We start from the raw sequence: 341,741 nt of genomic DNA on the forward strand, positions 1-341,741 counted from the left end.
AAGGGAGCGACTACCGCCGGCGTGCGGCCGGAGCATCTGGTGCTGTCGAAAGAAACCGGCCTGTGGCAGGGTAAGGTCACGGTTGCCGAACATCTCGGGTCGGATACCTTCCTGCACCTCGATGTCCAGGGCATCGGTCCGATCACCGCCAGAACCGATGGTGAGTTCGAATGCAGGCATGGCGATACCGTCTTCATCACACCCGATGACAGCAAGATCCACAGGTTCGATGACAAGGGTATCGCCATATGACGGGAAGACTGGAAGGCAAATCCGCGCTGATCACCGGCTCGGCGCGCGGCATCGGCCGCGCCTTTGCCGAAGCCTATATACGTGAGGGGGCGCGGGTCGCCATTGCCGATATCGACTTCGATCGCGCCAGCAAGACGGCCCGTGAGATCGGCGAGAACGCCTATGCCGTCGAACTCGACGTGACCAAGCAGCATTCCATCGACACCGCCATCCGCACGGTGGAGGGCCAGACCGGTGGCCTCGATATCCTCATCAACAATGCCGCGCTGTTCGATCTGGCACCGATTGTCGAGATCAAACGCGAGAGCTACGAAAGACTGTTTTCGATCAACGTGTCCGGCACGCTGTTCATGATGCAGGCCGCCGCAAAAACAATGATTACTCGGGGAAAAGGCGGCAAGATCATCAATATGGCAAGCCAGGCGGGCCGGCGCGGCGAGGGACTGGTGGCGATCTATTGCGCCACCAAGGCCGCCGTCATCAGCCTCACCCAATCGGCCGGGCTCGATCTCATCAAGCACGGCATCAACGTCAATGCGATCGCGCCCGGCGTGGTCGATGGCGAGCACTGGGACGGCGTGGATGCGCTGTTTGCGAAATATGAAAACCGCCCGGCCGGTGAAAAGAAGCGGCTGGTCGGAGAGGCCGTGCCCTTCGGCCGCATGGGCCGTGCCGAAGACCTGACCGGCATGGCGATCTTCCTTGCCTCCGATGAGGCCGAATACATCGTCGCCCAGACCTATAATGTCGATGGCGGCAACTGGATGAGCTGAGTATCGGGCGCTTGCCGCCCGGCCTTGGCACGAACAACGTTTCCCCTTCGAGGATCGTGACATGACATGCAAACTCTCCCTCGCAACGCTTGACGAAGCCAGAAAAACGGCGGCGGTTCCGGCCTATTCCCGGACCGATCTTTCAGCCGGCATCGTGCATTTCGGCGTTGGCAATTTCCACCGCGCGCATCAGGCGGTTTATCTGGATGACCTCTTCAACACGGGTGCGGACCATGACTTCGCCATCATCGGTGCGGGTGTTTTGCCCTCCGATGCGGTGATGCGTGAGAAACTTGCCGCGCAGGATTTCCTGACCACTGTTGTGGAGCAGGACAATAACCGCACCGGTGCGCGTGTTACCGGGCCGATGATCGACATTCTGCAAGTTGGCGATACGCAGCGCATCATCGATACGCTCGCCGATCCGAAAATCCGCATCGTTTCGATGACGATTACCGAAGGCGGTTATTTCATCGACGCTTCCGGTTCCTTCAATCCGCAGCACCCGGCAATTGCCGAAGACGGGCACAACCCGGCGACGCCGAAAACCGTGTTCGGCTTCATCGTCGCCGGGCTGAAGGCGCGGCGCGACAGGGGGCTTCAACCCTTTACCGTCATGTCCTGCGACAACATTCCCCATAATGGCAAGGTCACCAAAAACGCGGTGGTCGGGCTCGCGGCTCTCTCCGATCCGGCTTTCGCCAACTGGATCGGCGAAAACGTCGCTTTCCCCAATTCCATGGTCGACCGCATCACGCCCGCCACCGGCGAGCGCGAACGCAATATTGCCCGTGACGATTTCGGCATCGACGACAACTGGCCGGTCTTCTGCGAGGAATTCAAGCAATGGGTGATGGAGGATAATTTCCCCGCTGGTCGCCCGGCGCTCGAAAAGGCGGGCGTGCAGTTCGTCAAGGACGTCGCGCCCTACGAGCATATGAAAATCCGCATCCTCAACGGCGGCCACGCGGCAATTGCCTATCCTGCCGCTCTGCTCGATATTCATTTCGTGCATGAGGCGATGGAACATCCGCTGATCCGGGCGTTTCTGGCAAAGCTCGAAAAGGAAGAGATCATCCCGGTCATTCCGCCGGTTCCCGATACAAATCTCGCGGACTATTTCGGCCTGATCGAGCGGCGTTTCCTCAACCCGAAGATCGGCGACACCATTCCGCGTCTGGCGCAGGACGGTTCCAACCGCCAGCCGAAATTCATCCTGCCGTCCACCGCCGACCGTCTGGCGCGCAGCGAGGATATCATAGGCCTTTCGCTGGTTTCGGCGCTCTGGTGCCGTTATTTCTACGGCACCACCGACAGCGGCAAGCAAATCACCTTCAACGATGCCAGCGCCGAGCGTCTGCAGGCGGCGGCGATCAAGGCCAAGGATGATCCGATGGCCTTCCTCGCGCTTGACGATATTTTCGGGGAGGTTGCCGAATCGGAGCTTTTCCGTAAACGCTTTGCCCATGCATTGAAGACGTTGTGGCGCGAAGGCACGGCGAAGACCTTGCAGCTTTATCTGGATGACAAGCTGGCTGAAAAGTGACCACGAGATGGAAGACGAGACCGCGCCCCTTTTGATTTTCGATTGCGACGGCGTTCTCGTCGACAGCGAGCCGGTCTCCATCTCCGTCCTTCTCGATATGCTCTCCCATCTCGGCGTGACGATGGGAGAGGAGGAGGCCTATGAGCGCTTTCTCGGCCGCAGCGTCGCCAGCATGACGGCGACGCTGTTTGAGGATTATGGCGTCGAGACGGACATCGATTTTCTTGATCATATGCGCGCGACGCTGTTCGAACGTTTCCGCACTGAGCTTCGGCCGATTGATGGTATTGGCGAAACACTGGACAGGCTGTTGCCGCTTCGGCGTTGCGTCGCTTCCTCAAGCCAGCCGGAGCGCATCCGTTATTCGCTGGGACTGACCGGCCTGATCGACAAATTCGAACCGCATGTCTTCAGCGCCACCATGGTGAAGAACGGCAAGCCGGCGCCTGATCTTTTCCTGCATGCGGCACGCGAAATGGGCGCTGATCCGCGTCACTGCATCGTGATCGAGGACAGCCCGGCGGGCATTGCTGCCGCAAAGGCCGCCGGCATGGGCGTTTTTGCCTTTACCGGCGGTTCGCATGCCCGCTTTCCCGCATTCCGCGAAAAGATCGCCGGGCTTGGGGCGGATGCCGTGTTTGACGCGATGCCGGATTTGGTCCAACTTGTCGGCAATTATGTGGGGAAGGGCGGTTTTGACAGGCGGGCGGAACGCGATGCAGGCTGAGCGGGACTCTGCCTGCTGCCGTCCGGAGGTCGTTGCGCAAGGGATGGAATTGCAGTCTTGATGCGTCAAAATCTCGTCGCTGTCGATGTCGGCACCGCCAGCGCCCGGGCCGGCATTTTCGATCCGGCCGGCCGGCTGCTTGCCCGCTCCACCCATCCCATCCTGATGCAAAGGCCGCAGGAAAACCACGCCGAACACGATTCCACCGATATATGGAACGCCGTCTGCATCGTGGTGAAGGCAGCGCTTGCCGAGGCAGGTGTTTCGCCGCAAAGCATCGCCGCCATCGGTTTTGACGCCACCTGCTCGCTCGTTATCCGTGATGGGCGGGGTGAGCCCGTTTCGGTTTCCGTTGCCGGTGAAGACCGGTTCGACACCATCGTCTGGCTCGATCACCGGGCGATAGGTGAGGCCGACCGGCTGACGGCATCCGGCCACCGGGTGCTGGATTTCGCCGGCAACAGCGTCTCGCCGGAAATGCAGATACCGAAGCTGATGTGGCTGAAACAGCATATGCCGGCCAGCTGGTCGCGCATGTCCTTCGCCTTCGATCTGGCGGATTTCCTGACATGGAAGGCGACCGGCTCAGCGCAGCGTTCAAATTGCACGCAGACGGCGAAGTGGAATTTCCTGGCACAGGAAAATCCCGGCTGGCAGGCGGATTATCTGGAACTGGCGGGCCTTGCCGACCTGAAGGAGCGGGCAGGCCTTCCCGAAACCACCGTGATGCCGGGGGAAGGCATCGGCCCGCTTTCGCCCGAAGCTGCCGCCGAGCTCGGTCTCGATACCGGCTGTGAGGTGGCGGCGGGCATGATCGACGCCTATGCCGGCGCGCTTGGCGCGCTTGGCGGCTGCCTGTCTGCAGATGTCGGCCGGCATGTGGCCCTGATCGCCGGGACTTCGAGCTGCCTTGTCGCCATGTCGGAGCGGCAGATGCCCGGCCACAGCCTCTGGGGGCCCTATTGGCAGGCGATCCTGCCCGGGCACTGGCTGGTGGAAGGCGGGCAATCGGCCACCGGTGCGCTGCTCGACCATATCGTGCGCATGCATGCGGCAGGCGGTGAGCCGGATACGGCGCTGCATGCCCGCATCGTTGCGCGGGTAACGGAGTTGCGCGCGCTTGAGGGCGAGGCCTTCGCCGAGCGGCTGCACGTGCTGCCGGATTTCCACGGCAACCGTTCGCCGCTTGCCGATCCACATGCCGTCGGTGTCATCAGCGGGCTGACTTTGGATACGTCTTTCGACAGTCTCTGCCGTCTTTACTGGCGCACCGCCGTGGCCATTGCGCTTGGCGCCCGCCATGTGCTCGATGCGATGGAGCGTTTCGGTTATGCGGTGGAAAGCCTGCATGTCACCGGCGGACATGTGAAGAACCCGCTGCTGATGGAGCTTTATGCCGATGTGACGGGCAAGCGCATCGTGGTTCCCGCAACCGCCGACGCGGTGCTTCTCGGAACGGCAATGACGGCGGCGACGGCTGGCGGGGTGCATGCGAGCCTTGCGGCCGCCGGGGCCGCCATGTATCCGGGCAATGCGGAAGTATCAGGCAACCGGGCGCTCGCCCCCCGTTATGAGCGGGATTATCGTCGTTTCCTCGCCATGTATCGGCATCGGCAGGAACTGGAGAGCCTTTGATTTTCTGAAGGAAAATACAAGGCCGAGTGGGTGCCGCGCGTTTCTTCTCCCCGCCGGGGAGAAGGTGGCCCGAAGGGCCGGATGAGGGGGAACGCGAGCGATGAACGCACTCTAGCCCCCTCATCCCGCTGCCGCGGACTTCTCCCCGGCGGGGAGAAGAAACGAGCGGCAACCGCTCGATCCATATGCCGCCGCTGCTGCTAGCCGCAATCAACCACGCAGCGAGCGTTTCAGGGCGGTTAGGTTCTTTGCCCTTGCCCTGCCGTTATCATCAGCGCTGGCGCCAAGCGCACAGAGGGTGAATTCCAGCAGGGAAACCAGTTGAAGCAGGCCCTGGCCGCCATTCTGCGCCTGCGGCATGGCAAGACAGAGATCGGTGCTTTCGGGGCCCCATTCATAAAAGCGTGTGGTGATCAGCAATGTCCTGTAGCCGCCCTTGCGCGCCATTGCCGACAGGCGCTGCAGCGGCGACAGGCTGCCGCCGCAATCCATGATGACGAGCAGGGTGTGAGCGGGGTCGAAATCCCACAGGGCGACATAGGCCGCGCTGTCGCTGCCGAGATAATGGATGTGGCCCCGGCTCTCCAGAAGCCGCCCGTAAAAATGACGCCCGGCGTCGAGGCCTTCCGGAGAAGTTGCCAGAAAGACATCGCCCGCCGTGGCGATCTCGTTCATGGCAAGCCGCCAGATCGACTGGGTCGTCATGTCGAAGGCGGTCTGGATGGCCTGGATCTGCTGGGACAGAAGCTGCGAAAACGGGTTGGACTGGCGTTCGCCGCCTTCTGCCGTTGCTGGCTGGTCCGCACCGGCGGTTTCTTCGGCATGGCGCAGATCGGCGCGGATGTCGCTGAATTGCCGGTATCCCAGCGAACGCAGGAAACGTCCGACCGTCATCGGGCTGAGGCTGAGCTTGACAGCCAGCGTCTGCGCCGTCTCGAACGGTAATTCGTCCAGATGTTCGATCAGATATTTAGCGATCTTGCGCTCGGAAGGCGTCCCTGCCTTCATGGCGCGCGTAAGGTTCAACAGCAGCTTTTCCACCAACGCCTCATTCTTTTATCTTTATTGAACGATGATGCATGCGCGCGCGCAAACGAGCGTGCGAACCGCAATTTGACGGTGGGGGATAGCTTCTCCGGCCTTGTCCTCCACCGGACCGGTATGCGAATTATAATAGATAGATTATTATATTTTAGAGATACCTTTTATTCAAGAGAAATTCCATCTGCGGTTTAAATCCAGACATCTGGCGCCTTTCCGTCCGTCTTGCAGAGCGGGCGGGCAGCGCTTATCTCTCGCCTGATAAGAGTGTTTCAATGCTAAAGGCTCGAGGAGTTCCGAATGATTTTTGATGCGGCGAGGCTTGCCTTTCACAATCTCTTTGCCGCCGAAACCCGGTCAGTGTTCTGGAAGGTTCTGGGGCTCACGCTTCTCGTGCTGGCGGCGCTCTGGTTCGCTATTCGCTCGATCTTCATTTATTTCGCCCTGCCGTGGGTGGATACGCTGATACCCGGCGTGCCTGACTGGGCGGGCTGGCTGAGCTTCGTTTTCGCCATTTTCGCCGGAATAGGCCTTGCACTGGCGCTTGCGCTGCTCATCTCGCCGGTCACCGCCGTCATTGCCGGCCTGTTTCTCGATGATGTCGCCGAAGTGGTTGAAAAAAAGAGCTATCCGAACGATCCGCCCGGCGAGGCGATGCCGATCGGCGAGGCCGTGCTGTCGTCCATCAAGTTTTTTGGTGTCGTCATTGCCGGCAACCTCGTCGCGCTGTTGCTGCTTCTGGTGCCGGGCGTCAACCTCATCGCGTTTTTCCTGGTGAACGGTTATCTGCTCGGCCGGGAATTCTTCGAATTTGCGGCGATGCGTTTCCGAACACCCCTGGAAGCTAGGCAGTTCCGCTCAAAACACCGCGCCACCGTCTTCATGGCCGGGCTGGTGATCGCGGCCTTTCTGGCGGTGCCGTTCCTCAATCTGTTGACGCCGCTTTTTGCCGCCTCGATGATGGTGCATCTGCACAAGGCCGTCAGCCGGCGCGATCCCTCACTCGCCGCCGGCCGCACCGAACAGCTGCGCGGGTAGTTCCACCAGCGGCGCCGGAATATCGAAGGTCTTTTCCGGCGACTTGCAGATATCGGCAATCACGCAGCGCTCGCATTCCGGCTTGCGCGCCTTGCAGCAATAACGCCCGTGCAGGATCAGCCAGTGATGGGCGCGGAACAGATATTGTTCGGGAATGATGCGGATCAGCCGGTCTTCAACCTCGTCAGGGGTTTTGCCCGGCGCAAGACAGAGCCGGTTGGCAATGCGGAAGACGTGGGTATCCACTGCAAGGGTGGGCACGCCGAAGGCCATGGACATCACCACATTGGCCGTCTTGCGGCCGACACCAGGCAGGGTCACCAGTTCCTCGCGGGTTTTCGGCACCTCGCCGCCGAAATTGTCGATCAGGATCTGCGACAGGGCAATGAGGTTTTTGGCCTTGTTGCGGTAAAGTCCGATGGTCTTGATATAGCCGATCAGCTGTTCCTCGCCGAGCGCCAGCATTTTTTCCGGCGTATCGGCCACCTTGAACAGCGCGCGCGTGGCGCGGTTCACGCCCACATCGGTCGCCTGTGCGGAAAGCGCCACGGCCACCAGCAGGGTGAAGGGATTGGTATGTTCCAGCTCGCCTTTCGGCTCCGGCCGCTGAATGGAAAAGCGGCGAAAGATTTCGGTCAGCTCATCCTTCGAATAGGCTGTTTTCACCCGCGCCGGCTTGCGGGCGGATGCCGGATTTGACTTTTTCAATGTTTGGGTGCTGGATCGTTTTTTGGCGATTGTCATGGTCTATCTATAGCCAGCCCGCCCAAAGGAAAGCAACGTGGATACGCTCAACGACCAGCCGATTTTCGCGGCGGAACTCGTTCCGCACCGTTCGCTTGGCAGAAGGGGTTTCCGGCTGCTCCTGCTTGTCTCCGGTCTGGCCTGCCTTGTCTATGGCGGCTTTTTCCTCGCCACCGGGGCATGGCCCGTCGGCCTCTTCTTCGGGCTGGATTTTCTGCTGCTTTATGTCGCCTTCCGCGCTAATTACCGGGCCGCGAAGACGCGGGAAGAGGTCAGCGTTTCGCACACCAGCCTGTCGATCCGCAAATTTTCTCCGGCCGGGCGTATGGTGGAGCATCGCTTCAACCCCTTCTGGGCGCGCTTCAGGGTCAGGCGGCATGACGAGATCGGCATCGTCTCCATGCATGTGACGGGCGAAGGCCGGGCGACCGATATCGGGTCGTTTCTCAATCCCGATGACCGTGAAAGCTTCGCCAAGGCTTTCGGCGGTGCGCTGGCGACTGTGCGGCGGCGGATGTGAAACGAACATTCCTTGCGTATCGTGATACCGCGCAAGAAACGGGTGGAGACGAAGTCGCTTTAATGGTTTTCTCTTACCCGTTAGGAGATTTGCGATGAACGCCAATATTACGCTGAACGAAGACATTACCCCCATCGGATCCGACTACGACACGGTGCGCGGGGTTATCGAGCTTTTGACGCTGGATTATCGCGAGCAGCCCTCCCTTGAAGCCATCGCCGCAGAGCTCGGCCAGTCGCCGACGCAATTGCAGAAAACCTTCACCCGCTGGGCCGGTCTGTCGCCCAAGGCCTTTTTGCAGGCCGTGACGCTCGATCATGCCAAGCGGCTGTTGCGCGAAGAGGATCTGCCGCTGCTGGAAACCTCGATCGAGGTCGGCATGTCGGGGCCGGGACGCCTGCACGATCTGTTCGTCACCCATGAAGCCATGTCACCCGGCGAATGGAAAGCCAAGGGCGGCGGGCTGACGATCCGTTACGGGTTTCACGCCTCGCCCTTCGGCCTTGCGCTGGTCATGGTGACTGATCGTGGCCTTGCCGGCTGCGCCTTTGCCGATCCGGGCGAGGAAAGATCCTGTTTCGAAGATATGGCCGGCCGCTGGCCGAATGCTGACTATGTCGAGGATCGCGAAGCGACCGCGCCTTATGCCGCGCGTATCTTCGATCCGTCCATGTGGTCGGCGGACAGGCCGCTGCGCGTCGTGCTGCTCGGCACGGATTTTCAGGTGCGGGTCTGGGAAAGCCTCCTGAAAATCCCGATGGGCCGCGCCGTCACCTATTCGCATATCGCCTGCGATATCGGCCAGCCCACGGCTTCCCGCGCCGTGGGTGCAGCAGTCGGCGCCAACCCCGTCTCCTTCGTCGTTCCGTGCCACCGCGCGGTCGGTAAAAGCGGGGCGCTGACCGGTTATCATTGGGGCCTGACCCGCAAGCGGGCGATGCTCGGCTGGGAAACCGGAAAGGTGTGACGGGGTTTTGATTGTCTTTGCCGATCCGTTGAGGATCGGCTATTCTTTGCCCATGAAGAGCACGATCGAACTTCCCGATGATCTGAAGCGCCGGATAGACCTTCTAGCCGAGCGCTCGAATTTGAGCCCCAGTCGCATCATAGAAGATGCGCTGTCGCATGGCCGTTCCTTGGCATGGCAGGAGAAGTGGACAAGCGGTGTCAGGGCTGGGCTGGCTGAGGCAGAAGCCGGAGAGTTCGTTTCCGAAGAAGAGATTGACGCTGTTTTGAACAAATACGCCAAGGCCTGAAACGCGTGCGGTTGGTCTGGACACCGCGTTATCTTAAAGAACTTGGCGGTATCGGCGACTACATTGCGGGGCGTAATCCGCGTGCGGCGGCAAAGGTCGTTCGGGCAATTCACCAGACAACGGCACGCCTTCTGTCCGCCAATCCTTATCTCGGTCGTCACGGTGAAATCGAAGGGACGAGGGAGCTGGTTATTTCCGGTCTGCCCTACATCGTGGCTTATCGCGTGACGGACAGGCAGATCGAGGTCCTGTTCGTTCAGCACGCCGCCCGGGAATGGCCCGAGAAAATCTAAACCAGTTCCATCAACGCCCTTGCCGCCGCCTCGTCCGTTATCAGCGTATTGCACCCGATGCGCTTGATCGTGGCGCGGATGGCGATGGCGCGGTGGGCGCCGCCGGAGGCGAGAACGATGTGTTTGGCCTTGCGCAGCGTATCGAGATCGATGGCCATGGCGCGCTGGTTGATCGGGTGATCGACGGAGCGGCCTTCGGCATCGATGAAATTGAACATCGTGTCGCAGACGCAGCCGGCATCGATGAGTTCCTGCAGCGTCGCCTTGGAAATGAAACCCTCCGACAGCGAGGTTGAATGCGGGCCGATATCGCCGCAGGAGACGATGGCGAGATCAAGCGTTTCGGCCAGATCGTAAAGCGTCGCCAGTCCGCATTTTTCGATCAGCGCCCGTTTGGTCTCGACGGAATCCACCAAAAGCGGCGCGAGGAACATGTAACATTCCGCCCCGAGCGCGCTTGCCAGCCGCCAGGTGTAATCGAGCGGGTTGGTCTGATGCACGGCGACGATACCGCCGAGCAGCGAGACGACCTTGCAGTTTTCCCGGCGCGGCGGGCGGAAGCTGGAAAGCGAAGCGGTCATGGTGCGGCCCCAGCCAACGCCGATGGTGGCGCCGTTCGGCACCGCTTCGGAGAGGAATTGCCCTAGCGCCAGACCCACGGCCTTAGCCGTGCCCTCGACGCTTGCTTTATCCGGGGAGGGAATGATGACGGCTTCATCCAGCCCGTAAGCCGCCTCCAGCCGGCCGGCCAGTTCAACGAAATCCTCGATGCCCTCGTTGATCCAGATCTGCACCTCGGAACGCTTCATCGCCTCATCGAGAAGGCGGATGACGGTGGAGCGGCTGATGCCGAGCTTCTCGGCGACGTCTTTCTGCGTCATGCCCTGGTTATAATAAAGCCATGCGGCGCGCAGCCTCAGCGAAGCCGCTTCCGAATAGGCCGTATGGGTTTCTCTTCTCAGTTTCGCCACGGTTTCCGCCATTCTTTATGTTGGCGGAGTATCGCAGGCGTGAAACTTATGTCAATTGCGATGCGCAAATGTCTTGACTTTGGGCCGTGCCGCTTGCGATAGTCGGAGCCGGACAAACCGCGATTTCGGCCTTGGGCGCACCCATGGTGCGGGAACGAAAAGACGGCTGAGCAAGTTTTCAAGAGATCATGAAGGATCATTCGATATGACGTCCAAACTCGAACAACTTCGCGCCATCACCACGGTTGTTGCCGACACCGGCGATATCGAGGCGGTTGCGCGCCTGAAGCCGGTGGATTGCACCACCAATCCCACCATCGTTCTGAAAGCACTCGGCACGCCGGCCTTTGCGGATGCGGTGAAGGAAGCCGTCGTATGGGGCAAGAAGCAGGGTGGCCAGTCCGACGCCGTTGTTGCCGCCGTTGCCGATCGCCTCGCCATTTCCGTGGGCGCGGCGCTTGCCGGCCTCGTTCCGGGCCGCGTTTCGACCGAAGTTGATGCCGACCTTTCCTTCGATACGGAAGCTTCGATTGCCAAGGCGCGCCACATCATCGCGGCCTACAAGGAGCGCGGCATCGAGCGTGAACGCATCCTCATCAAGCTTGCCTCCACCTGGGAAGGCATCAAGGCTGCCGAAGTGCTGCAGTCCGAAGGCATCGACTGCAATCTGACGCTCCTGTTCTCGCAGGCCCAGGCGATTGCCTGCGCCGAAGCCAAGGTCTTCCTCATCTCGCCCTTCGTTGGCCGTATCCTTGACTGGTACAAGAAGTCGACCGGCGAGAACTACACCGCCGAGACCGATCCGGGCGTCGTATCGGTGCGCAGCATTTACAACTACTACAAGGCCAATGGCATCGGCACCGTCGTCATGGGCGCGTCCTTCCGCAATGTCGGCGAAATCGAAGCGCTGGCCGGTTGCGACCGCCTGACGATCAGCCCGGCGCTGCTGGAAGAGCTGGACAAGGATACCGGCAAGCTGGAGCGCAAGCTTTCGGCTGACAATGTCAAGGCTGAACCGCTGCAGTCGCTCGACGAGAAGGCATTCCGCTGGGCCATGAACGAAGACGCGATGGCAACCGAGAAGCTTTCGGAAGGCATCCGTTTGTTCGCCAAGGATCTGGTGACGCTGCGCGAGATGGTCCGCAAGGAGCTGACGCTGGCTGCGGCCTGATACAAAAAAGGGGAACCATCCACGTTCCCCCGACGTTTAAGAGATATAATCTCCAGTCACTCAAAACGCGATCGGGTCCCTGCCGGTCGCGTTTTTTTGTGCGTTTCAGGAATTTCCGTTTCCGGTCGCCACTTCGGAAATCCGCTTTGCCGCCTCGCGGATCAGTGTTTCGCAGGCCTCGCGTGTCGGCGCCTTGCCGCCAAGCGGTGTGATATAGGGGCAGGTGATGACGGCGAGCGCCGTGCCATCGAGCGTCAGTACCGGCGCGGAAATATTGCGCACGCCGGCGGTCTGAAGGCTGTCCATGGATTCGAAACCGTTTTTGCGCACCTCCGCCAGCCGCCCGGCAAGCTCCAGCGGCACGGTTTCGCCGCTGCCGCGCACCTGTTCGGTTATCATGATGTCGCGCTGCGCCTCGGTCTGGAAGGCCAGAAGCACATGGCCGGAGCCGGTGTGGAACAGGCTCATCTGCGCGCCGACCCGCATGGACATGGCCCAATAGGTGGCGGATTCCTGCTGGGCGATGACGACGACGCTGCCGCGGTCATAAACGGCCAGATGACAGGCCTGCTCAGCGCTGGCCGAAAAATCGCGCATGACAGGTGCGGCAAAAGAGACCAGCCGGCGTATCGGTGCATGGAAATGCGCCAGCCCGAACATCTTCAGCGTCAGCGAAAACCGGTCGCCGTCAAGCCGCTGCACGTAGCCGCGGCGCACCAGCCGGTCCAGCATGCGGTAAAGCTCGTTCGGGCTTTTACCGATAGACTTGGCGATCTCGATCTGCGTCAGCCCGCCATCGGTGCGGGCCAGAAGCTCGAGAATGTCGAGACCCTTGTCGAGGGCGGGAGCGCGATATCTTTCGCTGTCGTCGTCGGTCATCTGGCCTCGATGTGTTTTCTATGAGTGCCCGGCGGAGGCACCATAAAATATGGTTGCCCGATACCCGACATCCGCGCAAGTTTGCTTGACGCCATATGAATACCGCGTTTACATATGAATTGTCGATCCATATTTGAGATCATCGAAATTCAGCGGTCCGGTCCCCGAAGGGCGGGCGCGCCTTAGCGGGAGGCTATTCATGGTGCAGGATTTTAACGGCCGGACAGTGGTGATCACCGCCGCCGGTCAGGGTATCGGCCGGGCGACGGCGGAGCGGTTCATCTCGCTCGGCGCGCGCGTCATCGCCACTGATATCAACGAGCAGGCGCTTTCCACGCTCAAGGGCGCGGAAACCCGGGTTCTGAACGTGCTTGATGGCGATGGCGTCAAGGATTTCGCTGCCGATATCGGCCATGCGGATGTGCTGTTCAACTGCGCCGGCTTCGTTCATTCCGGCACCATTCTGGACTGCGAAGAGAAGGACTGGGATTTCTCCTTCGATCTCAACGCCAAGGCCATGTATCGCACCTGCCGCGCCTTCCTGCCCGGCATGCTGGAAAAGGGCAAGGGCGCGATCGTCAACATGTCCTCGGTTGCATCAAGCGTGAAGGGCGTGCCGAACCGTTTCGCCTATACCGCCTCGAAAGCTGCCGTGGTGGGCCTGACAAAGGCTATTGCCGCTGACTTCGTCACCAAGGGCATCCGCTGCAACGCCATCTGCCCCGGCACGGTCGACAGCCCGTCCTTGCATGACCGCCTGCGCGCCACCGGCAACTACGAACAGGCGCTCGCCGATTTCATCGCCCGCCAGCCGATGGGCCGTATCGCCACGCCGGAAGAAATCGCGGCACTCGTCACCTATCTTGCTTCTGATGAGGCAGGCTTCACCACCGGCCAGATCCATGTGATCGATGGCGGCTGGACTGGCTGAATTCCGTTACGGGAGAGAGGAGAGGCGACCGGCGTAAAACCCGGTCGCCTTTTTTCATTCAGACGACGGCGCTTCCGGCCATCAGTGCAAGCACGAGGAAGACCAGGAAGATCACCACGGCGATGAAGAACAGGATACGGGCCACGCCCGCCGCGGCTGCCGAAATGCCAGTAAAGCCGAACACGCCTGCGATCAAAGAAATGACAAAGAAAATAAGAGCCCACTTCAGCATGGTGCTTCCCCTTTTGCATAATTTTCCCGAGCCCGCCGCCCCGCGACTGGCTCAGTAAAATGACGCGCAAAAGGGGAAAATGTTCCACACGCCCGCAAAAATCGTTGTTTTAGAAGCCTGTTTCCCCCGCCGCGTCGATCCGCCGGGCCTTCCAGGTGGTGCGGATGAAGGTGGCAACGAAAGCAAGGCTCATGAACATGACGATGGTGGGGGCCGGCGCACTGTCGATCAGGAAGCTCAGCCATATGCCCGAAAGCGATGAGGCGACCGCCACCGCCATGGCCACCAGCAGCATGGCGGAAAAGCGCCGGGTCAGCAGGAAGGCGATAGCGCCCGGCGCCACCAGCATCGCGACCGAGAGGATGATGCCCACCGCCTTCAGCGCACCAACCACGGTCAGCGACAGAACCATCAGCAGGCCGTAATGCAGGATACGCACCGGCAGGCCGATGGCTTTGGCGTGCTGCGCATCGAAGGCGTTGACCAGCAGGTCCTTGCGCAGGATACCGAGAAACAGCGTGGCGAAAAGCGCGATCAGGCCCGTCTCCAGCATGTCTGAGGGCGCAATGCCGAGCATGTCGCCGAAGAGGATGTGATCGAGATGCACGTCGCTCTGCACCTTCACATAAAGCACCAGCCCCAGCCCGAACATGCCGGAAAAGACGATGCCGAGCACCGTGTCTTCCTTGATGCGGCTGTTTTCCTTGATGAAACCGGTGCCGAGCGCACAGATCATGCCGGCGATGAACGCGCCGATGGAAAGCGGGATGCCGACAATATAGGCCACCACCACGCCGGGCAGCACCGCATGGGAAACCGCATCGCCCATCAGCGACCAGCCCTTCAGCACCAGAAAACAGGAGAGCATCGCCATAGGCACCGCGATCATCAGCGTGATCACGAAGGCATATTGCATGAAGGGCAATTGAAACGGCAGGATGGCGAGTTCGAGATATTCGCTCATGGCGTTTCCTCCAGCGCCTTGCGGGCCTTGGCACGCGATGCGAGAAGCCCGTGTTTGGGCGCAAAAACGAAGGCGGCAAGGAAGATTGCCGTCTGCAGCACGACGATGACGCCGCCGGTCGCACCATCGAGGAAATAGCTGAGGTAAGCACCGACGAAGCTGGTGGCCGCGCCGATGATCAGGCTCATCAGGATCAGCCGCTCGAAACGGTCGGTCAAGAGATAGGCAGTGGCGCCCGGCGTTACCACCATGGCAACGACGAGGAAGGCTCCAACCGTCTGAAGGGCGGCAACCGTGGAGGCGGCCAGCAGGGTGAAGAAGATCACCTTCAGCACTTCCGGTTTCAGCCCCACGGTGCGGGCGTGGTTCTCATCGAAGAACACCACCATGAAGTCACGCCATTTCAGCGCCAGCACGATGAGGCTGATACCGCCGATCAGCGCCAGCTGGATCGTGTCTTCGGTGGTGATCGCGAGAATATTGCCGAGCACGATGGTCTGGATATTCACCGAGGTGGGCGAGAGCGACACCATGAACAGCCCGAGCCCGAAAAACGAGATAAAGATCAGCCCGATGATCGCGTCTTCCTTCAGCCGCGTCTTCTGGTTCAGGAACAGCATGGAGCCGGCCGCAAGCCCGCCGGAAAGGAACGCACCGAGCGAAAAGGGCAGGCCCAGCATATAGGCGCCCGCAACGCCGGGAACGATGGCATGGGAAAGAGCATCGCCGATCAGCGACCAGCCCTTCAGCATCAGATAGGCCGAGAGAAAACCGCAGACGCCGCCCACCAGTGCGCTGACCCAGATGGCGTTCAGCATATAACCATAGGTGAAGGGCTCAAGAAGGCTGTTTATCATCGACTTTTTCTTTCGGAGCCTCAGGATCGTGCCCGTTCTGGCCGTTCTTGCCGTAGATCACAAAGGGCCGCTCATCATCGGTAATGACCTTCACCCGCCGCGGATCGGCGTCGTTATGCAGGTCGGCCCCGCCAAGCACGAAGTGGCGCAGGCTGCCGCCAAAGGCCTTTTGCAGGTTCTCCTCGTTGAAGGTATCCGCCGTCTTGCCCGATGCCAGAACCGTGCCCTTGACGAAGACGGCGCGGTCACAGAATTCCGGCACGCTGCCGAGATTATGGGTGGAGACCAGCATGACCCGGCCCTCGTCGCGCAGCGCCTTCAGAAGCGTGACGATCTGCTCTTCCGTTGTCACGTCGACACCGGTGAAAGGCTCGTCCAGCAGGATCACCTGACCCTCCTGTGCCAGCGCGCGGGCCAGAAACACCCGCTTCTTCTGCCCGCCCGAGAGTTCGCCGATCTGGCGCTTGCGATAATCGAGCATGTTGACGCGTTTCAGCGCCTCTTCCACCATCTGGTGGTCGCGTTTCGAGGGGATGCGCAGGAAATTCATATGGCCGTAACGGCCCATCATCACCACATCCTCCACCAGCACCGGAAAGCTCCAGTCCACCTCCTCGGCCTGCGGTACGTAGGCGACAAGGTTTTTCCTGAGCGCTTCCTTCACCGGTAGTTCGAAGATAGAGACGGAACCGGCGGCCAAAGGCACGAAACCCATGATCGCCTTGAAAATCGTGGACTTGCCGGCGCCATTGACGCCGACAAGTGCAGTGATCGTTCCGCGGGGGATGGAAAAGCTGGCATTTCTTAATGCGGTGTGGCCGTTTCGATAGGTCACTGTCGCATTTTGAACCGTCAGGCCGCCGCCTGATTTTTTACTGCCCATTCTCATGAAGACAGCCCCTTGGCGATGGTTTCGCTCGTCACGCGCAGGAGGTCGAGATAGGTCGGAACCGGACCATCGGCTTCGCTCAGCGAATCCACATAAAGAATGCCGCCATAGGCCGCACCGGTTTCCTTGGCCACCTGCTGGGCGGGATCGGCGGAAACCGTGCTTTCGCTGAAGATGACGTTGATATTGTGCTCGCGCATGGCGTCGATCACGCCGCGAACCTGCTGCGGTGTGCCCTGGCTGTCGGCATTGACCGGCCACAGGAACAGTTCCTTCAGGCCGAAATCACGGGCGAGATAAGAAAAAGCGCCTTCGCTCGTTACCAACCAGCGCTTGTTTTCAGGCAGGACGGAAAGCGTGTCGCGGATCGGCTGCACGGTGGCCTTGATCTTGTCCGAATAGGCCTTTGCATTGGCGGCATAGACATCGGCATGGGCGGGGTCGATATCCGTCAGGCCCTTGCGGATATTTTCCACGTAGATCAAGGCGTTATCGGGCGACATCCAGGCGTGCGGATTGGGCTTTCCCTGGTATGCCCCGCCGCTGATGGCCATGGGTTTCACGCCCTCGCTCACCGTCACGCTCGGCACGCCGGAAAGGTTGACCAGGAACTTCTCGAACCACAATTCCAGATTGAGGCCGTTGCGAAGCACCAGATCGGCCTTGCGGGCTTTGAGAATATCGCGCGGCGTCGGCTGGTAATTGTGAATTTCCGCACCCGGCTTGGTGATGCTTTCCACCTCGGCCGCATCGCCCGCCACGTTGCGCGCCATATCCGCGATGATGGTGAAGGTCGTCACGACAACAGGTTTTTCCTGGGCAAGGGCCGCACCGGGGAGAAAAAGCGAGAAGGCGAAAACTGCATGCCGGATTTTTTGAAAGTTCACGGGGCTCACCAGATTTTGTTGCGATTAATTCGCAATACCATCTGTTATAAAATCACCCTTGTCAACGCTATTGCAAATCATTCGCAAATTAGTGGATTTCAAGAATGTCTGAAAATGGTGCGTTTTTGCCGGCGACGCGCCAGTGGGATTAAACTTTTTTCAATGAGAAAGCGGCACTATCGCAGGGCTCGGACAGCGTGGTCCGTAGCTTGTCCCGCGTGTGTTCCTCATCCATCGAGCCACGTTTTGGGATGAGGGCGTAAGACGGGGTACTTGATGTCAGGATGTTGCGGGTGAAAGCTGTATTCGGACGAATGCGGTTTTCGCGCAAGCTCGTTATGATTGGAGGCGGGATCCTGCTTTTGGCGGGTGCGACCGGTTCTGCTGCCGTATTCATCGGCAGCGATCGGCTGCTTGGTCCATCCTACGCTTCCACCAACGGGCTCTCCTGCGACGCGGTCCAGACAGTCAACATTCGCAAGAACGGTTCTTTATGGGTCCGTAAATTCATTCGTACCCAGGGCGGTGATGGCACAGAGCGGCTGAAGACCGCACTGCGCGTCGCCCAGGCGGTTTACGACAAGCAGAAACCCGATCTGGTTCAGGTCTCCGTGCTCGACAAGAACGGTCCGCAGCTGCGCTCGGAAATGCGCGGCCGCGCCATTGCCGCACAGGTGGTTTTCATTCCGGACCTCGCCAAAATCCCTGAGGGTGCGGAGGCGCGGCGTTATTCGGCTTTTTATTACGATGGCGTGGCAAACGGCGCCGGGCAATTTTACGGGCTGCGCATCGATTTGCCGCTGGAAGATACCGAAGCGCTGGCGGCAAGCCTCAGCGATTCAGCAGATTGTGCGACCCCGGCTCTGGATGCCGGCTCTGAAGGCCACGACGCAAAACCCGCAAAGAGCGCGACGGGCCACGGCGAAACCAAGGATGATGGCGCAGGCGGCCACGGCGGCGCGCCGGCGGAAACCAAGGAAGGCGGCGCCGGTGCGGAAACCCATGGCGAAACCCCGTCTCCCGAAGCGCATGGCGAACCCACCACCGATGAACTTCTGACCTCGACACCGGAAGCCGATGGCGGCAGCATCTTCAGCCTGTCCTACCTGAAATCGCTGATCTTCGGAAAAGGCTCGACGACCGCACAGGCGGCGGAAGAGAAGCCGGCGACCGAAAATGCGCCCGCGGAAGAACCGGGTGCGGAGAAAAAGGCCGCAAGCCACTAAGCGGGCGAGGGCGGTTCTCGGAGAAACCTTCCGGCGACCTTGCCCCAGTCGCGTCAGATATCGGGTCCGATCCGCAGACGGCCAGCCGGATTTGGAAATTTCTTGCGCTTGTTGACGATTGCCGGAGAGAAACTCTGCGACAGGGCGGCAAAGGCGGCAATTCGGGCGATCAGCTTTTCCCGCTCACCCTTTGTCACGGCTTCGTAGCTTTTGATCTCGTCAATGTAACCCGTCAGCCATTCTTCATATTTGCCTTCGCTCCACAGACGCTCAGTCGCAAACACCGCGTCTTCCAGCCGATCATAGGCAACAAGCGTCCGTCGCCAGCGATGCTCGTCGAAATCCAGCGCGCCATTTGCAAAAAGCGATCCGACCTCAAGGCCGTAGCTCATCAGTTTTGCCGAGCGTTCCGGCGGCATCGTCAGGTTTAGCCCGCCTTCCTCCTCATTGAGGAAAACGCGGGCGATGCGCTCCCTTTGGCCGGGCATGGTGGCGAGGGACTGGTCCTGCCAGTCTTTCGCCGAACTGAGGATGCTGCCCAGGAAGCCGCTCATTTTTTCCATCTTGTGAACGGGCACGCCTATCCCTTCGCCAGCCGCCTGCGGGATGGTGACGCGCTTCATGCTGCCGGCGATGGATTTCGGCAATTCGTCAAGGCTGAGGGCGAAGGTCGGCCGCGACGGAAGCAGGGCGTCGAAAAGATGAATGGGAAAGTTGCTGCTGATGCCGCCATCGGAGAACCAGATTTTCGCCTTCATGACGGGCCGTGCGTCGCCGCTGATGCGTCGCACGATATCCAGCGTGCCGCGATCATTGGTATAGGCCGGAATGGCCTTGAACAGGACCGGGAAACTCAGGCTCATGCGTGTTGCGATGATGACGGGCAGCTGGGCGGGCTCCGGAAAAGCCTTGAGTTCAGGAAAGGGGCCGCCCGGTGTCGCGATCTGCTTCAGCCAGTCCATCACGCCAGCGGGAAACAACTGGCTCCATTCCTTCGGGTCGTAAGCCACCATGAGATTCGTGGTCGGAAGCGTGTGCGGCCGCCGCATCGACAGGTTCGTCGTGACCATCTTCAGATTTATGACCGGCTTCTCCGGCTCCGCGCCAATGAGATCGCCGAAGGTCAGCGGCGGCGCTGTCGCAGCGTCGCTGCCGAAAGCGATGTCCTGGATCGAGGCATGCAGCCATTCCGTCAGGCCCGGAACCTCCCGATCGGAAACCGTCAGTCCTGAACAGAAGCCGAAGCCGTCCTTCGGCAACCGGTGAAAAACCAGCCACAGCATCTGGCCAAGGATGCCGGCCAGCATGCCCACCAGCCCGCCGAGAATGGACCCGGCGCAACCGCCACCCAGAGCCCACAAGATGCCGGCGCCGATGACAATGCCTGCTATGGCTGCCAGCGGAAAAGCCATGGGCAAGCCCAAAACCTTGCCCGGCCAGCCACCGGCCTGCGCCCACAGCAGATAACGCATCAGGGGGCGAAAACGGCGCTCCGGCTGGAAAAGCCTGTCCAGAATAGTGGGTATCGTGTCGCAATGGGCCTGCAGGCGGGTGAACCCGTCAGGATCTTTCCTGACTGTGCGGGAATATTCCGCCGCAGCCGCGAAAGCGGCGGCAATCGCCCCGGCCGATGTGCCGCCAATCGAGCGGAAACGGTATCGGCGCGCCAGTTCCAGAACCGCATAGGGATAAACGACACCGGAGGTGATGCCGCCCTTCATCACCACGTCGCATTCCTTTTCAGGTGTTGCGAACATATCGGGCTGGTATCTGGGAAGCTCATTCTCGGGCATGCGTATCTCCCCCGGCGGCCGTTGATCGAAAGCCGTCAAACACAATGCGAATGATGCGGAATGGGTATCACAAGTTGAGGCGATATCGCTAGTATATTCTACTAAAAGTTATATGAATTTATTCGATCCGCTCACGGATGGACGGATAGTTACTTGCCGTGTCTATGTAGGGAGAGGAAAACCGACAGCAAACGGGGCGAAGCCTCGCCACACACTCCGGCGTCATCCTCGGGCCTGTCCCGAGGATCTGCAACGGATTGACTTTATTGGACGTGATTAGGTCCTCGGCACAGGCCCGAGGATGACGTCGAGAAAATACGTCCCCTTCGCCACCAGCGAGACAATCGGGGAGCGGCAGGCGGCCGCGAGGCCGCCCCCGGGTTTCGTCCGATCAGTCCGCCTTGTTGCGGCGGGCCGGGAAAAGGATGACGTCGCGGATCGAGGGGGCGTTGGTCAGGAGCATGATCAGGCGATCAACACCGATGCCGAGGCCGCCGGCGGGTGGCATGCCCTGATCGATGGCGTCGAGGAATTCGTCGTCCAGCTGCTTGTCCTTTTCACCGCGGGCATGGGCCTGCTCAAGCTGCTCCACCATGCGGCGGCGCTGCTCTTCGGGATCGTTGAGTTCGGAGAAGGCATTGCCCACTTCCCAGGCGTTGCAATAGCTCTCAAAACGCTCAACGAGGCGCGGTTCGCCCGGCACTTCCTTGGCGAAGGGCGAGATATCCTTCGGGAAATGCGTGACGTGGCTCGGTTGGATAAGCGTACCTTCAACCTTCTCTTCGAAGATGAAGGCAAGGCATTCGCCCCAGGTCCAGTCCTTCTCGACGGCAAAACCGGCAGCCTTGGCGGCGGCGCGGGCTTCCTCGTCAGTCTCGATCGCAAGGAAGTCGATGCCGGTCGCTTCCTTCACCGCATCAGGCATGGGCACGCGCTTGAACGGACCCTTGAAGGAAATTGTCTGGCCCTGGAATTCCACCTCGGTCGTGCCGTGCAGGGCAATCGCCAGCGTCTCGAACAGACGCTCTACGAGACCCATGATGTCTTCGTAGTCGGCATAGGCCCAATAGCACTCCATCATGGTGAATTCAGGATTGTGCCTTGTGGAAACGCCTTCGTTGCGGAAGTTGCGGTTGATTTCGAATACCTTGTCGGAAAGGCCTGATACCAGCGTGCGCTTCAGGAACAGTTCCGGCGCGATGCGCAGATACATGTCCATCTTCAGCGTGTTGTGGAAGGTCTTGAACGGATCGGCCGTCGCACCGCCGTAAACTGTCTGCAGCATCGGCGTTTCCACTTCGAGGAAGCCTTCGGCCTCCATGAAACGGCGAATGCCGGACAGGATCTTCGAGCGCTGCAGGAAGCGCAGCTTGGATTCCTCGTTGGCGAGAATATCGAGATGGCGCTTGCGGTAACGCAGCTCGATATCGGAAACGCCATGCCACTTCTCCGGCATCGGCAGCAGCGACTTGGTCAGCATGGTGATTTCTTCGGCGTTGATCGTCAGCTCGCCGCGCTTGGTGCGGCGCACCTTGCCGGTCACGCCGATGATGTCGCCGATGTCGATCATCGGCAGCAGATTGCGCGCCGCTTCCGGCGTCGTATCCTTGTGGGAGAAGATCTGCACCTTGCCGGAGGCGTCATGGATATCCATGAACATGCCGGAATTGCGCGAGGAATAAACGCGGCCCGCCACCGTCACCGTGTCGCCGGTTTCGACGTCGGCTTCGATATCGGCATATTTTTCCGCCAGCTCCGCATTGGTCAGCGTGCGGTGGAAATGCGCCGGATAAACGTCGCCGATCTGCTCGCGCAGCAGCGCAAGTTTCTGGCGGCGCACTTCTGTCGCGTCGGAGGAAAGGGCGGTGGTTTCGGTTGTCTTGTCGTTCATTGTTCTTCGCCTTTATGGGCACATTGTTCTGTTTGCTGCTGCGGTCGCCAAATGCGCCCACACTTTCCACATCCGTCATCCTCGGGCTTGACCCGAGGATCCATTCTCCAGGCGGTACGTCGTCCTGTCGGAACTCATCGAAACCGGCGTGGATCCTCGGGTCAAACCCGAGGATGACGACCGTTGATGAGCGGGGCCGACAATCAAAAGCCTCGCCGCTTTGTCTTACGTTCCGCTGCCAACCATCGTGGCCACAACGGCAATCGCCGCCTTCAGCCGCTGGCGCACCACGGAGCGGCCGAGCAGCGCCATACTGTCAAACAGCGGCAGCGAACGCGAAGAACCGGACATGGCGACAAAAAGCGGCGGCGTCACGACGCGCAGCTTCTTGCCTGTGCGTTCGGCGACATCGCGCAGTTCGGCCTCGATCGCTTCTACATTCCAGTCCGGCATTGTTTCCAGATCAACGGCAACGGTGGTGAGGATTTCGTGGATTTCCTCCGGCTTGCTCTTCAGGCCCGCAAAGGAGGCCGGCGTCAGGCCGGCATCGCTTGCCAACAGGAAGCCTGCAAGGTTGGGCAATTCGCCGAGCTTGGAAATGCGGCTCTGCGCAAGCTTCAGGCCTTCGGTCAGGCGTGCATTCTCCATCGCCCATTCCAGCGTGCGGGCAATGAATTCTTCCGGTGTGAGCTTCTCGCGCAGCCAGCGGCCGTTCAGCCAGTCCAGCTTCTGGATATCGAAGATGGCGCCGGCCTTGGACAACGCTTCCGGGTCGAACTTCGCCGCCAGTTCTTCCATGGTCAAAAGCTCTTCGCCTTCAGCGATCTGGATGAAGAACAGGCCGAGGAAGTTCATCAGCGCTTCCGGCAGGTAGCCGAGAGCGGAGTAATAGGAGATCGAGGTCGGGTTCTTGCGCTTGGAGAGCTTCGACTTGTCGGCGTTGCGCATCAGCGAAAGATGCATGAACACCGGCTGCTCCCAGCCGAAATAACGGTAAAGCAGGATGTGCTTGGGCACGGAGGCCAGCCATTCCTCGCCGCGCGCCACATGGGTGATCTTCATCAGATGGTCGTCGATGACGTTTGCCATGTGATAGGTCGGCATGCCGTCGGCCTTGATCAGCACCTGCATGTCGACCGAATCCCACGGGATCGAGACATCGCCGTAAACGCCGTCATGGAAATCGCACGAACCTTCGGTCGGGATCTTCATGCGCACGACGTTGGCTTCGCCGGCGGCGACGCGGGCGGTCACTTCCTCGGCCTTCAGGTGGAGGCAAAGGCCGTCATATTTCGGCGGCTTGCCGGCCGCGCGCTGTGCCTCGCGCATCTGCTCCAGCCGCTCGGGCGTGCAGAAACAGCGGAAGGCATGGCCTTTTTCCAGCAGCTCTTCAGCATAGGGCCAGTACATCGGCTTGCGCTCGGACTGGCGATAGGGACCGTAAGGACCGCCGACGTCAGGGCCTTCCGACCAGGTGAGGCCGGTCCAGCGCAGCGCCTCGAGCACCTTCTGCTCATATTCCAGCGTCGAGCGGGTGGCGTCGGTATCCTCGATGCGCAGGATGAACTCGCCGCCATGTTTTTTGGCGAAGAGGTAATTGAACAGCGCGATGTAAGCGGTGCCGACATGGGGCTCGCCGGTGGGGGAAGGTGCAATGCGGACGCGAACGCCGGAAGTGGTCATGAAATTCACTCGTCGTGACGTGGCAGTGACATGGGGGCGAAGTCGCCCTTATATCACGGAGTTTTCGTTTGAATGCGGCAGGAAATCATGCGGAAAGGCGCGTGTCGCGCGCGCTTTTGCACATTTCCGTTCGGCATCGGCTTAGGCCATATTATGCCGCAGGCGTCAAGGAAATAAGGATATTTACCGTCTTGCCTCAACGCATTGCTGCGATGCAAGGATGCCGCGCTTTTCCTCGAAAAGTTTCAGGAAACCGGCCAGACGTAAAGCAGCATCGGAATGCTGGCGATGACGATCATGATCGACAGCGGCAGGCCGAGGCGCGGGTAGTCGCTGAAGCGGTAACCGCCGGGGCCCATCACCAGCGTGTTGCACTGGTGGCCGATGGGGGTGAGAAAATCGCAGCCCGCGCCGATCGCCACCGCCATCAGGAAGGCTTCCGGCCTGAAGCCGAGTGTAGTGGCGAAACCGGCGGCGATGGGGGCCATGACCAGCACGGTTGCGGCATTGTTGAGAAAGGGCGTGACCGCCATGGCGGTGAGCAGGATCATGCCGAGCGCCGCAAACGGCGGCAATCCCTGTGCGGCATGGCCGAGCCAGGCGGCGATCAGTTCGCTCGCCCCGCTGGTGCGCAGACTGTCGCTGACGGGAATGAGGGCGGCGAGCATGACGAGGATCGGCCCGTCGATGGATTTATAGACCTCTGTGAGCGGGATCGCGCCGACGAGGATCATCAGGAAGGCGGCGGCGAAGAATGCGACTGAGACCGGCACCAGTCCGCTGCCGGCGGCGATCATGGCGGCGGCGAGCACGATGACGGGTAGCAGCGCGCGGCGCTGCACTCCAAGCAGGATTTCCCGCTGCGCCAGTGGCAAGAGCGAAAATTCCTGCAGGACCTGCGGCAGGTTCTTGCGGCTGCCCTGCAAAAGAATGACGTCCCCCGCCTGCAATGTCAGCTCGGAGAGCCGCTGGCTGACGCGCTGGCCGCGGCGGTTGACGGCGATCAGATTGACGCCGCGCGTATAGGAGAGCGAAAGCTCGCGCGCCGAAATGCCGCTCAGCACCGATTCATTGCTGATGACCGCTTCCATGGAAATGAGATCGACGGTCTTCTGGCCGTTCTCCATCAGCGGCTTGCCTGACAGCAGCAGCTTTGCCTGCGAGACGATGCGGTCAAGCCCTTCCGGGCTGCCTTCGAGAAGCACGGTGTCCCCGGCCTTGAGCTTCACATCGGGGAAGGGGGAGATGCGTCTCGGCCCGCGCAGGATGGTGCTGGCGATGACGTCGCCATCGGCCTGTTTGAGCAATTCGCGCAGCGGCTTGTCCGCATAGGTGCTGTCGGCGGGCAGCGTCGCTTCGGCGGTATAGGCCGACTGGTCGAGAATATCCTCCACCGATGCCTGCTGGCGGTTGCGGACCGGCAGAAGGCGATAACCGAAAGTCAGGAAGATGATGCCGATGACTGTCAGTCCCGCGCCGACGGGGGTGAAGTCGAACATCGAAAAGCTCTGCCCGGTCATCTCCTCGCGCAGCCGCGAGATGACGATGTTGGGCGAGGTGCCGATCTGCGTCATCAGCCCGCCCAGAAGTGCGGCAAAGGCCATGGGCATCAGATAATAGGAAACGGGGCTGCCGGATTTGCGGGCAAACTGGAAAGCGACCGGCATCATGATGGCGAGCGCGCCGATATTCTTGATGAAGGCCGACATGACGGCGACGACGATCATCAGGAAGGCAAGCTGCAGGCTCTTGGAGTGCATTTCGGGAAAATATTTCTTGATCGTCATATCCACGATGCCGGAGCGCGCCACGGCCGAACTGACGATCAGCGCGCTGCCGACGATGATGACGATATCATCCGAAAAACCGGAGAAAGCCTTCTCGAAAGGCACAACCCCCACCGCCACCGCCACCAGCAATGCGCTGCAGGCGACGACATCGTAACGCAGCCTGTCCCAGATGAACGCGACCATCATGCCGGCGATCACGGTGAAGGCGAGGATCTGGTCGGTTGTCATGCTGCCTGTTTGCTTTCGAAGGAGAAAAACGCGCCGTCGCCGGGCGTAAGGCGAGGATGCATTGAAACGCAAGCCGCGGCTTTGAGGTTCCGGACGGAAATAAAGAGTACGATTGGTGGAAGCCTGCTTCGCGCGGAAGGCTTTGGATGGCCGCCTATCGGCCTAAAGCTTTCCGTCATCCTCGGCCTTGAGCCGAGGATGACGTGGAGTATGAGGAGCGGTCCTTCCTCAATCCGAGACCCGTCTGCAAACGGGCCTCGGAAAATCAGGGAAACGTCACGGCAACATCAATGCACGTCGCCGGCGGCCTCCGCCTTCTTTCGACGCCGCGCATTGCGGGCCAGCATATTGAGCAGTTCCACCAGCGCCGAAAACGCCATGGCGGCATAAACGTAGCCCTTGGGAACGTGGAAGCCCATGCCTTCGGCAATCAGTGTCGTGCCGATCATCATCAGGAAGGCGAGCGCCAGCATGACGATGGTGGGGTTGCGCTCGATGAAGTTGGCAAGCGGCGTTGCGGCCAAAAGCATGACGGTGACGGCGACGATGACAGCGACGATCATGATCGGCAGATGCGGCGTCATGCCAACGGCGGTGATGATGCTGTCCACCGAGAAGACGAGGTCGAGCAGCAGGATCTGGCCGATGGCGGCGCCGAAATTCATGCCTACAGGGCCGCCGACCATGTCTTCCTTGTGGTCTTCCGGGTCGACATTGTGGTGGATTTCCTTGGTGGCCTTCCACATCAGGAAAAGACCGCCGGCGATGAGGATCATGTCCTTCCATGAGAAGGCGTGGCCGAAGAGCTCGAAGACCGGGGTGGTCAGCTGCACGATCCACGCGACGGTGCCGAGCAGGCCAAGCCGCATGACGAGCGCAAGGCCGATGCCGATCTTGCGGGCTTTTTCGCGCTGTTCAGGCGGCAGCTTGTTGGTGAGGATCGAGATGAAGATCAGGTTGTCGATACCAAGCACGACCTCCATGACGATCAGGGTGACGAGCGCCACCCAGGCGGCGGGGTCGGACAGAAGAGGGAGAACGGACTCCATCAGGGAATTTTTCCTTTCAGCAACAAGGCCACCCGAAACATTCGGTGGGTGGAATTTATAGCGCAATACGCGAGAAACAAGGAGACCGCCCCTGTGATGGGCAAGATTTCATCGAAATTTCGCGCAAACCGCGCATCGGGCACTGTCCCGTTGCCGGTCCGGTCGCCCGTTGCTGAATGATTTCAGGCCTTGTCAGTTCCGTAGGCAGCCATGAACACATTGACGGCGCTGCCGATTATCCGGTCCAGTTCCTCTTCGGGAACCGGGCCTTCGAGTTCCCCGAACAGGCGCAGCTTGAAGAAGGTGCCTGTGGAAAGCTCGATATATTGCCGGGCGGCCAACTCGGGGTCATCCACCTTCAGATGGCCGATCTTGACCTGATGTTCGATGAAATCCAGCAGCACCGTGCGCACATTGTTCGGCGCGGAGAGGAAAAAACGCTGCGCCAGCTTCGGCATGCGATCGATGACGCCGATCACCGAGCGCATGGCGGGGATCATGTCGGAACAGATCATCTTGTTGGCAAAAGCCTTGCCGAACTGTTCCAGCCCCTCGCGTACCTCCTCGGTGCCCTCAAGAATATGGCGCATGGAGGTGGCGAATTCGTTGCGGTGATGGTCGACGAGCGCAACGAACAAATCTTCCTTGTTGGAGAAGTAGACATAGATCGTGCCCTTGGAAACGCCCGCTTCCCGGGTGATGTCGTTCATGCTGGCGGCGTCGAAGCCCTTGCGCTTGAACACGCGCCAGGCGCCGGCCAGAATCTGGTCGCGTTTGGCCGGGTCTTCGCCCGCCGCAAAACGCCCGGCGGTATTGCCCGGACAACCCGTTTCCGTTTCCGTCTCCATATCCCTGTCTTCACCTGCCATCACTGCCGCCTCTTAGCATCGTAATGACGTAAAAAAATTAACCGAACGTCGAACCAATCGGTTCGATAACACTTGATATGTGTCAGGAAAGAGATTATGTCAATCGAACCGAACGGTTCAGTTCGAAAAACTTTCTTCAATTTATCACGGTACATTCTCATGTCGGCCCAGAAGAATAGCGCGGTTCGCGCCGTCAACGATGCGGAAGAGGCGGATATCTCTGCCAAGGCCGAGACCTCTCCCGCAAAGCCGGCCGAGGCCGCGCCGCAGCAGCCGGCCCAGACCGTTGCAGCGCCGAAGGCCAAGAAGCGTTCGCCGCTTCTGCCGGTCTTCGCCCTTGCCATTCTCGCCGGCGCCGGCTGGTATGGTTACAACTGGTGGGTCGACGGCCGCTTCATGGTGTCGACGGATGACGCCTATATCGAAGGTGATATCGCCGTCATAGCGCCGAAGGTTGCCGGTTACGTCGCCAAGGTGAACGTGGTCGAGAACCAGGAAGTCAAGGCGGGTGACCCGCTGGTGACGCTTGATGATGGCGATTATCGCATCGCTCTGGAACAGGCCGAAGCCCAGATCCGCACCGAGGAACTGTCGCTGAAGCGTATCGACGCGCAGATCATCGGCGGCGAAGCCGCGCAGGAACAGGCCGTTGCCCAGAAGGGTGCGCTGGATGCCGCCCTTCGCGGCGCGGAAATCACCCAGAAGCGCGCCAGCGAGCTGCAGGCGAAGGATGTCGGCACGGTTGCCGCTTCCGACAGCGCCCAGGTCGCGCTCGATCAGGCCAGGGCGAATGTCGTGGCGGGCGAGGCGGCGATTGCGTCGGCCAAGGCCAATGTCGAGCTTCTGCGCGCCCAGCGCGAGGAAGCCGAAAGCACCATCCGTTCGCTGCAGCTTTCCAAGGACAAGGCTGCCCGCGATCTGGCCTTCACGGTTCTGAAGGCGCCTTATGACGGCGTCATCGGCAATCTCGGTGTGCAGAACGGTGATCTGGTGTCGGTCGGCAAGCGTCTGGCTTCGCTGGTGCCGATGAACGAGCTTTATATCGACGCCAATTTCAAGGAAACGCAGCTTGCCCGCGTCGTGCCCGGTTCGAAGGTGCGCGTGCATGTCGACGCCTTTGACGACGCGACGATCGAAGGCACAGTGCAGTCGATCTCGCCCGGTTCGGGCTCGGTCTTCTCCATGCTGCCGCCGGAAAATGCGACGGGTAATTTCACCAAGGTCATCCAGCGCGTGCCTGTTCGTATCGTCTTCTCCAAGGAAGACCTTGAAAAGCACAATCTCCGCGCCGGCCTCAGCGTCGTTGTCGATGTCGATACCCGCACGGCGCCGGAAACCACCAGAACGGCGCAAGTCAACCCGGAAGCCAAGTAAGGCGCGTCTTTGACGCACCGTTGAGGGCAAGATCATGGCGGCTACGGTTGTCGGTACGGGCGGGGCGTCCATCCCCGCCGATCCCCCGATGGACAGGCGCAGGCTCATCGCGTTCTTCGCGATGGTCTTCGGCATGTTCATGTCCATTCTCGACATTCAGATCGTTTCCGCCTCGCTGGCGGAAATCCAGGCCGGCCTCGGCGCCGGCTCGGACGAGATCGCCTGGGTGCAGACCTCCTATCTGATCGCCGAAGTGATCATGATCCCGCTTTCGGGCACGCTGGCGCGCATTCTCTCCACGCGCGTGCTCTTCGCCACCTGCGCGGCGGGCTTCACCATATCGAGCGCGCTCTGCGCCACCGCCACCAATATCGACCAGATGATCGTCTATCGCGCGATCCAGGGCTTTATCGGCGGCGGCATGATCCCGTCCGTCTTTGCTGCCGCCTTCACGATCTTCCCGCCATCGAAACGCTCGGTCGTCTCGCCGATCATCGGTCTGGTCGCGACGCTTGCACCCACAATCGGTCCGACGGTCGGCGGTTATCTTTCCAATGCCTTTTCCTGGCACTGGCTGTTCCTCGTCAACATCATTCCCGGCATCATCGTCACCATCCTGACCTGGAGCCTCATTGATTTCGACAAGCCGGAGCACTCGCTCTGGAAGAAGTTCGACTGGTGGGGGCTGATCTCCATGGCGGTCTTCCTCGGCTCGCTGGAATATGTGCTGGAAGAGGGCAACAACAAGGACTGGTTCAACGACGAGCATATCGTTTTGGGCTCCGTCGCCATGGTCATCGGCGCGGTGGTCTTCTTCTGGCGTGCCTTCAAGGTGGAATTCCCGGTGGTTGACATCCGCGCCTTTGCGGACCGAAACTTCTCCATCGGCTCGCTTTTCTCCTTCGTCATGGGCATCGGGCTTTACGGCCTGACCTATCTCTACCCGCTCTATCTTGGCCGGGTGAGGGGTTACGATGCGCTGATGATCGGCGAGACCATGTTCGTCTCAGGTCTTGCGATGTTCTTCACCGCGCCGATTGCCGGCAAGGTTTCGACCAAGCTCGATCCGCGGGCGATGATGGCGATCGGCTTCATCAGCTTCGGCTGCGGCACATGGATCATGACGCATGTGACGACAGACTGGGACTTTTACGAGCTGCTGATCCCACAGATCCTGCGCGGTTTCGGCCTGATGATGTGCATGGTGCCGATCAACAACATCGCGCTCGGCACCTTGCCGCCGGCCCGTATCCGCAACGCGTCCGGCCTGTTCAACCTCACCCGTAACCTCGGCGGCGCCGTCGGTCTTGCCGTCATCAACACCATGCTGTCGCAGCGCACCGACGACCATTATGTGCGGCTGGCCGAACATATCAGCTACTCCAACCCGCAGGCGCTGGAATGGCTGAACAATGTCGGCGCCAACTATGATTCCTACGGGCTGGACGGCGCTTCCGTCGCCGTCAAGAAAATGGTCGGCATGGTCTCGCAGCAGGCCTGGATTTTGGCCTTCGCGGATGTGTTCTTCGCACTGACGATTTTGTTCTCCAGCCTGATCTTCATGACCGTGCTGATCCAGAAACCCAAGGCAGCGCCGCCGCCAGACGCGGCGCACTGATAACAATCCCCTCCCATCCACCGCAGAGCTGGGGCCGTCGGAAATGACGGCCCCTTTTTTATATCCTACCGAAAATCCCGATTCCTCCTGTTGATCGCAGCGGGCAAGCCATGTATATCAATTCTTGAGGTACGTACCTCAAATACGCTTGAGAGGGAGCGAAAACGGGGCCGGGAGGACGGCTGACCCGGATTTCGGCCGCTTGGGCGGGGGCAGTTCAGAGGGGGAGATCATGATGGCCTTGGAACTCAATCCAGACTTTGCGATCACGGATGAGCAGTCGCTTCGCGGGCTGTTCGAGCCGACACATGCCCTGGCGGTACAGAAGTGTCAGGACAGGCTCGGCGAACATGCGCAGGAATTCATAAGGCGTTCGCCGTTTCTCTGCATCGGCACCCAGAATCTCGAAGGAAAGGCCGATGTCAGCCCCCGCGGCGATCCGGCGGGCTTTGTAAAGGTTCTCGACGCCCGCACCCTGGCGATCCCGGACCGGCCGGGCAATAATCGCCTCGATACCCTCAGCAATATCATCGCCAATCCTGTTATCGGGCTGTTGTTCATCGTGCCCGGTTTCGACGACACCCTGCGGGTGAACGGGCGCGCGACACTGAGCAATGATCCCGAGATCCTGAAGCTCATGAGCATTGCGGATCGCACCCCAAAACTTGCCATCGTCGTAGAGGTGGACGAGGTTTTCATGCATTGCGCCAAGGCGTTCAGGCGCTCCCACCTGTGGGATCCCGCACATTTCCAGGTCCGGTCGGAAATGCCCTCGCTTATCAAGATCATTCTTGATGAGACGACAGGTGCGCCGACGAACGGGGATGAGATGCAGAAGATGGACGAGCAGCTGGAGCAGGACTACCGGCGGACCCTTTATTAGCCGCAGCGCATGCCGCTCTTGATATTCCGCAGCCATTTGATGAATTGTGAGGTACGTACATCATTTTTCGATTTACGACGGCTGCAAAGCTGGATATGCAAGGGGGAGGGAGGAGCCATGAAGCCTACAGTTCACGATATCGCCGAGCGCGCGGGCGTCAGTCTCGCCACCATCGACCGGGTGCTGAACATGCGCCCCGGCGTGCATGCGGCAACGCGGGCACGGGTGGAAGCGGCCATTGCCGAGCTGGGTTATGTGCGCGATATCGCGGCCGCCAATCTGGCCAAGGGCCGCAATTACTCGATGATCTTCATCCTGCCCGGCAATGACAATTCCTTCATGGCGACCCTGCGCGCCGAGGTGCGGGCTGCCGCCAGCCGTTCCCATCTGGAGCGCACGGCCATCCGTGTCATCGAGGTGCCGCCGTTTAATGCCGGGGCACTGACGGAAGCTCTGGAAGTTGCGCGCCGGGAAAAACCCTCGGGCGTCGCCTTCGTCGCCACCGATTCCGAGGATGTGGCTGAGGCCGCCGACCGGCTGGCGGAAGACGGCATCGCCACGGTGACACTGGTCTCCGATCTCTCCGGTTCGCGGCGCGATCATTATGCCGGTGTGGACAACGTCGCGGCCGGGCGCACGGCGGCCAGCCTGATGGGGCGTTTCCTCTCCGGACGCGGCGGCGATGTCGCTGTTGTTGCCGGCTCCATGCTGGTGCGCGACCACCGCGAGCGTCTGGAAGGATTTCGCGCCGTGATCGAATCCGAATTTCCCCAGCTGCGGCTGTTGCCGGTGCTGGAGGGCAGGGACGATCCGCTGACCGTCGAGACGCTGGTGCGCGAGGCGCTCGGCAACGCCTCACTGTCAGGCATCTATAGCCTCGGTGCGGGTAATCGCGGCCTCATCCGGGCGCTTGGGGCCGCAGATGGCGAAAGAGCGCTTTCGGTCATCGCCCATGAACTGACGGAAAACACCGCCAATGCGCTGCGGGAAGGGCTGCTGGATGCCGTGCTCAACCAGGATGCCGGCCACGAGGTGCGCAGCGCCATCCGCGTGTTGAAGGCGCGTGCCGATGGCCTGCCCGTCATCGCCGCGCAGGAACGGATCCGTATCGACATATTCCTCAGGGACAATCTGCCCTGACGAGAGCATTTCCAGGAAAAGTGGCCGCCGGTTTTCCGTCCGGAAATGCGGCGACTTTTAAAAAACGCTGAAAGCGGCGCATGGCGCGCCGGAATGGAGAAATACATGTATCTCGGTCTCGATCTTGGCACTTCAGGCGTCAAAGCCCTGCTGATGGACGGCGATCAGAAAATCATCGGCTCGGCCAACGGCTCGCTGGACGTTTCGCGCCCGCATCACGGCTGGTCCGAACAGGACCCGGCGGACTGGATTGCCGCGACCAGAACAGCCGTTGCCGGCCTGAAGCAGAAGTTTGCGAAAGAGCTTGGCGCCGTCAAGGGCATAGGCCTTTCCGGCCAGATGCATGGCGCAACGCTTGTTGATGCTGATGGCAAGGTGCTGCGCCCCTGCATCCTGTGGAACGACACGCGTTCTCACGCCGAGGCCGCCGCGCTGGATGCCGATCCGCGTTTCCGCAAGATCACCGGCAACATCGTTTTCCCCGGCTTCACCGCGCCGAAGCTTGCCTGGGTGGCGAAGAACGAACCCGATATCTTCGCGAAAGTGGCCAAGGTATTGCTGCCGAAGGATTATCTGCGTCTGTGGCTGACCGGCGAATACATCTCGGAAATGTCTGACTCCGCCGGCACCTCCTGGCTCGATACCGGCGCGCGCAAGTGGTCTTCCGAACTGCTCGCCGCCACCGGGCTGGATGAAAAGCACATGCCTTCGCTGGTGGAGGGCACGGATGAGGCGGGTGTGCTGCGCGCCGAACTTGCTTCCGAATGGGGCATTTCCGGCCGTGCCGTCGTTGCCGGCGGGGCGGGTGACAATGCGGCTTCCGCCTGCGGCATGGGCACGGTGAAGGAAGGCCATGCCTTCGTGTCGCTCGGCACGTCAGGTGTGCTTTTCGCCGCCAATGCGTCCTATCTGCCGAAGCCTGAAAGCGCCGTGCATGCCTTCTGCCACGCGCTGCCCAACACCTGGCACCAGATGGGCGTCATCCTTTCCGCGACGGATGCGCTGAACTGGTATTCGCGCCTCACCGGGCAATCCGCCGCCGATCTGACCGGTGAGCTGGGCGAGGCGCTTCTTGCGCCGACCGGCGTTACCTTTGCGCCCTACCTTTCCGGCGAGCGCACACCGCATAACGACGCCGCCATCCGCGGTTCCTTCATCGGCCTTTCGCATGAAAGTGACCGCAAGGCGCTGACGCAGGCCGTGCTGGAAGGCGTTACCTTCGCGATCAGGGACAATCTCGAAGCGCTGAAATCGGCCGGCACCTCGATTTCCCGCGTCACCGCCATCGGCGGCGGCTCGCGCTCGGCCTATTGGCTGGCCTCGATCGCCACGTCGCTCGGTGTGCCCGTGGATATTCCGGCCGAGGGCGATTTCGGCGCGGCCTTCGGCGCCGCCCGCCTCGGCCTCATCGCCGCGACGGGGACCGATCCGGTGGCGGTCTGCTCGCAGCCGGAGACGGCGCGGACGATCGAGCCGGTGGCTGATCTGGCCGGTGCCTATGAGGAGGCTTACCGGCGCTATCACGCGCTTTATCCGGCTATTCGGCCGCTTTCGCATTGAGACGCACCCTCCAACACATCCCGAACAACACCCAAACCCACCCCAAGAGGAGGATCACCATGACCACAGGTTTTTTCGGCGATATCGCCAAGATCAAATATGAAGGCCCCGACAGCACCAACCCGCTGGCCTTCCGCCATTACAACCCGGACGAAGTCGTCGCCGGCAAGCGCATGGAAGATCACCTGCGTTTTGCGGTCGCCTATTGGCACACCTTCACCTGGCCGGGCGGTGACCCCTTCGGCGGCCAGACCTTTGAGCGTCCGTGGTTCGAAGACACCATGCAGGCGGCAAAACTGAAGGCAGATGTGGCTTTCGAATTCTTCTCGCTGCTCGGTTCGCCGTTTTACTGCTTCCACGACGCCGATGTGCGCCCGGAAGGCAAGAACTTTGCCGAAAACACCAAGAACCTCAACGAGATCGTCGACTATTTCGCGCAGAAGCAGGCCGATACCGGCGTGAAGCTTCTGTGGGGCACGGCCAACCTCTTCTCCAACCGCCGTTTCATGTCCGGCGCCGCCACCAATCCCGATCCGGATGTCTTCGCCTTCTCCGCCGCAACCGTGAAGACCTGCATGGACGCCACCAAGAAGCTTGGCGGCGCGAACTACGTTCTGTGGGGCGGCCGCGAAGGTTACGAGACCCTGCTCAACACCGATCTTTCCCGCGAGCTGGACCAGCTCGGCCGCTTCCTCAATCTGGTGGTGGAGTACAAATACAAGATCGGCTTTGAAGGCACGATCCTGATCGAGCCGAAGCCGCAGGAGCCGACCAAGCACCAGTACGACTACGACGTCGCCACCGTTTATGCCTTCCTGCAGAAGAACGGTCTGGAAAAGGAAGTGAAGGTCAATATCGAGCAGGGCCACGCCATCCTCGCCGGCCACTCCTTCGAGCACGAACTGGCCATGGCCAATGCCTTCGGCATTTTCGGCTCCATCGACATGAACCGCAACGATTACCAGTCCGGCTGGGATACCGACCAGTTCCCGAACAACGTGCCGGAAATGGCGCTTGCCTATTACCATGTTCTGGCCGGCGGCGGCTTCAAGAATGGCGGCACCAACTTCGATTCCAAGCTGCGCCGTCAGTCGCTCGATCCGCAGGATCTGCTGATCGGCCATATCGGCGGCATGGATTGCTGCGCCCGTGGCCTGAAGGCGGCGGCGAAGATGATCGAGGACGGTGCGCTGTCGAAGCCGCTTTCCGAGCGTTACGCCAAGTGGGATTCGGCTGAAGCCCAGAAGATGCTGCGCGGCGAGCTGAAGCTCGACGAGATTGCGGCACTGGTGGAGCGCGAGGATATCAATCCGCAGCCGAAGTCCGGACGTCAGGAATATCTCGAAAACGTGGTCAATCGTTACGTTTGATGCGGGCAATAGGGGGCAACGGCAGCGTTGCCCCCTCATCGCCTCGCTGCGCTCCGGCACTTCTCCCCGGCGGGGAGAAGAACAAGCGGGCTACTTCTTGCCCAAAGTAATGTTTGCGGAAAACAATACAGCGGGCTCGGCACATTTCTTCTCCCCGCCGGGGAGAAGGTGGCCCGAAGGGTCGGATGAGGGGGCCTGCTCTCCATTGTGCTCCAAACGATGCGCATAATTTGCATCCACCCCTCCTTCGTTTTCAGTCACTTCCGAAAAAATCCTTCCCCTCCCATCCCCATCACCCCCTTTGGCCGCATCATTCCTCCCGCAACCGGAACGGAAGGGCGATACGCGCGGCGCCTTTTGCGAACCGGCTGCCGGCATCGACAAGCATGGTTCTGGCAGACCGTGTTTCGGAGAGGCGTCCCGTACGGCCAGAGGCGGGAAGGGCCGATCGGATAGATGCCGTGAAAAGGCTGTAAGCGAGAGGCCGTGATTATGGTCTCTATGATGCGGCCCGGTGAATGCAAATACCTCCACCACTTCCCATTCCACCCGCATTCGCCGGGCCTGCCTCTTGCGCCGCCGGCTAACCGCTGCGGCGGTATTAGCGCATGCAAAGCGCTTTGGACTTGTTAACTGCGCAGCCTGAAACGTTGTAGATTCTTTGCGGCCCGGCTGTACCTCGCAGGCGGCATGGTCTAAACCGCTGCTGATCTTTTCACACCCGATGGACGACAAGGGCCTCTCCGATGACCGATCCAAAAACGCTAGCAGCCCGATTCCCCGGCGACTTCCTGTTCGGCGTCGCGACTGCCTCGTTCCAGATCGAAGGCTCCACCAGGGCGGATGGCCGCAAGCCCTCCATCTGGGATGCCTTCTGCAACATGCCGGGCCATGTCTTTGGGCGTCACAATGGTGATGTCGCCTGCGATCATTACAATCGCTGGGAACAGGATCTCGATCTCATCAAGGACATGGGTGTCGAGGCCTATCGTTTCTCCATCGCCTGGCCGCGCATCATTCCCGATGGTTTCGGTCCGATCAACGAGAAGGGGCTGGATTTTTACGACCGCCTCGTTGATGGCTGCAAGGCGCGCGGCATCAAGACCTATGCGACGCTTTATCATTGGGACCTGCCGCTGACGCTGATGGGCGACGGTGGCTGGGCCTCGCGTTCCACTGCGCACGCCTTCCAGCGTTACGCCAAGACCGTCATGGCCCGCCTCGGCGACCGGCTGGATGCGGTGGCGACCTTCAACGAACCCTGGTGCGCTGTGTGGCTCAGCCATCTCTACGGTATCCATGCGCCGGGCGAACGCAACATGGAGGCGGCCCTTGCCGCCATGCACCACATCAACCTCGCCCACGGTCTCGGTGTGGAGGCATCCCGCCATGTCGCGCCGAAGGTGCCGGTGGGGCTGGTGCTCAACGCCCATTCCGTCATCCCGGCTTCCGATAGCGACGCCGATCTCAAGGCGGCCGAACGGGCCTTCCAGTTCCACAACGGCGCGTTTTTCGACCCTGTCTTCAAGGGCGAATATCCGGCCGAGATGATGGAAGCGCTTGGTGACCGCATGCCTGTCGTGGAGGCGGAAGACCTCGCCATCATCAGCCAGAAGCTCGACTGGTGGGGCCTGAACTATTACACGCCGATGCGTGTCGCCAACGATGCGACGCCGGGCGCGGAATTCCCCGCCACTACAGCGGCCCCCGCCATAAGCGATGTGAAGACCGATATCGGCTGGGAGGTCTACGCGCCGGCGCTCAAGTCGCTGGTGGAGACGCTCTACAAGCGTTACGACCTGCCGGAATGCTACATCACCGAAAACGGCGCCTGCTACAATATGGGCGTTGAAAACGGCGAGGTGAATGACCAGCCGCGTCTCGATTATTACGCCCAACACCTCGGTGTCGTCGCCGATCTCATCCGCGACGGTTACCCGATGCGCGGTTATTTCGCCTGGAGCCTGATGGATAATTTCGAATGGGCCGAGGGCTATCGCATGCGTTTCGGCCTTGTGCATGTGGATTACGACACGCAGGTGCGCACGCTGAAGAACAGCGGCAAGTGGTACAGCGCACTGGCCTCGGGTTTTCCGAAGGGGAACCATGGCGTGACGAAGGGGTGAGGCTTCCCCCCATCCCTGTGCTCGTCACAGGGATCCAGCCAGCCCAAGTCCTTGGACTGAGAGGAGTCTTTTCGCCACGCAGACGCGTGTCGGCTGGATTCCTGTGACGAGCACAGGAATGAGGGTTGGGGGCGGGCGTGCATGAACTTTACGCGCCGTATCCGGTAGCAGGCGATGCGTCACCGCTCTCTGCAATAAAGTTCTGCTCCCTTATTATCAGTTTTCCCAACTTTTTTACCGGTTACCGCGCGGTGCCTGCTTGCACGCGCCGTCCCGTCTCCTATGTCAGGCGGGCTACGACGGCGTAGCGTCCGTTCTGCCGGTCAAGGGGCAGGGCGGGATGGTCCTCCCAGGGAAAACGAACATGCTTATCGAAAAACTCAACTGGCGTTATGCCACAAAGAAAATGGATCCTTCCAAGGCCGTGTCTGAAGACAAGGTTGAACGGATCGTGGAAGCGGCGCGGCTTGCGCCCACCTCCAGTGGTCTGCAGCCCTTCGAAGTGATCGTTGTTACCGATCCTGAAGTGCGCGCAAAGATCCGCGAGATCGCCTGGAACCAGGCGCAGGTGACCGATGGTTCGCATCTGCTGGTCTTTGCAGCATGGGACAATTACACCGAAGAGCGGATCAACCACATGTTCGATCTGGTCAATGAAGAACGCGGCATCAAGAATGAAGGCTGGGAAGCCTATCGCCAGATGCTGCTCTCCACCTATCCGCAGCGCGAGCAGCAGGTGAATTTCGAACACGCCGCCCGTCAGGCCTATATCGGCTTCGGCATGGCCGTGGCGCAGGCCGCTTTCGAGGGCGTCGATTCCACCCCCATGGAAGGTTTCGATCCCGCGAAGCTCGATGAAATCCTCGGCCTGCGTGAAAAGGGTCTGCGCTCCGTCACCATTCTGCCGCTCGGCTACCGTGAACCGGAAGGCGACTGGCTGGTGAACCTGAAAAAGGTCCGCCGCCCGATCGAGGAATTCACCAGCCGCGTGTGATTTTCATATCGTCGTGAAATCTTGACTGCCGCAGGGCCGCACACGCGGCTTTGCGGTAGATTTTTTCTCTCTTTTCAGATAATTGAAAAAACATCCCTGTTAAAAGGTGGCGTGTGCAGGCAAGTATGCGCCATCGAATTGCCGATCCCCGGCATTTCTGAGTGAAAGCCTGACGAAATGACCCGGAAAATCAGCTGTAATCGAATGTGCCAAAAGGCTGCATGAAGAGAGCGGTTCAGCACCGCAACAGGATTTTTTGAGACCCGATCCGTCACGCATTCCCAGAGTTCACAATGAGTTTTCCATCCAGTGCGGCATCGCCCGCGCGTTCAGAACAGGCGGTCCCGGAAGGGGCGGCAAAGGAGCCGATGGTCACGTTTGAAGGCGTGACCAAGACCTTTGGCGGCGCCGACGGTAAGCCCGGCTTCGCAGCCCTTGCCGGTATCGATTACATCGTGCCGAAAGGCTCCATCACCGGCATCATCGGCCGCTCGGGTGCGGGCAAGTCCACGCTGATCCGTCTCGCCAACGGCCTTGAGAAGCCCTCGACCGGCCGTGTGGTCGTTGATGGCGTCGATGTCGCGGCGCTCGATGAAAAGAGCCTGCGCACGCTGCGCCGTTCCGTCGGCATGATCTTCCAGCACTTCAACCTTTTGTCGTCGCGTACCGCTTTCGACAATGTGGCGCTGCCGCTCGAAATCGCCGGCATGGGCAAAAGGGAGATCGAAACCCGCGTTGCGCCGCTGCTCGATCTCGTCGGGCTTTCGGACAAGGCCAATCGTTATCCGGCGGAACTCTCCGGCGGCCAGAAGCAGCGTGTCGGCATTGCCCGTGCGCTCGCCACCCAGCCGAAGCTGCTCCTTTCCGACGAGGCGACATCGGCGCTTGATCCGGAAACGACCCAGTCCATTCTTGAACTTCTGAAGCGCATCAATGCCGAACTGGGCCTGACCGTGCTGCTCATCACCCATGAGATGGAGGTGGTGAAGACCATCGCCTCGCAGGTGGCTGTCATCGACAGGGGCCTGATCGTCGAGGAAGGCACGACCTTCGATATCTTCACCGCGCCTAAACACGAGACGACCCGCAGCCTGCTGTCGTCCTCGGTCGGCGTGAAGCTGCCGCACTGGGTCACTTCGGGTCTCAAGCCGCAGGCAGCGGAAGGTGATCGCGTTCTGGTGCGCCTGGTGTTCTTCGGCGAAACGGCGTTCCAGCCATTGACGGCGCGCCTCGTCGCCGAAATCGGTCCTGATGTGAATATTCTCGCCGGCACCATCGAGGAGATTTCCGGCCAGCCCTTTGGCTCGCTCGTCGTTTCCTATCCGGCCTCGGCTGACGTCACCGCCCGCGCCAGCCGCTTTTATGCTGAGACCGGTCTTCACACGGAGGTGCTCGGTTATGTCGCCTGATATGCTGTTCAACCTTCTCTTCAAGGGCCTGTGGCAGACGCTGCACATGGTCGCGGTCGCCGGCATCGTCGGCTCGCTGATCGGCGTACCCATGGGTGTTTTCCTCGCCACCAGCGGCAAGGGTGAACTGTTTCCCGCGCCAATGACCAACCGCATCCTCGGCCTTATCGTGAATGCGGCGCGCTCCACGCCCTTCATCATTCTTGTCGTGGCGATCATTCCCTTCACCCGCCTCGTGGCCGGCACGTCGATCGGCACCAGCGCCGCCATCGTGCCGCTGACGGTCGCAACCGTGCCCTTCATCGCAAGGCTGGTGGAAGCGGCGATCCGCGAGGTGGACAAGGGTCTGATCGAGGCTGCCCGCGCCATGGGCGCCACCCCGCTGCAGATCGTCACAAAGGTGCTTCTGGCGGAGGCCAAGCCCGGCATCACGCTGGCGCTCACGCTCACGCTGGTCAGCCTCATCGGCTATTCGGCCATGGTCGGCGCAGTCGGCGGCGGCGGGCTGGGCGACCTCGGCATCCGCTATGGTTACCAGCGCTTCATGCCCGACGTGATGCTGGCCGTGGTTCTGGTGCTGATCGTGCTGGTGCAGCTGGTGCAGAGCGCCGGCGACAGGCTGGCGCGCAGCTTCGACAAGCGGACCCGCAAGAATTAACTGCGTTCATAATAACAACCCAAGGAGACACCCATGAAGAAACTCATCCTCGCGGCTTCGCTCGCCGCTCTCTTCACCGCCGGTCAGGCGCTGGCCGAGACCATCAAGATCGGCGTAACCCCCGCCGAGCACGCGCAGATCATGGAGCAGGTGAAGAAGATCGCGGCCGCCAAGGGCCTCGATATCGATATCATCGAATTCTCCGACTATGTCGTGCCGAACCAGGCGCTGGCCGATGGCGAGCTGCAGGCCAACTCCTTCCAGCACCAGCCTTACCTCGACAACCAGATCGCTGACCGCAAGTTCGATCTCGTCAGCGTTGGCACCACCATCACCACCCCGATGGGCGTTTATTCGAAGAAGGTGAAGAGCCTTGACGAGCTGAAGGACGGCGCAACCGTCGGCATTCCGAACGACCCGACCAATGGCGGCCGCGCACTGCTGGTTCTCGCTTCCAAGGGCGTCCTCAAGGTCAAGGAAGAAGCCGGCCTGAAGGTAACGCCTGCCGACATCACCGAAAACCCGAAGAACATCCAGATCGTCGAACTTGACGCCGCCCAGCTGCCGCGCTCGCTTGATGACACCGACGCTTCGGTCATCAACACCAACTATGCGACGGCAGCCGGCCTGAACCCGAAGAAGGACGCCATCGCCATCGAAAGCGAAAAGTCCCCTTACGCGAATGTCATCGCCGTTCGGGCGCAGGACAAGGACAAGCCCTGGGTGAAGACGCTGGTGGAATCCTACCAGAGCCCGGAAGTGAAGGCCTTCATTCTGGAAAAGTACAACGGCACGGTCATCCCGTCCTGGTAAGCCGCTCCGGCACTGTAAAAAATGACAACCTCTCCCGTTCGCGGGGGAGGTTTTTTGTTTCCGGGCGGGCGCAAATCCGTGTTCCATGAAAAGCCCGGGGCATTTCATGGAAGAATTTTTCAGAGTCGCTGCCGGACTGTCGTTTTATACCCGTGTTTTTTTGGGGCGGAGCCACGATGCGGTTTAACGGCTTCTGAATGTTTCCTTCGGAAGATGATGCTTTCGAAGGGGATTTTATGCGGATTGCGCCGCGCAACATTGGGGACTATTTGCCGGTCGGGCGCAGAACCGCCGTGGGCGTTGTATTGTCCACCTTCGCGCTGGTGCTTCTCATCGTCACCGCGCTGGTCCTGTCCGCCCTCAGCCAGGTGCGTGAAAAGGCGAATTCGCTCGATAATGCCCGTTCGCGCGAGACGACGGCGGGTGCTCTCGTCACCTTTCGCGAACAGCTCGGCGCAACGCTGAATGATTACGCCGCCTGGGATGATGCCGCCGAATATGTCTATGCCCCTGATCGTTTTGACTGGGTGGCGAGCAATTACGGCGAGATGACGGTCAATAACGATCTTTTCGATACTGCCGTGATCATCGACGAGGACGACAGGGTCCGCATGGCCTATCAGAACGGCAAGCCGGCGACATGGAGGCCAAACGCCTATTTCGCCGAAGGCCTTAAGGAAATGATCGATCGCGTGCGTTCCATGCGTCCCGGTATCACCTCGCAGGTCACGGGTTTCGTCAAAACCGGCGATGGCATCGCTGCAGCCGGCGTCGCGCTCGTGCGGCTGAAATCCGGGGCGCTGCCGCCGGTTGATGCGGAGCGGCGCTATCTGGTTTTTGCCCGTCACCTTAAGCAGGCGACGGTGGACAAGCTTGCCCGCAACTACGTCATCGAGGGGCTGGAACTGCAATATGGCGACGGACCTGCCGCCAACCATGTGGATATCGTCAATCCCTTAGGCGAGGTGCTGGCGCGGCTCGTCTGGCGCTCGCACCTGCCGGGGGATGTCAGCTTTCATGAGGCGCGGCCGGTAGTCTTCACCGCGCTTGGCATTGCCGGCACGTTTTTCCTCGTGCTGCTCATCATCGGTTCGGCCACGCTGGACCGGCTGAAAGCGGATGAGGCGGCAGCGCGGGAGGAGGCGCTGCGCGACCGGTTGAGCGGGCTCAGCAACCGCGCGGGTCTCTTTGCGAAATTGAACCGCATGGTCGACAACGGCCGCCACGACAAGACGGATATCAAGCTTCTCTATCTCGATCTCGACGGCTTCAAGGAAATCAACGATTCCTACGGCCATGCCGCCGGCGACCGGCTGATCAAGGGCGTGGCCGCGGCGCTCAGGGTGCTGGTGCCGGAAGGCGCTGTCCTGGCGCGGCTTGGCGGCGACGAATTCGCCATTGCCATCCAGGGCAACGACGTCTGGTCTGAAGGCCGAAAACTGTGTCTGGCGCTTCTCGAACTCTTTACCGAGCCTTTCAGCATCGGTGAAAGGGTGGCGAGCATCGGCTGCAGCATCGGCACCTCGGTTTCCCGCGCCGGCGATATCAATGGCGAGGAATTGCTGCGGCGTGCCGATATGGCCATGTATCAGGCCAAGGAAAACGGACGCGGGCGTTACGTTTCCTATGAACTGAAGATGGATGCGCTGCGCGAGGAAAAGCTGCAGCTTGAAGCCGATCTTCGTTCCGCCATCCTGAACGACGAGATACAGGTGGTTTATCAGCCGGTCGTCAGCGCCGCCACGCGCTGCATTACCGGGGTGGAGGCGCTGGCCCGCTGGCAGAGGCCGGGATATGGTTTCGTGCCGCCGGATATCTTCATTGCCGCTGCCGAAACCAGCGGGCTGATCGACCGGCTCGGCCTTCTCGTTCTGCACAAGGCCTGCGAGACGGCGCAGCAATGGCCGTCCATCAAGCTCTCGGTGAATATCTCTCCCGTGCAGTTCCGCAATCCGGCCTTCTCCGGCCATATCGCGGATATTCTTGACGCGACGCAGACACCGCCCGAAAGGCTGCGGCTGGAAATGACGGAAGGTTATTTCATCCAGCATCCGGAGCGGGCGAGTGCGGCGATCGACAAGCTGAAACAGCTCGGCCTGCATATTGCGCTCGACGATTTTGGCGCCGGCTTCGCCAGTGTCGGATATCTGCGCCGCTTCGGTTTCGACCGGATGAAGATCGACCGCTCGTTGATCATGGCGCTCGATAAGGGCGGCCGGTCGCTGGAAATGCTGCAGGCCACCGTGGCGCTGGCGAAGTCGCTCGATATTCCGGTCACGGCCGAAGGCGTGGAAACGGAAGAGCAGGCTGCCATCCTGCATCTGTGCGGCTGTGATGAATTGCAGGGTTACCTGTTCTCGAGGCCGGTCGCAGCCGAGGAGATTACCGACATGCTGGATGGGCAGGATGCACCGTTATTTGCTCTGAGAGCGGGGGCGTGAGAGGCGCACCGATGTCGTTTAGCAATTCTTGATCAACTGAGAGTGCCGCCCATTTTATTCTCCCCGGCGGGGAGAAGAAATACGCGGCACCCGCTCAATCGAACCCCGGCCCCTGTGCATTCTGATGCTGACCCGGTTTACCGTCCCAGATGCTGTTCGCCGCGCTTCTTTGCCAGTTCGATCTGCTGCTGCCGGTCGCGGAACCGCTGGCGGTCCTCATCGTTGCGCTCGTCGTAACAGCTTGGGCAGGAGACGCCTTCCTCGAATTTGGGAGACAGGCGTACTTCCGGCGTGATCGGGTTGCGGCAGGCGTGGCAGAGCTCATGATCGCCTTCGGCAAGGCCGTGGACAACGGAGACACGCTCGTCGAACACGAAGCAGGCGCCTTCCCACAGGCTTTCTTCTTCCGGCACCTCTTCCAGATATTTCAGGATGCCGCCCTTGAGGTGATAGACCTCGTCGAAACCCTGCTCCTTCATGAAGGCGGTGGCCTTTTCGCAGCGAATGCCGCCGGTGCAATACATGGCGATCTTCGGCTTGTTGTGCAGGCCGGGATTGTTCTTCACCCAGTCGGGAAACTCGCGGAAGGTTTTGGTCTTCGGATCGACCGCGCCCTTGAAAACGCCGATGGCGGTCTCGTAATCGTTGCGGGTGTCGATGACGATGGTATCCGGATCGGAGATCAGCTCGTTCCAGTCGCGCGGCTCGACATAGGTGCCGACGATGCGGTTCGGATCGATATCAGGCACGCCCATGGTGACGATCTCTTTCTTGAGCTTCACCTTCAGCCGCACGAAGGGCATGTGCGAGGCACGGCTTTCCTTGTGCTCCAGCGCGGCAAATTCCGGCTGGGCGCGCAGGAAGGAGAGCACGGCGTGAATGCCCGCATCCGGCCCGGCAATGGTGCCGTTGATGCCTTCGGCGGCAAGCAGCAGCGTGCCCTTGACGCCGTTCTTCTGGCAGAGCTCGAACAACGGCTCGCGCAGGCTCTCGAACCGCGGCAGGCGGGCGAAATGATAAAGCGCGGCCACAAGGAAATCACCAGAGGTTTCCGGGCGGGGGAGAATGGTCGTGTCGGTCATGGGCGCTGAAATACAGCGACGGCGGCCGCAAAGCAATATTTATCAACGGGTCCGGTCATTTTGAAAATCGTCAAATCGGGAGGGTTTGGGGGCTTCCAGCCGACGCGCGTCTGCGCGGCGGAGAGAGTCTTTTCAGCCCGAGGACTTGGGCGGGCTGGATTCCGGCTCAAGGCCGGAATGACGGAGGTGAGGGAGCACCGAACGAGACGTTTGGGCTACTTCGCCGCCCGCCGCCACAGCAGGCCGATGATGCGGCTTTCGGTGCGGGCGGATTCGGAAAACACCTCGCCTGCCAGCGCAAGGCCTTCCGTGCGCAGCGCCTGCTGCCGCTGGATGATGGCGTCGAGCAGCAGAGCCAGCCGCTCGCCATTGCCGAAACGGTCCGGCTCGCGGTCGGCGACGGCGGCGAGAACCGAAAGATCGTGCTCGTGACCAAGAATGTCGACCAGCCGCTTGGTATCGGCCCGCTTGGCGCGCATGGCGGAAGGCCAGAGGCGGCGCATCAGGCCGAGATGCATCCAGTAGGCCTGCCCGGCCTTGCGCAATTCGTGGAAATGTTCGACGTCGGCCTGCTCGTGGCAATCGGTGAGCGCCTTGCGTGCCCTTTTTCGCTGTTTCGCCCAGGCGGTTCTTATCAGCCGGGCGGTGTCTTTCAACTCATCCGGCAGCGACAGGGCCTCGAGCTTCCTGCGCGCTTCCCCGCAGCCGGCGATGGCGGCGGCAATGGCCTCGTCGAGGCCGGCCTCATGTTCTATGGCGTCGTCGCGGCGCTTGCGCAGCATCGCGGTGATCGATCGCAGCGCTTCGCCCTGCGCGTCCGAGCGCGCGAAGGTCTCGAGATATTCCGCCGTCTCCACCAGCGCCGTCGCATCCCGCGCAAAGGCGAGGGAGCGGGCGATATCGCGAATACGGGCATTTTCCTCGCGGCCGAAATCCGGCGCCGCCTCGCGGATCAGGCGGTAGAGGGCGCGCAGCCGCTTGAAACGCTTGCGGGCGTCATGCACCGCCTCGTGCGATCCCGACGACTGGTCGCGCAGGATCGTGATCGTATCGTCGATCAGTTCCAGCCCGGCGCGACGGATTTCGTCGTCGAAGGGCTTTTTCGGATCAATTCTGAAGGGCATCCGACAGGTCTCCGTTCGGACAGTCCATGGCGAGCGACTGGTTGGAGAAGCGCTTGTCTCCGGTTACTTCCCGGCCAAGCCAGGACGGCAGAGCGGGATCGGCATTCTCGTCATGCATTTCCACTTCCGCCACGACCAGCCCGTGATATTTCCCTTCGAAAACATCCACCTCCCAGGTGAAGCCGCCGTGATCGACGGTGTGGCGGGTTTTCTCGATCACCACGCCCGGCGCGCTTGCCATCAGCTCTTCGGCATCCTTGAGGGGTATGGAATATTCATATTCGTCGCGGACAAGCGCGCTTGCGCCGATCTTGATGGTCAGGGTCGCGTCACGCTGGTCGACGATCCTCACCCGAACCGAACGGTCTTCCACCGAGGCGACATATGCCTGCCGGAAAGCCATGCTATGCGTTACCTCATTACGCCATTCACCGCCTGCAACCAGAAACTTCCGTTCAATTTCCTTGGCCATGCTGTCTCCGCGAACTGGTGCTGCAGATTATCGCACTATGACATTATGATGAAGCGAATTGATTGAAGTATCTGGATAAAAATGCGGCTGGCGCGCCTCGACATGAAAGCCGAGGCAGGCTAATCCGTAGACGGAATTTCAATCGTTTCAAACGCGCAAGGAGGCTCATCTTGGCCCAGGACTCCGAAAAACTGCTCTCCATCCTCAAGCTCCAGCCGGTCGTGCCGGTGCTGATCGTGGATGACGCCGCTTCCGCCGTGCATTTGGCGCGCGCTTTGGTCGCAGGCGGCCTGAAGGCGATCGAGATCACCATGCGCACGCCGGCGGCGCTGGATGCCATCCGCGCGGTTGCGGCGGAAGTGGAAGGCGCGCATGTCGGCGCCGGCACCATTCTCAACGCCCGGGATTTCGAAGCGGCGGCCGAAGCCGGCTCCACCTTCATCGTCAGCCCCGGCATCAATAAAAGCGTGCTGGAAGCCGCGCGCGGTTCCAAGGTACCGCTGCTTCCGGGTGCGGCCACAGCCAGCGAAGTCATGGCCCTGCGTGACGAGGGTTATAAAGTGCTGAAGTTCTTCCCGGCCGAACAGGCTGGCGGCGCACCTTACCTCAAGGCGCTGTCTTCACCGCTCGCCGGCACCGTGTTCTGCCCGACTGGCAGCGTGTCGCTCAAGAACGCCAATGATTATCTCTCCCTGCCGAACGTCGTCTGCGTCGGCGGTTCCTGGGTTGCCCCGCGCGAACTGGTGGCGACCGGCGACTGGGCGGGCATCACCAAGCTTGCTGCCGAAGCCGCGGCACTGCGCGCCTGATTTGCGTCCCGTCAAACCCGTTCACGAAGGCGTGAGCGGGTTTGACATTTGTATTCGGCCCACGACTTCCTATCTCCCCTGTAGATTTGACCTTTACAGGAGATTTTGATGTTCGACGCCAAGAAGCTTCTTGAACAATTCCTCGGCTCTCAGGTGCCGGGCCTTTCGGGAAGCGTCCGTGACAGAGCCGGGCAGGCCGCCGATATCGCCAAGAACAATCCCCTGAAGGCCGGTGCCCTTGCCGCCGCAATTCTGGGCACCAAGACCGGCCGCAAGCTCGCCGGCAATGTCGCCACCATCGGCGGTGTCGCCGCCATCGCTGGCCTCGGCTATCTCGCCTACAAGAATTACAAGTCTGGCCAGGCCCCGGAAGCTGCGCCGAAACCCGAGCCGGAGCTTCTCGCCCCGCCCACAGATTCCGCCTTCCACCCGCAATCACCGGCCCTTTCCAATGATTTTGCGCTGAAGCTCATCCAGGCGATGATCGCGGCCGCTAAGGCGGATGGTCATATCGATGAGAAGGAGCGCGCCAATATCATGGACAAGGTGCAGGTCTCCGGCATCGATGACGAAGCGGAGCGGTTCCTCGAAAAGGAACTGGCCGATCCGCTCGACATCGACGCGCTGGTGGCCGCCGCCCGCACGGAGGAGCAGAAGGTGGAGCTTTACACCGCCTCGCGCCTTGCCATCGAGGCCGATACGCGGGCGGAGCGGGGGTATCTCGACCTTCTTGCCGGGCGGCTCGGGTTGCCGGATGCGCTGGTGGACCATATCGAGGCGACGGTGGTGGCTGCGAAGGTTTGAGAGTAAAAAGGGCTGCAGGGTTCAGTGGCGCAGGCGAAAAAGTTGCCTGCGCAGTGACCTTACGTTGGCTTCGGGCGAGGGTTTGCTAGGTCTATTCGTCCGGTAGATCAATAACGGAATGAACATGCATGAGAGCATAAGCAGCGGCTTTGTCTCCATGATATTTAACTGCGACGTCTACAATGAAGCCCTTTTTGAAAATATTGTCATCGGCCTCGCGAACCTCTTTTTTGATTTGTTGCTCTGCCATTTCGGATGCGTAAACGAGTGAGACGGGTTTATCCGAAATTTCTTGAATCTTTACTTTTTCGCCTGACGGCTTGCCAATATTTGCGTCATTGATGTCACTCCGAGTGAAGACCATTAGAACTCTAGTAAATGTCTCTGACGCTTTGGCCTCTATTTCTCTTCGTCTAATCTGTATAGATTTTTCAGCTTGACGAGCTTCCGTCGTGTTGAAGCGAAATGATGCTCTGATCTTTTGCTTTCCGTCCTCAAAAGTTGCCGCTTCCAAAGTTGCGCTAGCATTTGGGTCTTTCGCAATCGCCGCGACCGCTGCTGTGAAGTCTTTCAGCTCGCTTTTTGTATCCGGCAACAATTCCGGTTTTCCTGCCACAAGACCGGAAATCCTATTGCCCCACCGCCGGACGAAATCTTCAACGATCATTATTTGATCGATTTGCGAAATAAATGGAGCAGCTATGGCAAACGCGGGAATTAGCTCCGCTACTATTGAGCCCGTCCGAATATCTTTGATAAAAAATTCGTTGTCCGATTTTAAGTCAGGATGATCTTCTTTTAAGTAGCGCGCAAATTCGTTTCCCAATGAGACGAATTGTCCCACGAAATCTCCAAGTTCAATTGGTTCGCGTGTCGATATCGTTAGCGTCAGTAAAACTGGAATCTCTCTCATTGGTTGAGATTAGCTATATTACACTATTTGTCACCACGTCTATTTTCCGTCACAGCAGAATATTTCGCCGCGGACGTGTTTTGCACCGCTTTGCGACAGGCTTGTCATCTGCCCGTGGCTGCCCTAATCCTTCTCCCAGCAAATGGGGAAGAGAATGCGCGATCTGAGTGATTTTAGGGGATGTCCGCCGCCGCAGCCGGTGGTGCTAAAGGGCCGTTACGTCACGGCCGAGCCGTTTGATCGCGAAAAACACCTCGCAAGGCTCTGGTCAGCCCTTGGCGGCGAGGGCACCAATGCGCTTCTCAAATATTTCCCGCAAAACGCCTTCCCTGATGCCGACGCCTTTGGCGACTGGCTCATCGGCGCGGGGCAGAAGCTTAACTGGGTCACGCTGGTCTTCGTGGAAAATGCCACTGGCGATATCGTCGGCATGGCGAGCTATATGCGGCCCGATCCGGCCAATGGCGTGGTCGAGGTCGGCTCCGTCGCCCATGGCGCGAAGATGAAGCGCTCGCCTCTTGCCACCGAAGCGCATTACCTGATGGCGAAACATGTTTTCGAGGATCTGGGGTATCGCCGTTACGAGTGGAAATGCCACAATGAAAACGAACCCTCCAAGATCACGGCGAAGCGTTATGGCTTCACCTTCGAGGGCGTTTTCCGCCAGCACATGATCTCGAAAGGCCAGAACCGCGATACGGCGTGGTTTTCGATGATCGACGGCGAATGGCCGCTGATCGGCAAGGCCTTTGAAGCGTGGCTTTCGCCTGACAATTTTGCAGCCGACGGGGCGCAGAAGCGCAAGCTTGAAGATATCCGCGCGGAGCTTGCCAATGCCTGAAAAACCGACATCAGGGAAAAAGGACTGGTCGCCGGCAATTGCCGCCGCCCTCATTATCGTCGGTTTCGGGCTCGTGTTCTTCGTCATGCCTGATATCATGTTGTGGCTGGGCGATTATTCGCCCTGGCTCGCCGCCGCCTTCGGCGCGGTTGCCGTGCTGTGTTTCTTCCTGCTGTTCTGGCTGCGCGCCCGTTACCAGCGCCGCCGCGACGGTTAGGCCACTTTATTGGACACGCTCTAGAGCTGAAGCGAAGCGCCGAGCAGCAGTAGTCCCATGATCAGCACGAAAAGCGCGCCGGCGATTTCGATCGCGTGGCTGATGCCGGCCGCCTTGCGGCTGCCGGGGCCGGCGAAACGCACGGCGAGCCCCTTGGCCGAGACGGCCATGATGGCGAGAGCCGACACCGTTATGGCGGTGCCGAGCGACATGGCGAGCACGGAGAGCACGCCGCCGAGATAAAGCCCGTTGAGAAGCGCGAAGCTCATGACGATGATCGCGCCCGAGCATGGCCTGAGGCCGACCGCGATGATGGCCGACCATGCTTCATGCAGGCTGAAGTTCTTGCCCTTCAACAGCATGGGGTCGGGCGCATGGGATTTTCCGCAGGCGTTGCAGAGATCACCCGTGCCGTTATGCTCATGATCCGCGAAAACCGGCTTGCCCTGAAAGCGTAGCCCCGTGCCCATGCCGGTGGTTCTGCCGGCCGTGGCTTCACCCGCCGTGGCAAAAACGGGGACGGGTTCCCGCCGGATGCGCAGTGACCAAAGCTTCCGCACCAGGAGCCAGGCGCCGAACAGCGCCACCATGGCGAAGCTGGCGATCTCCATCGCCTGCGTCGCCTTGGTCATGGTGATGGAGGTGCCGCGCAGCACCAGCCAGGCCGCCCCAACAAGGCCGATGGCCATCAAGCCCTGAATGAGGGCCGAGACGAAGGAAATGAGAATGCCGCGTTTCAGCTGCGTTTCATTGGCGATCATGTAGGATGAAATGACCGCCTTGCCGTGGCCGGGACCGGCGGCATGGAAAACGCCATAGGCAAAGGAAAGGCCGATCAGCGAGCCGAGCGCCCAGCCATCCTCGCGCATGGCCTTCAGCGCGCCGGTCAGTGCCCGGTAAAACATCTGCTGGTGCACGTTGATCCATTGCATCAGCGGTGCGAAGGGGCCGCCGACGGAAAAGGAAGGCTCGGCCGAGCCGATGCCGAGCGGCGACTGCGCATGGGCGACACCGGCCACGGCGATGAGGCCGATGGCGACGGCGGCAAGGCATGCCCTGCGGCTCAGCATGAGACCTCCAGCCGGGTGGCGAAGAGCTTGGTCATGTCGGTGCCGGTCGGATCGTTGAAAAAGGCGTCGGTCAGCGAACCCTGGTTCTGCGAGATTACCTCGTCGGGATCAGGGCGGACGATATGATGCTTGCAGGCATTCAGATCCTTGCCCTGTGTCGCGATATCGCTGTCCTTGGCGAAATCGATCGCCGTATACATGGTCGGATCCCAGGCGCCGAAGCTGAGCTTGCCCTTGACGGCGAGCGGCTTGGTCGGCTTCACGGAGAAGAACATCAGGATCTGCTGGTCCTTGTAGTCCACGTGAATGGCGTCGGGCTTGGAGAACTCCACCGGTTTTCCATTGGCGGTGATGAAGGTGTAATAGGAATATTCGGCGAGCGATTCCAGCACCGTATTGCCGATCTCGGCCAGCTCGTCCTTGTCCAGCTTCAGATCGCTGTTCTTGTCGTAATCCATCACCACGCTTGCCGAAAACATCTCGTCGAAACGCCAGATATTGCGCACTTCCTGAACGGTGCCGTTCGGCCCCTCGACGATTTCCATGCGGGCTTCGGCAAAGATGTGCGGATGCGCAGCCGCCGCGACGGGAACGCAGGCGAGGCCGGCCGCGAGGAGCAAAAAGCGTCTGTTCATTATCCGGTCTGTCCTGCCTTCGAATCTTGAAGACCCGACTCTAGCAGAAATTGGGACCGAATTTCGACCTGATGCGTCTGATCCTTCGCGCGGGCCGTCAAGGGATTTCAGAAGGTGCCGCTGAAACGCGACGTGATGCTGGAGCCGCTATAAGCGAGGTCGGTCTCGCGCTCACCATGCAGCAGGCGGTTGAACTCCAGCTCCAGCTTGCTGTTCTTGCCGGTATCGAAGGACAGCGTGGCGACCAGCCTGCGCTCGCTGGTATCGTAATTATAATAGATCCAGTCCTTGTGGACCCGGTTCAGGGCAAGATCGAGCCCGACCTTTTCGGTGAGCCTGCTTTTCACGACGAGTTGCCAGCGACGGTGAAACTCGGCGATCGGATCATCCGGATCGAAAAGCGCATAGTCCTGCGAATAGCCGACGCCGAAGGCGATGCGCTCGGTGGCCTTCACCTCGGCTTCGGCCCGGAGATAGGGGCGGGTACGCTTTACCTGGTCGCTGATCTCGTCACCGGAAATGGATGTGAAGCCCGCCTCGGCCAGAACCGCGAAACGATCGGAGAACTTGTAACCATAGGCCAGCGAGCCGCGCAGCGTATTGGCAGGGAAACGTTCATATTTCTCCTGCTGCCCCTCGGGCACGACGATACGGTCATAAGCAAGCGTCAGGCCCGCCTCGCCGCCGGCCAGCGGCCGCGCATGTTCGGCCTTCAGCGATAAAAGCGCCTCGTTTGCCTCCAGCCGGGTGGGCATGAAATAGGCCGGACGGAACCGCGCCTTGCCCTTCATCAGGCTGGCAAAGCTTGCCGTCAGCGTGTTCTTGCCGCCGAGCGCAAGGATGCCGAGCTGGGAAGAGGCCTCCAGCTTGTGATCGAGCTGCCGGTAACCAATGTCTTCTTCGGGCAGATGCAGGAAGATGTCGCCGGCATCGCTGCGGGTGCCGCGCAGCTCGATGGCCCATTCCAGCTTTTCGGAAAACCGTTTCGTCAGCCCCAGCGCCGCGATGGTGTTGTGTTCATTGGCGAAGCGGTAACGGGGGAGACGGACCTCCTCGTGTTCGAGCGAATAACGCAGCTCCGCACCATCAAGCACGACCTTGCCGTTGAGTCCGAAGCCGGCACGCAGCGAAATTGCGCTCAGCCTGTTGGTGTCGGCGAAATAATTGGTGTCATAAGCAATGCCGGACTTATAGGTGACATTATGTTCATCGGCTTTTTCACCCGCCCATGCGCCGCAGGCGCAGGCAAGGCCGAGAACAAGCGCGATATATCCCCCCAGCCGCATTCGCATCTCCGGTCGCTAATTAAGCAATATCTTATATTTGGATGGTTAATAAAGTCTCCTGCGCCGTTTTACTTTCGCAACCGAAATTCAGTGCGCCAATACCGAATAGAGGTGGCGGATTCCATAATAAGATATGTAAAATTCTATTAAAATCACTAGTATTAAAGTTAACTTTTTATTGTAATATTAGCCTTTGCTTGAATTAGAATCCTCTAAATATACAGTTCAGTTACGCCAGATGGCGTGATCAAACAAAAGAGGAGAGAGAAATGATTGCAAAGTTCGCTTGTGTAGCCGCTATTCTTACTGTTGCTTCCGTTGGTCAGGCCAATGCGGGCGGTCTTCTGGGTGGCATCCTGTCCGGCAACAGCAACAAGGGCGGCGCCCTTGTCGTCGTCTCGCCGAGCATCGATCTCGGCGTCAGCGGCATCCTGTCCAATAACGGGATTCTGAACGGCAACAAGACCGGCATCCTGAACGGCCTGCTGAACGGCAACAAGACGTCAGTCGATGTCATCGACAACAAGAATGACGGCGGCAAGAAGCGCCGGCACTAACTGAAATTTGGAACGGGATGGCGAAACCATCGGGCTTTTCTCCGTCCCGCTCCAACGGGACAGCTCGAAAATCATCAGGGATTTTCGACACAGACGATGCGCAGCGCATAAGCCGGCAATGACCCTCGAGTTGCGTGTGTTTGACGCATGGCATTTCCGGCAAGAACAAACGGCGCATCGCATGACTGGAAGGGGGCCTTGCGGCCCTCTTTTTTTTATCCGTGTTACCGACATGGCGGCCCCGCACAAAAGTGCCTGACGACCACTACTCATGATAGTTTTGTGAAGTCGTGAGAGCCCTTTTGCGTCAGGGCGGATGCCGTGTGAATGTCCGCGTAAATTCCGATTTATATTTGGTAAATATTGCAGATATTAATCGAAATACGTTCCATGGCGGTGTTTTTGCCTAAGCTATTTACGCGATTTTAACCATGATGTTCTTCAATCTGTGGGTGCGCTAACCCCGTCATGATGCTGCGCTTCTGGTCGCGAAATACTCGCAGCCCGCAGGTGACGGGATGTTATTTTCAAGGAGCTATCGCATGTTGAAACAATCTCTTCTCGCGCTCGGCCTGCTCGGCGTTCTCTCCGGCGTGGCCGCTGCCGCCGACGCCGTCGGCGACATTCCGTCCGCACCTGTTGTCAACGACGTTGCGCCTGCCTTTTCCTGGGATGGTGTTTATCTCGGTGCGTCTGCGGGTTACGGCTGGAACCGGGTCAAGTCGACGACTTTTGGCGTCACCACCAAGCATGAATTTGACGGCGGCCGTTTTTCCGGCTTCGCAGGCTATAATGCCGAAGTTGCCCCTTCCGTCATTCTCGGCGTCGAGGGTGATCTCGGCTACGCCTGGGGCGACAAGACCATCGTCACCAGCGAGGTTTCTGCAGGCCTGAACGGCTCTGCGCGTCTGCGCGCCGGTTACGCAATCGACCGCGCGCTGATCTATACCGCCGCCGGCTACACCGCGACGGACAGCGAAGTCAAAGCGCCGTTCGGTGAGGACAGCAAGGTCCTGCACGGCTGGACGGTTGGCGCAGGCGTCGACTATGCCTTCACCAACAACCTGTTTGGACGCGTCGAATATCGTTACAACGACTTCGGCAAGGCAACCTACCATACCGGTCCGATCACTTCGACCGGCGATGTCAGCGAACACGTCGTCAAGGTTGGCCTTGGCGTGAAGTTCTGACGGTTATTCCGTTTTCGACAGGGGGCGGCGCAGCGTTGCGACGCCCCACACGCCTGATGCGGCGGTGCTGGCATCGGTCCAGCGGACGCTGAAGACGTTCCGCAGGAAATCAAAACGCACATTGCCTTTCGCGCAGGCTTGAACAGCGGGCCGTTTTGATGTGATGGTGGGTTCCAATCCACTCCCGCTTGCCAGTCTCCAGTCGATTCCCATGCTACAGAAAAGCACTTCGCCGGGCGCTTTTGACCGTCAGGCCTATTTGATCGCGTTGCTGGTTTTCATCGCCGGCAGCACCAATGCCGCCATCGTACCGTTTATCGGTTTTTACATCATTCAGGTGCTCGGCCATCCGCCGGCGACACTCGGTCTCTACAGCGTGACGGCGATGGTGGCCTCGATCGTCGCCAGCCGTCTTTATGGCGAGCGGGTGGATGCCGGCGTGCGGATCAAGCCGCTGCTCATGCTCTCCATTGCAGGTGCTTTCGTGGCGGCGGCGGCCGCGAGTTTCGGGCATCTGGCGCTGCTGGTGGCGGTAACGGCGACGGGCATGGGGCTTTCCAACGCCGCCACCACCCTCGTCTTCAGTTATGGCCGGTATCACGGCCGGGTGGAGGCGCTCGATACCACTGCTTATAACGCCTTCCTCAGAATGATGGTGTCGCTGGCCTGGATGTTGCTGCCGGCCGCAGCCTTTCTGATCGTCGATTTCGCCGGCGCAAAAGCTGTCTTCGTGAATGCGATGCTGATGGCGGCCATCTGGGGGGCGCTTGCGCTTGCCATCGTGCCGCGTGGGCAGACTTGCCCGATGGAGCGGCGGGATGAGGGCGGAGCCGATGCGGGGCGAAACCTGCCGCTGCTGATGGCGGCGACGGCCAGTTTCTGCATGTCTTTCGCCCATGCTCTCTGCGCCTCGGCCCTGCCGGTATTTCTGGTGCGTGAGGTGGGCCTGCCGGATTATGCGCCGGGCCTGTCGCTCAGCGTCAAATGCGCCATGGAAGTCCTGCTTATCCTGCTTGCGCCGAGGATCATGCGCCGGATCAGCGCGCGGCTGCTTCTGAGCATCGCGGCGGTGACGGCGATCGTTGCTTTCAACATCATCGCTTCGGTCACGACCCTGCCGGCCATGCTGGTGGGGGCTGCCATGGAAGGTTCCTATTACGGCCTTTTCGCCGGCACATCTCTCACCTTCGTGCAGGGCTTTGCCCGCGGGCGCACGGCGCGGGCGACGGCGCTCTACATGAATTCGATCTTCCTTGCAGCACTTTTTGCGGTGCCGCTGATGGGGTTCGTGTCGCAATATGCAAGCTTCGGCACCTCGATCCGGCTTGCTTCGGTCGGTGCGGGTGCTGCGCTGCTGCTCTTGTTTCTGACGCGGCGGCAGGTGGCGGATTAGGGTGTTCGGGCGGGGGTAGGGAGGATTTCATCTGGCCTTGCGGCCCGATCATCCCTCATTCCTGTGCTTGTCACAGGAATCCAGTCAGCCCAAGTCCTTGGGCTGAAAAAAAGAGGTCTCTCGCCGCGCAGACGCGCGTCGGCTGGATTCCTGTGACAAGCACAGGAATGAGGGGCAGGGTGTTGGCCCTCACGCCGAAATATCGATGATCCCGCAATCGCCCGCTTCCGAGGCGAAGGCGAGCAGCTTGCCGGTGGCGCTCCAGTCCATGGCTGTAATGGCGCCCTTGCCGGGGCGGCGAAGCAGGGCTTCCTTGCCGTCGGCCAGGCGCACACCAAGAATCATACCGTCGATGAAGCCGATGGCGAGCACGTCTTCCACGGGGTGGAAGGCGACATTGGTGACCATGATGTTGGCGCGGCTGCCGAGTTCTTCCGGAGCCTTGCCCATCGGGCCGTCCTTGCCGGCAAATGGCCAGACAATGGCGGCTGGCGCACCTGATGAGGCGAGCCATTTGCCCTTTGCCGACCAGGAGATGGATTTCACCTTGGCGGGATAACCGGTCATGCGCATGTGGCGGGCTTCCATGCCGCCCTTGGTTGCTTCCATCTTCCAGCCATGCAGTGCATTTTCCTGCATGGTGGTGACGAGGAACTTGCCATCGGGCGAGAAGGTGACGCCGGTATGCGCGCCCTTCCATTCCAGATCGACCGGATCGCCCGCACTTGCCACCCAATGCAGTGTCACGCCGTTATAACGGGCAACAGCAATGCGCAGGCCCTTGGGCGCAAACGCGATGGCCTCCACCGTGCGCTCTTCCTTGAATTCCTTGACCGTACCGTCGGATAGCCGCACGAAGCTGGACTTGCCGACGCCATAAGCCACCGCCTTCTGCGGCCCGCCGGCAACGACGCCGACCCATTTGCGCGGCACATTGGCGAGCTCACTGATGCTGCCATCATGGCCGATGCGCAGCACACGGCCGTCTTCGCCGCCGGAAAGCAGCGTGGCGCTGTAGGGATCGCGAATGCAGGTCAGAAGCCCGTCATGCGCCTGCGTCACCTTCTCGCCGCCATCCAGGCGGTGAATGGTGCCGGCGGCGGTGGCAAACAGGGGAATGTCGCCGAGAAAATGGGTCGAGACCACGTGGCCTTCGATATCAAGCGGGGCAACAGTCGGCATGGGGCGCATCGGTCTTTCGTATCTGTGTCTGGTGGGGCGACGATATCGACCCCGGCGGCAGGCATGGTTCTAGAGCATTTCCGGCAAAAGCGGAACCGCTTTTACGTTCGCACGATTCGTGAAATCAAGGAGATAGACCGCTTTGTAGTGGAGGAATCCACGGCATACGGCACCATGATTTTACAGGACGTGCATCTCCCTGTCCCTCATTCCTGTTCCCCGGGACAAGCCCGAGGATGTTACAGGAATCCAGCCGACGCGCGTCTGCGCGGCGAAAAACTCCTCTCAGCCCAAGGACTTGGGCTGGCTGAATCCCTGTGACAAGCACAGGGATGAGGGGCGGTGAGCGCATCCGAATGACGGAAGCGGCGTCACCCCGGCGCAACGCCGGGGTACCGAAGAGAGAGGGTCAGGCCGTCGCGAGGCAGGCGTTGAAGCTCTTTTCCAGCTTTTCGCGGTCCAGTTCGCGGCCGATGAAGACGAGGCGGCTTTCGCGCTTTTCGTCTTCCTTCCACGGGCGCTGGTGGTCGCCCTCGATGATCATGTGCACGCCCTGCACCACGTAACGCTCCGCATCACCCTTGAAGGCGATGATGCCCTTGAGGCGCAGAATGTTGGGGCCGTCTGTCTGGGTGACCTTCTGGATCCACGGGAAGAACCGCTCGGGGTTCATCTCACCGCCGCGCAGCGAGACCGACTGCACCGTCACGTCATGGATCGGGGAGGCCGCGCCATGGTGGTGGTGATCGTGCCCATGGTCGTGATGCCCGTGATCGTGGTCATGGTCATGATGATGGTGGTCGTGGTGATGATGATCGCAATCGGGGCCGCAGGCATGATCCTCATGGCCGTGCTCGAGGAAATGCGGATCGTTTTCCAGCGCGCGCTCCAGATTGAAGGCGCCCTGATCGAGAACCCGGGCAAGATCAACACCGGAACGGGTGGTCTTGTAGATGCGCGCGGACGGGTTGATGGCGCGGACGATATCCTCGATGCGGGCCACTTCCTCAGGCGAAACGAGGTCGGTCTTGTTGACGACGACGACATCGGCAAAGGCGATCTGGTCTTCAGCCTCGCGGCTGTCCTTCAGGCGCAGCGGCAGGTGCTTGGCATCGACCAGCGCCACAACGGCGTCAAGCTCGGTCTTGGCGCGCACGTCGTCATCCATGAAGAAGGTCTGGGCGACGGGCACCGGATCGGCAAGGCCTGTCGTTTCGACGATGATGCCGTCGAAACGGCCGGGCCGGCGCATCAGGCCTTCCACGACGCGGATCAAATCGCCGCGCACCGTGCAGCACACGCAGCCATTGTTCATTTCGTAGATTTCTTCATCAGACTCGACGATCAGATCGTTGTCGATGCCGATCTCGCCGAATTCATTGACGATGACAGCGTATTTCTTGCCGTGGTTCTCGGAGAGAATGCGGTTGAGAAGCGTCGTTTTGCCGGCGCCGAGATATCCCGTCAGGACGGTGACTGGAATGGGCTTGGCTGGTGCTGTTTCGGTCATGGAAAACCCCGCGTGGAGAGAGGCTATCAAGCCTCAGGAAGATGTGTCGTCGTCCATATAGGCGCGACGCCCTGGCAGTTCAAAGAGATTTTGGCCGAATTCGGCCATGTCACTCAAATTTTGTTATGAAATAACGTTATGTCAAAAGCGTGGATATCTTCAAGCAGTTCGACAAGGCCATTCACAGCGTGGGAAATCAGCCTTTCGCCCTTTTCCACTGTCGCGGCGGCGGCGTTTCCGGCAGCCCCGTCAGGGTTGAGATCGCTCATCAGCCAGCCGAAGGCGTGTGGGCCATAGGCGCGCAGGTGTTTGAAGCGGCTGGCGAAATCGCTCTGGCGGGAGGGAAAGTCGGCGGCCTTTTGCATCGCCACCCGCTCGGGGTGAAGCGCCAGCATGACCGATGTCTCGATATCGCCGCCATGAATATCGATCGCCTTGTCCTCCGGCTTCACGATATCGGCCGGCACGCCGAAACGGGTCCAGCTTGTGGCGACCGCCAGCATGCCGAAACGGGCGCGGGCCTCGGTGGCGACAATGGTCATCAGCGGTGAATTGCCGCCATGGGCGTTCAGCATCACGAATTTGCGCACGCCCTTTTTATATTCCGCTTCTGCGATGCCGAGCCAGCGCTCGATGGCCTCATCGTAACGCAAGGTCTTGGTGCCCGGCACATTCATGTGTTCGATGGAATAGCCGACCGGTTCCACCGGCAGGAAGGAGACGGGCAGATGGCCGGGCAGGGCGGCGGCGAGACGGGCGACAATGCCTTCGGCAATCAGCGTATCGGTCTCGAATGGCAGGTGAGGGCCGTGCTGTTCATGCGCGCCGAGCGGCAGCACGGAAATTGCACCTGTTGCGCGAAGATGAGGGTCTGTTACGTTTTCGTCGTGATAATGCGTGTATGAGTTTGGCATCTGGCAGTCCGCACGTGTATTCGGTAAGGATTTCCAGCAACATATATCGGTTCCGCCACAGGGTAAAAGGCACTCGCATATGAGCAAGGACAAATCCGGGCATAAGGACAAAGGCGCCAAGAAGGAAAAGGGCAGCAAGAAGGTAAAGGACGCCAAAAAGAGGGATGAGAACTTCAATCCCGAGGAGCTGGCGCAATCCATTACCCAGGCCGCCCGCTCCATGCGCACGGCGCTGAGCCACAGCCTTGCCGAAAGCGGGCTTTATGCCGGGCAGGACGGCGTCATCCTGGCGCTGGCGCAGGAAGGCAGCCTGACGCCGGGCCAGATCGCCCAGAAACTCGGCGTCAAGGCGCCCACCATGACGCGCACCATCGGCCGCATGGAAGCCCAGGGTTTCGTGGAACGCAGCGGCGACGACGAGGATGGCCGCGTGACGCTGGTGAAGCTGACGGAAACGGGCCTGAAAAGCGTCGATCACATCAACACCTCGATAGCCGATTGCGGAGCGAGGGCGATTGAAGGGCTTTCGGCCAAGGATATTCGCAACGTTGTTAAACTTCTCAAGGCAATCGACGCCAATCTTCAATAATTTTGTTGAAATTTTTAAAAGAACCATCTGTTTTGTGGGTATTCCTTAAACGGGTTGCGGATTTTGTTTAAATTGTTTAATTGCAATTTAAACGGAGACATCCGTCAGTGACACGCGTTTGGGGAGGAATGCCGTGGCCCAAAAGGTCAAACTGTCTACGATTGCCGAAAGCCTCGGTCTTTCGACCGCCACCATCTCTCTTGCATTGCGCGATAGCCCGCTGGTCGCTGCCGACACGCGGGACAAGATCAAGGAACAGGCGCGGGCGCTGGGTTATATCTATAACCGCCGCGCCGCCAGCCTGCGCACCTCGCGCTCCGGCATTGTCGGCGTGGTATTCCATGATGTGATGAACCCGTTTTACGGGGAAATCCTCAAAGCCATCGAAAGCGAGCTGGACCGCAGCCGCCAGACCTTCATTCTTTCCAACCATTATGATTCGGTGGAAAAACAGCGCACCTTCATCGAGACGCTGCTGCAGCTCGGTTCCGACGGCATCATCATGTCGCCCGCCATCGGCACGCCGATCGAGGACATGACGCTGGCCGAAGAAAACGGCATGCCCGCCATTCTGGTGGCGCGCTCGATGGACGGCGTCGACATGCCGACCTATCGCGGCGATGACAGCTACGGCATTTCGCTCGCCACCAACCATCTCATCAGCCTCGGTCACCGCACCATCGCCATGGTTGGCGGCACCGACCAGACCTCGACCGGCCGTGACCGTTACCAGGGTTACGTCAATGCGCTGCGCAAGGCCGGCATCGAGGTTGATCCGAACCTGCGCATTCCCGGCCCCCGCTCCAAGCAGGGCGGGTTTGAAGCGGCGGTGCATTTCCTGTCGCTGCCGCAGAAGCCGACCGCCGCCGTCTGCTGGAACGATCTCGTCGCCATCGGTCTGATGAACGGCATTTCCCGCGCCGGTCTGGTGCCGGGTGTCGATATCTCGGTAACCGGCTACGACGATCTGGAGGAAGCGGCCATCGCCACGCCGGCGCTGACCACCGTTTCCAACGGTCAGGCCGAGGTCGGGCGCTTAGCGGCGCGCGCGCTGCTGGACAGGCTGGCGGGCAGCCATGAGCCTGACGGCATTCACCTCATCAAGCCGGAAATGCGCATCCGCCAATCGACCGGGCCGGTGCGGCCGCGGGTGTGAGCTCGTTTGCGACTCTGAGCCCGCTGACCGCGCGTCCATAGTCGTCGTCGGCGTTTCCTTCCCCCGTCATACCGGCCTTGAGCCGGTATCCAGCCAGCCCAAGTCCTTGGGCTGAAAGGATTGTTTTCGCCGCGCAGACGCGTGTCGGCTGGATTCCGGCTCGAGGCCGGAATGACGAAACTATATAGCGACGCCGCAAAAAAATCGGCATGAAACTTCCGTCTGCCCCCATAGCATCCCCTTATTGCCCTTTTCACGGCCGCCGTTGTTTGAAAAGATCGCCGCCCAGAGGAGTGGTATGGCGAGCAGTTCGCTTGAAAGCCACTCCGGCTATCGGAATGTTATCAGGAGGAATATCCGCTCATGTCTGACAAAAAGGCCGTCGTTCTCGTTCCCGGCAAGATAAACCCGCGCGTTCTTGAACGCCTCGAAGGCAAGGTCGAGATCGTGACAGTGCCTGCCGGCGCCGAGCCGGTTCTGCCTGAGGGTGCGGCGGAGCGCATCAATGCCGTCGCCGTTTCCGGCGTCGTCAACGCCCAATGGATCGATGCGTTGCCGAAGCTGGAGATCATCGCCAATTTCGGTGTGGGTTATGATGGCGTGGATGCCAAACATGCCGCCACGCGCGGCATCGTGGTGACGAATACGCCTGATGTGCTGAACGACGAGGTGGCCGATACGACGATTGCGCTTTTGATCAACACCGTGCGCCGGCTCTATCAGGCCGAAACCTGGCTGCGTGACGGCAAATGGGTTGGCGAAGGGCCGTTTGCCCTCTCTCCCTTCTCGCTTCGCGGCCGCAAGGTTGGCCTGTTCGGCATGGGCCGCATCGGCCAGGAAATCGCCAAGCGGCTGGAGCCCTTCAAGGTGGAGATCGGCTACCACACCCGCAGCAAGCGGGATGGCCTCTCCTATACCTATTACGGTTCGCTGAAGGAGATGGCGGAAGCTGTCGATATCCTGATCTGCATCGTGCCCGGTACGCCGGAAACGCATAAGGCAATCAACGCCGAAATCCTGACGGCGCTTGGGCCTGAGGGCGTGTTCATCAATGTCGGGCGCGGCTCCAGCGTTGATGAGGATGCGCTGCTTGAGGCGCTTAAAAGCGGTGCTTTGGGGGCTGCCGGTCTCGACGTGTTCTATGCCGAGCCGAAGGTGCCGGAAGCCTTCCTGTCGCTGCCGAATGTCTCCCTGCTGCCGCACGTCGCCTCCGCCTCGGTTCCGACGCGCAATGCGATGGCCGATCTGGTTGCGGATAATATTCTCGGCTGGTTCAGGGATGGCAAGGTGCTGACGCCGGTGCCGGAAACGCCGGTGAAGGGGTGAGGTTCCGGCGATACTATGATGGGCTGCGGGAGACAGCCCATCCAGGTTTCTAAGAATGCGCCAACCTCTCATCCATCATCCTCGGGCTTGACCCGAGGATCCACAAGCCGTTGCAGTCGATGGATCCTCGGGTCAAGCCCGAGGATGACGTCGAGTGCAAAGGTTCAATGGTCATGTTCGAGAACGGAGAGAGGGCTCGGCGTCAGCTAGGACGCTTTTACGCCAACCCCTATTCCGCAATCTCCTCCGCCGTCACCCAGCGCCCTTCGGCAAACGAACGGGCCATGGCGTGGATGCTGCGCTCGATCTTCAGCCCTTCCTCGAAATCGATGATATGGGCCTTCTTTCCCTCGATCGCCGCTATCAGTTCGCGGCATTCGATCACCTTCAGATCATTGAAGCCGAGGCCGTGGCCGGGGGCGGGGATGAAGCGGTCATAGGGCTTGTGGTGGGGCGCAGCGAGGATGGTTCTGAAACCCTGATCCTCGGGGCGTCCATCCGTGGTGTAGAGCTGGAATTCGTTCATCCGCTCCTGGTCGAACAGAATCGAGCCGGTGGAGCCATAAATCTGGATGGCGATGCGGCCCTTGCGGCCCCAGGCGGAGCGGTTGGCGATGAGCACGGCGGAAATGCCGCCCTCAAGCTTCAAGAGAACGCTGGCAAGATCATGCGTCTCGACGGCGCGCTCGCCGCCGCCGGCAAGCGGGCGAGTCTCATAGGGTTTCACCATATCGGTGATGGCGCTTTGTGCGTGGCCGAACAGGGCAAAGAGCAGCGACAGCGGGTGAACGGCGAAATCATCCAGCGCGCCGTAACCGGAGGACGCCTCGCTCTTCCAGTAGAAGGGCTGGGTGGCATCGGCCATGAAGTCCTCATCCATCTCGGCGCGGACATGGTAGACCCTGCCGATCGCGCCTTCGTCGATCAGGCGGCGCATGTGGCGGATCATTGGGTTCTGGATGTAGTTGTAGCCCATCGCCGCCGCCTTGCTCGACCGGCGGGCCGCATCGCGCATCTTCACCGCGTCAGTAAAGGCGGGCGCCATCGGCTTTTCGCACCAGACATGCTTGCCGGCCTCAAGGGCGGCAATGGCCATGTCCGGATGGAACGCATTCGGCGTGGTGACCGAGATGACGTCGATCTCGGGATCGGACAGCAGATCGCGCCAGTTGCCTGTCGAGCGGGCAAAACCGAACTCGTCGGCTTTCTTTGCGGCAAGCTCGGGATTGACTTCCGCGAGCGTCACGAGGCGGGGGCGTTCCACATCGCCGAAGACGCTGGTGACATTGTTCCACGCCAGCGCGTGGCATTTGCCCATGTAACCGGTGCCGATAAGGCCCACGCCAAGAGCGGCCATGCTATTCTCCTCCCGAAATTATATTAATTAATTCAATTCGTTAATTGCGTTTGTTGTGTGCCGAGACAGTCTCAAGACGTATCTTCGCGCACTCCCTCATTCCTGTGCCTGTCACAGGAATCCAGCCGACGCGCGTCTGCGCGACGGAAAGACTCCTTTCAGCCCAAGGACCTGGGCTGGCTGGATCCCTGTGACAGGCACAGGGATGAGGAGGTTGCGGTTTTTGCCTGAAATGCCTTACGGATTATCCCGCTTGAAAATCCAGTCGTGATCCGGGTGGTTCTTGAAGCGCCATTTACGCATCGGCCCCGCCATCACGTTCAGATAATACATCTCGTAACCATAGGGCGCGCCGCAGGGGTGATGGCCCTTCGGGACGAGCACGACATCGCCATCCGACATCGCCATGGTCTCGTCCAGCGAGCCGTCTTCGGTAAAGACGCGCTGGAAGCCGAAACCCTGCGCCGGGTTCAGCCGGTGATAATAGGTCTCTTCCAGATAGGTCATGTCGGGGTAGTTATCCTCATCATGCCGGTGCGGCGGATAGGACGACCAGTTGCCTGACGGCGTGAAGACCTCCGTTACCAGCAGGCTGTCGGCCACGTCGCGCTCTTCCATGGCGATGGGGAAGATGTAACGCGTATTGGCGCCCTTGCCGCGTTCGGTCAGCTGCACACCGGCGGGGCCGATCTGCTGCGCCTCGCGGCTGCCTTTTTCGCCGGGTGCGGTGCAGACGCCGACGGTGCAATCACTCGTGGCCGTCAGCGACCATTCGGAGCCGGCGGGAACATAAACGCAATGGGGCGGCTTGCGCTCGAACACGTTCATGCGGTCGCCAAGTTCGCCGAACTCCTTGCCGCCTGCGGAAATCGTCGCCTTGCCTTCGACCAGCACGAGGATGACTTCCGTATCGCCGGTGCTTTCCGCCGCCGTCTCGCCCGGCTTCAGGCGGTAGAGGCCGAAACCGACATAACCCCAATCCGCGCTTTGGGGCGTGATATCGTGCACCTTGCCGCTTGTCGCGACCGGCTTGCGCAGAAGTGAGGTCATGGTGGTGTTCCTTTTCGTGAGTAGCACAAACATGTCATTCGGTAGTTTCGCGTACCACCGTCATTCCGGCCTTGAGCCGGAATCCAGCCGACGCGCGTCCGCGCGGCGGGAAGACTCTTTTCAGCCCAAAGACTTGGGCTGGCTGGATGCCGGCTCAAGGCCGGTATGACGGGTGGAGTAGGCCGCCCCGCCTTCCGTGGTTCGGTTCAGGCAGCCTGAGCTTTGTCCAGTCCGGCCTCACGCGCAAAAGCCTTCAGCGATTTCAGCCCGAGGCTCTGATACTCGAACGGATTACGCACATCAGGATCCTGCTCGGCTTCGATCACCAGCCAGCCGCTGTAATTATGTTCGGCCGCCACTTTCAGCACCGGCGGAAAATTCACGCCGCCCTCGCTGTCGCCGGGCACGGTGAACACGCCGCGGCGAACGCCTTCGAGGAAGGAGAGCCGCTCGCCCCGTACCTGATCGGCAATGGCAGGGCGCACGTTCTTGGCATGGATATGGCCAACGCGACCCATGTATTTCTGCGCGACGCGGACGGGATCGCCGCCGCCGAACAGGCAATGGCCGGTATCGAGCAGCAGGTGAGTCTTCGGCCCCGTGTGTTTCATCAACAGGTCGATCTCCTCTTCGCTCTCCACCACCGTTCCCATGTGGTGATGATAAACGAGGGTGATGCCCTGTTCGGCGGCAAAGGCGGCCAGCGCTTCGACACCGGCACCGAACGACGCCCAGTCCTCGGCCGCAAGGCGCGGACGGTCGACCAGCGCCTTGCTGTCATCGCCGTGGATGGCGTTGGAGGTTTCGCAGACGATGATGACCTTCGAGCCCATGGCCTTCAAGAGATCAAGCGCCGGCTGCATCGCCTTCTTTTCGGATTCGATGTCGTCGGTCAGAAGGTTCAGCGAATGCCAGCCGGAGACGAAGGAAAGGCCACGCGGCGAAAGCACGCCCTTCAGGCCTTCCGGGTCGGTCGGAAATTTGTGGCCCTTTTCGATGCCGTCGAAGCCGATCTTGGCGGTTTCATCAAGGCACTGTTCAAGGCTGATATGCGCACCCAGCGTGCGGTCGTCGTCGTTGGACCAGGCAATCGGGTTGGTTCCGTAACGGATCATCTTACTGTCTTTCCTTGACATGGTTTTCATAACGGGCGCGTGCCGGGCCGATTTCGGCGCGGTCGGACACTTCGGGCACCGCGACATCCCACCAGTGACCGCCGGCCTGCGGCGTCGGATAGGGGTCGGTATCGATGACGATCACGGTCGTGTGGGTGGATTCCCGGGCGCTGGCGAGCGCTGCTTCCAGCTCGGAAATGGTGGAGACCTTGCGAGCATCCGCCCCCATCGAGCCGGCATGGGCCACGAAATCGATGGCGATCGGGTTGACGTTGGTGTGGGCGTAGAGGTTGTTGAACTCCGCGCCGCCGGTTTCCATCTGCAGTCGGTTGATGCAGCCGTAACCCCTGTTGTCGGTGATGACGAGCGTGATCTTCACGCCCATGGCAACCGATGTCGCAAGCTCGGAATTCATCATCATATAGGAGCCGTCGCCGACCATGACGATCACGTCCCGGTCCGGTTCCGCCATCTTGATGCCGAGGCCGCCGGCCACCTCATAACCCATGCAGGAAAAGCCGTATTCCATGTGATAGGAGAGCGGAAGCTTGGATTTCCATAGCTGGTGAAGCTCGCCCGGCATGGTGCCGGCCGCGCACATGACAACGGTGTTGTCACGCGACTGGCGCTGCACCGCGCCGATGACCTGCATGTCGGTGGGCAGGCTGTTCACATGTTCCTCGCCCGGCGCCGCCGTATCGGCATCGGCCTTTTCGAACCATGCCGCCTTGAGGCGGGCATCCGGCGCTGCAAAACGGTGGTTGCCGAGGGCGGCGGAGAGCTTTTCAAGCCCGATTCTCGCATCCGCCGTCAGGCTGATCGCATCGTGCTTGGCGCTGTCATAGGGCTGAACGTTGAGCGCCAGGATCTTGCGGTTGGGGTTCTTGAACAGCGCCCAGGAACCGGTGGTGAAATCCTGAAAACGCGTGCCGACGCCGAAGACCAGATCGGCCTTCTCGCTGATGATATTGGCGCTTTCCGCACCGGTGACGCCGACGGGACCGAAATTGAGGTCGTGGTCCCACGCAATCGCCGATTTGCCGGCCTGCGTTTCAACGACGGGAATGGAGTGGGTTTCGGCAAAGCGTTTCAGTGTCTCGGTTGCGCCGGCAAAATGCACGCCGCCGCCGGCAACGATGATGGGGTGCTTGGCCGCCTTGAGCGCAGCGACGGCCTCTTCGAATTCCACAACGTCCGGTTCAGGGCGGCGCTGACGCCAGACCCGCTTTTCGAAGAAACTTTCAGGGTAATCATAGGCTTCCGCCTGCACATCCTGGCAGAAAGCGAGCGTGACCGGGCCGCAATCGGCCGGGTCCGTCATGGTGCGCATGGCGCGGGGCAGGGCTGTCAGCAACTGTTCCGGCCGCATGATGCGGTCGAAATACCGGCTGACCGGACGGAAGCAGTCATTCACCGTCATGGTGCCGTCGCCGAAATCTTCCAGCTGCTGCAGCACGGGGTCGGGGCCGCGATTGGCGAAGACATCGCCGGGGATCAAGAGTACCGGCAGGCGGTTGACATGCGCAAGCGCTGCCGCCGTCACCATGTTCGCCGCACCGGGGCCGATGGAGGAAGTGACCGCCATGGCGCGGCGGCGGCGCAGCTGCTTGGTATAGGCAATGGCCGCATGGGCCATGGATTGCTCGTTCTGGCCGCGATAGGTCGGCAGCTCGTCCCTGATGCCATAAAGCGCTTCGCCGATGCCGGCGACATTGCCGTGGCCGAAAATGGCCCACATGCCGGCAATATAGGTTTCGCCATGTTCATTCATCTGCGCCGCCAGGTAACGAACCATGGCCTGCGCAGCCGTCAATCTGATTGTCTTCACGCTGCCTCTCCCTTTTTGGCGCGCGCCTCATCCCAAATACGGCACAGGCTGGTGTAACGCTGCGCCATATCCCTGACCGCATCCTCGTCGGTCATCTTGCCGGAAAGCCAGCCGCGGGCGGCGTCGGCAAATATCGTGCGGCCAACGGCGAAACCTTTGACCAGATCGAAACCGGCGGCAAGACGGAAGCTTTCTTCCAGCTCGCTTTGCGGTGCGTCGAGGCCGAGAACGACGATGCCGCGCACATAAGGATCGTTGCGATGCACGGCGTCGCAGGCGTTCTTCCACGCGGCGCGGGTCTTCATCGGTTCCAGCTTCCACCAGTCGGGGTAAACGCCGATCTCGTAAAAGCGCTCGATGATGCGGGCGGCGGTCAAATCGTCGGTCGGGCCGACCTTGGAGGGAATGACCTCGAGCAACATTTCCAGCCGGTTGCGACGTGCCGCCTCGAACAGGCGCATCACGGTCTCTTCCTGCGCGGCGCGCATCTCCTCGGTATCATCGGGGTGATAGAAACACAGAACCTTGACGACATTTTCAAGCGGCCATTCCGAAAGGCCGCCGAAATCCTTGCCGAGATCGGGTTCCAGCGTCAGCGGGCGCGAGCCCGGCCATTCCACCGGACGGCCGATCCACAGGCCGGAGCCGCTGGCGGCAAACAGCGCATCGCGGCCAAGACGGCCATCGCAGAGAATACCATAACCCGCCTCACCGCTGGCAACCTGCTGTGCGGACTGAAGGCAGAGTTTCTTGAAGGCGCCGATCTGCTCGTGCTTGACGCCAAGCTCGTCGGCGATCGCCTCCAGCTGCATACGGTGATCGAAGGCGAAGACGCGCATCGTCTCCCAGTCGCCCTTGCGGTTGGTGGACCAGTGCACCTGCTCCAGCGCCTCGTCCTTGCGCAGCGCCCTGTTGCGGATGCCGGCCTTGAAGAAATATTGCAGTTCTTCCCAGCTTGGATAGGCCGGGGTGCAGCCATGACGGGAGACGGCGAAAGCGCCGCAGGCATTGGCGTATTTCAGCGTCGTCGGCCAGTCCTCGCCGCGCAGCCAGCCGCGGAACAGCCCGGCCATGAAACCGTCACCCGCACCCAGAACGTTGAAGACCTCGATCGGGAAACCTTCACCCGTCTCGCCATCATCGAGGCTATCGGGAATAGCGCCGGTGAAGACGACGGCGCCCATCGGTCCGCGCTTGCACACCAGCGTCGCATTCGAGACCTTGCGCACGGCGTTGAGCGCGGTGAGCGTATCGGTGGAGCCGCCCGCGATGTGGAACTCCTCTTCCGTGCCGACGATCAGGTCGAACAGATGCAGGGTGGATTGCAGCTTGGCGGTAACCTTCTGCGATTCCACAAAACGGCTTTCGCCATCGCCATGGCCGGCCACACCCCAGAGATTGGGGCGGTAATCGATATCGAGCGCGGTCTTTGCGCCATTTTCGCGGGCAAGTTTCAGTGCTTTCAGCACCGCCGCTTCCGTTTTCGGATGCGACAGATGCGTGCCGGTGGCGCAGATGCAGCCTGCCTCGGCGATGAAAGCGGGATCGATATCGTCTTCGCTGAGCGCCATGTCGGCACAGTTTTCACGATAGAAGATCAGCGGAAACTGGTTCTGGTCGCGAATGCCGAGCAGCACCAGCGCGGTTAGCCGCTCCGGGTCCGTCTTCACGCCGCGCACGTCGACGCCTTCACGCACCAGCTGTTCGCGGATGAAGCGGCCCATATGCTCGTCGCCGACACGGGTGATGACGGCGCTGTTGAGCCCCAGGCGCGCAGCGCCGGCGGCAATATTGGTGGGAGAGCCGCCGATATATTTGGCAAAGGAGGCCATGTCCTCCAGACGGCCGCCGACCTGCGAGCCGTACAGATCGACAGACGAGCGCCCGATCGTGATAAGATCAAGTTTTTTCAAAAGCTTCCTCCTTAGCACCGCGCTTTTGCGCGGTGTGCCTCATGGTGTCGGGCGGATCAGGCAATCATGCCGCCACCTATCGCCATCCCGTTTCGGTGAGCCTCCTCCGCTCACATATCCCGTCACGAGACGGACGATTATGGAACGCCCGTTTCATGGATTTGGATCATAAATTCTATTTTTCCTGTTTTCAATAAAAATATTCAGGCGGTCTTGCGTGTTCCCACAGCAACCGCCAGCGTGATGGCGAGACAGAGCGTGGCGGAAAGCGAGCGGAACGCGCCGAAATCGATTTCCGTGACGGTCAGCAGCGTTGCGCCCGACTTCCGGAGCGGATTGACGGCGGAATCGGAAAGCGCCACAACCGGAATGCCGTTGGCGCGGGCGTTCTCCGCCAGTTCCAGCGTTTCCGCGGAATAGGGGGAAAAGGTGATCGCGATCAGGGCGTCGTCGCGGGAAATTGCGCTGATATTGCCAAGCCCGCCGACGGCGCTGTGCAGAACCGCCGGCACCTTCATCTTCTCGAAGGCATAGGCCAGATAGCTGGCGATGGGGAAAGAGCGCCGCAAACCGATGATATGCACGGTGCGCGCCTTTGCCAGCGCTGCAACCGCCTCGTCAAGCTGCCGCGTATCGACCGATTTCAGCAGCATTTCCAAAGAGGAACGGCCGGCCTCCACGAATTCCGCAAGCAGGCCGGAGGCGCTTTCATCGCCTTTCTCACGCAGATGGTCGAGCCGCGTGGCATAATCCGGCCAGCCGCCGACATAGGAATCACGGAACAGGCGCTGCATTTCCGAAAAACCGGAAAAACCCATGATCTGGCAGAAGCGCATGAAGGCTGAAGGCTGTACGCCGGCGCCTTCGGCCATTTCGGCAACGGTGGAAACGGCGATGCGATCCTGATTGGAAGCGACATAATCGGCGCATTGCCGCAATCGTTTCGGCAAACCCTCCGCGACCTGGAGCAGCCGCTCCTCAAAAGCCTTTACGGAGTCTGGCGCCTCGATTGCCGTCATTGTCATTCCCTCATGCAGACTGAAATCGTGTGCACTTTAACTGCAGTGGAATTTTTATTCCATTGGGTTTTTTAAGGGGCGGGGAAATGGGCGGTGGGCGCTTTGTGTGATCGGTCAGCGTCCGTCATTCCGGCCTTGAGCCGGAATCCAGCCGGCGCGCGTCTGCGCGACGCGAAGAGTCTTTTCACCCCAAGGACTTGGGGTGGCTGGATACCGGCTCAAGGCCGGTATGACGGAGATTGTATATATGAACGCGCAACGGCGATGCGTTGGGTTAGTGCAACCCGCCAACCCCAAGATGCGTATCGATAATACCAGGGTTCTCCACCAGTTCGCTGGATGGCCCTTCCCAGACGATGCGTCCGCGTTCCATGATGATGGCGTGGTCGGCGAAGTCGATGGCCATCTGGATACGCTGTTCGACAAGAAGAATGGTCATTTCGCCGGATTGCGCCAGTTTGGAGAAGGCCGCCATCAGTTCTTCGCAGATGACGGGGGCGAGGCCTTCGAGCGGTTCATCAAGCAGCAGCACGCGCGGCTGGCCGAGAATGGTGCGGGCGGTGGAGAGCATCTGCTGCTCGCCGCCGGAAAGTTGCGAGCCGAGATTGCGGCGGCGCTCCTTCAGGCGTGGAAACAGCGTGTAGGCTTCCTCGATGGCCGATTTCGGCCTGCCTTTGAGGCCGACGAAGAGGTTTTCCTCAACGGTCAGTGTGGGGAAGACATCCCGCGTCTGCGGCACGTAACCGAGACCGGCTTTGGCGCGGGCAGCACTCGGCAGGGTGGCGATGTCCTGTCCGCCGAGGCGGATATCGCCGGCGAAGCGTTTCGTCTGGCCGGCCAGTGTGGCGAAGAGGCTGGTCTTGCCGACGCCGTTGCGGCCGAGCACGGCAAAACGCGAGCCCGATGGCACGGAAAGCGACAGGCCCTCGATGACCCTTGTCGGGCCGTAACCGGCGGTGAGATTGGTGATTTCAAGCGGCGCTGCGGGCATCGGCGTAACTTCCCAGATAGGCTTGGCGGACTTCGGCATTGCTGGTCACTTCATCCGGCGAACCGTCGAAGATGACTGCGCCTGCGGCGAGCACCACCACACGTTTGGCAAAACGGAAGACCAGATCCATGTCGTGTTCGATCATCAGGATGGCGAGGTCGGCCGGCAGCCGGTCGAGCGCCTGTTCGATGCGCGCCGTTTCCGTGGAAGGCACGCCGGCGGCCGGTTCGTCCAGCAGCAGGATTTTCGGGCGGAGCGCCATGGCGAGCGCGATCTCGATCAGCCGCTGCTGACCATAGGCGATTTCGCGAACCCGGGTTTCGGCAAGGCCAAGGAGGCCCAGCGTGCCGAGAATGTCACGTGCTTCGCTCATCACCGAGGGCATGGCGCGGTATCGGCCGAAGATCCGGCCCGTCTTGCCTTCACGCTGGAGAATAGCGAGGGCCACATGTTCCTCCGGCGTCATGTCCTGAAACAGCCGGGTGACCTGGAAGGAACGGACGAGGCCGCGCTTCACCCGCTGGCTGGAACTGAGGCCGGTCACGTCCTCACCGGCGATGCGTACTGTGCCGGCCGAGGGCTTGAGGTTGCCGGTGACGAGATTGACGAAGGTGGTCTTGCCGGCGCCATTGGGGCCGATCAGCACCGTGCGGTCCCCCGGCGAAAGCGACAGCGACACATTATTGGTGACGACGAGGCCGCCGAAATTCTTCTGCAGGCCGGAGACTTCGAAAATGGCGCTCATTTGCGACCTCCCCGCAGGCGTGTGATGATCTGTTCACCCGCGCCATAAAGCCCGCGCGGCGCAAAAAGCACGACGGCGATCAGCAGCAGGCCGACAATGGTGAGCCAGTGGAACGGATTGGCGGCGGAAACCACATCCTCGAACCACATGAAGGTGACGGTGCCGATCAGCGCGCCGTAAAGCGAGCCCGCGCCGCCGAGCACCAGCATGACCAGCCCTTCGGCAGAGAGTGTGAAGCTGAGGCTGTCGAGACCGACGACCTGGGTGGAGATGGCGTTCAGCGCGCCGCCAATGCCGGCCACGATGCCTGATATGACGAACATCTTCAAAATAGTGCCGTTGACCGAACCGCCCATGGCCTGGATGCGGATGCTGTCCTGCTTGACGCCGCGGCACAACATGCCGAAGGGCGAATTGACCACCACCTTGAGGGCGAGGAAGACGAGGAGCAGCAGACAGACGCCATAGATATAGGCGGTGCGGCCGAAAAGATCGAATTCGAAAGTGCCGAACAGGGCGTCGGGGGAGACGCCCGATAGCCCGTCGCTGCCGCCGGTCCAGCCGGATGCCTTGTTGGCGGCCTCGTGGAACAGGTGAATGACGGCGATGGAGAGAACGAGCTGCGGCAGGCCGTGGGCGCGCAGCAGAACCGTGCCGGAGACCAGCCCGGCAACGCCGCCCGCAGCCGCGCCGATGGCGGTCATCAGAAGCGGGTCGGTGATCTCGAAATGGGCCGCGGCAATGCCGGCGGCATAGGCGCCCGCGCCGAAGAGCGCGGCATGGCCAAGTGTCGCGACGCCGCAATAGCCGGTGACGAGATCGATCGACAGCACCAGAAGCGCGATGGCGATGATACGGGTCAGAAGCGCCAGATTATCCGGAAACAGATAATAACCGACGACAGCGGCGGCAATGATGAGGAGCGGCCCTGCGAGCGCGCGCAGCGGCGAACGCGTCTTCGGGATCTCTGCCGTTTCAGTCACGTCGTTCATGAGCACCGCCATCTCATTTCGCCCTTCCGAGAAGGCCGCGCGGGAACAGCGTGATGATCACGATGACCGCCAGGTAAAAGAAGAATTCGCCATATTCGGGGGCAAGATACCGTCCGGTCGTGTCGATCGCGCCGAGCAGCAGACAGGCGATCAGTGCGCCGGGAATGGAGCCCGCACCGCCGACCGAGACCACCACCAGGAAGGTGACCATGTAGCGCAGCGCATAATAGGGTTCGACCGGCAGCAGTTCCGCACCGATGACACCGCCCATGGCGGCAAGGCCGACGGCGATGGCGAAGCTGACGGCATAGATGATTTCGGTGCGCACGCCGAGTGCGGCCGCCATGGCGGCATTATCGACGGCCGCGCGCAGCTTGATGCCGAAGGCGGTCTTTTCGAAGGTGAACCACAATGCGCCCGCCACGGCCAGCCCACAGGCAATGGCGAAGATACGGTGCGTGGCGATGGTGCGGAAACCGAGATCGGTGGGGCCGGCCAGCTGCTGCGGCAGCGGGATGGTCTTCAGCGTCGGGCCGAAAACGAAATTGGCGATACCGATGATGCAGAAGGTGATGCCGATGGTCATCAGCACCTGTGTCAGCTCCGGCGCGCCATAGATGCGGCGATAGAGGAAACGTTCGAGCGGAATGGCGATGACGATGGTGCCGACAATGGCGACGAGGATCGCCACCGCATAACCGAGACCAAGGCCGTGGGCGGCATAAGAGGCGAGATAACCGCCGATCATGGCGAAGGCGCCATGCGCCAGATTGACCACCCGCATCAAGCCCATCGTGACCGAAAGGCCGATGGAGATGATGAACAGGACCATGCCATAGGCAAGCGCATCGATGAGGATGCTGAAGACCGTCTGCATGCTGAAAAACCCTCCCGGTGCTGCAATGCCCATCCGGGCCGGAGACGGGCCGCTACTGGCGGCCCGACAACGTTGTCAAAGCTGTCCTTTACTTCGCGGCGGCGAGGCCCGGATCGCCCTGTTTTTCGAAGGTCTGGACTTCCTTGTTGTAATAGGCGCCGTCATCGGCCTTGGCCACTTCGCGCAGATAGATGTTCTGCGTGATGTGGCGGCTTTCCGGATCGATGCTGACAGGGCCGCGCGGGCTTGTCCAGGAAAGACCCTTCACCGCATCGACAGCCTTTTCCGCATCCTGTTTGCCGCCGGTGGCCTCGATCATCTTGCTGATGACATACATGCCGTCAAAGGCGCCAACGGAAGGGAAGGACAGCTCCTTCGGATTGCCGATCGCCTTGGTGGCGGCTTCCACGAAGGTCTTGTTTTCAGGCGAATCATGCGAGACGGCGTAATGGAACGTCGTCTGCATGCCGAGTGCGGCTTCGCCAAGCGCCGGCAGGTCGGATTCCTGCGTCAGATCACCCGGTGCGAAGAGCTTGACGCCTGAAGATTTCAGGCCGTTATCGTTGAAGGCCTTGACGAAACCGAGTGTCGTCGGGCCCGACGGCAGGAAGGCGAAGACGCCTTGAGCGCCGGAATCCTTCACGCGCTGCATGATCGGGCTGAAATCATTGGTGGAAAGCGGCATGCGGATGGTTTCCACCACCTCGCCGCCAGCGGCCGTAAAGGCGGCCTTGAAGGCATTTTCGGCATCGACGCCCGGGCCGTAATCGCTGACCAGCGAAATGACCTTCTTCACGCCGCCATCAAACGCCACTTTGGCGATGGGTGTGGAGGTCTGCCAGGTGGTAAATGAAGTGCGCACCACATAGGGGCTCTTGGTCACGATGGCCGATGTCGCGGCATTCATGATGACCATCGGCACATTGCCCTGCTTCAGAAGCGGCGTAACGGCCATGGCGTCGGGGGTGAAATAGAAGCCGGCGAGATATTGCACGCCTTCCTTGACCACCAGTTCCTGCGCCAGCGCCTTGGATTGCGCCGGATCGGCCTGCGGCACATCGCGATAAACGACTTCGACCGTGTCGTTGCCGATCTTGTTGCCGTGAAGCGCAAACCAGGCGTCTATGCCGGCCTTGAAGTTCTTGCCCTGCAGCGCGAAGGGGCCGGAGAACGGACCGACCACGCCCACCTTGATCGTATCGGCATAGGCAACGGAACTAAAACAAATGGCCGCGATGGCGGCGGTGATCCGTAGTTTCATAACTTCCTCCCAATTGATCCGTGGCTCCCATCCACCGATCCAGACTGCCAGATTGATGAGTGCGGTGGCCAAAGTAAAATGAAATAAGGGGGGTGATAAATAACCTGACGGTTATCAATACCCGTCTCACCGGGTTTGTCTCATGCGAGATCGCACAATAGTGATCATCCCGTGATTCTCAATGTATAGCGCCGCCGCAGCCATCACGACCGGTGTTTTTGCGGCAGGTGGTATCGAAATGCTTCGTCATGAAAACCAGCGCTTGTGACATGTTTCGAAAATGACGGTCATACCCGCGCAAGCCTCGTGCCTTAACCAGTTCTAAGGGGATTGTTTGTAGCCTCGCGAAGCATATTGTGAACTTTATTTGGTGTCTGATGGGCGAATATCAAAATAGAGTTGTTGAGTTGATGCGAGATCGCGTTGGCGAAAGTATACTCAGCAATAAGATCGAGCGCCGCGAAGCATTTCTTCGCAAGGCGCTGGCGCTGTATCACGTCATGGGCGGAGACGCGCAAGGCATGCACGCTGCGGTGGAGGATGTCGTCAACCTGCAAAAGCCGAGTGTCGATGTCGCTATTGGCGACGTGATGCATGAACTGGCAGCAATCGGTCACGTTGCCGATCTTGATATTATTCAGGCCGGGTACAACAAGCTTGACGCCGCTAATTTGCATATTCTGAGCAAGGGCAAGAGGCTTTTGCAGAAGCAGCGGGACCAAAAACTCGCCGGCACGGCGGGAAAATAGGCCGCCCATCGAGGGCGGCCTGCAATATCAGGCCACTTCCCCGACGAGAATCTCCTGCCACGCCTCATAGGCGGAGAGAACCGTTTCCATCTGTGCCGTGTGGCCGGTGATGAAATCGTCGCCATAGATCGTTTCATCGGGATATTCGGTGATCAGCGTCATCGGCACGGTGTGGCGGTCGTCGATGGAGGGCAGGCACGGAAAGCCGTTGATGATGCGGAAACCGGTTTCGCCGGCATGGGTCTCGTAAAGTGCGATCTGGCGGTTGTTGTAATCGAGCAGGCCGGGAATGGCGCCAAGATGGCGGGTCACCCGGTCGAGCAGGGCTTCGGCCTGGCTTTCCCAGTCCGCATGGTGGCGGATGATGAGGAAGAAGCCTTTCGGCAGCGTCCACATGGCGAAATTGCGCGGCACATAACCTGATAGTGGCCGGGTCCATTCATGCGAGGGATAACCGTGCAGGTTCACATGCAGGCTGGCGCCGCTCATCTCCTGCGCCTTGAAGCGGATTTCCTTCTCGTTGATATGCCTGCCGGAATTTTCGGGCGTGCGATATTCGAGATCATCGCCAAGCGCCGTGTAACGCGCCGCATGGTGCATGTGGCGGGGATTATCGACGCGCAGGCGCTGGTGCAGGGCGTAACCGTCGGGGTTTTCCAGCGGCGAAATGGTGAAATGCGCGCCCTTGCGCTCTGCAAGCCTGCGGGCCGCGCGGATGGTGCCAACGATGCCTGTCGTCTCGTTGGGGTGTTGACCGCCGCTGATCATGACGGCGGCATCGCTGCCTGCCACGTAACGGGCGGCAAGAATGCGACCGGAGCGGGAGCGGGCCTCGAAGGCCTCGCCGCCGATCTCTGTCAGTAGCGTCGCGAGCTGGCCTGCGGCGACCGGTTCGCGGGCCTCATCGATCCGCTGCTCGCGACCATCGAGGAAGGCGGTGGTCAGCGCGCGGGTCTCGATGCGCACGGAGACTTCGCCTTCGCTTTTGACGATTTCCGGTACGATCTGGCCGGGCTTCAGGCCCCGGTCACCCAGCGGCCGGCCGGACTTTTTCTGGAAGAATTCCAGCAGCGAGAAATAGAAATCCTCATGCAGCGCTTCACGCAGGCTGATGACCTCATCGCCGACGGAAAGCGCCAGATCTTCGGCCGGATGCGCGACACGGATGTTCAGCTCTTCGAAATAGGGTTCTTCATCGCCCCAGCCGTGGTTGGCGACGGCATTGATCGCCGCTTCGAAAAGCCGCTCGTAATCCGTTTCCAGCCGCTTGCCGGCCGTGTCGCCCGCAAGCCGGAACCAGCCGGTTGGCGAGACATTGGTTTCGCCGACGGTATCGGTGTGAACCCGGTTTGGGGCCAGAACCTTCAGGGTTTCCTTCTTGCCGTTGCGGCTCAGCGTAACATCATAATGGAACCCGTCGTCCTCGCGGGCGATGAAGTCGATCTTCGTATCGCCCACCAGAGCCGCCAGCGGATAGGCTTCCAGCCGGAAGCGGTTGGCCGGTGCATTGGCATGCACCGGGTAACGCACCTCGATGGTGTCGACGCCATCCAGATTGATCTCTTCCAGAAAGGTGAAGAGGAGCGGCTTGTAGGCGCTTCGGATGCGGGCGCTGACGCCTTTTTTCTTCAGCCTGTTTTCGGCATCGCGACGGCTTTTGGCGTCATCGAAGGTCCATGCTTCGAAGGACTGGCCGGGCTCGGCATTGGCGACGAGAGCATCCAGAGTGCGCTCGAAGGTCTGGTCGAAAATCTGGCTCATCGTTGTTACCTCGAGGTTCTGCCGGTGGGATCGAGGCTGTCGCGCAGCCAGTCGCCGAGAAGGTTGAGGCCAAGCACGGTGAGCAGAATGGCGAGGCCGGGGAAAACGCTGACCCACCATGCCGTCTGCAGATAGGTGCGGCCATCCGCCAGCATGCCGCCCCAGCTCGGAATGGTCGGATCGACGCCGAGGCCGAGGAAGGTGAGGCTGCTTTCAAGCAGGATATTGTTGGCGACATTGAGCGTCATCAGCACGATGACAGGGCCGATAAGGTTCGGCAGCAGGTGCTGGAGAATGATGCGCCAGTCCTTCACGCCGATGGCGCGGGCGGAAAGGATGAATTCCCGTTCCCGCAGCGTCAGCACCGAGCCGCGTACGAGACGGGCATATTGCACCCATTGCGAGACGATCAGCAGGATGATGGTGTTGGTGAGGCTGCCGCCGACAATGGCGATGAAGGTGATGGCAAGAAGGATGAAGGGCATGGCAAGCTGGATATCGGCAAAGCGCATGACCAGCATGTCCCAGAAGCCGCGGTAATATCCGGCGACCAAGCCGACCGCGACGCCGAAGATGACCGCGCCGATGACCGAGGTGAAGCCGACCAGCAGCGAGATCTTGCCGCCGGCGACGACACGGGCAAGCACATCACGGCCGAGCGGATCGGTGCCGAGCGGATGGGCGGCGTTGGCAAAGGGTTTCGCAAGGCGCGCCATCAGGTCGATCTTGTCCGCGCCGCCGGGAAACAGCACGTCGGAAAACACCACCGCAAGGCAGATGACTGTCGTGAGCGACGCGCCGAGGATGAATTCGAGATTGGTGAAGCGCGCGAGACGCGAGGTTTTGGCAGCCATCGTCACTTACTCCGTGCGGATGCGCGGATCGACAAGCCCATAGGCGATATCGACCAGAAGGTTGATGCCGACGATCATCAGCGACAGTACGGTGATGACGGCCTGAAGCACGGGATAGTCACGCGCGCCGACCGCATCGAAAGCCAGCGTGCCGAGACCCGGCCAGTTGAAGACGCGCTCGATGACGACGATGCCGCCGAGCAGTCCGCCGAATTGCAGGCCGAAATAGGTAATCAGCGGAATGGCGCAGTTACGCAGCGCATGCTTGTAAAGCACCTTGTTTTCGCTGAGGCCCTTGGCGCGCGCCACCATGACATATTGCGAGCGCAGCGTATCGAGCATGGCCGTGCGCACCAGGCGCACATTGGTCGCCGTCAGGATAACGCCCATGGTGACCGATGGCATGATGTAGCTTGCAAAGCCGCCCATGCCGCTTGGCGGCAGCCAGCCGAGCGTGATGGAGAAAAGCAGCACCAGCATGGTGGCCAGCCAGAAATTGGGGAATGACAGGCCGACGAGCGAGAAGATACGGATCACCTGATCGGCCGTCTTGCCGCGCGAGGTCGCGGCCTTGATGCCGAGCGGGATGGAAAGCGCAATCGACACCGCCATGGAGATGAAGGCGAGCAGCAGCGTCGCGGGCAGGGCATCGGCAATCAGGCGCGAGACCGGTGTGCTGCCGGTGAAGCTGCGGCCGAAATCGAGCGTCACGAGACCCTTCAGGAAGCTGAAATATTGCACGAAGAACGGCCGGTCGGTGCCCAGCGCCGCGCGGATGCGCGCCAGATCGTCTTCCGTCATGCTGCCGCCGCCCTGGAACATGGTGACAGCCGGGTCGCCCGTCAGGCGGATGGCGAAGGAAACGAGAAGGGTGATGGCGATGACGACAAAAATCGCCTGCAGCAATCGCTTGATGAGGAAACCGGCCACGTTTTTTACCTTGCGAGGAAACGGGGGAAGAGAAATCCCGCCTTGCCCGCGAGAGGCGGACAAGGCGGCGTGTCAGAGGATCAACCCGCTTATTCGACGGTCACGTCGGTAAGCTTCAGGCGGTTATCCGGCGGTGCGACAAAACCCTTGACCCGCTTGTTGATGCCGTAAATGGCATTGGTGTTGTAAAGCGGGATTTCCAGCGCGCGTTCGGCGGTATAGCTGCCGATTTCCTTGAGGATTTTTTCGCGCTCGGCACGGTCGGTCAGCGGACGCTGGGATTCCAGCAGCTTGTCCAGCTTCTCGTCCTTGTCATAGGGGTTCCACTTTTCACCCGAGTGGTACATGGAATAGGCCGTGTTATCGTAATCGAAGGTCCAGCCGCCCCATTTCTGCTGGAACATCGCGCCGGTCTTGCCCTGCGGGATGATGTCGTTCAGCAGCACGTTGGTTTCATAGGGCTTGATGGTGGCGGTGATGCCGACCATGGAGAGATAGCTGGAAATGACCTGCGCCACCTCGTTCATCGTCGCGTCATTGCCGCGGATGTCGATCTGCAGCGCCGCACCCGGCTTGACGCCGGCTTCCGCGAGCAGCTTTTTCGCACCTTCGGGATCGTAAGTCAGCGGCTTCAGTTCCGGATCGTAACCGAAGGACAGCGCGCTCTGGAAGCTCGCGATCTCCGATGCCTGGCCGGCAAGGATCGACTTGACGATGGTGCCGCGGTCGACGGCCATGATGATGGCCTTGCGCACCTTAGGATCGGCGGTGATGCCGTCACGGGTGTTGAAACGCAGCGCATCGACCGTCGGGCCGGGCACGCTGACGATTTCAAGCTTGGAATCGCCCTCGATAACCGGGATCATGCCGATCGGGATGGTGGGCGGAATGACGAGATCGACGCGGCCGGCCTGCAATTCGGCAACGGCGGTCGCCGGCTCGGCGATGAAGCGGTACTCCAGTTCGGAAAGCTTTGGCGCACCGCCCCAGTAATCCGGGTTGGCTTCCAGCTTGATATTGGTCTTCGGTGCGTAGGAAACGAATTTGAATGCGCCGGTGCCGACTGGGTTGAGGTTGAAATTGTCCTCACCCTTTTCCTTGATATAGGCAGGCGGAACGATCATGCCGCCATAACCGGCAAGCTTGGTCAGCAGCACCGGATCGGGCGCCTTCAGCTTCATGTCGACGGTGTAGTCGTCGATGACATCGACGCTTTCGATAGCGACATAGTTGGAGCGCTGCGGGCCCTTGGCACCCTGTTCGCCGAGAAGGCGCTCGAAGGTGAACTTGACGGCGGCGGCGTTGAAGGGCTCGCCATTGTGGAACTTGACGTTCTGGCGCAGCTTGAAGCGGATGCGCTTGCCCTCATCCAGCTCTTCCCAGGATTCGGCAAGGCCGGGCACGACCTTCAGGTCCGGGCCGCGATAGGTCAGGCCGTCGAAAATGTTGGTGGCGACAGCCGCCCATTGCACAAGGAAGGTATCGATCGGATCCCAGCTGCCGGGGTCCTGCGGGCTGGATATGGTCATCTTGCCGGCGGCAAGAGCCGGTGCGGCGGTGAAGGCCGTGGCGGCCATGGCAAGTGCGACGAACGTTGTCGTCATCCCCTTCTTGATTATTGTCATCTACCTGTTCCTCTTCAGATGGTTGCGGTTCTGGTTGTTATTCAGGCGCTCTTCGCGATGAAGTGGCCCGGATTGATTTCCTCATGGGCGAGAATGGCCGGCTCGTCGCCGACACGGCGCACGGGATTGGGTATTTCGCCCTCGATCATGGCGATGCGGCGCTCGATGGTCGGATCGGCGACCGGCACGGCCGAAAGCAGGCGGCGGGTATAATCATGCGTCGGCGTTTCGAACACCTGCCGGCGGCTGCCCATTTCCATGATCTGGCCGAGATAGAGCACGGCGACGCGGTGACTCATCTTTTCCACGACAGCCATGTCATGGCTGATGAAGAGATAGGCGAGGCCCCGTTCGGCCTGCAGGTCCATGAACAGATTGATGATCTGCGCCTGGATGGAGACGTCGAGCGCCGACAGCGCCTCGTCGGCGATGATGAGCTTCGGATCGGAAGCCAGCGCACGGGCAATGCAGACGCGCTGGCGCTGACCGCCGGAAAACTCGTGCGGATACCGCGCGGCATGTTCGGAGCTGAGCCCCACGCGTTCCAGCAACTCATCCACCCGCCGCCGTACAGCCTTCTGATCGTTGATCAAACCGTGGGTGTTGATCGGCTCGGCAATCGAAAAACCGACCGTCTTGCGCGGATCGAGCGAGGCGAAGGGATCCTGGAAGATATATTGCACTTCCTGGCGCATGCGGAAGCGCTCTGCCGCTGACATCTGCGAATAGCTGCGGCCATTGAAGGCAATTTCGCCTGATATGGCCGTCTGCAGCTGCTGGATGGTGCGGCCGATGGTGGATTTGCCGGAACCGGATTCGCCCACCAGCGCCAGTGTTTCGCCGGCATGAATATCAAAGCTCACCTTCTGCACGGCGCTGCAACGGTGGGTCGCCTTGCCGAACAGGTTCTTGCGGATATCGAAACGCACGAACAGGTCCTTCACCGACAGCAGCGGCTTGGCGTCATATTTCGCGGTGTTTTGCACGCGCTCCTCGCCGATCACGACCGGCTGGCCATCCTGCAGCACGGTAAGCGGCAGGCGCTTCGGAAACTCTTCGCCTTCCATGCTGCCGAGGCGCGGAACGGCGGAAAGGAGGGCGCGCGTGTAAGGGTGCTGCGGATTGGCGAAGATATCCTTGACCGGGCCTTCCTCGACCTTCTTGCCCTTCCACATGACGACGACGTCATCGGCCATTTCCGCCACCACGCCCATATCATGGGTGATGAAGACCATGCCCATGCCGAGCTTCTTCTGCAGGTCGCGCATGATGTTGAGGATCTGCGCCTGAATGGTGACGTCAAGCGCCGTGGTCGGCTCGTCGGCTATCAGAAGCTTCGGCCGGCAGGCGAGCGCCATGGCGATCATCACGCGCTGGCGCATGCCGCCGGAAAGCTGGTGCGGATAACGTTTCAGAAGCTCGGCCGCATCGGGCAGGCGCACCATTTCGAGCAGCTTCTGTGCTTCCGCCAGCGCCGCCTGTTTACCCATCTTTTCGTGCAGGACAAGCACTTCGCAGATCTGGTCGCCGATCGTGAAGACGGGGTTGAGCGAGGTCATCGGCTCCTGGAAGATCATGGCGATCTCCTTGCCGCGGATCGAGCGCATCTCTTTCTGCGAAGCCTTCAGCAAGTCCCTGCCTTCAAACAGGATTTTGCCGGTGGGGTAGGTCGCGCCCATCATGTCCGCAAGGCGCATGGTGGAAAGCGAAGTGACCGATTTTCCCGATCCGGACTCGCCGACGACCGCGACCGTCCGGCCGGCCTCGACGCTGAAGGAGATATCGTCCACGACGCGGCTATTGCCGAACTCGACGCTCAGGCCTTCGACCGAGAGGAGGGCGTTTGCGTGTGCGGCAGTCATGTCAGCGTCTCCGGTGTGGCGCACGACGCGGCAAAGCGGGCGCGGCCATCTGAAAATGGGGAAGGGGAAAATGTCTCGGGCAGGCGCGTGCTGGGCGACGCCATGGGCAAGGACGGGGATGTCGTGAAGAACTGCATGTCTTCAGGCCGTTTCGTCGGCGGAATTCGCATTGGCCGTCGTCCGCCGACACGGCAGATTCGATGTCACCGAAGCGCCGCAGGCAACCTCATCGGTGCCGGCCGGATGATTTGCGTCGGCCGCAGATTCGACGATGCGCATGTAACTCTAATTCCCCACCCTTGTTTTGCCGAAAAAGCTAACAAAACCGAACAATCATGTCCAGAGTGTTGAACAATTTTTGTGTACTGCTCTACAAATGCGCAGCTGCATCGATTTTGAGCGCGGGTTCCTGAAGAATGCTTCGCAATGGTGCGTGTATTCCACGATTATTGTCGCTAAAAACCGTCTGGCCAGGCGCAGTCAGGCGGATAAATTTATAGTGAGCTTGCAAAGCTGGGGACGCGTGGCGGTATTCGCGCGCTGTCCCAATCGGTCGTGACGAGCCGGGCGCTGCTGATAAAATGGATGAAGAGCAACGGAGAATGGAATGCCGGGCATGAACAATAAGGCAGGCGCGGTCAGGCTGAGGGGTTTTCTACGGTGCTTGTCCACGGATGATGTTGAACTCGTCCGGCGTCATCTTCCCGAACATCTTCGCCTCACCAGAGCCGAACCCGGCTGTATTTCCTTCGAGGTGTCCGAGACAGACGATCCCCTGATCTGGCAGGTGGAGGAGCTTTTTGCCGATCGTGCCGCCTTCGATTTTCATCAGCAGCGGACGCGGGCGTCGGAGTGGTTCACAGTGACTTCCGCCATTCCACGCGACTACGAGATAACGACAGTGGCGTGAATGAGATCAGGCCGCAGCGGCGTTCCTGCCGGCTGCGGCCTGTTCGGATTTCGGTGCCGAGACTTATTCCTTCGGCATGCCGACCGGAGGCGCAAGCCGCCGTTGCGCGGCAATACGGAAGGGCGCGTTCATTGCGCCATAACCGCCATAGGCCCCGCGCCTTTCGATGATTTCGAAGAAGAAACCCTCGCCGAAGGTGCGGCTGTAGATCTGGAAATATTCGCCATTGTCGTCGCGGTCATAAAGAATGCTCGCGGCACGCAGCGCGTCGGAAAATTCCGGCTCCAGCCCGAAACGGGCTTCCAGATCGTCGTAATAATTGCGTGAGATCGGCAGGGCGTGGAAACCGCGCGCCTGCATCGCTTTGGCCGTCGCGAAAATATCGTCGGTGGCGAAGGCGATGTGCTGGATGCTGGTGCCGAAACCTTCGGCCAGAAATTTGCCGGCGAAGGTCTTGCGATTGTCCGCACCGTTCATGGTCAGGCGGAAATGCGGCGAGGGAACGCTTTCGATGGCCTGGCTGCGTACCAGCCCGCCCGGATCGACCACATCGACCATCGGCGTGCGGCGGGTGGAAAACAGCGAGGTGTAAAACAGAAGCCAGGTCAGCATTTCATCATAATGCGTTGTTTGCGCGAGATGATCGATGCGCTTTAACCCGGCATCGCCCTCGGTTTCCGGGGCGCCCGTGGAGACGAATTCCTTGTCCCAGATGGAGGCGAGCGCCGGCGAAGCATCAAGGAAATAGATGACGCCGTTGCCCACACCCTGAATGGCGGGAACGGCGACTTCGCCTGATTTGCGCGGCTCGGCGAAGGTGGGCGCTCCGAGCGCTTCGGCCCGGGCAAGCGCTGCCCCGGCATCATCCACCTTCAGTCCGAAGGCATAGGCATTGGTGCCGTGGATAGAATAGGACGCACCGGCGAAACTGTCGCCGTCATCGCTGGTATTGATGACGATGCGGATGTCACCCTGCGTATAAAGATCGACATTGCGATTGCGGTGCCTTGCGGTTTTCTCAAAACCAAGCGTGGCAAGCAGGGCCTCCAGATTGGCCTTTTCCTCCGGCGCGGTGGTGAATTCCACGAACTCCACGCCCTGCGTCTCAACCCGTTCCGGCATGGCGGGCACATCGATGCGGATATCCGGTTCGAGACGCCGCACCTGATCCATGAGGTTGATAAGCGAGCGGTGACCGTCTTCGGCGAGCAGGCGCGCGGAGCCGCCGCGGAACTGGTCGTTGAAGATTTCGAGCGATATCGGGCCGCTATAGCCGGTTGCGGCCACGGCGCGCATGAAATCCACGACCGGCAGATCGCCTTCGCCCGGCATGTTGCGGAAATGGCGGCTCCAATAGAGCAGGTCCATGTCGATCAGCGGCGCATCGGCCAGCTGCACGATGAATATCTTGTCGCCGGGAATGGAGCGGATCGAATTCGGGTCGATCTTGCGCGACAGCGTGTGGAAACTGTCGAGAATGATGCCGACATTGGCGTGGTCTGCGCGGCGCACCACTTCCCAGGCATCGCGATGATCGCTGATATGGCGGCCCCAGGCCAGCGCCTCGTAACCGACGCGCACGCCATGTTTTGCCGCAAGCTCCCCCAGTTGATGGAAATCGGCGGCGGCGCGGTCGATGCCGCCGAGCGAGACCGGCGAGACATTCGAGCAGATCAGCATCAGATCGGTGCCGAGTTCGCCCATGATATCGAACTTGCGCTGGGCGCGTTCGAAGGCGCGGGCGCGGTGTGGTTCCGGCATGCCCTCGAAATCGCGGAATGGCTGGAAAAGGGTGATATCCAGCCCGTGATCGGCGGCCAGCGCCTTCACCTCGCGCGGCGAGGCGTCATAGGTCAGGAAATCATTCTCGAAAATCTCCACGCCGGAAAAGCCGGCCTTGGCGATGGCCGCCAGTTTTTCCGGGAACTCTCCGCTGATCGACACGGTCGCGATGGATGTGCGCATTGGCATGCCGTGTCCTGTTGTGTCATAGCTCGCCATATTGCCTTCCTTTTCAGCCTTATGTACTAATTGGTTAATAAAGGGGACGCCGCCGGATGGCAGCCCCGTCCAGGGAATGAAGCATGAGCAAAAGCACGACCTTGAGCGGCGCCCGCGATACGCGGCAGGCGAAGCGTGACCCGGAAGGGGTGCGCCGGGACATTCTTTCGGTCGCGATGGAAGAGTTTTCGCAAAACGGCCTGTCGGGCGCGCGCATTGACGAGATCGCGGCCCGCACGCGAACCTCCAAGCGCATGATCTATTATTATTTCAGCGACAAGGAGAGCCTTTACCAGCGCGTGCTGGAGGAGGCTTATGCCAAGGTGCGCGGCGGCGAAAGCGATCTGGAGCTGGACGATCTGGAACCGGCGGCGGCGCTCGACAAGCTCTGTCGGTTCACCTTCGATCACCACAGGCGTAATCCGGCCTTCATCCGCATGGTGATGATCGAGAACATCCATCACGGCCGGCATATGCAGTCTTCTGAAACGATCCGCCAGTTGAACCGCCCGGCCATCGTTGCGCTGGAAGGCGTGCTGCTGCGCGGCCAGAAGCGCGGCATCTTTCGTGAGGGAATCGATGCGCTGGAACTGCACTGGCAGATCAGCGCGCTGTCCTTTTTCAACGTGTCGAACGTCGCGACCTTCTCGTTCATCTTCGGCGACAGCCTTTATACGGACAAGGGTCAGGAGACATTGTCGCGGCATGTCAGCGACATGGTGTTGCGTTATGTGCTGACGCCCGGCCATATCACGACGGATGCAAAAGACGGCCGATGAGGTGGCGCAGCGCCACGTCATAACCTTCGATGCCGAGACCGGCGATCACGCCTTCGGCGCGGGTCGAGATATAGGAATGGTGCCGGAAGACCTCGCGTTTGTGGATGTTGGAAATGTGAACCTCGATCACCGGCCCCTCAAAGGCATTGAGCGCATCGAGGATGGCCACCGAAGTGTGGGTGAAGGCCCCGGGATTGATGACAATGCCCGCGGACTTGCCGCGGGCTTCATGAATCCAGTCGATCAGCTCATATTCCCGATTGCTCTGGGCAAAAAACAGCGTGTGACCGGCGGCTTCGGCGATACTGCGGCAGTTGGCCTCGATATCCGCGAGCGTCTCGTAGCCGTAGATTTCCGGCTGGCGCTGGCCGAGCAGATTGAGGTTTGGGCCATTGAGGATGGTGAAAAGGCTCACGCAACCCCCTCCGCCATGCAAAGCTCGGTGAAATGCGCGGTCATGCGCCCGGCATCCGGTTCGCGGCCGCAGAAGAGACGGAACGCACCGACGGCCTGAAACACCGTCATGCCGCCGCCGGGCAGGGTGCGACAGCCCTTTTTCGCCGCCGCCGCCAGCAGTTCGGTGACGAGCGGCATATAGACGATATCGGCCACCCAGTGCCGCTGTTCGATAAGATCGGCCGCAACCGGCATGCCGGGATGGGCGGGCATGCCCATCGGCGTGGCATGGATCAGGCCATCGGCAAAGGGCAGCGAGGCGGCGGGGTCGTTCACGGCATGCGCGCGGCCCTCGCCGAAGCGGGCATTGAGTTCCCGGGCCAGTTGTTCCGCTCGCGGGAAATCCCGGTCGAAAATGTCGAGACTGATAATATCGAGCTTCAATGCGGCATGGGCGACCGCGACACCCGCGCCACCGGCGCCGACCAGAAGCGCCCGGTCACGCTTCGCATCCGGCAGTCCGCGAACGAAGCTTTCATAAAAGCCGTACCAGTCGGTATTGTGGCCGATGCGGCGTCCGTCCTTAAAGACGACGGTGTTGACCGCGCCCAGCATACGGGCATCGTCCGACAGTTCGTGCAGATGCGGAATGACGGCCTGCTTGAAGGGATGGGTAATGTTGGTGCCGGCAAAACCGCGCGCCTCCAGCTCGTCCAGCAGGTCGGGAAGCGCGCTGGTCGGCAGCTTGCGGGCGGTGACATCGACAAGCTCGTAGGAATAGTCGAGACCATGGGCCGCCCCTTCGCGCATGTGCAGCGCGGGCGATTTGGAAAGCTGTATATCGGCGCCTATCAGGCCGACCTTGAAGGATTTTTTCTCTGTCATGATCACGTGTCGCTCATCGGACGGTGTGGGAGAGGCGGGATTATTCCCGCCTGTCTGAGAGCGCGCGAACCTCAGTGGTGGGCGAGAATTTCGCCGAGGAACGTGCGCGTGCGCTGGTGCTTGGGATCGCGGAAGAATTCCTCCGGCGGGCCTTCCTCGATGATCTCGCCTTCCGACATGAAGATCACGCGGTCGGCCACCTGCCGTGCGAAGCCCATTTCATGGGTCACGCAGATCATCGTCATGCCGTCGCGGGCAAGGCCGATCATGGTGTCGAGCACTTCTTTCACCATTTCCGGGTCGAGCGCCGAGGTCGGTTCATCGAACAGCATCGCCTTCGGTTCCATGCACAGCGCCCGGGCGATTGCCGCACGCTGCTGCTGGCCGCCGGAAAGCTGGGCCGGGTACTTGTCGGCCTGGTTGAGAATGCGCACGCGCTCCAGATATTTGCGCGCGGTCGCCTCCGCATCGGCTTTCGACAGGCCCTTCACCCGCATGGGGGCGAGCGTGCAGTTTTCCATGATGGTCTTGTGCGGGAAGAGATTGAAGCTCTGGAACACCATGCCCACTTCGCGGCGAACCGCATCGATGGCGCGGCTGGAATCCGACAGCGTCGTTCCCTCGACCGTGATCTTGCCCTCCTGGATCTCCTCCAGATGGTTGATACAGCGGATGAGCGTGGATTTGCCCGAACCGGACGGGCCGCAAAGAACGATTTTTTCGCCCTTGCGAACCGTCATGTTGACGCTTTTAAGCGCGTGGAAGGCTCCATACCACTTTCCTACCCCTTCAAGGGCGATCAGCGGAGCCTGAGCGGCGGATTGCGGCATGGAACTTTCCTTCATGCTTGGCATCAGTTTTAGTTGACGGTGTAGGGAATGTCGGGAAGCGAGGCCGGAAACTGCGGCACCGGGCGCTTCATCCATTTGGCGTAGACTTTCGCGAGGTCGCCATTGGCCTTGATCTTGTCCAGATAGGCGTTCAGCGCTTCGTTCCAGTCCTTTTCGCCGGGGCGCGTGGCGGCGCTGTTATAGAGGGTCACGAGGTCGAACTTCACCTCGTAATCCTTCCCGCCGGCGGCCGAAAGCCGGTCGCCATAGAACTGGTTGCCGCCGATCGCCTCGATCTGGCCCGACAGGATCGCCTGAATGGTGGCGGCGTCGTCATCGAAACGAAGGATATTCGCTTTTGAACCCGCGCCGGCGGTCAAGGCCGTGTCCATCGGGCTGGATTTCGGCGCACCGACGGTCATGCCCGTCAGATCGTCGAAACTGGCGATCTTCTTGTCCTTGGTGGCATAGACCGACATGACATTATGCGCGTAAGGCTGCGCATATTGCACGTTCTTCGCGCGCTCCGGCGTCATCCCCATCGATGCGAACAGGGCGTCGACCTTGCCGGTGCGCAGCGAAGGAATGCGGTTGGCGACTGCGAGCGGCACGAACTCCACCTTCAGCCCCAGATAATCCGCAAACCCCCTCGCCAGATCGGCATCATAGCCTTCCTGAACGCCGGTGGAATTGATGAAACCCCAGGGCGCATTATCGCCCTGGATACCGATTACGACCTTGCCGCTGGCTTTTGCCTCGTCAAGGGTTCTGGCATCCGCCGCTGCGGGCGTCAGAACCGGCAGCAAAGCTGCCGCCAGTCCCGCCGCAACGGTTGCTCGCCAACCCGTGAGGGTTTTCAAGATCCTCATTGCTTTTCTCCTCCCAAATCCAGACAGCCGTTACTTCACGGTGAAAGGGATGTCGGGCAGGCTGTCGGGGAAGGCCGGAACTTCGCGTTTCATCCACTTGTCGTAGATCTTGGCGAGCTGGCCATCCGACTTGATCTTGTCGAGGAAGGTGTTGACGGTTTCGTTCCAGTCCTTTTCACCCGGGCGGGTGCCCGCGCCGTTGTAAAGCGTCGTCAGGTCGAACTTCGGTTCGTATTTGCCTTCGGCAGCCTTGTTCAGGCGGTCGCCGTAGAACTGGTTGCCGCCGACGACCTCGACCTGGCCTGAGATCAGCGCCTGAATATTGGCGGCGTCATCATCGAAGCGCAGGATATTGGCCTTGGAGCCGGCGCCGGCGGTGATGGCCGTATCCATGGCGCTGGACTTCGGCACGCCGACGTCGATACCGGTCAGATCGTCATAGCCGCCGATTTTCTTGTCCTTGGGGCCGTAGACGGAGAGCACGTTGCCGGCATAGGGCTTGGAATATTGAATGGTCTTGGCGCGTTCGGCCGTCATGCCCATGGTTGCGAACAAGAGGTCGACCTTGCCGGTCAGAAGTGCGGGAATGCGGTTGGCCACGGCGAGCGGCACGAATTCCACCTTGACGCCGAGATAGTCGGCAAAGGCCTTGCCGATATCGGCATCAAGACCGTCCTGCACGCCGCTGGAATTGACGAAGCCCCACGGCGAATTATCGCCCTGAATGCCGATGACGACCTTGCCCTTGGCCTTGGCCTCTTCCACCGTGCCGGCGAAAGCATCGACCGGTACGACGAAGGGCAGGGCAACCGTTGCCGCGGCGAGCGCGAGCAGGGCGCGACGAGAGAGTTTCATGCTGGTGGTTTTCATCTTTGGCTCCTCCTTACAAAGCTGATGAGTTCTTCACGACTTAGCGGGTTGCGGTCTGCAGCCGCTTTTCAACGCTGGCGCCCCACAGGGAAAGCGGCCAGCAGATCAGGAAATAGATGATGCCGACGAGGGCGAAGACGGTGAGCGGGCGGAACGTCTGGTTGGAGACGATCTGGCCGGCGCGCGACAGCTCGACGAAGCCGACAATGGCCGCAAGCGAGGTGCCCTTGATGAGCTGCACTAGGAAACCGATGGTGGCCGGCAGCGAAATCTTGAATGCCTGCGGCAGGACCACGTCCTTCATGCGCGAGATGTAATGCAGGCCGAGCGCATTGGCGGCTTCCGTCTGGCCCTTCGGCACCGCCTGGATGCCGCCGCGCCAGATTTCGCCGAGAAAGGCGCTGGCATGCAGCGTAAAAGCGATGGCGACAGCGATCCACGCATCGACATTAAAGCCCGCAAGCGCCACGCCGTAATACACCACGAAAAGCTGCATCAGGAGTGGCGTGCCCTGGAAAACGGCGATGTAACCGGTGCTGGCGCGCTGGATTGCCGGGCTGTCTGCGACGCGGGCAAGCGCCACGCAAAGGCCAAAAACGCCGCCGCCGATAAAGCCGATGATGGTCAGCGCAAGCGTCCATTTCAGACCTTGCAGCAGGAAGAAGAGTTCGTTGGGACCGATGGATGCCATTGTCTTTTCCTCACTTGACCGGATAGCTGAAGGATGCACGGGAGATGAGCGAGAAAATGCCCATCATCAGCGAGGAAATGACCAGATAAAGCAGCGTGATCGAGAAATAGACCTCGAAGGACCGGAACGTATCCGCCTCGATCTTCTGCGCCACCGAGGTCAGTTCGTAAGCCGCGATCGAGGTGCAGACCGAGGTGGTCAGCGTCAGCATGATGAACTGGCTGGTGAGCGACGGGTAGACTGCCCGCAGCGCCGGCTTCAGGATGATATGGCGGAATATCTGCGTGCGGTGAAGACCGAGCGCCAGTCCCGCTTCAACCTGGCCCTTGGGAATGGAATCGACACCGCCGCGAATGATTTCAATCGCATAGGCGCCGCCGTTCAGAGCCAGCGCGATGATGGCCGTCACCGTCGGGTTGAGCTTGATGCCGATCTGCGGCAGGGCGAAGAAGATGAAGAATATCTGCACCAGAAACGGCGTGTTGCGGATGGCTTCCACAAAGCCGATGACGAGCCCGCGCAGCAGCTTGAACCGCGAACGGCGGGCAACGACGCCCAGAACGCCGATGACGGTGGCGAGTGACATGCCCGCAATCGCAAGGCCGATCGTCGCCAGACACGCCAAAAGCAGCTCGGGCAGGCGGTCAATGACCGCCGAAAAATCGAGACTGTAAGACATTCTTCCTCCCAACCCGTTCGGGTCCGGACAGGCGTTTCGCCTTGCCCGCATCGCTTTGGAAACCTTGCGGCGCCAAAGCCCTCCATTTGTCGGTGCCGCTGCAGGCTTCAAACCCTTGTCGGCGGCGTCCTGTTAATCTTAATGTTTGTACCAGTTAGTTCATTTTTGTGTCAAGCGATATGTCCGGTTAAAAAGCAGCTTCCGCGCTGTTTTTTCATTCTCTGTATTTTTGAATAAAGTCTTTTTTATCAATGACTAATGCGAAGAAGCGCAAGCGCTTTCCACACGTCGTCGAGCCGCCTCCGGCCTGCCGTTCGGCAGCGCCCGAAAGCCCTGTCTGCAAACCAAATCGACCGCCTTGCGGCTAGTTTTCGCCTGCGCCCAGCCTGTCTATCTGCCCCGCCAATCGCTCGGCGATCAGCAGCGAGGCGCCCGTTGCCGTCACCATTTGCGGAAGCGACAGCCATTCCAGCATCCAGCCTGCGCCCGACCTTTCCTGTTCGTGCACCAGCGACTGGTGTAACGCCGATATCTGCACGGCATTAAAGCGTGCGAGCGTCACCAGCGTTTCGGCATTGACCGGGTTTTGTTTGTGCGGCATGGCCGAGGAGCCGCCGCCGCCGGAGAGAAGGATTTCCCCACCGAGTTCGGCCATCAGCGCGATATCCTGCCCGAACTTGCCGAGTGTGCCTGTCATGAGCGAAAGCAGATTGCCGAATTCGGCGATGCCGTCGCGCTGGCTTTGCCATTGCTGTCTGTCGGCAAGGCCGAGCCGTTTTGCAAGACCGGCGCGCACGGCTGCGGCACTGTCGCCGAGCTTTTCCAGCGTGCCGGCAGCCCCGCCGAACTGCAGGGAAAAACCGCTCTGCGTGAAGGTTTCCAGACGCAGCAGGTGACGTTCCAGCGGCGCGATCCAGCTTGCCGCCCGGTCGGCCACGGTGATGCCGATGGCGGCCTGCATGCGGGTATAGCCCGTCAACGGGTTATGGCCGTCGCGGGAGGCGAGATCTCCCAGCGTATCGATGAGGTGACCGAGCCGGGCAGTAATGACTTCCGCCGCCATTTTCAGCCGCAGCATCAGGCTGGTATCGATGACATCCTGGCTGGTCGCGCCGAAATGCACCTTGTCCGCCGCCTGACCGGCGACCGCGGCCCGCATCTGCCGGATGAGTTCGGGAACCACAACGCCGTCCTTTGCGACGCCGTTGCGAAGCCCAGTCATATCGGCGGCAAAGTCGGAAAGCCCCGAGACGATCGCTTCCGCCACATCCTCGGAGATGATGCCGGCCTCCGCTTCCGCCTGCGCCAGCCCCGTCTCGAAACGGACCATGGCGTCGATATCCGCTCTTGCCGAAAACAGCTCGACGATTTCGCTATCGCCGAAAAGGCCTGACAGGAACGGATGCTCGAAGGGGGAAAGGCTCATCTTCCGTCTCGCTCAAATATCGAAAAACACGGTTTCGCCTTCGCCCTGAAGGCGGATATCGAAACGATAGACGTTACCTTCCTCCTTTTGGGCGACAAGCGTGGCGATCCGGCTCTTCTGCTCGACACGGGCAAGAACCGGATCGGCGGCGTTGGCCTCCTGTTCTTCCGGGAAATACATGCGGGTCTGCAGGCCGATATTGATGCCGCGTGCGACGATCCAGAAGGTGATGTGCGGCGCCATCGGCCGGCCATCGCGGAACGGCACCGTGCCCGGCTTGATCGTCTCGAAAACGAATTCGCCGGTATCCATGTCGCCGGGCGAGCGGCCCCAGCCGATGAAATTCGGGTCGGCCTTGCCGCGCGTTTCACTGGGGCTGTTATAATAACCGTCGGTATCGGCCTGCCAGATTTCGATCAGCGCGTCCTTCAGCGGCATTCCCGCGCCATCATAGACCGTGCCGCGCACGCTGATGCGTTCGCCGCGTGCCTTGTCGTTATAAAGCGGGCCGGAACCGAGATCTTTTTCGAACACGCCTTCGATGCCGACGAAATTGGGCGTGCAGCCGATATGCACATAGGGGCCCGCCGTCTGCGACGCGGTTTCCTTGAAATAGTTGAGCGGCTGAACCATGGTCAGTTGCCCTCCATGCGGTTTTCGAAAAGGGTCGAGCGGCGGCCGCGCAGGACGATATCGAACTTGTAGGCTAGCATATCCATCGGCAGCGTCGCATTCATGTCCAGCGGCGCGATCAGTCTTTTGATCGCATCCTCATCCGGAATGGTCTTGACGATCGGACATTTCCAGATCAGCGGATCGCCTTCGAAATACATCTGGGTGATGAGGCGCTGGGCGAAACCGTGGCCGAAGACCGAGAAGTGAATATGAGCCGGCCGCCAGTCATTGACGCCGTTCGGCCAGGGGTAAGCACCCGGCTGGATGGTCTTGAACCAATAATAACCGTTCTCGTCGGTGATCGTGCGGCCGACGCCGCCGAAATTCGGATCGATGGCGGCGAGATAGCTTTCCTTCTTGTGGCGGTAGCGACCGCCGGCATTGGCCTGCCAGAATTCCACCAGTGCGCCATCCACGCCGCGGCCGCGCTCGTCCAGCACCCGGCCGTGCACCAGAATGCGCGGGCCAACGGGCATCTCGCCGGGGCGGGCATAATTGAGGATGAGATCGTTATCCAGCGGGTTCAGCATGCCATGGCCGAAGACCGGTCCGGTGATTTCGCTCTTGGTGCCCTCGAGCGAAATCAGCGCGCGTTGCGGCGAACGCAGGATGGAGGTCTTGTATCCGGGCGCATAGGCCAGCGGGTGAATATCGCGGTTGCGTGCGAAGAACGGCCCGGTTTCGGGCGGCTGGTTGCTCATTTCGTCTCCTCCTCGCTGGAACTATCGGCTTTCATACCGGCCAGGGCAAGCTTGGCGATCTTGAAAGCGTGGTTGGCGGCGGGCACGCCGGCATAGATCGCCACATGCAGCAGCGCCTCGCGAATATCCGCCTCGGTGGCGCCGGTATTGGCGGTGGCGCGCACATGCATGGCCAGCTCCTCATCCTGACCGAGCGCAGCGAGCAGGGCGATGGTGACCATCGAGCGCTCGCGCTTCGTCCAGTGGTTGCCGGACCACACCGTTCCCCAGGCGGCTTCGGTGATGAGCTGCTGGAAAGGCTGATCGAAGCCGGACGTCATGGTCTGCGCCCGGTCGACATGGGCGTCGCCGAGCACGGAGCGGCGGGTTTTCATGCCCTGTTCGAAACGTTCGTTCTTGTCGATATGGTCCGCCATCGGTCAGTGCTCCGGCAAGGTCTTGAGAAAAATGCAGGCCGCCTGCGCGTAGGCCAGCGGCTGTTCAAGGCAGGGAATGTGGCCGCAGCCGGCGATGGTGACGAAGCGGCTTGCGGGAATGAGGCCCGCCAGCGATTGCACCAGTTCCGGCGGTGTCGAGCCATCCTGATCGCCCGCCACACAGAGCGTCGGCACGGCGATGCGCCCGGCCTCTTCGGTAAAATCCGCATCGCGGATGGCGGCGCAGGTGCCGCTGTAACCGGCCTCGGGCTGTTGCGAGAGCATGTTGCGCGCGCCGGCATAGGCGGCATTCTCAGGCTGGCGGAAGGCGGGTGTGAACCAGCGTTCCATGACAGGATCGATAAGCGAAGCAAGGCCGTCTGCGGCGATCTTCTCAATGCGGGCATTCCACATCTCGGCCGTGCCGATCTTGTGAGCGGTGTTGCTGAGTACAAGCGCGCGGACGAGATCGGGACGGCGGGCATAAAGCCCCTGCGCAATCAGGCCGCCGACGGACAGGCCCCAGATGACGGTGTTTTTCACACCGAGATGATCGAGCAGCGCAATCAGGTCACCGGCATGATCGTCGATTGAATAGGGAGCGTGCCCGACATCGGAAAGCCCGTGGCCGCGCTTGTCATGCAGCACATAGGCATAATCATCACCGAGCGCTTCGATCACCGCATCCCAGATGCGGAAATCGGTGCCGAGCGAATTGATGAAGGCGATGACCGGCTTGCCTGTGTCCAATCCCTTGACGCGATAATGGATCACGGTCTCGCCGCAGCGCAGAAAATGCATGATGTGCTCCTCCTGCCAAGGATATTGCAAGCGGGTTCCGGTTAAGTAAAATGACATTATCGATGAAAATCATAACCTGTGGATTATATGAGCGATGGTCGATCAGCGTATCAAGTTCCGCCACCTGCAGACTTTCGTGGAGGTGGCGCGGCAGAAAAGCGTCATCCGCGCTGCGGAAATCCTGCATGTCAGCCAGCCGGCGGTGACGAAGACGATCCGTGAGCTGGAAGACATTCTCGGTGTCTCGCTGTTCGACCGTGAGGGGCGCGGCATCCGCATCAGCCGTTATGGCGAGGTCTTCCTGCGCCATGCCGGTGCGACAATGACGGCGCTGCGGCAGGCGGTTGATTCCGTATCGCAGGAGGCGGCGCGCGCCGGTCCGCCGGTGCGGGTCGGCGCTCTGCCTACGGTTTCGGTGAGAATCATGCCGAAGGCGATGGCCGGGTTTCTGGCCGAGAAAACCGGCAGCCCGGTGAAGATCGTCACGGGTGAAAACGCCGTGCTGCTGGAACAGTTGCGGGTCGGCGATCTCGATCTTGTTGTCGGCCGTCTGGCCGCGCCGCAGAAAATGGCCGGCTTTTCCTTCGAGCATCTCTATTCGGAAAAGGTGCGCTTCGTGGTGCGCGCCGGCCACCCGCTGTTGTCACGCGGTCTTTCGGTGTTCGATCACCTGCATGAATATCCGGTGCTGATGCCGACACGGCAATCCGTCATCGGTCCCGTCGTCGAGCAGTTCCTCATCGCCAACGGCGTTCCGGCCCTGCCCATCCGCATCGAAACCGTGTCGGATGCCTTCGGTCGCGCCTTCCTGCGCACCAGCGATGCGATCTGGATCATCTCGGAGGGTGTGGTGGCGGCGGATGTGGCGGATGGTATTCTCGCAATCCTGCCTGTTGAGACCGGCGATACCAGCGGCCCGGTGGGGCTGACGGTGAGGGCCGACACGCAGCCCACGCTACCGCTCTCGCTGCTGATGCAGGCCATCCGCGAGGCGGCGGGCGACTTGCTGGATGGGAGGCCGGAGGCTGGTTCCTGATACGAGGGGCGGGGGTGGAAAAGTCTGAGAAGCTTTCCTCCGTCATGCCGGACTTGATCCGGCATCCAGCCCCGGCGTGTCCGCACCGTAAATAGAGTCTTTTGCGATCAAGGACTTGATCGCGCTGGACCCCGGATCAGGTCCGGGGTGACGGGTGTGGAAACGGTGCAGATAAAAAGCCGCGTGTCTGGTGGACCTCCTAATAGGGAAGCCCGACATAATTCTCCGCAAGTGCGGTAGATGCCGCGCGCGATTGCACGAGGTAATCCAGCTCCGCTTCCTGGATGCGCTGGCCGAAATCTCCCGTATCGGGGAAACGATGCATCATCGTCGTCATCCACCACGAGAAACGCACGGCCTTCCAGACGCGGGACAGCGCCTTCTGCGAATAGGAATCGATGCCGGCCTCTGACCGGTCGCGGTAAAATTCGATCAAGGCCTCGCTCAGATAATGCACGTCGCTGGCGGCGAGGTTGAGGCCCTTTGCGCCGGTCGGCGGCACGATGTGGGCGGCGTCTCCGGCAAGGAACAGTCGGCCGAACCGCATCGGTTCACAGACGAAGGAGCGGAGCGGCGCGATGGATTTTTCAAAGGATGGGCCCGTCACCATGGCGTCCGCATGGTTTTCCGGAAGACGACGACGGATTTCGTCCCAGAAGCGCTCGTCGCTCCAGTCCTCCGGCCGGTCGTCCAGCGAGCATTGGATGTAATAACGGCTGCGCGTGTGCGACCGCATGGAACAGAGCGCAAAACCACGCGGATGGTTGGCGTAGATGAGTTCGTGGTTGACGGGGGGCACGTCAGCGAGAATGCCGAGCCAGCCGAAAGGATAGACCTTCTCGAATTCCTTGATCGCGCCCTGAGGCACCGATTTGCGGCTGACCCCGTGAAAACCGTCGCAGCCGGCGATGAAATCGCAATCGATACGGTGGGTTACGCCATCTTTCTGATAGGTGACATAGGGGCTGGCGCCATTAAAATCATGCGGCTCGACATCAGATGCATCGTAAATCGTGACTAGGGCGGACGCTTCGCGCACATCCATCAGGTCATGGGTCACCTCGGTCTGGCCATAGACCATCACATGGCTGCCGCCGGTCAGGTCGAAGAGATCGATACGGTGGTCGCGGCCGTCGAAGGTGAGAGAAAAACCGTCATGCGGCAGGCCTTCGCGGCGCAGGCGCTTATCCGCGCCGACCTTTTCCATGAGCTGCACCGTGCCTTCTTCCAGCACGCCGGCGCGGACACGGCCGAGGATGTACTCCTTGCTGACCCGGTCGAGAATGACGGTCTCGACGCCTTCTCTGGCCAGAAGCTGGCCAAGCAGAAGCCCTGACGGGCCGGAGCCGATGATGACGACCTGGGTGCGCATTGTTTCCTCCCGAACTTGTCTCCTATCAAGAAATTGCCGAGGGGATGCGGAAAGCTCAATGGACTTTCTGATCGGCAAATTGCACAATCCGACCATTGTGAGGAGGAGCGAAGGAACATGCGGCTTGCTGCGAGTGAAGGTTTGTATGGCGAAGAAGCGGTGCAAGGCACTGATTTCCGCTTTCATTGCGAGACGCTTTTTTCCAGAAGCAGCCTGTACCGCTTTGAAATCGGCCTGCACCGTCACGCTGCCTTTCAACAAATCTTGTACATTTGGGGCGGTGAGGGCGATGCCCTGCTGGATGGCCGGATCGAGGCGATCCGCCCGCCGGTCGCCATTGTCGTCCCGCCGGGTTTCGAACACGGCTTCCGGTTTTCTCGTGATATTGGCGGGGTGATCGTCACCGTGCTGCCGGGCGCGTTGCCGGCATCGGTGCAGGCGCTGTTGCTGCGGAATTTTCAGCGGCCGGTCCTGTTGCCCCTGCGGGATTTTACCGATGGTGAACGCCTGCGCAGCGGGTTCGAACAGATTTCCGCCGAATATGAAACCCGCGAAACAGGCCGGGATGCCATCATCGAAGGTCAGTTCGCCATCGTGACGGCGCTTCTGGCGCGGGCGGCGCGGCCTCTGCTTGAGGGAACCGGCGAGGGCCTTGCGGAACAGCGTTTCGAATTGCTGCTGTCACTGATTGCGCGCCATATTCGCGAGCCGCAAAAAGCGGAATTTTACGCGAAAAAGCTCGGTCTTTCCGAGACACATCTCAATCGCCTCGTCCGTTCCGTTTCCGGCCTCAGCCTGCAGCGGCTGATCGCCAGACGCCAGATCGAGATTGCCCAGCAGGAACTGATCTTCACGGTCTCGAGCGTGCAGATGATTGCGGAGGGACTGGGCTTTGCCGATCCGGCGTATTTCAACCGGTTCTTCAAGCGCGAGACCGGCATGACGCCGCGTGCCTGGCGGCTGGCGGAGCAGCGGAAAATGGGGGATTCCGGCGTTCGGCAGGTGCCGTCTCAGACCAGCATTCTTGCCAGCTCGCGCTGAACGGCAAGAAGGGCGGGCAGGTATCGCTCCACCAGATCCTCCATCGAGGCGACCGAGGCGGCAAGCCCGACATTGAGCGCGGCAACCGTCTGGCCACGCACGCTTTTCAGCGGCACGGCGATGGAGCGAAGGCCGATCTCGACCTCCTGATCGATCAGCGCATAACCGCGATGGCCGGTGGCCTCGATTTCGGCGAGCAGGGCGTCCATGCCAGTAATGGTCTTTTCCGTGCGCGCCACCAGCCGGGAGGCTTCGAGAATGTCGCGCTGCCGCTCGGCTGTCTGCGCCGAAAGCAGAACGCGGCCCATGGAGGTGCAATAGGCGGGCAGGCGCGAACCCGGCATCAGCGCAATCGACATCACCCGCTGCTGCGCGGCGCGGGCAACATAAACGATCTCGGTCTCATCCAGAATGGAGACGGAGGTGCTCTGGCCGATTTCCTCCGACAGCCGGTCGAGCAGCGGCTGCACGATGCGCGGCAGCGGCATGGTGGCAAGACAGCCGGTGCCGAGCCGCAGCACCTTCGGGGTCACGGTAAAGAACTTGCCGTCATAAGCCGCATAGCCGAGTTCCGAAAGCGTGAGCAGGCAACGCCGTGTCGTGGCGCGGTCCAGTCCGGCAATCTCGGCGGCATCGGAAATCGACAGGCGCGGCCGTTCGGCGCTGAAGGCCTCGATCACCCGCAATCCCTTGGCGAGACCGCCCATCATGTCTCTTTCGTTGACGGCCATGTCACGGCTCCATTTGTGCGATATACGAACAAAAATCATATAACGCACAAAATCCTTGCCGTCGAGGCAATTTCGGATTTACCTCACGGTCAGGCAGCCTTGCGGGTTCCATCCGTCCGGCTGGATGGAGGTTTTAATGGACAAGACAATCAAGAGCGCTGAAGAGGCGCTTTCCGGCATCGGTGATGGTGCGACGATCATGATCGGCGGTTTCGGCGGCTCCGGCGCGCCCATCGAGCTGATCCATGCGCTGATCGACAAGGGGCCGAAGAATCTGACGGTCATCAACAACAATGCCGGCAACGGCCGCATCGGCATCGCCGCGATGATCGACGCGGGCATGGTCAGGAAGATGATCTGCTCCTTCCCGCGCTCGTCCGATCCGCGCGCCTTCACCGACCGCTATCTGGCAGGCGAAATCGAGCTGGAACTGGTGCCACAGGGCACGCTTGCCGAGCGCATCCGCGCCGGCGGTGCCGGCATTCCGGCCTTCTACACCCCCACCGGCTTCGGCACGGAACTGGCTGAAGGCAAGGTCATCGCGGAGTTCGACGGGCGATCCTACGTGCAGGAGCGCTGGCTGAAGGCGGATTTTGCGATTGTGAAGGCCGAGCTTGGCGATACCTATGGCAACCTCACCTACAACAAGGCTGGCCGCAATTTTAACCCGCTGATGTGCATGGCCGCGAAGACCACCATCGCCCAGGTCTCGAAGATCGTCGCCGCCGGCGAGATCGATCCGGAGCAGGTCGTCACGCCCGGTATTTTCGTGAACGGCGTCGTGGAAATCCCCGATCCGCAACAGGAAGAAGTCCTCATTCGCGCGGGAGTAGCCTACGCATGACCACGACCATCGACACCCGCGAAGACATCAAGCTTTCCAACGCCCAGATCGCCTGGCGTGCGGCGCAGGACATCGAGGACGGTGCTTACGTCAATCTCGGCATAGGCTTTCCGGAAATGGTGGCGCGTTACCAGCCGCCCGGCCGTCAGGCGATTTTCCACACTGAAAACGGCATCCTGAATTTCGGCGAAGCGCCGCCGGAGGGCGAGGAGGACTGGAACCTCATCAATGCCGGCAAAAAGGCCGTCACATTGAAGCCGGGTGCAGCCTTCTTTCATCATGCCGACAGCTTCGCCATGGTGCGCGGCGGGCATCTGGATGTGGCGATCCTCGGCGCCTACCAGGTGGCGCAGAATGGCGATCTCGCCAATTGGCGTGTCGGCTCCAAGGGCGTGCCGGCCGTCGGCGGGGCGATGGATCTGGTGCACGGCGCCAAGCAGGTCTTCGTCATCACCGAACATGTGACCAAGAACGGCGAACCGAAGCTCGTTGAAAAATGCGCCTTCCCGCTGACCGGCGTCGGCTGCATCACCCGCATTTATACCAGCCATGCCGTCATCGACGTGGTGGATGGCCGTTTCGTGCTGCGTGAAAAACTGCCGTCTATGACGTTTGAGGAATTGCAGGCCATGACCGGCGCGCCTTTGGCGGTCGATGGCGAGGTCGTTGATCTCGTCGCCCCGGAACTGTGAGGAAAAACCGATGACCGATGCATTCATCTGCGACTATATCCGCACGCCGATCGGCCGCTTCGGCGGCGCGCTTTCCCCGGTGCGGGCCGACGATCTCGGTGCAATTCCCCTGAAGGCTCTTGTCGAGCGCAACCAGTCCGTTGACTGGGAAGCCGTCGAAGACGTGATCTTCGGCTGCGCCAACCAGGCGGGTGAGGATAACCGCAACGTTGCACGCATGTCGTTGCTCTTGGCTGGCCTGCCGGTTTCGGTGACCGGAACCACCATCAATCGCCTTTGCGGTTCGGGCATGGACGCCCTCATCGCGGCCGCGCGCGCCGTGAAATCCGGCGAGGCGGAACTGATGATCGCCGGCGGCGTCGAAAGCATGAGCCGCGCGCCCTTCGTTCTGCCCAAGGCGGACAGCGCCTTTTCCCGCAATGCCGAAATCTATGACACCACCATCGGCTGGCGCTTCGTCAATCCGCTGATGAAGGCGCAATATGGCGTCGATTCCATGCCGGAAACCGGGGATAACGTCGCCATTGATTATCAGGTCTCCCGCGAGGATCAGGACGCCTTCGCCGTTCGCAGCCAGCAGAAGGCGGCCGACGCACAGGCCAATGGCCGCCTTGACAGGGAAATCGTGCCCGTGACGATCCCGCAGCGCAAGGGCGACCAGCTGGTGGTATCGAAGGATGAGCATCCGCGCGCCACAAGCCTCGAATCGCTGGCGAAGCTGAAGCCGGTCAACAGGCGCGAAGGCGCGACGGTGACGGCGGGCAATGCATCAGGCGTCAATGACGGTGCGGCCGCACTCATCGTCGCATCGGCGGAAGCCGCGAAGAAATACGGGCTGACGCCGATTGCCCGCATTCTCGGCGGTGCCGCCGCAGGCGTGCCGCCGCGCGTGATGGGCATCGGCCCGGCCCCGGCCTCGGCCAAGCTTTTGGCGCGGCTCGGGCTGAAGCAGGAACAGCTCGACGTGATCGAGCTGAACGAGGCTTTCGCCAGCCAGGGCCTTGCGACGCTGAGGCAACTCGGCATTGCGGATGACGATGCACGGGTGAATGCGAATGGCGGCGCCATCGCGCTTGGCCATCCGCTCGGCATGTCCGGTGCGCGCATTGCCGGCACCGCGGCGCTTGAACTTTCGCTGACCGGCAAGCACCTTGCGCTCGCCACCATGTGCATCGGCGTCGGGCAGGGTATTGCCGTGGCGCTGGAGCGGGTCTGACGGGATAGCGGCATTCGGCGTCGTGATAACGGTGCGAATGTCGCCGTAAAACGGTACGAATGCCCGCTGCCGCAGCTTCCTTACGTGTGACAGTGGCCATTCAGGTTACTCGGCAGGTGATTTTTTCGCTCTGACACATCCCAGCCCCCTCATTCCTGTGCTTGTCACAGGAATCCAGCCGACGCGCGTCTGCGCGGCGGAAGGACTCCTTTCAGCCCAAGGACTTGGGCTGGCTGGATCTCTGTGACAAGCACAGAGATGAGGGGAGGAGGCGTTCTGGGCCAAGCAAGCCGGCCCTGCGATGCAGGCCCCGGTCGATTATTCCCTGATAAAGTACTCCACGCCCTTATCCCTTCGCACATGTTGGATTCCATCACCATCCGTGACATGTTTTGCAAGACATGACAGGAATCTTTCCGTCTATGGGGTGCCCGCATGAAACGTCCGACCATCACAGATGTGGCGAAGGCCGCAGGCGTCAGCGTCGCCACCGTCGACCGGGTGCTGAACGGTCGGCTGCCAGTGCGTGAGGAAACCTCCCGGCGGGTGTTCGACGCGGCGGAGAAGATCGGTTTTCACGCAACCAACATCATTCGCCAGCGGATGCTGGCCGATCTGCCTTCCTATAGTCTCGGCATCATCCTGCGCAAGGAACGGCACGCCTTCTACCAGACCTTTGCCGACGAGCTGGAGCTTGCGGCGCGCAACGTCCGGGATCGCCATCTCAATCTGCGCATCGAATTTGCCCAGTCGGGCGAGCCGAGCGAGCTTGCAGCCCTTTTGACGGGGATGAAGGGCCGCGTGCAGGCCGTCGCCGCCACCGGGCCGGACCATCACGATGTCACTGCCGCCGTCGAGGCCCTGAAGGCGAAGGGCATTCCTACATTTTCGCTGCTTTCGGATTTCGCCCAGGGGGTGCGGGAAGCCTATCTCGGCGCCAACAACATGAAAGTGGGGCGCACGGCGGCCTGGATGATCTCGCGGCTGGCGCGCAGCAGGGGCAAGGTGCTTTTGCTACTTGGCGGTCACCGTTTTCACGGCCATTCGCTGCGCGAAACCGGCTTTCGCAGCTATATGCGCGAATATGCGCCGGAATTCGAGGTGATGGACGCGCTGATCACGCTGGAAACCCGGCGGCTGACCTATGAGCTTGTCATGGACACCATCGCCAAACACAAGGACCTGGTCGGCATCTATTGCGTTGGCGGCGGCATGGAAGGCGTGATCGAGGCGCTGCAGCAGGAAAACCGGCAGGAGAGCATTGTCTGTCTCGTCAACGAACTGACGCCCGAGTCACGTCAGGCGCTGCTGGAAAAGCGTATCAGCGGCATATTCCAGACGCCGCTTCGCGAATTATGCACTGACCTTGTCGCGACCATGGTGCACACCATAGAACATGGCATGGCGGAAACGCCGGGGCAGCGGTTTGTGCCCGCCCATCTATGGGTTCCTGAAAGCCTTTGATGGTTTGATAGATTCTATCATAAATTCCGTGTCTCTTTCTATCAGCCTTGATGGTTTCGGCTGCCGCTGACCCGTTGACGCCGAGCGCGTACTGGGAAATCTTGCCCGCATGTGGAACGGGCAGGAGGCTGGTCCACGACACCAACGATGTTTCAGGATTGCCGCACGCCGCAGATGACCGTCTCCGGTGACCGGTATTCCTTTGCCGGTGCGCGGTTGCAGCACGATGTGACGAAGGTTGCGTGGCCGGCTTCTTTTCAAGGGTTTTGGAGGAGAACGACATGAAAAGACATTTAGCGATTGCAACGCTTGCCACCATGCTGGCGACCACCGCGTCGGCTGAGACCATCGGCGTTTCGATGGCCCTGTTCGATGACAATTTCCTGACCGTGCTGCGCAATGGCATGGTCGATTATTCCAAGGGCATGAACGGCGTTTCGCTGCAGATCGAGGATGCGCAGAACGATGTCGGCAAACAGCTGAGCCAGGTGCAGAACTTCGTCGCCGCCGGCGTCGACGCCATCATCGTCAACCCGGTGGATACGGATGCGACCGTGGCCCTTTCGCAGGCCGCCGCTGCCGCCGGCATTCCGCTCGTCTATGTCAACCGCCAGCCGGTCAATCTCGACAGCCTGCCGGAAAAACAGGCCTTCGTTGCCTCCGATGAAAAACAGTCGGGCACCCTGCAGACGCAGGAAGTCTGCCGTTTGCTGAAGGCGGCCGGCAAGACGGAAGCGAAGGCGGTGGTGATGATGGGCGAGCTTTCCAACCAGGCGGCCCGCATGCGCACGCAGGATATCAAGGATGTGGTGGCCACCCCCGATTGCAGCTTCATCAAGCTTGTCGAGGAACAATCCGCCAACTGGTCGCGCACTCAAGGGTCGGATCTGATGACCAACTGGCTCTCTGCCGGGGTGCAGTTCGATGCTGTCATTTCCAACAATGACGAAATGGCCATCGGCGCTATTCAATCTCTGAAGGCGGCCGGCCGGTCGATGGACAGTGTCATCATCGCCGGCATCGACGCCACGCAGGACGCGCTTGCCGCCATGGCGACGGGTGATCTGGATGTGAGTGTTTTCCAGAATGCCGCCGGGCAGGGCAAGGGTGCCCTGGATGCGGCGCTGAAACTCGCCAAGGGCGATGCGGTGGACAAGAAGGTCTTCGTTCCCTTCGAACTGGTGACGCCGGCGAACCTCAAGAACTATCAGGCCAAGAACTGAGCCATGGCCTCGCCCAGGCGGCTTCTCCGCTCCCGGGGAGCGCCGCCGGGCGGGTCGAACGCGCCGGAGCCGGCGGAATGGTCGGCTCCGGCGACACAGAATGATGCAACCAGCGGCGATTTCCGCGGGAGGAAACCTTGAAAAAATTACTGATGGCGACGGCGCTCTGCATCTTCGCGACGCCGGCCCTTGCCGAGACTCGCGTCGCGGTCTCCATGACGTCTTTCGACAACCCGTTTCTGACGATCCTGCTTAACGGCATCAGGGCCGAGGCCGGGCGCGATAAAAATATCGAGCTTCTGGTGGAAGACGCCCAGCTTGATCCCTCGAAGCAGCTCAATCAGGTGCAGAATTTTATCGCCAATGGCGTCGACGCGATCATCGTCAATGCCGTTGACGGTGACGCCACGGCCGCGATCACCAAAGCCGCGTCCGCCGCAAAAATCCCTCTCGTTTATGTCAATCATCCGCCAGCCGAACTGGAGACCGGCCTGCCTGATGGTGCTGCCTTTGTCGGCTCCAACGAACTCGATTCCGGCACCATGGAGGCGGAAGCGGCCTGCAAGCTGATGGGCGGCAAGGGCAAGGCCGTCATCCTGATGGGACCATTGGAAAACCATGCGGCGCTGGTGCGCACCATGGATGTGGAAACGGTGTTTTCCCGGCCGGACTGCAAGATCGACATCCTCGAAAAGCAGACGGCGAACTGGAGCCGCACGCAGGCGCAGGATCTCGTCTCTTCCTGGCTGACGGCGGGTGTGCAGTTTGATGCCGTCATCGCCAACAATGATGAAATGGCGATCGGCGCCGTGCAGGCGCTGAAGGCGGCGGGCGTTTCCATGAAGGATGTCGTCATCGCCGGCATCGACGCCACGCCTGACGGCCTCGCCGCCATGCAGGCGGGCGATCTCGATATCACCGTCTACCAGAACGCGACGAAGCAGGGCGAAGTATCCGTTCAGACGGCGGTGAAAGCCGCTGCCGGTGAAAAAGTCGAAAAGACCCTCTGGGTGCCCTTCGAACTGGTGATGCCCGAAAACCTCGGGGACTATCAGGCCCGGAACTGAACCGGAGTTTTGGCCGGAATGCTGACCGAATGCCGTCAGCAGAGCACAAACATGGCCGCCCACGAAAAAGCTGGCCAAAGGCCGCGGTCTCCTCTCCCGGACCGCGGCCTCGCATAACCGGCCCGCAAGGGCCTTTCGACAGACAATAAGAGAAGGAAGCGTATATGCGCATCGCCATCGACCCCCACATGCACCGTTTTAGCAGCCTCGAAGCCCTCCCGGCCAAAGTAAAGGAACTCGGCTTCGACTGGATCGAGCTCAGCCCGCGCGCCGATTTCCTCGAATGGTTCAAGACGCCGCGTGTGTTTCCCGAGCGCATCCGGTCCTTCAAGAAGGCTTTGAAGGAGGCCGATGTCGGCATCGCCTCGCTGCTGCCAATGTATCGCTGGGCCTCCAATGACGAGACCGAACGGCAGGCGGCGGTCAAACACTGGAAACGCGCCATCGAGATCGCCATCGAACTGGAGGTCGACACGATGAACTCCGAATTCGGCCGTGGACCGCATCCCGACAAGGGCTCCTGTTATTGCTGCCATACCGGCTCGATGATCGAGGCCTGCGAGGACGCCTGGTGGCGCTCGATGGAAGAGCTGGTGCCGATCTTCGAACGCGAAGGCATCAGCCTGCATGTCGAACCGCATCCGGAAGACTGGTGCGAGACGCTGCAGCCGGCGCTCGACATCATCCGCACCGTCAATTCGAAAAACGTCAAATTCCTCTATTGCGCGCCGCATACCTTCTATTTCGGTGACGACACCAAGGCGATGCTGCGGGAAGCCAAGGATGTGCTGGCGCATGTGCATGTTGGCGATACCTTCAACCACAAGGCCAGTTCCGGGCTTCGCTACATTCTCAACCCGCCCGGCACGCAGGCGCGAGTGCATCAGCATCTGAATATCGGCCAGGGCGAAGTGCCGTGGGACGACTTCTTCGGCACGCTCTCCGAAATCGGTTTCGACGGCATCATGACCTCCTGCGTCTTCGCCTGGGAGGACAGGGCGGATGAGTCGGGCCGGTTCATGTGTGCTGAGATCAACAATTACATCGAAAAATACCGGAAGTGAGGTTTTGAAAATGACTGTGAGAATTGGTGTCATCGGCACCGGCGCCATCGGCCGCGACCATGCCCGCCGCATCAACAAGGTCCTCGGCGGCGCAAAGGTCGTCGCGCTGAGCGATGTCAATCATGGATCGGCAGAAGCGGTGCGCAATGACATCGCCCCGGATGCGGAAATCTTCGCCACCGGCGAGGAGCTGATCGCCTCACCCGATGTGGATGCCGTGCTCGTCACCTCCTGGGGCGCGACGCATGAGCAATATGTGCTGGCGGCAATCGCCGCCGGCAAGCCCTGCTTTTGCGAAAAGCCGCTGGCGACAACGGCGGAAGGTGCAAGACGCATCGTCGATGCCGAGGTGGCCCATGGCAGACGGCTGGTTCAGGTGGGCTTCATGCGCCGTTATGACGCCGGTTATGTCGCGCTGAAACAGGCCGTCGACAGCAGGATCGGCGCGCCGATCATGGTGCATGCCGCCCACCGCAACCCGGCGGTTCCGGAGCAATATGTGACCCCGATGGCGATCCACGACACGATGATCCATGAGATCGACGTGCTGCGCTGGCTGCTTGATGATGACTATGTTTCGGCGCGAGTTCTCTTTCCCCGCTCGGCGGCCAGAAGCCATGCGCGGCTGAAAGACCCGCAGATCGTCATTCTGGAGACGGCGAAGGGCACGATCATCGACGTCGAAATCTTCGTCAATTGCCATTACGGCTACGATATCCAGTGCCAGGTGGTGGGTGAGGACGGTATTGCCAGCCTGCCGGAGCCGATGTCGGTGCAGACACGGCTTGGCGCCAAACTGCAGAACGACATCCTGACCGACTGGAAGGATCGCTTCATCGCCAGTTACGATGTCGAATTGCAGGACTTCATCCATGCGGCGGTAAAGGGCACGGCATCGGGGCCCAGCTCCTGGGATGGCTATGTGGCCGCCATCACCGCCGACGCCTGCGTCGCTGCGCAGGAGACCGACGGAGCAGCCGTCGCAATTAAGCTTCCCACGCGCCCCGCCCTTTATCAGTGAGGTCTTTCATGCGTTTTGCCATCAATCACATCACCGCGCCGAAGCTCTCCCTTGAGGAATTCTTCGCGACAGCCCGCGAACTCGGCCTCACCGAAGTTGAAATCCGCAACGACCTGCCCGACATCGTCGGCACGGTGGAGCCGGCTGCCGTGAAGGCGGCGGCCGAAAAGGCCGGCGTGACGATCATCTCGATCAACGCGCTTTATCCCTTCAACGTCTGGTCGGGCGACCTACCTGCACGGGCTGTTGCCATGGCGGACTATGCAGCGGCAAGCGGTGCGAAGGCGCTGGTCATGTGCCCGCTCAACGACGGCACGGCGGTGTCTTTTGACGATCTCGTCACGGCGCTGAAGGCCATGAAGCCGATCCTTGAGGAACGTGGACTGACCGGCCTTGTCGAGCCGCTCGGTTTTCCTGTCTCGTCGTTGCGCACCAAGGCCGAGGCCATCAAGGCCATCGACGCGGCAGGCGGCGGTGATGTCTACAGGCTGGTGCACGACACCTTCCACCATCATCTTGCGGGCGAGACAGAGTTCTTCCCCGAACGTACCGGCCTCGTGCATATTTCCGGCGTTACCGACCCCGCCGTCTCCGTCGCCGGTATGCTGGACGCCCACCGTGTACTGGTGGATGGCGGCGACCGGCTGGAAAATATTGCCCAGATCAGAACGCTTGAGGCGGCCGGTTACAGGGGGCCTTACAGTTTCGAGCCCTTTGCGGCGGAAGTGCACGAGCTAAAGAACCCGGTCGCTGCCTTGAAGGATAGCATCGACCATATCTCCCGGGCGCTTTGACCGCCTTGCCGCCCGCGGTTTGCTGCGGGCGGCGTTTCCGGGGCTAAACGATCGGTAAAAACCCAGAGAAATCAATTCCGCATTTACGGATGATGCTGTAGTCTTCCGCTGACGAGAGAGTAGTAAACAGGCACGGGTATTCTTCAGATCGACTGCGCGAGGCAGGCTTTCTGCCCGCACCGTCTGAAGAAGAGTGGTTGAATTTTCCCTATATGAAAGCGGATAGGAAAACGACGCTTAAGGACGTGGCGCGGGAAGCGAATGTTTCGCTGAGCACGGCGTCGCACGCCATCAACGGCACCGCACCCTTGACCACGCAGGTCCGCGAGCGGGTGCTGGAGGCGGCCCGAGCGCTCGGTTATCTCGAAAACCGCAGGCAGAAGGCGACGATCGCCACCCTGCGCGTCGTGTTGCTCGCCATGACCAATGATGCGGCACCGCAGAGCGATCTTAACATGGTCAGCTGGACGATGCTGAACGGCTTCCGGCGCGAATGCGAGCGGCGCGGCATTCGTATCGTTCCCTATGTGAGCGCGACGAGCCGGCTCGATCCCGCCTTGGTGGCAGCGGCGGCGGACGCAGACAATGTCGATGGCATCGTGATCCTGAACGATGACAGGCCGCAGCTGGTCGAGGCGCTGTCGGCGCTTTCGCGGCCGGTGGTTCTCATCAATGGCGAGGATCCGGCCATGATCGTCGATACGGTGACGGCCGAGAACCGTTTTGGCGCGCGGCTTGGTATCGAGCATCTGCTGTCGCTCGGGCATCGCAATATTCTGCACATTACCTGGAAGGGCCGCACGACGATCCGCCGCCGTTATGACGGTTATAGCGACGCCTTTCTTGCGGCGGGCCTGACAGTTCCCGCCGATATGGTCATCGAGGTGGAAAGTTACGAGCCCGAATGGGGGGAAGCCGCCATCCGCCGTCTGCTGGCCGAAGACAAGCCGCTCAGAAACGCCACCGCCATTTTCTGCGCCGCCGACAATCTGGCGCTCGGCTGTCTGAAGGCACTGACGGAGGCAGGAATTCGGGTGCCGGACGATATCTCGGTGCTGGGGTTTGACGATATCATGCCGGCAGCCTTCAGTGCGCCACCGCTCAGCACCATCCAGTTGCCCGCTGACAGGCTGGGCGGTGCGGCGCTTGCGCTGCTGGAGCAGCGGCTTATGGCGGCCGATCCGACACGTCCGGCGCACCGGCTCGAGCTCGGTTGTCGGCTGGTGTTGAGGGGCAGCATCGCACCGCCCCCCAAGTGATGTCAGGGTTTATTTCATTCCCGTGCCGGCAATGCCCGTCGTAATGTAGCGCTGCAGGAACAGGAACACGACGGTAACCGGCGCCAGGCTGAGGAAGGTCATGGCGAGAATATAGTGCCATTGCACCGAGAACTCGCCCTGGAAGGCATTGAGGCCCACCTGCAGCGTGAAGTTTTCGCGGCTGCTGAGAACGATCAGCGGCCAGAGGAAGTCATTCCAGCGCCAGAGCACCGAAAAGATGGCGAGAACCGCAAGCGCCGGGGCCGTCAGCGGCAGGATGATGCGCCAGAAGATGCGGAATTCACTGGCGGCATCGACGCGCGCCGCCTCGATCAGCTCGTCGGGGATGGTCAGCATATATTGCCGGAGCAGGAACACGCCCGTCGGCGTTGCGACGGTGGGGATGATGACGCCCCAGAGATTGTCAACGAGGCCGACACCGACGATGACAAGATAGGCCGGCACCATGACGACGGTGAGCGGGATCATCAGCGTCGAGATGATCAGCACGAAAATCGCCTTCTCGCCACGGAAACGGTATTTCGAGAGCGCGAAGGCCGCCATGGCGTTGACGATCAAGGTCAGAACCGTCGCGACAAAGGTAACGAAGACCGAGTTCTTGAGGAAGGTCAGGAAGCTGAACTGTGTCAGCGGATCGGTGAAGTTCTCCGTCGCAATGGTCAGTTTCTGAACCGGCGTTATTCCGCGCGTGTCGACGCTGACGGGCGGGCCGGGATTGGCCGGGTCGACCATCTGGGCTTTGAGGCCGACGCGGCGGATCATGGCCATTTCCCGTTCCACGCCATCGATGCTGGCTTTCCACAGGCTGAGCGGCTTGTCGTAACCCTGCACCTCCACCTGCACGGCGGCGCGCGGCAGAAGGCTCGGCGGAAACCGCGTGATCTCGGCTTCCGGTTTCAGCGAAGACATGGCGGCCCAGACGACCGGGATGAGGACGGCAAGCGTGCCGCCGATGAGCCAGACCCAGGAGAGGATATCGGTGAGGCCGATCCGGCCGGGGCGGCGGGTGCGCGTGAGGAAAGAGACGGCGTTGGACATGGTCAGGACTCCATCTTTTTGCCAAGGCGCAATTGCACGAGCGTCAGCGCAAGAAGCACAAGGCCCATGAGAACCGATGCGGCGGATGCAAGACCGAACAGCCTCAGATCGCTGCCGAAGGCCATCTGGTAGATATATTGCACCACGAATGTATTTGCCGTGCCCGGCCCGCCGCCATTGGTCAAAACCCAGGCTTCATCAAAGATCTGCACCGAGCGGATCATCAACAGGATGAGCACGACGAGCAGGTTGGGACCAAGCAGCGGAAGCGTGATGCGGAAGAGCGTGCGCCGGGGCGAAGCGGCGTCGATGGCGGCGGCCTCATAGAGGTCCTTCGGGATGGCCTGAAGGCCCGCCAGCAGGATGAGCGTATAAAAGCCCATATGGAACCAGACAGAGACCACCACGACGAAGAAACGCGACCAGCCGACATCGAGAAGGAAGATTTCCGGCGGCACGCCCAGCATCTGGAAAAAGGCGTTGAGCAGGCCGTTGCGGTCGAGGAACCATTTCCAGATGAGGCCGATGACGACCGGCGACAGCAGGACCGGGTAAAAAAACATGGCGCGGAAGAAACCGCGCGCGGCGATCGCCCGATTGAGGATGAGCGCGGTGATGAGCGCGACCAGCAGCGTGGCGATGACGTTGAAGCCGACGAACCACAAAGTGTTCCAGATCGCCGTCCAGAACAGGGATTCCCGGCAGCTTCCGGGGTCCATATAGCTCTGGCAATCCAGCAGCTTGCCGAAATTCTCGAAACCGACGAAGGGGCGGTCGGTGATCAAAAGTTCGGTGCCGCCGGTAAAGGCGTAACCGACGGCAATCGCAATCGGCAGGAAGGTGAAAATGCCGAAGAGAACGAGGTTCGGCATCAGGAAAATATAGGGCATGCGCCTCTTGCCGATCAGCCGCTCGATGAAGTTGAGCGGCACTTCGGCAATCGCCATCACGGCGTCGAGCGCACGGTCGGACAGTCTCGCGAGCTTCGGATTGGCCATGCTACCCTCTTCCTTCGCTCGCGAGGCGCGGCAGCGCCAGTTCGGTGGCGGGATCGAAGACATGCACCTTCTCACGCGCCGGCATGATCTTCAGCACCGAGCCGGAAGCGGGCGCGAAATGGCCCGCCTGATGCACGATGATCTGCTCCTTCTCACCCTTGATATTGCCGTAGAGATAGGTCTCGGTGCCGAGGCTTTCGTGGTACTGCACCTCGAAGGGCAGACCGGCATCCCCGATGGTGAAATGCGAGGGGCGTATGCCCACCAGAACCGCCTGTCCCGGACTGACGGTTGCCGGATCGACAAGGCAGGGCAGGGACACGCCGTAGCCGGCGTCGATGGCGATGCCGCCGTCGCTGCCCTTGGTGATGACGCCCTTCAGCATGTTCATGCGCGGCGAGCCAAGGAAACCGGCGACGAAGAGATTGCGCGGATTGTCGAAAAGCTCGAGCGGGCTGCCCACCTGCTCGATGCGCCCGGCGCGCAGCACGACGATCTTGTCAGCCATGGTCATGGCTTCCACCTGATCATGGGTGACATAGATCATCGTCGTCTTGATATCGCGATGCAGGCGGGTGATTTCGGCGCGGGTCTGCACGCGCAGCGCCGCATCGAGGTTCGATAGCGGCTCGTCGAACAGGAAGATATCAGGCTCGCGCACGATGGCGCGGCCGATGGCGACGCGCTGGCGCTGGCCGCCGGAAAGCTGTTTCGGCTTGCGGTCGAGATAGGGCTCGATGGCGAGCATGCGCGCCGCCTCGTTGATGCGATTTTCGATTTCCGCCCGCTTGAAGCGCAGGTTTTCCAGACCGAAGGCGAGGTTCTTGCGCACGCTCATATGCGGATAAAGCGCATAGGACTGGAACACCATGGCGATCTTGCGCTCGGCGGGAGAAAGCGCGCTGACATCGCGATTGCCGATGGCGATGGTGCCAGAGGTCACATCCTCGAGACCGGCGATGATGCGTAGCAGCGTCGATTTTCCGCAGCCCGAGGGGCCGACGAAAACGACGAATTCGCCGTTTTCGATCTGAAGATCGACGTCATGCAGCACATGAACGGCGCCGAACGCCTTGTTGAGGTTTTCGAGTTTCAGACTTCCCATCACCTGCTCCCTTCATTCGAGCCCGTCGTCGCGACGATCTCTTGGCTGTTCCAGCCCTCGGGCAAGGGCATCGCTCTTTTGATGGCGACATCATGCGCCGAAAACCCGTGAACGCCCGAAAGGTAGATCGCGGGCATGCCGCCCGGATAATCCTCCATGCCGACGATCCGGCCCTGCGCATCCTGCGTCCAGGCATTGGCGCGGCCAGCCGCATCGGCGCTTGGCGCAATATCGGCATTGGTGGGGCGCAGATCATATTGCAGGCCGGTGCCGAGCTTGCCGGGTTGCTGCGCAAGCGTGATGCGCTCCAGCCGGACATTGTGAATGCCGGCCTTCGAGGTGGCGACGAGGTTGATCGCGCCTTCCATCGAGCCGCTCAGGTCTTCCACGACCAGATTGTCCACGCTGCCGGCCTGCCGTTCGGGGCGACGGTCGACAACGGTGACGGTGACCGCTTCACCCGAACCCCAGAAGCCGCCCGGCGTTTCGTGGCACTCGGCTTTAATCCGTGAAAAGCGGATGTTGCGCATCGCGCCGCCATCGCGGGAGAAAAGGCCGACGCCGCGATTGGACTGGACGATGCTGCAATCCTCGAACACGACATTGGTGAAGTCACCGAAGGATTCCGTGCCGAGTTTCAGCGCGCAGCTCATGCTGGAAACGGTGCAACGGCGAACGGTGATATCGGCGCAGACCCCCACCGCCTTGCCATCCGGTCCGGCGCTGGTCTTCAGGCAGATGCCGTCATCGGCAGTCGAGATAAAGCAGTCCTCAATCAATGCGCGGCGGCAGGCATCCAGCACGATGCCATCGGTATTCGGCAGGCGGCGGTCGTTTTCGATGCGGAGATTGCGGAAATGGAGGTCTTCGCAATCGACCATATGCAGCGTCCACATGGGTGAAGCGCTGACGTGGAGGTTTTCAAGGCGCACGTTGTGGCAGGCTTCCAGCACCATCACGCGCGGGCGTTTTTTGGCTGGAACATAGGTGCCCATGGCCTTGTCGTCGCCGATGATGAAGTTCTCACCGCCAGCCTCGATGCGGCCGGGACCGGTGACGGCGATGTCGTGCGCGCCGCTCGCGATGAGCATGCCGCGGTTGGAATCCTCGGCGATGACCGAAACCGTCGTATCCGCATAGGCCTCGTAATCGGAAACGGGTGCAAGTACCGCGTCTTCGGCAAGGTGCAGTTCCACGCCGCTTTTAAGAACAAGGCCGCCGCTGACATGGCGCCCGGCTGCGAGCGATACACGCCCGCCGCCTGCGGCCGAGACGGTGTCTATTGCCTGCTGGACGGCGGCAGTGGCGTCGCGGCCATCGGCTGCGGCTGTGATTTCTTGGTTCATGCTCATGATGCCTGCGGCCTTTTCAGAAAAACGTCGATCAAAAGCAGCATCGTCAGCGCCTGCCCATAGGGTGTGGGCAGATTGGGAATGCGGCGGTAGAAGTCGAGATCATGACCCATCGGCGTACCGTCGGAAACGCCGTGGACGACGCCCTCATCGTCGATATTGCCAAGCACCGCCTTCAGCGCGCGTTCCGCATGCGGCCGGTTCTCTTCGCCGAGGATGCCGGCCTCGATGCCGCGCAGAATGCCGTAGGCGATGCCTGCCGTCGCCGATGTCTCGACCGGCGATGTGGGATCGTCGAGCAGCGTGTGGAACATGCCGTCCTCACGCTGGTATTGCCTGAGCGACCGCACCTGGCTCGCCAGTACATTGGCGAGGAAACGTTTGTCCTTTCCGGCAAGCGTCGGCACCAGTTCGAAGAGTTCGGGAATGGCGACGGTGATCCAGGAATTGCCGCGCGCCCAGAAGGCGTCAGCGAAATTATGGCGGCCGTTGAAGGTCCAGCCGTGATACCAGAGGCCGGTGACGGGGTCCGACAGATAACGCGTATGGATCATGAACTGATAGACCGCTTCGTCGATCCAGTCCTGGCGTTTGCAGACGACGCCGGCGCGGGCGAGGAACAGACAGGCCATGAACAGCGTGTCGTCCCATAATTCGCCTTCATTCAGCCGTTCCTTGACGACGTGCTGGAAGCCGCCATCTTCGGTTTTCGGCAATTCATGCACCAGCCAGTCGGCCCAGTCTTCCACCAGCGCACGGAAATCCGGCCGGTCGACATGTTCGGTCAGGATGACAAGCGGCAGCATCGGCGCGGAACTGTTGATCTGGCGCGGCGGCAGGCCACGCTCGATCTGCCAGCCATACCATGTGACGAGGTCGTCCAATGCCTTCTGGTCGTTGGCGGCCAGCGCCCGGCGCAGGAAACCGTAAAGGCCCACACCCACTTCCCAGTCCCATTCATCGAACTGGATCTTGCCATCGGAACTGCCGCTGACCAGACCTTCCTGAATGCCCTTGAGGCGGCTGAAGGCGGCGGCGACATTGTCGATCGTCGTCCTGAGAGTGTCTTTTTCCATGCTTGGCTGGTTCATCTGTCAATTCCGCTTAGGAGTAGAAGGGTCGCGCCGCGCCGTCCGAGGCGGGATCGGCACTTTCGAAGGTGATTTGCGGTTGCGGCTGGTCATGGTCGAAGGCCATGGCCTGACCGCCGATGGTGAAGGCGCCGTCCCAGGTCAGGGTAAGCTCAGGTCCGCCCGGCGGCGTGACCAAGAGCAGCCGGCTTTCGGCATTGAAGGTGACCTGTGTGGCGAGAATTTTCTCGCGGAAACTGGCGAAGGCTTGCTTGTCGCCGCAGCCGATGACGCCCACCCAGCCAGCGCGGCGGCCGGGTGATCTGATCTCGCGGTTTGCGGTGGCGCCAGAGGTGATGGGCTGAAGTCCGTTGGTCGCGTAAAGGGCGGCAAAACCGCGGCCCGAACGGGTGATGAGCCAGTTGCCCTCCATCAGCACCTCGTCCAGCCCGTCGCGGCCGAGATAGGCATGGGTCCAGTCGTTGCGGTGATCGTCCGTGTCGAAGATCAGCATGGCCAGATCGCGATGCTGCGCCACACGCGGCAGGATGCCGCTTCCCGCCCAATAGGAAGGGCGCTGCGTGCCCCACGGATCGTCTTCACCGGGATGATTGACCCAGAGCCGCGCCATCGGATGGCCGGCAAGCTTGATGTCCATGACATGCTGCTGGTGGCCCTTGCGGCCGGTCTTGTGGTCGACAACGGTGGAAAGCTGCGCGGCCTCGTTCTTGAACAGCACAAGCTTGCCGGGCTCCAGCCCCTGTGCATAACGCGCCTCGACCATACGGCCGGTTTCCAGCTGGGAGAGGGTGGCAAGATGCGCCGGCGGCAGGTAGTCACCGCAGCAGAACATCGGTAGCGAGGCGACGCCATTATTGAGCCAGCCTTTGCCAAAGGCGACCTCAGCAAAGGGCGCCAGTTCCGTCAGCGGCCCGGCGCGCAGTTCCTTGTCATAGGCTCTGCCTTGCGAACCGGAAGGGACGCCGCCGAGTGTGTGCAACGCGATCATCTCGAAAATGAGATCGAGCTGATGGCGGGCACGGGCGGCAAGTTCCGGCCCCGCCCAATGTTCGATGGCAAGAAGGCCGATGAAATCCACCGGGTAGTAGGCGGCGGAGTTCCATTCGGCGAGGCCATGCGCCTCGACGCTGTCGAACCAGCGCTCCAGACGGTCGGCGGCCAGCGCCGCCTGCTGCCGGCCGGAGCGGCCCGACGCGGTGAAAAGGGCATCCGGCAGATAGTCGCCGGCCAGCAACTGGCTGGTATGGAAGCAGAGAACATGGTTCTCACTCCAGAACCACATGACGTCATTGCCCGGTTCGTCCACCCAGTAACGGTAGCCGAGGATCGTTGCATCGATCCGCGCCCGCATGTCGGCCGGCAGCCGGTCGCCATAGGCGCGCACCAGCCAGAGCAGCGGGATCATCACGAAATCGGAGCAGTCTTCGCGCCTGTCGATGGAATGCAGCGTCGCATCAACGATGCCGCCAATCGTCTCGATGTCATCGCTGCCGGTGGCGACCATCGCCAGCGCGCGGCCGATGCGCCAGGCGCCGAAGCGGGCGCTGAAGGAGAGGGCCGCCTTTTTGCGCTCGTTGATATCGGCATTGGATGCTTCCGGCGCAATGTCGTGCATGAAAGCTGCGTCGATGACGCGGGTGACCGTTCCCGCTCCCGAACCCATCGTGATCCTGACGCCGTGATACCCGTCCGGAATGCCCGACGTTCCGGGGATCGTCAGCGCGGATTGCCCGGCCTTCAGCACGGTGTCCACTTCCGCAAGCGCGGCGCGCTCGTGGCCATGGCTTTTGACGGCAATATGCACCGGCAGGTCGTTTGCCGGGGCCGCGCCGAAGACCAGTTCGAGAGGCGTGCCGGAAAATACATCCCGCGCCGGGTGAACGTCGCGCACCAGTGCGGCCAGACGCTTCGTCTCCTCCCGGTCGAGCGGCACCGGCAGCACGACGGTGAGCGGCACCGAATCGATGACCTCAAGTTCGAAAAACCAGATGATGTCGCGCTCCGCCAGATCTTCGCAGAGCAGCAGCACCTCGTTATCGCCCACCGCAAGATCGAGCGTGATGTCACGGCTGCTTTCGACATTGCGGATAAAGGGTTCGAAACGAACCTGTTCGACGCCGCCCACCCAGATGCGCACGCCGCCGCAGGTGCGCAGCCGGAAATGCGCCTTCCTTGCGGTCTCGCTGCGGAAGGTGCCCTTCAGCCAGCGCTGTACGTGGGTCGGAACATGCCAGAAGCCGGTGAATTCGACGCGGCGGTTGGAGCCTGGCAGGTTGAGGTGCGACACCGGCCACCTGGTGTCGGGCGCAATATCGCGGCCGATCATGGTTTCCTGGAAAGCCTTGCGGCAGGGCAGGTCGCCCACATCCACGAAACCATTGATGAAGCGATAGTTCACGCGGTCTTCGGCGGGGGCTGCGATGCCGGGAAACGACGTCTCCACGAGATCGGAGACGATCCAGGCGGTCACCGTCTCGCCATCCGTGACGGTATATGTCGGCTGCGACGCATTCGCCGCAAATGGTCCATCCGTCATAATGGATCGCCTCCCGTCGATCTATAATGAAATTATTTTCACAAACCTGCTTTCGCTTTTCTGCGCCGATTTGTGCGATTTCGCCAAAACAAACAGCTTGACGTTTATTCTGTCAAGTCGCAAAACATCATAAATCGAATTAAGCAGAGGAGCTTCCATTCGATTTATGAAAATGTTTTCATTGGGAGGATGAGCATGATGAAATTGTTTTCGGGCGTCAGCGCCCTCGTAATGGCCTCCGTCGCCGGTCTTGCGACGGCCCAGGCCGAGACCCGCACGATTACGTTCCTTTTTACGGATGACGACCAGGGTTACGTGCAGCGCATGTCGGAACTCAGCAAGGAGTTCGAGACGGCCAATCCCGGCGTGAAGATCAATTTCGTATCGTCGGGTTACGACGCGGTTTCCAAGCAGCTGCCGGTGCAGCTGGCGGTGGGCGAGGGGCCCGATATCGCCAAGATCACCGACTGGCAGCTCGCGCCCTATTATCTCGACATGCGGCCTTACATGAAGGATGCGGAAGCCTTCGCGAAACTACACGGTTCCAGCCTCGACCAGCTTCGCCTGCCCAATGTCAACGATCCGAAGTCGATCAACGGCTATATGGCGTCGCAGACGCTGAACCTGCCTTTCGTCAACAAGACGCTGTTCGAGCAGGCCGGCGAACCCTTGCCCGGCCCGACCGCCAAGTTCAGCGAGATCGTGGAAGCGTCCGCCCGCGTCGCCAAGGCGACCGGCGTGCAGATCCCCTTCACCATGGACCGTTCCGGCCACCGCTTTTCCGGCGGCGCCTTCTCTTACGGCTCGACCTATGTGAAGGACGGCAAGTTCAGCTTCCCTGATGATGCGGCGAAAAAATACATCGCCGATCTCTTTTCATGGACGCAGAACGGCAGTTTCCCGAAGGAGATGTGGGGTGCGGCCGGCGGTTCCCAATACAAGAACATGGGTGACGAGTTCGTCAACGGCAATGTCGTGACCTATCTCGCCGGCAACTGGATGGTCAATCCGTTCCAGAACAAGATCGGCGACGGTTTCGAATGGACCGCGATCAATGCGCCCTGCGGCGATGCCGGCTGCTACGCCATGCCCGGCGGCACCGCAATCGTCGGCTTCAAGCGCACCAAATATCCCGAGGATGTCGCCCATTTCATCGAATTCCTCGGCTCCGAAAAGGTGCAGCGGGAAATTGCCGAGAACTATGTCATCCTGACGGGTGCCGAGATCGTCGATCCGCAATACAAGCTGAAGAGCGAAAACGCCAAGGCGGCGATGAAGGTCTTCCTCGACAACAAGAAGAACGTGCCGCAGGCCGCGCGTGAATTCGAACGCGCCAAGGGCGGCAGCGCCATGTATCAGCAGATCGTGCAGCGTATGAGCCAGCTCATCGTCGGTGAATTGACGCTCGACCAGACCTACAAGGTTCTGGAGGATGACGTCGCCAAGATCAACGAGGCTGTCGCGGTCAAGAAATAACGGCACGGCCATCCGCTTCTGGCGGAATGGAGAAGCTGTCGAACGATATGCCCGGAGTGATACTCCGGGCATATTCCGCCGTTTCCTTGCGGAGGCGGCGCATCGTCGCCAGGGAACCGCCGCAAGGAGCCGTTCCCGTCGGTCCATCGAAAAACTGAAATATGCTTTGTTTAAACCTGACGATGAGGCGCGCGGAACGTCGCGCCGCCTGTTTTCGTCACGCTTCACTCGCTGAAAATCATAGGATTCGTCATGGCCAGACTGAAGAAGTCGTCTTTCTTTTCCGCACGCTCGACCCTGCTCGCCTCGGTCGCCTTGCTGGTTTTTGTTCCCGGCGCGCAGGCTTTCGATGCCGCCGAACCGGTGGGGCGGGGTTTTGCCATCACGGTGCCGGAACCGGCCGCGACATATCCGTTGCCGCTTGCCGACAATTATCGCAACCAGACCGGCAAGAATGAGAAGGGCGAGGACGTCCGCGCCTATGACGACCGGGACAATCCCATCATCGAAATCCTCTCCGGTTTTAATCGCATCTGGACGCTTGGCGATGAAAAATGGGCCGATGGCGGCGCCAATGGCGATGGCCCGGCGGATTTCAGCCATGTGAAGATCGTTGATCCCGCTGTCTGGCAGGAAAACATGCGTTATGTCCTGTCCGTGACCGGCGAGAACCGCACGCGCGCCGCCGCTTTCGAAGCCTATATGAACGACCGACGCTCGCAGGGCTACAGCGTCATCGAGGGCTTGGGCCCGCTTGCCGCCTGGTATCGCGAAGGGGCGGGTGCGACGACGACGATCAATCACACGCCTGCGGATTTCGATCCGAACGAGGTCATCACCCGCAAGGAGGACGACAAGGGCACCGAGGCGGGTGCGGCGGATAGCGAGCTGAAGGATTTCGTCACTTTCATGAAGGTGATCCGCGGTCCGGAAGGCACGACATCGCCGGCCAAATATTTCTATTCCTCACCGCGTCCCTGGCGCATGAACGCCAAGGGCGAGGTGATCGAGACGGGTAAGGAAACGATCGGCGACCGCTCATTCGAAAACTATGACAGCGATCCCGGTGTCATCGTGCCGGCACTGAAATATGTGCGTGAAACCCGCGGTCGCGGCAAGGATGGCGGTTTCCCGAGCGGGCACACCAATGCCGCCTATCTCGCCGCCATCGCTTATGCCTATGCTGCGCCGGAGCGCTTTTCCGAATTGCTGACGGCGGCCTCCGAACTTGGCGAGAGCCGTATCGTCGCCGGCATGCATTCGCCGCTCGACGTGATCGGCGGGCGCATCACGGCAACCGCTATGGCTGCGGCCATGCTGCAGGATCCGAAAAATGCCGAGGTGAAGAAGGCGGCGCACGAAGCCTTGCAGGCCTATTTCACTAAGCGCCTGCCGCAGGGACAGTCGCTCGTCGATTTCGCCCATGGCGCAGGGCCGGATGCCGACCGCTTTTATAATGCTGCCAAGAACGGGGCGGATTATCGCCGGCGCATGACTTTCTCCTTCAGCCGCGACAAGGCCGTGGGCGGTGCGCCGATGGTGGTGCCGAAGGGCGCGGAAGTCCTGCTGGAGACGCGCCTGCCTTATCTCGATGCCACAGAACGGCGCGCGGTGTTATTTTCCACCGGCATCGAGGCCGGTTATCCGCTGCTTGATGACAGCAATGGCTGGGGCCGCATCAACCTGGTGGCCGCTGCCGGTGGCTACGGCGCGTTTGACGGCGATGTCGAAGTGATCATGGACGCCGCCGCCGGCGGGTTCAATGCGGCAGACCGCTGGACGAACGATATTGCCGGGGCAGGGCGTCTCGTCAAATCCGGCAGCGGGGCGCTGACGCTCAGCGGCCATAACAGCTATGGCGGCGGTACCATTTTGAGGGAGGGAACGCTGGTGGCGTCGTCTGCCGATGCGCTTGGAACCGGCGATGTGCTGGTCACCGGCGGCGCGCTTTCGCTCAGGGCAGGCAAAGACGTTGTCATCGGCGGTGACTATATGCAGACGGGCGGCACGCTGATGCTTGATGCGGAAAAGGCTCCGTTGCGGATCAGGGGCAATGCGGTGCTTGAGGGCGCAACGCTGAAGCTCGTTTTCGATGGCGCTGCACCGGCCGCGGGAACGCGGCTCGACGTGATCTCCGCCAACGATCTGACCGGAACCTTTACGTCGATAGATGCGGGCACTGTGAAAGTGCGGCCGGTCTATACCGGTTCGGCATTATCGGTGGTGGTTGAATAGGGCGCGGCAGTGCGGGCGCGGTCATGCCCGCCGCGCCCGAAAGGGTCTCGTTTCAGGAATTCTGCCGCCGCATCAGCAGGAATATGACGGGTGCGGCGAGCACGGAAACGATGGCGGCAAGCGCGAAGGAGGCCTGATAGCCGAATTTTTCGGCAATCGCGCCGGCACCCAGGCCGCCCGCCATGCTGACGATGCCGTCCATGCACTGGAAGAGGGTGAAGTCGACCCCGGCCTGCCGTGGGTCTGACCAGCCCATGAAACAGGCGTAGAGCGCTACAAAGCCGATGGACATGATGCCCGAGGAGCTTGCTACCGCAACCGCCATGACCACCCATTGCGAAACGTCGCGATGGACGCTGAAATAGGCGAAGACGCAGAGCAGCGCCGTCTGTACGAAGATGGCGACGAGCAGCACCCGCGATGCGCCGTAAAGCCTGACCAGCGTGCCGCCGAGCAGCGCACCGGCGAAACCGATAATCATGCTGCCGACACCATTCAATGCGCCGATGGTGGCTAGATCAAAGCCATAATCGACCAGAAACGGGCCGAGCATAGCGAGCCCCCATTTCTGTGCGGCGACATAAACGGCCGCGACCAGAAGGCCGGTGCGCACCTCGCGCCGCTTCAGCGCGTTTCTGATGGAGGGCAGGTGATCCCGCGTCTGCACCACCGTTTTTGCCGCCGGGCCGAACAGGAAGGGCAGGGCAAGCAGGATGACCAGTCCGGCCATCACAAGCGTGGCGCTCGTCCAGCCGGACCGCTCCACCAGCACCAGAAAAAGGCCCGCGCCGATGGCCGAACCGAGATAGGAGCCGCCCACCTGCGCCGCATTGCCCCAGCCGTGATGTTCGGCCGCCAGTGTTTCGACCGCATAACCATCGCAGGCTATATCGACCGTCGCGGTCACCAGCGCGATCACCGACAGGATGACGATTGCGACGGAAACTGGCGAAGGGCCGGTGAAGGCGAGGATGGCGAGGCCGCAGGCGCAGGCGGCGATGCCCGCGCCGACGATTATCCGCGAGCGGTTCCTGCCGACCGGCGGCAGGCGGTAACGCTCTACACGCGGCGACCAGAGGAATTTCAGCGCCCAGGGCAGAACGACGAGATAAAGCAGGCCGATCTGGTCCAGCGGCAGGCCAGCGGTTCTGAGCACTGCGGGCAGACCGAGAAAGGTCAGCCCGCCAATGACGCTCTGGCCGACATAAAGCCCGCCGACCGCCACGAAGACGGCGGCGGGTGACGGTTTTGCTGCGAGGGGGTTCTGCTGCAGCATCAGAAACGATACCGGATGCTGCCGACGATCTTGCGACCCTCGTCGTAATAGCAGAAGCCCGTGGTGCAGACCTGCTTGACTTCATCGAGGAGGTTGGTGGCGTTGACCTGCAGCTTCACACCTTCCAGCGAGGGCAAGGCCTTGCCGAGATCGTATCGCAGCGAGGCATCGACGAAGGTGCGGGATTCATTGTCGAGAATGGGCGTGTGCTGGTTGTCGCCGAAGCTCGATCCCACGTAACGCAGGCCCGCGCCGATGCCGAGGCCTTCCAGCGCGCCGCCCTGGAATTCATAATCGGCCCAGAGCGAGAAGGTGTGGTAGGGCGAGGAATTGAGCTGCCTGCCAACTGTTTCCGACGTCAGCTTGGTGATTTCGACGTCGTTATAGGAGTAGGAGCCGATGAGGCTCCAGCCATTGTCGAGCGAGGCGGTCGCTTCCAGTTCCACCCCGCGCGAGCGCAGGTCGAGCTGCCGTAGCAGGTTGATGCCGGACGAGGTTTCGTAGACCGTGGCATTGTCCTGATCGAGATTGAAGAAGGCGGCGCTCAGCAAAGCGTTATATTGCGGCAGGGCATATTTGACGCCGAGTTCATATTGCTTGCCGACCGTCGGCTGCGCCTGGCCGGTGACCGTTCCCGTGGTGATGATGACGCCCGGATTGGCGACGAAGGAGGTGCCGTAGCTGACGTAGGGCATCACGCCGCTGTCGAAGACATAACCGAGGCTGGCTCGGCCCGTCGTTTTCGTTTCATCGCCATCATAGGTGGGAGCCGCTGCCGCACCCACGGTCTGGGACTGATATTCTGTATCCAGCCAGTCGTGGCGGATGCCGGCCGTCAGGCGCCAGCGATCGATTTCAACCTGATCCTGCGCATAGATGCCGAGGGTGTTCATCCTCTGCTTCAGTATCAGCGACACATCAGGCACATAGGTGAAGGTGTCGGTGAAGGGGCTGGCGCCGTTGCCCTGTTTCGATGTGTAGGACATGTGGCTGAAGTCGATACCCGTCAGCAGCGTATGTTTCGCCGGGCCGGTGTCGAATTCGGTCTTCAGGTAATTATCGGCGGAAACGCCTTCATTATCCTCGATGGTGATGCCGGGATAATTGGCGAAGACCCATTGCTGGTCGGCCGAAAGGGCGGAGTAACGCGCCTTGCTGTAGAAGGTGACATTGTCGTTGATTTCGTGCTCGAACTCATAGCCAACACGCCATTGTTTCTGCTCGAAGTCATTAAAACGGGAATCGCCGCCATAAACCGGCGTCGCGCCGATTGATTTGCCGTCGCTGCCGTAGTTGTTGATGTAACCCCAGGTGCCGCCGGTGGTGCTGTCCATATATTCGCCGAGCAGTGTCAGCTTGGTGCCGGCATCCGGCTGGAAGGTGAAGGCCGGCGCGATGAACAGCCGGTCGTCCTTGATGGCGCTGATTTCGTTGCGTCCGTCGCGGGCCACGCCGGTCAGGCGGTAAAGCATGGTCTTCTCGTCATCGACGGCGCCGGAAAGGTCGAAAGCGCCCTGCACGCGGCCGTAGGAGCCATATTGCAGCTCCACCTCGCGCAATGTCTCCTCCGTCGGGCGCTTCGAGATGATATCGACAATGCCGCCGGAGCTGCTTGCGCCATAGATCGAGGCGGCTGGGCCGCGCAGGATGGAGACCGCTTCCACGCCATAGGGCTCAAGCCGGGCGCTGCCGTTCTGACTGCTGACCTGCCGCAGGCCGTCGCGGAAAATGCCTGTGGTGCTGAGATCGGTGCCGCGCACCTTGAAGGCGTCGAAGCGCGGTTCCGCGCCATATTGGCCGATGCGCGCGCCGGGCGTGTAGTTCAGCGCTTCGGAGAGGTTCTGCGGCTTCAGATCATCGAGCTGCTTGCGGCTGACGGTGGTGATCGACTGCGCGGTTTCGGCAACAGGCGTATCGGTCTTGGTGGCGGTGCGGCCGGATTTGCCGACATAGCCATTGCTCTCGATGATGCCCCTGGCGCCTTCAAGGCCGGTGCCCTGCACGGTGATTGGCGCAAGCAGGGTGCTGCCGGCGGCGGCAGAACCGCCGCCTTCACCGGTCTGGCCGGCGGGATCGAAAATGCGAACCGTATTGCCGCCGGCCAGCGCATAGTTCAGCCCCGATCCGGAGAGAAGCCCGCTGACGGCCGCCGATACGCTGAGCGTGCCCTTGACGCCCGCCGTGCTGCGGCCTCTGGTGATCGCGGAGGGGTAGACCATGCGCAGATTGGCCTGGCGGCCAAAGCTGAGGATGGCGTTTTCCAGCGGCCCCGCGGGAATGGAGACGGTGACGGTCGCGGATGCGCCGCTTGCGGCCGGCGGTGTCTGCGCGCTGGCGGTCGTGGCGCCCGGACCTGCCGCGACGATACCGCCTATGATCGCCGTCGTCGTCAGCCAGAACCAGCCACGTGCCTGCTTGCCCAAATTCATGTCATTCCCTCTCACTCGTGATCATGCCGCCCGCTGAAACGGGTCCTGATTGCCTAGAGTGAAAAGGCGGGCCGCCTCCTGACGTCGGCGCCGCAAAAAAGTTATTTTTATCTGGAGCGGACGAAAACCAGCATTCCGGAAAGCCGCGATACCGAAACGGGAAGGCTTTCTTCGAGAATGGTGAGCGCCTGATCCGTATCCTTCAGGTCGAAAATGCCGGAAACGCGCTGTTTCGCCGCCGCCTCATCGAGAATGACGATACGACCCCGGCGATATTGCGAGAGAATATCGAGAACCTCACGCAATGGCTGGCCGGAAAAGACGAGCTTGCCCTCTCGCCATGCCATGCTGTTGGCAACATCCTTGCGGGCGCGCACCAGCCTGCCGTCGCCACCAAGGGTCACGGCCTCTCCGGGCGTGAGCACGGCGACCTCGGCCCCTGTCGTCACCTCCACCCGGCCTTCCTCCACCTGCACCTCCTGCGGCAGTGCGCCATTGCCGGTACGGACCGAATAATGCGTGCCGAGCGCTTTTGCCGTCAGCGCTCCATCCTCCACGATGAAGGGGCGCTCCGGATTTTTCGCGACATCAAAATAGGCCTCGCCGCGAAGAAGGGTAATGCGCCGTTCCTTTTGCGAATAATGGACGGCAATTGCCGTGTCGGTATTCAGGCTGATACGGCTGCCGTCTTCCAGCGCCAGCACGCGCGTTTCGCCGATGCCGGTGTAATAATCCGCCTGCCAGCGGTCCTTTAATCCGCTTTTTTCCGCAAACAGCGCCGCAAGCCCGATGAGGCAGAGACCGGCCAGGCCCGCCAGCATCGCCCGGCGGGGCCCTCGGCGTTTTTGCCGCTCGGCCGGCGCAAGATCGATCTCGCCGAGTTCTCCCCAGAGGCTTTGCATTTCCTCATAGGCGGCAGCATGGGCGGCATCGGCCCGCAGCCAGACATGAAACGCCTCGCGCTCCGCTTCCGTCGCATCTTTTGATTGCATGCGCGCCACCCACAGCGCGGCCTCCTCGACCCGACCGTCATCGGTCAAGCCGTCATCCTTCAGACCGTCCGGGCGCTCATTCATGTCCTGATCTGCCGTTTGTTGCGTGCTGATGTGTATTCCTTTTCCCTTATAGAGTGAAAAAGGATGCGAACACCTGATGCAGGTTTACATTTTTATTTGCACGCGGACCTGACGGCAGTGCAGCAGCGCCTTGATAATGTGTTTTTCCACCATGTTGCGGGAAATGCCGAGCCGGGTGGCGATCTCGCCATTGGAATGGCCATGCAGGCGGCTGAGCACGAAGACCTGCTGGCAGCGTCTCGGCAGGGCCTCGATGGCCCGTGCCATCAAAATCAGGTGCTGCCGTCCGGCGACGATCCGTTCCTGCCCCGGCTCTTCGCAGGCAACGGCAAAACCCGCTTCGTAAGGGGCGAATAACGGCCGCTCGCGCGACTGGCGAATGGCCGTCAGGCGGGCGACGGACCGGGCGATCTGGAAGAGATAGGCCTGCGGATTGTCGATCAGCGTGGCATGCGAGACTTCCAGCGCCCGCAGCAGGGTTTCCTGCATGGCATCGGCGGCATCTTCCCGGTTCTGCAATCGCCGGCGGAAGAACCGCATCAGGCGGCTTTCCTCCTCGGCATCGAGAACCTGTAACAGGGCTTTACTCATCAATCGACCCGGTGACGTATTGGCTTGTCGCATGATGCGGCTGCGAATATACGCGCCGCCTCATATCGCAAGAAACATGATTATTATGATCATGTTTACTGCCATCGGGCGTTTGCTGCCAGCCCGTAAAAACCCGGGGGCCAAATTGGCCTCACGTTTCCGTGATGATTGTTGCGGGATTACATCAGGCCGCTTGGGCCAGCCTACAGGAAATAGCGGACCCTGAGCGGCAGCAGCGCGGCGCCGATTGCAGAGGGATCGCCGACCGTTTCGCTAAGAACCAGTTTGGCCTCCTTCGGGCCGACGCCGTAACGATGTTCGCGCTCCGAGGGCATGTGCGTGCGTTCGATCATCATCTGGCCCAGCACGTGCGGCAATTGCCCGCCGAAGACGATGGCCTGCGGATCAAGAACCGAGATCAGGCTCGCCACCAGACGGTCCACCTGCGGCATGGTTTCGGTCAGCCATTCCTCGACGCCCGGCCATGCGGGGTCGAACTGCTGGTAAAGCGCCTCGATCGAATGGATGTCGACGCCGTTTTTCTGCAGGGTGGTGATCAGATATTGCAGGGCGGGACGTTTGGGCGCTTCGTCCGGGCTGTATATGCCGCTGAATTCGCCGGCATTGCCGTGAAAGCCGTGAAAAGGCTGGCCGCGAAGGATCAGTCCGCCGCCGAAACCGTAATTGAAGGACAGATAGGCGAAGGTCTGGCACCAGGAGCCGACGCCGCGCAGGCTTTCGCCGATCGCGCCAGTGGTGGCGTTGTTTTCCAGCCAGACCGGCAGGCGGAACCGTTTCTCAAGGATCGGCTTCAGGTCCATCAGCGACCAGTCGCGCAGAGGTTCCGGCGCATTAAAGGCGCGGTCTTCCGACACGAAGAAGCCGGACATAGAAAAACCGAGGCCAAGCAGACGCTCGCGCGGGATGCCGCGTTCCGCCAGCAACCGCTCCAGGGCCAGCGACAAGGCGGCGAGCGTCTCCTCCCGGTCCTCCGGAAGCATGTCAAGTTTTTCCTCGACAATCACGTCGCAGCGAAAATCGGCGATGCAGATGACCACGGAGTCGGTGTTGATGGAAATGCCGAGCGAATAGGCCGCCTCCGGCATCAGCTCGATGGTGGGGCTCGGCTGGCCGCGCGTGCCCTTGAGCGGCGCGCCGGTTTGCAGAAGTTCGCGCTCCAGCAGGCCTTCGATCAACCGGTGCACGGATTGCTGCGTGAGGTTGGTGTGGCCGGTGATCGATGCACGGGCAATGGGGCCGTGGCGACGGACGATATCGAGAATAAGACGCTCATTCTCGCTGGCAAGCGGCTGGCGGTCGAAACTCTGGCGCGGCGTCTGATCTGTTGTCATGGCCTTGGATAACGGCTGTGCGGGGCGGCGGCAACACGGGGCTTTGGTACACAGGGACATTATTCCCAGCCCTTGTCATAAATATTACGCTTTATGTGTATTAATTGAAGGCGACAAAATCAGCCGACCATGAGACCTGAAAGTCGACCCATGCACCGAACTCTCGCTACCTCCCGAAATACCTCCAATCCCTGCAATGTGCTTGCACTCTGCTCGCGCGACAATCCGGCCATCCTGACCATCGCCCACCGTGGTTTCTGGACTGCTACGGCAGAAAACTCACTTGCCTCCGTCCGGGCCGCGGTTGCGGCGAGTGTCGAGATGATCGAGATCGACACGCAGGTGACGGCCGATGGCAGGCTGGTCGTCATTCATGATGAAACGCTCGACCGCACCACGACGGGCAAGGGGACCGTGAGCGCGCTGCCTTTCGAGGTGGTTCGCGCAGCAAGGCTGAAGGCCGGCGCGGGTGGCGATGCGGCTGACGTGACCCATGAATGTGTGCCGACACTGGAAGAACTGCTGGAAGAGGCACGGGGCAAGATCACCGTCAATATCGACATCAAATTCACCCGCGATCTGCCGCAAGTCATGGAAACCGTGCTGCGGCTCGGTGTTGAAGACCAGGTGCTGGTGAAGACCGATATCGATCCTGAGGCCAGCCGTTTCGAGGTGCTCGATACGGACTGGTTCGGCAAGATCCCGCATATGCCGATGTTTCCGGTGAGAAAGGGCAGGTTTGCCGAGGATCTGCGCCGCATCGAGGCATTGAAGGCGCCGATGATCGAGGTGAAATTCACCGATATTGCCGATCTGGCCGAAGGCCGTGCCGAGATGGAGCGTCAGAATATCCGGTTGTGGATCAACACGCTGGATGTCGCCCATTGCCTCGATTTCAACGATACGCGGGCGCTCAAAGAACCGGAGGCGGTGTGGGGCGCACTCGCCGAGGCCGGCGTCGGTGCGATCCAGACGGATGAGGTCGAAGCTTTCGCCAGCTGGCTGAAGATGGATGCCGGCAAGCATGGGCACGATGAACGAGCGCCTTGAAGGCGCCGTCGCTACCGTCGAACAAGCGACGAAGCACGTCCTTCGCTTGTTCGACGCTATAGCCACACGGTGAAGTCGCTATCGGACGTCACCCCGCCTGAGCCAGCGCAATTGCGTCAGGGCCAGCGGGAAAACGGAGCTGGCCGGACACATCATGAACGGCGCTCCAGATCGCTTCGGCGACGTCCTGTTCGCTGGTCGTCATGGCCGGTTTGGCGAAGCCTTCGAGAATTGGGCCTGCGAAGTCCATGTAATCGTCCGGCAGCAGTTCTTCCAGTGGAAGGATGGCATTTGTCGTGAAACGGGTGGTGGGTGCATAGCCCGGTTCCACCAGCTTCACCCGGATGTTGAAATGACCGAGCTCATGGGCAAGCGAACCGGAGAAACCTTCGATTGCCTGCTTGCTGGCGGTGTAGGCGGCGGCGAGCGGAAAGGACGCGAGCGTGGCGCTGGATGTGACGTTGATGATCGCGCCGGACCGGCGCTTTCGCATCTGGGGAATGATCGCCTGCGTCATTGCCATCACACCAAAGCTGTTGGTGTCGAAGATCGTGCGGATTGCCGACATTGGCGTTGCTTCGAAAGCGCCGACCATGCCGATGCCGGCATTGTTCACCAGCACATCGACCGGACCTGCCGCATCGTTCAGGGCCGCGATGCTTTGCCCGTCCGTCACATCCAGCGGCAGGACGCGCAACCGGTCATTATTGCCGCCGAAGCGATCGGGATCCGGACGCCGCATGGTCGCAACGACATTCCAGCCACGCGAGAGGAAAAATTCGGCGGTCGCCTTGCCATAGCCGGATGAGGTGCCGGTGATGAGGATCGTCTTGGTCATCATAAGTCTCCATTATTCTATATGACCTGACATAGACGATGTGTTCTGGATGATGTATGCTCTCGACGCCGTAATTCATTATTGATCGTCCAGACAGTGGATCCTCTTAGCGATATCATCGATCTCTTGCGGCCGAGCGCCGCCGTTTCAAAGCCAATCTCCGGCCGGGGCCGTTGGGGTGTGCGTTATCGCGCCTATGGCGCGCCGGGTTTTGCCGTCGTTCTTGCCGGTGCGGCATGGGTCATGATCGATGGCCGGGAGCCCCTGCGGTTGACGAAGGGTGATTTCCTGCTTTTACCCTCCACGCCCGCCTTCTCGCTTTGCAGCGATCCCGACGTCGACTCTATTCCGGTCGAGCCGCAGGGCCGGGCGGTGCGGCATGGTGAACAGGAAGGGGAGCCTGATTTTGTCGCGCTAGGCGGAAGCTTCATGTTCGAGCGGGTCAATGCCGCGCTTCTGCTGTCGCTGATGCCCGACCTGATCCATGTACCGGCGGGCGCGGGCGGAGCATCCCGGCTGGCGCGCCTGATCGAATTGCTGTCGGAAGAATGCGCGCGCGAGGATGCGGGCAAGGAGCTGATCATCCGGCGCATGCTGGAGGTTCTGCTGGTTGAAGTGCTGCGTCGGCCGAACGCGGGCAGCGAGGCAATTCCGGCGGGACTGGTGAAGGGGATGCGTTTACCCGGGCTTGCCCGCGTATTGTCCGCCATGCACGCCAATATCCGCGCGAACTGGACCGTGGCCGAACTGGCCGGGATCGCCGGCATGTCGCGCTCGGCCTTCGCAGCGCGTTTTAATGAAATGCTCGGCTGCGCGCCGATCGAATATCTGGCCCGCTGGCGAATGGCGCTTGCCAGAGACGCGTTGATGCGCGGGATAAAGTCCCTCGATCATATCGCGGAGGAGATCGGTTATGAATCCGTCAGCGCATTCAGCACCGCTTTCCGCAGGAGAACGGGTGTCGCGCCGGGCGGCTTTGCCCGCGCCAACGGCGACGGGCGCCGAAAGCAGGCGGATTTCCTCTAGCGGTTGCCGGTCATGGCGGTGAGAGCCTTTTCCGATTATCGAGACGGAATGGTGGGGGAGCCTTGATCCGTGCCGGTATAGGCGCGTTCGCTCCACAGCAGGGCTTTGCTCAGCGGATTTTTGACGGCCTCGATGATACCGCCCACAAACAGGATGTGGTCTGCGGCGTCGATGGAACCGACAAGTTCGCAATCCATGGATAACAGCGCATCGGCAAGCCTCGGGCTTCCTGATGGCCATGTATCCCAGTCTCCGATGCTGAACCGGTCCGGGTGATTTGCCTTTCCCGCAAAGGCATCGGCAATCTCCTCCTGTCCTCTGGCCAGTGCCGCAACGGAAAATCGCCTGCTCGCGGCGATGAGATCGACCATGCGGCTGCTGGCGTCGATGGAGATCATCAGTAGCGGCGGTTCCGCGCAGAGCGGCATGAAGGAGGTGATTGTTCGCCCGATCCGCTCGCCGGCATGGGCGGCCGTGGCTACGGCCACGGTGAAGGCAAGGCCGGCCATCGAATCCTTGAATTCACGCGGGGAGATCATCGAAGACGCGCAGGCTTTCAGCGGAATATGGGCGTGATTGACGACGCCGCCGGCGATCAGCCTGAAATTATGAGACATGGTGTGCCGGGCTAACCGCCCGCTCCCGGATTTTTCGAAAAAATGGATAGTTTTGCCGCAGCGCCATTCATGATGTCGGCATTGTCAGGCGGTGACCTTTTCTCATGCACGCGCGGCCACATGCCGGAATAGTGGCGATTGAGGTCGAGCCAGGCATGCAGTCCCGCTTCGGTATCCGGCCGGATCGCGGCGGCGGGACACTCCCCCTCGCAGATACCGCAGTCGATGCACTGATCGGGATGAATGACGAGCATGTTCTCGCCTTCGTAGAAACACTCGACCGGACAGACTTCCACGCAGTCCATGTATTTGCAGGCGATGCAGTTTTCGGTGACGACATAGGGCATTGAGACGCTCGAAGGGAGTTGCAGCCGGACGGCGGCTGTCCGGCTGCGCCTGATCCGGCCAGCCGCACAGGGCAGCGGGACTGGCCGGATCGGTGGGGCTCAAATCAAAGGCGGGCGGCAACCGCCTGCCAGTTCACCAGCTTGTCGAGGAAGTTTTCGAGGTAAGCGGGGCGCTTGTTGCGGAAATCGATATAATAGCTGTGTTCCCAGACATCGCAGCCGAGAAGCGCCTTCTGCCCGAAGCACAGCGGATTGACCCCGTTTTCGGTGCGGGTGATCTTCAGCGAACCATCGGTGTCCACCACCAGCCACGCCCAGCCTGAGCCGAACTGGGAAGCGCCGGCGAGCGCGAAATTCTGTTTGAACAGCGCCACCGAGCCGAAGGACTGCGTCAAGGCCTCTTCCAGCACATTCGGGATCGCGTGGTTTTCCGGCCCCATGATTTCCCAGAAGAGATTGTGGTTCCAGTGCTGGGAAGCATTGTTGAAGATGCCGGATTGCGCCACCGCGCCCTTCTCATAGGCGCCCCGGACGATCTCTTCGAGGCTCCTCTTCTCCCATTCGGTGCCTGATATCGCCTTGTTGAGATTATCGACATAGGCCTTGTGATGAAGATCATGATGGAACTTCAGCGTCTCCTCGGACATGCCCGAGGGGGCGAGCGCATCATGGGCGTAAGGGAGGTCGGGAAGCTGGAAAGCCATGGGGTGTCCTTTGTCAACTGTTCGCTCAAAAGCATGAAAAGAGCCTTGCGAAAACAAGGTGACACCACTTCTAGAACTTCAACCATGGTTGAGGTCAAGGGGTTTTTTACACGCCATGCGACGCCGACGGTAAGCCAGAAGAAGGCGCGTTTCGGGTTCGGTACAGCGGTTCCGGAAGAGCAGGGGGCGCTATGTTTCGCCGGTCTGCACTGCGCAAAACCGGCACGTCGTTATTTTGATAAACGCTCGGCTCGTTCCACCATCGCAACCCATTCCTCCAGTGCTTTGCGGATCGCCAGACCAGCGTCTTCGGCACGGGTGAATGCCCACCATGTGTGAGCCCCTTGCCAGATGGAGGCCATCTGCCAGCCAAGCCGTTCGGCGTTTTTCCCATTCTCCGTAACACGGCGGCCGAGTGCATGGGCAAGCGTTTGACCCCAAAGCGCACCTCTTTCTCGCAGGACTGGATTGCGAGTATCTTCCCGCAACAGCAGCAATCCGTCACTCGCATTCTGTTCAGCGGATTCGGTGGATGTCAGCCCCATGAGCAGGGATATGGCGCCTTGCGGTGTCACGGGTTCCTTTGCGTCGGCCGCTTCCGTTAAGGCCTGAAGCCCGTCCCAAGCCCGCAGAAGCACTACTTCGACAAGGTCTTCACGCTTGCCATACCGCTGCACCAGAGTTGCGGCGGAGAGACCGCAAGCCTTTGCGGCTGCGGCGAAGGTCAAGCCGTCTGGCCCGGTTTGCAACATCAGCGGCAGCAGGGCGTCCAGCGCCTGATCGTCGGAAATCAGCTTGTGTCTTGGCATGCTGCATATATAAACGTATATTCATTTATAAATCAAGGAGAATGAGATGGCGATCATTCGTGGATATATCGCTGCCAGTCTGGATGGGTTGATCGTTTCGGGAGACGGTTCGCTCGACTGGCTCTACAAATATGACGATATGGACCTTGGCGAGCATGATTATCGGCTGTTCCTGAAGGGGATAAGAACGGTGGTCATGGGGCGGGCGACGTATGATTTCATCGCCAGCGAGCCGTCACCCTGGGCCTATGAAGGGCAACGTGTCATCGTCGTCACGTCGCGGCCGATCGAAAGGCCGAAAGGACCGCTGGAGATCCGCGCCGATGTGGATTCGCTGATCGAGGAATTGCGCGCTCTCGATGACGGCGATGTCTGGATGCTGGGCGGCGGCCGGTTGCAGATGGCCTTCATGGAGCGCGGTGCGCTGGATGAGATCGAGATTTACGTTATCCCGGAGATACTCGGCTCGGGTCAGCCTCTTTTTCCGCTCACCGGGTATCGTGCAAGCCCGGATCTGATCAGCGCCACGGCGATCGAGAAAGGCTGCGTTCGATTGCATTACCGCTTTTCATAGCCGTACCCTGGGTGTCTGTTTGATGCGAAACATCAAATGGGGGAAACAAGTTCTGTAGGGCCGCTCGGGTTTGGCCATGTGGCGACCTCTCGTGAAGCTCGGCGCTTCACCGATAAAGCCGCCAGCGGCATCCACATCGCAAGTCTTGCAAGAGATTGTGCGATGAACGTTATCCTGCTGGCGGCCCTTTTTTGGTTCTGTCTCGGTGCGCTTCGGAAATACGGGAATTCACCACCTCAACGGTGGGTCCGTCGCCACCCCACAATGTGAGGGCTTGGCGTTATGCGATCGGCGGATTGAGCTGCGCAAAACCCGCCTGCCGCTGATACGGGAAATGCGGGTAGGGCGCCGTTGTCTCACTGGCCGCGTCCAGCTGCGCCACCTGCGCGGGCGTCAGTTCCCATCCCACGGCATCGAGGTTCTGGCGAAGCTGTTCCTCATTGCGCGCGCCGATAATGACCGTGGAAACGGTGGGACGCCTGAGCAGCCAGTTGAGCGCGATCTGCGGTACGGTCCTGCCGGTTTCTTCCGCGATAGCATCGAGCGCATCGATCACGCGGTAGAGGTGGTCATCATCCACCGGCGGGCCGAAGCTGGCGGTCTCGTGCAGGCGGCTACCTTCGGGCAGCGGCGTGCCGCGGCGGATTTTTCCGGTCAACCGCCCCCAGCCTAGCGGGCTCCAGACCATCGCGCCAAGGCCCTGATCCGCGCCGAGCGGCATCAGATCCCATTCGTAATCGCGGCCAACAAGGGAATAATAGACCTGGTTGACCACATAACGCGGCCAGCCATATCGGTCCGCGACGGCGAGCGATTTCATGATCTGCCAGCCTGAAAAATTCGAGACGCCGGTATATCGCACCTTGCCGGACCGGACGAGCGTATCGAGCGTCGACAATACTTCCTCAACCGGTGTGAAGGCATCGAAGGCGTGGAGCTGAAGGATGTCGATATAGTCTGTCTGGAGACGGCGCAGGGCATCATCCACCGCGCGCAGCAGCCGGAAGCGCGACGATCCGGCCTCGTTCGGCCCGTCGCCCATCGGCAGGCTGGTCTTGGTTGAAATCAGAACGCTGTCGCGCCTGCCTTTGATTGCCTGGCCGAGCACCTCCTCCGATGCCCCATTGGAATAGACATCGGCCGTATCAAACAGGTTGACGCCAGCTTCGAGACAGATGTCGATCAGACGCCGGGCTTCCGCAGCATCGGAATTGCCCCAGTTGCTGAAGAGCGGGCCGGAGCCGCCGAAGGTTCCGGTGCCGAAACTCAAAACCGGCACTTTCAGGCCGGATTTGCCGAGATAGCGATATTCCATGGGGCGTTCCTTTGTTGCTTCGGCATGGTTCTGGGCCGGGGGCCTGATGGCGCCATGCCTGTCCATCCCGTCGTGATCTGGCAGACGAAGATTGTGATGTGTTTCAATCGCTGTCTGAAGATAGACGATGGTTCTTGCATGAAATAGAATGCCGAAAATATTATCACTTGTGAGATGAAGTCATCATGGCGCGACTTGAGATTAACCGGGCAGGGGAGATGGAAATCTTCGTGCGGGTCGTTGAACTCGGAGGTTTTTCCCGTGCGGCCGCGGCGGCGAACATGACGCCTTCAGCGGTGAGCAAGCTGATCGCACGGCTGGAAGGCCGCCTGGGCGCGCGCCTGCTCATCCGCTCCACCCGGCAGCTTCAGATCACGCCGGAGGGCTGCGCTTTTTACGAGAGGGCCACCCGCATCCTCGCCGATCTCGAAGAGGCCGAACGCGCCGCCGGCTTGGGTGAACAGCCTGTCGGCCGCGTGCGGATCAACACCAGCGCTTCTTATGCAACGCATATTCTTGCGCCCATCCTGCCACGCTTTCTGTCGCTGCATCCGGGCATCACGCTCGATATCGTCCAGACCGATCAGGTGGTCGACCTCCTTGCAGAGCGCATGGATGTCGCGGTGCGTGCCGGGCCGCTCAAAAGCTCAAGCCTCGTTGCCCGCAAACTCGGCGAGACAAGGATGATCATCACCGCCGCCCCTGACTATCTGGAGCGCTGCGGTGTGCCGCAAACAATCGCCGATCTGGAAGATCACAATCGCCTTGGGTTTGGATATGCCCGGTCAGTCGACGGGTGGCCATTGCGGGACGACGGAAAGACCGTCCTCATCCCGGCGACGGGACGTGTGCAGGTGAGCGATGGTGAAGGCCTTCGCCGTCTGGCGCTTGCCGGCGTCGGGCTGGTGCGTCTTGCCGCTTTCACCGTGAGGGAGGATATCGCCGCCGGCCGACTGATCCCCGTGCTCGATCATCTCGATACGGGTGAGACGGAGATGTTTCATGCCGTCTATGTCGGCCAGCGCGGGCCGCTTCCCTCACGCATCCGGGCGCTGCTCGATTTCCTGGGCGAATACGGGCGGGTGAAGTGACCTTCCGGAGGCATTGGAAAGCGCGACCCGGATGAAGACGGCGGGGGGCCAAAAAAAGGGCGTCCCGAATGAGCGGGGCCTATGGTTTCGGACCGGATAGCGTGAAAGCACCAACCGATTTCAGCGTGATCTGCGTCTCGCCGGCAAGTGTGCTTGGTATCGCACCGCAGAGACTGCCCGTCGTCACGACATTGCCGGCCTTGAGCATGTCGCCCTTGTTGAATGCCGCATTGGCAAAGGCGACAAGCGGGGCGAGCGGATCAGCATTCGGATGTTTTACCGTGGCGTCGAAAAGCTGCGCCGACCCCTCGGTAACGGTAAGCTGCGGCAGGTTCTCACCATTTCCGGCAAAGACATCCACGATGTCTTTATCCACTTCCGGGCCGATGACGAAGCCGTGGTTGGCGAGGCGATCCGCGAGAAAAAGCGGAAACGGCACCTGATTTTTCTCCACCAGCCTGTAGCGGAGAAGTTCAGCACCAAGGTGGACCTTGTCGATATATCCTATCAGGTCGTCTCTGGTCAGCGGCCCCGCCGCCGCAGCGGGGATATCGGCGGAAAGCGTAAAGCAGATTTCGACCTCGACGCCTTCGGTGCCATCTTCAGGAAAAGAAGCGAGATTGGTTTCATCGACCCGAACGCAATCGAACATGGGCGCCCCGATGGCCTCGCCATCCGGGCGGATCGCCAGTTTCCAGCCGGCGACCGGTTCCGCCCATTTTTCAGCAAAAGCCCGCTGGACCGCCATAGCCTCTTCAAGGCCACCGGGAATGAGGCCCTCCGCCTGCAACGCCGCCAGAGTGATTTTTGTACCTTCGCGGCTCGCTGTGGTGAAACTTTCGGCCAGTTTTTCGATTGCCGTCATTGCGTCTAGGGTCCCGGATGTTTCAAACGGCAGATGCTGTCATGATTTGGCGCTGTCTGCCAAGGCCATCCGAAAAACGGCATGGGCCTGCCAATATCGCTCGGCGATCAGGCGACGTCCGCGTCGAACTGAATGCTGTGAAGGCGCTTGTAGAGGCCATCATTCGCGAGCAATTCGCGGCGACTGCCCTGTTCGACAACTTCGCCATTGTCCATGACGACGATTTTGTCAGCCCGGTTGATCGTAGAAAGGCGGTGGGCAATGACGATCGAGGTTTTGTTGAGCGTCAAACGTTCCAGCGCATCACGCACCAGTGCCTCAGATTCTGAATCAAGAGCACTCGTTGCCTCATCGAGAATCAGAATATCCGCGTCCCGAAGCATTGCACGGGCGATGGCCACACGCTGTCGCTGTCCTCCAGACAGGCCAGATCCGTTCTCGCCCAGCCTTGTGTCGTAACCCTCAGGCATCTTCATAATGAAATCATGCGCATTTGCGGCTTTCGCAGCGGCGGTGATCTCCTCCTCGGTGGCATTGTCTCGCCCTACCGCGATGTTGTGTTTGATTGTACCGGAAAACAGAAAGGTTTCCTGACCGACGTAGGAGACATGTTCGCGCAGGCTGGCGAAGGAAACGTCGCGCAAGTCCATTCCGTTGATTTCCACGGATCCGTTCTGCGGATCGTAAAGGCGCATCATGAGGTTGATGATGGTGGATTTGCCGCTGCCGGAAGGTCCCACCAACGCGGTCATTTGGCCACCTTCGAAGAGAACGCTGACGTCCTTTAAAACCGGCTGGCCGGAAAGATATTCGAAGCTGACATTCTTGAGTTCAACATCGCCACTTGCCTTCTGGAGGACAACGGCGTCCTTTTTCTCCGCGAGCGTCAGCGGAGCGTCCAGAACCTCGAACATCATGCGCACGCCAATCATGCCGCTCTCGATTTGTACACGCATGCGCGCCAAACGTTTTGCGGGCTCATAGGCCAGAAGCAGCGCTGTGATAAAAGCCATCAGGTCGCCAGGAGAGCCACCCTTTTCCAGGACAGTGTAACCAGAAACAGCAATCACCACTGCAATTGCGAGGCCGGACAGGGTTTCCATGATCGGGCTTGTCGCGGCTTCGAGCTTGGCAATCCCGTTCGATCGGTGTTCCACATCCGAAACGGCCTTGTTCATACGTTGGCGCATCAGTTTTTCGAGTGAAAACGCCTTTATGACTCGAACGCCGATGCTCGTTTCCTGCACGACATTGACGATTTCGCCGATAGAAGCCAGCTCGGCTTCCATGATCTTTCGTACCCGCCGCAACACCAAACGGACACTGAAAATGGCGATCGGACCTATAATCATGGAGATCGCACTCAAAAGGAAATTCTGGGCGAACATGACAATGATCAGCCCTAAAAGAGAAAACAGATCGCGTACAAACGAAGTGACGATCGTGTCTATAACGCTGCGGGCTGCTTGCGCATTATAGGTTACGCGCACGAGCAACTCAGAAGAAGGCATGTTCTGAAAAAAAGACACGCCTTGCTGCAATAGACGATCGTATATTTTGCGTTGCTGCTCGGCAACAATGCTGTTGCCTGCTTTACTCAAATAGAAGCTCTGAAAAAAAGTGGCGAAGCCTTTGACGATGAAAATCATCGCTACGGCAAACGCGATCTCCAGCACAACGTCGAATCCGCGTTTCAGATAGACGCTGTTGACGATGTCGCGCATGATCCAGGCGCTGAGCGATGTCGTTAGCGCGACCACGAGCATTGCGGCGATAGCGACAGAATACCAGCCAACATGTTTCTTAAAATTCTCTCTAAATAGTCGCGTCAACAACTTCTTGTCGTTCGGCGACAAAAACGATCCGATCACGGAAAAATCCTTATTTAGGGTCGACGCTGCGATAGCCCGACAATGCATATACAGCCATCAAGAGGTGCGATTTTCGCTACCCTCGCTCGCTAGTTAATATACATACCTCTTATTGCGTAACCACACAGGCTTTGATCTTGAGCTCATTCGCATAGCGTTCTGTCTCGTTGCGGCTAGCAAATAGTGTGCTGGGGACAGGCTGTCAATATTTTGCTTGGAGGTGTTGGAAAACCTTCGGGAAGTTGGCCGGAGACGTGCGCCTTATGGCGATGGAAAAATCTGCGGCCGCAAATTGTTTTTTGCTTCAAAGCAATATGCGGTTGTCGGGAAGGGTTTTCCTAATGTACCAATAAGGCATATTTTTTGGGGGACTAAATGGAATGCGCAATCCTCATCGGGTGTACGAAACGAATTTTTCATAATTTCGCTAGGAATGCTGGACGTAGCACGTTCATTCATGACTTCACGAAATTTGTCGAGGATGCATTGGCGAATCCAAGGGGGGATCAGGACCCTCGAAAAGCTGCTGGCATGGCCCCGGAACCTTACAGGCACAATAGCGACGTTACAGCCAACACTCAGGCTTTAAAAAAATATCCACTTGGCATGATTGAGCCAGAGATCGATAAGTGGGAATGGCTCTATGAAACGCTAGATGACAGAGATTCCCGGGACCTGCTTATATCTGTCGTCGCATATAGGGCTATTGGCTGGAACTACGTGAAGCTCCCGCTGGATAATCCGGAATTTGCTAAAGCAGTGGAGGAGCTCGAAAATCTTGCCTCTGACCTCGACGTCCCTGATCATGTCAGGCAGAAGGGGATGAGACGTTTCCATCTTCGCACGATCGGAAAGGATCTGAACGTTTTCAGTGAGGCGTTCGGTATTTTTAATGAATTTGTTTACCCGCAGTATTCCTATCGGGGATCTCACAGGGTTTTTACGGCGGAACGAGGAGACTACGTTCTGGATTGTGGCGCTTGCTATGGCGGAACAACATTAAATTTTGCTCATGATGTTGGGCCGGAGGGGCGCGTCTACAGCTTTGAATTCATGCCGGAGAATACGGCCGTATATCGCTCAAATGTGCACGAGAATGTTAATCTCGTTAATCGGGTTGCCTGATTGAGCGTCCTGTCTACTCGCAATCGGATTTAACTATGTCGATTACGGGAAGAGGTCCCGCCACTCAGGTACATCTTGGAGAAATTGAGGGCGCTGAAAAAGTGCAATCTATAAAATTGGATGACTTCGTCGCCAATAGTGGTTTGCCTCGGGTAAATCTCATAAAAATGGACATTGAAGGTGCCGAGATGGAGGCCCTAAAGGGGGCAACTGCCACGATCGAGAAATTCAAGCCCAAAATGGCAATTTGTGTTTATCACGGGCTGTCTGATTTTTATGAGGTTCCGAGACTGCTAAAAGGTATCCGAGACGATTACCGCATATTTTTTGGACATAGCACGACCCATGGTGATGAGTCGGTGATATTCGCAGTTTAAACTGTTACAGCGTTCAAGTTACTATTTGTATTCTGATCCCCAGTAGTCGAATTGTTTGGGGATCAGAGCAGTTGCGCAAATAGATCGTTCGCCCTTCCTAATCTTGGCAGTCCATGGGTGAAAACATCTCGATAGATGCCGGATCATCCAAATGCCTTGAGTTACGGCAACACCTTACTCGACCCCAGCCTTATCAATGCGTGATTGCCCAAATCCATTCCTTGAAGCCAAAATCACCGGCGGAAAACGTCTTCCATTATTCGGAGATGACTATCGCTTACTGAAGAGTGGAAAGGCAAGCAAAGCACTTGCTGCTTGGCGGTCTCTGCGTAAGGTACATGCCTTGTCGTAACGATTGAGCTATCGCGATAGGGCACGTAATCAGTGCAAAGGGGATAGAAGTATTTGCGGCAATGTATCTTATAAGAGTCCAACTCTTTCTTAATATCATCCCTATGACGACCGAACTTTTCAGCGGCTATCCTGACCAGGAAATATTGTTCCGACTGGGTTGCATTTTGGCCAACGTCCTGAACCAGGACGCCATCCAAACCGGACAAAATCTCTTTATACTTCCTTCTAAGAGTGGATCGCGCTGTTCTTTCGCGCTCAAAGATTTCGAGATTGAGCAGGCCGATTGCAGCCTGCATTTCATTTATTTTTCCGTTGAGGCCTATGGAGACGACCTCTTCTTCATTTTTTATGCCGAAGTTCCGCAGCAAATAGATGCTTTCCCGATCCGACGGGTCCGGGGTAGTTACGAGGCCGCCTTCAATCGTGTTATAGAGCTTCGTGGCATGGAACGAGAAAATCGAGGCGTCGCCCAAGGTCGCGACCGAACGTCCGTCAAGGCGTGATCCGAATGCATGCGCAGCATCATAGATCAATTTAAGATTGTGCTTTTTCGCGATAGTCTGCAAAGCATCATGATCGCAGATGCAGCCATAGGAATGCACGGCGAGAATCGCGGATGTGTTCGGCGTGACTGCCGCTTCCACAGCCGCGGGGTCAATCGTGAGGTCGGACTCCCTGATATCTGCAAATACAGGTCGCAAGTTATTCCATACGATTGAATGAGCCGTAGCAGCAAAAGTCATGGGGGTCGTGATAACTTCACTGCCCGCCGGTAAATTAAAGTGTTTGAGGGCAACCAATATACCGGACGTCCCATTATTGAAGAGCATCGCGGTTGGTGCTTCGAGGAACTGTGCCAGCCGGTCTTCAAGTTGCAGGCTCAAAGGACCATGATTTGTGACATGTCCGGAGGCCCAAATTCGGGCCATATATTCATTGACCTGATTGAGGTCAGGCAGCAGCGGCTTGCTGACGAAGAGGGGCTCCGCGACGCTCTTTTGGTCGATGGAAGAGATCGAATTCATGACTTCAGTCCTGCGTATTAAAATTTCGCGCTCGTTTGGCATGCGAATCTTATCTAAATCAACTCTTGGTATCCAATGGCACGCTTTTGACATTCACCACGGAGCCCGTTTTGCTTGCAAGTACAACTGCTTCCAGGACGCGCATATTCGCCAGGCCATCTTCAGCGGATACGAGAGGCCTGGACTTGCCCGCGATCACATCTTCAAAATGTGCTAGCTGCTCGGCCAAGGGATCCACACTAGGTGTGTCCAACACTTCTGTGTCGAACGGCTTCCACCATGAGGGAATATCGCCCTCGTTATAATAGCGAGCCCGCATTGTCGGGAAATCCAGCGACCCGCGTGTTCCCGCGAAATGGTAACAGTCTGCGTCATCAAAGCGAGGATATGCTTTATTCTCGCCGCTCGTCATCTCCCAGCTTCTGTTACTTGCGGCGATATCGGATAATATAAACGTTCCCACAGCGCCGTTCTCAAAAATAATAGTAACTGCGACGGTGTCTTCAACCGCGAACTTTCGGCGCTGGTTGCTGGCATAGGCTGAAACCGATTCGATTTCTCCGCAAAGATATCGCAAAATACCGATATCATGAATGAGATTAATGAGGATTGGTCCTCCCCCAGGCAGGGAGCGCCAGGGTCCTTCATCGAAATAGTGCTCGGGTTTCCTGAAAAGTGCAGAACCTCGCACGGCAACAAGATCACCAAATGAGTCGGAATCTATGAACTCCTTAGCGGCAGAAAGGTAGCTGCTATAGGTCCTGTGGTGACCCACCAGCACCGGGACATTGTGTCGTTTCGCAGCCGCGCAAATCAGCGTACCTTCCTGAAGAGTTACTGCCAGAGGTTTTTCAACGAAGACCGGAATGCCTCGCTCGATGCAGCAAAGGGCTTGTTCGGTGTGAACGGCATTCGGAGAAGCAATGATGGCTCCATCGATTTCCATGGCATCGAGGGCTTCTTCAATGCTGTTGAACATTGGAACGCCATGTTCGCTGCAAAATACAGCGTTATGATCGTGGTTCGGCGCAACAATCGCAACAAGATCGCTGTTTTTCGATTGTTCCAAGAGTTCCACGTGCCGCTTCCCGATCAAACCAGGGCCAGACAGGAGGATTTTGTTCGGTTTTCCTGCGCTCAATATTATTCCCCAAAATTCCTATGTTAGTCCTAGAGATGATGCTCAGAGCCTGATGGACGCGGCTTCTGTAAAGGCCGATAGCGGTCGCAATTCAAAATCTCTATTAATCAGCATTTCTATTCTGCGAATGTAATCCGCTCGCGAATACAGTTGGTCATAAAGTTCGATCATGCGCATATTCGTTTTCTGATAAAACTGACGGTCGCTTTCCAAAGCGCGTATGCGCTCGCTTATCCCGTTTATCATTTCATCGGACGAAGTGAAAATATTGTCGAACTGTAAAAGTTCCTTCGTTGGGAAAAATTCATCATTATAAACCGCGAAGCCGACGCCGCCTTGATGGATGGGTTGAGCGAGGTACCCGTCAAATCCTTCTCCAAAAGTTATCGAAAACCTGCAACGTGTCGCGAGGTCCATAAATCGATCGAAGGTGATTCCGCGAATCTCCCGTAGCGTGTAGTCAGGGAGCTCCTGTTGGAGCTTCTCCAGCACGGCGCTTTTATATGGGGCGTCGTCCGGGGAATATATGATTAGTTTTTCTTTGTCCTCATACTCTATGGGCTCATAGTTGCTGAGGTCCGTATAGGCCGGAAGAAGAAGTGTCGGCAAATTATAACGTTCGGCAAACTGCTGGCCGAAATATGCGTGATGGGCAACAGATTGCGTAATTTCCGTCGATATCGCGCGAAGGTCTTCGAATTCCTCTTTTTCGGGCATTATATCAGTTTTTTGATTGAGTATATTTACAAAGAACTTTTCTCTTGATTTCAAATAGGATAGCTGCTCCTGCCCGAGGTTCTTGACGAAATCAACGGATGCATATTCAGGAATCTGCAGATAGATTGTCTTAGCGGCCTTGCAGCGTACGATTTGGTTAAAACGGAAAACATCTTCGCTATTGCGAAAATTACGCTGCCTATTGTACGTCAAATCCATAGGATTTGGTCTGGTCATAACCAGTATAAAATAGTCATGCTTATGCCGGAGATTATAAGCAGATTTTGCGATCGAGAAGAAGGAATATATTCCTCCACTCATCTCGTTGTGCTCGGGAACGAGTATAACGAGAATATTCTCCGCCCTCTCCGCCTCTAACGGGAAGTTCTGGTCCTGTACATAGTGAGCAGCACGAGCGACGAACGGGTCTCCTGAGAAAGGTAGATCAGGAACACCGGACGATGCCCTAAGTACTCGTCCTTCATGTCTTCCATACTTTAAATAGTGTACGAAAGGGTTAATGCCTGACTGTAAGACGTCAGGATTTTGCATGAGGTAACCATTGGTACTAAAATCCGGGGTCGGATCCCGCCCTTCCTTCCAGCCGCGCTTTATATAGTGCAGTACCGGGTCAATATTTTCATTACGCAAATCGCGATTCGTATTGAGATAGTAACTTGTATCAAAAGCGTGCCGAATAAAATTCGCATCTCTTGACATTCGAAAGCGCTTAGATAGCTGCTTAACCAACCGAAACTTCAAGTTATACCACCCTCTACATGAAAGTTTGCGCCGTCAATATAAAATTCAACCGTGAGATACCAGTTCATTTCCTCAGTATCAACCACTGCTGGTTCTTCCGCGTTTGATATATTTGTGGCATTAGCTGCCTGTCAATAAACATATGTCATCCATTCGTTATGTGTATGACACTCAGGCCGGAGATAAACGTGACTAAAAAGGTTCTGTTGCTTGATACCGCATTTGCGGCGGTTCCGATCCATAGTTGGCTTGTGGCCAAGGGAATGGACGTTTGGACCATGGGAAACAGGGCGTATGATCCACTCGTGCTGGCGGCGCGGGAACGTTGGATTGAAGGCAACTACGGGGATGCGAATTTTGTTGCATCTGTTTTGTCGGAGAGGCTTTTTGATGCCGTTATTCCCGGATGCACTGACGTATCCATGGACACGTTCGTGCGATTGAATTTTCATAATTTTTATAAATTATCACACGAAACCGATCAGACGCTGAACAATAAGCAATTATTCCGGAAAACATGTGAGGAGCTTGACTTGCCGGCGCCTCGCGTTTTTTCGCCGACATCGTTACCGTCATCTGGGAAAATCATCTGCAAGCCTGTGGACAGCTTTAGCGGCAGAGGTGTTAGTGTTTTTGCCGCAAATGATGTTACGGCGAGTGCGGTAGCGATTGAAAACGCACGTAAACACAGTCCGGTCGGTAACATCATCTGCGAAGAATTCGTGGAAGGCGAGTTGCGCAGTTACAGTGCCTTTTTGAAGTCGGGGAGGGTGCGCGTAGCTTTTTCAGTCCGAGAGGGGTCCCGCTACGATCCTTTTGCCGTTGACACTAGCTACTTGGCAGATGAAATCGACGCTCCCGAACGGCTGGAACTTCAGAAATCAGTCGAAAAACTCGCTCGCCATCTGGATTTGTGCGATGGACTGCTCCACGTCCAATATATTTGCGGCAATTCGAGAATAGCTATCGTTGAAGCGACCCGTCGGTGCCCGGGAGATCTCTATGCGATGCTGGTAGAATATAGTACCGGCTTCCCGTTTGCTTCGAATTACGCTGCTGCATTTGTCGGAGAAGCAGTGGATGAATGTCCGCCAGTGCGACGGCGGATTTTGCGTCATACGGTAAAACAGACGGGCTCTTCGACGTTTAACGGCCTGGAATTCACGGATCTCGAAAACATCTTTAGGATTGTTCCGGTTCGGCGACTTGGAGAAGCCATGAATCCTAAGATCCTAGAACGAACAGCCTTGGTTTTTATGGACTATCAGGATGATAATGCGTTGAAACTCGCATATGAGCGGCGCTTGGACGCACGGCAAAATCAGTAGCTAAAACGACCTCGCCGGTATCATTTCTGGCCCGGCGAGGTCATCTGCGTTTCGTTAATTCAGATTTAACTTGGCGGCTTTGTCTTCGGGGACGTAAAAGCCATCGCCACCGGAAAACTCACGGAGTACTTGGCGATAACCGTTTTGGGCCATCAACTGCACCAAGTGGGCTTCTTCTGACTCTGCTCGATGCTCAAGGCTGACGAATTCAAAGCGGTATTTTGCGAAGGGAAAGTTTTCGAGTATGACTGCCTCGGAGCCTTCCACATCCATAGACAAATAGTCTATTACCGATGGAGCTTTGTGCTCTAAAAGCAAGTCCTCCAGTGAAATCGTATTGACACTATACGACACGCGGCTTTGCTGCTCGCCTTGTTCTACAATTACCGATGACTCTAGAGCGTCTTCAGTTTCTGTAAACTTCAGAACCTCGTTACTTTTACTCCATACACAACGGGTGTCGATGATTGCTGTGCGATTTTTAAACAAAGCCTCATGCCATGTTGTCGCAGGCTCCGCAAGAATACCCTTCCACCCGAAACGCCGCTCGAGCAATATTGTATTGTTTATAGCGAGTCCATCACAGGCTCCGAACTCGACAAAGTAGCCATTCCTTTTCCCACCACTAAGAAGGAGACAGAAAATGTCCTGATAAAATTGTGTGTCAGTGCTCTCGACAGAAGATAAGACGTCTGCAACATGACTTGCATCTGTCCGATGCAACGATTGGCTCGCAATCTCAAATATCTTAAAGAGTCTCTTTCGCTGTAGGATTAGCTGGCGAACTGAAAAAGCATGATATTCTAGTTCAGATTTTATCTTATCGACATCGCTGCCGCTTTGGATGTTCGTTTCTTCTACGAACTCAGAAATCGTAACTCGAATTTCTTCCAATTTACTCTGGATTGCCGCGATTGTCTCGGTATTTCCCAGTTCCGATACCAAATTATCAAGACCCTTGACCTCCCCTAGGAGGTCATTAAATTGCCTTTGCATGTTTCCGTCACATCCCTTCAAATTCGATACTTCGGTCGGGACCGTTACAAATCTTCACACGCCACGCAATAGTTTTTTTAACGGGCGTTGAGGGATGGGGATACAAATTTGGTTGTGCCCAAGGCTTTTCGATGCTCGAGGAATAGAAACCTCGTCAGCACAACTTGTCTCCGGCGTGTGAGGGTGGCATTTACAAAGCTGGCCAACCACTAGGGAATCTGCCGCTTTTTTAAATTTTTCGTTTTGGGCAATGTCCGTGACTTTGTTCAGGGCATATTGAATTTCTCGATGGAGGTCGGAATGTTGACTGAAGAGGATAAAGCAGATCGCTTTAATCTGAGGGCGTTATTTGAAAAAAGACAATCGAATGAAGCGACGAAAGCTGGCTTCTTCTATTTCGAAGACCAGAAATTTATGATCGCCCAAGGGAAAGAAACCTATGTTGTGGTCACTGGCGACATGGCTGTCGGTTATCCTCTCTTCATGCAAGGCGAAAGCGATTTTTCGAAGTTCGTGGACGCGTTTTCGCTTCTTCGCGACGCGAAAGGCAGGAATTGCGATGTCCTGTGGGACATTGGTGCCAATATTGGATCAATATGCATTCCGGCTCTCACACGTAATTTCGTTAAAAAAGCCGTGGCGTTTGAGCCGGAAAACCAACTTTTCAAGCTGCTTCGAGTTAACACCATTTTGAATGGAGTCGATGGGCGTATTCAGTGTCACAATACGGCGCTCGGTAATTTTCGCGGATCGGTAGAATTGACAATGTCACACGGAAATACCGGTGACTATAGAATAGCCGGTCGCTTGTTGGAGGATGATGCGATGGGCGAATCATCTCGGCAAAAGCAATCTGTTGAAATAAGGCCTTTAGACGATTTCAAAGAGAGTTTTGATGAAAACTCGACGCTTATATTCATGGACGTCCAAGGTTATGAAGGTTTGATACTTGGTGGTTCAACGCAGATATTATCGAAATCGCCCCCGCTAGTTGCAGAATTTTGGCCGTACGCCATGAAAAGACTGGAAACTTACAAGGTGTTTCGCGATATAGTGTGTTCGGGCATATACTCGGAATTTGCTGTTCTTTCCGAAACTGAGAATCGTTTTCTACCTCTCAATGCCCAAGCGCTTGATGGTCTGTATGAGAAAGTGGGAGAGCATCACGACTCGTTTACAGACCTGTTATTTGTCTGAATGTAACAACGATGGCCAGCATTGACGTGCTGGCCATCGAGACCCAGACTAGCTCAAAAAGCGTGACGATTTTTCTATCGCGGGCTATTTTTGACACTTGGTATAAGATCTTGCTGGAAGCCCTCGTTGACGAGAAACTCGACGACTTCCGGTATGCTCCCGTCAGCAGTTGCATCTTTGATGATCTGGGTTTTTACAAAAGGAAATCCTCTTTTGATTAGCTCTCTCCAACAGTGGATAGAAGGGTTGTGATGCCAATTTCCACGGTTGCCGTCGGTTTCATAAAGAGGACCACATGTTAGTCCCGCATGGGTTAATTTGCTCGTCATCCCAATTTCATACAAAGCGATAATGCGACTTTTATCTTGCCATGCGAGAACTGAATCCCAGAACCTGTGGACTGTTTGAGACTTCAAAGCTCTTTGGTTAAGGTGGATAAAATAGCTCTGCAGGTGGCGTCTGCCTATGGTGCTATCAGTCAATCCAGTAACATCGTAAGGGGAAGCAGACAGTTGGTTGAAAAGCGGTTTCAGTGACGGCTCTTTCGGTATCATGCTGTCGTTGGCGAAAAGTAGGGTTTTCGCCTGCCAAATTTCGGGGCGTTTCCGTAGCGCTGTTGCCCAGAGGGCGAAGTCGTGACCGTCATTCGCGCGCGCAGCGAAGCCATCACAGAAAGCCTCCCCAGGGTCTTTGCCCTCTTTCGGAGACGTAAGGCTCACGCCAAGACCATAAATGTGAAATCCCTGCTCCTTAAGTGCCCGCATATAAGCGAGCGCGTGAGGCGCGAACCGACCATCCTCTCGGAGTAGTCCGACGAATAGACAGCAATTCCTGTTCGCTGGATTTGCAAGTGGGCGATGCTCCACCCATTCAGCTTGCACGACGGGGTGGCCAATAATCTGCTCGCCAGCATTCAAAGGCATGGGACTTATTGCGAACCCTGCTTTTTCAACGACTGCCGGTATGAGCTTGAGCAATGCGTCGGAGTCATAGATGCCGCTATCGACATCGGCAGACTCGATATTCATCGTTTTTATCCAAATAAGCGCGGATTTGCGCACTAGACATACCGCTGGAAAAGAGGGGCGGTTATCTATCTCCGCGAGATCGAGATTCATGAGTTGCGCAAGCCGTCTGGTTTTTCTTTCGTTTTTCTTTCCGCTTCGGCTACCGTTGTCGACGTCCCAGGTCAAAAGCCCAATTCCAGGATTTGTCTGCATAAAGCTCCATGCAGGACCTAGTTGGGCGGGCCGTTTACCAAAACGCTGCTCAAGTAAATACTGAATCGCGGGTCGGCTGGTTTCGGAAAATTTCTCCTCATTCGCCAGAAAGATGAGTTCACCGTCGTCATTATTAACTTCATCCAGAAGGTTTTTCAGTACCTCGACGGAAAAGAAACCCTCCTTCACCGGGGGGAAGGGCAAAGAACCATCAACTCCTTTGGGCAGTCGAAAGTTATGAAAAGCGAGCCGCTCTATATTGGAGGCGGCTCGGGTCATAAATCGACCGAATGTTATTTCACGCAGCTGCACCCCGGTAGAGGTTCGGATTTCTGGCCAGTAGGTGCCTTGTTTGCGCCGTACGTCATCGAGTATCTCTCTTATCTTTATACTGATCGGCCTACGTTTTCGGGTTCTCGGAATAACGAATACGTTAATAGGCGCGATAGACGTGAATTTCAGGGTATTGTTTCCCTGTATGGTTCTTATCAAGAAATATGATTTATTTTTTTGCAGATTCAGCAAGTATGATTCTTGTTTTCCGCCTGCGTTAATTTCCACAGTGCAAAGGCCCTTATCTTGTGTTTTCACCACAAAATAGTGCTTGTTTATTGTTGATATCGAAATTTGTGTTGTAAACATCAAGATTCTTGGCTCGCTACGATCACTCTATCTTGTCTTCGATTTTTTCACTTCGCAACGACGGGAAGCGCAATTATGTTCATATCGCCTCACGACATGTGCTGACGATACCTTGAAAGAAGCCCAGCGCTTTAGCGCGACGCCGCGCTGAAAAAAGCATTGCAGGTGAAAGAAACAAAAATGCGGCTTGGCAGAGGGTCGACAACAACGGGAAAGGCCTATGGTGCTTTTTTCCCGTATAAATTCTTGATCTTGCCATATGATAAGCTTTGAAGCGGGCAATCTCGGGTGAGCGACCTGACGAGTGACCGCTACTATGCACTATGAGTGCATCTCGAACAAACATAAGCGGACCAATTTTCGCGAGTCTGAGCGAGAGATCATCATCCTCGTGGTAGAGGAATATGTTTGGGTCGAATCCTCCGGAATCGCGAAATATAGCGCTTGAAACGAAAATCGCTGCTCCGCTCAATATAGAAATTGGCCTGTCTTGAGGGGGCCAACTCCGGGGCATATATTGCTGACGTGACAGAAGCCAGGAGCGCCTTTTAAAATAAGGCGTGGAGTCACTGTTTGCAATCCGAGGATTGAAGGCAGAAGCTGCTGGATAGCGTTCGGCCGCGATTAGCAAGGCATCGATAGCGCCATCGGTTAACCTTGCATCTGGATTGAGAAATAATAACCAGGGTGTGGTCGCCACCTCTGCGCCGGCATTGCATCCGCGCCCAAAGCCCTCATTTTTATCAAGTTTCATGACACGTATATTGCGATTATCAGGGAAATCATGAAACCGACTATGTCCGCCGTTATCCACGAGTATGATAGACGTTGCCTCAGGAACGGACGCAATCATTTCCTGAATAACGTCTTCACTTCTGTAGCATACCGAAATTACAGTTACGTCTGCCGCGGATAATTTTGGCACTCTCAAATAAACTCCACCATCGATATTGTCCCGTCGTGCGATGTTGGCTGCTTCGCTGCGACCTTGTAGCCGGCTTGTTTGGCGATGGCGGAAAAGGTACGTTCCAAACCATGTTGGAGCGTGCCTTTCTTGGCTCCGTTTTCTGGTTGGAAATCTTTGAGACCTATATTGGCGCGCTCCAGTAGCTTAAATGCCGCCGGACGAAACCAAAACATCGTTCCTACAAAGAATTGCGTGTCCTGGGGATCGAAGGTCACATCCGCCCGTTTAAATACCTCTCTCATATGACCCAACTCATTCTTAATGTATTGCGATACAGGTTTTCCCTTAAGTGGCAAACTCAAGTTTCTTGGACCGAGAAGGCCGAGTTCGGGATTCTCGGAAAAGGACTTAAGTACATGAGTACCAGCACCATTTGCTAAAAGGCAGGCAAGTGTATAGCGACGAATTCGATGTCCAGAGATAGTTTCTTTGCCATTTTTTCGGGACAGTTTGCCGTGAATCTTGCAAACGGCATCATAGTTCTTAAAAATCCCCTGCTTCAAAAGCTCCATGAATGGGCCGACATCCCGGCCGCGATTTTCCATATGGATGATCCGAGCGTTGGGAAATGTCGTAAGTACATCGTTCCGAAAATTAGAATCTTGCGCCGTCACGCTGATGACGACGTCCATATCCACAGCGTTTTGAAGAAGGGCGGACTTAATCTCGGGCCATGTTTCTATGTAGTGCAGGTGAACATAGACGCAGGCTCGCACAGGTGGATGCGAAACAGCGTTTTCAGAATGGTCGAGTAGGGGCCATCCCTCGTCTAGCCAATCCCAGCCATTGTTTTCTTTCGATAAATCATCAAGCCCATATAAACGCAGAGCGCGATATTCCACGTTGGCGAATGCCGCAGCTTCCGCTACTTCTTGATCGCCAGAAAGACAAAGAAGCTTCTCTCCGGGACCGAAATTTTGAAGCCTATGGCGCTGAATAGCAGCCAATGTCTTTTGTATTGAAAAGAACGTATGGGAGGCAGGTATGAAGTCGATACTTGTCTCCCGTTGGCCGGGCCTATTAGCTAGAAAGCGAACCTTTCCGGCACAAACAGGTTTTTGTAAATGCAAGGCGTAACGTAATTGGCCTTGGCTCAAATCAAGTCTGCAACACCGTTCGACATCATCCCCGTCGATAAGTTCAATCGCTTGGACCTCGGGATCAGTGTTCTGAAACGAGAGTTTGTAATATCCGGGTTCAAGAGAAATTGTCTTCACTTGAGGCATCTGACAGTCCATCCCAAAGTGCCGCTCAATCAAACAGAAACGGACGGCACAAAAATCGTCCGACCGTTTTGGCGATCTTTATCTGGATAAGCATACGTTGACGGTCATGCCTTTGATGTAACCCCAATTGAGTTGGGAGGGACCGCGCCCTCCTAATGCAGGGAAAGCAGATCATACATTCGCAAGTTTACGCAAGTAAACGCCATAATCGCCCTTGCCAGCTTTTTCGGCGATTTCGGCAAATTGCGACTTGGTGATGAAGCCTTTGCTCAGAGCAATCTCTTCCGGACATGCAATCTTGAAGCCTTGTCGCTTCTCCAGTGTTCGCACGAATTCACCAGCCTCGAGAAGACTCTCCGGCGTGCCGGTATCAAGCCAGGCGTAACCGCGCCCCATGATCGATACTTTCAGCTTGCCGCGCTCCAGATAGGTCCGATTTACGTCCGTAATCTCGTATTCGCCGCGCGCCGAAGGTTTGAGATTGGCCGCGATGTCGACCACATCCGCATCGTAAAAATAAAGACCCGTGACGGCCCAATTGGATTTGGGCTTTGCGGGCTTTTCTTCGATGGAGAGAGCACGCATTTCGCCATCGAAATCGACCACGCCATAACGTTCGGGGTCATTCACATGATAGGCGAAAACCGTCGCTCCGTCGTTGACGCTCGTGCCTGCCTGCAGAAGCTCCGGCAATCCGTGGCCATAATATATGTTGTCCCCCAGGATAAGACACGATGGGGAACCCGCCACGAAGTCCGCTCCGATCATATACGCCTGCGCCAGCCCATCAGGGCTGGGTTGAACCGCATATTCAATGGAAAGACCCCATTTTGAGCCATCACCCAGGAGAGACTGGAAAAGCGGCATGTCATGGGGTGTAGAGATAATGAGAATTTCGCGGATGCCGGCCAGCATCAGCGTGGTCAGCGGATAATAGATCATCGGCTTGTCGTAGACCGGCAGGATCTGCTTCGAGACCGCCAATGTCATCGGATGCAGGCGCGTGCCGCTGCCTCCGGCCAGAATGATGCCCTTCATGGCGTTTCCTTTTTGCTCTGCGCAAGAGCGGTGACGACCGCGCGCGTTGATGTTTGCCAGTTCGGCAGCCTTATGCCGTAAACCGCTTCCAGCTTGCTGCAATCAAGGCGCGAGTTTGCCGGACGCCGGGCTGGTGTAGGGTATTGTGCAGTCGTGATGTCGTTGACGATCATCGACTTCCCGCCGTTTTCTTCAGAAAATGCGAATATCTGTTTCGCGAAATTCGCCCAGTTCGTTTCACCGGTTCCGGAAAGATGAAAAACTCCACGAAGACGGGGCGAGGAATCGTCCACGAGTTTCCTTGCGATTGCTACGATAGCGGTAGCGATATCGTTGGCCGAAGTAGGGCATCCGAACTGGTCCGCAACCACATTGATCTCGTCGCGGTTCTCGCTCAGCCGGAGCATGGTTTTCACGAAGTTGTTGCCATATTCCGAATAGACCCATGCGGTTCGCAGAACGGCGTAATTGCCGGTAGCCTCCGAAACGGCTCGTTCGCCTTCGAGCTTCGAGCGACCGTAGATGGAAGTAGGGCCTGTAGGATCACTTTCGACATAGGCGGTGGCCTTGGCGCCATCGAAAACATAATCCGTAGAAAGATGAATCACGGGAATACCGATGTCACTTGCCGCCTGCGCGACGGCCCTTGCTCCGTCCCGATTAACGGCAAAAGCGATGTCCGGCTCACTTTCTGCCTTGTCGACAGCGGTATAGGCAGCAGCCGATACCACGGCATCGGGTTTTACCTCTTGTAGCGCCTTCAAAATAGTTTCAGGCTGCGCAAGGTCGAGTTCCGGTCGACCTAGAGCCACGATCTCCAGCTCGGCGCTCGCCAGCGCCTGAAGGGCGCTGACGACCTGACCATTTTTGCCGGTAACTGCCAGCCGCATCCGCTCAGCCCTTTGTCAGAACGCCGAGGCGCTCTCCGGCATAAACTCCCTCGCGAAGCGGCTGCCACCACCACTCATTGTCGAGGTACCATTGCACGGTCTTGCGGATGCCCGTCGCAAAATTTTCCTGTGCTTTCCAGCCGAGCTCGGTTTCCAGCTTCGTGGCGTCAATGGCGTAGCGCGCATCGTGACCAGGGCGGTCCGTGACGTATTTGATGAGCTCGGCATAGGGTTTGGATTGAGGGCGCAGTTCGTCGAGAATGGAGCAGATGCAGTTCACAACATCGATATTCTTCTGTTCGTTTCTGCCGCCGACATTGTATTTCTCGCCGGCAAGGCCCTTTTGAACGATAAGCCACAGAGCGCGGGCGTGGTCTTCCACATAAAGCCAGTCGCGGATGTTCGCGCCGTTTCCATAGACCGGCAGCGGCTTGCCTTCCAGCGCGTTGAGAATGATCAGCGGAATGAGCTTTTCCGGGAAATGGAATGGCCCGTAATTGTTGGAGCAGTTGGAAATGACGACCGGAAGGCCGTACGTGCGCTGCCAGGCTGTGGCGAGATGATCGCTCGCGGCTTTCGAGGCGGAGTATGGCGACGATGGGTCGTAAGGGGTTGTTTCTTCGAAAAGACCATCGTCCCCGAGCGAGCCGTATACCTCGTCGGTTGACACGTGAAGCAAGCGGAAATTCGCCTTGGCGTCATCCGCAAGGCCGCTCCAATATTGCCGCGCCGCCTCCAGCATCGTGAAGGTGCCGTTGATGTTGGTCTGAATAAAATCAGCGGCGCCGGTTATGGAGCGGTCAACATGGCTCTCGGCGGCCAGATGCATCACGTAATCCGGCTGGAATGTCGCGAATGCGTCATTCATCGCGACCCGGTCACATATGTCGGCCTGAAGAAAGCGGTGATTGGGTGCATTTTCGATTGGCTTGAGGGACGCCAGATTTCCTGCATATGTAAGTTTGTCGACAGTGAGAACATCCGCGCCGATCTCGCTCACAAGATAACGTACGAGGGCCGAGCCGATAAATCCGGCGCCGCCGGTAACTAGAACGCGCATCATCAGTTTCCAGTGTTTTGGTAAGTGAAATATTCAGGCAATTCCGACAGAAGCGGTTGCTTGCCATCCTTCTCGGAAAGGACGTAGCCTTCCAGCTTCGGCCAATTGATACCAATGGCAGGATCATCCCATTTAACGCCGCGGTCGTTGGCCGCACTATAGGGCGCCGTCACTTTGTATGAGATGACCGTGTCGTCAACGAGCGTCATGAAACCGTGGGCAAATCCCGCCGGAACCCACAGCTGCTCGCCATTTTCGGGTGAGAGTTCTACAGCCGCCCATTGTCCGAAGGTGGGCGATCCTGTTCTGATATCCACCGCGACATCCAGCAGCCGGCCCCGAATGCAGCGAACGAGCTTGCCCTGTGCGAAAGGCTCTGTCTGAAAATGAAGCCCTCTTACGGTCCCGGCCTGTGCGGACAGGGATTCATTGTCCTGCACGAACTCCACGTCGGCTACATTTTCGCGAAACCATTCCCTCTTGAAAACCTCGCTGAAGTAACCCCTGCTGTCGCCGAAACGAGCCGGAGTTATCTTTTTTAAGCCTGATATCGAGAATGCTTCTAGTTGCACTATGCGGATCCTGTCTGGTCTGCCTACTCAGGGTGATATGGCTTTATCGGTAGGGACAGTCAATAACGCTTTATTGATCGCCCACACAAGAGCGACGGAATCTCCGTCGAACAGCATGTCGAAAGCCTGTTGGGCCGCGGCCTGTTTTTCACGTTTAGAGAATGATCGGGTGTCAGGAAGAACTCCCAAGCTAAGTCGGCGCCGGCCTCGTCCGTTCGCGCATCGTGCAGGTCGATATTCCCGGGACCCCCGCTCTTATTTCCACATCGCCCGCATCCGCGCACCCACATCAATCCGGATCTGCTGCGCGCTTCGTTCCGAAGCGGCGGCCGAAACCAGAGGCCAGGTCATCGTTTCGAAGAATTGCAGCAGGGTCGCCGGTATGAAGCGGGTTCTTGCGGCGTAGACATGCCGGTCACCCTGCTGGTTCTGCCCGCCGGTGAAGAAACGTTGCGGTGTTATCAGCGACAGGCTGTCCTTGGCGCGGGTCATGGCGACATAGAGCAGCCGGCGTTCTTCCTCCAGTTCCTGGGTGGTGCCGACCCCGAGGTCGGAGGGAATGCAGCCATCGACCACATTCAGGATGAAGACGGAACGCCACTCCTGGCCTTTTGCCGAATGGATGGTCGACAGGCTGAGATAGTCCTCGTCGAGCAGCGGCACGCCGGCCTGATCGCTGGTGGCGTCGGGTGGATCGAGTGTCAGCTCGGTCAGAAAACGTTCGCGTGAGGGGTAGCCGCCAGCGATCTGCTCGAGTTGCAGCAGATCTGCCTTGCGGGTGTCGGCGTCCTCATGGATGCGTTCGAGATGGGGTTCGTACCACAGCCGTGCCTGCCCGATTTCACCCGGCCAGCCATTCGGGGCCTGCCGCAGGCCCACCAGCATCTGCGTGAAGGTCGTCCAGTCATCGCCGGTCTTCGGAGGGGGCGGAATTTCAGCAAGGGCAAGCAGCGGCTCGGGGTCTGTCGCGATGGCATCGAGAATATTGCCGGCCTTCTTCGGTCCGATGCCGGGCAGCATCTGCAGCAGCCGGAAACCGGCGACGCGGTCGCGCGGGTTCTGCGCGAAGCGCAGCACGGCCAGCATGTCCTTCACATGGGCGCTGTCGAGGAATTTCAGGCCGCCAAATTTGACGAAGGGGATGTTGCGGCGGGTCAGTTCCACCTCGAGCGGCCCGCTATGGCTGGAGGTGCGAAACAGCACGGCCTGCTGTTTCAGCGTCATGCCGGTTTCGCGGTTTGCAAGAATCTGGTCGATGATGAAATTCGCCTGTTCGGTTTCGTCCTTCACCGTCACGAGCTTCGGGCGCTCCAGCGATTCCCGCTCGGTCCAGAGGTTTTTGGTGAACCGCTCGCGCGCCAGATCGATCACGCCGTTGGCGGCCGCAAGGATCGGCTGTGTCGAGCGATAGTTGCGATCGAGCGTGATGATGTCGGCCGCCGGGCTGAAGGACGCCGGGAAATCGAGGATGTTTCGCACTGTCGCCGCCCGGAACGAATAGATCGACTGCGCGTCGTCGCCCACCACGGTTAAACCGCGACCGCCGGGTTTGAGCGCCATCAGCACGGAGGCCTGCAACCTGTTGGTATCCTGATATTCGTCGACCATGACATGGTCGAAGCGGTTGCCGATATCATCAGCCAGAATGGGGTCGCTGACCATCTGGGCCCAGTAGAGCAGGAGATCGTCGTAATCGAGCACGTTCTGGACTTGTTTTGCCTCCACATAGGCTGCAAACAGTGCCTTAAGTTCGCTCTCCCAATTGGCGACCCAGGGATAATGCTGGCGCAATATGTCCTTGAGCGGCGTCTGGGAATTCACTGCGCGCGAATAGATGGCAAGACAAGTGCCTTTTGTCGGAAAGCGGCTTTCGGTCTTGGAAAAACCCAGCTCGTGCCGGGAAAGGTTCATCAGGTCGGCGCTGTCCTCGCGGTCGTGGATGGTGAAATCGATGTTGAGCCCGATCTGTTCGGCATAAATGCGCAACAGGCGCGCGCCGATGCCGTGAAAGGTGCCTGACCACGCGAGCGCGTCGGTGAGAGCCCCCGAATTGCCGCCGAGGACGTGTTTGCAGATACGCTCCACGCGGCGCGACATTTCCGTGGCGGCACGCCGCGAAAACGTCATCAGCAGAATACGGCGGGGATCGGCGCCATTCACGATCAGATGTGCGACACGGTGGGCCAACGTATTGGTCTTGCCCGAACCGGCCCCGGCGATGATCAGCAGAGGCCCGGCCGTGTGGCCGTCTGTCAGCCCAACGCCATGCTCCACCGCCTTGCGCTGCTGTTCGTTGAGCTTTTCCAGATAGGCAACCGCCATGCGAACAATCCTTGATACCTGCCTGTCCCCATGGTGAGGACATCTTCAGAGATGGCAGTTGTCGGAATCGCCGGCCATTGTCTGCCCTGTTGTCGCAATGATTAGCAAAGACTCAAACACCAATCCAGAACAAATGCTGAACGCCTCTTTCCCGTCGTTTAAACACGGTCGGTGGTGAGATTTATTGTTCCGAAAGGTCGCTTGCAGTTCGTCGGTGGCTGCTGGTTGCCGGGCGTGCCCGATACCGCAATCGCAAATCAGATTACGCATGAGGAAATAGCGGTATTATTATGAAATATATGAATATTCTCAATTTGTTTCAGTGCATTTTCTCATTCTGCAGCGAAACCTTTGAACCAACCCGGTGATCCGCGAGTTCAATAATCGCGCCTCGGGAGGAGGCGCGTTTTGGGAGGACCAGACCATGAAGCATCTGAAACTTTGCCTGATCGCTGTCGCCGCAATCGCTGCCTCGACTTTTGCCCAGGCCGAACAGAAGGCGATGAAATCCGATGTCACCATCGCCTCTGATATCAACTATCTGCTCTACACGCCCAAGGACTACGCCAGTTCGGATAAGACCTATCCTCTTGTCGTCTGGCTGCATGGCGGCGATCAGGGCGGCGACGACATCGAAAAGCTGCGCCGCAGCGGCCTGCCGAAACTGATTGAAGAAGGCCGCGATTTTCATTTTCTGGTGTTCTCGCCGCAAAATCCGAGTGAAGAATTGCTCTATCCGATCGAGCGCGTGGCGAGTGTTCTTCAGGCGGTGGTGGCCGATCATCGGGTGGATCGCGAGCGCATCTATCTGATCGGTTATAGCCGGGGAGGGTTCGGCGCATGGTCGATGGCCGCGCAGTTTCCTGAAACTTTTGCCGCGGTTGTTCCGATCGCCGGCGGCGGTATCCGGCATTACCTCAATCGAACGAATGAAAGGGTAGCTTTCTGGGCCTTTCATGGCGCAAATGACGCTGTGATTCCGCTGTCCGACACGGTGGTCCTCGTGCAACGCCTTCAGGAACTGAAACGAAATGTCCGGCTCACCGTGTTCGAAGATACGGACCATGAAGCGGTCGAAGGGAAAGTGCTGAAGGACGAGGCGATGTGGACATGGCTGCTTGAACAGAAGCTCACCGGTGAGAAAGCACCTGCGGGTCCGTGAATCCGGGCTGATTGCTATTTTACGGCTGTTATAGCCGCTTCCACCAGTACTGCCGCCGCGGGGCGTGCTTTTTGTCACAACCCCGTGGCCTCCCTCAGCAAGTGCATCTTTATCGCTTGACTCGGTGCCCACAAATCGTGCTAATGCGCATTAGCAGCTAATACGTATTAGCAACGATCGGATGTCGGGGAGGGCATCGCGTGACCAATCATAAACGCCTCACGCAAAACGACATCGCCAAGCTCGCTGGGGTCAGTCAGGCAACGGTATCGCTTGTTCTGAATGGCGCACCGGCCGCGATTGCCCGCATCCCGGCTGAAACCCGCGAACGGGTACAGGCGGTCATTCGCCAGACAGGTTATGTCGCCGACCCGATCGCGCGGCGAATGGCCAAGGGGCTGAACCGCATCCTCGGCGTTTTCACCTACGAGCCGGCTTTCCCGAGCGCGCAGGCCGACTTCTTCACGCCGTTCCTGCTGGGTATCGAGGAAGAGGCGCAGCAGCAGGCCTATGATCTTCTGCTGCTGACCAGCGCCGGCGTCGGCAATAACCGCAAGATTTTTTCGGAAGGCAACAGGCTCAGGATCGCCGATGGCTGTCTGGTTCTCGGTCGCGAATTCGATCGCAAGGAACTCGCCCGGCTGGTCTCGGAAGACTATCCTTTCGTGGCGATCGGCCGACGTGAAGACGCTGGCGGGCCGGTTCCTTATGTGGGCGGCGACTATGCCGCGGGAACACGGCAGCTCGTCGAGGACGCCAGAGCGCTGGGGCACTCGAAGCTCGCTTATATCGGGCCCGATGGCCCGGCGGAATCAATTGCCGACCGCTGGCGTGGTTTCAGTGCGGCGCTCGGTGATGCAGCCACGCTTGCCCTTCATATCAAGGCCGTCAACCGGCCGGCCGACAAGATCCTTGATGCCATCCTTGAAAGCGGGGCGACGGCAGCCTTCTTCATAGAGCTGGCCGATGCCGTGCGTGTCGAAGCGCTGGCGCGGGCGCGCGGGCTTGCCGTGCCCGAGGCTTTTTCGATGATCGTGCTTGGCAGCCATATCAGGGCCGCACGCAGCCCGGTGCGCTTCACCTCCTATGAAATTCCCCGCGAGGAAATGGGCCGGCAGGCGACTGCCATGCTGGTCAACCGCATCGAGACCGGCAGTCCGGGTAGCCAAATCCTTCTCAAATGTGAACCCGTCAGAGGGGAAACATTGGGCCCGGCCCCGGCAGCCTCCGCAAACAAGTCCCCAGTCAACAAAACGGATGTGACGACGTGAAAGACATGCAAGCAGATATTCTCGTGGTCGGTGGCGGCCTTGGCGGCGTGGCGGCGGCACTGGCTGCCGCACGGGCCGGAAAGCGCGTTATCATGACCGAGGAATATGACTGGATCGGCGGGCAATTGACCAGTCAGGCCGTTCCGTCGGACGAGCATACATGGGTCGAGCAATTCGGCATCACCCGCTCTTACCGGGCGTTGCGCAACGGTGTGCGGCAATATTATCGTGACCATTATCCGCTGACGGAAGGCGCACGGGCCTGGGGCGATCTCAATCCGGGTGGCGGATGGGTGAGCCGCATCTGCGCCGAGCCGCGTGTCAGCCTCGCGGTCATGGAAAGCATGCTGATGCCCTATATCGGCGCCGGCCGCCTGACGGTGCTCAAGCCCTGGCGTCCGGTCGCGGCCGATGTCGAGGGCGACAGGGTTCGCTCAGTAACCGTCCGCCATCGCGACAGCGGCGCTGAAATCGTCATTTCCGCCGATTACATCCTTGATGCCACCGAACTCGGCGATCTCTTGCCGATGACGGGCACGGAATATGCCAAGGGTTTCGAGGCGCAGTCGGACACGGGTGAACCCAGCGCGCCGGCTGAAGTCCAGCCGGACAATGTGCAGGCCGTATCGATCTGCTTTGCCATCGACCATGTCGACGGTGACCAGACGATCGACAAGCCTGACAATTACGATTACTGGCGCTCTTACCAGCCGCACTTCTGGGGCGGGCCGCTCCTCGGCTTCACCGCGCCGCATCCGCGCACGCTTGATCATACCACCCGATCCTTCACGCCAAATCCCGATGACGATCCGCTGCTGGTCGATGCCGACCAGCGCAAGGGCGGCGGCGATGAAAACCTCTGGATTTTCCGCCGTATCGCGGCGCGGAAGAACTTTACGCCCGGTTTCTACAAGTCCGACATCTGCCTCGTGAACTGGCCGATGATCGACTATATGGACGGCACGATTATCGATGTGTCGGAAGAGGAAAAGACGCGGCATCTGAAGGCGGCGGCGGACCTTTCCTATTCGGTCTTCTACTGGCTGCAGACGGAAGCGCCGCGTCTTGATGGCGGGCAGGGTTTCCGCGGGCTGCGGCTGAGAGGCGATATCACCGGCACCGAACATGGCCTCGCCATGGCGCCCTATATTCGTGAAAGCCGCCGCATCAAGCCGGTCACGCGCATCGTCGAGCAGGACCTTTCCTACACGGTTCGCGGTGACAAAGGCGCGGTGCGATATCGCGACAGCATCGGTATCGGCATGTATCGCATCGATCTGCATCCATCGACCGGCGGCGACAATTACATCGACGTGCCTTCCTGCCCCTTCGAGATTCCGCTCGGCGCGCTGATCCCGCAGCGCGTGAAGAACCTCATTCCGGCCGGCAAGAATATCGGCACGACGCATATCACCAACGGTTGCTACCGGCTGCATCCGGTCGAATGGAATATCGGCGAAGTGGCTGGAATGCTTGCGGCCCACTGCCTGGAAAAAGGTCTCACACCGCATCAGGTGCAGGAAGACGATGACCATCTTCATGCCTTCCAGACGGCGCTGACCCACGAAGGCATCGAAATACGCTGGCCGGACATAGCGGCCTATTAGGACGGCGGACTGCCGTTCGATCGAACCCATCTTTGGAGGAGGACTGGGAATGAACAATCATTGGAAAATGCAATCCACCGCCTGCGCGCTGGCCCTCATCGGCTCGTTTGCGCTCGCAGGAGCCGCAGCGGCGCAGGATGCGATCAAGCTGCGCATGACAATCTGGAGCGCCAACGAGGCGCATCTGAAGCTGTTCAACGACATCGCGGCGGGCTTCAAGAAGGATCATCCAAACGTCAGCGTGTCCTATGAGTCCCTGCCTTTCGACACCTATACGACTGCGCTCACGACCCAGATTGCGGGCGGCAATGCGCCTGACATGGCCTGGATTTTCGAGACCTCGGCCTATGATTTCGTCAAATCCGGTGCGCTCTACCCGCTCACCGATACGCTGAAGGCCGCGCCGGGCTATAATCTCGAGGAAGTCAGCGCCGGCGCCACGGAACGCTGGTCGCAGGATGGCAAGCTCTTTGCCTATCCGTTCTCGACCTCACCCTTTGCCGTCTTCGTCAACAATGATCTCATCAAGGCCGCAGGCGCCAAGACGCCGGCGGACATGATCGCTGCCGGCGAATGGACATGGGAGAACGCCATCGCCACGGCCTCTGCCGTCGCAAAAGCCGGCAAGGGCGGGCTTGTCGTCCGTGATTTCAATTACCAGAGCTGGCAATATCTCACCTCGGTGTGGAACGGCTGGGGTGCTTCCCCCTGGAGCGCTGACGGTACAACCTGCACCATGGCGGAAAAGCCGATGGCGGATGCCGTCTCGTTCATCCACGACGCCATCTTCGAGAAGAAGGCCATGCCCGGTCCGGGCGAGACGGTCGATTTCTTTGCCGGTAATGCGGCCATGACCATAACCCAGATCAGCCGTGCCTCGCTTCTGCCGAAGGACAAGCCTTTCGGCTGGGACCTCGTGCCGCTGCCCAAGGGGCCGGCTGGCGAATATGCCTTGATCGGCCAGGCGGGCATCGGCGTCATGCAGTCCGGCAAGAATGCCGAGACTGCAGCCGAGTTCGTCGCCTACATGACCAATCCGGAAAATTCCGCCAAGCTCAGCCAGTTCTTTCCCTCGGCGCGCAAGTCGCTGCTGAATGCGGAGGTGTTGAAAAAGACCAATCCGCTGCTCAGCCAGGAGCAGATCGAAAAGGTCGTCATATCAGGCATCGCCACCGGCAAGGTCATGCCCGGCCATACCGGCTTTGCCCAGATCCAGCAGATCGTGCGCTCGAACCTCGACGCCGTCTGGCGGCCGGAGGCCGATGTCGCGGGCGCGCTTCAAAAAATCTGCGGCCAGATCGGGCCGCTTCTGAAGCGCTGAGGAGAAAGCCATGGCTGTCGCGCAGGAAGTTACCCGTCCTCAAGATCGTCCGGTATCGGCATTCTGGACCATCGCGCGGCGCGACAGTCTCGCTGGCTTTCTGTTCATCGCCCCGCAACTGATCGGGATCATCATCTTCGTGCTGATCCCGCTCGGGCTGGTGTTCTGGTATTCACTGCATGAGTGGAATGTGCTCGCCAATACCTTCACCTATACCGGTACGCAGAACTACCGGATGTTGATGGAAGACGGCAATCTTCGTGAGGTGCTGGGCGCGACCGCGATCTTCTCGGCCGGGCTTGTCGTGTTCAACCTGTCGCTGGCGCTGCTGCTTGCCGTGCTGCTCAACCAGAAACTTGCCGGTATTGCGATCTTCAGAACCCTGTTCTTCTCGCCGGTGGTCGTTTCGCTGGTCGCCTGGACGATTGTCTGGGGCTTCCTGTTGCAGAAGAACGGCGGCATCAACGGCATGTTGCTGATGATCGGCATCGAGGGGCCCAACTGGCTGCGCGAGGAGACGACAGCGATGATTTCTGTCATCGTCGTGCAGGTCTTCAAGAATGTCGGGCTCAACATGATCCTGTTTTTGGCGGCGCTCCAGGGCGTGCCGAAGGAACTCTACGAGGCGGCCCGCATCGACGGTGCGCCCGCCTTCAAGCAGTTCCGTCGCATTACCCTGCCGCTGATCAGCCCGACGATCCTGTTGACCTCGATCATCACCATCGTCGGCTCGCTGCAGGTTTTTGCGCAGATTGCGGTTCTGACCCAGGGCGGGCCGGGTCTCTCGACCACGGTGCTGGTTTATTACCTCTATCAGCAGGCCTTCCAGTTCCATTTCTTCGGTTATGGCTCGACGCTTTCCATCCTGCTGTTCCTGATCGTCGCCGTGTTGACCTTCGCCCAGTGGCAGATGCGCAAGAGGATCGTCTTTTATGAAAGCTGACCTTTCCCCCCGTATGCAGGTGGCGCTTTACGGGCTGTTGTGTGTGCTGTTGATCCCGTTCGTTTTCCCGACCTGGTGGATGGTGACATCATCGATCAAGCCGATCAGCGACATCTTCGCCTTCCCGCCGCAGTTCTTTCCCCAAAACCAGGATTGGACGACCTACTCGAAGGTATTCGAGTTGCAGCCCTTCGTGCGGCAATATTGGAACTCCGCCTATATTGCTGCTGTCGTGACGATTGGCACGATGATTGTCTCCTCCATGGCAGGATATGCCTTCGCACGTATCCGGTTTCCGGGTGCCAATGCCATCTTCATGATCGTGCTGCTTGGCCTGCTCATCCCCTCGGAAGTGACGATCGTGCCGCTGTTCCAGATGTTCCTGAAGGCCGGCATGGTCAACACCCACTGGCCGCTGATCCTTGTTCCGATCTTCGGCGCGCCAAGTGTCTTCGCCACCTTCGTCATGCGGCAGTTTTTCGTGACGCTGCCGGGCGAGTTGGAAGAGGCGGCGCGTGTCGATGGTCTCGGGCGTTTCAAGATTTTCCGCAAGATCGCACTGCCGCTGGCAAAACCGGCGCTGGCGTCGGTCGCGATCTTCACCTTCCTGCATTCGTGGAACCTGTTCCTCGAACCGATCGTCTTTCTTTCCAGCGCCGAGATGTTCACGCTGCCGCAGGCGCTGACCCAATATACCGACGCCTATGGCGGGCCGATGTGGAACATCCAGCTTGCCGCAGCGACGCTCACCGCGCTGCCCGTGCTCATCGTCTTCGTGATTGCCCAGAAGCAGTTCGTCGAAGGCCTCGCCCATACCGGCCTCAAGGGCTGAAGAACCGGAATCGATCGATGGCTAACGTTACCCTGTCCGACATCCGCAAAAGCTATGGCGCGGTGAAAACCATTCACGGTGTCGATCTCGACATCAGGGATGGCGAATTTGTCGTCCTTGTCGGGCCCTCCGGCTGCGGCAAGTCCACATTGCTGCGGATGATAGCCGGTCTTGAAACGATTACCGGCGGCGAACTCAGGATCGGCGAGCGGATCGTCAACGATCTCGACCCGAAGGACCGCGATATCGCCATGGTGTTCCAGTCCTATGCGCTTTATCCGCATATGACGGTCGCCAGCAATATGGGCTTTTCGCTGGAGCATCGTGGTTCAAGCAAGCAGGAAATCGCTGAAAAGGTGAACTGGGCAGCGGATATTCTCGGCCTCACACAGCTGCTCGACCGTTATCCGCGCCAGCTTTCCGGCGGCCAGCGCCAGCGTGTTGCGATGGGCCGTGCCATCGTGCGCAACCCGCAGGTGTTCCTGTTCGACGAACCCCTGTCCAATCTCGATGCGAAACTGCGCGTCGTCATGCGCGGTGAGATCAAGGCGCTGCACCAGAAGCTCAAGACCACCACGATCTATGTGACGCATGACCAGGTGGAGGCGATGACGATGGCGGACAGGGTCGTGGTCCTGAACGGCGGCAGGGTCGAGCAGGTCGGCACGCCGCTCGAACTTTACGACCGCCCGGCAAATCAGTTCGTCGCCGGCTTCATCGGATCACCATCGATGAATTTTCTGTCCGGGACGATATCGGCAGGCGGTTTTGAAACCGGGGGTGTGGTCTTGCCCCTGCCGGCTGCTGCGGCCGGTCTGGCGGGAAGAGGGGCCGTCTATGGCATCCGCCCGGAGCACTTCTCACTCGATGCGTCCGGTGTACCGGCGGAGATAATGCTCGTCGAACCGCTGGGATCGGAAACGCAGGTCACCATGAAACTCGGCGGTTCAAGGGTGCTCGGCGTCTTTCGGGAACGCATAGGGCAGGCAGTCGGCGACGAGATAAGGGTCTCCCCGGCGCTCGACGGCATCCATCTGTTTTCGGATGAAAACGGAGATCGGCTGAACTGATTGTCGTGTCCGCGGCTGGCACGAGCCGCAGACCCGATGTCCGTCTGAACGGAGCTCCGTCGCGGTTCAGGCTATTGCCGACCATGTCGCGACGGAGGATTTCAGAGAAAACTGCTTTCGAACAGCTCGCCTGAATAGGCCGAATGGGTAACGCCCGCTTCAAGATCGGCCTTGGTCAACTCATCGACAAAAACGCCGTTCTGCATGACCAGCACGCGATCGCACATATGGGCGATCACCGCGAGGTCGTGACTGACGAGAACAAAGGTCAGGTCGCGTTCTTCGCGCTGGTCGGCAAGCAGGTTCAGGATTTCGGCCTGGATGGAGACGTCGAGCGCGGATGTCGGCTCATCGAGCAGCAGGATCGGCGGCTCGAGGATCAGCGCGCGGGCAATTGCCACGCGCTGGCGCTGGCCGCCGGAAAGTTCGTGCGGGAAGCGTTCGGCGAAATGTGCGGGCAGGCCGACCTGCTGCAGGGCGGCAGGAACCTTCGACCAGCCATCCCCAAGCCCCATCGCGCGGATCGGTTCGGCGAGCGCCCGGCCGATGCGGTGGCGTGGGTGCAGCGAACCATAGGGGTCCTGAAACACCATCTGGGCCAGTTTCAGTTCGTCGCGGCTGCGGGTCTTGCCGACCGGTTTGCCGTTAAAGCTGATCGAGCCGGTCCAGCCGGCTTCCAGCCCCGCCAGCGACCGCAGCAAGGTCGACTTGCCGCAACCGCTTTCGCCGACGATGCCAAGGGTTTCGCCTTTGTTGACCGTGAGGCTGACGCCGCGCACGACGTGATTGCGCTTTTCCTTTTCGCCGTAGACGACGTCGAGCTTGTCTACCGTGATCATCGCATCACCTCCGCATCGATTGCCTGACGATCCAGCACCTTGAGACGCCGCACCGGATTGCGGGGATCGGGCATCGCCGCGATCAGGCCGCGCGTATAGGGATGCTGCGCATCCTCAAGCTTTGTCAGCGTTTCCACGACGCGCCCGCCATACATGACCAGCACGCGTTCGCAGAAGGCCGCGACCATGCGGATGTCATGGCTGATGAGGATCAGGCCGGAATTATTCTCGCGCACCATCTCGTCCAGAAGCAAAAGCACGTCCTTGCGGACGCTGACATCGAGGGCCGAGGTCGGTTCGTCGGCGATGACCAGCTTCGGCTTGGCGAGCAGCATCATGGCGATCATCACGCGCTGGCCCATGCCGCCCGATATCTGGTGCGGATAAAGCGCCATCACGCGGTCGGGATCGTTGATGCGCACGCGCAGCAACATGTCGCGCGCGGCACCTCTCGCCGCCTTGCCGGTCAGCGCCAGATGCAGCTCGGCTGCTTCCGCCACCTGCTTTCCGATGGGCAGCACCGGGTTCAGCGAATAACGCGGATCCTGCATGATCAACGCCATCTCGCTGCCGCGGATCGCGCCCATCTGGCGTTCGGATTTTGTGAGCAGCGGTTCGGAGAGAAAGTCCATCCGCTCCGCCGTCACGGTAGCGCTTTTCGGCAGGAGCCGCATGGCGGCACGGCCGGTGGTGGATTTTCCGGAGCCGGATTCACCGACGATGCCGACCCTTTCGCGCCCGACGTCGAAATTGACGTTGGACACGGCCGGAATGGTGTTGCGGCCGAAACGGACATTGAGGTCGCGGACCGAAAGAATGGGGGAGCTATCAGGAACGGGCATGGCGCGGATCCAGGAGGTCGCGCAGCGTATCGCCGGCGATGTTGAAGGCAAGGCTCGTCAGCAGGATGGCGATGCCGGGCATGACGGCGACCCACCAGTAATCGAGCATGAACTTGCGGCCGCTGGAGATCATTGCACCCCATTCCGGCAGCGGCGGCTGGGCTCCTAGACCAAGGAAGCCGAGTGAAGCGGCGGTCAGGATGATGCCCGCCATGTTCAATGTCAGGCGAACGATGACCGAGGGAATGCACATCGGCGCGATGTATAGAAACAGGATGCGTAGCGGCGAGGCGCCATAGAGACGGGCGGCGGCAACGTAATCGGTATTGCGCACCACAAGCGCTTCCGCACGGGCAAGACGCGCAATCGGCGGCCATGCCGTCAGAGAGATTGCGATGATCGCCGTGCCGAGACCGGCGCCCATGGCGGCTGCAAAGGCCAATGCCAGCACGAGCGACGGGAAGGACAGGACGATATCGGTCGCGCGCATCAGGATCGCGTCGGTTCGGCCGCCGAAGAAACCGGCCATCACGCCAATGGCAAGGCCGATCGGACCAACGATGATCGAGACCGACAAAACCGTCTCGATGGTGATGCGGGTGCCGTAGACAAGCCTGCTGAAAATGTCGCGGCCGAATTCGTCGGTTCCGGCCAGATGCGCCCAGCTGGGAGGCTGGAGCGCGTTTTCGAGCGCCTGACGGGCAGGATCGTAAGGCGCGATGAGCGGGGCGAAAATGGCGACGACAACCAGAATGGCCAGAATGGCGAAGCCGAACATTCCAAGCGGTTCGTCTGCGAGCTTTCGAAGCGTCCGCATGGTGGTGGTCGATAGGCGCGACAGGGCGCTGGGTCGATCAACAGTATTGTTATGCGCGATATCGGTCATCGTGCGGCCTCCCGTGTACGGGGATCAAGCGTGGTATAGGCCAGATCGGCGAGGAAGTTGAGCAGCATGAATATGAAGCCGATAACGATCGTGGCGGCCAGAATCGCATTCATGTCGCCGATGAGCAGCGCATTCGTCATGTATTGGCCGATACCGGGCCAGGAGAATACGATCTCCGTGACTACGGCGCCTTCCAGCAGGTTTCCATAGGAAATCGCCAGAACGGTGATGAGCTGCACGGCGATGTTGGGCAGCACATGACGGGTTATGGTGCGTGCGGGGCTGACGCCCTTGGCCCGTGCCGCGATGACATAATCCTGGCTGAGCTGTTCGAGGGTGAAGGCCCTCGTCATGCGGGTGATATAGGCCATGGCCATATAGGCGAGGATGATGGCGGGCAGGATGATGTGTCCAAGCGCGTTCCAGAAGATTTCCGTCTCACCCGCAAGGAGGGTGTCGATGAGCATCAATCCCGTCTTCGGCTCCACGAGGCCTTCGTAAAAGACGTCGACCCGGCCGGGGCCTGCGACAAGGTTGAGGTTCGCGTAGAAAATCACCAGCCCGACGATGCCGAACCAGAAGACCGGTATCGAATGCCCGACAAGCGCAAAAACGCGCGCGAACTTGTCGATGAAGGTATCGCGGAAGAGGGCGGCGGCAAGACCGAGTGGGACACCGACGACCGTCGAGATGATGATCGCCAGCGTGGCGAGTTCGAAGGTCGCGGGAAACGCCTGCGCCAGATCGCGGGTCACCGGGTTGCCGGTCAGGATTGCAATGCCGAAATCGCCATGCAGCAGTCCGCGCAGGTAGATGAAGAACTGCTGGTAAAGCGGCAGATCGAGCCCCAGCCGTGCTCGCATGGCCTCATAGGCCTTCGGGTCAGCAAGTTCGCCGACGATCGCCCCGACCGGATCGGTCGGCATGACTCGGCCGATGATGAAGGTGATGCAGAGCAGGATGAAGAGGCTGACGATCAGTTGCAGAAAACGATGTCCAAGCCCGCGCAGTGAGATCTCCGTCATTGCTGGCCGTACTTCCCTGTGAGAACGCTGTCAGCGGTGGAGCCTTTGCACGCTGCTCGCCGCAGACGCGCAATTCTCCATTGCAAAAACTCTTGATGGTACTTCATCCCAACTCCTCCCTGAGTTAACATGAAAACATATGACGTGCTGTCATGTCATCATATGAGTAGCGAAGGGATTCGTATTCTGCAAGAGGGAAGAGTGGCATGATGGGCGACAGGGTGAGGCCGCGGGAGAGGCGGGCACAACAGATCATCGATAATCTCAGCGCAGAAATTCGCAGTGGAAAACTGAAAAACGGTGATCAGCTTCCCACGGAACCGGAGCTGGAGCGCAGCTATGGCGTGAGTCGGACAGTGGTTCGCGAGGCGATTGCGGATCTGCGCTCTGCCGGCTATGTCGTTCCGATCCAGGGTAAAGGGGTTTTCGTCAGCAATGCCAGTGAATGGGCCGGCGTGAAACTGACGCAATCCGAGGTCGGCACCATCGCGGAAACGCTGGAAATGCTGGAGTTTCGGCTTGCAACGGAAGGGGAGGCGGCGGCAATCGCCGCCTATCGCCGTACGGCCCAGCAGGAAGCGGCAATCTCTGCGGCGCACCGGAAAATGGCCCGCGCCATCGATGCGGGTGAAACCACCGTCGATGCCGATTACGAGTTCCACACGGCCATCGCGATCGCCACCAACAACCGCTTTTATCTGGAGGCGCTGCGTCAGTTCGGTTCGCGCTCCATACCGCGCGGGCAGTTCCCGACGCTGCCGGAAACCGGTGACGCGAATTATCTTCGCAAAGTGCAGGCCGAGCACGAGGCAATCCTGCGCGCCATCGTCGAACAGGATCCCGACGCGGCGCGAAAAGCCATGCGCGAACATATGCTTGCGAGCCAGCGCCGATACAGGTTGCTATCGGAAGCGCAATAGCATCTCGACACTCATCTTATTTCATGCGATGTCATATGATGACTTGCATGGAGAGAGGAGAGAATCGATGTATGTCGGCACCCAGGTTGCTGCGCGTGATGACGAGGATTTCAGGGTTTGGGCGCAGCTCGGCGTCAAGAATATCAACGCTGATCCGCCCGGAAAACCCGCGAGCTGGACTTTTGAGGACTTTGAACGCCACCGTGACAAGGTAGAGAGCTTTGGTCTCGTCCTCGACATGGTGCAATTGCCGCTGCCGTCCCGGCCCATCGAACAGGCGTCGTATCCCGATATCCTGCTGGCCGGGCCGGATCGTGACCGACAGATCGATGCGGTCTGCAAGATGATAGAAGATATCGCCAGGGCCGGAATCCCTGCCGCGAAATACAATCTCAACCTCATCGGCATTCCGCGCACGGAAATGGAGCGTGGCCGCGGCGGATCGCTCAATGAAGCCTGGCGCTGGGACAAGGCGGATCATGATGCCGCGCCGGGCCTGGCTGGCGTTCTTTCCGAAGACGAGAACTGGGAACGCATCGACTATTTCCTCGAGCGTGTGGTGCCGGTGGCCGAAAGCAACCGCGTGCGCCTGGCCTGCCATCCGCATGACCCCTATACACCTCCGGGTTACAGGGGCGTCACCCGCGTACTCGGCACGGTCGAAGGGCTGAAGAAATTCGTGCAGATGCGCGAGAGCCCCTATCATGGCCTGAATTTCTGCCAGGGGTCGATCGGTGAGATGCTCGACAATCCGCGCGAGGAGATCGACGACATCATCAGGTGGTTCGGCAGCCGCGACAAGATTTTCAACGTCCATTTCCGCAATATCAGCGGCGGTAAACTCTCCTTCATGGAGACCTTCCCCGATGAGGGCGACATGGACATGGTGCGGTCGCTGAAACTCTATCACGAACTCGGCTATCGCTACATGATCATGCCCGACCACGTGCCGACGATTGCCGGGCGCGATGCCGTCGGTGTCGCTTTCGCCTTCTGCTACGGCTACATCGCCGCCTTGATCGAAGCGCTTGCTAACAAACATCTTTGACCATTCCGGCCCGCGACGCCCCGCTGCGTCGCGGCTTTTTCCCAAACATGAATTACCGATCTGTAGGAGGAGCAGGTATGAGAAAATCATTGATCCGTCTCGCATTCACCACCGCCCTTGGGGCCATGCTGGTGCAGGCCGCGCCAGCCCTGGCCAAAACACCCAATGACCAGCTTGTCATCGGAACGTCGCTGGCCCAGGTGCTGTCGCTTGATCCGCATCAGGCCACCGAAGCAAAAGCCAACGAAATCATGGCCAACCTCTATGACCGCCTGATTTCGGTGGATGGTTCTGGAAAGGTTTCGCCACAGCTTGCCGAACGCTGGGAAACAGATGACAAGGGCATCACCTTTCATCTGCGCGAGGCCAATTTCGCCTCGGGCAATCCGGTAACTTCGGCGGACGTCGTCTATTCGCTCAGCCGCCTGTTGAAGATGAACCAGGCGGCCGCAGCCAACCTCAAGCGCGTGGGTTACAACGCGGACAATATCGACAAGCTGGTGAGCGCACCGGATGAAAAAACGGTACGCATCGATCTTTCCGGTGAGACGACGTCCGAACTGCTTCTTTACCGTCTGGCCATGGTCATCGCCAGCGTTGTCGACAGCAAGGAACTCAAGTCGCATGAAATCAATGACGATTGGGGCAATGGCTGGCTGAGAACCAATTCCGCCGGTTCCGGTCCCTTTACGCTCAATCGCTGGTCGCCGAATGAGATCATCATTCTCGAGGCCAACAAGGATTATGTGGCCGGCAGCCCGAAAATGCGCCGCGTCATCGTTCGCCATGTGCCGGAAAGCCAGGTGGAACGCCTGATGCTGGAGCGCGGTGATATCGACATCGCCAGCGCGCTGACGGCTGCCGATCTTGCAATCTTCAACAACAAGGAAGGTTTCCAGATTCAGCGTGTGCCGACGGGCGGCTTCTACGTCCTGTCCATGAATGCCGGCAAGGAGCCCCTGTCCAATCCCAAGGTCCGCGAAGCGATTGCCTATGGCATCGACTATAAGGGCATGGAAAAGACCATCATGGGTCCTTATGGCCGGGCGCGCACGGTGCCGGTGCCGGAAAACTTCGAATATGCCATTCCGAGCCCGGACTGGAAGCTCGATGTTCCGAAGGCGAAGGCTCTCCTCAAGGAGGCCGGTTATGAGAACGGCTTCACGCTCAATCTGAAGACGATCGCGCAGACGCCGCGCATCGACCTCGCCACCGCGATCCAGGCCTCGCTCAGCGAGATCGGCATCAAGGTCAATATCCAGCAGGGTAACGGTTCGGACGTGATTGCCGCCCATCGCGCGCGGGATTTCGACCTGCTCATTCCGCAGACCGGCGCCTACATGCCGAATGTGCTGGGCTCGATGGAGCAGTTTTCCAGCAATCCCGACAACTCGCTTGCCGCCAACAACGCCGGCAATTTCGTCTGGCGCTCGGCCTGGGACATTCCTGAACTGACTGCCCTGACGGCAAAGGCTTCGCTGGAGCCCGACGCCAAGAAGCGCGGGGAAATCTACACCCAGATGCAGGAAATGTTCGTCGCCCAGAAGCCGGCGGTGCTGCCGATGTTCGAGAGATTCGAGCCGATCGTGTTGAATGCGCGCGTGAAGGATTATGTGGGCCATCCCAGCCAGACGACCCGGCTGGAAAAGGTTACGAAGGACTAAGGGCAAACCATAGTCTCCGAAAAACCTGTGACGGGCGGTTTTACCGCCCGTTTTTTATCAGTGGCCAACCGCGGAGCCCGGCCGCGGCAGTGGATTGTCGGTATCATCCCCGCAATTTCAGGGGGTTTTCTCAAGGACTTCATCGGATTAGACCGTCCGATGACTATTCCTTCCGTCGGGCGAGAGTCGCGAACTCCGCTCACCCACCTCCCGAAGAAATGCGTTGACGACCATGAACCTTGCACAGATAAAACTTCCGTCGCGGCCGCTGAGCCTCAAACGTGGCGTCATTTCGGTGCCGGCGGCCTATTATTTCTCCATTCCCGTGCTTCTGGTGATCACGGTCGTCATGCTCGTGGCCGAAGGCCCGGGCATATTGCGCGACTATCAGATCAGCAAAGACCCGCTGGAGATTGAAAACGGCGATATCAACGGCAGCTGCAAGACGCGCAAGGCGATCTTCACGACCTGCGAGGCGGATCTTTCCTACGAACAGGCGGGCGTGAGCTACAAGAAGGATGTCGAGGTCATGTTCGTCGATTTCCATTCCGGCGATTACGAAACCGGGCTGGTCATTTCCGCGAAGAACCCGGAACTCGCAACGATTTCGCTGGGCCTCGACATGCTCTGGAACCGCATCATCACGCTCGGCGTGTTCGTCGCCCTGCTCGGTTTCGGCAGTCTCGCGATGCTGTTCACGCTTGTCCGTGTCCTGCGGGTTCGTCTGCAGCTGCGCAAGCCCGCGCCTTTGACCGTCATCCCGGTCGCGCTGACGGCTGTTGCCGAAAAACGCAGCCGTCTCTTCGTGACTTATGCCGATACGGTGAGGGACGATAAAACCAAACGGCAATCCTTTACGCATCTGGAGCGGGGTCGCATTCCCGTTGTCGTCGGCCATACCGGCAAACATGATGTGGCGCTCGCGGTCCTGCATGGCAACAGCGCGTTGCCGGTTCTGCTCGACGACCAGCTGGAGCGGATCGACCTTACGGAGCAGGAGCGGGCGGAAGCTCTGGCATCGCTTGCCCCGATGGTCGCGAGCGAGACGCAGGGGGCTGCCGCGGCCCAGGCTGCGGCGATGAAGAAAGGGCCGGGCCTGTTGCGCAGACTGGGCACTCTCGTTGCCATCGTTGCCGTCATCATCGTTGCGGTGTTCGGTTACTGGCTGTGGTATGTCACAAGCGCTCCGTCGCAATTCAACTCGCCCGGAATGGACATCAACAACATGCTGCCGGCAGCACTGAACGAGTGGGGTTGCGCCCGTCTGCAGGAGCGTTTCGCCGATGGCCCGGCGCCTTTCGGATGCACCGCGGCAGATTATCGAAGCTGGAAGTAAAAGCTTCGGTCGATCACTTTTTCGGGTCGGTTTGCCGAAAGTGTTACAGCTTGGCACGCCGGCCCGAACTCTTTTCCTTTGCGCGAGAAAATATTGATACAATTATCAATAGTTGCATTAGAGATTTATAAATAAAGCACTCCCATAGTGCCACCGTGAGCGGTTCTTCAGAGGCTGGGAGAGTGCAGCATGTTCACGGTTTTGGAATGCGTTGCCATACAGCACGACCGGGCGGTCGTTCTTCTTGCAGCTGTTATCTGCCTGCTTGGCATGTTTGCTTTTTTTCACCTTCTGTTGCGTGCGGAGGAAAGTCCGGCCGGCCGTAAGCCCTATTGGGTGCTGGTTGCCGCCTTTGCCGGAGGACTGAGCGTCTGGGCCACGCATTTCGTCGCCATGCTCGCCTATAAGGGCGCGGTTCCGATCGGTTATGATTTCGCCTTCACGGCTTTGTCGGCGGTTTTCGCCGTTATCGGTTTCTGGCTGGCGCTCACCGCCCGCTCGCAGGCCGCTTACAGCCCCGTCATCGTCGGCACGCTCATTACCCTGTCGGTTGCCGTCATGCATTTCGTCGGAATGGCGGGAATGGATGTCGCCGCCACGATCAGCTACCGGTGGGGACCGGTGCTGGGCGGTTTTGCGGTCGCCTGGGTGTCTTTCCTTCTGGCCTTTTTTCTTTTCCGTGGCATCGGTTCCTGGAAGCGCATCGCCGCGCCGGCCGCATCGGCGATTTTCGCGATCTGCGCGCTGCATTTCACGACCATGTCGGCCACGGTGCTTTCGCCCGATCCGTCCGTATCCGGGCCTGATCCCGACAATGTCGCCCGGCTGATCATGATCTGCGCCATTTCCGGCGTCACGTTCCTGATTCTGTCCTCCACCGCCGCCGCCGCCCTGGTGGACCGTTATCTCGTCGATCTCAAGGGTCTCGTCGATGCGACGCTTGATGGCCTCGCCGTCGTCCGCGATGGGCGGATCGTGGAGCTGAACACCCGTTTTGCCGGCCTTCTGGGCAGGGATGAAGCATCACTGGTCGGACAGAACCCCGACGATCTCTTCAAGGCGATCGACGGGCAGCCCGCTTATCTGCCGCGCCACACGCCGGTGGAGGCGGTGCGCGAGCGTGCCGGGCAGGCGCAGATATTCGAACTCAGCGTGCGCACGATCGAATATCGCGGCCGCCCCTGTGAGGTGATGGCCATCCGTGACCTCACGGAAAAGCGCGAAGCGCAGCGGGAAATCGAATATCTCGCCCGCCATGATGTTCTGACGGGCCTTTCCAACCGCACCATGTTTCAGACCCGTCTTCACCAGCAGATCGAGCATTGCGACGAGGATGACGAATTTGCGCTCTTGGCGCTCGATCTCGACCGGTTCAAGGCCGTCAACGACATATTCGGTCATGCCGAAGGGGATCGCGTCCTGAAAAAGGTCGCCGCCATTCTCGATGAATGTGCAAGGGCAGGCGATGTGGTCGCCCGTCTCGGTGGTGATGAGTTCGTCATCCTGACCGCGCGCCACACCAGGGCGGAAGAGGCGCGCCTGCTGGCAGAGACGATCCTTGGCATGTTCGCACTGAAGATGAATGTCGCCAACGATCCGACCTCCGTCGGCGTCAGCATCGGCATCGCTGTTTTCCCACGGGACGGCCGGGATCATGAAAGCATCATGCATGCCGCAGATCTGGCGCTTTACCGCGCGAAGATGGGCGGACGCGGCATATTGGCTTTCTACGACCCGGTGATGGATCAGGAGGCGCGCGAACGCCGCCAGCTCGAGACGGATCTGCGGCTTGCCATCAATCGCAACGAGCTGCTGTTGAACTATCAGCCGGTGCTGTCCGTCGAATGCGGCCAGGTCGTGGGTTACGAGGCGCTGGTGCGCTGGCAGCACCCGACACGGGGCGTGGTGCCGCCGGATGTCTTCATTCCGATTGCCGAGGAAAGCGGGATCATCATCTCGCTCGGCGAATGGGTACTGCGTGAGGCCTGCCGTCAGGCGGCCGGCTGGGCGCCGCATCTGAAGGTCGCGGTGAATGTCTCGCCATTGCAGTTTTCGCTGGCCAATCTCGGCCATGTCGTCTGCACCGTCCTGATGCAGACCGGGCTTTCGCCGAACCGGCTGGAGCTCGAAATCACGGAAGCTGCCCTTCTGAAAGATCGCAAGACGACGCTGATCATCCTCAACCAGTTGAAGGCGCTCGGTGTCGCCATCGTCATGGATGATTTCGGCACGGGTTATTCCTCGCTCAGTAACCTGCAGAGCTTCCCCTTCGACAAGATAAAGATCGACCGCAGTTTCATCGCCGCGATGAGTGATGATGACAATGCTCGCGCCATCGTGCGCGCGGTGATCGGCCTTGGCCGCAGCCTCGATCTGCCGGTCACGGCGGAGGGGATTGAAACGGATGCGCAATATCGCATGGTCGTCGACGAGGGCTGCGCGCAGGCGCAGGGTTATCTCTTCGGCAAACCGGATGTCGCACCCGCGCAGGTCGTAAGAACCACCACGCGGAAGAAACATTCCGTTTGATAAAAGAGGCGACGGCGCAGGACGCCGTCGCCCCGCCTTTCCCACATCGGATGGAACGAGAGCGACGGCAGATCGTTAGGCTTGCGTGTGGCGCGTCCATGCTGCGGTTGCCCCGGCGGTGCCGACGACCAGCCTGACGGGAGTGGTTTGATCCCCTGTCATGAACGCGCCTCGGATGAACTTCTATTGACGGGAGAGACCGCGATGACAGACCGCCTCGAGCCGCAGGACCCGCGCAGCCAGTATCCGCGCCCGCCCTTTTCGACCCCGACCCAGGAGATGCCGGGTCTGGTGACGAATATGACGCCTTTCCCTGATCATGGCGAAAAAAGCTACAAGGGCACCGGCAAGCTTGCCGGGCGCAAGGCGCTGATTACCGGCGGCGATTCAGGTATCGGCCGCGCCGTCGCCATCGCCTTTGCAAGGGAAGGTGCTGATGTGGCGATCTCCTATCTGCCGGAAGAGGAATCCGACGCTGAGGAGGTCGTGGCGCTCATCGAGGCGGAAGGTCGCGTGGCGGTCGCGCTGCCCGGCGATATTACCGATGAGGCATGGTGCCGCGAACTGGTAGAGAAGGCGGCCGGCGATCTCGACGGGCTGGATATTCTGGTCATCAACGCCGCGAGACAGCAATATCGCGAAGACATAGAAGAACTGTCGACCGACGATTTCGACCGCACCATGAAGACCAATCTTTATGCCCTGCACTGGATTGCGCAGGCGGCTGTTCCCCATCTCAAGCCGGGGTCGTCGGTGATCACCACCGCCTCGATACAGGCTTATGAGCCCTCCGCAATCCTGCTGGACTACGCCACCACCAAAGCCGGTATCGTCGCCTATACGAAAGCGCTTGCCAAACAGCTCATCGAAAAGGGCGTGCGCGCAAATGCCGTTGCGCCGGGGCCGTTCTGGACGGTGCTTCAGCCGAGCGGCGGCCAGCCGGACGAGAAGGTGAAAAATTTCGGCAAGGACAGCGATTTCGGCCGTCCGGGACAGCCGGTGGAACTGGCGCCCGTTTATGTGCTGCTGGCGTCGCAGGATGCGAGCTTCATCAATGGCGAGGTTTATGGCGTCACCGGCGGCAGGGGCATTGCCTGAGGCGATGCCCGCAAATGCCGGATGGGGGCCTTGAGGATTTCGAAATGAAACGGCAGGCAGAACGTTCAGACAGTAGCTTGAAGAGCTTCGATGTCCGCGATCGGCTGATACTGGCGCTTTATGCACAATTGAAAGCGGAGCGGCAGACCCGTGAGGCGATGGAGTGGGTGATCCGCAATGGTGGCCTTTCGCCGGAGGTGCTGGAAGCCATGGCGTCCGACCCGGTGCCGGTTCTGGCGGAGGCGGACGTGCCCGCCATCGAGCGCATTCTGGCCGGCGACCGACGCCGGGAAATGCCCTCCCGCAGCGATGACGAGGGACGACGGACATGAACCGCAGAGCCAGCTGGAGAGGCCATCTGACCTTTGCCGATTTCAACTGCGAAATCGGCCTTTATTCCGCGCTGACCTCGGCGGAGAAAATCGCGTTCAATATCGTCAACCGCAAGACCGGCCACCGCGTCGAGCGGCAATATGTTGATAGTGATACCGGTGAGGCGGTTCTTCGCGACGATCAGGTGAAGGGATACGAGCTCGACAATGGCGATCACATCGTCATCGAGGGCGACGAGATCGCGAAGCTGATGCCAGAGAGCGACAAGGTCATCCGCGTCAGTCACTTCCTGCCCTGTGACGAGATCGACAAGCTTTATTTCGACAAGTCCTATTATCTCGCGCCGGGCGGGGAGGGTGGCGAAGAGGCGCTGACGCTTCTTGCCAGAGCGATGGACGACGAGAATGTCGCAGCTCTCGCCGAAGCGGTGCTTTTCCGCCGCAACCGTGTCCTGCTGATCCGTCCGAGCGGCAAGGCACTCGTCGCGACGACGCTGAATTTCAGCTACGAGGTCCGTTCGCAGACATCGGTCTTCAAGTCGATCCCCGACATCGAGTTCGATGAGGAAATGTTGGAACTTGCCGGTCACATCATCGAAAAGCGCGCTGGCACGTTCGATCCCGCAGACTATAGCGACCGTTATAATGATGCGCTGGCCGAACTTGTGAAAGCCAAGATCGAAGGCCGGGAAATCGCCAAGCAACCGCCGCGCAAGGAAGACAATATCATCGATCTCAAGGAGGCCCTGCGCCGCAGCGCGGGGGCGGGAGCCGGGAAAAAGGCGACGGCAGCAGGCCGCAAGGCGTCGCGGAAAGCGGGCTGATCCATGGGATTGCAGACCTATAACGCCAAGCGCAGTTTTGACAAGACGCCGGAGCCCAAGGGTACGAAGGCCGAACAGCAGGGATCGAGCTTCGTGATCCAGAAACACGATGCCCGCCGTCTGCATTATGATTTTCGGCTGGAAATGGATGGCGTGCTGAAAAGCTGGGCGGTGACGCGCGGTCCCAGTCTCGATCCCGAGGACAAACGCCTTGCCGTGCATGTGGAGGACCATCCCCTCAGTTATGGTGATTTTGAAGGTGTTATCCCCAAGGGACAATATGGCGGCGGCACCGTGATTGTCTGGGATCGCGGCATCTGGCAGCCGATCGGTGACGCCCGGAAAGGTTATCGCAAAGGTCATCTGGAATTTGAACTGGAAGGCGAAAAGCTGAAAGGACGCTGGCATCTGGTGCGCATGCATGGAAAGCCGGGCGAAAGCCGGGAAAACTGGCTGCTGATCAAGGGCGACGACGAGGAAGCCAGACATAAAGGCGGTGCGGATATTCTGGAGGAACGGCCGGAATCGGTGAAAACCGGGCGCAGCGTCGAGGAAGTCGCGGCCAAACCGAAAGATACCTGGAATTCCAAGCCGGTATCGAAAAAGGCCGCCGTTTCGACGTCGGACAAAAAACAGGCGCATGCGCTGCCTAAAGGCGCGCGCAAACAGACTATGCCGTCCTTTGTGCCGCCGGCGCTCGCGACGCTCAAACCGAAACCGCCCGACGGAGATCGCTGGCTGCATGAAATCAAATTTGACGGCTATCGTCTGCAGGCGCGCGTCGATCAGGGCAAGCTCCAGCTCCTGACCCGCAGCGGGCTGGACTGGACGGAGAAATTCGGCAGGGCCGTGACAGGAGCTATCAAGGCGCTGCCGGTGGAAACGGTGTTGATCGACGGCGAAATCGTCGTGGAACGCGATAGCGGGGCTTCCGATTTCTCCGCCTTGCAGCAGGATCTGAGCGAAGGACGCAGCGACCGTTTCGTGTTTTACGCCTTCGATCTTCTTTATCTCGATGGCAGCGATCTGCGTGGTGCGGCATTGAGCGAACGAAAGGCGCTGCTCGAAAAGCTGTTGCCGGCGGGCGATCCCCATCTCCGTTACAGCCAGCATTTTGAAGAAAGCGGCGCGCTTGTCCTCGACCATGCCTGTCGGCTCAGTCTTGAGGGTGTCATTTCCAAGGTCAAGAGCAGCAAATATGTTTCCGGGCGCAAGGGAGAATGGGTGAAATCCAAATGCTCGATGCGACAGGAATTCGTTATCGGTGGTTATACTGTCTCCTCGACATCGGACCACGCCATTGGATCGCTAGCGCTCGGCGTTTATGAAAATGGCAAGCTGCGCCATGTTGGACGTGTCGGGACAGGTTATACGGGCGAAGTGGCGGAGATGCTACTTGGCCGGCTGAAGCCGCTTGAGCGCAAGGAAAGCCCGTTCGGTGAGAAACTCACCGCGCTTGCCCGACGTGATCTTCATTTCGTCAAGCCGGAACTAGTGGCGGAAGTGGAGTTTCGCGCATGGTCTGGAGATGGCAATCTGCGTCATGCCTCTTTCCGGGGGCTGCGCGAAGACAAGCCCGCAGGAGAAATCGAACGCGAGGAGAAGGCCGTGTCCGACACCAAGGCGCCGCAATCGACGATCAAGTTCACCCATCCGGACCGGCTGTACTGGCCGGACGATGGCGTGACGAAGGAGGGGCTTGCCGATTATTATGCGCAGGTCTGGCGGCACATCGCGCCCTTTGTCGTCAACCGGCCGCTGGCACTGCTGCGCTGCCCGGAGGGCATAGAAGGGCAGCGTTTCTTCCAGAAACATGCCTGGCGCGGCATCAACAAGGCGGTTGAGCAGATCAGGGATCCCAAGGACAAGCGCGGTGAGCCGCTGATCCGCATCACCGATTTTGATGGCCTGATGGCGCTCGTGCAATCCGCCGCGCTTGAAATCCACCCATGGGGCGTGACCACCGCCAATTGGGAAAAGCCTGACATGATCACCATGGATATCGACCCCGGCGAGGATGTGGCATGGGAAGAGGTGATTGAGGCGGCGCTGGAACTGAAACGGCGTTTCGAAGAGGCCGGGCTTGCCGCTTTCGTCAAGACCTCGGGCGGCAAGGGACTGCATGTCGTCGCGCCGCTGAAGCCGCAGGCGGGCTGGGCCCCGGTAAAAGCCTTCGCCAAGGCCATGGCGGCGGATATGTCGAAAGCCGAACCGGAGAAATATCTTTCCGTCGCCACCAAAGCGAAACGTCAGGGCCGTATTTTTATCGACTACCTGCGCAACGGCAGGGGCAATACGGCGGTTGCGGCCTATTCGACGCGCGCCCGGCCGGGAGCCGCCATTTCAGCGCCGCTCGAATGGTCGGAACTCACCGCCGAGATCGGTCCGGCCCATTTCACCGTCAACAATATTGGGGCTCGTCTTGCGGCGCTGAAAAAAGACCCGTGGGACGGCTTTTTTGCCGCTGCCAAGCCGCTGCCGAAAAAGGCACGGTGAAGACGCCGATTCTCAGCTTCTCTTTTCCGAAGCGAGGCTTTTCTTCAGCGCATCCATGATATTGATGACATTGCCGCCGGTGCGGGCCTTCGTGCTAGTTTTCTTTGTCGACGAGGAGACCTCCTCGCCTTTGGTCTTCAGCAGGGACTTGATCTTTTTCTGAATGGGGTCCTGCACCAGAGTTGGCTTCCAAGCCGTGACCTGTTTGCCGATGCGTTTTTCCATGGCGTCCAGCAACGGCCGGTCGATTTTCATCTTCGGCTCCAGCGCGTCGATGCTCTCGCGCACCTCCTCGCCGTAATGGAGGGTCCACAGGATGATGCCCTTGCCTGAAGGTTCCAGCAGGACTGCCCTTTCACGACGGTAGATCACCAGACGCGCAATGCCGAAAACATCGTTCGCCTTCATGGCTTCGCGAATGACGCTGAAGGCTTCGGTGCCGATCTTGTCTTCCGGGCGCAGAAAATGCGGACGGTCGTACCAGATCCAGTCGATCGACCCTTTCGGCACGAAGGTCTTGATATCGATGGTGCGGGTGCTTTCCAGCGCCACCGCGTCGATCTCGTCATCCTCCAGCAGCACATAATCGTCTTCGCCGCGCGGAAAACCCTTCACCTGGTTCCTGGCGGCGACCGGCCTGTGGGTGACACTGTCGACATAGCGGCTTTCGACGCGATTGCCGGTTTTGCGATTGAGGATGTGGAAGCGGTATTTGTTGCCTTCGGTCGTCGCAGGCGTCAACGAGACGGAGGCCGTCACCAGTGACAGCTTCAGATAACCCTTCCAGAAAACCTGCCGTGCCATGTCCGCGATCCGCATTGGTCTCCCGAAACAACAGCCACAGGGTGGCTTTTGTTCCGGGAGGGACCGCAAATCGGGGCAGGGATGGAGTTATCAGAACAGCGAGGTCAGCCCGTAAACGGCAGCGGAGATCAGTGCGGCTGCCGGCATGGTCACGATCCAGGCGATGACGATATTGCCGGCAAGCCCCCAGCGCACCGCCGAGACACGGCGTGCAGCGCCGACACCGATGATGGCGCCGGTGATCGTGTGGGTGGTGGAGACCGGAATGCCGAGCCATGTGGCGCCGAACAGCGTCAGCGCGCCGCCGGTTTCGGCGCAGAAACCCTGCATCGGGTTCAGCCGGGTGATTTTCGATCCCATCGTATGGACAATACGCCAGCCGCCGAAGAGCGTACCGAGCGCCATGGCCGACTGGCAGGAAATCACCACCCAGAAGGGCACGTAGAAGCTTTCGCCGAGATGCCCCTGGCTGAACAGCAGCACCGCGATGATGCCCATGGTCTTCTGCGCGTCATTGCCGCCGTGCCCCAGCGAATAAAGCGAGGCGGAGATGAACTGCATGACGCGGAAGGTGCGGTCGACCGCAAAGGGCGTCTGCCGCACGAACAGCCAGGACACGGCAAGCACGAGAACGAGCGCCAGGAAAAAGCCGATGGCCGGCGACATGAAGATCGCCCCCACGGTCTTCAGCAGGCCCGACCAGACGATGGAATTAAAGCCAACCTTGGCGAAACCCGCACCGACGAGGCCGCCGATCAGCGCATGCGAGGAGCTGGAGGGAATGCCGAAAATCCAGGTGACGATGTTCCAGACGATCGCGCCGATCAGTGCCGCGAAGATGACCTGCGGCGACACGATGGCCGGATCGATGATGCCGGTGCCGAGCGTTTCCGCCACATGCAGGCCGAAGAACAGGAAGGCGATGAAATTGAAGAAGGCCGCCCAGGCGACCGCATATTGCGGCCGCAGCACCCGGGTGGAGACGATGGTGGCGATGGAATTGGCGGCGTCATGCAGACCGTTCAGGAAATCGAAGAACAGCGCGATGGCGATAAGGCCGACGAGCAGCGGCAGGGCAAGCGCGACATCCATCAGACGTTCTCGATCACGATGCCGCTGATCTCGTTGGCCACATCCTCGAAGCGGTCGACGACCTTTTCGAGTTCGCCGTAGATTTCGCTGCCGATCATATAGGCCATGGCATCGCCGCTCGCGCCATGCCGACGGAAGAGGTCCTTCAGACCCAGGTCGTGAAGCTCGTCGGAGCGGCCTTCGACGCGGGTTACCTCTTCGGCGATGGCCGAGAGGCGATGCGCATTCGTGCCGACCTTGTTGAGAAGCGGAATGGCTTCCGCAATCAGGCCCGCCGCGCGCACGATCTCGTGGCCCATCTCCTTCATCAGCGGGTCGAATTCGCTCTGTTCGAACAGGCGGATGGTCTTGACGGTCTTGTGCATCATGTCGATGGCGTCATCCATGGACTGGATGAGGTCCTTGATGTCGCCACGATCGAATGGCGTGATGAAGCTCCGCCTGACCGCAAGCAGCACCTCGCGGGTGATGTCATCCGCCTGATGCTCGAGGGCGACGATGAGGTCGCAGTTCTTCTCGACGTCGACGCCGCTCAAAAGTTGGTCAAGGGCTTCAGCCGCTTTGATGACGGTTTCGGAATGTTTGCTGAACATGTCGAAGAAACGGTCCTCGCGCGGCATCAGCTTGCGAAAAATACTCATCATGCGAATTGGCCCTCAATGGCGCTTTATCAGTTGTGGGGGGTGATTGTCATAAAACTGTCATAAATGCACGCGGGGCATTGATGCAACCCGGAAAATCAGCACTATCAACGGATATGAAATCTTCCAAGAAACGCCGGAAAACCCGTCCGGCCCGTCCACTCACATTGCTCCAGCAGCTGGCTGCGGTTCCCGAAAAGCTCTTCACCGGTGCTTTCCGGCAGCAATATGCCGCGCTCTGTTTCCGTTATGCCGCCAACGGCGTGGATGTCGAAATCCTCCTCGTCACGTCCCGTACCAGTCAGCGCTGGATCATTCCGCGCGGCTGGCCGATGAAGCGCAAGAAACCGCATCAGGCGGCGGCGATAGAAGCGTGGGAGGAGGCGGGTGTGCGCGGCCGGGTGAAGAAGGATGCGGTGGGCCGCTATACCTATCTCAAGATGCTCGACAATGGCGATGTCGTTCCCTGCATGGTCGACGTCTTCCAGATAGAGGTGAAGGAAACGGACACAACCTTCAAGGAGCACGGTGAACGCCTGCTGGAATGGGTGCGCCCTGACGAGGCGGCAAGACGCGTTCGCGATATTGAACTGAAATCGCTGCTGGTCGATTTCCGGCCAAAGGGGAAAAAGAAACGCCAGAGCGGCGAGAGACCGTAACCGCATCTGCGCGGCATTCCTTCCTGCAGCCGGTACTGTAATGCCACCGCAATAGGACATGCCCACCCTTGCCTGATGATTGTCATCAGGAGCCGTTGCATGAATTTACGTCGTCCCGTTCTCCGCTTCTTATTGCGTTATCTCCATCCGATTATCGCCATCGCTTTGCTTCTGGCGGGCCCGGCTGCGATTCTTTTGCTGAGATGACGACAGGGGCACCATCCGGAATGACGGGAAGGCGGTGTCGCCTTCCCGTTGTCAGCCGGATTGGTGTCTAGCCGACCTTGTCAGGCCGGCTGTTTTTGGGAAGATTGCGCCTCATTGCCCGAATGCCCCGTTTCATCCGGCGCTTTCGGTAACAGGCGGGCGAAACGCCTGATGATGCTGTCCAGATAGGACAGGATGGTCGGCACCACGATCAGGGTCAGCAGCGTGGAACTGATGAGGCCGCCAACCACCGCATGGGCCATCGGCGCGCGCTGCGCGCCACCGCCGCCGACGGCCAGGCCGAGCGGGATCATGCCGAAGATCATTGCAAGCGTCGTCATGATGATCGGACGGAAGCGGATGACGCCCGCATTCTCGAGCGCTTCGTTCAGCGAAAGCCCCCGCCGCCGCTCGCGATTGGCGAAATCCACCAGCAGGATGCCGTTTTTGGTCACGAGGCCCATCAGCATGATGAAGCCGATCAGCGAGAACATGTTGATCGTGCTGCCGGCGATCATCAACCCGATGAGGACGCCGACGAGCGACAGCGGCAGCGACGCCATGATGGCGAGCGGTTGCAAGAAGCTGCCGAACTGCGAGGCGAGCACGATGTAGATGAAGATGACGGCCATGCTGAGCGCCGTGACCATATGGCCGACGGTTTCCTGCATGGTTTCGGCGTCGCCGCCGAAGCGGATGCGATAGCCGTTCGGCAGGTCAAGACCGGCGGTCAGGCCCTGCAGGGTCTCCGTCACGTCGCCAAGCGTGCGGCCGGCAATATTGGCCGAAACCAGTATCTCGCGGCGATTGTCGATGCGGCGGATTTCGGCGGGGGCTGGCATGATGCCGATATCGGCAACCTGATCGAGACGCGCCATCAGCGGTGCATCATTTGCTGCCGTGCGGCCGGTTGCGATCATCAATTCACCGAGACTTGCCAGGTCGGACCGCCGCTCGGCCGGCAGGCGGATGACGATATCGTACGTATTGCCGTCCGTATCCGTCCATTTCGACACATCCTCGCCGCCGATAAGGGGGGAGAGTGCCGTGGCAAGATCGGAGCGGGCAATGCCGAGATCGCTCGCCGCCGCAGGCTTCAGGCGTACCGACAGGACAGAGGTCACATCCTTGGCGCTGGAGGTCACGTCCACGAGGCCGGGAATTTTTTTCATGTCTTCGACGAGGCCGGCGGCGATTTTTTCAAGAACAGCCCGGTCGTCGCCGAGGATGCTCAGCTGCACCGGGCTTTCGCCGCCGCCAAGGCCATTCTGCAGGATCGTGACCTCAATGCCAGGTATGGCCGACAGGCGCTTGCGAACCGGCTCGGCAAGGGAGAGCGGGGTTCGGCTTCGCATATCGAGCGGCGCCAGGCCCACCAATATGGCGGCGCGATGTTTGCCGGCGGCGCCGCCTGTGTTGATGGTGGAATAAAGCATCTCGACCTCCGGAAATTCCCTCAGCGCCTTCTCGACCTGCCGCACCTTGGTCGTCGTATAGTCCAGAGAGGAGCCGACCGGCGCGGTGATGTTGACCTGGAAGCGGCCCTCATCGGCATTCGGAACGAATTCCGTGCCGACCAGCGGCACCATGAACAAGCTGGCGATAAATATGCCCGATGTGACAAGCAGGGTGACGAGCCGGTGCCGCAGGGTCCAGCCGATGGCGCGGCGATACTGGCCGGCCATCCATTCGAAGCCGCGGTCGAAACGCGCGATCAGTCGGCCTATCGGGCCGCGTTTTGCATCGGGTTGGGCGTCCGGATCGTACCAGACGCTTGATAACATCGGATCGAGCGTGAAGGCGACGAAAAGCGAGATCAGCACCGCGGCGGAGACGGTGACGCCGAATTCATAGAAAAACCGGCCGACGATGCCATCCATGAAGGCAACCGGCAGGAAAACCGCCACGATCGTCGCCGTTGTCGCAATGACCGCAAGCCCGATTTCATTGGTGCCGTCGAGGGCTGCGCGCAGGTGGGATTTGCCCATATGCAGATGGCGGGTGATGTTTTCGCGCACCACGATGGCGTCATCCACGAGAATGCCGATGGAAAGCGTCAGCGCCAGCAGGCTGAGCGTATTGAGCGTGAAACCGAGGAAATCGATCACCGCGAGCGTGCCGATGATGGCGATCGGCAGCGTCAGCCCGGTAATCACCGTACTGCGCCAGGAATTGAGGAACAGGAAGACGATGGCGACGGCGAGCGCCGCACCTTCTATCAGTGTCGTCTGTACCTGGCTGACGGATTCGCGAATGGGTATCGATGAATCCGTGACGATACGCAGCTGCACGTTCTGCGGGGCAAGCTCGGCGTTGAGCGCATCGAGGCGCTTTCTCACATCCGTCGCCACCTCAACGGTATTGGCGCCCTGAACCTTGACGATGTCGATCGCCAGCGCCGTCTGGCCATTATAGAGGGCCCGGCTTTCGGCATCGGCTGCCCCTTCCGAAAGCGTCGCGACATCGCGAAGCTCGACGGCCGCGCCGCCGCGCCTTGCCACGACCATATCCAGCAGCGCCTGCGGCTCCTCGATACGGCCCTGCACCTGGATCGTCCGTTCGGAAAGGGGATCGACGACGCTTCCGGCCGGGCTGTTGCTGTTGCCGGCGCGCAGCGCGTTCACCACCTCGTTAATGCCTATTCCAAGGGCGCGCATGCGCGTCTCGTCGATCATCACATCGATCTGCCGTTTGCGGGCGCCAACCAGCGTTGCCTGGCCGACGCCGGCAACGGTCGTCAGCTGCCGCACCACCTTCTGGTCGGCAAGGGTGGTGAGTGCGGGTACATCGAGCGACGTCGAACTGATCGCAACCGACAGGACCGGCTCGGCGGCGGGGTCGAACCTCGATATGACGGGTTTTTTGGCGTCTTCCGGAAAATTCGCCTCGATGGCGGCGATCTTGTCGCGGACCTCCTGCGCGGCGGCCGAGCTCTGCACTTCGAGCTTGAATTTCGCGACCACGACGGAGCGCCCCTCATAGGAGGTGGACGTGACCTCGTCGAGGCCGCCAATGGCGTTCAGCGCATCCTCGACGGGCCGCGTCACCTCCGTCTCCACCGTCTCCGGCGTCGCGCCCGGATAAGAGGTGACGACGACCACCACGGGAACGTCGACATTGGGATATTGGTCCAGCCCAAGCCGCTGCAGCGAGAAGGCGCCCATGACCAGAAGTGCCACCATCATCATGGTGGCAAAAACAGGGTGGGTAACGGATATGCGGGTCAAGAACATTTCAGCCTGCCTTGTCGACGGTGACGGCCATGTCAGGCCCCAGTTCGGGAAGCGGTGCGGTGAGGATGGTCTCGCCATTCTTCAGGCCGGCGGCAATCTCGACCAGACTGCCATCGTTCCAGCGCGCTCCGACTGCGACCGTCTGGCGGCGAAGACGGCCATCCTCCACCTTCAGCACATGGTAACCCGTCTCGTCCTTGCGCAGCGCGATTGCGGGAACGACAAGCGCATCGTTCTTTTCACGCAGGAGGATCGATCCGCTGGCGAACATTCCGCCCCACAGCCGGCCGTCCCGATTGGCAAGCCGCAGATAGACGGCGACGAAACGGGTGCCGTCTTCGGCAACCGGGCTGATGCGGTCGACCGTGCCTTTGACGATCTGGCCGCCAAGGCCGTCGATCGCCAGTTCCACCGTCTGGCTGAGCGCCACGCGCGGTATGTCGCGGGTGGCGACAAGAACCTTCGCTTCCAGCACGCTGGTATCGACCAGTGTGAGAAGCTCGCCATCCGCACCGGCTCGCGATCCCGCCTCGGCCAGCCGCCGGGTGACGGTGCCGCTGAAGGGCGCGCGGATTTCGGCGTTGCGAAGGGCGAGGCGGGCGATATCCGCCTGCGCCGCAAGGCTCTGGAGCCTTGCCGTCTTCACCGCGACATCGCTTTTCGCCTTGTCGAGCTGTTCCGTCGAAGCGATGTTTTTCAGGGCAAGCTGTTCGGTTCTCGTCAGGGCCTGCATCGCCAGCATCAGTTCGGCCTCGGCCGCATCCCGGTCGCTCTGCCGTAGCAAAAGCGTCGATTGCAACTCATCGGTTTCGAAACGTACGAGCAGCTTGCCCGCCTGCACCGCATCTCCGTCGCGGACATTCATTTCCACGATCTTGCCGGCTTCACGGGCGCGGATCACCACGCGGGTGATCGGCTGAAGCTCGCCGCTGACGCCAAGCCGCTCCACCATCGCGCGCGTACCGATCTTTGCCGTTTCCGCAGCCGTCAGTTCGAACGGCGTGCCTGCGGGGCTCATCGAGGCGGTTTCGACGAGCCCGTTCACGATGCCTTTGACACGCTCATTCGCATCGACGCTGCCGCGCGCCGGATCGAGAGCGGTGACAACGAGAACGCAACCTGCAAGCGCGATCCCCGCCTTGATGGTTCTCTTCACCCACATACTGAAATCCTTTCCATCCCGGGACCGCCGCTCAGGCGGTCGCATTGCCTCTGTCGAGGCGGATGGTTTCTGGATAGGCATCCATAATTGCAGCAGCATTACCCTCCGGGGCGCGCCTGCCTAAACGGAACCGTCTAATGCTCCAAAGTTCTGTTTTTATGAATTTTCCAGAGGTGAAACCATTATGGATCCTGGTTGTAAATGCTCTGGCGTCGTCTTCGCCGCAATACTGCCGCAACCTTTCTGGCAGAAAACGGAAGGCGAAGGGACGGTGACGCATGAGACTTCTTTTGATCGAAGACGAAAAGGAAATGGCGGATGCGCTGACGGCGACGCTCGGCAAGCAGGGGATCGTCATCGACCATACCATGTGGCTCGGCGATGCGATGGAGCTGACGCGTCAGCACGTCTATGACGCCATTCTGCTCGACCGTCGCCTGCCTGACGGGGAAGGGCTCTCCTTCATTCCGCAGCTGCGCCGCGCAGGTATCGACACGCCGATCATTCTGTTGACGGCGATGAACGAGCCGGAAGAGCGGATCGCGGGGCTGGACGGCGGCGCAGACGATTATCTTGGCAAGCCGTTTCTCGTCGGCGAGTTGCTGGCCCGGGTGCGCGCGGTTCTCAGGAGGCCGGCAAACCTTGCGCCGGCCCAGATCACCGCTGGCCGCATCGTCATTGATCCGCTCCATCTCAGCGTCACGATCAATTCGGTTCCCTTCGATCTGCCAAGACGCGAGCTTGCGGTTCTCATTGCGCTGGCGAAACGCAAGGGCAAATCCGTGCTGCGCTCCACGCTCGAGGCAGCCGTTTACAATTACGAGGAGGAGATCCAGTCCAATGCGCTCGACGCGCATATATCGCGGCTGCGAAAACGCCTGCTCGATGCATCCGCAGGCGTCGGCGTCCATAATATTCGTGGTATCGGTTATCTGTTGAAGGAAGAAGCATGAAAGCGCAGGGCACGTCCAACCCGTCCTTGTGGTGGAAACTGAGCTGGCAGCTCAGCGTCGTCGTCTCTGCCATGATTGCCGTGGTCATCATCGGGCTCTGTTTTTACGGCGTGATGATGCTTTCCCCCAATATTGCGCTCTGGGACGACCTCTCGGCCACGCTTGATGGTTCACTTTCGCTCGATCCGCAAAAGGGATTGGTCATTACCGAGAGCCCGGCATTGCGGGCCCTGAAGGCGGAGAACTCAACACTCTGGTTCGTTGCCTCCACGCTGGATGGGCGGGTGGCGACCTACGGCGCCGTGCCTGCCGTTTATGAGGAACTGTCGCGGTATCTGCATCTGATGACGGATGCCGATATTCGTGGAGGAAAGGGCATCGTCGAGGTCGCCCTGGTTGAAAGCATGGAAACGAAATGGGGTGCGGTAAGGGTCATGTTCGGCGGAACGACGCATGTCGGCGGGCAGTTCCTGACGCTTCTTGCCGGAACCTACAAGATTTACGTTCCCCTGCTGGCTGTCATCCTGCCCGCCGTGTTCTTCTCGGTTCCCCGCATCGTGCGCCAGGCGCTTTCCGGCCTCAGTTCCGTCGTCAAAAAGGCCCCCGAGATCGATCCGCGGCGGCCGGGTTCAAAGCTTCCCGTCGAGGATGTGCCACGCGAGGTGGTTCCGCTGATCCTTGCCTTCAACAGCATCCTCGAACGGCTGGAAGAGCAGTTTCGAGCGCGCCAGCGTTTTCTCATCGATGCGGCGCATGAGCTGAGAACGCCGATTGCGATCATGCAGACCCGGATAGAGGGCTTGCCGGGGCCGGAACAGCAACGCCTGATGGAGGATGTCGCGCGGCTTGGCGAGACTACGGAACAGCTTCTCGCCTTCGAAAGAAACGATCAGGTGAATGACAGGCGCGAGACGGTGGAGCTCGTCGAGATGACCCGCACCGTCGTCGCCGATCTCGCGCCGCTTGCGCTTTCGGCGGGTTATGACATCTCCTTCGACACGCAGATCGCGCGATATGAGGTGATGGGCGACCCCTTCACCCTGCCGCGTGCGATCAGCAACATCGTGCGCAATGCCATCGATTATGGTGGGAACAGGGGGATGATCCATATCTCGGTTCTCGCCAATGGTGAGATCGCGATTTCCGATGAGGGGCAGGGGATAGCCGAAGACCAGCGGGAACGGATTTTCGAGCCCTTTTACCGCATCACACCGCGCAGCACCGGGGCAGGGCTTGGCCTCAGCCTCGTCAAGCAGATCGTCGCCAACCATAACGGGCGAATCTTTCTGGATAGCAGCGCCTTCGGAAGCACCTTCCGGTTACGTTTCTGATCGTTGCGTTGCGCGCTGTCCAGAGGCGGGTGATTGTAATGTTGCCGCAATTTTAGCTGTCGTACCATGCGGGGCACAGGATCAATCATCCCAACCGGAGTACGTGCAGTGAAACAACAGTGGAATCTGTTTGCCCGGGGTTCCGGCGACAAGGCCTCCCGCAGCCGCGGTGTCGCCTTCGCCACCTTGCCCTTCGCCATCCTCATGTCCAGCTGCACCTCCGTGCCGCTGAAAGAAGGTGGCACGCTCACCTCCTATGCGCAGCTCAGCCCGGCCAAGGGAAAGTTCACCAAATCGCGAACCTTCGTGGACGCCACCGGGCTGGCCGGGGTCAAGACCGTCGCCATCGTGCCGACCACCTTCTCCTTCGCCGCCTCGTCGCGGGTCACATCGGAAAGGGATCGTGCCCTTGTTTCGAATGCGCTGGATCGCGCCATCTGCGTGGCGCTCAGCGATAAATACCGGATCGCCGCTCTTGGACAGCCGGCGGATATGACGGTGCGCACGGTCATCACCGATCTGGTGCCGACCGACAAGACCATGGCCGGGGTATCGACGGCCGTGACGCTCGGCAGCGGCTTCGTCCTGCCGGTCAGCGTGCCGCGTCTCCCATTCGGGCTTGGCGGGCTGGCCGTTGAGGCCGAGGCGGTGGATAGTGGCGGCGTTCAGCGCGCGGCGGCTGTCTGGTCCAAGGGCGCGAATTCCATCACTGGTAACGCCCGCGCGTCGGAAATCGGCGACGCTTACGAGCTTGCCACCGATTTCTCCAACTACTTCTCGCGTATTCTCGTGACAGGCAAAGTTTCCGACGGCCTGAACCTCTCTATTCCCTCCGGCCATCGAATCCGGTCGGCTCTGGGCGGAAAACCGAAATATGTCGAGTGCGATGCCTATGGCCGGTCGCGCGGCTTGAAGGGCATGGTGGCCGACAAGTTCGGCGCGCCGCCGCAATGGACCGACGACGGGCACGCGAAAGTCGCGGCGCGATAGGCCAGCCGCTTTATGTGTAGATCGCGTGCGTTACGGCGCGCGCGATCGTCCGAACCAAGTGCCTATGCCGCGAGACCGAGCTTCTGAAGGCCGCATTCGCGGACGATCTCCGCGATATGGGCGAACTGCGCCGAGAGCGGGTTGCTCTTGCGCCAGACCATGCCGATGGTGCGCGACGGGCGCGGTTCCGCAAGCCGGAATACCGAAACGGTGGATTGCCGCGTTTCCATATCGACGGCCATCTGCGGAATGAGTGTGACGCCGATGCCGGCGCCGACCATCTGTACGAGGGTGGAGAGCGAAGAGCCCTCCATCAGCACGCGCGGCGGCGCATTGGTCGTGCTGCAGAAGGAAAGCGCCTGGTTGCGGAAACAATGGCCTTCCTCCAGCAATAGCAGGCGCATTTCACCCAGCTTGTCGGCGCTCGGCACCGGCATGCCCGCATCCTCCATCGGCCGCACCAGAATGAATTCCTCCGAAAACAGCGGAACCTCCTCCAGCGCGGGTTCCGAAACGGGCAACGCGACGATTGCCATGTCGAGTCGGGCTTCGAGAAGGTCTTCGATGAGCTTCTGCGTTACCGCTTCGCGCGGGCGCGCCTCCAGTCCGGGATAATGCCGGGTCAGCGTCTTGATCACCTGCGGCAAGAGATAGGGCGCAACGGTGGGAATAACACCGATGCGCAGGCGACCGCTGAGAGGGCCATGCCCCGCGCGCGCCAGATCCTGCAACTCGTCCACCGAACGCAGGATGGCCCGGGTGCGTTCGGCAAATTCCTCACCAAGCGCCGTCAGCCTGATCTGGCGGCTGCCGCGTTCGACGAGCGGCGCACCGATCAATTCCTCCAGTTCCCGTATCTGCAAAGATAGTGCAGGCTGGGAGATGGCACAGGCTTCCGCCGCACGCCCGAAATGGCCGATCTTGGCAAGGGCGTCGAAATAACGGAGATGTTTCATGGAGAGCGCAATCATAAGCTCAGCATATCGCAGCCTTTAGAATATACAATTGGAAATTATGGAACCCGGCTGTTAGTCATCTTCATGACAGAAAGAAGCTGTAGCTGTGAATGATCACCGGCGTCGCTGCACGGTTTCCCATGACCTGCCGCGGGCTCTGGCTCCAACAGGCTGCACATGTCGAATTGATTATTTCGTTTAATTGCTAAACCCATCGGAGGGCGAAATGGACGCAACTTCAAAACCAGCTGGCAAGTGTCCCGTCATGCATGGAGGCAACACGGCCTCCGGTAAATCGGTGACTGAATGGTGGCCGAATGCGCTGAACCTCGATATCCTGCATCAGCACGATACCAAGACCAATCCACTCGGCACCTCCTTCAACTATCGCGAAGCCCTGAAGACGCTCGATGTCGAGGCCCTGAAGGCCGATCTGCGCGCCCTGATGACCGACAGCCAGGAATGGTGGCCGGCCGACTGGGGCAGCTATGTCGGCATGATGGCCCGTGTTACCTGGCATGCGGCGGGTTCCTACCGCGTAACGGACGGTCGTGGTGGCGCCAACACCGGCAACCAGCGTTTTGCACCGCTCAATTCCTGGCCTGATAACGTCAACACCGACAAGGGCCGCCGTCTGCTTTGGCCGATCAAGAAGAAATACGGCAACAGGATTTCCTGGGCAGACCTGATCGCGCTCGCCGGCACCATTGCCTATGACGTCGCCGGTCTGAAGACCTTCGGTTTTGCCTTCGGTCGTGAAGACATCTGGGCTCCGGAAAAGGACACCTATTGGGGTGACGAAAAGGAATGGCTGGCGCCGAGCGATGGCCGTTACGGCGACGTGACCAAGCCTGAGACGCTGGAAAACCCGCTTGCCGCCGTGCAGATGGGCCTCATCTACGTCAACCCGGAAGGTGTGAACGGCAAGTCCGATCCGCTGGCAACGGCGGCGCAGATGCGCGAGACCTTCGCCCGCATGGGTATGGATGACGAGGAAACCGTGGCTCTCACCGCTGGCGGCCATACCATCGGCAAGTCGCACGGCAATGGCAGCGCCGCCAACCTCAGCCCCGATCCGGAAGCCGCAGGCCCGGAATTTCAGGGGCTTGGCTGGATCAACACCAAGGGCCGCGGCATTGGTCGCGACACGGTTGTTTCCGGTATCGAAGGTGCCTGGACGAGCGAGCCGACCAAGTGGGACAACGGCTTCTTCGACATGCTGTTCAAGCATGAGTGGACCTTGACCCACAGCCCTGCCGGTGCATCACAATGGGCGCCGATCACCATCGCCGAAGAAGACAAGCCCGTGGACGTCGAGGATGCCTCGATCCGCACCATTCCGATGATGACCGATGCCGACATGGCTCTGAAGGTCGACCCGATCTACCGCGAGATTTCGCTGAAGTTCAAGGACGACCAGGATCATTTCTCGGACGTCTTCGCCCGCGCATGGTTCAAGCTGACGCATCGCGACATGGGACCGAAGGCGCGTTACATCGGCCCTGATGTTCCGGCCGAAGACCTGATCTGGCAGGATCCCATCCCGGCAGGCTCCACCAGCTACGATGTCGCTGCCGTCAAGGCGAAGATCGCGGCGTCTGGCCTTTCCGTTGCCGATCTGGTCTCGACCGCCTGGGATAGCGCCCGCACCTTCCGAGGTTCGGACAAGCGCGGCGGCGCCAATGGCGCACGCATCCGCCTCGCACCGCAGAAGGATTGGGAAGGCAACGAGCCCGCCCGTCTTTCCCGCGTGCTTTCGGTTCTGGAGCAGATTGCCTGTGAAAGCGGCGCGAGCATTGCGGATGTGATCGTTCTCGCCGGCAATTACGGTGTGGAACAGGCGGCCAAGGCGGCCGGCTTCGACATTGCCGTACCTTTTGCGGCCGGTCGTGGTGACGCTTCCGCCGAGCAGACGGATGCTGACAGCTTTGCTCCGCTTGAGCCGCTGGCGGATGGTTTCCGCAACTGGGTCAAGAAGGACTATGTCGTCAGCCCCGAAGAACTGCTGCTGGATCGCGCACAGCTTCTCGGCCTGACCGCGCCGGAATTGACCGTGCTCATCGGCGGCCTGCGCGTCATCGGCACCAATTACGCCGGTACGGCGCATGGCGTGTTCACCGACAAGCCCGGCGCGCTGACGACGGACTTCTTCACGACGCTGACGGACATGGCCTATTCCTGGGTTCCGACCGGCAACAATCTCTATGAGATTCGTGACCGCACGACCGGGGCAGCCAAGTACACGGCCACGCGCGTAGACCTCGTCATCGGTTCGAACTCCATCCTGCGCGCCTATGCGGAAGTTTATGCGCAGGACGACAGCAGGGAGAAATTCGTGCGTGATTTCGTCGCCGCCTGGACGAAGGTGATGAACGCTGACCGTTTCGACCTTCTGTAAGGAAGGCCGACCATTAAATGATGATGCACCTCCCTGAGCGATCGGGGAGGTGTTTTTGCGGATCCGGCATGAGGGGGAGGTTATTCGCCTCTGCATTCCGCTCGTAGTGGGATGTGCTGCCCTATCGCCTGTCCGAAGACGAAACCGGTTTGCCGGGAGAGGATTTTTCGGCCTTTTCCGAGGGCGCTTTGCCGCTTTTTTCATTTTCATGCGCATCCGGCCCGGCAACGATGACGCCGCGGCCCTTCTCTTCGCGCTTCTTGTCCGCGAAGTTGCCCGGTTCCTTCTTGCTGTCCATGATAGTCTCCATTGTTGCGTTCCTGTCAGGAGTTCAACGGGTGTCCTGGGCAGAGGTTCCAGGGCGGTCGCGTCAGTGAATGTTTCTCTTCATAACGATCTTTGCTATTAACATGAATTGATAAGTCATGTTATTGGGGCGAAGCGCGATGACTGGCGCGGCGCGCCTGTCTGTCCAAGCCCTCAACCCAGACCCGACAACCGGACGGTACCCGCATTGAGTTTCTGGCATTCCATGACCTGGCACACGGAAGGGATCAGCGTCACTGCGCCGGTGAAATGGCGCCAGCTGGACGGGCTCGTCAGTGCTTTCTGGGAGGCGGAAAGCCAGATGGGGGCGAAGGGTTATTATCTGGCCGCCGATCCGCGCATCATGATTTTTTTCAACGATGTGTCTTCACGCATCAGCATGTCCAACCGGAACGGCGAGTTCAGCAACCATTCGCGGCCGATGACGCGGGCGGTTTATGTGCCGGCTGGCGTGCCGATGTGGACGAGCAGCAACGCCACGCACCGGTTCTCGCATCTCAACCTGCATATTCACAAGGACCGGCTGTTGCGCTTCCTGTTACCTTCGGTCGGCAGTTCGGCGGCGATGACGGCGCTGCGCCGCCCGGTCGAGATACAGGATATCGGCTCGGTGGAAACTCTTGCCGGCCTGCTTGTCGATGAGCTGGCGGAGCCCTCGAAACATGCGGTCTATGCGGAAAGTCTCGTCGGCAGCATCGTTGCCGGCCTGCTGGATATTCCCGGCCATTCGCCGGAGCAGGCCAATGGCAGGTTGACGCAGGCGCAGTTGAACAAGCTTCTTGCCCAGGTCGAAAAGCGTGGCGATGACCGTATGACGGTTGCCGAAATGGCGGATATTGTCGGGCTTTCGGAAAGCTGGTTCGCCACCGTATTTCGCCAGACCACCGGCAAGACGCCGCTGCAATGGCAATTGGAAAGGCGCATCAATGCCGCCCAGAAACTTCTGCTGGAAGGCGATCTGACTGTGGCCGATATCGCCGCCCAGCTTGGCTTTTCCGATCAGGCCCATCTGACCAAGGCTTTCCGTCAGTCCGTGGGCAACACGCCGGCCGCCTGGCGGCGTTTGCACAGGCTACTTTGAATTGGTGGCCTTTGCTGTCTACACTCAATCGTCGGCGCGTCCGTAAATCTTGCTCGACGTCATCCTCGGGCTTGTCCCGAGGATTTGCGACCTTTTGACCTTACGATACGTGGTTGGATCCTCGGGACAAGCCCGAGGATGACATTAAACATTAGGATTGTCTCATAGTAGTTTGAAATCAGTCGTTTTTTCGCTACCACGTCTTTCGCAAAGTCACGGAAAACGCCCGGCCGGGATTGTAGAAGTCAGCGCCGAACCCGCCATACGAAACGTGTTTTTCGTTGAAGAGGTTGGAGACATTGACATCCAGTGAGGCGGTTTCCTGAATCTTGTAGCTGAATGCCGCATCCACGGTCACGCTGCTTCCGGTTTCGACCTTGTTGGCATTGTCGAAATAATAGGCGCCGGTATAGCGGCCGCCGAGACCGAAGGTCATGTCGCCGAAATGGTCGTTGCCTTCGAGCGTATAATTGACCCACAGTGAAGCCTGATGCTCGGGCACGAATTGCGGCCGGTTGCCAACATTGCCGCCGGTGCCGTTTTCGGTAATCTCCGCATCGAGATAGGAATAGGCCGCCGTCAGGCTGAGATTGTCTGTTACCTCTGCCTTCGCTTCAAGATCGAGGCCGCGCACGCGCACCTCGCCGATGGTGGTCGGCAGGCTGGTGATCGGGCTGGTGACGGTGATGTTGTTCTTCTTCAGATCGTAGATCGAGGCGGTGAACAGGGCCGGGAAAGCGTCCGGCCGGTATTTCACGCCGAGTTCGATCTGCTCGCCACGCTCCGGTTCAACGGTGAGGCCCGATGCCGGCACCACCGATTCGGCGTAGCTGATATAGGGCGCGATTTCGTTGGTGACCTTGTAGGACACGCCGATGCGCTTGGTCAGTTCGCTGATGTCGCCGCTTGCCGTCGTGCTGTTCAGCCGGTTGGTCTGCTCGGTGTCGATCCAGTCGTTGCGCAGGCCGGCGCTGACGGTGAGCCTGTCGAAGAAGGTCAGGTCCTGCTGGAGATAGATCGCCTTGGTTTTCTGGTCCGTCAGCGAGCTGGCATAGAGCGGCACCGAGGAGGGCGCGCCGGTATAGACCGGGTTCATCCAGTTGATGCTCGGCGCGGCGCCGAAGTAGCTTTTGCTGCCGGATTCATAGTTGTTATAAAAAACGCCGACGAGGCTGCGGCTTTCGACATTTTCAAACCGCGTGTCATATTGCAGGCGCGTATCGATCAGGAAGTTTTCGGTCTCGGTGTCGTTGCCGAAATAGGAACGGTTGGCGATGGTCGAACCGTTGGTCGGCGTCGACGAGATATAGGCATAACCGAAGTCCGTATTCGCCTTGCTGTAACGGGCGTTGGAACTCAGGGTCAGACCCGAGCCGAAATCGTGGTCGAACATCACGCTCAGCGAATTGCGGTTTGTGCCGCGATAATTGTAGTCCGGTTCGCCGAAGAAGCGGCTGCGGTCGAAATGCGAGCCGACGGGATGGCCGCCGCCGCCGGGAACGCCATCCTTGTTGAGATGATCGTAAACGACGGTGAGGCTGGTGACGTCGGTCGGACGCCATGTCAGGCCGCCCATGAAGAACTTCTCGTCGTCACGGGAATAGTCATATTCCGCATCGGCATTTCTGAGCTTGCCGGTCAGACGATAGGACAGCATGTCGTCGCTGGTGATGTTGTCGCCGAAATCGAAGCCGGTTTCGGCGCGGCTATAGGAACCGCCGGTCACATAGGCTTCACCGAAACGGGTGCGTTTCGGCACCTTGGTGGAATAGTTCACCGAGCCGCCGGGATCCGAGACGCCGAAGGTGGTGGAATTGCCGCCCTTCAGCACTTCCACCCGCTCATAGGCATAGGTTTCTTCGCGCAGCGCACCGAAGGGACGGCCGAGGGTGAGGCCATCGCGATAGGTGTAGGCGTCGAAACCGCGAATCTTGAAATAGTCGAAACGGTCGTCGGAGCCGTAAAAATCCGTGGTCACGCCAGCGGTATATTGCAACGCTTCTTCCACGGTCTGCACACCGCGCTGCTGCATTTCCTTGGCGGTGATGACAGAAACGGAGGCGGGTGTGTCGAGAATATCGGTCGCCATCTTGCTGCCGCTCGTGGTGCGGGTGGCTACAATGGACTTCTGGTCATTGTCGCCGCTGTCGATGGTGATGCGTTCCAGAACCGTGCTGCCGCCCGTATTGGCAGCTTCCTGCGCCAGCAGGGAGCCGGGCAGGGTGGCGACAAGCGCCGTGCAGGCAAGCAGGGCCGCATCCTGGTAACGACGTCGCGCGGTTTTGCGGTGTCTGCCTTCGGTTTCGATATTCATTGGTATGTTCCAGACCTTGATGCCCCGATCGCCGTTTTCACGGCCCACTCTCGAAGCGCCCAATAACTTGAGAAAGTTTGTCCGGTATTGTAACTTTTTGCGGTTTTGTACAAAACCCCGGAAATTTCACCGCTGTTGCGGCAGCATTTCTTGCCTGGGCTTGACGGGGCCATTTGAAGCTGAGAGTTCAAGTCCACTTTTGAACCTTTGAGAGCTTCGCCATGCTTCGCCCGTTCCGCTGCCTCGTTCCGGCATTCATGCTTTTCCTGTCGATGATCGCGCCTGATATGGCCGCGGCGGAGGAGACGACCAGCTATCCCATCGTCATCAAACATGCGTTCGGCACGACCACGATTGCGAAGAAACCGCAGCGGGTCGCCACTGTCGCCTGGGCGAACCATGAGGTGCCGCTGGCGCTCGGCATCGTGCCCGTCGGTTTTGCGGCGGCCAATTTCGGCGATGATGACGGCGACGGCCTGCTGCCATGGGTGGCGAAGCGGCTTACCGAACTCAATGCGGCAAAGCCGGTGCTGTTCGACGAGGGCGACGGCATCGATTTCGAGGCCGTGGCGGCAACGCAGCCGGATGTCATCCTTGCCGCCTATTCCGGTCTCAGCCAGTCCGACTACGATACGCTGAGCCAGATTGCGCCTGTTGTCGCCTATCCCGTCTCTCCCTGGGCGACGGACTGGCGCGAGATGATCCGGCTGAACAGCGCCGGGCTTGGCATGGCCCCCGAAGGTGAGGCGCTCATCAAACGCATCGAGGGCGAAATCGCGCAGGTTGTCGCCGGCCACCCGCAGCTGAAGGGCAAGTCGGCCATGTTCGTCACCCATCTCGATGCCACCAATCTCAGCGTTGTCAATTTCTATACGGCCAATGACACCCGGGTGAAGTTCTTCGCCGATCTCGGGCTCGCCTCGCCGAAAAGCGTCGTGGAAGCAACGAAGCCGGGGCAATTCGCCGCCGGCGTCAGCGCCGAGCGTGTGGATGCCTTTGACGATGTCGATATCGTCGTGACCTATGGCAGCCAGCCGCTGCTGAATGCCATGCGCGCCGATCCGCTTCTCGCCCGCATGCCGGCCGTTGCCAACGATGCCATCGTCATGCTGGGCCGCGATCCGCTCGGCACCGCTTCAAACCCCACGCCGCTGTCGATTTCCTGGGTATTGAAGGACTATGCCGATCTCCTGGCAAAGGCTGCCGACAAATCCTCCGGGAAATCGCAGTGACAATGTCGGGACCCGGCAAAGTGACAACGGTGCTGCTCGCCGGTCGCTCCAGCCGCGCGCGAACCGCATGGCTCGGCGCAGTGCTGGCGCTTCTCGCATTGCTCTGTGCGCTCTCCGTCGCCATCGGCACGCGTGACGTCTCTTTTGCGGATATTCTTGGCGGGCTGAGCGGCCGCGTCGAGACGGTTGCCGAAGCGGCGGTTGCGGTGCGTCTGCCGCGCACGCTGCTCGCCCTGCTTTCCGGGGCCGCACTCGGGCTGGCCGGGGCCATCATGCAGGGCGTCACCCGCAACCCTCTTGCCGATCCCGGTATTCTCGGCGTCAATATGGGCGCGTCGCTTGCCGTCGTCATCGCCATCGTCTGGTTCGGCATCGCCTCGGCTCAGGCCTTCATCATCACCGCAATTGCCGGTGCGGGGGCGTCTGCGGTTTTCGTGTATGTCGTCGGTTCGCTCGGTCGGGGCGGCGCGACCCCGCTGAAACTCGCGCTTGCGGGTGCCGCCACCTCCGTCGCCTTCTCCTCGCTCGTCATCGCCGTCGTGCTGCCGCGCAGCGACATTGCCGGCGGCATCCGCTCCTGGCAGATCGGCGGTGTCGGCGGGGCGACATTCGAACGCATCGAGACCGTGCTGCCCTTTCTGGTCGCCGGCTTCATCATCAGCCTGCTTTCGGCGCGCAAGCTGAATTCTCTGGCGCTCGGAGACGAACTCGCCGCCGGGCTTGGCGAGAATGTCATGGCAGCCAGAGCCGTGGCCTCCTTCGGCGCCATTCTGCTCTGCGGTGCCGCCACCGCCATTTGCGGGCCGATCGGTTTCGTCGGGCTGGTGGTGCCGCATCTCTGCCGCCTGCTCGTTGGCGTGGACAATCGCTGGCTTCTGCCGTTCTCGGCGCTTGGCGGGGCGTGTCTGCTGCTTGCTGCCGATATTGTCGGGCGCATCGTGGCGCGGCCATCCGAACTTGATGTCGGCATCGTCACCGCCCTCGTCGGCGCGCCTTTCTTCATCTGGATTGTCAGACGCCAGAGGGTGCGCGAATTGTGACCATGCACGCTCCCGTCATCGAAACTCTCGTCTTCAACCGCCACGCCCGCCAGCGCCGGCGTCGCCTTGTCGTCTTCGCCCTGTCGGCGCTCCTGATCGCCGCTTTTGCAATAACGCTGATGCTCGGGCAATCCTTCACGCCGCCCGGTGATGTCATCCGCGTTCTGCTGGAGGAGGATATTGCCGGTGTCACCTTCACCGTCGGCCAGTTGCGCCTGCCGCGCGCGCTGCTTTCGGTTCTCGCAGGCCTGAGCTTCGGGCTAGGCGGTGTCGCCTTCCAGATCATGCTGCGCAACCCGCTCGCCAGCCCCGACATCATCGGCATCAGCTCCGGCGCGAGTGCCGCAGCCGTTTTCGCCATCGTCGTTTTGCAGATGAGCGGGCCGCTGGTCTCGGTCTTCGCCGTCGCCGCCGGTCTGGGCGTCGCGCTTCTGGTCTATCTCCTGTCCTTCCGAAATGGCGTGGCCGGCACACGGCTGATCCTTGTCGGCATCGGCGTGTCGGCGATGCTGGAAAGCTTCATTGCCTATATTCTCTCCGTCGCGCCGGCATGGACGCTGCAGGAGGCAATGCGCTGGCTGACCGGCAGCGTCAACGGCGCGAAGATCGCCCAGTTGCTGCCGCTTTTCGTCGCGCTCATCCTGTTTGGCAGCCTGCTCCTCAGCCGTGCGCGTGATCTGGAAGCTCTCAGACTGGGTGACGATGCGGCCGCAGCGCTCGGCGTGCGGGTGGGACGAACCCGCATCATCGTCATCATCGCCGCCGTGGGTATGATCGCCTTTGCAACGGCGGTCTCCGGGCCGATCGCCTTTGTCGCTTTCCTGTCCGGACCGATTGCGGCGCGCATCGTCGGCAGCAACGGCTCGTTGCTCGTTCCCGCGGCTCTGGTCGGAGCGGCACTGGTGCTGGTGGGGGATTATTGCGGCCAGTTCCTGTTGCCGGGCCGTTATCCGGTCGGCGTCGTCACGGGCGCGCTCGGCGCGCCCTATCTGATTTACCTTATCGTGCGGGTCAACCGCAGCGGAGGCTCGTTATGACCGGCCACTCCCTTTCCGTGAACGGTCTTTCGGCCGGATATGGCGAAAACCTCATCATTGAAGGGCTGGATCTCACTGTCCCACGCGGGAAAATCACCGTCATTGTCGGCGCCAATGCCTGCGGCAAGTCCACCCTGCTGCGCAGCATGTCGCGGCTCATCACGCCGCGCGCCGGTCAGGTCCTGCTTGATGGAAAGTCGATTCATCGTCTCCCTTCGCGCGACCTCGCACGGCGCATGGGCCTTCTGCCGCAATCGCCAATCGCGCCGGAGGGCATCGTGGTTGCCGATCTCGTCAGCCGTGGCCGGCACCCGCATCACGGCCTGTTCGCCCGCTGGTCGCGGCAGGATGACGAGGCCGTCGCCGCGGCTCTCGCCGCCACCGATACGGTCGAACTTGCCGAGCGTCCGGTGGACGAGCTTTCCGGCGGGCAGCGGCAACGTGTCTGGATCGCCATGGCGCTCGCCCAGCAAACCGACATATTGCTGCTGGATGAACCGACCACCTTCCTCGATATCAGCCATCAGGTCGAAGTGCTGGATCTTCTGACCGACCTCAATCAGTCCCGGGAGACCACCATCGTCATGGTGCTGCACGATCTCAATCTCGCGGCGCGTTATGCCGATCATCTAGTCGCCATGCGGGGCGGAAAGCTGCATGTCTGCGGCAGGCCGGAAGAGGTGCTGACGGAAGAGAATGTCCGTCACGTCTTCGGCATCGAAAGCCGGGTCATCGAGGATCCGACTTCGGGCAAGCCGATGATGCTGCCGATTGGCCGGCACAGGACGGTACCTGCGTGATAGGTGTGGTCTTCACCGCCGCTCATCGATCAGCCAGCCGGTGAGTTTTCTCACCGCATTATCGCTGTTTTTCGGCCGCATCAGCCAGTATCCGCGGCCCGGTGCGTCGAGGCTTGGGCCTGCGGTCACCAGCACGCCCGCCTCGAGCAGCGGATCGATGAGCCCGGCCCAGCCGAGTGCAAAACCCTGTTCGCCGATGGTTGCCTGAACCACCATGGTGTAATTGTTGAAACTGATATCGCCGCCATCGTTTTCCGGCCCTCTCAGCACGCCGAAATGCTTGAAATAGGACGGCCAGTCGAACCAGTGCGCCTGGGAGGTGTTTTCCAGGTGGATAAGCTTCAGCCGTGTGAGATCCGCGACACTCGCGGGTGCGGCTGCGTCAGCCAGAAGCGCCGGGGAACAGACCGGCGTGACCTTCTCCGAAAGCAGCAGCACCGCCCCGTCGCCCGCTTCCTGCCGCGTTCCAAAAATGATCATCACGTCGCTATCGTGTTTGCCCTGACCCAGAGGGTCCTGCGTTGCCACGATCTGGATGTTTATGTCGGGGTTGAGCGCTCGAAAACCATGCATGCGCGGGATGAGCCACAGGGACGAAAAGGCATAATCCGTATGCAGGCGGATAGTCTGCCGATCCTCCGTCCGGCGAAGCTGCTGCGCGAGAAGATCGATGGCGTCGACATTACGCGAGACGATGTCGAACAGTTTTTGTCCTTCGGCCGTCAGTTCGATGCCGCGATGCTTGCGCCGGATAAGAGCCACGCCCAGCTCATCCTCAAGTTTGCGCATCTGATAGCTGACGGCCGGCTGGGTCAGTCGCAGCGATGCCGCCGCAGCCGTGAGGCTGCCGCGGCGGGCGACATCGGTGAAAATGCGCATCCATCCGAGATCAAGCGGCCGGTCAGACATTAAATTTCCTTATATCAGTCATCGAAAAATACCCGCTTCACAGGCAAAAACAATGTGGTGTTCAATAAACTGGACTAATAAAAGGGGAGCCGCAATGAAAACCGTTTCTCATCTGCATCGCATCGCCGCCGGTCTCATTCTGTCCGTGGCGGCATTCTCCACCCCGCTGCAGGCGGCCGATGACGCCGCCTGCAAAACCATTCGCCTTAGCGATCCCGGCTGGACCGACATTACCGCCACCAACGGCGTCGCTTCCGTCGTGCTCGATGCGCTGGGTTATGAAGCCGACGTCAAGACGCTGTCGGTGCCGATCGGCTATCAGGCCATGAAAAATGGCGAAATCGATGTCTTTCTCGGCAACTGGATGCCGGCCCAGAAATCCTTCGTCGACGATCTGAACGCGGCGAAAGCGGCCGAGGTGATGACGAAGAACCTGGAGGGCGCCAAGTTCACGCTGGCGGTGCCTTCCTATATGGCGGAAAAGGGCGTGAAGGATTTTGCCGATCTCGCCAAACATGCCGATGAGTTCGAAAGCAAGATTTATGGCATCGAGCCGGGGGCACCGGCCAACCAGAATATTCAGAAGATCATCGACGCCAATGATTTCGGCCTGAAGGGCTGGCAGCTCGTCGAATCCGGCGAACAGGCCATGCTGGCGCAGGTGGAACGGGCGGGCAGGGACAAGAAGGCGGTGGTCTTCCTCGCCTGGGCGCCGCATCCGATGAATGAGAAAATCGAGATCGCCTATCTCTCCGGCGGCGACGCCTATTTCGGCCCGAATTTCGGCGGCGCGGAAGTCTATACGCTGGCCCGCACCGGCTGGCCGCAGCAATGCCCGAATGCGACGACGCTGTTCAAGAACCTGAAGTTCGATATTGGCATGGAAAACAGCCTGATGGGCTCCATTCTCGGTGGCGAGGATTCAAAGGCGGCGGCGACGGCCTGGCTGAAGGCCAATCCCAAAGCGCTGGATGGCTGGCTGCAGGGTGTCACTACGCTCGATGGCAAGCCGGGTGCGGACGCCGTCAAGGGCAAGCTTGGTCTCTAAGCCGGAAAGTCGAAATGCCGCGTCCCAATATCCTGATCCTGATGGCCGACCAGTTCAACGGGACGTTTTTTCCCGATGGTCCGGCCGATTTTATCCACGCACCACATCTGAAAGCACTGGCGGAGCGGTCTGTCCGCTTCGCCAACACTTACACGGCAAGCCCGCTCTGCGCGCCGGCTCGCGCTTCTTTCATGTCCGGACAATTGCCAAGCCGCACGCGGGTCTATGACAACGCCGCCGAATTCGCCTCCGATATTCCGACCTATGCGCACCATCTGCGGGCGGCCGGTTATTACACCGGCCTTTCAGGCAAGATGCATTTCGTCGGGCCCGACCAGCTGCATGGCTTCGAAGAGCGTCTGACGACGGATATCTATCCGGCGGATTTCGGCTGGACGCCTGATTATACCAAGCCCGGCGAGCGCATCGACTGGTGGTATCACAATCTCGGCTCCGTCACCGGTGCGGGTGTCGCCGAAATCACCAACCAGATGGAATATGATGACGAGGTGGCCTATCACGCCACCCGCAAGCTCTACGATCTGTCGCGCCGGCTTGATGACCGCCCCTGGTGCCTGACCGTCAGCTTCACCCATCCGCACGACCCCTATGTGGCGCGGCGCAAATTCTGGGATCTCTACGAGGATTGCCCGGCGCTTGATCCGCAGACATCGGCGATTGCCTTCGAGGAGCAGGATCCGCACTCGAAACGGTTGCTGGAAGCCTGTGATCATGAGGCTTTCGATATTTCGCCGGAGCAGATACGCCGGGCACGGCGCGGTTATTTCGCCAATATCTCCTATATCGACGAGAAGGTCGGCGAGATTCTCGACGTCCTGAAAGCGACGCGGATGGAGGAGGACACGATCATTCTCTTCCTGTCCGACCATGGCGACATGCTGGGCGAGCGTGGACTGTGGTTCAAGATGTGTTTCTTTGAAGGCTCCGCCCGCGTGCCGTTGATGATCGCCGCACCCGGCTGGCAGCCGGCCCTGATCGACACGCCCGCCTCGACGCTTGATGTCACGCCGACGCTCTGCGGTCTGGCTGGCCTCGATATCACCTCGCTCAAACGCTGGACGGATGGCGAGGATCTGGCGGCATTGGCTCACGGCACCGGCGAGCGTGGCCCGGTGCCGATGGAATATGCCGCCGAAGGCTCGATCGCGCCGCTCGTCGCCATCCGTGACGGCCGCTACAAGCTGTCGGTCTGCGAGGCTGATCCGCCGCTCCTCTATGATATCGAGGCGGACCCTGAGGAGCGGACGAACCTCGCGGTCAATCCTGAGTTCTCCGACGTGCTGTCATCACTTTCCAGCGAGATCGACCGGCGCTGGCAACTTTCCGTTTTCGACGCAGCGGTGCGGGAAAGCCAGGCGCGGCGCTGGGTGGTCTACAAGGCGTTGCGCAACGGCGCTTATTACCCGTGGGATTACCAGCCGCTACAAAAGGCTTCGGAACGCTATATGCGCAACCACATGGACCTCAACGTGCTGGAGGAAAACCAGCGTTTTCCGCGCGGGGAGTGATGCGGGCAGGGCGTCTCACGCGGCGGCGGTCACCTTCGGTGCACCGCCTGCCGCCTGCACGGCAAGACTGCCCGCTGCGATGCCGGCTTCGAGGCATTGCTGTTCGTCCTGACCCTGAAGCCATGTATCAAGAAAGCCGGCATTAAAGGCATCGCCTGCGCCGGTCGTATCGACCACCGGAACCTTCTGCGCCCCCCTGTGGTAAATCCCGGCGGCAGAGGATACCCATGCACCTTCGGCGCCGCCTTTGAGGGCGACGATCGGGAAAACATCCGCCAATGCCCGGATGGCTGTTTCCGGTTCCGAATGGCCCGTGATCGCTTCGGCTTCCTCGAGATTGGGCAAAAACACGTCAACGCCGGCGCAGGCCTCGAGCAGCCCCTTGTCGTAGATCAGCGAGGCATCCCAGCTCGGGTCGAGCGAGACGGACAATCCGCTTGCCTTGGCGCGCGCGACGAGATCGGGAATTTCGTGCAGAGTAGCGAATTCGGCGATGTGCAGATGCCGTGCTTTGTCCCACGCAAAGGCGGCATCCAGTGTCGAAGGCCGGGCGGCACCGGCGCGGCGCGTCAAAAATGCGCGGTCATGGCCAACCACTGTCGCCACCGTGACCTGCGGCCCCGCATCCGCTGAATGTTCCAAAAATTGCAGGTCCACACCGCTCTTTTGCATTTTCTCACCGATATCGCGCGAGAAGGTGTCGGTGCCGAGCCTTGCCAGCAGCGCAGCGGAACGGCCGATATGAGCGAAATGGGCAGCGGCAATGAAAGCCCCGCCGCCGGCGGCGATTTCCATGTCGCGGGCAAACAGTTCCCGGCCGAGCACCGGCAATTCGTCAAGCCCGGTGAAAATGAGGTCGCAATAGATGCGGCCAATGCTGATGACGGCTGATTTTTCTGTTGTCATCATGCGCGGCCCAGAAGCTTTTCCGTCTTCGCATCGAAAAGATAAAGCGCGCCTGTTTCCGCCCGGCATTGCAGCCGGCTGCCGACTGCCGGGATGGACTTGCCTCTCGCGGTGGCAATCACAGAGGTGGTGTCGGTATCCAGATGAACCAGTGTTTCCGGGCCAAGAGGCTCGACCGCGGTTACCGTTCCTTCAAGCTTGAACGTGCCCTGCGGCGCTTCGCTCTCGCCCACCAGCAGGTCGTGCGGCCGCACACCGATCAAAAACTCGCCCGTGGCGGAGGGCGTAACGCTGTTGGTTGTTTTGGTCCCTCGCAGGAGGTTCATCGAGGGGCTGCCGATAAAGCGGGCGGTAAACACATCGACGGGTGTTTCGTAGAGTTCAGTCGGCGTGCCGACCTGCAGGATATGGCCGTCCTTCATGACAACGATCCGGTCCGCCATGGTCATGGCTTCCACCTGATCGTGGGTAACGTAGACGGTTGTCGTCTTAAGACGTTGATGCAAGCGCTTGATTTCAATGCGCATCTGCGATCTCAGCTGGGCGTCGAGATTGGAGAGCGGCTCGTCGAAAAGAAAGGCTGCGGGATCGCGCACCATGGCACGGCCGATGGCGACGCGCTGCCGCTGGCCGCCAGACAAAGCCGCTGGCCGACGGTCGAGCAACGCCTCAAGCCCCAGTACCCGGCCGGCCTCTTCGATGCGCCGGTTCTTTTCCGCCTTGTCGAGCTTTGCGGTATAAAGCCCGAAGCCGATATTCTGGCGAACCGTCATATGCGGGTAGATCGCATAGTTCTGGAAGACCATGGCGATGTTGCGCTGTTTCGGTTCCTTCTCGTTGACGACGTTTCCGCCGATCTTCAGCGTGCCATCGGAAATTTCTTCGAGCCCTGCGATCATGCGCAGTGTCGTCGATTTTCCGCAGCCGGACGGGCCGACAAAAACGACGAATTCGCCGTCTTCAATGGCAAGGTCGATACCTTTGACCGCCTCCACCTTGCCGTAGCGCTTCACGAGTTGATTGAGTTCGATTGTCGCCATTATCGCGCTCCCGTCAGGGCAGTAAATTTCTCTGCAAGCTCGGCGGCCTTCGCCGCTTCGTGATCGGCGGATCGTTGCGCTTCCGCCTCGAATACACCAAGCTTGCCGCGATAGGCGGCAATCGCCTCCCGCATCGGTTCGGGGGCAGGGCCGCCGAAGCGGCTGCGCACCGCGACAAAGTGCTCCGGCGAGACGATCTGCCTGAACTTTTCTTCGCTGATGCCGGTTTTGCGCCCTGCCAGTTCCTCGAACGCGTTGAGGAACGGCTGGTAGCCGTCATTCGGCAGATCGCCCTTCAGCGCAACAACGCTTTTGGCGACGGTTGCGGCGATCTCGTGGGCCTGGCGGAATGACAGGTCCTCGATGCGGACAAGCGAATCCGCCAGTTCCGTGATGGTGATGCAGGAACGGCGAATATTCTGGTCGACCCTTTCCGGATCGATGCTGATCTGGCCGACGAGGCTGGCAAGCAGGTCGAGAACCCGGCCGGCCGAGGCGAAGGCCTCGTAACCCATGCCCTGCGTTTCGCCTTCGCTGTCGTTCATATCGGTAAAGGGCGTATTGTGCATCACGTCGAGCATGGTCCGCGCCCGGCCGAATGTCTGGCTGGCGAGGTGGCGCAGATGTTCTATCGGCACCGGGTTGCGTTTCTGCGGCATGATCGAGGAAATCTGCACCAGCGAATTCGGTACATAGATTTGCCCGACTTCAAAACTCGTCCAGAACTGGAAGTCCTGAATGAGCCTGCCGAGATGCAGGAACATTAGCTCGATCGCGCCATAGGTCGCCGTCGTATAGTCGACGGCGGCGATGCAGGAATAGGAATTGCGCAGCGGCGCGGCAAAACCGAGAAGCTCGGCGACGCGGGCGCGATCAATGGGAAAGCCGGAGGTGGTGATGGCGGCGGCGCCCATCGGTGAGAGATCGACGATACGGCGAGCTTCTGCGAAGCGGTCAATATCCCGAATGAGTACTTCTATGGCGGCGGAGAGATAATGGCCGAAGGTGGTGGGCTGGGCCGGCTGCCCATGCGTATAGGCCACAATCAGGGTGGATTGATTGCGCTCGGCGGCATCGATCAGCGCTTTCAGCAGAACACGCGCCTTGGCGGTGAGCGTGTCGATCTTTTCCTTGAGGCCGATCTTGAACAGGGTGTGATCGATATCGTTGCGCGAGCGGGCCGTGTGCAGGCGACCGGCGACATCGACGCCGATACGGGCCTTCAGTTCCTTTTCGATCAGGAAGAAGAAATCCTCGACATCGCCGGTATAGACCAGCTCCGATGGCTCGATGGTCCGGTCGATATCTTCGAGCGCGCCGGCGATTTTCGCCGCCGTTTCGGCGTCGAGAATTCCGGTTTCGCGTAGCATGACGAGATGCGCATGGTCGATGCGGCGAAACCCGTCGACATGGTGGTTCTTGGCGCCATCAAACAGCGGGCGCAGCACTGTTTCCTTGTAGACCGGATCGGGAAACTTGCTGGTATCGGACAGGCGCGGGTTGATATCGGCCATGATATTATCCTTTCAGACCCGCCAGCATCACACCGCGAACGATGTAGCGTTGCAGGACGATGAAGACGATAAGGGTGGGGATGGTCGCAATGGCAGCGCCCGTCATGATCATTTCCCACTGGATCTGCTGTTCCACCGCAAAGCTCGAAAGCCCGACCGGCAGCGTATAGAGCTCCTTGCTTGTCGTGACGATCAGCGGCCAGAAAAAGGCTGTCCAGTTGCCGAGGAAGGTGAAGATTGCGAGAGCGGAGAGCGCCGGCGTGACGAGCGGCAGGGCGACTTTCCACCAGATCTGAAACTCGTTGAGCCCATCGACGCGTGCGGCCTCGATGAAGTCGTTCGGAACCGTCTCGAAGAACTGCTTCATCAGGAAGGTGCCGAAGGCCGTCATCATTCCCGGGAACATGATGCCCCAGTAGCTGTCGAGCCAGCCCAGCTGGCTGGACATCAGATACCATGGAATGACAAGCATTTCCGTCGGAATCATCAGCGTCGACAGGATGGCGAGGAAGATGAAATAGCGGCCGCGGAACTCGAATTTCGCCAGCGTGTAGCCGACCAGACTGTCAAAAAAGCAGTTGGAAACGGTGACGATGACCGCAACCAGCATCGAGTTGAAGAACCAGCGCAGGAAACGGCCGTCGGCCATCACGGTGATGTAGTTCGCGAGCGTCGGCGCGGCCGGGATGAGCCTGAGATCATAGACCTGATCCGCCGTCTTGAACGAGGTCGAGAACATGAAGAGCAGCGGTGAGACCATGATAAGGCCGCCGATGAACAGCAGCGTCCAGGTGACGATGCGGCCGGGGCGGATGCGGGCGTGGGAGAGTGGCGACGCTTCGCTCATTTCTTTTCCCTCAGGACCCAGAGCTGGACCAGCGATACGACAAGAAGAATGGTGAACAGGACGACCGTCTGTGCGGCGGCATAACCCATCGCATAGGAATTGAACGCGGTCTGGTAGATCATCAGCACCAGCGGTTTGGTTGAGCCGAGCGGTCCGCCCGGATCATTGGTGGTCATGTTGTAGACCTGGTCGAAGATGCGCAGGAAGCCGATGGAGGAAAACACCACGAGGAAAACGGTGGTTGGTTTCAGGAGCGGCAGCGTGATCTTTCGAAGGATCGCCCATTCGCCGAGCCCGTCGATGCGGGCGGCTTCGTAGAATGTCGTCGGAATGGCGCGCAGGCCCGCCATGAAGATGATGATCTGGAAACCGAGCCCCGCCCAGATGGCTGTCACCATGACCGAATAAAGCGCCTGATCGGTGGAGCGGATGAAGGGCTGCTGAGGAATGCCGATCATGCCAAGCACATCGTTGATGATGCCGATCGGCGGCGGCTGGTAGAACCAGCGCCAGACCCAGGCCATGGCCGCTGCGGTCGTCAGATAGGGCAGGAAATAAAGGGCGCGGATGAAACCGTGCAGGATGCGGACCCGGTCAAGATAAAAGGCGATGACAAAAGCCAGCACCAGGCTGATCGGCGTGCCGACGATGAGATAGGTGAAGGTATTCTTGAACACCTTCCAGAATTGCGGGTCCTTGAACAGCTTGACGTAATTGGCGATGCCGATGAACTTTGCCGGCCGCAGAAGATCCCAGTTGGTGAAGGACAGATAGAAGGCCTGTAGCGTCGGGTAAAAACGGATGACGCTGTAGAAGAGGATCGGGATCGCCAGAAAGCTCCAGATCCACAAAAGCCGTTTCGTGCGCATGGAAAGGCGATCCCCGAAGGAGCCGCCGGGGCGGCCGGATGCCGCCCCCTGTTGATCTATCGCTGTCATGGTTGGACCTGCGGTTTTCAGGGTTTCGCCGCGTCGATGATTTCCTGCTCGGCCTCGGCGGCCTGCTTGATGGAATCTTCGACCGACTGGCCCTCGAGCAGGACGCGGTTGGTCATGTCGATGGCATTCTGCCGCTGGGCGGCCTCATCCATGAACAGCGTCGTGTGGGCGTATTCCAAGCCCTTCAGGAACGGCGCGTAGATCGGGTCCTTCAGGTTTTCTTCGGTCAGCGCCGCAGAGCGCCGCGCCGGGAGTTCACCCACCGTCTTCAGCCAGATCGCCATGGCTTCCGGCGAGGAGATATAGGCGAGGAACTTCTTGGAAGCCTCAAGTTCTTCACCCGTTGTCTTGGCGCTGATGCCATTGGCGAAGTAGCTGGCATAATTGGAGCGGATATTCTTGTCATTGGTGGGAAGTTCGGTCACGCCCCACTCGAAATCCTTGATGGTGCGGAACGAGCCCAGCCGGAAGGTGCCGTCAATGGTCATGCCGGCCTTGCCGGCGCGGAAGGCCGCCTGGCCCTCATCCATGAAACCCACTTGGCCGATCTTCTTTTCAAGCTGTAGGCTGGTGTAGAATTTCAGCGCCTGAATGCCCGGCTCGCTATTATAGGCGACCTTCTGGTCATTATCGGTATAGGGCTCACCGCCATATTGGCGAATGAGGACTTCACGCCACCACTGGTGGTCCTGGCCGCCCATGTCGAGTGTGGACCCGGCAACGGTGAGGTTTCCGGCGGCGTCGTGCTTGGCGATCTTTTCCGCGGCAGCGACGAATTCATCGAGCGTCTTCGGCGGATTGGCGGGATCGAGGCCCGCCTCGGTGAATAGCTTCTTGTTGTAGAATAGGGCGAGCGAACGAACCGCCGTCGGCAGGCCATAATAGTCGTCGCCGCGCTTCATGGCGCTGATGATGGGGAAAAACTCGTTTTCGATCTTGTCATGCGGGAAAGCGTCTGCTGGCAGCGGCTGCAAGATACCGCCGGCTGCGAACTTGTCCAGCCAGCCATAAAACAGCTGCATCACGTCAGGCCCCTTGCCGGACATGTTGGCGGCAATTACGCGGGTCTGGTAGTCGGCGTAAGGAAAGGTCACCTGCTTGACGGTGATGTCAGGGTTGGCCTTCTGAAACTCCGCGATCAGCTCGTCCATGGCTTTCACGCGTGTGTCGAAGACATATTGCCAATATTCGATTTCAACCGCCTGCGCGGCGTTGAATGCAAATGTGCTGAAACCGGCAACCAAGCCGGCGAACAGAGTTGCCCTGCGCATGTAAGCCTCCATTTCCTCCGTCCGGTCTTCCGGATGCGGAGTGATCGTTCCCTTTATCCGCGCTTTCGCGCGCACTCATCGATTTGCCGGCAGCGGAGTTTCCTCTTCCGCCCCAAACAAGCCTGACCCCCGGTCGCCCTCTACGGTTCTCTGAAGGCGTGCGTTTGTCAATAAGATAATTTACTTGAATTATTATATTGCGCTTATCGTCAATTCGACGCTATGAATTTTCTAACAGACGGGAAGTTGAAGAGATGACGGTGCACACGGTGGACGATTATCCCGTAGCAATCGGAAAAAATCCTGAGCGGAGCCGCGAACATAACCGGCGAGTCGTTCTAGACATTGTCCGGCGGCACGGATCGCTCGGTCGCGCCCAGATTGCCAAGATCACGCATCTGACACCGCAGGCGGTCGCCAATATCGTTGATGAACTGATGGGCGAGGAATTACTGAAGGAGCTTGGCCGTCGTCGCACGGGTCGGGGCCAGCCGCCGATCCAGTTCGCCGTCAACCCGGATGGTGGTGCGACGATCGGTGTAGAAATCGCCGCCGACCATATGGTCACCGTCGGCCTCGATCTTGCCGGCGTGTTGCGCACCCATCGTGTTACCCCTCTCAAGGACACGACACCGGACGCCATATTCAAGACCTTTGCCGCCGAGCATGCCGCTGTTGCGAATAATCTCGGCTGCAGGCTGCTTGGCACCGGGGTCGTCATGCCCGGTCCCTTCGAGATTGATGGCATGACCTCCGTGGGACCGACGACGCTTTCCGGCTGGGGCGGCATCGATGCCCGGCAGATGCTGGGCGAAGCCTGCGGTCAGCCGGTCGTTGTCGAAAACGATGCGACTGCGGCAGCGGTCGGGGAACGGCTGTTCGGTGCGGGGCTGGCCATCCCGAATTTCTGCATGATCTATTTCGGCGTCGGTATCGGCCTCGGCATCATTCAGGATGGCGCGCCTTATCGCGGTGCGTTCGGAAATGCCGGCGAAATCGGCCATGTGACCGTTTCACCGAAGGGAAGGCCTTGCCCCTCCTGCGGGCAAAGAGGGTGCCTGGAGGCCTATGCCTCGGTCTATGTGCTGAAGGAAAAGCTTGTCTGCGCCGGTGTCGCGGATACGGAACTTGATGATCTGGAAGCCCTGTTCAGGGCTGGCAATCCGGTGGTGATGGAATGGATAGAGGAGGCAGCCGTCCATCTCGCGCCCATGGTTGCGATGCTTGAGAATATTCTTGATCCCCAGACGGTCATTCTCGGCGGCGCGTTGCCGGAAATCATCATCAGCGAGATCATTGCGCGGATGGGGCCTTTGCCGACGTCGGTTGCAAGCCGGCGGCAACGGGAGCTGCCACGGGTCATCCACGGCAAGTCCGGGCAATTGACTGCGGCGCTCGGGGCCGCCGCCTTGCCGCTGTTCGACATCGTCACACCGAAACTCGAGACATCCCTGGGAGCCGCAGCGCAGGCACCCGGCTGAATATTGGAGGAGACCGCCCATGCTTAACCCCCGGGAGCGCATCGAACGGCAGATGGCCGATCCGTGGCTCATTCGCCTGCATCGCAAGCTGAGCGCACTGAAATCCACCGTGACCGTCATGCATACCGGCGCGCATCCGGATGACGAGCAGAACGGGTTGCTTGCCTATTTCCGCATGGAGCTGGGCATGCGGATCATCATCGCCTGCTCCACACGCGGTGAGGGCGGGCAGAATGCGCTGGGGCCGGAACGGCTGGGCGCGCTTGGCGTCATCCGGTCGCGGGAGCTGGAGGAGGCTGCGCGCGTCATCGATGCTGATATCAGCTGGCTCGGCCATGGCCCGGCGGATATTATTCACGACTTCGGTTTTTCCAAGGATGGCGACCAGACCTTTAACCGCTGGGGGCAGCAGCGCATTGTCGAACGGCTGGTGCGGGCCTACCGCAAGGAGCGGCCCGATATAGTCATTCCGACATTTCTCGATGTGCCGGGACAGCACGGGCACCACCGCGCCATGACGCGGGCGGCGAAAAGCGCGATCACGCTGGCCGCCGACGCCGCCGCCTATCCCGAGCATTTCGCCGAGGGGCTGAAACCGTGGCAGGTGGCCAAATATTACCTTCCCGCATGGTCGGGCGGTGGCGACACCTATGATGACGAAGTGCCTCCGCCGGAAACGACGCTGATAGTCAATGCTCCGGGTAGGGAGGAGGCCACAGGTGCGCAATATGACCGCATCGGCGAATGGTCGCGTTATTATCACGCCTCGCAGGGAATGGGGCATTGGCCGAAGCGGGCGCAGGAGGTCTGGCCGCTGCATCTGGAACTCGCCAGTGAAGCGGCGGGCGAAGAGCACTCGATCCTCGACAGCCTGCCGTCTTCCCTGTCGGACCTTGCGGCTTTCCCCGGGCTGGATGCGGAATTGGCAAAGGCGCTGGTCAAGGCGGAACAGGCGATAAGCGAAGCAATCTCGGCCTTTCCCGACAGGGAGCGGATCACGGCGTTGCTTCTTGCGGCGGCGGCGCTTTTGCAGAAGGTTGACGAGGCCGCAGCTGCGGATTTCAAGGGGCTGCACGGCCATCGGATCGGGCGCAAGCGGGCGCAGGTCGACGCCGCTATCCTGACGGCGCTCGATGTTTTCGAGCGGGCCTATGCCGAGCCGGCGGAGATCGTTCCGGGTGGAACATCGGTTCTTTCCGTGGAGCTTTCAGACAAGGCGGCTGAACTTGATGTCGAGGTCACGCCGGTCCTGCCATCAGGTGTGTCGTCATCCATTCAGTCGCGTGGCGAGACGCTGGTCTTTTCGCTTGCTGCCGATAAGGATTCTGCTGTTTCGGGACTTTATCAGCCCGAATGGAAAGCATTGGGCGGCAATGGCCATGCCTATGTGCTGCTTTCCGCAACGGTTGAAGGCAGAAAGGTCTCGGCCGCCTTCGATCTGGAGGAGCCGTTTTTCGTAACGCCCGCGCAGTCGCTGACGATCGCGCCGGATGCCCTTCTGGTTCCGCTTGGAAAGGGGCAGGACGTCCATGTCTTTCAGGCCCATGTAAAGGGCGCCGATGCGGCGCTGTCATTCAGGAATACGGGCGGCTGGAACCTGCGCAGAAACGGCGGTGACTGGATTGCGGAACGCACCGGCGATGCGAAGGCAGGCCTTGCCCAGATCGAAGCGCTTGTCGGTTCGCAACCCGCTTTCCAGATCACGCCCATCGCCTATCCGCATATCGGCAGGGCAAGGTTTCTGGCGCCGTCCGTTTTGAAAATCCTGTCACTGGACCTCAAGCTGCCCGAGGGCGCACGCGTCGGTTATGTCGGTGGCGGTGCCGACAGGGTGGGTCTTTGGCTGTCGCGCATGGGTCTTGATGTCACCGAACTCGATGCCCAGGCGCTGGGCGGTGACCTGTCGTCCTTCACAACGATCGTTATCGGCATCTTTGCCTTCGGCATCCGCAAGGATCTGGCCGCTGCAACGGAAAGGCTTCACCGTTTCGTCGAGGATGGCGGCCATCTCGTCACGCTCTATCACCGGCCGACCGATGGATGGAATCCGGAGACGACGCCTGTGAGGCGGCTTGAGATCGGCAAACCTTCCTTGCGCTGGCGTGTGACCGACCCGCAGGCTGAGGTAACGGTGCTGGCGCCCGAACATCCGCTGCTTGCCGGCCCCAACAGGATCGATGCTGCTGACTGGGCGGGCTGGGACAAGGAACGCGGGCTCTATTTCGCCGCGCGCTGGGATGATGTCTACGAGCCCTTGCTCGCCATGCATGATGTCGATGAACAGCCGCTCAAGGGTGCGCTGGTTTCGGGTGTCATCGGCAAGGGCCGGCATACCCATACCAGCCTCGTGCTGCACCACCAGATGGACAAGCTTGTGCCCGGGGCCTTCCGCCTCATGGCCAATCTTGTGCAGCCGGCGTGAATGGCGACACCCAGAGCGAAGAACAGCAAAACCCGCGCGAGACGGATACGCGCGCGGGCATTGGCTGGTTGTTGCTGGACATGACCCTTGTTGCGGGTGGAATGACTGCGCTCGTCAAGGCGCAGGGCGTCACCTATCCCGCCTTCCAGCTGGTCTTTATCAGGGCGATGATCGGTTTGATGTTCATCCTGCCGCTCATCTGGCGGCACAGGGGGGAAATGCTGCGCGTCAAATATCCCTGGCGCAATATTTTCCGCATCTGCTGCAACGCCATCGCACTCACCAGCAATTTCATCGCCATCACCCTTTTGCCGCTTGCAACCGTCAATGCCGTCGGTTTCTCCCGGCCATTGGTGACGATGGCGATGGCCGTCGCCTTTCTTGGCGAAAGCGTGAGCCGTTTTCGCTGGACGGGTGCCTGTCTTGCATTTGTAGGCGTTCTGGTCGTCATCGGGCCGGGCGGCACGGAGTTTGGCGCGGGTGTGATTGTTGTTCTGGTGTCGGTGGTGTTCGGGGCGTTTGCGGTGATCCAGACCCGCGCGCTGCGGCAGGAGAACACCACGGTCATGATGGTGTTCTACACGGTGGGCCTTGCCGTCATTACCGCCGTTCCGGCAATCTGGACATGGAAGCCGGTTGCGTCATTTGACTGGGTTCCGCTGCTCGGCATCGGATTGCTGGCGCAGATGGGGCAATATTGCTTCCTGCGGGCCTATCGTGTCGCGGATGCAAGCGTCCTTGCGCCTGTCAGCTATCTGTCGATCCTGTTTGTGATCGCTGTCGGATATTTTCTGTTCGATGAAGTGCCTGAAGCCCGCGTGGTGTTCGGCATCGTCATTATTCTCGTTTCGCTGCAATCGACTGCCCTTGCGGAATATCTGCTGAAAAAGCTGCGCCGCAAAGGCTGACGGTTGCGCTCTATCTCTATTGCGCAAGGACCCGGAGCCGGATCCAGTTCAGCGCCGCAAGTTTGAAGCGGTCGTAAAACGAACGTGCGAAACGCACATAGCGCATGATCCATGCGAGCCAGCCATAGGTGAGAAGCTTTTCCCGGCCCGCATGATAGATGCGCTCGACAATCAGGAAGGTGGAAAGGTGGGCAAGGATCGTCAGAACCAGACCCGACTTGAAGGCGCCATGGGCAATGAGGACGAGGCCGACGATCTTCATCGGTTCGGCAATCGCAAAGGGAACGGCAAGACAGAGGAGAATGGCAAGGCGCGGCAGTCGCTCGATGCGGCTTTCCAGCCGCTGGATAAATGTCAGGTTCGATATGGCCCTGATGACCGGCCGGTAGAGCGGGCGGAAAATGCCGTCGAGAACAAGGGCGAAAATTATGATTGCCCTGATCGGAAAGACGAGGATCGTCCGGATTTTACTGTTCACCTCGATCAGTCTCCAAAAAGGGCGTAATGCCTATCCTTAATCGCCTGAAACATGTCAAAACCAAGTCGCATTTTCTGTCAGTTCTGCCGAACGCTGGCATACATGCCGGTGGTGCGAAATTCGCTCGGGTTGGTGCCGTAGAGCCTGCGGAAGACCTTGGAGAAATAATTCGGATCCTCGAAGCCGCAAAGCACGGACACTTCCTTGATGGGAATGTTCGCAGCCGAGGTGAGAAGCTTGGCTGCGCGGCGCAGGCGTCGTTGCAGCACAAATTCCGCTGGTGACAGGCCTTCGCTTGCTGTGAAAATACGGGAGAAATGCGCACGGCTCAAACCCGCCACATCAGCAAGGTCGCTGACCGAAAGCCGTTCACCGAGATGGCTGTCTATGTAGCTCAGCACCTGCTGCATCGTGCGATACTCGCCACCAAAGGAAGGGTGCGAACCGAAGACATCATCATAAAGCGTCATCGCCGCCTCATAAGCGACGGCTGAGGCGGCACCTGGTGTTTCCGCGCCATTGACGAGACGTGAGCAGCATTCGGCGAGGTGATCCACCGTCTCGGGCTTGAGTTTGAAGATCGGCCCGGTGACGGAGAGGATATTGCGGTGAATGCGCAACGCTTCCTCGCCATTCATGGAAATCCAGAAGAATTCCCATTCCTTGCCTTCTTCCAACCAGTAGCGGTGATTGTGGGGAATGAGCAGCAGCAGGGTTTCGCCCGGCCTCACCACATAGTGGCGGTTCTCGTAACGGAGGTTGCCCTGTCCGGCGATGCAATATTGCAGCACGGTGAAAGGCGTCTGGCCACGCTTGCGCCCGTCCCAGTCGTAATTGCCACTGCTGCGGATTTCATAACCGCTGCTGGTCGGCATGGTGTGCAGCGTCTGGCGGCCGCGCGGCAGCGAGACGGTTCGCATGCATGGCCCCTGATCGATCAAATCCTGCAGCACAAAATTACCCATGAAAGCATAATCCTTCTCTGGTTCTATCGAACTTTATACGCATAATCCCGATCCGAGGAGACAGCCAGCGGGATATTGTTGCTGAAAAATTGGGATGAAGGCCGGTTTTCCGGGATTTCTTACGGGTATTTTTCTGCAGCGCCATTTCATGATCCTTCGGCCCGTTTCACCCGTTCGATTTGCAACAGAGGTGGCGTCATGAGTTTCAAAATCGCTATTATTGGCGCAGGCAGCGTCGGTTTCACGAAAAAACTGTTCACCGATCTCCTGTGCGTGCCGGAGTTTCGCGACATCGAAGTCGCGCTGACGGATATCAGCCAGCACAATCTGGATATGATCAGGGCGATCCTCGACAAGGTCGTTGAGGCCAATGGTTTTCCCGTAAAGGTGACCGCGCATACGGACCGCCGCCGGGCGCTGGAGGGCGCGAAATATATCATCAGCTGCGTGCGGGTCGGTGGGCTCGAAGCCTATGCCGACGACATCCGCATTCCGCTGAAATACGGCATCGACCAGTGTGTGGGCGATACCATCTGCGCCGGCGGCATTCTCTATGGTCAGCGCAACATTCCGGTCATTCTCGATTTCTGCAAGGATATACGCGAAGTCGCAGCACCGGGTGCGAAATTCCTGAACTACGCCAACCCCATGGCCATGAATACCTGGGCGGCCATCGAATACGGCAAGGTGGATACGGTCGGCCTCTGCCACGGCGTGCAGCATGGCGCGGAACAGATCGCCGAAATCCTCGGTGCGAAATCCCCCTCCGAACTCGATTACATCTGCTCGGGCATCAACCACCAGACATGGTTCATCGATCTGAGGCTTAACGGCCGCAAGATCGGCAAGGATGAGCTGGTCGCGGCCTTCGAAGCGCATCCGGTCTTTTCGCAGCAGGAGAAGCTGCGCATCGACGTGCTGAAGCGTTTCGGCGTCTATTCGACCGAAAGCAACGGCCATCTCTCCGAATATCTGCCGTGGTATCGCAAGCGCCCGGATGAAATCTCCCGCTGGATTGACATGTCCGACTGGATTCACGGCGAAACCGGCGGTTATCTGCGTCACTCCACCGAGACGCGCAACTGGTTCGAAACGGAGTTTCCGCAGTTCCTCGCCTCAGCCGCCAAGCCGATCGATCCGGCCAAGCGCTCCAATGAACACGCAAGCCATATTCTGGAAGCGCTGGAGACGGGACGGGTCTATCGCGGCCATTTCAACGTCAAGAACAATGGCGTCATCAGCAATCTGCCGGCGGATGCCATCATCGAATCGCCCGGCTTTGTCGACCGTTTCGGCATCAACATGGTCTCGGGCGTAACATTGCCGGAAGCCTGTGCAGCCACCTGCATGGCCTCCATCAATGTGCAGCGCATGTCTGTCCATGCGGCGGTGAGCGGCGATATCGATCTTTTGAAGCTCGCCGTGCTGCATGACCCGCTGGTGGGCGCCGTCGCCACGCCGGAGGAGGTCTGGCAGATGGTGGACGAGATGGTTGTCGCGCAAGCGCGCTGGCTGCCGCAATATGCCGATGCCGTACCAGCGGCGAAGGAGCGGCTTGCGACATCGAGCGTCAAGACCCGCGACTGGGCCGGCGCCGCACGCCGCAACGTGCGTTCCATCGAGGAATTGCGCGCCGAGAAATCGGCGCTGAAAAAGGCTGTTTGAGGAAAAGACATGGGAACAGGTCTGGCGGCGGAAGGGAGTCCGCCGCCACGACCGGAACGATCACAGAGGGTGGGCGGTCGAAGAGCTGCCATTTGGGAGGAATGACGATGTTACTTCAACGCAAGATCGGTATCATCTCGGCACTGGGGCTCAGTGTTTCGATGATCGCACTCAATGCGAATGCCTTCGAGACCACCACACCGCCCGAGCCGCCGCAATTTCCGGCCGAAGGCAAGATCAATTACGTGGCGCGCGACTCGATCCTCGAATTCAAGGCGCTGCCTGATTACAGCGAGCCGGACTGGGTCAGCGAGAAATTCGAAAAGACCGGCAAGCTGCCGCCGCTGAAGGAACGCCTGCCGGAAGAACCACTCGTCTACAAGACCGGCAACATGCCTGACGGTATGGGCGTTTATGGCGATACCATGCGCCATGTGGTCGGCGGCCGGCCGGAGGGCTGGAACTATATTGCCGGCCAGAGCCAGGGCTGGGGCGGCATCGATATCGCCCTTTCCGAATGCCTGACGCGTACCGCGCCGCTTTTCCAGGTGGATGCCAAGGATACCGAGCCGCTGCCCAATCTGGCGAAAAGCTGGGAATGGTCTGAAGACGGCCACAAGCTCACGATGCATCTCGTCAAGGGGGCCAAATGGTCGGACGGTGAACCCTTCAACGCCGATGATGTGATATTCTATTGGGAAGATGCCGTCATCGACCCCAATGTTTCACCGCTTGGCGGCGGCGCCTCGCCGGAGGCTTTCGGTGAGGGAACGACGCTGAAGAAGGTCGATGATTACACCGTCCAATGGACCTTCAAGGCTGCCTTTCCCAAGCAATATCTCTACACCATGGCCTATCCGAGCTTCTGCCCCGGGCCGTCGCATATTCTGAAGCCCCAGCATCCGAAATATTCCAAGAACACCTATAACCAGTTCAAGAACGCTTTCCCGCCTGAGTATATGAACATGCCGGTCATGGGCGCATGGGTGCCTGTGTCATATCGGCCGGACGATCTCATCGTGCTGCGGCGCAACCCCTATTACTGGAAGGTCGATGAAAAGGGCCAGCAGCTGCCCTATCTCAACGAGGTCCACTACAAGCTTTCCACCTGGGCGGACCGCGATGTGCAGGCCGTTGCGGGCTCGGGCGATTTCTCCAATCTTGAACAGCCGGAGAATTTCGTCGCATCACTGAAACGCGCCGCAGATCCCAATGCGCCGGCCCGCCTTGCCTTTGGGCCGCGCCTCATCGGCTATAATCTGCAGATGAACTTTTCCGCCAATGGCTGGGGCAATCCGGATGAGCGCGGACAGGCCATCCGTGAGCTGAACCGCAATGAGGTATTTCGCCAGGCGGTCACTTCCGCTCTCGATCGAAAGGCGATCGGCGACTCGCTTGTGAAGGGGCCTTTCACGGCGATCTATCCGGGCGGCATTTCGTCTGGCACCAGCTTCTATGATCGCGCCTCCACGGTCTATTACCCCTTCAACCTCGAAGCCGCCAAGGCCTCGCTCGCCTCAATCGGCCTGAAGGACACCGATGGCGATGGGTTTCTGAATTTCCCCAAGGAAACGCTCGGCGGCCGCAATGTCGAGATCACCCTTCTCGTCAATAACGGCTACGCGACGGACAAGAGCCTTGCGGAAGGTCTCGTTGGCCAGATGGCGAAACTCGGCCTGCGCGTCGTCATCAACAGCCTCGATTCCAACCAGCGCGATGCCGCCCATTATGGCGGGCAGTTCGACTGGCTGGTGCGCCGCAACTCCACCGAGCTTTCCTCCGTGGTGCAGAATACCGAGCAGCTGGCACCCGTCGGCCCCCGCACAAGCTGGAACCACCGCTCGCCCGAGGGCAAGGAGCTGGATCTGATGCCGTTCGAGAAAGAGATGGCCGATCTGGTCCGCAAGTTCATTTCCTCGCAGGACAATGCCGAGCGGGCGGAACTGATGAAGCAATATCAGAAGGTCTATACGCAGAACCTCTATACGATTGGCCTCACCGAATATCCCGGCGCGCTCATCGTCAACAAGCGGTTCTCCAACGTGCCGCAGGGTACGCCGATCTTCATGTTCAACTGGGCCGAAGATTCCATCATCCGTGAACGCCTGTGGGTCGCAGCCGACAAGCAGGGCAAATACGAACTCTTCCCGCAGCAGCTTCCCGGCAAGCCGGGTGAGGGCGGGCCGATTAACTAAAGCATTTCCAGGAAAACTGGACGCCGGTTTCCCGTCCGGAAATGCGAATACCTTGAAGTACTCCTCCCGGAGCACACCCGGTACCGGTCGCGCGTGAAGCGCGGCCGGAGGCACCCGGCGGACCGCTGTCCATCACGGCCCGCCCAAACGGAGGAAGACCGTTCGATGCTGAGATTCCTGACGATACGCATAGGCTCCGCCATTCCGGTGCTGCTGATCCTGAGCGTGGTGACTTTCGCCATCATCCAGGCGCCGCCCGGAGATTATGCAGACTACATCCGCTCACAGCTGATGAACCAGGGTGGAGCGTCCTTCGAGCAGGCGGAAGCGCAGGCGCAGGCGTACCGTATCGAACACGGCCTCGATAAGCCGCTTGTCATTCAATATTTCAACTGGATCGGCGGCATCATCACCCGCGGCGATTTCGGTTACAGTTTCTATTACAACAAGCCGGTCGCCGATGTGGTTGGCGAACGCCTGCCGCGCACCATCGCGCTGGCGCTGGTCTGCCACATCTTTGCATCTGTTCTCGGCATCGCCTTCGGAATCTGGGCCGCTACACGGCAATATTCCTGGGTCGACAACCTGCTCTCCACCATCGCCTTTCTCGGCATGACGATACCGCGTTTCCTGATGGCGCTGATCCTTGTCTATCTCATGGTGTTTCATTTCGATGTGTCTGAGATCGGCAGCTTCTTCTCACCGCAATATGGCGGCGCGCCGTGGTCGTGGGGCAAGTTCGTCGATCTGGTCAGCCATGTCTGGCCGGTCGTCGCCATCGCCGTCTTCGGCGGCCTCGCCTACAACATGCGGGTGATGCGCGGCAATCTGCTCGATACGCTGAATGCGCAATATGTGGAAACGGCGCGCGCCAAGGGTCTTTCGGAAGGCGCGGTCATCATGCGCCATGCCGTGCCGAATGCGGTGCACCCGCTCGTCATGTATCAGGGCGTTGTGCTGCCCTATATGCTGAGCGGCGAAATCGAGACCGCCATCATCTTCGCGCTGCCGACCGTCGGTCCGGCCATTGTCGGCTCCATGGCGGTGGGGGATGTCTACGTCACCGCGACCTTCATGATGGTGCTCGCCGCCACGCTGATCGTCGGCAACATCATCGCCGACATGCTGCTCGCCATGCTCGACCCGCGCGTTCGCGAATTCGGGAGGGCTTGAGATGGTGGCCGTTGACAACATGAAGACCGAAACCACCGCCACCCCCAAGCCCGAACGCGGCACGCAGGGCAACGAGTCCTATCTCGCCCTGGTATGGCGGCGTCTAAGGCGGTCCTTCACCGGCATGCTGGGGCTGGTGCTGGTCGTGCTCTTGATCCTGATCGCAATTTTCGCCGATTTCTTCGCGCCGATGAACCCGCTGGAAACCAATGCCAGCTTCTCGCCGCCGCAGGTGGTGCGTTTTTCTGACAAGGACGGCAATATCAGTCCTTTCCCCCGGGTTTATGCGACTGCCGAGACCGAAGAACTCGATCCGGTGACGTTCCAGCCTATCGTCGGGCCGGACTACGACAATCCCGTCTATCTCGGCTTCTTCGTCAAAGGCGCGGAATACAGGCTTTTGGGCCTCATCCCGATGAGCCGTCACTTCTTCGGCTCGACCGACGGCCAGCCGGTGCATTTTCTCGGAACCGACAAGTTCGGGCGCGATGTGCTGTCGCGCGCCATATATGGTTCGCGCATCTCGCTCGCGATTGCGCTTAGCGTCGTTGCCATCGTCACCGTCATCGGCACCAGTGTCGGCTTGATATCAGGGTATTTCGGCGGGCCGCTGGATGCTTGGGTGCAGCGCTTCGTGGAGGTGGTGCTCGCCTTTCCGCAATTGCCGCTTTATCTCGCGCTGACATCGCTCATTCCCGTCACCGCACCGACCACCGTTTTCCTCGTCTTCGTGGTTGGCGTCATGTCGGCGCTCGGCTGGGCGCAGATGTCACGCGAGGTGCGCGGCAAGACGCTGGCGCTGGCGCGTATCGATTATGTCCGGGCGGCGATTGCCGTCGGGGCCACCGACCGGCGCATCATTTTCCAGCACATTCTGCCGAATGTGATGAGCCACGTGATCGTCGCCGTCACCCTGCATATTCCGAGCGTCGTGCTGCTCGAATCCTTCCTCGGTTTCCTCGGTTTTGCGGTGAAACCGCCGCTCATCTCCTGGGGGCTGATGCTGCAGGATACCGCGACCTATTCCGTCATCGGTTCCTATCCGTGGATCCTCGCGCCGGTCGGTTTCGTGCTGGTCACGGTCTTTGCCTTCAACGCGCTGGGCGATGGCCTGCGCGATGCCGTCGATCCCTATTGAGAGGAGCGTGACATGGTAGCTAGCAAGAACAACGCCTACGCCCCCGCGATTCGTCTCGACGCCGATGACCGCAAGGACAACGCCATCATCGATGCCCGCAACATTGCCGTGATCTTCAAGGTGGAGCACGGAACGGTGGAGGCGGTGAAGGATATTTCCTTCCAGCTCTATCGCGGCGAGACGATTGCCATCGTCGGTGAATCCGGTTCGGGGAAATCCGTCACGGCTCGCACCGTTATGGGCCTTCTGACGAAGCGGGCAACGATTTCGAAATCGGCAGTCGTGCGCTTCAACGGCGAGGACATCCTGAAATTCTCGTCACGCCAGCGCCGGGCGCTGCGTGGCAACCGCATTTCGATGATCTTTCAGGAGCCGATGAGTTCATTGAACCCGATCTATACGATCGGCAGCCAGATCGTCGAGGCGATCCGGGTTCATTCGAAACTGAGCCGCAAGGAAGCCGAGGCGAGGGCGCTCGATCTTCTGCGGCAGGTGCAGATACCGGAGCCGGAAGCACGGCTGAAACAATATCCGCACCAGCTTTCCGGCGGCCAGCGACAGCGTGTGATGATCGCCATGGCGCTCTCCAACGATCCTGACGTGCTGATTGCCGATGAACCCACCACAGCGCTGGATGTGACGGTGCAGGCGCAGATACTCAACCTTATCCGCGATCTGCAGAAAAAACGCGGCATGGCCGTGGTTCTCATCACCCATGATCTGACGATCGTGAAGCAGTTTTCCGATTACGTTTACGTCATGCAGCATGGCGAGATGCGCGAACATAACACCACCGAGCGGCTGTTTGCAGCACCGCAACACCCCTACACGAAAAGGCTGCTCGCTTCCGAACCGCAGGGAACGGCAAAGCCGCTGCCGGAGAATTCCGGCGTGCTGCTCACGGCAAACGGCGTGCGCGTCTCCTTCATGATGCGTTATGGCGGGCTGTTCAAACCCGAATTGAAGGAACTGATCGCCGTCGACAGTCTGGGGCTCACCCTCAACAGACACGAGACTCTAGGGCTCGTCGGTGAATCCGGCTCCGGCAAGACGACCTTCGGGCAATCGCTGCTGCGGCTGAACGAGCCGGTGGGCGGCGAGGTGATCTTTGACGGGGAGAGGGTCGACGGCCGCTCCCGCGCTGAAATGCGGCCCCTGCGTTCGCGCATGCAGATCGTGTTTCAGGACCCCTTCGCGTCGCTCAATCCGCGCATGACCATCGGCCAGATCATCGAGGAAGGGCTGATCATCAACGGCCTTGGCCGGACCAAGGCAGAAAGGCTGGACCGGGTGCGTGATGCGCTTGAGGCGGCCGGCATGCCCGGCAACATCCTCTCACGTTTCCCGCATGAGTTCTCAGGCGGCCAGCGCCAGCGCATCGCCATTGCGCGTGCCGTGGCGCTGGAGCCGGAATTCATCCTGCTCGATGAGCCGACCTCGGCGCTCGATCTTTCCGTGCAGGCGCAGATCATCGATCTGCTGCGCAAGCTGCAGGATGAGCGGGGCCTGAGCTACCTGTTCATCTCCCACGACCTGAAAGTGGTCCGCGCGCTCTGCCACCGCGTCATCGTCATGCAGCGCGGGCAGATAGTCGAGCAAGGGCCTGTCGAGGATGTGCTGACAAACCCAAAAACAGAATATACTCAGCGGCTTGTACGGGCCGCCTTCGAAATCGCTTGAATTCCAATGCCGGAGGTAGACATGGCAAGAGATCCCAAGATCACATTTATCGGCGCAGGCTCCACGGTGTTCATGAAGAACATCGTCGGCGACGTGCTGCAGCGTCCGGCCCTTTCGGGCGCCACCATCGCACTCATGGATATCAACCGTGAAAGGCTGGAAGAAAGCGCCGTCGTCGTCAACAAGCTGATTTCGACGCTGGGGGCGAAGGCGAAGGCCGAGACCTATACCGACCAGAAAAAGGCGCTTGCCGGCGCGGATTTCGTCGTCGTCGCCTTCCAGATCGGCGGTTACGAGCCCTGCACGGTCACCGATTTCGAGGTGCCGCGCAAATATGGCCTGCGCCAGACCATTGCCGATACGCTCGGCGTCGGCGGCATCATGCGCGGTCTTCGCACCGTGCCGCATCTGTGGAAGATCTGCGAGGACATGCTGGCCGTCTGCCCGAACGCGATCATGCTGCAATATGTGAACCCCATGGCGATCAACACCTGGGCGATTGCCGAGAAATATCCGACGATCCGGCAGGTGGGCCTTTGCCATTCGGTTCAGGGCACGGCCATGGAACTCGCCCATGATCTCGATATCCCTTACGAGGAAATCCGTTACCGTTCGGCGGGCATCAATCACATGGCGTTCTTCCTCGAATTCGAACATCGCCAGCCGGATGGCAGCTACAGGAGCCTTTATCCCGATCTCGTGCGCGCCTATCGCGAAGGCCGAGCGCCAAAACCCGGCTGGAACCCGCGCTGCCCCAACAAGGTGCGTTACGAGATGCTGACGCGGCTCGGTTATTTCGTCACTGAAAGTTCCGAGCATTTTGCCGAATATACGCCCTATTTCATCAAGGAAGGGCGCGAAGACCTGATCGAGAAATTCGGCATCCCGCTTGATGAATATCCCAAGCGCTGCATCGAACAGATCGAGCGCTGGAAGGGTCAGGCGGCCGCCTATCGCTCGGCCGAGAAGATCGAGGTCAAACAGTCGAAGGAATATGCCTCCTCCATCATCAACTCGGTCTGGACCGGCGAACCCTCGGTCATCTACGGCAACCAGCGCAACAATGGCTGCATCACCTCGCTGCCATCAGATTGCGCGGCGGAAGTGCCCTGCCTTGTTGACCATAACGGCATACAGCCGACCTTCATCGGCGAATTGCCGCCGCAACTGACAGCGCTGATGCGCACCAACATCAATGTCCAGGAGCTGACGGTTCGGGCGCTGATGAGCGAAAACCGCGAACACATCTTCCATGCCGCGATGATGGATCCGCATACGGCAGCCGAACTTGACCTCGACCAGATATGGTCGCTGGTGGACGATCTGCTGCTGGCCCATCGCGACTGGCTGCCGGAATGGACGCAGGCGGAGATGAAGCGGGTGCGCGCAGTGTGAGGCGCGGTCGCTACGATAAATACGAGGCCGCGGGCTTCACCCTGCGGCCTTTGGCTATTTAAGTACAGACCCTCTCCTCCGTCATGCCGGACTTGATCCGGCATCCAGCCACGGCGCGTCTGCGCCGTGAGAGGATTCTCCTGCGATCAAGGACTTGATCGCGCTAGACCCCGGATCAAGTCCGGGGTGACGGGGTGCGGATGATGCGGCTTTGCCAAACGAGGCGGTTTCATAGGGCTTTGCAACCTCTACGGTTTGCAAACCCTCAAGGCATTTGACTTGTGTCAAGGCCACAAAACACCACGACACCTAAACAGCCCATGACCCGGTCCATTCCCTTAAACAGGAGAAATACCGGGCACAGATTCTAAACGCGATGGTGGCTGGCTTCTTCGGTTTTTACGTATTACGGTTGAAACCTGAAGGGTTCATGGGGAAGACGGATGTCTAAAAAAGGCTTGCTCATTGGTCTGGTGGTTCTGGTTGTTGCCATTGCCGCTTACTTTGCCTGGTCGAAGCTGAAGGGGGAGGGGCTGCCTTCCGGTTTCGCGTCCAGCAACGGCCGGATCGAGGCGGTCGAGATCGATATTTCCACCAAAACCGCCGGCCGCCTTCAGGACATCATGGTGCGCGAAGGCGATTTCGTGAAGGCCGGGCAGGTGCTGGCGCAGATGGACACCGCCCAGTTGGAAGCGCGGAAGCGTCAGGCCGAAGCACAGTTCCGCCGTGCGAAAATAGCAATCGATACGGCCAACAGCCTTGTCGCCCAGCGGGAGGCGGAAAAGACCTCGGCGCTGGCGATAGTGGAACAGCGCAAGGCCCAGCTTGATTCCGCCTCCAAGACCTATGCGCGCTCGAAGCAGCTGCTGACGGGCAACGCCGTCTCGCAACAGATCGTCGACGACAGTGAAGCCGCCGAGCAATCCGCCCGCGCCACGCTCGCCTCCGCGCAGGCCTCGCTTGCTGCCTCCGACGCCGCAATCAATGCCGCCAAAGCGCAGATCGTTGATGCCGAGGCGGCGGTTGATGCCGCGCAGGCCGATATTGAAAGTATTGAGACTGACATAGCCGATGCGACGCTGAAATCGCCCCGCGACGGCCGCGTGCAATATAGGATCGCCCAGCCCGGAGAGGTGCTTTCCGCCGGTGGACGGGTTCTGAACCTCGTCGATCTCGGAGACGTTTACATGACGTTCTTCCTGCCGACGGCCGAGGCTGGCCGCACATCCATGGGCTCCGATGTGCGCCTGATACTGGACGCCGCCCCGCAATATACCATTCCGGCGAAAGTTTCCTTCGTCGCCGATGTCGCGCAGTTCACGCCGAAAACGGTTGAAACCGAAGAGGAACGCCAGAAGCTGACATTCCGGGTGCGGGCGCAAATCCCGCAGGAGCTGCTGCAGAAATATATCCAATATGTCAAAACCGGACTGCCCGGCATGGCCTATGTCCGGCTTGATCCGCAGGCCGCCTGGCCGGAAAATCTCGAACGCAATCTCGTCAAGTGACGGTGGCCACCATGGTCGCGCCTCCCGCAACGAATGACAGGAACGCACCGGTCGCGCGATTGACCGATGTGCGGCTGACCTTCGGAAGTACCATTGCGCTGGCCGATATATCGGTCGAGATTCCCGCAGGGCGGATGATAGGGCTTATCGGGCCTGACGGTGTTGGCAAATCGAGCCTTTTGTCGCTCGTTTCCGGCGCGCGGGCCATCCAGAAGGGCAAGGTAGAGGTTCTGGGCGGCGACATGTCCGATCCGCGTCACCGTGAGGATACCTGCCCGCGCATCGCCTATATGCCGCAGGGTCTTGGCAAGAACCTTTATCCCACCCTGTCCGTCTTCGAAAATATCGACTTTTTCGGCAGGCTGTTCGGACAGGGCAGCAGGGAGCGGCAGGCGCGCATTGCCGAATTGCTGAAGAGTACCGGCCTCGAACCATTCGCCGATCGCCCCGCGATGAAGCTTTCCGGCGGCATGAAACAGAAGCTGGGGCTGTGCTGTGCGCTGATCCACGATCCGGACCTGCTTATCCTCGATGAGCCGACCACAGGCGTAGACCCGTTGTCGCGCCGGCAGTTCTGGGAATTGATCGATTCCATCCGGGCCGGGCGTCCGGGCATGAGCGTCATCGTCGCCACGGCCTATATGGAAGAGGCCGCCGGTTTCGATTGGCTGGTCGCCATGGATGGCGGCAAAATACTGGCTACCGGTTCGCCCGCCGAACTTCTCGAGCGCACTTCGGCACCCAATCTCGATGCAGCCTTCATCGCGCTTCTTCCCGAAGAAAAGCGCAAGGGTTACCACGAGGTCCATATCGCGCCGCGCAAGGTGACCGGTGAGGGCGATTACGCCATCGAGGCGTCGCATCTCAGCATGCGCTTCGGCGATTTCACCGCCGTCGACAATGTCAGCTTCAAGATTCCGCGCGGCGAGATTTTCGGTTTTCTCGGCTCCAATGGCTGCGGAAAATCCACGACCATGAAGATGCTGACCGGGCTTCTGGCGGCCAGCGAAGGCGAGGCCAAGCTCTTCGGGCACAAAGTGGATGCCAGCGACATGGCGATCCGTCATCGCGTCGGTTACATGAGCCAGGCCTTTTCGCTTTATTCAGAACTGACGGTGCGGCAGAACCTCGATCTTCACGCGCGCCTGTTCAAGCTGCCGGAAGAAACCATTCAGCCGCGTATTGCTGAAATGGCCGAGCGCTTCGATCTTGGCGCGGTCATGGAGACGCTGCCGGACGACCTGCCGCTCGGCATCCGGCAGAGGCTGTCGCTGGCGGTGGCGATGATCCATTCGCCTGACATTCTCATCCTCGATGAGCCGACCTCCGGTGTCGACCCGGTGGCGCGCGACGGGTTCTGGCAAATCCTCGCCGATCTCTCGCGCAACGACAATGTCGCCATCTTCATCTCCACCCATTTCATGAACGAGGCGGAGCGCTGTGACCGTATTTCGCTGATGCATGCCGGCAAGGTGCTGATCAGCGATACGCCTGATGCGATCACCAAGAGCCGAAATGCCGCAACGCTTGAAGAGGCTTTCGTCGCCTATCTCGAGGATGCCTCGGGTGTGAAAAAAGTGGAACCTGTGGCACCGTCGGCTCCGGCAACTGAGGTGCCCACGACACAACATGCCGCCCCCGTCCGCAAGAGGTTTTTCGATTTCAGGCGCATGTTCAGCTATACCCGCCGTGAGGCGCTGGAATTGCAGCGTGATCCCATTCGCGGCACGCTGGCGGTGCTCGGCAGCGTCATCCTGATGTTCGTCATCGGATACGGTATCAATCTCGATGTCGAGGACCTGACCTTTGCGGTGCTGGACCGTGACGATTCCACCATCAGCCGGGATTATGTGCTCGATATCGCCGGCTCGCGTTATTTCATTGAAAAGGAACCGATCCGCGATTATGCCGATATGGACCGGCGGATGCGTGATGGGGAACTCAGCCTAGCCATTGAAATTCCCCCCGGTTTCGGCCGGGATGTCTTGCGCGGCAAGACGGTGGAGGTGGGCGCCTGGATCGACGGCGCCATGCCGCAGCGGGCCGAGACGGTGCGCGGTTACGTGCAGGGCATGCACCAGACATGGCTGGCGCGCAAGGCCGCCGAGATTTACGGCAGCGCCGCCACGCAAAACAGCTTCAGCATCGAAACGCGGTATCGTTACAATCCTGATGTCAAAAGCCTCGTCGCCATGGTGCCGGCGGTCATTCCGCTGCTGCTCATGCTCATTCCCGCCATGCTGGCGGCCCTCAGCGTCGTCAGGGAAAAGGAGCTTGGCTCCATCGTCAATCTTTATGTGACGCCAACCACGCGGCTGGAATTCCTGATCGGCAAACAGCTTCCCTATGTCGCCCTCGGCATGCTCAACTTCCTGCTTCTGACGGCATTTGCGGTCTTCGTCTTCCAGGTACCCTTCACCGGAAGTTATCTCACCTATGCGGCGGGAGCGTTGCTCTACGTCATCATCGCCACCTCCATTGGCCTTCTCATGTCGTCCTTCATGAAGAGCCAGATCGCGGCGATCTTCGGCACGGCCCTGCTGACGCTTATTCCGGCCACGCAATATTCCGGCATGATTGATCCCGTCTCATCGCTGCAGGGTGCCGGCGCCTTTATCGGCAACATCTATCCCGCGACCTATTTCATGACCATTTCGCGTGGGACCTTCTCGAAGGGGCTTGATTTCGCCGGGCTTTCCGGCTCGTTCCTGCCGCTTCTCATAGCCATTCCGCTGCTGCTCATTGCCGGTGCCGCACTTTTGAGGAAACAGGCGTCATGAGGCTGTTTTCGTCCAACATCTTCCAGCTCGGCATCAAGGAACTGCGCGGCCTTGCGCGTGACGGCATGCTGCTGCTCCTCATCGTCTATGCTTTCACGCTGCAGATCTATACCGGCTCCAGCGCGCTGCCGGAAACGCTCAACAATGCCGCCATCGCCATTGTCGATGAGGATCAATCGCCGCTTTCCGGCCGCATCAGCACGGCGTTTTATCCACCTTATTTCGCGCCGCCGAAGCAGATTTCCATCGCGGAAATGGACAAGCGCATGGATGCGGGCCTCGATACTTTCGCGCTCAACATCCCGCCGGATTTCCAGCGCCGGCTGATGGCGGGCCAACAACCCGCCATCCAGCTCAATATCGACGCCACCCGCATGAGCCAGGCCTTCAGCGGCGGCGGTTATGTGCAGAGCATCGTAACGAGCGAAGTTCAGGAATATGTCAACCGTTATCGCGGTGCGATTTCGGTGCCGGTGGACCTCACCCTGCGCTCCCGCTTCAATCCGGAGCTGGACAAGTCCTGGTTCGGCTCGATCAACAACATCATCACCGCCATCACCATGCTGTCGATCGTGCTGACGGGGGCGGCGCTCATTCGCGAGCGGGAGCATGGCACGGTCGAGCATCTGCTGGTCATGCCGGTCACGCCGCTGGAAATCATGCTCAGCAAGGTCTGGTCCATGGGCCTTGTCGTGCTGGTGGCTTCTGCGTTTTCACTCTTTGTCGTCGTCAGGGGGCTGCTTGCCATTCCGATCGAAGGCTCGCTTTCGCTTTTCCTGCTCGGAACGGCATTGCAGCTCTTCGCCATGACCTCAATGGGCATATTCCTCGCGACCGTCGCCGGTTCCATGCCGCAATTCGGCATGTTGCTGATCCTGTTCCTGCTGCCGCTGCAGGTGCTCTCGGGCGCCATGACGCCGCGTGAAAGCATGCCTGATATCATCCAGTACATCATGCTTCTTGCGCCAAACACCCATTTTGTCATTCTGGCGCAATCGGTGCTTTTCAGAGGGGCGGGGCTGGATGTGGTCTGGCCGCAATTGCTGGCGCTGCTGGCCATCGGCTCCGCGCTCTTCGTTTTTGCGCTTCGCCGTTTCAGGCGGTTCCTGCGCTGACGACAGCCGGATTTTCCGCTTGTTCTGCCCATTTCCACGCAAGTTGAATTAATTGTGTTCGGTAACGGTATGTTCGCCTTCCGTGAATATGCCTATGAGGACGGCTGGGTAAGCGGGCTTTGTTCAGGAGTAGCAAAATGAATATTGCAGCACGTCTTTCACTGGCAGCCATGATCGCTCTGGCGGCAACACCATCCCTCGCGTCGGAAGATATGACGTCGGAGACGAGCGAAGCGATATTCGGTTTTGGCGGCGCCATGACGAAAGAAGACATGCTGAAAAGTGCAGCCCTCTTTCCGGTGGAATATGAGCGCAACGCCATTCTGGGCGGCGGCTACCAGTTTTATCCCTACCATATCGGCAACGTGAAACTCGGCGGCGAAATCGGCGCCGCTGCCAGATTTGGCAAGGGCTTTACGGGTGAAGTCTGGGTGGGTTCGGTTGCGCGTTACGAGCAGATCAGGCTCGGAGAGCGGCTGTTCATCACGCCAAGCTTTACCGCCGGCCTCAGCCTTGTCACGGATGCGCAGCGGGGCCGCGAGCGCGAACAGGAAATCAAGGACGACGGCAATGCCAATGTCCTGTTTTATCTGGGGCCGGAAATCAACGTGTCCTTCAGCGAGGATTCCTCGACGGAATTCTTCTGGCGTCTTCACCACCGTTCCGGCGGTGGCAAAACATTGGGCAATATGAAAGGCGCCACAAACGCCAACGTCTTCGGCGTCCGCTACAAGTTCTGAGCGGCAGGGATGGTCCCACGCCCGGTGAACTGTCTGAATTTCAGTCACGTTTCTTTTTCGCCGCAAACCGTCATGGGGAACCCGTGCATGCAGTGCATGGGTGGATTGCCTTATTCTGCCTGTTAATTCGTCACCGAAAAGCGCATATAGAGGACATCAAAGGACGCCGGGACGAAAACGTTACTGACGTCACCTAAACCTCAGAAAGGGTAATGTCATGAACGTAGCACGCAGCTTCAACAATTGGCGCAAATATCGTCAGACCATCAACGAACTCGGCCGTATGAGCAGCCGTGAACTGCACGATCTCGGTATCGATCGCAGCCAGATCACCAGCGTCGCCCGCGCCGCCGTCGGTAAGTAATCATAACGATATTGCCGCTATTGAATGCCCAAACGCCTGCTTTGCGGGCGTTTTTGTTTTGGAGGCCTCTCCTCCGTCATCCTCGGGCTTGACCCGAGGATCCATTGCTTTCCACGGGTCAGGATCCTCGGGTCAAGCCCGAGGATGACGTTGAGTATGTGCAAAGCGATGTCATTCCACGCCTGAGGACGACTGAAGCGAACCAATCGCCAGGAATTTTCGACGATGAATATTGCCATGCACAAAACGCATATCTGCGCTGCAACCTTGTGCCTGTCAAACGCGCAGAAAAATGGTATCTTCAAATCATCGAAACGGATGTACCTCCTCCCACATCCTTTCGGTAATGCGGGCGATCCTACTCCTCCTCCCAAAGGATTGCCTCGGGGACAGCGGTTTTCCTCCTCCCATATCGCTGTTCATCTTTTCAAAAAGCCTGCCGCACCTCCTCCCGCGGCAGGCTTTTTTGTTTTCGGAAACTTCCCTTTATTTTCAGGATTATCTCAGTCGAAAGCCATCATGCCGATGGGCGTTACGGCATGGGTGCCTGCGCGTCTGGCAAGGGCATAAGCAAGGCACTGCTCCACGGCATCCTGCGGCACGGGCTTGGCGATCACGCCGGCGCCTATGCCGAGATTGACGACGACTTCGGGGTTCGCCGTCATGAAGATCACCACCACGCCATGGTCTTCGGAAAGCCGCCGCCCGATCTCCGGGCCGGTCTGTCCGTCGGCAAGATTGACGTCGACGAAGGCGATATCGGCGCGGCTGCCAAGCGCCACGGCCTCTTCCAGCCGGTTGGCGATGCCGATGACATCAGCCTCTTCTTCCGCCTGCAAAATGGAATCCTCTATATCCATGGCGATGAGGAATTCGTCTTCCACGATCAGCACACGCGGCTGTTCCGTGCGGAAACCCGGTTCGTTCTGCAAGACGTCTGCCAACATATGCCTGTCTCCATTCTGTGTGCTTCAGAGCACCGGACCGAAAAGTGCAGCGCGGTTTTCGGGCCTTCGATGCGTCAACTATGCCTGGAGCGGGAAGGGCCGGTTCCGTTTTATCTCCCGCCGCTCCAGCGCGGTCGGCAAGCAAACACTTGTCGGCGTAACTCGTTCCAAAGTGAGATAAACATAGTGAATGGAGTGTAAACGGCGCGCCTTTTCGGCTATCACCTCTAGGAAGCGAAGCATTTGATTCGGTTCGGTTTTCATCCGGGGAAGGGGTCGGAGAACGTCGCCGTGGAGCATCTTTCGCCCCCTGGAACGCCGGTCTTTCGCCATTATGGGGCGATAGGCCTGCATGAAAATTCAAAGCGTTACAGCCTCTTTCCCGCTCGGGGAGGAAGCGCTGGGACCTTGCCGATCATTCGCGTGCCGCGGTCAAAAAACGGCGCGGGACCCTATGAGTTTAGAAAGAGAATAAGACGATGACCCAGTCTCCGCGCGCCACCATTGCCCGCAACACGCCCAATATCGCCGTCGTCGGCGTCGGTGGCGGTGGCGGCAACGCGATCAACAACATGATTGCCGAGGGCATCGGCGGCGTTGATTTCATCGCCGCCAATACGGATGCTCAGGCGCTGAAGAAAACCGATGCGCCGCGTCTCGTGCAGCTCAGCTCCGAACTGACCGGCGGGCTTGGAGCGGGCGCTGATCCGGAGGTCGGCCGGCAGGCGGCGATCGATTCCCTCGACGAGATCATGGATCACCTGAGCGGTTACGACATGTGTTTCATCACCGCGGGCATGGGCGGCGGCACCGGCACGGGTGCTGCCCCCGTCATCGCCGAAGCCTGCCGGGCGAAGAACATCCTGACCGTCGGTGTCGTCACGCTTCCCTTCAGCTTCGAGGGCGCGCGCCGCATGCGCGCTGCTGAATATGGCTTTGCCAACCTGCTCAACACGGCCGATACCGTCATCGTCATTCCCAACCAGAACCTGCTGCGCATCGCCGATGCCGGCACCACCTTCGAGAATGCGCTGAAGACGGCCGACAAGGTCCTGTCGCTTGGCGTGCGCTGCATCACCGATCTCATCCTGCGCGAAGGCCTCGTCAATCTCGATTTCGCCGATGTCCGCTATGTCATGAAGAATGGCGGCCGTGCGCTGATGGGCACGGCGCAGGCCAAGGGTCCGAAACGCGCCTCGGAAGCGGCGGCCGCAGCCATCGCCAATCCGCTGCTCGGCGAACCCTCGCTGAAGGAGGCGCGTGGCGCGCTGGTATCCATCTCGGGCGGCAACGATCTGACGCTTTATGAAATCGACGAGGCGATGACGCTGGTGCGCGAAGCTGTGAGCGAAGAGACCGACGTGGTTATGGGCGCTTCCTTCGACCCCACGCTTGATGGTGCCTTCAAGATTTCCGTCGTGGCCACCGGCCTGCGCAACTAACGTCTTGTTTGAGGGGCGGCATTGCTGGGCGTTTCTTCTCCTCGCCGGGGAGAAGGGACAAGCCGCGTATTCTTGGCTCCCTAGAGAAATCGTCTTTCCTTAAGCGGGGTAATAACGCCCACGCCACAAACCGAACGATTAAAAGCCGTCGCGGGCAATTTTCGCGACGGCTTTTTGTTGTTTTTGAACAATTATTCCGCCATTCGAAGAGGCGACGGGGCTGCGCGGCGTTGATTGCGAAAAAATATAATAGTACTCTTTATGTCGACAAGAGGGATTTGATGATGACGGATATAATTGCTTCTGCCGAGCGCAAGCGCGGCTCCGGCGTGAAGATGGTCTATGATCTGCTGCGCGACGAGATTCTCGATCTGGTTCTGCCGCCGGGCAGCCCCATCGACGAGGTGCAGCTTGCCGAGCGGTTCAAGATGTCACGCACGCCCATCCGCGAGGCACTGGTGCGGCTTTCGGGCGAGGGGCTGATCGATACGCTGCCGAACCGCTCCACCATGGTGTCGAATATCGATTTCCTCAACATGCATACCTATTTCGATGCGCTTGTGTTGATGTACCGGGTAACGACCCAGCTTGCCGCGCAATATCACCGTCCGGAAGATCTGGCCGGAATCCGCGCCCACAACGCGGAATTCGCCATTGCGGTCGAGGAGCAGGATGCGCTGGCGATGATTTCCACCAATGCCGCCCTTCACCTTTCCATCGCCGAAGCCGGGCGCAACCCCTATTTCACCAGCCTGTTCAAGCGGCTTTTGGATGAGGGACGGCGCATCCTCAGGCTTTATTACCAGTCCTATGATGATCGTCTGCCCAAGCGTTTCGTCGATGATCATGAAGAGATGATCGCGGCGATTGCCGCTCGCGATATCGCTCTTTCCGAAAGGCTGGCGCGGGAGCACGCCGAACAGATCGTGCGGCAGGTGCAGAAACTGCTGGTGCGAAACGAGCGGCTGGAAATAAATCTGTAGCTTGTCGATTACTTGTCGACAAATAAAATACAAGATAGTAATGTCCCTGTCGAAAGGGTGGCGCGGACGTGCCTCCATTCCCGAAAAACATGTCCCTTAGGAGCTAGTAATGACGGCCAGCATTTTTTCCGGCGTGATTCCCGCCTTGATGACCCCCTGCAAGGATGATCGCACCCCTGATTTCGATGCGCTTGTTCGCAAGGGCAAGGAACTGATCGCCGATGGCATGTCGGCCGTGGTTTATTGCGGTTCCATGGGCGACTGGCCGCTCCTGACGGATGAGCAGCGCATGGAAGGCGTGGAGCGCCTGGTGAAGGCTGGCATTCCGGTCATCGTCGGCACCGGCGCGGTCAACACGGCGTCTGCCGTTGCCCATGCTGCCCACGCCCAGAAGGTTGGCGCCAAGGGTCTGATGGTTATTCCGCGCGTCCTGTCGCGCGGTTCGGTCATCTCTGCCCAGAAGGCGCATTTCAAGGCCATCCTCGCGGCGGCTCCTGAAATCCCGGCCGTCATCTACAACAGCCCCTATTATGGCTTCGCCACCCGTGCCGATCTCTTCTTCGCGCTACGCGCCGAGCACAAGAACCTCGTCGGCTTCAAGGAATTCGGGGGCCCGGCGGATATGCGTTACGCTGCTGAAAACATCACCAGCCGTGATGACGACGTCACTCTTATGATCGGCGTCGATACCGCCGTTTTCCACGGCTTCGTCAATTGCGGTGCAACCGGCGCCATCACCGGCATCGGCAACGTGCTGCCGAAGGAAGTCATTCACCTCTGCAAGCTGTCGCAGGCCGCCGCCAAGGGTGATGCGGATGCCCGCGCCCGTGCGCTGGAACTGGAACAGGCGCTCGCCGTTCTCTCGTCCTTCGATGAAGGCCCGGATCTGGTTCTCTATTTCAAGCACATGATGGTGCTGAAGGGCGACAAGGAATACACGCTGCACTTCAACGAAACCGATGCCCTGACGGACAGCCAGCGCGGTTATGTCGAAGCGCAGTTCAAGCTGTTCAACAGCTGGTATGCCGACTGGAGCAAGCTTCCGGGTGCCGTGCAGGCCTGCAAGGCTGCCTGAGCAGCCGCTGATGTGAAAACAAAAGGCCCGCAAATGCGGGCCTTTTTGCATGTCATGAGGTTTGATGTCTCTCCTCCGTCATGCCGGACTTGATCCGGCATCCAGCCGTGGCGCGTTTGCGCCGAGAGGAATGAGCCTTTCGCGATCAAAGACTTGATCGCACTGGACCCCGGATCAGGTCCGGGGTGAGGGGGCAGGGGATGCTGTGCAGTCGCAAAAGACGCTGAGTGACTTTGTCATTGCGAGAAGGCCCGCGTTCGCGAGCCTTCTTGTTTCCGCTTTCCAAACGCGGTCAGGAGACCGCGTCCAGTCCCTTCTCCAGCAGCCGGTCGAGGCTGCCCATTTCAGCAGCGGTCAGCGTAATACCTTCATTTTCCGATTTGGCACGGGCGGCAAAACGGCGGCCGGAGGGCAGGCGGGCGCCCTGGCCGATGATGGCGTCAAACAGCACTTCCGCGCGCTGGAAGGGGTCTCCCGGCCGCCCCTTGGCAAAGGCCTCCGGGGAAAAGGCGACGATCAGTTCCCCATGGAAGGGCGCAAGCGTGGTGGTGCCGAGATAGTCCAGCACTTCGGGACTGGTGAGGTCGCCGATCATGATGCCGGCGAGAAGCTCGATCATGGTGCCGATGGCAGAACCCTTGTGGCCGCCAAAGGGCAGCATGGCGCCGGCAAGGGCCGCCTCCGGGTCCGTCGTCGGATTGCCGTCTGCATCGACCGCCCAGCCTTCGGGTAAAGGTTTTCCCGCGCGCCGGTGCAGTTCTATCTCGCCGCGGGCGGCAACGGATGTCGCGAAATCAAAGACGTAAGGCGAGGTGTCCTTGCGCGGCCAGCCGAAAGCGAAGGGGTTGGTGCCGAGCAGCGGTTTGGTTCCTCCCGTCGGCGCGACGGTGGAATAGCTCGGGCACATCACCAGTCCGGCCAGCCCGTTCGAGGTCAGTCCCTCCACCTCGGGCCAGAGCGCCGAAAAATGGGTGCAGTCATTGATGACGAGTGCGGCGACGCCCAGACGTTCCGCGCGTTCCACCAGAACCGGCAGGCCAAGCTCGAAGGCAGGATTGGCGAAGCCGCCATTGGCATTGACCTTCACGATCGCCGTACCGTCATCCTCGGCCACATCAGGTGTGGCATCGGGCTTCACCTTGCCGGCCTTGACGGTGCGCAATGCGCCTTCAATGCGGTAAATGCCATGGGACTTGCAGGCGTCGCGCTCACCGGCGGTGATGACGCGCGCCAGCGCTCCCGACTGCACGGCATTTAAGCCAGCCCTGCGGAAAATCGCCTCCACCCGCTGAAATAGTTCATCGATGGTCAAGGTGGTGGTGTCGCTCATCATAATCCTCCGATATCGGCTCGCACATTTTGAATACATAAAGTATACAAAGGTAGAGGTAATGCAACGTGTCTTTTCGGTGCGGCTGTGTCAGAGCGGAAATCCACTTTATCGGACACAAAGATTCCTTAGGCCCTCATTCCTGTGCTTGTCACAGGAATCCAGCAGACGCGCGTCTGCGCGTTGGAAAGACTCTATTCAGCCCAAAGACTTGGGCTGGCTGGATCCCTGTGACAAGCACAGGGATGAGGGGCCTTTGATGTTTCCGCTCACCTTGTCGGCTCCTCGCACCAGCTTTCGAAACTAATCCACTGAACATCATCAGTTCGCACGTGCACAAAATTCTTTTTGTATACTCATTGTATTTTTATGTTGATTTATCGCTTTCTTGGGGAAATAGTGACCGCGCCTTCAAGGGCAGACCAATTCTGGGAGCAAATCAAGAATGAAAAAATCGGTCATTTTCGCCGGCCTGCTGGCCGCCACTTCCGCTATCACCCCGGCCAAGGCCGACAAGCTTGACGACATTATTTCGTCCGGCACGCTGCGTTGCGCCGTTGTGCTCGACTTCCCGCCGATGGGCGCGCGTGATGACGCCAACAATCCTGTTGGTTTCGACGTCGATTATTGCAACGATCTCGCCAAGGCGCTCGGCGTCACGGCTGAAATCGTCGAAACGCCGTTTCCCGAGCGTATTCCGGCGCTGATGTCCGGCCGCGTCGACGTTGGCGTTGCGTCCACCTCCGATACGCTGGAGCGTGCCAAGACAGTCGGCATGACCGTGCCTTACTTCGCCTTCGAAATGGCCGTTACCGCCAACGACAAGTCGGGCATCAAGTCTTTCGAAGACATGAAGGGCAAGACCGTTGGCGCAACCGCCGGCACCTTCGAAGCCATCGCGCTCGAAAAGTCGGTCAAGGAGTGGGGCGTCGGTGAATTCCGTCCGTACCAGACGCAGGCAGACGTGTTCCTCGCACTCAGCCAGGGCCAGATCGACGCCACCGTTTCCACTTCGACGGTTGCCCAGTCCAACGTGAAGGGCGGCAAGTTCGCCAGCATCTCCGTGGTCGGCAAGGCGCCGTACGACATCGACTATGTCGCGCTCTTCACCAACCGCGATGAATACGGCCTCATCAACTACCTGAACCTCTTCATCAACCAGCAGGTTCGCACTGGCCGTTACGCCGAACTCTACGAAAAATGGGTTGGCGGCGAAGTGCCTTCGCTCACCGTCAACGGCGTTTATCGCTGATCAGGACTTTTCGTAAACGGCGCGGTCGAAATGATCGCGCCGTTGATCGTTTCTGAAAAGGCGGGACACTTAATGTTCAACTATACATTCCACTGGAATCAGGCGCTGAAGGCTCTGCCGCAGCTTCTGGACGGTGCGGTGGTGACGCTGCAGATCGCCATTCTGTCGATGGTGATCGGTCTGACCTTCGCCATCGCGCTGACGCTGTTCCGGCTCTCCGGCAACCGTATCCTTGGCGCTTTCGCCTCCGTCTGGGTAGAAGTCGCCCGCAACACGCCGGCGCTGTTCCAGATTTACATGGCCCATTTCGGCCTTGGCAATTTCGGCATTCATCTGAGCCCCTATACGGCGCTTCTGGTCGGTATCGCCTTCAACAATGCCGGTTATCTCGCGGAGAATTTCCGTGGCGCGCTGAAAGCCATTCCCGATACGCAGACCCGTTCCGGCCGTTCGCTCGGCATGACGTCGATGCAGACCTTCCGTCTGATCATCATGCCGCAGATGCTGCGCGTCGCGTTTCTGCCTGCCACCAACCAGATGGTCTGGGCAATCCTCATGACCTCGCTCGGTGTCACCGTCGGCATGAATACGGATCTCGCCGGCGTCACACAGGCCTTGAACGCCCGTTCGTTCCGCACCTTTGAATTCTTCGCGCTCGCCGCGGTCATCTATTACGTGATCGCCAAGATCGTCACGCTTGCCGCCCGATTACTGGCCGCGCGTCTGTTCCGTTATTGAGAGAGGTGAGCCATGTTTGAAACCGCTCTCACCTGGAGTGATCTCGCCTTCCTGGCCAAGGGTGCCGGCATGACGCTTGCCGTCACCGCCGTCGCCGTCACGGCAGGCACCATCATGGGGATCATCTTCGGCATCATCCGTTTCCAGTTCGGCCCCTATTGGTCGCTGCCGCTGACCTTCATTCTGGATATTTTCCGTTCCGTGCCGCTGCTTATCCAGCTGGTGCTCGGCAATGCCTTCCAGTCGATCGCCAAGCTCGGCTGGCCGCCATTCACCACCTCCTGCGTGGTGCTGTCGCTTTATACGGCGGCCTATTGCACAGAGATCGTGCGCGGCGGCATCGGTGCGGTGCCGTCGAATACGCGGCGTGCCTGCCGGTCGCTCGGCATGACGTGGTCGCAGGACATGCGCTACATCGTGCTGCCGCTTGCCACCCGCGTGTCGCTGCCCTCCTGGATCGGCTTGACGCTCGGCGTCATGAAGGATTCGGCGCTGGTGCTGTGGCTCGGCCTCATCGAGCTTCTGCGCGCCTCGCAGATTCTCGTCACCCGCCTGCAGGAACCGCTGACCATCCTGATGATCTGCGGCGCCATCTACTTCCTTATCAGTTTCCCCATCGCCCGTTTCGGCGGGTATCTCGAAAGACGGTGGTCCCCCAATGATTGAGATCGAAAACGTCCGCAAATCCTTCGGCCCGCTGGAGGTTCTGAAAGGGATCAACCTTACCGTCAACAAGGGCGAGGTCGTCACCATCATCGGCGGCTCCGGTTCCGGCAAGTCGACGCTGCTCACCTGCATCAACGGCCTCGAGCCGATCGACAGCGGCAAGATCGTCATCGACGGCACCGAGGTGCACGCCAAGTCGACCGACCTGAACAAGCTGCGCCGCAAGGTTGGCATCGTCTTCCAGCAATGGAACGCCTTTCCGCATCTGACCGTGCTTGAAAACGTCATGCTCGCGCCGCGCAAAGTGCTCGGTATTTCCAAGGAGAAGGCTGAGGAAATCGCCGTCAAGCAATTGACCCATGTCGGCCTTGCCGAAAAGCTGAAGGTCTATCCGAACCGCATGTCCGGCGGCCAGCAGCAGCGTATGGCGATTGCCCGCGCGCTTGCCATGTCTCCGGAATATATGCTGTTCGACGAGGTCACCTCTGCGCTCGACCCGATGCTGGTGGGCGAGGTGCTCGATACGCTGAAGATGCTGGCGGATGAAGGCATGACGATGATCTGCGTCACCCACGAAATGGCCTTCGCCCGCGATGTCTCGAACCGCGTCGCCTTCTTCCATCAGGGCGTGATGGCGGAAATCGGCACACCGGACCAGCTGTTCGGCGCACCGCAGCATGCTGAAACCCAGAAGTTCCTGGCGAGCGTGCGGTAATGCCTGCACATGATGTCATCGTCATCGGGGCCGGCGTCGTCGGCCTCTCGGCGGCAATCGCGGCGCAGGGCCGCGGTCTTTCGGTCACGGTCATCGACCGTGAGGGACCAGCAGCGGGCGCTTCAGCCGGCAATGCCGGCGCCTTTGCCTTCACCGATATCCTGCCGCTCGCATCGCCCGGCATTCTCTGGAAAGCACCTAAATGGCTGCTCGATCCGCTCGGTCCGCTCAGCGTGCCGCCCTCCTATGCGCTGAAGATCGCGCCGTGGATGTTTCGGTTCTGGCGGGCCTGTGCCGCCTCGAAGGTGGAACATTCCACCGCCGCCCAGACGGCGCTGATGGATCTGTCGAAGGTCGAGCTGGAGCCGTTCCTGAAAAAGACCGAGACAACAGCCATGCTGCGCAAGGAGGGCAACCTCCAGGTCTATGAAAGCGACGCGGAGTTCGAAAGTTCGCTTCCCGGCTGGAAGGCGCGTGAGCGCCACGGCATCGAGTTCCGGCATCTCAATGCCGAACAGATGGCGGAGATACAGCCCGGCATCGCGTCGCGTTTCACCTGCGGCACGTTCACGCCGGGATGGTATTCCATCGCCGACCCGAAGCTCTACACGCTGGCGCTGGCAGAACATTTCCGGGCCATAGGTGGGCGCATCGAACGCCTCGATATCGCGTCGCTCAGGCCGCTTGAAGATGGTGTCGAGGTGGTGAGCCATGACGGTCGTACCCGCAAGGCCGCCAAGGTGGTGCTGGCTGCGGGCGCCTTTTCGCATCGCATCGCCCGTTCACTCGGGGAAAAAATTCCGCTGGAAACGGAACGGGGGTATAATACCACATTGCCGTCCGGGGCTTTCGATCTGCGCACGCAGGTGACCTTCGGCGGCCATGGTTTCGTCGTCACGCGGCTTTCTTCCGGCATCCGCGTCGGCGGTGCGGTCGAGCTGGGCGGGCTTGAGCTTCCGGCCAATTTCGCCCGTTCCGAGGCGCTTCTGGCCAAGGCGAAAGCATTCCTGCCGGGCCTGAAAACCGAGGGCGGCAAGCAGTGGATGGGTTTCCGGCCGTCGCTGCCGGACAGCCTGCCGGCCATTGGCGAAGCACGGCACACGGCGCGGGTGGTTTATGCTTTCGGCCACGGGCATCTGGGGCTGACGCAATCGGCGGGCACGGCCCGCATCGTCGCCGATCTTCTGACGGGGCAAAAACCCGCCATCGATACAAGGGCATTTTCGCCGCAACGTTTCTGACGGAGATTTCCAATGTCTTCTGCCGTTTCGACAACAGCCGTTCCTGAAGCCCGCAGCATTCTGGCCGGTGCGGCCGAAGGCCCCGTGATCGCCACGACAGAAGCGTTGAGTTTCTGGGGTGGTGTCGATCCCGCCACCGGCAGGGTGATCGATGTGCATCACCCGCTGCACGGCATCTGTCTCACCGGCGGCGTGCTGTTCATGCCGACCAGCCGCGGCTCGTGCACGGGGTCGGGCGTGTTGCTTGATCTCATCCTCACCGGCCGCGCGCCGTCCGCACTGGTTTTCTGCGAGGCGGAAGATGTGCTGACGCTGGGCGCACTTGTGGCGGCGGAAATGTTCGACAGGGCGCTGCCGGTCATACGCCTCGACGCCGAAAATTTCACCCGCTTTTCCCGGGCCACCAATGTTCGTATCGATGGAAACAGCATCGAGGCCGATGGCCTGTCGCTTGCCATCGCGCCGCCGGCAATTGCCCATCTCGACCTCGAGGATGAAGACCGGGCGATGCTCGAGGGTCGGGATGGCATTGCCGTGCGTCAGGCCATGCGCATCATCGTCGCCATGGCGGCCCAGCAGGGGGCGTCTGCGCTCATCGATATCACGCAGGGTCACATTGACGGCTGTATCTATGCCAGCCCCGCCAACCTCACCTTCGCGGAAAAGATGGCTGATATGGGCGGCAGGGTGCGGGTGCCGACGACCATGAACGCCATTTCGGTGGACAAGGCGCACTGGCGGGCGCAGGGCGTGCCTGATGATTTCGGCGATCCGGCCGCGAGACTGGCGGATGCCTATGTGCGCATGGGCTGTCGGCCCACTTTCACCTGTTCGCCTTACCTGCTCGACAGCGCGCCGAGTGCCGGCGAATCGATCGCCTGGGCCGAATCGAACGCGGTGATCTTCGCCAATACGGTGCTCGGCGCACGCACTGCCAAACATCCTGACTTTCTCGATCTCTGCATTGCACTGACGGGCAGGGCGCCATTGTCAGGCGTTTATCTCGAAGAAAACCGTCGTCCGCAGCGCATTGTCGACGTGGCTTTGCCTGAGGGCATCAACGACGCCTTCTGGCCGCTCGTCGGTTATCTCGCCGGTAAGGAAGCGCCGGATTGTATTCCGCTGCTGCGCGGCCTCGGCTCTGCAAAGCCGTCTCGGGATGATTTGAAGGCGCTCTGCGCTGCTTTTGGCACCACCTCCGCAGCACCCATGCTGCATATCGAGGGTGTAACGCCGGAAGCCGGGTTAACCCCGATTGACACGGCTGACACCGTCACCATCTCGCTTGCCGATATGGCCGCCGGCTGGTCGCTTCTCAACGAAGGACCGGAAGAGGTGCAGCTTGTCGCCATCGGCAGTCCGCATGCCTCGCTGGAGGAGTGCCACGCTCTTGCGGCTGAATTTGCCGGCCGCAGGCGCCATGCGGATGTCGCCGTCATCGTCACTGCCGGTCAGCAGGTCATCGATGCGGCCGGGCAGGACGGCACGCTGCAAAGCCTGCATGGCAGCGGCGTGCAGGTGCTGCCTGATCTCTGCTGGTGCTCGATTTCCGAGCCGGTCTTCCCAACGAAGACCCGCGCCCTGATGACCAATTCCGGCAAATACGCCCATTACGGGCCCGGCCTCAGCGGCCGCGCGGTGCGCTTCGGCAGCCTTGCCGATTGCGTTGAAAGCGCGCTGACCGGCCGAGTTGCTTCCCGTCTTCCCGCCTGGCTTTCCTAGAGCGCGTTCAGACGCGCTCTCGATCTTTCGTTTTCCGCATTTTCCGGACGTAAAACCGCTACGCACTTTTACTGGAAATGCTCTTGAGGAGAATTCAATGCGCAGTATCAAGACCGTTCACGTCATCTCCGCCCATGCGGAAGGCGAGGTGGGGGATGTGATCGTCGGTGGCGTCAGGCCGCCACCGGGTGAAACGATCTGGGAACAGAGCCGATTCATCGCCCGCGATGAGACCCTGCGCAATTTTGTGCTCAACGAGCCGCGCGGCGGCGTGTTCCGCCACGTCAACCTGCTGGTGCCACCGAAACATCCTGACGCGGACGCCGCCTTCATAATCATGGAGCCGGAAGACACGCCGCCCATGTCCGGCTCCAACTCCATCTGCGTCTCCACCGTGCTGCTGGATGGCGGCATCGTGCCGATGCAGGAGCCGGAAACCCATATGCTTCTGGAAGCCCCCGGCGGGCTGGTAAAGGTGCGCGCCGAATGCCGCAACGGCAAGGCCGAGCGTATTTTCGTGCAGAACCTGCCGAGTTTCGCCGCGAAACTCGATGCCGAACTTGAAGTCGAAGGCCTGGGTAAGCTCAAGGTTGACACGGCTTATGGCGGCGACAGTTTCGTCATCGTCGATGCCGAGGCTATGGGTTTCAGTCTGAAGCCGGAAGAGGCGCATGACATTGCCCGCCTCGGTGTGCGCATCACCAATGCCGCCAACAAGGCTTTGGGCTTCGACCATCCCGAAAATCCGGACTGGCGGCATTTTTCATTCTGCCTGTTCGCGGGCAAGGTGGAGCGCACGGCGGAGGGTCTGCGGGCAGGGGCGGCAGTCGCCATCCAGCCGGGCAAGGTCGATCGTTCGCCGACCGGCACGGCGCTTTCGGCCCGCATGGCGGTGCTGCATGCGCGCGGCGAAATGAAGGAAGGCGAAGCGCTGACGGCGGTGTCGCTGATCGGCTCCACCTTCACCGGACGCATTCTCGGAACGACAACGGTTGGCGACCGTCCGGCCATCCTGCCGGAAATCTCCGGCCGCGGCTGGATTACCGGCATCCACCAGCACATGCTTGATCCCTCTGATCCATGGCCGGAGGGGTATCGGCTGACGGATACCTGGGGCGCGCGGTAAGGGCGATACACCGCGCTTCCCTCATCCCTGTGCTTGTCACAGGGATCCAGTCAGCCCAAGTCCTTGGGCTGAAAAATCCCTTTCGCCGCGCAGACGTGTGTCGGCTGGATTCCTGTGACAAGCACAAGAATGAGGAAAGAGAGTGGATTAGCTGCCCGCCCGCTTCGTCGTCTCCCGCACGATCAGCTCGAACCCGACATCCACCCGCGCACCCTCGGGAATGGCAGCGTCCTTTTCTGCCTCCAATATCGAAAGCAGCAATTCGCCCGCCTTGCGGCCGATCATCTGGGCGTCGACCCTGATCGTAGAAATCGCCGGATAACATTGCCTGCCGATATCGAAATCGCCAAAACCGAGGATGGAAATGCGTTCGGGCACATGAATGCCGCGGCGATGACATTCCATCAGTGCGCCGACGGCGGAAATATCCGAGACGGCGAAGATGGCCTCGACATCCGGGGCCTTGGCCAGCAGCGAGCCGAGCGTCTTTGCCCCGTGGTCATAGGAGACCGGCGCACTGCCTTCGCGGATGATGAGATCGTCGGCAATGCCGGCTTCGCGCAGCGCCGCGCCAAAACCGAGAAGGCGGGTTTCGCCGCGCCAGTCCTTCACGTCGCCATCGGCTCTTGAGCCGAGCGCACCGATTCTTTTAAATCCAAGTGATATCAGATGTTTGGCGGCGGTTCTTCCCACTTCGTAATTGGAAAAACCGACCGCGTGGTCGATCGGGTGTTCGGGAACATCCCAGATTTCCACGATCGGGATGCCGGCGCGCATCAGCACTTCGCTCGCCATCTTGGTATGCACCGTGCCGGCGACCACTATGGCATCGGGTCGGCGCTCCATCATGGTGCGGATGACGCGCTCTTCCTCCTGCAGATCGTACATGGTGTAACCGATCAGCAACTGGTAGTCGGCCGCGCGCAGCGCATTGGCAAGCCCTTGAGCGCTATCGGCGAAGTTGGAGTTGGTGAGCGTCGGCAGGATAGCGGTGATGAAATTGGTACGGCGGGAGGAAAGCGAACCGGCGATTCGATCCGGCACATAGCCGAGCTTCTCGATGGCCTTCATCACCTTCTGGCGAGTGTCTTCAGACACCAGCGCCGGATCCGCCAGCACCCGCGAGACGGTCATCTTGGAGACGCCCGCGAGTTTCGAGACGTCGCTCATGGTAGCTTTTTTTGACGTGACTAACGCTGCGGCCAAGGGCGTGCGCTCCACCAAAGCATGTCTCCCTAAATTCGAACCGGTTCAGGACAAGACATACACGAAGATATCAAGGGAAAGCACGCCGCATGATTGCAGATCGGTGCGGCGTGCACCGGATTTATGCGACGCGGCTATAGACCAGATGGTAAAAGCGGCCGTCGCACATGCTCATCATCTCATCCGTCAGCACGCGGCCTTCCAGCCGGACGGGAGAAACCAGTGCTTCCTCCACCGCCTCCATCGACGGATAGTCGATTTCCTGCACCATGATGATCGAGGCCGCATCCGGGTCGGTGCGCTCGGTGCGCATCACCCGCACGGCCTGCGCGTTCGGCATGCGCTTCCAGACCGGCAGCAGTTTCTCCTCGACGATGCGGAAAAACTCCTCCTCCCGACCGGGGTGAATCCTGCCTTCGAAAATTGCCGAGCGTGTGTACATGTTTCCTCCCGAATGAATGCCGACCGAAACAGTTCTGTAGATCGGACTTGCAATGATACCGATAACATGCATTATTGGTCCTGCCAAGAACGTGAAACGGTGTCGAGCAGAGGAAAATCGATAACCAGCCGAAATTGTTGAATTTCATAGGGAATTCATCTGGTTTTGTGCTTTCGCGGTTTCTTGGGAGGAGTTTTTAGTCAATCGCGTTAAAATGTTATCGAGAACATTTTCCGGTTTGCGCAAGGCCGCTGTTCCACTTTGGGCAGCCACTATAGGGTTGGAGGAGAAACCATGAGCATATCCAGATTTCTGAAGAACATGACCGTTGCAGTCGGTGTTGTCGCAGCTTCGCTTGCTGCCACCACGTCCGCCCATGCCGTCTCGCTCAGCGAGATCACGGCGCGTGGCAAGGTCAAGATCGGCGTTCTCACCGGTGCACCGCCGATGGGCATGGTGGACGAGAAGGGCAATCCTTCCGGTTATGACGTTGATGTCGCCAACCTGATCGGCTCTTACCTGTCGCTGCCGGTGGAACTGGTGCCGCTGACACCGCCGGCGCGTATCCCGGCACTTCAGACCGGCAAGGTCGATTTCCTTGTCGCGACGCTTGCGCCGACCGGCGAACGCGCCAAGACCGTCATGTTCACGCAGCCCTACAGCGCGTTCAACATGGACATCATCTCCGGCAAGGACCAGAAGTTCGAAAATCTCGACAGCCTCAAGGGCAAGCGCGTTTCGGTCAATCGCGGTTCCTCGCAGGAAACGGCGCTGCGCAAGGCTAATGTCGAAGGTCTCGAAATCGTTGTCTATGAGGACGATTCCACCAGCGCCCAGGCTCTGCTTGCTGGTCAGGTAGATGCCGTGGCCCTGCCGTCCACGGTTGGCGAAGCGATCATCAAGCAGCGTCCGGAAGCCGGTCTGCAGGTCGGTTTCACATTCTTCCAGCAGGGCAATTCCATGGCGACGAAGATCGAGGATTTCGAGCTGCGTCAGTGGCTGAACACCTCCATCTATCTCATGAAGATGTCGGGCGATCTCGACCGTATCTCGGTGAAGTGGACCGGCCGTCCGCTGCCGCAATTGCCAAGCTTCTGATTGAGCCTTTCAACGCGCCCGCCGGGGAACATTCCGGCGGGCCGGGAAATGTCCACGGAGTGACGCATGTCCTATACTTTTCAATTCGGCGCGCTCGCCCAATATCAGAATGAGATTCTGAACGGCATATGGCTGACGATCAAGCTGTCGGTCCTCTCCATCGTGCTGGGCTGCGCTTTCGGCATTCTTCTAGCCTCGCTGCGCTCCATCAATGGCGGCATCGTCCGTATCATCGTGGACGGTTATGTGGAGGTGATCCGCAACACGCCGTTTCTGGTGCAGCTTTTCATCGTCTATTTCGGTCTGCCCGGTCTCGGCTTTCGCGTCGGGGCGGATACGGCAGCGCTGATCGGCATGACGATCAATCTTGCGGCCTATTCTACGGAAATCATCCGCGCCGGCATCGAGGCGGTGCACAAGTCGCAGATCGAGGCGGGCGAGGCTCTGGGCTTCACAAAATACCAGATCTACCGTCACGTCATCATCGTGCCTGCCATCGCCAAGGTCTATCCCTCGCTTTGCAGCCAGTTTGTGCTGATGATGCTGGCATCGAGCATATGCTCGGCCATTTCCACCCATGAGCTTGCGGCCGCCGCAGCCTTCGTGGAATCGCAGACCTATCGCTCCTTCGAGGTCTATATCGTCGTCACGCTCATCTATCTTGCGCTGGCGCTCAGCCTGCGGCTCATCCTTGCCCTTGTCGGCATGTGGCTGTTCGGCCGCCGCGTGGCCCGCAAGACGATGACCGCCATGCCGGAGGTGCAGTCATGACTCTTCGAACTTTCGGCTGGAACGAGTTCGGCTTCCTGCTGACCGCCCTGCAATGGACCGTGCTTCTGACGATCATTGCGCTCATCGGCGGCGGCCTCGTCGGTTTCTTCGTGGCGCTGGCCCGCACCTCGAATTTCAAGGCGCTGCGCATTGCCGCCGGCACCTATATTCAGGTCATTCAGGGCATTCCGGTACTGATGATCCTGTTCCTGTCCTATTACGGCCTCAGCCTTGCCGGACTGGAACTGCCGCCATTGATCGCCGCCGGTGCATCGATGACGATCTATACGTCAGGTTATCTCGCCGAAATCTGGCGCGGCTGCATCCAGGCGGTGCCGAAGCAGCAGTGGGAAGCATCGGAATCGTTGGCGCTTACCCGCGCCCAGCAATATCGCTACGTCATCCTGCCGCAGGCGATCCGCATTTCCCTGCCGCCGACCGTCGGTTTTGCCGTTCAGGTCGTCAAGAATACGTCCATCGCATCGATCATCGGTTTCGTCGAACTGGCGAGAGCGGGGCAGCTCATCAACAATGCCACGTTCCAGCCGTTCCGCGTCTTCGTCGCGGTGGCCGTGCTTTATTTCATCGTCTGCTACCCGTTGTCCCAGCTGTCGCGTTGGCTGGAAAGGAGGCTTCATGCCGGAAGTAATCGTTGAAAACGTTCATAAGAGCTTTGGCGCTCTGGAAGTCCTGAAAGGCGTGTCGCTGACGGTCGGCCGTGGTGAAGTCTTCGCCCTCATCGGCCGCTCCGGCTCGGGCAAGAGCACGCTGCTGCGCTGCATGAACGGGCTGGAGAAGATCAATTCCGGTCGTATTGAAATTGCAGGTCATGCTATCGGAGAAGATGCCAAGGCGCTGCGCAAGCTGCGCACCGATGTCGGCATCGTGTTCCAGAGCTACAATCTCTTTCCGCATCTGACCGTCGGCGAAAACATCATGCTGGCCCCTCGCATCGTCAAGGATGTGGCGAAATCCGAAACGAAGGATATTGCCCGCGAGGTCCTGCAGCTCGTCGGCCTTTCGGAGAAATTCGATTCCTATCCCGACCAGCTTTCCGGCGGCCAGCAGCAGCGTGTGGCGATTGCCCGCTCGCTCGCCATGCGGCCGAAGGTGATGCTGTTCGACGAGGTGACCTCTGCGCTCGACCCTGAATTGACCGAGGAAGTGCTGACCGTGATGGAAAACCTCGCGAAAGACGGCATGACGATGATCCTCGTCACCCATGAAATGGCCTTTGCGCGCCGCGTGGCGACCGAGACCATCTTCATGCACAAGGGCAAGATCTGGGAGCAGGGCCGTTCGTCCGAACTCTTCGCCAACCCGCAAACGCCGGAACTCCGGCAATTCGTCAAGGCCGATGTGAAGTAGTTCACCGGCGCAAAGGAAACTCCATGACCACTGAAATCGTGCAACTGTGCCCGCTCATCCCGGCACTGGAAGGCGAACTCGCCGAGCGCTTCACCGTGCATCGCCTGTTCGAAGCCGCAGACAAGGCGGCGTTCCTTGCTGAAAAGGGCGGCGCGATCCGCGGCGTCGTCACCGGCGGCCATATCGGCCTGCCGGCGGATATTGGTGCGGCGCTTCCCAATCTTGAAATCGTCGCCATCAACGGCGTCGGTTTCGACAAGGTCGATCTGACTGACGCGAAACGGCGCGGCTTCCGCGTCTCCAATACACCTGACGTGCTGACGGCCGATGTCGCCGACCTCGCGCTTGGCCTCATTCTGGCGCAGGCGCGCAAGCTGCCGCAGGCGGATCAGCATGTGCGCACCGGCCAATGGCTGAAGGGCGATATGGGACTTTCCACCCGTGTGGCCGGCCGCCGTTACGGCATTTTCGGCCTCGGCCGCATCGGCCAGGCGATCGCAAAGCGGCTTGAGGGTTTTGATGCGCGCATTTCCTACACCGCGAGAAGCCGTCGCGATGTCGCCTATGATTATCATGACAGCATCGAAGCGCTGGCTGCCAATTGCGACGTGCTGATCATCGCCGCCGCCGCCACCGCCGAAACGCGCCATATCGTCAATGCGGATGTGCTGAAGGCGCTTGGACCGCAGGGTGTGCTCGTCAATGTGGCGCGCGGTTCGCTCGTGGATGAGAAGGCGCTGGTCGAAGCGCTTTCGAACGGCGCGATCGGTGGCGCGGCGCTGGATGTCTTCGAGGATGAGCCGCGGGTGCCGGAAGCGCTTTTCGCCTTCGATAACGTCACACTCGCCCCGCATGTCGGCAGCGGCACGCACCAGACGCGGCGCGCCATGGCCGATCTTGTTCTCGCCAATCTCGATGCGCATTTTGCCGGCAAAGAGCTGCCGACGCCGGTGGTGTGACGGACAACGAATTGCCCCCTATAGCCTGACGGCGCAGCTTCTGCTGCGCCGTTTCCATTCAGGCAGGCGCTGCTTTATGGAGCCAGTTGCAAAGGGCGGGTTTCCCGGCAATCTCCTCCCGCCGTTCATATTTATATAACACGTATAATCTTACTATTCTGCTTCCTTGCAAAGTAATGAGGCGAAGAGGTGCGTTCCAAAGGCCCGAAGACAGCCGAGCAGAACCGGATGTCGCGAAAAAAGCGCGGTGTCACACCATCTGCCACTCCTGCCATGAGCGAGAATGCCAATCCCTCCGACCGGCACGCGCTTCTGGAAGCGATGATCGACCACGTACCGGATTTTATCTATGCCAAGGATCTGGAAGGACGCTTCCTTTTCGCCAATCGGGCCATCGTCACCGAAAATGGCTTTGACACGGTCGAGCAACTGATCGGGCTCACCGATTACGATATTAACGGTGAAGCGGCGCGGCGTGCCGGCATTCCCGATACCGAGGCGCGGGTCATGCGCACCGGCGAACCGGATCTCGGTTACGAAGAACGCGCCATGCGTGGCGATATCGACCGCTGGCTCATGATGTCGCGCGTGCCGCTGAAGGACGAGGCCGGCAACATCATCGGCGTGGTCGGCGCCTCGCGGGATATAACCCAGAAAAAGGCTTCGGAAAGACTGCTTCAGGCGCAGGCGCATATTCTTGAGATGATTGTCGCCGCCGCGCGTATCGAGGATTTTCTCGAAGAATTCGTCAAGGCTATCGAAAATCTCGCAACCGGACTGGTCTGCGCCGTGCGGGTGTTCGATGCGGCAGCTGGGGAGCCTTCCGTTTATGCCTCGCCCGCACTTGCGCAGGAGGAGGGGCTGGCCGCTCTTGTTTCCAGCGTCAGTGATCCTGAGTGCCTCACCCATCCGGCAGAACACATCGCCTTCAGTTTCGATATTCCCGCCAGCGAAGGCAAGGCGCATGGTTTCGTCTGGTGCATGCTGGCCAGCCGCAAGCCGGAGGCGGCGCTGCTGGAGTTTATCGGCGCTGCGGCGCGTATGGCGGGCCTGGCGATCGACCGAAAAAGGGCGGCGGAACATATCGCCTTTCTGGCTGATCACGACATGCTGACCCGGCTGCCAAACCGTCGTTTCCTCGATACGAGATTGCCTGAAATTTTGGCGGCGGCGGCAAAGACGCACCGACGGGTCGGCATCGGCTTTCTCGATCTCGACAATTTCAAGCAGATCAACGATACGCTCGGCCACAGCATCGGCGATACGCTTTTGTCGAAAACCGCCGAGCGGATTGCGAAAAGCCTCCGGAAAAACGATCTCGTTCTCCGGGTAGGCGGGGATGAGTTCGTCATCATTCTTGAAGAAGGCAGGAACGATGTCGAAGCCCGGCTGCAGCGCATCCGTGCCGCGGTCTCGCAGCCATTGCGCATTGGTAATTACGATATCAAGGTCACATGCAGCATCGGTATGGCCTTTTTCCCGGAGCATGGGGAAACCACGGCGGAAATCGTCGCGGCCGCCGATCTTGCCATGTATGAAGCCAAACATAACGGGCGCGACAGCATTGCCACCTTCACCCCCAATATGGCGGATGATCTGAGGAAGAAGTTCACCCGCATCGAGGAATTGCGCAAGGCCGTGAAGAGAGACGAGTTCGTGCTGCACTTCCAGCCGCAGGTCGATCTTGTCAGTGGCGCAATCAGCGGCGTGGAGGCGCTGGTGCGCTGGCAGCACCCCACGGAAGGTTTGCTTGGCCCTGCGGAGTTCATCGGGCTTGCGGAAGAAACCGGGCTGATCGTGGAACTCGGAGAAAGCATTCTCAGGAAGGCCTGTCGTCAGGCGCAGGCATGGGCGGCCGCCGGCCTCTTGCCGGTCAAGATGGCGGTCAATATCTCGCCGCGGCAGTTTCAGGGCGGGCTGGTGCAGCAGATCAGGTCGGTGCTGAAGGAAACCGGCCTTGCGCCATCGCTCCTGGAAATCGAAATCACCGAGACGCTTATCATTCAGGATGTCGAAACATCGGTCCGGATCATGCGGGCCATCAAACAGATGGGCGTCAGCCTGGCGTTGGATGATTTCGGGATCGGTTATTCCTGTCTTGGCATGCTGAAGACCTTTCCGCTGTCCTGCATGAAGATAGACCGCTCGTTTCTCACCCACCTGCCGGAAAAGACCAAGGACAGCGCCATCGTCTCGATCATGATCCAGCTTGCCGGGTCTCTGGGCATTGATGTCATTGCCGAAGGTGTGGAAGCCGGCGAACAGGCGACATTTCTGCGTGAGGCCGGTTGCCCCTATGGCCAGGGTTATTATTTCAGCCGGCCGGTGCCCGCAGAGGTGATCGAAGACATGCTGGCTAAGAAGACGATATTCCCCACCGGCTTGCCCGAAGACAGCAAATAGGCTGGCCCGGCGGCGATTGTTTCAGATCGGCCAGACTTGGCTTTCCGGGCGGGCAGACGCCTTGCCGCCTTCGTCGCCTCCTGTTCCCCAACGAAAACCACTTCGTTTCCTCATGCCCGCGCGTGCTGACACCTCCCGATCTCGGGCGTGACGGGCATTCATTGTTTTACTGCTTTATATTTTAGAAATTTATGACGGTATTTATAAGTAATAAATTTGATTGTTGCGAAATAATATTCAGATATATTATAATTTAAACTGTTAATTTGTTGTAATTTTACTACGTAATTGAATTGCGTACTTTATCTGTATTTGCATTCTGTCGATTTGAATTGCGAGTCTGCGGCAATATCTGTCATTTGCTGAGTCAGCGCAGGGAAGCGGGCGGCAGGGAAAGACCAGCCCTCAAATTTGCGCATTTGTTGAAAAATTTTTGACTGGAGATTACAAATGAACATCAAGAGCCTTCTGATCGGCTCCGCTGCCGCTCTCGCAGCAGTATCCGGCGCACAGGCCGCTGACGCTATCGTCGCTGCCGAGCCCGAGCCTATGGAATATGTTCGCGTTTGCGACGCTTTCGGTACCGGCTTCTTCTACATCCCCGGCACCGAAACCTGCCTGAAGTTCCAGGGCTATGTCCGCTTCCAGGTCGACTTTAATGGGACCGGCGACTCGAACGGTGCAACCTCTACGGCCAATGGCGGCCGCTCTGACTGGGATGCCTTCACACGCGCTCAGTTCGAAGTTGACACTCGTACTGACACCGAACTCGGCGCTCTGCGTGGCTTCATCGGCTTCCGTGGCGACGCAGACAATGCTGCGGGTTCTGCTAGCTCGGTTTCTGTTCACCAAGCATTTATTGAGCTCGGTGGTCTGAAGGTTGGTCAATTCCTGAACTGGTGGGATGATGGCCTCAATGGTGAGGTTGACAACCTCAGCTCCAATCGTACGCGTCTCAATGCTGTGCGTTACACTTACGATGCGGGTTCGTTCTATGCCGGTGTAGCGGTTGAAGAACTTGAAAATGTCGTCGCTGGCGCAGGCCCCAACAACTTTGGTGTGACGCAGCGCAACTGGACGCAGCTTAACGGAAACGCCAACTCTAACAACGTCGGCGTGAGTGCGATTGTTGGTGGTAAGTTCGGTGCCGTCAAAGCGAACCTGCTTGGCGGTTATGACACGAATGCCGAGAACGGTGCGATCCGTGCCATCCTGTTTGCTGACGTTGGTCCCGGAACCTTCGGTCTCTCCGGTGTTTGGGCTTCTGGTGCAAACGCATATTACGAAGAGTCCGAATGGACGGTTGCGGCTGAATACGCCATCAAGGCGAGCGACAAGCTGACCATCACCCCCGGTGTACAATACGCACGCGGTCTCGACATCGGCACGAACGGCGACTTTATCGGTGAGCGCGACGCATGGCGCGCCGGTGTAGCTGCCAGCTACAAGATCACTTCCGGTCTGTCCACGCTCGTCTCGGCTACCTATCAGGACGTAGACGGCCGTGAGGGTATCGATAGCGGTGCCGGCGACAGCTGGACCGGTTTCGTTCGCTTGCAGCGCGCGTTCTAATAGTCGGTATAAAAAACATAGCAGGGTTAGATAACTCAGATCCACCCCGTCTCCGGACGGGTGAGTGACTAGCTCCAGTCAAAGTTCCTGACATGATGTCAGGTTTGCTCCCCGGACCCTCCAGGCCGGGGAGTTTTTGCGCTGGTAGTTGATGCGTAGACGGTGGACCCGTCCACGGAGTTGGAGAATGACTATGGGCTCGCTGCTCGGTTCCTGGCTCCCCAAAACCTGACAGCAAAAATGGGCTATCTCGCGATGAGGGTGATTGAGAAATTGTCCGCAATATGAAATATTATTGTATACAATAAATCAGGTGCTCCCATGGAATTCGATTTTACCGCGCTTGAACCGCAGAGCCGTTACCGTTTGCTGACCAATTTTATCGGCCCGCGGCCGATAGCGCTTGTCACGACGCGTTCGGCCGCAGGCCACAACAATGCCGCGCCGATGAGTTTCTTCAACGTTTTCTCCCATGATCCGCCGATCGTTATTCTCGGTATCCAGCCGCGTGAGACGGGCGAGGAGAAGGATACGATGGCCAATATTCGCCGCACGGGTGAGTTTGTCATCAACATGGTCGATATGGCGCTGTCCGAACAAATGCTTGTTTGCGGCCTCGGCTTCGACAGCGAGGTTGATGAACTTTCGATTGCGGGACTGACGGCCACACCCTGCAGCAAGATCGATGCAAGCTTTGCGGCGGAGTCGCCCTGCGCCTTCGAGTGTCGTGTGGAACGTTTGATCGATTATCCGCGCCGTACCCTGGTATTGGGCGAAGTCGTGCACATGCATGTCCACAAGGATTGCCTCGATGCGGAGGGGCGTTATGTCGATCCGGACCGATATCAGCCGATCGCGCGCCTCCACGCCGATAATTATATCAGTTCGGATCGCCAGTTCGTCCTCAAGGCGCCCGCGATCACCGACTTCATCAATCCAGATGGCAAGTGAAGGTTCTGGCGGCTGAGGCGTCAGATGTTCCCTGCCTGCTGTCGGAAACTCGCACGATTGAGAGGGCAGGGTGCCGACCCCGTCGTCCGGGACGCGGTTTCCATCGTTGAGTCCAGCTCGCTGGATGGTGGATTACCGCAGTTCAAAGCAGATTGACGCTATGGCTGTCCCCGCTTGAGGGAATTCAGTCTTGCAGTCTGCGCACAGTTTGCAGGAAAATACCCGCATCCATTTGCGGGCTTCCCCGCCTCGCTTTAGTGTTCTTCTGCTCGCACCATCCGCATGGTCGCGAGTCACGCGGGAGGACGCATGATCGACAAGCTGGAATTTTTCATTGCATTGGCGCGAGCAGAGCATTTCGGCCGTGCCGCGGAGGAGTGCGGCGTTTCCCAACCCAGTCTCTCGGCTGCGATCCGGCAGCTGGAGGACCAGCTGGGTGTCGTTCTGGTGGTGCGCGCGGCGCGTTATCAGGGGCTGACACCGGAGGGCCAGCGTGTCCTTGAATGGGCGCGCCGCATCGTTGGCGATACGCGCACCATGCGTGAGGAAATGCGTGCAGCCCGCAAGGGTCTGGCCGGCCACATCCGGCTTGCCGTCATTCCGACGGCGCTTGCGATGGTGCCGCGATTGACGGAGTCCTTCCAGGCGCGTCATCCTGATGTGACCTTTTCAGTCACGTCGCGCACCTCGCTTCAGGTGTTGAGCCAGATCGAAAACCTCGAGATCGATGCGGGAATCAGCTATCTCGACAACGAACCACTTGGCCGAGTGACCACGGTGCCGCTTTATTCGGAGCGATATCACCTCATCACGGCAGGCGGAACGCCGCTCGCCGATCAGGAAAGCGTTACCTGGACGCAGGTTTCCGGTCTTAGGCTATGCCTATTGACTTCGGATATGCAGAACCGTCGCATCATCAACAAGCATATGGCCGAGGCAGGCGTGGAGGCAAAGCCGACGCTCGAATCCAACTCCATGATCGTACTGTTTTCTCATATACGAACCGGACAATGGGCTTCAATAATGCCGCGTAACCTTGCGGAATCATTTGGTTTCCCGAAACAGATAAAAATCATTCCGATCACCGAACCGGACGCGGAGCATCTCGTGGGGCTAATTGCTACACACCGCGAACCACACACGCCGCTTGTTTCCGCGCTGCTTCACGAGGCCCGTCAGCGGGCTGCAGAAAAGGCGTTTGATAGGAATTTCCTATCAACTGACGGAAACTGATTATTGACCTGATCCCGCCGATCTCGACATTCTTCCAAACGATGCAGGGGCTGCGAAGGGATTTCACTATATCCCGCTCATCATTCCTTGCCCCCGTCGGTTTGGGAGGACTGGCTTATGAATATCAGAGCGGTTGCCGCAGATGAGGCGGCCCGTGTTTCCGCCGTCATTGACGAACATCTCCACCTGGAGGGGTCGCTGCTGCCCATTCTGCACGCGGTGCAGGAAGAATTCGGCTACATCCCCGAAAGCGCCAAACAGATCATCGCATCCGCGCTGAACATCTCACGCGCGGAAGTCCATGGCGTCATAACCTTCTATCCCGATTTTCGCGATCATCCTTCCGGCCGACATGTCTTAAAGCTCTGTCGCGCCGAGGCCTGCCAGTCGATGGGTGGCGAGCCTCTTGCGGACACCATCAAGACCCGGCTCGGCCTTGACTGGCACGAAACCGCCGCTGACGGATCCGTCACGCTGGAACCGGTCTTCTGCCTCGGGCTCTGTGCGCAGGCGCCCGCCCTGATGCTGGACGGCGAAGTCCATGCCCGCCTTGACGAGGACTGTCTTGGCGACATTCTGACGGAGGCGCGTCGATGAGTGTCACCGTTTTTATTCCCGGCGATTCCGCCGCGCTGGCCGTCGGCGCAAACCGCGTGGCCGAAGCGATCAGCCGCGAGGCCACCAGCCGCAATCTCGATGTGCATATTGTCCGCAACGGTTCGCGCGGCATGCTCTGGCTTGAGGTGCTGGTGGAAGTGCGCACCGAGCATGGCCGTATTGCCTACGGGCCGGTCAAAGCGAGCGACGTTGCTTCGCTCTTCGATGCAGGGTTTCTCACCGGCGGCGAGCATCGGCTCTGTCTCGGGCCAACCAAGGATATCCCATTCCTGAAAAGCCAGACGCGTCTCACATTTGCGCGTTGTGGCGTCACCGATCCGCTGTCGCTTGAGGATTATCGCGCCTATCAGGGCATGAAAGGCCTTGAAAAAGCCGTCGCCATGGCGCCGCTGGACATTGTTACCCAGGTGACTGAAAGCGGCCTGCGCGGACGTGGCGGCGCGGGTTTCCCGACGGGTATCAAATGGAAGACCGTTGCGGATGCGGTCGCCGACCAGAAATACATCGTCTGCAATGCGGACGAGGGCGATAGCGGCACCTTCGCCGACCGTATGATCATGGAAGGCGATCCCTTCGTGCTGATCGAAGGCATGGCGATTGCCGGCCTTGCCGTCGGCGCGACGAAGGGCTTCATCTATACGCGTTCGGAATATCCTTACGCTATCAAGGTCATGGAGCAGGCGATCGAGATCGCCCGGCGCGAAGGCATTCTTGGCCCGTCCGTGCTCGGCTCCGGCCGCGCCTTCGATATGGAAGTACGCATGGGCGCGGGCGCTTATGTCTGCGGCGAGGAAACCTCGCTTCTGAACAGTCTTGAAGGCAAACGCGGCACGGTGCGCGCCAAGCCGCCGCTGCCTGCCCTGCAGGGCCTGTTCGGCAAGCCCACCGTCGTCAACAATGTGATTTCGCTCGCCTCCATTCCGGTCATCATGGATCGCGGCGCGGCGTTTTATCGCGATTTTGGCGTCGGCCGTTCGCATGGCACCATCCCGATCCAGCTTGCCGGAAACATCAAACATGGCGGGCTTTACGAGACCGCCTTCGGCCTGCCGCTCGGACGGCTCGTCAATGATATCGGCGGCGGCACGATCACCGGCCGCCCCGTCAAGGCGGTGCAGGTGGGTGGTCCGCTCGGGGCCTATTTCCCGGTTTCCTTATTCGACACGACCTTCGACTACGAGGCCTTTACCGCTGCCGGTGGCCTGATCGGCCATGCGGGTATCGTGGTTTTCGATGACACGGCCGACATGCTCCATCAGGCGCGGTTTGCGCTTGAGTTCTGTGCCGTCGAAAGCTGCGGCAAGTGCACGCCCTGCCGCATCGGCTCGACGCGCGGCGTCGAGACGGTGGACAAGATCGCGCTCGGCATCGAGCGGGAGAAAAACACCGCACTCCTCGAAGACCTCTGCGAAACCATGAAATTCGGTTCGCTCTGCGCGCTCGGCGGCTTCACGCCCTATCCCGTGATGAGCGCGCTCCGGCATTTCCCTGCTGATTTTGCCCCCATCCCACGTGTTGAAGCGGCGGAGTAAGACCATGGCCCTTGTGACAGAATTCGACTATGGAACCCCCAAATCCCTCGCGACTGACATGGTGACGCTCACCATCGACGGACGTCAGGTAACAGTCCCGGCCGGAACGTCGATCATGCGCGCCTCGCGCGAAGCGGGCATCGATGTTCCCAAGCTCTGCGCCACCGATATGGTGGATGCCTTCGGCTCCTGCCGCCTCTGTCTTATCGAGGTGGAGGGCCGCAACGGCACCCCCGCCTCCTGCACCACGCCGGTCGCTGCCGGTCTCGTCGTGCACACGCAGACGGAGCGGCTGAAGCAGATCCGCAAGGGCGTGATGGAGCTTTATATCTCCGATCATCCGCTGGACTGTCTGACCTGCGCCGCCAATGGCGATTGCGAACTGCAGGATATGGCGGGTGCCGTTGGCCTGCGCGATGTGCGTTACGGTTATGAAGGCGACAACCACGTCAAGGCCCGCGGCGGTGATGGTGATCTCAATGCCCGCTGGATGCCGAAGGACGAAAGCAATCCCTATTTCACCTATGATCCTTCCAAATGCATCGTCTGTTCCCGCTGCGTGCGCGCCTGTGAGGAAGTGCAGGGCACCTTCGCGCTGACGATCGAAGGGCGTGGTTTTGAAAGCCGGGTCTCGCCCGGCGCGCATGAGGCGTTCCTCGACTCTGACTGCGTGTCCTGCGGCGCCTGCGTGCAGGCCTGTCCGACGGCGACGCTCACCGAAAAATCGGTGATCGCGATTGGCCAGCCGGAACATTCGATGGTCACGACCTGCGCCTATTGCGGTGTGGGCTGCTCCTTCAAGGCGGAAATGCGCGGTGAAGAGCTGGTGCGCATGGTGCCGTGGAAGGACGGGCAGGCAAATCGCGGCCATTCCTGCGTCAAGGGCCGCTTTGCCTATGGTTATGCCGCCCACCGGGACCGCATTCTCAACCCGATGATCCGTGAAAAGATCAGTGATCCATGGCGGGAAGTCACGTGGGAGGAGGCCTTCTCTCACGTTGCCTCGGAGTTCCGGCGTATCCAGGGGCAATATGGCCGGGAATCCATAGGCGGCATTACCTCGTCCCGCTGCACGAATGAAGAAACCTTCCTCGTCCAGAAACTCATCCGCGCCGGCTTTGGTAACAACAACGTCGATACCTGCGCCCGCGTCTGCCATTCGCCGACGGGTTATGGTCTCGGTCAGGCTTTCGGCACCTCCGCCGGCACGCAGAATTTCGACAGCGTCGAGCAGTCCGATGTCGTGCTTGTCATCGGCGCCAATCCGACGGATGGCCACCCTGTTTTCGGCTCGCGGCTGAAGAAGCGGCTGCGTCAGGGCGCAAAACTCATCGTCATCGATCCGCGCCGCATCGATCTCGTGCGTACGCCGCATGTAGAGGCCGCTTTCCATCTGCCGTTGCTTCCGGGAACCAATGTTGCCGTGCTGACGGCACTGGCGCATGTGATCGTCACGGAAGGGCTGTTCAACGAGGCCTTCATCCGCGAGCGCTGCGACTGGTCGGAATTCGAGGACTGGGCGGCTTTCGTGGCCGAGCCACAGCACAGCCCGGAAGAGACGGAACGTTTCACGGGCGTTCCGGCGGAAGATCTGCGTGGTGCTGCCCGGCTTTATGCCAAGGGCGGCAATGGCGCGATTTATTATGGTCTAGGTGTCACCGAACACAGCCAGGGTTCGACCACCGTCATGGCGATCGCCAATCTGGCCATGGCGACCGGCAACATTGGTCGTCCGGGCGTGGGCGTCAATCCGCTGCGCGGCCAGAACAATGTGCAGGGCTCCTGCGACATGGGGTCTTTCCCGCACGAGCTTCCGGGCTACCGGCATATTTCAGACGATGCGACGCGCGACGTCTTCGAGAAACTCTGGGGTGTGAAACTCAACAACGAGCCGGGGCTGCGTATCCCCAATATGCTCGATGCGGCAGTGGATGGCAGCTTCAAGGGCATCTACATTCAGGGCGAGGACATTCTGCAATCCGACCCGGATACGAAACATGTGTCCGCCGGTCTCGCCGCCATGGAATGTGTCGTGGTGCACGATCTCTTCCTGAACGAGACGGCGAATTATGCCCATGTCTTCCTGCCGGGTTCCACCTTCCTTGAAAAGGACGGCACCTTCACCAATGCCGAGCGCCGCATCAACCGCGTGCGCAAGGTCATGTCGCCGAAGAACGGTTATGCCGACTGGGAAGTGACGCAGAAGCTGGCGCAGGCCATGGGTCTTGCGTGGAATTACGCCCATCCGTCCGAGATCATGGATGAGATCGCCGCGACGACGCCGAGCTTCGCCAGTGTTTCCTACGCCTATCTGGAAGAAAAGGGCTCGGTGCAGTGGCCCTGCAACGAGAAGTTCCCTGAGGGTTCGCCGATCATGCATGTGGACGGTTTCGTGCGCGGCAAGGGCAAATTCATCCGCACGGAATACGTGGCGACGGACGAACGCACGGGGCCGCGTTTCCCGCTGCTCCTCACCACCGGCCGCATCCTGTCGCAATACAATGTCGGGGCGCAGACACGGCGCACGGAAAACGTCGTCTGGCACGAGGAGGATCGTCTCGAAATCCATCCGCATGATGCTGAACAGCGCGGCGTGAAGGATGGCGACTGGATCAAGCTCGGCAGCCGGTCTGGAGACACGACGCTGAGAGCGCTGATCACCGACCGTGTGGCGCCGGGTGTGGTCTATACGACCTTCCACCATCCCGGCACGCAGGCAAATGTCATCACCACCGACTTCTCCGACTGGGCCACCAACTGTCCCGAATACAAGGTGACCGCCGTGCAGGTCTCGCCCTCCAACGGGCCGACCGAGTGGCAGGAGGAATATGATGCGCTTGGCCGCCGTGCACGGCGCATCGCCGGCAAGCTCGAAGCGGCGGAATAAGGAGGGGCCGGGTGAGCCCGGCCTTGTCACACACAGAGGCGTCGGCTGATGGTCGGCGCGGGGGAATAGGTCATGTTGCTCAACCACACCGATGAAAAGCTGGTGAGAATGGCGAACCAGATCGCGACATTCTTTCTGTCGCAGCCGGAAGATATTCGCATCGACGGTGTTGCCACGCACATCAACAAGTTCTGGGAGCCGCGCATGCGGCGCCGGTTCTTCGAGATGGTGGATGCCGGGGCCGGTGATTTTCTGCCGCTTGTGCTTGCGGCGTCGAAGGAGATCAAGCGGCCCGGTGATCCGGCAGCCGATGCGGTTGGTCTCGGCGATGATGCGAAGGGCGCGCTGGGCGGGAAAGGACCAATTGCGGGTGAGTCCCTTTCCGAGCCGAGCATACCCGAAAACACGGGGGCGTGAGCGGCACGACCACAATTTAGACTTTCCGCCGGACAGGAGGACGTCCGGCAATATCGATGTTCGCCTGGCGGGGCGAATTTGAGATGTCCAGACATTCACGAGGGAGGCAATGTCAATGGCAGTAGCAGACGCAACGGCGGGAGAGGCGGCGCAGGCCGGGTTTTTGGACCGCGAACGAATAATCGCAAGACCGGGTTTCAATCGCTGGCTGGTGCCCCCGGCGGCCCTTGCCATTCATCTATGCATCGGCATGGCCTATGGCTTCAGCGTGTTCTGGCTGCCGCTGTCGAAGGCGTTGCCGGCGACGGATCCCAGCTGCTCCAGCCTTACCCTTCTGGGCGCGCTGTTCACCACCGAGTGCAACTGGCGCGTGGCCGACCTCGGCTGGATCTATACGCTGTTCTTCGTGCTTCTCGGCTGCTCGGCGGCCATTTGGGGCGGCTGGCTGGAAAGGGTGGGGCCGCGTAAGGCCGGCTTCGTTTCCGCCTGCTGCTGGTGCGGCGGCATTCTGGTGGCGGCAGTCGGCGTCATGACCCATCAGCTATGGCTGATGTGGCTGGGCGCTGGTGTCATCGGCGGCGTCGGGCTCGGCCTTGGCTATATTTCGCCGGTATCGACGCTCATCAAATGGTTCCCGGACCGTCGCGGCATGGCGACTGGCATGGCCATCATGGGCTTCGGCGGCGGGGCGATGATCGGCGCGCCGCTCGCCAATCTCCTGATGAACAGCTTCAAGACGGATGTTTCGGTCGGCGTCTGGCAGACCTTCGTCGTGATGGCCCTGATCTATTTCGTCTTCATGATGGCGGGCGCCTTCGGTTATCGCATTCCGCCATCGGGCTGGCGTCCGGAAGGCTGGACGGCGCCTTCCGCCAAGAGCGCCATGATAACCCATCGCCATGTGCATCTGCGCGATGCGCACAAGACGCCGCAGTTCTGGCTCATCTGGGCGGTGCTGTGCCTTAACGTTTCGGCGGGCATCGGCGTTATCGGCATGGCCTCGCCCATGCTGCAGGAAATCTTTGCCGGCTCGCTGATCGGCCTGCCCGGTGTGGGTTTTGCGGATCTTGATGCCGGGCAGAAGGCGCAGATTGCGGCGATTGCTGCCGGTTTCACCGGCCTGCTTTCGCTGTTCAACATCGGCGGCCGTTTCTTCTGGGCGTCGATGTCCGACAAGATCGGCCGAAAGAACACTTATTTCTGCTTCTTCATTCTCGGCATCATTCTTTATGCGCTGGCGCCGACGCTGGCGACGATGGGTAACAAGGCGCTGTTCGTTCTGGCCTTCGGTATCATCCTGTCCATGTATGGCGGTGGTTTTGCGACCATTCCCGCTTATCTCGCCGATATCTTCGGCACGCAGTTCGTCGGCGCAATCCACGGCCGCCTGCTGACGGCCTGGGCGACTGCCGGCATTGCCGGTCCCGTCGTCGTCAACTACATCCGCGAAGCGCAGATCGCGGCGGGCGTTGCACCTGGGCCGGCGCTCTACACCAGCACCATGTATATCCTGGCGGGCATGCTGGCGATCGGCCTCGTGGCCAATGCTTTCGTGCGGCCGCTTTCGGACAAGTGGTTCATGCCGGACGCGGAGGTCGCGGCGCTGCAGGCAAAGACGGCGGCGGCCAATGCCGGCCCCACGGGCTCCTTCGGCATCGGACGCGGCGGGCTGGACACCAAGGCGGCACTGGCCTGGATTGCGGTCGGTATTCCGCTTCTCTGGGGCGTGTGGGTAACCGTGAAGAGCAGTCTGGCTCTGTTCGGCTGAACGTACATGACCCCTTCGGTGGCGCAGGAACGGTGCGCCACCCGGAACGAACATGCCGGCCGATGGCCGGCATGTTACATAAACAAAATGCAGCTTGCCGGTAACTGGTCTGTCAACGCCAGCTGGCGAGCAGCCCTTCAAGCGTCTTACGATCCTGTTCGTCCAGACGGGCAAGTCCCGGCGCTCGAACCGGGCCAACCCTGAGGCCAAGGATTTCCATGGCTTCCTTCACCACCGTCACGTTTGCGCCGTTGCGATAGCGCGTCCGCAGCCGCTCGAAGAGTTCGATCTTTTCAACGACCTTCCGTGCCGCCGAAAAATCGCCTGACGTCAGGGCTTCATGAACCTGCAGTGAGAATTGCGGAGCCACGTTGACGAGGCCGGATGTGAAGCCGCGTGCGCCGACAGCCGAAAAGGCGGGGGCCCAGCTTTCCGCGAGGCCGCAGACATAGAGCGCGCCCTTCGGATCGGAAGCGGCAATCGCGCGCGACAGAAGCATGATGTCGGTCGTTGCGAACTTGATGCCTGCAACATTCGGATGGCTGGCAAGCCTCACCATGTCATCGACCGAAAAACCGTCGGCACGGACATAGGCCACCAGCGGCAGCTCGTTGCCGTCAGCCAGGCCGAGAAAATAGTCGATCTGGGATTGCGGTGCCGCAAAGGGATCGACCGGTTGATGGGACATGACGGCGGATGCGCCCATCTCTCTTGCCTGGCGCGCCATGGCGAGAGCCTCGCGCTGCGAGCGTCCAATCGCCGCCGTGACCGGGGCTTTGCCATCAACACCTTTTATCGCGGCTTCGTAGACCCTGAGAATCTCGGCCGGTGTGAGAGCGTAGAATTCGCCGGTATTGCCGGCTGCAACGATGTTGTGGATGCCCGCCCTTGCAACGCGGGCGTAGACCTCTGTCGTGACACCAATATCGACTTCCCCGCCTGCCTCATAGGCTGTTACGGGAACGCCGGAGATGCCGTGCAGGGCCTGGCGAAAATCAAATGTCGTCATCAACTGGTTTCCTCAAGATGAAAGCGTCTTCAGATGGAAAACTTGTGTACGGCTGCCCCCGCAACGGGCGCGTCAAAGGCCACGAGGGTGCCTGGCGTGGCTATTCCGTCCGTCTCGGTGACGAGACTTGTGAGATAAATCGTCTTGAGGTCCGGACCGCCGAAACACGGCATGGTCGGCCCTTTGAACGGCAGCCTGTAGATCTCGAACAGTTCGCCATCCGGTGAAAAACGGTTGAGACGTCCGGCCTGAACGCCGGCGCTCCAGTAACAGCCTTCGCAATCGGTCGCCGCGCCATCCGGCCTGCCTTCGTCCGGCGCGAAATCGTGAAGACGTTCGGCCGGACCGAGCCTGCCCGTCGCGACATCGAAATCGAACGCCTGATACATCAGCCCGCTGCTGTCGGAGTGATACATGCGCCGGCCATCCGGGCTCCAGGCGAGCCCGTTTGAGGTGAACATGTCGCCATCGATGATGGGTTCGACGCCGCCATCCGGCGCGACGCGATAGAGGCGCGCATTGCCTGTCTGTATCGCAGCCTCGTCGCGGGTCCCAACCCAGAAATGGCCGTCGGGGCCGACCTTTCCGTCGTTGAGGCGGCTGTCAGGTCGCCCTTCGTCCGGGTCGCACAGAAGTTCAAGTTTTCCGCTTACGGGATCGAGAAGGTGCACGCCGGTCTTCAGGCCCGCCACGATCAGGCCATTGTCGCAAAGACCGAGACACCCCACCTGGGCAGGCATATCATATCTGTCGAGTTTTCCGCCCGGATGCAGGCAGAAAATGGCGGGGGCGAGAATATCGACGAACCACAGATTGCCGGTCCGCTCATCCCATGCCGGTGATTCTCCAACCTTCAACGGCGTATCGATAAGGGAGCGGAGTTTCGGCTCTATGATGCGCGGCTGGCTCACTGATTATTCTCCATTGCCCCATAGGGCCTCGTCCTTCGAATTGCGGAAACGATTCTAGCTGCCGACGCCCTGAAACATGCGGGCGCGCGCCTTCAGGATGTGGTCTTTCATCGCGTCATGCGCAGCCTGCTCCTGGCGCGCAAAGATCGCCTCCACGATTGCCGTATGCTCGTTCTGCACCTCGCGCACATGTTGCGGCGTCCGCTTGAGGCTGAGGCTGCGTGTCACCGACTGGCCGATCGCGAAATGCGGCTTGAACCAGATCCGCACCGTGATGTGGAACTGGTTATGGCTCGCCTTCGCAATGGCTTCGTGCAGGGCAAAGTCTTCCTCCGCACCGAGATCGTTGCGTTCCAGACATTGTTCCAGCGCCGCAATAGCCTGCTCGATGCGGGTTTTGTCGGCGGCCTGCCAGTTGCGCGCCGCAAGTTCGGCCGCAGAAGATTCAAGACCGGACCGGAATTCGAAAAACCGCTGCACGTCTGCAAGCGAGCCGACAGGCACCTGTTGCAACACGGACGAATCCGGCTGCTGGCGCACATAGGAGCCTGACCCTTTCTGGGAGACGATGAGGCCATCGTTTCGCAGCCGCTCCAGGGCTTCGCGCACCACCGGCCGGGATGCGCCGAACAACGACGCCAGATTCTGTTCCGATGGCAGCCGTTCGTTCACGGGAAACCGCCCGTCCGAAATCATGCCGATGATTTTTTCGTAGATGATGTCGCTCAGCCGAGTCTCGCCTCGAGCGGCAGCAGATGCGGTTTGATTGTCCATCAGCAGCCCTTCCGTTGCAAATCGCTGAAGTTAATGGGTTTCCTGCATTTCAATCGCAACAGAAATCCCGGGGTTTTTGTGAGCGAGGGGGCTGTCGTGCCAATTTTTTCTTCAAGCCTGATCCTGAAAACCTATCTACGAATAAAAAATATGTAAAAAGCTGTCAATACTTGTAATCATCTGAAAACGCCCATATGGTCTGCCCCTGCCGATGGAGGATCGGTATGCTGGCTGGCCGGGAGGGCTGTTGCGGTACGGTGAAAACCGTTTCGCTGCCGGTGATTTTTTGGGAGGATTGTCGATGCGCGATGGCGAAGCATTTTCACTGGGCGTAACGCGCCGAACCTTTATGGCGGGGCTTGGCGGCGTGGCCGCCCTTTCCGTCATCGGGACCTCGGCGCGGGCTGCTGCCGGCAAGCAGGCGCCGCAACTGGAGGCGCTGGTAAAGGACGGTAAATTGCCGCCCCTGGCCGAACGTCTGCCGAAAAATCCGATGGTGGTGACACCGCACGAGAAAATCGGCTCCTATGGCGGCACGTTGCGCCGTGGCCTGCGCGGTTCGTCGGACCATAACGGCATCCTGCGCATGGTCGGCAATCAGGGGCTGGTTCGCTGGAATATGGACTTCACCGAGGTTCTGCCGAACCTTGCGGTGAAATGGGAAGTCAACGACGATGCTTCGCAATTCACCTTCCATTTGCTGGAGGGCGCAAAATGGTCGGATGGTCATCCCTTCACCGCAGATGACGTGGTGTTCGCCATCGAGGACTGCATCAAGAACAAGGAGCTTTACAGCGCCACGCCGGCGCAGCTCTCCGTTGCGGGCAAGGCGGTCGATGTCGAAAAAGTCGATGATTTCACGGTAAAGTTCAAATTCGCAGCGCCGAATGCGCTTTATCTCGAAAACCTCGCCACGCCGCTCGGCCAGCATCCGACGCTGTTTCCCAAGCATTATTGCAGCAAGTTCCTGCCGAAATACAACACGGCGCTCGATGCCGATGTGAAGGCTGCGGGTGTCTCCAGCTGGACGGAACTGTTCCGGGCGAAGTGCGGCGATATCGAAATTCCGTCCCGCTGGTCGAATGTCGACAAGCCGACCCTTGATCCGTGGGTGGTGAAGGAACCCTATTCCGGCGGTGCGACGCGGGTGGTCATGACCCGCAACCCTTACTTCTGGCAGGTCGATACCGAAGGCAACCAGCTGCCCTATATCGACGAAATCAATTTCGGCATTTCGCAGGATGTCGAATCGCTGATGCTGAACGTCATTTCCGGCAAGATCGACATTCAGGAGCGCCATATCAGCGTTCTCGCCAACAAGCCGACCCTGTCTCAGAACATGAAAAAAGGCGATTATCGCCTGCTCACTCTGGTGCCGTCTGCTGCGCAGCAATGCCAGATCTACCTGAACATCACCCACAAAGACCCGGCAATGCGCAAGATGTTCGCGGACAAGTCCTTCCGTCAGGCGCTGTCCATTGCGCTCAACCGGCAGGAAATCATCGACATCGTCTATTTCAGCCAGAGCGAGGGGTATCAGGCCGGACCACGCCCGACACACCCCTGGTATAATGAAAAGCTGGCGCGCCAGTTCACCGAATATGATGCCGACAAGGCGAATGATCTTCTCGACAAGGCCGGTTACGACAAGAAGAACGGCAACGGCATGCGGTTGCGGCCTGATGGCCAGCCCGTCTTCTTCTCGATCGATGTCATCCCCACGCTCTATCCCGATCTGGTCGATGCGCTGGAACTGGTGAAGGCGCAATGGGCGCAGATCGGTGTCGACATCAAGGTCAACACCATCGAACGCGCGCTCTATTATACACGCGGCGATGACAACGCCCATGATGCTGCCGTCTGGCCCGGCCCCGGCGGTCTCGACCCGATGCTTGATCCGCGCGATTTCTTCGCATTCCACCCGCAGGGTTCGCGTTACGCCATTCCGTGGGCGCTCTGGTACACCTCGAATGGCCAGAAGGGCGAAGAGCCGCCGGAAAGCCAGAAGAGGCGCTTCAAGCTGTTTGACGAGGCGCGCTCGACGGCCGACCTTGCCAAACGCGGCGAGAAGATGAAGGAAATCTTCGATATCGCGGCGGAAGAGTTCGAGACGATCGGCCTCTGCCTTGCCGTTGGTGGTTTCGGCATCATCCGCAATAATCTGCGCAATGTGCCGGAAACGGAACCCGACAGCTGGACATGGCCCAATCCCGGCCCGGCGCTGCCGCAACAGTTCACCTTCACAAGCTGATACCACCACATGGGCGTCGCTGCCGTAACGCGGCGACGCCTCTCAGGTTGTTTCGACCACGCGCATACCGTTTCCTTAGTGGAAGGCGGTGCGTATGGCACAATGTGATTGCGAGAGCGACATGCTGCTTTTTATCGTAAAACGCCTGCTGTGGATGATACCGTCCCTGTTTGCCGTCAGTTTCCTTGCCTTTGTCCTGATCCAGCTGCCGCCCGGTGACTATGTGACGACCTATATCGCCACACTGGCTGCCTCCAACGAGGTCATCGACCACAATACCGCGGCGCAGCTGCGTGAACGTTTCGGCCTCGATGATCCCATGATCGTGCAATATCTGAAATGGATATGGGGCATCATCAGCCGTGGCGATTTCGGCATTTCGTTCGAATGGCAGCAGCCGGTTTCGGGCCTCATCTGGGAGCGTATGGCGCTGACGCTGGTTCTGGCCATCGCAAGCCTTCTCGCCACCTGGGCCATCGCACTTCCGATCGGCGTCTTCTCCGCCGTGCGCAAATATTCGATCGGCGATTATCTCTTCACCGCCTTTTCCTTCTTCGGCCTTTCCATACCCTCGTTCCTGCTGGCGCTGGTGCTGATGTATGTGGCGGCGGTGGAGTTCGGGGCCGATGTCGGCGGGCTGTTTTCAGCCGAATATGAAACGGCCTCCTGGAGCATCGCCAAGATGGTTGACCTTATGGCTCATATCTGGCTGCCGGTCGCCATTCTTGCCGTGTCTTCCACCGCAAGCCTCATCCGCGTCATGCGCGCCAACATGCTGGACGAATTGCCCAAGCCCTATGTGACCACGGCGCGGGCGAAAGGTTTGTCCGAGTTCAAGCTGCTGACGAAATATCCGCTCAGAATTGCGCTCAACCCGTTCATTTCCACCATCGCATGGCTTTTGCCAAACCTTATTTCGGGCTCCGTGGTGGTCGCCATCGTGCTCAATCTGCCGACGGCCGCACCCCTGCTTCTGCAGTCGCTGATGGCGCAGGACATGTATCTCGCCGGCGCCTTCGTGCTTCTGATCTGCGCGCTGACGCTGATCGGATCGCTTATCAGCGACATCCTGCTTGCGCTGGTCGATCCGCGCATCCGTCTCGAATAGGAGGGCGCCATGAGCGATATCACCATTACCACCAATGCCCGGCAGGACCGCGCCGCCGTCGCCTCGCAGTGGCAGCTCATCTGGTGGGCATTCAAGCGCCACAAGCTGGCCATGGCCGCCCTGTTCATCACCATTGCCATGTATATCGTTGCGCTGGTGCCCGGCTTCTTCGCCATCAACGATCCGGTGCTGCAGAACGCCCGCGCCACCTTCCATCCGCCGCAGCGCGTCCATTTCGTCGATACGACCGAAGGTTTCTCGCTCGGGATGCATTATTATCCGCTGAAGCTGACCCGTAACCCCGAAACGCTGGCTGCGGTGTTCGTGGAAGATACGGCCAAGAAAATACCGATCCAGCTTTTTGGCAGGGGTTACGAATATTCCGTATTCGGCCTGTTCAACACGAATATCCACCTGCTGGCTTCCACCGACAAGACGCGCCCGCTTTTCCTGTTCGGCGCGGACCGCCTCGGACGCGATGTCTTTAGCCGCGTGGTGCAGGGTGCGCAGGTTTCCCTGTCGATCGGTCTCGTCGGCGTGTTTTTCTCGCTGCTGCTCGGCGTCGTTCTGGGCGGTATCTCCGGTTATTATGGCGGCCGCATCGATTTCGTCATGCAGCGCGTGATCGATTTCGTGCTGTCGCTGCCCACCATTCCCATCTGGCTGGCGCTGGCCGCCGCCCTGCCGCAGGGCTGGCCTGCCACGCTTCAATACATGATGATCACCATCATCCTGTCCCTGACCGGCTGGGCGCAGCTTGCCCGCGTCGTGCGCGGCCGGTTCCTGTCGCTCAGAACCGAAGAATTCGTGGCCGCGGCGCGGCTGGATGGCGTGCCGGAAGGGCGCATCATCTTTCGCCATATGCTGCCGAGTTTTTCGAGCCATATCATCGCCTCGGTCACGCTTGCGGTTCCGGCGATGATCCTTGCGGAAACCTCGCTCTCATTCCTCGGTCTCGGTCTCCAGCCGCCGACGATTTCCTGGGGCGTGCTGCTTCGCGAGGCGCAGAACATCCGCTCGATCGCAACCGCGCCATGGCTGTTCCTGCCGGGCGTCGCTGTTGTCATTGCCGTCATGGCGCTCAATCTGCTCGGTGACGGCCTGCGCGATGCAGCCGATCCCTATAATAAGTGAGGTCCTGATGAGCGACATTCTCTCCATGAAGCCCGCCAGGCCGCTGCTCGAAGTCCGCAATCTCGTGACCGAATTTCCGGTCCGAAACGGCGTCTTCCGGGCGGTCAACGATCTGTCTTTTTCCATCGATCCCGGCAAGACCCTCTGCGTCGTCGGCGAAAGCGGCTCCGGCAAATCCGTCACCGCCCGCTCGATCCTGCAGATCATCGACACCCCCGGCCGTATTGCGTCCGGGTCGATCATCCTCAACCGCGCCGATGGCACCTCTTTGGATCTGGCAAAGCTCGATCCGCGCAGCCGGGCCATCCGCTCGGTGCGCGGCGCTGATATCGCGATGATTTTTCAGGAGCCGATGTCGTCGCTTTCACCCGTGCATACGGTGGGTGATCAGATCACCGAGGTCCTGCGTCTGCATCTGAAAATGAGCAAGGCACAGGCGCGGGCCGAGGCCATCGAGCTGCTGCGGCAGGTGGAAATTCCAAATCCCGAAAAGGCGCTGGATCGTTACGCTTTCCAATATTCGGGCGGCATGCGCCAGCGCGCGATGATCGCCATGGCGCTGGCCTGCAAACCGCAACTGTTGATCGCCGACGAACCGACGACGGCGCTTGACGTCACCACACAGGCCGAAATACTCGACCTGATATCGCGACTGCAAAAGGCGCATGGCATGGCGGTGTTGTTCATTACCCATGATATGGGCGTGGTGGCGCAGATCGCCGATGACGTGCTGGTCATGCATCATGGCGTCGCCAAGGAATATGGCGCCGTCGAGCAGATATTCCACAGCCCGCAGGACCCCTATACCCGCATGCTGATCGGCTCCGTGCTGAAGCTGGAGCAGAAGGCGGAAATCCGGCTTGCGCGGCCTCCGCTCGATCTCACGGCTGCGCCGGTGCTCGAAGTGAACGACCTTTCCATGCACTTCGGTGAAATGAAGGCGCTGGATGGCGTGTCGATCAAGCTTCTGCCGGGCGAGACGCTTGGCATCGTCGGCGAAAGCGGCTCCGGCAAGACAACGATGGGCCGCTCCATCATGCGTCTTTACGATCCGACCGGCGGCGAGATGCGTTATCGCCGGGCGGATGGCACGGTGGTCGACTTGGCCAAAATCGAAGGTGCCGAACTGAAAGCCGCGCGGCGTGAATTGCGTATGGTTTTCCAGGACCCTTTCGGCTCGCTCAATCCGCGCATGACGGTGGCGCAGGTCATCGGCGAGCCGTTGCTGGTCAACGGCATTGCCAGGGGCAAGGAACTGGATGAACGCGTCTGCGCCCTGATGGAGCAGGTGGGTCTCGATCCGGCCGGGCGCGAACGTTACCCGCACGCCTTTTCCGGCGGACAGCGCCAGCGCATCGGGATTGCCCGCGCCATCACGCTGAAACCCCGCATCATCGTTGCGGATGAGGCGACGTCAGCGCTTGATGTTTCGGTGCGGTTCCAGGTGCTGGATCTGCTGATGCGCCTGCAGGACGAGCTTGGTCTCGCCTATATCTTCATCAGCCATGACATCGGCGTTATCAGATACATGTGCGACCGTGTCGGGGTGATGTATCGCGGCAAGCTTGTCGAAGTGGGAGACGCCGAAAAGGTCTGCAACGCGCCCGACCATCCCTATACGCAGGCGCTTCTTTCCGCCATTCCGCGCCCGGACCCGCGGGACCGGGACCGTACCCGCAGGTTTCGCTACGTCGAACCGCCAGAGATCAAAAACGGGATCGCCGCCCGATAGTGTTGCGCCCGTTGCGCGCTGCAATTCATGAGGAAGACTAAGCATGAAAATCGATCGCATGCGGGTATTCGTCACCCGCGACAAGGACCGCCCCCGCGTCATCGTCGCTCTCGATACGGATGACGGTTTGACCGGCTGGGGCGAATGTTACAATCACGGCCCCGATCTCGCCTTGCCGCCGGTGCTGGATTACCTCTATGGCTTCCTCGCCGGACAGGACCCGACGCGGGTCGAATATCTCTACAATCTCCTTCTCCAGCAGAACCGCTTTCCGCCCGGCGCGCTCGGTCTGTCAGCAATATCTGCGCTTGATCATTGCCTGTGGGACCTTGCCGCCAAGGCAGCGGGCGTGCCTGTTTACAAGCTGCTGGGCGGCGAAGTGCGCGACCGTATCAAGGTCTATGCCGGCGTCTACACGGCGCCGGATGCGCCGGCGGCGAAGGAAGAGTTCGACCGCCTCAACGAGGGTTGGGGCTTCACGGCCTTCAAGCTCAGCCCGTGGCGCGTCGATATTCACGCCCATCGCTGGGGGGAGGTGGTGCGCAGTTCGGCGGACTATTTCCGCTCGCTTCGCGAGACCGTGCGGTCTGACTACGACATCGCCTTCGATGCCCATGCCAAGATTTTTGAACCCGCCGCCGCCCGCCAGCTTGGCAATGCGCTTGCCCCTTACGATCCGCTGTTTTTCGAAGAGCCTTTGCGTCCCGAAAACATCGAGATGTGGGGAGACCTGAAACAGGGGCTGAACTGCACGCTGGCAACAGGCGAAAGTCTCTATAATCGCAATGAGTTCCTGCGTCTTCTTCAAGTAAAGGGTGCAGACATCATTCAGCCTGACATCTGCGTCGTCGGCGGCATTTCCGAAATGCGCCGCATCGCCACGCTTGCGGAAGCCCATTTCGTCAGCATTGCGCCGCATAACCCGATGGGGCCGCTCGCCACCGCCGTCAATGTGCACTTCTCAGCCGCCCAGCAGAATTTCCGTATTCTCGAATACCGGCTGCCGAAAGGCCAATGTTATGTCTATGGCGGCACCGATCTTGAAAAACGCGAGGATGAAACCCGCTATGTGGTCGACCCCTATCTGCCGAAGGACGGATATCTGGAACTGAGGCCGGATCGTCCCGGTTGGGGGGTGGAGATGGATGAAAAAGCCATGCAGGAAGACGGTTACATTCACTGGCAGAGACGGGTGCCGAAACGGCCCGACGGGTCCTATGCCTTTGCCTGAAACGGTCGCGATTGCCTGCGGGCAGCTCTCTGCCCGCCTGCGTCCCGCATGGGGCGGCAGGATGACCCATCTGCACCATGCGGACTACGGTGATATTCTGGCGCCAGCAACCGGAGAGGATTTCGAGCCGTTCAACTGGCCGCGCGCCGGCGCCTATCCGCTGTTTCCTTACCACAATAGGCTCTATGGGAGTTCGTTCGTTCATGCGGGCATCCGCCATGAGCTTTCTCCCCATCCGGCCCTTGCGCCTGATGCCATGCATGGGCCTGCGCACCGGCGAGCCTGGGAGATTTCCGGTCTGGCTTCCGATCGGGCGGGGCTGGTACTCCACTATGAGGCTGACGGGGAATGGCCTTTTTCCTTCCGCGCTGAACAGTCTTTTCTGCTCGAAGACGCCGGCCTCACCGTGGACCTGTCGATCACCAATCTGGCGGACGTACCCGCGCCGATGGCGCTGGGCTGGCATCCCTATCTGGCTGCCGGATTTGGCTGCGAAGCGCGCACGAATGCAAGGCTGGAATATCCGCTGGACCCGCAGAACGTGCCGACCGGCCAGGCAGCCGTACTTCGCCAGACGACCGTCATTCCCGCAGCGACGGGATACACGGAGCATTATACAGGTTGGTCTAATGCGCATGTCCGGTTTGACGGGTTTTCACTGCTGATCGAGGCCGATCCCGTTTTCGGTCATCTGGCTGTCCACCGCATGGACAGCTATCTTTGCCTCGAGCCCGTTTCCATGGCCGCCGGAGCGCTCGGCTTGCCGGAGGCGCAGCGGGAAGCGCTGGGCGTCAGGATCGTAGCACCCGGCAAACATCTATCGGGGCGCATCCGGCTTTCCGTCGGGCCTTGAGGGGGGCAGGGCGCGCGCGAGAACGCCATGCCCCCGCATCCTATCTCCACAGTCAAAAAAACGCCATATGCCCATATTTTGAGCGTCAGAAATTGTCGCTCAAAAATGCGCTTGACGTCGGCGAAAATTTCTCACCAAATGAACCAATACAAGATTGGTTCAAGCAAATGGTGCGGTGTGGCAGCAGGCCCTAACGACAATTCCAACTACGCGCTGGCGCGGTTGCGTGAATATATTCAGGCGAATCATCTCGTCAGGGATGGCCGTCTGCCGACGGAACGGGCCTTTGCGGAGACTTTTAACGTCGGCCGTCGGTCGATCCGCCGCGCGCTGGAGGTTCTGGAAGCCGAAGGCCTCATCTGGCGGCGGCAGGGCGCCGGAACCTTTGTGGGTGAAAAACCTGATGATTGGTCCGCCCAGGTCACGGAATTGGTCGCCGGTACGGATTTCATGGAGATCATGGAGGTGCGCCTGCGCATCGAACCGCAGCTGGCGCAGCTAGCGGCCATGCGCGCCAAGCCGGCCGAGGTGGAGCGCATGCGGGCGCTGGTGGAAAAGACCGGCCAGAGCACGGATGCCGATGCCAAGGAATTGTGGGATGGCTCGCTCCATCGCCAGATCGCCCAGAGTGCCGGCAACAAGCTGTTTCTCTCGATTTTCGATGTCATCAATCGTGTCCGCCAGGATGATGCCTGGCAGTCGATACGGGAACTCGCCCGGCGCAGCGGAACAAATGTCAGGGCGTCTTTCGAACAGCACATGGCCATTGTCGACGCCATCGCCGATCGCGATCCGGCGCGTGCCGGTGAAGCCATGCGCCAGCATCTTCTCATGCATCAGGAAAGGCTGATCCGCGCCACCTCGCTCGGCTTTCTGGAAGAGGGATCCGGGGACGCCGATAATTCGCTGACCGAGGCTTCTTAAGGCCACGGATGAAAACTGTCGCCCCGTCAGGGGCGGCCAATGACAAAAAGTCAAAATAACCAGACCAGAGGAACGAACATGAAGAAAATCCAGACATTGACTGCTGCGCTGTTGGCGAGCGCAGTCCTGACCACGCCGGCGCTATCCTCCGAATTGCGCATCGGCCTGAACGACGATGCTGATGTGCTCGATCCAGCACAGTCGCGCACCTTCGTCGGCCGCATCGTCTACACCGCCATGTGCGACAAGCTGGTGGATATCTCGCAGGACATGAAGATCGTGCCCCAGCTTGCCACCGAATGGGCGTGGTCCGAAGGCGGCAAGGTTCTGACCATGAAAATCCGCGATGGCGTGAAGTTCCACGATGGTGAAACACTGGACGCGGCGGCCGTCGTCGCCACCATCGAGCGCAACATGACGCTGCCGGAATCCCGCCGCAAGAGCGAGCTTTCGTCGGTCGAGAAGGTTGAGGCGACAGCGCCGCTCGAAGTCAAGTTCACGCTGAAGACGCCTGATGTCACCCTGCTCGCGCAGCTTTCCGACCGCGCCGGCATGATCGTCGCGCCGAAAGCGGCCAAGGAACTCGGCGCGAATTTCGGTTCGAAACCGGTCTGTGCCGGTCCGTTCAAATTCGTCGAGCGCATCCAGCAGGATCGTATCGTGCTCGAGAAATTCGCGGACTACTGGGACAAGGACAAGGTCCTCGTTGATAAGATCGTCTATCTGCCGATCCCGGACACCACCGTGAAGCTCGCGAACCTTCGCGCAGGCGACCTCGATATCGCAGAGCGTATCTCTGCCTCCGACGCGGAATCCGTCAGGAACGACCCCAAACTGACCTATGCCGATGTCATCGGACCGGGTTACATGGCCATGTATGTCAACATGAACAATGGTGCGCGTGCGGATAATCCGCTCGGCAAGGACAAGCGCCTGCGCCAGGCATTCTCCTATGCGATCGACCGCGAGGCGATCGGCCAGATCGTCTTCGAAGGGACGTCAAAGGGCGGCAATCAGGCTTTCCCGCCAACGAGCCCCTGGTTCAACCAGAACCTGCCGGTGCCGCCGCGCGATATCGACAAGGCCAAGCAGTTGATGAAGGAGGCGGGTTACGAGACGCTCGATGTCGAGCTTCAGCACGCCAACAACACCACGCAGACGCAGATGATGCAGGTCATCCAGTCCATGGCGGCCGAGGCCGGCTTCAACGTCACCCTGAAGGCCACCGAATTTGCCACACTCCTGTCCGAGCAGACCGCCGGTAATTACCAGCTCAGCCGTTCAGACTGGTCGGGACGTATCGATCCCGATGGCAACCTGCATCAGTTCGTCACCTGCAAGGGCGGCATCAACGATGTGAAATATTGCAATCCCGAGGTTGACAAGCTGCTGAACGAGGCCCGCGCCTCGACCGAAGATGCAGTCCGCAAGGAAAAATATGATGCCGCAAGCGTCATCCTCAACGACGACATGCCGATCATCTACCTCGGCCACCAGCCCTATGCCTATGCCATTTCCAACAAGGTCAAGGGCTGGGCGCCGTCACCTGACGGTATGATCCGCCTTCTCGGCGTTTCCAAGGACTGACCGTTTCGCATAGGCCGCACGGCTTGCCGTGCGGCCCCCAGACCGGACACAAACGGGGGCAATGCCATGCCTGTTTATATCGGCAAGCGACTGCTGGTCGCGATCCCGACGCTTCTCATCATTTCCATCTTCGTTTTCTCGCTGCAGAAACTCCTGCCGGGGGATCCGGTTCTCGCCATGGCGGGTGAGGAGCGCGATCCCGCGACGATCGAATTCCTGCGCGAGAAATATCGCCTCAACGACCCCGTGCCGCTGCAATATATCAACTGGCTGGGCGGCGTGGTGACCGGCGATTTCGGTATTTCGCTGCGGTCCAACCAGCCGGTGCTGGAACTGATCGGCCAGAAGCTGCCGGTCACCATTCAGCTGGCTGTCATGGCGATGTTCTTCGCCATGGTGATCGGCATCCCCATCGGCATTCTGGCCGCCGTCAAGAAGAATACCTGGATCGATTACACCGCCAATATCGTTGCGCTTTCCGGCCTGTCGATCCCGAATTTCTGGCTCGGCATCATGCTGATCCTGCTGGTCTCGGTAAAACTCGGCTGGTTGCCGGCATCCGGTTATGAATCGATCTTCGTGGACCCTGTCCGTTCCATCGAAACGATGATCATGCCCGCCTTCGTGCTGGGCAATGCGCTTGCGGCAACGCTGATGCGGCACACGAGGTCTGCGATGGTTGCGGTCTTGAGTTCGGACTATATCCGAACCGCCCGCGCCAAGGGACTTTCGCCGCGCGAGATCATCCTGTCGCACAGTTTCCGTAATGCGCTTCTTCCCGTCATCACGCTGCTGGCGCTGCTCTTCGGGGAGCTGCTGGCCGGTGCGGTTCTGACGGAGCAGATATTCACCATTCCCGGTTTCGGCAAGATGACGGTCGATGCGGTTTTCACCCGTGACTATGCCGTCGTGCAGGGCATCGTTTTATGCACCGCCGTCGGTTTCATCCTCATGAACCTGCTGGCCGACATTGCCTATGTCCTGCTTAACCCCCGCCTCAGGGCGACGATCTGAGGCTGATATCATGACCGTTCTCGATCAAAACCTCTCCGTACCGGCGACACGGCAGGAAAGCCGCGCCTGGAAAAAAATGAAGCGCAACAAATCGGCGCTTGTCGGCATGATCATCGTGCTGTTTTTCGCCGTGCTTGCCATCGCCGCGCCGATCCTGCCGATTGCCGATCCGGTTGCGACCAGCTGGTCGGCCATCCGCAAGGCGCCGTCGGCGGCCCACTGGCTCGGCACTGACGATCTCGGCCGTGATATTCTCTCGCGCATGATCTATGGCGCCCGCGCCTCGCTGATGGCCGGCGTCGTCTCGGTGATGATCGCGGTGGTGATCGGCGTGCCCTTTGGCCTGATTTCAGGTTATTTCGGCGGCTGGGTGGATATGGTCATCTCCCGCATCACCGAAGCGCTGCTCGCCATGCCCTTCCTGATCATGGCAATCGCGCTCGCCGCCTTTCTCGGCCCGAGCCTTACCAATGCGATGATCGCCATCGGCCTTTCCGCCATGCCGATCTTCGTGCGGCTGACGCGCGGACAGGTGCTTGCCGTCAAGATGGAGGACTATGTCGAGGGGGCGAGGTCCATCGGCCTCAACCACATCGACATCATGACGCGTTACATCCTGCCGAATGTCTTTGCCCCCATCATCGTGCAGGCGACGCTGACGGTGGCGACCGCCATCATTGCGGAGGCGAGCCTTTCCTTCCTCGGCCTTGGCCAGCAGGCGCCGGCCCCATCCTGGGGTTCGATGCTGAATACCGCGAAGAATTTCCTGAGCCAGGCTCCGTGGATGACGATGTGGCCCGGCATCGCCATCTTCCTCGTCGTCATCGGTTTCAATCTTCTCGGCGACGGCCTGCGCGACGCGCTCGATCCGCGCGAAGCATGATTTTTTACAAGGAATATCGGAATGAATGAATTCACCACACGCCCTGAAATCCTTGGCACCTTCGGCGTCGTCACCTCGACGCACTGGATCGCATCGGCCGTTGGCATGGCGATCCTCGAAAAGGGCGGCAATGCTTTCGATGCTGCCGTCGCCACCGGTTTTGTCCTGCAGATTGTCGAGCCGCATTTGTGCGGCCCGGGCGGAGATATGCCCGCGGTGTTTTATTCCAAGCAGAAGGACAAGGTGGAAGTCATCTGCGCACAGGGCCCGGCCCCGAGTGGCGCCACGATTGAACATTACACTTCGGAAGGCCTGAAGCTGATCCCCGGCGACGGGCTGCTCGCAACCGTCATACCCGGCGCCTTCGACGGCTGGATGCTGATGCTGCGCGACTATGGCACGATGAGCGTGCGCGAAGTGCTGGAACCCGCAATCTATTATGCCGAGCACGGGCATCCGACGTTGCCGCGTGTCTCCGCCACCATCAAGGGGCTGGCCGATTTCTTCGAGAAGGAATGGCCGACATCCCATGAGACATGGCTGCCGGGCGGCGCGGCACCCGAGCCTCACGCCAATTTCCGCAACCCGGTTCTCGCCGCCACCTATCAGCGGATCGTCACTGAAGCCGAAGCGCGCTCCGGCCGCGAAAACCAGATAGAGGCGGCGCGCGATGCCTTCTATCGGGGTTTCGTAGCGGAAGCCATCGACAGTTACGTAAAGACCGCAGAGGTGATGGATGCTAGCGGCGCAAGGCACAAGGGCGTGCTGACGGCGCAGGATATGGCGGACTGGAGCGCGACCGTCGAAGCGCCGCAGACTTTCGACTATCAAGACTGGACGATTGCCAAGACGCCCGCCTGGGGGCAGGGTCCGGTTCTCTTGCAATCGCTTGCGCTGCTGAAGGGCTTCGATATTGCGGCCATGGAGCCGTCCGGTCCCGATTTTATCCACACCATCGTCGAAGCCATGAAGCTCGCTTATGCCGATCGCGAGGTCTATTACGGCGACCCTGAATTCGGCCAGATACCGACTGAATATCTTCTCTCCGAAGGTTACAATGCCGGACGCCGCACGCTGATCGGCAGCGAGGCGTCGCTGGAGCTGCGTCCGGGCACCGTGCCGGGTTACGAAAAGCAGGTGGATGCCACCATGGCGATGCTGGCCGAAATGAGCGGCACCGGCACCGTCTACGAGCCGACCATGTCGCATCTGACGGAAAAGCGCGGCGACACGGTCCATATCGACGTCATCGACCGCTGGGGCAACATGGTCTCCACCACGCCTTCGGGCGGCTGGCTGCAATCCTCGCCCATCGTGCCGGGTCTCGGTTTCGCGCTCAATTCCCGCGCCCAGATGTTCTGGCTGAAGGAGGGGCTGCCCACCTCGCTTGCGCCGGGCAAGCGCCCGCGCACGACGCTGACGCCCTCGCTTGCGCTGCATCAGGGCCGTCCCGCCATGGTCTTCGGTACGCCGGGCGGCGACCAGCAGGACCAGTGGCAACTACCCTTCTTCCTACGTTATGCCCATCACGGCAAGAACCTGCAGGCCGCGATAGATATGCCGTTGTTCCACACCGCGCATTTTCCGGGCTCGTTTTATCCGCGCACCAGCTCGCCGGGGGAAATCACCGTGGAAAGCACCGTGGGTGAAGCGACCTTGCAGGAGCTTCGCCGTCGCGGACACCGCGTCACGGTTGCCGATGCATGGTCCGTCGGCCGGCTCACCGCCGCGCGGCGGGATGCGGACGGCCTCTTGCGCGCCGCCGCAACGCCGCGGCTGATGCAGGCCTATGCGGTTGGGCGGTAAGACCATGGAGATGAAACCTGTCCTCTCCGTCCGGAACCTGACCACCTCCTTCCTCGTCGATGGCGCCTGGAAAAGCGTGGTGCGCAATGTGTCCTTCGATGTCGCGCCCGGTGAAACCGTCGCGATTGTCGGCGAATCCGGCTCCGGTAAATCCGTGACGTCGCTATCACTGATGCGCCTGCTTGCCCCAGCCTCCAGCCGGATAGAAGGGGAAGTCCTGCTCAACGGGCGCAATCTGCTGGCGCTTTCCGAAAAAGAGATGCGTGGCGTGCGCGGCAACGATATCTCGATGATCTTTCAGGAGCCGATGACCTCGCTCAATCCGATCTTCACCATCGGCCGTCAGATTTCCGAAGTCCTCATCCGCCACAAGGGGCTTTCGAAGCAGGAGGCGCGGGCGGAGACGGTGCGGCTTCTGGAGAAGGTCCGCATTCCCAACGCCTCCGGTCGTTTTGACGAATATCCGCATCAGTTTTCGGGCGGCATGCGTCAGCGGGTGATGATTGCCATGGCGCTCGCCTCGCGGCCGAAATTGCTGATCGCCGACGAGCCGACGACGGCGCTCGACGTTACCATTCAGGGCCAGATCCTCGATCTCATCAAGCTGCTGCAGGAAGAGGAGGGCATGTCGGTGCTCTTCATCACCCATGACATGGGTGTGGTGGCCGAAATCGCTGACCGTACGATCGTGATGTATCGCGGCGATGAAGTCGAGACCGGGCCGACGGAGGACATATTCCGGCGCGGCAAACATCCCTATACGCGGGCGCTGCTTTCGGCGGTTCCGAAGCTCGGTTCGATGCGTAACCGGCAATGGCCGACGCGTTTTCCGGTTCTCGACATGAAAACCGGTCTTTCGACTGAGCCGGAGGAGGTGGCCGAGACGGTTGCAAGCGGCCAGACACCGGTTCTGTCGGTCAAGAACCTTGTGACGCGCTTTCCCATCCGCTCCGGCCTGCTGGCGCGCCAGACGGGTGCGGTTCACGCCGTCGAAAACGTTTCCTTCGACCTGTTTCAAGGAGAAACGCTGTCGCTGGTGGGTGAATCCGGTTGCGGAAAATCCACCACCGGCCGCTCGATCATGCGCCTCGTGGAGCCGTCGTCCGGCGATGTGTCCCTCGACGGTTACGATGTGATGCGCCTCGATAACGTCGGCCTGCGCAACATGCGCAAATCGGTGCAAATGATCTTTCAGGACCCGTTCTCGTCGCTCAATCCGCGCATGACGGTGGGCACGGCAATTTCCGAGCCCTTCATCAAGCACAGGCTGGGCAGCGCCAAGCAGGCCAAGGAAAAGACTGCCGATCTTCTCGAAAAGGTCGGCCTGTCCGCCGATATGGCCAACCGCTACCCGCACGAATTTTCGGGTGGTCAGCGCCAGCGCATCGCGATTGCCCGGGCACTGGCCCTCGATCCGAAGGTCATCGTTGCCGATGAAAGCGTCTCGGCGCTCGATGTGTCTATCAAGGCGCAGGTCTGCAACCTGCTGCTCGACCTGCAGCAGAGCCTCAACCTCGCCTTCCTGTTCATCAGCCATGACATGGCTGTCGTGGAGCGCGTCAGCCATCGTGTCGCGGTGATGTATCTCGGCGAGATCGTGGAGATCGGGCCGCGCGCCGCCGTTTTCGACAATCCGCAACATGCCTATACGAAAAAGCTGATGGCGGCCGTTCCGGTGCCGGACCCGGCAAGACGCGGGATAAGGCGCGGCATATCCAATGACGAGCTGAAGAGCCCGATACGGGCAATGGGATATGAAACACCGACGCGAAACTACAGGACCGTATCGCCCGGCCACATGGTGCAGGTAGCCTGAGACGATTACGGCCGCCCGAAATGTTTTGAAAAGGAAACGGTTATGAGGGGTTTTTGGGCGAAACGCCGCGCAGATGCCCCATGAGATAGGCATGGGTCGCGGCATTGGCGACGATCAGCGTTCCGGTCTTCTCATAGAACTCCGGTCCGCGACCCCACCAGTCGGTCACAATGCCGCCGGCCTCCTGAACAAGAAGAATGCCGGCTGCCGTGTCGACGAATCCCGTCTCCTCGTAATAGCCCGTGAGACGACCGCAGGCGACATAAGCGCAGGAATTGGCGGCGCTGCCGACAACACGAACCGCGCCGATGGGCGCGCGAATGGCGTCGAGGCGCTGATAGGCACCGGGATAAAGCTGGAGATTGGGCGTAGGCAGGCCGGTGCCGACGCACATGAGCGCGACATCGGTGCTGGCATTGACCCGCAGGCGCTCGCCATTGAGATAGGCGCCGTCTCCCTTGATCGTGGCGAACATCTCGTCGGAAACGGGATTATAGACCAGCCCGCAGATCGTTTCATTGCCGCGGCGAAGCGCGATGGTGATGGTGTAGTGCTGGCCGAAGAGGAAATTGGTGGTGCCATCGATCGGGTCGACCAGCCAGCGATGATCCTGATCCGCCCCTTCGACAGGTGCGAATTCCTCGCCGGTCAGTCCCCAGGGATATTGTGCGAGCAGGCGCTGGCGGATCAGTGTCTCGGAATCTCGGTCCGCATCGGAAACGAAATCCCCCGGTCCCTTGACGCCGATCTCGATGTCGCGGAAGCGCCTGAAATGGTCGAGCGTCAATGCGCCGGCTTCGCGAGCGGTGGCGACCATATGGTCGAGGATGGTGCTGTAATTGACTGTCATCGGCTGAAAACCTCGGCGAGCCCTTCCGGATCATCGGTGGTGATCTGGTCCACCTTAAGCCGCAGGAGGCGTTTCACCTGTTCTATGGATTGCGGTGTGACGCTGTTGATTGTCCAGGCGTCGACCCGGCGGCCGGCGGCATGGATCGGGGCGATGATATCGACACCGGCATCCTCGGCAGCAAGTACGATCGCGTAGTCGAGATAGATCATCCCGGCATCGGGCGCGGTGGCGAGAGCGTCTTCGATGAAACCCAGATAGTTTCCGCTTGCCTCCAGGTCTGCAAGTGTGCCGTGATCGCAGGGATCATATCCGGTGCGAAGTCCCGGCGCTGAGCCGGCCAGCATGGCGATGGCGTCGAAATCGCCGCCGGACAGGATCACCGAGCTTGCTATGGGCGAAACGCTTGCTCCGAAACCGGCGACCACCTGCGGGGTAAGCGCCTGCAGGTCCTCCTTGAAATCGAGCTGCAACAGGGCGTCGGGATGCACGGTCTCGTGGGCGAGCAGGGCGCAGAGGTCTTCGAGCAACATCACCTTCGAAGCGATTGGCTGGCCCCCGTTGTCGCGTAGGTGAAGCTGACGCAGCGCAGCGGCGGATGTGTCGCGCACTCGGCCGGTGCCGGTGGTTTCCCGTTCCAGCGTCCGGTCATGCAAAACGGCGCAGCCGTGATCGGCATGAATGACGAGATCGACTTCGATGCTCGCACCAAGGCGCATCGCCTCGATGATGCGCTCGCCGGTGAAGACCGGATCGCTAGCGCGGCGGCGGGCGCGATGCCATTTGAGCCAGGTCCTGTGGCCGTCGCGTTCGATAAGGATCGGCTGGTTCATGTCAGCTCCGATAGATTGGGCGGTTGTCGCGATAGGCCGTGACGGCACGGGGCGAAATCTGTACGCCCTGTCCCGCCCGGAACAGATCCGGATGGGCGACCATGGATTTGATCCTTGTACCATCGGCGAGATCAAGGTCGACAAGGCCGTGGGTGCCGTAATCCGTCACCCGGTGCACGTGCGCTTCCGGTGTTTCGGAAATCGTCAGATCGATGGCTTCCGGGCGGACGGCGAGAATGGCCGGGCCATCGGAGACGGGAAGCGGAAGGGTAAAATCGGCGCGCGTGAAATTTCCGTCTGAAACCGCACCCTCTATCAGGTTCATGGTGCCGATGAAGCCGGCGACGAAAGGGGTCTGAGGTTCGCGGTAGATGACGTTAGGCCTGTCGATCTGTTCGGTCTTGCCATTTGCCATCACGACGATGCGGTCGGCCATCGAAAGGGCCTCGTCCTGCCCGTGGGTGACGAATAGCGTGGTGATGCCGAGACGCTGCTGGATATCACGCACCTCTTCCCGCAACCGCTCGCGCAGATGCTGGTCGAGGCTGGCGAAGGGTTCGTCGAGCAGCAGGATTTTCGGTTCGAGAACCAGCGAGCGGGCAAGCGCCACGCGCTGTTGCTGGCCGCCCGAGAGCTGGCTGGTGGCGCGCTCGCCATAACCGGTAAGCCCGACGAGCTCGAGCACGGCCTCCACTTTCTCTTTGATCACGGCAGCCGGCATATGGCGCAGCTTGAGGCCGAAAGCGAGGTTTTTGAAGACGTTCATGTGGCTCCAGAGCGCGTGGCTCTGGAACACCATGCCGGTCGGCCGCCGCTCCGGTGGCAGGTGGGTCACATCTTCGCCATCGATGGTAATCTGCCCGCCCGTCGGCTGCTCGAAACCGCCGACCATGCGCAGCAGCGTCGATTTGCCCGAACCGGAAGGCCCGAGAAGGCAAACGAGCTCGCCATCGGCGACATCGAGCGAGAAACTGTCGACTGCCTTGGTGCCGCCGGTATAGGTTTTCGATATCTCGCGGATGTGAAGTACGGACATGATGATTTCCTAACCGCCGAAACCGCGGGCGAATGCACCGCCACCGATGACGCGGCGGGCGAACATGAGGGCAATGAAGGACGGCACCCAGAGCAGCACGGACAGAACCGCGCCGTACTGGATGACCATCTGGTTGTTGATATAGCTGATCATCAGCACCGGCATCGTGCGGATGCCCGGCGCACCGATGAGCCATGCGCCTTCGGTCTCATAAAAAGTGCCAACGAAGCTGAGCAAAACGGCGGCGGCGATGGTCGGTCCCGCCTGCGGCAGGGTAATCGACCAGAAGACCCGGAGCGGACTGGCGCCGACATCACGGGCCGCCTCTTCCATGCGCCGGTCGACGGCCTGGAATGCCGCCACGGGAATCCAGATCATGAACATCAGCGTACCGACGAGCTGGATGAGAACAACGCCCCAGAAGGTGCCGATGAGGTTGAGCTGCAGGAAAATGGCGGCAATCGCCACCAGAAGCCCGAATTTCGGGAAGGCGTGGCCGGCCAGGAAGGAGAAGAACAGCAGGTTGCGGCCGGGAAAGCTCATGCGCGCAAAGGCATAGGCGGCGGGAAGGCAGATCAGCGCCGAAAGCAATGTCACCACCGTTGTCAGCCGAAGGCTCAGCATCAGGGCGTTCCACACGTCGGCGCGGCCGAGCGTCTGGCCCCAGAAACGGAAACCGAACTGCTGGGGAATGACATTGGGAAAACGCCAGACCTCGGTGAATGCCCAGGTGCCGACAACAAGCAGCGGCCCGACGATGGCGATAGTGAGAAGGGTTGCAAAAAAGATACCGGGCCAATCGATGCGGGCACGGGCCCGCGTCAGCGTCGTCATGTCATTTCCCCTGGTTGCGCGCGACCGAACGCACGTAGAACAGGCCGAAAGCGATGCAGAAACCGAAAGCGATGACGGCCTGGGTCATGGCGCCGATGGGGTCCTGCACTTCGCGCAGCGTGCGCTGCATGAAGGGGCCGAGCATTTCGGGAGAGGCCGGGCCCAAGAGATAGGGCAGGGTGAAGGAAGAAAAAATGCCCAGCACCGAAAAGGAAAGCGCCACGAGAATGGAATTGGAAATGCGCGGCAGGATGATGTGCCAGAAGACCTGCAGCGCGTTTGCGCCGACATCCCGCGCCGCCTCCACCGACTGGTTGGCGACGCTGCCGAGGCCCGCGAGCAGGATGAGAACCGTCAGCGGAATATTGTCCCAGACAAGACCGATGACCGGCCCCCAAGGCGTGAGATAGGGCGTGCGGATTTTCGGCAGGTCGACCGCATTGAGCAAGATGTCCACCATGCCGTTGGGGCCCAGAACGCGGATGAAGGCGAAGGCGAGGATGATGGAGGGCACGAACATCGGAAAGATGGCAAGCGCCTGCACATAAGCCGAAAGACGACCTTGCGAAAAGCGAAGGTAAAGCGCGATCGGCAGGCAGATGACCAGCAGGAGGACGGCGCAGACCATCGTCGTCCACAATGTCACGGCAAGATTGTCGAGGCTGTAGCGGTCTGAGAAGAAGAAGCCGTAGCTTGAAAGGTCGAAACTCGTTTCACCATCGGTTCCGGTGCGCCACACGGTGCGGCCGATGGCGTTGATGGCAGGCCAGATGACGAGCCAGATCATCAGGAACACGGGAATGGCGACGAGCAGGAGGCCGATGGGCCTCCTGCCTGCTGTATTGTCAATGAGCGGGCGAACCGCTCCCTCTGCGACCTCGGTCACGACTTGCGGTTAACGTTGGGAGCGACGTTGCGATACCAGCCATCATTGATGGCGGTTTCCCATTTGCCGGCCGGGAAGGTCGGAATGGTCTGCGGAATGATGTCGGCAAAACGCTTGCGCAGGTCGGCCGACACATGGTCCCAGGAAACGCCGGGGAAGCCGCCCAGCTCGTTGAGGATCGCGCCCTGAATTTCTTCGGACAGCACAAAATTGGCAAGCTTCAGGGCAGCGTCACGATTGGCGCCGTTAGCAAGCACCACGGCGCGCGAGAAATCACCGCAGAGCGCCAGATCCTGAAGCTGGACGAGGCCGGTTTCCTTCGGCAGAACGCCCTGATCGATAGCCTTCAGCACCTGATCGGACCAGACGGGGGTCATGGTGACGACGCCCTGGGAAAGAAGCTGCAGCGACTGCGTGTTGCCGGAGGAGTATGCGCCCTTGTCATAGAGCGACGGGGCGATATCTGTCAGCAGCGCCCATGCCTTGCCCAGAGCCTTGTCGCCGGCTTCCTGGGTGTAATTGTCAACCGTAAAGGCCTTGGGATCGAGACCGTTGGCCTGATGGATGGCGCGGCGGACGAAGTTGCCGCCGGAGCCGCCCTTGTCGGGACGGTTATAAACGAACTGGCCGGGATTTGCCTTGATCCACTTGACTAGTTCATCCCAGGTCTTCGGTGCGTCCGCCGGCTTGAGATTGCTGGTGTCATAGGCGAGCAGAACCTGGCTGCCGCGATAGGGCAGGCTGTATTCGCTGCGGATGGCAAGCGGGTTGACGCGCGAATAATTGGAAAGGCCGGCCTTTGCCATGTTCACGTAGATGCCGGCATCGATCGCGCCGGTGGGGAGCAGCGGATCGGCCGTTTCGAAATAATCTGCCTGCGGATCGGTGCCCGTCTGCTTTGCGGCGATGGCGCGCTCGCCGATGGCCATGATGCCGGCGCTGTCGCCGGCATCGACGAGGTTGAGCTTCAGGCCGGGATTGGCGGCTTCAAAAGCGGGCTTGATCGTATTGGACCAGAAATCGAGGATATTCGTATCCGAACTGGTGTACCAGTCGATCGTGCCCGGAGCAGCAAAGCTCATGCGCGGTGCAAGGGCGAGACCGGCGGCGGCGCCTGCGGCGGACATCATAAAGGTGCGGCGTTTCATCTATGTCTCCGATGTTTTCGGCGCGAGTGGAACTCTGAGCGCTGAGGCTTGAGAGATGGACGGGAAAGGCTCTGGCCATCAGTTGCACAGCCGTGCATTTTTTGAATGGGCCGGCGGCGGTTCTAATGTCTTTCCATAACGCTTTCGTGACGGTTGATGCCGGCCGGTCTTGCCGCCCTCTGTGCCCACGGGTGATCCGAAGGCGCAGGGGGCTCTACCAAAGCGGTTTCCGGGCAGATAGGATGACCGTGATAATTAGGAGGGAGGGGAGCGATGATCGCAGCCTATATTGACGAATTCATCATGTTTTGCGCCGGCCTGTGGATGACATGTGTCGGCTTTGGTTATCTGCCGCTGTCAAAAAACACGGCTAGCCAGCCGCCGGTTGTTCGTCATTTCAGATGGATGGGGCCGCTGCTGATCGTCATCGCTGCTGTTCTGGCCGTGGCCAGCTGACCGGGAAATCCCGCGCAAAGAAAAACCCCGCCGAAGCGGGGTCTCGTCTTACCAGGTCTGGCGTCCATACCAGTCGTCGATATCTTTCCTGGCGCGGTCCTTTTCGTAACCGTAGCGCTCCTGGATCTTGCCTTCGAGCTGCTCGCGTTTGCCGTTGATGACGTCAAGATCGTCGTCGGTGAGTTTACCCCACTGCTCCTTGATCTTACCCTTCATCTGCTTCCAGTTGCCTTCAACGCGATTCCAATCCATCGGTGCTCTCCCATTTTGTTTGGCTTGCACTGGTAAATGTCCGAGCCTCCGCAGGGTTCCGCCCGGAGGCCGTAATGTTCGGCGCAACTGTGGCTGCTGCCACGAAAAGATCACGATTCATTCAGCCACAGTTCACCCGGCAGAGCGCTAAATCCCCCCATCCCACAAGGAGGGAAATAAGATGCGCAAGATGATTTTAACCGCCGGACTGATTTTCGGCGCCCTGTTCGGCAACGGTGCGAATGCCATGCCTGTGGGCCAACCGTCTGCACCCTCGGCATCCCACATTCAAACGGTGGATTATGCCTGCGGACGCGGCTTTCACCTGTCACCCCGCGGCTATTGCCGTCCGAATGGTCCGCCCCGGTATGAGCGTGGCTGGGACCGTCGCGACCGCTGGGAAGGCCGCCGTGAATGGCGCGAGCGTCAGGCCAGACGGGAATGGCGTGAGTGGCGCGACCGCAGAGACTATCGCGACTACCGCGACCGCCGCGACTACTATCGATATTGATCGGGTAAGGCCCTCTCCAGCCGGGAGGGCCTTTCTCATATGGGGCGGTCAATCCATCCCGCATCCCGCCCCGGCAGGGCGTGAATACAGCGCCGCCGCCTCTCATCTCCATGACCTGCGACAGAATTGCATTCAGCGTGAGGAAACCCGGGCCGTAGTTTGGGGTTAGTCCCATATCACCGTTCATAAGGAGGATATGATGGACATCACCAGACGCACCGTTCTCACCGCCGGCGCAGCAACTGCTGCCGCTGCAATCTTTCCCCGCCCGCATGTCGCGCGCGCCGCACTGCCCCTGAGGCAGCCGGGGCTTCCCTTTGCCGAAGCCGATCTCGCGCCGGTCATCTCGGCGAAGACCGTGGGTCTGCATTATGGAAAACACCACAAGGCCTATTACGACAAGCTGAATACGCTCGCTGCGGGCACGCCTTATGCCGACATGGAACTGGTTGATATCGTCACGCAGTCCGCCAAATCAAAAGAGGCGGCTGATGTCAAAATCTTCAACAATGCCGCGCAGGCCTGGAACCATGTCGCCTATTGGGACCAATTCGTCCCGGGCGGACCGAACCGGCCGACGGGTGATCTTGCCGCTTCGGTAAACGAGACCTTCGGCGACTATGACGGTTTCATCAAACGTGCGGTCGATGTCTCCGATACGGTCTTCGGCACCGGCTGGGTGTGGCTGACGCGTGACGACGGCAACAAGCTCGCGCTGATCGGATATGAGGACGGCAAGAACCCCGTTGCTGTCGGCCGCCCGGCCTATCTCGGAATCGATATATGGGAGCACGCCTATTACGTGGATTATGAGAACCGCAAGGCCGAACATATCCGCGCCGTGCTCGACAAGCTTGTCAACTGGCGGGTCGTAGAGGAGCGCCTGAAAGCGTAACGAACCCTCTTTCTCCTGAAACCCGCCGGGAGCGTCCGCTCCCCGGCGGGTTGCCCTGAGGTGCATTTGAGCTACTATGCGCCCATGGCGAGGAGGCCATGTTACAGGAGGGTTCATGATTTACCGGTCTTCAAAACGGCGCACAGTGCTGAAACTTGCCGCCGCGGCGGTTTCTTTGGGCATGCTGGGAACGACTGCGAGCGCGCAGGGCTTCCCCGAGCGAACGATTACTCTGGTCGTTCCTTTCGCGGCGGGCGGCTCTACCGATGTGGTCGCGCGTGTTATCGCGCAGAAGATGGGTGATGAACTCGGCCAGCAGATCGTCGTTGAAAATGTCGCCGGCGCCGGTGGCAATCTTGGTGCGGACCGCGTGGCCCGCGCCGAACCCGACGGATACACGATCCTGATGGGCACGGTTGCCACCCACGCCCTCAACCCGCTCATTCTCAAGACCAAGCCTTATGATCCCGAAAAGGATTTCACGCCGGTCTCGCTGCTCGTGGTGGTGCCGAATGTGCTGGTCGTCAATCCGAAGCTCAACGTCAACAGCGTCGCGGAGCTTATTGCCCTGCTGAAGGCCGAGCCGGACAAACATGCCTATGCTTCTTCCGGCAACGGCACCCCGCTGCATCTTTCCGGCGAGCTGTTCAAGAGCATGGCCGGTGTCAGCATGCAGCATGTTCCCTATAAGGGCGCCGGCCCGGCGCTCAACGATCTGCTCGGCAACCAGATTTCGATTATGTTCGACAATCTGCCCTCTTCGTCAGGACATATAAAATCCGGCACGTTGCGGGCGCTCGGCGTCACGACCAAGGAACGCGCCTCGTCCTTCCCGGATCTGCCGACCATCGCCGAGACCGTGCCCGGTTATGAGACCTATACTTGGAACGCGCTCTTTGCGCCCGCCGGCACGTCGGCCGAGGTGGTCGACAAGCTGAACGCCGCCGCCAAGAAGGCGCTTGCCGATCCGGCGGTGGCCGCACGCATGGCGGATTTCAGCGCCAAGATCGTCGCCTCTTCACCGGATGAGCTGAAAACCCACGTTGCGGCTGAGATCGCCAAGTGGGGGCCTGTGGTCAAGGACGCGAATGTGCAGATGGATTGACCGGCAACGGCAGATACCAGTCCGATTTTCCGCCGTGCATCCTGCCGGTTGCGGGCGGAAATAACGACCTGATAAAATCGTGGCCGGCGCGTCAGTCGCATCGGCCACGGTTTATACCGTCGCATCCAGCCGGTGTGGCGTTTCCGCATCACTCACCAGCCGGTTGTAAAAACCCGCTTGGCAAGCTCGAACTGCTGAGTTACAAATCTCAATACCGCGTCAGATCGAACAAAGGGAGGCGTTGCATGACACCAGTATTCATCAAAACCCTCCCGCAGGGAATGGCCCGCCACTAGGTCATATCCATTCGCGGCCCGCCCTGAGCGCGCCCGACATGCGGTTCTGTTTTCCTTCATAGCCCGATTGATCTGACGGGATCATTTTGTCTCCCGCCCGGGCTGTGCCATCCAACTTCCGTTTTGAGGACCGGTTGCCGAATCCGTCGCGCCGGGCTGGTTAAAATGTCACGCAAGAAGCTCGATTTCCGCGCTGATGCATATCGCAATGTGCTCGGCTTTGTTTTCAACCATTGGCGCAATCGGCCGGCGCTGGTGGGTTTCATCATCGTGCTGGTAATTGGAAGCACGCTGGCTGAAGTGATGGTGCCGGTCTTTTCCGGCCAGATCGTCGATGCCATTGCCGGCGGTAACGGCGCTGGCAATGGGGGCGATGGGGCGTTGCGCGCCTTCGTCATCGTTGTGTCGCTTGGGCTGGTGAGCGTGGTGCTGCGCTGGTTCATCTTCAATGGCATCATCAGGCTCACCCTGAAGACCATGGCGGATGTCACCCATAACGGCTTCCACAAGGTCCAGCGTTTTTCCACCGACTGGCATGCCAACAGCTTTGCCGGTTCCACGGTGCGCAAGATCACGCGCGGCATGTGGGCGCTGGATTCGCTTAATGACCTGCTGCTCGTCGCGCTTTTGCCTTCCATCGTCATGCTGGTGGGCGCGACCATCGTGCTCGGCAGCTACTGGCCGGTCATGGGCCTGATCGTCGGCCTCGGCTCTCTGATCTATGTCGGCGTCACGGTGGGGCTTTCGATGGGTTATGTCTCGCCGGCGGCAAGGCTGGCCAATGCCTGGGATACCCGGCTTGGCGGCGCGCTGGCGGATGCCATCAGCTGCAATTCGGTGGTCAAGGCCTTCGGCGCTGAGACCCGCGAAGAAACGCGGCTGGGCCATGTGCTGGTGAAGTGGGACAACCGCACACGCAGGACATGGAAGCGCGGCACGCTGAACGGCACGATCCAGAGCTTCATGATGGTCTCCATGCAGGCCGGCATTCTCGGCACCGGCCTCATCATGTGGCGACAGGGGCTGGCGACTCCGGGCGACATCACCTTCGTGCTGGCGATGTTCTTCGTGCTGCAGGGTTACCTGCGCGATGTGGGACAGGATATCCGCAACCTGCAACGTGCCGTCAACGACATGGAAGAGCTGGTGCTGCTGGACAAGATGCCGCTTGGCATCGAAGACAGGCTGGACGCCGGACCGATCAAGATCGGAAAGGGCGAGATCGTCTTCGATCACGTCACCTTCCAATATGGCGCGCATACCACACCGCTTTATGATGACTTTTCGGTCACCATCAAGGCGGGTGAACGTGTGGGCCTGGTCGGCCATTCCGGTTCGGGCAAGACAACCTTCGTCAAGCTCATCCAGCGGCTCTACGACGTCAAGTCGGGCGCGATCCGCATCGACGGCCAGAATATCGCCGGGGTCACGCAATCGAGCCTGCGCGGCCAGATCGCCATCGTGCAGCAGGAGCCCATCCTGTTCCACCGCACGCTGGCGGAAAACATCGCCTATGGCCGGCCAGACGCCACGCGGCGTCAGATCGAGCAGGCGGCGAAACAGGCGAGCGCCCATGATTTCATCATGTCCCTTCCCAAGGGTTATGAGACGATGGTGGGCGAGCGTGGTGTCAAGCTGTCCGGCGGCGAACGTCAGCGTGTCGCGATTGCTCGTGCTTTCCTTGCGGATGCGCCGGTGCTGATACTGGACGAGGCGACTTCCAGCCTCGACAGCGAAAGCGAAGTGCAGATCCAGCAGGCGATGGAACGGCTGATGGTCGGCCGCACCACGCTGGTCATCGCGCATCGGCTTTCCACGGTCAGGGCGCTGGACCGGCTGCTGGTCTTCGACAAGGGCAAGATTGTCGAAGAGGGTGATCACCAGGCGCTGATCCGCCTCCATGACGGCATCTATCGCCGGCTGTTCGAACGGCAGGCGCTGGAGCTGACCAAGGGGCTGGTGGCCTGAAAAACGAAACGCCGGGGGGTTCCCCCGGCGTTCCCTTCCCGAACATTGAACCCACGCCACGAACACGCCGCTTTTTCGCCTAAGGGCATGTTCTGCGCAACACCAACAGGACGGTGAACCATGGATTTCCACCCGATCACAAAGCCGCAACGCCTTGTCATCAGGGGAACCCATATCCATGCCGCATTCCATCACTCTCTCGGACCTCTCGTGGTCGACACCTGACGGTCATCCGCTCTTTTCTGACATCAATCTTCGCTTCGGACCGGAGCGCACCGGCCTTGTCGGGCGCAACGGCGTCGGCAAGACGACGCTTCTGAAACTGATCGCGGGCGAATTGTCGCCGTCTGCGGGCACGGTTTCCGTCTCGGGCAGCGTCAATCTTCTGCGCCAGAGCGTGCAGGTCATGTCCGACGAGACCGTCGGCGACCTGTTTTGCGCGCGCGAGGCGCTTGAGGTCCTTGCCCGTGCGCAGGCGGGAACGGCCACTCTCGAAGAGCTTGAAGATATCGACTGGATGCTGGAGGACAAAATTGCCGAGGCGCTCGCGCAGGTCGGGTTGGACGCCTTGCCCTCCACACCGCTTTCGGCTCTGTCCGGCGGACAGCGCACGCGGGCCGCACTTGCGGCTCAAATCCACGCCGCCCCCGATTTCCTGATCCTCGACGAACCGACGAATAATCTCGACCGGGAGGGGCGCATTTTCGTCGCCGATTTTCTGGCGGCCTGGCGTGGCGGAGCGATCGTCGTCAGCCATGATCGGGAGCTTCTCGAAACCCTCGATGCGATCGTGGAAATGACCACGCTCGGGGCAACCCGTTACGGCGGCAACTGGAGCTACTATCGCGCACAAAAAGCGCTGGAGCTGGCCGCCGCCGAACAGGACTTTGCGAATGCGGAAAAGCGTCTGTCCGAGGTCAGGCGCCGTTCACAGGAGGCGCTGGAGCGCAAGGCCCGGCGTGACAGCAGGGGTGCTGCAAAGGCGGCGAGGGGAGACATGCCCCGTATCCTTGTCGGTGCGATGAAGAGGCGTGCCGAAAAGACGAGCGGCGACAACGCCAATCTGGCCAGCCGCCTGACGGCCGAGGCGACGGAAGATCTGAAGACGGCGCGGGAGCGGATCGAAATTCTGCAGGGCGTCAGTGTCACATTGCCGCCCAGCGGGCTGCACGCGACAAAAACCGTTCTGAGCCTGCAAAATCTGACTGCGGGGTATCGGGCCGAACACCCCGTGCTTCGCGACCTGTTCTTCGAGATCACCGGGCCGCAACGCGTTGCCGTCACTGGTCCGAACGGATCGGGAAAAACGACGCTGCTTTCGGTGATCACGGGGGGCTTACCGCCATTCGAAGGGACGGTGCATGTTGGGGTGAAGTCCGTGTTTCTCGACCAGCAGGTCAGCCTGCTCGACGCGAGCCTGTCCATCCGCGACAACTTCCTTCGTCTTAACCCTAAGGCCGGGGAGAATGCCTGCCGCGCCGCGCTCGCACGCTTCATGTTTCGTGCCGATGCCGCCTTGCAGATCGTTGCAACACTCTCGGGCGGGCAGATGCTCAGGGCAGGTCTCGCCTGTGTTCTGGGAGGCCCGCAGCCTCCGCAATTGCTGATCCTTGATGAGCCGACGAACCATCTCGATATCGATTCCATCGCCGCCGTGGAGGCTGGCCTTCGGGCCTATGACGGCGCCTTGCTGGTCGTCAGCCATGATGAGGCGTTTCTCGCCGGCATCGGCATCGATCGGCGGCTGGAACTTGGAAAGTCAGAGGTGCGTTCGGCCCCTCAGTAGTTCACCGTCACGACCACCGTATCGGAGTAGTTTCCCGGCGCCGGCGTGTTCTGCGCCGGGACGCGTCCGTAGACGGTCAATGTCTGCAGGCTGCCGGTGCCGGTGCCGGTGGCTATCTCCCCCGCGGCACTTCCCCAGACATTCGTGCGGTTCGCGTCTCGGTAGAGACCGTAGGTTATCGATGCGCCCGCCTGCACCATCTTGCGCGCGGCCGGAGGGCTGTTGCTCAGCCCGCCATTGAGCGCCACACTGTAGTTCAGATTGGTGGTGCAGGTCAGATTGATCGCTCCGGTCGCATTGACGGCCGTGTTCAGTACGCCGTGACTGCCGAAATCGATGTTCTGGGCCGAGATGATGCATGTGGGCGCCACTGCGGCCGACACGTTGAACGGCACCTGCGTGGGGTTCTGGGTTACGGAAGAGCAACTCGGTGCGAGCAGGGTAAAGCTCGTATAGGTGAAGCTCGTTTCTGCGCCGGCAAAGCTGGAGAGATAAAGGCCGCGCACTGCCGAGGCCTGGCCGGCGTTGATCCGGCCATAGACCGTGCGGCTCGTGGTGTTGATCAAAAGCGGCAGCGCCATATCGATCGGCGGAGGCGAGCCGAGTGCGGGCTGCGTGACCGATCCCCATGAGGTTGTCCGCGCTGCGTTCTGGTAGAGCTGGTAGTTGAGGATGTTGCTGCCCTGAAGCATCCGGCGGATGCCGCCCGACTGCCCGCCGCTTCCGGCATTGATGTTGGGGCAGATGCGGATGGAAAGCGCCAGCGACAACGGGTTGGAGCAGGTGACAGACAATGTCGCCGTCGTGTCCACGGCGCTGCCGCCTGCGAGATTGACGAAGCCGAAATTCATATCCGACATGTTGAAGGTGCAGCTTTGCGCCAGAACCGGTGAAGCGGAGAGGAAAGCGGCGATGGCAAGGGCGGCACGGGTCAGGACCTTCATTGGATGCTCCTGCATAGGGTTTCGAGAGTTGCGCGCGTCTCGCCGGCGGAGGGGACGGTGATCTGCGCCTCGCACTCGCCTTTCGTCGGCTGCATGATGCGGAGGCGATGCGTGTCGCTGATATTGTCGAGATAGGCCTGCCCGTCATAGCCGACGACGAAATCACGCTTGCCGTCGATTTTGCCTGTTGATCCGGTTTCGATGAATTGGCCGCTTTCGTCTTTCAGCGTCACCAGCGCCACCTGACCCTCGGTTTCCACCTTGAAATTGACCACCGCTCCCGCCCGCTCCGTTGGCGTCACAGTCTGTTTTGTGCGGTCGATGCGGGCGTCGACCGGGAGATTGCTGGGGTCGAGCGTGATGTTGTTGACGTCATAGGAGCGCAGGTTCGGGAGCAATATCTTGCCGCGGCGGTTGGTCTGGCCGATGGGGCGGTTTTCCAGCAGGATATCGACACCGGGCGCACCCGCATCCACCACCGCGAAAGCGTCATCGATCCGGTTGCCGACAAAGACATCGCCGCCGGCGAGCGCTATCGATCCTTCGATCTGCGCATAGGCCTGTGTCGTGCGGTTGAATTGATCGACGCCCGCCGAAACGCGAGCCGCGCTGCCGCGGTAACTGCCGGAAACGGATGCGATGTCATTGCCGCCGGTCGAGCCGCGCAGACGCCAGCCATAACTTCCCTCGGCCTGCTCTTCGGATTTTCCGATCTCTGCCGTCAGCGAATATCCATCCGCATCTGACGACATGCCGGCCGAGCCGGAGACGCCGCCGCCGAACGACCAGGACAGGCCCGCGAAGACGCCGTAGGATTGGCTGTCCTCAAGGTCCTTATAGGCGGTGATGAAGATATTGCCGTTCTTGCCGAACGGCCGCGTGGCGGAAAGGCCGAGCAACCGGGATTTCCTCTCATCGAAGGTTTCCACCTGCGTATAGGAAAAGTTCAGGCTCGTTTCATCGAAGGCAAGCTGTGTGGAAACGGAAATCTGATCCACGGCACGCGGTGGCCGCGCGCTCAGCAGACCGGATATCGTCCTGAGTGTCGAGCTGTCGGCGGAGACCGACGCCATGTCGTGATAATCGCCGAATGCCCGTTGCGACCGGGCGTGAAATTTGAGCCCGAGCAATTCGGCTTCGACGCTTGCGGAGAGCTGGTAGCCGCTTTCCTCGCCAAAGCGGCTGGATGCGCCGGAAACCGCCGCCAGCCCATGGGCTCCAAGCGTGAAGACGCCGCCAAGGCCGATATTGTAGAAATCCTCGCCGCCTTCCGCATGGCCTTCCAGCGTAAGATGGTCCGACAGGCCATAACGAACCGTCGCCGATCCGAGCAGTTTTTCGTCGTAATCGAAAGAAGAGGTTCCGTAATTGCGCCGGGCAAAACCGAGCTCCCCCGAGAAATCGACGAGGCCTTTCGCGAGCAGGTCCGGTGAAGCATAAAACGGCGTTTCGGATACGGTTTCGCGGCCCAGCGCATCCCGCACCACCAGCCGCGCATTGCCCGCGCCGCTGATGACGGGAAGATTGGTGATGGAGAAGGGGCCTTCGGGAACATCCTGCGACAGGCGGCGGATATTGTTGACATAGACATCGACGGTGGAGGGCACGGCTGCCGAACCGGCAAATTCGGGCATCGGCATGGTAACGATATCCGGCCGCAGGTCGAAGTTGCGGCGGATCTGCAGGCCGCCCAGCCGCGTCGGGCGTGTCCAGCTCAGCCCGCCGGTGATGAGGTCTCCGGCCCGGTAGCTCGTCAGTGTTTCCTCGTCCGAATAGCTCCAGGTGGTATCGAGGCGCTGGGTGTCGAACTCCGACAGGCGGGATGTGCTCAGAACCTGTGACGAGGACAGCACGCCGAGCGGACCGAAGACCCTGCTTTCCAGGAGGGCCGAGACCCCGTTGAAATCGCCGATGTCAGACCATTTGTTGCCGCCGGAGGAGCCATAGATCGTGTAATTCACCACACCTCCAAAATCGTTCGCGGCCTTTTCCTGCGTTTCGTCATCCTCTTCCGTCGCATTCTTGCCGGAGGCGTCGATCACCCTGTTTGCCCGCGCCGCCATCGGCAGGGTGAAATGCATGGACTGGGTGCCTTCATCGTAACGCGCCACCACGTCTGGCAGTCGGGAAATGTCGATCCAGCCATCATCGCCGACTGCGCTTTCAACCGGAGATATCCCGATATTGTTCAGCTGCTCCGGCTCGATGAGAAACGATCCGGCGTCGTTTTGACGAAATGTGGCGATCAGTTCTGTCGAGACATCGTTGATGTAGACTTCGAGCTGAAACTGTCCCTCTTCTTTTGCGGCAAAAGAGGCTGGTTGCGCCGCAGGGGGTATATCCTGCGCCACGGAGAAACTGCCCGATGAAATGACCGTCAGAGCGGCAATCGTCAAAACGGCAAGGTCAGCCGCCCGAGACGCGCGCCGTCGCATTGACGGGGCCGCCTTCGCTGTCTGCCGAAATCTTCAGCGTGCCGCCGCCTTTTTTGCCGCCTGTTGCCGGAACCACAAAGCTTGCAGCGGATTTGCCAAGCACATATCCCACCAGCCCCTGCTGCCGGGCAATCGCCTGACCGTTGCCGCCGGAAAGCATCAGGTTGGCGATCCTTATCCGCCTCTCGCCCGTATTGGACACCGAGACCCTGTAGCCATTGCCCTGCGGCGTTATCTTCCAGGCCGGTTCCGCATCACCTGTGGAAGCGGGCGAGAAGAAAACGGGGATGGAGTGGCGCACCACAAGGTTGACCGTGCCGGATTGTGGTCTTCCCGCCGGCGGCAACTCATCGACGATGACGCGGTAACTCTCTTCGGCCCGCAGGGGCGCCTTGGAAAGGCGGACGATGCGGATAAGGTTTTCCGCGCCTCCCTTCAGCTGCGTCATCGGCGGGCTGGCGACGACGTCCTGCGCCGCCGTATAGACGTCCTGCCCGTTCTGCTGGGTCCAGCGGAATATACGCACCTGAACGTTGATCGGGGTTTTTGCATCGTTCCAGATGCGGAGGCTGGAGGCCGCCGTGGGCGCTTTAAGATCCAGAAGAACGGGTGCGACCCGTAACGAGGCAGCCTGTGAAGGTGAAACACTCAAACCGGCAAAAAACGCAGCCGCTAAGGTAAAAAGACGCATGCGCGATCCTCCCTATGGCGATCAGTAATTGAGCGTGGCCGTCACCGTATCGGTATAGACGCCGACCGCGGGTGTCGTCTGGGCAGGTACGCGCCCATAGACAGTGAAGGTCTGCGGTGCCCCGGTTCCCGTTCCCGTTTGCCGGTCCGTTCCCACGGTGTTCCCCCACACCGTGCTATGTGCCGCAGTCGTATAAAGCGAGTAGGAAATGGTCGCGCCGGCAGGCGATGTCATCAGACGGTTGGCGACCGTCGCCCCCGAGCCCGCGCCGGCGCTGAGGCCCAGGCTGAAGGGCGTGCTGGCCGTGCATTGCACGATAACATCGCTGGTCGCATCGATATTGCTGCCGATTACGCCATTGGTGCCGAAATTGAGATTGCCGGCGGAATTGATCTGGCATGCCGCCTGAATGGTGATCTGCACCGTGAAATTCGTCGAGGCGACCTGGGCGATACCAGACGCCGGTGTGAAAACCAGTGCCGCAAATGATAATAAATAGCCTGATGCTGCAAACTTCATGCTGCCTCCCCAAGCTGCTGCGCTGTCGATTTTCCGGTGCGCAACATGGAATTACGCCAATAACGGGTAATTAGAATGATCTAATACTCGTACTGATTTGGTTAACAAATCCTTAATATGATCATCTGAAAAACTACTGGCTGAAATGCAGGGGATGCCACAATCAAAAGTGTAGCGGCGCGATGTGATCCCTGTCGCAGGATCGACGCTAAATGCCGTCTACGAGTTCTTTACTGGAATGCGACATCTTGTCAGCCGGCCCCGGTTGGCGTACTCGAAACAATAGAAACCCGGGCCGATTAACAGTACCGTTCAGTGGCGCTCTGTACCGGCTCCATAGACATCTTGACGTTGGGATTGCGATGAACCTTTACTTGGATTACCTGGCTGAAATCAAAAGCAGAGAACCACAGGGTCTCGCGCCCAAGCCGATTGACGACGGTGCACTGACGGCCGAGATTATCGAGCTGATCAAGGATGCCGGCAGCGAGCACCGCGCCGATGCCCTGAAATTCTTCATCTACAACACCCTGCCGGGAACCACGAGCGCCGCTGGCGTCAAGGCTGACTTCCTCAAGCAGATCATTCTCGGCGAAGCGATCGTGCCGGAAATCACGCCTTCCTTCGCGCTGGAACTGCTGTCGCACATGAAGGGCGGCCCGTCGATCAGGGTGCTGCTCGATATCGCGCTCGGTAACGACGCTGCGATTGCCGCCGAGGCCGGCGAAGTGCTGAAGACTCAGGTCTTCCTTTACGATGCCGACATGTTCCGCCTGCGCGACGCCTACAAGGCCGGCAGCGCCATCGCCAAGGCCGTACTGGAAAGCTACGCCAAGGCCGAATTCTTCACCAAGCTTCCCGACGTTGAAGACGAGATCAAGGTCGTCACCTTCATCGCCGCCGAAGGCGATATTTCGACCGACCTTCTGTCCCCCGGCAACCAGGCGCATTCGCGCTCGGACCGCCAGCTGCACGGCCAGTGTATGATCTCGCCGGAAGCGCAGGCGGAAATCGTCGCGCTGCAGCAGCAGCACCCGGACAAGCGGGTGATGATGATTGCCGAAAAGGGCACGATGGGCGTCGGTTCGTCGCGCATGTCCGGCGTCAACAACGTGGCGCTTTGGACCGGCAAGCAGGCCAGCCCCTATGTGCCCTTCGTCAACTACGCCCCCATCGTCGCCGGCACCAACGGCATTTCGCCGATTTTCGCCACCACTGTCGACGTGACTGGCGGCATCGGCATCAACCTCAAGAACTGGGTGAAGAAGCTCGGCGAAGACGGCAAGCCGATCCTCAACAATGACGGCAATCCGATCCTCGAGCAGAAATATTCGGTTGAAACGGGCACGGTCCTCAAGATCGATGCCAAGAACCGCAAGCTGCGCGACGAGACCGGCACGGAACTGGTGGATCTCGCCTCTTCCTTCACGCCCCAGAAGATGGAGTTCATGAAGGCCGGCAGCTCTTACGCTATCGTCTTCGGCAAGAAGCTCCAGACATTCGCCGCTGAAACGCTTGGCGTCGAGGCCACCCCGGTCTTCGCGCCCAACAAGGAAATCTCCATCGAAGGCCAGGGCCTCACCGCCGTCGAGAAGATTTTCAACCGCAACGCTGTCGGTGTCACACCCGGCAAGGTTCTGCACGCCGGCTCCGACGTTCGCGTCAAGGTCAACATCGTCGGCTCGCAGGATACGACCGGCCTGATGACCGCGCAGGAACTGGAAGCGATGGCGGCCACCGTCATTTCGCCGCTGGTGGATGGCGCCTATCAGTCGGGCTGCCACACCGCCTCCGTCTGGGACAAGAAGGCGCAGGCGAATATTCCGAAGCTCATGTCCTTCATGCATAATTTCGGCGTCATCACCGCGCGCGACCCGAAGGGCGTCTATCATTCGATGACGGACGTGATCCACAAGGTGCTGAACGACATCACCGTGGATGACTGGGCGATCATCATCGGCGGCGACAGCCACACCCGCATGTCCAAGGGCGTGGCCTTCGGCGCTGACTCCGGCACCGTCGCACTGGCGCTGGCGACGGGCGAGGCGACCATGCCGGTCCCGCAGTCGGTCAAGGTCACCTTCAAGGGGACGATGCAGCCCTATATGGACTTCCGCGACGTGGTGCACGCCACGCAGGCGCAGATGCTCCAGCAGCACGGCGACAACGTCTTCCAGGGCCGTATCATCGAAGTCCACATTGGCACGCTTCTGGCGGACCAGGCCTTCACCTTCACCGACTGGACGGCCGAGATGAAGGCCAAGGCGTCGATCTGCATTTCCGAAGACGAGACGTTGATCGAGTCGCTGGAAATCGCCAAGTCGCGCATCCAGATCATGATCGACAAGGGCATGGACAATGCCGCACAGACGCTGAAGGGTCTGATTGACAAGGCAGATCAACGTATTGCGGAAATCCGTTCAGGTGAAAAGTCAGCTCTGAAGCCGGACGCCAACGCGAAATATTTCGCCGAAGTCGTCGTTGATCTCGACGTAATCAACGAACCGATGATCGCCGACCCTGACGTCAACAACAACGACGTCTCCAGACGCTACACGCACGACACAATCCGCCCGGTATCCTATTACGGTGCGGCCAAGAAAGTCGATCTCGGCTTCGTCGGCTCGTGCATGGTGCATAAGGGTGACGTGAAGATCGTCGCGCAGATGCTGCGGAACATCGAAAAGACCGAAGGCAAGGTCGAGTTCAAGGCGCCGCTCGTCGTCGCCGCGCCGACCTACAACATCATCGATGAGCTGAAGGCGGAAGGGGATTGGGAAATCCTGCAGAAATATTCCGGCTTCGAGTTCGATGACGTCAACCCGAAGACGTCCAACCGCACCGAATACGAAAACATCCTGTATCTCGAGCGTCCGGGCTGCAACCTTTGCATGGGCAACCAGGAAAAGGCGGCAAAGGGCGACACGGTTCTGGCAACGTCCACTCGTCTCTTCCAGGGACGTGTCGTTGAAGACAGCGCCGAAAAGAAGGGTGAATCGCTTCTGGCCTCCACGCCGGTCGTGGTGCTCTCGGCCATCCTCGGCCGCACGCCGAGCATCGAGGAGTATCGTTCTGCCGTCGAAGGGATCGACCTGACGAAGTTCGCCCCGCCGAAGGTAACGCCGATCGATTCCCAGTCGGTTCACTACTGAGGCCGAGACCATCGCGGTGTGCGGGCCAAGGACGCCCGCGGCGGCGATGCAGTGAAAATGCCGAACCAACGACAGCAGCGGGGAGAAATCCCCGCTGTTGCTTTATGTGCTGCCGGGATTTCGGCATTGCAGGCTTCAAACATGTCACGGCTTGGCCTTCGCCGGTTTTTGCGGTAACCAGACTGAATGATAAAAGCCTCGAGTATCACCTGCATCTAGCTCCCGCCGTTGCGTGAGGAGCATCGAGCGAAAAGCCGACAGGCTTGGCGCTTGGCGTCGGCTTGCCTTGAGGCAAGCGAATGCGAAGATATGTAGTGAGATTACTCCAATGGAAAATTACTTCGAAAGCCCGTTCCGGGGCATCACGCTTGACAAGCAGGTCAAGAACCCGAACCTTGTGGTCGGGAAATACAGCTATTATTCCGGTTATTATCACGGCCATAGCTTTGAAGACTGCGCCCGTTATCTGTTGTCGGATGAAGGCGCGGACAGGCTGGTGATCGGAAGCTTCTGCTCGATCGGTTCAGGTGCCGCCTTCATCATGGCGGGCAATCAGGGCCATCGCAACGAGTGGATCAGCACCTTCCCGTTTTTCTTCATGCCCGAGGTGCCGGAATTCGAGAATGCCGGGAATGGTTATCTGCCGGCGGGCGATACCGTCATCGGCAACGATGTCTGGATAGGCTCGGAAGCGATCATCATGCCCGGCATCACGGTTGGTGATGGCGCGGTGATCGGAACGCGGGCGCTGGTGACGAAGAATGTCGAACCCTATGCCATCGTCGGCGGCAATCCAGCGAAAACGATCCGCAAGCGGTTCGATGATGACAGCATCGCCATGCTGCTCGAGTTGAAATGGTGGGATTGGCCGGCGGAGCAGCTGAAGGCGGCAATGCCGCTGATGACCAGCGGCAATGTCGCGGAGCTTTACAGGTTCTGGCAATCCGATAAGTCCCAGCCGTGAAATGCCCGGCCCGCCTCATCGAGACGGGCCGGAACTCCCTCCGGGTCAGGACAGATGATGCGGCTTTTGCAGTCCGTAAACGGGTGTTTTCAGGCCCGCCTGTCTCGCCTTGAGCTGCAGCGAGAGATATTGCGAATAGTGCCGCGATTGATGCAGGTTGCCGCCGTGGAACCACAGCGCCTGCTGTTGTGTCGGCTTCCACATGTTGCGCTGCTCGCCTTCCCATGGGCCGGGATCCTTGGTGGTGTCGGAACCGAGGCCCCAGCATTTGCCCACCTTATCGGCCACTTCACGCGAAATGAGATCGGCCGCCCAGCCATTCATCGAACCATAGCCGGTCGCATAGACCACCAGATCGGCAGACAGTTCCGTGCCGTCCTTCAGCACCACGGCATTCTCCGTCAGGTGCGAGACATCCACCCCGGATTTCAGCTTGATCGAGCCGTCGATCACGAGGTCACAGGCCCCGACATCGATGTAATAACCCGATCCACGCCGCAGATATTTCATGAACAGGCCGGATTCATCATCGCCGAAATCGAGCATGAAGCCCGCTTTCTCCAGTGCCGCATAAAAATCGGCGTCCTGTTCGCGAATGCGGTCGTAAACCGGAACCTGAAACTCGTGCATGATCCTGTAGGGCAGGGAGGCGAAGATGAGATCGGCCTTGCGCGTCGTCATGCCGTTTGCCACCGCGCGCTCGGAATAGAGGTCGCCGAGACCGATATCCATCAGCGAGTCGGATTTGACGATATGGGTGGAGGACCGCTGCAGCATGGTAACGTCGGCGCCGGCCTCCCAGAGCGCTGCGCAGATATCATGCGCCGAGTTGTTGGAGCCGATCACCACGACCTTCCTGCCGGCATAGGCGTCCGGACCCGGATGCTGCGAGGAATGCTGCTGCTCGCCCTTGAAGACATCCTGTCCGGGGAATTTCGGGATATTCGCCTTGCCGGACATGCCGGTCGCCAGCACCAGCTGTTTCGGCCGCAGTACGACCTCCTTGCCGGCGCGGTCGACAATCACGGTCCATTCGCCCGTCACCTCGTCATATTGTGCGGACTTGCAGGTGGTGGAGCCCCAATAATTCAGCTCCATGACTTTTGTGTACATTTCCAGCCAGTCTCCCACCTTGTCCTTCGGCGTGAAGACGGGCCAGTTTTCCGGGAACGGAATGTAGGGCAGGTGGTCGTACCAGACGGGGTCATGCAGGCAGAGCGACTTGTAGCGCTTGCGCCAGCTGTCGCCGGGCCGTTCATTCTTCTCGATGATGATCGCCGGCACACCGAGCTGGCGAAGCCGCGCGCCGAGCGCAATGCCGCCCTGTCCGCCGCCGATAATGACGACATAGGGCTGCTCCGAATAGCCGAGTTCGGCGGCCTCAGCCTCACGTTTTTCCTTCCAGGTCCGGCGGTTGCGGTCGTGGCCGTGCTCCGCGCCCATCGGGCGGCGGATGCCCTTCGGCTCTTCGTGGCCCTTCAGTTCGCTCATGGTGGTGAGCAGGGTCCAGATCAGCCCGTCCTTCAGGCGGATGTGGCCGTAACCGCGGGCGACACCGGTCTCGAACTCGAACCAGCCTTCGGTGACGCCATCGCTTTCCGAAGCCTGCTCCTTCACATCCTGCACCAAGCCCGAGGGTTTGATGGCGGAAAGCTGGCTCGTCAGCATGTCGCGGATCTGCTCACGGCCTTCCAGCGTCTTCAGGTTCCAGGTGAAGGTCACGAGGTCGCGCCAGTAACAATCGGCCTGAAACAGGTTGACGGCGGCGTCTATGTCTCCATTTTCCAGCGCATTGCCGAGCTTGGAAAGAACCGTGTCGATTTTGGTGGCGGGACTGACATCAAGCATATTCATCTCCTCCATGGTGCTTGGTCTGATGGTGGAGCGGCGAAGTCGCCGCCCCGAAAGCCAACGGCTCCCGCATACCGGGCTCCTCTTCCCGGCATGCGGAGGCGGAAAGCCTATTTCGAAAGATCGATCAGGATCTTCAGATGAGTGCCGGCGGGATCGAGCAGGGCATCGAAGCCCTCAGACACGGCCGTATCGAGCGTGATCCGCTTGGTAACGATCTTCGTCGCCGGCAGCAGGCCGGAGGCGATGAGTCGGATGACCCGCGGCCAATAATGGGTCGGATAGGCCCATGAGCCCTTGATCTCCAGGTCGCGGAATGTCACCTGGAACCAGTCGATCGGGTTTTCATGCGGATGCAGGCCGGTCTGTACGACGACGCCCTGTTTGCGCACCGCATCGACGCAGGCCTTGAGCGCATGTTCATTGCCTACGCATTCAATGGCGACATCGCAGCCGACCTTGCCTTCCGTTGCCGCGCGCACGACATCACCGACATTGTCGCGCTTCGGGTTGATAGTGATGACGTCGGGGACGATGCTGCGGGCAAGCTCAAGGCGGGCATCATTGAGATCGGACACGAAGAGCTGGGCAGCGCCGGCCGCACGCGCGGCCAGAAGCGTGAGCATGCCGATCGGGCCGGCGCCCGTGACCAGAACGCTGTTGCCGGCGGTGACGCCGCCGCGGTCGCAGGCATAGACAGCAACCGCTGAGGGTTCAACGAGTGCGGCCTCTTCATCTGTCATCTCGTCGGGAATCTTCTGAACGTTATATTCGTTGACGAGTGCTGCCTGCGCCATGCCGCCGCCTTCCCAGCTGAGACCGACCAGCGCCAGCTGCGTGCTCAGATGGAAGAGGCCACGGTCGGCGAAATAGTCACCGGATCGCGGCATGATGAGCGGCTGGATCGAGACGCGATCACCGACGCCGACCGAGGTGACGCCTTCGCCGATGGCCTCCACGACACCGCCGAATTCGTGACCGAGAATTTGCGGGCCATGTGCGCCGGTAAAGGGGTGCGGTTCGGTGGGGATGAAGATCGGACCGTAACTATATTCATGCAGATCGGTGCCGCAGATGCCGACGAAGCGGTTGCGGACAAGAACCTGTCCCGGCCCCGGCCGTTTCGGCTCGGGAATGTCTTCAACCCGCAGGTCCCTGGCTGCATGAAATCTGAGCGCGCGCATGTTTTCTCCTCGATGGCTCCTGATGCCAGAGAAGGTGCAATGCCCGTGCCAGCACGGTTTGCCGTGCTGGAAGCCTGAAATTGCGGGGTTTTACCAGAATGCCGGTTTTGTATGACGCCACAGCTGTGGCGCAACAGCCGTGGCATATGCCTCACCTGTTAGTGAGGTTTTCCGATGCCGAGGCGTCGCATCCGCCGGTGCATCGTCGTGCGATCGATGCCGAGTCGGCGTGCGGCCTCCGACACATTGCCGTTGCAGGCCGCCAGAAGCGCGCCGAGATCGGCGCCGTGACTGTCGATCATGGGGGCTGAGGTTGCGGAGGCAAGATGATCGGGAAGGTCTTCCGCCGTAATCAGCCCGTCATCACAAAGGGCGGCGGCAAAGGCTATGGCATTGTCCAGCTCGCGGATGTTGCCGGGCCAGGAATGGCCAAGGATCAACATCCGGGCGGCGTTGGAGAGCGTCAGAGGACGACCCGGCAGCCCATGTTTTTCCAGAAGCTTATCGAGAAGCCAGGGGAAGTCGTCGCGCTCGCAAAGCGCCGGCAAGGTCAACACAGCCGCATTCAGGCGATAATAGAGGTCTTCGCGGAAATCACCTGTCCGCACCATGTCGCTCAAAGGGCGGTGCGAGGCAGAAATCACCCTGAAATCCACCTTCTGGGGCGTGGAGCCACCAACGGGCAGGATCTCGCCTTCGGCCAATACGCGCAACAGCCGGCTTTGCGCCGCAAATGGCATGTCGCCGATCTCGTCGAGGAAAAGCGTCCCGCCCTGCGCCTCCTCCACCAGCCCCTTGCGTCCTTTCGCCAGCGCCCCCGTGAAGGCTCCCGGCAGATAACCGAACAATTCGCTTTCGATCAGCTGTTCGGGAATGGCGGCGCAATTGACGGCGACGAAGCGGCCGGAAACGCCGCTGGCGTCATGAATGATGCGGGCGAGATGTTCCTTGCCGGTTCCGGTCTGGCCCTGCAGCAGGATCGGCAGTTTTGCAGGCGCCAGTTTTTCCACCTTGCGCCTGAGGTTTCGAACCGCCGGCCCATCGCCGCCAATGTCTTCCATAACCGGCTGGGATTTCAGACGGGCAAGCGGCACGGTCGACCGGCGCTGCTGCGGTTCGATCGCGTGCGCATAAAGCACGGTGCCGTCCTTCACGACGATGCGCCTCTCCTGCGGCAGGCTTGACCGGGTGAGGGAGGCAAGTTCGTCAAAGCCGGCCTCGAAAAACTCCTCTACCCGCTCCCCGAGAAGGCGCTCGGGCACGCGCCAGTCAAGCCCGCGCGATGCGGCGAGAAGGCGTGCGGCGGCATGCGTCATGCCCGTTATCCGGCCGGAGCCATCGACGGAGACGGCGGCTTCGGGGTCGACATCCAGAAATTCGGGCGCGCCCGCAAAGCGCAGCACCAGATCATGGCGGCTGCTGGCCATCAGATTTGCCAGTTCGATCCTTCGCACGGTCGATGAAACCAGATGGCGCGCCATGTTCTGGCTCGTCTTGAGGATGGGGGAACTCAGGAGTGAAATATCGAGCACCGCCGTCAATGCACCCTGCGTATCGTAGATCGGGGCTGCGGTGCAGGAAAGCGGCGTATGCGTCACATCAAAATGATCGGTCTGATGGATCGTCAGTGCTTCGCCGGTGGCGATGCAGGCGCCGACGGCGCAGGTGCCGGCGCGCGGCTCCGACCATTCAGAGCCCAGGTAAAGCCCGGCCTTGCGCAGATTGTTGTTGAATGACGGGTCGCCCAGAAACTCGACCGTCACCCCCTGTTGATCCGACAAAAGAAGAACGTAATTCTGCTCGGCCACCTGCCGATACAGCCGCTCCAGGCCGGAACGGGCGATGTGGACGAGGTCTTCCGCCCGCTGGCGATGCTCGCGCAGGCATGTTTCGGAAACGATGACCGCTTCGCGGGCCTTGGCCGGATCAAGCTGATAGGTGTCGAGACAACGCCGCCAGGATTCAAGCACCACCGCATCGCGGCCAGTATTCCTGCCCTGTCCGACGTGTTCGATTTCCTTGATGTGATCCGAAAAACCCATAAATCACCGGCCCTCGACAGCCGCCTCCCGTGATTTTTCCGGCGATCATAGCCAGTTTTATGAAATCTGGCTAACCTTCCGGCGATTTTTTAGCGCATGGGCTCGATTGTGCTGGCAACGACGCGGCCGAGTTGCGCCCGTGATGCCCGTCTCATCAACTGACGCCCTTCAAACTGTGTGACCGCAGACGTCGCAGCCGGACCTCCATCTGCCTTTTGGCCTGAATGTCGCCACGCCTGATGGCCACCGACATGCCTTCCACCCACGCCGCAATGGCGCCGTCGTCATCTCCCAACCGTGCGCGGCATTCGCCGAGTTCGGCCCAGACCGCCGAATAGTCTGGGTCCTGCCGGATAGCCTCCTGCAGATGATGTGCAGCATCTTCGAATTGCCCTGCGGCCGCCAGAGTCCTCGCGATTGAAAAGCGCAGCAGCGGACTGTCCCGTCCGTCTTCCAGCATCTTCATGAGTTTTTCTATCATCGTTATCCCGTTGCAATGGTGAAGCACCATGCAATCGGTACGACCTCAAGCGCAGTTGAGGTCAAGCGGTATTCCGCGCGTTCATTTGCCCATGCGGCGTAATGCAACCGGGTCCCAGATATCGTCGAGCGGGCCTTCCAGCGCGGTTCGCGGGGGAATGAGCTGCGGTTCGATAATGATGACCTCGGGTTCGCTCCGGTTATCCTCCAGCAGTTCGAAACCCTTTTCGAGCATCTGCGCGATATCGGGCTTGATCATATAGACCGGGAAGGGAAGGAACGATGCAAACGGGTCGTAGTCGAAGCAGCCGACCACGATGTCGCCGAAGGTCTCACCGTCGTGACGCCCCATGAAACGAAGCAGCCCTTCGAAATTTATCGATGAGTTGACGAAGAAACAGCGGGGCAGGCGGCCCCTGCGCTCGAAGAAACCTTCGAAAGCCAGTTCCGTCATGCGAGGGGAATAGCCGGTAATCTCGATATCGTCTCCGCTCTCAGCCCCGAAATAGGCGGCCTTGGCAGCGTGGAAGCCGTCGATACGGGCGCGGCTGGCGTGGTCGTCGTGACCACCGAACAAGATAACGTCATCAGGACCGAGAGGCCCGCCTTTTGCCGCATGGGCAAGGATTGCCGATGTCAGTATTTCCGCGCCGCGCCTGTTGTCGGAAATGACCGAGGAAGCAAACTTGCCGGGAAGATCGATATTGACGTGCGGAAGGGCCGCGCGGGCGCAGACCTGGTGCACGCCGTCGGGATCGGTCACACCGGCAATGAAGAGCGCATCGATCGAATAGGCGATCAGGGTCTCCACGGTGCGACGTTCTTCCTCGGGATCGCGCCGACCGGAGACGACCATGGGCGACAGGCCGCGTTTGCGCGCCTGCCCCTCGAAGGTCTGCGCCATAGAGGAAAAGAACCGGTTGTCATAAACCGGCACCAGAAGCCCGACGAGACCGGATTTCGAGCTCCTCAAACCGCGGGCCTGCAGGTTGGTGGTGTAGCGATGCGCCTTGGCAAGCGAGAGAATCTTATCGGCGGTCTCCTCGGAAATCCGCCGCTTGCGCCATGATCCGTTCAACACGGCGCTTACCGTCGAGGCTGATGCGCCCGACAATATCGACAAGTCATAAATGGTGGCTTTCTTGGAACTTATGCCCGTCACTGTGATCTCCCCAACTGATTCCAATTATTAGAGCAGGCGTCCCCTTGACGGAAGGGAGCTTCATGATATGGTTATTGCACCATCGATTGTGCAATTTAGCAATATCGATTGTGCAAGATGGTTGCTGTGGGAGTGGCAAGGGAGAGTCTCGAATAAGCGAGATGAGAAATTTTGAACGCGCCAGATGAAAAAATGGCTGCGGCGGGTTTCGGTTGCCGATTTTTTGAGGAGGAACATCATGAAGAAAATTATTGCTGCAGCGGTCGGTCTGTCGCTCGCACTGCTCTCATCCGCCGCCTTTGCCGAAGGGCCGAAGGTTGGCGTCGTCGTCAAGATCGGCGGTATTCCGTGGTTCAACGCCATGGAGGCCGGTATCAAGGAACAGAGCAAGAAGCTCGGCGTTGACGGTTTCATGGTCGGCCCGACGAGCGCCGACCCGGCCCTGCAGGTCCGCGCAATCGAAGACCTGATCGCCCAGAAGGTCGATTTCATCGGCGTGGTGCCGAATGATGCAAAAGTGCTGGAGCCGGTGCTGAAAAAAGCCCAGGCCGCTGGCATCAAGGTCATCACCCATGAATCGCCCGAGCAGCTCGGCGCCGACTGGGATTTCGAACTCGCCTCCGCCAAGGGCTTCGGTGAAGCGCATGGCAAGCTTCTGGCGGAAAAGATGGGCGGCAAGGGCTCCTATGCCGTTTTCGTCGGTTCGCTCACGGTTCCGCTCCATAACGCCTGGGCTGATGCCGCCATCGCCTATATCAAGGCCAATTATCCCGACATGAAACTGGTCGGCGATCGCTACGGTGTCGCTGAAGACCTCGACAAGAGCCGTTCGACGGCGCTTGACCTGATGTCGGCCAATGCCGATCTCAAGGGCTTCCTCGCCTTCGGTTCGCAGGGGCCGATCGGTGCCGGACGCGCCGTCGAAGAGCGGCGCAAGGATGGCAAGGTCTTCGTCATCGGCCCGTTCTCGCCGGGGCAGGGCGCAAAGCTGATCAAATCAGGCGCGCTGACGGGTGGCTTCATGTGGAACCCGAAACAGGCCGGTGAAGTCTTCATCACGCTCGCCGACCGTATCGCCAAGGGCGAGACACCGAAGGCCGGCGACAATATCGAAGGTCTCGGCACCATCAATCCTGAAGGTAACACCATCGTCGTCGACCAGCTTTTGAAGATCGACAAGGAAAGCATCGACAAGCTCGTTTCCATGGGCCTCTGATCCTCCCCAAGGCCAAGGGCGTCGCGCGGGTGCGATACGCGCGCGACGCCTCATCTGGAAAAACATGCCGAGCGCCACGTCTGCAATGCTTTCGCGGCGGAAGGAGATTTACGTTATCATGAGCGCAGAACCGCTCCTGTCCCTCAAAAATGTCAAAGTCACCTTCGGCGGCGTCCGCGCGCTGAAGGGTGTTTCTTTCGAGGTCAATCCGGGTGAAGTGCATTGCCTTGCCGGCGAAAACGGCTGTGGCAAGAGCACGTTGATCAAGGTCATAACAGGCGTTTACACGCCCGAAAGCGATGCCGAACTCTATTTCGACGGCAAGCCGATAACCGCGATGACCCCGACGCTTGCGCAATCGCTTGGCATTCAGGTGATCTGGCAGGATCTGGCGCTGTTTGATGAAATGACGGTGGCTGAAAATATCGGCTTTCAATATGCGGTAAACGGAAAATACGGGCTGGTCGAAAAGCGCGCCATCGAACAGGCTGCCGAAAAGGCACTGGCGCGGCTCGGCGTCGAGATCGATCTTGATAAGCCGCTCAAGGAACTGCCCATCGCCCAGCGCCAGATCGTGGCGATTGCCCGCGCGCTGGTCGGGGAAGCGCGGCTCGTTTTCATGGATGAACCGACCGCGTCGCTCACGCAGTCGGAAACCGATTATCTGATCGACATCGTCCGCAACCTGTCGGCCTCGGGTGTGGCGGTCGTCTTCGTCTCGCATCGCCTTGCGGAAGTGCTGGAGATTTCAGACCGCATCACCGTGCTGCGGGATGGATCGCTTGTCGGCGTCTTTCCCGTTGAAGGCATGACCCAGTCACGGGTGACCGAACTGATGACCGGCCGCAATTTCGACAGCGCCGTCATCGCCGCCGATCACGACGACAAACCCGTTGTTCTCTCGGTGCGCGGGCTGAGCCGGGCCGGCGAATTTGAAGATGTTTCGTTCGATCTGCGGCGGGGAGAAACACTCGGCATAACCGGTCTCTTGGGAGCCGGCCGCACGGAACTGGCCTTGACCCTGTTCGGCATGCATCGGGCGCAATCGGGTGAAATCCTCATCGATGGAAAGAGGGTGGATTTCCATTCCAACCGCGATGCGATCCGGGCGGGTGTCGCCTATCTTTCCGAGGACCGGCTCTCGCTTGGTCTGAACCAGCCGCAGTCCATTGCCGATAATCTCGTCATGGCCTCTCTCGACCGCTTGCTGAGCGGTGGCCTGATCTCTCCGTCGAAAAAGGCGGATGTCGTTTCCCGCTGGATTTCGGCGCTCGGCGTCAAGATCGGATTGCCGGAAGATCCGATCCGCACGCTTTCAGGCGGCAATCAGCAGCGTGTGGCGATTGCGAAGTGGCTGGCGATCGGGCCGAAAATCCTCATCCTCGACGCGCCGACCGTGGGTGTCGATGTCGGTGCCCGCGCCGGCATCTTCGAAATCGTCCGCAAGCTCGCCGCAGAAGGTCTCTCGATCATCGTGATCTCCGACGAAGCGCCGGAAGTTTATTTCAATACAGACAGGGTCATCCACATGGTCGAAGGCCGGTTCCACGCCACCTATGATCCGCGACGCCTGTCGCTTACCGAACTGGAGTCCGCCATCTATGCGTAGGCTCATCCTCGGACATACGACCGAATTCACCCTGCTTGTGGTCATGTTGCTGCTCTGCACGGGACTGTCCTTCGCGACCGACCGGTTCCTCACCATCTCCAATGCCTTCGATGTGCTGAATGTCTCGGCGGTCAATATCATCTTCGCGGTTGGCCTGCTCGTGGTGCTGATTTCAGGCGGCATCGACATCTCCTTCGCGGTCGCGGCCTCCGTCGTCCAATATGTGACGGTGCTGGCGCTTAATGCGCTCGGCGGCGGCAACTGGGCGGAGGGTTTCATCATTGCCGGGGCCGTCGGCCTCGGTCTCGGCTTCGTCAACGCCTTCCTCGTCTGGCGGCTCAATATCATTTCCATCGTCGCGACCATCTCCACCTTCAATATCTTCTTCGGGCTGTTGATGTTCTTCACCAAGGGCGTGTCGATCTACGACCTGCCGGAGTGGCTGTCGACGCGCGTGGTGTTTTACGAGCGTGAGATGCCTGATGGTTCCTGGGTCGAGCTGACGCTGCCCGTTGTGGTGATGATCCTCTGCTGTGTCGCCACCTGGTTCATGATTTCGCGCACCACCGTCGGGCGCAAACTTTATGCCTTCGGCGACAATCCGGAAGGCGCTCGCCGCTTCGGCATCAATATCGGCGCCATGCATTACATCTCCTTCGGCTGGCTCGGCCTGATGGCGGGCATTGCCGGGCTCATGCAGGCGCATTATGCGCAGGAGGTGGTGCCGAACGCGCTTTATGGCCGCGAGCTGGATGTGCTTGCCGCAACCGTGCTTGGCGGCGCGCGGCTCGGCGGCGGTAAGGGTTCGGTCATCGGCTGTGTGCTTGGGGTGCTGATGGTCTCGATCACCCAGAACGGCCTCAACCTGATGGGCGTTTCTCCCTTTGCCTTCAAGATGATCGTCGGGGCCATCATTCTCATCGCCATCACGCTCTCTTCCACCCGGTTCGACAAGCTTCTGCCGAGCGCCTTACGGACATCCGCAAAGAAGGGGAGCGCCCAGCGATGAGCAGCCTTGTCAGGAAATTCAACGCGATCTTCGGTGCCGATATGGCCGGACCGGTCATTGCCTTCATCGCGGTCATGCTCATCTTTGGAACGTTGGCGAACAACTTCCTGTCGCTCGGAACATTCGGTTCGGTCGCATTCCAGCTGCCGGAGCTCGGCCTGCTGACACTGGCGATGCTGCTGCCGCTTCTGACGGGCGGTATCAATCTTTCCGTCACCTTCGCCGCCAATCTGTCAGGTCTCGCCGCGGCCTGGGTGCTGCAGGCCCATGGCGGGGTGGATGCGCCGCCGAGTGCATTTCTGCTGGCCTGCCTTGCAGCACTTGTCGCCGGCGGGGCTGCCGGTGCCATGACGGGGGCGGCGATCGCTTACACCCGCGCCCATCCGATCCTTGTGACGTTGTCCATGATGATCTTCCTGCGTGGGCTGGGCGAGTTTCTCACTCGTGGTGGGGATGTCTCGGGTTTTCCCGCCTATATGGCGCCGCTTGGCCACGGCACGCTTCTCGGCCTGCCGATCCCGCTTCTGATTTTCATCGTCTGCGTCGGGCTCTGGCATGTGCTGCTGACACGCACCAAGCTCGGCTTCGGCCTGTTGATGATCGGCTCAAACATCGAGGCCGCACGTTATTCAGGCCTCAACACGCGCAGAATCCAGGTTCTCGTCTACACGCTCTCGGGTCTGATGTGTGCGGTTGCCGGCATCATCATGCTTGCCCGTTTCAACTCCGTCCGTGTCGGACACGGGGAATCCTATCTGCTGATTACGGTGCTGGCGGCCTTTCTTGGCGGCATCAATCCGTTCGGCGGTTTCGGTCGGGTACTGCCCGTTTTCGTGGCGCTCATCGTTCTGCAGCTCCTGTCGTCCGGCCTCAATCTTCTCGGGGCCAACCAGCATCTGGCAACGGCGCTCTGGGGCGTGCTGATGATTGTCGTCATGGCGGCGCGCGGCCTGTTTTCAAGCTACTTCGCATCTCTCAGAAGGAAGGTATGACGTGAAAGGCTTCGGTGTTCACGCAATGATGTGGTCTCTGAAATGGGACCACGAAAACGCCAGACGGTCCATTGCCGCTGCCGCGGATTACGGTCAGGATTTCATCGAGATTCCGCTCATCGATATCCCCTCCGTCGATGCAAAATACACGCGCGGTTTGCTGGAGAAATACCGTCTACGCGCCGTCTGTTCGCTCGTGCTGCCGGAGCCCGCCTGGGCGTCCGTACGTCCCGACGCGGCTATCGACTATCTGAACGCCGCGCTCGACAAGGCTGCAGAAATGGGGGCGGAGGCGCTGACGGGGGTCACCTATGGCGGCACCAATGAGCGAACCGGATTTCCCCCGACACAGGGTGAATATGACAACCTGACAAGGGCGCTTTCGCGGGCTGCCGGCCACGCGAAAACGCTCGGCCTGCAATTCGGCATCGAGACCGTGAACCGCTACGAGAACCATCTGCTCAATTCCGCCGAACAGGCGGTGGCGCTGGTCGAACGTATCGGTGCCGATAACATCTTTATCCATCTCGATACCTTCCACATGAACATGGAGGAAAAGGGTATCGCAAACGGCATCATCGCCGCCCGCAACCACCTGAAATACATGCATATGTCGGAAAGCGACCGCGGCACGCCGGGGTTTGGCAATGTTGCCTGGGATGAAGTGTTTTCCGCACTCGCCGCCATCGATTTCAAGGGTGTGCTGACCCTCGAAAGTTTTGCCGCGATGCCGCAGGAGATGGCGGGCGCGATTTCGACCTGGCGGCCGGTTGCGCCGGGCGCTGATGAGGTTCTCGACAAGGGACTGGCATTCCTGCGCGACAAGGCAAACCAGTACCGGATTTTCTGACAGCATCCATTATCGAGGCGAAGAATACCTTGAGCAAAATTGACGACAATGCCCGTGAAATTGCGGGCCTGACCCTCAAACGTCTTGCCGGCGCCAAAGGGCGGCGCGTGATGATTGCAATCGCCGGCGCGCCGGGATCGGGAAAATCCACCATTGCCGAGCATGTGGTTGACGTCTTGAATGCAGGCGAAGGCGTGTCTGCGGCGCTCTTTCCGATGGATGGCTTTCATTATGACGATGCCGTGCTCGAAGAGATGAAGCGCCGTCCCTTCAAGGGCGCAATCGACACGTTCGATGCTCACGGCTTGCGCCACATGCTTGAGCGCCTGAAGGCCAATGAGGACGACAAGGTTGCCGTCCCCGTCTTTGACCGCGCCATCGAGATCGCCCGCGCAGGCGGCCGTCTCATTCCGCAATCCGTCGATATCATCGTCTGTGAGGGCAACTATCTCCTTGCCAGTCAGTCGCCTTGGGATCGTCTCAAACAGATTTTTGACCTGACTGTTTTTGTCGATGTCGATGAGGACGACCTGCGCGCGCGGCTGAGAGACCGCTGGCGCAGCTTTGGCCTCGGCGAAGACGAGATCAATCGCAAGGTTGAAGAGAATGACCTTCCGAACGGCCGGTTCATCATTTCCGCGAGCACGGAGCCGGACCTTCGTATCGGAAATCCGGGAAGCAAGCTGACTTCCTGAAGCCGGCTGAACCGCTGCTCCGCCCAAATCAAATCCAGCGAAACGAAAAGCGAAAGAGATCCCCATGAAACACGGCATCTATTATTCTTACTGGGAACATGAGTGGAGCGCCAAGTTCGGCCCCTATATCGAGAAGGTCGCCAAGCTCGGTTTCGATATCATCGAAGTCGCCGCACACCACATCAATGAATACAGCGACGCCGAGCTCGCCGTGATCAGGCAAAGCGCCAGGGATAACGACATCATCCTCACCGCAGGTATCGGCCCTTCAAAAACGAAGAACCTGTCATCCGAGGATGCTTCGGTGCGCGCAGCCGGCAAGGCGTTCTTTGAACGTACCCTTTCCAATGTCGCCAAGCTCGACATTCACACGATCGGCGGCGCGCTGCATTCCTATTGGCCGATCGATTACTCCCAGCCCGTTGACAAGGCGGGAGACTATGCGCGCGGCGTCGAAGGCATCAATGGCATTGCCGATTTCGCCAATGATCTCGGCATCAACCTTTGCATCGAAGTCCTCAATCGCTTTGAAAACCACGTGCTCAACACGGCGGCCGAAGGCGTCGCCTTCGTCAAGGATGTTGGCAAGAACAACGTGAAAGTCATGCTGGATACGTTCCACATGAATATCGAGGAAGACAGTTTTGGCGAAGCCATCCGCACGGCCGGCCCGCTTCTCGGTCATTTCCACACCGGTGAGAGCAATCGCCGCGTACCGGGCAAGGGCAGGATGCCCTGGCACGAAATTGGTCTGGCCCTTCGCGATATCAATTACACCGGTGCTGTTATCATGGAGCCCTTCGTCAAGACCGGTGGCACGATCGGCTCTGACATCAAGGTTTGGCGCGATCTCAGCGGCGGCGCCGATGTCGCGAAAATGGACGAGGACGCCCGCAATGCCCTGGCATTCTCCCGTTTCGTCCTTGGCGGCTGATACCCCATAAGCGCGTTGACCGGGCGGCCGCTATCTGTCGCCCGGACAGCCGCCACTATCTGCCCGCCATCGCCGAGTTGAAATGACAACCGCTTGTGGGCTAAAGCACTGATGTCTCTTCAGGATCAAAACGATCCGCCCAGGACCATTGGTTTGCATGATCCCTGTCGCATTGCCCTCCGTCGAAGCGCTGCTTCTCCTTGCCTTCTTTCTCGTCACGCCCCTTGTGTGGGTCGTCTGGACGTTGTTGCTGTTCGTTCGATATGTGCACGGCCGCTGGAAGCGCCCGATGATCCTGCCTTACGGGCTGGTGACCGCCGTTGCGCTTTTCACGCTTTTTCGGTTCGGCGATTTTTATCTGCAGATGCGCGCTTATGACAGGGAGAGAGCGGCAAGCTATCGGCAGGAACTCTCGGAGCCGGCGCGCCTAGGCGGGATCGATATGCCCAAGGGTACGAAACTCGAACTGGCCATTGCCGATAACAGGGAAGCCTTCAATCGGGCCGTGTTTCCGCATCCGGTGCGGGTCGCTGATATCGATGCGATCGAGATCGCCCGTTATATCGCGATAAAGACCAACGAGAACTACGAAACGATCGGCTTCACCCCTGGCAACATGCGCATAACCGGCAATGGAGTGACCACCCAGAGCGGCTGGCGCTGCGACGCGACGCAGCCCGTGGAGTTTGACTTCATGACCGATGGCGGCATCTCCGCCTTCAGCAAATGCATTCTCGCCGAAGGCAATGTCGTTGACGGTATCAGCCTGCCGAAAGGCACGTCCCTGCGTGCTTCCACCGGTAATGTCTACATCGATGGCTTTGTCGATTCAGACAGATGGATTGTCGACACACCGCAGGAGAAGACCGTTCACATTGATAGTTTCGAGCTTTCGGAGGTAACGCTTGCCCTTGATGGCAACCGAAAACTCCACGCAATCAGCAGAGGTGTGCTTTCAACAGATGCCACGATCGGAACGCTTCGCCATGCCGCCGGAAGCAATATTCGTTATAATCCCCGGCATCTTCGCAATGATTATCCCGGCGCATGGCTGATAATTCCGTCTCTGCCCGCTTCCGGTGCTCTGCCGGTTCCGTCGCCGGATATCGTTCAGAGCAGGGACGGAAAGGTTCTTGCGAATTGAGCCTGTGGAGACGACCCGCAAGGATCGCTGTCCTGCGTCGCCTTACCAGCCATAGCTGAAAGTCAGCCCGCTGCCGTTATTCCCATCCTGCACCACATTGGTGTCCGTGTTGCGGCCATATTGGAAGATGCCATAGGCGTTGTTGTTGCCATTCTGCTGCAGCGTTGCGGAATGGCCGGTGCCGCGTTGCCGGATAAAGCCGAGATTGCCGCCGCCGTTCTGGGCGATGCCGGCGGCGTTACCACGGCCGAGCTGGCGGATATCGGCATCCTTGAGGCCACGGTAGAGCGAATAGGCGCGAAGTCCCGTCGAAAGCAGATCGCCATCGGCGGCATTGCCGGGTGCGAGGTCGAAGGAGATGCGGCCGCCGGCATGGGCGGGTGCGGCAAATCCAAGGGGTGTGAGACCACCAACAAGCAGGGTAACGGTAAGAAGTTTCAATATGTTGCGGGTCATTCTGATCTCCATCTGTTAGCGCCTTGCCGATGATGGATAATCGCATCCCGCAACTGAACCCGACCGGAATTGCCCATTCACATGTCGTTCAGTCGGTCGGCACGATCAAAAGAAAAGGGCGCCTGAACCAGCGCCCTCTATGGGAGTAATTCACAAGCATGCCGCAGCTTAGTCGCCGTCGACCTGCTTCGTGCAGCTGAAACTCCTGCCATCGATCACCATATCGAGCACCGCCTTGTAACGGGCTCCCTTGGCATCGAGCGTCACCGCGCTCAGCAATTGCGAACGTCCGGCGGCGGCATCAAAGTCGCCGCCCTGATTGATGACCGAACGTCCGCCACTTCCTGATTTTTCGACGTGAAAGGCGTAGGTCCCGCCGGCAGGCGTGTCGCCCCCGGCAAAGGCCTCCAGCCTCACCATGCCCGCCTGCGGCGTTGCCCTGATCTCGCAGACCTTTCCCTCTGCCGGTTCCCTTGCGGTCGAGATGGCCGCAACGGCGCCGGCGGGAAGCAGGGCCAGTGCAAGGATCGCCGCCAGGCGGCGCGGATGTCTGACGCTATGGGGCATGGCTCGTCTCCCTGATGATCTGATGTTTCGATCCCGACCAGTTTCACGTCTTGTGGCCCGTTAGGGGCAGGCCTGCACGAAGGCCGCGACATTGTCGTTGCCGCCCTGGCTCACATTGGCGCTGCAGCCGCGGCCCACCTGCACACCGGCCGCGATATTGCCGTTGCCGTCCTGCGTCAGGATGGTGGTGTGGTTGGAACCGAACTGGCCGATACCGGCCACGTTGCGGCTGCCGTTCTGATAGGTGGAACCGTAATTGTCATGCCCCTCCTGGCCGACAGCCGAAAGATTATGCCGGCCATACTGATGACCGACAATCCGGTTGTAGCCGCCGTTCTGATAGGTACGGATCCGGTTGCCGTAACCCTCCTGTGCGCCGCCGGCAGAATTGGACCAGCCATATTGTTCGATGCGCACGTCATTGGCCATGGCGGGTGCCGCGGCAGCGATGCCGACGAGAGCGACGAGTGCACTTGCAATGAAAGACTTCCGGATCATGACTGTGTCTCCTCAGGCGGATAAGACCGCGGTTGAACGTCTTTGTTGTAGACGGTCCCGTCGGAACGGAAGCTGAAGGCGCTATTCAGTCGGGGTTCATTGGCAGGTCACCGCTCATCGCCTTCGGCATCACGGAAATCCGTCTCGCCGCTCTCGGTCATGCCCGCACTGTTAGCCTGGCCGTGGCAAGATTTGCCGATGCGTTGGCGATCGTCCGAACGAATGACCACGTCACCGCCATGCCGGATCGCCTGGACAAAGGTCGCAAGGCGAGATCTGGCGTCCCGGTGCTGTGGTCAACATCACGACGCAGTCACCGGGCACGATCCCGATGAAAGCCCGCCAGGTCTGATGGAGCGGGTCATTGCCGTCGCTCTGCTCGGACCGGGATTTGGGTATCTGCTGAAGTGGAGAAAAACCAGAGGCCGCTAGCATGGCCGCCTTGGGCCAAAGGCAAATCATTCTGGACTGGCAACCTTTCAAACCGCCATCCGTTTAAGCATCCATGACCGATGCTGACGCAAAACCGAAACCAGTCGATGGCACCGGCCAGAATGGTGCAGAGAATGTTCATGCTAACGATGATCCCCTCCCGCCGGAGGAAATGGAACCTGCTTCGGGTTTGACACCGGAAGAGGCCGCAGAGGCCCGCAAGAAATATCTTCTGAAACGCTTCTGGATCAGCGCGCGAGGGTTCTGGAGCCGCCGTGGCGATGCGTTGGCATGGCCGTTCTCCATCGGGCTCCTGGCGATGATCGGCATAAATGTCGGTTTCCAATATGGCATCAACGTCTGGAATCGCGGGATTTTCGACGCGATTGAAAAACGGGATGCATCCACTGTTTATTTTCTCGCTTCGATATTCCCGCCGCTGGTTCTCGGAAGCGTTATGATCGTGACGTCACAGGTCTACGTCAGAATGCGCATACAGCGGCGTTGGCGCTCCTGGCTGACCAAGGTGCTGGTCTCCCGATGGATTGCACATGGCCGCTATTACCAGCTCAACCTGATCGATGGTGACCATCAGAATCCGGAGGCGAGGCTGTCGGAGGATATGCGGATCGCCACCGAAGCACCCGTGGATTTCGTGGCGGGCGTCATTGCCGCCTTCGTGTCGGCTTCCACCTTTATCGTCGTCCTGTGGACGATCGGCGGCGCGCTGACGCTGCCGATCGGCGGGGCATTGATCACGATACCCGGCTTTCTCGTGATTGCGGCGGTGATCTATGCGCTCATCACGTCAAGTTCCATCGCGTTGATCGGCCGGAACTTCGTCAGGGTCTCCGAGGTCAAGAACCAGCTGGAGGCGGAATTCCGCTACACGCTGACCCGTGTCAGGGAAAACGGGGAAAGCATCGCCCTGCTTGGCGGCGAAGAGGAGGAGCGAAGCGACCTCGACAAAAGATTCCGCAATGTCCGGCAGCAGTGGAAGCAGATGGCGCAGCAATATATGCGCACCACTGTCGTGTCGCATGGATCGATGTTGATTGCGCCCGTTGTTCCGCTTCTTCTCTGCGCGCCCAAATTTCTCGACGGCAGCATGTCCCTCGGCCAGGTCATGCAGGCGGCATCCGCTTTCACCATCGTTCAATCCGCCTTCGGCTGGCTGGTCGACAACTATCCCCGGTTGGCGGATTGGAATGCCTGCGCACGCCGCGTTGCTTCCCTGATGATGTCGCTTGACGGTCTCGAGCGGGCCGAACAGAGCGATAAGCTTGGCCGGATCGTCCGTGGTGAAACGGAAGGCGAAACGATGCTCAGCCTCAAGGATGTTTCTGTGTCGCTCGGCGACGGTACGGCCGTCGTCAAAGAGACAGATGTGGAGATCGGGCGGGGAGAAAGAGTGCTCGTCGCAGGGGAGTCCGGATCCGGCAAAAGCACGCTTGTTCGGGCAATCGCGGGCCTGTGGCCATGGGGCGGCGGCAGCGTCAGTTTTCGCGCTGGCAGCCGGCTTTTCATGTTGCCGCAGCGGCCATATATTCCCTCCGGCACGTTACGCCGGGCGGTCTGCTACCCGCAGGCGGCCGAGAGCTGGACCTTTGAAGAGATAGGGGAGGCTCTCGACAAGGTCGGTCTCGGCCATCTCAAGGACAAGGTGGAAGAGGAGGCGCCGTGGGACCAGACGCTGTCAGGCGGTGAAAAACAGCGGCTGACCTTTGCCCGCCTGTTGCTGAACGACCCTGACATCATCGTCATGGACGAGGCGACTGCGGCTCTCGACGAAAAAAGCCAGGACAGGATGATGCAGACGGTGATTGATGAATTGCCAGACGCCACGATCATCAGCGTGGCGCATCGTGCCGAGCTCGAGGCCTTCCATAGCCGAAAGATAACGTTGGAACGTCGGGAAGGCGGCGCAAAGCTGGTCAGCGACATCCACCTCATCCCCCGCAAGGCCCGATCCGGCTCTTTGCTTCGGCGTATGGTCAAGCGCCCGAAATTCTAACGCGAACGAATATCGCCCTTTCCGGTGTTCCCGTCATTTCCGGTGTCACCCGTAAGAACGATAGACGACCATTCGGTGACGTCATAAAATGGCTGGCAGAGGAGGCAACGAAATACTCTTGGGAGGAACCAATGCCTATCTTCATGGACCGGCACGAGCTTGCCGGCGTTTCCGCTGCGGATATTGCTGCGGCGCACCTTAAAGACCTCAATATTCAGGATCAGTATGGCGTCAAGTTTTTGACCTACTGGTTTGATGAAAGGCGTGGCACGGCCTTTTGCCTTATCGATGCCCCGGACGCCGCAACCGCGCAGTGCGTGCATCGCGAAGCGCACGGTTTTGTCGCCAGTGAAGTGGTGGAAGTCGCCCTGTCGGCCGTGGAAGCATTTCTCGGGCGCATACAGGATCCGGTGGCTGTTGCGGCTGTCTCGAAAGATATGGACGCCGGCCACCGCGCGATCCTGTTCACAGACATTGTCGGCTCAACCGAGATGACGGCCCGCCTTGGCGATCGTATGTCGGCAGAACTCGTCCGGGCGCATGATGCTCTCGTGCGTGGTTGTCTGGGGCGACGATCGGGACGGGAGGTCAAGCATACCGGTGACGGCATAATGGCGGTGTTCTCCTCCGCGCCGTTTGCCGTGGATTGCGCCATTGATATCCAGCGCGAGTTCCATCGTTACAACAGCGCCAAAGGGGAGCCCATTCACATTCGCATCGGGCTGGATTGTGGGGAGCCGGTCGAAGACAGCAATGACTTCTTCGGCACGACCGTGCAACTGGCAGCAAGGCTTTGTGCAGCCGCTGAGAGCGATCAGATCCTGATATCGGACAAGACCTTGCAGGAATATGGCGGCGCTGATGTCCTCGTGCATGGTGATCGTTACAGACTGAAGGGCTTTGCCGAGCCGGTCCTCGCTTATAGTTGCGAGTGGCTGCATTAGCTACGGCTCGTGCTGCAGGGGAACGCCGCCCTTGGGCAAAATCCAAGGCTGAAATCGCATGCCTGCCGGGTATAAGGGTAGATCGGCGGGCTGGCCTTCAGCGCCATATTTCCATCAGGCCGCATGAGGCTCCATGCACTGGGTCTGTCTCAGGTTTCGGCAGGGACCTTATCCGCTCAAGCATTTCCGCGCTTGGTGCAGAGGTCTGAATATCGGCCTTTTGACCGGGCGGATAAGCACCTACCACTTGAAAATCCGCAGAAGATCTCAGCTTCATATGGCCGGTTCCGGCGGGCAGTATCAGGCAGTCACCCTGCGCGACATCAAGAGTTTTCCCGTCCGGCCCGCCGATCTGCAATGTCGCCTCACCACGGCCCACACCCAGAACCTCGTGCGCCCCGCTGTGGTAATGGTGGTAGTCGAACACGCCATTGCGCCAGATGCCGCTCCATCCGTTGCGGGAAAATATCGCTTCGAAATCCGCGGAATGAAAGTCTGTGCCGACATTTCGATAAATGACGACGGCAAAGGTCTGATTGTTGGGAACCTGCCCGCCGGGGCCGAAAGTGAGTTGCTCGGTTTTCATGTTGATGCTCCTCATGACCCTGCCCGCGGGAGGGCGGGCTTCTCAGACGATCAGGTTATAATCTCATGAGAATACCAGTGCCGGCAGTCTCGAGCTCGGAAAACCAAGCTTGAGACTGCCGGAGAAGTGGCCGGTTTATTCGGCCGTCGCCTGAATATCGACCTTGTCGAGAAGACCCATCGGATTGTCGGAAGCGGCAACCAGGTCAAAAATACCGAGGCCATTTGCGCCCGTGGATTTGACCGTTACCGTCAAGGTTCCAGGTTTGCTGATGAACTGGACGAGCGCTTCCACCGCGTTTTGCAGCTTCGGCTGTTCAGCTGCCACCTGCGGCAGCATCATGCTCGCCACCAGTGTCAGAGTCGCGCGCACCTGATCTTCCGTCATATCGTTCTGCAGGGCATAAAGCTTGATCGCCTTGGCCATCAAACCTTCGTCCTTGATCGTGAGCTTCACCTCGCGGCCGGCGAGCCCGAAGAGCGCCGCCTGCGCGCGATTGACGTCAAAAGAGAAGAACTCTTCGGTAAAGCCGCTTACCAGACCGGCAAAATTGACGCTGCCGAAATCCTTGCTGCTGAGCGAGATGTCGCGGATCACCAGATTGCTGTTCGGTTCGTCCCAGCCGGCCGCAAGGCCATAAGAGAAGGCGAGCGTTTCAAGACCCAGTTTGCGGGCTTCGACGAAAACTTCCTCCTCCGAGTCGGCGGGGATCGGAAGCGTGAGCTCGTCCTGCCTGATCTCGATATCGGTCGGGATGCCGTTGAAGGGCTTGGTCAACCCCATCTCGAAATTCTTGAGTGAGAACTTGATGCGTTCAGGCGTGCCGGTCGTCTCTTCCTCAGTCTTTTCCGGCGCGGCCATATCGACGTTGATGCCGCCGACGCGCACCCTGCCAAGTTCCGGTATCAGGCGATTAAACTGGAAGGTCTCGATCTGCGTCTCGTCGAGCGCGATGATCTCGGAAATTCCCTTGATCGTCGAACTCCAATCAAAGCCCTTGAGGCTTGCTTCCGCGACTTCGATCTTGCCGTCGCCGTCTCCGATCGACATGCCATTCAAGCCGAAGTCGAGCTTGCGGCTGTCCATCTGCATGTCGATACGGTCGATGGTGGCCTTGACCCTTTTGCCAGCCGCCCCTTCCTTTTCATCTGGCGCGTCGACCTTGAAGCCGATGAGCTGCATGTTGCTTTTGCCGACCATGTCGAGAATGGACACGACCTTTGCGAAAAGCGCCTGGCGCGCTTCCGGTGAAAGCTCGTCAGGATTTTGGGTGGTCGTCAGCGCTTTCAGGGTCTCCAGCAGCGGCTCAGACGGCATGCGGGCGGTAAAGCCGTCGCTGCGGATTTCATCGTAGCTGAAATGAGCGTCTCCGTCAGAAAAGGAGACAGCCTTGACGGAGAGCGGCCCGTAGAGCGGTTTCGCTTCCTTGTCTTCGGGACCGGCCTTTTCCGTATAGAGCCGGGCGAGATAAGCGACATCGATGCCTTGGCCGGCGATTGCGCCGGTCGAGACGACCATATGCTTGTCCTTCATCGCGCCATCGCTGTCGGGAAGCTGCATCTTGATGTCGTAGCCGCCATTGTCGATCGAATAGCTGGCGATGCGACCGCCGGCGATCTCGGAGAGAGCCAGGTTCTTGTAAACGGTCTTCTGCTCGGTGGTCGCGACGGACTGGGTAAACGTAACCTCAGGCGTGGAAATGCGCGCGGCTGCGAAGCGCTCGATGCGCCGGGGCAGGGAGTTGCCGTTTTCTTCCGCCTGTCCCGGCTTTTCGAAAGCGGCATTCTCGACGCGGGCCTGCGCCATCGAAATCTTTCCGGTGGGCACATCGATATCGATGGTCGTCATGTCAAGCGCGCCGTCCAGAAACGGAAGTTTCGGACGTCCGTCGATAGCCGCGATCTTGATATTCTTGCCGTCTTCAAGCGGCAGCGTCAGATCGCGAACATGAATTTTCCCGAAAAAATCGACCTCGATGGCAGTGGCGGTCGCGCCGCTGCGGGCAACGAGTTCCTTGACCTTTGCTTCGTAGAAGGTCTTGCCGCCGATGACGCCCGCGGCAGCAACGGCAATAATTGCAACCGCCGCCCAAAGCGCCCGGCGCCGACCCTTGCCGGTCTGGATGTTTTCCTGTTCCACGAAGTTGGTCCTCTCTAACGAACTGATATTAGCCGCCTTTTAAGCACGCAAAAGTTGCTTAGCAAGGGGTCATTGCTGTCTGAATCCTGGCGTGAAAAGTCTCGACGCGGATGGGGTGTTTCCGCACCCGTTCTCCATCGGGTTGAAGCTATCTCCAGAACATCAGCGCCATGCCGGCCACGACAAGTGCGGCGCCGGCCCATGCGCCGGGTGCCGGCACTTCCCGCGTTCTCAGCCACAGCAATGGCAGGATAATCACCGGCGTCGTTGCCGACAGTGTCGAGACAATGCCGACCTTGCCGCCGGAAAGGGCAAAGAGAAGCAGCGTCATGCCGAAAGCCAGGGCGATGATGCCCGTGAACGCCGTCTGCAGGAACAGGCTTCTGGTCATCGGGCCTCTGGGCCTGACAGCCTCGATCGGCAGCATGGTAAGCGCAGTCAGGCAAAGGGCGGCCACCCCGACACGCAGCATGGAAGCGGCAAGAGGATCGATCCCGGTCGCCATCACGGGCCTTGCAATGAGCGAGCCGACCGCCTGGCTGAGCGCCGCCAGAAGGCCGAAGAGCACGCCGAGCCAGAGAGGCCCCTTCACGCTCTCCCATTCATGCAGCTGCGCCTTGCGCTTGCCGAAGAGGATTGCCAGCAGCACGCCGCTGAGCGTCAGGCCTATGCCGGCAATGGCGCTTGTGGGAAGCTGCTCGCCAAGCACCGCCCATGCCAGCAGTGCGGCGATCGGGGCATTCAGCGCAAACAGGATTCCCGAACGGCGCGGCCCCAGCCGGTTGAGGCAGGTGAAGAGAAGCGTGTCGCCAACAAAAATGCCGATGAAGCCGGAAAGGAGAAGTGACGACAGCGCCTCGGGCTGAAGCTCCCGCCAGGAGCCTGACGCGAGCACATAGACCCCCAGCAAAGCGGCGACAAAAAGCTGCCGCGTCCTGTTGAAGGCCAGCGCTCCAAGCCGCCCCGCCGGACCCGCGGCAAGAAGCCCGGTTATCGCCCAGCACGTCGCGGCGCCCACGGCAGCCAGTTCATAGATCGGCATGTTTTCCCCGTCGATTCGCAGCCTGCTTCCGGCCGCGGATAGTATCCCTGCCTGCACCCATCGCAGATTCCGGGTTTGCCCGCCATACCCTAAGCATCGCCATCAACGGCATGCACCAGCACATAGCCCGCCGCCCGCGCCGGGCCAGCCGCCGCGTCCGTTCGCAACAAATGCGCCGCACCCGCACAGCTCCCCAGTCTCGATGTCAGCGTGCGCCGGCATCGAGACTGGGAACGGACGGTTTATTCACCGTGCGTCACGCGCCATTGATGATATTGCAGATGCCCTCGCGGATGACGTTCTTGTCCGCGATCTGTCCTGCCTGAATGTTGAAGACAGCGTCAATTCGCACCGCGGCGCCTTTCTGCCGGGCCACGACCCGCAGCGTCTGAATTCTGCCGCTGCCGCTGGTCTCCTGGTGCGCATCGATGGAAGACAGCGCCTTGTTGATCTGGATGCCTGAAAAACCTTCCGCTGCCACGGCCTGCGCGAGCTTTTGCAGCACGGCGGGCGCTTTCGCCTTGGGCAGTTCCTGCCAGGACTTGTAAGAGACAGCCGTCACCATCGGTACACCTGAGACAGTGAAGTTCTTCTCGCAGGATGCGGCGAGGACGGGGCTTGAGAAGGCGATCAGGCCAAGAGCTGCTATGACATATTTCATTTCGAATAATCCAATCGTTGGTAAAGGCTGAAAGCTACCGGCCGCATCAGAATGTCGACCGTTTTCCTCGGTACGTGGACGGAGGCGGAAGAGCCTCATGGGCTTGCGCCAGCGTTTCCAGCCATGTCGCCAGGCCAGCGGGAACCTCCTCGTTGCCCGCTTCCAGCGCCTCAATCCATGAAAGTTCGCATTGCAGCGCGGACGCAATATTGATCGGCGTCCAGCGGATCACCCGCAGGCATTGATTGAAGCGTTCTGGTGACATGATGATTTGATTTTTCCCCGTCTTTTCCCGGCGAAGCTCACTCAGGCGGCAGCGAGAGTCAATCTTTTTCTGCAACTTTTGATGGCCCGTTTCCGGCCCGTCAGTTGCATCCGCCGCCCGTTGCCGAACGCCAGGCGCATGAAGGGGAAGGGTTCCGTCACCCAAACGAAACGGTCGGGCGACGCATCGGCATTTCATCCCCGGGACCATCCCTCCCGATAAAACTTAGTTAATCTGCTAAGTTTCCCCTTGCCCTGTCACGATGAAACATGATAGTTAGCAATATGACTAAGCATCATCAGGAACTTTCACTGATCTTCCAGGCTCTGGCCGATCCGACGCGACGGGCGATTCTGGCGCGCCTTGGCGGCGGGCCGGCACCGGTCATGGAGTTGTCCGCTCCCACGGGGCTGCGTCTGCCCACGGTGATGCGGCATCTTTCCGTGCTGGAGGAGACAGGGCTGATCATCACCTCCAAGGATGGGCGGGTGCGCACCTGCGCCATCGTGCCCGAAGCGCTGGAGCCGGTAAGCACATGGCTCGATGAGCAACGGGCCGTGTGGGAGAGCCGGCTTGACCGGCTGGAGGCATTTGCAATGCAGGCCATGAAGGAGGATTCAGAATGACAACGAAACCCGGTCAAAAAAGCGCACACGCTGAATCGCATCAGCCACAAGACCGTTTTGCAACGCTCAGCTTCGAACGGGAGATTGCCGTTCCGTTATCGGCTCTCTGGCAGGTCTGGCTGTCACCCGCCGCCCGGGCGGTGTGGGCCTCTCCCTCGCCCTCGGTCACCGTGGAGTTCCTGGAAGCGGACAGCAGGCTGGGCGGTCGCGAAGTTTCGCTCTGCAAGGTCGCCGGCCAGCCGGATATTCGCTGTGAATGCGGCTGGCTGGAGCTTCAGCCAACCTGCCGCAGCGTGAATTATGAGGTGGTCTCATCCGGCGGCGTAACGCAGTCGGCAGCGCTGGTAACTGCCGATTTTCAGGCTGCGGAAGAGCGTAGCCGCTTGACCGTAACGGTGCAGCTTTCCTCTCTGGCGGAGGATATGCGCGATGGTTATCAAGAAGGTTTCAGCGCCGGTCTCAACAATCTGGCCAGCGTGGCCGGGCGGACCATGGTGCTGGAGCGAACGATAAAGGTGCCGCGAAACATCGTCTGGAAAGCCTGGATGAACGAGAAGACGCTGCCGCAATGGTGGGGTCCTGAAGGGTTTTCCTGCCGCACGAAGAGGATTGATCTGCGCACCGGCGGCGAATGGGTCTTTGACATGATCGGCCCTGACGGCACAGTCTTCCCGAACCATCATCGTTATGTCGAGGTCCGGCCCGAAGAGCGAATCGGCTATACGCTGCTATGGGGCGAAAACGGGCCGAAACATGCCGATGCCTGGGCCTCCTTCGAAGATCAGGACGGCGCGACGAAAGTTGTGCTGGGCATGGTGTTCAGCACTGAAGCCGAGTTCCAGCAAGCGAAGGGCTTCGGTGCCGTGGAACTGGGTCAGCAAACGCTGGGCAAACTGGAACGCTTCGCCAAGGCGCTATAGATGTGCCGGGCTGTTAGCGTGCCAATTTTGACAAAAAATTTAGTGAGGCGGGCCATGGAGCAGCCCGCCATACGCGCCAGCAGCAGCCGGCGCATTTTCCATCTTAGAATATGCCTAAGGGTAGTTCCAAAAACTCAGCTAAAATTCTGCAACGTTCTCTTATACTTGAGGCGTCGTTGGTTCCCTGTTGATTGAGGCGATCAAATTCTAAGAGGTCAAAGGACGCGCCTTCATAGTTTTTCGAGGCTAGTTCACGGTTCTCAGAGAGTTTTTTCCTGAAATCCAGGAGTTTCCTGCGTGTGATTTTGTCGGTTTTTCCAACTGCCAGCGCTTGCTTAAAGGTAAGGTAGTAAACAACTAGGATGCCTTGCGCTGCAAGAAGCTCATCTGTGTGGGTAAATTCAGCATTCATTGCATCTAAGATGGTTGCGACTAGTTTCTTCAATTCAGCAACTCTCTCAGGATTGTTGCTGTGATACTTGCGAGCAAGTCCGTCGAGATAAACCTTTTTGGTATCGACAATTTGAGGGTGTGGCTGCCTCAGGCTATCCTCGACAAGCAGAAAACGAGCCGCTGCTTCTCTATGTTGGTAACGATTATTGCGGAATTTTACTCTGTCTGTAAAAAACTCGTTATTGGACAAGTCCGCAATCGCTTTAACTAAATTCCCGCCGATGGCATTACGCTTTTCTGCTGCGTTTAAGGGCACAGCTTCATTGAGTCTGGAGAACATATCTTCAATTAGGTCTAGCTCGTCCCCTTCGATTCCGACAGTGACGACCGGTAGAACAAATGAATCAAATTTCACCCTGATCTTCGGATGTTGTTTTGCTATATCTTCGTAGCTGAGACCCGCTAGGCTAATGCTCGTGTCTCGCTGATACTCAAAATCTCCTGACAGCGTGAAATCGCCGTCCATAAAACCCCATATCGACTCCAACCTTTGTCGACCGTCGATAACTGCATATCGATATCCGGTGTGTGTATACTCCTTATTGCTTAGTTCATGGAAGTATATCTTTGGAAGATCATAGTCATTTAGAATGGAATCAATAAGAAGTCTTCGTTTGTCAACGGTCCAAACGCCTCCCATACGTTGATAGTCGGGATTCATATTGATTTCATCTCGCTCAGAGTATAGCAGCATTATCGTGCTATTCTTCATTGAAGCTGTTTCAACGTAACTCATTTTACCATTTCCTTAAGTATCGTGCCGACGCTCGCCAATTCGGGGAACAGACTAAATCGATTAAAACCTAACAGCCTTAGATCTGTCAGCACCGAGTGCCGGGATTCGCTAGGTATGACGTACTTAAGAATATGCTTCTGATTCCCAACGTCCTCGATAGCGATTTTCTGTTTGTGATGTATTGTAAATGTCCCGAGTTGCGCCTGAATTCTGGGGTTATTTCGTGTCGCTATTGTTGCCACAGGTAGCAATTCGAACCGTGTGGTTGTTTGAACGCTTTCAGTTGAGTAGCCTTCCAACTCAGCATCTTCGAAAGAAGGAATGTATTTTCCCTCAACTTTGTCTACTATGTTTGCGTTCTTGTTGAGAACGGTGGGCCACAGGCACCATAGCGCTGCATCCTTATCGGGATGACTTTGATATTCGTCGACGGCGAAATATAGCGCGACGAGTGGACTCTCACTCCAGTCGAGTAGTCTGGTGGGGACGCCATAATGCTGCATCAAAAAAGTCCAGTCGAAGGAATTCTGAGGCCTGTTCTCCGCAAGCATCGCTGCGCTTTGCTTAAAGCGGTTTAGCAATGTCGTTTCGGAGACTTGTACCTCATGTCGGAGGAAACCCGGCAAAAGGGACCATTTGGCATCGGACTGCCCTCGAAACCAAGCGGTACCAGCACCCTGATCTTGATCTTCTCTCCAAGAGTCTAGGAACTCGCTAATATTGTTTATTTTCTTCTCGATCATTTTGGCCAAATTGCCCCGTGTGATTGATAGTTTGATGCTCAAATATCGATGATTCGTTCATAAGTTGTAAAGGCAGGATGGCGTGTCCTTTGAGGAGATCGTAAGTTTACCGTGGCTACAATCCGAAAATCATATGCGGGATCGGTAATTGATGCGATCAACTGCGACAAACCTCCAGCATCGTAAATAATGAATAGAATAGTCGGGATTATCTGTGGTGATCTTGATTCCAATTTCGACCGATCTGGCGAGTAGCGATAGCGGGTATAATTTGCTAGCTCGTTGATGCAAAAAATACGGTTTCATTTATAGCTACCGGCCTGTCCGACTTTGTGCATAGTTAAAAATCTATGTTTTTCAATAAATTGGGTTATTCAATGCTTGTCTTTTTTTTGAAGGTGTTGGGGCAAGTTTTTTCTTTTCATTTGTTTTATCCTCGCCCTTTTATACCCGAGTTATAGTGTCCGTGTTTTGCGATAAACCGGAAATATTTCGAGTTTTGAAGCGGAGCTAACGCCGGTTTTGAGAGACGGACGTCACTCTCATATCCGGTGTCTGACAGCGAATTTCCTCTGGCGGTGAACAGAGGGAAATGGATTTGGTTTGTGGTGGGCCTTCTATTTCTCTTAAGATCATGGCTTTGCCAGGCATAAATCGCTGATGCGGGGCACTGATAAGTGTCTTTATTTCCCAGGTGGCAATTTTCAGTGCCCCGTTGCAATGCCCATCGAGCTGAAAGGCTGATGGAAAAAAGAGATGAAGCTCATAACACGGTCGCAATCGCGTCGCGTGATAGGAAAGGTGCGTTTGATGGGTCTCTACGAGATGTACGTTCTTGCCGCTCGGGCGGATACTGCATTGATGAGGAGAAAGCTGGCACGATCTCTTTATGCCAGGGCAAAGCTTCGAAACCGGCAGCTCAAGAGGCAATATTTACACAACCAAAAGGAATATGAATTCGTTGGCGGATACGAAGAGGGTAGGCCAGATGCGATCCGGACGGCTTCCATAAACATATATTTATATAACAACCAGCGCATAAACATATAAAATATATGCCGTGATGAATTATATATGTGTGACTGAAGGCGGTTAGGAATCCGCTGGCAAAATCGACTTTTACGGCCTGCGATTTGCGGATTGCGGGGCGATTACGTGCAAATATATGAATTTTATGTTGAATTTGCTGTTTTGACTGGAGGATTGTTA

General features: G+C 59.7%; 300 protein-coding genes. 158 read left to right on the forward strand and 142 right to left on the reverse strand.

Annotation, left to right across the window (positions count from 1 at the left end; translation table 11 throughout):
- The 5 genes from AC5I5B_RS21525 to AC5I5B_RS21545 all read left to right on the forward strand — a co-directional run.
- A partial coding sequence (locus AC5I5B_RS21525; protein ID WP_495752836.1) for a TOBE domain-containing protein occupies positions 1-252 on the forward strand: 252 nt, incomplete at its 5' end.
- On the forward strand, positions 249-1,025 hold the full coding sequence (locus tag AC5I5B_RS21530; protein WP_495752837.1) for an L-iditol 2-dehydrogenase: 777 nt from the start codon (positions 249-251) through the stop codon (positions 1,023-1,025). The genes AC5I5B_RS21525 and AC5I5B_RS21530, both read left to right, overlap by 4 nt.
- A 61-nt stretch (positions 1,026-1,086) precedes the next feature.
- Positions 1,087-2,571: a mannitol dehydrogenase family protein gene (locus AC5I5B_RS21535; RefSeq protein WP_107676908.1), complete on the forward strand. Its 1,485-nt coding sequence runs from the start codon at positions 1,087-1,089 to the stop codon at positions 2,569-2,571.
- 7 nt (positions 2,572-2,578) lie between these two features.
- Complete coding sequence (locus AC5I5B_RS21540) at positions 2,579-3,298, forward strand: HAD family hydrolase (RefSeq protein WP_003510472.1); 720 nt, start codon at positions 2,579-2,581, stop codon at positions 3,296-3,298.
- A gap of 60 nt (positions 3,299-3,358) precedes the next feature.
- The gene (locus AC5I5B_RS21545) at positions 3,359-4,933 is read left to right on the forward strand and encodes an FGGY-family carbohydrate kinase (RefSeq protein ID WP_174055131.1); all 1,575 of its coding nucleotides are present in this window, start codon (positions 3,359-3,361) and stop codon (positions 4,931-4,933) included.
- 210 nt (positions 4,934-5,143) lie between these two features.
- Here AC5I5B_RS21545 and AC5I5B_RS21550 read toward each other — a convergent pair whose 3' ends face one another.
- Entirely contained in the window at positions 5,144-5,977 is an 834-nt protein-coding gene (locus AC5I5B_RS21550) for a MurR/RpiR family transcriptional regulator (RefSeq protein WP_003505407.1), read from the reverse strand.
- A 297-nt stretch (positions 5,978-6,274) separates the two neighbouring features.
- Here AC5I5B_RS21550 and AC5I5B_RS21555 point away from each other — a divergent pair, with 297 nt between their 5' ends.
- The gene (locus AC5I5B_RS21555) at positions 6,275-7,012 is read left to right on the forward strand and encodes a sulfate transporter family protein (RefSeq protein WP_111791378.1); all 738 of its coding nucleotides are present in this window, start codon (positions 6,275-6,277) and stop codon (positions 7,010-7,012) included.
- Here AC5I5B_RS21555 and nth read toward each other — a convergent pair.
- Positions 6,974-7,756, reverse strand: coding sequence for an endonuclease III (gene nth / locus AC5I5B_RS21560; protein ID WP_174055132.1), 783 nt, complete (start codon positions 7,754-7,756; stop codon positions 6,974-6,976). The two genes, AC5I5B_RS21555 and nth, sit on opposite strands and share 39 nt — an antisense overlap.
- A gap of 37 nt (positions 7,757-7,793) precedes the next feature.
- On the opposite strand from nth, the gene AC5I5B_RS21565 reads away from it, so the two are divergent.
- The 4 genes from AC5I5B_RS21565 to AC5I5B_RS21580 all read left to right on the forward strand — a co-directional run bounded on the left by AC5I5B_RS21565 (position 7,794) and on the right by AC5I5B_RS21580 (position 9,825).
- Positions 7,794-8,276, forward strand: coding sequence for a DUF2244 domain-containing protein (locus AC5I5B_RS21565; RefSeq protein WP_174055133.1), 483 nt, complete (start codon positions 7,794-7,796; stop codon positions 8,274-8,276).
- A 94-nt stretch (positions 8,277-8,370) separates the two neighbouring features.
- Positions 8,371-9,243: a methylated-DNA--[protein]-cysteine S-methyltransferase gene (locus tag AC5I5B_RS21570; RefSeq protein WP_111793158.1), complete on the forward strand. Its 873-nt coding sequence runs from the start codon at positions 8,371-8,373 to the stop codon at positions 9,241-9,243.
- Between the two features lie 52 nt (positions 9,244-9,295).
- A complete protein-coding gene (locus AC5I5B_RS21575; RefSeq protein ID WP_035212907.1) occupies positions 9,296-9,532 on the forward strand; it encodes a CopG family ribbon-helix-helix protein in 237 nt (78 codons plus the stop codon).
- Positions 9,533-9,537: 5 nt separating this feature from the next.
- A complete protein-coding gene (locus tag AC5I5B_RS21580) occupies positions 9,538-9,825 on the forward strand; it encodes a type II toxin-antitoxin system RelE/ParE family toxin (RefSeq protein WP_035212868.1) in 288 nt (95 codons plus the stop codon).
- Here AC5I5B_RS21580 and AC5I5B_RS21585 read toward each other — a convergent pair.
- The gene (locus AC5I5B_RS21585; protein WP_003505414.1) at positions 9,822-10,796 is read right to left on the reverse strand and encodes a sugar-binding transcriptional regulator; all 975 of its coding nucleotides are present in this window, start codon (positions 10,794-10,796) and stop codon (positions 9,822-9,824) included. The two genes, AC5I5B_RS21580 and AC5I5B_RS21585, sit on opposite strands and share 4 nt — an antisense overlap.
- 205 nt (positions 10,797-11,001) lie before the next feature.
- On the opposite strand from AC5I5B_RS21585, the gene tal reads away from it, so the two are divergent.
- Positions 11,002-11,967: a transaldolase gene (tal, locus tag AC5I5B_RS21590; RefSeq protein ID WP_174055134.1), complete on the forward strand. Its 966-nt coding sequence runs from the start codon at positions 11,002-11,004 to the stop codon at positions 11,965-11,967.
- Positions 11,968-12,072: 105 nt separating this feature from the next.
- On the opposite strand, the gene AC5I5B_RS21595 is transcribed toward tal, so the two are convergent.
- The gene (locus tag AC5I5B_RS21595) at positions 12,073-12,846 is read right to left on the reverse strand and encodes an IclR family transcriptional regulator (RefSeq protein ID WP_174055135.1); all 774 of its coding nucleotides are present in this window, start codon (positions 12,844-12,846) and stop codon (positions 12,073-12,075) included.
- A 199-nt stretch (positions 12,847-13,045) separates the two neighbouring features.
- Here AC5I5B_RS21595 and AC5I5B_RS21600 point away from each other — a divergent pair, with 199 nt between their 5' ends.
- Complete coding sequence (locus AC5I5B_RS21600) at positions 13,046-13,777, forward strand: SDR family oxidoreductase (RefSeq protein WP_003499083.1); 732 nt, start codon at positions 13,046-13,048, stop codon at positions 13,775-13,777.
- 58 nt (positions 13,778-13,835) lie between these two features.
- On the opposite strand, the gene AC5I5B_RS21605 is transcribed toward AC5I5B_RS21600, so the two are convergent.
- The 5 genes from AC5I5B_RS21605 to AC5I5B_RS21625 form a co-directional block, all read right to left on the reverse strand.
- A complete protein-coding gene (locus tag AC5I5B_RS21605) occupies positions 13,836-14,009 on the reverse strand; it encodes a DUF1328 domain-containing protein (protein WP_003499086.1) in 174 nt (57 codons plus the stop codon).
- 109 nt (positions 14,010-14,118) lie between these two features.
- Positions 14,119-14,973, reverse strand: coding sequence for a metal ABC transporter permease (locus AC5I5B_RS21610; protein ID WP_107676899.1), 855 nt, complete (start codon positions 14,971-14,973; stop codon positions 14,119-14,121).
- Positions 14,970-15,830, reverse strand: a complete 861-nt coding sequence (locus AC5I5B_RS21615) for a metal ABC transporter permease (RefSeq protein ID WP_174055136.1) — start codon at positions 15,828-15,830, stop codon at positions 14,970-14,972. The genes AC5I5B_RS21610 and AC5I5B_RS21615 overlap by 4 nt, the downstream gene beginning before the upstream one ends.
- Complete coding sequence (locus AC5I5B_RS21620; protein ID WP_162722791.1) at positions 15,811-16,719, reverse strand: manganese/iron ABC transporter ATP-binding protein; 909 nt, start codon at positions 16,717-16,719, stop codon at positions 15,811-15,813. The genes AC5I5B_RS21615 and AC5I5B_RS21620 overlap by 20 nt, the downstream gene beginning before the upstream one ends.
- Entirely contained in the window at positions 16,716-17,606 is an 891-nt protein-coding gene (locus tag AC5I5B_RS21625) for a metal ABC transporter substrate-binding protein (protein ID WP_003505422.1), read from the reverse strand. Before AC5I5B_RS21625 ends, AC5I5B_RS21620 begins: the two co-directional genes overlap by 4 nt.
- A 314-nt stretch (positions 17,607-17,920) precedes the next feature.
- Between AC5I5B_RS21625 and AC5I5B_RS21630 the strand changes: the two genes are divergently transcribed.
- A complete protein-coding gene (locus tag AC5I5B_RS21630; protein WP_174055149.1) occupies positions 17,921-18,832 on the forward strand; it encodes a hypothetical protein in 912 nt (303 codons plus the stop codon).
- Positions 18,833-18,885: 53 nt separating this feature from the next.
- Here AC5I5B_RS21630 and AC5I5B_RS21635 read toward each other — a convergent pair whose 3' ends face one another.
- The 6 genes from AC5I5B_RS21635 to AC5I5B_RS21660 form a co-directional block, all read right to left on the reverse strand.
- Positions 18,886-20,589, reverse strand: coding sequence for a patatin-like phospholipase family protein (locus tag AC5I5B_RS21635; protein WP_411955849.1), 1,704 nt, complete (start codon positions 20,587-20,589; stop codon positions 18,886-18,888).
- Positions 20,590-21,016: 427 nt separating this feature from the next.
- Positions 21,017-22,516: a lysine--tRNA ligase gene (gene lysS, locus AC5I5B_RS21640; protein ID WP_174055137.1), complete on the reverse strand. Its 1,500-nt coding sequence runs from the start codon at positions 22,514-22,516 to the stop codon at positions 21,017-21,019.
- 225 nt (positions 22,517-22,741) lie between these two features.
- Positions 22,742-24,199, reverse strand: a complete 1,458-nt coding sequence (gene gltX, locus AC5I5B_RS21645; protein ID WP_111793159.1) for a glutamate--tRNA ligase — start codon at positions 24,197-24,199, stop codon at positions 22,742-22,744.
- A gap of 245 nt (positions 24,200-24,444) precedes the next feature.
- Positions 24,445-26,217, reverse strand: coding sequence for an SLC13 family permease (locus AC5I5B_RS21650; RefSeq protein WP_099087096.1), 1,773 nt, complete (start codon positions 26,215-26,217; stop codon positions 24,445-24,447).
- A gap of 287 nt (positions 26,218-26,504) precedes the next feature.
- Positions 26,505-27,266, reverse strand: coding sequence for a TerC family protein (locus AC5I5B_RS21655; RefSeq protein WP_020812092.1), 762 nt, complete (start codon positions 27,264-27,266; stop codon positions 26,505-26,507).
- Between the two features lie 182 nt (positions 27,267-27,448).
- The gene (locus tag AC5I5B_RS21660; RefSeq protein WP_087746755.1) at positions 27,449-28,135 is read right to left on the reverse strand and encodes a TetR/AcrR family transcriptional regulator; all 687 of its coding nucleotides are present in this window, start codon (positions 28,133-28,135) and stop codon (positions 27,449-27,451) included.
- Positions 28,136-28,294: 159 nt separating this feature from the next.
- On the opposite strand from AC5I5B_RS21660, the gene AC5I5B_RS21665 reads away from it, so the two are divergent.
- The 12 genes from AC5I5B_RS21665 to AC5I5B_RS21720 all read left to right on the forward strand — a co-directional run bounded on the left by AC5I5B_RS21665 (position 28,295) and on the right by AC5I5B_RS21720 (position 44,521).
- Positions 28,295-29,509, forward strand: coding sequence for an HlyD family secretion protein (locus tag AC5I5B_RS21665; RefSeq protein ID WP_112489033.1), 1,215 nt, complete (start codon positions 28,295-28,297; stop codon positions 29,507-29,509).
- Positions 29,510-29,543: 34 nt separating this feature from the next.
- Complete coding sequence (locus AC5I5B_RS21670) at positions 29,544-31,127, forward strand: DHA2 family efflux MFS transporter permease subunit (protein ID WP_003505432.1); 1,584 nt, start codon at positions 29,544-29,546, stop codon at positions 31,125-31,127.
- Between the two features lie 232 nt (positions 31,128-31,359).
- The gene (locus AC5I5B_RS21675; protein WP_174055138.1) at positions 31,360-32,010 is read left to right on the forward strand and encodes a pyridoxamine 5'-phosphate oxidase family protein; all 651 of its coding nucleotides are present in this window, start codon (positions 31,360-31,362) and stop codon (positions 32,008-32,010) included.
- A 117-nt stretch (positions 32,011-32,127) separates the two neighbouring features.
- Positions 32,128-33,150: a LacI family DNA-binding transcriptional regulator gene (locus AC5I5B_RS21680; RefSeq protein ID WP_020812095.1), complete on the forward strand. Its 1,023-nt coding sequence runs from the start codon at positions 32,128-32,130 to the stop codon at positions 33,148-33,150.
- A gap of 105 nt (positions 33,151-33,255) precedes the next feature.
- A complete protein-coding gene (xylB, locus tag AC5I5B_RS21685) occupies positions 33,256-34,710 on the forward strand; it encodes a xylulokinase (protein ID WP_080867271.1) in 1,455 nt (484 codons plus the stop codon).
- Positions 34,711-34,769: 59 nt separating this feature from the next.
- Complete coding sequence (xylA, locus tag AC5I5B_RS21690) at positions 34,770-36,080, forward strand: xylose isomerase (protein WP_174055139.1); 1,311 nt, start codon at positions 34,770-34,772, stop codon at positions 36,078-36,080.
- Between the two features lie 746 nt (positions 36,081-36,826).
- Positions 36,827-38,206 carry a GH1 family beta-glucosidase gene (locus AC5I5B_RS21695; RefSeq protein WP_174055140.1) on the forward strand — a complete coding sequence of 460 codons (1,380 nt, stop codon included), beginning with the start codon at positions 36,827-36,829 and terminating at the stop codon, positions 38,204-38,206.
- Positions 38,207-38,570: 364 nt separating this feature from the next.
- Positions 38,571-39,200: an NAD(P)H-dependent oxidoreductase gene (locus AC5I5B_RS21700; RefSeq protein WP_080867274.1), complete on the forward strand. Its 630-nt coding sequence runs from the start codon at positions 38,571-38,573 to the stop codon at positions 39,198-39,200.
- A gap of 368 nt (positions 39,201-39,568) precedes the next feature.
- Complete coding sequence (locus AC5I5B_RS21705; protein WP_111817987.1) at positions 39,569-40,609, forward strand: methionine ABC transporter ATP-binding protein; 1,041 nt, start codon at positions 39,569-39,571, stop codon at positions 40,607-40,609.
- Positions 40,599-41,267: a methionine ABC transporter permease gene (locus tag AC5I5B_RS21710; RefSeq protein ID WP_003505445.1), complete on the forward strand. Its 669-nt coding sequence runs from the start codon at positions 40,599-40,601 to the stop codon at positions 41,265-41,267. The genes AC5I5B_RS21705 and AC5I5B_RS21710 overlap by 11 nt, the downstream gene beginning before the upstream one ends.
- Positions 41,268-41,300: 33 nt before the next feature.
- Positions 41,301-42,080 carry a MetQ/NlpA family ABC transporter substrate-binding protein gene (locus AC5I5B_RS21715; RefSeq protein ID WP_003505446.1) on the forward strand — a complete coding sequence of 260 codons (780 nt, stop codon included), beginning with the start codon at positions 41,301-41,303 and terminating at the stop codon, positions 42,078-42,080.
- Between the two features lie 197 nt (positions 42,081-42,277).
- Positions 42,278-44,521 carry a bifunctional diguanylate cyclase/phosphodiesterase gene (locus AC5I5B_RS21720; RefSeq protein WP_003505447.1) on the forward strand — a complete coding sequence of 748 codons (2,244 nt, stop codon included), beginning with the start codon at positions 42,278-42,280 and terminating at the stop codon, positions 44,519-44,521.
- A gap of 137 nt (positions 44,522-44,658) precedes the next feature.
- Here the strand turns inward: AC5I5B_RS21720 and trhO are convergent, their stop codons facing one another.
- The 3 genes from trhO to AC5I5B_RS21735 form a co-directional block, all read right to left on the reverse strand.
- The gene (gene trhO / locus AC5I5B_RS21725; RefSeq protein WP_174055142.1) at positions 44,659-45,603 is read right to left on the reverse strand and encodes an oxygen-dependent tRNA uridine(34) hydroxylase TrhO; all 945 of its coding nucleotides are present in this window, start codon (positions 45,601-45,603) and stop codon (positions 44,659-44,661) included.
- 215 nt (positions 45,604-45,818) lie between these two features.
- Complete coding sequence (locus AC5I5B_RS21730; RefSeq protein ID WP_080867276.1) at positions 45,819-46,727, reverse strand: CHAD domain-containing protein; 909 nt, start codon at positions 46,725-46,727, stop codon at positions 45,819-45,821.
- Positions 46,711-47,199, reverse strand: a complete 489-nt coding sequence (locus AC5I5B_RS21735; protein ID WP_174055143.1) for a CYTH domain-containing protein — start codon at positions 47,197-47,199, stop codon at positions 46,711-46,713. Before AC5I5B_RS21735 ends, AC5I5B_RS21730 begins: the two co-directional genes overlap by 17 nt.
- A 170-nt stretch (positions 47,200-47,369) precedes the next feature.
- Here AC5I5B_RS21735 and AC5I5B_RS21740 point away from each other — a divergent pair, with 170 nt between their 5' ends.
- Together AC5I5B_RS21740 and AC5I5B_RS21745 are read left to right on the forward strand one after the other, a co-directional pair.
- Positions 47,370-48,008, forward strand: a complete 639-nt coding sequence (locus AC5I5B_RS21740) for a 2-dehydro-3-deoxy-phosphogluconate aldolase (RefSeq protein WP_003505453.1) — start codon at positions 47,370-47,372, stop codon at positions 48,006-48,008.
- Between the two features lie 108 nt (positions 48,009-48,116).
- Positions 48,117-48,812, forward strand: coding sequence for a tellurite resistance TerB family protein (locus AC5I5B_RS21745; RefSeq protein WP_020812108.1), 696 nt, complete (start codon positions 48,117-48,119; stop codon positions 48,810-48,812).
- 91 nt (positions 48,813-48,903) lie between these two features.
- Here AC5I5B_RS21745 and AC5I5B_RS21750 read toward each other — a convergent pair whose 3' ends face one another.
- Positions 48,904-49,656, reverse strand: coding sequence for a hypothetical protein (locus AC5I5B_RS21750; RefSeq protein ID WP_336510257.1), 753 nt, complete (start codon positions 49,654-49,656; stop codon positions 48,904-48,906).
- 223 nt (positions 49,657-49,879) lie between these two features.
- Here AC5I5B_RS21750 and AC5I5B_RS21755 point away from each other — a divergent pair, with 223 nt between their 5' ends.
- Both AC5I5B_RS21755 and AC5I5B_RS21760 read left to right on the forward strand, forming a co-directional pair.
- Positions 49,880-50,566, forward strand: a complete 687-nt coding sequence (locus tag AC5I5B_RS21755) for a GNAT family N-acetyltransferase (protein WP_003505455.1) — start codon at positions 49,880-49,882, stop codon at positions 50,564-50,566.
- Positions 50,559-50,783: a hypothetical protein gene (locus tag AC5I5B_RS21760; RefSeq protein ID WP_174055145.1), complete on the forward strand. Its 225-nt coding sequence runs from the start codon at positions 50,559-50,561 to the stop codon at positions 50,781-50,783. Before AC5I5B_RS21755 ends, AC5I5B_RS21760 begins: the two co-directional genes overlap by 8 nt.
- Before the next feature lie 20 nt (positions 50,784-50,803).
- Here the strand turns inward: AC5I5B_RS21760 and AC5I5B_RS21765 are convergent, their stop codons facing one another.
- The 3 genes from AC5I5B_RS21765 to AC5I5B_RS21775 all read right to left on the reverse strand — a co-directional run bounded on the left by AC5I5B_RS21765 (position 50,804) and on the right by AC5I5B_RS21775 (position 53,774).
- On the reverse strand, positions 50,804-51,853 hold the full coding sequence (locus AC5I5B_RS21765) for a nickel/cobalt transporter (protein WP_174055146.1): 1,050 nt from the start codon (positions 51,851-51,853) through the stop codon (positions 50,804-50,806).
- Entirely contained in the window at positions 51,847-52,488 is a 642-nt protein-coding gene (locus AC5I5B_RS21770; RefSeq protein ID WP_003505458.1) for a DUF1007 family protein, read from the reverse strand. Before AC5I5B_RS21770 ends, AC5I5B_RS21765 begins: the two co-directional genes overlap by 7 nt.
- 107 nt (positions 52,489-52,595) lie before the next feature.
- Positions 52,596-53,774 (reverse strand): hypothetical protein, encoded by a 1,179-nt coding sequence (locus tag AC5I5B_RS21775; RefSeq protein WP_080867278.1) that lies wholly within the window; start codon positions 53,772-53,774, stop codon positions 52,596-52,598.
- Between the two features lie 269 nt (positions 53,775-54,043).
- Here AC5I5B_RS21775 and AC5I5B_RS21780 point away from each other — a divergent pair, with 269 nt between their 5' ends.
- The 3 genes from AC5I5B_RS21780 (at position 54,044) to AC5I5B_RS21790 (ending at position 56,914) form a co-directional block, all read left to right on the forward strand.
- Entirely contained in the window at positions 54,044-54,331 is a 288-nt protein-coding gene (locus AC5I5B_RS21780) for a hypothetical protein (protein ID WP_003505460.1), read from the forward strand.
- A gap of 542 nt (positions 54,332-54,873) precedes the next feature.
- The gene (locus AC5I5B_RS21785) at positions 54,874-55,521 is read left to right on the forward strand and encodes an outer membrane protein (protein ID WP_060724480.1); all 648 of its coding nucleotides are present in this window, start codon (positions 54,874-54,876) and stop codon (positions 55,519-55,521) included.
- A 211-nt stretch (positions 55,522-55,732) separates the two neighbouring features.
- Positions 55,733-56,914, forward strand: coding sequence for an MFS transporter (locus AC5I5B_RS21790; RefSeq protein WP_035212912.1), 1,182 nt, complete (start codon positions 55,733-55,735; stop codon positions 56,912-56,914).
- A 189-nt stretch (positions 56,915-57,103) separates the two neighbouring features.
- Here AC5I5B_RS21790 and AC5I5B_RS21795 read toward each other — a convergent pair whose 3' ends face one another.
- The 3 genes from AC5I5B_RS21795 to AC5I5B_RS21805 all read right to left on the reverse strand — a co-directional run bounded on the left by AC5I5B_RS21795 (position 57,104) and on the right by AC5I5B_RS21805 (position 60,520).
- A complete protein-coding gene (locus AC5I5B_RS21795) occupies positions 57,104-58,096 on the reverse strand; it encodes a WD40 repeat domain-containing protein (protein ID WP_003505463.1) in 993 nt (330 codons plus the stop codon).
- A 409-nt stretch (positions 58,097-58,505) separates the two neighbouring features.
- The gene (locus AC5I5B_RS21800) at positions 58,506-59,606 is read right to left on the reverse strand and encodes a CobW family GTP-binding protein (RefSeq protein ID WP_060727308.1); all 1,101 of its coding nucleotides are present in this window, start codon (positions 59,604-59,606) and stop codon (positions 58,506-58,508) included.
- Between the two features lie 113 nt (positions 59,607-59,719).
- On the reverse strand, positions 59,720-60,520 hold the full coding sequence (locus AC5I5B_RS21805; RefSeq protein WP_174055147.1) for a creatininase family protein: 801 nt from the start codon (positions 60,518-60,520) through the stop codon (positions 59,720-59,722).
- A gap of 79 nt (positions 60,521-60,599) precedes the next feature.
- Here AC5I5B_RS21805 and AC5I5B_RS21810 point away from each other — a divergent pair, with 79 nt between their 5' ends.
- The 3 genes from AC5I5B_RS21810 (at position 60,600) to AC5I5B_RS21820 (ending at position 63,591) form a co-directional block, all read left to right on the forward strand.
- Complete coding sequence (locus tag AC5I5B_RS21810; RefSeq protein ID WP_060724477.1) at positions 60,600-61,109, forward strand: MarR family winged helix-turn-helix transcriptional regulator; 510 nt, start codon at positions 60,600-60,602, stop codon at positions 61,107-61,109.
- 133 nt (positions 61,110-61,242) lie between these two features.
- Positions 61,243-62,265, forward strand: a complete 1,023-nt coding sequence (locus AC5I5B_RS21815; RefSeq protein ID WP_003505469.1) for a LacI family DNA-binding transcriptional regulator — start codon at positions 61,243-61,245, stop codon at positions 62,263-62,265.
- A gap of 363 nt (positions 62,266-62,628) precedes the next feature.
- Positions 62,629-63,591, forward strand: a complete 963-nt coding sequence (locus tag AC5I5B_RS21820; RefSeq protein ID WP_174055148.1) for a 2-hydroxyacid dehydrogenase — start codon at positions 62,629-62,631, stop codon at positions 63,589-63,591.
- A gap of 229 nt (positions 63,592-63,820) precedes the next feature.
- Here AC5I5B_RS21820 and AC5I5B_RS21825 read toward each other — a convergent pair whose 3' ends face one another.
- The 11 genes from AC5I5B_RS21825 to AC5I5B_RS21875 all read right to left on the reverse strand — a co-directional run bounded on the left by AC5I5B_RS21825 (position 63,821) and on the right by AC5I5B_RS21875 (position 76,739).
- Entirely contained in the window at positions 63,821-64,948 is a 1,128-nt protein-coding gene (locus AC5I5B_RS21825; RefSeq protein ID WP_153316115.1) for a Gfo/Idh/MocA family protein, read from the reverse strand.
- Between the two features lie 237 nt (positions 64,949-65,185).
- Positions 65,186-65,998 carry a 5-deoxy-glucuronate isomerase gene (gene iolB / locus AC5I5B_RS21830; protein WP_112977763.1) on the reverse strand — a complete coding sequence of 271 codons (813 nt, stop codon included), beginning with the start codon at positions 65,996-65,998 and terminating at the stop codon, positions 65,186-65,188.
- A gap of 206 nt (positions 65,999-66,204) precedes the next feature.
- Positions 66,205-67,113 (reverse strand): myo-inosose-2 dehydratase, encoded by a 909-nt coding sequence (gene iolE, locus AC5I5B_RS21835; protein WP_003505474.1) that lies wholly within the window; start codon positions 67,111-67,113, stop codon positions 66,205-66,207.
- A 1-nt stretch (position 67,114) separates the two neighbouring features.
- Entirely contained in the window at positions 67,115-68,941 is a 1,827-nt protein-coding gene (gene iolD, locus AC5I5B_RS21840) for a 3D-(3,5/4)-trihydroxycyclohexane-1,2-dione acylhydrolase (decyclizing) (RefSeq protein ID WP_174054416.1), read from the reverse strand.
- Positions 68,938-70,854 (reverse strand): bifunctional 5-dehydro-2-deoxygluconokinase/5-dehydro-2-deoxyphosphogluconate aldolase, encoded by a 1,917-nt coding sequence (locus AC5I5B_RS21845; RefSeq protein WP_174054417.1) that lies wholly within the window; start codon positions 70,852-70,854, stop codon positions 68,938-68,940. The genes iolD and AC5I5B_RS21845 overlap by 4 nt, the downstream gene beginning before the upstream one ends.
- 203 nt (positions 70,855-71,057) lie before the next feature.
- The gene (locus tag AC5I5B_RS21850) at positions 71,058-71,873 is read right to left on the reverse strand and encodes a MurR/RpiR family transcriptional regulator (protein WP_003505477.1); all 816 of its coding nucleotides are present in this window, start codon (positions 71,871-71,873) and stop codon (positions 71,058-71,060) included.
- Between the two features lie 274 nt (positions 71,874-72,147).
- The gene (locus AC5I5B_RS21855) at positions 72,148-72,864 is read right to left on the reverse strand and encodes an ABC transporter ATP-binding protein (protein WP_003505478.1); all 717 of its coding nucleotides are present in this window, start codon (positions 72,862-72,864) and stop codon (positions 72,148-72,150) included.
- Positions 72,845-73,609, reverse strand: a complete 765-nt coding sequence (locus tag AC5I5B_RS21860; protein WP_060727301.1) for an ABC transporter ATP-binding protein — start codon at positions 73,607-73,609, stop codon at positions 72,845-72,847. The genes AC5I5B_RS21855 and AC5I5B_RS21860 overlap by 20 nt, the downstream gene beginning before the upstream one ends.
- Positions 73,606-74,613 carry a branched-chain amino acid ABC transporter permease gene (locus tag AC5I5B_RS21865; protein WP_060727300.1) on the reverse strand — a complete coding sequence of 336 codons (1,008 nt, stop codon included), beginning with the start codon at positions 74,611-74,613 and terminating at the stop codon, positions 73,606-73,608. Before AC5I5B_RS21865 ends, AC5I5B_RS21860 begins: the two co-directional genes overlap by 4 nt.
- A 1-nt stretch (position 74,614) precedes the next feature.
- The gene (locus tag AC5I5B_RS21870) at positions 74,615-75,478 is read right to left on the reverse strand and encodes a branched-chain amino acid ABC transporter permease (RefSeq protein ID WP_060727299.1); all 864 of its coding nucleotides are present in this window, start codon (positions 75,476-75,478) and stop codon (positions 74,615-74,617) included.
- Between the two features lie 88 nt (positions 75,479-75,566).
- Positions 75,567-76,739 (reverse strand): ABC transporter substrate-binding protein, encoded by a 1,173-nt coding sequence (locus AC5I5B_RS21875; protein ID WP_060727298.1) that lies wholly within the window; start codon positions 76,737-76,739, stop codon positions 75,567-75,569.
- A 377-nt stretch (positions 76,740-77,116) separates the two neighbouring features.
- Here AC5I5B_RS21875 and AC5I5B_RS21880 point away from each other — a divergent pair, with 377 nt between their 5' ends.
- Positions 77,117-77,488, forward strand: coding sequence for a hypothetical protein (locus AC5I5B_RS21880; protein ID WP_003505484.1), 372 nt, complete (start codon positions 77,117-77,119; stop codon positions 77,486-77,488).
- Positions 77,489-77,515: 27 nt separating this feature from the next.
- On the opposite strand, the gene AC5I5B_RS21885 is transcribed toward AC5I5B_RS21880, so the two are convergent.
- The 6 genes from AC5I5B_RS21885 to AC5I5B_RS21910 all read right to left on the reverse strand — a co-directional run bounded on the left by AC5I5B_RS21885 (position 77,516) and on the right by AC5I5B_RS21910 (position 84,799).
- Positions 77,516-79,249, reverse strand: coding sequence for a M14 family metallopeptidase (locus AC5I5B_RS21885; RefSeq protein WP_495752838.1), 1,734 nt, complete (start codon positions 79,247-79,249; stop codon positions 77,516-77,518).
- 5 nt (positions 79,250-79,254) lie between these two features.
- Positions 79,255-80,103, reverse strand: coding sequence for an ABC transporter permease (locus AC5I5B_RS21890; protein WP_112357063.1), 849 nt, complete (start codon positions 80,101-80,103; stop codon positions 79,255-79,257).
- Between the two features lie 6 nt (positions 80,104-80,109).
- Positions 80,110-81,033 (reverse strand): ABC transporter permease, encoded by a 924-nt coding sequence (locus AC5I5B_RS21895; protein ID WP_003499197.1) that lies wholly within the window; start codon positions 81,031-81,033, stop codon positions 80,110-80,112.
- Positions 81,034-81,122: 89 nt separating this feature from the next.
- Entirely contained in the window at positions 81,123-82,658 is a 1,536-nt protein-coding gene (locus tag AC5I5B_RS21900) for an ABC transporter substrate-binding protein (RefSeq protein WP_174054419.1), read from the reverse strand.
- Between the two features lie 41 nt (positions 82,659-82,699).
- Positions 82,700-84,520, reverse strand: coding sequence for an ABC transporter ATP-binding protein (locus AC5I5B_RS21905; RefSeq protein WP_003505489.1), 1,821 nt, complete (start codon positions 84,518-84,520; stop codon positions 82,700-82,702).
- A 141-nt stretch (positions 84,521-84,661) separates the two neighbouring features.
- Complete coding sequence (locus tag AC5I5B_RS21910; RefSeq protein WP_174054420.1) at positions 84,662-84,799, reverse strand: hypothetical protein; 138 nt, start codon at positions 84,797-84,799, stop codon at positions 84,662-84,664.
- A gap of 328 nt (positions 84,800-85,127) precedes the next feature.
- Between AC5I5B_RS21910 and AC5I5B_RS21915 the strand changes: the two genes are divergently transcribed.
- Complete coding sequence (locus AC5I5B_RS21915; protein WP_174054421.1) at positions 85,128-85,430, forward strand: putative quinol monooxygenase; 303 nt, start codon at positions 85,128-85,130, stop codon at positions 85,428-85,430.
- 63 nt (positions 85,431-85,493) lie between these two features.
- On the opposite strand, the gene AC5I5B_RS21920 is transcribed toward AC5I5B_RS21915, so the two are convergent.
- Positions 85,494-87,395, reverse strand: coding sequence for a bifunctional sugar phosphate isomerase/epimerase/4-hydroxyphenylpyruvate dioxygenase family protein (locus tag AC5I5B_RS21920; protein WP_174054425.1), 1,902 nt, complete (start codon positions 87,393-87,395; stop codon positions 85,494-85,496).
- A gap of 119 nt (positions 87,396-87,514) precedes the next feature.
- Between AC5I5B_RS21920 and AC5I5B_RS21925 the strand changes: the two genes are divergently transcribed.
- Entirely contained in the window at positions 87,515-88,210 is a 696-nt protein-coding gene (locus tag AC5I5B_RS21925) for a TetR/AcrR family transcriptional regulator (RefSeq protein WP_060724461.1), read from the forward strand.
- Here the strand turns inward: AC5I5B_RS21925 and aroQ are convergent.
- From aroQ to pcaD, 12 genes are all read right to left on the reverse strand, one after another.
- Positions 88,182-88,625 (reverse strand): type II 3-dehydroquinate dehydratase, encoded by a 444-nt coding sequence (gene aroQ, locus AC5I5B_RS21930; RefSeq protein ID WP_174054422.1) that lies wholly within the window; start codon positions 88,623-88,625, stop codon positions 88,182-88,184. The genes AC5I5B_RS21925 and aroQ overlap by 29 nt on opposite strands.
- Positions 88,622-89,491 carry a shikimate dehydrogenase gene (locus AC5I5B_RS21935; RefSeq protein WP_174054423.1) on the reverse strand — a complete coding sequence of 290 codons (870 nt, stop codon included), beginning with the start codon at positions 89,489-89,491 and terminating at the stop codon, positions 88,622-88,624. The genes aroQ and AC5I5B_RS21935 overlap by 4 nt, the downstream gene beginning before the upstream one ends.
- Before the next feature lie 71 nt (positions 89,492-89,562).
- A complete protein-coding gene (locus AC5I5B_RS21940; RefSeq protein ID WP_026363367.1) occupies positions 89,563-90,321 on the reverse strand; it encodes an amino acid ABC transporter ATP-binding protein in 759 nt (252 codons plus the stop codon).
- A 29-nt stretch (positions 90,322-90,350) separates the two neighbouring features.
- Positions 90,351-91,190, reverse strand: coding sequence for a transporter substrate-binding domain-containing protein (locus tag AC5I5B_RS21945; protein ID WP_003505502.1), 840 nt, complete (start codon positions 91,188-91,190; stop codon positions 90,351-90,353).
- A 30-nt stretch (positions 91,191-91,220) separates the two neighbouring features.
- Entirely contained in the window at positions 91,221-92,060 is an 840-nt protein-coding gene (locus tag AC5I5B_RS21950) for a transporter substrate-binding domain-containing protein (protein ID WP_080867294.1), read from the reverse strand.
- Between the two features lie 40 nt (positions 92,061-92,100).
- Positions 92,101-92,751, reverse strand: a complete 651-nt coding sequence (locus AC5I5B_RS21955; RefSeq protein WP_020009039.1) for an amino acid ABC transporter permease — start codon at positions 92,749-92,751, stop codon at positions 92,101-92,103.
- A gap of 10 nt (positions 92,752-92,761) precedes the next feature.
- A complete protein-coding gene (locus tag AC5I5B_RS21960) occupies positions 92,762-93,430 on the reverse strand; it encodes an amino acid ABC transporter permease (protein ID WP_003505505.1) in 669 nt (222 codons plus the stop codon).
- 364 nt (positions 93,431-93,794) lie between these two features.
- Positions 93,795-94,856, reverse strand: coding sequence for a 3-carboxy-cis,cis-muconate cycloisomerase (locus AC5I5B_RS21965; RefSeq protein ID WP_174054424.1), 1,062 nt, complete (start codon positions 94,854-94,856; stop codon positions 93,795-93,797).
- 12 nt (positions 94,857-94,868) lie between these two features.
- Complete coding sequence (gene pcaG, locus AC5I5B_RS21970; RefSeq protein WP_112954051.1) at positions 94,869-95,489, reverse strand: protocatechuate 3,4-dioxygenase subunit alpha; 621 nt, start codon at positions 95,487-95,489, stop codon at positions 94,869-94,871.
- A 2-nt stretch (positions 95,490-95,491) separates the two neighbouring features.
- Positions 95,492-96,232: a protocatechuate 3,4-dioxygenase subunit beta gene (gene pcaH, locus AC5I5B_RS21975; protein ID WP_077984025.1), complete on the reverse strand. Its 741-nt coding sequence runs from the start codon at positions 96,230-96,232 to the stop codon at positions 95,492-95,494.
- The gene (gene pcaC, locus AC5I5B_RS21980) at positions 96,229-96,648 is read right to left on the reverse strand and encodes a 4-carboxymuconolactone decarboxylase (protein ID WP_020009036.1); all 420 of its coding nucleotides are present in this window, start codon (positions 96,646-96,648) and stop codon (positions 96,229-96,231) included. Before pcaC ends, pcaH begins: the two co-directional genes overlap by 4 nt.
- Positions 96,649-96,651: 3 nt before the next feature.
- Positions 96,652-97,449 carry a 3-oxoadipate enol-lactonase gene (gene pcaD, locus AC5I5B_RS21985; RefSeq protein ID WP_111782097.1) on the reverse strand — a complete coding sequence of 266 codons (798 nt, stop codon included), beginning with the start codon at positions 97,447-97,449 and terminating at the stop codon, positions 96,652-96,654.
- 94 nt (positions 97,450-97,543) lie between these two features.
- Between pcaD and pcaQ the strand changes: the two genes are divergently transcribed.
- Entirely contained in the window at positions 97,544-98,485 is a 942-nt protein-coding gene (gene pcaQ, locus AC5I5B_RS21990) for a pca operon transcription factor PcaQ (RefSeq protein ID WP_060727291.1), read from the forward strand.
- Positions 98,486-98,684: 199 nt separating this feature from the next.
- Here the strand turns inward: pcaQ and pobA are convergent, their stop codons facing one another.
- Positions 98,685-99,857 carry a 4-hydroxybenzoate 3-monooxygenase gene (gene pobA / locus AC5I5B_RS21995; RefSeq protein WP_020810197.1) on the reverse strand — a complete coding sequence of 391 codons (1,173 nt, stop codon included), beginning with the start codon at positions 99,855-99,857 and terminating at the stop codon, positions 98,685-98,687.
- Positions 99,858-99,974: 117 nt separating this feature from the next.
- On the opposite strand from pobA, the gene AC5I5B_RS22000 reads away from it, so the two are divergent.
- Complete coding sequence (locus tag AC5I5B_RS22000) at positions 99,975-100,898, forward strand: helix-turn-helix domain-containing protein (protein WP_003505515.1); 924 nt, start codon at positions 99,975-99,977, stop codon at positions 100,896-100,898.
- Here the strand turns inward: AC5I5B_RS22000 and AC5I5B_RS22005 are convergent.
- On the reverse strand, positions 100,868-101,629 hold the full coding sequence (locus AC5I5B_RS22005) for an IclR family transcriptional regulator (RefSeq protein ID WP_003505516.1): 762 nt from the start codon (positions 101,627-101,629) through the stop codon (positions 100,868-100,870). The two genes, AC5I5B_RS22000 and AC5I5B_RS22005, sit on opposite strands and share 31 nt — an antisense overlap.
- A gap of 136 nt (positions 101,630-101,765) precedes the next feature.
- Here AC5I5B_RS22005 and AC5I5B_RS22010 point away from each other — a divergent pair, with 136 nt between their 5' ends.
- The 10 genes from AC5I5B_RS22010 (at position 101,766) to AC5I5B_RS22055 (ending at position 112,273) form a co-directional block, all read left to right on the forward strand.
- Positions 101,766-102,473, forward strand: a complete 708-nt coding sequence (locus AC5I5B_RS22010; RefSeq protein ID WP_003505517.1) for a 3-oxoacid CoA-transferase subunit A — start codon at positions 101,766-101,768, stop codon at positions 102,471-102,473.
- Positions 102,470-103,165, forward strand: a complete 696-nt coding sequence (locus tag AC5I5B_RS22015; protein WP_003505518.1) for a CoA transferase subunit B — start codon at positions 102,470-102,472, stop codon at positions 103,163-103,165. The genes AC5I5B_RS22010 and AC5I5B_RS22015 overlap by 4 nt, the downstream gene beginning before the upstream one ends.
- Positions 103,166-103,175: 10 nt before the next feature.
- On the forward strand, positions 103,176-104,381 hold the full coding sequence (gene pcaF / locus AC5I5B_RS22020; RefSeq protein WP_174054798.1) for a 3-oxoadipyl-CoA thiolase: 1,206 nt from the start codon (positions 103,176-103,178) through the stop codon (positions 104,379-104,381).
- Between the two features lie 435 nt (positions 104,382-104,816).
- Positions 104,817-105,845: a LacI family DNA-binding transcriptional regulator gene (locus AC5I5B_RS22025; RefSeq protein ID WP_003505520.1), complete on the forward strand. Its 1,029-nt coding sequence runs from the start codon at positions 104,817-104,819 to the stop codon at positions 105,843-105,845.
- A 281-nt stretch (positions 105,846-106,126) separates the two neighbouring features.
- Complete coding sequence (locus AC5I5B_RS22030; protein WP_112953202.1) at positions 106,127-107,068, forward strand: sugar ABC transporter substrate-binding protein; 942 nt, start codon at positions 106,127-106,129, stop codon at positions 107,066-107,068.
- A gap of 137 nt (positions 107,069-107,205) precedes the next feature.
- Positions 107,206-108,135: a substrate-binding domain-containing protein gene (locus tag AC5I5B_RS22035; protein WP_495752839.1), complete on the forward strand. Its 930-nt coding sequence runs from the start codon at positions 107,206-107,208 to the stop codon at positions 108,133-108,135.
- 164 nt (positions 108,136-108,299) lie between these two features.
- Complete coding sequence (locus AC5I5B_RS22040; RefSeq protein WP_495752840.1) at positions 108,300-109,199, forward strand: sugar phosphate isomerase/epimerase family protein; 900 nt, start codon at positions 108,300-108,302, stop codon at positions 109,197-109,199.
- A 10-nt stretch (positions 109,200-109,209) separates the two neighbouring features.
- A complete protein-coding gene (locus AC5I5B_RS22045) occupies positions 109,210-110,220 on the forward strand; it encodes a Gfo/Idh/MocA family protein (RefSeq protein WP_003505525.1) in 1,011 nt (336 codons plus the stop codon).
- Between the two features lie 8 nt (positions 110,221-110,228).
- Positions 110,229-111,014 carry a TIM barrel protein gene (locus tag AC5I5B_RS22050; RefSeq protein WP_174055164.1) on the forward strand — a complete coding sequence of 262 codons (786 nt, stop codon included), beginning with the start codon at positions 110,229-110,231 and terminating at the stop codon, positions 111,012-111,014.
- Positions 111,015-111,226: 212 nt separating this feature from the next.
- Positions 111,227-112,273 carry a LacI family DNA-binding transcriptional regulator gene (locus tag AC5I5B_RS22055; protein WP_174055163.1) on the forward strand — a complete coding sequence of 349 codons (1,047 nt, stop codon included), beginning with the start codon at positions 111,227-111,229 and terminating at the stop codon, positions 112,271-112,273.
- Between the two features lie 9 nt (positions 112,274-112,282).
- Here AC5I5B_RS22055 and AC5I5B_RS22060 read toward each other — a convergent pair whose 3' ends face one another.
- From AC5I5B_RS22060 to AC5I5B_RS22085, 6 genes are read right to left on the reverse strand one after another with little or no spacing between them, the layout of a single operon-like run.
- The gene (locus tag AC5I5B_RS22060) at positions 112,283-113,332 is read right to left on the reverse strand and encodes a carbohydrate ABC transporter permease (RefSeq protein WP_003505529.1); all 1,050 of its coding nucleotides are present in this window, start codon (positions 113,330-113,332) and stop codon (positions 112,283-112,285) included.
- A gap of 2 nt (positions 113,333-113,334) precedes the next feature.
- Complete coding sequence (locus AC5I5B_RS22065; protein WP_060725525.1) at positions 113,335-114,330, reverse strand: carbohydrate ABC transporter permease; 996 nt, start codon at positions 114,328-114,330, stop codon at positions 113,335-113,337.
- Position 114,331: 1 nt separating this feature from the next.
- On the reverse strand, positions 114,332-115,435 hold the full coding sequence (locus tag AC5I5B_RS22070; RefSeq protein WP_174055162.1) for an ABC transporter ATP-binding protein: 1,104 nt from the start codon (positions 115,433-115,435) through the stop codon (positions 114,332-114,334).
- Positions 115,435-116,787, reverse strand: a complete 1,353-nt coding sequence (pglB, locus tag AC5I5B_RS22075) for a polygalacturonase PglB (protein ID WP_174055161.1) — start codon at positions 116,785-116,787, stop codon at positions 115,435-115,437. Before pglB ends, AC5I5B_RS22070 begins: the two co-directional genes overlap by 1 nt.
- Positions 116,784-117,878, reverse strand: a complete 1,095-nt coding sequence (bglB, locus tag AC5I5B_RS22080) for a beta-galactosidase BglB (RefSeq protein WP_080864491.1) — start codon at positions 117,876-117,878, stop codon at positions 116,784-116,786. The genes pglB and bglB overlap by 4 nt, the downstream gene beginning before the upstream one ends.
- Positions 117,879-117,891: 13 nt before the next feature.
- Positions 117,892-120,414, reverse strand: a complete 2,523-nt coding sequence (locus AC5I5B_RS22085; RefSeq protein WP_174055160.1) for a hypothetical protein — start codon at positions 120,412-120,414, stop codon at positions 117,892-117,894.
- A 195-nt stretch (positions 120,415-120,609) separates the two neighbouring features.
- Between AC5I5B_RS22085 and AC5I5B_RS22090 the strand changes: the two genes are divergently transcribed.
- Positions 120,610-121,890, forward strand: coding sequence for an ABC transporter substrate-binding protein (locus AC5I5B_RS22090; RefSeq protein ID WP_003505538.1), 1,281 nt, complete (start codon positions 120,610-120,612; stop codon positions 121,888-121,890).
- 252 nt (positions 121,891-122,142) lie between these two features.
- Positions 122,143-124,125 (forward strand): phosphatase PAP2 family protein, encoded by a 1,983-nt coding sequence (locus tag AC5I5B_RS22095; protein WP_495752841.1) that lies wholly within the window; start codon positions 122,143-122,145, stop codon positions 124,123-124,125.
- 52 nt (positions 124,126-124,177) lie between these two features.
- Here the strand turns inward: AC5I5B_RS22095 and AC5I5B_RS22100 are convergent, their stop codons facing one another.
- The 5 genes from AC5I5B_RS22100 to AC5I5B_RS22120 all read right to left on the reverse strand — a co-directional run bounded on the left by AC5I5B_RS22100 (position 124,178) and on the right by AC5I5B_RS22120 (position 130,849).
- The gene (locus AC5I5B_RS22100) at positions 124,178-125,401 is read right to left on the reverse strand and encodes an MFS transporter (protein WP_495752842.1); all 1,224 of its coding nucleotides are present in this window, start codon (positions 125,399-125,401) and stop codon (positions 124,178-124,180) included.
- Positions 125,401-127,830: a TonB-dependent siderophore receptor gene (locus AC5I5B_RS22105; protein ID WP_087746833.1), complete on the reverse strand. Its 2,430-nt coding sequence runs from the start codon at positions 127,828-127,830 to the stop codon at positions 125,401-125,403. Before AC5I5B_RS22105 ends, AC5I5B_RS22100 begins: the two co-directional genes overlap by 1 nt.
- Positions 127,831-127,937: 107 nt before the next feature.
- Positions 127,938-128,906 carry a FecR family protein gene (locus AC5I5B_RS22110; RefSeq protein ID WP_060727277.1) on the reverse strand — a complete coding sequence of 323 codons (969 nt, stop codon included), beginning with the start codon at positions 128,904-128,906 and terminating at the stop codon, positions 127,938-127,940.
- An 84-nt stretch (positions 128,907-128,990) separates the two neighbouring features.
- Positions 128,991-129,497 carry a sigma-70 family RNA polymerase sigma factor gene (locus AC5I5B_RS22115; protein WP_060727276.1) on the reverse strand — a complete coding sequence of 169 codons (507 nt, stop codon included), beginning with the start codon at positions 129,495-129,497 and terminating at the stop codon, positions 128,991-128,993.
- 203 nt (positions 129,498-129,700) lie between these two features.
- Entirely contained in the window at positions 129,701-130,849 is a 1,149-nt protein-coding gene (locus AC5I5B_RS22120; RefSeq protein ID WP_174054802.1) for an ROK family protein, read from the reverse strand.
- Between the two features lie 150 nt (positions 130,850-130,999).
- On the opposite strand from AC5I5B_RS22120, the gene AC5I5B_RS22125 reads away from it, so the two are divergent.
- Positions 131,000-131,899: a glycerophosphodiester phosphodiesterase family protein gene (locus AC5I5B_RS22125; protein WP_174054803.1), complete on the forward strand. Its 900-nt coding sequence runs from the start codon at positions 131,000-131,002 to the stop codon at positions 131,897-131,899.
- Between the two features lie 88 nt (positions 131,900-131,987).
- On the opposite strand, the gene AC5I5B_RS22130 is transcribed toward AC5I5B_RS22125, so the two are convergent.
- Positions 131,988-132,737, reverse strand: a complete 750-nt coding sequence (locus tag AC5I5B_RS22130) for an SDR family oxidoreductase (protein WP_174054804.1) — start codon at positions 132,735-132,737, stop codon at positions 131,988-131,990.
- Positions 132,738-132,833: 96 nt separating this feature from the next.
- Here AC5I5B_RS22130 and AC5I5B_RS22135 point away from each other — a divergent pair, with 96 nt between their 5' ends.
- Positions 132,834-133,763, forward strand: a complete 930-nt coding sequence (locus tag AC5I5B_RS22135) for a cupin domain-containing protein (protein ID WP_174054847.1) — start codon at positions 132,834-132,836, stop codon at positions 133,761-133,763.
- A gap of 35 nt (positions 133,764-133,798) precedes the next feature.
- Here the strand turns inward: AC5I5B_RS22135 and AC5I5B_RS22140 are convergent, their stop codons facing one another.
- The 4 genes from AC5I5B_RS22140 to AC5I5B_RS22155 form a co-directional block, all read right to left on the reverse strand.
- Positions 133,799-134,380: a flavin reductase family protein gene (locus tag AC5I5B_RS22140; protein WP_174054805.1), complete on the reverse strand. Its 582-nt coding sequence runs from the start codon at positions 134,378-134,380 to the stop codon at positions 133,799-133,801.
- Between the two features lie 11 nt (positions 134,381-134,391).
- Positions 134,392-134,727: a ferredoxin FdxA gene (gene fdxA / locus AC5I5B_RS22145; RefSeq protein WP_174054806.1), complete on the reverse strand. Its 336-nt coding sequence runs from the start codon at positions 134,725-134,727 to the stop codon at positions 134,392-134,394.
- 104 nt (positions 134,728-134,831) lie between these two features.
- Complete coding sequence (locus AC5I5B_RS22150; RefSeq protein WP_174054807.1) at positions 134,832-135,431, reverse strand: superoxide dismutase; 600 nt, start codon at positions 135,429-135,431, stop codon at positions 134,832-134,834.
- 230 nt (positions 135,432-135,661) lie between these two features.
- Positions 135,662-136,240: a TetR/AcrR family transcriptional regulator gene (locus tag AC5I5B_RS22155; RefSeq protein WP_174054808.1), complete on the reverse strand. Its 579-nt coding sequence runs from the start codon at positions 136,238-136,240 to the stop codon at positions 135,662-135,664.
- 46 nt (positions 136,241-136,286) lie between these two features.
- Here AC5I5B_RS22155 and AC5I5B_RS22160 point away from each other — a divergent pair, with 46 nt between their 5' ends.
- On the forward strand, positions 136,287-136,814 hold the full coding sequence (locus AC5I5B_RS22160) for a dihydrofolate reductase family protein (RefSeq protein WP_060727269.1): 528 nt from the start codon (positions 136,287-136,289) through the stop codon (positions 136,812-136,814).
- 280 nt (positions 136,815-137,094) lie between these two features.
- On the opposite strand, the gene AC5I5B_RS22165 is transcribed toward AC5I5B_RS22160, so the two are convergent.
- Positions 137,095-138,129, reverse strand: coding sequence for an aldo/keto reductase (locus tag AC5I5B_RS22165; protein WP_003505556.1), 1,035 nt, complete (start codon positions 138,127-138,129; stop codon positions 137,095-137,097).
- Positions 138,130-138,314: 185 nt separating this feature from the next.
- On the opposite strand from AC5I5B_RS22165, the gene AC5I5B_RS22170 reads away from it, so the two are divergent.
- Positions 138,315-139,220, forward strand: coding sequence for a LysR family transcriptional regulator (locus AC5I5B_RS22170; RefSeq protein ID WP_060727268.1), 906 nt, complete (start codon positions 138,315-138,317; stop codon positions 139,218-139,220).
- Positions 139,221-139,299: 79 nt separating this feature from the next.
- Here the strand turns inward: AC5I5B_RS22170 and AC5I5B_RS22175 are convergent, their stop codons facing one another.
- Together AC5I5B_RS22175 and AC5I5B_RS22180 are read right to left on the reverse strand one after the other, a co-directional pair.
- Entirely contained in the window at positions 139,300-140,085 is a 786-nt protein-coding gene (locus AC5I5B_RS22175; RefSeq protein WP_003505558.1) for a hypothetical protein, read from the reverse strand.
- 107 nt (positions 140,086-140,192) lie between these two features.
- Complete coding sequence (locus tag AC5I5B_RS22180; protein WP_060727266.1) at positions 140,193-141,956, reverse strand: ABC transporter ATP-binding protein; 1,764 nt, start codon at positions 141,954-141,956, stop codon at positions 140,193-140,195.
- 375 nt (positions 141,957-142,331) lie between these two features.
- Between AC5I5B_RS22180 and AC5I5B_RS22185 the strand changes: the two genes are divergently transcribed.
- A complete protein-coding gene (locus AC5I5B_RS22185; RefSeq protein ID WP_174054809.1) occupies positions 142,332-143,081 on the forward strand; it encodes a class I SAM-dependent methyltransferase in 750 nt (249 codons plus the stop codon).
- A gap of 35 nt (positions 143,082-143,116) precedes the next feature.
- Positions 143,117-143,458, forward strand: a complete 342-nt coding sequence (locus AC5I5B_RS22190; RefSeq protein WP_174054810.1) for an FkbM family methyltransferase — start codon at positions 143,117-143,119, stop codon at positions 143,456-143,458.
- A gap of 233 nt (positions 143,459-143,691) precedes the next feature.
- Here the strand turns inward: AC5I5B_RS22190 and AC5I5B_RS22195 are convergent, their stop codons facing one another.
- The 3 genes from AC5I5B_RS22195 to AC5I5B_RS22205 are packed head-to-tail and all read right to left on the reverse strand — an operon-like array spanning position 143,692 to position 147,415.
- On the reverse strand, positions 143,692-144,837 hold the full coding sequence (locus tag AC5I5B_RS22195; protein WP_174054811.1) for a DegT/DnrJ/EryC1/StrS family aminotransferase: 1,146 nt from the start codon (positions 144,835-144,837) through the stop codon (positions 143,692-143,694).
- 58 nt (positions 144,838-144,895) lie between these two features.
- Positions 144,896-145,978, reverse strand: coding sequence for a Gfo/Idh/MocA family protein (locus AC5I5B_RS22200; protein WP_060727263.1), 1,083 nt, complete (start codon positions 145,976-145,978; stop codon positions 144,896-144,898).
- A 42-nt stretch (positions 145,979-146,020) separates the two neighbouring features.
- Positions 146,021-147,415, reverse strand: coding sequence for a hypothetical protein (locus AC5I5B_RS22205; RefSeq protein WP_223564909.1), 1,395 nt, complete (start codon positions 147,413-147,415; stop codon positions 146,021-146,023).
- 230 nt (positions 147,416-147,645) lie between these two features.
- Between AC5I5B_RS22205 and AC5I5B_RS22210 the strand changes: the two genes are divergently transcribed.
- Entirely contained in the window at positions 147,646-148,785 is a 1,140-nt protein-coding gene (locus AC5I5B_RS22210; protein ID WP_174054812.1) for an ATP-grasp domain-containing protein, read from the forward strand.
- 54 nt (positions 148,786-148,839) lie between these two features.
- Here AC5I5B_RS22210 and AC5I5B_RS22215 read toward each other — a convergent pair whose 3' ends face one another.
- Positions 148,840-149,781, reverse strand: coding sequence for an FkbM family methyltransferase (locus AC5I5B_RS22215; protein ID WP_174054813.1), 942 nt, complete (start codon positions 149,779-149,781; stop codon positions 148,840-148,842).
- A 300-nt stretch (positions 149,782-150,081) separates the two neighbouring features.
- Here AC5I5B_RS22215 and AC5I5B_RS22220 point away from each other — a divergent pair, with 300 nt between their 5' ends.
- Positions 150,082-150,978, forward strand: coding sequence for an FkbM family methyltransferase (locus AC5I5B_RS22220; RefSeq protein WP_174054814.1), 897 nt, complete (start codon positions 150,082-150,084; stop codon positions 150,976-150,978).
- 74 nt (positions 150,979-151,052) lie between these two features.
- Here the strand turns inward: AC5I5B_RS22220 and AC5I5B_RS22225 are convergent, their stop codons facing one another.
- The 8 genes from AC5I5B_RS22225 to AC5I5B_RS22260 all read right to left on the reverse strand — a co-directional run bounded on the left by AC5I5B_RS22225 (position 151,053) and on the right by AC5I5B_RS22260 (position 160,915).
- Entirely contained in the window at positions 151,053-152,840 is a 1,788-nt protein-coding gene (locus AC5I5B_RS22225) for a rhamnan synthesis F family protein (RefSeq protein ID WP_112295713.1), read from the reverse strand.
- Between the two features lie 79 nt (positions 152,841-152,919).
- The gene (locus tag AC5I5B_RS22230) at positions 152,920-153,765 is read right to left on the reverse strand and encodes a glycosyltransferase (protein WP_112295714.1); all 846 of its coding nucleotides are present in this window, start codon (positions 153,763-153,765) and stop codon (positions 152,920-152,922) included.
- A gap of 2 nt (positions 153,766-153,767) precedes the next feature.
- Positions 153,768-155,033 (reverse strand): rhamnan synthesis F family protein, encoded by a 1,266-nt coding sequence (locus AC5I5B_RS22235; protein ID WP_174054815.1) that lies wholly within the window; start codon positions 155,031-155,033, stop codon positions 153,768-153,770.
- 171 nt (positions 155,034-155,204) lie between these two features.
- The gene (rfbA, locus tag AC5I5B_RS22240; RefSeq protein WP_003505575.1) at positions 155,205-156,071 is read right to left on the reverse strand and encodes a glucose-1-phosphate thymidylyltransferase RfbA; all 867 of its coding nucleotides are present in this window, start codon (positions 156,069-156,071) and stop codon (positions 155,205-155,207) included.
- Positions 156,068-156,961: a dTDP-4-dehydrorhamnose reductase gene (rfbD, locus tag AC5I5B_RS22245; RefSeq protein WP_174054816.1), complete on the reverse strand. Its 894-nt coding sequence runs from the start codon at positions 156,959-156,961 to the stop codon at positions 156,068-156,070. Before rfbD ends, rfbA begins: the two co-directional genes overlap by 4 nt.
- 4 nt (positions 156,962-156,965) lie before the next feature.
- Positions 156,966-158,021, reverse strand: a complete 1,056-nt coding sequence (rfbB, locus tag AC5I5B_RS22250) for a dTDP-glucose 4,6-dehydratase (RefSeq protein ID WP_174054817.1) — start codon at positions 158,019-158,021, stop codon at positions 156,966-156,968.
- Between the two features lie 2 nt (positions 158,022-158,023).
- On the reverse strand, positions 158,024-158,593 hold the full coding sequence (gene rfbC, locus AC5I5B_RS22255; protein ID WP_035212887.1) for a dTDP-4-dehydrorhamnose 3,5-epimerase: 570 nt from the start codon (positions 158,591-158,593) through the stop codon (positions 158,024-158,026).
- A gap of 255 nt (positions 158,594-158,848) precedes the next feature.
- Positions 158,849-160,915, reverse strand: a complete 2,067-nt coding sequence (locus AC5I5B_RS22260; RefSeq protein WP_174054818.1) for an ATP-dependent helicase — start codon at positions 160,913-160,915, stop codon at positions 158,849-158,851.
- A gap of 424 nt (positions 160,916-161,339) precedes the next feature.
- Here AC5I5B_RS22260 and AC5I5B_RS22265 point away from each other — a divergent pair, with 424 nt between their 5' ends.
- From AC5I5B_RS22265 to AC5I5B_RS22295, 7 genes are all read left to right on the forward strand, one after another.
- Complete coding sequence (locus AC5I5B_RS22265) at positions 161,340-162,077, forward strand: carboxylesterase family protein (protein WP_174054819.1); 738 nt, start codon at positions 161,340-161,342, stop codon at positions 162,075-162,077.
- Positions 162,078-162,277: 200 nt separating this feature from the next.
- On the forward strand, positions 162,278-163,348 hold the full coding sequence (locus AC5I5B_RS22270; RefSeq protein WP_107676826.1) for a LacI family DNA-binding transcriptional regulator: 1,071 nt from the start codon (positions 162,278-162,280) through the stop codon (positions 163,346-163,348).
- A gap of 5 nt (positions 163,349-163,353) precedes the next feature.
- A complete protein-coding gene (locus AC5I5B_RS22275; RefSeq protein WP_495752853.1) occupies positions 163,354-164,955 on the forward strand; it encodes an FAD-dependent oxidoreductase in 1,602 nt (533 codons plus the stop codon).
- A gap of 49 nt (positions 164,956-165,004) precedes the next feature.
- Positions 165,005-166,276, forward strand: coding sequence for an ABC transporter substrate-binding protein (locus tag AC5I5B_RS22280; protein WP_099086809.1), 1,272 nt, complete (start codon positions 165,005-165,007; stop codon positions 166,274-166,276).
- A 10-nt stretch (positions 166,277-166,286) separates the two neighbouring features.
- Complete coding sequence (locus AC5I5B_RS22285; protein ID WP_111784914.1) at positions 166,287-167,219, forward strand: carbohydrate ABC transporter permease; 933 nt, start codon at positions 166,287-166,289, stop codon at positions 167,217-167,219.
- The gene (locus AC5I5B_RS22290) at positions 167,209-168,051 is read left to right on the forward strand and encodes a carbohydrate ABC transporter permease (RefSeq protein ID WP_112346327.1); all 843 of its coding nucleotides are present in this window, start codon (positions 167,209-167,211) and stop codon (positions 168,049-168,051) included. The genes AC5I5B_RS22285 and AC5I5B_RS22290 overlap by 11 nt, the downstream gene beginning before the upstream one ends.
- Before the next feature lie 17 nt (positions 168,052-168,068).
- Positions 168,069-169,121: an ABC transporter ATP-binding protein gene (locus AC5I5B_RS22295; protein ID WP_060727248.1), complete on the forward strand. Its 1,053-nt coding sequence runs from the start codon at positions 168,069-168,071 to the stop codon at positions 169,119-169,121.
- A 101-nt stretch (positions 169,122-169,222) separates the two neighbouring features.
- Here the strand turns inward: AC5I5B_RS22295 and AC5I5B_RS22300 are convergent, their stop codons facing one another.
- Genes AC5I5B_RS22300 through AC5I5B_RS22315 form a run of 4 tightly spaced genes read right to left on the reverse strand, consistent with a single transcriptional unit; the run spans position 169,223 to position 172,713 of the window.
- On the reverse strand, positions 169,223-169,960 hold the full coding sequence (locus AC5I5B_RS22300) for an ABC transporter ATP-binding protein (RefSeq protein WP_003505589.1): 738 nt from the start codon (positions 169,958-169,960) through the stop codon (positions 169,223-169,225).
- Positions 169,957-170,802: an ABC transporter ATP-binding protein gene (locus tag AC5I5B_RS22305; protein ID WP_087746941.1), complete on the reverse strand. Its 846-nt coding sequence runs from the start codon at positions 170,800-170,802 to the stop codon at positions 169,957-169,959. The genes AC5I5B_RS22300 and AC5I5B_RS22305 overlap by 4 nt, the downstream gene beginning before the upstream one ends.
- Positions 170,789-171,688 (reverse strand): ABC transporter permease, encoded by a 900-nt coding sequence (locus AC5I5B_RS22310; RefSeq protein ID WP_174054820.1) that lies wholly within the window; start codon positions 171,686-171,688, stop codon positions 170,789-170,791. The genes AC5I5B_RS22305 and AC5I5B_RS22310 overlap by 14 nt, the downstream gene beginning before the upstream one ends.
- Positions 171,685-172,713 (reverse strand): ABC transporter permease, encoded by a 1,029-nt coding sequence (locus tag AC5I5B_RS22315; RefSeq protein WP_060727246.1) that lies wholly within the window; start codon positions 172,711-172,713, stop codon positions 171,685-171,687. Before AC5I5B_RS22315 ends, AC5I5B_RS22310 begins: the two co-directional genes overlap by 4 nt.
- A gap of 206 nt (positions 172,714-172,919) precedes the next feature.
- Here AC5I5B_RS22315 and AC5I5B_RS22320 point away from each other — a divergent pair, with 206 nt between their 5' ends.
- The 9 genes from AC5I5B_RS22320 to ligD all read left to right on the forward strand — a co-directional run bounded on the left by AC5I5B_RS22320 (position 172,920) and on the right by ligD (position 184,960).
- Positions 172,920-173,633, forward strand: coding sequence for a FadR/GntR family transcriptional regulator (locus tag AC5I5B_RS22320; RefSeq protein WP_003505593.1), 714 nt, complete (start codon positions 172,920-172,922; stop codon positions 173,631-173,633).
- 67 nt (positions 173,634-173,700) lie between these two features.
- On the forward strand, positions 173,701-174,681 hold the full coding sequence (locus AC5I5B_RS22325; RefSeq protein WP_099086814.1) for a mannonate dehydratase: 981 nt from the start codon (positions 173,701-173,703) through the stop codon (positions 174,679-174,681).
- A gap of 77 nt (positions 174,682-174,758) precedes the next feature.
- Positions 174,759-176,345, forward strand: a complete 1,587-nt coding sequence (locus tag AC5I5B_RS22330; RefSeq protein ID WP_111784917.1) for an ABC transporter substrate-binding protein — start codon at positions 174,759-174,761, stop codon at positions 176,343-176,345.
- A 232-nt stretch (positions 176,346-176,577) separates the two neighbouring features.
- Positions 176,578-177,681, forward strand: coding sequence for a hypothetical protein (locus tag AC5I5B_RS22335; protein ID WP_128287095.1), 1,104 nt, complete (start codon positions 176,578-176,580; stop codon positions 177,679-177,681).
- A gap of 189 nt (positions 177,682-177,870) precedes the next feature.
- Complete coding sequence (locus tag AC5I5B_RS22340) at positions 177,871-180,210, forward strand: bifunctional diguanylate cyclase/phosphodiesterase (RefSeq protein ID WP_003505597.1); 2,340 nt, start codon at positions 177,871-177,873, stop codon at positions 180,208-180,210.
- A gap of 204 nt (positions 180,211-180,414) precedes the next feature.
- Positions 180,415-181,308 (forward strand): SDR family oxidoreductase, encoded by an 894-nt coding sequence (locus AC5I5B_RS22345; RefSeq protein WP_003505598.1) that lies wholly within the window; start codon positions 180,415-180,417, stop codon positions 181,306-181,308.
- 44 nt (positions 181,309-181,352) lie between these two features.
- Positions 181,353-181,640 carry a hypothetical protein gene (locus AC5I5B_RS22350; RefSeq protein ID WP_003505599.1) on the forward strand — a complete coding sequence of 96 codons (288 nt, stop codon included), beginning with the start codon at positions 181,353-181,355 and terminating at the stop codon, positions 181,638-181,640.
- Positions 181,637-182,464, forward strand: a complete 828-nt coding sequence (gene ku / locus AC5I5B_RS22355; protein WP_174054821.1) for a non-homologous end joining protein Ku — start codon at positions 181,637-181,639, stop codon at positions 182,462-182,464. Before AC5I5B_RS22350 ends, ku (AC5I5B_RS22355) begins: the two co-directional genes overlap by 4 nt.
- 3 nt (positions 182,465-182,467) lie before the next feature.
- The gene (gene ligD, locus AC5I5B_RS22360) at positions 182,468-184,960 is read left to right on the forward strand and encodes a DNA ligase D (RefSeq protein WP_174054822.1); all 2,493 of its coding nucleotides are present in this window, start codon (positions 182,468-182,470) and stop codon (positions 184,958-184,960) included.
- Between the two features lie 12 nt (positions 184,961-184,972).
- Here the strand turns inward: ligD and ku (AC5I5B_RS22365) are convergent, their stop codons facing one another.
- The 3 genes from ku (AC5I5B_RS22365) to AC5I5B_RS22375 all read right to left on the reverse strand — a co-directional run bounded on the left by ku (AC5I5B_RS22365) (position 184,973) and on the right by AC5I5B_RS22375 (position 187,500).
- Complete coding sequence (gene ku / locus AC5I5B_RS22365; protein WP_162996206.1) at positions 184,973-185,764, reverse strand: non-homologous end joining protein Ku; 792 nt, start codon at positions 185,762-185,764, stop codon at positions 184,973-184,975.
- A 90-nt stretch (positions 185,765-185,854) separates the two neighbouring features.
- Positions 185,855-186,856, reverse strand: coding sequence for an inorganic phosphate transporter (locus AC5I5B_RS22370; protein WP_003505604.1), 1,002 nt, complete (start codon positions 186,854-186,856; stop codon positions 185,855-185,857).
- On the reverse strand, positions 186,856-187,500 hold the full coding sequence (locus tag AC5I5B_RS22375) for a DUF47 domain-containing protein (protein WP_107676815.1): 645 nt from the start codon (positions 187,498-187,500) through the stop codon (positions 186,856-186,858). Before AC5I5B_RS22375 ends, AC5I5B_RS22370 begins: the two co-directional genes overlap by 1 nt.
- 113 nt (positions 187,501-187,613) lie before the next feature.
- On the opposite strand from AC5I5B_RS22375, the gene AC5I5B_RS22380 reads away from it, so the two are divergent.
- Positions 187,614-188,156 carry an NUDIX hydrolase gene (locus AC5I5B_RS22380; protein WP_174054823.1) on the forward strand — a complete coding sequence of 181 codons (543 nt, stop codon included), beginning with the start codon at positions 187,614-187,616 and terminating at the stop codon, positions 188,154-188,156.
- 287 nt (positions 188,157-188,443) lie between these two features.
- Here AC5I5B_RS22380 and AC5I5B_RS22385 read toward each other — a convergent pair whose 3' ends face one another.
- Both AC5I5B_RS22385 and AC5I5B_RS22390 read right to left on the reverse strand, forming a co-directional pair.
- Complete coding sequence (locus AC5I5B_RS22385) at positions 188,444-191,596, reverse strand: efflux RND transporter permease subunit (RefSeq protein WP_495752843.1); 3,153 nt, start codon at positions 191,594-191,596, stop codon at positions 188,444-188,446.
- A 1-nt stretch (position 191,597) separates the two neighbouring features.
- The gene (locus AC5I5B_RS22390; RefSeq protein WP_099086817.1) at positions 191,598-192,758 is read right to left on the reverse strand and encodes an efflux RND transporter periplasmic adaptor subunit; all 1,161 of its coding nucleotides are present in this window, start codon (positions 192,756-192,758) and stop codon (positions 191,598-191,600) included.
- A gap of 278 nt (positions 192,759-193,036) precedes the next feature.
- Here AC5I5B_RS22390 and AC5I5B_RS22395 point away from each other — a divergent pair, with 278 nt between their 5' ends.
- The 3 genes from AC5I5B_RS22395 to AC5I5B_RS22405 all read left to right on the forward strand — a co-directional run bounded on the left by AC5I5B_RS22395 (position 193,037) and on the right by AC5I5B_RS22405 (position 196,032).
- The gene (locus AC5I5B_RS22395; protein ID WP_020009793.1) at positions 193,037-193,711 is read left to right on the forward strand and encodes a response regulator transcription factor; all 675 of its coding nucleotides are present in this window, start codon (positions 193,037-193,039) and stop codon (positions 193,709-193,711) included.
- Positions 193,708-195,042: a sensor histidine kinase gene (locus AC5I5B_RS22400; RefSeq protein ID WP_111817322.1), complete on the forward strand. Its 1,335-nt coding sequence runs from the start codon at positions 193,708-193,710 to the stop codon at positions 195,040-195,042. The genes AC5I5B_RS22395 and AC5I5B_RS22400 overlap by 4 nt, the downstream gene beginning before the upstream one ends.
- A gap of 108 nt (positions 195,043-195,150) precedes the next feature.
- Complete coding sequence (locus AC5I5B_RS22405) at positions 195,151-196,032, forward strand: DUF3313 domain-containing protein (RefSeq protein ID WP_112977946.1); 882 nt, start codon at positions 195,151-195,153, stop codon at positions 196,030-196,032.
- Positions 196,033-196,094: 62 nt separating this feature from the next.
- On the opposite strand, the gene AC5I5B_RS22410 is transcribed toward AC5I5B_RS22405, so the two are convergent.
- The gene (locus AC5I5B_RS22410; RefSeq protein ID WP_003505612.1) at positions 196,095-197,003 is read right to left on the reverse strand and encodes a hydrogen peroxide-inducible genes activator; all 909 of its coding nucleotides are present in this window, start codon (positions 197,001-197,003) and stop codon (positions 196,095-196,097) included.
- 211 nt (positions 197,004-197,214) lie between these two features.
- Between AC5I5B_RS22410 and katG the strand changes: the two genes are divergently transcribed.
- Complete coding sequence (gene katG / locus AC5I5B_RS22415) at positions 197,215-199,386, forward strand: catalase/peroxidase HPI (RefSeq protein ID WP_495752844.1); 2,172 nt, start codon at positions 197,215-197,217, stop codon at positions 199,384-199,386.
- 121 nt (positions 199,387-199,507) lie between these two features.
- On the opposite strand, the gene AC5I5B_RS22420 is transcribed toward katG, so the two are convergent.
- Positions 199,508-199,684: a hypothetical protein gene (locus AC5I5B_RS22420; protein ID WP_080570281.1), complete on the reverse strand. Its 177-nt coding sequence runs from the start codon at positions 199,682-199,684 to the stop codon at positions 199,508-199,510.
- 216 nt (positions 199,685-199,900) lie between these two features.
- On the opposite strand from AC5I5B_RS22420, the gene AC5I5B_RS22425 reads away from it, so the two are divergent.
- Complete coding sequence (locus tag AC5I5B_RS22425) at positions 199,901-200,794, forward strand: helix-turn-helix domain-containing protein (RefSeq protein WP_209823147.1); 894 nt, start codon at positions 199,901-199,903, stop codon at positions 200,792-200,794.
- A gap of 193 nt (positions 200,795-200,987) precedes the next feature.
- On the opposite strand, the gene AC5I5B_RS22430 is transcribed toward AC5I5B_RS22425, so the two are convergent.
- Positions 200,988-203,108: a TonB-dependent siderophore receptor gene (locus tag AC5I5B_RS22430; RefSeq protein ID WP_174054827.1), complete on the reverse strand. Its 2,121-nt coding sequence runs from the start codon at positions 203,106-203,108 to the stop codon at positions 200,988-200,990.
- A gap of 221 nt (positions 203,109-203,329) precedes the next feature.
- Between AC5I5B_RS22430 and AC5I5B_RS22435 the strand changes: the two genes are divergently transcribed.
- Genes AC5I5B_RS22435 through AC5I5B_RS22450 form a run of 4 tightly spaced genes read left to right on the forward strand, consistent with a single transcriptional unit; the run spans position 203,330 to position 207,217 of the window.
- Positions 203,330-204,340, forward strand: coding sequence for an iron-siderophore ABC transporter substrate-binding protein (locus AC5I5B_RS22435; protein ID WP_111829351.1), 1,011 nt, complete (start codon positions 203,330-203,332; stop codon positions 204,338-204,340).
- Complete coding sequence (locus tag AC5I5B_RS22440) at positions 204,337-205,380, forward strand: FecCD family ABC transporter permease (RefSeq protein ID WP_423753520.1); 1,044 nt, start codon at positions 204,337-204,339, stop codon at positions 205,378-205,380. Before AC5I5B_RS22435 ends, AC5I5B_RS22440 begins: the two co-directional genes overlap by 4 nt.
- 2 nt (positions 205,381-205,382) lie before the next feature.
- Positions 205,383-206,417: a FecCD family ABC transporter permease gene (locus AC5I5B_RS22445; protein WP_174054850.1), complete on the forward strand. Its 1,035-nt coding sequence runs from the start codon at positions 205,383-205,385 to the stop codon at positions 206,415-206,417.
- Complete coding sequence (locus AC5I5B_RS22450) at positions 206,414-207,217, forward strand: ABC transporter ATP-binding protein (RefSeq protein ID WP_174054828.1); 804 nt, start codon at positions 206,414-206,416, stop codon at positions 207,215-207,217. Before AC5I5B_RS22445 ends, AC5I5B_RS22450 begins: the two co-directional genes overlap by 4 nt.
- Before the next feature lie 12 nt (positions 207,218-207,229).
- Here AC5I5B_RS22450 and AC5I5B_RS22455 read toward each other — a convergent pair whose 3' ends face one another.
- Positions 207,230-208,126: a choline sulfate utilization transcriptional regulator gene (locus tag AC5I5B_RS22455; RefSeq protein ID WP_107676802.1), complete on the reverse strand. Its 897-nt coding sequence runs from the start codon at positions 208,124-208,126 to the stop codon at positions 207,230-207,232.
- A gap of 94 nt (positions 208,127-208,220) precedes the next feature.
- Between AC5I5B_RS22455 and AC5I5B_RS22460 the strand changes: the two genes are divergently transcribed.
- Positions 208,221-209,174: a choline ABC transporter substrate-binding protein gene (locus AC5I5B_RS22460; protein ID WP_174054829.1), complete on the forward strand. Its 954-nt coding sequence runs from the start codon at positions 208,221-208,223 to the stop codon at positions 209,172-209,174.
- A gap of 14 nt (positions 209,175-209,188) precedes the next feature.
- Positions 209,189-210,703, forward strand: a complete 1,515-nt coding sequence (gene betC, locus AC5I5B_RS22465) for a choline-sulfatase (protein WP_174054830.1) — start codon at positions 209,189-209,191, stop codon at positions 210,701-210,703.
- Positions 210,704-210,718: 15 nt separating this feature from the next.
- Here the strand turns inward: betC and AC5I5B_RS22470 are convergent, their stop codons facing one another.
- From AC5I5B_RS22470 to AC5I5B_RS22495, 6 genes are read right to left on the reverse strand one after another with little or no spacing between them, the layout of a single operon-like run.
- Positions 210,719-211,612 (reverse strand): carbohydrate kinase family protein, encoded by an 894-nt coding sequence (locus AC5I5B_RS22470; protein WP_174054831.1) that lies wholly within the window; start codon positions 211,610-211,612, stop codon positions 210,719-210,721.
- Positions 211,609-212,649 carry an ABC transporter ATP-binding protein gene (locus AC5I5B_RS22475; protein WP_111781551.1) on the reverse strand — a complete coding sequence of 347 codons (1,041 nt, stop codon included), beginning with the start codon at positions 212,647-212,649 and terminating at the stop codon, positions 211,609-211,611. The genes AC5I5B_RS22470 and AC5I5B_RS22475 overlap by 4 nt, the downstream gene beginning before the upstream one ends.
- On the reverse strand, positions 212,649-214,163 hold the full coding sequence (argH, locus tag AC5I5B_RS22480; RefSeq protein ID WP_174054832.1) for an argininosuccinate lyase: 1,515 nt from the start codon (positions 214,161-214,163) through the stop codon (positions 212,649-212,651). The genes AC5I5B_RS22475 and argH overlap by 1 nt, the downstream gene beginning before the upstream one ends.
- A gap of 4 nt (positions 214,164-214,167) precedes the next feature.
- Complete coding sequence (locus AC5I5B_RS22485; protein WP_111781549.1) at positions 214,168-215,010, reverse strand: carbohydrate ABC transporter permease; 843 nt, start codon at positions 215,008-215,010, stop codon at positions 214,168-214,170.
- Positions 215,007-215,948 (reverse strand): carbohydrate ABC transporter permease, encoded by a 942-nt coding sequence (locus AC5I5B_RS22490; protein WP_060725579.1) that lies wholly within the window; start codon positions 215,946-215,948, stop codon positions 215,007-215,009. The genes AC5I5B_RS22485 and AC5I5B_RS22490 overlap by 4 nt, the downstream gene beginning before the upstream one ends.
- 17 nt (positions 215,949-215,965) lie before the next feature.
- Positions 215,966-217,231: a sugar ABC transporter substrate-binding protein gene (locus AC5I5B_RS22495; protein ID WP_080867372.1), complete on the reverse strand. Its 1,266-nt coding sequence runs from the start codon at positions 217,229-217,231 to the stop codon at positions 215,966-215,968.
- A gap of 242 nt (positions 217,232-217,473) precedes the next feature.
- Here AC5I5B_RS22495 and AC5I5B_RS22500 point away from each other — a divergent pair, with 242 nt between their 5' ends.
- Genes AC5I5B_RS22500 through AC5I5B_RS22510 form a run of 3 tightly spaced genes read left to right on the forward strand, consistent with a single transcriptional unit; the run spans position 217,474 to position 222,030 of the window.
- On the forward strand, positions 217,474-218,700 hold the full coding sequence (locus AC5I5B_RS22500) for an ROK family transcriptional regulator (RefSeq protein ID WP_112952626.1): 1,227 nt from the start codon (positions 217,474-217,476) through the stop codon (positions 218,698-218,700).
- 19 nt (positions 218,701-218,719) lie between these two features.
- Positions 218,720-221,122, forward strand: coding sequence for a PIG-L family deacetylase (locus AC5I5B_RS22505; protein WP_495752845.1), 2,403 nt, complete (start codon positions 218,720-218,722; stop codon positions 221,120-221,122).
- Positions 221,119-222,030, forward strand: coding sequence for an EamA family transporter (locus AC5I5B_RS22510; RefSeq protein ID WP_174054834.1), 912 nt, complete (start codon positions 221,119-221,121; stop codon positions 222,028-222,030). The genes AC5I5B_RS22505 and AC5I5B_RS22510 overlap by 4 nt, the downstream gene beginning before the upstream one ends.
- A gap of 16 nt (positions 222,031-222,046) precedes the next feature.
- Here the strand turns inward: AC5I5B_RS22510 and AC5I5B_RS22515 are convergent, their stop codons facing one another.
- Both AC5I5B_RS22515 and AC5I5B_RS22520 read right to left on the reverse strand, forming a co-directional pair.
- A complete protein-coding gene (locus AC5I5B_RS22515) occupies positions 222,047-222,508 on the reverse strand; it encodes a hypothetical protein (protein WP_003505634.1) in 462 nt (153 codons plus the stop codon).
- 77 nt (positions 222,509-222,585) lie between these two features.
- A complete protein-coding gene (locus AC5I5B_RS22520) occupies positions 222,586-223,473 on the reverse strand; it encodes an AraC family transcriptional regulator (RefSeq protein WP_112952632.1) in 888 nt (295 codons plus the stop codon).
- 198 nt (positions 223,474-223,671) lie between these two features.
- Between AC5I5B_RS22520 and AC5I5B_RS22525 the strand changes: the two genes are divergently transcribed.
- From AC5I5B_RS22525 to AC5I5B_RS22575, 11 genes are all read left to right on the forward strand, one after another.
- Positions 223,672-225,138 (forward strand): alpha-glucosidase/alpha-galactosidase, encoded by a 1,467-nt coding sequence (locus AC5I5B_RS22525; RefSeq protein ID WP_020009828.1) that lies wholly within the window; start codon positions 223,672-223,674, stop codon positions 225,136-225,138.
- A gap of 107 nt (positions 225,139-225,245) precedes the next feature.
- Complete coding sequence (locus AC5I5B_RS22530) at positions 225,246-227,333, forward strand: ABC transporter substrate-binding protein (protein WP_031234010.1); 2,088 nt, start codon at positions 225,246-225,248, stop codon at positions 227,331-227,333.
- 165 nt (positions 227,334-227,498) lie between these two features.
- Positions 227,499-228,506: an ABC transporter permease gene (locus tag AC5I5B_RS22535; protein WP_020009830.1), complete on the forward strand. Its 1,008-nt coding sequence runs from the start codon at positions 227,499-227,501 to the stop codon at positions 228,504-228,506.
- A gap of 1 nt (position 228,507) precedes the next feature.
- Positions 228,508-229,644, forward strand: a complete 1,137-nt coding sequence (locus tag AC5I5B_RS22540) for an ABC transporter permease (protein WP_020009831.1) — start codon at positions 228,508-228,510, stop codon at positions 229,642-229,644.
- 12 nt (positions 229,645-229,656) lie between these two features.
- A complete protein-coding gene (locus AC5I5B_RS22545) occupies positions 229,657-231,324 on the forward strand; it encodes an ABC transporter ATP-binding protein (protein ID WP_128287055.1) in 1,668 nt (555 codons plus the stop codon).
- A gap of 21 nt (positions 231,325-231,345) precedes the next feature.
- Complete coding sequence (locus AC5I5B_RS22550; protein ID WP_087747010.1) at positions 231,346-232,719, forward strand: alpha-glucosidase/alpha-galactosidase; 1,374 nt, start codon at positions 231,346-231,348, stop codon at positions 232,717-232,719.
- A gap of 443 nt (positions 232,720-233,162) precedes the next feature.
- Positions 233,163-234,227: an HlyD family secretion protein gene (locus AC5I5B_RS22555; protein WP_003505642.1), complete on the forward strand. Its 1,065-nt coding sequence runs from the start codon at positions 233,163-233,165 to the stop codon at positions 234,225-234,227.
- A gap of 11 nt (positions 234,228-234,238) precedes the next feature.
- Positions 234,239-237,007: a ribosome-associated ATPase/putative transporter RbbA gene (rbbA, locus tag AC5I5B_RS22560; RefSeq protein WP_174054836.1), complete on the forward strand. Its 2,769-nt coding sequence runs from the start codon at positions 234,239-234,241 to the stop codon at positions 237,005-237,007.
- On the forward strand, positions 237,004-238,122 hold the full coding sequence (locus tag AC5I5B_RS22565) for an ABC transporter permease (RefSeq protein WP_003505644.1): 1,119 nt from the start codon (positions 237,004-237,006) through the stop codon (positions 238,120-238,122). The genes rbbA and AC5I5B_RS22565 overlap by 4 nt, the downstream gene beginning before the upstream one ends.
- Before the next feature lie 137 nt (positions 238,123-238,259).
- Positions 238,260-238,862, forward strand: a complete 603-nt coding sequence (locus AC5I5B_RS22570) for a hypothetical protein (RefSeq protein ID WP_162686251.1) — start codon at positions 238,260-238,262, stop codon at positions 238,860-238,862.
- Between the two features lie 217 nt (positions 238,863-239,079).
- Positions 239,080-239,226, forward strand: a complete 147-nt coding sequence (locus tag AC5I5B_RS22575; RefSeq protein WP_003505647.1) for a DUF1127 domain-containing protein — start codon at positions 239,080-239,082, stop codon at positions 239,224-239,226.
- Between the two features lie 503 nt (positions 239,227-239,729).
- On the opposite strand, the gene AC5I5B_RS22580 is transcribed toward AC5I5B_RS22575, so the two are convergent.
- Positions 239,730-240,173: a response regulator gene (locus AC5I5B_RS22580; RefSeq protein WP_003505649.1), complete on the reverse strand. Its 444-nt coding sequence runs from the start codon at positions 240,171-240,173 to the stop codon at positions 239,730-239,732.
- A 479-nt stretch (positions 240,174-240,652) separates the two neighbouring features.
- Between AC5I5B_RS22580 and ftsZ the strand changes: the two genes are divergently transcribed.
- The 3 genes from ftsZ to AC5I5B_RS22595 all read left to right on the forward strand — a co-directional run bounded on the left by ftsZ (position 240,653) and on the right by AC5I5B_RS22595 (position 243,673).
- Entirely contained in the window at positions 240,653-241,615 is a 963-nt protein-coding gene (gene ftsZ, locus AC5I5B_RS22585) for a cell division protein FtsZ (RefSeq protein WP_020810894.1), read from the forward strand.
- 284 nt (positions 241,616-241,899) lie between these two features.
- Positions 241,900-242,598, forward strand: a complete 699-nt coding sequence (locus AC5I5B_RS22590) for a GntR family transcriptional regulator (RefSeq protein WP_003505651.1) — start codon at positions 241,900-241,902, stop codon at positions 242,596-242,598.
- Between the two features lie 109 nt (positions 242,599-242,707).
- Positions 242,708-243,673: a dihydrodipicolinate synthase family protein gene (locus AC5I5B_RS22595; protein WP_003505652.1), complete on the forward strand. Its 966-nt coding sequence runs from the start codon at positions 242,708-242,710 to the stop codon at positions 243,671-243,673.
- 292 nt (positions 243,674-243,965) lie between these two features.
- On the opposite strand, the gene AC5I5B_RS22600 is transcribed toward AC5I5B_RS22595, so the two are convergent.
- A complete protein-coding gene (locus AC5I5B_RS22600; protein WP_174054837.1) occupies positions 243,966-245,003 on the reverse strand; it encodes an Ldh family oxidoreductase in 1,038 nt (345 codons plus the stop codon).
- 445 nt (positions 245,004-245,448) lie between these two features.
- On the opposite strand from AC5I5B_RS22600, the gene AC5I5B_RS22605 reads away from it, so the two are divergent.
- From AC5I5B_RS22605 to AC5I5B_RS22635, 7 genes are all read left to right on the forward strand, one after another.
- On the forward strand, positions 245,449-246,255 hold the full coding sequence (locus AC5I5B_RS22605; protein ID WP_174054838.1) for an ABC transporter substrate-binding protein: 807 nt from the start codon (positions 245,449-245,451) through the stop codon (positions 246,253-246,255).
- Between the two features lie 72 nt (positions 246,256-246,327).
- Positions 246,328-246,993: an amino acid ABC transporter permease gene (locus AC5I5B_RS22610; protein WP_080864430.1), complete on the forward strand. Its 666-nt coding sequence runs from the start codon at positions 246,328-246,330 to the stop codon at positions 246,991-246,993.
- Positions 246,994-247,005: 12 nt separating this feature from the next.
- The gene (locus AC5I5B_RS22615; protein WP_003505657.1) at positions 247,006-247,659 is read left to right on the forward strand and encodes an amino acid ABC transporter permease; all 654 of its coding nucleotides are present in this window, start codon (positions 247,006-247,008) and stop codon (positions 247,657-247,659) included.
- On the forward strand, positions 247,652-248,374 hold the full coding sequence (locus AC5I5B_RS22620) for an amino acid ABC transporter ATP-binding protein (protein ID WP_003505658.1): 723 nt from the start codon (positions 247,652-247,654) through the stop codon (positions 248,372-248,374). The genes AC5I5B_RS22615 and AC5I5B_RS22620 overlap by 8 nt, the downstream gene beginning before the upstream one ends.
- The gene (locus AC5I5B_RS22625) at positions 248,374-249,615 is read left to right on the forward strand and encodes an NAD(P)/FAD-dependent oxidoreductase (protein WP_111781535.1); all 1,242 of its coding nucleotides are present in this window, start codon (positions 248,374-248,376) and stop codon (positions 249,613-249,615) included. The genes AC5I5B_RS22620 and AC5I5B_RS22625 overlap by 1 nt, the downstream gene beginning before the upstream one ends.
- A 12-nt stretch (positions 249,616-249,627) precedes the next feature.
- On the forward strand, positions 249,628-251,337 hold the full coding sequence (gene lhpI, locus AC5I5B_RS22630; protein WP_174054839.1) for a cis-3-hydroxy-L-proline dehydratase: 1,710 nt from the start codon (positions 249,628-249,630) through the stop codon (positions 251,335-251,337).
- A 97-nt stretch (positions 251,338-251,434) separates the two neighbouring features.
- Entirely contained in the window at positions 251,435-252,463 is a 1,029-nt protein-coding gene (locus AC5I5B_RS22635) for a trans-3-hydroxy-L-proline dehydratase (protein ID WP_112488739.1), read from the forward strand.
- Positions 252,464-252,610: 147 nt separating this feature from the next.
- Here AC5I5B_RS22635 and AC5I5B_RS22640 read toward each other — a convergent pair whose 3' ends face one another.
- Positions 252,611-253,633, reverse strand: a complete 1,023-nt coding sequence (locus tag AC5I5B_RS22640; RefSeq protein ID WP_174054840.1) for a LacI family DNA-binding transcriptional regulator — start codon at positions 253,631-253,633, stop codon at positions 252,611-252,613.
- Positions 253,634-253,790: 157 nt separating this feature from the next.
- Positions 253,791-254,111, reverse strand: coding sequence for a hypothetical protein (locus AC5I5B_RS22645; RefSeq protein ID WP_003505663.1), 321 nt, complete (start codon positions 254,109-254,111; stop codon positions 253,791-253,793).
- 294 nt (positions 254,112-254,405) lie between these two features.
- Here AC5I5B_RS22645 and AC5I5B_RS22650 point away from each other — a divergent pair, with 294 nt between their 5' ends.
- The 14 genes from AC5I5B_RS22650 to AC5I5B_RS22715 all read left to right on the forward strand — a co-directional run bounded on the left by AC5I5B_RS22650 (position 254,406) and on the right by AC5I5B_RS22715 (position 271,688).
- Entirely contained in the window at positions 254,406-255,209 is an 804-nt protein-coding gene (locus tag AC5I5B_RS22650; protein ID WP_020810902.1) for a transporter substrate-binding domain-containing protein, read from the forward strand.
- A 66-nt stretch (positions 255,210-255,275) separates the two neighbouring features.
- Positions 255,276-255,980 carry an amino acid ABC transporter permease gene (locus tag AC5I5B_RS22655; RefSeq protein ID WP_003505665.1) on the forward strand — a complete coding sequence of 235 codons (705 nt, stop codon included), beginning with the start codon at positions 255,276-255,278 and terminating at the stop codon, positions 255,978-255,980.
- Positions 255,977-256,636 (forward strand): amino acid ABC transporter permease, encoded by a 660-nt coding sequence (locus AC5I5B_RS22660; protein ID WP_020009852.1) that lies wholly within the window; start codon positions 255,977-255,979, stop codon positions 256,634-256,636. Before AC5I5B_RS22655 ends, AC5I5B_RS22660 begins: the two co-directional genes overlap by 4 nt.
- A complete protein-coding gene (locus AC5I5B_RS22665; protein ID WP_003521699.1) occupies positions 256,617-257,348 on the forward strand; it encodes an amino acid ABC transporter ATP-binding protein in 732 nt (243 codons plus the stop codon). Before AC5I5B_RS22660 ends, AC5I5B_RS22665 begins: the two co-directional genes overlap by 20 nt.
- A gap of 23 nt (positions 257,349-257,371) precedes the next feature.
- A complete protein-coding gene (locus AC5I5B_RS22670) occupies positions 257,372-258,307 on the forward strand; it encodes a 2-hydroxyacid dehydrogenase (protein WP_080867384.1) in 936 nt (311 codons plus the stop codon).
- A 228-nt stretch (positions 258,308-258,535) separates the two neighbouring features.
- A complete protein-coding gene (locus AC5I5B_RS22675) occupies positions 258,536-260,710 on the forward strand; it encodes a putative bifunctional diguanylate cyclase/phosphodiesterase (RefSeq protein WP_111793661.1) in 2,175 nt (724 codons plus the stop codon).
- A 450-nt stretch (positions 260,711-261,160) separates the two neighbouring features.
- Positions 261,161-262,282 carry a porin gene (locus AC5I5B_RS22680; RefSeq protein ID WP_112488735.1) on the forward strand — a complete coding sequence of 374 codons (1,122 nt, stop codon included), beginning with the start codon at positions 261,161-261,163 and terminating at the stop codon, positions 262,280-262,282.
- A gap of 321 nt (positions 262,283-262,603) precedes the next feature.
- Positions 262,604-263,233 (forward strand): flavin reductase family protein, encoded by a 630-nt coding sequence (locus AC5I5B_RS22685; protein ID WP_080867387.1) that lies wholly within the window; start codon positions 262,604-262,606, stop codon positions 263,231-263,233.
- 309 nt (positions 263,234-263,542) lie between these two features.
- Positions 263,543-264,466 carry a LysR family transcriptional regulator gene (locus AC5I5B_RS22690; RefSeq protein ID WP_174054841.1) on the forward strand — a complete coding sequence of 308 codons (924 nt, stop codon included), beginning with the start codon at positions 263,543-263,545 and terminating at the stop codon, positions 264,464-264,466.
- A gap of 117 nt (positions 264,467-264,583) precedes the next feature.
- On the forward strand, positions 264,584-265,063 hold the full coding sequence (locus AC5I5B_RS22695; protein ID WP_080867388.1) for a formate dehydrogenase subunit gamma: 480 nt from the start codon (positions 264,584-264,586) through the stop codon (positions 265,061-265,063).
- Complete coding sequence (locus tag AC5I5B_RS22700; RefSeq protein ID WP_003505674.1) at positions 265,060-266,616, forward strand: formate dehydrogenase beta subunit; 1,557 nt, start codon at positions 265,060-265,062, stop codon at positions 266,614-266,616. Before AC5I5B_RS22695 ends, AC5I5B_RS22700 begins: the two co-directional genes overlap by 4 nt.
- Positions 266,617-266,620: 4 nt before the next feature.
- Positions 266,621-269,503, forward strand: a complete 2,883-nt coding sequence (gene fdhF / locus AC5I5B_RS22705; protein ID WP_174054842.1) for a formate dehydrogenase subunit alpha — start codon at positions 266,621-266,623, stop codon at positions 269,501-269,503.
- A 72-nt stretch (positions 269,504-269,575) separates the two neighbouring features.
- Complete coding sequence (locus AC5I5B_RS22710; RefSeq protein WP_174054843.1) at positions 269,576-269,920, forward strand: formate dehydrogenase subunit delta; 345 nt, start codon at positions 269,576-269,578, stop codon at positions 269,918-269,920.
- A gap of 115 nt (positions 269,921-270,035) precedes the next feature.
- Positions 270,036-271,688, forward strand: a complete 1,653-nt coding sequence (locus AC5I5B_RS22715) for an OFA family MFS transporter (RefSeq protein ID WP_035212898.1) — start codon at positions 270,036-270,038, stop codon at positions 271,686-271,688.
- Between the two features lie 112 nt (positions 271,689-271,800).
- On the opposite strand, the gene AC5I5B_RS22720 is transcribed toward AC5I5B_RS22715, so the two are convergent.
- The 3 genes from AC5I5B_RS22720 to AC5I5B_RS22730 are packed head-to-tail and all read right to left on the reverse strand — an operon-like array spanning position 271,801 to position 274,382.
- Entirely contained in the window at positions 271,801-272,697 is an 897-nt protein-coding gene (locus AC5I5B_RS22720) for a dihydrodipicolinate synthase family protein (RefSeq protein WP_111793570.1), read from the reverse strand.
- A gap of 29 nt (positions 272,698-272,726) precedes the next feature.
- The gene (locus AC5I5B_RS22725; protein ID WP_495752846.1) at positions 272,727-273,608 is read right to left on the reverse strand and encodes an SMP-30/gluconolactonase/LRE family protein; all 882 of its coding nucleotides are present in this window, start codon (positions 273,606-273,608) and stop codon (positions 272,727-272,729) included.
- A 54-nt stretch (positions 273,609-273,662) separates the two neighbouring features.
- Positions 273,663-274,382 (reverse strand): FadR/GntR family transcriptional regulator, encoded by a 720-nt coding sequence (locus AC5I5B_RS22730; protein ID WP_020009865.1) that lies wholly within the window; start codon positions 274,380-274,382, stop codon positions 273,663-273,665.
- Positions 274,383-274,683: 301 nt separating this feature from the next.
- Here AC5I5B_RS22730 and AC5I5B_RS22735 point away from each other — a divergent pair, with 301 nt between their 5' ends.
- From AC5I5B_RS22735 to AC5I5B_RS22790, 12 genes are all read left to right on the forward strand, one after another.
- A complete protein-coding gene (locus AC5I5B_RS22735) occupies positions 274,684-276,633 on the forward strand; it encodes an ABC transporter substrate-binding protein (protein ID WP_020810963.1) in 1,950 nt (649 codons plus the stop codon).
- A 121-nt stretch (positions 276,634-276,754) separates the two neighbouring features.
- Positions 276,755-277,741, forward strand: a complete 987-nt coding sequence (locus AC5I5B_RS22740) for an ABC transporter permease (RefSeq protein WP_003505682.1) — start codon at positions 276,755-276,757, stop codon at positions 277,739-277,741.
- Positions 277,742-277,750: 9 nt separating this feature from the next.
- Positions 277,751-278,875, forward strand: a complete 1,125-nt coding sequence (locus AC5I5B_RS22745) for an ABC transporter permease (protein WP_060725622.1) — start codon at positions 277,751-277,753, stop codon at positions 278,873-278,875.
- Between the two features lie 7 nt (positions 278,876-278,882).
- A complete protein-coding gene (locus tag AC5I5B_RS22750) occupies positions 278,883-280,607 on the forward strand; it encodes an ABC transporter ATP-binding protein (protein ID WP_003505684.1) in 1,725 nt (574 codons plus the stop codon).
- Between the two features lie 43 nt (positions 280,608-280,650).
- Positions 280,651-281,838, forward strand: coding sequence for a galactarate dehydratase (locus AC5I5B_RS22755; protein ID WP_003505685.1), 1,188 nt, complete (start codon positions 280,651-280,653; stop codon positions 281,836-281,838).
- The gene (locus AC5I5B_RS22760) at positions 281,825-282,691 is read left to right on the forward strand and encodes an aldose epimerase family protein (protein ID WP_174054844.1); all 867 of its coding nucleotides are present in this window, start codon (positions 281,825-281,827) and stop codon (positions 282,689-282,691) included. The genes AC5I5B_RS22755 and AC5I5B_RS22760 overlap by 14 nt, the downstream gene beginning before the upstream one ends.
- Positions 282,692-282,829: 138 nt before the next feature.
- Positions 282,830-283,615: a FadR/GntR family transcriptional regulator gene (locus AC5I5B_RS22765; RefSeq protein ID WP_174054845.1), complete on the forward strand. Its 786-nt coding sequence runs from the start codon at positions 282,830-282,832 to the stop codon at positions 283,613-283,615.
- A gap of 78 nt (positions 283,616-283,693) precedes the next feature.
- On the forward strand, positions 283,694-285,202 hold the full coding sequence (locus tag AC5I5B_RS22770; RefSeq protein ID WP_174054846.1) for an ABC transporter substrate-binding protein: 1,509 nt from the start codon (positions 283,694-283,696) through the stop codon (positions 285,200-285,202).
- Positions 285,203-285,268: 66 nt separating this feature from the next.
- Positions 285,269-286,216: an ABC transporter permease gene (locus AC5I5B_RS22775; protein WP_003505689.1), complete on the forward strand. Its 948-nt coding sequence runs from the start codon at positions 285,269-285,271 to the stop codon at positions 286,214-286,216.
- A gap of 10 nt (positions 286,217-286,226) precedes the next feature.
- The gene (locus tag AC5I5B_RS22780) at positions 286,227-287,099 is read left to right on the forward strand and encodes an ABC transporter permease (RefSeq protein ID WP_003505690.1); all 873 of its coding nucleotides are present in this window, start codon (positions 286,227-286,229) and stop codon (positions 287,097-287,099) included.
- A 21-nt stretch (positions 287,100-287,120) separates the two neighbouring features.
- Positions 287,121-288,905 carry a gamma-glutamyltransferase family protein gene (locus tag AC5I5B_RS22785; protein WP_080867394.1) on the forward strand — a complete coding sequence of 595 codons (1,785 nt, stop codon included), beginning with the start codon at positions 287,121-287,123 and terminating at the stop codon, positions 288,903-288,905.
- Positions 288,906-288,909: 4 nt separating this feature from the next.
- Positions 288,910-290,721, forward strand: a complete 1,812-nt coding sequence (locus AC5I5B_RS22790; RefSeq protein WP_495752847.1) for an ABC transporter ATP-binding protein — start codon at positions 288,910-288,912, stop codon at positions 290,719-290,721.
- 40 nt (positions 290,722-290,761) lie between these two features.
- On the opposite strand, the gene AC5I5B_RS22795 is transcribed toward AC5I5B_RS22790, so the two are convergent.
- From AC5I5B_RS22795 to AC5I5B_RS22820, 6 genes are read right to left on the reverse strand one after another with little or no spacing between them, the layout of a single operon-like run.
- A complete protein-coding gene (locus AC5I5B_RS22795; protein ID WP_174054386.1) occupies positions 290,762-291,571 on the reverse strand; it encodes an inositol monophosphatase family protein in 810 nt (269 codons plus the stop codon).
- The gene (locus tag AC5I5B_RS22800; RefSeq protein WP_174054387.1) at positions 291,568-292,404 is read right to left on the reverse strand and encodes a glycerophosphodiester phosphodiesterase; all 837 of its coding nucleotides are present in this window, start codon (positions 292,402-292,404) and stop codon (positions 291,568-291,570) included. The genes AC5I5B_RS22795 and AC5I5B_RS22800 overlap by 4 nt, the downstream gene beginning before the upstream one ends.
- A gap of 1 nt (position 292,405) precedes the next feature.
- Entirely contained in the window at positions 292,406-293,440 is a 1,035-nt protein-coding gene (locus tag AC5I5B_RS22805) for an ABC transporter ATP-binding protein (protein ID WP_174054388.1), read from the reverse strand.
- A gap of 9 nt (positions 293,441-293,449) precedes the next feature.
- Entirely contained in the window at positions 293,450-294,274 is an 825-nt protein-coding gene (locus tag AC5I5B_RS22810; RefSeq protein WP_087747059.1) for an ABC transporter permease, read from the reverse strand.
- Between the two features lies 1 nt (position 294,275).
- Entirely contained in the window at positions 294,276-295,160 is an 885-nt protein-coding gene (locus AC5I5B_RS22815) for an ABC transporter permease (protein WP_003505701.1), read from the reverse strand.
- Complete coding sequence (locus AC5I5B_RS22820) at positions 295,157-296,308, reverse strand: extracellular solute-binding protein (protein ID WP_174054389.1); 1,152 nt, start codon at positions 296,306-296,308, stop codon at positions 295,157-295,159. Before AC5I5B_RS22820 ends, AC5I5B_RS22815 begins: the two co-directional genes overlap by 4 nt.
- A 273-nt stretch (positions 296,309-296,581) precedes the next feature.
- Here AC5I5B_RS22820 and AC5I5B_RS22825 point away from each other — a divergent pair, with 273 nt between their 5' ends.
- Positions 296,582-296,764 (forward strand): hypothetical protein, encoded by a 183-nt coding sequence (locus AC5I5B_RS22825; RefSeq protein WP_003505704.1) that lies wholly within the window; start codon positions 296,582-296,584, stop codon positions 296,762-296,764.
- 48 nt (positions 296,765-296,812) lie between these two features.
- Here the strand turns inward: AC5I5B_RS22825 and AC5I5B_RS22830 are convergent, their stop codons facing one another.
- Positions 296,813-297,016: a CsbD family protein gene (locus tag AC5I5B_RS22830; RefSeq protein WP_003505706.1), complete on the reverse strand. Its 204-nt coding sequence runs from the start codon at positions 297,014-297,016 to the stop codon at positions 296,813-296,815.
- A 181-nt stretch (positions 297,017-297,197) separates the two neighbouring features.
- On the opposite strand from AC5I5B_RS22830, the gene AC5I5B_RS22835 reads away from it, so the two are divergent.
- The 5 genes from AC5I5B_RS22835 to AC5I5B_RS22855 all read left to right on the forward strand — a co-directional run bounded on the left by AC5I5B_RS22835 (position 297,198) and on the right by AC5I5B_RS22855 (position 303,577).
- On the forward strand, positions 297,198-297,527 hold the full coding sequence (locus AC5I5B_RS22835; protein WP_111817354.1) for a GCG_CRPN prefix-to-repeats domain-containing protein: 330 nt from the start codon (positions 297,198-297,200) through the stop codon (positions 297,525-297,527).
- 199 nt (positions 297,528-297,726) lie between these two features.
- Positions 297,727-298,422, forward strand: a complete 696-nt coding sequence (locus AC5I5B_RS22840) for a superoxide dismutase (protein ID WP_174054390.1) — start codon at positions 297,727-297,729, stop codon at positions 298,420-298,422.
- Between the two features lie 115 nt (positions 298,423-298,537).
- Positions 298,538-299,527: a Bug family tripartite tricarboxylate transporter substrate binding protein gene (locus tag AC5I5B_RS22845; RefSeq protein WP_060725636.1), complete on the forward strand. Its 990-nt coding sequence runs from the start codon at positions 298,538-298,540 to the stop codon at positions 299,525-299,527.
- A 461-nt stretch (positions 299,528-299,988) separates the two neighbouring features.
- Positions 299,989-301,791 (forward strand): ABC transporter ATP-binding protein, encoded by a 1,803-nt coding sequence (locus AC5I5B_RS22850; RefSeq protein WP_174054391.1) that lies wholly within the window; start codon positions 299,989-299,991, stop codon positions 301,789-301,791.
- Positions 301,792-301,969: 178 nt separating this feature from the next.
- Positions 301,970-303,577: an ABC-F family ATP-binding cassette domain-containing protein gene (locus AC5I5B_RS22855; RefSeq protein ID WP_080867399.1), complete on the forward strand. Its 1,608-nt coding sequence runs from the start codon at positions 301,970-301,972 to the stop codon at positions 303,575-303,577.
- On the opposite strand, the gene AC5I5B_RS22860 is transcribed toward AC5I5B_RS22855, so the two are convergent.
- Genes AC5I5B_RS22860 through AC5I5B_RS22875 form a run of 4 tightly spaced genes read right to left on the reverse strand, consistent with a single transcriptional unit; the run spans position 303,571 to position 308,166 of the window.
- Positions 303,571-304,521, reverse strand: coding sequence for a Csu type fimbrial protein (locus tag AC5I5B_RS22860; RefSeq protein ID WP_003505717.1), 951 nt, complete (start codon positions 304,519-304,521; stop codon positions 303,571-303,573). The two genes, AC5I5B_RS22855 and AC5I5B_RS22860, sit on opposite strands and share 7 nt — an antisense overlap.
- The gene (locus AC5I5B_RS22865) at positions 304,518-306,956 is read right to left on the reverse strand and encodes a fimbria/pilus outer membrane usher protein (protein WP_174054392.1); all 2,439 of its coding nucleotides are present in this window, start codon (positions 306,954-306,956) and stop codon (positions 304,518-304,520) included. The genes AC5I5B_RS22860 and AC5I5B_RS22865 overlap by 4 nt, the downstream gene beginning before the upstream one ends.
- Complete coding sequence (locus tag AC5I5B_RS22870) at positions 306,928-307,647, reverse strand: fimbrial biogenesis chaperone (RefSeq protein WP_080867401.1); 720 nt, start codon at positions 307,645-307,647, stop codon at positions 306,928-306,930. The genes AC5I5B_RS22865 and AC5I5B_RS22870 overlap by 29 nt, the downstream gene beginning before the upstream one ends.
- A gap of 21 nt (positions 307,648-307,668) precedes the next feature.
- Positions 307,669-308,166: a Csu type fimbrial protein gene (locus AC5I5B_RS22875; protein WP_003505723.1), complete on the reverse strand. Its 498-nt coding sequence runs from the start codon at positions 308,164-308,166 to the stop codon at positions 307,669-307,671.
- 362 nt (positions 308,167-308,528) lie between these two features.
- Between AC5I5B_RS22875 and AC5I5B_RS22880 the strand changes: the two genes are divergently transcribed.
- Complete coding sequence (locus tag AC5I5B_RS22880; RefSeq protein WP_112953419.1) at positions 308,529-311,318, forward strand: bifunctional aconitate hydratase 2/2-methylisocitrate dehydratase; 2,790 nt, start codon at positions 308,529-308,531, stop codon at positions 311,316-311,318.
- Positions 311,319-311,646: 328 nt separating this feature from the next.
- Positions 311,647-312,282: a type B chloramphenicol O-acetyltransferase gene (gene catB / locus AC5I5B_RS22885; protein WP_495752848.1), complete on the forward strand. Its 636-nt coding sequence runs from the start codon at positions 311,647-311,649 to the stop codon at positions 312,280-312,282.
- A gap of 45 nt (positions 312,283-312,327) precedes the next feature.
- On the opposite strand, the gene AC5I5B_RS22890 is transcribed toward catB, so the two are convergent.
- The 5 genes from AC5I5B_RS22890 to AC5I5B_RS22910 all read right to left on the reverse strand — a co-directional run bounded on the left by AC5I5B_RS22890 (position 312,328) and on the right by AC5I5B_RS22910 (position 319,001).
- The gene (locus AC5I5B_RS22890) at positions 312,328-314,130 is read right to left on the reverse strand and encodes an NAD(P)/FAD-dependent oxidoreductase (RefSeq protein WP_495752849.1); all 1,803 of its coding nucleotides are present in this window, start codon (positions 314,128-314,130) and stop codon (positions 312,328-312,330) included.
- 113 nt (positions 314,131-314,243) lie between these two features.
- On the reverse strand, positions 314,244-315,317 hold the full coding sequence (locus tag AC5I5B_RS22895) for a 2,3-butanediol dehydrogenase (protein ID WP_003505729.1): 1,074 nt from the start codon (positions 315,315-315,317) through the stop codon (positions 314,244-314,246).
- Positions 315,318-315,475: 158 nt separating this feature from the next.
- On the reverse strand, positions 315,476-317,359 hold the full coding sequence (locus AC5I5B_RS22900; RefSeq protein WP_495752850.1) for a sigma-54-dependent Fis family transcriptional regulator: 1,884 nt from the start codon (positions 317,357-317,359) through the stop codon (positions 315,476-315,478).
- Positions 317,360-317,513: 154 nt separating this feature from the next.
- On the reverse strand, positions 317,514-317,840 hold the full coding sequence (locus AC5I5B_RS22905) for a tetratricopeptide repeat protein (protein WP_495752851.1): 327 nt from the start codon (positions 317,838-317,840) through the stop codon (positions 317,514-317,516).
- A gap of 81 nt (positions 317,841-317,921) precedes the next feature.
- Positions 317,922-319,001, reverse strand: a complete 1,080-nt coding sequence (locus AC5I5B_RS22910) for a LacI family DNA-binding transcriptional regulator (RefSeq protein WP_087747083.1) — start codon at positions 318,999-319,001, stop codon at positions 317,922-317,924.
- Positions 319,002-319,239: 238 nt separating this feature from the next.
- Here AC5I5B_RS22910 and AC5I5B_RS22915 point away from each other — a divergent pair, with 238 nt between their 5' ends.
- From AC5I5B_RS22915 to AC5I5B_RS22950, 8 genes are all read left to right on the forward strand, one after another.
- On the forward strand, positions 319,240-320,217 hold the full coding sequence (locus tag AC5I5B_RS22915) for a substrate-binding domain-containing protein (protein WP_003505738.1): 978 nt from the start codon (positions 319,240-319,242) through the stop codon (positions 320,215-320,217).
- 118 nt (positions 320,218-320,335) lie between these two features.
- The gene (locus AC5I5B_RS22920) at positions 320,336-321,826 is read left to right on the forward strand and encodes a sugar ABC transporter ATP-binding protein (protein WP_111817385.1); all 1,491 of its coding nucleotides are present in this window, start codon (positions 320,336-320,338) and stop codon (positions 321,824-321,826) included.
- Complete coding sequence (locus tag AC5I5B_RS22925) at positions 321,819-322,835, forward strand: ABC transporter permease (RefSeq protein ID WP_003505743.1); 1,017 nt, start codon at positions 321,819-321,821, stop codon at positions 322,833-322,835. Before AC5I5B_RS22920 ends, AC5I5B_RS22925 begins: the two co-directional genes overlap by 8 nt.
- Positions 322,832-323,827: an ABC transporter permease gene (locus AC5I5B_RS22930; protein ID WP_174054396.1), complete on the forward strand. Its 996-nt coding sequence runs from the start codon at positions 322,832-322,834 to the stop codon at positions 323,825-323,827. The genes AC5I5B_RS22925 and AC5I5B_RS22930 overlap by 4 nt, the downstream gene beginning before the upstream one ends.
- Before the next feature lies 1 nt (position 323,828).
- Positions 323,829-324,677: a TIM barrel protein gene (locus AC5I5B_RS22935; protein WP_174054397.1), complete on the forward strand. Its 849-nt coding sequence runs from the start codon at positions 323,829-323,831 to the stop codon at positions 324,675-324,677.
- A gap of 29 nt (positions 324,678-324,706) precedes the next feature.
- On the forward strand, positions 324,707-325,372 hold the full coding sequence (locus AC5I5B_RS22940) for a nucleoside triphosphate hydrolase (RefSeq protein WP_174054398.1): 666 nt from the start codon (positions 324,707-324,709) through the stop codon (positions 325,370-325,372).
- A 64-nt stretch (positions 325,373-325,436) separates the two neighbouring features.
- Positions 325,437-326,306: a D-psicose 3-epimerase gene (locus AC5I5B_RS22945; RefSeq protein WP_174054399.1), complete on the forward strand. Its 870-nt coding sequence runs from the start codon at positions 325,437-325,439 to the stop codon at positions 326,304-326,306.
- Positions 326,307-326,463: 157 nt separating this feature from the next.
- Positions 326,464-327,450, forward strand: a complete 987-nt coding sequence (locus AC5I5B_RS22950) for a hypothetical protein (RefSeq protein ID WP_174054400.1) — start codon at positions 326,464-326,466, stop codon at positions 327,448-327,450.
- 42 nt (positions 327,451-327,492) lie between these two features.
- Here AC5I5B_RS22950 and AC5I5B_RS22955 read toward each other — a convergent pair whose 3' ends face one another.
- The 3 genes from AC5I5B_RS22955 to AC5I5B_RS22965 form a co-directional block, all read right to left on the reverse strand.
- On the reverse strand, positions 327,493-327,906 hold the full coding sequence (locus AC5I5B_RS22955) for a curlin (protein ID WP_060727200.1): 414 nt from the start codon (positions 327,904-327,906) through the stop codon (positions 327,493-327,495).
- Positions 327,907-328,074: 168 nt separating this feature from the next.
- Positions 328,075-328,473 carry a curli-like amyloid fiber formation chaperone CsgH gene (gene csgH / locus AC5I5B_RS22960; protein WP_111817365.1) on the reverse strand — a complete coding sequence of 133 codons (399 nt, stop codon included), beginning with the start codon at positions 328,471-328,473 and terminating at the stop codon, positions 328,075-328,077.
- Positions 328,474-328,533: 60 nt separating this feature from the next.
- On the reverse strand, positions 328,534-328,971 hold the full coding sequence (locus AC5I5B_RS22965) for a curlin (protein WP_003505758.1): 438 nt from the start codon (positions 328,969-328,971) through the stop codon (positions 328,534-328,536).
- 505 nt (positions 328,972-329,476) lie between these two features.
- On the opposite strand from AC5I5B_RS22965, the gene AC5I5B_RS22970 reads away from it, so the two are divergent.
- A complete protein-coding gene (locus AC5I5B_RS22970) occupies positions 329,477-331,417 on the forward strand; it encodes an ABC transporter ATP-binding protein/permease (protein ID WP_112212402.1) in 1,941 nt (646 codons plus the stop codon).
- Positions 331,418-331,548: 131 nt separating this feature from the next.
- Positions 331,549-332,361, forward strand: a complete 813-nt coding sequence (locus tag AC5I5B_RS22975) for a nickel-binding protein (RefSeq protein ID WP_174054401.1) — start codon at positions 331,549-331,551, stop codon at positions 332,359-332,361.
- A 97-nt stretch (positions 332,362-332,458) separates the two neighbouring features.
- Here AC5I5B_RS22975 and AC5I5B_RS22980 read toward each other — a convergent pair whose 3' ends face one another.
- The 5 genes from AC5I5B_RS22980 to AC5I5B_RS23000 all read right to left on the reverse strand — a co-directional run bounded on the left by AC5I5B_RS22980 (position 332,459) and on the right by AC5I5B_RS23000 (position 337,054).
- Positions 332,459-332,947 carry a cupin domain-containing protein gene (locus tag AC5I5B_RS22980; RefSeq protein ID WP_112489123.1) on the reverse strand — a complete coding sequence of 163 codons (489 nt, stop codon included), beginning with the start codon at positions 332,945-332,947 and terminating at the stop codon, positions 332,459-332,461.
- 135 nt (positions 332,948-333,082) lie between these two features.
- Positions 333,083-335,086, reverse strand: a complete 2,004-nt coding sequence (locus tag AC5I5B_RS22985) for an aq_1923 C-terminal domain (protein ID WP_174054402.1) — start codon at positions 335,084-335,086, stop codon at positions 333,083-333,085.
- Positions 335,087-335,234: 148 nt separating this feature from the next.
- Positions 335,235-336,128 (reverse strand): DMT family transporter, encoded by an 894-nt coding sequence (locus tag AC5I5B_RS22990; RefSeq protein WP_174054403.1) that lies wholly within the window; start codon positions 336,126-336,128, stop codon positions 335,235-335,237.
- Positions 336,129-336,384: 256 nt separating this feature from the next.
- Positions 336,385-336,789, reverse strand: coding sequence for a hypothetical protein (locus AC5I5B_RS22995; RefSeq protein ID WP_020009925.1), 405 nt, complete (start codon positions 336,787-336,789; stop codon positions 336,385-336,387).
- 46 nt (positions 336,790-336,835) lie between these two features.
- Positions 336,836-337,054, reverse strand: a complete 219-nt coding sequence (locus tag AC5I5B_RS23000; protein ID WP_003505772.1) for a hypothetical protein — start codon at positions 337,052-337,054, stop codon at positions 336,836-336,838.
- Positions 337,055-337,338: 284 nt separating this feature from the next.
- On the opposite strand from AC5I5B_RS23000, the gene AC5I5B_RS23005 reads away from it, so the two are divergent.
- Positions 337,339-337,680, forward strand: a complete 342-nt coding sequence (locus AC5I5B_RS23005) for an ArsR/SmtB family transcription factor (RefSeq protein ID WP_495752852.1) — start codon at positions 337,339-337,341, stop codon at positions 337,678-337,680.
- The gene (locus AC5I5B_RS23010) at positions 337,677-338,600 is read left to right on the forward strand and encodes an SRPBCC family protein (RefSeq protein ID WP_080867417.1); all 924 of its coding nucleotides are present in this window, start codon (positions 337,677-337,679) and stop codon (positions 338,598-338,600) included. The genes AC5I5B_RS23005 and AC5I5B_RS23010 overlap by 4 nt, the downstream gene beginning before the upstream one ends.
- A gap of 103 nt (positions 338,601-338,703) precedes the next feature.
- Here AC5I5B_RS23010 and AC5I5B_RS23015 read toward each other — a convergent pair whose 3' ends face one another.
- Positions 338,704-339,789: a DUF262 domain-containing protein gene (locus AC5I5B_RS23015; RefSeq protein WP_080867418.1), complete on the reverse strand. Its 1,086-nt coding sequence runs from the start codon at positions 339,787-339,789 to the stop codon at positions 338,704-338,706.
- On the reverse strand, positions 339,786-340,532 hold the full coding sequence (locus AC5I5B_RS23020; RefSeq protein ID WP_080867419.1) for an FRG domain-containing protein: 747 nt from the start codon (positions 340,530-340,532) through the stop codon (positions 339,786-339,788). The genes AC5I5B_RS23015 and AC5I5B_RS23020 overlap by 4 nt, the downstream gene beginning before the upstream one ends.
- Positions 340,533-341,741 lie beyond the last annotated feature (1,209 nt).

The sequence above is a fragment of the Agrobacterium sp. genome (genome assembly GCF_059499945.1).

Coding starts and splice junctions, on each gene's coding strand:
- AC5I5B_RS21850 (WP_003505477.1), bottom strand. CDS start 71,873: ATGACGGCAATCGAGGCGCCAGACTCCGTAAAGGCTTTTGAGGAGCGG.
- AC5I5B_RS22165 (WP_003505556.1), bottom strand. CDS start 138,129: ATGGAATATCGCTATCTCGGCAAATCCGGCCTGAAAGTGCCGGTTTTG.
- AC5I5B_RS22790 (WP_495752847.1), top strand. CDS start 288,910: ATGGAGATGAAACCTGTCCTCTCCGTCCGGAACCTGACCACCTCCTTC.
- xylA (WP_174055139.1), top strand. CDS start 34,770: ATGACCACAGGTTTTTTCGGCGATATCGCCAAGATCAAATATGAAGGC.
- AC5I5B_RS22350 (WP_003505599.1), top strand. CDS start 181,353: ATGAAACGGCAGGCAGAACGTTCAGACAGTAGCTTGAAGAGCTTCGAT.
- AC5I5B_RS22265 (WP_174054819.1), top strand. CDS start 161,340: ATGAAGCATCTGAAACTTTGCCTGATCGCTGTCGCCGCAATCGCTGCC.
- AC5I5B_RS22755 (WP_003505685.1), top strand. CDS start 280,651: ATGAAAATCGATCGCATGCGGGTATTCGTCACCCGCGACAAGGACCGC.
- AC5I5B_RS21870 (WP_060727299.1), bottom strand. CDS start 75,478: ATGCAGACGGTCTTCAGCATCCTCATCGATGCGCTTGCCTATGGCATG.
- AC5I5B_RS21635 (WP_411955849.1), bottom strand. CDS start 20,589: ATGTTCGCAACACCTGAAAAGGAATGCGACGTGGTGATGAAGGGCGGC.
- AC5I5B_RS22060 (WP_003505529.1), bottom strand. CDS start 113,332: ATGTCCAACGCCGTCTCTTTCCTCACGCGCACCCGCCGCCCCGGCCGG.
- AC5I5B_RS21775 (WP_080867278.1), bottom strand. CDS start 53,774: ATGCGGCTGGGGGGATATATCGCGCTTGTTCTCGGCCTTGCCTGCGCC.
- AC5I5B_RS22045 (WP_003505525.1), top strand. CDS start 109,210: ATGACTGTGAGAATTGGTGTCATCGGCACCGGCGCCATCGGCCGCGAC.
- AC5I5B_RS21905 (WP_003505489.1), bottom strand. CDS start 84,520: ATGACTGCCGCACACGCAAACGCCCTCCTCTCGGTCGAAGGCCTGAGC.
- AC5I5B_RS22920 (WP_111817385.1), top strand. CDS start 320,336: ATGAGCGCAGAACCGCTCCTGTCCCTCAAAAATGTCAAAGTCACCTTC.
- AC5I5B_RS22100 (WP_495752842.1), bottom strand. CDS start 125,401: ATGCTGCAGCAGAACCCCCTCGCAGCAAAACCGTCACCCGCCGCCGTC.
- AC5I5B_RS21880 (WP_003505484.1), top strand. CDS start 77,117: ATGGGCGAATATCAAAATAGAGTTGTTGAGTTGATGCGAGATCGCGTT.
- AC5I5B_RS22605 (WP_174054838.1), top strand. CDS start 245,449: ATGAAAAAATCGGTCATTTTCGCCGGCCTGCTGGCCGCCACTTCCGCT.
- AC5I5B_RS22625 (WP_111781535.1), top strand. CDS start 248,374: ATGCCTGCACATGATGTCATCGTCATCGGGGCCGGCGTCGTCGGCCTC.
- nth (WP_174055132.1), bottom strand. CDS start 7,756: ATGACAATCGCCAAAAAACGATCCAGCACCCAAACATTGAAAAAGTCA.
- AC5I5B_RS22090 (WP_003505538.1), top strand. CDS start 120,610: ATGATGAAATTGTTTTCGGGCGTCAGCGCCCTCGTAATGGCCTCCGTC.
- AC5I5B_RS21865 (WP_060727300.1), bottom strand. CDS start 74,613: ATGGCGGTGCTCATGAACGACGTGACTGAAACGGCAGAGATCCCGAAG.
- AC5I5B_RS21735 (WP_174055143.1), bottom strand. CDS start 47,199: ATGGCCAAGGAAATTGAACGGAAGTTTCTGGTTGCAGGCGGTGAATGG.
- AC5I5B_RS22970 (WP_112212402.1), top strand. CDS start 329,477: ATGACCGATGCTGACGCAAAACCGAAACCAGTCGATGGCACCGGCCAG.
- AC5I5B_RS22860 (WP_003505717.1), bottom strand. CDS start 304,521: ATGAAGGTCCTGACCCGTGCCGCCCTTGCCATCGCCGCTTTCCTCTCC.
- AC5I5B_RS21860 (WP_060727301.1), bottom strand. CDS start 73,609: ATGAGCGCCATTTTCGAAGTCTCCGGCCTGCAGAAGAATTTCGGCGGC.
- AC5I5B_RS21695 (WP_174055140.1), top strand. CDS start 36,827: ATGACCGATCCAAAAACGCTAGCAGCCCGATTCCCCGGCGACTTCCTG.
- AC5I5B_RS22005 (WP_003505516.1), bottom strand. CDS start 101,629: ATGGCCGTCAACGAAAGAGACATGATGGGCGGTCTCGCCAAGGGATTG.
- AC5I5B_RS22410 (WP_003505612.1), bottom strand. CDS start 197,003: ATGATTGCGCTCTCCATGAAACATCTCCGTTATTTCGACGCCCTTGCC.
- AC5I5B_RS22375 (WP_107676815.1), bottom strand. CDS start 187,500: ATGATGAGTATTTTTCGCAAGCTGATGCCGCGCGAGGACCGTTTCTTC.
- AC5I5B_RS22160 (WP_060727269.1), top strand. CDS start 136,287: ATGGCGATCATTCGTGGATATATCGCTGCCAGTCTGGATGGGTTGATC.
- AC5I5B_RS22300 (WP_003505589.1), bottom strand. CDS start 169,960: ATGATCACGGTAGACAAGCTCGACGTCGTCTACGGCGAAAAGGAAAAG.
- AC5I5B_RS22490 (WP_060725579.1), bottom strand. CDS start 215,948: ATGACAGCGATAGATCAACAGGGGGCGGCATCCGGCCGCCCCGGCGGC.
- AC5I5B_RS21965 (WP_174054424.1), bottom strand. CDS start 94,856: ATGAGCCTTTCCCCCTTCGAGCATCCGTTCCTGTCAGGCCTTTTCGGC.
- ligD (WP_174054822.1), top strand. CDS start 182,468: ATGGGATTGCAGACCTATAACGCCAAGCGCAGTTTTGACAAGACGCCG.
- lhpI (WP_174054839.1), top strand. CDS start 249,628: ATGTCTTCTGCCGTTTCGACAACAGCCGTTCCTGAAGCCCGCAGCATT.
- AC5I5B_RS22995 (WP_020009925.1), bottom strand. CDS start 336,789: ATGAAATATGTCATAGCAGCTCTTGGCCTGATCGCCTTCTCAAGCCCC.
- AC5I5B_RS21800 (WP_060727308.1), bottom strand. CDS start 59,606: ATGACCGAAACAGCACCAGCCAAGCCCATTCCAGTCACCGTCCTGACG.
- AC5I5B_RS22495 (WP_080867372.1), bottom strand. CDS start 217,231: ATGGAGGCTTACATGCGCAGGGCAACTCTGTTCGCCGGCTTGGTTGCC.
- AC5I5B_RS21900 (WP_174054419.1), bottom strand. CDS start 82,658: ATGACAATAATCAAGAAGGGGATGACGACAACGTTCGTCGCACTTGCC.
- AC5I5B_RS22290 (WP_112346327.1), top strand. CDS start 167,209: ATGAAAGCTGACCTTTCCCCCCGTATGCAGGTGGCGCTTTACGGGCTG.
- AC5I5B_RS22775 (WP_003505689.1), top strand. CDS start 285,269: ATGCCTGTTTATATCGGCAAGCGACTGCTGGTCGCGATCCCGACGCTT.
- AC5I5B_RS23005 (WP_495752852.1), top strand. CDS start 337,339: ATGACTAAGCATCATCAGGAACTTTCACTGATCTTCCAGGCTCTGGCC.
- AC5I5B_RS22530 (WP_031234010.1), top strand. CDS start 225,246: ATGTTACTTCAACGCAAGATCGGTATCATCTCGGCACTGGGGCTCAGT.
- AC5I5B_RS22785 (WP_080867394.1), top strand. CDS start 287,121: ATGAATGAATTCACCACACGCCCTGAAATCCTTGGCACCTTCGGCGTC.
- AC5I5B_RS22800 (WP_174054387.1), bottom strand. CDS start 292,404: ATGAACCAGCCGATCCTTATCGAACGCGACGGCCACAGGACCTGGCTC.
- ku (WP_174054821.1), top strand. CDS start 181,637: ATGAACCGCAGAGCCAGCTGGAGAGGCCATCTGACCTTTGCCGATTTC.
- AC5I5B_RS22025 (WP_003505520.1), top strand. CDS start 104,817: ATGAAACGTCCGACCATCACAGATGTGGCGAAGGCCGCAGGCGTCAGC.
- AC5I5B_RS23015 (WP_080867418.1), bottom strand. CDS start 339,789: ATGAGTTACGTTGAAACAGCTTCAATGAAGAATAGCACGATAATGCTG.
- pcaQ (WP_060727291.1), top strand. CDS start 97,544: ATGGTCGATCAGCGTATCAAGTTCCGCCACCTGCAGACTTTCGTGGAG.
- AC5I5B_RS22915 (WP_003505738.1), top strand. CDS start 319,240: ATGAAGAAAATTATTGCTGCAGCGGTCGGTCTGTCGCTCGCACTGCTC.
- AC5I5B_RS22620 (WP_003505658.1), top strand. CDS start 247,652: ATGATTGAGATCGAAAACGTCCGCAAATCCTTCGGCCCGCTGGAGGTT.
- AC5I5B_RS22390 (WP_099086817.1), bottom strand. CDS start 192,758: ATGTGGGTGAAGAGAACCATCAAGGCGGGGATCGCGCTTGCAGGTTGC.
- pcaH (WP_077984025.1), bottom strand. CDS start 96,232: ATGAGCAACCAGCCGCCCGAAACCGGGCCGTTCTTCGCACGCAACCGC.
- AC5I5B_RS21940 (WP_026363367.1), bottom strand. CDS start 90,321: ATGCCGCAATCCGCCGCTCAGGCTCCGCTGATCGCCCTTGAAGGGGTA.
- AC5I5B_RS21955 (WP_020009039.1), bottom strand. CDS start 92,751: ATGGCATCCATCGGTCCCAACGAACTCTTCTTCCTGCTGCAAGGTCTG.
- AC5I5B_RS22950 (WP_174054400.1), top strand. CDS start 326,464: ATGATCCCTGTCGCATTGCCCTCCGTCGAAGCGCTGCTTCTCCTTGCC.
- AC5I5B_RS22195 (WP_174054811.1), bottom strand. CDS start 144,837: ATGAATTCGATCTCTTCCATCGACCAAAAGAGCGTCGCGGAGCCCCTC.
- AC5I5B_RS22945 (WP_174054399.1), top strand. CDS start 325,437: ATGAAACACGGCATCTATTATTCTTACTGGGAACATGAGTGGAGCGCC.
- AC5I5B_RS22370 (WP_003505604.1), bottom strand. CDS start 186,856: ATGGATGTCGCGCTTGCCCTGCCGCTGCTCGTCGGCCTTATCGCCATC.
- rbbA (WP_174054836.1), top strand. CDS start 234,239: ATGGTCGCGCCTCCCGCAACGAATGACAGGAACGCACCGGTCGCGCGA.
- AC5I5B_RS22220 (WP_174054814.1), top strand. CDS start 150,082: ATGTTGACTGAAGAGGATAAAGCAGATCGCTTTAATCTGAGGGCGTTA.
- AC5I5B_RS22550 (WP_087747010.1), top strand. CDS start 231,346: ATGGCAAGAGATCCCAAGATCACATTTATCGGCGCAGGCTCCACGGTG.
- AC5I5B_RS22745 (WP_060725622.1), top strand. CDS start 277,751: ATGAGCGATATCACCATTACCACCAATGCCCGGCAGGACCGCGCCGCC.
- AC5I5B_RS21630 (WP_174055149.1), top strand. CDS start 17,921: ATGCGGTTTTCGCGCAAGCTCGTTATGATTGGAGGCGGGATCCTGCTT.
- AC5I5B_RS21540 (WP_003510472.1), top strand. CDS start 2,579: ATGGAAGACGAGACCGCGCCCCTTTTGATTTTCGATTGCGACGGCGTT.
- AC5I5B_RS22420 (WP_080570281.1), bottom strand. CDS start 199,684: ATGGACAGCAAGAAGGAACCGGGCAACTTCGCGGACAAGAAGCGCGAA.
- AC5I5B_RS21655 (WP_020812092.1), bottom strand. CDS start 27,266: ATGGAGTCCGTTCTCCCTCTTCTGTCCGACCCCGCCGCCTGGGTGGCG.
- AC5I5B_RS22600 (WP_174054837.1), bottom strand. CDS start 245,003: ATGAGCGACACCACCACCTTGACCATCGATGAACTATTTCAGCGGGTG.
- AC5I5B_RS21530 (WP_495752837.1), top strand. CDS start 249: ATGACGGGAAGACTGGAAGGCAAATCCGCGCTGATCACCGGCTCGGCG.
- AC5I5B_RS22890 (WP_495752849.1), bottom strand. CDS start 314,130: ATGCTTGATGTCAGTCCCGCCACCAAAATCGACACGGTTCTTTCCAAG.
- AC5I5B_RS21770 (WP_003505458.1), bottom strand. CDS start 52,488: ATGAACAGACGCTTTTTGCTCCTCGCGGCCGGCCTCGCCTGCGTTCCC.
- lysS (WP_174055137.1), bottom strand. CDS start 22,516: ATGAACGACAAGACAACCGAAACCACCGCCCTTTCCTCCGACGCGACA.
- AC5I5B_RS21760 (WP_174055145.1), top strand. CDS start 50,559: ATGCCTGAAAAACCGACATCAGGGAAAAAGGACTGGTCGCCGGCAATT.
- AC5I5B_RS22185 (WP_174054809.1), top strand. CDS start 142,332: ATGGAATGCGCAATCCTCATCGGGTGTACGAAACGAATTTTTCATAAT.
- AC5I5B_RS21615 (WP_174055136.1), bottom strand. CDS start 15,830: ATGATAAACAGCCTTCTTGAGCCCTTCACCTATGGTTATATGCTGAAC.
- AC5I5B_RS22975 (WP_174054401.1), top strand. CDS start 331,549: ATGCCTATCTTCATGGACCGGCACGAGCTTGCCGGCGTTTCCGCTGCG.
- AC5I5B_RS22660 (WP_020009852.1), top strand. CDS start 255,977: ATGACTCTTCGAACTTTCGGCTGGAACGAGTTCGGCTTCCTGCTGACC.
- AC5I5B_RS22750 (WP_003505684.1), top strand. CDS start 278,883: ATGAGCGACATTCTCTCCATGAAGCCCGCCAGGCCGCTGCTCGAAGTC.
- AC5I5B_RS22520 (WP_112952632.1), bottom strand. CDS start 223,473: ATGGGTAATTTTGTGCTGCAGGATTTGATCGATCAGGGGCCATGCATG.
- AC5I5B_RS22205 (WP_223564909.1), bottom strand. CDS start 147,415: ATGTCAAGAGATGCGAATTTTATTCGGCACGCTTTTGATACAAGTTAC.
- tal (WP_174055134.1), top strand. CDS start 11,002: ATGACGTCCAAACTCGAACAACTTCGCGCCATCACCACGGTTGTTGCC.
- AC5I5B_RS22030 (WP_112953202.1), top strand. CDS start 106,127: ATGAAAAGACATTTAGCGATTGCAACGCTTGCCACCATGCTGGCGACC.
- AC5I5B_RS22475 (WP_111781551.1), bottom strand. CDS start 212,649: ATGGCGACAATCGAACTCAATCAACTCGTGAAGCGCTACGGCAAGGTG.
- AC5I5B_RS22710 (WP_174054843.1), top strand. CDS start 269,576: ATGTTGCTCAACCACACCGATGAAAAGCTGGTGAGAATGGCGAACCAG.
- AC5I5B_RS21825 (WP_153316115.1), bottom strand. CDS start 64,948: ATGGCCGCTCTTGGCGTGGGCCTTATCGGCACCGGTTACATGGGCAAA.
- AC5I5B_RS22380 (WP_174054823.1), top strand. CDS start 187,614: ATGAAATCTTCCAAGAAACGCCGGAAAACCCGTCCGGCCCGTCCACTC.
- AC5I5B_RS22930 (WP_174054396.1), top strand. CDS start 322,832: ATGAGCAGCCTTGTCAGGAAATTCAACGCGATCTTCGGTGCCGATATG.
- AC5I5B_RS21745 (WP_020812108.1), top strand. CDS start 48,117: ATGTTCGACGCCAAGAAGCTTCTTGAACAATTCCTCGGCTCTCAGGTG.
- AC5I5B_RS22565 (WP_003505644.1), top strand. CDS start 237,004: ATGAGGCTGTTTTCGTCCAACATCTTCCAGCTCGGCATCAAGGAACTG.
- AC5I5B_RS22740 (WP_003505682.1), top strand. CDS start 276,755: ATGCTGCTTTTTATCGTAAAACGCCTGCTGTGGATGATACCGTCCCTG.
- fdxA (WP_174054806.1), bottom strand. CDS start 134,727: ATGCCCTATGTCGTCACCGAAAACTGCATCGCCTGCAAATACATGGAC.
- AC5I5B_RS22215 (WP_174054813.1), bottom strand. CDS start 149,781: ATGCAAAGGCAATTTAATGACCTCCTAGGGGAGGTCAAGGGTCTTGAT.
- AC5I5B_RS21790 (WP_035212912.1), top strand. CDS start 55,733: ATGCTACAGAAAAGCACTTCGCCGGGCGCTTTTGACCGTCAGGCCTAT.
- AC5I5B_RS21875 (WP_060727298.1), bottom strand. CDS start 76,739: ATGAAACTACGGATCACCGCCGCCATCGCGGCCATTTGTTTTAGTTCC.
- AC5I5B_RS22965 (WP_003505758.1), bottom strand. CDS start 328,971: ATGATCCGGAAGTCTTTCATTGCAAGTGCACTCGTCGCTCTCGTCGGC.
- AC5I5B_RS22825 (WP_003505704.1), top strand. CDS start 296,582: ATGATCGCAGCCTATATTGACGAATTCATCATGTTTTGCGCCGGCCTG.
- rfbD (WP_174054816.1), bottom strand. CDS start 156,961: ATGCGGCTGGCAGTTACCGGCAAAAATGGTCAGGTCGTCAGCGCCCTT.
- AC5I5B_RS22685 (WP_080867387.1), top strand. CDS start 262,604: ATGGAATTCGATTTTACCGCGCTTGAACCGCAGAGCCGTTACCGTTTG.
- AC5I5B_RS21820 (WP_174055148.1), top strand. CDS start 62,629: ATGTCTGACAAAAAGGCCGTCGTTCTCGTTCCCGGCAAGATAAACCCG.
- AC5I5B_RS22170 (WP_060727268.1), top strand. CDS start 138,315: ATGGCGCGACTTGAGATTAACCGGGCAGGGGAGATGGAAATCTTCGTG.
- pcaG (WP_112954051.1), bottom strand. CDS start 95,489: ATGGTTCAGCCGCTCAACTATTTCAAGGAAACCGCGTCGCAGACGGCG.
- AC5I5B_RS22805 (WP_174054388.1), bottom strand. CDS start 293,440: ATGTCCGTACTTCACATCCGCGAGATATCGAAAACCTATACCGGCGGC.
- AC5I5B_RS22455 (WP_107676802.1), bottom strand. CDS start 208,126: ATGTCTGACCGGCCGCTTGATCTCGGATGGATGCGCATTTTCACCGAT.
- pcaF (WP_174054798.1), top strand. CDS start 103,176: ATGACCGATGCATTCATCTGCGACTATATCCGCACGCCGATCGGCCGC.
- AC5I5B_RS21885 (WP_495752838.1), bottom strand. CDS start 79,249: ATGAGCCAGATTTTCGACCAGACCTTCGAGCGCACTCTGGATGCTCTC.
- AC5I5B_RS22105 (WP_087746833.1), bottom strand. CDS start 127,830: ATGAATTTGGGCAAGCAGGCACGTGGCTGGTTCTGGCTGACGACGACG.
- AC5I5B_RS22015 (WP_003505518.1), top strand. CDS start 102,470: ATGACCACGACCATCGACACCCGCGAAGACATCAAGCTTTCCAACGCC.
- AC5I5B_RS21960 (WP_003505505.1), bottom strand. CDS start 93,430: ATGTCTTACAGTCTCGATTTTTCGGCGGTCATTGACCGCCTGCCCGAG.
- AC5I5B_RS22065 (WP_060725525.1), bottom strand. CDS start 114,330: ATGGCCAATCCGAAGCTCGCGAGACTGTCCGACCGTGCGCTCGACGCC.
- AC5I5B_RS22125 (WP_174054803.1), top strand. CDS start 131,000: ATGCACCGAACTCTCGCTACCTCCCGAAATACCTCCAATCCCTGCAAT.
- AC5I5B_RS22990 (WP_174054403.1), bottom strand. CDS start 336,128: ATGCCGATCTATGAACTGGCTGCCGTGGGCGCCGCGACGTGCTGGGCG.
- AC5I5B_RS22865 (WP_174054392.1), bottom strand. CDS start 306,956: ATGCGACGGCGCGCGTCTCGGGCGGCTGACCTTGCCGTTTTGACGATT.
- AC5I5B_RS22275 (WP_495752853.1), top strand. CDS start 163,354: ATGCAAGCAGATATTCTCGTGGTCGGTGGCGGCCTTGGCGGCGTGGCG.
- AC5I5B_RS22635 (WP_112488739.1), top strand. CDS start 251,435: ATGCGCAGTATCAAGACCGTTCACGTCATCTCCGCCCATGCGGAAGGC.
- AC5I5B_RS22435 (WP_111829351.1), top strand. CDS start 203,330: ATGCTTCGCCCGTTCCGCTGCCTCGTTCCGGCATTCATGCTTTTCCTG.
- AC5I5B_RS22235 (WP_174054815.1), bottom strand. CDS start 155,033: ATGCCTCAAGTGAAGACAATTTCTCTTGAACCCGGATATTACAAACTC.
- AC5I5B_RS22310 (WP_174054820.1), bottom strand. CDS start 171,688: ATGACCGATATCGCGCATAACAATACTGTTGATCGACCCAGCGCCCTG.
- AC5I5B_RS21535 (WP_107676908.1), top strand. CDS start 1,087: ATGACATGCAAACTCTCCCTCGCAACGCTTGACGAAGCCAGAAAAACG.
- pglB (WP_174055161.1), bottom strand. CDS start 116,787: ATGAGCATGAACCAAGAAATCACAGCCGCAGCCGATGGCCGCGACGCC.
- pcaC (WP_020009036.1), bottom strand. CDS start 96,648: ATGGCGGACCATATCGACAAGAACGAACGTTTCGAACAGGGCATGAAA.
- AC5I5B_RS22870 (WP_080867401.1), bottom strand. CDS start 307,647: ATGCGTCTTTTTACCTTAGCGGCTGCGTTTTTTGCCGGTTTGAGTGTT.
- ftsZ (WP_020810894.1), top strand. CDS start 240,653: ATGACCCAGTCTCCGCGCGCCACCATTGCCCGCAACACGCCCAATATC.
- AC5I5B_RS22770 (WP_174054846.1), top strand. CDS start 283,694: ATGAAGAAAATCCAGACATTGACTGCTGCGCTGTTGGCGAGCGCAGTC.
- AC5I5B_RS22670 (WP_080867384.1), top strand. CDS start 257,372: ATGACCACTGAAATCGTGCAACTGTGCCCGCTCATCCCGGCACTGGAA.
- AC5I5B_RS21805 (WP_174055147.1), bottom strand. CDS start 60,520: ATGCCAAACTCATACACGCATTATCACGACGAAAACGTAACAGACCCT.
- AC5I5B_RS22295 (WP_060727248.1), top strand. CDS start 168,069: ATGGCTAACGTTACCCTGTCCGACATCCGCAAAAGCTATGGCGCGGTG.
- AC5I5B_RS22570 (WP_162686251.1), top strand. CDS start 238,260: ATGAATATTGCAGCACGTCTTTCACTGGCAGCCATGATCGCTCTGGCG.
- AC5I5B_RS22535 (WP_020009830.1), top strand. CDS start 227,499: ATGCTGAGATTCCTGACGATACGCATAGGCTCCGCCATTCCGGTGCTG.
- AC5I5B_RS21945 (WP_003505502.1), bottom strand. CDS start 91,190: ATGAGGATCTTGAAAACCCTCACGGGTTGGCGAGCAACCGTTGCGGCG.
- AC5I5B_RS21595 (WP_174055135.1), bottom strand. CDS start 12,846: ATGACCGACGACGACAGCGAAAGATATCGCGCTCCCGCCCTCGACAAG.
- AC5I5B_RS22545 (WP_128287055.1), top strand. CDS start 229,657: ATGGTAGCTAGCAAGAACAACGCCTACGCCCCCGCGATTCGTCTCGAC.
- AC5I5B_RS22715 (WP_035212898.1), top strand. CDS start 270,036: ATGGCAGTAGCAGACGCAACGGCGGGAGAGGCGGCGCAGGCCGGGTTT.
- csgH (WP_111817365.1), bottom strand. CDS start 328,473: ATGCCCCATAGCGTCAGACATCCGCGCCGCCTGGCGGCGATCCTTGCA.
- AC5I5B_RS22120 (WP_174054802.1), bottom strand. CDS start 130,849: ATGACAACAGATCAGACGCCGCGCCAGAGTTTCGACCGCCAGCCGCTT.
- AC5I5B_RS22690 (WP_174054841.1), top strand. CDS start 263,543: ATGATCGACAAGCTGGAATTTTTCATTGCATTGGCGCGAGCAGAGCAT.
- AC5I5B_RS22050 (WP_174055164.1), top strand. CDS start 110,229: ATGCGTTTTGCCATCAATCACATCACCGCGCCGAAGCTCTCCCTTGAG.
- fdhF (WP_174054842.1), top strand. CDS start 266,621: ATGGCCCTTGTGACAGAATTCGACTATGGAACCCCCAAATCCCTCGCG.
- AC5I5B_RS22445 (WP_174054850.1), top strand. CDS start 205,383: ATGCACGCTCCCGTCATCGAAACTCTCGTCTTCAACCGCCACGCCCGC.
- AC5I5B_RS22760 (WP_174054844.1), top strand. CDS start 281,825: ATGCCTTTGCCTGAAACGGTCGCGATTGCCTGCGGGCAGCTCTCTGCC.
- AC5I5B_RS22470 (WP_174054831.1), bottom strand. CDS start 211,612: ATGATGACAACAGAAAAATCAGCCGTCATCAGCATTGGCCGCATCTAT.
- AC5I5B_RS21705 (WP_111817987.1), top strand. CDS start 39,569: ATGGTCACGTTTGAAGGCGTGACCAAGACCTTTGGCGGCGCCGACGGT.
- AC5I5B_RS22500 (WP_112952626.1), top strand. CDS start 217,474: ATGACGGTGCACACGGTGGACGATTATCCCGTAGCAATCGGAAAAAAT.
- AC5I5B_RS22320 (WP_003505593.1), top strand. CDS start 172,920: ATGATGGGCGACAGGGTGAGGCCGCGGGAGAGGCGGGCACAACAGATC.
- AC5I5B_RS21890 (WP_112357063.1), bottom strand. CDS start 80,103: ATGGCTGCCAAAACCTCGCGTCTCGCGCGCTTCACCAATCTCGAATTC.
- AC5I5B_RS22880 (WP_112953419.1), top strand. CDS start 308,529: ATGAACCTTTACTTGGATTACCTGGCTGAAATCAAAAGCAGAGAACCA.
- AC5I5B_RS22795 (WP_174054386.1), bottom strand. CDS start 291,571: ATGACAGTCAATTACAGCACCATCCTCGACCATATGGTCGCCACCGCT.
- AC5I5B_RS22385 (WP_495752843.1), bottom strand. CDS start 191,596: ATGTTCTTGACCCGCATATCCGTTACCCACCCTGTTTTTGCCACCATG.
- AC5I5B_RS22840 (WP_174054390.1), top strand. CDS start 297,727: ATGGACATCACCAGACGCACCGTTCTCACCGCCGGCGCAGCAACTGCT.
- rfbB (WP_174054817.1), bottom strand. CDS start 158,021: ATGCGCGTTCTAGTTACCGGCGGCGCCGGATTTATCGGCTCGGCCCTC.
- AC5I5B_RS21620 (WP_162722791.1), bottom strand. CDS start 16,719: ATGAGAATGGGCAGTAAAAAATCAGGCGGCGGCCTGACGGTTCAAAAT.
- AC5I5B_RS22700 (WP_003505674.1), top strand. CDS start 265,060: ATGAGTGTCACCGTTTTTATTCCCGGCGATTCCGCCGCGCTGGCCGTC.
- AC5I5B_RS22730 (WP_020009865.1), bottom strand. CDS start 274,382: ATGGACAATCAAACCGCATCTGCTGCCGCTCGAGGCGAGACTCGGCTG.
- pobA (WP_020810197.1), bottom strand. CDS start 99,857: ATGCGCACCCAGGTCGTCATCATCGGCTCCGGCCCGTCAGGGCTTCTG.
- AC5I5B_RS21555 (WP_111791378.1), top strand. CDS start 6,275: ATGATTTTTGATGCGGCGAGGCTTGCCTTTCACAATCTCTTTGCCGCC.
- gltX (WP_111793159.1), bottom strand. CDS start 24,199: ATGACCACTTCCGGCGTTCGCGTCCGCATTGCACCTTCCCCCACCGGC.
- AC5I5B_RS21915 (WP_174054421.1), top strand. CDS start 85,128: ATGCCGGGCATGAACAATAAGGCAGGCGCGGTCAGGCTGAGGGGTTTT.
- AC5I5B_RS22615 (WP_003505657.1), top strand. CDS start 247,006: ATGTTTGAAACCGCTCTCACCTGGAGTGATCTCGCCTTCCTGGCCAAG.
- AC5I5B_RS22675 (WP_111793661.1), top strand. CDS start 258,536: ATGTCGCGAAAAAAGCGCGGTGTCACACCATCTGCCACTCCTGCCATG.
- AC5I5B_RS22460 (WP_174054829.1), top strand. CDS start 208,221: ATGAAAACCGTTTCTCATCTGCATCGCATCGCCGCCGGTCTCATTCTG.
- AC5I5B_RS21910 (WP_174054420.1), bottom strand. CDS start 84,799: ATGCGCATCGTCGAATCTGCGGCCGACGCAAATCATCCGGCCGGCACC.
- AC5I5B_RS22830 (WP_003505706.1), bottom strand. CDS start 297,016: ATGGATTGGAATCGCGTTGAAGGCAACTGGAAGCAGATGAAGGGTAAG.
- AC5I5B_RS21730 (WP_080867276.1), bottom strand. CDS start 46,727: ATGCCCTTCAGAATTGATCCGAAAAAGCCCTTCGACGACGAAATCCGT.
- AC5I5B_RS22580 (WP_003505649.1), bottom strand. CDS start 240,173: ATGTTGGCAGACGTCTTGCAGAACGAACCGGGTTTCCGCACGGAACAG.
- AC5I5B_RS22150 (WP_174054807.1), bottom strand. CDS start 135,431: ATGGCTTTCCAGCTTCCCGACCTCCCTTACGCCCATGATGCGCTCGCC.
- AC5I5B_RS21545 (WP_174055131.1), top strand. CDS start 3,359: ATGCGTCAAAATCTCGTCGCTGTCGATGTCGGCACCGCCAGCGCCCGG.
- AC5I5B_RS22095 (WP_495752841.1), top strand. CDS start 122,143: ATGGCCAGACTGAAGAAGTCGTCTTTCTTTTCCGCACGCTCGACCCTG.
- AC5I5B_RS22000 (WP_003505515.1), top strand. CDS start 99,975: ATGCGGCTTGCTGCGAGTGAAGGTTTGTATGGCGAAGAAGCGGTGCAA.
- AC5I5B_RS22280 (WP_099086809.1), top strand. CDS start 165,005: ATGAACAATCATTGGAAAATGCAATCCACCGCCTGCGCGCTGGCCCTC.
- AC5I5B_RS22925 (WP_003505743.1), top strand. CDS start 321,819: ATGCGTAGGCTCATCCTCGGACATACGACCGAATTCACCCTGCTTGTG.
- AC5I5B_RS22340 (WP_003505597.1), top strand. CDS start 177,871: ATGTTCACGGTTTTGGAATGCGTTGCCATACAGCACGACCGGGCGGTC.
- AC5I5B_RS21665 (WP_112489033.1), top strand. CDS start 28,295: ATGTCGGCCCAGAAGAATAGCGCGGTTCGCGCCGTCAACGATGCGGAA.
- AC5I5B_RS21810 (WP_060724477.1), top strand. CDS start 60,600: ATGAGCAAGGACAAATCCGGGCATAAGGACAAAGGCGCCAAGAAGGAA.
- AC5I5B_RS22040 (WP_495752840.1), top strand. CDS start 108,300: ATGCGCATCGCCATCGACCCCCACATGCACCGTTTTAGCAGCCTCGAA.
- trhO (WP_174055142.1), bottom strand. CDS start 45,603: ATGACCGACACGACCATTCTCCCCCGCCCGGAAACCTCTGGTGATTTC.
- xylB (WP_080867271.1), top strand. CDS start 33,256: ATGTATCTCGGTCTCGATCTTGGCACTTCAGGCGTCAAAGCCCTGCTG.
- AC5I5B_RS21675 (WP_174055138.1), top strand. CDS start 31,360: ATGATGGCCTTGGAACTCAATCCAGACTTTGCGATCACGGATGAGCAG.
- AC5I5B_RS22645 (WP_003505663.1), bottom strand. CDS start 254,111: ATGTACACACGCTCGGCAATTTTCGAAGGCAGGATTCACCCCGGTCGG.
- AC5I5B_RS22115 (WP_060727276.1), bottom strand. CDS start 129,497: ATGAGTAAAGCCCTGTTACAGGTTCTCGATGCCGAGGAGGAAAGCCGC.
- AC5I5B_RS22450 (WP_174054828.1), top strand. CDS start 206,414: ATGACCGGCCACTCCCTTTCCGTGAACGGTCTTTCGGCCGGATATGGC.
- AC5I5B_RS22835 (WP_111817354.1), top strand. CDS start 297,198: ATGCGCAAGATGATTTTAACCGCCGGACTGATTTTCGGCGCCCTGTTC.
- AC5I5B_RS23020 (WP_080867419.1), bottom strand. CDS start 340,532: ATGATCGAGAAGAAAATAAACAATATTAGCGAGTTCCTAGACTCTTGG.
- AC5I5B_RS21855 (WP_003505478.1), bottom strand. CDS start 72,864: ATGCCCGCAGCGCCGCTTGAAATCACCAATCTCACCGCCGGTTACGGC.
- AC5I5B_RS21715 (WP_003505446.1), top strand. CDS start 41,301: ATGAAGAAACTCATCCTCGCGGCTTCGCTCGCCGCTCTCTTCACCGCC.
- AC5I5B_RS22575 (WP_003505647.1), top strand. CDS start 239,080: ATGAACGTAGCACGCAGCTTCAACAATTGGCGCAAATATCGTCAGACC.
- AC5I5B_RS22555 (WP_003505642.1), top strand. CDS start 233,163: ATGTCTAAAAAAGGCTTGCTCATTGGTCTGGTGGTTCTGGTTGTTGCC.
- argH (WP_174054832.1), bottom strand. CDS start 214,163: ATGGCCGATATCAACCCGCGCCTGTCCGATACCAGCAAGTTTCCCGAT.
- bglB (WP_080864491.1), bottom strand. CDS start 117,878: ATGAACCAGCCAAGCATGGAAAAAGACACTCTCAGGACGACGATCGAC.
- AC5I5B_RS21710 (WP_003505445.1), top strand. CDS start 40,599: ATGTCGCCTGATATGCTGTTCAACCTTCTCTTCAAGGGCCTGTGGCAG.
- AC5I5B_RS21575 (WP_035212907.1), top strand. CDS start 9,296: ATGAAGAGCACGATCGAACTTCCCGATGATCTGAAGCGCCGGATAGAC.
- AC5I5B_RS22655 (WP_003505665.1), top strand. CDS start 255,276: ATGTCCTATACTTTTCAATTCGGCGCGCTCGCCCAATATCAGAATGAG.
- AC5I5B_RS21610 (WP_107676899.1), bottom strand. CDS start 14,973: ATGAGCGAATATCTCGAACTCGCCATCCTGCCGTTTCAATTGCCCTTC.
- AC5I5B_RS22395 (WP_020009793.1), top strand. CDS start 193,037: ATGAGACTTCTTTTGATCGAAGACGAAAAGGAAATGGCGGATGCGCTG.
- AC5I5B_RS22905 (WP_495752851.1), bottom strand. CDS start 317,840: ATGATAGAAAAACTCATGAAGATGCTGGAAGACGGACGGGACAGTCCG.
- AC5I5B_RS22430 (WP_174054827.1), bottom strand. CDS start 203,108: ATGAATATCGAAACCGAAGGCAGACACCGCAAAACCGCGCGACGTCGT.
- AC5I5B_RS21755 (WP_003505455.1), top strand. CDS start 49,880: ATGCGCGATCTGAGTGATTTTAGGGGATGTCCGCCGCCGCAGCCGGTG.
- AC5I5B_RS22595 (WP_003505652.1), top strand. CDS start 242,708: ATGACGGCCAGCATTTTTTCCGGCGTGATTCCCGCCTTGATGACCCCC.
- AC5I5B_RS22155 (WP_174054808.1), bottom strand. CDS start 136,240: ATGCCAAGACACAAGCTGATTTCCGACGATCAGGCGCTGGACGCCCTG.
- AC5I5B_RS22780 (WP_003505690.1), top strand. CDS start 286,227: ATGACCGTTCTCGATCAAAACCTCTCCGTACCGGCGACACGGCAGGAA.
- AC5I5B_RS22175 (WP_003505558.1), bottom strand. CDS start 140,085: ATGACGGCAATCGAAAAACTGGCCGAAAGTTTCACCACAGCGAGCCGC.
- AC5I5B_RS22590 (WP_003505651.1), top strand. CDS start 241,900: ATGACGGATATAATTGCTTCTGCCGAGCGCAAGCGCGGCTCCGGCGTG.
- AC5I5B_RS22285 (WP_111784914.1), top strand. CDS start 166,287: ATGGCTGTCGCGCAGGAAGTTACCCGTCCTCAAGATCGTCCGGTATCG.
- AC5I5B_RS22665 (WP_003521699.1), top strand. CDS start 256,617: ATGCCGGAAGTAATCGTTGAAAACGTTCATAAGAGCTTTGGCGCTCTG.
- AC5I5B_RS22850 (WP_174054391.1), top strand. CDS start 299,989: ATGTCACGCAAGAAGCTCGATTTCCGCGCTGATGCATATCGCAATGTG.
- AC5I5B_RS21700 (WP_080867274.1), top strand. CDS start 38,571: ATGCTTATCGAAAAACTCAACTGGCGTTATGCCACAAAGAAAATGGAT.
- AC5I5B_RS22900 (WP_495752850.1), bottom strand. CDS start 317,359: ATGGGTTTTTCGGATCACATCAAGGAAATCGAACACGTCGGACAGGGC.
- AC5I5B_RS22855 (WP_080867399.1), top strand. CDS start 301,970: ATGCCGCATTCCATCACTCTCTCGGACCTCTCGTGGTCGACACCTGAC.
- AC5I5B_RS22260 (WP_174054818.1), bottom strand. CDS start 160,915: ATGGCGGTTGCCTATCTGGAAAAGCTCAACGAACAGCAGCGCAAGGCG.
- AC5I5B_RS22400 (WP_111817322.1), top strand. CDS start 193,708: ATGAAAGCGCAGGGCACGTCCAACCCGTCCTTGTGGTGGAAACTGAGC.
- AC5I5B_RS22335 (WP_128287095.1), top strand. CDS start 176,578: ATGAACCTTGCACAGATAAAACTTCCGTCGCGGCCGCTGAGCCTCAAA.
- AC5I5B_RS22110 (WP_060727277.1), bottom strand. CDS start 128,906: ATGAATGAGCGCCCGGACGGTCTGAAGGATGACGGCTTGACCGATGAC.
- AC5I5B_RS22735 (WP_020810963.1), top strand. CDS start 274,684: ATGCGCGATGGCGAAGCATTTTCACTGGGCGTAACGCGCCGAACCTTT.
- AC5I5B_RS22845 (WP_060725636.1), top strand. CDS start 298,538: ATGATTTACCGGTCTTCAAAACGGCGCACAGTGCTGAAACTTGCCGCC.
- AC5I5B_RS22875 (WP_003505723.1), bottom strand. CDS start 308,166: ATGAAGTTTGCAGCATCAGGCTATTTATTATCATTTGCGGCACTGGTT.
- AC5I5B_RS23000 (WP_003505772.1), bottom strand. CDS start 337,054: ATGTCACCAGAACGCTTCAATCAATGCCTGCGGGTGATCCGCTGGACG.
- AC5I5B_RS22695 (WP_080867388.1), top strand. CDS start 264,584: ATGAATATCAGAGCGGTTGCCGCAGATGAGGCGGCCCGTGTTTCCGCC.
- AC5I5B_RS21600 (WP_003499083.1), top strand. CDS start 13,046: ATGGTGCAGGATTTTAACGGCCGGACAGTGGTGATCACCGCCGCCGGT.
- AC5I5B_RS21920 (WP_174054425.1), bottom strand. CDS start 87,395: ATGCGCACATCCATCGCGACCGTGTCGATCAGCGGAGAGTTCCCGGAA.
- rfbA (WP_003505575.1), bottom strand. CDS start 156,071: ATGAAGGGCATCATTCTGGCCGGAGGCAGCGGCACGCGCCTGCATCCG.
- AC5I5B_RS21720 (WP_003505447.1), top strand. CDS start 42,278: ATGTTTCCTTCGGAAGATGATGCTTTCGAAGGGGATTTTATGCGGATT.
- AC5I5B_RS22955 (WP_060727200.1), bottom strand. CDS start 327,906: ATGACCCGCAACATATTGAAACTTCTTACCGTTACCCTGCTTGTTGGT.
- AC5I5B_RS21660 (WP_087746755.1), bottom strand. CDS start 28,135: ATGGCAGGTGAAGACAGGGATATGGAGACGGAAACGGAAACGGGTTGT.
- AC5I5B_RS22525 (WP_020009828.1), top strand. CDS start 223,672: ATGAGTTTCAAAATCGCTATTATTGGCGCAGGCAGCGTCGGTTTCACG.
- AC5I5B_RS22640 (WP_174054840.1), bottom strand. CDS start 253,633: ATGAGCGACGTCTCGAAACTCGCGGGCGTCTCCAAGATGACCGTCTCG.
- AC5I5B_RS22505 (WP_495752845.1), top strand. CDS start 218,720: ATGCTTAACCCCCGGGAGCGCATCGAACGGCAGATGGCCGATCCGTGG.
- AC5I5B_RS21670 (WP_003505432.1), top strand. CDS start 29,544: ATGGCGGCTACGGTTGTCGGTACGGGCGGGGCGTCCATCCCCGCCGAT.
- AC5I5B_RS22010 (WP_003505517.1), top strand. CDS start 101,766: ATGGACAAGACAATCAAGAGCGCTGAAGAGGCGCTTTCCGGCATCGGT.
- AC5I5B_RS21950 (WP_080867294.1), bottom strand. CDS start 92,060: ATGAAAACCACCAGCATGAAACTCTCTCGTCGCGCCCTGCTCGCGCTC.
- AC5I5B_RS21765 (WP_174055146.1), bottom strand. CDS start 51,853: ATGCTGAGCCGCAGGGCATGCCTTGCCGCCGTCGCCATCGGCCTCATC.
- AC5I5B_RS22540 (WP_020009831.1), top strand. CDS start 228,508: ATGGTGGCCGTTGACAACATGAAGACCGAAACCACCGCCACCCCCAAG.
- AC5I5B_RS21570 (WP_111793158.1), top strand. CDS start 8,371: ATGAACGCCAATATTACGCTGAACGAAGACATTACCCCCATCGGATCC.
- AC5I5B_RS22070 (WP_174055162.1), bottom strand. CDS start 115,435: ATGGGAAGTCTGAAACTCGAAAACCTCAACAAGGCGTTCGGCGCCGTT.
- AC5I5B_RS21605 (WP_003499086.1), bottom strand. CDS start 14,009: ATGCTGAAGTGGGCTCTTATTTTCTTTGTCATTTCTTTGATCGCAGGC.
- AC5I5B_RS23010 (WP_080867417.1), top strand. CDS start 337,677: ATGACAACGAAACCCGGTCAAAAAAGCGCACACGCTGAATCGCATCAG.
- AC5I5B_RS22325 (WP_099086814.1), top strand. CDS start 173,701: ATGTATGTCGGCACCCAGGTTGCTGCGCGTGATGACGAGGATTTCAGG.
- AC5I5B_RS22650 (WP_020810902.1), top strand. CDS start 254,406: ATGAGCATATCCAGATTTCTGAAGAACATGACCGTTGCAGTCGGTGTT.
- betC (WP_174054830.1), top strand. CDS start 209,189: ATGCCGCGTCCCAATATCCTGATCCTGATGGCCGACCAGTTCAACGGG.
- AC5I5B_RS22980 (WP_112489123.1), bottom strand. CDS start 332,947: ATGAAAACCGAGCAACTCACTTTCGGCCCCGGCGGGCAGGTTCCCAAC.
- AC5I5B_RS22055 (WP_174055163.1), top strand. CDS start 111,227: ATGAAAGCGGATAGGAAAACGACGCTTAAGGACGTGGCGCGGGAAGCG.
- AC5I5B_RS22315 (WP_060727246.1), bottom strand. CDS start 172,713: ATGACGGAGATCTCACTGCGCGGGCTTGGACATCGTTTTCTGCAACTG.
- AC5I5B_RS22345 (WP_003505598.1), top strand. CDS start 180,415: ATGACAGACCGCCTCGAGCCGCAGGACCCGCGCAGCCAGTATCCGCGC.
- iolB (WP_112977763.1), bottom strand. CDS start 65,998: ATGACCTCACTTCTGCGCAAGCCGGTCGCGACAAGCGGCAAGGTGCAC.
- AC5I5B_RS22720 (WP_111793570.1), bottom strand. CDS start 272,697: ATGACGACATTTGATTTTCGCCAGGCCCTGCACGGCATCTCCGGCGTT.
- AC5I5B_RS22130 (WP_174054804.1), bottom strand. CDS start 132,737: ATGACCAAGACGATCCTCATCACCGGCACCTCATCCGGCTATGGCAAG.
- katG (WP_495752844.1), top strand. CDS start 197,215: ATGGACGCAACTTCAAAACCAGCTGGCAAGTGTCCCGTCATGCATGGA.
- AC5I5B_RS21795 (WP_003505463.1), bottom strand. CDS start 58,096: ATGCCGACTGTTGCCCCGCTTGATATCGAAGGCCACGTGGTCTCGACC.
- AC5I5B_RS21785 (WP_060724480.1), top strand. CDS start 54,874: ATGTTGAAACAATCTCTTCTCGCGCTCGGCCTGCTCGGCGTTCTCTCC.
- AC5I5B_RS22895 (WP_003505729.1), bottom strand. CDS start 315,317: ATGCGCGCGCTCAGATTTCATGCAGCCAGGGACCTGCGGGTTGAAGAC.
- AC5I5B_RS22485 (WP_111781549.1), bottom strand. CDS start 215,010: ATGAGCGAAGCGTCGCCACTCTCCCACGCCCGCATCCGCCCCGGCCGC.
- AC5I5B_RS22190 (WP_174054810.1), top strand. CDS start 143,117: ATGTCGATTACGGGAAGAGGTCCCGCCACTCAGGTACATCTTGGAGAA.
- AC5I5B_RS21935 (WP_174054423.1), bottom strand. CDS start 89,491: ATGACAGAGAAAAAATCCTTCAAGGTCGGCCTGATAGGCGCCGATATA.
- catB (WP_495752848.1), top strand. CDS start 311,647: ATGGAAAATTACTTCGAAAGCCCGTTCCGGGGCATCACGCTTGACAAG.
- AC5I5B_RS22085 (WP_174055160.1), bottom strand. CDS start 120,414: ATGACGGATGGACCATTTGCGGCGAATGCGTCGCAGCCGACATATACC.
- AC5I5B_RS21680 (WP_020812095.1), top strand. CDS start 32,128: ATGAAGCCTACAGTTCACGATATCGCCGAGCGCGCGGGCGTCAGTCTC.
- AC5I5B_RS21925 (WP_060724461.1), top strand. CDS start 87,515: ATGAGCAAAAGCACGACCTTGAGCGGCGCCCGCGATACGCGGCAGGCG.
- AC5I5B_RS22140 (WP_174054805.1), bottom strand. CDS start 134,380: ATGTCTCATAATTTCAGGCTGATCGCCGGCGGCGTCGTCAATCACGCC.
- AC5I5B_RS22820 (WP_174054389.1), bottom strand. CDS start 296,308: ATGAAACGCCGCACCTTTATGATGTCCGCCGCAGGCGCCGCCGCCGGT.
- AC5I5B_RS22225 (WP_112295713.1), bottom strand. CDS start 152,840: ATGTTTACAACACAAATTTCGATATCAACAATAAACAAGCACTATTTT.
- AC5I5B_RS22305 (WP_087746941.1), bottom strand. CDS start 170,802: ATGCCCGTTCCTGATAGCTCCCCCATTCTTTCGGTCCGCGACCTCAAT.
- AC5I5B_RS21650 (WP_099087096.1), bottom strand. CDS start 26,217: ATGACAACCGACCAGATCCTCGCCTTCACCGTGATCGCCGGCATGATG.
- AC5I5B_RS22610 (WP_080864430.1), top strand. CDS start 246,328: ATGTTCAACTATACATTCCACTGGAATCAGGCGCTGAAGGCTCTGCCG.
- iolE (WP_003505474.1), bottom strand. CDS start 67,113: ATGATCCGTTACGGAACCAACCCGATTGCCTGGTCCAACGACGACGAC.
- ku (WP_162996206.1), bottom strand. CDS start 185,764: ATGGCACGGCAGGTTTTCTGGAAGGGTTATCTGAAGCTGTCACTGGTG.
- AC5I5B_RS22765 (WP_174054845.1), top strand. CDS start 282,830: ATGAACCAATACAAGATTGGTTCAAGCAAATGGTGCGGTGTGGCAGCA.
- pcaD (WP_111782097.1), bottom strand. CDS start 97,449: ATGCATTTTCTGCGCTGCGGCGAGACCGTGATCCATTATCGCGTCAAG.
- AC5I5B_RS22680 (WP_112488735.1), top strand. CDS start 261,161: ATGAACATCAAGAGCCTTCTGATCGGCTCCGCTGCCGCTCTCGCAGCA.
- AC5I5B_RS21780 (WP_003505460.1), top strand. CDS start 54,044: ATGATTGCAAAGTTCGCTTGTGTAGCCGCTATTCTTACTGTTGCTTCC.
- AC5I5B_RS22330 (WP_111784917.1), top strand. CDS start 174,759: ATGAGAAAATCATTGATCCGTCTCGCATTCACCACCGCCCTTGGGGCC.
- AC5I5B_RS22810 (WP_087747059.1), bottom strand. CDS start 294,274: ATGACGACGCTGACGCGGGCCCGTGCCCGCATCGATTGGCCCGGTATC.